This is a genomic window from Hyphomicrobium denitrificans 1NES1 (assembly GCF_000230975.2).
Taxonomy (GTDB): Bacteria; Pseudomonadota; Alphaproteobacteria; order Rhizobiales; family Hyphomicrobiaceae; genus Hyphomicrobium_B; species Hyphomicrobium_B denitrificans_A.
On sequence record NC_021172.1, the window covers coordinates 1,601,600 to 2,053,019 of the forward strand.

451 protein-coding genes, 7 tRNA genes and 7 pseudogenes (1 of these 465 only partly in view) are annotated in these 451,420 nt (G+C 60.0%); 200 read left to right on the forward strand and 265 right to left on the reverse strand.

Features of this window, described 5'->3' with window-relative positions; all coding sequences use genetic code 11:
- Nucleotides 1-413: 413 nt before the first annotated feature.
- Nucleotides 414-1,874 carry an MFS transporter gene (locus tag HYPDE_RS07545; protein ID WP_015597820.1) on the reverse strand — a complete coding sequence of 487 codons (1,461 nt, stop codon included), beginning with the start codon at nt 1,872-1,874 and terminating at the stop codon, nt 414-416.
- Nucleotides 1,871-2,302 (reverse strand): DUF1810 domain-containing protein, encoded by a 432-nt coding sequence (locus HYPDE_RS07550; RefSeq protein WP_015597821.1) that lies wholly within the window; start codon nt 2,300-2,302, stop codon nt 1,871-1,873. Before HYPDE_RS07550 ends, HYPDE_RS07545 begins: the two co-directional genes overlap by 4 nt.
- Before the next feature lie 321 nt (nt 2,303-2,623).
- On the opposite strand from HYPDE_RS07550, the gene HYPDE_RS07555 reads away from it, so the two are divergent.
- Complete coding sequence (locus HYPDE_RS07555) at nt 2,624-2,830, forward strand: hypothetical protein (RefSeq protein WP_015597822.1); 207 nt, start codon at nt 2,624-2,626, stop codon at nt 2,828-2,830.
- 67 nt (nt 2,831-2,897) lie between these two features.
- Here HYPDE_RS07555 and HYPDE_RS07560 read toward each other — a convergent pair whose 3' ends face one another.
- The gene (locus tag HYPDE_RS07560) at nt 2,898-3,185 is read right to left on the reverse strand and encodes a hypothetical protein (protein ID WP_015597823.1); all 288 of its coding nucleotides are present in this window, start codon (nt 3,183-3,185) and stop codon (nt 2,898-2,900) included.
- 282 nt (nt 3,186-3,467) lie between these two features.
- Nucleotides 3,468-3,962 carry a hypothetical protein gene (locus HYPDE_RS07565; RefSeq protein ID WP_015597824.1) on the reverse strand — a complete coding sequence of 165 codons (495 nt, stop codon included), beginning with the start codon at nt 3,960-3,962 and terminating at the stop codon, nt 3,468-3,470.
- A gap of 209 nt (nt 3,963-4,171) precedes the next feature.
- Here HYPDE_RS07565 and HYPDE_RS07570 point away from each other — a divergent pair, with 209 nt between their 5' ends.
- From HYPDE_RS07570 to HYPDE_RS07580, 3 genes are all read left to right on the forward strand, one after another.
- Complete coding sequence (locus tag HYPDE_RS07570) at nt 4,172-4,903, forward strand: type 1 glutamine amidotransferase (protein ID WP_041320162.1); 732 nt, start codon at nt 4,172-4,174, stop codon at nt 4,901-4,903.
- A 534-nt stretch (nt 4,904-5,437) separates the two neighbouring features.
- Complete coding sequence (locus HYPDE_RS07575) at nt 5,438-5,722, forward strand: PilZ domain-containing protein (protein WP_015597826.1); 285 nt, start codon at nt 5,438-5,440, stop codon at nt 5,720-5,722.
- A 241-nt stretch (nt 5,723-5,963) separates the two neighbouring features.
- Nucleotides 5,964-6,149, forward strand: a complete 186-nt coding sequence (locus HYPDE_RS07580; RefSeq protein ID WP_015597827.1) for a hypothetical protein — start codon at nt 5,964-5,966, stop codon at nt 6,147-6,149.
- A gap of 171 nt (nt 6,150-6,320) precedes the next feature.
- Here HYPDE_RS07580 and HYPDE_RS07585 read toward each other — a convergent pair whose 3' ends face one another.
- The 9 genes from HYPDE_RS07585 to eno all read right to left on the reverse strand — a co-directional run bounded on the left by HYPDE_RS07585 (nt 6,321) and on the right by eno (nt 15,094).
- Nucleotides 6,321-6,707 (reverse strand): DUF302 domain-containing protein, encoded by a 387-nt coding sequence (locus tag HYPDE_RS07585; RefSeq protein ID WP_015597828.1) that lies wholly within the window; start codon nt 6,705-6,707, stop codon nt 6,321-6,323.
- 7 nt (nt 6,708-6,714) lie between these two features.
- Entirely contained in the window at nt 6,715-7,257 is a 543-nt protein-coding gene (locus tag HYPDE_RS07590; protein WP_244437808.1) for a Spy/CpxP family protein refolding chaperone, read from the reverse strand.
- A 1,323-nt stretch (nt 7,258-8,580) separates the two neighbouring features.
- Entirely contained in the window at nt 8,581-8,874 is a 294-nt protein-coding gene (locus HYPDE_RS18755; RefSeq protein WP_015597830.1) for a hypothetical protein, read from the reverse strand.
- A gap of 635 nt (nt 8,875-9,509) precedes the next feature.
- Nucleotides 9,510-9,995: a hypothetical protein gene (locus HYPDE_RS07600; RefSeq protein ID WP_015597832.1), complete on the reverse strand. Its 486-nt coding sequence runs from the start codon at nt 9,993-9,995 to the stop codon at nt 9,510-9,512.
- A gap of 65 nt (nt 9,996-10,060) precedes the next feature.
- The gene (locus HYPDE_RS07605) at nt 10,061-10,429 is read right to left on the reverse strand and encodes a hypothetical protein (RefSeq protein WP_015597833.1); all 369 of its coding nucleotides are present in this window, start codon (nt 10,427-10,429) and stop codon (nt 10,061-10,063) included.
- 1 nt (nt 10,430) lies between these two features.
- On the reverse strand, nt 10,431-11,312 hold the full coding sequence (locus tag HYPDE_RS07610) for a ParA family protein (protein WP_015597834.1): 882 nt from the start codon (nt 11,310-11,312) through the stop codon (nt 10,431-10,433).
- Nucleotides 11,309-11,857, reverse strand: a complete 549-nt coding sequence (locus HYPDE_RS07615; RefSeq protein WP_015597835.1) for a hypothetical protein — start codon at nt 11,855-11,857, stop codon at nt 11,309-11,311. Before HYPDE_RS07615 ends, HYPDE_RS07610 begins: the two co-directional genes overlap by 4 nt.
- A gap of 479 nt (nt 11,858-12,336) precedes the next feature.
- Nucleotides 12,337-13,125, reverse strand: coding sequence for an outer membrane protein (locus HYPDE_RS18460; protein ID WP_051111983.1), 789 nt, complete (start codon nt 13,123-13,125; stop codon nt 12,337-12,339).
- A gap of 682 nt (nt 13,126-13,807) precedes the next feature.
- Nucleotides 13,808-15,094: a phosphopyruvate hydratase gene (gene eno / locus HYPDE_RS07635; protein WP_015597839.1), complete on the reverse strand. Its 1,287-nt coding sequence runs from the start codon at nt 15,092-15,094 to the stop codon at nt 13,808-13,810.
- Nucleotides 15,095-15,247: 153 nt separating this feature from the next.
- On the opposite strand from eno, the gene HYPDE_RS07640 reads away from it, so the two are divergent.
- The 3 genes from HYPDE_RS07640 to HYPDE_RS07650 are packed head-to-tail and all read left to right on the forward strand — an operon-like array spanning nt 15,248 to nt 16,533.
- Entirely contained in the window at nt 15,248-15,607 is a 360-nt protein-coding gene (locus HYPDE_RS07640) for a GFA family protein (protein ID WP_015597840.1), read from the forward strand.
- Between the two features lie 3 nt (nt 15,608-15,610).
- Complete coding sequence (gene queC / locus HYPDE_RS07645) at nt 15,611-16,309, forward strand: 7-cyano-7-deazaguanine synthase QueC (protein ID WP_041320170.1); 699 nt, start codon at nt 15,611-15,613, stop codon at nt 16,307-16,309.
- Complete coding sequence (locus HYPDE_RS07650) at nt 16,288-16,533, forward strand: hypothetical protein (RefSeq protein ID WP_015597842.1); 246 nt, start codon at nt 16,288-16,290, stop codon at nt 16,531-16,533. Before queC ends, HYPDE_RS07650 begins: the two co-directional genes overlap by 22 nt.
- 6 nt (nt 16,534-16,539) lie before the next feature.
- Here HYPDE_RS07650 and HYPDE_RS07655 read toward each other — a convergent pair whose 3' ends face one another.
- Nucleotides 16,540-17,025, reverse strand: coding sequence for a PaaI family thioesterase (locus HYPDE_RS07655; RefSeq protein WP_041321005.1), 486 nt, complete (start codon nt 17,023-17,025; stop codon nt 16,540-16,542).
- A 152-nt stretch (nt 17,026-17,177) separates the two neighbouring features.
- On the opposite strand from HYPDE_RS07655, the gene queE reads away from it, so the two are divergent.
- Both queE and queF read left to right on the forward strand, forming a co-directional pair.
- Entirely contained in the window at nt 17,178-17,804 is a 627-nt protein-coding gene (gene queE, locus HYPDE_RS07660; RefSeq protein ID WP_015597844.1) for a 7-carboxy-7-deazaguanine synthase, read from the forward strand.
- 151 nt (nt 17,805-17,955) lie between these two features.
- Nucleotides 17,956-18,414 carry a preQ(1) synthase gene (queF, locus tag HYPDE_RS07665; RefSeq protein WP_015597845.1) on the forward strand — a complete coding sequence of 153 codons (459 nt, stop codon included), beginning with the start codon at nt 17,956-17,958 and terminating at the stop codon, nt 18,412-18,414.
- A gap of 54 nt (nt 18,415-18,468) precedes the next feature.
- On the opposite strand, the gene HYPDE_RS07670 is transcribed toward queF, so the two are convergent.
- Both HYPDE_RS07670 and HYPDE_RS07675 read right to left on the reverse strand, forming a co-directional pair.
- Nucleotides 18,469-18,735, reverse strand: a complete 267-nt coding sequence (locus tag HYPDE_RS07670; RefSeq protein WP_015597846.1) for a hypothetical protein — start codon at nt 18,733-18,735, stop codon at nt 18,469-18,471.
- A 323-nt stretch (nt 18,736-19,058) separates the two neighbouring features.
- Complete coding sequence (locus tag HYPDE_RS07675; RefSeq protein WP_015597847.1) at nt 19,059-19,994, reverse strand: pirin family protein; 936 nt, start codon at nt 19,992-19,994, stop codon at nt 19,059-19,061.
- A gap of 163 nt (nt 19,995-20,157) precedes the next feature.
- On the opposite strand from HYPDE_RS07675, the gene HYPDE_RS07680 reads away from it, so the two are divergent.
- The 4 genes from HYPDE_RS07680 to HYPDE_RS07695 all read left to right on the forward strand — a co-directional run bounded on the left by HYPDE_RS07680 (nt 20,158) and on the right by HYPDE_RS07695 (nt 22,549).
- The gene (locus HYPDE_RS07680; RefSeq protein WP_015597848.1) at nt 20,158-20,562 is read left to right on the forward strand and encodes a lysozyme inhibitor LprI family protein; all 405 of its coding nucleotides are present in this window, start codon (nt 20,158-20,160) and stop codon (nt 20,560-20,562) included.
- A gap of 57 nt (nt 20,563-20,619) precedes the next feature.
- Nucleotides 20,620-20,958: an MmcQ/YjbR family DNA-binding protein gene (locus HYPDE_RS07685; protein WP_015597849.1), complete on the forward strand. Its 339-nt coding sequence runs from the start codon at nt 20,620-20,622 to the stop codon at nt 20,956-20,958.
- A gap of 233 nt (nt 20,959-21,191) precedes the next feature.
- On the forward strand, nt 21,192-21,689 hold the full coding sequence (locus tag HYPDE_RS07690; RefSeq protein ID WP_015597850.1) for a DUF992 domain-containing protein: 498 nt from the start codon (nt 21,192-21,194) through the stop codon (nt 21,687-21,689).
- A 161-nt stretch (nt 21,690-21,850) separates the two neighbouring features.
- Nucleotides 21,851-22,549, forward strand: a complete 699-nt coding sequence (locus HYPDE_RS07695) for a methyltransferase family protein (protein ID WP_015597851.1) — start codon at nt 21,851-21,853, stop codon at nt 22,547-22,549.
- Nucleotides 22,550-22,593: 44 nt separating this feature from the next.
- Here the strand turns inward: HYPDE_RS07695 and thrS are convergent, their stop codons facing one another.
- A complete protein-coding gene (thrS, locus tag HYPDE_RS07700) occupies nt 22,594-24,537 on the reverse strand; it encodes a threonine--tRNA ligase (protein WP_015597852.1) in 1,944 nt (647 codons plus the stop codon).
- A 233-nt stretch (nt 24,538-24,770) separates the two neighbouring features.
- Between thrS and HYPDE_RS07705 the strand changes: the two genes are divergently transcribed.
- Nucleotides 24,771-25,259: a hypothetical protein gene (locus HYPDE_RS07705; protein ID WP_144061223.1), complete on the forward strand. Its 489-nt coding sequence runs from the start codon at nt 24,771-24,773 to the stop codon at nt 25,257-25,259.
- Here the strand turns inward: HYPDE_RS07705 and yidD are convergent.
- The 3 genes from yidD to HYPDE_RS07720 all read right to left on the reverse strand — a co-directional run bounded on the left by yidD (nt 25,235) and on the right by HYPDE_RS07720 (nt 27,061).
- Nucleotides 25,235-25,540 carry a membrane protein insertion efficiency factor YidD gene (gene yidD / locus HYPDE_RS07710; RefSeq protein ID WP_015597854.1) on the reverse strand — a complete coding sequence of 102 codons (306 nt, stop codon included), beginning with the start codon at nt 25,538-25,540 and terminating at the stop codon, nt 25,235-25,237. The two genes, HYPDE_RS07705 and yidD, sit on opposite strands and share 25 nt — an antisense overlap.
- 104 nt (nt 25,541-25,644) lie before the next feature.
- Nucleotides 25,645-26,346 carry a hypothetical protein gene (locus HYPDE_RS07715; RefSeq protein WP_015597855.1) on the reverse strand — a complete coding sequence of 234 codons (702 nt, stop codon included), beginning with the start codon at nt 26,344-26,346 and terminating at the stop codon, nt 25,645-25,647.
- Between the two features lie 256 nt (nt 26,347-26,602).
- Nucleotides 26,603-27,061, reverse strand: a complete 459-nt coding sequence (locus HYPDE_RS07720) for an iron-sulfur cluster assembly scaffold protein (RefSeq protein ID WP_015597856.1) — start codon at nt 27,059-27,061, stop codon at nt 26,603-26,605.
- Between the two features lie 131 nt (nt 27,062-27,192).
- Between HYPDE_RS07720 and folE the strand changes: the two genes are divergently transcribed.
- The 3 genes from folE to rssA all read left to right on the forward strand — a co-directional run bounded on the left by folE (nt 27,193) and on the right by rssA (nt 29,481).
- Nucleotides 27,193-27,804 (forward strand): GTP cyclohydrolase I FolE, encoded by a 612-nt coding sequence (gene folE / locus HYPDE_RS07725; protein ID WP_015597857.1) that lies wholly within the window; start codon nt 27,193-27,195, stop codon nt 27,802-27,804.
- A 26-nt stretch (nt 27,805-27,830) separates the two neighbouring features.
- A complete protein-coding gene (gene hisI, locus HYPDE_RS07730; RefSeq protein WP_015597858.1) occupies nt 27,831-28,280 on the forward strand; it encodes a phosphoribosyl-AMP cyclohydrolase in 450 nt (149 codons plus the stop codon).
- Between the two features lie 187 nt (nt 28,281-28,467).
- Nucleotides 28,468-29,481, forward strand: a complete 1,014-nt coding sequence (gene rssA, locus HYPDE_RS07735) for a patatin-like phospholipase RssA (protein WP_041320175.1) — start codon at nt 28,468-28,470, stop codon at nt 29,479-29,481.
- Here rssA and HYPDE_RS07740 read toward each other — a convergent pair.
- Both HYPDE_RS07740 and HYPDE_RS07745 read right to left on the reverse strand, forming a co-directional pair.
- Nucleotides 29,463-29,894 carry a CBS domain-containing protein gene (locus HYPDE_RS07740; protein ID WP_015597860.1) on the reverse strand — a complete coding sequence of 144 codons (432 nt, stop codon included), beginning with the start codon at nt 29,892-29,894 and terminating at the stop codon, nt 29,463-29,465. The two genes, rssA and HYPDE_RS07740, sit on opposite strands and share 19 nt — an antisense overlap.
- Before the next feature lie 184 nt (nt 29,895-30,078).
- Nucleotides 30,079-30,807 (reverse strand): rhomboid family intramembrane serine protease, encoded by a 729-nt coding sequence (locus tag HYPDE_RS07745; RefSeq protein WP_015597862.1) that lies wholly within the window; start codon nt 30,805-30,807, stop codon nt 30,079-30,081.
- Between the two features lie 216 nt (nt 30,808-31,023).
- On the opposite strand from HYPDE_RS07745, the gene HYPDE_RS07750 reads away from it, so the two are divergent.
- The 3 genes from HYPDE_RS07750 to HYPDE_RS07760 all read left to right on the forward strand — a co-directional run bounded on the left by HYPDE_RS07750 (nt 31,024) and on the right by HYPDE_RS07760 (nt 33,333).
- A complete protein-coding gene (locus HYPDE_RS07750; RefSeq protein WP_015597863.1) occupies nt 31,024-31,659 on the forward strand; it encodes a PAS domain-containing protein in 636 nt (211 codons plus the stop codon).
- Nucleotides 31,660-31,853: 194 nt separating this feature from the next.
- Nucleotides 31,854-32,480 (forward strand): PilZ domain-containing protein, encoded by a 627-nt coding sequence (locus HYPDE_RS07755; RefSeq protein WP_015597864.1) that lies wholly within the window; start codon nt 31,854-31,856, stop codon nt 32,478-32,480.
- A 160-nt stretch (nt 32,481-32,640) separates the two neighbouring features.
- Nucleotides 32,641-33,333 carry a transglutaminase-like cysteine peptidase gene (locus HYPDE_RS07760; protein ID WP_041320177.1) on the forward strand — a complete coding sequence of 231 codons (693 nt, stop codon included), beginning with the start codon at nt 32,641-32,643 and terminating at the stop codon, nt 33,331-33,333.
- Between the two features lie 93 nt (nt 33,334-33,426).
- On the opposite strand, the gene HYPDE_RS07765 is transcribed toward HYPDE_RS07760, so the two are convergent.
- From HYPDE_RS07765 to cysE, 3 genes are read right to left on the reverse strand one after another with little or no spacing between them, the layout of a single operon-like run.
- Nucleotides 33,427-33,960, reverse strand: coding sequence for a gamma carbonic anhydrase family protein (locus tag HYPDE_RS07765; protein ID WP_015597866.1), 534 nt, complete (start codon nt 33,958-33,960; stop codon nt 33,427-33,429).
- A gap of 19 nt (nt 33,961-33,979) precedes the next feature.
- Complete coding sequence (locus HYPDE_RS07770) at nt 33,980-34,195, reverse strand: DUF3126 family protein (RefSeq protein WP_041321009.1); 216 nt, start codon at nt 34,193-34,195, stop codon at nt 33,980-33,982.
- Between the two features lie 21 nt (nt 34,196-34,216).
- Nucleotides 34,217-35,044, reverse strand: a complete 828-nt coding sequence (gene cysE, locus HYPDE_RS07775) for a serine O-acetyltransferase (RefSeq protein WP_015597868.1) — start codon at nt 35,042-35,044, stop codon at nt 34,217-34,219.
- A gap of 198 nt (nt 35,045-35,242) precedes the next feature.
- Between cysE and HYPDE_RS07780 the strand changes: the two genes are divergently transcribed.
- Genes HYPDE_RS07780 through HYPDE_RS07790 form a run of 3 tightly spaced genes read left to right on the forward strand, consistent with a single transcriptional unit; the run spans nt 35,243 to nt 37,705 of the window.
- Nucleotides 35,243-36,073, forward strand: a complete 831-nt coding sequence (locus tag HYPDE_RS07780) for an enoyl-CoA hydratase (RefSeq protein ID WP_015597869.1) — start codon at nt 35,243-35,245, stop codon at nt 36,071-36,073.
- 29 nt (nt 36,074-36,102) lie between these two features.
- The gene (locus HYPDE_RS07785) at nt 36,103-37,206 is read left to right on the forward strand and encodes a polysaccharide deacetylase family protein (protein WP_015597870.1); all 1,104 of its coding nucleotides are present in this window, start codon (nt 36,103-36,105) and stop codon (nt 37,204-37,206) included.
- Between the two features lie 31 nt (nt 37,207-37,237).
- Nucleotides 37,238-37,705 carry a GNAT family N-acetyltransferase gene (locus tag HYPDE_RS07790; RefSeq protein WP_244437809.1) on the forward strand — a complete coding sequence of 156 codons (468 nt, stop codon included), beginning with the start codon at nt 37,238-37,240 and terminating at the stop codon, nt 37,703-37,705.
- A gap of 712 nt (nt 37,706-38,417) precedes the next feature.
- Here HYPDE_RS07790 and metH read toward each other — a convergent pair.
- The 3 genes and pseudogenes from metH to HYPDE_RS07810 form a co-directional block, all read right to left on the reverse strand.
- A pseudogene (gene metH / locus HYPDE_RS07795) lies at nt 38,418-42,185 on the reverse strand (methionine synthase).
- A gap of 28 nt (nt 42,186-42,213) precedes the next feature.
- Nucleotides 42,214-43,131: a methylenetetrahydrofolate reductase [NAD(P)H] gene (gene metF, locus HYPDE_RS07805; RefSeq protein WP_015597875.1), complete on the reverse strand. Its 918-nt coding sequence runs from the start codon at nt 43,129-43,131 to the stop codon at nt 42,214-42,216.
- Entirely contained in the window at nt 43,131-44,159 is a 1,029-nt protein-coding gene (locus HYPDE_RS07810) for an ArsR/SmtB family transcription factor (protein WP_015597876.1), read from the reverse strand. The genes metF and HYPDE_RS07810 overlap by 1 nt, the downstream gene beginning before the upstream one ends.
- A 136-nt stretch (nt 44,160-44,295) precedes the next feature.
- Here HYPDE_RS07810 and HYPDE_RS07815 point away from each other — a divergent pair, with 136 nt between their 5' ends.
- The 3 genes from HYPDE_RS07815 (at nt 44,296) to HYPDE_RS07825 (ending at nt 46,705) form a co-directional block, all read left to right on the forward strand.
- Nucleotides 44,296-44,925: a hypothetical protein gene (locus HYPDE_RS07815; protein ID WP_015597877.1), complete on the forward strand. Its 630-nt coding sequence runs from the start codon at nt 44,296-44,298 to the stop codon at nt 44,923-44,925.
- 150 nt (nt 44,926-45,075) lie between these two features.
- Entirely contained in the window at nt 45,076-45,657 is a 582-nt protein-coding gene (locus tag HYPDE_RS07820) for an ABC transporter substrate-binding protein (protein WP_015597878.1), read from the forward strand.
- Nucleotides 45,658-45,982: 325 nt separating this feature from the next.
- On the forward strand, nt 45,983-46,705 hold the full coding sequence (locus tag HYPDE_RS07825) for a PRC-barrel domain-containing protein (RefSeq protein WP_244437810.1): 723 nt from the start codon (nt 45,983-45,985) through the stop codon (nt 46,703-46,705).
- A gap of 64 nt (nt 46,706-46,769) precedes the next feature.
- Here the strand turns inward: HYPDE_RS07825 and ettA are convergent, their stop codons facing one another.
- Both ettA and HYPDE_RS07835 read right to left on the reverse strand, forming a co-directional pair.
- A complete protein-coding gene (gene ettA / locus HYPDE_RS07830; RefSeq protein ID WP_015597880.1) occupies nt 46,770-48,428 on the reverse strand; it encodes an energy-dependent translational throttle protein EttA in 1,659 nt (552 codons plus the stop codon).
- A gap of 125 nt (nt 48,429-48,553) precedes the next feature.
- On the reverse strand, nt 48,554-49,582 hold the full coding sequence (locus HYPDE_RS07835) for a mitochondrial fission ELM1 family protein (protein ID WP_015597881.1): 1,029 nt from the start codon (nt 49,580-49,582) through the stop codon (nt 48,554-48,556).
- Nucleotides 49,583-49,715: 133 nt separating this feature from the next.
- Between HYPDE_RS07835 and HYPDE_RS07840 the strand changes: the two genes are divergently transcribed.
- Together HYPDE_RS07840 and HYPDE_RS07845 are read left to right on the forward strand one after the other, a co-directional pair.
- Nucleotides 49,716-50,204: an Lrp/AsnC family transcriptional regulator gene (locus tag HYPDE_RS07840; RefSeq protein WP_015597882.1), complete on the forward strand. Its 489-nt coding sequence runs from the start codon at nt 49,716-49,718 to the stop codon at nt 50,202-50,204.
- Between the two features lie 50 nt (nt 50,205-50,254).
- Nucleotides 50,255-50,800, forward strand: coding sequence for a hypothetical protein (locus tag HYPDE_RS07845; protein ID WP_244437811.1), 546 nt, complete (start codon nt 50,255-50,257; stop codon nt 50,798-50,800).
- 21 nt (nt 50,801-50,821) lie between these two features.
- On the opposite strand, the gene greA (HYPDE_RS07850) is transcribed toward HYPDE_RS07845, so the two are convergent.
- The 6 genes from greA (HYPDE_RS07850) to carA all read right to left on the reverse strand — a co-directional run bounded on the left by greA (HYPDE_RS07850) (nt 50,822) and on the right by carA (nt 58,920).
- Entirely contained in the window at nt 50,822-51,295 is a 474-nt protein-coding gene (gene greA, locus HYPDE_RS07850; RefSeq protein WP_015597884.1) for a transcription elongation factor GreA, read from the reverse strand.
- A gap of 140 nt (nt 51,296-51,435) precedes the next feature.
- The gene (carB, locus tag HYPDE_RS07855) at nt 51,436-54,711 is read right to left on the reverse strand and encodes a carbamoyl-phosphate synthase large subunit (protein WP_015597885.1); all 3,276 of its coding nucleotides are present in this window, start codon (nt 54,709-54,711) and stop codon (nt 51,436-51,438) included.
- A 164-nt stretch (nt 54,712-54,875) separates the two neighbouring features.
- Entirely contained in the window at nt 54,876-56,090 is a 1,215-nt protein-coding gene (locus tag HYPDE_RS07860) for an MFS transporter (RefSeq protein WP_015597886.1), read from the reverse strand.
- A 121-nt stretch (nt 56,091-56,211) separates the two neighbouring features.
- Nucleotides 56,212-56,949 (reverse strand): hypothetical protein, encoded by a 738-nt coding sequence (locus HYPDE_RS07865; protein WP_015597888.1) that lies wholly within the window; start codon nt 56,947-56,949, stop codon nt 56,212-56,214.
- Nucleotides 56,950-56,986: 37 nt separating this feature from the next.
- A complete protein-coding gene (locus tag HYPDE_RS07870; RefSeq protein WP_041320182.1) occupies nt 56,987-57,610 on the reverse strand; it encodes a hypothetical protein in 624 nt (207 codons plus the stop codon).
- 110 nt (nt 57,611-57,720) lie between these two features.
- A complete protein-coding gene (gene carA, locus HYPDE_RS07875; protein ID WP_041320184.1) occupies nt 57,721-58,920 on the reverse strand; it encodes a glutamine-hydrolyzing carbamoyl-phosphate synthase small subunit in 1,200 nt (399 codons plus the stop codon).
- 173 nt (nt 58,921-59,093) lie between these two features.
- Here carA and HYPDE_RS07880 point away from each other — a divergent pair, with 173 nt between their 5' ends.
- The 3 genes from HYPDE_RS07880 (at nt 59,094) to rpoD (ending at nt 63,778) form a co-directional block, all read left to right on the forward strand.
- Nucleotides 59,094-59,531 carry a GatB/YqeY domain-containing protein gene (locus tag HYPDE_RS07880; protein ID WP_015597891.1) on the forward strand — a complete coding sequence of 146 codons (438 nt, stop codon included), beginning with the start codon at nt 59,094-59,096 and terminating at the stop codon, nt 59,529-59,531.
- Between the two features lie 151 nt (nt 59,532-59,682).
- Nucleotides 59,683-61,671, forward strand: a complete 1,989-nt coding sequence (gene dnaG / locus HYPDE_RS07885; RefSeq protein WP_015597892.1) for a DNA primase — start codon at nt 59,683-59,685, stop codon at nt 61,669-61,671.
- Nucleotides 61,672-61,783: 112 nt separating this feature from the next.
- The gene (gene rpoD / locus HYPDE_RS07890) at nt 61,784-63,778 is read left to right on the forward strand and encodes an RNA polymerase sigma factor RpoD (RefSeq protein WP_015597893.1); all 1,995 of its coding nucleotides are present in this window, start codon (nt 61,784-61,786) and stop codon (nt 63,776-63,778) included.
- Nucleotides 63,779-64,416: 638 nt separating this feature from the next.
- On the opposite strand, the gene HYPDE_RS07900 is transcribed toward rpoD, so the two are convergent.
- Entirely contained in the window at nt 64,417-65,313 is an 897-nt protein-coding gene (locus HYPDE_RS07900; RefSeq protein WP_041320188.1) for a LysR family transcriptional regulator, read from the reverse strand.
- A gap of 114 nt (nt 65,314-65,427) precedes the next feature.
- On the opposite strand from HYPDE_RS07900, the gene HYPDE_RS07905 reads away from it, so the two are divergent.
- Complete coding sequence (locus HYPDE_RS07905; protein WP_015597896.1) at nt 65,428-66,192, forward strand: SDR family NAD(P)-dependent oxidoreductase; 765 nt, start codon at nt 65,428-65,430, stop codon at nt 66,190-66,192.
- A 56-nt stretch (nt 66,193-66,248) separates the two neighbouring features.
- Here HYPDE_RS07905 and HYPDE_RS07910 read toward each other — a convergent pair whose 3' ends face one another.
- Together HYPDE_RS07910 and greA (HYPDE_RS07915) are read right to left on the reverse strand one after the other, a co-directional pair.
- On the reverse strand, nt 66,249-66,563 hold the full coding sequence (locus tag HYPDE_RS07910) for an EthD family reductase (RefSeq protein ID WP_015597897.1): 315 nt from the start codon (nt 66,561-66,563) through the stop codon (nt 66,249-66,251).
- 94 nt (nt 66,564-66,657) lie between these two features.
- Nucleotides 66,658-67,116: a transcription elongation factor GreA gene (gene greA, locus HYPDE_RS07915; protein WP_015597898.1), complete on the reverse strand. Its 459-nt coding sequence runs from the start codon at nt 67,114-67,116 to the stop codon at nt 66,658-66,660.
- A gap of 37 nt (nt 67,117-67,153) precedes the next feature.
- On the opposite strand from greA (HYPDE_RS07915), the gene HYPDE_RS07920 reads away from it, so the two are divergent.
- The 4 genes from HYPDE_RS07920 to HYPDE_RS07935 all read left to right on the forward strand — a co-directional run bounded on the left by HYPDE_RS07920 (nt 67,154) and on the right by HYPDE_RS07935 (nt 69,692).
- On the forward strand, nt 67,154-67,573 hold the full coding sequence (locus HYPDE_RS07920; RefSeq protein ID WP_015597899.1) for a secondary thiamine-phosphate synthase enzyme YjbQ: 420 nt from the start codon (nt 67,154-67,156) through the stop codon (nt 67,571-67,573).
- Nucleotides 67,574-67,724: 151 nt separating this feature from the next.
- Complete coding sequence (locus HYPDE_RS07925) at nt 67,725-68,159, forward strand: ketosteroid isomerase-related protein (RefSeq protein ID WP_015597900.1); 435 nt, start codon at nt 67,725-67,727, stop codon at nt 68,157-68,159.
- Nucleotides 68,160-68,172: 13 nt separating this feature from the next.
- Nucleotides 68,173-68,784 (forward strand): hypothetical protein, encoded by a 612-nt coding sequence (locus HYPDE_RS07930; RefSeq protein WP_015597901.1) that lies wholly within the window; start codon nt 68,173-68,175, stop codon nt 68,782-68,784.
- Nucleotides 68,781-69,692 carry a carbon-nitrogen hydrolase family protein gene (locus HYPDE_RS07935; protein ID WP_015597902.1) on the forward strand — a complete coding sequence of 304 codons (912 nt, stop codon included), beginning with the start codon at nt 68,781-68,783 and terminating at the stop codon, nt 69,690-69,692. The genes HYPDE_RS07930 and HYPDE_RS07935 overlap by 4 nt, the downstream gene beginning before the upstream one ends.
- Before the next feature lie 6 nt (nt 69,693-69,698).
- On the opposite strand, the gene HYPDE_RS07940 is transcribed toward HYPDE_RS07935, so the two are convergent.
- A complete protein-coding gene (locus tag HYPDE_RS07940) occupies nt 69,699-70,436 on the reverse strand; it encodes an SIMPL domain-containing protein (protein WP_015597903.1) in 738 nt (245 codons plus the stop codon).
- 109 nt (nt 70,437-70,545) lie between these two features.
- Here HYPDE_RS07940 and HYPDE_RS07945 point away from each other — a divergent pair.
- Nucleotides 70,546-70,621, forward strand: a tRNA-Ile gene (locus HYPDE_RS07945).
- 82 nt (nt 70,622-70,703) lie between these two features.
- Here HYPDE_RS07945 and HYPDE_RS07950 read toward each other — a convergent pair.
- Entirely contained in the window at nt 70,704-71,057 is a 354-nt protein-coding gene (locus HYPDE_RS07950; RefSeq protein ID WP_015597904.1) for a YbaN family protein, read from the reverse strand.
- A 187-nt stretch (nt 71,058-71,244) separates the two neighbouring features.
- Here HYPDE_RS07950 and HYPDE_RS07955 point away from each other — a divergent pair, with 187 nt between their 5' ends.
- Nucleotides 71,245-71,649, forward strand: a complete 405-nt coding sequence (locus HYPDE_RS07955) for a GNAT family N-acetyltransferase (RefSeq protein ID WP_015597905.1) — start codon at nt 71,245-71,247, stop codon at nt 71,647-71,649.
- A 9-nt stretch (nt 71,650-71,658) separates the two neighbouring features.
- Here HYPDE_RS07955 and HYPDE_RS07960 read toward each other — a convergent pair whose 3' ends face one another.
- From HYPDE_RS07960 to HYPDE_RS07975, 4 genes are all read right to left on the reverse strand, one after another.
- The gene (locus HYPDE_RS07960) at nt 71,659-72,801 is read right to left on the reverse strand and encodes an alpha-hydroxy acid oxidase (protein ID WP_041321012.1); all 1,143 of its coding nucleotides are present in this window, start codon (nt 72,799-72,801) and stop codon (nt 71,659-71,661) included.
- 48 nt (nt 72,802-72,849) lie between these two features.
- Entirely contained in the window at nt 72,850-73,227 is a 378-nt protein-coding gene (locus HYPDE_RS07965; RefSeq protein ID WP_041320190.1) for a cyclophilin-like fold protein, read from the reverse strand.
- Nucleotides 73,228-73,481: 254 nt separating this feature from the next.
- Nucleotides 73,482-74,726 (reverse strand): beta-ketoacyl-[acyl-carrier-protein] synthase family protein, encoded by a 1,245-nt coding sequence (locus tag HYPDE_RS07970; RefSeq protein ID WP_015597908.1) that lies wholly within the window; start codon nt 74,724-74,726, stop codon nt 73,482-73,484.
- A 96-nt stretch (nt 74,727-74,822) separates the two neighbouring features.
- Nucleotides 74,823-75,092: an acyl carrier protein gene (locus HYPDE_RS07975; RefSeq protein WP_013215797.1), complete on the reverse strand. Its 270-nt coding sequence runs from the start codon at nt 75,090-75,092 to the stop codon at nt 74,823-74,825.
- A gap of 331 nt (nt 75,093-75,423) precedes the next feature.
- On the opposite strand from HYPDE_RS07975, the gene HYPDE_RS07980 reads away from it, so the two are divergent.
- Nucleotides 75,424-77,136 (forward strand): long-chain-fatty-acid--CoA ligase, encoded by a 1,713-nt coding sequence (locus HYPDE_RS07980; RefSeq protein ID WP_015597910.1) that lies wholly within the window; start codon nt 75,424-75,426, stop codon nt 77,134-77,136.
- A gap of 301 nt (nt 77,137-77,437) precedes the next feature.
- Here HYPDE_RS07980 and cysS read toward each other — a convergent pair whose 3' ends face one another.
- Complete coding sequence (cysS, locus tag HYPDE_RS07985) at nt 77,438-78,847, reverse strand: cysteine--tRNA ligase (RefSeq protein WP_041321014.1); 1,410 nt, start codon at nt 78,845-78,847, stop codon at nt 77,438-77,440.
- A 301-nt stretch (nt 78,848-79,148) separates the two neighbouring features.
- On the opposite strand from cysS, the gene HYPDE_RS07990 reads away from it, so the two are divergent.
- A complete protein-coding gene (locus tag HYPDE_RS07990; RefSeq protein ID WP_041320192.1) occupies nt 79,149-80,360 on the forward strand; it encodes a DUF2865 domain-containing protein in 1,212 nt (403 codons plus the stop codon).
- Between the two features lie 6 nt (nt 80,361-80,366).
- Here the strand turns inward: HYPDE_RS07990 and gltX are convergent, their stop codons facing one another.
- The 9 genes from gltX to rpiA all read right to left on the reverse strand — a co-directional run bounded on the left by gltX (nt 80,367) and on the right by rpiA (nt 89,445).
- Nucleotides 80,367-81,737, reverse strand: coding sequence for a glutamate--tRNA ligase (gene gltX / locus HYPDE_RS07995; RefSeq protein ID WP_015597913.1), 1,371 nt, complete (start codon nt 81,735-81,737; stop codon nt 80,367-80,369).
- Nucleotides 81,738-81,805: 68 nt separating this feature from the next.
- Complete coding sequence (locus tag HYPDE_RS08000) at nt 81,806-83,539, reverse strand: NAD+ synthase (protein WP_015597914.1); 1,734 nt, start codon at nt 83,537-83,539, stop codon at nt 81,806-81,808.
- Between the two features lie 97 nt (nt 83,540-83,636).
- The gene (locus tag HYPDE_RS08005) at nt 83,637-84,050 is read right to left on the reverse strand and encodes a universal stress protein (RefSeq protein WP_015597915.1); all 414 of its coding nucleotides are present in this window, start codon (nt 84,048-84,050) and stop codon (nt 83,637-83,639) included.
- A 176-nt stretch (nt 84,051-84,226) separates the two neighbouring features.
- The gene (locus tag HYPDE_RS19335; RefSeq protein ID WP_187290873.1) at nt 84,227-84,391 is read right to left on the reverse strand and encodes a hypothetical protein; all 165 of its coding nucleotides are present in this window, start codon (nt 84,389-84,391) and stop codon (nt 84,227-84,229) included.
- A gap of 89 nt (nt 84,392-84,480) precedes the next feature.
- On the reverse strand, nt 84,481-85,884 hold the full coding sequence (locus HYPDE_RS08015) for a class II 3-deoxy-7-phosphoheptulonate synthase (RefSeq protein WP_015597917.1): 1,404 nt from the start codon (nt 85,882-85,884) through the stop codon (nt 84,481-84,483).
- Between the two features lie 109 nt (nt 85,885-85,993).
- Complete coding sequence (locus HYPDE_RS08020; RefSeq protein WP_015597918.1) at nt 85,994-86,749, reverse strand: SDR family NAD(P)-dependent oxidoreductase; 756 nt, start codon at nt 86,747-86,749, stop codon at nt 85,994-85,996.
- A 55-nt stretch (nt 86,750-86,804) separates the two neighbouring features.
- The gene (gor, locus tag HYPDE_RS08025) at nt 86,805-88,184 is read right to left on the reverse strand and encodes a glutathione-disulfide reductase (RefSeq protein WP_015597919.1); all 1,380 of its coding nucleotides are present in this window, start codon (nt 88,182-88,184) and stop codon (nt 86,805-86,807) included.
- 17 nt (nt 88,185-88,201) lie between these two features.
- Nucleotides 88,202-88,723: a DUF2059 domain-containing protein gene (locus HYPDE_RS08030; RefSeq protein WP_015597920.1), complete on the reverse strand. Its 522-nt coding sequence runs from the start codon at nt 88,721-88,723 to the stop codon at nt 88,202-88,204.
- Nucleotides 88,723-89,445: a ribose-5-phosphate isomerase RpiA gene (rpiA, locus tag HYPDE_RS08035; RefSeq protein WP_015597921.1), complete on the reverse strand. Its 723-nt coding sequence runs from the start codon at nt 89,443-89,445 to the stop codon at nt 88,723-88,725. Before rpiA ends, HYPDE_RS08030 begins: the two co-directional genes overlap by 1 nt.
- A gap of 175 nt (nt 89,446-89,620) precedes the next feature.
- Between rpiA and HYPDE_RS08040 the strand changes: the two genes are divergently transcribed.
- Nucleotides 89,621-90,304, forward strand: a complete 684-nt coding sequence (locus tag HYPDE_RS08040; RefSeq protein WP_015597922.1) for an HAD family hydrolase — start codon at nt 89,621-89,623, stop codon at nt 90,302-90,304.
- Here the strand turns inward: HYPDE_RS08040 and HYPDE_RS08045 are convergent.
- Both HYPDE_RS08045 and HYPDE_RS08050 read right to left on the reverse strand, forming a co-directional pair.
- Complete coding sequence (locus HYPDE_RS08045; protein WP_015597923.1) at nt 90,294-90,671, reverse strand: DsrE/DsrF/DrsH-like family protein; 378 nt, start codon at nt 90,669-90,671, stop codon at nt 90,294-90,296. The two genes, HYPDE_RS08040 and HYPDE_RS08045, sit on opposite strands and share 11 nt — an antisense overlap.
- 74 nt (nt 90,672-90,745) lie before the next feature.
- Nucleotides 90,746-93,058, reverse strand: coding sequence for an efflux RND transporter permease subunit (locus HYPDE_RS08050; RefSeq protein ID WP_041321015.1), 2,313 nt, complete (start codon nt 93,056-93,058; stop codon nt 90,746-90,748).
- A gap of 300 nt (nt 93,059-93,358) precedes the next feature.
- Here HYPDE_RS08050 and HYPDE_RS08055 point away from each other — a divergent pair.
- From HYPDE_RS08055 to msrA, 3 genes are all read left to right on the forward strand, one after another.
- Nucleotides 93,359-93,433: transfer RNA gene (locus HYPDE_RS08055), tRNA-Val, on the forward strand.
- Nucleotides 93,434-93,548: 115 nt separating this feature from the next.
- Nucleotides 93,549-94,097, forward strand: coding sequence for a BPSL1445 family SYLF domain-containing lipoprotein (locus HYPDE_RS08060; protein ID WP_015597926.1), 549 nt, complete (start codon nt 93,549-93,551; stop codon nt 94,095-94,097).
- Between the two features lie 107 nt (nt 94,098-94,204).
- Entirely contained in the window at nt 94,205-94,948 is a 744-nt protein-coding gene (gene msrA, locus HYPDE_RS08065) for a peptide-methionine (S)-S-oxide reductase MsrA (RefSeq protein ID WP_015597927.1), read from the forward strand.
- Nucleotides 94,949-95,081: 133 nt separating this feature from the next.
- Here the strand turns inward: msrA and HYPDE_RS08070 are convergent, their stop codons facing one another.
- Nucleotides 95,082-96,260 carry a decarboxylase gene (locus tag HYPDE_RS08070; protein WP_041320195.1) on the reverse strand — a complete coding sequence of 393 codons (1,179 nt, stop codon included), beginning with the start codon at nt 96,258-96,260 and terminating at the stop codon, nt 95,082-95,084.
- A 226-nt stretch (nt 96,261-96,486) separates the two neighbouring features.
- The gene (locus HYPDE_RS08075) at nt 96,487-98,850 is read right to left on the reverse strand and encodes a DUF4384 domain-containing protein (RefSeq protein ID WP_015597929.1); all 2,364 of its coding nucleotides are present in this window, start codon (nt 98,848-98,850) and stop codon (nt 96,487-96,489) included.
- A gap of 249 nt (nt 98,851-99,099) precedes the next feature.
- Between HYPDE_RS08075 and HYPDE_RS08080 the strand changes: the two genes are divergently transcribed.
- Nucleotides 99,100-100,863 (forward strand): ABC transporter ATP-binding protein, encoded by a 1,764-nt coding sequence (locus tag HYPDE_RS08080; protein ID WP_015597930.1) that lies wholly within the window; start codon nt 99,100-99,102, stop codon nt 100,861-100,863.
- A gap of 407 nt (nt 100,864-101,270) precedes the next feature.
- On the opposite strand, the gene HYPDE_RS08085 is transcribed toward HYPDE_RS08080, so the two are convergent.
- Entirely contained in the window at nt 101,271-102,506 is a 1,236-nt protein-coding gene (locus tag HYPDE_RS08085; protein ID WP_015597932.1) for a threonine ammonia-lyase, read from the reverse strand.
- Nucleotides 102,507-102,725: 219 nt separating this feature from the next.
- Here HYPDE_RS08085 and HYPDE_RS08090 point away from each other — a divergent pair, with 219 nt between their 5' ends.
- Both HYPDE_RS08090 and HYPDE_RS08095 read left to right on the forward strand, forming a co-directional pair.
- Nucleotides 102,726-103,370, forward strand: a complete 645-nt coding sequence (locus HYPDE_RS08090; RefSeq protein ID WP_015597933.1) for a hypothetical protein — start codon at nt 102,726-102,728, stop codon at nt 103,368-103,370.
- A gap of 131 nt (nt 103,371-103,501) precedes the next feature.
- Entirely contained in the window at nt 103,502-104,383 is an 882-nt protein-coding gene (locus HYPDE_RS08095; RefSeq protein WP_015597934.1) for an NAD(P)-dependent oxidoreductase, read from the forward strand.
- 12 nt (nt 104,384-104,395) lie between these two features.
- On the opposite strand, the gene HYPDE_RS08100 is transcribed toward HYPDE_RS08095, so the two are convergent.
- The 3 genes from HYPDE_RS08100 to HYPDE_RS08110 form a co-directional block, all read right to left on the reverse strand.
- Entirely contained in the window at nt 104,396-104,893 is a 498-nt protein-coding gene (locus tag HYPDE_RS08100) for an Lrp/AsnC family transcriptional regulator (RefSeq protein ID WP_015597935.1), read from the reverse strand.
- A gap of 114 nt (nt 104,894-105,007) precedes the next feature.
- Nucleotides 105,008-105,619: a glutathione S-transferase family protein gene (locus HYPDE_RS08105; RefSeq protein ID WP_015597936.1), complete on the reverse strand. Its 612-nt coding sequence runs from the start codon at nt 105,617-105,619 to the stop codon at nt 105,008-105,010.
- A gap of 6 nt (nt 105,620-105,625) precedes the next feature.
- Nucleotides 105,626-106,177, reverse strand: coding sequence for a thermonuclease family protein (locus tag HYPDE_RS08110; RefSeq protein WP_041320197.1), 552 nt, complete (start codon nt 106,175-106,177; stop codon nt 105,626-105,628).
- A 120-nt stretch (nt 106,178-106,297) separates the two neighbouring features.
- Here HYPDE_RS08110 and HYPDE_RS08115 point away from each other — a divergent pair, with 120 nt between their 5' ends.
- From HYPDE_RS08115 to HYPDE_RS08130, 4 genes are all read left to right on the forward strand, one after another.
- Nucleotides 106,298-107,923, forward strand: coding sequence for a sensor histidine kinase (locus HYPDE_RS08115; RefSeq protein WP_015597938.1), 1,626 nt, complete (start codon nt 106,298-106,300; stop codon nt 107,921-107,923).
- 7 nt (nt 107,924-107,930) lie between these two features.
- Nucleotides 107,931-108,620 (forward strand): retropepsin-like aspartic protease family protein, encoded by a 690-nt coding sequence (locus tag HYPDE_RS08120; RefSeq protein ID WP_015597939.1) that lies wholly within the window; start codon nt 107,931-107,933, stop codon nt 108,618-108,620.
- Nucleotides 108,621-108,660: 40 nt separating this feature from the next.
- Nucleotides 108,661-109,236, forward strand: a complete 576-nt coding sequence (locus HYPDE_RS08125) for a retropepsin-like aspartic protease family protein (RefSeq protein WP_015597940.1) — start codon at nt 108,661-108,663, stop codon at nt 109,234-109,236.
- Nucleotides 109,237-109,345: 109 nt separating this feature from the next.
- Complete coding sequence (locus HYPDE_RS08130; protein ID WP_015597941.1) at nt 109,346-110,851, forward strand: phosphomannomutase/phosphoglucomutase; 1,506 nt, start codon at nt 109,346-109,348, stop codon at nt 110,849-110,851.
- 44 nt (nt 110,852-110,895) lie between these two features.
- Here the strand turns inward: HYPDE_RS08130 and HYPDE_RS08135 are convergent, their stop codons facing one another.
- Both HYPDE_RS08135 and dusA read right to left on the reverse strand, forming a co-directional pair.
- Nucleotides 110,896-111,720: a sulfite exporter TauE/SafE family protein gene (locus tag HYPDE_RS08135; protein ID WP_051111985.1), complete on the reverse strand. Its 825-nt coding sequence runs from the start codon at nt 111,718-111,720 to the stop codon at nt 110,896-110,898.
- 9 nt (nt 111,721-111,729) lie between these two features.
- Complete coding sequence (gene dusA, locus HYPDE_RS08140; protein ID WP_280109730.1) at nt 111,730-112,740, reverse strand: tRNA dihydrouridine(20/20a) synthase DusA; 1,011 nt, start codon at nt 112,738-112,740, stop codon at nt 111,730-111,732.
- Nucleotides 112,741-113,009: 269 nt separating this feature from the next.
- Between dusA and HYPDE_RS19585 the strand changes: the two are divergent.
- Nucleotides 113,010-113,099: pseudogene (locus tag HYPDE_RS19585) on the forward strand (ParB-like protein); the annotation flags it as partial.
- A gap of 100 nt (nt 113,100-113,199) precedes the next feature.
- On the opposite strand, the gene HYPDE_RS08145 reads toward HYPDE_RS19585, so the two are convergent.
- Nucleotides 113,200-114,912, reverse strand: coding sequence for an NADPH-dependent assimilatory sulfite reductase hemoprotein subunit (locus tag HYPDE_RS08145; RefSeq protein ID WP_015597945.1), 1,713 nt, complete (start codon nt 114,910-114,912; stop codon nt 113,200-113,202).
- Between the two features lie 64 nt (nt 114,913-114,976).
- On the reverse strand, nt 114,977-116,764 hold the full coding sequence (locus HYPDE_RS08150; protein WP_015597946.1) for a diflavin oxidoreductase: 1,788 nt from the start codon (nt 116,762-116,764) through the stop codon (nt 114,977-114,979).
- 675 nt (nt 116,765-117,439) lie between these two features.
- Here HYPDE_RS08150 and pqqA (HYPDE_RS08155) point away from each other — a divergent pair.
- From pqqA (HYPDE_RS08155) to HYPDE_RS08180, 6 genes are all read left to right on the forward strand, one after another.
- A complete protein-coding gene (gene pqqA / locus HYPDE_RS08155) occupies nt 117,440-117,529 on the forward strand; it encodes a pyrroloquinoline quinone precursor peptide PqqA (protein ID WP_015597947.1) in 90 nt (29 codons plus the stop codon).
- Between the two features lie 143 nt (nt 117,530-117,672).
- Nucleotides 117,673-118,605, forward strand: a complete 933-nt coding sequence (pqqB, locus tag HYPDE_RS08160; RefSeq protein WP_041321017.1) for a pyrroloquinoline quinone biosynthesis protein PqqB — start codon at nt 117,673-117,675, stop codon at nt 118,603-118,605.
- Nucleotides 118,602-119,378 carry a pyrroloquinoline-quinone synthase PqqC gene (gene pqqC, locus HYPDE_RS08165; RefSeq protein WP_015597949.1) on the forward strand — a complete coding sequence of 259 codons (777 nt, stop codon included), beginning with the start codon at nt 118,602-118,604 and terminating at the stop codon, nt 119,376-119,378. The genes pqqB and pqqC overlap by 4 nt, the downstream gene beginning before the upstream one ends.
- A 13-nt stretch (nt 119,379-119,391) precedes the next feature.
- Complete coding sequence (pqqD, locus tag HYPDE_RS08170; protein WP_015597950.1) at nt 119,392-119,694, forward strand: pyrroloquinoline quinone biosynthesis peptide chaperone PqqD; 303 nt, start codon at nt 119,392-119,394, stop codon at nt 119,692-119,694.
- Nucleotides 119,695-119,723: 29 nt separating this feature from the next.
- Nucleotides 119,724-120,884 carry a pyrroloquinoline quinone biosynthesis protein PqqE gene (gene pqqE / locus HYPDE_RS08175; RefSeq protein WP_015597951.1) on the forward strand — a complete coding sequence of 387 codons (1,161 nt, stop codon included), beginning with the start codon at nt 119,724-119,726 and terminating at the stop codon, nt 120,882-120,884.
- A gap of 155 nt (nt 120,885-121,039) precedes the next feature.
- On the forward strand, nt 121,040-121,396 hold the full coding sequence (locus HYPDE_RS08180; RefSeq protein WP_015597952.1) for a c-type cytochrome: 357 nt from the start codon (nt 121,040-121,042) through the stop codon (nt 121,394-121,396).
- Nucleotides 121,397-121,534: 138 nt separating this feature from the next.
- On the opposite strand, the gene folK is transcribed toward HYPDE_RS08180, so the two are convergent.
- Together folK and HYPDE_RS08190 are read right to left on the reverse strand one after the other, a co-directional pair.
- On the reverse strand, nt 121,535-122,062 hold the full coding sequence (folK, locus tag HYPDE_RS08185; protein ID WP_015597953.1) for a 2-amino-4-hydroxy-6-hydroxymethyldihydropteridine diphosphokinase: 528 nt from the start codon (nt 122,060-122,062) through the stop codon (nt 121,535-121,537).
- 12 nt (nt 122,063-122,074) lie between these two features.
- A complete protein-coding gene (locus HYPDE_RS08190; RefSeq protein WP_015597954.1) occupies nt 122,075-122,452 on the reverse strand; it encodes a 4a-hydroxytetrahydrobiopterin dehydratase in 378 nt (125 codons plus the stop codon).
- 115 nt (nt 122,453-122,567) lie between these two features.
- On the opposite strand from HYPDE_RS08190, the gene HYPDE_RS08195 reads away from it, so the two are divergent.
- The 7 genes from HYPDE_RS08195 (at nt 122,568) to fae (ending at nt 129,161) form a co-directional block, all read left to right on the forward strand.
- The gene (locus tag HYPDE_RS08195) at nt 122,568-123,536 is read left to right on the forward strand and encodes a beta-ribofuranosylaminobenzene 5'-phosphate synthase family protein (RefSeq protein ID WP_015597955.1); all 969 of its coding nucleotides are present in this window, start codon (nt 122,568-122,570) and stop codon (nt 123,534-123,536) included.
- Nucleotides 123,537-123,563: 27 nt separating this feature from the next.
- Entirely contained in the window at nt 123,564-124,466 is a 903-nt protein-coding gene (locus HYPDE_RS08200) for an NAD(P)-dependent methylenetetrahydromethanopterin dehydrogenase (protein ID WP_015597956.1), read from the forward strand.
- Nucleotides 124,467-124,470: 4 nt separating this feature from the next.
- On the forward strand, nt 124,471-125,601 hold the full coding sequence (locus HYPDE_RS08205) for an ATP-grasp domain-containing protein (protein WP_015597957.1): 1,131 nt from the start codon (nt 124,471-124,473) through the stop codon (nt 125,599-125,601).
- Between the two features lie 23 nt (nt 125,602-125,624).
- Complete coding sequence (gene mch, locus HYPDE_RS08210) at nt 125,625-126,590, forward strand: methenyltetrahydromethanopterin cyclohydrolase (RefSeq protein ID WP_015597958.1); 966 nt, start codon at nt 125,625-125,627, stop codon at nt 126,588-126,590.
- The gene (locus HYPDE_RS08215; protein WP_015597959.1) at nt 126,574-127,557 is read left to right on the forward strand and encodes an ATP-grasp domain-containing protein; all 984 of its coding nucleotides are present in this window, start codon (nt 126,574-126,576) and stop codon (nt 127,555-127,557) included. Before mch ends, HYPDE_RS08215 begins: the two co-directional genes overlap by 17 nt.
- Entirely contained in the window at nt 127,554-128,417 is an 864-nt protein-coding gene (locus HYPDE_RS08220) for a triphosphoribosyl-dephospho-CoA synthase (protein WP_015597960.1), read from the forward strand. Before HYPDE_RS08215 ends, HYPDE_RS08220 begins: the two co-directional genes overlap by 4 nt.
- A gap of 231 nt (nt 128,418-128,648) precedes the next feature.
- A complete protein-coding gene (gene fae / locus HYPDE_RS08225) occupies nt 128,649-129,161 on the forward strand; it encodes a formaldehyde-activating enzyme (protein WP_015597961.1) in 513 nt (170 codons plus the stop codon).
- Between the two features lie 184 nt (nt 129,162-129,345).
- On the opposite strand, the gene HYPDE_RS08230 is transcribed toward fae, so the two are convergent.
- Complete coding sequence (locus HYPDE_RS08230) at nt 129,346-130,053, reverse strand: HisA/HisF-related TIM barrel protein (RefSeq protein WP_015597962.1); 708 nt, start codon at nt 130,051-130,053, stop codon at nt 129,346-129,348.
- A gap of 59 nt (nt 130,054-130,112) precedes the next feature.
- Here HYPDE_RS08230 and HYPDE_RS08235 point away from each other — a divergent pair, with 59 nt between their 5' ends.
- Nucleotides 130,113-131,123, forward strand: coding sequence for a hydantoinase/oxoprolinase family protein (locus HYPDE_RS08235; protein ID WP_041321025.1), 1,011 nt, complete (start codon nt 130,113-130,115; stop codon nt 131,121-131,123).
- Nucleotides 131,124-131,186: 63 nt separating this feature from the next.
- Here the strand turns inward: HYPDE_RS08235 and HYPDE_RS08240 are convergent, their stop codons facing one another.
- From HYPDE_RS08240 to HYPDE_RS08285, 10 genes are all read right to left on the reverse strand, one after another.
- Nucleotides 131,187-131,468, reverse strand: coding sequence for a PepSY domain-containing protein (locus HYPDE_RS08240; RefSeq protein WP_015597964.1), 282 nt, complete (start codon nt 131,466-131,468; stop codon nt 131,187-131,189).
- A 126-nt stretch (nt 131,469-131,594) separates the two neighbouring features.
- Complete coding sequence (locus HYPDE_RS08245; RefSeq protein ID WP_015597965.1) at nt 131,595-132,779, reverse strand: class I SAM-dependent methyltransferase; 1,185 nt, start codon at nt 132,777-132,779, stop codon at nt 131,595-131,597.
- A complete protein-coding gene (locus tag HYPDE_RS08250) occupies nt 132,776-133,363 on the reverse strand; it encodes a DUF447 domain-containing protein (protein WP_015597966.1) in 588 nt (195 codons plus the stop codon). The genes HYPDE_RS08245 and HYPDE_RS08250 overlap by 4 nt, the downstream gene beginning before the upstream one ends.
- Complete coding sequence (locus HYPDE_RS08255; protein ID WP_015597967.1) at nt 133,363-133,980, reverse strand: uridylate kinase; 618 nt, start codon at nt 133,978-133,980, stop codon at nt 133,363-133,365. The genes HYPDE_RS08250 and HYPDE_RS08255 overlap by 1 nt, the downstream gene beginning before the upstream one ends.
- Nucleotides 133,973-134,434: a dihydroneopterin aldolase gene (locus HYPDE_RS08260; protein WP_015597968.1), complete on the reverse strand. Its 462-nt coding sequence runs from the start codon at nt 134,432-134,434 to the stop codon at nt 133,973-133,975. Before HYPDE_RS08260 ends, HYPDE_RS08255 begins: the two co-directional genes overlap by 8 nt.
- On the reverse strand, nt 134,431-135,168 hold the full coding sequence (locus HYPDE_RS08265) for a (5-formylfuran-3-yl)methyl phosphate synthase (protein ID WP_015597969.1): 738 nt from the start codon (nt 135,166-135,168) through the stop codon (nt 134,431-134,433). Before HYPDE_RS08265 ends, HYPDE_RS08260 begins: the two co-directional genes overlap by 4 nt.
- Nucleotides 135,169-135,206: 38 nt before the next feature.
- Nucleotides 135,207-135,947, reverse strand: a complete 741-nt coding sequence (locus tag HYPDE_RS08270) for an ABC transporter ATP-binding protein (RefSeq protein ID WP_015597970.1) — start codon at nt 135,945-135,947, stop codon at nt 135,207-135,209.
- On the reverse strand, nt 135,935-136,744 hold the full coding sequence (locus HYPDE_RS08275) for an ABC transporter permease (RefSeq protein ID WP_015597971.1): 810 nt from the start codon (nt 136,742-136,744) through the stop codon (nt 135,935-135,937). Before HYPDE_RS08275 ends, HYPDE_RS08270 begins: the two co-directional genes overlap by 13 nt.
- Nucleotides 136,707-137,687, reverse strand: coding sequence for an ABC transporter substrate-binding protein (locus HYPDE_RS08280; RefSeq protein WP_015597972.1), 981 nt, complete (start codon nt 137,685-137,687; stop codon nt 136,707-136,709). The genes HYPDE_RS08275 and HYPDE_RS08280 overlap by 38 nt, the downstream gene beginning before the upstream one ends.
- On the reverse strand, nt 137,684-138,190 hold the full coding sequence (locus HYPDE_RS08285) for a DUF3280 domain-containing protein (RefSeq protein WP_015597973.1): 507 nt from the start codon (nt 138,188-138,190) through the stop codon (nt 137,684-137,686). Before HYPDE_RS08285 ends, HYPDE_RS08280 begins: the two co-directional genes overlap by 4 nt.
- A 277-nt stretch (nt 138,191-138,467) precedes the next feature.
- Here HYPDE_RS08285 and HYPDE_RS08290 point away from each other — a divergent pair, with 277 nt between their 5' ends.
- The 6 genes from HYPDE_RS08290 (at nt 138,468) to HYPDE_RS08315 (ending at nt 143,842) form a co-directional block, all read left to right on the forward strand.
- Entirely contained in the window at nt 138,468-139,784 is a 1,317-nt protein-coding gene (locus tag HYPDE_RS08290; protein WP_015597974.1) for an ABC transporter substrate-binding protein, read from the forward strand.
- A 68-nt stretch (nt 139,785-139,852) separates the two neighbouring features.
- Nucleotides 139,853-140,836, forward strand: coding sequence for a PQQ-dependent catabolism-associated beta-propeller protein (locus tag HYPDE_RS08295; protein ID WP_041320205.1), 984 nt, complete (start codon nt 139,853-139,855; stop codon nt 140,834-140,836).
- A 40-nt stretch (nt 140,837-140,876) separates the two neighbouring features.
- Nucleotides 140,877-141,674, forward strand: a complete 798-nt coding sequence (locus HYPDE_RS08300; RefSeq protein ID WP_051112063.1) for an ABC transporter ATP-binding protein — start codon at nt 140,877-140,879, stop codon at nt 141,672-141,674.
- Between the two features lie 86 nt (nt 141,675-141,760).
- Complete coding sequence (locus HYPDE_RS08305; protein WP_051112064.1) at nt 141,761-142,681, forward strand: ABC transporter permease; 921 nt, start codon at nt 141,761-141,763, stop codon at nt 142,679-142,681.
- Between the two features lie 11 nt (nt 142,682-142,692).
- A complete protein-coding gene (locus HYPDE_RS08310) occupies nt 142,693-143,373 on the forward strand; it encodes a hypothetical protein (protein WP_041321033.1) in 681 nt (226 codons plus the stop codon).
- Nucleotides 143,374-143,599: 226 nt separating this feature from the next.
- Nucleotides 143,600-143,842, forward strand: coding sequence for a hypothetical protein (locus HYPDE_RS08315; RefSeq protein WP_015597979.1), 243 nt, complete (start codon nt 143,600-143,602; stop codon nt 143,840-143,842).
- Between the two features lie 178 nt (nt 143,843-144,020).
- Here the strand turns inward: HYPDE_RS08315 and kdsA are convergent, their stop codons facing one another.
- Nucleotides 144,021-144,887: a 3-deoxy-8-phosphooctulonate synthase gene (kdsA, locus tag HYPDE_RS08320; RefSeq protein ID WP_015597980.1), complete on the reverse strand. Its 867-nt coding sequence runs from the start codon at nt 144,885-144,887 to the stop codon at nt 144,021-144,023.
- A 117-nt stretch (nt 144,888-145,004) separates the two neighbouring features.
- Entirely contained in the window at nt 145,005-145,094 is a 90-nt protein-coding gene (pqqA, locus tag HYPDE_RS08325) for a pyrroloquinoline quinone precursor peptide PqqA (RefSeq protein WP_015597947.1), read from the reverse strand.
- Between the two features lie 475 nt (nt 145,095-145,569).
- On the opposite strand from pqqA (HYPDE_RS08325), the gene HYPDE_RS08330 reads away from it, so the two are divergent.
- Nucleotides 145,570-145,827: a hypothetical protein gene (locus HYPDE_RS08330; protein WP_041321035.1), complete on the forward strand. Its 258-nt coding sequence runs from the start codon at nt 145,570-145,572 to the stop codon at nt 145,825-145,827.
- 88 nt (nt 145,828-145,915) lie between these two features.
- On the opposite strand, the gene HYPDE_RS08335 is transcribed toward HYPDE_RS08330, so the two are convergent.
- The 6 genes from HYPDE_RS08335 to tpiA form a co-directional block, all read right to left on the reverse strand.
- Complete coding sequence (locus HYPDE_RS08335; protein WP_081625103.1) at nt 145,916-146,437, reverse strand: nucleoside deaminase; 522 nt, start codon at nt 146,435-146,437, stop codon at nt 145,916-145,918.
- Between the two features lie 154 nt (nt 146,438-146,591).
- Nucleotides 146,592-148,220, reverse strand: a complete 1,629-nt coding sequence (locus HYPDE_RS08340; protein ID WP_015597983.1) for a CTP synthase — start codon at nt 148,218-148,220, stop codon at nt 146,592-146,594.
- A 111-nt stretch (nt 148,221-148,331) separates the two neighbouring features.
- Nucleotides 148,332-148,907: a hypothetical protein gene (locus HYPDE_RS08345; RefSeq protein WP_015597984.1), complete on the reverse strand. Its 576-nt coding sequence runs from the start codon at nt 148,905-148,907 to the stop codon at nt 148,332-148,334.
- 107 nt (nt 148,908-149,014) lie between these two features.
- Nucleotides 149,015-149,398, reverse strand: coding sequence for a preprotein translocase subunit SecG (gene secG / locus HYPDE_RS08350; RefSeq protein ID WP_015597985.1), 384 nt, complete (start codon nt 149,396-149,398; stop codon nt 149,015-149,017).
- 110 nt (nt 149,399-149,508) lie between these two features.
- Nucleotides 149,509-150,144: a hypothetical protein gene (locus HYPDE_RS08355; RefSeq protein WP_015597986.1), complete on the reverse strand. Its 636-nt coding sequence runs from the start codon at nt 150,142-150,144 to the stop codon at nt 149,509-149,511.
- Nucleotides 150,141-150,917 (reverse strand): triose-phosphate isomerase, encoded by a 777-nt coding sequence (gene tpiA / locus HYPDE_RS08360; protein WP_015597987.1) that lies wholly within the window; start codon nt 150,915-150,917, stop codon nt 150,141-150,143. Before tpiA ends, HYPDE_RS08355 begins: the two co-directional genes overlap by 4 nt.
- Before the next feature lie 213 nt (nt 150,918-151,130).
- Between tpiA and HYPDE_RS08365 the strand changes: the two genes are divergently transcribed.
- Both HYPDE_RS08365 and trpE read left to right on the forward strand, forming a co-directional pair.
- Nucleotides 151,131-153,017 carry a SurA N-terminal domain-containing protein gene (locus HYPDE_RS08365; RefSeq protein ID WP_015597988.1) on the forward strand — a complete coding sequence of 629 codons (1,887 nt, stop codon included), beginning with the start codon at nt 151,131-151,133 and terminating at the stop codon, nt 153,015-153,017.
- 14 nt (nt 153,018-153,031) lie between these two features.
- Complete coding sequence (gene trpE / locus HYPDE_RS08370; protein ID WP_015597989.1) at nt 153,032-154,627, forward strand: anthranilate synthase component I; 1,596 nt, start codon at nt 153,032-153,034, stop codon at nt 154,625-154,627.
- 160 nt (nt 154,628-154,787) lie between these two features.
- Here the strand turns inward: trpE and HYPDE_RS08375 are convergent, their stop codons facing one another.
- Nucleotides 154,788-155,192, reverse strand: a complete 405-nt coding sequence (locus tag HYPDE_RS08375; RefSeq protein WP_041320210.1) for a hypothetical protein — start codon at nt 155,190-155,192, stop codon at nt 154,788-154,790.
- 110 nt (nt 155,193-155,302) lie between these two features.
- Here HYPDE_RS08375 and HYPDE_RS08380 point away from each other — a divergent pair, with 110 nt between their 5' ends.
- From HYPDE_RS08380 to HYPDE_RS08405, 6 genes are all read left to right on the forward strand, one after another.
- Complete coding sequence (locus tag HYPDE_RS08380; protein WP_041320212.1) at nt 155,303-155,821, forward strand: SixA phosphatase family protein; 519 nt, start codon at nt 155,303-155,305, stop codon at nt 155,819-155,821.
- 122 nt (nt 155,822-155,943) lie between these two features.
- A complete protein-coding gene (locus HYPDE_RS08385) occupies nt 155,944-156,540 on the forward strand; it encodes an anthranilate synthase component II (RefSeq protein WP_015597991.1) in 597 nt (198 codons plus the stop codon).
- Between the two features lie 63 nt (nt 156,541-156,603).
- Nucleotides 156,604-157,602: an anthranilate phosphoribosyltransferase gene (gene trpD, locus HYPDE_RS08390; RefSeq protein ID WP_041321040.1), complete on the forward strand. Its 999-nt coding sequence runs from the start codon at nt 156,604-156,606 to the stop codon at nt 157,600-157,602.
- A 3-nt stretch (nt 157,603-157,605) separates the two neighbouring features.
- Nucleotides 157,606-158,412, forward strand: a complete 807-nt coding sequence (trpC, locus tag HYPDE_RS08395; protein WP_015597993.1) for an indole-3-glycerol phosphate synthase TrpC — start codon at nt 157,606-157,608, stop codon at nt 158,410-158,412.
- A complete protein-coding gene (moaC, locus tag HYPDE_RS08400) occupies nt 158,409-158,903 on the forward strand; it encodes a cyclic pyranopterin monophosphate synthase MoaC (protein ID WP_015597994.1) in 495 nt (164 codons plus the stop codon). Before trpC ends, moaC begins: the two co-directional genes overlap by 4 nt.
- A 4-nt stretch (nt 158,904-158,907) precedes the next feature.
- Nucleotides 158,908-160,119: a molybdopterin molybdotransferase MoeA gene (locus HYPDE_RS08405; RefSeq protein WP_015597995.1), complete on the forward strand. Its 1,212-nt coding sequence runs from the start codon at nt 158,908-158,910 to the stop codon at nt 160,117-160,119.
- Between the two features lie 47 nt (nt 160,120-160,166).
- Here HYPDE_RS08405 and efp read toward each other — a convergent pair whose 3' ends face one another.
- On the reverse strand, nt 160,167-160,736 hold the full coding sequence (gene efp / locus HYPDE_RS08410) for an elongation factor P (RefSeq protein ID WP_015597996.1): 570 nt from the start codon (nt 160,734-160,736) through the stop codon (nt 160,167-160,169).
- 154 nt (nt 160,737-160,890) lie between these two features.
- Between efp and epmA the strand changes: the two genes are divergently transcribed.
- The 3 genes from epmA to HYPDE_RS08425 all read left to right on the forward strand — a co-directional run bounded on the left by epmA (nt 160,891) and on the right by HYPDE_RS08425 (nt 163,628).
- Nucleotides 160,891-161,940: an EF-P lysine aminoacylase EpmA gene (epmA, locus tag HYPDE_RS08415; protein ID WP_015597997.1), complete on the forward strand. Its 1,050-nt coding sequence runs from the start codon at nt 160,891-160,893 to the stop codon at nt 161,938-161,940.
- Between the two features lie 147 nt (nt 161,941-162,087).
- A complete protein-coding gene (locus tag HYPDE_RS08420) occupies nt 162,088-162,561 on the forward strand; it encodes a GFA family protein (RefSeq protein ID WP_015597998.1) in 474 nt (157 codons plus the stop codon).
- Nucleotides 162,558-163,628: a lysine-2,3-aminomutase-like protein gene (locus HYPDE_RS08425; protein ID WP_015597999.1), complete on the forward strand. Its 1,071-nt coding sequence runs from the start codon at nt 162,558-162,560 to the stop codon at nt 163,626-163,628. Before HYPDE_RS08420 ends, HYPDE_RS08425 begins: the two co-directional genes overlap by 4 nt.
- Nucleotides 163,629-163,654: 26 nt before the next feature.
- Here HYPDE_RS08425 and HYPDE_RS08430 read toward each other — a convergent pair whose 3' ends face one another.
- Nucleotides 163,655-164,029, reverse strand: coding sequence for a DUF6980 family protein (locus tag HYPDE_RS08430; RefSeq protein ID WP_144061226.1), 375 nt, complete (start codon nt 164,027-164,029; stop codon nt 163,655-163,657).
- 243 nt (nt 164,030-164,272) lie between these two features.
- Here HYPDE_RS08430 and HYPDE_RS08435 point away from each other — a divergent pair, with 243 nt between their 5' ends.
- The 4 genes from HYPDE_RS08435 (at nt 164,273) to HYPDE_RS08450 (ending at nt 168,384) form a co-directional block, all read left to right on the forward strand.
- Nucleotides 164,273-166,405 (forward strand): molybdopterin-containing oxidoreductase family protein, encoded by a 2,133-nt coding sequence (locus HYPDE_RS08435; protein ID WP_015598001.1) that lies wholly within the window; start codon nt 164,273-164,275, stop codon nt 166,403-166,405.
- Nucleotides 166,406-166,657: 252 nt separating this feature from the next.
- Nucleotides 166,658-167,044, forward strand: coding sequence for a DUF3307 domain-containing protein (locus tag HYPDE_RS08440; protein WP_015598002.1), 387 nt, complete (start codon nt 166,658-166,660; stop codon nt 167,042-167,044).
- Nucleotides 167,045-167,188: 144 nt separating this feature from the next.
- The gene (locus HYPDE_RS08445) at nt 167,189-167,746 is read left to right on the forward strand and encodes a sigma-70 family RNA polymerase sigma factor (protein ID WP_015598003.1); all 558 of its coding nucleotides are present in this window, start codon (nt 167,189-167,191) and stop codon (nt 167,744-167,746) included.
- Complete coding sequence (locus HYPDE_RS08450; protein ID WP_015598004.1) at nt 167,743-168,384, forward strand: NrsF family protein; 642 nt, start codon at nt 167,743-167,745, stop codon at nt 168,382-168,384. The genes HYPDE_RS08445 and HYPDE_RS08450 overlap by 4 nt, the downstream gene beginning before the upstream one ends.
- 16 nt (nt 168,385-168,400) lie before the next feature.
- Here HYPDE_RS08450 and HYPDE_RS08455 read toward each other — a convergent pair whose 3' ends face one another.
- From HYPDE_RS08455 to HYPDE_RS08475, 5 genes are all read right to left on the reverse strand, one after another.
- Nucleotides 168,401-169,684: an NAD(P)/FAD-dependent oxidoreductase gene (locus tag HYPDE_RS08455; RefSeq protein WP_015598005.1), complete on the reverse strand. Its 1,284-nt coding sequence runs from the start codon at nt 169,682-169,684 to the stop codon at nt 168,401-168,403.
- Between the two features lie 54 nt (nt 169,685-169,738).
- Entirely contained in the window at nt 169,739-170,563 is an 825-nt protein-coding gene (locus HYPDE_RS08460) for an ABC transporter permease (RefSeq protein WP_015598006.1), read from the reverse strand.
- Nucleotides 170,560-171,465: an ABC transporter permease gene (locus HYPDE_RS08465; RefSeq protein WP_015598007.1), complete on the reverse strand. Its 906-nt coding sequence runs from the start codon at nt 171,463-171,465 to the stop codon at nt 170,560-170,562. Before HYPDE_RS08465 ends, HYPDE_RS08460 begins: the two co-directional genes overlap by 4 nt.
- Nucleotides 171,466-171,474: 9 nt before the next feature.
- A complete protein-coding gene (locus HYPDE_RS08470; RefSeq protein WP_041320215.1) occupies nt 171,475-172,677 on the reverse strand; it encodes an ABC transporter ATP-binding protein in 1,203 nt (400 codons plus the stop codon).
- Nucleotides 172,678-172,768: 91 nt separating this feature from the next.
- Nucleotides 172,769-173,881 carry a polyamine ABC transporter substrate-binding protein gene (locus HYPDE_RS08475; protein WP_015598009.1) on the reverse strand — a complete coding sequence of 371 codons (1,113 nt, stop codon included), beginning with the start codon at nt 173,879-173,881 and terminating at the stop codon, nt 172,769-172,771.
- 471 nt (nt 173,882-174,352) lie between these two features.
- On the opposite strand from HYPDE_RS08475, the gene HYPDE_RS08480 reads away from it, so the two are divergent.
- The 6 genes from HYPDE_RS08480 to HYPDE_RS08505 all read left to right on the forward strand — a co-directional run bounded on the left by HYPDE_RS08480 (nt 174,353) and on the right by HYPDE_RS08505 (nt 184,338).
- Nucleotides 174,353-175,753, forward strand: a complete 1,401-nt coding sequence (locus tag HYPDE_RS08480) for a glutamine synthetase family protein (RefSeq protein WP_041320217.1) — start codon at nt 174,353-174,355, stop codon at nt 175,751-175,753.
- 232 nt (nt 175,754-175,985) lie between these two features.
- Nucleotides 175,986-177,137: a response regulator gene (locus HYPDE_RS08485; RefSeq protein ID WP_015598011.1), complete on the forward strand. Its 1,152-nt coding sequence runs from the start codon at nt 175,986-175,988 to the stop codon at nt 177,135-177,137.
- Nucleotides 177,138-177,246: 109 nt separating this feature from the next.
- Nucleotides 177,247-178,644 (forward strand): class I SAM-dependent methyltransferase, encoded by a 1,398-nt coding sequence (locus tag HYPDE_RS08490; RefSeq protein WP_015598012.1) that lies wholly within the window; start codon nt 177,247-177,249, stop codon nt 178,642-178,644.
- Between the two features lie 4 nt (nt 178,645-178,648).
- Entirely contained in the window at nt 178,649-181,288 is a 2,640-nt protein-coding gene (locus HYPDE_RS08495; protein WP_015598013.1) for an ATP-binding protein, read from the forward strand.
- A complete protein-coding gene (locus HYPDE_RS08500; RefSeq protein WP_015598014.1) occupies nt 181,269-182,507 on the forward strand; it encodes a response regulator in 1,239 nt (412 codons plus the stop codon). The genes HYPDE_RS08495 and HYPDE_RS08500 overlap by 20 nt, the downstream gene beginning before the upstream one ends.
- Before the next feature lie 406 nt (nt 182,508-182,913).
- Nucleotides 182,914-184,338 (forward strand): coniferyl aldehyde dehydrogenase, encoded by a 1,425-nt coding sequence (locus HYPDE_RS08505; RefSeq protein WP_015598016.1) that lies wholly within the window; start codon nt 182,914-182,916, stop codon nt 184,336-184,338.
- A 10-nt stretch (nt 184,339-184,348) separates the two neighbouring features.
- Here HYPDE_RS08505 and HYPDE_RS08510 read toward each other — a convergent pair whose 3' ends face one another.
- Nucleotides 184,349-184,879 (reverse strand): c-type cytochrome, methanol metabolism-related, encoded by a 531-nt coding sequence (locus HYPDE_RS08510; RefSeq protein WP_015598017.1) that lies wholly within the window; start codon nt 184,877-184,879, stop codon nt 184,349-184,351.
- A 298-nt stretch (nt 184,880-185,177) separates the two neighbouring features.
- On the opposite strand from HYPDE_RS08510, the gene HYPDE_RS08520 reads away from it, so the two are divergent.
- On the forward strand, nt 185,178-185,594 hold the full coding sequence (locus HYPDE_RS08520) for a dihydrofolate reductase (RefSeq protein WP_015598019.1): 417 nt from the start codon (nt 185,178-185,180) through the stop codon (nt 185,592-185,594).
- Between the two features lie 84 nt (nt 185,595-185,678).
- Here the strand turns inward: HYPDE_RS08520 and HYPDE_RS08525 are convergent, their stop codons facing one another.
- Together HYPDE_RS08525 and HYPDE_RS08530 are read right to left on the reverse strand one after the other, a co-directional pair.
- Entirely contained in the window at nt 185,679-186,056 is a 378-nt protein-coding gene (locus HYPDE_RS08525) for a hypothetical protein (RefSeq protein WP_015598020.1), read from the reverse strand.
- A 243-nt stretch (nt 186,057-186,299) separates the two neighbouring features.
- Nucleotides 186,300-186,704, reverse strand: coding sequence for a hypothetical protein (locus HYPDE_RS08530; protein WP_015598021.1), 405 nt, complete (start codon nt 186,702-186,704; stop codon nt 186,300-186,302).
- A gap of 426 nt (nt 186,705-187,130) precedes the next feature.
- Here HYPDE_RS08530 and HYPDE_RS08535 point away from each other — a divergent pair, with 426 nt between their 5' ends.
- The gene (locus tag HYPDE_RS08535) at nt 187,131-188,015 is read left to right on the forward strand and encodes a TIGR01459 family HAD-type hydrolase (RefSeq protein ID WP_041321044.1); all 885 of its coding nucleotides are present in this window, start codon (nt 187,131-187,133) and stop codon (nt 188,013-188,015) included.
- A 29-nt stretch (nt 188,016-188,044) separates the two neighbouring features.
- Here the strand turns inward: HYPDE_RS08535 and HYPDE_RS08540 are convergent, their stop codons facing one another.
- The 3 genes from HYPDE_RS08540 to mdoH are packed head-to-tail and all read right to left on the reverse strand — an operon-like array spanning nt 188,045 to nt 191,654.
- Entirely contained in the window at nt 188,045-189,055 is a 1,011-nt protein-coding gene (locus tag HYPDE_RS08540; RefSeq protein WP_015598024.1) for a hypothetical protein, read from the reverse strand.
- A 30-nt stretch (nt 189,056-189,085) separates the two neighbouring features.
- A complete protein-coding gene (locus HYPDE_RS08545) occupies nt 189,086-189,835 on the reverse strand; it encodes an FkbM family methyltransferase (RefSeq protein ID WP_015598025.1) in 750 nt (249 codons plus the stop codon).
- A 4-nt stretch (nt 189,836-189,839) separates the two neighbouring features.
- On the reverse strand, nt 189,840-191,654 hold the full coding sequence (gene mdoH / locus HYPDE_RS08550; protein ID WP_144061227.1) for a glucans biosynthesis glucosyltransferase MdoH: 1,815 nt from the start codon (nt 191,652-191,654) through the stop codon (nt 189,840-189,842).
- Between the two features lie 20 nt (nt 191,655-191,674).
- Between mdoH and HYPDE_RS08555 the strand changes: the two genes are divergently transcribed.
- The 4 genes from HYPDE_RS08555 to HYPDE_RS08570 are packed head-to-tail and all read left to right on the forward strand — an operon-like array spanning nt 191,675 to nt 195,003.
- Nucleotides 191,675-192,703 carry a zinc-dependent alcohol dehydrogenase gene (locus tag HYPDE_RS08555; RefSeq protein WP_015598027.1) on the forward strand — a complete coding sequence of 343 codons (1,029 nt, stop codon included), beginning with the start codon at nt 191,675-191,677 and terminating at the stop codon, nt 192,701-192,703.
- Nucleotides 192,704-192,726: 23 nt separating this feature from the next.
- Nucleotides 192,727-193,131, forward strand: coding sequence for a 6-pyruvoyl trahydropterin synthase family protein (locus tag HYPDE_RS08560; RefSeq protein WP_015598028.1), 405 nt, complete (start codon nt 192,727-192,729; stop codon nt 193,129-193,131).
- Nucleotides 193,124-194,170: a glycosyltransferase family 4 protein gene (locus HYPDE_RS08565; RefSeq protein WP_015598029.1), complete on the forward strand. Its 1,047-nt coding sequence runs from the start codon at nt 193,124-193,126 to the stop codon at nt 194,168-194,170. The genes HYPDE_RS08560 and HYPDE_RS08565 overlap by 8 nt, the downstream gene beginning before the upstream one ends.
- The gene (locus HYPDE_RS08570) at nt 194,167-195,003 is read left to right on the forward strand and encodes a hypothetical protein (RefSeq protein ID WP_015598030.1); all 837 of its coding nucleotides are present in this window, start codon (nt 194,167-194,169) and stop codon (nt 195,001-195,003) included. Before HYPDE_RS08565 ends, HYPDE_RS08570 begins: the two co-directional genes overlap by 4 nt.
- A gap of 24 nt (nt 195,004-195,027) precedes the next feature.
- On the opposite strand, the gene HYPDE_RS08575 is transcribed toward HYPDE_RS08570, so the two are convergent.
- A complete protein-coding gene (locus HYPDE_RS08575; protein WP_015598031.1) occupies nt 195,028-195,627 on the reverse strand; it encodes a cytochrome b in 600 nt (199 codons plus the stop codon).
- A 217-nt stretch (nt 195,628-195,844) separates the two neighbouring features.
- On the opposite strand from HYPDE_RS08575, the gene HYPDE_RS08580 reads away from it, so the two are divergent.
- Nucleotides 195,845-197,626, forward strand: coding sequence for a glucan ABC transporter ATP-binding protein/ permease (locus HYPDE_RS08580; protein ID WP_015598032.1), 1,782 nt, complete (start codon nt 195,845-195,847; stop codon nt 197,624-197,626).
- A gap of 35 nt (nt 197,627-197,661) precedes the next feature.
- Here the strand turns inward: HYPDE_RS08580 and HYPDE_RS08585 are convergent, their stop codons facing one another.
- From HYPDE_RS08585 to HYPDE_RS08605, 5 genes are all read right to left on the reverse strand, one after another.
- Complete coding sequence (locus tag HYPDE_RS08585; RefSeq protein ID WP_244437812.1) at nt 197,662-198,981, reverse strand: SAM-dependent methyltransferase; 1,320 nt, start codon at nt 198,979-198,981, stop codon at nt 197,662-197,664.
- A gap of 71 nt (nt 198,982-199,052) precedes the next feature.
- The gene (locus tag HYPDE_RS08590; RefSeq protein ID WP_015598034.1) at nt 199,053-200,357 is read right to left on the reverse strand and encodes an acetyl-CoA C-acetyltransferase; all 1,305 of its coding nucleotides are present in this window, start codon (nt 200,355-200,357) and stop codon (nt 199,053-199,055) included.
- 36 nt (nt 200,358-200,393) lie between these two features.
- Nucleotides 200,394-202,406, reverse strand: coding sequence for a 3-hydroxyacyl-CoA dehydrogenase NAD-binding domain-containing protein (locus HYPDE_RS08595; protein ID WP_015598035.1), 2,013 nt, complete (start codon nt 202,404-202,406; stop codon nt 200,394-200,396).
- Between the two features lie 32 nt (nt 202,407-202,438).
- The gene (locus HYPDE_RS08600; RefSeq protein WP_015598036.1) at nt 202,439-204,916 is read right to left on the reverse strand and encodes an acyl-CoA dehydrogenase; all 2,478 of its coding nucleotides are present in this window, start codon (nt 204,914-204,916) and stop codon (nt 202,439-202,441) included.
- Between the two features lie 237 nt (nt 204,917-205,153).
- Nucleotides 205,154-206,467, reverse strand: a complete 1,314-nt coding sequence (locus HYPDE_RS08605) for an NAD(P)/FAD-dependent oxidoreductase (RefSeq protein WP_015598037.1) — start codon at nt 206,465-206,467, stop codon at nt 205,154-205,156.
- A gap of 178 nt (nt 206,468-206,645) precedes the next feature.
- Between HYPDE_RS08605 and soxY the strand changes: the two genes are divergently transcribed.
- The 3 genes from soxY to HYPDE_RS08620 all read left to right on the forward strand — a co-directional run bounded on the left by soxY (nt 206,646) and on the right by HYPDE_RS08620 (nt 207,784).
- Nucleotides 206,646-207,134, forward strand: a complete 489-nt coding sequence (gene soxY / locus HYPDE_RS08610) for a thiosulfate oxidation carrier protein SoxY (protein ID WP_015598038.1) — start codon at nt 206,646-206,648, stop codon at nt 207,132-207,134.
- 10 nt (nt 207,135-207,144) lie between these two features.
- Nucleotides 207,145-207,468 (forward strand): thiosulfate oxidation carrier complex protein SoxZ, encoded by a 324-nt coding sequence (soxZ, locus tag HYPDE_RS08615; protein WP_015598039.1) that lies wholly within the window; start codon nt 207,145-207,147, stop codon nt 207,466-207,468.
- A gap of 76 nt (nt 207,469-207,544) precedes the next feature.
- On the forward strand, nt 207,545-207,784 hold the full coding sequence (locus HYPDE_RS08620) for a hypothetical protein (RefSeq protein WP_015598040.1): 240 nt from the start codon (nt 207,545-207,547) through the stop codon (nt 207,782-207,784).
- A 25-nt stretch (nt 207,785-207,809) separates the two neighbouring features.
- Here HYPDE_RS08620 and cimA read toward each other — a convergent pair whose 3' ends face one another.
- From cimA to HYPDE_RS08655, 7 genes are all read right to left on the reverse strand, one after another.
- Nucleotides 207,810-209,429, reverse strand: coding sequence for a citramalate synthase (gene cimA, locus HYPDE_RS08625; protein ID WP_015598041.1), 1,620 nt, complete (start codon nt 209,427-209,429; stop codon nt 207,810-207,812).
- A complete protein-coding gene (locus HYPDE_RS08630) occupies nt 209,426-209,941 on the reverse strand; it encodes a GNAT family N-acetyltransferase (protein ID WP_015598042.1) in 516 nt (171 codons plus the stop codon). Before HYPDE_RS08630 ends, cimA begins: the two co-directional genes overlap by 4 nt.
- A gap of 175 nt (nt 209,942-210,116) precedes the next feature.
- The gene (locus tag HYPDE_RS08635) at nt 210,117-210,758 is read right to left on the reverse strand and encodes a GTP cyclohydrolase II (protein ID WP_041321047.1); all 642 of its coding nucleotides are present in this window, start codon (nt 210,756-210,758) and stop codon (nt 210,117-210,119) included.
- Nucleotides 210,759-210,965: 207 nt separating this feature from the next.
- Complete coding sequence (locus HYPDE_RS08640) at nt 210,966-211,403, reverse strand: CoA-binding protein (protein ID WP_015598044.1); 438 nt, start codon at nt 211,401-211,403, stop codon at nt 210,966-210,968.
- Nucleotides 211,400-211,843 (reverse strand): VOC family protein, encoded by a 444-nt coding sequence (locus tag HYPDE_RS08645; protein ID WP_015598045.1) that lies wholly within the window; start codon nt 211,841-211,843, stop codon nt 211,400-211,402. Before HYPDE_RS08645 ends, HYPDE_RS08640 begins: the two co-directional genes overlap by 4 nt.
- On the reverse strand, nt 211,836-212,648 hold the full coding sequence (locus HYPDE_RS08650; RefSeq protein WP_015598046.1) for an enoyl-CoA hydratase: 813 nt from the start codon (nt 212,646-212,648) through the stop codon (nt 211,836-211,838). Before HYPDE_RS08650 ends, HYPDE_RS08645 begins: the two co-directional genes overlap by 8 nt.
- A 43-nt stretch (nt 212,649-212,691) precedes the next feature.
- Nucleotides 212,692-213,285, reverse strand: coding sequence for a hypothetical protein (locus HYPDE_RS08655; protein ID WP_041320221.1), 594 nt, complete (start codon nt 213,283-213,285; stop codon nt 212,692-212,694).
- A gap of 456 nt (nt 213,286-213,741) precedes the next feature.
- Here HYPDE_RS08655 and queD point away from each other — a divergent pair, with 456 nt between their 5' ends.
- The 3 genes from queD (at nt 213,742) to rpsI (ending at nt 215,355) form a co-directional block, all read left to right on the forward strand.
- Entirely contained in the window at nt 213,742-214,131 is a 390-nt protein-coding gene (queD, locus tag HYPDE_RS08660) for a 6-carboxytetrahydropterin synthase QueD (protein WP_015598048.1), read from the forward strand.
- 277 nt (nt 214,132-214,408) lie between these two features.
- Nucleotides 214,409-214,870, forward strand: a complete 462-nt coding sequence (rplM, locus tag HYPDE_RS08665) for a 50S ribosomal protein L13 (protein WP_015598049.1) — start codon at nt 214,409-214,411, stop codon at nt 214,868-214,870.
- 5 nt (nt 214,871-214,875) lie between these two features.
- Complete coding sequence (rpsI, locus tag HYPDE_RS08670) at nt 214,876-215,355, forward strand: 30S ribosomal protein S9 (protein ID WP_015598050.1); 480 nt, start codon at nt 214,876-214,878, stop codon at nt 215,353-215,355.
- Between the two features lie 122 nt (nt 215,356-215,477).
- Here the strand turns inward: rpsI and HYPDE_RS19590 are convergent, their stop codons facing one another.
- A complete protein-coding gene (locus HYPDE_RS19590) occupies nt 215,478-215,840 on the reverse strand; it encodes a polysaccharide pyruvyl transferase family protein (protein WP_015598051.1) in 363 nt (120 codons plus the stop codon).
- Nucleotides 215,841-216,701: 861 nt separating this feature from the next.
- On the opposite strand from HYPDE_RS19590, the gene HYPDE_RS08680 reads away from it, so the two are divergent.
- From HYPDE_RS08680 to argC, 6 genes and pseudogenes are all read left to right on the forward strand, one after another.
- Complete coding sequence (locus tag HYPDE_RS08680) at nt 216,702-217,505, forward strand: class I SAM-dependent methyltransferase (RefSeq protein ID WP_015598052.1); 804 nt, start codon at nt 216,702-216,704, stop codon at nt 217,503-217,505.
- A gap of 54 nt (nt 217,506-217,559) precedes the next feature.
- Nucleotides 217,560-217,712 (forward strand): annotated as a pseudogene (locus HYPDE_RS19825) (transposase); the annotation flags it as partial.
- A gap of 27 nt (nt 217,713-217,739) precedes the next feature.
- Entirely contained in the window at nt 217,740-218,456 is a 717-nt protein-coding gene (locus HYPDE_RS08685; protein ID WP_015598053.1) for an IS1595 family transposase, read from the forward strand.
- Nucleotides 218,453-219,355: a P63C domain-containing protein gene (locus HYPDE_RS18465; protein ID WP_015598054.1), complete on the forward strand. Its 903-nt coding sequence runs from the start codon at nt 218,453-218,455 to the stop codon at nt 219,353-219,355. Before HYPDE_RS08685 ends, HYPDE_RS18465 begins: the two co-directional genes overlap by 4 nt.
- Nucleotides 219,356-219,872: 517 nt before the next feature.
- Entirely contained in the window at nt 219,873-220,628 is a 756-nt protein-coding gene (locus HYPDE_RS08695) for a TerC family protein (protein WP_015598056.1), read from the forward strand.
- A gap of 1 nt (nt 220,629) precedes the next feature.
- A complete protein-coding gene (gene argC / locus HYPDE_RS08700) occupies nt 220,630-221,580 on the forward strand; it encodes an N-acetyl-gamma-glutamyl-phosphate reductase (protein WP_015598057.1) in 951 nt (316 codons plus the stop codon).
- Nucleotides 221,581-221,590: 10 nt separating this feature from the next.
- Here the strand turns inward: argC and HYPDE_RS08705 are convergent, their stop codons facing one another.
- Complete coding sequence (locus HYPDE_RS08705; protein ID WP_015598058.1) at nt 221,591-222,676, reverse strand: COX15/CtaA family protein; 1,086 nt, start codon at nt 222,674-222,676, stop codon at nt 221,591-221,593.
- A 118-nt stretch (nt 222,677-222,794) separates the two neighbouring features.
- On the opposite strand from HYPDE_RS08705, the gene HYPDE_RS08710 reads away from it, so the two are divergent.
- A complete protein-coding gene (locus HYPDE_RS08710) occupies nt 222,795-223,004 on the forward strand; it encodes a DUF2842 domain-containing protein (protein ID WP_015598059.1) in 210 nt (69 codons plus the stop codon).
- Here the strand turns inward: HYPDE_RS08710 and HYPDE_RS08715 are convergent.
- Both HYPDE_RS08715 and HYPDE_RS08720 read right to left on the reverse strand, forming a co-directional pair.
- On the reverse strand, nt 222,973-224,091 hold the full coding sequence (locus HYPDE_RS08715) for a polysaccharide deacetylase family protein (RefSeq protein ID WP_015598060.1): 1,119 nt from the start codon (nt 224,089-224,091) through the stop codon (nt 222,973-222,975). The genes HYPDE_RS08710 and HYPDE_RS08715 overlap by 32 nt on opposite strands.
- Before the next feature lie 34 nt (nt 224,092-224,125).
- Nucleotides 224,126-226,363, reverse strand: a complete 2,238-nt coding sequence (locus HYPDE_RS08720; RefSeq protein WP_015598061.1) for a GumC family protein — start codon at nt 226,361-226,363, stop codon at nt 224,126-224,128.
- Between the two features lie 157 nt (nt 226,364-226,520).
- On the opposite strand from HYPDE_RS08720, the gene HYPDE_RS08725 reads away from it, so the two are divergent.
- From HYPDE_RS08725 to HYPDE_RS08740, 4 genes are all read left to right on the forward strand, one after another.
- Nucleotides 226,521-227,195: a polysaccharide biosynthesis/export family protein gene (locus HYPDE_RS08725; protein ID WP_015598062.1), complete on the forward strand. Its 675-nt coding sequence runs from the start codon at nt 226,521-226,523 to the stop codon at nt 227,193-227,195.
- 40 nt (nt 227,196-227,235) lie between these two features.
- Complete coding sequence (locus tag HYPDE_RS08730; RefSeq protein ID WP_015598063.1) at nt 227,236-228,399, forward strand: glycosyltransferase family 4 protein; 1,164 nt, start codon at nt 227,236-227,238, stop codon at nt 228,397-228,399.
- 73 nt (nt 228,400-228,472) lie between these two features.
- A complete protein-coding gene (locus HYPDE_RS08735) occupies nt 228,473-229,999 on the forward strand; it encodes an undecaprenyl-phosphate glucose phosphotransferase (protein ID WP_015598064.1) in 1,527 nt (508 codons plus the stop codon).
- 56 nt (nt 230,000-230,055) lie between these two features.
- On the forward strand, nt 230,056-231,495 hold the full coding sequence (locus HYPDE_RS08740; RefSeq protein ID WP_015598065.1) for an O-antigen ligase family protein: 1,440 nt from the start codon (nt 230,056-230,058) through the stop codon (nt 231,493-231,495).
- A gap of 62 nt (nt 231,496-231,557) precedes the next feature.
- On the opposite strand, the gene HYPDE_RS08745 is transcribed toward HYPDE_RS08740, so the two are convergent.
- Nucleotides 231,558-231,755: a hypothetical protein gene (locus HYPDE_RS08745; protein ID WP_015598066.1), complete on the reverse strand. Its 198-nt coding sequence runs from the start codon at nt 231,753-231,755 to the stop codon at nt 231,558-231,560.
- A gap of 142 nt (nt 231,756-231,897) precedes the next feature.
- Between HYPDE_RS08745 and HYPDE_RS08750 the strand changes: the two genes are divergently transcribed.
- Together HYPDE_RS08750 and HYPDE_RS08755 are read left to right on the forward strand one after the other, a co-directional pair.
- Nucleotides 231,898-233,259, forward strand: coding sequence for a histidine kinase (locus HYPDE_RS08750; protein ID WP_015598067.1), 1,362 nt, complete (start codon nt 231,898-231,900; stop codon nt 233,257-233,259).
- A complete protein-coding gene (locus HYPDE_RS08755; protein WP_015598068.1) occupies nt 233,256-233,873 on the forward strand; it encodes a response regulator in 618 nt (205 codons plus the stop codon). The genes HYPDE_RS08750 and HYPDE_RS08755 overlap by 4 nt, the downstream gene beginning before the upstream one ends.
- Before the next feature lie 87 nt (nt 233,874-233,960).
- Here the strand turns inward: HYPDE_RS08755 and HYPDE_RS08760 are convergent, their stop codons facing one another.
- Nucleotides 233,961-234,512 (reverse strand): SRPBCC family protein, encoded by a 552-nt coding sequence (locus tag HYPDE_RS08760; protein WP_015598069.1) that lies wholly within the window; start codon nt 234,510-234,512, stop codon nt 233,961-233,963.
- A 265-nt stretch (nt 234,513-234,777) separates the two neighbouring features.
- On the opposite strand from HYPDE_RS08760, the pseudogene HYPDE_RS08765 reads away from it, so the two are divergent.
- From HYPDE_RS08765 to HYPDE_RS08775, 3 genes and pseudogenes are all read left to right on the forward strand, one after another.
- Nucleotides 234,778-235,359: pseudogene (locus HYPDE_RS08765) on the forward strand (UdgX family uracil-DNA binding protein); the annotation flags it as partial.
- 293 nt (nt 235,360-235,652) lie between these two features.
- Nucleotides 235,653-236,189: a superoxide dismutase family protein gene (locus HYPDE_RS08770; protein ID WP_015598071.1), complete on the forward strand. Its 537-nt coding sequence runs from the start codon at nt 235,653-235,655 to the stop codon at nt 236,187-236,189.
- A 6-nt stretch (nt 236,190-236,195) separates the two neighbouring features.
- Nucleotides 236,196-236,510, forward strand: a complete 315-nt coding sequence (locus HYPDE_RS08775; RefSeq protein WP_015598072.1) for a hypothetical protein — start codon at nt 236,196-236,198, stop codon at nt 236,508-236,510.
- A gap of 39 nt (nt 236,511-236,549) precedes the next feature.
- Here HYPDE_RS08775 and HYPDE_RS08780 read toward each other — a convergent pair whose 3' ends face one another.
- The gene (locus tag HYPDE_RS08780) at nt 236,550-237,572 is read right to left on the reverse strand and encodes a dienelactone hydrolase family protein (protein WP_144061228.1); all 1,023 of its coding nucleotides are present in this window, start codon (nt 237,570-237,572) and stop codon (nt 236,550-236,552) included.
- Between the two features lie 547 nt (nt 237,573-238,119).
- Between HYPDE_RS08780 and HYPDE_RS08785 the strand changes: the two genes are divergently transcribed.
- The 3 genes and pseudogenes from HYPDE_RS08785 to HYPDE_RS19600 all read left to right on the forward strand — a co-directional run.
- Nucleotides 238,120-239,214: a glycosyltransferase family 4 protein gene (locus tag HYPDE_RS08785; RefSeq protein ID WP_041320230.1), complete on the forward strand. Its 1,095-nt coding sequence runs from the start codon at nt 238,120-238,122 to the stop codon at nt 239,212-239,214.
- 74 nt (nt 239,215-239,288) lie between these two features.
- Nucleotides 239,289-241,469, forward strand: coding sequence for an amylo-alpha-1,6-glucosidase (locus HYPDE_RS08790; protein WP_015598075.1), 2,181 nt, complete (start codon nt 239,289-239,291; stop codon nt 241,467-241,469).
- An 18-nt stretch (nt 241,470-241,487) separates the two neighbouring features.
- Nucleotides 241,488-241,634 (forward strand): annotated as a pseudogene (locus tag HYPDE_RS19600) (hypothetical protein); the annotation flags it as partial.
- 120 nt (nt 241,635-241,754) lie between these two features.
- Here the strand turns inward: HYPDE_RS19600 and HYPDE_RS08795 are convergent.
- On the reverse strand, nt 241,755-242,036 hold the full coding sequence (locus HYPDE_RS08795) for a PepSY domain-containing protein (protein ID WP_041320232.1): 282 nt from the start codon (nt 242,034-242,036) through the stop codon (nt 241,755-241,757).
- Nucleotides 242,037-242,163: 127 nt separating this feature from the next.
- Here HYPDE_RS08795 and HYPDE_RS08800 point away from each other — a divergent pair, with 127 nt between their 5' ends.
- The 4 genes from HYPDE_RS08800 to HYPDE_RS08815 all read left to right on the forward strand — a co-directional run bounded on the left by HYPDE_RS08800 (nt 242,164) and on the right by HYPDE_RS08815 (nt 245,038).
- Nucleotides 242,164-242,496 (forward strand): PepSY domain-containing protein, encoded by a 333-nt coding sequence (locus HYPDE_RS08800; RefSeq protein ID WP_015598077.1) that lies wholly within the window; start codon nt 242,164-242,166, stop codon nt 242,494-242,496.
- Nucleotides 242,496-243,161, forward strand: a complete 666-nt coding sequence (locus HYPDE_RS08805) for a response regulator transcription factor (RefSeq protein WP_015598078.1) — start codon at nt 242,496-242,498, stop codon at nt 243,159-243,161. The genes HYPDE_RS08800 and HYPDE_RS08805 overlap by 1 nt, the downstream gene beginning before the upstream one ends.
- Nucleotides 243,158-244,537 (forward strand): sensor histidine kinase, encoded by a 1,380-nt coding sequence (locus HYPDE_RS08810; RefSeq protein ID WP_015598079.1) that lies wholly within the window; start codon nt 243,158-243,160, stop codon nt 244,535-244,537. Before HYPDE_RS08805 ends, HYPDE_RS08810 begins: the two co-directional genes overlap by 4 nt.
- Before the next feature lie 198 nt (nt 244,538-244,735).
- Nucleotides 244,736-245,038 (forward strand): hypothetical protein, encoded by a 303-nt coding sequence (locus HYPDE_RS08815; protein ID WP_144061229.1) that lies wholly within the window; start codon nt 244,736-244,738, stop codon nt 245,036-245,038.
- 34 nt (nt 245,039-245,072) lie between these two features.
- On the opposite strand, the gene HYPDE_RS08820 is transcribed toward HYPDE_RS08815, so the two are convergent.
- Entirely contained in the window at nt 245,073-245,429 is a 357-nt protein-coding gene (locus tag HYPDE_RS08820) for a lysozyme inhibitor LprI family protein (RefSeq protein WP_015598081.1), read from the reverse strand.
- 86 nt (nt 245,430-245,515) lie between these two features.
- Nucleotides 245,516-247,441, reverse strand: coding sequence for a hypothetical protein (locus HYPDE_RS08825; RefSeq protein WP_015598082.1), 1,926 nt, complete (start codon nt 247,439-247,441; stop codon nt 245,516-245,518).
- Between the two features lie 447 nt (nt 247,442-247,888).
- Between HYPDE_RS08825 and HYPDE_RS08830 the strand changes: the two genes are divergently transcribed.
- The 3 genes from HYPDE_RS08830 to HYPDE_RS08840 all read left to right on the forward strand — a co-directional run bounded on the left by HYPDE_RS08830 (nt 247,889) and on the right by HYPDE_RS08840 (nt 250,780).
- Nucleotides 247,889-248,329: a MarR family winged helix-turn-helix transcriptional regulator gene (locus tag HYPDE_RS08830; protein WP_015598083.1), complete on the forward strand. Its 441-nt coding sequence runs from the start codon at nt 247,889-247,891 to the stop codon at nt 248,327-248,329.
- Between the two features lie 185 nt (nt 248,330-248,514).
- On the forward strand, nt 248,515-249,495 hold the full coding sequence (locus HYPDE_RS08835) for a helix-turn-helix domain-containing protein (RefSeq protein ID WP_144061230.1): 981 nt from the start codon (nt 248,515-248,517) through the stop codon (nt 249,493-249,495).
- 208 nt (nt 249,496-249,703) lie between these two features.
- A complete protein-coding gene (locus HYPDE_RS08840; RefSeq protein WP_144061231.1) occupies nt 249,704-250,780 on the forward strand; it encodes an extensin-like domain-containing protein in 1,077 nt (358 codons plus the stop codon).
- A gap of 3 nt (nt 250,781-250,783) precedes the next feature.
- Here HYPDE_RS08840 and HYPDE_RS08845 read toward each other — a convergent pair whose 3' ends face one another.
- The 3 genes from HYPDE_RS08845 to HYPDE_RS08855 all read right to left on the reverse strand — a co-directional run bounded on the left by HYPDE_RS08845 (nt 250,784) and on the right by HYPDE_RS08855 (nt 257,702).
- Nucleotides 250,784-253,240, reverse strand: a complete 2,457-nt coding sequence (locus tag HYPDE_RS08845) for a tetratricopeptide repeat protein (RefSeq protein ID WP_015598087.1) — start codon at nt 253,238-253,240, stop codon at nt 250,784-250,786.
- A 121-nt stretch (nt 253,241-253,361) separates the two neighbouring features.
- Nucleotides 253,362-256,526 carry an efflux RND transporter permease subunit gene (locus tag HYPDE_RS08850; RefSeq protein WP_015598088.1) on the reverse strand — a complete coding sequence of 1,055 codons (3,165 nt, stop codon included), beginning with the start codon at nt 256,524-256,526 and terminating at the stop codon, nt 253,362-253,364.
- Nucleotides 256,527-256,541: 15 nt separating this feature from the next.
- The gene (locus HYPDE_RS08855) at nt 256,542-257,702 is read right to left on the reverse strand and encodes an efflux RND transporter periplasmic adaptor subunit (protein WP_015598089.1); all 1,161 of its coding nucleotides are present in this window, start codon (nt 257,700-257,702) and stop codon (nt 256,542-256,544) included.
- A gap of 336 nt (nt 257,703-258,038) precedes the next feature.
- On the opposite strand from HYPDE_RS08855, the gene HYPDE_RS08860 reads away from it, so the two are divergent.
- The 8 genes from HYPDE_RS08860 to HYPDE_RS08895 all read left to right on the forward strand — a co-directional run bounded on the left by HYPDE_RS08860 (nt 258,039) and on the right by HYPDE_RS08895 (nt 268,223).
- On the forward strand, nt 258,039-258,608 hold the full coding sequence (locus HYPDE_RS08860) for a TetR/AcrR family transcriptional regulator (RefSeq protein ID WP_244437813.1): 570 nt from the start codon (nt 258,039-258,041) through the stop codon (nt 258,606-258,608).
- Between the two features lie 190 nt (nt 258,609-258,798).
- Complete coding sequence (locus tag HYPDE_RS08865) at nt 258,799-259,617, forward strand: quinoprotein dehydrogenase-associated SoxYZ-like carrier (RefSeq protein WP_041321059.1); 819 nt, start codon at nt 258,799-258,801, stop codon at nt 259,615-259,617.
- Between the two features lie 20 nt (nt 259,618-259,637).
- A complete protein-coding gene (gene soxC / locus HYPDE_RS08870) occupies nt 259,638-260,936 on the forward strand; it encodes a sulfite dehydrogenase (protein ID WP_015598092.1) in 1,299 nt (432 codons plus the stop codon).
- Nucleotides 260,923-261,465, forward strand: a complete 543-nt coding sequence (locus HYPDE_RS08875; protein WP_015598093.1) for a c-type cytochrome — start codon at nt 260,923-260,925, stop codon at nt 261,463-261,465. The genes soxC and HYPDE_RS08875 overlap by 14 nt, the downstream gene beginning before the upstream one ends.
- Nucleotides 261,466-261,649: 184 nt before the next feature.
- Nucleotides 261,650-262,864 (forward strand): saccharopine dehydrogenase family protein, encoded by a 1,215-nt coding sequence (locus tag HYPDE_RS08880; RefSeq protein ID WP_015598094.1) that lies wholly within the window; start codon nt 261,650-261,652, stop codon nt 262,862-262,864.
- 203 nt (nt 262,865-263,067) lie between these two features.
- Complete coding sequence (nspC, locus tag HYPDE_RS08885) at nt 263,068-264,246, forward strand: carboxynorspermidine decarboxylase (protein WP_244437814.1); 1,179 nt, start codon at nt 263,068-263,070, stop codon at nt 264,244-264,246.
- Nucleotides 264,247-264,342: 96 nt separating this feature from the next.
- Nucleotides 264,343-267,000, forward strand: a complete 2,658-nt coding sequence (gene pepN, locus HYPDE_RS08890) for an aminopeptidase N (protein ID WP_015598096.1) — start codon at nt 264,343-264,345, stop codon at nt 266,998-267,000.
- Between the two features lie 233 nt (nt 267,001-267,233).
- Complete coding sequence (locus HYPDE_RS08895; protein WP_244437815.1) at nt 267,234-268,223, forward strand: sensor histidine kinase; 990 nt, start codon at nt 267,234-267,236, stop codon at nt 268,221-268,223.
- 54 nt (nt 268,224-268,277) lie between these two features.
- On the opposite strand, the gene HYPDE_RS08900 is transcribed toward HYPDE_RS08895, so the two are convergent.
- The 23 genes from HYPDE_RS08900 to HYPDE_RS09005 form a co-directional block, all read right to left on the reverse strand.
- Nucleotides 268,278-268,787 carry a periplasmic heavy metal sensor gene (locus HYPDE_RS08900; RefSeq protein WP_015598098.1) on the reverse strand — a complete coding sequence of 170 codons (510 nt, stop codon included), beginning with the start codon at nt 268,785-268,787 and terminating at the stop codon, nt 268,278-268,280.
- The gene (locus HYPDE_RS08905; RefSeq protein ID WP_015598099.1) at nt 268,784-269,257 is read right to left on the reverse strand and encodes a hypothetical protein; all 474 of its coding nucleotides are present in this window, start codon (nt 269,255-269,257) and stop codon (nt 268,784-268,786) included. The genes HYPDE_RS08900 and HYPDE_RS08905 overlap by 4 nt, the downstream gene beginning before the upstream one ends.
- Nucleotides 269,258-269,277: 20 nt before the next feature.
- Nucleotides 269,278-269,910, reverse strand: a complete 633-nt coding sequence (locus tag HYPDE_RS08910; protein WP_015598100.1) for a sigma-70 family RNA polymerase sigma factor — start codon at nt 269,908-269,910, stop codon at nt 269,278-269,280.
- Nucleotides 269,911-270,037: 127 nt separating this feature from the next.
- Entirely contained in the window at nt 270,038-272,992 is a 2,955-nt protein-coding gene (locus HYPDE_RS08915) for a bifunctional [glutamine synthetase] adenylyltransferase/[glutamine synthetase]-adenylyl-L-tyrosine phosphorylase (RefSeq protein ID WP_244437816.1), read from the reverse strand.
- 4 nt (nt 272,993-272,996) lie between these two features.
- Nucleotides 272,997-274,454 (reverse strand): sensor histidine kinase, encoded by a 1,458-nt coding sequence (locus HYPDE_RS08920; RefSeq protein WP_015598102.1) that lies wholly within the window; start codon nt 274,452-274,454, stop codon nt 272,997-272,999.
- A complete protein-coding gene (locus HYPDE_RS08925; protein ID WP_015598103.1) occupies nt 274,438-275,118 on the reverse strand; it encodes a response regulator transcription factor in 681 nt (226 codons plus the stop codon). Before HYPDE_RS08925 ends, HYPDE_RS08920 begins: the two co-directional genes overlap by 17 nt.
- 118 nt (nt 275,119-275,236) lie before the next feature.
- Nucleotides 275,237-276,850, reverse strand: a complete 1,614-nt coding sequence (locus HYPDE_RS08930; RefSeq protein ID WP_015598104.1) for a Do family serine endopeptidase — start codon at nt 276,848-276,850, stop codon at nt 275,237-275,239.
- Nucleotides 276,851-277,076: 226 nt separating this feature from the next.
- A complete protein-coding gene (locus HYPDE_RS08935; protein WP_041320237.1) occupies nt 277,077-277,547 on the reverse strand; it encodes a cytochrome c-type biogenesis protein in 471 nt (156 codons plus the stop codon).
- Nucleotides 277,548-277,551: 4 nt separating this feature from the next.
- Nucleotides 277,552-279,537 (reverse strand): heme lyase CcmF/NrfE family subunit, encoded by a 1,986-nt coding sequence (locus tag HYPDE_RS08940; RefSeq protein ID WP_015598106.1) that lies wholly within the window; start codon nt 279,535-279,537, stop codon nt 277,552-277,554.
- A gap of 12 nt (nt 279,538-279,549) precedes the next feature.
- A complete protein-coding gene (ccmE, locus tag HYPDE_RS08945; protein WP_015598107.1) occupies nt 279,550-280,023 on the reverse strand; it encodes a cytochrome c maturation protein CcmE in 474 nt (157 codons plus the stop codon).
- A 23-nt stretch (nt 280,024-280,046) separates the two neighbouring features.
- The gene (ccmI, locus tag HYPDE_RS08950) at nt 280,047-281,237 is read right to left on the reverse strand and encodes a c-type cytochrome biogenesis protein CcmI (protein ID WP_015598108.1); all 1,191 of its coding nucleotides are present in this window, start codon (nt 281,235-281,237) and stop codon (nt 280,047-280,049) included.
- 146 nt (nt 281,238-281,383) lie between these two features.
- Entirely contained in the window at nt 281,384-282,097 is a 714-nt protein-coding gene (locus HYPDE_RS19725; protein WP_348226095.1) for an RT0821/Lpp0805 family surface protein, read from the reverse strand.
- Nucleotides 282,057-283,439 (reverse strand): sensor histidine kinase, encoded by a 1,383-nt coding sequence (locus HYPDE_RS08960; protein ID WP_015598110.1) that lies wholly within the window; start codon nt 283,437-283,439, stop codon nt 282,057-282,059. Before HYPDE_RS08960 ends, HYPDE_RS19725 begins: the two co-directional genes overlap by 41 nt.
- The gene (locus tag HYPDE_RS08965) at nt 283,429-284,100 is read right to left on the reverse strand and encodes a response regulator transcription factor (protein ID WP_015598111.1); all 672 of its coding nucleotides are present in this window, start codon (nt 284,098-284,100) and stop codon (nt 283,429-283,431) included. Before HYPDE_RS08965 ends, HYPDE_RS08960 begins: the two co-directional genes overlap by 11 nt.
- An 80-nt stretch (nt 284,101-284,180) precedes the next feature.
- Complete coding sequence (locus HYPDE_RS08970) at nt 284,181-284,471, reverse strand: hypothetical protein (protein ID WP_015598112.1); 291 nt, start codon at nt 284,469-284,471, stop codon at nt 284,181-284,183.
- A 100-nt stretch (nt 284,472-284,571) separates the two neighbouring features.
- Nucleotides 284,572-285,885 (reverse strand): TIGR02594 family protein, encoded by a 1,314-nt coding sequence (locus HYPDE_RS08975; protein WP_015598113.1) that lies wholly within the window; start codon nt 285,883-285,885, stop codon nt 284,572-284,574.
- Nucleotides 285,886-286,250: 365 nt separating this feature from the next.
- Nucleotides 286,251-290,198 carry a baseplate multidomain protein megatron gene (locus HYPDE_RS08980; protein WP_041320242.1) on the reverse strand — a complete coding sequence of 1,316 codons (3,948 nt, stop codon included), beginning with the start codon at nt 290,196-290,198 and terminating at the stop codon, nt 286,251-286,253.
- 210 nt (nt 290,199-290,408) lie between these two features.
- On the reverse strand, nt 290,409-290,870 hold the full coding sequence (locus HYPDE_RS08985) for an NlpC/P60 family protein (RefSeq protein ID WP_015598115.1): 462 nt from the start codon (nt 290,868-290,870) through the stop codon (nt 290,409-290,411).
- A gap of 3 nt (nt 290,871-290,873) precedes the next feature.
- Nucleotides 290,874-291,734: a DUF2163 domain-containing protein gene (locus HYPDE_RS08990; RefSeq protein ID WP_015598116.1), complete on the reverse strand. Its 861-nt coding sequence runs from the start codon at nt 291,732-291,734 to the stop codon at nt 290,874-290,876.
- Nucleotides 291,731-292,369, reverse strand: a complete 639-nt coding sequence (locus HYPDE_RS08995; RefSeq protein WP_015598117.1) for a DUF2460 domain-containing protein — start codon at nt 292,367-292,369, stop codon at nt 291,731-291,733. The genes HYPDE_RS08990 and HYPDE_RS08995 overlap by 4 nt, the downstream gene beginning before the upstream one ends.
- Before the next feature lie 14 nt (nt 292,370-292,383).
- Nucleotides 292,384-292,977 (reverse strand): phage tail tape measure protein, encoded by a 594-nt coding sequence (locus HYPDE_RS09000; protein WP_015598118.1) that lies wholly within the window; start codon nt 292,975-292,977, stop codon nt 292,384-292,386.
- Nucleotides 292,978-292,981: 4 nt separating this feature from the next.
- Entirely contained in the window at nt 292,982-293,155 is a 174-nt protein-coding gene (locus tag HYPDE_RS18770) for a phage tail assembly chaperone (RefSeq protein WP_015598119.1), read from the reverse strand.
- Entirely contained in the window at nt 293,155-293,535 is a 381-nt protein-coding gene (locus HYPDE_RS09005) for a gene transfer agent family protein (protein WP_015598120.1), read from the reverse strand. Before HYPDE_RS09005 ends, HYPDE_RS18770 begins: the two co-directional genes overlap by 1 nt.
- Before the next feature lie 118 nt (nt 293,536-293,653).
- On the opposite strand from HYPDE_RS09005, the gene HYPDE_RS09010 reads away from it, so the two are divergent.
- Both HYPDE_RS09010 and HYPDE_RS09015 read left to right on the forward strand, forming a co-directional pair.
- A complete protein-coding gene (locus HYPDE_RS09010) occupies nt 293,654-295,375 on the forward strand; it encodes an AIPR family protein (protein ID WP_041320245.1) in 1,722 nt (573 codons plus the stop codon).
- The gene (locus HYPDE_RS09015; protein ID WP_041320247.1) at nt 295,362-295,541 is read left to right on the forward strand and encodes a hypothetical protein; all 180 of its coding nucleotides are present in this window, start codon (nt 295,362-295,364) and stop codon (nt 295,539-295,541) included. The genes HYPDE_RS09010 and HYPDE_RS09015 overlap by 14 nt, the downstream gene beginning before the upstream one ends.
- On the opposite strand, the gene HYPDE_RS09020 is transcribed toward HYPDE_RS09015, so the two are convergent.
- From HYPDE_RS09020 to HYPDE_RS09080, 13 genes are all read right to left on the reverse strand, one after another.
- Nucleotides 295,538-296,497, reverse strand: coding sequence for an IS1595 family transposase (locus HYPDE_RS09020; protein ID WP_015598122.1), 960 nt, complete (start codon nt 296,495-296,497; stop codon nt 295,538-295,540). The two genes, HYPDE_RS09015 and HYPDE_RS09020, sit on opposite strands and share 4 nt — an antisense overlap.
- 231 nt (nt 296,498-296,728) lie before the next feature.
- The gene (locus tag HYPDE_RS09025; RefSeq protein WP_015598123.1) at nt 296,729-297,145 is read right to left on the reverse strand and encodes a phage major tail protein, TP901-1 family; all 417 of its coding nucleotides are present in this window, start codon (nt 297,143-297,145) and stop codon (nt 296,729-296,731) included.
- Nucleotides 297,146-297,415: 270 nt separating this feature from the next.
- Nucleotides 297,416-297,823, reverse strand: a complete 408-nt coding sequence (locus tag HYPDE_RS09030; protein ID WP_015598124.1) for a DUF3168 domain-containing protein — start codon at nt 297,821-297,823, stop codon at nt 297,416-297,418.
- The gene (locus tag HYPDE_RS09035) at nt 297,823-297,987 is read right to left on the reverse strand and encodes a hypothetical protein (protein WP_015598125.1); all 165 of its coding nucleotides are present in this window, start codon (nt 297,985-297,987) and stop codon (nt 297,823-297,825) included. Before HYPDE_RS09035 ends, HYPDE_RS09030 begins: the two co-directional genes overlap by 1 nt.
- Nucleotides 297,984-298,316 carry a phage head closure protein gene (locus HYPDE_RS09040; RefSeq protein ID WP_015598126.1) on the reverse strand — a complete coding sequence of 111 codons (333 nt, stop codon included), beginning with the start codon at nt 298,314-298,316 and terminating at the stop codon, nt 297,984-297,986. The genes HYPDE_RS09035 and HYPDE_RS09040 overlap by 4 nt, the downstream gene beginning before the upstream one ends.
- Nucleotides 298,313-298,888: a head-tail connector protein gene (locus tag HYPDE_RS09045; protein WP_041321062.1), complete on the reverse strand. Its 576-nt coding sequence runs from the start codon at nt 298,886-298,888 to the stop codon at nt 298,313-298,315. The genes HYPDE_RS09040 and HYPDE_RS09045 overlap by 4 nt, the downstream gene beginning before the upstream one ends.
- 367 nt (nt 298,889-299,255) lie before the next feature.
- Nucleotides 299,256-300,497, reverse strand: a complete 1,242-nt coding sequence (locus HYPDE_RS09050; RefSeq protein ID WP_015598128.1) for a phage major capsid protein — start codon at nt 300,495-300,497, stop codon at nt 299,256-299,258.
- Between the two features lie 144 nt (nt 300,498-300,641).
- Entirely contained in the window at nt 300,642-301,346 is a 705-nt protein-coding gene (locus HYPDE_RS09055; RefSeq protein WP_051112067.1) for an HK97 family phage prohead protease, read from the reverse strand.
- 200 nt (nt 301,347-301,546) lie between these two features.
- Complete coding sequence (locus tag HYPDE_RS19100; protein ID WP_144061233.1) at nt 301,547-301,744, reverse strand: hypothetical protein; 198 nt, start codon at nt 301,742-301,744, stop codon at nt 301,547-301,549.
- Between the two features lie 196 nt (nt 301,745-301,940).
- Complete coding sequence (locus HYPDE_RS09065) at nt 301,941-303,674, reverse strand: phage portal protein (protein ID WP_015598131.1); 1,734 nt, start codon at nt 303,672-303,674, stop codon at nt 301,941-301,943.
- Nucleotides 303,675-303,972: 298 nt separating this feature from the next.
- Nucleotides 303,973-305,499 (reverse strand): DNA-packaging protein, encoded by a 1,527-nt coding sequence (locus HYPDE_RS09070; protein ID WP_081625105.1) that lies wholly within the window; start codon nt 305,497-305,499, stop codon nt 303,973-303,975.
- Entirely contained in the window at nt 305,417-305,821 is a 405-nt protein-coding gene (locus tag HYPDE_RS09075) for a hypothetical protein (RefSeq protein WP_015598133.1), read from the reverse strand. The genes HYPDE_RS09070 and HYPDE_RS09075 overlap by 83 nt, the downstream gene beginning before the upstream one ends.
- A 430-nt stretch (nt 305,822-306,251) precedes the next feature.
- Nucleotides 306,252-306,776, reverse strand: a complete 525-nt coding sequence (locus HYPDE_RS09080; RefSeq protein ID WP_244437571.1) for a YcgN family cysteine cluster protein — start codon at nt 306,774-306,776, stop codon at nt 306,252-306,254.
- A gap of 231 nt (nt 306,777-307,007) precedes the next feature.
- On the opposite strand from HYPDE_RS09080, the gene HYPDE_RS09085 reads away from it, so the two are divergent.
- Genes HYPDE_RS09085 through HYPDE_RS09095 form a run of 3 tightly spaced genes read left to right on the forward strand, consistent with a single transcriptional unit; the run spans nt 307,008 to nt 310,522 of the window.
- Complete coding sequence (locus HYPDE_RS09085) at nt 307,008-309,299, forward strand: transglycosylase domain-containing protein (protein ID WP_244437577.1); 2,292 nt, start codon at nt 307,008-307,010, stop codon at nt 309,297-309,299.
- A gap of 12 nt (nt 309,300-309,311) precedes the next feature.
- The gene (locus HYPDE_RS09090; RefSeq protein ID WP_015598136.1) at nt 309,312-309,968 is read left to right on the forward strand and encodes a DUF1214 domain-containing protein; all 657 of its coding nucleotides are present in this window, start codon (nt 309,312-309,314) and stop codon (nt 309,966-309,968) included.
- Nucleotides 309,965-310,522: a DUF1254 domain-containing protein gene (locus HYPDE_RS09095; RefSeq protein ID WP_015598137.1), complete on the forward strand. Its 558-nt coding sequence runs from the start codon at nt 309,965-309,967 to the stop codon at nt 310,520-310,522. The genes HYPDE_RS09090 and HYPDE_RS09095 overlap by 4 nt, the downstream gene beginning before the upstream one ends.
- A 16-nt stretch (nt 310,523-310,538) precedes the next feature.
- Here the strand turns inward: HYPDE_RS09095 and HYPDE_RS09100 are convergent, their stop codons facing one another.
- From HYPDE_RS09100 to HYPDE_RS09110, 3 genes are all read right to left on the reverse strand, one after another.
- Entirely contained in the window at nt 310,539-310,721 is a 183-nt protein-coding gene (locus HYPDE_RS09100; RefSeq protein ID WP_015598138.1) for a hypothetical protein, read from the reverse strand.
- A 207-nt stretch (nt 310,722-310,928) separates the two neighbouring features.
- Complete coding sequence (locus HYPDE_RS09105) at nt 310,929-311,273, reverse strand: DUF1491 family protein (protein WP_015598139.1); 345 nt, start codon at nt 311,271-311,273, stop codon at nt 310,929-310,931.
- 33 nt (nt 311,274-311,306) lie between these two features.
- Nucleotides 311,307-312,035: a peptidoglycan-binding domain-containing protein gene (locus tag HYPDE_RS09110; RefSeq protein WP_015598140.1), complete on the reverse strand. Its 729-nt coding sequence runs from the start codon at nt 312,033-312,035 to the stop codon at nt 311,307-311,309.
- A gap of 246 nt (nt 312,036-312,281) precedes the next feature.
- On the opposite strand from HYPDE_RS09110, the gene HYPDE_RS09115 reads away from it, so the two are divergent.
- Together HYPDE_RS09115 and HYPDE_RS09120 are read left to right on the forward strand one after the other, a co-directional pair.
- Nucleotides 312,282-312,659, forward strand: a complete 378-nt coding sequence (locus HYPDE_RS09115; RefSeq protein WP_015598141.1) for a DUF5330 domain-containing protein — start codon at nt 312,282-312,284, stop codon at nt 312,657-312,659.
- A gap of 82 nt (nt 312,660-312,741) precedes the next feature.
- Nucleotides 312,742-313,170, forward strand: coding sequence for a SufE family protein (locus tag HYPDE_RS09120; protein ID WP_041320252.1), 429 nt, complete (start codon nt 312,742-312,744; stop codon nt 313,168-313,170).
- On the opposite strand, the gene HYPDE_RS09125 is transcribed toward HYPDE_RS09120, so the two are convergent.
- From HYPDE_RS09125 to HYPDE_RS09140, 3 genes are all read right to left on the reverse strand, one after another.
- Entirely contained in the window at nt 313,171-313,743 is a 573-nt protein-coding gene (locus tag HYPDE_RS09125; RefSeq protein ID WP_015598143.1) for a DUF6456 domain-containing protein, read from the reverse strand. It abuts the gene before it with no gap.
- A gap of 38 nt (nt 313,744-313,781) precedes the next feature.
- The gene (locus HYPDE_RS09130; protein ID WP_015598144.1) at nt 313,782-314,180 is read right to left on the reverse strand and encodes a helix-turn-helix domain-containing protein; all 399 of its coding nucleotides are present in this window, start codon (nt 314,178-314,180) and stop codon (nt 313,782-313,784) included.
- A gap of 589 nt (nt 314,181-314,769) precedes the next feature.
- Nucleotides 314,770-315,171 carry a MucR family transcriptional regulator gene (locus tag HYPDE_RS09140; protein ID WP_015598146.1) on the reverse strand — a complete coding sequence of 134 codons (402 nt, stop codon included), beginning with the start codon at nt 315,169-315,171 and terminating at the stop codon, nt 314,770-314,772.
- 353 nt (nt 315,172-315,524) lie between these two features.
- Between HYPDE_RS09140 and HYPDE_RS09145 the strand changes: the two genes are divergently transcribed.
- A complete protein-coding gene (locus HYPDE_RS09145) occupies nt 315,525-317,684 on the forward strand; it encodes a S9 family peptidase (protein WP_015598147.1) in 2,160 nt (719 codons plus the stop codon).
- Between the two features lie 8 nt (nt 317,685-317,692).
- Here HYPDE_RS09145 and HYPDE_RS09150 read toward each other — a convergent pair whose 3' ends face one another.
- From HYPDE_RS09150 to HYPDE_RS09160, 3 genes are all read right to left on the reverse strand, one after another.
- Entirely contained in the window at nt 317,693-318,892 is a 1,200-nt protein-coding gene (locus HYPDE_RS09150) for a cytochrome P450 (protein WP_015598148.1), read from the reverse strand.
- A 219-nt stretch (nt 318,893-319,111) separates the two neighbouring features.
- On the reverse strand, nt 319,112-319,903 hold the full coding sequence (locus HYPDE_RS09155) for a pentapeptide repeat-containing protein (protein WP_015598149.1): 792 nt from the start codon (nt 319,901-319,903) through the stop codon (nt 319,112-319,114).
- 131 nt (nt 319,904-320,034) lie between these two features.
- Nucleotides 320,035-321,366, reverse strand: coding sequence for a hypothetical protein (locus HYPDE_RS09160; RefSeq protein ID WP_041321068.1), 1,332 nt, complete (start codon nt 321,364-321,366; stop codon nt 320,035-320,037).
- Nucleotides 321,367-322,182: 816 nt separating this feature from the next.
- Between HYPDE_RS09160 and HYPDE_RS09165 the strand changes: the two genes are divergently transcribed.
- Nucleotides 322,183-323,319, forward strand: coding sequence for a hypothetical protein (locus HYPDE_RS09165; RefSeq protein WP_041320254.1), 1,137 nt, complete (start codon nt 322,183-322,185; stop codon nt 323,317-323,319).
- Nucleotides 323,320-323,346: 27 nt separating this feature from the next.
- On the opposite strand, the gene cutA is transcribed toward HYPDE_RS09165, so the two are convergent.
- Entirely contained in the window at nt 323,347-323,724 is a 378-nt protein-coding gene (cutA, locus tag HYPDE_RS09170) for a divalent-cation tolerance protein CutA (protein ID WP_015598152.1), read from the reverse strand.
- 52 nt (nt 323,725-323,776) lie between these two features.
- Between cutA and HYPDE_RS09175 the strand changes: the two genes are divergently transcribed.
- The gene (locus HYPDE_RS09175) at nt 323,777-324,559 is read left to right on the forward strand and encodes an NAD kinase (RefSeq protein WP_015598153.1); all 783 of its coding nucleotides are present in this window, start codon (nt 323,777-323,779) and stop codon (nt 324,557-324,559) included.
- A gap of 273 nt (nt 324,560-324,832) precedes the next feature.
- Here the strand turns inward: HYPDE_RS09175 and HYPDE_RS09180 are convergent, their stop codons facing one another.
- Nucleotides 324,833-325,408 carry a nitroreductase family protein gene (locus HYPDE_RS09180; RefSeq protein WP_041320256.1) on the reverse strand — a complete coding sequence of 192 codons (576 nt, stop codon included), beginning with the start codon at nt 325,406-325,408 and terminating at the stop codon, nt 324,833-324,835.
- 93 nt (nt 325,409-325,501) lie between these two features.
- On the opposite strand from HYPDE_RS09180, the gene HYPDE_RS09185 reads away from it, so the two are divergent.
- Nucleotides 325,502-327,424, forward strand: a complete 1,923-nt coding sequence (locus tag HYPDE_RS09185; protein ID WP_041320259.1) for a VWA domain-containing protein — start codon at nt 325,502-325,504, stop codon at nt 327,422-327,424.
- A gap of 104 nt (nt 327,425-327,528) precedes the next feature.
- Entirely contained in the window at nt 327,529-328,560 is a 1,032-nt protein-coding gene (locus HYPDE_RS09190; protein ID WP_041320261.1) for a hypothetical protein, read from the forward strand.
- Here the strand turns inward: HYPDE_RS09190 and HYPDE_RS09195 are convergent.
- Nucleotides 328,547-329,086, reverse strand: coding sequence for a hypothetical protein (locus HYPDE_RS09195; protein WP_015598157.1), 540 nt, complete (start codon nt 329,084-329,086; stop codon nt 328,547-328,549). The two genes, HYPDE_RS09190 and HYPDE_RS09195, sit on opposite strands and share 14 nt — an antisense overlap.
- Nucleotides 329,087-329,146: 60 nt before the next feature.
- A complete protein-coding gene (locus HYPDE_RS09200) occupies nt 329,147-330,256 on the reverse strand; it encodes an amino acid ABC transporter substrate-binding protein (protein WP_244437578.1) in 1,110 nt (369 codons plus the stop codon).
- Nucleotides 330,257-330,380: 124 nt separating this feature from the next.
- Between HYPDE_RS09200 and metC the strand changes: the two genes are divergently transcribed.
- Nucleotides 330,381-331,565 (forward strand): cystathionine beta-lyase, encoded by a 1,185-nt coding sequence (gene metC, locus HYPDE_RS09205; protein WP_041321072.1) that lies wholly within the window; start codon nt 330,381-330,383, stop codon nt 331,563-331,565.
- Nucleotides 331,566-331,586: 21 nt separating this feature from the next.
- Here metC and HYPDE_RS09210 read toward each other — a convergent pair whose 3' ends face one another.
- Complete coding sequence (locus HYPDE_RS09210) at nt 331,587-333,410, reverse strand: L,D-transpeptidase family protein (protein WP_244437580.1); 1,824 nt, start codon at nt 333,408-333,410, stop codon at nt 331,587-331,589.
- Nucleotides 333,411-333,546: 136 nt separating this feature from the next.
- Nucleotides 333,547-333,622, reverse strand: a tRNA-Arg gene (locus HYPDE_RS09215).
- Between the two features lie 213 nt (nt 333,623-333,835).
- On the opposite strand from HYPDE_RS09215, the gene HYPDE_RS09220 reads away from it, so the two are divergent.
- Nucleotides 333,836-334,237, forward strand: coding sequence for a hypothetical protein (locus HYPDE_RS09220; RefSeq protein ID WP_015598161.1), 402 nt, complete (start codon nt 333,836-333,838; stop codon nt 334,235-334,237).
- A 410-nt stretch (nt 334,238-334,647) separates the two neighbouring features.
- Nucleotides 334,648-335,100, forward strand: coding sequence for a PRC-barrel domain-containing protein (locus HYPDE_RS09225; protein WP_041320263.1), 453 nt, complete (start codon nt 334,648-334,650; stop codon nt 335,098-335,100).
- 363 nt (nt 335,101-335,463) lie between these two features.
- On the opposite strand, the gene HYPDE_RS09235 is transcribed toward HYPDE_RS09225, so the two are convergent.
- Nucleotides 335,464-335,745 (reverse strand): hypothetical protein, encoded by a 282-nt coding sequence (locus tag HYPDE_RS09235; protein ID WP_244437582.1) that lies wholly within the window; start codon nt 335,743-335,745, stop codon nt 335,464-335,466.
- A 202-nt stretch (nt 335,746-335,947) separates the two neighbouring features.
- On the opposite strand from HYPDE_RS09235, the gene HYPDE_RS09240 reads away from it, so the two are divergent.
- Nucleotides 335,948-336,286: a hypothetical protein gene (locus tag HYPDE_RS09240; RefSeq protein WP_015598165.1), complete on the forward strand. Its 339-nt coding sequence runs from the start codon at nt 335,948-335,950 to the stop codon at nt 336,284-336,286.
- A gap of 103 nt (nt 336,287-336,389) precedes the next feature.
- On the opposite strand, the gene HYPDE_RS19340 is transcribed toward HYPDE_RS09240, so the two are convergent.
- Complete coding sequence (locus HYPDE_RS19340; RefSeq protein ID WP_015598166.1) at nt 336,390-336,908, reverse strand: hypothetical protein; 519 nt, start codon at nt 336,906-336,908, stop codon at nt 336,390-336,392.
- A gap of 166 nt (nt 336,909-337,074) precedes the next feature.
- Here HYPDE_RS19340 and HYPDE_RS09250 point away from each other — a divergent pair, with 166 nt between their 5' ends.
- Entirely contained in the window at nt 337,075-338,367 is a 1,293-nt protein-coding gene (locus HYPDE_RS09250) for an NRAMP family divalent metal transporter (RefSeq protein WP_041320269.1), read from the forward strand.
- A 17-nt stretch (nt 338,368-338,384) separates the two neighbouring features.
- Here the strand turns inward: HYPDE_RS09250 and HYPDE_RS09255 are convergent, their stop codons facing one another.
- The gene (locus tag HYPDE_RS09255) at nt 338,385-338,600 is read right to left on the reverse strand and encodes a hypothetical protein (RefSeq protein ID WP_015598168.1); all 216 of its coding nucleotides are present in this window, start codon (nt 338,598-338,600) and stop codon (nt 338,385-338,387) included.
- A 175-nt stretch (nt 338,601-338,775) separates the two neighbouring features.
- Here HYPDE_RS09255 and HYPDE_RS09260 point away from each other — a divergent pair, with 175 nt between their 5' ends.
- The 3 genes from HYPDE_RS09260 (at nt 338,776) to ligD (HYPDE_RS09270) (ending at nt 341,953) form a co-directional block, all read left to right on the forward strand.
- Nucleotides 338,776-339,009 (forward strand): hypothetical protein, encoded by a 234-nt coding sequence (locus tag HYPDE_RS09260; protein ID WP_015598169.1) that lies wholly within the window; start codon nt 338,776-338,778, stop codon nt 339,007-339,009.
- 203 nt (nt 339,010-339,212) lie between these two features.
- Nucleotides 339,213-340,886: a non-homologous end-joining DNA ligase gene (gene ligD / locus HYPDE_RS09265; protein ID WP_041321075.1), complete on the forward strand. Its 1,674-nt coding sequence runs from the start codon at nt 339,213-339,215 to the stop codon at nt 340,884-340,886.
- Nucleotides 340,887-340,903: 17 nt separating this feature from the next.
- On the forward strand, nt 340,904-341,953 hold the full coding sequence (gene ligD / locus HYPDE_RS09270; RefSeq protein ID WP_144061234.1) for a non-homologous end-joining DNA ligase: 1,050 nt from the start codon (nt 340,904-340,906) through the stop codon (nt 341,951-341,953).
- A 20-nt stretch (nt 341,954-341,973) separates the two neighbouring features.
- On the opposite strand, the gene HYPDE_RS09275 is transcribed toward ligD (HYPDE_RS09270), so the two are convergent.
- From HYPDE_RS09275 to HYPDE_RS09290, 4 genes are all read right to left on the reverse strand, one after another.
- On the reverse strand, nt 341,974-342,873 hold the full coding sequence (locus HYPDE_RS09275; RefSeq protein ID WP_015598172.1) for a Ku protein: 900 nt from the start codon (nt 342,871-342,873) through the stop codon (nt 341,974-341,976).
- A 134-nt stretch (nt 342,874-343,007) separates the two neighbouring features.
- A complete protein-coding gene (locus HYPDE_RS09280) occupies nt 343,008-343,202 on the reverse strand; it encodes a hypothetical protein (protein ID WP_144061235.1) in 195 nt (64 codons plus the stop codon).
- A gap of 172 nt (nt 343,203-343,374) precedes the next feature.
- On the reverse strand, nt 343,375-345,648 hold the full coding sequence (locus HYPDE_RS09285; RefSeq protein WP_015598174.1) for a sensor domain-containing protein: 2,274 nt from the start codon (nt 345,646-345,648) through the stop codon (nt 343,375-343,377).
- A 216-nt stretch (nt 345,649-345,864) separates the two neighbouring features.
- The gene (locus tag HYPDE_RS09290; RefSeq protein ID WP_280109721.1) at nt 345,865-346,815 is read right to left on the reverse strand and encodes a helix-turn-helix domain-containing protein; all 951 of its coding nucleotides are present in this window, start codon (nt 346,813-346,815) and stop codon (nt 345,865-345,867) included.
- Nucleotides 346,816-347,143: 328 nt separating this feature from the next.
- On the opposite strand from HYPDE_RS09290, the gene eat reads away from it, so the two are divergent.
- Genes eat through eutC form a run of 3 tightly spaced genes read left to right on the forward strand, consistent with a single transcriptional unit; the run spans nt 347,144 to nt 350,831 of the window.
- Nucleotides 347,144-348,553, forward strand: coding sequence for an ethanolamine permease (gene eat / locus HYPDE_RS09295; protein WP_041321076.1), 1,410 nt, complete (start codon nt 347,144-347,146; stop codon nt 348,551-348,553).
- 32 nt (nt 348,554-348,585) lie between these two features.
- Complete coding sequence (locus HYPDE_RS09300) at nt 348,586-349,974, forward strand: ethanolamine ammonia-lyase subunit EutB (RefSeq protein WP_015598177.1); 1,389 nt, start codon at nt 348,586-348,588, stop codon at nt 349,972-349,974.
- 14 nt (nt 349,975-349,988) lie between these two features.
- Entirely contained in the window at nt 349,989-350,831 is an 843-nt protein-coding gene (gene eutC, locus HYPDE_RS09305) for an ethanolamine ammonia-lyase subunit EutC (RefSeq protein ID WP_015598178.1), read from the forward strand.
- Between the two features lie 74 nt (nt 350,832-350,905).
- Here eutC and HYPDE_RS09310 read toward each other — a convergent pair whose 3' ends face one another.
- The 11 genes from HYPDE_RS09310 to HYPDE_RS09355 all read right to left on the reverse strand — a co-directional run bounded on the left by HYPDE_RS09310 (nt 350,906) and on the right by HYPDE_RS09355 (nt 359,429).
- Nucleotides 350,906-351,628: a class I SAM-dependent methyltransferase gene (locus tag HYPDE_RS09310; protein WP_015598179.1), complete on the reverse strand. Its 723-nt coding sequence runs from the start codon at nt 351,626-351,628 to the stop codon at nt 350,906-350,908.
- A gap of 177 nt (nt 351,629-351,805) precedes the next feature.
- The gene (locus tag HYPDE_RS18470) at nt 351,806-353,830 is read right to left on the reverse strand and encodes a glycosyltransferase (protein ID WP_081625106.1); all 2,025 of its coding nucleotides are present in this window, start codon (nt 353,828-353,830) and stop codon (nt 351,806-351,808) included.
- A gap of 437 nt (nt 353,831-354,267) precedes the next feature.
- Nucleotides 354,268-354,624 carry a carboxymuconolactone decarboxylase family protein gene (locus tag HYPDE_RS09320; RefSeq protein WP_015598182.1) on the reverse strand — a complete coding sequence of 119 codons (357 nt, stop codon included), beginning with the start codon at nt 354,622-354,624 and terminating at the stop codon, nt 354,268-354,270.
- Nucleotides 354,625-354,928: 304 nt separating this feature from the next.
- Nucleotides 354,929-355,291 (reverse strand): DUF488 domain-containing protein, encoded by a 363-nt coding sequence (locus tag HYPDE_RS09325; RefSeq protein ID WP_015598183.1) that lies wholly within the window; start codon nt 355,289-355,291, stop codon nt 354,929-354,931.
- Between the two features lie 157 nt (nt 355,292-355,448).
- A complete protein-coding gene (locus HYPDE_RS09330) occupies nt 355,449-356,042 on the reverse strand; it encodes a uracil-DNA glycosylase family protein (RefSeq protein WP_015598184.1) in 594 nt (197 codons plus the stop codon).
- A 144-nt stretch (nt 356,043-356,186) separates the two neighbouring features.
- Nucleotides 356,187-356,417, reverse strand: a complete 231-nt coding sequence (locus tag HYPDE_RS09335) for a hypothetical protein (protein ID WP_015598185.1) — start codon at nt 356,415-356,417, stop codon at nt 356,187-356,189.
- On the reverse strand, nt 356,414-356,743 hold the full coding sequence (locus tag HYPDE_RS09340; protein WP_015598186.1) for a metal-sulfur cluster assembly factor: 330 nt from the start codon (nt 356,741-356,743) through the stop codon (nt 356,414-356,416). Before HYPDE_RS09340 ends, HYPDE_RS09335 begins: the two co-directional genes overlap by 4 nt.
- Nucleotides 356,740-357,273 carry a DUF2249 domain-containing protein gene (locus HYPDE_RS09345; RefSeq protein ID WP_015598187.1) on the reverse strand — a complete coding sequence of 178 codons (534 nt, stop codon included), beginning with the start codon at nt 357,271-357,273 and terminating at the stop codon, nt 356,740-356,742. The genes HYPDE_RS09340 and HYPDE_RS09345 overlap by 4 nt, the downstream gene beginning before the upstream one ends.
- 19 nt (nt 357,274-357,292) lie before the next feature.
- Entirely contained in the window at nt 357,293-358,639 is a 1,347-nt protein-coding gene (locus HYPDE_RS09350) for a hypothetical protein (RefSeq protein WP_041320277.1), read from the reverse strand.
- Nucleotides 358,640-358,705: 66 nt separating this feature from the next.
- The gene (locus HYPDE_RS18775) at nt 358,706-358,966 is read right to left on the reverse strand and encodes a DUF2249 domain-containing protein (protein WP_081625107.1); all 261 of its coding nucleotides are present in this window, start codon (nt 358,964-358,966) and stop codon (nt 358,706-358,708) included.
- A 386-nt stretch (nt 358,967-359,352) separates the two neighbouring features.
- Nucleotides 359,353-359,429: transfer RNA gene (locus HYPDE_RS09355), tRNA-Arg, on the reverse strand.
- Nucleotides 359,430-359,656: 227 nt separating this feature from the next.
- Between HYPDE_RS09355 and HYPDE_RS09360 the strand changes: the two genes are divergently transcribed.
- Entirely contained in the window at nt 359,657-361,297 is a 1,641-nt protein-coding gene (locus tag HYPDE_RS09360) for an OFA family MFS transporter (protein WP_015598191.1), read from the forward strand.
- Between the two features lie 50 nt (nt 361,298-361,347).
- Here HYPDE_RS09360 and HYPDE_RS09365 read toward each other — a convergent pair whose 3' ends face one another.
- Complete coding sequence (locus HYPDE_RS09365; RefSeq protein ID WP_015598192.1) at nt 361,348-361,653, reverse strand: ETC complex I subunit; 306 nt, start codon at nt 361,651-361,653, stop codon at nt 361,348-361,350.
- A gap of 423 nt (nt 361,654-362,076) precedes the next feature.
- Here HYPDE_RS09365 and HYPDE_RS09370 point away from each other — a divergent pair, with 423 nt between their 5' ends.
- The 3 genes from HYPDE_RS09370 (at nt 362,077) to HYPDE_RS09380 (ending at nt 365,817) form a co-directional block, all read left to right on the forward strand.
- Nucleotides 362,077-363,408 (forward strand): Mur ligase family protein, encoded by a 1,332-nt coding sequence (locus HYPDE_RS09370; protein ID WP_041320279.1) that lies wholly within the window; start codon nt 362,077-362,079, stop codon nt 363,406-363,408.
- A gap of 66 nt (nt 363,409-363,474) precedes the next feature.
- The gene (locus HYPDE_RS09375; RefSeq protein ID WP_244437585.1) at nt 363,475-364,575 is read left to right on the forward strand and encodes a polysaccharide pyruvyl transferase family protein; all 1,101 of its coding nucleotides are present in this window, start codon (nt 363,475-363,477) and stop codon (nt 364,573-364,575) included.
- A 159-nt stretch (nt 364,576-364,734) separates the two neighbouring features.
- Complete coding sequence (locus HYPDE_RS09380; protein WP_015598196.1) at nt 364,735-365,817, forward strand: hypothetical protein; 1,083 nt, start codon at nt 364,735-364,737, stop codon at nt 365,815-365,817.
- Between the two features lie 115 nt (nt 365,818-365,932).
- On the opposite strand, the gene HYPDE_RS09385 is transcribed toward HYPDE_RS09380, so the two are convergent.
- Nucleotides 365,933-366,009, reverse strand: a tRNA-Pro gene (locus HYPDE_RS09385).
- Between the two features lie 284 nt (nt 366,010-366,293).
- On the opposite strand from HYPDE_RS09385, the gene HYPDE_RS09390 reads away from it, so the two are divergent.
- Entirely contained in the window at nt 366,294-367,310 is a 1,017-nt protein-coding gene (locus HYPDE_RS09390) for a hypothetical protein (protein ID WP_244437586.1), read from the forward strand.
- Between the two features lie 39 nt (nt 367,311-367,349).
- Here HYPDE_RS09390 and HYPDE_RS09395 read toward each other — a convergent pair whose 3' ends face one another.
- A complete protein-coding gene (locus HYPDE_RS09395; RefSeq protein ID WP_015598198.1) occupies nt 367,350-367,835 on the reverse strand; it encodes a DUF192 domain-containing protein in 486 nt (161 codons plus the stop codon).
- Between the two features lie 55 nt (nt 367,836-367,890).
- Entirely contained in the window at nt 367,891-368,490 is a 600-nt protein-coding gene (locus HYPDE_RS09400) for a cold-shock protein (RefSeq protein WP_015598199.1), read from the reverse strand.
- 746 nt (nt 368,491-369,236) lie between these two features.
- Between HYPDE_RS09400 and HYPDE_RS09405 the strand changes: the two genes are divergently transcribed.
- The 5 genes from HYPDE_RS09405 to HYPDE_RS09425 all read left to right on the forward strand — a co-directional run bounded on the left by HYPDE_RS09405 (nt 369,237) and on the right by HYPDE_RS09425 (nt 374,797).
- A complete protein-coding gene (locus HYPDE_RS09405) occupies nt 369,237-370,457 on the forward strand; it encodes a TIGR03862 family flavoprotein (RefSeq protein ID WP_015598201.1) in 1,221 nt (406 codons plus the stop codon).
- 168 nt (nt 370,458-370,625) lie between these two features.
- Nucleotides 370,626-371,435, forward strand: a complete 810-nt coding sequence (locus HYPDE_RS09410) for a phosphoadenylyl-sulfate reductase (protein WP_051112071.1) — start codon at nt 370,626-370,628, stop codon at nt 371,433-371,435.
- Nucleotides 371,432-372,337 carry a sulfate adenylyltransferase subunit CysD gene (cysD, locus tag HYPDE_RS09415; protein ID WP_015598203.1) on the forward strand — a complete coding sequence of 302 codons (906 nt, stop codon included), beginning with the start codon at nt 371,432-371,434 and terminating at the stop codon, nt 372,335-372,337. Before HYPDE_RS09410 ends, cysD begins: the two co-directional genes overlap by 4 nt.
- Nucleotides 372,337-373,869, forward strand: coding sequence for a GTP-binding protein (locus HYPDE_RS09420; protein WP_015598204.1), 1,533 nt, complete (start codon nt 372,337-372,339; stop codon nt 373,867-373,869). The genes cysD and HYPDE_RS09420 overlap by 1 nt, the downstream gene beginning before the upstream one ends.
- A 127-nt stretch (nt 373,870-373,996) precedes the next feature.
- Nucleotides 373,997-374,797, forward strand: a complete 801-nt coding sequence (locus tag HYPDE_RS09425; RefSeq protein ID WP_015598205.1) for a sulfite exporter TauE/SafE family protein — start codon at nt 373,997-373,999, stop codon at nt 374,795-374,797.
- Between the two features lie 49 nt (nt 374,798-374,846).
- Here HYPDE_RS09425 and HYPDE_RS09430 read toward each other — a convergent pair whose 3' ends face one another.
- The 43 genes from HYPDE_RS09430 to HYPDE_RS09640 all read right to left on the reverse strand — a co-directional run bounded on the left by HYPDE_RS09430 (nt 374,847) and on the right by HYPDE_RS09640 (nt 410,865).
- A complete protein-coding gene (locus tag HYPDE_RS09430; protein WP_015598206.1) occupies nt 374,847-376,280 on the reverse strand; it encodes a Do family serine endopeptidase in 1,434 nt (477 codons plus the stop codon).
- 97 nt (nt 376,281-376,377) lie between these two features.
- Complete coding sequence (locus tag HYPDE_RS09435) at nt 376,378-377,406, reverse strand: SDR family oxidoreductase (RefSeq protein WP_015598207.1); 1,029 nt, start codon at nt 377,404-377,406, stop codon at nt 376,378-376,380.
- A 593-nt stretch (nt 377,407-377,999) separates the two neighbouring features.
- Entirely contained in the window at nt 378,000-378,428 is a 429-nt protein-coding gene (rplQ, locus tag HYPDE_RS09440) for a 50S ribosomal protein L17 (protein WP_041321082.1), read from the reverse strand.
- Between the two features lie 234 nt (nt 378,429-378,662).
- On the reverse strand, nt 378,663-379,685 hold the full coding sequence (locus tag HYPDE_RS09445) for a DNA-directed RNA polymerase subunit alpha (protein WP_015598211.1): 1,023 nt from the start codon (nt 379,683-379,685) through the stop codon (nt 378,663-378,665).
- A 102-nt stretch (nt 379,686-379,787) separates the two neighbouring features.
- Nucleotides 379,788-380,189, reverse strand: coding sequence for a 30S ribosomal protein S11 (gene rpsK / locus HYPDE_RS09450; RefSeq protein ID WP_015598212.1), 402 nt, complete (start codon nt 380,187-380,189; stop codon nt 379,788-379,790).
- A gap of 88 nt (nt 380,190-380,277) precedes the next feature.
- Nucleotides 380,278-380,655 (reverse strand): 30S ribosomal protein S13, encoded by a 378-nt coding sequence (rpsM, locus tag HYPDE_RS09455; protein WP_015598213.1) that lies wholly within the window; start codon nt 380,653-380,655, stop codon nt 380,278-380,280.
- A 240-nt stretch (nt 380,656-380,895) separates the two neighbouring features.
- Nucleotides 380,896-381,489 (reverse strand): adenylate kinase, encoded by a 594-nt coding sequence (locus HYPDE_RS09460; protein ID WP_015598214.1) that lies wholly within the window; start codon nt 381,487-381,489, stop codon nt 380,896-380,898.
- Nucleotides 381,486-382,829: a preprotein translocase subunit SecY gene (gene secY / locus HYPDE_RS09465; protein WP_015598215.1), complete on the reverse strand. Its 1,344-nt coding sequence runs from the start codon at nt 382,827-382,829 to the stop codon at nt 381,486-381,488. Before secY ends, HYPDE_RS09460 begins: the two co-directional genes overlap by 4 nt.
- Nucleotides 382,830-382,969: 140 nt before the next feature.
- Entirely contained in the window at nt 382,970-383,521 is a 552-nt protein-coding gene (gene rplO / locus HYPDE_RS09470) for a 50S ribosomal protein L15 (RefSeq protein WP_015598216.1), read from the reverse strand.
- A 5-nt stretch (nt 383,522-383,526) separates the two neighbouring features.
- Nucleotides 383,527-383,718, reverse strand: coding sequence for a 50S ribosomal protein L30 (rpmD, locus tag HYPDE_RS09475; protein WP_015598217.1), 192 nt, complete (start codon nt 383,716-383,718; stop codon nt 383,527-383,529).
- Nucleotides 383,719-383,772: 54 nt separating this feature from the next.
- On the reverse strand, nt 383,773-384,354 hold the full coding sequence (gene rpsE, locus HYPDE_RS09480) for a 30S ribosomal protein S5 (protein ID WP_015598218.1): 582 nt from the start codon (nt 384,352-384,354) through the stop codon (nt 383,773-383,775).
- 21 nt (nt 384,355-384,375) lie between these two features.
- The gene (gene rplR / locus HYPDE_RS09485; RefSeq protein ID WP_015598219.1) at nt 384,376-384,738 is read right to left on the reverse strand and encodes a 50S ribosomal protein L18; all 363 of its coding nucleotides are present in this window, start codon (nt 384,736-384,738) and stop codon (nt 384,376-384,378) included.
- Between the two features lie 11 nt (nt 384,739-384,749).
- On the reverse strand, nt 384,750-385,292 hold the full coding sequence (gene rplF / locus HYPDE_RS09490) for a 50S ribosomal protein L6 (protein WP_015598220.1): 543 nt from the start codon (nt 385,290-385,292) through the stop codon (nt 384,750-384,752).
- A gap of 47 nt (nt 385,293-385,339) precedes the next feature.
- Nucleotides 385,340-385,738 (reverse strand): 30S ribosomal protein S8, encoded by a 399-nt coding sequence (rpsH, locus tag HYPDE_RS09495; RefSeq protein ID WP_015598221.1) that lies wholly within the window; start codon nt 385,736-385,738, stop codon nt 385,340-385,342.
- 12 nt (nt 385,739-385,750) lie between these two features.
- A complete protein-coding gene (rpsN, locus tag HYPDE_RS09500) occupies nt 385,751-386,056 on the reverse strand; it encodes a 30S ribosomal protein S14 (RefSeq protein ID WP_015598222.1) in 306 nt (101 codons plus the stop codon).
- Between the two features lie 42 nt (nt 386,057-386,098).
- Nucleotides 386,099-386,776: a 50S ribosomal protein L5 gene (rplE, locus tag HYPDE_RS09505; RefSeq protein WP_015598223.1), complete on the reverse strand. Its 678-nt coding sequence runs from the start codon at nt 386,774-386,776 to the stop codon at nt 386,099-386,101.
- Between the two features lie 3 nt (nt 386,777-386,779).
- Nucleotides 386,780-387,106, reverse strand: a complete 327-nt coding sequence (gene rplX, locus HYPDE_RS09510) for a 50S ribosomal protein L24 (RefSeq protein WP_015598224.1) — start codon at nt 387,104-387,106, stop codon at nt 386,780-386,782.
- Nucleotides 387,106-387,474, reverse strand: a complete 369-nt coding sequence (rplN, locus tag HYPDE_RS09515; protein ID WP_013215056.1) for a 50S ribosomal protein L14 — start codon at nt 387,472-387,474, stop codon at nt 387,106-387,108. Before rplN ends, rplX begins: the two co-directional genes overlap by 1 nt.
- Before the next feature lie 143 nt (nt 387,475-387,617).
- Nucleotides 387,618-387,848 (reverse strand): 30S ribosomal protein S17, encoded by a 231-nt coding sequence (gene rpsQ / locus HYPDE_RS09520; protein ID WP_015598225.1) that lies wholly within the window; start codon nt 387,846-387,848, stop codon nt 387,618-387,620.
- 14 nt (nt 387,849-387,862) lie between these two features.
- Nucleotides 387,863-388,069, reverse strand: coding sequence for a 50S ribosomal protein L29 (gene rpmC, locus HYPDE_RS09525; RefSeq protein ID WP_015598226.1), 207 nt, complete (start codon nt 388,067-388,069; stop codon nt 387,863-387,865).
- Nucleotides 388,070-388,085: 16 nt separating this feature from the next.
- Nucleotides 388,086-388,496 (reverse strand): 50S ribosomal protein L16, encoded by a 411-nt coding sequence (gene rplP / locus HYPDE_RS09530; protein ID WP_013215053.1) that lies wholly within the window; start codon nt 388,494-388,496, stop codon nt 388,086-388,088.
- Nucleotides 388,497-388,517: 21 nt separating this feature from the next.
- A complete protein-coding gene (gene rpsC / locus HYPDE_RS09535; RefSeq protein WP_015598227.1) occupies nt 388,518-389,342 on the reverse strand; it encodes a 30S ribosomal protein S3 in 825 nt (274 codons plus the stop codon).
- 1 nt (nt 389,343) lies between these two features.
- Nucleotides 389,344-389,793 carry a 50S ribosomal protein L22 gene (gene rplV / locus HYPDE_RS09540; RefSeq protein ID WP_015598228.1) on the reverse strand — a complete coding sequence of 150 codons (450 nt, stop codon included), beginning with the start codon at nt 389,791-389,793 and terminating at the stop codon, nt 389,344-389,346.
- A complete protein-coding gene (gene rpsS / locus HYPDE_RS09545; protein ID WP_015598229.1) occupies nt 389,793-390,071 on the reverse strand; it encodes a 30S ribosomal protein S19 in 279 nt (92 codons plus the stop codon). Before rpsS ends, rplV begins: the two co-directional genes overlap by 1 nt.
- 24 nt (nt 390,072-390,095) lie before the next feature.
- Nucleotides 390,096-390,920 (reverse strand): 50S ribosomal protein L2, encoded by an 825-nt coding sequence (rplB, locus tag HYPDE_RS09550; protein ID WP_015598230.1) that lies wholly within the window; start codon nt 390,918-390,920, stop codon nt 390,096-390,098.
- 13 nt (nt 390,921-390,933) lie between these two features.
- Nucleotides 390,934-391,230: a 50S ribosomal protein L23 gene (locus HYPDE_RS09555; protein WP_015598231.1), complete on the reverse strand. Its 297-nt coding sequence runs from the start codon at nt 391,228-391,230 to the stop codon at nt 390,934-390,936.
- Nucleotides 391,227-391,844 carry a 50S ribosomal protein L4 gene (gene rplD / locus HYPDE_RS09560; RefSeq protein ID WP_015598232.1) on the reverse strand — a complete coding sequence of 206 codons (618 nt, stop codon included), beginning with the start codon at nt 391,842-391,844 and terminating at the stop codon, nt 391,227-391,229. The genes HYPDE_RS09555 and rplD overlap by 4 nt, the downstream gene beginning before the upstream one ends.
- Entirely contained in the window at nt 391,844-392,545 is a 702-nt protein-coding gene (gene rplC / locus HYPDE_RS09565; protein WP_015598233.1) for a 50S ribosomal protein L3, read from the reverse strand. Before rplC ends, rplD begins: the two co-directional genes overlap by 1 nt.
- A gap of 63 nt (nt 392,546-392,608) precedes the next feature.
- Entirely contained in the window at nt 392,609-392,917 is a 309-nt protein-coding gene (rpsJ, locus tag HYPDE_RS09570) for a 30S ribosomal protein S10 (RefSeq protein WP_013215045.1), read from the reverse strand.
- 58 nt (nt 392,918-392,975) lie between these two features.
- Nucleotides 392,976-394,184: an elongation factor Tu gene (tuf, locus tag HYPDE_RS09575; RefSeq protein WP_015598234.1), complete on the reverse strand. Its 1,209-nt coding sequence runs from the start codon at nt 394,182-394,184 to the stop codon at nt 392,976-392,978.
- A gap of 64 nt (nt 394,185-394,248) precedes the next feature.
- Nucleotides 394,249-396,339, reverse strand: a complete 2,091-nt coding sequence (gene fusA, locus HYPDE_RS09580) for an elongation factor G (protein ID WP_015598235.1) — start codon at nt 396,337-396,339, stop codon at nt 394,249-394,251.
- Nucleotides 396,340-396,368: 29 nt separating this feature from the next.
- Entirely contained in the window at nt 396,369-396,839 is a 471-nt protein-coding gene (gene rpsG, locus HYPDE_RS09585; protein ID WP_015598236.1) for a 30S ribosomal protein S7, read from the reverse strand.
- A gap of 68 nt (nt 396,840-396,907) precedes the next feature.
- Nucleotides 396,908-397,279, reverse strand: coding sequence for a 30S ribosomal protein S12 (rpsL, locus tag HYPDE_RS09590; protein ID WP_015598237.1), 372 nt, complete (start codon nt 397,277-397,279; stop codon nt 396,908-396,910).
- A 488-nt stretch (nt 397,280-397,767) separates the two neighbouring features.
- Entirely contained in the window at nt 397,768-401,988 is a 4,221-nt protein-coding gene (rpoC, locus tag HYPDE_RS09595; RefSeq protein WP_015598238.1) for a DNA-directed RNA polymerase subunit beta', read from the reverse strand.
- Nucleotides 401,989-402,154: 166 nt separating this feature from the next.
- A complete protein-coding gene (gene rpoB / locus HYPDE_RS09600) occupies nt 402,155-406,306 on the reverse strand; it encodes a DNA-directed RNA polymerase subunit beta (RefSeq protein ID WP_015598239.1) in 4,152 nt (1,383 codons plus the stop codon).
- Between the two features lie 278 nt (nt 406,307-406,584).
- Complete coding sequence (gene rplL / locus HYPDE_RS09605) at nt 406,585-406,962, reverse strand: 50S ribosomal protein L7/L12 (RefSeq protein WP_015598241.1); 378 nt, start codon at nt 406,960-406,962, stop codon at nt 406,585-406,587.
- Nucleotides 406,963-407,073: 111 nt separating this feature from the next.
- Nucleotides 407,074-407,595 (reverse strand): 50S ribosomal protein L10, encoded by a 522-nt coding sequence (rplJ, locus tag HYPDE_RS09610; protein WP_015598242.1) that lies wholly within the window; start codon nt 407,593-407,595, stop codon nt 407,074-407,076.
- 329 nt (nt 407,596-407,924) lie between these two features.
- Nucleotides 407,925-408,674 carry a 50S ribosomal protein L1 gene (gene rplA / locus HYPDE_RS09615; RefSeq protein ID WP_015598244.1) on the reverse strand — a complete coding sequence of 250 codons (750 nt, stop codon included), beginning with the start codon at nt 408,672-408,674 and terminating at the stop codon, nt 407,925-407,927.
- Between the two features lie 4 nt (nt 408,675-408,678).
- Nucleotides 408,679-409,125 (reverse strand): 50S ribosomal protein L11, encoded by a 447-nt coding sequence (gene rplK / locus HYPDE_RS09620; RefSeq protein ID WP_015598245.1) that lies wholly within the window; start codon nt 409,123-409,125, stop codon nt 408,679-408,681.
- Between the two features lie 210 nt (nt 409,126-409,335).
- Nucleotides 409,336-409,911: a transcription termination/antitermination protein NusG gene (gene nusG / locus HYPDE_RS09625; protein ID WP_015598246.1), complete on the reverse strand. Its 576-nt coding sequence runs from the start codon at nt 409,909-409,911 to the stop codon at nt 409,336-409,338.
- 51 nt (nt 409,912-409,962) lie between these two features.
- Nucleotides 409,963-410,160 (reverse strand): preprotein translocase subunit SecE, encoded by a 198-nt coding sequence (gene secE / locus HYPDE_RS09630; protein ID WP_015598247.1) that lies wholly within the window; start codon nt 410,158-410,160, stop codon nt 409,963-409,965.
- Between the two features lie 93 nt (nt 410,161-410,253).
- Nucleotides 410,254-410,329: transfer RNA gene (locus HYPDE_RS09635), tRNA-Trp, on the reverse strand.
- 152 nt (nt 410,330-410,481) lie between these two features.
- Nucleotides 410,482-410,865 carry a YbjQ family protein gene (locus tag HYPDE_RS09640; protein ID WP_015598248.1) on the reverse strand — a complete coding sequence of 128 codons (384 nt, stop codon included), beginning with the start codon at nt 410,863-410,865 and terminating at the stop codon, nt 410,482-410,484.
- Nucleotides 410,866-411,189: 324 nt separating this feature from the next.
- On the opposite strand from HYPDE_RS09640, the gene HYPDE_RS09645 reads away from it, so the two are divergent.
- Both HYPDE_RS09645 and HYPDE_RS09650 read left to right on the forward strand, forming a co-directional pair.
- Nucleotides 411,190-412,755, forward strand: coding sequence for a glucan biosynthesis protein (locus HYPDE_RS09645; protein ID WP_041321088.1), 1,566 nt, complete (start codon nt 411,190-411,192; stop codon nt 412,753-412,755).
- A gap of 219 nt (nt 412,756-412,974) precedes the next feature.
- Nucleotides 412,975-413,307, forward strand: coding sequence for a bactofilin family protein (locus HYPDE_RS09650; protein ID WP_041320287.1), 333 nt, complete (start codon nt 412,975-412,977; stop codon nt 413,305-413,307).
- Nucleotides 413,308-413,405: 98 nt separating this feature from the next.
- On the opposite strand, the gene HYPDE_RS09655 is transcribed toward HYPDE_RS09650, so the two are convergent.
- Both HYPDE_RS09655 and HYPDE_RS09660 read right to left on the reverse strand, forming a co-directional pair.
- Nucleotides 413,406-413,479, reverse strand: a tRNA-Gly gene (locus HYPDE_RS09655).
- Between the two features lie 235 nt (nt 413,480-413,714).
- Nucleotides 413,715-414,125 carry a group III truncated hemoglobin gene (locus HYPDE_RS09660; RefSeq protein WP_015598252.1) on the reverse strand — a complete coding sequence of 137 codons (411 nt, stop codon included), beginning with the start codon at nt 414,123-414,125 and terminating at the stop codon, nt 413,715-413,717.
- A gap of 95 nt (nt 414,126-414,220) precedes the next feature.
- Between HYPDE_RS09660 and HYPDE_RS09665 the strand changes: the two genes are divergently transcribed.
- Both HYPDE_RS09665 and HYPDE_RS09670 read left to right on the forward strand, forming a co-directional pair.
- Nucleotides 414,221-414,658: an RrF2 family transcriptional regulator gene (locus HYPDE_RS09665; RefSeq protein WP_041320289.1), complete on the forward strand. Its 438-nt coding sequence runs from the start codon at nt 414,221-414,223 to the stop codon at nt 414,656-414,658.
- A 22-nt stretch (nt 414,659-414,680) separates the two neighbouring features.
- Complete coding sequence (locus HYPDE_RS09670) at nt 414,681-415,661, forward strand: NAD(P)H-dependent flavin oxidoreductase (RefSeq protein ID WP_015598254.1); 981 nt, start codon at nt 414,681-414,683, stop codon at nt 415,659-415,661.
- A gap of 100 nt (nt 415,662-415,761) precedes the next feature.
- Here the strand turns inward: HYPDE_RS09670 and HYPDE_RS09675 are convergent, their stop codons facing one another.
- The 9 genes and pseudogenes from HYPDE_RS09675 to HYPDE_RS09710 all read right to left on the reverse strand — a co-directional run bounded on the left by HYPDE_RS09675 (nt 415,762) and on the right by HYPDE_RS09710 (nt 422,782).
- Nucleotides 415,762-416,025 carry a GlsB/YeaQ/YmgE family stress response membrane protein gene (locus tag HYPDE_RS09675; RefSeq protein WP_015598255.1) on the reverse strand — a complete coding sequence of 88 codons (264 nt, stop codon included), beginning with the start codon at nt 416,023-416,025 and terminating at the stop codon, nt 415,762-415,764.
- A 134-nt stretch (nt 416,026-416,159) separates the two neighbouring features.
- Nucleotides 416,160-416,660, reverse strand: coding sequence for a TlpA family protein disulfide reductase (locus tag HYPDE_RS09680; RefSeq protein ID WP_015598256.1), 501 nt, complete (start codon nt 416,658-416,660; stop codon nt 416,160-416,162).
- Nucleotides 416,657-417,388, reverse strand: a complete 732-nt coding sequence (locus tag HYPDE_RS09685) for a sialidase family protein (protein ID WP_015598257.1) — start codon at nt 417,386-417,388, stop codon at nt 416,657-416,659. Before HYPDE_RS09685 ends, HYPDE_RS09680 begins: the two co-directional genes overlap by 4 nt.
- A 155-nt stretch (nt 417,389-417,543) precedes the next feature.
- The gene (locus HYPDE_RS18475; RefSeq protein WP_015598054.1) at nt 417,544-418,446 is read right to left on the reverse strand and encodes a P63C domain-containing protein; all 903 of its coding nucleotides are present in this window, start codon (nt 418,444-418,446) and stop codon (nt 417,544-417,546) included.
- Nucleotides 418,443-419,159, reverse strand: coding sequence for an IS1595 family transposase (locus HYPDE_RS09695; protein WP_015598053.1), 717 nt, complete (start codon nt 419,157-419,159; stop codon nt 418,443-418,445). Before HYPDE_RS09695 ends, HYPDE_RS18475 begins: the two co-directional genes overlap by 4 nt.
- Before the next feature lie 27 nt (nt 419,160-419,186).
- A pseudogene (locus tag HYPDE_RS19830) lies at nt 419,187-419,339 on the reverse strand (transposase); the annotation flags it as partial.
- A 59-nt stretch (nt 419,340-419,398) separates the two neighbouring features.
- Nucleotides 419,399-419,836, reverse strand: a complete 438-nt coding sequence (locus HYPDE_RS09700) for a sialidase family protein (protein WP_015598258.1) — start codon at nt 419,834-419,836, stop codon at nt 419,399-419,401.
- Between the two features lie 4 nt (nt 419,837-419,840).
- Entirely contained in the window at nt 419,841-422,282 is a 2,442-nt protein-coding gene (locus tag HYPDE_RS09705; RefSeq protein WP_244437588.1) for a TonB-dependent receptor family protein, read from the reverse strand.
- 131 nt (nt 422,283-422,413) lie between these two features.
- Nucleotides 422,414-422,782, reverse strand: a complete 369-nt coding sequence (locus tag HYPDE_RS09710) for a DUF2946 family protein (protein WP_015598260.1) — start codon at nt 422,780-422,782, stop codon at nt 422,414-422,416.
- A gap of 311 nt (nt 422,783-423,093) precedes the next feature.
- On the opposite strand from HYPDE_RS09710, the gene HYPDE_RS09715 reads away from it, so the two are divergent.
- Entirely contained in the window at nt 423,094-423,630 is a 537-nt protein-coding gene (locus HYPDE_RS09715) for a hypothetical protein (protein WP_015598261.1), read from the forward strand.
- 158 nt (nt 423,631-423,788) lie between these two features.
- Nucleotides 423,789-424,319: an isopentenyl-diphosphate Delta-isomerase gene (idi, locus tag HYPDE_RS09720; RefSeq protein WP_015598262.1), complete on the forward strand. Its 531-nt coding sequence runs from the start codon at nt 423,789-423,791 to the stop codon at nt 424,317-424,319.
- A 156-nt stretch (nt 424,320-424,475) separates the two neighbouring features.
- Here the strand turns inward: idi and HYPDE_RS19605 are convergent.
- Nucleotides 424,476-424,743 (reverse strand): annotated as a pseudogene (locus tag HYPDE_RS19605) (DUF6496 domain-containing protein); the annotation flags it as partial.
- 228 nt (nt 424,744-424,971) lie between these two features.
- Between HYPDE_RS19605 and HYPDE_RS09725 the strand changes: the two are divergent.
- A complete protein-coding gene (locus HYPDE_RS09725; RefSeq protein WP_015598263.1) occupies nt 424,972-426,051 on the forward strand; it encodes an ROK family protein in 1,080 nt (359 codons plus the stop codon).
- A gap of 59 nt (nt 426,052-426,110) precedes the next feature.
- On the opposite strand, the gene HYPDE_RS09730 is transcribed toward HYPDE_RS09725, so the two are convergent.
- Nucleotides 426,111-426,374, reverse strand: a complete 264-nt coding sequence (locus HYPDE_RS09730) for a hypothetical protein (protein WP_015598264.1) — start codon at nt 426,372-426,374, stop codon at nt 426,111-426,113.
- A 182-nt stretch (nt 426,375-426,556) separates the two neighbouring features.
- On the opposite strand from HYPDE_RS09730, the gene HYPDE_RS09735 reads away from it, so the two are divergent.
- Both HYPDE_RS09735 and HYPDE_RS09740 read left to right on the forward strand, forming a co-directional pair.
- Complete coding sequence (locus HYPDE_RS09735) at nt 426,557-426,853, forward strand: hypothetical protein (protein ID WP_041320292.1); 297 nt, start codon at nt 426,557-426,559, stop codon at nt 426,851-426,853.
- Between the two features lie 245 nt (nt 426,854-427,098).
- On the forward strand, nt 427,099-427,491 hold the full coding sequence (locus HYPDE_RS09740; protein WP_144061236.1) for a hypothetical protein: 393 nt from the start codon (nt 427,099-427,101) through the stop codon (nt 427,489-427,491).
- 417 nt (nt 427,492-427,908) lie between these two features.
- Here HYPDE_RS09740 and HYPDE_RS09745 read toward each other — a convergent pair whose 3' ends face one another.
- Both HYPDE_RS09745 and HYPDE_RS09750 read right to left on the reverse strand, forming a co-directional pair.
- Nucleotides 427,909-428,361, reverse strand: coding sequence for a hypothetical protein (locus HYPDE_RS09745; RefSeq protein ID WP_015598267.1), 453 nt, complete (start codon nt 428,359-428,361; stop codon nt 427,909-427,911).
- Between the two features lie 147 nt (nt 428,362-428,508).
- Nucleotides 428,509-428,712 (reverse strand): hypothetical protein, encoded by a 204-nt coding sequence (locus HYPDE_RS09750; RefSeq protein WP_041320294.1) that lies wholly within the window; start codon nt 428,710-428,712, stop codon nt 428,509-428,511.
- Nucleotides 428,713-428,782: 70 nt separating this feature from the next.
- On the opposite strand from HYPDE_RS09750, the gene HYPDE_RS09755 reads away from it, so the two are divergent.
- Nucleotides 428,783-429,091, forward strand: coding sequence for a polyhydroxyalkanoic acid system family protein (locus HYPDE_RS09755; RefSeq protein WP_041320296.1), 309 nt, complete (start codon nt 428,783-428,785; stop codon nt 429,089-429,091).
- 30 nt (nt 429,092-429,121) lie between these two features.
- Here the strand turns inward: HYPDE_RS09755 and HYPDE_RS09760 are convergent, their stop codons facing one another.
- The gene (locus HYPDE_RS09760) at nt 429,122-429,511 is read right to left on the reverse strand and encodes a Rap1a/Tai family immunity protein (RefSeq protein WP_015598270.1); all 390 of its coding nucleotides are present in this window, start codon (nt 429,509-429,511) and stop codon (nt 429,122-429,124) included.
- A gap of 332 nt (nt 429,512-429,843) precedes the next feature.
- Between HYPDE_RS09760 and HYPDE_RS09765 the strand changes: the two genes are divergently transcribed.
- From HYPDE_RS09765 to HYPDE_RS09780, 4 genes are all read left to right on the forward strand, one after another.
- On the forward strand, nt 429,844-430,752 hold the full coding sequence (locus tag HYPDE_RS09765) for a DnaJ C-terminal domain-containing protein (RefSeq protein WP_041321095.1): 909 nt from the start codon (nt 429,844-429,846) through the stop codon (nt 430,750-430,752).
- Nucleotide 430,753: 1 nt separating this feature from the next.
- A complete protein-coding gene (locus HYPDE_RS09770) occupies nt 430,754-431,098 on the forward strand; it encodes a chaperone modulator CbpM (protein WP_015598273.1) in 345 nt (114 codons plus the stop codon).
- Nucleotides 431,099-431,300: 202 nt separating this feature from the next.
- Entirely contained in the window at nt 431,301-431,510 is a 210-nt protein-coding gene (locus HYPDE_RS09775; protein ID WP_015598274.1) for a hypothetical protein, read from the forward strand.
- Between the two features lie 329 nt (nt 431,511-431,839).
- The gene (locus tag HYPDE_RS09780) at nt 431,840-433,084 is read left to right on the forward strand and encodes a PQQ-dependent sugar dehydrogenase (RefSeq protein ID WP_015598275.1); all 1,245 of its coding nucleotides are present in this window, start codon (nt 431,840-431,842) and stop codon (nt 433,082-433,084) included.
- Nucleotides 433,085-433,252: 168 nt separating this feature from the next.
- On the opposite strand, the gene HYPDE_RS09785 is transcribed toward HYPDE_RS09780, so the two are convergent.
- Nucleotides 433,253-433,942 (reverse strand): TetR/AcrR family transcriptional regulator, encoded by a 690-nt coding sequence (locus HYPDE_RS09785; protein ID WP_015598276.1) that lies wholly within the window; start codon nt 433,940-433,942, stop codon nt 433,253-433,255.
- A gap of 349 nt (nt 433,943-434,291) precedes the next feature.
- Between HYPDE_RS09785 and HYPDE_RS09790 the strand changes: the two genes are divergently transcribed.
- From HYPDE_RS09790 to HYPDE_RS09820, 7 genes are all read left to right on the forward strand, one after another.
- Complete coding sequence (locus tag HYPDE_RS09790; protein WP_015598277.1) at nt 434,292-435,677, forward strand: aspartate aminotransferase family protein; 1,386 nt, start codon at nt 434,292-434,294, stop codon at nt 435,675-435,677.
- Nucleotides 435,674-436,426 carry a gamma-glutamyl-gamma-aminobutyrate hydrolase family protein gene (locus tag HYPDE_RS09795; RefSeq protein ID WP_015598278.1) on the forward strand — a complete coding sequence of 251 codons (753 nt, stop codon included), beginning with the start codon at nt 435,674-435,676 and terminating at the stop codon, nt 436,424-436,426. Before HYPDE_RS09790 ends, HYPDE_RS09795 begins: the two co-directional genes overlap by 4 nt.
- Nucleotides 436,423-437,772, forward strand: coding sequence for a glutamine synthetase family protein (locus HYPDE_RS09800; RefSeq protein ID WP_015598279.1), 1,350 nt, complete (start codon nt 436,423-436,425; stop codon nt 437,770-437,772). Before HYPDE_RS09795 ends, HYPDE_RS09800 begins: the two co-directional genes overlap by 4 nt.
- 12 nt (nt 437,773-437,784) lie before the next feature.
- Nucleotides 437,785-439,272 (forward strand): aldehyde dehydrogenase, encoded by a 1,488-nt coding sequence (locus tag HYPDE_RS09805; protein ID WP_015598280.1) that lies wholly within the window; start codon nt 437,785-437,787, stop codon nt 439,270-439,272.
- Between the two features lie 18 nt (nt 439,273-439,290).
- On the forward strand, nt 439,291-440,745 hold the full coding sequence (locus tag HYPDE_RS09810; protein WP_015598281.1) for an NAD-dependent succinate-semialdehyde dehydrogenase: 1,455 nt from the start codon (nt 439,291-439,293) through the stop codon (nt 440,743-440,745).
- 78 nt (nt 440,746-440,823) lie between these two features.
- Nucleotides 440,824-442,119, forward strand: coding sequence for a 4-aminobutyrate--2-oxoglutarate transaminase (gene gabT / locus HYPDE_RS09815; RefSeq protein WP_015598282.1), 1,296 nt, complete (start codon nt 440,824-440,826; stop codon nt 442,117-442,119).
- 67 nt (nt 442,120-442,186) lie between these two features.
- Complete coding sequence (locus HYPDE_RS09820) at nt 442,187-443,509, forward strand: aspartate aminotransferase family protein (protein WP_041320298.1); 1,323 nt, start codon at nt 442,187-442,189, stop codon at nt 443,507-443,509.
- Nucleotides 443,510-443,608: 99 nt separating this feature from the next.
- Here HYPDE_RS09820 and HYPDE_RS09825 read toward each other — a convergent pair whose 3' ends face one another.
- Entirely contained in the window at nt 443,609-444,019 is a 411-nt protein-coding gene (locus HYPDE_RS09825) for a hypothetical protein (protein ID WP_015598284.1), read from the reverse strand.
- A 27-nt stretch (nt 444,020-444,046) separates the two neighbouring features.
- Between HYPDE_RS09825 and HYPDE_RS09830 the strand changes: the two genes are divergently transcribed.
- From HYPDE_RS09830 to HYPDE_RS09845, 4 genes are all read left to right on the forward strand, one after another.
- Nucleotides 444,047-444,973, forward strand: a complete 927-nt coding sequence (locus tag HYPDE_RS09830; protein ID WP_015598285.1) for an IS1595 family transposase — start codon at nt 444,047-444,049, stop codon at nt 444,971-444,973.
- A gap of 101 nt (nt 444,974-445,074) precedes the next feature.
- Nucleotides 445,075-445,662, forward strand: coding sequence for a DUF6088 family protein (locus HYPDE_RS09835; RefSeq protein ID WP_015598286.1), 588 nt, complete (start codon nt 445,075-445,077; stop codon nt 445,660-445,662).
- Nucleotides 445,659-446,723 carry a nucleotidyl transferase AbiEii/AbiGii toxin family protein gene (locus HYPDE_RS09840; RefSeq protein ID WP_015598287.1) on the forward strand — a complete coding sequence of 355 codons (1,065 nt, stop codon included), beginning with the start codon at nt 445,659-445,661 and terminating at the stop codon, nt 446,721-446,723. Before HYPDE_RS09835 ends, HYPDE_RS09840 begins: the two co-directional genes overlap by 4 nt.
- Nucleotides 446,724-446,965: 242 nt before the next feature.
- On the forward strand, nt 446,966-447,448 hold the full coding sequence (locus tag HYPDE_RS09845; protein ID WP_015598288.1) for a hypothetical protein: 483 nt from the start codon (nt 446,966-446,968) through the stop codon (nt 447,446-447,448).
- 502 nt (nt 447,449-447,950) lie between these two features.
- Here the strand turns inward: HYPDE_RS09845 and ald are convergent.
- On the reverse strand, nt 447,951-449,075 hold the full coding sequence (gene ald, locus HYPDE_RS09850) for an alanine dehydrogenase (RefSeq protein WP_015598290.1): 1,125 nt from the start codon (nt 449,073-449,075) through the stop codon (nt 447,951-447,953).
- 138 nt (nt 449,076-449,213) lie between these two features.
- Here ald and HYPDE_RS09855 point away from each other — a divergent pair, with 138 nt between their 5' ends.
- Nucleotides 449,214-449,693 carry an Lrp/AsnC family transcriptional regulator gene (locus tag HYPDE_RS09855; protein ID WP_015598291.1) on the forward strand — a complete coding sequence of 160 codons (480 nt, stop codon included), beginning with the start codon at nt 449,214-449,216 and terminating at the stop codon, nt 449,691-449,693.
- Nucleotides 449,694-449,701: 8 nt separating this feature from the next.
- On the opposite strand, the gene HYPDE_RS09860 is transcribed toward HYPDE_RS09855, so the two are convergent.
- Nucleotides 449,702-451,060 (reverse strand): L,D-transpeptidase family protein, encoded by a 1,359-nt coding sequence (locus HYPDE_RS09860; RefSeq protein ID WP_041321100.1) that lies wholly within the window; start codon nt 451,058-451,060, stop codon nt 449,702-449,704.
- Between the two features lie 228 nt (nt 451,061-451,288).
- Nucleotides 451,289-451,420: the 3' portion of a thiamine-phosphate kinase gene (gene thiL / locus HYPDE_RS09865; RefSeq protein ID WP_051112072.1), read on the reverse strand. Its footprint extends 894 nt past the window's final position; 132 of the gene's 1,026 nt are visible here — the last part of the coding sequence; the start codon falls outside the window, past its right edge — the gene reads right to left on this strand; its stop codon occupies nt 451,289-451,291.

A 451,420-nucleotide genomic window follows, 5' to 3' on the forward strand; every position in this document is an offset into this window, starting at 1 on the left:
ATGCAGCGGTTAGCGGATGAACGGACGATCAGATCGCAGGATGAACTCACGGCGGACTGGAACCGTCCGAAGCAGACCGTCTCAGACTGGATGAAGGAATGGCGCCGGATCGGAATCATTCCGCCTGCAACGCCAGCCGGACGCCGCAAGGCAACGGCACCTGCATGGGTTAGAGGCCCTCGGCGCCGACGCCGGTGCCGAAGGCGCTCGACGCCGCTGACTATGGCGCAGACTTCAACGGCAAGCGTTGCCAAGTTCAGATCGTACTCGCTGGTCTTAAGCCCTAGCGATTCAAGCGCAGAGGAACTGGTTCTCTAAAGTCAGGAAATGCACAATGACAATCTATATCCGCGCTTGATTATGAGCCATTTGTGCCCCGTTTGAAACGTTGGTTGGCGTTGGCGCGTTTTTCGTCATTCTGCTGAAGCCAAGGGCTTGGCCACAGCCTCCAACGGCTTTCTTTCCACTGCGGCAGCCCACAACGCAGCTACGATCGCGGCGCCGATCATCAAGCTCGCCCCGACGAGATAACCCCAAAATACACTGGTTCGCGAACCGGTATCGATAAGATAGCCGAGCAGAAGCGGTCCAATAACGCCGCCGACGCCAGTCCCTATTGCATAAAAGAAAGCGATCGCGAGCGCTCGAACTTCCAACGGAAACGATTCACTTACTGTGAGATATGCCGAACTGGCGGCTGCTGAGCCGACAAAAAACACGCATGCCCATGCTAGGGTCAACTGCCAGACAGAGACGAAATCCGCTGCGAAAAGATAACCGGTGATAGCGAGAAGCAAACCCGAGACGCCGTATGTCAGTATCAACATTTGACGACGCCCCCACGTATCGAACAGGCGTCCCATCAAGAGCGGCCCCAAAAAGTTTGCGAGTGCAAACGGCAGGATATACCAACCGACCTTGTTGGAGGGCACGCCGTAAAATGTCGTCAGAATAAGCGCATAGGTGAAAAAGACCGTATTGTAGAAATAGGCTTGCGACGCCATGAGGCTCAATCCTACGAACGCACGTTGGCGATGTGTCTTCAAGATCGTCGTGACAACTTCCCAAAGCGGCGTGTGAGTCCGCGGCTTCAGACGCGAAGGTGGCCCTACGAGGTCTTGAATTTTGTGTCCCTCCTCGCGAAGCGTGTGCTCTATGCCGTCCACGATGTCTTTGGCTTCTGCGGCGCGACCGTGGGTCACGAGCCAGCGAGGACTTTCAGGAATCCAGAGCCGCATGAAAAAAATAATTAAGCTCAATCCACCGCCGATCGCGAAGGCGGCACGCCAGCCGAGATCTGATGGCAGCATACGCGCGTCGAGTAAAACCAGCGAGCCTAGGGCGCCGATCGCGGTGCCAAGCCAGAAACTTCCGTTGATGACGAGATCCGTCCAGCCACGTACACGAGCTGGGATCAGTTCCTGAATCGTCGAGTTTACCGCGGTATATTCGCCGCCTATGCCCGCTCCGGTCATAAAACGGAACACGACGAAGCTCCAAAAATTCCAGGAGAACGCAGTCGCAATGGTCGCGAGCATGTAAATCGTAAGCGTCACAAAAAACAGCTTCTTGCGCCCAAGACGGTCCGTCAGCCAGCCAAAAAAGATGGCGCCGAGAACCGCACCGAGAAGGTACGCACTGGTCGCCAAACCAATGTCCGTGTTGGTGAACTGCAGAACGGGACTTGCCATCAGGGCGCCCGCGAGAGCGCCAACAAGCGTCACCTCGAGCCCATCCAGGATCCAGGTGATGCCCAATGCGGCAATAACGAGAACATGAAAACGTCCCCACGGAAGCCGATCGAGTCGAGCGGGAACTGTGGTCTCCACCACTGAACCGAAAGTTGCGCTGCCCGTTGACGTGTTGCTCTTCATTGTGATCGCGTGGACAGCAGTTTTTCAGTTCGTTCATCCGGACCGCCGCACTTTGCTTGCAGGGCACGTGCATAAATATTCCCCGGTTCGGCAGCATTCGCAAACAACGTCATCGAAGAACAGAATTTGAGATCATCCGGCGAGCCGAATATCTCATTGAGAGAGCGATGGGCAGCGTTCAGGACAAGCCGTGTTGACTCCTCAAGCCGCAATCCAAGTAGGGGATGAGCAAGATAGGCTCTTGCCTCATCGAGCGAACCGATACCGTAGAAAATCGATGTCGGACTCGACCCCAGTCCATGCAGTTGCGGAAACACGAACCACATCCAGTGGCTTCGTTTTTGGCCGTCCCGAAGTTCCTCGAGCACATGCTCGAATACATGCGCTTGGGCCTTTACAAAGCGGTCAAGATGAAAGGGATCGTCCATGGTGAACGCTCCTATGCATAGCGAAACGCGGGGTCGCCTGCGACGCCGACGGTGTTTACCAGCGCCGCGGTCAACACGTTGAGGCGCTGCTCTACTAGCGCTTGGAAACCTCTTTGCACTTCAGCTTCCCCGGTCGAAGTCGGCTACTGAGTTTTTCAAGGTGCGATCCACACCCTAATCCGATTGGTCTTTGTCCATGACCTTTGCCGTGGGCATCATTCAAGGGTTGAGTCGGAGGATGTAAGCACAGGACCGGATATTCGAGGGTGGAACCTGTGGCCATGCTCCGAGCTTTCATATCAAGCTCCAGGACAAGATGCGATGGTTCGCCCAGATCCGCTGCGAAACGGCACGACCGAAACGGACACGACCGAAACGGAAGAGAGAGTGAAGGGTGCCGAGAACTCCAAGGACACCTTCGTGATGCTTATCGGAGGCTTCGTTTTACTATTCATCGCGATGGCGATACTGTTTTGGTATTTCGGAATCTATCCCTTCCATCACGCCCCGACAGCGACCGTCGGGTAGTCTCTCGCGAAAAAGAACGGCGGATTCTGTCGACCCGCCGTTCACCTTCCATCAGCTTTGCTGCTTGTTAATAGCTGTATACGCCGACGCTACCCGGCCCGACATAAACGTCAACTCCCGGACCGTCGTAATAGCCCTCGTAATAACCGTAACTCGGATAGCCATAGCGATAACCGTAATCGTCGTTCCGGCCATAGCGACGCAACTTCTCGCGATCCTGGCGATTCAAATGATATCCGGCACGATCCTTGGCGCGCGCGTTCTCGACACCGCTGATCGAGTCTGCCTGGGCGACGGGAGCGACCAAGGCGACGATCAATGCCGCACTCGCAGCGGCAGCCCAATTCCGTTTCATTAGCTTTCTCCTTCCTACCGCATCCGACAAGAGAGAGCGGATGCAGGCTTATATGAAGCACTACGCGCGCGTGGTGGCGGTGTTCCGGGCGTCGGAGCGGCGGAGTAACCCACCCGAGACCATGTGCCGCCGTTGAGTCGGCTGAATGGCCCATCCAAGGGAGGGAAACGGCGCCCCTGAAGCTTACGGTAGAAGGAATCTCCCGGCGGAACTTTGCGGCAGCTATCGGCCATAAGGGTCCGTATCTGTTGTGGTTTTCGTACTTATTTGGACTGCATCGGACTAACTAGAACCGATGGCCATGGCGGAGACGGAGTCCTCCGCAAGATTTCCGATCGGCGTCGGCTGGTGTCGGCCGACGCGATTTTTCCTGCTTACGTTCCTGCCGTACCCGGCAGCCTTCAGGACAATGCGAGCGTCATCCGAGATGAGCAAATGCGGATGGCCCCTTCCTGCTTTGTAGCTCTGGAAATGCACGCCTTCGATTGTCGTCCAATGATATAGTGGGCGTAATTTCGGCCGACGGGCCGCGACGGCCGGCGCACCGGGCGCGCTCTTAATTGGCGGCATTCGAAATGGCGTATCAAACCCCCGCCGGCGTTCATCGCGACGCGCGGCGGTTAGAGCCTGAGCAATGCGGCAAGCGACGCTGTAGCCCTCCAAAATAAGCGAGCCTTTCGTCACCACATCGTTGAGTGCGATCTCACGAATGATGCGCTCGGCCACGCTGCGGTCGTCGGCATTCGGACAGTCGTCGTGGTCCAAAATGATGCGCACCTAGTTCCCCAAAAGCGCCTCTGCGCCTTTCGGCACATAACAAGAATAACCGCGGTTGCAAGTCTCCCCCAAATCGGGGCGCTCTGCAGATGGCAACCGCGCATCTCAGGGAGCTCGACCCTGGCATGGCCGAAGGCCTTGTTCGGTCGGATCGAGAATTATAATCTGAACGAATTGCGATCTCGGGGTATACGGCCAGCATTCAATAGATGAAGCCAATACGCATCTTCCGCCACGAGGACTGGATTCAACCCGGGCGCCTCACAGAGCACTTGGCCAGCAGAGGCGTCCCCTGGGAGCTGGTATGCATGGATCGCGGAGACCAGGTTCCGCAGCAAATCGATGACATCTCGGGGCTAGTGTTCCTGGGCGGAACCATGAGCGTCAACGACGGACACCCTTGGTTGGCCGAGGAAATGCAGTTGATCCGAGTCGCTGCCACGCAAGGGCTGCCGATGCTGGGCCATTGTTTGGGAAGCCAACTGATTGCCAAGGCACTGGGCGGCACTGTTGCCCCAATGCCGAGTAAGGAAATCGGTTGGCATGACGTCCGAAAGCACGACAACCCACAGGCCCGAAAATGGCTTCAAGATGTGCCCGACCAGTTCCAAATCTTCATTTGGCACCATGAGGCATTCAGCTTGCCTCCGGGCGCCCAGCCTCTGTACTCCAGCGACTATTGCCCCGAGCAAGCGTACGTGTTTGGCAATACCGTGGCTACGGTCGCCCACGTTGAAATGACGGCTGACATGCTGGAAGCGTGGCTGGACATCTACGGCTATGACATCGAACCTTCATCGCCTAGTGTTCAGTCTATCCAGCAGGTCCGCGAGGGTCTCGTCCAGCGTTGCTCCACCATGCACTCGCAATTCACCGACCGCCTCTATGATGCTTGGTTGGCACGGGTTATGAACCTAACGCCTGGTCTGATGGCAACGTAGGCGCTCAGCCACGACCACCGAAATCCGCGCCGCGCGGTAACCGTCTATAATCAAGCAACCCGCGAGCGTGATGTTAACGAGCAAACCCCACCATTGGCTCTCAGGACCGCACGGCCTGTCGGCTCAAGCTCAAGGCGTGCTGGCAATCAACATTGCGGCGGTGATATTCGGAACTGCCCCACTGTACGGCAAGCTAGACGTCTCGCCATTCTAGATTGTCGCAGCTGGTTGAACCGAGCGGGGGCGAGCGAAGTGCGTGAGTGGAGACGCTCCGACGCCACAAGCCCCTGAAGTGGCAGAACCACGCTCCGCGGACGGTTGCGGAAACACTATCCGCCGGATATTTCGGCGGTTCGCAACCCGAAAGAGGCGTTGAAGACCTTCGAAGAATGGCGGATGAGCTTCGCGCAAGCCACACCCTAGCCAGCATCGTGGCCAACGTTGCCAGCTGGGGCTTCGCCCTGGCCGTGCTAAGCCGGTTGTCTGATCGGGCTGGTAACTCACCATTAGATTTTGTGGGTCCATCCTGTAAGGATGCGGAGAGAAGAGCGGCAGGGTGTAAGTCGGCCCGCGCGCATCGAACTCGGCGACGGCAAGAAATTGACCTGCCGTATTGCCGACGTTTCGAGCGGGGGAGCGCTGTTGCTTGTCCAGGACGGCGAATGGCTCCCCAAGGTTTTTGAGCTTGTCGACACGTTTGCCAACACGCGGCGCACGGTGAGGGTTGTGTGGGCGTCGACAAGCCGACTGGGCGTTCGCTTCGTAAGCGGTCGAGCGACCCAACCGAAGAAGCCGTCCGGATTTGGTCGGCGCGTTTAGAATGGCGCCTGACTGGGATCACACGCCGCCGCGCAGCCCCCCGGCACGCGCGGCGGCGCACGGAATAAAGCCGAGTGGACGCGGCTTGTTTCCGTTGTCTCATTGCGCGAGTTTTCGCGATGAGCCCTAAGATGATCCCGGAAATACGGTGAGTGTGCGGCGCACGAACGAAAAAACAGTCCGATCTCGGAACAGTCATGAAGCCGATGTGTTAGCGGGCAAAAGGCTTGGAGTGACTGTTATGCGTAAGAAAGCGGTCAACCAAATTTATGCGCTCATCCAGACCGTCCACGAGATCGAGCAACAACTAGGTCCGGACCCGCAGCTTCGCCACGCCCACGATGAACTGCGCGAGGCTCGACGCCGGCTGCACGAAGCATTGTCTAACCTGTGCAAGGGGAGTTCGAGGAAAGTTGACGCCGCTTAAAAAAGCGAGGAGCAGCGCCACATTCGACCGTTGCTGGCAATCGCGACGCCGAAGGCGCGTCTGAGGCGTGCCCTAAGTCAGCTGCCAAACTATATCCATCGACCACGCAGGCTCAAATTCGCCACGCTGCGCGTCCCTGCTCGGTGCTCGGCGGTCGCATCGGCCTGCCAATTACAGAGACTGGATCACCTTCTCCAATCGCTCGCCGACGATTTGCGCCTCGGCGAGCAGAGCTGGGTTATCGATGGCTGCCATCGATTTAACTGGATCAATCGCGGCCACTTCGACTTGGCCGGGTTTCAGCTCCTGCACGACGACGTTACAGGGCAACATGGTCCCGACCTTGTCCTCAAGCTTCAAGGCTTCGTATGCGAGACCTGGATTGCAGGCGCCGAGAATACGGTAAGGACGAAACTCTACGCCGATCTTGCTCTTTAGTGTCTTCGTCACATCGATCTCGGTGATGATACCGAAGCCCTCATCCTTGAGCGATTGCGTCACTCTAGCAATGGCCACGTCGAAGCCAACGTTCAAGAGCTTTCTGAAGTAGTAGCTCACAGCGCCCTCACAGCATGCAACAGCCCGTGCCAAGCAATAGATCGGCTTTCTTCTTTTGGTCGTCACTTAGCGCTTTGTAGAGCGCCTCGGTCGCGGGTGTGATCGCTTTCATGCTGTCCAGCATGCTTTGCATAGCCTGAATGCGCACCTGCAAGCGCTCTATCGCGGTGCCTGACTGCATCGCCTGCATCATCGTTGCGCGCATACTTTGCATAGACGCGGCGCGGTCCTTGGCGGCCTTCACATAGTCATTCCAAACCTGCGTTTGCGCATCGGTAATGCCAAGCTCTGCTTTCAGATACGCGAGCTGCCCTTCCATCACCGGGCCGTTGCCCATCATCATGCCGGGCCCCATCATCCCCTTGCCCATCATGCCGTGCATGCCCCCGCCCATCATTCCGTTCGGACCCATCATGCCCCCGCCCATCATGCCTTGCATGCCCCCACCCATCATACCTTGACCGTTACCCATCATGCCGGACCCTTGCTGGCTCTGCGCCATTGCCGCCGTTGTCGTAACCGCCATTGCCAGCAACACGCTCGCGATCAATCGATTGTGCTTACTCATGGACCTTTCCTCCAATCATGTTCGGCCGGAAATTGCCTTAAGGCACGGCCATGCTGACCTTAAGTTTGCACCGCCATTTTTGTATTTGACTAGGATCAGTACTCCGCGCTCATCACGGACGGCGACGTTGTCGATGGCGCCGTTGCGCGGGCAGAGCCAAACGGAGCGCACGTTGGCAGCGCAAAAAAAAGAAGAACGCTCGCGAGGTTTACTGCCAATGCGAGAACGCTGATCCGCCCCGGATCTCCGGGCGGAGAAGGCCGAGCAATGTCAATAAATTATGCGGATATGCGCTCTGCGTCTGACTTACCCCCTCTCACGCCCGAGCAGAATCGCGACTTTGCCGCCCTCCGGTTCGACTTGTCGGGCATTCTGGAGAGACACCTCCGGCAACACTATCCTTGGTAATCTCCCTTTCGGTTTTTGCTGGCAATGCCGATGCTCAACACTCGCCACGGGCTGAATCGCAATCGCTTCCAACGAACTGCGTGCATGGGGACCTCGATGGCCAAGGCATCAGGCGGTGCCGCGCCGAGACTAGCAGCCATGGTTAGTGACTGCTAAATCCAAAAGCCGAAAATCAAACCTGGGATAGTCGAAAATCTCCAAGCGCAGATACTCCGGAAAGCCCTGGAGCAATTAAAAATATCGTGTTCACGACCTGAAAACCATACGGAACGGTATATTGTGCAGGTTCGGGATCGCTATGATGATCTCGGGCGCTATGTCCGCGCTCGTAGGAGAGTAACAACCATGAAAATGTTTCTGTCGCTGATCGCGCTCTTCGGCGTGATCGCAATCGCTGATATCGCCATAAGCCCAGGAGCAAGCGCAGCGGTACTGAACAGCGGTGCCCATGCTCTCAAGACGGAACATACGGGGGCTGTGGAGCAAGCTCGCATGAGGTGTTGGTGGCGATATGGCCGTCGGCATTGCCGTTGGATCGGCCCTCCCGCGCGGCGTTGCTGGTGGCGGCACGGACGGCGGATTTGTCGTTGGTGATCAATCCTAGAATTAGAATGCACGAGCGCCGGGGTTTTGAACCCTGGCGCTTTTTTTTGCGAAGGTCGCGGCAACAGCTTATGGCCATCTACATTCACCGCTTGACCGTGCAGTAACTCCTTGACCCTCCGCTGATGCGAACGGAGCATGACAGGCGGAAAATCAGATTTTGCCCAGAATCCTTATGGCAATTAGAACGCGTTGCATCAGATATCCGGTTTAGCAACGCAGACGCGCAACCGGCGCGCGATGCTTGCCAGTTGCGCGTCTCAAACTAATAATTTCGAAACTGCATCGAATTCGCTATTTGGGATTCTGAGTGCCCGCACCCTGGTCGGGAACACGTGTTCCGACATTGCCTGTGGCAGGAAGCGTGCCTTCGTTACCCATTCTGTGTGAGCCTGTGGTGCCACTGCTTTCACCACCGGCGCCCATTTCAGGAACGCGCTTAGTTGCACTGTTCGTTGCGGGGAGTTTGCCCTCGTCGCCCATTCTGTGCCGGGCGGGATCGGTTGAGGGTTGGTCGTCAGCAAGTGCTGGTGTCAACGCTGTGCCGAGCAGTAGTGCGGAAAAGGCCGTCGCGATTACGAGTTTCATTTTTGAACTCCTTGGTTATGGGAATTTCTCCCTCCAAGTGTCCCTGACCCGTTCACGGATCTTAGCAAACGTTCCGGACGATTGCAGCGGCTTTTGACAAAGCGTACTCAGTTGATCGACGATTCACTTGTTATGAAAACCAGATTCAAAACCCCTCGTCGGGTCGCTTTTCGATTCCCGCGAACCCGTCCGGCGCGTTGACGACGTTCACGCGCGCAGGTGAATTGAGTCAGTACGTGCTCAAATCGCTACGATGGGCGGCAGAGATTTTTGCGATGAATGAAAGCGTCTCCGATTTCCTTCGCCCGTTCACGTCAGTTGAAAGAATGGGCAGCCATGACGGCCGCTCATTCTGATGCGCGAGGAGAGATGCGAATGCATCTCCCGCGATATTTTAGCCCACGACGTACGCAGCCAGGATCGCAAAGCCCAGAAGGCCCGCAATCATCGCTACATTGAACAGGCTATTGAGCAACCCGACGTCATTGGGCATTTGATCATGATGATATGCCATGGAATTTCTCCTTAGCTGACTTGCCCTTTATGTGGGGTCGCGGGAGTTCATTTTCCATGGAACGGACACGCTGCCGCAGCGTTCCATCCTGCCGGTGCCAGCTTGAGTCTTTCGGTTGACGTCAGCGTCGGTTGAAACCGACGCGTGCGCCCTTCAGCTCGGAACCGGCTGTCGAAATCGTAACGGTGATCGACTGCTGTGAAGGCGAAAATGTTATCGACACGCTTCCCGAAAGGCTGCCATCGAATTCCACGCGCAGACTGTTCTCGGTGACCGTACCTGATGCATTGCCCGCCGCATTATTGGTTCGTTCTTCCCAGGTGCCCGATAGCTTTCCATCTACATAAGTAAGCTTGCTGCGAAATTCGAGCTTGTCCGGTTCTCCGTTGCATCTTATCGCGATGCCGAGAGATTTTCCCCCGTCGGCGCTCCGATAATAGCCCAAACAATCAAGCTTATCTGGCGGTCCGCTGTCGTAGATAAGGCTTCCTGCCCCGGCCCAAGTGCCATTCAGAAGATTGAAAGGGAGGTCCGACGCATGCCCAGCGCTCGCGAGGGTCACATCGAGAAGCGTCGCGAGCGCCAGAAGGATGATGCGCATTGTCATCGAGTCACCTGCTGCAATTGCTGAGATCGATCCATTCCATGAGGCGAGTCGCATACTCAATCTTTTCATCTGACACGGCGCTCGTCGAGTTTACGCTTTGCACCCTCCCACATCAGATCCACAAGACCGCCCTGCTTGGGCTTGGTTTTCACTCCTTTGATCTGCTCGTCCGTGGCAAGCGCAAACCCTTTTATCAGGCTCTTCAAATCCTTCTCAGTGAAACCTATGAAGCTCTCTCGAAAGCTCGCATAATCCGCACGCGCAGCGATAAAGATGGGATCGGCGACTTTCACCGCATCTGGGCCAGAGAAGACGACAGTGATGTCAGCAGCGTCGAGCAGTCGCCGAGCGAAGGTCGGATTGGCGGCCGCCTCCTCTCGAATAACTTCGAAAATTCTTTCAAGAGCTTCGCCGGGTGAAACTGATTTGCTCACTTTACCCTCGATGGTTTGAGCTAATTCTTTCTGCCACTGCCTTGGTCATCGCGACGAGATCGGGAAGTGCGTTGCCGTATTTTTCCCGTGCTGACCGAAAAGCCCCTGGCCCAGGATGCGCGGCGGCATTCTGAAGTGCCGTAGCGTAGGGCACCGGACGCGGGATTGCGTTCAGCTCGTATAACCCTTGTTTGATGTGATGAAGCATCTCCCGCTGGGTTGTATTCGTCGCGTGGTACTGTGTGATCAACGGATGAACTCGCACTTGGGAAGCAAGGTCGAGATCGTCAGCCAATATGAACTTCAGAAAATCCGTCAGCGTAGAATACGCATTCGTCTCTAAGCTGGTTGGCATGACAATATGCTGCGCCAATCTCATTCCCGTTAGACCCAGTGCACCCGGACCTGCTGGGCAGTCTATCAGGACGACATCGTAGTTGGACTCGATGTGGTGTAATTCGGCACGTAGCGCGTTCGACAACAAAACATCCAATCGATCCTTTCGTCGTTTTTTTCGTGTGGCGTGCTCGAAATCCGGAAGGGCACCCAGCAGTTCATGGTTGGATGGTATGATGTCGATGAGACCGGGCTGGCGACTCCGAAGCTCCACCAAATCCCCCGCCGCTACCCGGTGCCCTGCGAGACGGATGCTTTCTCCTTTTTGAAATGATTGCAGAATGGTGCCGAGTCCAATCTGTCGTCTCTGAAGCTCATGCTCGGCCGCGATGCCGAGCAATGCCTTCGTGACGCCGGCCTGAGGATCGGCATCGATGACCAGTATGCGGGCGCCGTACGTTAGCGCCAACCCGTCGGCGAGCATCATTGTCGTAAGAGACTTGCCGACGCCTCCTTTCGGGTTCGCAATCGCCACGATGATGCTCATCGCCGTAATTCCGTGATCCAGCCGAGCAGCTTTGTGCGATCGCTCTGCGAAAGCCGAGTTTCAACAAATTCGTCGAATGCGTCCGCTGCCGGCTCATGACGACGAGCAGGCAGATGCAAAACATACGACCTGAGATCGCACGCATCACTGAACGTAATCAGGCCTACTCCGTAGTGCGAGCAACGTGAAAGGATGATCGAACACTCGTCGCGGGCTTCGTCCCAATCCTCAGTGTGCCAGACCAGATACGTGAAATTGACGAGCGAAGTATGGTTCAATGCCTCGTGCACGGACTGGACGGTGCACGATCCTAGCGGCTTCACTTCAAAGCCGTGCAGGTCGATCCTCCAGGTAATTCCATACTTCTGTCGAGACAGGCTGATCATGCAGAGGTCGGATTTCGACCATGTACCTGTCGAGTTTCCCCCCGCATTCGCCGTGATGGCTGTTATGTGGCGAAGATCCCCACGGGCCGGCTGCAACCGATCCCTGAAGCGGACCTCCAGATAGTTGTATACGGGCTCGTAAAGATCACGCTCGAGCATGCGGAAACGCCCCCACCATATTCCGGCGCAACCATAGGGACGGAACGTCTATATGGCCAGAGGACTGGCAGCGAGGCAGCCGGACCTGCCCCTCCTAATACTCCAATGTTTGGGGGCCGCCGGATAAATATCGATCTGGCTCCTAAAGCCGCGCCCACCGGTAGATCGACCCGGTCGCCCTCCATGCGTGGGATGGATCGCGGGATGCAGCTGCATTGCATGAACATTTTCATGAACCGGCAAGCAGTTAAGTGCATCCGGCTGCCGCATGATCCGAGATTTGGCTTCGCCCGCAATGACCTCGCAGGCGCTAGAATGAAAACGGCGTATGCAGCCCGGCTCTGGTTATCTCCGCGAGACTTGCTGCGCGAAATGCGGCTGAGAAAATAATGCTGCTTTATTCTGAGACATTCCCATGGACGAAAGTAAAAAGGGGCTCGAATTGAGCCCCTTTCCGCAAATGACGTCGGTGGTCGGCTTTACTTCAGAGGAACGATGGGCGCCTCGCGGCGCAGGTCGCCGATGTGATAGGTGAAGCCAACGCGCGCGACCCAGAAATTATCATCCCAGTGAGATCTCGACGTACAGGATACTTCGCAGTCCGGTAATGTGTAGGTGTGATCTTGCGAGCCAAGATCTATGTAGAGCGCATCGGCGCGGATCGACCACGGACCATTGCGAAGGAACTCAACACCGCCGCCCGCTGTCCAACCGTATTCGGTGTTGCTATCTGTTCGCGAAAAGCCAGGCCCAGTGTCGGAAAAGCTGTGCTCGATATCCGCATAGGCTAAACCGCCTGTTGCATAGATCAGTATGTTGTCCATCTGCACGATGCCGAGACGGCCGCGAAGAGTCCCGAACCAATTCATGCTGGTCTTAAATGATGCCGTTCCAGTTTCATTGCTGCATTCGGCGCAAGAATAATCCAGGTGCGAGTCTGTATCGGCTTGGAAATAGTTGAAATCCGATTCAATGCCGAACAGAACGCGGCCGCACTGTACGTTGTAGCCGCTGTGCGTGCCGATTGTGAACGCCGCGCCATTATCGCTGAACGAGCCACCTTCCCCAGTGCTGACGTCCTGACTCGACCGCAAGCTGCCGCCGCCGATCTGCGCGCCCAAATAGGCGCCTGAGAAAGCCCCCCCGACGCAGCGGCCGGCCTCCGCAAGAGGCGCCGCCGCATCTTTCAGACTCCCGTCCGCGCGGGCGTCAACGGCGCCAAAAGACAAGGCGCCCAGCACCGCCAGCGCATAAATAAACTTCTTCATTGCAACCCCTCCGTCATTCACCCATGCCGCCAAGCCCCGCTCCCTCGCGGCTTCCGGCGACTCACAATATTTCTAGGGTGAGAGAGGCGGGTGATTCGCGGCGGGCGTCGAGGTCCAATGTTAAAACGACCGTTGTTCAGGTGCCTGCCGTGGCGTGAAGCTCACGCTTTTGCCCAACACTATCTGCCGGAAGCCGACAAGATGGGGCTTGCACCGGCTGGAATCGGACTTTTGCTCTGGACAGTGACTTAGGGTTTCCCGCGCGTGCTGCTGAGATAGCTTCGGGCAGCGCGATACGCCATCCACGCCACGAAAACCGGCGACGCTAGAACAAGCAATGTCACGTCGGACGCCAAGCCGATGCTTCGCAAAACAAAACGTGAAACACCTGAGCGTTGCCGGGGAGAGTACTCGTGAGCCAACATGGAAGCTTCATCCGGCGCTGAACTATTTTCTGCGCTTAGCCCTTTCCGTTCAAATGCCGGTGCTCGTTGCCGCCTCGGCGCATTGAAGCGCCACGCTCGACTTCGAAGGAGCAATCGAATTCGGCGAGGCATGTTTGAACTTCGGGACTTTACTCTTGACGGGACCACCACATCCCGACCTCCAGCCGTCATTCGAGGTCATAAACCCCGGCAACGCGGCCTGGTTCCACGAAAGGTCTATCATGCGATTTAATCGCCTAGGCACGTGCGGCGCGTAAGATCGAGCGCCCGGCGTACACCGCAACGTCGCCGAGTTCCTCTTCGATGCGAATGAGCTGGTTATATTTCGCGAGCCTGTCGGAGCGCGACAGCGAACCCGTCTTGATCTGGCCGCAGTTCGTTGCAACAGCAAGATCGGCAATCGTCGAGTCTTCCGTCTCGCCAGAGCGATGCGACATGACAGCCGTATAGCCTGCGCGCTGCGCCATGCTGACGGCATCGAGCGTCTCGGAGAGCGAGCCGATCTGGTTCACTTTGACGAGAATGGAGTTTGCTGTGGCCTTCGCGATGCCGTCGGCGAGGCGCTCGGTGTTCGTGACGAAAAGATCGTCTCCGACGAGCTGGCAGCGCTTTCCGAGAAGATCGGTCAGCAGCTTCCAACCTGCCCAGTCGTCTTCAGCCATGCCGTCCTCGACCGAGATGATCGGAAAGCGGTTGACGAGGCTCTCGAGATATTTGGCGTTGCCGGCGCTATCGAGCGTCTTCCCCTCGCCTGCGAATTCGTATTTGCCATTCTTGAAGTACTCGGTCGCCGCGCAGTCGAGTGCCAGCGCGACGTCGTCTCCCGGCTTATAGCCCGCTTTTTCGATAGCCTTCATGATGAAGGACAAAGCATCTTCGGCGCTCTTCAGGTTTGGGGCGAAGCCGCCTTCGTCACCGACCGACGTACTGTGGCCTGCGTCCTTCAAGCTCTTCTTCAGCGTGTGGAAGACTTCGGCGCCGATACGGATCGCATCCGCACATGTCTCGGCCGCGACCGGCATGATCAGAAATTCCTGGATGTCGATCGGGTTGTCGGCGTGTGCACCACCGTTGATGATGTTCATCATCGGCACGGGAAGAACATGCGCATTCACACCGCCGAGGTAACGGTAAAGCGGGAGATTGTTCGCGCGGGCAGCCGCCTTCGCGGCAGCGAGCGAAACGCCGAGAATAGCGTTGGCGCCGAGACGGCTCTTGTTCGGCGTACCATCGAGCTTGATCAGAGCCGCGTCGATGCCGCGTTGATCCTCCGCATCCATGCCGGTGAGCGCATCGAAAATTTCGCCGTTGACGGCGTCGACGGCCTTCAGCACGCCTTTGCCGAGATAACGCGCCTTGTCGCCGTCGCGAAGCTCGATTGCCTCGTGCGCCCCGGTCGATGCTCCCGACGGGACGGCCGCCCGTCCTTCCGAACCGTCTTCAAGTAGCACATCGACCTCGACCGTCGGATTGCCCCGACTATCCAGAATTTCGCGGCCGACGATATCGACGATTGCGGTCATGAGCGTTCCTAAATCTTGTTGTTGCTTGTCGCAGGAATAGGGCTGTGGAGTTTTGCGCCCGGGTTGTAAACTCTATTATGACGTGAGGCAAAGTCCTGCCGGGCGATGCCCCCCTACCCGAACGGCTAGTTAACGGCGAGAGGAACCGGATTCATGGCAGAGGCTAAGACATGGACGGGAGGCTGCCACTGTGGCCGGGTTCGCTACGAGGTCGAATCAGATCTCGAAAGTCTTGTCAGCTGCAATTGTTCCATTTGCCAGAAGCGGGGTTCGATATTGGCGTTTGTGCCGCAGTCGAAATTTCGGCTGCTTTCGGGGCAGGATGCTTTGACCGACTACCAGTTCAACAAGAAGGTCATCCACCACTTATTCTGCTCGACGTGCGGTGTAGCGTCGTTTGCCGAAGGCGAAAAGCCAGGCGGCGAACCAATGGTCGCGGTGAATGTGCGCTGCCTCGATGGGGTCGATGTTGCCGGGATGACACCCAGCCAGTTCGACGGAAGAAGTCTCTAAGCCGTGCCCCAGTCGTCGGCCCTAGTCCTGTTTTCAGGCGGTCAGGATTCGACCGTGTGCCTCGCCTGGGCACTCGACCGCTACGAACGCGTGGAGACCCTCGGCTTCACGTACGGTCAGCGTCACGCCGTCGAGCTGGCGCAGCGGCCGATCATCCGCTCCGAGCTTGCGAAACGGCGAAACGGCTCGAAACTCGGCGCCGACGTCGTTCTCGATTTGCCGGCGCTTGAGAGCATCAGCGATACGGCCCTGACGCGCGAAACCGAGATTACGTTCGCGGCAACCGGATTGCCGACGACGTTCGTGCCGGGTCGCAACCTCCTTTTTCTCACCTATGCGGCGGCGCTCGCCTATCGCCGCGGCATCGCGACACTCGTCGGCGGCATGTGTGAAACGGATTTTTCCGGCTATCCCGATTGCCGCAACGCCACCATTCAAGCACTCGCGCAGGCGCTCTCTCTCGGGCTCGATACGCATCTCGAAATCGAAACGCCGCTGATGTTCATCGACAAGGCGGCGACATGGGAACTCGCCGGCAAGCTCGGCGGCCGAGATCTGATCGACCTGATCATCGAAGATACGCACACGTGCTATCTCGGCGACCGTTCGCATCGCCACACGTGGGGTTACGGCTGCGGAACATGCCCGGCCTGCGAGCTTCGCGCCAAAGGATGGAACGAATGGCAAGCCCGCACGATCTGAAACGCGGCGTCGGGCTGGCCCTCGAAGGCGATTGGGATGGAGCGCATGCGATCGCTCAGCAGAATGAATCCGACCCGCTTTTCTGCTGGTTGCATGCATGCCTTCATAAAATCGAAGGCGATCATGGTAACAGCCGGTATTGGTACGCCAAGGCTGGTCGACGGTTCGAGGATTTCACCAAGGCAGAGGACGAACTCGGGGCCATTCTTGCCTCGCTGACCTGAAGAAAATCAGAATTCGAAGATCAGACAGGTTGTAGTGGCGTGAGCCAGCAGCTTGCCGTTCGCGTCAGTCAACCGGCCTTCCGCCGTGGCGCCGCGCCGTCCCCGGCTCATCAGGACCCCCTCCGCCCTGACCGGCCCTGTTTCCTTCGTCACGGGGCGGAGCAACGACACTTTGAACTCCATGGTCGTAAACCCCGTACCCTTCGGAAGTGTGGAAAGCACAGCGCAAGCCATGCAGGAATCAAGGAGCGTGGCGGTATATCCTGCGTGCACCGTCCCGATCGCATTGTAGTGCTCGATGCGCGGCGTGGAAGCGAAAACGGCCCTCCCCTTCTCCACATCGTTCAGGCTGAGGGCCAGCGTCTTGGCGATAGGCATTCCCGGCAAGTCGCCGCGCTGCATTTTCTGAAGGTATTCCAGCCCCGACATCGAGGCGAGGAGCTCAGGGCTGACGATACCCGTATCTGCGGGCGAATGGGTGCTTTCTGTCATACGAGCGTCCGCGGCCTCGGCTATCATGATTGATGGGACGGGACCCCGCCACCGCTGAGACGTAATCCCTCTTTCCGACCGGCTTCAATGCGACGATGCGCAAGGCTGCGCCTTAACTTGACTTGCCGGGCCCGCGGCCTAGGTATCGCGCCATGTATTCCGTCAAGGAAATTTTCTACACTCTCCAGGGGGAAGGCGCGAACGCTGGCCGGCCGGCCGTATTTTGCCGGTTCGCGGGCTGCAACCTGTGGACCGGCCGTGAGGCGGATCGGGCGAAGGCCATCTGCCAATTCTGCGATACGGATTTTGTCGGCACCGACGGAGACGGGGGCGGCCGCTTTCAGGCGGCAGACGCTGTGGCGCGAGCGTGCCGAGCCGCCTGTCTGTCGGATGGCGAAATGCTGGTTGTGCTGACCGGCGGCGAACCAATGCTGCAGGTCGACCAAGAACTGGTGGACGCTCTCCACGCGAGCGGTTTTACGGTCGCGATCGAGACCAACGGCACCCTGCCTGTGCTCGACACGATCGACTGGATCTGCGTCTCGCCCAAAGCCGGGTCGGAACTGAAGCAAAGGCACGGCCAGGAACTGAAGCTCGTCTATCCGCAAGACGGTATCGATCCGGCTCAGTACCTTGACCTCGCATTCGAGCAACGGTTCCTGCAACCGATGGACGGGCCACAACGCGAAGCCAATACGCAGGCAGCGGTGGCCTATTGCAAGGCAAACCCGGCCTGGAGGTTGTCACTGCAGACCCACAAGTTGCTCGGTATTCCTTAATTATCGCAGCCTTTCGCGGCAGCTTGCCGCGAAGGTTGCAGCCTGGCGGAGTGGCGCCTCTGGCCAAAATCCCTTATTCAGCGCACATGCGAATTTATAAAGACTTCAGGTTCGAGGCCGCAAACCGCGGCTCGCTGCGGAGTAAGATGCGATGACGCGCAAACCGCAGGTCAGACAGCTTGGCCGGAATGTCGCCTTACCTCACAATCCTGACGAAGCGGAACTTGAACGCGTCGCCAACCCGCACCCTGACACGCATTACGCGGCGAGGTTCACCGCACCCGAGTTCACGTCGCTCTGTCCGGTAACGGGGCAGCCCGACTTTGCACATCTCGTCATCGACTATGTGCCGGCTAAGTGGCTCGTCGAGAGCAAGTCGCTGAAGCTCTATCTCGCGTCGTTTCGCAACCACGGCGCGTTTCATGAGGATTGCACGGTTGCGATCGCCAAGCGCATCTCCGATCTGATCGAACCGCACTATCTTAGGATCGGCGGATATTGGTATCCGCGCGGCGGCATACCGATCGATGTGTTCTGGCAGACCGGAACACTGCCTAAAGACGTTTGGCTACCCGATCAGGGTGTTCAAACATATAGAGGACGAGGCTGAGCCTCGTCCTCCGCGGAAACTCCGTTTTCACCGGACAACCGGCGAGATCACGGACTATCTCCAGCGCCGATGATGGCGCCAGTAATACGGACGGTGGTGATGACGCCAATAATAATGGCGATGACGATACCGCCACGGCCGATAGTAGCGATGATGACGCCAATAGCGGCGGCGGTAGTAAGTTTTTTCGACAAGCGAGTTGCCGGCTTTCGCGCTCGATTGAAGAGCGGTGACGTTGTTGCCTATAGTGGCCGCTTGCGTACCGGTCGCGGCGAAGCCGAGACCCAGTGCGAAGGCGACAGCCAGAAGTAGATTACGCATTGATTTCTCCTAAGCTGGATGTGGCGCAAGCCTTGTCCGATAGACACCCGGTGACGATAACAACCGAGTTGCATAATCAAACGACTTGCTTCCTTCAAACTCCGCAGCACAAATTGCGCTGCGGCGTGTGTTCTAGGAGACGCCCAAGAACATAAGTGTTGAACTCACCAACGCGCGTCATCCGTCGTTTTCACGTATCGTCGAAACAGATGCCGCCTTTGTGACGCCTGTCGACTATCTTTTGGTTTTTTGCTTGAACAACAGCTGAACGTGCGCGCGATATGACGACCGCTCGCGTGGCAATCTTCTCAGATGTGAAGAGTCTACGCCGGACGCGCGCGATCTTCGGGCAGCGGGATGAATTCCTGTTCATCTCCGGGGACGATTGCAAAGCGGCCCTGGCGCCAATCGTTCTTGGCTTCGTCAATGCGCTCTTTCGAACTCGATACGAAATTCCACCAGATATGGCGCGGACCATCCATCGGCTCGCCGCCCAAGAGCATCAGACGCGCATTCGTCTCCGCTAAAATAGAAATACGGTCTCCCGGTTTGAAGACAAGTAGCTGACCACTCTCGAAAACCTCGCCCGCGATATCGATGCGCCCCGACACGATGTAGACGGCGCGCTCGCCGTAATCGAGATCGAGCGGCAGCACGGCACCGGGCGCGAGCACGGCCTCCGCATAGAAGCAATCGTGCGGAAAGACTGCGGGAGACGTTTCGCCGTAAAGCGAACCGACGACCAGACGGACGCGTTTGCCCTCGCCCTCGAAACGCGGCAGCTCGCCGACTGCATGGTGAGCAAACGCCGGTTCGCCTTCCTCATGCGATTTCGGCAACGCCATCCAAGCCTGGATTCCGGAGAGATTCTGACCAGCGGCGCGTTTCTCGACGGCCGTGCGCTCGGAATGAACGATACCGCGACCGGCGGTCATCAGATTGACGTCGCCCGGGCGGATCGCCAGTGCCGATCCAAGGCTGTCGCGGTGCATCATTTCGCCGTCGAACAGATACGTTACGGTTGCAAGGCCGATATGCGGATGCGGCCGCACGTCAACGCCCTGACCCGACAGAAATTGCGCGGGTCCCATCTGATCGAAGAAGATGAAGGGTCCGACCATCTGCCGCTTCGCCGATGGCAGCGCGCGGCGCACTTCAAATCCGCCGAGGTCGTGCGCACGAGGGATGATGACATTCTCGATGGCATCGCACGACTTGGCATCGCCCGGAATGGGATCGTTATCGGTGAGCCAGCTCATAGACCACTCCTTCCGTTTCATCCGATCATAGGATCGGCGTCAGCGATCGGCAAATGGCGGTAAATCAAGCTGTTCATCTCGTTGCAGCTTTATACCGGAGACACGCTTCCCGGCAGGACCTTGTCACGACTAGAGATATAGTGTCACGAATGGGAACCTCATCATGAAACGCTATCTCGCGATCATCGTTCTGCTGCTGTCGCTCGGATCGGGCTCGGCCCACGCAGAAAATATCGACTGTGCCAATGCCTCCTCTACGGTCGAAATAAACTTCTGCGCGGAAAAAGATTTCCAAGCCGCCGACAAGACTCTGAATGCCGCGTATGAAGCGGCGCTCGCCAGCATCAACGGACGTGATCTCGAAAAGCCGTACGACGCAAAGAGCTTTGAAGCTGCACTGCGCGCTTCGCAACGGGCGTGGCTTGCCTACCGGGATGCCGATTGCAAAGACTTAGTTGCGCAAGAATGGAGCGCCGGTTCGGGAACGACATCAGCGAGTCTCGGATGCATGACCGAGAAGACCATGCAGCGGACAAAGGAACTCAAAGAGCGCTACGGAGAGCATTGACATCTCGCCCATGCATCTTACGAAAAGCGAATAGCGAATTTTTCCGCTGGCTGTCCGATGGCAGATGCCCGAGATTTTCGTAGGATTTGCCTGTCGCTCGATGGAACGAGCGAAGCTCCGCATTTCGACCACCGCGCATTCAAGGTGAAGCGCACGTACGCGACGCTTGCTGCGGATGAACAGACCGCCAATATCAAGTTCACACCCGACGAGCAGGAATTCAAGTGCATGCTGGCGCCGGAAGCTTTCCAGCCCGTTCCCAACGCGTGGGGGCGGCAAGGCTTCACGACCGTCACGCTGGCGAACGTCAGCGTCGAGGAGCTGCGCTCCGCTGTCGAAATGGCTTGGCGGCATGCCGTGCCCGAGAAACGCAAGTCCAGACGCACCCGCAAATAAAGAAACCCCGTCAAGTTGTATCAACGAAACCATCAGAACATCCGGAATAGCAATGCGTTAGGTCGGTGTGACGCGAAGCGACGTTTGCTGCGCTCACCGCTTCGAGCAACCTCCTGCCGCCACCGAACCGTCTTTTTTGGAAATTTAAACAAGATGCTTCGCGGTAGACCGCACGTGCCAAGTCAGTTGATGGCAATGGGCGGCCTTTGGGCCGATCAAGGAGAAACGAGACTATGAAGCCATCATTTGCCAGCACATCGCCAGCTCTTGCAGCGGTCGTTGCGCTCGTTGCAGCGGCCGCCATCCAGGTCACGCCGTCCGTCGCTGCGCCGAAAATTACCCTCGGCACCCTCACCTGCAAGGGCCACGGCGGCGTTGGTTTGATCCTCGGCTCGAAAGAAAGGATGCACTGCATTTTTACGACGGCCGTCAGCGCCCGTCGGCATCCTTATCTGGCGACGATCACGAAGATCGGCGTCGACATCGGCTATACGGGCGAGAGCACGCTGGTATGGACGGTCTTGGGTACGACAGTCGACATTCCGGAGGGTGCGCTCGAAGGCGGTTATGGCGGCCTCACCGCAGGCGCGGCTGTCGGCATCGGTGCCAACGCCAATGCGCTCATCGGCGGCTCCAGCCAGTCGATCGTGCTGCAGCCCGTCAGCGTCGAAGGACAAACGGGTCTCAATCTCTCGGCCGGTGTCGCCGGACTGACGCTCGAACGCGGCTAGTCGGACGCTCCCAGATTAAATCTTCCGTGCGGCCTGTCAGATCCGCGGCGTCCGATCGGCGTCGCGGATCGTTGCTGTTGCAGCTCTCCTAATTTTGGCGAGTTTTTCGCTCAATGAGTTGGAGATGGCCGATGATGTAGCACGCACCGGAGACGCTAAGCATGAATAATGCGGATCATGACGGTCTCGTTCGCAGGCTTGTTACGCAAACTCTCCTGTGGCTTGCAATAACAGGAGCGCTGCTCTTCGTTCCGGCTGGTACGTTACGATGGCCGGAAGCCTGGGTCTTCCTCGCTCTATGGCTTGCCGGCGGTTTGGTTTCCGGTCTTTCGCTCGCGAAGCAAAATCCCGACATTCTGAAGGAACGGCTGCGGCCGCCGATGCAGCAGGCACAGAAGGGCTGGGACCGGCCGCTGCTGCTTGCAATTTTGGTCGGCTGGGCAGCCCTGCACATCATCGCGGGATTGGACGTTCGATATGGCCTTTCGACGGTACCCCGCTGGCTTGAGACTGCGGGTGCGATCGGCTTCCTGCTCGCGATCTATGTTTTTCACGTCGTTATGCGGGAAAACGCGTATGCGTCTGCCGTCGTGAAAGTCGATACGGAGCGCGGTCACAAGGTGATCTCGACAGGCCCTTACGCCTGGGTACGGCATCCGATGTACGGCGGGGCCATTTTCTATTTTATCGGCGCACCGCTGCTGCTCGGCTCCTGGTATGCGTTGGCTGTCGGCATCGCGCTGATCGGAGTACTGGCGCTGCGCGCCGTGTGGGAGGAACAGACGCTCTCGGTCGAGCTAGACGGATACGCCGACTACGCCAAGCACGTGCGCTATCGCATGGTGCCTGGAGTGTGGTGATCATCGTCATGGCCGAAATGCTCGGCCATGACGACACTGCAAGCTTACCGTAAATCGGGTGGCACGGCTTCGTCGGCGAGGGACTTCAGCACATCGTCAAGTCCCATCACAGTTTGCTCCTGTGAACCGAGGCGACGCATGGAAACTCTCCGCTCCTCCGCTTCGCGCTTGCCGACGACGAGCAGCACCGGAACCTTCGCGAGCGAATGCTCGCGGACCTTGTAGTTGATCTTCTCGTTGCGAAGATCGGTTTCGACACGCAGGCCCAGCGCTTTCGCTTTTTCGGCAACCTCGTTCGCGTAGTCGTTCGCATCCGACACGATCGGCGCGACGACGATCTGCAGCGGCGCGAGCCACAGCGGGAAGTGTCCCGCATAGTTTTCGATCAGGATGCCGGTGAAGCGCTCGAGCGAACCGAAAATGGCGCGGTGGACCATGACCGGCGTCTTCTTTTCGGAATGCTCGTCGATATAGAATGCGCCGAGCCGGCCCGCGAGGTTGAAGTCGACCTGGGTCGTGCCGCACTGCCAGTCGCGGCCGATGGCGTCACGCAGCACGTATTCGAGCTTCGGCCCGTAGAACGCGCCCTCGCCTTCCTGAATCTCCGTCTTGATGGCACCGTTCGAGCGCCGCTTCACTTCGTCGAGCACGTCGCCCAGCGCCTTCTCGGCCTTGTCCCAAAGCTCATCGGCGCCGACGCGCTTTTCGGGACGCAGCGAGAGCTTGATGACGATATCTTCGAAGCCGAAATCCTTGTAGCAGGCGAGCAGCAGATCATTGATCTTAAGGCATTCCTCCATGATCTGATTTTCGGTGATGAAGATGTGCGCGTCGTCCTGCGTGAAGTGGCGCACGCGCAGCATGCCGTGCAGCGCGCCCGACGGCTCGTAGCGATGCACCTTGCCGAATTCGGCGATGCGCACCGGCAGATCGCGATAGCTTTTGAGCCCGTGCTTATAGATCTGGATATGACCGGGGCAGTTCATCGGCTTGCAGCAGAACACGCGCTCGTCGGGAAGGACGGTCGTGAACATGTTCTCGCCGTAGTTCTCCCAGTGGCCGGACAGCTCCCAGAAGTGTTTCTCCATCATGTCGGGAGAATTCACTTCCTCGTATCCGGCGCGCTGCTGTTGGCGGCGCATATACGCAATGAGGGTTTGGAACAGCGTCCATCCCTTCGGATGCCAAAAGACGGAGCCCGGCGCCTCTTCCTGGAAATGGAAGAGATCCATCTCACGCCCGAGCTTCCTATGATCGCGCTTCTCGGCTTCCTCAAGCTGGTGCAAATACGCTTTCAATTCGTCTTCGGCCGCGAACGCGGTGCCGTAGATGCGCTGCAGCTGCGGATTGTTGCTGTCGCCGCGCCAGTAGGCGCCAGCGAATTTCATCAGTTTGAACGCCTTGCCGATCTGGCCCGTCGACGTCATGTGCGGGCCGCGGCAGAGATCGAGCCATTCGCCCTGCTTGTAGATCTTCAGGTCTTCGCCTGCCGGAATCGCGTCGACCAGCTCGATCTTGAAGTTTTCACCCTTGTCGCGGAAGAACTGTTTGGCCTTCTCGCGCGACCAGAATTCCTTCGTGAAGGGCGCGTTCCGGGCGATGATCTCGCCCATTTTCTTTTCGATCTTCGGAATATCTTCCGGCTCGAACGGTTGCTGCTTCGCGAAGTCGTAGAAGAAGCCGTTCTCGATCACGGGGCCGATCGTGACCTGAGTGCCGGGCCAAAGCGACTGCACGGCTTCCGCCATGACGTGCGCGGCATCGTGCCGAATCAATTCGAGCGCGGCGGGATCGGTGCGCGCAACGAAGTTGATCGAAGCATTTTTTTTGATCGGATCGGCAAGATCCGCCAGGACGCCGTCGAGTTGCATCGCGACGGTGCGTTTGGCGAGCGATGGCGAGATCGATTTGGCGATTTCGAGGCCCGTGGTTCCCGACTTGACCTGGCGCTGCTTGCCATCGGGGAACGTAATTGTGACGTCTGTCATCTCGGGCCTCCTTTGCTCACTCGCCGCCAACGGGCGCGGCGTAAGACGATTTCGAAACCGCTAATGGGGGGCGAGACCCTCCAAGTCAAGACTTTCTTAACGGGTGGTAAAACTGCCAAGCGGCCGCAGGTCTTGCCGAATCCCTTCGCCGTTCGGTGCAATTCTACGAATTCGCAAAGCGCTATTATTACCGTTCGGGCGTAGACTCGGCGTCTCAATCGGGGGAACGTTCCGTGACGGCAGCAAAACTTCTGATCCGCAAACGCATGCTGCAAACGCAGGGCAAAGTGCGTCCGATCTGCTTCGTACAAGCGGTTGTCGATCCGACCGTCCAGGCTGCGCTTGAAGTTCATTTCGCGACCGAGACGCTTTTCCGCCGCGCGGCTTACTCCCAGAACTGGCCAGAGGGGACGATTAAGATCCCGGCACCGCTCGCGCCATCTCTCGCCGCCTTCCTCAAGAACGATGCATGCCCCGAAATCACGGTGAAGACACTGCTTGCCGGTCAATCATACCAGGCCGCCAACGCCTGGGAGATGATGAGCTTCGAACTGATCGCGAAGGTTGCGTTCGACAACCTGCTCGAACTGACGCGCACTGTCGGCCAGCTTGATCGCGACATCTACTATGTCGGCTCAGCATCCGGCGCCGATCTCTCGGCATTCGAGGCCGACGCGGCGGCCGAGGCTCCCGTGGCTCAGTCCTCGGACGCCGCCGCCTGATTTTTCTGCCCCCACCTGCCGTATCGCCAGGGTGCAAACACGTGGCGCTCCAGGCGAATATCCGGCACCGGATCGACGCCGTGGGTGCCGCCCGGTCCACACCGGAGGAAGCGCGACAGCATCAGCCAGAAGCCGCGCCACGCACCGTTGAGCTCGATGGCCTCGAGCGCATATTCCGAGCACGTCGGCCAATGGCGGCATTGTCCGCCGACCAGCGGTTTGAACGTGTAGCGGTAAACGTGAATGGGCGCCTTCATCAGCGCCTTCGCAATGCGGCTCATGACATCAAGACAAACAACCTGCACAGAGACATGGCTCTGCGTTCAGCAAAACCCAAGTCGCCATAGGAGTGCAAGATCGGCCGGTGGGTTCTTGAGCCCGCCAGTCAGGGCGTCGCCGGGTCCGCAGGGGCCGATTGCGCCGGAGCTTGCGGCTCGGCTGGAGCCTGTGGGGCGGGCGCCTCGGACCCTGAGGGTTGAGCGGCATTCCTCTTGGCCGCTTCGAGGTCTTTCCGCGCAGTCGCAAGCTCGGCGTTCAGGCCGTCGACTTGTTTCTGGAGCGACGCGACGGTGGCCTCGGCATCGGCCTTTGCCTTGTCGGCGGCTGCCCGAGCGTTTTCGGCGTCGGCTTTAGCTTTCTCCAGATCGGCTTTCGCCTTGTTGGCTTCATCGAGCGAAATTCTTGATTTCGCAGTCTGATCTTCCGCAGCGGCAAGTTTCGATTTGAGCTCTTGCACCTGCTTGTCCAGGGACTGGGACTTTGCATCGAGTTCCGAAACTTTTGCCATGGCGGTCGAAACATCCGCCTTGCCTTCCTCGACCTGGCGCAATGCATCGGCCTCGGCAGTCTTCAGGCGCGAAATTTCGTCCTGGGAGGCTTTCCGCTGCTCGGCGGCGGCATCGACCTGCTTCCTGAGTGCGTCGGCCTCACTCCTCAGAGCCGAAAGCTGCCCTTCCGCCGACGTCTTGCCCTGGAGACCGTAGATCGCGAGAACTGCAAGGACGGCGATCGCACCCCATTTGATCGCCCCGATCGGCGAATGGGCATCGCTTGCCCGTTTACTGCCGCTATCGCTGTTGGACGCCATCAACAATCTCCCATAGCCTTCATGCGCGTTCGAACGCTCATCGCGCGCGTCGATTTATCGAACGCCTGCTCCCACCGTACGCATACTCGGAGGCGGTAAATACTTCCACTCCCACTTTTCCCGGAGAAGACATTCATGCGAGAGATGATGTCGCGGGAAAGAATACTGCGGTGAGGCTCGGAGGCAAAATACCTGAAAACGGCATCGCCGCGGAGCGGCAAACGGGCGATCTCGGCGGCCGTTTCTGCCGTAAAGGTTATTGACCGGCGACAGCCGCATCGCGCCTGGCTGCAATTTCGTCGAGAGCGCTTTCGACGGCATCGAACACAAGCAGAGTCGATGCGTGCCGAGCTTTATAATTCCGAACGGGCTCCAATGTTCCGAGGTCGGCCCAGCGACCGGTTGGCGGGGACCCGCCTTCCTTCAGCATGGCGCGCATTTGACGACCGACGGAGCGCAGCTCATCGGGTGTCGATCCGATGATTTCGCGGGCCATGACCGATGCCGAGGCCTGACCCAGCAGGCATGCCTTAACCGACTGGCCATAGTCGCTGACGCGGCCGTCCCGGAGCGCCAAATCGATGGTCACGGTCGAGCCACAGAGCTTGGAATGGGCTGTTGCGCGGGCGTCCGGACGGTCCAGACGTTCGGTCCGCGAGATCGCACCCGCCAGCTCGAGAATGCGCGTATTGTAGATTTCGTCGAGATCGGCCATGGAATCCTGTTTCGCAGTCGGGTATCGACACTCGTCCAAACGCCCGGCTCGTCGTATATAGGACATTCTATATAGGATACGCTGACCGCTAATGCGAGGACCGGCGGTCAGTCTTAAGGCCACAGAAACAGATGAAAAAGCTTCCGCTCTCGACGCATGTCACGGCGCTGTCGCCGCGCCGCCCTTCGCGTGCCGAAGCAGAGGAGGCCGTGCGCACGCTGATTGCCTGGAGCGGGGACAATCCGGCGCGTCCGGGGTTAGAAAAAACGCCGGAGCGGGTTGCGGATGCGTTCGGCGAATATTTCCGGGGCTATAAGGAGGATGCTCTCGCAGAGCTGGCTGCGACATTCGAAGAGCCTTCCGGTTACAACGACATGGTGCTGCTGAAGGACATCGCCTTCGAGAGCCATTGCGAGCACCACATCGCACCCTTCTTCGGTACCGCACATATCGCCTATCTTCCTTCTGAGCGTATCGTCGGACTTTCCAAGATCGCGCGCGTCGTCGACATCTTTGCCCGTCGCTTGCAGACGCAAGAAGGTCTGACCGATCAGATCGCATCGGCGCTCGAAGAAGGGCTCAGAGCGAGAGGCGTCGCGATCATTATGAGCGCGCGCCATCACTGCATGGCGGCGCGCGGTGTCCATCAACGTGGCGTCGCAACCGTGACGTTTCGCTTTCTCGGTGAATTCGAGCGCGATTCAGCGTTGCGCGATCGCTTCATGGCGGCGGTCCGCGACTAGCCTCCATTCTGCAAATTGGGACGCATATGACAGACACGAGCAAGAGTTCGACCGAGCTTCGGCCCGGCGAAGCGATAGAGGAAATTTTGCGCTTTCTTCCGAAATTCGGTTCGGACGGACTGATCCCTGCGATCGTCACAGACGTGAAATCGGGCAACGTCCTGATGTTTGCCCACATGAACGAGGCGGCACTCGGGAAAACCATCGCCACCGGCTTCGCTCACTTCTGGAGCAGGTCGCGTGGCAAGCTCTGGAAAAAAGGCGAGGAAAGCGGAAATCTGCTCAGCGTGAGAGAAGTCAGAACCGATTGCGACCAGGACGTCATCTGGCTTCTCGTCGACGTCGGCGGTGCAGGAGTTGCGTGTCATACAGGAGCGACATCGTGCTTCTATCGCCGGTTGGTCCCCACGGGCGATGCTTCGCATGACATGAATCTTGAAATTGCTGCACTGCCACGCCACGCCGGATGCGGCTAAACGCGCCGAGGCGACTCTCATTCAGGTTGTCTTCACTGCAAGGTTGTTCGCGGTAGGCAATTCACCGATTGGTTACGTCTTGGTAGCGGGGTCTTAAGGCCCCCGGCGTTAGCATTGGCTGGAAAGCCAGAGACCTGAAGGGCGGCACCCGCGCTTCGATTCCGCCAGACAAGGTCAGGAGTGCCAAATGTCGGGGATGGCCGGTGTAAAGATCGGGTTAGCGTTGGGTGGAGGCGCTGCGCGAGGATGGGCCCATATCGGTGTCCTCAAGGCGCTCGCGCAAGCCGGCATCCAACCGGACATCATCGCAGGCACGTCCATCGGCGCCGTTGTCGGCGGATGCTATTCGGCAGAACATCTCGATAATCTCGAGCACTGGGCCCTCGACCTGACGCCGAAGCGGATCTTCGGTTACCTCGATTTCAATCTGGCGGGCACGGGACTGATCAGCGGCCAGCGTCTGTGCGGCCGCCTCGAACAGCATCTCGGTGATCGCAATATTGAAGATCTGAAGACGCGCTTCACGGCAGTGGCGACAGAAGTCGGCACCGGCCACGAGCACTGGCTGTCTCGCGGGCGCCTCGTGGATGCCGTGCGGGCATCCTACGCGCTGCCGGGCGTTTTCAAGCCGGTCAAAGTCAACGGCCGCTGGCTGTTTGACGGCGCGCTGGTCAATCCAATTCCTGTTTCGGTATGCCGCGCACTCGGCGCCCGGTACGTCATCGCGGTCAATCTCAACTTCGACATCCTCGGGCGCGGAAGCGTCATTTCGATGCCGGAAGCCCTCTATCAGGAGGAAGACGATCAGTTTCATCCGGCCGACGAAGACGCGGGTCAGAGCAAAACGACCGGCGTTCGAGCGCTGCTGCACAGGCAGTTCTTCGGTCGCGGCGATGATGCGCCGGGAATTTCGACCGTCATGGTCGACGCATTCAATATCGTGCAGGACCGCATCGCACGCTCGCGCCTTGCGGGCGATCCTCCCGACGTAATGATCTCACCGAGACTACAGGATATCGGCCTCTTCGATTTTCACCGCGCCAAGGAAGCGATCGAGCGCGGCAGCCAGGCGGTCGAACGCCAGCTCGATGATATCTTTCGTGAGATTGGGACGCGAGAGAAGCGCGCGCCCGGCCACGGCGAACGCGGACGCGCGCATTCCGTCTCTTCTGCGAACGCCCTTCAGCCGGTCGCCAAGTAACCGCGCATCGCGGTTACTTCCAGTTCGACCTCTGCCGTATGGTGCTTGACGATATCGCCGATCGAGACAATTCCGACCAGAACATCGTCCTCTATCACCGGCAGATGCCGGAACCGGCCATGCGTCATCGTCTCCATGATTTCTTCGATTGTGGAAGTCTTGGTGCACGATACGACATCGCGCGTCATTCCACGGCTCGCCGGCATTTTCAGTGCATCTGCTCCATGCTCCGCGATCAGGCGGATGATATCGCGCTCGGAGATGATGCCGGCGACCTTGCCACTGTCGCCAACGATGACGATGGCGCCAATTTTGCGGCTCGACAACCGCAGCGCAATTTCTTGAATGGAATCTTCCGGACACGCCGTCATTACACCGCGCGCCTTCGATTTGAGTATCTGTCCAATAATCACAGGTCCAGCCTCCGTTTTTGGAAGGCCATGCCAAAAGAGAACCGGACGATGTGCACGCCCCAACTCAATTGGCGCGCTGTCCGGCCTTCAGCCGGCTTTCCGCTGCGTCTTCCCACCTTAATCACGTCCGCTCTTTTGGCGAACTGAGCGAAGGCTGAGGCAATTTTGTCGCGAATGCAAGCACTCAATCGAATTCAGACGCAGGCGGAGGAATGTTGTGCGTTGCACTATCGAATGCGCCGAATGCGCATAACCCGAAAACATATCCCCCAATGTGTGCTTCCCAAGCGATCGCGCCGCTTTCACCGAATTTCCCAAATCCAACGATGGCGAGGAGATTTACGCCCACGAAGACGAGCGACGCGAGAACCACGCGGCGGTCTTTGAGGCTTTCCGCAAGAGACATGCTCGGAATTGCCCGCGGATCTTCACGAAGTAAATAACCCTCGCCGCGATCGATCGCATTGAACAGGAAACGCATAACGCCGCCCATCATTGCGGAAATTGCTCCAGATGCGCCAATGACGGGGGCCGCGAGCCCGGGATTGAGCAGCAGAAAGAGCAGCGCGCCAGTTATTCCGCCCAGAATGGAGAATGCAAGGAAGCGCAGATTTCCGATCCGAGCGCAAAGCACGGAGCCAAACGCCAAAAGCCATGCTGCGTTGAAGCCGAGATGCACAAGATCAGCGTGCACCGCCATGTGCGTGACGAACGACGTGACGGATGCTGTGGCACCGCCGGGCAACTCGGCGGCAAACCCTGCATAGCGAGCGGGTATGAAGGCGAGCGCCAGAACCCACCACTCGAACTGCTGCGGCGACATAAGCGAGAGTGCGATGTGAACCATGATCAAAACAGCGAGCGTTGCCAGCACGCCGCCCGGCACGTTGAAGATTGGTTCTCGCTTTGTCACGCTGTCCCACCCAGGCGGCTGGCGGGGTCGCCACCGGTGCCGCGTTAAGGTTCATTTCGATCATGCTGTCATTAGCCGACCGCTCGTGGCGTTCACACCTCGGATGGCATAAAGGATGCTCCCTCGTCCACATGTCCGACCCTCGCCATGCGGGTGTGTGTCGGAATGGCACGGCTCAGGTTAACGCCCTAACCATAGCCGATAGGACGGGGCGTCATGCTCATGCAAGAATCTGTCAGTCAAGCGCTCTATTCGTATTGGAATAGCCTCAGGGGCGACCGGGTCGCGCCGAAGCGCTTTGAAATCGAGCCATCGTGCATCTCCGCGAGCCTGCCGGATACCTTCATACTTGAGCGCATTGCACCCTCGGCTCTTCGTTTCAGGCTTGCCGGAACCCGCATCTGTGAGGCATTCGGCATCGATTTTCGCGGCGTCAATCTATTTCGGCTTTTCGACGATGCCGACGTCCGTATCCTGGAACGCCAGATTGCCATGAGCGCGTCAGACGGCGCAGTCTGCGTGTTTCGGATCAAGGCCGGCAATGCCAACGGATTTTCCGCCGATTTCGAACTCCTGATATTGCCGCTGACGCACACCCGCAACACGATCGATCGCTTTCTCGGCGCGCTGACCCCGATGAACAGGCCGGACTGGCTTGGAACGGTCGTGTTGACGCAAAGGAAGCTCATCAGCCACGAGATCGTGTGGCCCAACGGAATTCCGCTACCCGCCGAGATTCCGCAGAATAGACCGCCCATCATGCCGGCGATCCGGGAAGCGAGGATCGTACGCTCTAACCGACGGCAATTTCGCGTCTACGAAGGTGGCCTCGGCCGCTCCGATAACGAGTGATCGCCTTGGTTCAAATTTAACCTTTCAGCTCGTTAAGCCTCACCGACGCGCGCACCGAAGCCGATTATGACCCGCAAATTAGAGCTTCGTTAAGGAGCAGGCCTTCATAGTCCATGAAGGGTCGTCTTTCCGCAGCGCCTAGCGGCCGATGTCCCTCAAAAGGATCTATTCCCAGCGGGCCTCAAGGACCGGCCATGGCCGTGCATTCGACCACACTTCGTGAACCCCTGCATCACATGGAAGCGCCTTCGGCGCGCGACATGCGCAGGCATCGTCGGTTGCCGCTGTCGCTCGCCGGCCGCTTCATGCGTGCCGACCGAAACGAATTCACTTGCCAGCTTAAGAACATTTCCGTCGGAGGCGCGGCTGTTGCTTCCTCCCACGCCCCTGACATCGGCGAGCGGGTCGTCGCCTATTTCGATCACCTGGGTGGTATCGAGGGCGTCGTGGTGCGCCATATGCCCGAGGGATTTGCCTTCGCTTTCAAAGTCACGGAGTACAAGCGGGAAAAACTCGCAGCGCAGATTATGTGGCTCGTCAACCGAGGAGATTTCCCTGAGGAGGCTGGGCGCCTGCACGAGCGCATCGGAACCCGCGGGCGCCGGACGACGTTGAGGGTCGAAGACGTCATTATCGACGTTGAATTGCTCGATCTTTCGGCATCAGGCGCATCGATCGGCACGCCAGCGCGGCCGCCGCTCGGGAGTTTTGTCGTTGCCGGAAAAACCCGAGCAATCGTTCGGCGACATCACGAGCATGGCATCGGGGTGCAATTCTTGACGCTGCAATCGCCCGAGGCCTTGCACGATAGTTTTCCTTAAACGTTTTTGCGTTGGTTGTGTGATGCCTCAAATCGCTCGCCGAGTTGCCAAAATCTCAAAGTTAAATTTTTATATAGCTTTGGTGCGAATGCCGAGGTCGGCATTCATGCTAAAAACAAGTGTTTCGCGTAGTGTATCGTACCGTGTTCGAGGGCGTATCATGATGTACGGTAGCGTGGCCATTGGCGTGGCCGTGAGTTTGGTGGCTATGGCTATGCCGGCGGCGGCGCAGCAGGTTGCCATCGTAAGTCCGGCAGCAAAGCGCGCACCGGAATTCATGCGGATATACGGCAGTTCTCAGCCGCCTTATGGTTTCGTATCTTTCTGCGAGCGGGAGCCGACCGAGTGTGTCGCCAAGCCGAGCAGTGGCGAGGCGCGCCTCGACGCGACGCCGGAGAACTTGAGCGAACTCGACGTCGTCAACCGCACGGTCAATCATGAAATTGAACCGGCGACGGATATGGAAGTTTACGGCGTCACCGAATATTGGACACTGCCGAAGACGCGCGGCGACTGCGAAGACTACGCTCTCCTCAAGCGCCATCGTCTGATCGCTCGCGGCTGGCCGTCGAGCGCTTTTCTGATGACGGTCGTGCGCGATGAGAAAAACGAAGGGCACGCTGTACTCACGGTGCGCACAACGCTCGGCGACTACATTCTCGACAACAAAATCGACATCGTCCGACTCTGGAACCAAACGCCGTATCACTACGTGATGCGCCAATCGTTCGTCGATCCGAAAGCATGGGTTTCGCTCGATCCGAATGATGCTTCGACGCCAGCGGCGATTGCGGGCGTGCAGTCGGCTCCAGAACAGCCGCCGGAATTTCAGGGCATGGAGGTTTTTCCCTGATACCCTGGCCAGCGAGCGGGGATCATCCCCGCTTTCCGCATCTGTCACGCGCATCGGCGGTCGGTTCGATCATGCCGCGGCGGCTGCGATGCGTCAGGACTTCTGTGGTTTCAATCCGGCCGCAAATCGCTTCCAATTGGCGACGTAGCGCGCTGCGGCCCCTTGGAAACGCGCGGCATCTTCGTCGTCGATCTGACGGATAATTTTGCCCGGCGACCCCACCACCATCGATCGGGACGGTATTTCCTTGTTTTCGGGGATGAGCGTATTCGCTCCGATGACACATTCCTCGCCGATCCTGGCCCCGTTGAGAATGATCGATCCGATGCCGATCAGGCTACCGCGCCCGATCGTGCAACCGTGCAGCATGACCATATGGCCGATGGTGCAATCGGTGCCGATCGTCAGCGGGAAACCGGGATCGGTATGCAGCACGCATCCGTCCTGGACATTGGAACGCTCGCCGACCGTGATCCACTCGTTGTCGCCGCGCAGGACCGCGCCGAACCATACGCTCGCGTCCTCTTCCAGCTTCACCTTGCCGAGCAGCACCGCATTGGACGCGACCCAGAAAGCACCGCTGGCAGGCGTTGCAACATCAACGCCGTCCAAGTTGTAGAGCGTCATCGGTACCCCTCGTCGTATCTCAAACGCCTTCGAGATCCATATCGAGGATGGCCATCTGCAGCTGATAGGAGGTCTCGCCTTCGTCGACCTCGCGATAGAGCGCAGCGACGAACTCGTTATTGATGAAGACCTCGGCCATGTCATCCTTCTTGGGCTGCGGTCTGACTTCCAGCGTCGACGCTCCGAACGTCTTACGCAAATAGGCCTGAAGCCGTGCTAGCTCGTCTTTCTTCAAGTTCATGTCTCCTGATGAGTGTCAGAGGCCGCCGAAATCGTCGACCCAACCCTGCTCCATCGAGCGGGCGGGTTCGGCACAACCGGCACTGCCAACAATTTTAGCCGGAACCCCGGCAACGGTAACGTTCGGAGGAACGTCCGACAGGACGACCGATCCGGCGGCGATCCGCGAGCACGAGCCGACCTTGATATTGCCGAGGATTTTGGCTCCTGCACCGACCAGCACGTCGTCGCCGATCTTGGGGTGGCGATCCCCTGTCTCCTTGCCGCTGCCTCCAAGCGTTACGGCGTGCAGGAATGAGCAGTTGTCGCCGACCACGGCTGTTTCACCGACGACGAAACCGGTTGCGTGGTCGAGCATGATCCCCTGCCCGAAACGGGCCGCGGGGTGAATATCGACACTGAAAAAGCGTGAGCCCTGGCTTTGCAGATAAAGCGCGAAGTCGCGGCGCCCAAGCTTCCACAGCGCGTGCGCAAATCTATGCGTGACGAGCGCATGGAAGCCTTTGAAGTAAAGCAGCGGATCGAGAAAGCGCGTGCACGCGGGATCGCGATCGTAAACGGCGGACAGATCGGCTCGAAAAACCTTGCCGAGCGCATCGTCGTCTTCGAGCACGCTCTGAAACGTCTGCGAGATCAGACCGGCATCGACGTCGGTATGGTTGAGTCGCTGCGCGAGGCGATGGCAGATCGCGTTTTCAAGGTGCTGGTGGCTCAGAACGGTCGCGTAGATGAAACTTCCGAGCGCCGGCTCCGCCTTCATCGCCGACTGCGCCTCGGATCGGATCTGCGCCCAGATAGGGTCGACGATCCGAACCTTCGGCGTTGCTGTCTTGGCGTTCGACACGTAAGGCCTCTTGCTCGCAGGTCCTTGGCGGGGCTCCCGCCGCCGACATGGGCCCGTCCTCCGACGGTTATTCCAAAGCCGATTAACGGTGCCTCGCGCCCGGGTCAATCCGAGAACCGGTCTCCATTATATATGTTGTCGCACCGCGCGCATCTGCCGCCCGAACCGATCTTTGCCGTTCCCCGGATTGCTCATTAAATGGCCACGACAACCGAAAGGACGGCCGGCATGGCAGAGATCGAGGGTGACGGGCCGGCATTAAGATATGCCAAAGACGGAGCAATCGCCTGGGTGACGGCCGACAATCCGTCGCGAATGAACGCCCTGACGGGGGCCATGTGGGGGGCGCTGCCTGCCGCAATCGGACGTGCGGTGGCGGACGACGAAGTTCGCGTCGTCGTCCTGCGTGGGGCAGGCGACAAGGCTTTCTCAGCTGGGGCGGACATCTCCGAGTTTGAAAGCGGGCGCACCGGAGATGCAGCCAAAGTTTACGACGCGCTGAACGATGCGGCTTTCAACGCGTTGACCGATTGTCAGAAACCGACGATCGCGATGATCCAGGGGTTTTGCCTTGGCGGCGGACTTGGACTTGCGCTCTGTTGCGACATAAGGATCGCAGATGAATCGAGCCAGTTTGCCATTCCCGCAGCCAAGCTGGGCATCGGCTACAATGCTCGCTGGGTCCGCCCCATCCTCGCCGCCGTGCCTGCAGACCGCGCCAAGCAATTGCTGTTTACGGGCCGGCGTTTCCGCTCGGCCGATGCGGAAACGATGGGACTTGTCACGCAGCTCGTGCCGAAGGCCGAAATCGAGGTAACCGTGAGAGCGCTGGCGCAAGAGATCGCGGAAAACGCGCCGCTCTCCGTCGCGGCTGCAAAGCGCGTCATCGATGAAATCTCGCGCCGTCCGGAGCACCCCGATATGTCAAAGCTCGATGCGGCGGTCGAGGCATGCTTCGCAAGCGAAGATTACGCCGAGGGACGTCGCGCCTTTCTCGAAAAGCGGAAGCCGGAATTCAAAGGCAAATGAGACATTCGAGTCGTAGAGTTTGTCTTGCGTTGGCTGTCGGCCTTTCGGGCGTGGCCTGCACGACGGCGGGGCATGCCGGTGACGCGGCGGTTCAAAATGCGTGCTTCTCGCCCGCGACGCTTGCCGGCGTGCCGGGCGAAGAATTGGCCGCAAAAGGCAATCATACCTTCGACGCACCAATCAAGCTCGGCGATTTCAAACCGGCTCCCGCTGTTCCGGATGAACTTCGCGGCTCAATCCGGCGCGTGGACCTTCCCGCCGGAGAAAAAGTCATCGCGTTGACATTCGATCTCTGCGAGCAACGCGGCGAGATCGCGGGCTACGACGGCCGGATCATCGATTACCTGCGCCAGCAGGGCGTCAAGGCGACGTTCTTTGCGGGCGGCAAATGGATCGCGTCGCACCGCGCCCGTACTGAACAGCTGATGGTCGATCCGTTATTCGAGATCGGCAACCACACGGAAACCCACGCAAACTTGAGGCTATTGGTGCCCGCCGCGGTCCGCGAACAAGTCCTGGCGCCGCAAAAAGCCTATGAAGATGCGCGCGCAGATCTTGCCGCAAATCAGTGCCTCGCATCTTCGCCGAATGCGTTGCGCGAAATCCCCGAGCAACCAAAGGTCTTTCGCTTTCCCTACGGCGCCTGCAACGATGCGTCGATGAAAGCTGTCAACGATGCCGGGATGCTTGCCATCCAATGGGACGTTGCAACCGGCGATCCCGATCCGCATACGTCGGCGACAAGAATTGCGGATGCGATGGTCAACGAAGCCAAGCCCGGCTCGATCATTGTCAATCACGCGAACGGGCGTGGCTGGCATACGGCTGAAGCATTGCCTATCGCAATTCCGAAGCTCAAGGCCAAGGGCTACAAGTTCGTCACCGTCAGCGAACTCGTCGCCATGGGCAAGCCGGTCATCACCGCGGAATGCTACGATCGCAAACCCGGCGATACGAACCGATATGACTTCTTCGCAGCGTTGCAGCATCCGCTCAACTCCAATTCGAGGACGCAAGCGGTTGCCGCAGCTCCTTCTCAGCGTGCCGCCGTGACAAAGGGGATGAAACCGTGGTCGACGTCGGTCAAGTCTTCGCGTTCGCGCACTCGACAACCAGTCGACGGCACAAAATGAAATGACAAATGCGCGCCTCGAGGTTTTTCGGATGCGCGGGTTCGATCTCGAACCCATGACTCCGGTTACAGCTAAAATCCTTGGCCCGCTGCTCTCCGGCATCGACCCTTGGGCGCGCTATGCCTATACAGGCGGAGCGCTGACGACCTTTCTTGCCGGCGAAGAAGCGGGCGCGCCCCGTTTTGCGATCAAGGTGGATCGCGTCATAGCTGGAGCAGTCGGTATCCGAAACAACTGGCTTCGTGGCCCCTACCTGCAGTTTCTCGGCATTCTTCCAGCCTATCAAAGCCACGGCATCGGGGGTTCGATCCTGGACTGGATCGAGGCCGAAGCCCGCAATACCGACGCGCAAAATCTCTGGGTCGTCGCCTCGGAGTTCAATGCGCGGGCGATGTCTTTCTACGAGCGACACGGTTTCAGCCGTATCGCGACGCTGACCGATCTAGTCGTCGAAGGCAGTTGCGAGGTTTTGTTACGAAAGCGGCTGGTGGCAGTTTGAAATGCCCTGCTCAGCAATTTTACGGCAGGAGCGGGCGCTTCACCGGGTAGCCCCGGCCGTTTGCCTTTTTTGGGGCGCAGATCACGAAAATCGCGGCTAATAAAATAATTATTTACAGCTCTTTTTTGTGCGCCGCATTCTGCTCAAATTCGGCACGGATGACGATCCGTACACATCCTGAGAGGTACGGACTATTTCCCTCAACCGAGATCGTAATCCCAAATTCTTTTGGGACTTGGCGTCGCGAAAAATTTTACCGGAGCTGGGAACGCAACGCGGGGCAGAAATGTTTTTATTCGATTGGGATCGCGCGTATCGGGGACTTTCGATCGCGCTTCTCTCTGCATCGCAAAATGCTTTTTTCTTGTCAGTCGCGCTTACTGCTGCGTAGCTTCAATTGCGCTTCAGACAAGGGAAGCGAAACGAAATCCAGAACTCTCTTTTCGAGAGGTGACGGTATGACTCTGCAAGTGAGATTCAATGCTCTTGCTACCTTCCTGTCATTTGGTTTCGTGATAGCGGTCGTGCTCGGGATGATATGAGAACGACCTCCAGGAGGAACGCCTGAAACGCAAACCCGCGGCAATCGCTCCAAGGAGCCAACGAGACGGGGATTTTCCAGGAAGACTGGCGCGAGCCAAATGACCATCGGCGCGACACATGATGTGACCGCGCCGATTTTTTTGTTCCCGGAGCGGCGTCGCCGCCGCAATCAGGCAGCTCGAGTCGCTGTCGTCGCTTGGCTGTCGTAATTCAAAACCGGCGACAGCCAGCGTTCCGTTTCCTCAATCGTCCATCCCTTACGCGCAGCGTAATCGGCAACCTGATCGCGCTCGATTTTACCGACGCCGAAATAATGACTGTCGGGATGAGCAAAGTAGAGACCGGAGACGGCGGCGCCCGGCCACATCGCAAAGCTTTCCGTCAGCTCGATCCCGGCAGAATTCTTGACGTCCATCAGCTTCCACAGCGTCGCCTTCTCCGTGTGGTCAGGCTGCGCGGGATAACCCGGCGCCGGGCGGATACCCTGGTACTTCTCGAGGATCAGATCATCGTTCGTCAGCTTCTCGCCTTTCGCGTAACCCCAGAGTTCCTTGCGCACTTTCTCGTGCATCGCTTCCGCAAATGCTTCAGCGAGGCGGTCGCACAGCGCCTTGGCGATGATACGACTATAGTCGTCGGTCTTCTTGATATGCTTCGCGATCGCTTCGTCCTCGCCAATTCCCGCCGTCACGGCAAAACCGCCGATATAATCGCCAACGCCCGTGTCCTTGGGCGCGATGAAATCCGCAAGTGCGACGTGTGCGCGGTTGCGCAATGGATTGCGCGCAAGCTGCTGGCGCAGCGTATGCAGGATCGCGGCTTGCGAGGAGCGCGTCTCGTCGGCGTAGACTTCGATGTCGTCGCCAATCGCGTTGGCAGGCCAGAAGCCGACGACGGCCGACGCCGTCACCCATTTCTCAGCAACCAGGCGCTTCAACAGAACCTGCGCATCGTCGAAAAGCTTCTTTGCCTCGGCACCGACCTTATTGTCAGTCAAGATCTGCGGATAGCGCCCTGAAAGCTCCCAGGCCTGGAAGAAGGGTGTCCAGTCGATGTAAGGCACGAGCGACGCGAGGCTGTAGTTCCGAAACGCGCGGATGCCGAGGAAGCTCGGTTTCACCGGCTTGAACGAAGCCCAGTCGATCTTGAACTTGTTGGCGCGCGCCGCTTCGAGCGTAATCCGCTGCTTGTTGGCCTCGTGTGCAAGATGCGTTTCACGAACCTTGGCATATTCCGTTTTAATGTTCTGGACGAACGGTCCCTTGTCGGTCTCCGACAGCAATGTCGAGACGACGCCGACCGCGCGGCTCGCGTCGAGGACGTAGACAGCCTGACCTCGCAGATAATTCGGGCTGACCTTGACGGCAGTATGGACCTTGCTGGCCGTGGCGCCGCCGATCAGCAGCGGGCAAGCGAAGCCTTCCCGTTCCATCTCCGCGGCAACAAAGCACATTTCGTCGAGCGACGGCGTAATGAGGCCCGAAAGGCCGATCATGTCGACCTTCTCTTTTCTTGCCGTCTCGAGAATCTTCGCAGCCGGCACCATCACGCCGAGATCGATCACCTCGTAGTTGTTGCACTGAAGGACGACGCCGACGATGTTCTTGCCGATATCATGAACGTCACCCTTGACGGTTGCCATCAGGATCTTTCCGGCCGAGGGCATCTCGTCGAGGCCGGATGCTTTTTTCTCGGCTTCGAGGAACGGCTGCAGGTAGGCGACAGCCTGCTTCATCACGCGCGCCGACTTGACGACCTGCGGCAGGAACATCTTTCCAGCGCCGAAGAGATCGCCGACGATATTCATGCCCGCCATCAGCGGACCTTCGATGACGTGCAGCGGCTTTTCAGCTTTCGCGCGTGCTTCTTCAGTGTCGACTTCGATGAAATCGGTAATGCCATGCACAAGTGCGTGCGACAGGCGCTCCTCGACGGTGCCCTCGCGCCATGAGAGATCCTTTTCCTTGGCCTTCGCGCCGCCCTCGCCCTTGAATTTGGGAGCGGCGTCGAGCAGGCGATCGGTTGCGTCGGGGCGCCTGTTGAGGATCACGTCCTCGCAAAGTTCGCGCAGCTCGGCCGGAATGTCGTCGTAAACAGTCAACTGGCCCGCGTTGACGATGCCCATGTCCATGCCGGCTTGGATGGCATAGTAAAGGAACACGGAATGCATCGCCTGGCGCACCGGCTCGTTACCGCGAAACGCGAACGACAGATTCGAGACGCCGCCGGAAATATGCACGAGAGGCATCTTTTCCTTGATCTGGCGCGCCGCCTCGATGAAGGCGATGCCGTAGCCGTTATGCTCTTCGATGCCCGTCGCGACAGCGAAGATATTCGGATCGAAAATAATGTCTTCGGGCGGAAAGCCGACCTTCTCCGTCAGCAGCTTGTAAGCGCGCTCGCAGATCGACACCTTGCGTTCGACGGTGTCGGCCTGTCCGGCCTCGTCGAAGGCCATGACGACGACTGCTGCACCATAGCGCAGGACTTTGCGCGCATGCTCGAGGAATGGCCCCTCGCCTTCCTTCATGCTGATCGAGTTGACGATCGGCTTGCCCTGCACGCACTTGAGGCCCGCCTCGATGACGCTCCATTTCGAGCTATCGATCATCACCGGCACGCGCGAGATATCGGGCTCGGAGGCGATCATGTTGAGAAACGTCGTCATCGCCTTCTCGGAATCGAGCAGGCCCTCGTCCATATTGACGTCGATGATCTGCGCGCCCGCCTCGACCTGCTGACGCGCCACCGTGAGCGCGCCTGCATAATCGTTTTGCTCGATCAGCTTGCGAAACTTGGCGGAGCCCGTGACGTTCGTTCGCTCACCGACGTTGATGAACGATTGCGCTGCATTACCTGTTGTCATTTTCTGATTTCACCCGTGCACGAAAGGTTCGAGACCGGAGAGGCGCAGCCGCGGCTCTGCTTTGAAGGGCGTATGCGGCTTATATTTTTTCGCGTGACCGGCGATATGCGCGATATGATCGGGTGTCGATCCGCAGCATCCGCCGATGATATTGATCAAGCCGTCTGCAAGCCAAGGCTCGACCTTGCAAGCCATGTCGTCCGGAGTTTCGTCGTACTCGCCCATTGCATTCGGCAAACCGGCATTTGGATAAGCTGAGATGCGCACGTCCGCAACGTGGCACAGCTCGGCGATATAGGGGCGCATCAATTCGGCACCGAGCGCGCAGTTCAGTCCGATCGAAAACGGCTTTAGATGCCGCATGGAGTACCAGAACGCCTCCGCCGTCTGACCTGAAAGCGTGCGCCCGGAGCGATCGGTGATCGTGCCTGAGATCATGATCGGCAGTTCGAGATCCTTTTCCTCGAAGACTTCCAGCGTCGCAAAACCGGCCGCCTTGGCGTTCAGGGTATCGAAGATCGTCTCGATCAGGATGATATCCGCGCCGCCGTCGACGAGCCCGCGCACCTGCTCTTTATAGGCATCCCGCAACTCGTCGAAATTGATGTTGCGGTAGTCCGGATTGTTGACGTCCGGCGAAATCGACGCCGTGCGGTTGGTCGGGCCGACGGCACCGGCGACGAAGCGCGGCTTCTCCGGTGTCTTGGCGGTCCAAGCGTCGGCGGCCCGGCGCGCGAGCTTGGCTGCCGCGACGTTGATCTCGTAAGCCAAATCTTCCATTCGATAATCGGCGAGCGAGATGCGCTGCGCGTTGAACGTGTTCGTCTCGATGATGTCTGCGCCGGCAGCGAGATATTCGGAGTGAATATCCTCGATCACCTTCGGCTGCGTCAGAACCAGAAGATCGTTGTTGCCTTTGACGTCTTTGGAATGATCCGCAAATCGCTCGCCGCGATAATGCTCCTCTCCGAGCTTGTGCCGCTGGATCATCGTACCCATCGCACCGTCGATGATCAGAATGCGTTCCTTCGCGGCTTTTTCCAGCGCCGCCCAACTCGGCTTACGTCTCATCTCATACCTCGTATTCACAGATATTCGATCACGCCGCATTGGCGTCTGCATTCGATCTCGCAGGCCTCAGCCCCAGAAGGTGGCAGATAGCGTAAACGAGGTCGGCGCGGTTCAATGTATAGAAGTGGAATTTCTTGATCCCTTCGTCGACGAGATCCATCACCTGTTCTGTGGCGACCGCCGCAGCGACCAGATGGGTCGTTGCGCTATCCTCTTCCAAGCCTTCGAAACGCCGTGCAAGCCACGACGGCACGCTCGCGCCCGCACGTTTCGCGAAGCCCGACACTTGCTTGAAATTATGGATCGGGACGATGCCCGGCGAGATCGGTACCCAGATTCCAGCAGCTCGCGCCCGTTCGAGGTAGCGCAGAAAACGCGCGTTATCGAAACCGAATTGCGTGATGATGCGATCGGCGCCGGCATCAACCTTGGCTTTGAGATTTTCGATATCGGCATCGACGGACGGGCTCTCCGGATGCTTCTCGGGATACCCTGCGACCGAAATTTCGAAGTTTGCGATCTTTTTGAGCCCCGCGACAAGATCGGCGGCATTGGTATATCCACCCGGATGCGGCTCATATTTCGTGCCCGCGCCCTGAGCCGGATCGCCACGCAGCGCCACGATATGGCGGACGCCTGCGTCCCAGTATGCTCTGGCAACGGCGTCGACCTCGTCCTTCGTCGCATCGACGCAAGTGAGATGAGCCGCAGGCTTCAGCTGCGTTTCGCGCAGGAGCCGCGTGACGGTCGCGTGGGTACGTTCGCGTGTGGAGCCGCCTGCTCCGTATGTCACGGATACGAACTCTGGCCGCAGCGGAGCAAGACGCGCGATCGATGACCACAACGTCTCCTCCATTTTTTCGGTCTTCGGCGGAAAGAACTCGAAGCTGACGACGATATCACCCGAGCCGAGGAGTTTGCTTTTGCGTTCGTTGCCCTGTGTCATCAACGAGCCTCCTCAAGAGTGCCGGTGGCCGCGGCATCTCTGTTTGCTTTCCCTATGAACTCGCTCGGACGCTCGGCAAGCCAGAGCGTGACGGTCAAGATTTCTTCGCTACCACCCGGCTTGCGCGTGAGATCACGCACCATGCGCGGGACCAGGCCCGCATCCTTGAGCCAGCCGCCGATCTGATCATGCGAAAAACCCAGCCGCTCGTGGGCTTCCTGGGTGCGCAAGAATTCAAGCTCGTGCGGCGCAAAGTCGACGATCAGCAGTTTGCCGCCCGGAGCCAGAACGCGCGCGGCCTCGCGGATCGCCAGCGACGGATCGGAAAGAAAATGCAGGATCTGATGCATCACGATGGCGTCGGCCTGCCTGTCGGCGAGCGACAACGCATAGATATCGCCGTGGCGAACCTGCGCGCGCGTGCAGCCATCCGTGTTGAGCTTGGCACGCGCGTAGGCAAGCATCGCCTGGTTGACGTCGATGCCGAGCCCTCTTTCGAAGCGGTCCGAGAAAAGCTCGAGCGTTCGGCCCGTGCCCGTCCCGAGATCGAGAAGGAAGCGAAATGGTCCACTGCCCAATGCTTCGCGCATCGCGGCTTCGACTTCCCGCTCCGCAACATGGAGCGTCCGGATGCGGTCCCAATCGGCGGCGTGCTTCTCAAAGAATGCCTGAGCCGCCGCCTCGCGCTCCCGCTTCAGTGCATCGGCCCGCTCGCGATCGAGTCTTACCGCTGGTTCGGCTGGATCGACGTCGGCCACCAGCCGCAGCGCCAAGCGCCCGCCCGGCTGGCGGTCGGAGATGTGAAAATAAACCCAGCTTCCCTCGCGGAAGCGTTCGATCAGACCGGCCTCGAACAGCAGCTTCAAGTGCCGGCTGATACGGGGCTGGCTCTGCCCAAGGACAAGCGTCAGATCCTTGACGTTCAGTTCCCCACCGGCAAGCAGGAGCAGGATGCGCAGGCGGGTGGGCTCGGCCGCCGCCTTGAGCGCCGTAACCAAGTCCGATGTTTTGAGCTCCGCAGCAGACATACGCCGCAACATATAAAGACATGTTTATATGTCAAGCGCAGTCTTTGTGCCCTATCGAATACCGAACAGCGCTTAACCACGTTTTAGCAACCTCGCGCATAACGTCCCTGACGCCCTGGCTGACGCAGTGATGTACATGCAGCAACAATCCCCTGAACACGTTGAGATTTCCGGCGAAGCTTATCGCCTGCCGATCACTCTCAGACAAAGCGAGCCGAAGCTCGCGAGGCTGCCGGGCTTGCTGCTGATGTCGACGTTGGCGGCGCTCATCGTCGTTCCGCAAATCGGGCTTGCTGTCTACGCGCTTGCATCGGCGGAGTTGCGCGCCGCACTCGCGGCCCATCCGATTGCCGCAATCGAACTTGCCGTCGCGTTCACGTTCTGGGCCGGTCTCGTCTGCTGGCCGCTACGCAACATCATCCTCGCGATGGCCTCGGACCGCATTATCGATATCCGAAACGGAGAGGTCATGGTCGTCGACAGGACGCCGTTCTCCACCCACGGCTGGCGTATGCCGCTCGTAACCTATAGCGGCATTACGGTTCATCTTCGTACATCGCTCTCCAGCGTCCTGCGTGAGGTCGTGCTGGTGCATCCCGATCCGCGCCGAAGCGTCATTTTGGCGATGGCGGAACAGATCGGAAAACGCGAAATCCTTGAGCTGTGCCGTATCCTTGGGCTTCCTTTGCTGCGGCCCGACGCGCCGACCGGCACAAGCAGGCCTTCCGGCGGCCACAAATTCGACGCCGATCTTGCACCGGCTTGAGCGTGATCGGGCATTGTTTTGACGAGATTGTTGCTTCTCTACCGCGGTGAGGCGGTTTGTGCGGGCGGATCAGGGGCAGCACGGACCTTTCGGGCTGACTTCGAAAGAGAGAACTGATAAGGGGCGACTATGCGAGGGTTAGACACGCAGATGACTTCCTGGACGCGGACGCGCTCCGCCTGCTGGCTACTTGCCATGATCGCCTGCGTCGCAGCGCTGACGGCGAGCACCGCACGCGCGGAATCGCCGGCGGCCTATATGCAGGGCGTTCAGAACGAGCTTCTCGCCGCCCAGCGCACGGGAAGCGTCACGGCATTCAGCGATGTACTTCGCAAACATATGGACGTTCCCGGTGTAGGCCTGACCGCGCTAGGACCGCATGCGCGCACGCTGCCGAAGGCCGAGCGGCCGAGCTACTACAACGGCATGATCAACTTTATCGCGAAATATGCGGCCAAAACGGCGCCACAATATCCAGTGGCAAGTGCCGTCGTCGTCGGTCAAGGCCCCGGAGATGCAGGGGGCACGAACGTCGATGCACGCATCACATTGCGCTCGGGTGAAAGCTACGACATCCGTTGGCTCGTCGTGAAATCGGGGACCGGGTACAAGGTGCGCGACGCACAGGTCGTCGGGTTCTGGATGACATCGTTTCTCGATGATCTTTTCCAGAACTACATCACCGAGAACGGCAACAATCCCCGGGCACTCGTGCTTGCCTTGAGCCGCTAGCTCAATCTCACGACCGCCGTCTCGTCGGGGTCGAACCGGTTTGTGCCTTTTCCGCATACGCTGGAGACTTTTTTCGAATCCGTCGGTATGCCCCTTAATCTCGCTGGTATTGAACCCTATTTGGAGCGGGTGCGCGCGGCGTGTCGATGGCGGCACGCATTTCCGCGCCTTCATTCCAAGTTGCGGTTATTTCATTGACAACGCTGCGCTCCTGTGAGCGCTAGCGGACATATCGGCGCGTAATGTCCGGCACCTGGGATGCCGGGCTGATTGAAGCGGAACTTGCGGCACACGGCAGGACCGCGGAGCAGGTAGGGAGGCCGTCGTGCTTTCGGTGAAAACGTATCCTCTGGCGAGCGTTGCTGTCGCCGCCATGTTGGTCTTCGGGGCTTCGCCCGGATACTCTGCGACAAAGGACGGGACCGTTCTCGCGCAACAGCAAGTCGAGCCGGCTGATGCGGGTAAGACTTCTCCGGAACAGCCGTCTGCGGGCGAGGATGCGGCTCCGGTGACCGCTCCCGAATCCGGTGACGCCCCTCAGGAGGGCCAAAGCAGCCCGGCCGCGGAAGGAGCAGGCGATGCCGCTGCGCCTGCACAAGACAATGAAGCGCCGCCGTCCGATGCCGGCGTTAGCCCCGCACCCGACAATGCAGGACCCGCAACCGGCGACGATAAAGCCGCATCGCCTGAGGGCGGCTCTGCGGACGTTGCTCCGGTCACGCCGGAAAACCCGCCGACCCCAGCCGAGCCCGGCGCTTCAGAAGGCTCAAGCTCTCAGAGCTCGACCATCGACGCCAGTCAATTGAAAATCGGCCAAGCTGTGTTGGGCTCGGACGGGGCAAAGATCGGCGAAGTCAACGGCGTGAAATCCGATACCGCCGGCAAGGTGCAAGAGATCCTTGTCACTGCCGGAGGCGCAGCCGGCATCAACGCCAAGGTGTTCGCCGTTTCCGGCGACAAGATCACCGAGGTGAAAGACGACGTAAAGCTGTCGCTCACCTCGGAAGAAGCGAAGCAGCTGCCGATCATCGACAACAGCAACGGCTGAGCATTTTGATTGCGGCTTCCGACTCTCCTTCGTCGATCCGGCCGGAAGCCGCGGTTGCCATCCGCTAGCGGTCGAAGCGCTTGAACTTGATGCGATGGGGCTCGACAGCCTCATCGCCGAGGCGGCGTTTTTTGTCTTCCTCGTAGTCTGCGAAATTGCCCTCGAACCATTCCACGTGGCTGTCGCCTTCGAAGGCCAGGATGTGCGTCGCGAGGCGATCGAGGAAGAAGCGATCGTGCGAGATGACGACGGCGCAACCCGGAAAATCCTCAAGCGCCGCTTCGAGCGCGCCGAGCGTTTCGGTATCGAGGTCGTTGGTCGGCTCGTCGAGCAGCAACAGGTTGCCGCCCTCCTTCAGAAGCTTCGCCAAGTGCACGCGATTGCGTTCGCCGCCGGATAACAGCCCGACCTTCTTTTGCTGATCGGCGCCCTTGAAGTTGAACCAGCCGCAGTACGCACGCGACGGCACTTCTTTCTTGCCGCTGAGCAGCATCTGATCGAGGCCGCCCGAAATCTCTTCCCAGACGGTTTTCTTGTCGTCGAGATGCGCACGCGACTGATCGACATAAGCGATCTTGACGGTATCGCCCAGGCGGATCGAGCCGCTGTCGGGTTGCTCAGCGCCGGTCAGCATCTTGAAGAGAGTCGTCTTGCCTGCGCCGTTCGGACCGATGACGCCGACGATGCCGCCGGGCGGCAGCTTGAACGAGAGGTTGTCGATCAGCAGGCGATCGCCAAAACCTTTGCTCAGGCCATCCGCTTCGATGACGACGCCGCCGAGGCGCGGACCCGTTGCAATCTGAATGCTGGCGCGGCCGGTTTCTTCGCGACCTGCTTCGTCGGCGAGCTTCTCGTAGGCGGTAATGCGTGCCTTGGATTTCGCCTGCCGGGCCTTCGGCGATGATCTGATCCATTCGAGCTCGCGAGAGAGGGTCTTCTGCTTGCCTTCCTCCTGCGCCTTCTCGACGGCCTCGCGCTTCGCCTTCTGTTCGAGCCAGCCCGAGTAATTGCCCTTCCACGGCACGCCCTGCCCGCGGTCAAGCTCCAGCGTCCACTCGGTGATGTTGTCAAGGAAGTAGCGATCGTGCGTCACGAGGATCACGCAGCCCGCGTACTCCTTCAGATAGCGCTCGAGCCACGCAACGCTTTCCGCATCGAGATGGTTGGTCGGTTCGTCGAGCAGCAGGATGTCTGGTTTCGACAGAAGCAGGCGCGTCAAGGCAACCCGGCGTTTCTCACCGCCTGAAAGTTTCGTCACGTCGGCGTCGCCCGGCGGCGAGCGCAGCGCGTCGAGCGCCTGCTCGACCTGCGCATCGAGATCCCAAAGGTTCTGAGCGTCGATCTGATCCTGCAGAGCCGTCATCTCGTCCGCCGTTTCTTCGGAATAGTTGGCGGCGATTTCGTTGTAGCGATCGAGGATCGCCTTCTTCTCCGCGACGCCCTCCATGGCATTCCCGAGAACGTCCTTTTCCGGATCGAGCTCCGGCTCCTGCGGCAGATACCCGACCTTGATCCCGTCGGCCGCCCAGGCTTCGCCGATATAGTCATCGATCCGCCCCGCCATGATCTTGAGCAGGGTCGATTTACCCGCGCCGTTGAGGCCGACGACGCCGATCTTGGCACCCGGCAGGAACGAAAGCGAAATGTCTTTCAGCACCTGCTTGCCCCCAGGATATGTCTTGGAGAGCTTGTGCATGTGGTAGACGTACTGATGTGCGGCCATCGTGGGCGCCTCTAAGAAAGAAGGTTTAGGGATTAGGCGCGCGTTCTAGCCGATCGCCGCGCACTGCTCAAATATATCATTGCGCTCGGGTTTCAACCCGCCCAGACCGCCGCATGACCACAGGTTCATTGGGACGACGGCGCGATCAACCCTGGCAGCATTTCCGCTCGCTTGCTCCAGCGGCGAACGATCTCCGCTGCAATAACCTCGGCGGAGTGAAGCGGCTTGTATGTCCAGGTTTCGATCTCATCCCCAGGCGCAGGGGCCGGCCTCGTTGCTCCATAGTCGGCGAGCGCCTTATGAAAGCGGTCGAATTTCGCGCTTCCGCCGGACGGCGAGAAAATGTAGATGGGCCGGCCTGTCGCCGCAGCCTCGCAGGTCATACTGACGCTGTCGGCGGTGATGAGGAAAAGATCGGCATGGGCTAGAAAATCCGGATAGGGATTCTGTCCGGTGCCATCCCAGAACAACGCCTTCGCCTTGCACACGGCATCTTTGATGCGCGCGGCAAGTTCCTCCGGCGTCCGCCGCGATGTCGTGACCATCAGGCCAAATCCCTTATCGGCGAATGCTTGGAGACCTGCGATCAACTGGGATTCGTCGTCGCTGTAGCGGTAATCTCCGTTGGGTCCGCCGATCAGACATGCGATGCGCGGCTGAGGTAGAGCCGCGATCTCCGCCGGCATGTGTGCGCGGAGCGCTTCCAGGCGCTGCAGCGAATAACGGTGCGGCGCCGTCAGGGTTGAGATGACGTTGGGTCCGCGCCGATGGTCGTGCTCGGGGACCCAGATCAGATCGGCGCTTCCGGGGCCCGTACGGGGATCCATCAAAATAACCGTATATGTCGCAAAGCCGGCCTGACGGCGAAGTGCCCGGAGATAGGGGATCGTCGTGCGGCCGGTGGCAAAGGCCAATGCCGGCCACGGCGGTCTGAACGGCGTGTCCGGCTGCCCGAAACGTTCGCGAGGCGAGACCGGACCCCAGGGCGCCATCCATTTGAAGACGCCGCTCGGGGCCACCCGTTTGAGCTCGGCCGTCACGCCCAGCGCGTCGACGACGCCAAAGCATTGGGCTTCATGCCCCGCCTTGCCGTCCGAAAATATCCAGGCCGTCAGGCCTGCCAGGGGTCCCGCATGGGGCAACATACTTATCATACCACGATCTTTTCATCGCTCCCGGCCGAAGAGTCGAGCCCTAGGCCTCCGCGTGATAAGGAAACAAATGAAACGTAATGCCGCGCAGTAGCGTTCCTGATATTACATTTTCGGTCTCACGAACGGATTGTTTATGGCGATAGAACTCGACGCGACGGACTGGCGAATTCTGAAAGAGCTGCAGGCCGACGGCCGGATGACGAACATTGCGCTCGCCAACCGGATCGGCCTTTCGGCTCCGCCGTGCCTGCGCCGCGTCCGGGCACTTGAAGAAGCCGGGCTGATCTCGGGATATACCGCGCTCATCGATGAAGTCGCCCTCGGCTACGCTTTGACGGCCTTCGCGATGGTCAGGCTCCACAATCAGGCGGAATCCGATCTTCGCACCTTCGAAAACCGCATTCTCGCCTGGCCCCTCGTCCGTGAGGCCTACATGCTTTCCGGGGAAAGCGATTTTATGCTGAAATGTATCGCGCGCGATTTACCGGAGTTCCAGAACTTCGTGCTCGACGAGCTGACGTCCGCGCCGAACGTCGCGAGCGTAAAAACGTTTCTGACCATCCGAAGGACCAAGCGTGAACCCGGGGTCCCGATTGCTGCTGCGGGCCCGGACGAAACCTGAAGCACTAAGAGGCATTCGAGGGTGCGATGCAGTGCTTTTCGGCCGACGCGATGTCAACGAGGCTAGCGGTGCTGCTTGGCGCCCTATCACTCAGTGTAACGAGCGACGCTATCGCAACGTCGAGCGACCTCTACGATCGCTACTTCTCCAATGTTCTCGCTGGCCCACCTTGCTTCGCAAGGACATACGACGATGCACATCTCAAGGCGCATCCTGCTCAGCGCGTCCGCAGCATCGAGATCGATCTGTCCAAGACGAACTCCGACGGGTCACCGAATTCGTCAGACCGCTTCGAGCTTGGGTTTGCGCTGATGCTCGCGACAACTTCCGAGTGGTACGGTCAGTCCGCAAGCTGCAAGGCAAGCGACACAGCTTTCGAATGTTTTCTAGAGGCAGACGGCGGTCTCTTCCGGCTGGCACCTGCGGCAGACGGCGGCCTTCGCCTCGAGACTGGAGAAACTGGCATTACGATCGAAGGAACGTCCGATACGATCGAGCTCAGCGGCACCGAAGGCGGCGACAGAGTCTTCGACTTGTTGCCTTCGAAAGGCGAATGCGACGCCGCACGCGCCTTCTTCGAGGGCGGCAACGAATAGCCGCCCTGGCGCCGTCATGCACTACCTCCAGGCGACTTTCAGAACTTCGAGCGTTCGCGTGCCTTTCGGCGTCGTCACGTCGACGCTCTCGCCCTTCGACTTGCCGATCAACGCGCGCCCGATCGGAGATGAAATCGAGATCTTGCCATTCTTCAAGTCGGCTTCCGTATCCCCGACGATGGTGTAGGTCACCTTCTCGTCCGAGTCCTCATTCTGAAGCGTCACGGTTGCGCCGAACTTGATCGTGTCGCCGGAAAGTTTGGACGTGTCGATGACCTCGGCGCGATTGATCTTGTCCTCAAGCTCGGCGACGCGCGCCTCGTTCAGGCCCTGCTGTTCCTTGGCGGCATGATACTCGGCATTTTCCGAAAGGTCTCCATGGGCGCGCGCCTCCGAAATCGCCGCGATGATGCGCGGCCGTTCAACAGCTTTCAGGCGCTGCAGCTCCGCTTCGAGGTTCTTGTAACCCTCGACAGTCATCGGCACCCGTTCCATCATCTTCTCCACGTCTCGAACGGTCTCAATTCGCGGAGCGTTCGGCTCCGACCCAGTTAACTCGCGCTTTGGTGAACAGGAAAGTAGCTGTGCTGGCCGCGCTATTCGAAAGCGTTCAGATCACCTGCATTGCGAACGGCTCAATGATGCGCGAAAGCCTGCAGCGGTGCCACTTGAAGCGTATCTGAATTCAACGCCCTGATGGCCCGTGTAACCGCCACTGCCCCGGACAACGTTGTATAGTAGGGGATGTGGTGAAGCAAGGCCGTGCGGCGGATGTCCTTGCTGTCGCTCAGAGCTTTCGAGCCCTCGGTCGTATTGAAAACGAGGTGGATATCGCCGTTTTTAATCGCATCGACGATATGGGGCCGCCCTTCGAGCACCTTGTTGATACTCTCGCACTGAATGCCGTTGGCTTCGAGGAAGCGCTTCGTGCCACGGGTCGCCACGACCTTGAAGCCCATCGCCTCCAACTCTCTCACGGGGCTGACGATCCGCGCTTTATCGCTTTCCTTGACGGACACGAAAACCGTGCCACCCGAAGGCAGCTTCTGGCCGGCGCCGAGCTGGCTTTTGCCGAAGGCTATGGCGAAATCGTGGTCGATGCCCATGACCTCGCCCGTCGAGCGCATCTCGGGTCCGAGGATCGGGTCGACGCCGACAAAGCGCGCGAACGGGAAGACGGCTTCCTTGACGGCGATGTGGTTGTAAACCGGTTTGGCGAGATTGAAGCTCGCGAGCGGCTTGCCCGCCATCATTTGAGAGGCAATCGAGGCGATCGGCAGTCCGATGACCTTGGCGACGAACGGTACGGTCCGCGAGGCGCGCGGGTTCACTTCGAGAATGAAGACCTGCCCATCCTTGATCGCGAATTGAACGTTCATCAGGCCGATCACGCCCAGCGAGAGAGCAAGCTCGCGCGCCTGCCGCTCCAGTTCTGCAATGATGTCGGACGAGAGCGAGTGTGGCGGCAGCGAGCAAGCGCTATCGCCAGAGTGGATGCCGGCTTCCTCGATGTGCTCCATGATGCCGGCGACGAAGGTGTCCTTGCCGTCCGACAGGCAATCGACATCGACCTCAACGGCATCGGTCAGGTAGCTGTCGATCAGAAGCGGGCGCTTGTCGGATACGACGAGTTCGGACGGACGATCGAGCGTCGCCGAAAGACGGGCGACATAACGATCGACTTCGGCGCCGTCGTGCACGATCTCCATCGCCCGGCCACCGAGCACATAGGACGGGCGGATAACGACGGGGTATCCGATCGTTTCCGCGACCGCGCGGGCTTCACCCGGTGTCTTCGCAATGCCGCTCTTCGGCTGCGTGAGCTTCAGCTTGTCGATGAGTGCCTTGAAGCGATCGCGGTCCTCGGCGAGATCGATCGCGTCGGGCGACGTGCCGAGGATCGGAACTCCCGCTTCCTCGAGCGCGCTCGCGAGCTTCAACGGCGTCTGGCCGCCGAATTGAACGATAACGCCTTTGAGCTTGCCGTTGCCGCTTTCGACACGGATGATTTCCAGCACATCCTCGGCGGTCAACGGTTCGAAGAACAAGCGATCCGAGGTGTCGTAGTCGGTCGAGACGGTCTCCGGATTGCAGTTGACCATGATCGTCTCGTAGCCCGCCGCCGTCAGTGCGAAGCAGGCGTGGCAGCAGCAATAGTCGAATTCGATCCCCTGCCCGATACGGTTCGGACCGCCGCCGAGAATGACGATCTTCTCTTTCGACGAAGGATCGGCCTCGCAGACGGGATCGCCGCTGAGGCCCGTTTCGTAGGTCGAATACATGTACGCCGTGGGTGATGCGAATTCCGCCGCGCAGGTATCGATGCGCTTGAACACCGGCGTTACACCGAGATCGCGCCGCGTGCGGTGCACGTCCGTTTCGCTCATCCCCGCGAGCTTAGCAAGGCGCGCATCGGAAAAACCCTGCGCCTTGATCGCGCGAAGCTGTGCCGCCGTCTTCGGTAGGCCGTGCGCGACGACGCGCGCTTCGGTATCGACGATGCCTTTGATTTCGGCGAGGAACCAGGGATCGATCTTGCTGTACTGATGGATCTCTTCGAGCGGAAAGCCGAGCCGGAACGCCTGCGCGACTTTCAAAATGCGGTCGTACGTCGGGCGCGAGACGGCAGCCCGCACGACGTTCTTGTCGTCGCCCTGGCCGATGCCCTCGAGCTGAATATCGTCGAAGCCGGTGAGCCCCGTCTCCATCGAGCGCAGCGCCTTCTGAATGCTTTCGCGGAAGGTGCGACCGATGGCCATCGCTTCGCCTACCGACTTCATCGACGTCGTCAGAGACATGTCGGCGCCGGGAAATTTCTCGAATGCGAAGCGCGGGATCTTCGTCACGACATAGTCGATCGTCGGCTCGAAGGAAGCGGGCGTTGCGCCGCCCGTAATGTCGTTCTGTATTTCATCGAGGGTATAGCCGACGGCGAGTTTCGCCGCGACCTTCGCAATCGGAAAGCCTGTCGCCTTGGATGCCAGCGCGGACGATCGCGACACGCGCGGGTTCATTTCGATGACGACGAGACGTCCGTCGGCGGGATTGACTGCGAACTGCACGTTCGAACCGCCCGTCTCAACGCCAATCTCACGCAACACCGCAATCGAAGCGTCACGCATGAGCTGGTATTCTTTGTCGGTCAGCGTCAGCGCCGGGGCCACCGTGATCGAGTCGCCGGTATGGACCCCCATTGGGTCGACGTTCTCGATCGAGCAGATGATGATGCAGTTGTCCGCCTTGTCGCGGACGACCTCCATCTCGAATTCCTTCCAGCCGAGGACGCTTTCCTCAACCAGAATCTGATTGGTCGGAGAGGCATCGAGACCGCGCTCGGCGATCTCGAAGAACTCCTCGCGGTTATAGGCGATGCCGCCCCCCGTTCCGCCGAGCGTAAACGACGGCCGGATGATCGCGGGCAGACCGACGTGATCGAGCGCTTCGGCAGCTTCCTCGCGCGAATGCGCGAGCTTGGAACGCGGCGTCTCAAGGCCGATTGCGCGCATTGCCTCGCGGAAGAGCTGACGGTCTTCGGCCTTGTCGATCGCGTCGGCCTTGGCGCCGATCAGCTCGACTCCATAGCGCTGCAAGACTCCCTGCTTATGCAGCGCGAGCGCCGTGTTGAGCGCCGTCTGTCCACCCATCGTCGGCAGAATGGCGTCGGGCTTCTCCTTGGCGATGATCTTCGCGACGACTTCCGGCGTGATCGGCTCGATATAGGTTGCGTCCGCGAGGTCCGGGTCCGTCATGATGGTCGCCGGATTCGAGTTAACCAGAATGATTCGATAACCTTCCTCGCGCAGCGCCTTGCAGGCCTGCGTGCCGGAATAGTCGAACTCGCAGGCCTGACCGATGACGATCGGACCGGCGCCAATGATGAGGATCGATTTGATGTCGGTGCGTTTGGGCATGCCGCGCAAGCGTTTGGCCGAAGCGGAAGCGGGCGACGCAGCCGGCTCGGTGATTGATGTTTCTGATCTCAGGCTAAGGGGGGCTTATAGGCAAAGGCGGACGGGGGGGGAACCCTCAAAATACTGCGGCATAGGGTTTCCCAACGTAACGCTGTGTCAGAAAACTACACCGTGGCGTACTCTACACGCTTCATCGACGGCAAAAACACAGTGAGCAGCCCCAAGAGCGGCAAATACGAACAGATGTCATAAACGTAGTCGATACCCTTGGCGTCGGCGACGACACCGAGCACTGCCGCGGCGATTCCCGCCACACCGAAGGCAAAGCCGAAGAACAGCCCCGCAATCATGCCGACGCGTCCCGGCACGAGTTCCTGCGCGAAAACGATGATCGCCGGGAATGCCGATGACAAGACGAGGCCGATCACCACCGACAAGGCGATGGTCCAGTTCAGGTTGGCGTAGGGCAGCGCGAGCGTGAAGGGCAGCACACCGAGAATCGAAATCCAGATCACCGTCTTGGCACCGATCCGGTCGCCGATTGGGCCACCGAGAATCGTGCCCGCCGCGACCGAACCGAGAAATACGAACAGCAGCAGTTGCGACTGCTGTACCGAAACTCCGAACTTATGCATCGTGTAGAAGGTATAGTAGCTCGTTAGGCTCGACATGTAGATGTACTTCGAGAAGACGAGCAGCGCCAATGTCGCGAGCGCCGTGATGGTGCGATTGCGAGGAAACGGCATTGCCTGAATTTCGCCGGCGGTTTTCGGCCGGGCGCGAACGCTGCTATCCCACTGGTTCACACGCCACAAAATGACGATACCGAGCAGCGCCGCAACGGCGAACCAGGCGATGCTCGACTGTCCGTAAGGCAAGACAATAAATGCCGCGAGCAGCGGTCCGAGCGCAGTCCCGAAGTTTCCACCAACCTGAAACAGCGATTGCGCGAGGCCATGGCGACCACCGGATGCCATGCGGGCGACGCGGGACGATTCCGGATGAAAGATCGCCGATCCCAAGCCGACGAGCATGGCTCCGGCAAGCAGCATCGTATAGCTGTGAGCGAACGCCAGCAGAACCAGCCCGAGGAGCGTGGACGCCATTCCGGCGCTCGTCGAATACTCGACCGGACGGCGATCGGTGTAGTGGCCTATCACGGGTTGCAGCAGTGACGCGGTCACCTGAAACGCCGTCGTCAAAAGCCCGATCTGCCAGAATGCCAGGCCGTAATTGGTCTTCAGCATCGGATAGACGGCGGGTAGCAACGACTGCATGACGTCGTTGAGCAGATGGCAAAAGCTCACTGCCAGCAAAATCGAGAACGTTACCCTGGCGGCCGCCGGACGGGCGACCACGGACGAATCAATTGCGGTCATGAAGATTGTCTCCGGCGGCGCTTGTAGCGCCATCGTCGACGACGGTCACCATTGTGCACGGCATAGCAGCTATCGAAGCAGAGATGCGACGGCCGCCAAAGGTGCGCTGAGTTGACGTTCCTTACTTGCCGGTATCGGATGTCGCACCTTGGGCTGGCGCCGGTGCGGGAGAGGCTGCAGGAGCAGGCGGGACGACATCCTTCGGCGGCTCGATCTTGAGGTCGAGCGGGAACGTGTATGACGTCTTGAAAACCGGCTTGTCGTCGCGCCCTGGGACGAGCAGCGCATTGCTGACAGGGAGCCCCGTCATCACGTCGACGTAGAACATTCGATAGGTCTGATTTTTGATAGTCTCGCCTTTGGCGAGTTCGCTTTCAAGCCTGTAGGACATTACGTCGTGTCCATCGATCTTCGTCTTCCCATTGCACGTATAGGCGCCGACGTCTTTTTGCTCCGCGAGCACGGACTCCTGCACCTGGGTCTGCAACTGTCCGGCGATGTTGGCCGGCATGGGCGTCCAGCTTCCCTCTCCTTGCCGTGACCAGGCTTCCCTACCGACGAGAATGATTTCCGACGACTTTTTCGTAAGGGTGTTCGTCACCTTCTGATGCATGCGATCGGGGAGAATGTAATCGACCTCCATCGTCGATGGTCCATTCTCGGTGAGCATGTTGCTGTTCATGCGGAACCATGACGACTTGCGCAGCTTTTGCAGCGACGCGGCAACTTGGTCGCTGCACGGGTTGGGTTCCTTTTTGGCTTGGGAAGCCTCGGGTTCCTGCCCCAAAGGAACCGGCTCGGCCTGCGCTACGCCCACGTACGAAGCGATCGAGAGAACGGCGATTGCGATACGGCGCATGGGCGTAGATCCTGGAGAAAAGCGAAGCGACAAAATTTTAATGAAGCTTTTGCACAGGCGCATTTGCCGGCGCAACGATCTCAACGTCGGTCGGATAAGAATACTTGACCTTCAGAGCTGGAGGAGCTGTGCCGGTCAGCGCAGCGATAACATTATACGCGGGCTTTCCCGATGCCGGATCGACATAGATGGTGCGTGCCATGATCTTCGATGTATCGGCGCCATCCGGCACTTTTTCGGCTGTCCGATAAGCAAGCATTTCCTGCCCATCGATTTTTGAGTTGCCTAGACATTCAAAGGCTCCGAGGTTTTTCGGCTCTCCGACAGCCTCCGCAAACTCGGCAATGATCGATTGCGTGAACTGGGGCAGAAGCTCTTCGAAGGCGCCGCTCGTCCCGGCAAAGGCGCGATTGCCGACCAGCATCGTCTGCTGTTCGCCGGGCATCGCTGGCGACTTCACCGACTGCAGCATCTTATCCGGCGGCATATAGTCGATTTTCATATGAACCTCGCCTTCCGCCGAAGGCTGGCTGAACTCGACGCGGAAGACCTTGGAGGTGCGCTGCTTCTCGAATGCGGCGAGTACGTCCTTGCTACAATCGGCGGCAGAAGCAGGACCGGCCGCTGCAATCAACAGGAGAGCCAAACAAGACGCGCGCATCAATTCCTCCGGGCAATTTTTCTCCGCTTATAGCGGGGTTTAGCCAAAGCGCGATCTTAAAGTTCGGCAAGGTTTATTTGATAGCGGTCTGTCGGGATGCTCCACCGAGCTTAGCGCTCGCGGTGTACCGGGCGGCCTTTCTGCTCGCGCATCATGTTGACGAAGCGCGTGAAGAGATAGTGGCTGTCCTGCGGACCGGGCGAGGCTTCGGGATGGTGCTGCACCGAGAACACCGGTTTGCCTTCCACTGACAAGCCGCAGTTCGAGCCATCGAAAAGCGAGACGTGTGTTTCGACGACGCCCTTCGGCAAGCTGTCTCGATCGACGGCAAAGCCGTGGTTCATCGAAACGATCTCGACCTTGTTGGTCGTAAAGTCTTTGACCGGATGATTGGCGCCGTGATGGCCCTGGTGCATTTTTTTGGTCGTACCGCCGAGCGCGAGACCCAGCATCTGGTGGCCGAGGCAAATGCCGAAAACAGGCTTGCCGCTGTCGACCAGCTTCTTGATTTCGGGCACCGCGTATTTGCCGGTCGCGGCTGGATCGCCCGGACCGTTCGATAGGAACACGCCGTCGGGATTGCGGGCGAGCACGTCCTCGGCTTTTTCCGTCGCCGGAACGACCGTCACCTTGCAGCCCGCCGATGCGAGGCACCGCAGAATGTTGCGCTTCAGGCCGTAATCGATCGCGACGACGTGGAACTCGGGATTTTCGTTGCGCGTGTAGCCCTTGTTCCAAATCCAGCGTTGCTCGTCCCAGGAGTAGCTCTGGCCGCTCGTCACTTCGGGCACGAGATCCAACCCGAGCAGACCTGGCCATGCCTTCGCATCGGCTTTCAGCTTGTCGATATCGAAGTTGCCTGAGGGCTCGTGCGCGATGACGGCATTCGGCATGCCCTTTTCGCGAATGCGCGCTGTCAGCGCCCGCGTGTCGATGCCACTGATCGCGATGATGCCGCGCGTCTTGAGCCATTCGTCGAGATGTTCGGCGGCCCGGTAGTTCGACGGCGCGGTGATGTCGGCGCGCAGAACGCAACCGCGCACGCCCGAGCGCGAAGCGAGGTTCGAGGTTTCTGTGTCTTCGTTGTTTGCTCCGACATTGCCGATGTGCGGAAACGTGAAGGTGATGATCTGGCCGGCATAGCTCGGATCGGTCAGAATTTCCTGGTAACCGGTAATGGCAGTATTGAAACACACTTCGCCGACAGCGCTGCCTGCCGCGCCAAGGCCGCGGCCGGCAATCACGGTGCCGTCATCGAGCACGAGGCGCGCAGTCAGGGGCACATCTGTCCAGGGTTCAGGTGCAGTCATCGACAATCCGGTATGTTCGGGGCGCACAGCCGCATAAGGGCTAAATTGCGCCGGAACCTATGGGAACGACGTTAGCCCGTCAATTGCGCCACGCGACCGCCGGACTGCCGCGTCGCTCTTGCTCCTGCGGTCACGGACTCCTAAACCACTGTCTTGCAGCCTAGGAGACGACAATGCGTGCGAAAATCAGCGACGACCTCAAAGTGGCGATGAAAGCCGGCGATAAACAGCGCGTCGCGACGCTGCGTCTCATCAACGCTGCCATCCAGTCCACGGAGATCGAAGCCAAAAAGACTTTGGACGACGCGGGCGTCCTTGCCGTCATGACCAAGATGGTGAAGCAGCGGCGCGACTCGATCGAGCAGTACACGAACGGCGGGCGACCGGACCTCGCCGCGACCGAGCAGGCCGAGATCGCCGTCATCGAGGCATATTTGCCGAAGCAGATGGACGAGAACGAGGTTAAGGCCGCTGTCGAAGCCGCCATCAAGGAAGCGGGCGCCGTGTCGGCCAAGGACATGGGCAAGGTCATGGGCGTGCTGAAGGCCAAGTACGCCGGGAAGATGGATTTCCAGAAGGCAAGCGCTGCCGTCAAAGCCGCGCTCGGGTAAATCTTTTCAGCAGTACGCCGCGGAACCGGGCAGGCTGTGGAAAGCGGGTACGCCTGCGGCCGGTATGCTCAAGGCGTACAATGTGCTCTGCCGAATCACTTATTGAGTCGTTCACGACGAAACTTGTGATTCACCGAGGCCGCACCAGCCGATGCGATTCAATCCGAACTTTCTGGATGAGATCCGCGCGCGGGTTCCCGTTAGCCAGGTCGTTGGCCGCAAGGTCGCGCTCAAAAAAGCCGGGCGCGAATACAAGGGCCTGTCGCCGTTCAAGACCGAGAAGACCCCGTCGTTCACCGTCAACGACCAGAAGGGCTTCTACCACTGCTTCGCGTCGGGCGAGCACGGCGACATCTTCACGTTCCTGATGAAGACCGAGGGCCTCGAATTTCCGGAGGCCGTCGAGCGGCTGGCGCAGGAAGCGGGCATTCCGATGCCGAAGCAGCCGGAACGGAACATCGCTGAAGAAGATCAGCGCGACCGGCTCTATCGCCTGCTCGAAGCCTCGGCCGTGTTTTTTGAAGACAGCCTGCGCTCGGGTCTCGGAACGGAAGCCCGGCGCTATTTGGAAAAACGCGGGCTCGCGCGCGAAACAATCCAGACGTTCCGCCTGGGATTTGCGCCGAACTCGCGCACCGCATTGACCACCCATCTCAAAGCGAAAGGTTTTTCGCTGGCTGACATGGCTGTCGCCGGCATGCTGATCGCGGGCAACGACATCCCCGAGCCCTACGACCGGTTTCGCAACCGCGTCATGTTTCCGATCCTCGATCTCAAGGGGCGAGTCATCGCGTTCGGCGGCCGTGCGCTCGAAAAGGACGTTCCTGCCAAATATCTGAACTCGCCCGAGACGCCCCTCTTTCACAAAGGCCACACACTCTTCAACGCAGCGCGTGCGCGCTCCGCCGCTCACGATAAAGATCGCGTCATTGTCGTCGAAGGCTACATGGACGTCGTGGCGCTTTCCGAAGCCGGATTTACCGAATCCGTCGCACCGCTCGGCACTGCGCTCACCGAGGATCAAATCAAGCTCCTGTGGCGGTTTGCGCCGGAGCCTACGCTCTGTTTCGACGGCGACAGCGCGGGCCGCAAGGCCGCCGACCGCGCCGTCGAGATCGCCCTGCCGTGGCTGAAGCCGGGCCAGAGCGTCACTTTCGCCTTCCTGCCAGAAGGGATCGATCCGGACGACCTCATCCGCCAGCAGGGCACGTCCGCCATGTCCGACGTCCTCGCGCGTACGCGGCCGCTCGTGGACGCCCTTTGGGATCGCGAGCTACGGACCGGAGCCTGCACCACACCCGAGCAGCGCGCGGCTCTTGAAGCACGCCTTTTTGCCCTGGTAGCGACGATCCAGGATGCAACCGTGCGTTCCCACTATCAGCGGGAACTCCGCGACAGGTTGTATCAACTCGGACGTAATCGCTATCCGCGCTCGATGCCAAGCACGCCACAGGTGGGACGACAATTTCAGGGCATCGCGCAGGCATCCTACGCACGTCCCGTAGCGGCACCGGACTGGAAGGCGCGCGACCGAGCCCGGCTCAACGGGCCCGAGCGGCGGTTCACGAAAAAAAACATTTCTCCCGAGTTGGTTAATGCCGGCCCGGAACTCGCCGGACAGATGCAGAGCGTCCGCCCGCGCGAGGCTCTTATCATGAAGACGCTGCTGAACCACCCTTGGCTGATCGACGAGCATTCCGAGGCGATTGCGGCGATCGAATTTACATCTCAGCCGCTTTCCGCGCTTCGGGACGAGATTTTAGCGGTGCACGCGCGCCAGAATTCTCTTGACAGGGCCTCTCTAGGTACCCAATTGAGCAAATCGGGGGTTGCGAAGGTGGTGGACCTCGTCGCGCGAACGATTACGCATATCAGCGACCGTTTTGCCGAGCCAGATGCCTCCACCACCGATGTCGAGGCCGCCTGGAACCATATTCTTGCTCTGCATCAGCGGCAGGACGCTTTAGGGCGCGCGCTGAAGGCAGCAGAAGAGGCTTGGTATCGGGATTGCACGGAAGAGGCCGAGACCCACCTTCTCGACATCAAACGCCAGATCGCCCGCGAGGCGTCGATGGACCAGATGGACGCCGAGATTGATCAACCCACGAATGACACACCGATCGTGAAGCGTGCTGGCTAGGTGCGCTTAAGTTTATCCGGCCCCGGGCATTGCGGTGCGGCAATTGCCAGAGACCTAAAAATAATGATTAGGCCGGCTCCGTCGCGAACGGCCTGTACACAAGGACATCAGGATGGCACGCGCCCAGCAGGCAGCTCAGAAAACGGAAGATAAAGAGCAACCGGCAGCCGACGCGCCCGAGCGCGACAGCCCCCTGCTCGATCTCTCCGATCAAGCGGTCAAACGCCTTTTGAAATCTGCGAAGGCCAAGGGCTACGTTACGCTCGACCAACTGAATTCGGTGCTGCCGTCGGAAGAGGTTTCGTCCGACCAGATCGAAGACCTCTACGCGACACTCTCCGACATGGGCATTACCGTCGTCGAGAACGAGGACGGTGAAGAGGCAGCGGAAGCTGCCGAAGAAGGCGGTGAAGAAGAAGAAGGCCGCGCGCTCGTCGCCCAGAACAACGCCCTCGTCAAAAGCGAGACGAAGTCGGAGCCTGCCGAACGCACCGACGACCCCGTGCGCATGTACCTGCGCGAGATGGGGTCCGTCGAGCTGTTGTCGCGCGAAGGCGAAATCGCCATCGCGAAACGCATCGAGGCCGGCCGCGAAGCCATGATCGCGGGTCTCTGCGAAAGCCCGCTGACGTTCCAGGCCATCATCATCTGGCGCGACGAGCTCAACGAAGGAAAGATTCTGCTTCGCGACATCATCGATCTCGAAGCGACCTACGAGGGGCCGGAAGCAAAAGAGGTTGCCGAAACGGCATCCGAAGACGCTCCCGAGCCTGAGCAGGCTGCGCCGCGTCCGTCGGGAGCGCCGGAAGGCGAAGGCGACGATGAGGACGAATTCGAGAACGCCATGTCGCTCGCCGCGATGGAAGCGGAACTGAAGCCGAAAGTCCTCGAAACGTTCGACAAGATCGCCGCGACCTACAAAAAACTTCGCAAACAGCAGGACAAGAAGCTCGAACAGCAGCTCGTCGGCGACCAGGGCTCACGTCAGCAGCAGAAGGCTTACGAGAAGATCCGTGACGAGATCATCGTCGACGTCAAATCTCTGTCGCTCAACAACAACCGCATCGAGAGCCTCGTCGAGCAGCTTTACGCGATCAACAAGCGCCTGATCGGCCTCGAAGGCCGCCTGATGCGTCTTGCCGACAGCTACGGCGTGCCGCGTCAGCACTTCATCGACGAATATTACGGCAACGAGCTCGATCAGACATGGCTCGATCGCGTCGCCGGCAACGGCAAGAAGTGGGGTCAGTTCGTCAAGAGCGAGCGTGTCCAGGTCGAGGACATTCGCGCCGAAATCCATCAGCTCGCGACGGAAACCGGCCTCGAAATTCCCGAGTACCGCCGTATCGTCAAGGCGGTGCAGAAGGGCGAACGCGAGGCGCGTCAGGCCAAGAAGGAAATGGTCGAAGCCAATCTTCGCCTCGTCATTTCGATCGCCAAGAAGTACACGAACCGCGGCCTGCAGTTCCTCGATCTCATCCAGGAAGGCAACATCGGCCTGATGAAGGCGGTCGATAAGTTCGAGTACCGCCGCGGCTACAAGTTCTCGACCTACGCGACGTGGTGGATCCGGCAGGCGATCACCCGCTCGATCGCGGACCAGGCGCGCACGATCCGCATCCCGGTGCACATGATCGAGACGATCAACAAGATCGTCCGGACGTCGCGCCAGATGCTGCACGAGATCGGCCGTGAGCCGACGCCGGAAGAGCTGGCCGAGAAACTTGCGATGCCGCTCGAGAAGGTTCGCAAGGTCCTGAAGATCGCTAAGGAGCCGATTTCGCTCGAAACGCCGATTGGTGACGAAGAAGATTCGCACCTTGGCGATTTCATCGAAGATCGTAACGCCGTGCTGCCGATCGAAGCGGCGATCCAGTCGAATTTGCGCGATACGACGACGCGCGTGCTCGCCTCGCTGACGCCGCGCGAAGAGCGCGTGCTCAGAATGCGTTTCGGCATCGGCATGAATACCGATCACACGCTGGAAGAAGTCGGCCAGCAGTTCTCGGTGACGCGCGAACGTATCCGTCAGATCGAAGCCAAGGCGCTTCGCAAGCTGAAGCATCCGAGCCGCTCGCGAAAGCTCAGGAGCTTCCTGGATAATTGATCAAACAAAAAGGGCCGCGAAAGCGGCCCCTTTTATAATAATCGACGACGAGTGCTTGGAACTTAACTATCGGGACTTGCTCGCCCAGCCCTTACCCGCCAAACGTATAGCGTTTGCTACGCAAGCAAAACCGTCCTCGATTAGCCTCCAATCGCGCTCTTGATCTGGAGGACCATCCTTCCGCGTATAGGAGGCAGGAGAAAAACCTCCATTTCTCAAAGGATAAAAACGGATTTCGATTGGACCCAAGATCGCCCGCCGTTCATTCAGATGAACCTGCCACGGAGCCGCGGGACCGCCCCGCGCATTCACGCTAGCGATTAGCGCATCAAGATCCATCGAATGCTTGCGATAGAGAGCGATTTGCTGCGCGATTTCATCGGAGTCTTCACATCCCAAGATTTCGCTGTCTGGCCTCCACGCCAATCCCAAATTGTCTAATCGCATCCATGCGTGAAGAACTTGCTCAACAGGACCGGGAACCTCAGTCTGGGCCTCGGCCCAACGACGAATGGAACGGTCACTGACGGACAACAGCTTAGCCGCTTCAACCTGAGTGAGGTTTAGAGCATCCAAGCACGATCGAAATTCTCGCGCGGTCATTATGACCTATCTTTGTAGGTCAAAATTTCCTATTGTCAACAGGTCATTGCGGGTCTGAACTCCTTCACGACCCAATCGATAAATACGCGGACGCGGGGCGAGAGCTGGCGGCTTTTGGGATAGAGCAGCGAGACCGGCGACGGTGACGGCGGCGTCGCCTCCAGCAGCGGCACGAGGCTGCCTTCCGCGAACGCGTCTTCCACACCCCATCGCGGCACCTGAATGATGCCAAGGCCGAGCTTGGCAGCGGCGCCGTAACTTTCCGCAGCGTTGACAGAGAGCACACTCGGCAGCGTCACCGTTTTCAGAAACCCGTCGACTTGAAACTCTAGCGGCAGCACGTAACCCGTCGCCGACGACTGAAAGCCAATCATGCGATGACCTTCGAGTCGGTCCCATCGTTCGGGCATGCCGAAGCGCTCGATGTAGCTCGGCGCGGCGCAAGTGACCTCCGGAAGGACCGCGATGCGGCGCGCTACCATCGCACTGTCGGCAAGCTCGCCGACACGCAGCACGCAATCGACGCCTTCGCGGACGAGATCGACGAAGCGGTCGCTCTCGCTCATGTGCAGTTCGATGCCCGGATATTCGGCGAAAAAGCGCGGCAAGCTCGGCAGCAGGAAGCGTCGTGCAAGACGTCCCTGTACGTCAACGCGCAGCACGCCCTTCGGCTTGGCACCGCCAAATGCGCCTTCGGCATCTTCAATGTCGTCCAGGATGGCGAGGCAACGGCGATAGTAGGCTTCTCCGTCCGGGGTCACCGCGACGTGACGCGTCGTGCGCTCGAGCAGCCGAACGTCCAGGCGGCCTTCGAGTTGCTTGACAGCGTCCGTTGCCGTCGAAGCGGGCACGCCTAGGTCTCGGGCGGCGAGGCTGAAGCTTCGCCGCTCCGCCACCCGTGCAAACAGGCGCATTTGCTCAAGTCGATCCATTATTCGCTTATATCGGATAGTTTTGCCGGAAAATCCCAGATTATTCGAACAATGGAAAGGGCCATCTTTCACCCGACCGGCTGTCGCCGGAACAAAATTCAAAGGAGGCCAGAAATGTCCAACAGTCCGAAAATCGCCCTCGTCACGGGAGCCAGCCGAGGCCTCGGCCGCAACACGGCCATTGCCCTTGCTCGGAACGGCATCGACCTCATCGGCACCTATCACAGCAACAAAAAAGAGGCCGACGAAACCGTCGCGGCCATCAAGGCGCTGGGGCGCAAAGCCGTAATGTTCCAGCTCGACACGGGCAATGTCGCGTCCTTCCCGGCGTTTGCGTCGGAGGTGCGGACGGCGTTGAGGAGCGTGCGGTCACGCGACAGCTTCGACTTTCTCATCAACAACGCCGGCATCGGCATTCACGCGCCGTTCGCGGAGATGAGCGAAACGGACTTCGACCGGCTGATGAACATCCACTTCAAGGGCGTGTTCTTCCTGACGCAAAAACTGCTGCCCCTGATCGCGAACGGCGGGCGGATTGTGAATCTGTCGAGCGGATTGGCGCGCTTCAGCATGCCGGGATTTGCGGCCTACGCCTCGATGAAGGGCGCTGTCGAAGTCCTGACGCGCTATCTCGCCAAGGAGCTTGGGCCGCGCGGCATCGCCGTCAACACCGTCGCGCCAGGGGCAATCGAAACAGACTTCGGCGGCGGCACCGTGCGGGACAACAAGCAGGTGAATGACTTCGTCGCATCGGTCACAGCTCTCGGCCGCGTCGGCGTGCCGGACGATATTGGTCCAGCCATCGCCAATCTGTTGAGCGACGGCAATCGCTGGATCAACGCGCAGAGGATTGAAGTCTCGGGCGGCATGTTCGTGTGATGTTGAAAAAAGGGCCGCAAAAGCGGCCCTTTTTATCCGGTCAACGCTGCATCGCGTTATCCGACGACGACGTCGCTGATCTGAATGACGGGCGCCAGGTCGGTATAATTCTGGATATCGCCCATGATCTCCTTCGCATGCGGGCCAAATCCGGCCTGAAACGCATCGACGGAATCGCAAAACAGGTGGCACATCGCGACGTAGGTTGCCGGCGCGCCTGGAGCACCCCCAGCGACGCCCTTGTCAACCGTATACGACTTGCAGCTATCGCCCATCCTGGCTTTGACCATCGGCATGTGCTTGTCGCGATAATATTCGTGGTCGAATCGCGCGCCAGGAACGTTCGGGTACATCACGCTGACCTTAATCATATCCTACCTCCTCCTATCGCGCAGTTGCGCCTATCCGGCGCGTGCTTAGACCTGCCCGCGTCTCCATGCAATCGCGTTTATATTGCGATGCTCTCTATTCGATTTTTGCGATTTCCGCTTCGCCGCCGCCGGCCTTTACGACGTCGCCGACGGATTTCCCCATCAGAGCCTGTGCCAGCGGCGAGACATAGGAGATGGATCCTTTCGCGGGGTCGGCTTCATCCTCGCCAACGATACGGAATTTCTGCACGCGGCCGTCGTCCCGTTCCACCGTGACGCTGGCGCCGAACGAAACGACGGACACGTCGGTCACCGGCGGCTGCAGCTCCGCCGTTGCGAGACGCTGGTTCCAATAGCGCAGATCATGCGATGCGCGCGCGACGGCATTGCGTTCACCGGCCTCGTGCGCCGCGGTCAATTCCACCTGAAGGCGCTTGATCTCGCTTTCGATCAGCGCGAGGCCCTCCGGCGTGACGAGGTTGCGATGCTCGGAGACAAGCCTCTCGGGAAGCTCATCGAGCGCTTCTGTTTCTTTGACGAATGCTCTGCTCATCAGGCTAACATAGGGAGTTTAGAACGCGGGTTCCAGCATGCGCCAATTCCAACAAACCCTGACGCTCGAGACCAACGGCCCCGGTCTCCTCGAATTTACGGATAAAACCACTCAAATTGTCGCCGCCTCGGGAATTTTGACCGGCGTTGCGCACGTTTTCTGCAGGCACACGTCGGCATCGTTATTAATCCAGGAAAACGCGGATCCCGACGTCCAGCGCGATCTCGTTGCGTTTTTCAAGCGGCTCGTGCCGGACGGCGATCCGATTTTCGTTCATCGCGCCGAAGGCCCGGATGACATGCCGGCGCACGTCAAAACCGCGCTGACGCAGACGACTCTGGCTATCCCGATTGCCAACGGAGCGCTGATGCTTGGAACCTGGCAAGGGATCTATCTCTTCGAGCATCGGCGGCGGCCGCACACGCGCAGCGTGGTCGTTCACATCGTCGGAGACTGATGAAAATCTCGGTCCGCGCCGTTTTTGATCTTCACAAGCCCCAGTCAGTCGGAAATGTCGCGTTTACCGCACCCTGTCTGCGCATGGAAGGCGCGGGTTCGACCTGCTAAGACCCGATCGCGTTTTTTAAATCACCAGCCCGGAGACTTCGATGTCCGACACGACCCCTGAATCGCAAGCCCGTGCCGCGACGGCGGCGTTGATCCGCGACTACTACGCCGCCTTTAATCGTGGCGATACCGACGCGATGATCGATTTTATGACGGACGACGTCATCCACGATGTCAATCAGGGCGAACGCCGGCACGGCAAGGAGAAGTTTCGCGCGTTCAACGCACGCATGACGCACAACTATAAGGAAGAGCTGAAAGACATCGTCGTGCTCGTTTCCAAGGACGCGACGCGCGCCGCCGCCGAATTCAACGTGCACGGCGTCTATAAGAACACCGAGGAAGGTCTTCCCGAAGCGGCAGGCCAGAAATACGTCCTGCCCGCCGGAACGTTTTTCGCCATTCGCGACGGAAAGATTTCGCGCGTCACGACGTATTACAATCTGACCGATTGGATCACGCAGGTCGCAGGCTGAGGGGACGACGCGAATGGCAGCGTCAGCTGAGAAAAAGAAGCTCGACGTCAAGTCGGTCACCGGCGAGGGCATTTACAAAATCCTCCCCGATCTCGCGCGGCTGCGCATCATCGTGTTCCGCGACTGGCCGTATCTCTACGATGGCACGCTGGAGTATGAAGAAAAATATCTGAAGAAATTTGCTTCCGCCAAAGGCGCCGTCGTCATCACCGCCTATGACGGTGCGGAGATGGTCGGCGCCTCGACGGGTGCGCCGATGATCGAGCACGCCGACGAGTTTGGCGAGCCGTTTCGCAAAGCGGGCTACGACATCTCGAAGATCTTCTACTGCGGCGAGAGCGTGCTTTTGAAAAGCCATCGCGGTTACGGACTTGGCCACGCCTTCTTCGACGGCCGCGAGGCGCAGGCTCGCAAGCTCGGCGGATTTCAGTATTCGACCTTCTGCCGAGTCATTCGACCCGACGATCACCCATTGAAACCGGCCGATTACGCCCCACTTGACCCTTTCTGGAGAAAGCGCGGCTATCATCCGGTCGACGGCATTATTGCCACGTATGACTGGAAGGATGTCGACCAGCCTGGCGAAACGCGCCACGACATGCAGTTCTGGATGAAGACGCTTTGACGAAGCAGCCGAAGACTTTGAAAGTCGCGAGCGCGCAGTATCCCGTCGGTCAGCCGAATACGCTTTCCGAGTGGGAGCAGAAGGTTGCTGTCTGGGTCAAGAACGGCGCCGCGACGGGTGCCTCTCTTCTCGTCTTTCCGGAATATGCCGCTATTGAACAGGCAGCCTGCTTCGGCCCTGAAGTCTATGGCGATCTGAAACTAACGTTGGCGAAGGTTGCCGCGCTGACGGCGGAACGCGTGCAGTTCCATGCCGATCTGGCGAAGAAGCACAAGGTCCACATTCTCGCCGGATCCGGGCCGCTGCTCAAATCCGATGGCCGGTACGTCAACGCCGCGCAACTCATCACCCCCGACGGCGCGATCGGCGAGCAGGAAAAGCTCGTGATGACGCCGTTCGAGCGCGACTGGGGCGTCACGGCCGGCGAAACCGTTCGCGTCTTCAAGACCAAGCTCGGCATATTCGGCATTGCGATCTGCTACGATAGCGAGTTCCCGCTGCTCGTGCGCGCGATGGCGGAAGCCGGCGCCGAAGTCGTGCTGGTGCCGTCATGCACGGAGCGCGTCTCCGGCTATCATCGCGTGCGCACCGGCTCGCTGGCGCGGGCGCTCGAGAACGGCATAGCGACGGTGCAAAGCCCGACCGTCGGCGACGCGCCGTGGTCGGCGGCCGTCGACTTCAATGCCGGTGCAGCAGGCATCTATGTCCCCTCAGAGCAAGGTATCTCCGATACCGGAGTGCTTGCCGAAGGAACGCTTAACGCAGCCGAATGGGTCACGGCGACTGTCGATCTCGAACGTCTGCGGCGCGTGCGGGAAACGGGCGAGATGCACAATTATTGCGACTGGGCATTGCAGCCCGGCGCGCCGATGCGGCGCGTCGACGTCGAAACGATCTCGCTGATTTAGGCCAAGCTATTTCAACGCCCAAGTCGTGGTAACGCGCGCTTCAAGCGTGCTCGACCCGCGTTCGATCGGAACGGCCGCCGCTTGCGCCTTGGCAAATCGCGGCGCAGCAAACGTCACCGGGACATCTGATGTCGTTTCCTCGGATATCTGCAGGACCTCGCCGACATCAACGCCGGCTGCAGCGGCCAGCAGCTTGGCGCGGCGAAGCGCGTTCGCAATCGCATTCTTGCGCGCTTCGTCCTTCAGTGTTTCGGCCTTGGAAACCTCGAATGCCAATCCCTGAACCTGATTGGCTCCGGCACTGACGATATCGTCGAGCACGGTTCCAAGCTTATCGAGATCGCGGACCAGCACAACGACCTGATTGCTGACACGATAGCCTCTGAGCTTCGGCGGCTGGCCGTCCTTGGAGTAATCCATGACCGGCTCGACGTTGAAGGATGCCGTCTGAATGTCTTTCGGATCGATGCCTTTGGCCTTGAGCTCCGAAATGACTTTAGTCATCGCGTCCGTATTGCCGTTCAGAGCTTCGCGAGCCGTCGCCGCCTCGGTGGTTACCCCGGACGTAATTCGCGCCTGATCCGGCTCAGCTTCCACCGTACCGGTCGCCGAAACCGTAATTGTGCGTTCCATGTCTTTGTCCTCGGCGTGGCTTGCGGAAAGCGGCAGCATCGCGATCAGCGCGGCCGCGATAACGCCTTTGAGAATCGCCCTTTCGGCGACGCGCAGCGTGTTGTTCAGCATGGATTTTCCAACTCCTCGGACTGGCGCAAATGTCGCTATAGAGCCTTGGCGGAAAAAAGAAGGCGAAAGGCTGTCGCGCGGTTGAACATCTGATATGAGAGCGCGGCGTGGGCCCGTAGCTCAATGGTTAGAGCTGACGGCTCATAACCGTCTGGTTCCAGGTTCGAGTCCTGGCGGGCCCACCATTTTTGTTCGGTTCTGACGCGGATCAGCGCCTCGCGACGTTACGAGTTGCAGCTGCGCGGCTTAAGCTTGTCAAGCGACCGACTACGACGGCCTGGAAAAAACGTAGGCAAGACCGGTAAGCATCAAGAGCGCAACGGCGATTGCGGGCATGGGTGTCGGGTGAGTGCCAAACCAGAATATCGCATAGCCAAGAGCGCATCCGACCACCGCGGCTGATTTGGCGCGTCGCGGAATGGCACCCCGTTCGCGCCAATCCCGCAGCATCGGCCCGAAGACCCGGTGAGACAGCAGCCACGCTTCAAGACGAGGCGACGATCTTGCGAAACAAGCTGCCGCGAGAATGATAAAGGGGGTCGTCGGCAAAATCGGCAGGAACGCACCAGCGACGCCTAACGCAACGAAGAACAATCCGGTTGAGGCGAATAGAATGCGCAAGGGGCGAGGTTCTTCCGTTTTTACCTGAGCACTTGAACGATCCGACCTGTCGCGTCGACCAGGCCATACCGGTTGAGACTGAATGCGTGTACGCTTTATCGACGACTTTATCGAGATCTGCATCTCCTGCATCCCGCAGGCGAGGTACGCAATTACGCCGGACTAGAGCGGCAGAAGGGCCTGTGCTTTGGCTATTGACTACCAACAGACCAGCGATCTCGATGCAGATACGTTCATACGCATCCTTGAAAGCTCGGGCCTTGCCAAGCGGCGTCCAGCGCATGACCGCGACCGCATCGCGCGTATGCTTGCCGGATCGAACCTCGTCATCGTCGCACGCGACGGCGGCATGCTCGTCGGCGTTGCGCGCGCTCTGACGGACTACGCCTATTGCTGCTATCTCTCCGATCTCGCCGTCGATCGAGCTTACCAAGGCCGCGGCATCGGACGGCGATTGATTGAAGAAACCCGGCGCGCCGCAGGACCGGAAACGATGTGTCTGCTATTATCTGCACCCGATGCCGTCGGGTTTTACGAAGCTATTCAGATGCCCCTGCAGTCGCGCGCCTTCATGTTTCCGCGCGAGCGTTAGCGGCCCGCTTCAATTCACGTCGACGAGAGATGATTTGCCGATATCGGCGATCCTGCGGATACCTGCAAGCGCCATCGTGACATCGAGTTCCTTCGCGATGATGTCGATTGCCTTGCTCGCGCCCTGCTCTCCTGCCGCACAGACTCCGTAAAGGTACGAACGACCCAACAAGCAGGCCCGTGCTCCTAGTGCCAGAGCACGAAAGACATCCTGACCGGAGCGGATGCCGCCGTCGAAAAGGATCTCGGTTTCAGAGCCCACGGCTTCAGCAATACGCGGCAGAAGCGAGATCGACGACGCCGCACCGTCGAGCTGGCGGCCTCCGTGGTTCGAAACGACGATGGCGTCGGCGCCCGCCTTCACCGCTTCGCGCGCATCCGCGACGTCAAGAATGCCTTTGATGATGAGCTTTCCCGGCCAGCGCTCCTTGATCCAGGCGACATCGTCCCACGACAACGCCTGATCGAACTGGCTGTTGATCCAATCCATATAGGAACTGAGATGCTCCGTTCCCGCGATGCGCCCCTGGACATTGCCGAACGTCTTGCGCTTGCCGAGAAACACGCCCGCAACCCACGCGGGCTTGGAAAGAATATGCGCAATGGTTTGCGGTCGAATGCGCGGCGGCACGGTCATGCCATTGTGGATATCGCGATGGCGCTGCCCGAGAACCTGCAAATCGGCGGTCAGAACCAGCGCGCTGCATTCGGCTGCCCGGGCCCGCGCAATCAAATTGGCAATAAAGCCCCGGTCCTTCATGAAATAGAGCTGGAACCAGAACGGCTTCTCGACCGCATCCGCGACGTCCTCAATCGAGCAGATCGAAAGCGTGCTGAGAGTATAGGGAATGCCTGCCTTCTCGGCCGCACGGGCGGCGGCGATCTCGCCATTGCGATAGGCCATGCCCGTCAAACCGACCGGTGCAAGTGCCAGAGGGAGTGGTTTCACACTGCCGAGCAGCGCTTGCGAGAGGTCGCGATCAGAGGCGCCTCTCAGAATACGCTGGCGGATTTTGATTTTGGAGAGATCGTCGCGATTGGCGTGCAACGTCTCTTCGGAATAGGAGCCCGACTCGTAATAGTCCATGAACTCGCGCGGCACCTTACGGTGCGCGATGCGGCGCAAATCCTCGATGCACGCGACAGACTTCAGCGTCACACGATGCGTCCGTTATCGCCAGGGTTTCGACGGCACCTCGCCTCAGCCATCTTCTTGAACGGAAATCGCGACGCCGGGGTGGACGGACTTGAGCTGGCGGACATCGTCCAGAGCCTCGGCCCAGACGTTGCACGGTCCGGCAAGACGAATTTCACCGCGTGTCCGTGAAAGAGGCGTCGGTCCGAAGCCGATCGCGATGGCATCGCCGTCCGGCCAGAACGCGATATCGCCGGGTTTAACCACGACGCGGGCATCCGGCTCCGCGGCGGATGACACAGGCGCATCGAAATACACTTCCTCGCCCCAGGTCCTGGCAGCGGCTTCAATGGGCAGTGCGGCCCAAATTCTCTCCGCGGTCGGCGTGTCCAGCAACCTCGCGCGAATTGCTACGCCTCCGGCCCGGATTACGATCTTTCGCATACGCCTCAACCCCTCAAGGCCTGCGCGACCGGGACGAGACGCGGCCGCAAGGGGCAAGTTTCTCATTGTGGGCCGCAGTCTTCAAGGGTTTCAAGGGCGCCAGAGCCCAACAATTTCACGGAAAATGCCAAATTGCGCCCGCTCATCGTTCGTGCAAGGTCCGCCCGCCGTCTCGCGGTTGATCATCTGCAAACGTACGATGCATGAGATGCATGAAAGGGCGCTTTTCGCGCCTGGCGTTAGCGCTGCTCGCGTCAGGCTGGCGGGCGGCCGAAAATCATCACCGCATTGAGGCCGCCGAACGCGAAGGAGTTCGACATCGCGTAGGTGACCTTCTTGTCGCGGCCGACGTTCGGAATGTAGTCGAGATCGCAGCCTTCGCCCGGCTCATCAAGGCCGATCGTTGGAGGCACCCAGCCTTCCTGCATCGCCTTGATACAGGCAACGGCCTCAATGCCGCCACCAGCGCCGAGCGGGTGCCCGTGCATCGACTTGGTCGACGAGATCGGAAGCTTGTAGGCGTATTCCCCGAAGACGTTCTTGATTGCCTTCGTCTCGTTGATGTCGTTATCCATCGTCGCCGTGCCGTGAGCATTCAGGTAATCGATCTGCTCCGGCTTAAGCCCCGCGTCGTCGAGCGCGTTCTGCATGGCGACGCTCGGGCCTTCGACGGTAGGCTTCACCATATCCTGACTGTCCGATGACATACCGTATCCGCAGAGCTCGGCCAGGATCGTTGCACCGCGGGCCTGCGCGTGCTCAAGGCTTTCGAGCACGAGAATTCCCGCACCTTCCGCCAGTACCGTTCCGTTGCGCTTCTTCGCGAACGGGAAGCAGCCCTCTGGCGACAGCACGTGCAGCGCCTGCCAGGCCTTCATCGTCCCGTAGTTGATGACTGACTCGGACGCGCCGGCTATCGCGACGTCGACGACATTGTCCCGAATGTAGTCGCGGGCAATGCCGATGGCGTGAGTTGCCGTCGAACAGGCCGAGCAGGTCGCGAAGGTCGGACCCTTGACGCCGAACTCGATGCCGACGTGGGCCGCCGCAGACGACCCGATGATGCGCAGCAGCGTCAACGGATGGGTGGCGCGCTTGTTATGAATGAAAAGATCGCGATACGCGGTCTCGAACGTGACGAGGCCGCCAGCGCCCGAACCGATGATGCAGGCCGAGCGATAGGGATCGGCTTCCGGCAGTTCGAGACCAGACATGCGCACGGCTTCGTCGGCGGCAGTGGCGGCGAACCAGGAATAGCGGTCGGCGAGAGTAATGATGCGGTCGCGCTTGAAGTGCTTCAGGCGCTGCTTCGGATCGAAGTCCTTGATCTGCGCGGCGATCAGTATCTTGAGATCGTCGAGCGGGAAGCCGTCAAGCGGACTGACGCCGGATTTTCCGGCTTTCAACCCAGCCCAGAACTCGTCGACCGTCGTGCCGATCGGCGTTACGACTCCGAGGCCCGTAACTACGACGCGCCGGCCCGGTTTACTCTTCGACATTACTTCGCTCTTTCTTGTCTCACGACTCCGCGGACGCTCCGGCCATGACCGGCGTCCGCATGGTTCGCTTTCGTGGGAAGTTGGTCGCCGAAATCGTCAAGCTTTAGCGGCAGACGCCTGCTTTGCCGCAATCAACGATTTGACGCGATCAACGACGGAGCCGACGGTCTTGAACGCCTCGACTTCTTCGTTGGCATTGTAGGGAATTTCGATACCGAAACCATCTTCGATGTCGAATACGATCATTGCAAGATCAAGAGACTCGATCTTGAGATCGGTAAGCTGGGTGTCGAGCGAGATATCGTCGCGCGGCTCCTTCATATGCTTCTTAAGGATATCGATAACCTTCGTCGCGACTTCGTCCATTGGCCTCTCCCACCCCCGCAGACTTCTGCGATGGGCCAGTTTTGCTTGGCATCTACCTAAATCAAGACCACTACATCAGCAAGCGGGGGGGTCACTTATCCTTAAACGTCTGCCAAGTCCAGCAGCGGACGGTCGCGGGTCGAAATCGCCCTGCCGGAACGCATCGAACTCCCTGTTCAAAGGCCGATTTTCCGCCGGAGTCCGGGCCCGCGTCGGCTAGCCTTCGCGCGTCAAAAGTAGTTCAATCGGCCGCGACTCTTTCTGCCGGAAACGGCACCGGAAGAGCGAACACCTTCGACTTGGTCAAGCACCTGAATCGGACCGGACGACCATGACGCCCGAAGCAGCCCAGCCGCCCGCGTCCACTTCCCCATCCTGGATTGCCTCATATCCCCCCGAGATCGACTGGTATATGCCAATCCCGACCGGGCCGGTGCCGGAGCTTCTGGAACGGGCCGCGCGCCGTTTCCCGCGTAATACGGCCATCAGCTTTCTTGGGCGCGCAACAACCTATGCCGATCTGGCCGCTGAGGTCGACCGGGTAACCGCGGGCCTGCAGCAGATAGGAATCGGCCGCGGCACGAAAGTCGGACTATTTCTTCCCAACACCCCGACATTCATCGTTTATTATTACGCAATACTCAAAGCCGGCGGCACGGTTGTCAATTTCAACCCGCTATATACTCTCGAAGAGCTTACTTTTCAGGCAAACGATAGCGAAACCGAGGTGATGGTCACGCATGACCTAGCCGCTCTGTTCCCGAAGCTCGAAGAACTCATGGTGCGTGGCGTCGTCCGGCGCACCATCGTCGTGCCGTTCAGAAGCGTCCTGCCGCCGCTCAAGGGCCTGCTGTTTTCGATTTTCAAGCGTAGCGAGATCGCCGACGTCGCCGGTTCACGGGCGGCGGACAAAGTCGTCAGCGGTGCCGAGCTTGCCGCCACGCGCGAAGCTCCCGTCCCCGTTCAGATCAATGCGGCGGACGACGTCGCCGTCCTCCAATATACTGGCGGCACGACCGGCACGCCGAAGGGCGCCATGCTGACGCACGCCAATCTCACGGCGAACACCGCGCAGATCACGGCCTGGGGCGTTAACCTGAAATCGGGTGAAGAAAGCGTCCTCGGAGTGCTGCCGTTGTTCCACGTCTTCGCGATGACGGTCGTGATGAACATGGCCATCGAGCTTGCCGCGAAAATCATTCTCATCCCGCGCTTCAAGCTCGTCGACGCCTTGAAGCTCATTGACCGGGAGAAGCCGACGGTCTTGCCCGCAGTGCCGACGATCTTCACGGCCATGCTGCATTATCCGAAGTTCAGATCCTACGACGTTTCCTCGCTGCGCTTTTGCATTTCCGGCGGCGCTCCGCTGCCGCTCGAAATCAAGCTCCAGTTCGAAGCGGTTTCGGGTTCAAAAGTGGTCGAAGGCTATGGCCTCTCCGAGGCTTCGCCCGTGCTGACGTGCAATCCGATCGACAAGGACCCTGTCCCGGGCTCCATCGGACCGCCGCTCCCCGGCACGATCATCTCGCTCCGCGACATCGACGATCCGACGAAAGAGGTGCCGCAAGGGGAGCGGGGCGAACTCTGCGCCAAGGGCCCGCAGATCATGAAAGGCTATTGGAAGAAGCCCGCCGAGACCGAAAAACAGTTCGTCGACGGATTTCTGCGGACCGGCGACGTCGCGATTATGGACCAGAACGGGTATTTCTCGATCGTCGACCGGATCAAGGACCTGATCATCTGCTCGGGCTACAATGTCTATCCGCGCCGCATCGAGGAAGCGATCTACGAGCACCCCGCGGTCGAGGAAGTGACCGTGATCGGCGTCTCGGATGCCTATCGCGGCGAAGCGCCGAAAGCCTTCATCAAATTGAAAGCCGGCATGACGGCCACCGCCTCCGACATCCTGAAGCATCTCGAACCCAAGATCTCGAAAATCGAGATGCCCGCCGCGATCGAGTTTCGCGACAGCCTGCCGAAAACGATGATCGGCAAGTTGTCGAAGAAGGAACTCGCCGCCGAAGAGCGAAGCAAGAGGGGTTAGGTTTTAGGGATGGGGGATCGGGGATCAAATCCATCTCACCCTCGTCATGGCCGCGAAGGCGGCCATCCACGCCGGGTTCGGTTCACGAGAGCGGTATTCTCATCATCATCGCTCACCACGCCTACATCGCGATTTTGCAGCGCGTCGCCCGTGCTGCCGTTCACTCCGCCACATCACGCCAATCAAATACCCCCCACCCCTAACCCCTCCCCGCAAGGGGGAGGGGAACAGTTCGGGCGATTTCCGCAGCACCCGGTTTCCGCAAAGCCGGCTCTTCCCTAATTCCCTAATTCCCTCGTCTCTACCTGGCGACTTCCCACGTCGTTTCGATTTCGCCGGTTTCCTTGTTCTTGGAGTCTTTCAGCGAAATCCCCATTTTGGCGAGCTCGTCACGGATGCGATCCGACTCCGCGAAGTCCTTGCGCTTGCGAGCTTCGAGACGGGCTGAGATCAACGGCTCGACCTTGAAAGCCACCGACTGCGCCGTTTCGGCGGCGCGCTCGGTGGCTTTTCTGAGCGTAGCGCCATCGAAGCCGAGGAAGCCGAGCGCCGCGCCGAGCCGCTTTCCATCCTTCAGCGCGGCAAATCCGTGAAGCTCGGCAATAGCTTTCGGCGTGTTGAGATCGTCCTCAAGCGCCTCGATGAATGCTGGCGACAGGTCCGTTTGGCCGTTCGTGTCCAATGCGCTTTGCGAAAACCATCCGGAGAGGATCTTCTGGCTTTCCTCGAGTCCCTTCTTCGTCCAGTCGATCGGCTGGCGGTAGTGCGTTCGAAGCATATTGAAGCGCAGCACCTCGCCCGGCCACCCGTCCGTCAGCAGCTCATGGATCGTCACGAAGTTGCCGAGCGACTTCGACATCTTCTCGCCCTCGACCTGCAGGAAGCCGTTGTGCATCCAGACATTGGCCATCACGGGCGTGCCGTGGGCGCAGCGCGATTGCGCGATCTCGTTCTCGTGGTGCGGAAACGTCAGGTCGATGCCGCCGCCGTGAATGTCGAACTCCGGTCCGAGCAGCGCGCCCGCCATCGCCGAGCATTCGATGTGCCATCCGGGGCGGCCGGGCGCCGCAATCCCGCACGGGCTCGGCCATGCCGGTTCGCCCGGCTTCGACGGCTTCCAGAGCACGAAGTCCATCGGCCCTTTCTTGTAGGGCGCGACCTCGACGCGGGCGCCCGCCTCCATCTCGTCGAGCGAGCGGTTCGAGAGGCGACCATAATCCGGCATCGAGGCGACGTCGAACAGCACGTGATCTTCCGCAACGTAGGCGTTGCCGCGCCGGACGAGCGTCTCGATCAGCGACACCATCGTCTCGCGGCTGTCGTCCCGGCGGATGTATTCGGTGGCGCGTGGCTCATACGTCGGCGGCAGGACGCCGAGCGCGGCGATGTCCTCGTGGAACTGCTTCTCCGTCGCCTCAGTCACCTTGCGGATCGCGTCGTTGAGCGGCAGGTCCGGGTAATCGCGCGCGGCACGGGCGTTGATCTTGTCGTCGACGTCGGTGATGTTGCGGACGTAGGTGACGTGTTCTTTACCGAAGACGTAGCGCAGCAGGCGGAACAGCACGTCGAAGACGATCACGGGCCGCGCGTTGCCGATGTGGGCATAGTCGTAGACCGTCGGGCCGCAGACATACATGCGCACGTTCTTGCGATCGATCGGCTCGAATTCGGCCTTCTGACGGGTCAGCGTGTTGTAGAGCTTCAGAGCCAAGTCTCGACCTCGTCCGTCTTTTGATTTCATCTGCGTCAGACCGCGCCGGGCGGCCACGCCGGAAGTATGGCACACGGCGGGGGTGCGAGGATAACTTCTGCCCAGCGCCTTAGCGATTTGCCGTCTCTGCCGTCAAGGCTCTGAATGCATTTGGAAAAATGGTGCAGTCGCAATTGCTCCGCATTGACCGGGTAGCAAATCGCTGCTTAAGGCTTCCAAACGGCGCCGTGGCCCCCAATTATTCAGGGACCGGGCGCCTTCAGCTATGTGCAGATTCGATAAGCGGGTTCGAGAGGCTGGCGTGAGCCGAGCGGAATCAGTCGGAATTGTCGTTCGCCGTCTCGTGCTGACACTGGCGGCGGTGACCCTCGCGCTCATTTTTGTTCCGAGCGCCGCTTCGGCCCAAAGCTGGTGGCCCTTTGGCGGGGGCGACGACGAGCCGCCGCCTCGGCCGCCCGTACCGAGCGAGCCTGTCTATCGGCAACCGGACGCCGTTCCGGCACCGGCGCCGCAGGATGCGCCGCCGCCGATGGCCCCGGCTGCTCCCGGGGCGCCGCGTTCGCCCGGGAGTCCCTCGCCTGCTCCTGCTCCGTCAGCAGGCAACTGGTCGCAAAAAAATCCAATCTGCTACCAGCTCGAACAACGTCTGGTTCAGGAAGGTCAGAAGAGCGGCCAGTCGCGTGATGCATTGCCGGGCATCGAGGATGAAATCCGAGCGCTTGAACGCGCTGTCGACAGCGGCAAGGCGCAGCTCGATCGCGGCTGCTATGAGTACTTCCTGTTCACGAAGTCGCTTCGCAACACGCCCCAATGCAAAGACCTCTCGCGGCAGGTTGAAGCGTCGAAGCGTAAACTCTCCGATCTCGATGCGCGCCGACAGGACATTCTCGGGTCGTCCGGGCATTCCTACCAGGACGACATCATCCGGGAACTCGCCCGCAACAACTGCGGCGCCAACTATGTCGACATGGCACGCCGGCGCAGCGACGGCATGTGGGAGGACGAGGAATCGAGCGGCGGCAGCACGTGGTCGCCGCGCGCAACCAACGGCGCCCAGACCTATCGGACGGTCTGCGTGCGTCTCTGCGACGGTTATTATTTTCCGATGAGCTTCTCGACGCTGCCGAGCCATTTCCCGCAGGATGCCGACGCCTGCTCGTCGAAGTGCGCGGCCCCGGCGGAGCTTTATTACTATCCCAACCCCGGCGGATCGATCGATCAGGCCGTCGCGCTCCGAACGCAGGAAGCTTACAACAAACTCAAATTCGCTTTCCGCTACCGCAAGGAAGTCGTCAAAGGCTGCTCGTGCAAAACGGCTGAGTATGTACCGGCGGACGGTAGCGCACCGAAGAAGGCTGAGAACGTCCCAGCCCAGTCGTCACCGCCACCTCCGCAGCAGCAGCATGCGAGCGATCCCTCCGGACTCGACGCACGCTCGATGGCGGCTCAATCCCAACAGCCTCCGGCGGCGCCTGCTGACAACGGTGGATGGCAGACGGAATCGCAGCAGTAGCTGGTTCTACGCCCGCTTGCCCTCAAGGCGGGCAAGTGCGCGGTCCCGTCCGATAAGCGGCAATAGCGCTTTGAGTTCAGGTCCGGACTCGCGCCCCGTCAGCGCCATCCGCAGCGGATGGAACAGCGCGCGGCCTTTGGCACCGGTCCGCGATTTGATGGCGGCGGTCCATTCCGACCACGTGCTCTCGCTCCAGGGCTCGGGCGGCAAGGTGTCGGCGGCCGCAACCGTCATCTTCGAATCTTCGATGACCGGCTCGATATCGCTCGTGACCACGTCCCACCAAAATCGCGCGTCGCTCAATACCTCGAGATTTCCACGAACGGCGTTCCAGAATTTTTCCCCGCCCGTGATGCCGAACCCGCGCAGGCGTTCCGCGACGTCGGCATAATCGAGCATGTGCAGCAGCTTGCCGTTGAGCGCCTTAAGCTCGGCGACGTCGAAACGGCCCGGTGCCGTCGAAATCTTGGCGAAATCGAGCTTTTCGGCGAGCGCATCCCGCGACGTCAGCGGCTCAATGGCGTCGGAGGTGCCGACGAGAGCCGCGTGACTGAGAACTGCCATCGGTTCGAGCCCCAGGTCGCGGAAGCTCTGCACCGAAAGTGCGCCGAGGCGCTTCGACAACGCCTGACCGTCGGCACCTATGAGGAGCGAGTGATGACCGAAGGCCGGCGGCGTAGCACCTGCCGCTTCGAACAGCGCCAGCTGCACGCCCGTATTCGTGACGTGATCCTCGCCGCGCACAATATGCGTGATGCCGAAGTCGATGTCGTCGATGACACTTGTGAACGTGTAGAGGAATGTTCCGTCCTCGCGGATCAGAACCGGATCGGAGAGCGAGCCGAGATCGACCGTCTGGTCGCCGCGGATCAAATCGTTCCAGGAAACAAGCGTCGGCTGCGGCGCGAGGTCCGTTCCCTCCGCCGTGTTCGGAAGACGAAAGCGCCAATGCGGTTTTCTGCCTTCCGCAATTTTTTCTGCGATCTCGCTATCGGAAAGTTTTAGCGCCGCCCGGTCGTAAATCGGCGGACGGTGCATCGCGAGCTGCCGCTTGCGCCGCCGGTCGAGCTCCTCCTCCGTCTCGAATGCCGGATAGAGGACGCCTTCGGCCTTGAGTGTCGCTGCCAGCGATTCATAGCGCGCCGTCCGGTCCTGCTGGCGTGCTTCCATGTCCCAAGTGAGCCCGAGCCATTCGAGATCGTCGCGGATGGCCTGCGCGAACTCGTCCGTCGAGCGCGCCGTGTCCGTATCGTCGAGACGGAGCAGAAAGTTGCCTCTGTTCTTCCTGGCATAGAGCCAATTGAGCGCCGCCGTCCGGATATTGCCGATGTGGAGGCGGCCTGTCGGGCTGGGGGCGAAGCGGACGCGCGGTTTCATTCGATTGTCTCAGGTTTTGAACGCGCTGCACCCTACTGACCGGTCGCCGGATGGCAAGGGCGGCCAAATTATTTCGCGATTTTCCGGTTTTTCGAGAGCGCGGGACTTTCGACAGCTTCATTCGGGGCATCTGCTCCCGACTGCAGCTTTTCCGATGGAATATCCTCTCGGAACCGGTTCGTAATCGGATAACGCCGGTCGCGGCCAAAATTGCGGGAGGAAATCTTGACCCCGGGCGCCGCCTGCCGGCGCTTGTATTCGGCGAGATAAAGGAGCCGCTCGACCTTCTTGACCGTTTCGGGAGCATGCCCCCGCGCAATCACATCGGCAACGGGCATTTCCTTCTCGACCAGGCTGACGAGGATGTCGTCGAGCTCGTCATAAGGCGGTAGCGAATCCTGATCCGTCTGGTTGGCACGCAACTCGGCGGTCGGTGCCTTCGTCAGGATGCGTTCCGGGATGACCACGGCCTGCGGGCCGAGAGCACCTTCGGGCCGGTGCGCATTGCGCCAGCGCGCCAATACATAAACCTCGGTCTTGTAGAGGTCCTTGATCGGATTGAAGCCGCCGTTCATGTCTCCGTAGAGGGTCGCATAACCGACAGACATCTCGCTCTTGTTGCCGGTCGTGACGAGCATCGCTCCGAACTTGTTGGAGATCGCCATCAGGATCGTACCGCGCACGCGGCTCTGCAAATTTTCCTCCGTGGTATCGGCGTTCGTGCCCGCGAAGAGATCCTTGAGGCCCCAAGCCAGTCCGGCAACGGCCGGCTCGATCGAAACTTTGTCGTAACGGATGCCGAGGGCGTTCGCGCACTGAGCCGCGTCCTCCAGACTTTCGTCGGACGTGAATTTTGATGGCAGCATGACCGCGTGCACGCGGTCAGGTCCCAACGCATCAACGGCGATCGCAGCTACGAGCGCGGAATCGATGCCTCCGGACAGGCCGAGCACGACGCCCGGAAAGCTATTCTTGTCGACGTAATCCCTGAGCCCCAGGACGCAGGCATGGTAGGCGGCCGCCGAGCCTTCGATGAGCTTCGCCACCTCCCCGGATTTGCACGTCCAGCCGGGCGGCGTGCGTTGCCATTCCGTCAATACGAGCGCTTCGCGCCAGGCCGGAAGTTGCACGGCGAGACTGCAGTCGCCATTTAAGACGAACGAGGCGCCGTCGAAGACAAGTTCGTCCTGACCGCCGACCTGATTCAAATACGCAAGCGGCAAACCGCTTTCCGTTACGCGCGCGACGGCGATATTCATGCGCGTATCGGGTTTGTGCCAGTCGAAGGGCGAGCCGTTCGGCGAGATGATAATCTCAGCACCCGTTTCGGCTAACGTCTCGACGACTTCCGAAGCCCAGATGTCCTCGCAGATCGGTACGCCGATGCGGACACCGCGCACGTTCAGCGGACCCGGCATCGGGCCTGCCGCGAATACGCGCTTTTCGTCGAATACGCCGTAGTTCGGAAGGTCGGCTTTCACAGTGACTGCTTCGATGCCGCCATGATCGAGCAGTGCCACGGCGTTGTAGACTTTGCCATTCACGCGCCAGATCGTTCCGATCAGAATGGCCGGACCGTCTGCACACCGCGCCGCGAGACGCTCAAGCTCGACGCGCGTCGCATCCTGAAACGCCAGCTTCAAAACGAGATCTTCGGGCGGATAACCGTTCAGAAAAAGTTCGGGGAAGACGATAACGTCGGCGCCAAGCGTCTTCGCCTGGGCATGCGCTTCGGCGGCGCGCCGGGCGTTGCCAACCAGATCTCCAACAGTCGGGTTGAGTTGGGCAAGGGCGATGCGCATGCGGCGGCTAAATCCTCAAGAACGGGCCGACGCGCCATTACTCGCCAAGCGCGCCGATGTCCGTCTTATGCCGCTTCAAGGCAATCGTTGTCACGCCTTAACGGGCGACAATGACCGTGCAATGGGCCCGGCCTGCAATGTCTGCGGCGACAGAGCCAAGAACGAGCCGCGACAATCCATGCTTGTCTCCTGTTCCGGTGACGATGATGTCGTAGTCTTCCTGTTCGGCGTAGGCGACCACTCCGGCTGCTGCCTCACGGCTGCGCAAAAAGGCCGTGTCAACGTTTTTGGCGCCGGCGCCAGTGGCAGCATTTTCTGCCACATCGAGCACCTGCTGCACTTCCCTATCCTCTTTGATGTACATCGCTCCGCTGCGTGCGCCACCGATCATCACGTTCACGGAAGCAATCGTTAATTTCGAGCCGAGCCTATTCGCCAACTCGGCTGCGAACTGAACGGCCTTGTCGGAATGGGACGTGCCATCGACAGCACAGAGTATTTTATGAACCATGATTTCCTCACTGGTATGGACCGCTGAGAACGTTATGGAGCGCTAAAACGTACGCCATTGTCTTAAATCAATGGGCGACGCTTTATTTTACTTGGCGGAATGCAATTTTACTAGCTGGAAAAACGTTCCGCTCACAGAATATCGCACCGGGTGGGTGAAGAGGGGAGCAACGACCGTTAATCGCCGTCGTCGTCGTCGCAGGGTACGGGAAATTCAACGTCGGGGTCCCAGCATATCCCGGAGTCATGGACCTGCTGATCAATCGTCGGCCGCAGGTCCGTTGCCGTGACGGCCGAGGCATGGACGATGCATGCGAACGCCAAGACGACACGATAGACCATGCCGGACTCCCACGTCAGCGGCACGTATGCGCCGCACCGACGACAGACTGCGTGCCGGCCGAACTCTTATGCGGCCGGCAGCGTTCGTCTCAAGCGATCAGTGTCCTCGGCTCGATGCGCGCATCGGCCGCCCGTTCTTTTTTCAATTGCTCGGCAACGAGGAAAGCAAGCTCCAATGCCTGATCGGCATTGAGCCTCGGATCGCAATGCGTGTGATAGCGGTCGGACAAATCCTGCTCGGAAATCGCCGTCGCGCCACCCGTGCACTCCGTCACGTTCTGGCCGGTCATCTCGACGTGGATGCCACCGGCATGCGTGCCTTCGGCGCGATGGATCTCGAAGAACGACAGACTCTCCCTGAGGATACGATCGAAGGGACGGGTCTTGTAACCGTTGACAGCCGAGATCGTATTGCCATGCATCGGGTCGCACGACCAGAGCACCGTACGACCTGCCTTCTTCACGGCGCGGATGAGCTTCGGCAAATGCGCCTCGACCTTGTCGAATCCGAAGCGGCAAATGAGCGTCAGACGGCCCGGCTCGTCCTTCGGATTGAGAATGTCGATCAGCCGCAACAGACCGTCGGGCTCAAGCGATGGACCGCATTTCAGCCCGATCGGGTTTTTGATGCCGCGGCAGTATTCGATATGCGCATGATCGGGCTGACGCGTTCTGTCGCCGACCCAGATCATGTGGCCGCTCGTTGCATACCAATCACCGCTGGTCGAATCCTTCCGCGTCAGCGCCTGCTCGTAGCCGAGCAGCAACGCTTCGTGACTCGTGTAGAAATTCGTCGTCCGGAGCTGGGGCGTATTTTCCGAGGTGATGCCGCAAGCACGCATGAACTGCAGCGTTTCGGCGATCTGGTCGGCAAGCTCCTGATAGCGGTGGCCCTGGGGGCTGTCCTTCACGAAGCCCATGTTCCACTGATGGACGCGCTCCAGGTCGGCATAACCGCCCGTCGCAAACGCGCGAATGAGATTGAGCGTCGCCGCCGACTGCCGGTAAGCCTCGAGCTGCCGGATCGGATCGGGAATACGCGCCGCTGCCGTGAACTCAGGGCCGTTGACGATGTCGCCACGATAGCTTGGAAGCTCGCTGCCGTTCTTTTTTTCGGTCGGCGACGAGCGCGGCTTGGCGAACTGCCCCGCGATGCGCCCGACCTTCGTTACCGGCTGCCCGCCGGCATAGGTCAGCACCACCGCCATCTGCAGGAAGACGCGGAAGAAATCGCGAATGTTGTCGGCCCGGTGCTCGGCGAAGCTCTCGGCGCAGTCGCCGCCTTGGAGGAGAAAACCGTTGCCCAACGCTATCGAGGCAAGCTGCTTTTTCAGATCGCGGGCCTCGCCGGCAAAAACGAGCGGCGGGAAGGTTGCGAGACGGGCTTCGACATCCTGCAGCGCTTTGGCGTCCGGATAATCGGGAACCTGCAGGATCGGCTTCGTGCGCCAGCTATCCGGCGACCATTTCTCTGATTGTGTGGCAGATGCCATCTTCTACTCCTGGCGAGCGGTCGGAGCCGTACCTTCCGGCCGGCCGCCCAATCCCGCTCCGCATCGCTTTGTTCCGGGCTTATACGCCAGCGACGCTTCGCCGGGCAAGCTAAAGCCCCGCCGCCATGCCACCGTCGACGAACAATTCCGCGCCGGTGCAATATAGGCTGTCGTCGGAGGCAAAAAAGACCGCTGCGCCAACGAGGTCTTCGGGCTGGCCGAGCCGCCCCAGCGGGGTCTTGTCGATCAATGCCTTCTTTATGGGCGGCAGCTTCAGGAGACGGTTCGTGATTGCCGTTTCGATGTAGCCTGGCGCGATCGAGTTCACACGGATGTTGAAAGGCGAATATTCGACCGCCAGGCCCTTCGTCAGCGCCGTCACGGCGCCCTTCGTCGCCGTGTAGGCAGCCAACGGCCGCAGGCCGCGATGCGCCATGATCGACGAAATGTTGATGATCGACGGGTTTTGGCCTTTGCGCAGTAACGGCAGCGCATCCCGGCTGAGCCGCAGAATGCCGTCGACATTAACTTCGCGCAGTTTATCCCAATCCGCATCCGATAGCTGGCGCAGCTCGCTACGGACGAGAATGCCGGCGTTGTTCACCAGGATATCCGCCCGGGCATGCGCCACGCCGACGTTGCGGATAAGCGCCGTCAGATCCTGCCCCTTCGAGACATCGACGACCATAGCCGTCGCGGCGCCGCCCTTGTCTTTGATGTCGCGAACGGTTTCCTCGGCACTCTCGCAGTTGATATCGGTGACCCAGACGTGCGCGCCTTCAGCGGCAAACCGCCTTGCGATAGCCCGGCCGATGCCGACGCCCGCGCCTGTGACGATCGCAATTTTTCCGCTGAGACGTGTCATGACGCCCTCTTTGCTGTGCCTCGGGATGAACCCTTAAATTTCTGTCCGGCTCGGATCAACCGGCAGCCTCGCCCGGGGCGACCCATTTTTCGCGTAACGTCACGAGTTCTTCCGCGGCGGATGGATGCAGCGCCATGGTTCGATCGAAGTCGGCTTTGGTTGCGCCCATGCGGACTGCGATTGCTGCCATTTGCGCGATCTCGGCCGCATCGGGACCTAGGAGATGTACGCCGACAACCCGGTCGCCTGCGGCTTCGACGATGAGTTTCATCAACATCCGCTCGTCCCTGCCCGCGATGATCGACTTCATCGGCCGGAAGCTGCCTTTATAGATGTCGACGGACTCATATTGCGTACGGGCCTCGTGCTCCGAAAATCCGACGGTTCCGATCTCAGGTGTCGCAAAGACGGCGGTTGGAATCGTCGTGTAGTCGACCGACCACGGCTTGTTGCCGAATACAGTGTCGGAGAAGGCATGCCCTTCGCGAATGGCGACCGGCGTCAGATTCACGCGATTTGTGACGTCGCCCACAGCGTAGATCGACGGCACCGTCGTTTGCGATCCGGCGTCGACGACAACGGCGCCTTCTCCATCGAGCTTCACGCCCGCGCCTTCGAGTCCCAATCCAACAGTATTGGGCGACCGGCCGATGGCAAACATGATCGTATCGGCGTCTAAGACTTCGCCGCCAGTGATATGCCCGACAGGCCCGTTGCTTGCCTTCTCGATTTTCGTAAAAACCTTACCGGTAATGATGCGAATGCCGCGCTTCGCCATCGCCGCCGCCAAGCCGTCGCGCCAATCCTCGTCGAAGCCGCGCAGGATCTTTTCGCCGCGATAGATCAGTGTCACGTCGGCGCCGAGCCCGTTGAAGATCGACGCAAACTCAACAGCTATATAGCCGCCGCCCGCAATGACGATCCGGCGCGGCAGCTCCTTCAAATGGAAGGCTTCGTTGGATGTGATGACGTGCTCGATGCCAGGCAAATTCGGATCGATGTTTGGGCGGCCGCCTGTTGCGATCAGAATGTACTTTGCAGAGATTTTGCGCCCGGAAGCCAAGACGATTTCATTCGCGCCGCCGACCGCCGCACGTTCCGCAAAGATCTCGACGTTGAATTTTGCGAGCGTCGCGCGATAGGCCGCCTCGAGGCGGGCAATCTCCTTGTCCTTGGCTGCGATCAACGACGGCCAATCGAATTTCGGGGTTTCGAGCGACCAGCCGAACCCGGCAGCATCCTCGAATTCGTCGGCGAAGCGGCTCGCGTAGACGAGGATTTTCTTCGGCACGCAACCGCGAATAACGCATGTGCCACCGACGCGATATTCTTCAGCGATAGCAACACGGGCGCCGTGGCTTGCCGCAATCCGTGCCGCCCTGACGCCGCCGGAACCTGCGCCGATGACAAAAAGATCGTATTCGAATTCCTGCATGAACCTAGAAACGGCTTCTACTGCGGCTGCTGCGGCGGCGATTGCTCGGGCGGGGCCGATTGCTCCGGAGGCGGTGCGGCCGCTTTCATCTCGTCGGCAATCTTCTCGCTATATTTCATACCGATGGCCGCGCCTTTCTGCATCAGCTCCGGCGTCTTCGCGATAAACTTGGCACCGGCGCCCGAGCGATAGAAATCGGCAACGGTTTTCATTTCCTCGGCCGTGAAGGTCTGCGCGTAGAGGACGGCGAAGTCCGAGATCATCTGATCCTTATATTCGAGCAGTTTCTTCATGCCGGAATCGAACTGCGTAGAAAGCTTCTTGCCCATTTCCGAATTTTCGGCCCCGGCGCCCTTGGCGAAGCCGCGCGACATGGCTTCGACCATGCCGTCCATCTGTTTGGTGACGCCTGTGACCTCCAGGAGATCACGCGCCGCGGCAACACGCGCGGGGTCGACCGGCGGCTGGGTATCTTCAGCAAAGGCGGGGGCAGCGAAACCGATCGCAATGCAAATCGCAACAATGATCGAACGCATCATCAGCTCTCCTCGTCAAAATCAGAATCGACCGCCGACAGCACCTCGACGCCCATCGGACCGGCAATGATTCCGACGTCGGCAATGCCGAGGAATAATCCGCTTTCCACGACGCCCGGAACGAGCTTCAGAGCGTCGTCCAGTGCTTCGGGATCGTCAATCGTACCAAACGAGCAATCAAAAATATGGTTGCCATTATCTGTCAGATACGGCGTACCGTCCGCGCCTGCCCGCAATTTGATCTCGCCGTCGCAACCGGAATCGGCAGCCATCTGAAAGATCAGGCGCTGGGTTGCGGCCAGGCCGAACGGCACGACTTCGAGCGGGAGCGGAAAGCGGCCCAAAACGTCGACGCGCTTCGAGCTATCGGCGATGATGACGACGCGATTGGACGCGACTGCGACGATCTTCTCGCGCAGCAGGGCACCCCCGCCGCCTTTGATGAGCCGTAGCTCCTCGTCGATCTCGTCGGCGCCATCGACCGTCAGATCGAGCGCCGGATGCTGATCGAGGGTGCCGAGCGGAATTCCGAGCGCCGCCGCCTGAGCACGCGTCGCTTCCGATGTCGGAACGCAAACGACCTTCAGCCCGGACTTTACTTTTGCTCCGAGCAGATCGACGAACTTGGCTGCGGTAGAACCCGTGCCAAGTCCAAGCTTCATGCCGTCTTCAACGAAGCTCAAGGCCTGTTCCGCCGCCTGACGCTTCCAATCGTCGCTGCTCATGCCTGCCCCAACGCGTTATACCGCTCTCATGACTTGCTAACCCGACTTCATTTCGCGCGACCTCTGTAGGCTGCCGGTGAGGCCCTTTCAAGCGGCGTGCTGCCAACCCGGTTTCGCAATGCCCCGTGATGTCGAACATGACGCCCAATCGGTATCGGTCGTCTAAGGAGAGTTCATGAAGGACTGGACCGTTGTTTTCGATCTCGACGGAACACTTGTGGATACGGCGCCGGACCTTGCCGAGGCGACGAACTACGTGCTGCAGACGCTCGGCCTCGACCGGGTGAACGAACTGGAGATCCGGCCCTTCGTCGGCCATGGGGCTCTTGCGATGATCGACGGCGCGGTCAAGGCGCATGGACGGACGTTGTCCGAGCGCGAGCTTTACGATCTCTTCGAAGTCTTCATTGCATATTACACGGCGCATATCGCAGACCGGAGCGTTCCCTACCCGAATGTCGTTGCCACGCTCGAAGCCTTGCGGCGCAACGGCGCGACGCTCGCGGTGTGCACGAACAAGATCGAAATACAGGCGCGGCGCGTCCTCGAAGAGCTCAAGCTCGACGGCTATTTCTCCGCACTCACGGGGCGCGACAGTCTCGGAAGCTATAAGCCTGATCCGCGTCATCTGACCGGCACAATCGCGCGCGCGGGGGGACGCCCGGCAACATCCATCATGGTCGGCGACAGCGAAACGGATATCCGAACGGCGAAAGCAGCCCGGATACCGATCATCGCCGTCAGCTTCGGTTACAGCGTCGATCCCGTTGCCTCGTATGGGCCGGATGCGATCATCGACGATTATCTCGACCTCGGTGCCGCGATCCGCAAGTTTGCCGGCACGCCTGTCAATACGTGAGCACCTTGCTTTCGCCCGACATGATTTCCTCGATGAAGTGCGCCGCGCCGACGACACCGCTGCACTCGGGAATCAGGTCCTCTTTGTGCATGCCAACGAGATCGAGGTCCGGTGAGCAGCAAAAGAATTTCACACCCGCCGCATGTGCTTCCTTGATGAAATCGTGGACCGAGCGTGTTTCACCGTGCTTCAGGTGAATATTCTCCGCGACGCCGACCTTCAGAAGCTTCGTCGATGTGCCGGTGCAGATGACCTCGACATGGTAGGACATCGCCGCGGCGACCGTCGCCTGGACGATCGGCGCTCCGACCTCCTCGCTATTGCGAGGGTCGGTGTTGGACAGAATGAATATCAGCTTCTGGGTCACAGCGATCGCCTCGGTCTACGAGTCTGCGCGAAGGACAGTGCCCTCATTGAACGGAGACCGCAACAGCCGAAGCGTCAGAAATGGCGGCTGACATAGCGGCGATAGACAAGAATGCTCGCCGGCAAAAAGACCAAATCGGCGATAAGGGACGCAAGCAGCGTCACACCGCAGACGAAACCGAAGAGCCTGAGCGACGGGAGATCCGAGAAAACCGTCACGCCAAGGCCGAATGCCAGCACAATTGTCGTCAGGATGATTGCCGGCCCGACGAGGACGCGCGCGTTGCGGATGGCGAGTTCGGGCGGCACGCCCGGCCTCTCTTCGAGCCGCAGCCGGTTCAGGAAGTGTATGAGCGCGTCGACGCCGAGACCGAAGACGACGAGCAGCGCCACGACAGACGCAAATTCCAGTCCACCGTTCAGATACCAGAGCAAGGCGCCCGATGCGACAACCGGAAACAGTCCGGGCAGCAGGCTGATGAACCCGACGAAGAACGAGCGGAACGCCAACGCCAAAAGCGCGCCGGCAACCAGCACGCAGAGCGGGATGCTTTCATCAAGCTGCGAGATCATCCGGTAGCTGTTCCGGGCCGCGAGAGCTGGAAGGCCCGTCACTGAAATTTCGTATTGCGGATATTCCTTGCGGATCGGATCGAGCGCATGATCGACCTTCTCCACAAGAGGCAAAATCTGGCTCGCATCGACGTCGGGAAGCCGTCCCGTCACAAGAACGGCGTCCTGCTCTTTCGCGATGAAGCGGCGCACCAGATGCTCAGGCAGAAGATTGACGTATTTCTTGATGGTCTCGACGTTATCGTCGCCGTTCTCGCGCAACCAGCGCCGGAGGCTTTCCAGCGACCAGACGTTGCCCAAACCCGCCGCCTTCTCCAGCGCGATATGCGTTTCCTCGATGACCTTCAGCGTCGCCGGATCGTAGAGGCTCGCGCCGTTTTTCCATTGGATCATCACATGAAACGGATTGGCGCCGGTTAGCTTCGAATCGATGCGGCCCGTCGCGGCCAGCGCCTGCTCCCGGTCCGGGACCTGGTCGGCAAGCCGGTATCGCGGTTCGAGCTTCAGATGCAGAAATGCGAAGAAACCGAAAAGCGTGAATCCGAGCAGCGTATAGAGAACGGCATGCTCGACGACGCGATCGACGACCACGCCGACGAAGTTGCCAAGAGCGTCCATCATACGGTCGGCTGGCGTGTGCTCGCGTGCCAGCGTTTTCTCGTTGCGGATTAGCATGAGCGCCAGCAGCGGCAGCACGACGATCACGGCGATGAACGAAATGCCGACCGCCATGGCGCCCGCCTCACCGAACGTCCGGATAAGGCCCGACTCGGAAAACAGCAGCGCCATGAACGACAGGAGCGCAGCACCGTGCGCGAGCACGCACGCGGGCCCCACGATGTTGATCGCAAATTTCACGGCGTCGAGCTTGCTGTCTCCCTCGCGCAACCGGATGCGAATGGCTGAGACCATCTGCATGCTGTCGGCGAAGCCCATCACCATGATGAGCGGCGTCATGACGTTCAGGAACAGATTGAGCTTGAATCCGAGCCAGCCCAGCAGGCCGAGCGACCACACAACCGCGATCACGGGCGGCAGGGCCGCAACGAGCATCAGCGAGACGCGCCGGAAGAAGATCGCTGCAATGGTCGCGCCGAACAGAAGACCAAGACCATTGTAGACGATCTGGTCGCGCTCGACCGAATTGCGGATTTCGAGCTGCATGACCGGCGCGCCGGCGAGCTTGACCGACAGGCCCGCCGGATTGAGGTCTTCCTTGGCGACGTTCTCGATGTCGCCGATAACCGTCTTCGCCGATTTCTCCGCGACGACACCACGGTCGAGCGCGAGCACGATCAAGGCGAGCTGGCCGTCGTTGGAAAGGAATTTACCCTTGACGATATCGTTGTTTTTGAGCGCGGAGATGATTGCGTCGAAGGCAGCGGCATCCTTCGGGAGTTCGTCGGGCACGACAGGCGGTGCGTAGCCCGTCGCATCCGGCTTGCCGCGGGCCGAGAGCATCGAGACGATGCCGTCGACGCCGTCCGCCAGTTGCAAGTCAGCAGCAGCGTTGGCGAAGGCGGCGAGCCCTTCGCGCGTCAAAAGCTTCTTGCCCTCGACGACGACCAGGACGTCGTACTCGCTCGACGGAAACCGCCGATCGATTTCTTCGTAAGTCTTGAACTCGGGCGTATTGGTCCGGAACAGCTCGGACAAGCTGTCGTCGACCTTCAACCGCATCAAACCAAATGCAGCAATGCAGGTAATGATCAGAACAATCAGGGCAGCGAACCACGGCGCACGGAGCCCAATCAGGCCCAGTTTGTTCAAACCCAGCGACATTGGAAATGGTTGTGGCGGCTTCTGGAGCTGCAACCCGTCCTCCCGAGCGACCCCCGATCCAAGAAGTCGCGGGTCTGCGCCTTCCATTGTCGCACATGTTTTCGGCAGACATCGCATTTTGCAAGGGGCGAGCGCAAGGGTGCGTGGCGCTCGGGCAACGGTCAAACAACAGCTTTTGCTCGGCAGGGAACTCAGCGACTCTGGTCGGAGGTGCAGCGCTCCAAGCGCCCGTCTCCTTGGCCATCTGGCGTGCACCCCGAACGACGGCCCCGTTTCACCGCGCCGCGCTTGACAGGTTCCCACAGCGCCTCGCATAAGGGCCGTCTTCAACCAGGGCGGTTAGCTCAGCGGTAGAGCACACGCTTCACACGCGTGGGGTCACAGGTTCAATCCCTGTACCGCCCACCATTCTCCAACAGTCGCTCACAAAAAACTGCGTTCGCTGACGCGATTTGTATCCGGCAGCTCCGAATTTGGCCATGAAGCCGCGCCACCAGTGAAGTTGGGGACGAGGGAGAACGAAATGTCACTGAAAGGTATAACCGTCGCGCTGCTCGCGCTCGCGGCCGTCGTCATCACGGCACCTCAAGGCAAGGCCGCATCGGCACCGGAAATCGATGCTGGCGTCGATGCGACGCTCGACACGTTTTTCTATCAGGTTCGGGGGGCTCGGGAGCTGGCGCACAAGGCAGTCGGCATTCTCGTCTTTCCGTCCGTCGTCAAAGCCGGATTCGGATTCGGCGGCGAATACGGCGAAGGTGCCCTCCGCATTCATGGCCGGACAGCCGGCTATTACAACAACGTCTCGGCATCGTTCGGTTTTCAGCTTGGCGTACAATCGCGCTCGGTCGTCATCATGTTCATGACCCCGCAGGCGCTTGACCAATTCCGCCGGACGTCCGGATGGAAAGTCGGCGTCGACGGTTCGGTGGCAATCATTACCGTTGGCGTCGGTGGATCCGTCGACTCCAACAAGATCACGAGTCCCGTCGTCGGCTTCATCCTCGATCCCCAAGGGCTGATGTATAACCTGACGCTCGAAGGCTCGAAAATATCGCGTATATCGCGCTGACCTATCTCGCGCAGCCGCGATGTAACGGGCCCGTCGGCGATGACGTATGGAAGGTGAAGGTGTCCGAACTCGATTTGGGCACCTCGATTCCATAATGGAGCGCTTTCATGGCGTCACCGTCGTCAAAGCAGACAGGCCCGCGCGCGCCTTGGCAGCGCCGACTGTTCATTGCCGCGGCGTCAACCCTTGCGGCGGTCGGCGTCTTTGCCGCTTCCTATTCCTCGGCCGAGGAAGGCCGACCGATCCCTCCTCCGGCGCTCGATGAACCGCTCAAGAGCGACGTGGAAACCGCCGTATTCGCGGGCGGCTGCTTTTGGGGGGTTCAAGGCGTCTTTCAGCACGTCGCTGGCGTGAAGGAGGCCATCTCCGGGTATGCGGGCGGCAGACAAGAGGATGCGCACTATCAGATCGTCGGCACGGGACGGACTGGACATGCAGAATCGGTTCGCGTCACCTTCGATCCGAGGAAGGTGAGCTACGGGCGCCTGTTGCAGATCTACTTTTCAGTTGCGCACGACCCGACCGAACTCAACCGGCAAGGGCCGGACCGCGGCACGCAATACCGCTCGACAATTTTTCCGGCGTCGGATGAACAGGCCAAGGTCGCCAAAGCTTACATCGCGCAGCTTGATGCCGCGCATGTATTCTCAAAGCCGATCGCAACCACCGTCGAGCCCGGCCGCAGCTTCTATCCCGCCGAGAGCTATCATCAGAATTTCCTGACGCTGAATCCGACTTATCCTTACATCGTCATCAACGACATGCCGAAGATCGAGACCTTGAAGCGGCTTTATCCCGAAGCCTACCGTGTTGATCCAGTGCTCGTCGCCGTTGCGAAGCCGACGAACTGAGGGATGCCGTCTCTCCCTTCACGTCATGGCCGCCCTCCGAGGCGGCCATCCAGGAGCAAGCGCTATCGTTGGAACAAGTAGCTCTGGATGGCCGGGTCAAGCCCGGCCATGGAGTAAGGGATGTCGCAAGCGTTCAGGCGTTGCGTGCGACGGGCGCAAGTTCTTCCGCATAGATCGAATACATCGGCTCGTCCTGCAGGATGACGTCGGCGTATTGGCCGTAGCCGTTGAAGCGCGTCGCCAAAGCCCGGCCGTAAGCGCCGATATTGCCAATCTCGATGTAATCGCCTTCGCGAACCGAGCGCGGCAGCATGAACGGTCCCTTCATGCGATCGATCGAATCGCAGGTCGGACCCCAGAACTCGAACGGCTCAAGCGGCTCGTTCGGATCAAGCCCCTCGCGGATCAGGCGCACCGGAAAAACGAAGCCCATGTGCGCGCTATCGAACAGCGCACCATAGCCACCGTCGTTGATGAAAAGCTGGTTGCCGGATTTCCTGAGATCGACCTTGACGATCAGGCTTTCGGCCTCTGCGACGAGGGCCCGCCCCGGCTCACAGATCAGGCGGCAATGCTCGGTCACCGGCATCTTGGCCATCGATGCCTTGATGACGTCAATGAAGTCGGAAAGCCGCGCCGGCACACTATCGGTGTAACGCGACGGGAATCCGCCTCCGATGTCGATCGCATCGACAACGACGCCAGCTTTGACGATGAGCTTCTTGGCTTCCTCAAATGCCATGCCGTAGGCGTCAGGCGTCGTCGTCTGTGAGCCGACGTGGAACGTGATGCCAAGTTCATCGGCGACCTGCCGCGTCTTGACGAGCAGACGCTGCGCTTTCTGGCCGGTAACGCCGAACTTATGTTCGAGCGGCACACGGCTGTTCTTCGCCGGCACGGAGATGCGAACGAACAGTTCGAGATCCTTGGCGCCTTCCGTCTCCTCGACGATCTTCTGCAGTTCCTCTTCGGTGTCGAGGGCAAAGCACTTGATGTCATAATCGAAGTAGGCGCGGCGAATGGCGTAACGCGATTTGACCGGGTGCATGAAGTGCAAGCGCACGCCGGGAATGGTCGCGGCATCTTCAAGCTCGGCTACGGAAGCGACGTCGAACTGCGTAATCCCGGCGCCATAGAGCGCACCGAGCAGAAACACAGAGCTGTTCGCCTTGTAAGCATAAGCGACTTCGCCGGGAAAATTCTTGATGAACCAGCGCGCTGCGCGACCAGCCGCGTGTGGGCGTGCAGCGAAGACCGGACCTTCCGGCTTCATTTCCGTCACCATCTCAAGCGCGGTTGCGAATTTCTCCATCGCGAAAGAACCTCCTGAAGAAGGACCATCCGTGTTGGTCTGCGGCGGCCGAGCGGTGCCCACTTTCCTTGCGGCGATAAAGGCCTGCATTTAGGTGCCGTCGCCACACATGTAAAGGTCTTTGCGCCGGACACGTTCTGTTGCCGTCGAATTGGCTTTCTTTATGCGATCACGGTTGGCGACCCTATTGTCATACCCATGTCGCAGTTCTGCTGCCGGCGAGCGGCTAGCCCGGCCCGAGAACCAGAACGGCGCGACCGTCTCTTAACGGCTTGTCGGTCGGAACATCGGGACGAAGCGGCTCGATGCGCTCACCTCGGTCTCGCCGCCGCTTCAACGCACCGGAGCGTGCGAAACGCGCTCGTTCCGCCTTTTCAGGACTCACTCGCAATTCCCATTCCGTCACGAGCGTGTCCTCGATGAAGTTCTCCCAATTGCCGAGCGCGGTGAAACGCTGGTGCTCGAAATCGTGCTCGATCCCGATTGGCGGCGTCGCGCTGGTCGAGCATCGTGCCAGAAGCGTCTCGCTGCCCTCCGATTTATAGCGTAGCTGAAACGGTGCTTCCGCTGGTGGAATGCTGACAGGCTTTGCCGCAGATAGCAGGTTGTCCGGCTCGAAATCGTTTGGAAAAAGGACGGTCGCGACACCGGCCGCATCGACGCTGATGACCGTCAGATAACAATCGTTATCAGCCTCGACCTTGACGGTCACAAGATCACCCGGAACGGGGCGCGGCTTGTCCAGCCACATGCTGAGCCCGATATCGGATTTAGTGTCGTGCAAGAACCCGCCGGCCTTCGCGACAGCAGCCGACGGCTCGTCGATGCCCTTCAGAAGTGAGAACAGCCGCTCCAACTCGGAACGCGACAAGACGCCATGCAAGAGACGCCGCGCGAGCGGGGCAGCGGCGCCCCTGGCGTCCGTCAATTCGTTCAGGAAAGCGTCGCGTTTCATGTCCGTTTGAGCGAGCGCCGTCTCAAAATCGGCGCCCTCGCGATAACGTCCGGCAAGCCCCGTCACGAGTTCCTCTCCACGGATGCGCGCCTCGGGGCCGATGCCGACACTTTTCACCGCAAGGTGATACCGGTCACGGCTGCCGATCAATAAGAGCGTGTTTTCGCTGTCGGTGCCGAAAAGGCGAAGGGCCCTTGCGCGGCTTGGGCTTGGCGGCGCCGTGGCGTCCGCCGCAGTTTTGAAATCGTCCTTGGCTTCGACCAAGCCATCGCTATGGCAGGCGAAGCATCTGACGCCCGCTTTCGTCGTCGGTTCGACCGCATCGGCTTCGACGCCTGCATACGGTTTTTCGATGCCGGGAAGAACGCGGTCGATACGGTTCCCTGCGGCGTCATAGACCGCGAATGCAAAAAAGCCGTTGGGCAGCACGTAAAGCGCGCGGATTTCGTCTGGCTTGAAGGGCGTCTGACCGAACAGCGCCGATTTCGGACCTTGCGGATGCTCGAAGATATCCTGATCACCCGCGCTTGTTGCAAAATCGTAGACAAGCCAAAGTCCGCCGCGCGCGCCGGGATGGCGTTCGATCAGACGATTGCCGCGGGTCACGGCGCTCGTCTTGACGGCGATGCGGCGCGCCGCCGCCGTCTTGATGCTCTGCTCTATATCGACGCCATTCAGCCTGGCGAGGTCTGCAAGCTTCTCAGGAATACCGAGCAGTTCGTAATAGAGTGGCGCCTCCCCGGCAGCTGCCGCCAGCCAGTCGCCGTTGACGATCACAACTTTTGTCTTGGCAATTCTCAGAACATCGGCGGTCACATGGTGCACGAGTGTCGGCGGATAGGCGCGCTCGATCTGCGCCCATCGGCCGGCGTCCCAGCCGAAGTCCGCCATACGGAAAGAAAAAACCGTGCCCTCGGCGTTGAGCGGCGTCAGCTTTACGGGCTCAGCCGCTGAGGACAGCGAATTCATCAGCTTGTTCAGCGCCTCGGTGTAGGCCGACATTTCGGCCGGCGTCGCACAGGAGTTGTAGAGGTTTGCAAGTGAAATGAAGCGCACGTCTCCGCCCTGGTCGCGCTCCAGGCGCTGCGCGTCGCGCATCATCTTGTCCATGTCTTCGGGCCGGACCGGTTCCCGCGGGGAACATCTTTGCGCCGAGGACGGCAAATCCTTGATCCAGCCGCGAATGCTCTCGATATCCTCGGGCTGCGGCTCGGCGGTCACCGGACCGCCGGTAAAGACGTCGAGCGGAGCGTGCCGGGTTTCCAGCACATCATAAAGGCGTGATGCATCGGGCAGGCCGGGCTTCACCAGCACTGGATCGCGCGCGAGTTCATCGATTGCGAGAATGTTTGCCAACCCGCCGGAGGCCAGCGGCCGTTCGAGGCGTCCCGATTGATGGCAGCGGGCACAGTACGTTTCGAGCATATCATAGGCCTTGGCGGCGCGCGGCTCATCCGGACGCAGCGGTACGCCCGTGGCCTGCTTGCCGGTTGGCCGTTGACCGGCGACGCTCGGGTTGGGAGGAAGTGCGGGATCGGCGGCGAAAGCCGCGCCAGTACCAGCATACGCAAGCGCCGCCAGCCCGAGCGCCCCAATAAGCGCGTGCTTCAGAAATTTTACAATCGCGCGCTGCAATGTACCCCCAGACCCTCGTCTCCCATCCGCAGTCCCCGCCGTCCCTACGGCCATCGCGCGGCACCATAGTGGCGCGCCGCCCTTGCCGCCAATGACCCAAAATCGGGTGGATCAAATAGCCTTGGGATGCCTGGGAGGGGGATGCCTGGGAGGCGCCGCGACGAAACGCGTCGCATCCACACTTGAACCTAGGCTGGAACCAGAAGTTAGCCACCTAGGTTTGGGCTACGCGTGGATGGAAACGGCTGCATGGGTGACCTTTCGGAATTCGCAAATCACCCCTATCGCTTTATCCGCCGGATCGTCGGTCGCTATTTTGGGAGCCACGTCGCGATTGCGTTGGCCGTGATTGGCGCCGTGACGTGCTCGGTCTCGACCCAATATGGCATCAAACGGCTCGTCGACGCGTTGTCCGATCCCTCTCGGCATGCGGACGTATGGACGGCTTTCGCGCTCCTCATCGGCCTCCTGGCCGCAGATAACATGTTCTGGCGCCTCGCCGCCTGGTTATGCCATTCGACCTACGTCGGAGTCTCGGGCAGCGTGCGGCGCAAGCTATTTCGCCATCTGACCGGACATGCCCCGAGCTTCTTCAACAATCAGCCTCCCGGAGCCTTGACGAGCCGCATTTCAGCGACGGCAAATGCACTCTACACAACGGAGACCATGGTCACCTTCAATGCGATGCCACCGCTCATCGCGACCTTCGTAGCGATCGTTTATCTGGCGACGGTCAGCCTAACGATGGCGCTGAGTATTACCGCGGTCGTTGCGGTCGTCGTGCTCATTATCTTCTTTTGGGCCGCCGTCGGTACGCCGCTGCATCATGCCTATGCGCACGAGGCCGCCGGAGTCGACGGCGACATGATCGACGTCGTTTCCAATATTTCAGTCGTCAAAGCGTTCGGGCGGCTTCGAAGCGAGCATCGGCGTCTGGCAGCCGTCATCGGCCGTGAGATGCGCGCGCGGACGCGCAGCCTCTATTTCCTCGAGAAGCTGCGCATTTTCCATGCGGTGACGACCGCCATCCTGATGGGCGGTGTGCTCGCCTGGGCCATCTCGCTTTGGCAAGCGGGCCAAGCGACTGCCGGCGACGTGGTCCTTGTCTGCACGCTCGCTCTATCGATCCTCAGCGCAACACGCGACCTTGCCGTGGCGCTTGTCGACGTCACGCAACATCTCGCGCGTTTTTCCGAGGCGCTCAAAACGCTGCTTGTGCCACATGAACTCATCGCTCCCGCAGTCGCAACGGGTCCACACGCATCGCGTGGGGTCATCGAATTCCGCGACGTCAGCTTCGCCTATCCGGACGGCAGGCAGGTCTTCTCGTCTCTCAATTTCAGGATCGATGCCGGGCAGCGCGTCGGAATCGTCGGCCCGTCCGGAGCCGGCAAGACGACGATATTCGCCCTGTTGCAGCGGTTCTACGACAAGCAGTCCGGCGCCATTCTGATTGACGGGCAAGAGAGCGCTGCAATGACCGATGCCGTGCTCTGCAATGCGATCGCAGTCGTCCCGCAGGATGTCAGCCTGTTCCACCGCACGCTACGCGACAACATCCGTTACGGGCGACCCAGCGCCAGCGACGAGGAAGTCTTGGAAGCCGCCGAGATGGCGCGGTGCTTTTCCTTCATCAAGCAACTCCCCAGCGGTTTGGACACGGTTGTCGGTAACCGCGGCGCGAAGCTTTCCGGTGGGCAGAGACAGCGCATTGCCATCGCCCGCGCATTCCTGAAGGACGCGCCGATCCTCCTCCTCGACGAAGCGACATCGGCTCTCGACACGCAATCGGAGGAGCTGATCCGCGAAGCGCTGTCGACGTTGATGCGGGGCCGGACGGTGCTCGCGATTGCCCACCGCCTATCGACGCTTAGGAGTTTCGACCGCATCATGGTCGTACAGAACGGTGAAGTCGTCCAGGATGGGCGGCCGGATACGCTGCTTCAGAAGGGCGGCGCCTATAAATCGCTTGTCGACCTGGAATTCAGCAGATTGCACAGCATTGCAGCGTGAGCGCGTTCAGCGCACCGCATTAAGAGAAATGAAGATTCCGTTAAATTTACAATTCGTGCATTAGCGATAGAGAGACATCCCCTTCGACGGCGCTATAAAACTCGGTTACAAGAACCTTACTTGGTTAGAACTAAAACAGACTGATAATGGATCTCGAAGCCGCCCATGTCCGGAATTCGCGCGCCGACAAACTAGCGCGCCTGAGCATGGCGCTATGCTTCCTCATCTCGAGCGGGATTTTGCTCGGCACGCTTGCGCTGGCAACACCCGATCAGTCGCCCGCGCGCTTCGAGACTTCAGCATCCAGGTAGGTTTGTTCGCAGAATTTTCACGGCCCGATCCCCTCGACCGATCCAACTGGCCTTACGCTCGATCAGCGTAAGGCTTTTTTCTTTGGGGCGTCGGTGTCACAAGGCGCCCGATCCGGAACCCTTGACGAGCACGGCGTATCCGCCCGCTTTGAGACCCGAAACGACCTGCTCCAGGTGGGCCCTGTCGCGCGTCTCGATGACGAGATTGAGCTCGGTGCCCTTGGCAGGAACGTCGGTGAATATCCGCTGATGATAGACTTCGAGGATATTCGCGCCTGCGCCGCCGATGAGGCCCGACACGCGCGCGAGCTGGCCGGGCCTGTCCGGTAGATCGATTGAGAGTCGTGAAAGGCGCCCTTCGCGAGCCATCTCGCGGGTCAGAACGCTGGCAAGCAGGCGCGTATCAATGTTGCCACCGCAGAGCACCAGGCCGATCTTGCGATCCTTATAAAGCCGCTTGGCAGCGAGCAGCGCCGCAAGCCCGGCGGCGCCCGCACCTTCGACGACCGTTTTTTCGATATTGATGAGCAGCGCGACCGCGCGCTCGATGTCGGCTTCCGACACAAGCAAAATGTCGTCGACGAGCGCCTCGATGATGGATTTCGTCCGGTCGCCGGGCGTCGTCACCGCAATGCCTTCTGCGAGCGTGTCGCCGCCCACGGGCAGAGAAGACTTCTTCACGGCGTTGAGCATCGACGGATAGAGCTGCGCCTCGACGCCGATGACCTTGATCTTCGGATTGATCGCTTTTGCAGCAACCGCCATTCCCGAAATCAATCCGCCGCCGCCGATCGGAACGATCAAGGTATCGAGATCGGGCGTGGCGTTGAGCATCTCCAGTGCCACCGTGCCCTGCCCCGCGATGACGGCTGGATCATTGAAGGGATGCACGAAGGTCAATCCGTGCTCGGCCCCGTAGCGGACGGCAAAATGGGAGGCATCTTCGAGAGTATGGCCTTCGAGAAGGACTGCAGCACCGTGGCTGCGCGTATTCTCGACTTTGATCGTCGGCGTCCAGGCGGGCATGACGATGGTCGCCGGAATGCCGAGACGGTGCGCGTGGTAGGCGACGCCCTGAGCGTGGTTCCCCGCCGACATGGCGATGACACCCGAGGCACGCTCCGCGTCCGTAAGGGAGAGAAGCTTGTTGAGCGCGCCGCGCTCCTTATAGGACGCGGTGAACTGCAAGTTCTCGAACTTCAGCCAGATTTCGGCATCGAGGAGCTTGCTGAGCGTCCGACTCTGCTCGAACCGCGTTTCGATGACGGCGCCCCTGATGGCGGCGGCAGCACGGACGACGTCGCCATAGGTGACGGACAAGAGCTTGGACATAAGAGTGTCTTTAATTTCGCCGCTTTTGCGGGCGCTTGTGATTGGGATCGATCAGCCTCATAGCATAGCCCGGTTCCGATTCTCCGCGGCATCTATGCTGCGCCAGCGCTAATCTAAACGTTCCCTAACGATGCCATTCAGACTTAACTCAGGTGCGTTATGCAGATCGTGCCAGCCGGTTCATCTCGCACCGCGTCCGCTATCGGTGGAGCTTTCCGAATGTATCGCCTGCCATTGATACCTGCACTCGCGGTGGTGCTTCTGATGGGCATTGCACCGGCGGCTGCGACGGCAGCCGATAGTTCCGCCGACAGCAAGTATACCTACAAGCCGTATGGTCAGCAGAACCCCGCCGGCAGCGACGCCGCGAACTCCCCCGCCAACAATCCGGGATCGGCCGCCGCCGGGCCGGGTGATACACGCCCTGGCGATGCCGACGGACGCGAACCCGATCGCACCTATCGCGATGATGCGCGGCGGGCTCCCGGACCTAATCAAGCCTCCGAGCCCGATGAAGGTAATGTCAATGAGCGAGCCGACCGGCCGGCGCCTCCGCCCGCAGCCGAACAAGCTCCGCCAAGCGGGTTCGCCGAAGGACGCCGGATCAAGGCGACCGCAAGCGCTCCCGACCGGAGTGTTCCCTACAGCGTGCGCGAGCAGGATGCGCGCCGCGCTGCCATCGAAGCCTGGCGCAGTAAGGCCGCGGAGCGTTTCGGACCGGAGTTCTCACGTTGGCGCACGGCCGAGCGCAAGCAAATCGATTGCGTGCGGGATCGCGGCGACGATGCCGTCTGCACCGTCAGCGGCGTGCCGGCCCGCGGCGAGGCGCGTTTCGACCGCCCCTATAGCGACGATCGATATTAGTGATGTCGCCTCCGGCCCTCGCACGCCCCTGCTTGAAGCACGTCGTTTCGCCGCTGCCCTCCTAACCTACGAACCGCTGTATAAGCCGATTTCACACAGGCCCGGATTGATGGCGCAGGGGAAGCAGCAACATGGCGAAGGTGGCGTGGCTCGGATTAGGCGTCATGGGTTATCCGATGGCGGGCCATCTGAAGACCCGCGGCGGCCACGATGTCGTGGTCTATAATCGCTCGCCTGAGAAGGCCGAGAGATGGCGTCGGCAGTTCGGCGGTGAAACGGCATCAACGCCCGCCGAGGCCGCGCGTGACTGCGATGTCGTTTTCGCCTGCGTCGGCAACGACGACGACGTACGCGGCGTCACGACAGGACCCGACGGCGCGTTCCAATCCATGCAGCAGGGCGCAATCTTCGTCGACCACACGACGGCATCGGCGCACCTCGCGCGCGAGCTTGCGGAGGCGGCGCAAGCGCGTGGACTGTATTTTCTCGATTGCCCCGTTTCCGGCGGTCAGTCCGGCGCGGAGGCTGGCGCTCTGACTGTCATGGCCGGCGGCGACGAAGCCGCTTATGCCCGCGCCGAACCTTTAATCGCAGCGTTCGCGCGCAGTGTCCGGCGCATGGGACCCTCGGGCTCTGGTCAGCTCGCGAAGATGGCGAACCAGATCGCCGCCGCGGGCGTCGTCCAGGGACTGGCCGAGGCGATCCATTTCGCCGAATGCGCGGGTCTCGATATCGAAGCGCTGATCGCAACGATCTCCAAAGGAGCTGCCCAGTCGTGGCAAATGGAAAATCGCTGGAAAACGATGCATGCGCGGGAATTCGACTTTGGGTTCGCGGTCGACTGGATGCGCAAGGATCTCGGAATTTGTCTTGATGAAGCCGTGTCCAACGGTGCCGAGCTACCGGCGACACGCCTCATCGATGGCTTTTATGGCGACGTTCAAGCCCTCGGCGGCGGCCGCTGGGACACGTCGAGCCTCATCGCTCGTCTTGGGCTTAAGCCCAAGACTTAGTCGGACCGCGGCTTAAGCTTCAACCCGCTCCTGCTTTTCGGCGCCCTCGGGAAGTACGAACTGTAACGGCAGGGCGGTTGTGTACTTGATCTGTTCCATGGCGAACGCCGACGAGACCTTCGCAATGTCGATGCGCGAAATCAGCTTCTTGTAGAAGGCATCGTAAGCGGCGATGTCGGGAACGGCGACGCGCAGGAGATAGTCGATATCGCCCGACATGCGATAGAATTCCACGACCTCGGGAAATTCGGCGACGGCACTATGAAACTTCTCGAGCCATGACAGCGAGTGCTTGTCCGTCTTGATGGAGACAAAGACGGTCACGCCCGCGTTGACCTGCTGGGCGTCGAGAATGGCGACGCGCCGCTGGATGACGCCGGCCTCTTCGAGTTTCTGCACGCGACGCCAGCAGGGCGTAGTCGACAACCCGACCTCCTTGCCGATGTCGGCAACGGGGCGCGTGCAGTCCTGCTGCAAGATACGCAGGATTTTCACGTCCATCTCATCCAACATGAAATAGGTCTCCGAAACATGATTTTTACATAATTCGCGATCCTGAGATTAATATTTTCTACCAAAGGCATGTCAATAAAAATATTAGCATTATTTTCTATGTTATAGAATCTATGCTGAAGCGCTCGGCCGCGCGGAAACCTCCTGGTACCAGCGCATGATGTGCGCATGGCCCTCGGGCGCGGCCAGCTTGGCCGGCTTCATGAAATCAATTGCGACGAGCGCCGTTATGTCGGCGATTGAAAAGCTCGCGCCCGCGACGAAGTCGCTTTCCGCAAGTCGGCGATCGAGCCTAGTTAGCTCGCTCTCGACCTTCTCTTTGTTCGCCTCGCCCCAAGGCGTCACCTGCGGCACTTCGAGGTGCGCCATCTTCGGATGCAGATGCCGAAAGACGCTCGCGACGGCATTGAAAAGGCCGAGTTCGACGCGCCTGTTCCACATTTCGACCTCGGCCTTGCCGATGGCACCCGTTCCGAACAATGGCGGCTCCGGGTGGATCTCCTCGAAGTAGCGGCAGATGGCGACGGATTCCGAAATTGCGGTGCCATCGTCCAAAACAAGCACCGGAACACGCTGCCAGGGGTTGAGAGCCGAGAAGTCGTCCTGCCGAAGATCGCCGCTCATCAGATCGCGTTCCTCTCGCGGAACATCGATGCCCTTTTCGGCGAGGAAGATAGCGACCCGTCGAGGGTTCGGCGCGCGTTTCGTTTCGATAATACGCATGATCGCTCACCTCGGTTGTGCGTCGCTATTTTCTTCGCGCCATTGGCGCGGCATCTGGAATTCCGACTTCCATATACCGCGGTGTGAAGCTTTCGCGTCAGCTTCCTCACGCCAATAGCTGCCATACGCGACGGCCATGCCGGCCGCCACCATCCCCGCATTCAAGTTGCGATCGCCGGCGCGGCAAGCGGCGAGCAATCGGCCATATTTATCCCGCTCGCTGACCGAACAGGTGACGTCGTCCCGACCTATCATGCTTTGGAGCGCATCCCGGGCGGCATCTCCGCATCGCCACGCAGCACCGTTCCTTTGGCAGGTCTGGCGTCCCTCGGGTGCATCGATACCCTTAAGACGCACTTCGTTACGGCCGACCCAGAGGCTGTCGCCGTCGATTGGCCTTCCCCACCCACTGACTTCAGCAGGGAATGGATCGCTGCTTCCGGAGCGCATTCCATAAGGCCAATGCCCCCTGCCAAAGAAGGCCGTAGCCGCAGCCAGAGCCAGCAATGCCGCCAATCGCACAACTTCACGTCGCCGCCGCCGCGACCAGCGTCGCATTCTTTTAATCCTTAGGTAGATTAGGGACGGTCTTAAGCCTTGCATTAACGAATTGACGCCACTTTACGGAAGTCGCGCGCGTTGGGTTGCTGCGACACGTCGATAGGGTGTGCACGCAGTATGGATGATACCGCCGACAGCGTCGAAACGGCTCGTGCACGGCCGCGTCCGCTACGCCGCAACAGGCTCGACGACGAGCTGCGATTGTTCCGTGACCGGCTGACTCACGGCACGACGCACAAGCCCGAGTTCGAATACGAGCTCTTGACGATGTTCGCGCGCAACGAAACGAGCGCGCCGTTCGCGATGCCGGCCCTGTGCTTCATCTTCTACATCGCCTCGATGTTCTGGGCGTCGTTCATGGAAGCGACGATGTGGATTGCGATCGTGTCGATCTCGCGCGTCTACATGCTCGACCAATGCCGGCGTTTGCTCTCCATTCCGCGCGCCGACGTCAACGTCGGCCAATGGCGTCGCCACTTCATCCGTATCGAGACCATCAACGGATTGGCGCTCGCGGCATTCGCGCTGATCGGCATTTCGATGGCGCCGCCCGCGCATTCCGTGCCCGCGACGTTTTCTTCGCACGTCTTCATCTTTGCGACGCTCATGGTTGTCCTAGCGATCCGCATGACGTTTTCATCGACGTTGCCGCATGTGTTTCTTGCCGGAACCGTGCCGATGACACTGGCCGTTACCGGACGGCTTTTCATGCTCGGCGATCCATTTTATTTTGCGCTGGCCTCAATGGCAGTCGGTATCCATGTCTTTTTCGTCTACCTCGCGCAGGGCCTCCATTCGACGGCACTCGCAATGGTCGAATACCGCGCGGAAAAGGACAGCCTGATTTCAGAACTTGAAGAGGCAAGCGCCATATCGGATGAGGCGCGGCGACGGGCGGAGGCCGCAAACAAGGCAAAATCTCGCTTTCTCGCGACGATGAGCCATGAGCTTCGAACGCCGCTCAATGCCATCATGGGCTTTTCCGAGGTCATGGAGAAAGAAATTCTTGGCCCGATCGGCAGCGACGTCTATCGCGAATATGCGCGCAACATCTATGTGAGCGGCAATCATCTTCTTTGCATCATCAACGAGATCCTCGATCTGTCGCGGATCGAGGCGGGCCGTTACGATCTGCACGAAGAAACGATACGTCTGACGGACATCGCCGAAGATTGCGAACGTCTGATAAAGATCAAGGCCGACGCAAAAACTCTGCAGATCGTCGAGGACTTCGCCCCTGATCTGCCGCACGTCTGGGCCGATCCCCGTGCCATGCGCCAGATCTGCCTCAATCTGCTTTCGAATGCGCTGAAGTTCACGCCGCGGGGCGGACGCATCACGCTGACCGTCGGTCACACGTCCGACGGCGGACAATTCATAACGATCGCGGATACGGGACCTGGCATTCCGAACGAAGAAATTCCACGCGTCCTGCAAGCATTCGGTCAAGGCTCCCTCGCCCACGAAACGGCTGAGGGCGGCACCGGCCTCGGGCTGCCGATTGTACAAAATCTCATTACCCTGCACGGTGGGACGTTTGATCTCCAGTCGGAGTTGCGCAAAGGCACGGAAGTGACGGTGACCCTGCCGCGTCAGCGCGTGCTTCAGATCATCACCCCGCTGCAGCCGCTCGGCCAGGAGCGTCATCGCGATCCCGCGCCGCGGCCGGCCCGTCAGCCGCGCATGCGCCCCGCCTCACCCTACGGGACGGCGGCGCCGTACCGCGTCAGCGGAGGAGCGTGAAACCTTAATGTTCGCACTTCTCGTATCAGCAATCGTTGCCCTCGGCGGAGCGCTGCTCTTTCTGCTTGCCACCGGCTCCAGTTTCGAAGCGATGCAAGGCCCCCCGATCGCAATAACTGTGATCGGTGCGCTCATCCTGCTTTATCTGCTGTCCCATCACAGCAATGAACGCCGTTCCCGGCGCTTACCGGCGATTGTTGCGCTCGGTGTTGTTGCGGTCGTCGGCGCCATCACGACACGTGTGGACCCTACTCCATTTATCAAGAATTTTTTCGCATCCGTTCAGACCGACGGCGCAATGGATGTGTCATCCGGCGCAGCTTCCGCTCCCGCTTCGGTTCGAATTCGCAAGATGGCGGATGGCTTCATCGCCAACGCCGAGGTCAACGGCCAGTTGTTTCAAATGCTGGTCGATAGCGGCGCCGCGACCGTCGTGCTCCGACAGTCCGATGCCGAGAAAGCCGGTATCGATGTCACTCATATGACATTCGACACGCCGCTGAAGACGGCGAACGGCACGAGCTATCTGGCTCCGATTCGGCTCAAGTCCGTCCGCGTCGGCCAACTGACCATCGACGATGTCGAAGCCCTTGTGGCGAAACCGGGAACCCTTAACGAAAGCTTGCTCGGTATGAGTTTCTTAAGGCGTCTCACGTCTTATCAGGTAGCCGGAGATTTCATCACGCTTCGGCAATAGGCGTCGCCACGCTTCCTGTCATGAGGACCAGAGCTTCGGCATGTCTTCGGCAACCACCAGTCTTTTTGCCTCCATTGCGCTGGCTACCGCAGGTGCGGCAGGCTTCGCCTATACGCTGACGCACCCCGGCGTCGTCGCCGGCTTTGCGAGCCGCTTGTTCGACGACACGGGCAGCCTTCGAAGCGCTTCGCAAGCCGACAATGCGGCTCTCGTTCCGGACAGGCCGGAAACCCCGACCAGCGGGGCCGGCACCGTTTCGTTACCTGCCGGAGCCTATGGGCATTTCGAGACGGAAGCCGAAATCAACGGGCGTACGATCGACGTCATGGTCGATACCGGGGCGTCCCTCGTGGCGCTCACCTATGACGATGCCCAGCGCCTCGGAATCTACGTCAAGCCGAGCGATTTCACGCATATCGCACAAACGGCCAACGGAACCGCCCGCGTGGCACCGGTGACGATTTCGCGTATCAGCATTGGCGACATCACCGTCCGCAACGTTCCGGCCGTCGTCTCCGAAAGGGGAAAATCCGAGCGCACGCTCCTTGGAATGTCATTTTTAGGGCGTCTTTCCCGCGTCGAAATGCGCGGCGGAACCCTGGTGCTGCAAGAGTAGTTCCTCTAAGTCTCTCACCCCGACGCTGATAGACATGTTCACCATTGCGCACGTTCCGCGTGATCGGTTTCGATCGTCGCGACGAAACGCTGTTAAAGGGAAAGATTGCATGCTGCCGAAGCCTCGTGCCGACCTGAAACCCAACACCGCCGATTTCGAAAGACTGCCGCTTGTCAAACCGACCGGCTTCCGGGAATACGACGCACGCTGGCTGTTCCCGGACGAGATCAACCTGATGGGCCTGAATGCCGTCGGCCTCGGCATGGCGACGCTTTTCACGCGACGCAGCGTTCCAAGACGGATCGTTGTCGGGCACGATTATCGCTGGTACTCGGGCGCGGTGAAGCAAGCCCTGATGACCGGGTTGCTGGCAGGCGGCTGCGAAGTCCACGACATCGGCCTCGCATTGTCGCCGATGGCCTACTTTGCGCAGTTCGAACTCGACGTCGAAGGCGTCGCGATGGTCACGGCCAGTCACAACGACAACGGCTGGACCGGCATCAAGATGGGTCTGTCGCGGCCGTTGACATTCGGCCCCGAGGATATGTCGGAGCTGAAATCGATCGTCCTCAACGGCGATTATGAAACGCGAACCGGCGGGCGTTACATCTTCGTACCCGACATGGCCGAGCGCTACGTGAAATCGTTGACCGACCGGCCGAAGCTAAAGCGCCACCTCAAGGTCGTGGCTGCTTGCGGCAACGGAACGGCCGGCGCCTTCGCACCGCAAGTCCTGGCTGCCGCCGGATGCGACGTGGTTCCGCTGAATACCGACCTCGACCATTCCTTCCCGAACCACAATCCAAATCCCGAAGACATGAAGATGCTGCACGCGGTAGCAGCCAAGGTTCGCGAAACAGGCGCCGATGTCGGACTTGCCTTCGACGGCGATGGCGACCGTTGCGGCGTCGTCGCCAATGACGGGCACGAGATCTTTGCCGACAAGGTCGGCGTCATGCTCGCGCGCGATATTTCTTCGCTTCACCGCAACGCGAAGTTCGTCGTCGACGTGAAATCGACGGGCCTCTTCACGACCGATCCCGTCCTTGTCGCAAACGGCGCGACGACGACGTACTGGAAGACCGGGCACAGCTACATCAAGCGCTTCAATTTCGAGAACAAATCGCTCGTCGGGTTTGAGAAATCCGGACACTTCTTCTTCAATACGCCACTCGGTCGGGGCTACGACGACGGCCTCGTCGCGGCCCTCGCAGTCTGCGATATGCTCGACCGAAATCCCGGGAAATCGATTGCCGAGCTTCGGGATGCCTTGCCGAAAACCTGGAGCTCGCCAACCATGTCGCCGCATTGCGACGACGAGAAGAAGTACGACGTCGTCGAGCGCATCACCGAGCATTACAAGCGTCAGAAGGAGACCGGCGGCCATATTGCGGGCCAGGCCATTCGCGATCTGATCACCGTCAACGGCGTGCGCGTGATGCTGGAAGACGGCACGTGGGGCCTCGTTCGCGCTTCATCGAACAAACCGGAACTCGTCGTCGTAGTCGAAAGCCCGACGTCCGAAGCCAATATGAAGGCGATCTTCAAGGACATCGATCAGCAGCTGGCGCGCTTCCCGGAAGTCGGCGAATACAATCAAAAGATCGCTGTTTAAGTTAGCGCTGGCGACTCGCGTTCCGCGAGCCGGCCGCCAGCGCATTAGATCAGCGTCATGAGAAAGCGGAGCGCGACGCACGCGAGGAAGGCAGCGAATGCCAACTCGAGTGCACGTTTCGGAATGCTGTGTGCCATCCTGACGCCGTACGGCGCCGCGAACACACCCAGCGGCGCAATCAGAAGCGCGCCGGCGTTGACGTAGCCGAGCGATAGTGGCGGCAGGCCCGGCTCGCCCCAGCCGGAGAGCACATAACCGACGAGGCCGGGGATCGCGATGATCGGTCCAAGCCCCGTTGCCGTCGCGACCGCCTGCAGTATTGGCCTGCCGTAAAGCGTCAGCAGCGGAACGGTGAAGCTTGCGCCGCCTATGCCCATCAATGTCGAGATCGTTCCGATGCCGAAGGCTGCGCCCTCGAGGAGGGGCGGGCGCGGCAGGTCGTCCGCGATCCGCCAGTCGTCGCGGCCGAGCGCCATCTTGATCGCGAGCGCGGTTCCAAAAACGACCCACACCCAGCGCAAGGCAACGCTGCTGGCGTGATCCGCAATCAGAATGCCGACGGTCACGCCGATGAATATCCAGGGCCCCATGCGCCGGACGATTTGCATATCGACCGTTCCTCGCGCCCGAAACGCTGCGAAGGATCTCAAGACCGTTGGCGCAATGACGCCAAGCGTCGTCCCGAGCGTAACGTGCATGCGCACATTTTCCGGAACGCCGACGACACCGAAGACTTCATAAAGAACCGGCACGAGAACGCCGCCGCCACCGATGCCAAGCAATCCGGAGAGAAAACCTCCAAGAAGACCCGCCGCCGCGAGCAACAATAACAGGCCCGCCAGATTGTCTCCCGATACGGCGGCCAGCATCGACAAATCCTACGCTGCCCGCGACCGGTCGCCCGGATAACCTGCCCCATGCTCCACAAGCGCAATCGCGGCGCGCAGCACATCGGCGGTCGCGGAGGCAAGCGTTGCTCCTTCGCTCAAATGGCGGCGGAACGCTTTGCCGCGCGGCTGCCCGTGGTAGAGGCCCAGCACGTGGCGCGTGACGTTCGAAAGGCGGCCGCCGCGGCTCAAGTGCTGTTCGACGTAAGGCACGATCGCATTGAGAGCAGCGGCCCGCGTCGGGCTTTCAGCTTCTACCCCAAAAATCACGCGATCGACGTCAGCGAGGATCGCGGGATTCTGGTAGGCGGCGCGGCCGAGCATGACACCATCGACATGATCGAGATGGGCGCGAGCATCATCGATCGTTTCGATGCCGCCGTTGAGGACGATCTCGAGTCCCGGATGCGCGGCCTTCAGGCGATACACGCGCGCGTAGTCGAGAGGTGGAACCTCGCGGTTCTCTTTCGGCGACAGCCCCTTGAGCCACGCCTTGCGCGCATGGACGATAAATCTCGTGCATCCAGCGCCAGCGACGACCTCGATGAACCGGCGAAGGTCTTCTTCCTCGTCCTGCTCGTCGATTCCGATGCGACATTTGACGGTGACGGGGACGGAATGGTGCGCACGCATCGCTGCGACACAAGCCGCGACGAGTTCAGGCTCGCTCATCAGGCACGCGCCGAAACGGCCTTCTTGTACGCGATCCGACGGACAGCCGACGTTCAGATTGATTTCGTTGTACCCAAGATCGACACCGATGCGTGCGGCTTCGGCGAGCTTCGCCGGCTCCGAGCCACCGAGCTGCAATGCGATAGGATGCTCGACATCGGAAAATCCGAGAAGACGTGCGCGGTTACCGTGGATAACGGCGTCAGCCGTTACCATTTCGGTGTAGAGCAGCGCATGTTTCGTGAGATGACGGTGAAAGACGCGGCAATGCCGGTCCGTCCAATCCATCATCGGCGCAATGCAGAACCTATGTGCCTGGGTCGTCGTCACTCAAGCCGTCCTTCAATGGCTTGTCCCTGGCTACCGGAGAGGAAGGGCACGGCGCAAGCACCATTATGTCTTCTGGGCTCTTCCGTTGCAGATCGCAGAGTCGCGCGACAGCCATCGGTGAACGGCGCGTAGGAGAATTCTCCATCACGGTCCTCGTCTCCCACGCTTACGCGCTTTCTGCAATCCCACGCAAAAGCAAAGGCATAAATCGGATAAGCTCGTTCGATGTGCGCCGTTATGCGCGCCGGCCGGCGCGGTGAACATCAACCGTTGCAAACCTCGAAGACGATCCCTAGCGCAGCCTCGCCGGCAAGCTGCGCCCTGCGGGCGGTTATGCCAAGGACACGACGCCGTTCAGTTAACCCCTGTGGGCCGACGCCTTGCGCCGGCGCGTCGATGCAAAGACTGCCGGGAACGATCCCCAACGGCGCTGGAGCAACGTGGGCACAACCCGTCGGCTCACGCCAGCTTGACGTCGGCGTGGAACTGATTGCTGACGAGCGTCGGCTTCACGTAACCGGCACGGATCGTGAAATCTCCGAAGTGCTCACCCTTCTGGCGATCCTTCGCGTAATGCAGCAGGATCGGCTCAAGGAGAGCCAGCGCCCGCTTCTCGTCCACGTCCTGCGCATAAAGCTTGTTCATGCGCGCGCCGTCAAAAGCTGCACCGAGATACAAATTGTAGAGTCCCGGCGATCTGCCTACGAATCCGATTTCGCCGAGATAGGGACGTCCGCAACCGTTCGGGCAGCCCGTCATGCGCACGACGATTTCCTCGTCCGTAAGGCCCGCCTTGTCGAGAATGCCCTCGATCTTCGTCAAGAGGTGCGGCATGTACCGCTCGCTTTCGGCAAGTGCCAGCGCGCACGTCGGCAACGCGACGCACGCAATGCTGTTCCGCCGCGCGCCTGAGAGCGATTTCGGCGCCACGCCGTGCTCGGCCAAAATCTTTTCGATTTTGCTCTTCGAGCGCGCACTGATGTTCGCGAGGATCAGGTTCTGGTTCGCCGTCATCACGAAATCGCAGATATCGAGATCCGCGATCGCGCGAATGGCGCTTTTCAGACGATGTCCGGGCACGTCCTTGATGCGGCCGCTTTCGATATAAAGCGTCAGGTGCCACTTCTTGTCGTCGCCCTGAAGCCAGCCGATGTGGTCGCCGTTGCGCGTGAACGTATAGGGACGTGGCGGCGCAAGATCGAAGCCGAGTCGTTTGTTGATCTCGGCCTTGAAATTCTCAAGCCCATGATCCTCGATCGTATATTTGAGGCGCGCGCGAGCCCGATTCGAGCGGTTGCCCCAGTCGCGCTGGATCGTGAGGATCGCTTCCGCAACTTCAATCGTCTTGTCGTTGCTGCAATAACCGAGCACGTCGCCGAGGCGCGGAAACGTCTCCGGAACGCCGTGCGTCATGCCCATGCCGCCGCCAGCGGTGACGTTCCAGCCAACGATCTCACCGTTCTCGACGATAGCGATGAACCCGCAATCGTGTGCGAAAACATCGACGTCGTTATCGGGCGGCACCGCGAAGACGAACTTGAATTTGCGCGGCAAATACGTCTGGCCGTAAATCGTCTCCTTCTCGGGATTTGTATATTCCTTGCCAGGAATGGGATCGCCATTGAGCCAGATTTCGCTGTAGGCGCCCGTCTTCGGAAGGAAGTAGAGGCTGGTGCGCTTGGCCAGCTCGTAGGCCTCGCGATGCGCCTTCGAGAGATAGGGATTTGCGACCGACATGACACCGCGTGTCACGTCCCCGCAGGCCGCGATGGTATCGAGGCCTGCAGCGTGAATCGCCTGCATCGTGCGCTTGAGATTCGACTTGATGATGCCGTGGAACTGGAACGTTGCCCGCGTTGTGACGCGTAGCGACTTGTTCCCGTAGTTGACCGCGATGTCGTCGAGCTGCCGCCATTGCGACGAGGTTACGAAGCCGCCGGGAATGCGCAGCCGCACCATGAAGATGAAGGCTTTGTCGAGCTTCTTCTTGGCCCGCTCGCCGCGAACATCACGGTCATCCTGCATGTAGGTGCCGTGAAACTTGAGAAGCTGGAAATCATCTTCTCCGACGGCGCCCGATTCAACGTGCACCAACCCTTCGCCGATCGTGCCGCGAAGAAAATGGCTGTTCTCTTTGATGTGTTCGGTTTTTGATGGCTTGCCGTCTGTCATTGTGATCCTCGCGGAGCAATATTCGCCGCGCACAGTCCTTCGGTATGCAGTCTGAATTCAGGTCTCAGTAAACGTCGCGCTGATAGCGCCCGGCTTTCGCCAGCTCTTTGAGCTTGGCACGGCCGGCTTCTTCATCACCTTTCGCGGCTTCGGCAAGGATCTTGACGAGCGTCTGATCGACGTCCTTCGCCATCCCTTTCTCATCACCGCAGACATAGAGATGCGCGCCGTCATCGAGCCAACCGGCGATGTCCACCCGGCGTTCCCACAGGCGATGCTGAACGTAGATCTTCTCCGGCTGGTCGCGCGAGAACGCAACGTCAATCCGCGAGAGGTCGCCGGACGCGAGATAGTCCTGCCATTCGAGCTGATAGAGAAAATCATTCGTGAAGTTGCGTTCTCCGAAGAACAGCCAGCTCTTGCCTTTCGCGCCGGTCGCAACGCGCTCCTCGACGAAAGCGCGATAGGGGGCCACACCGGTTCCCGCACCTATCATGATGATCGGCGTGTGCCCGTCGGCCGGCAGACGATAGTGCCGGTTCGGCTTGACGTAGATCTTCGCCTTCGATCCGACCTTGCGCCGCTCGCCGAGATAGGTCGACGAGACGCCCTTGCGGACCTTACCGTGAGATTCCCAGCGCACCGCACCCACGAGAAGATGTGCCTCGCCCGGATGCGCCTTAAGGCTTGAGGCGACCGAATAAAGCCTTCCCGGCAGCGGCCTGAGCAGACCGGTAAGCTGCTCCGCCGTCAGCTTTTCGGGATAGGTCTCGAAAAGATCGACGAGTTGCCGATCGGCTGCGAACTTCGAATAAGCCTCGCCTTCGAGCAGCGCCTTGACGTCGCCGCGCCCGGTAAGCTTGGCGTAGTTTTCAACTGCCGAGCGCGAAAGCGTCGTCACGTCGTAGGATTTCTGAAGCTTCAGCAATAGCGCCGCATCCGACGCAAGACCGACCGCTTTCAAGAGCTCGTCGACGAGAACGGGATCGTTTTCCGGAACGAGGCCGATGGCGTCGCCTGGCTGATAGGCGAACGTCGGATCGTCGAAGGCAAACTCCGCATGCCACGTTTCGCGCGTCGATCCCGTGCCGTTCAGATTGATGAGGGTTGCGATCTCCGCTTCGAGCGGACTTTCAGCCGTATAGCGCGGCTCGTCGTCATCGGTCCCCGGAAGAGCAGCACTGCCAAAATCGACATGAACGACGGTGCCACCGGCCGGAGCGTCCGCAGGCGCGAATTTCACGAGGGATTTTTCGGTCCAGTCCGCAGCCTGCTTCGCGTAATCGAGGTCGAGGTCGACGCGGTCGGCAACGCGAACGCCGCCCAATTCTTCAAGGCGCGCATCGATCGCTTTGCCGATAGCGCAGAACTGCGCGTAGGCCGTGTCGCCGAGCGCCAGCACCGCAAACCGGACACCATCGATGCGCGGCGCCGCATCGCTCATCAGCGCCTGATAGAAGTCGACGGCGCGGCTTGGAGGATCGCCTTCGCCCCAGGTCGCTGCGTAGACGACGATATTTTTCGACTTGGGAAGCAACGAGAGGTCGGCGTCCGCCATATCGAAGACCTTGGCGTCGAGGCCGTGCTTCTGCGCCGCCTTCTTCGCCTTGCCCGCAAGAGCTTCGGTATTGCCGCTTTCGCTCGCATAAAGAATGGTCAGGGGCGCACGCGGCTTGGCAGCGGGAATCGCAGCCTGAGCCGGCCCGCCGCCCTGCGCTGCTTCAAAACCCGCGAAAAATCCGGCGAGCCACGCGCGTTGCTGAGGGGTTGTCTTAGCAACCACTTTATTCAGCATGTCGATGTCTTCCGGCAGAAAAGGAGCATTGCGCGGAAGCAGTGGAATGGCGGTCACCGAAGATTCTCCTCGTCAGGCTCAGCCGATGCCAGGGCGGCGGCGCCGTAGCGCGCCTTCGGGCAATCGGAAAAGACCCACAGCCAGCAAGACTTTCCGGGGCTTACCGGCTGGATTTCAAAACGATCCGTTGGCAGTGGGGATCGCGATAATGACCCAGAGCTGATTAACGCTGGGTCTCCCGCGCACCCATTTAAGCGTATTCTACGTGTCTTTGGAAGATTTTTCTACACCTGTGCGGCATTCCACCCCAAAGATAAGAATAATATTCTAACATACCAACCGTATTTCTTATGATGTATGCGCATGATTTGGGTTCCATTTGAGTTCGACCTCCCCACTCAGCCGGAACCCGCTTTAACAGCCGGAGGAGCACCGGACGCGCAATCTTCTTCCCCTCTCGTTAGCGCTGCCGGTGGGCAAGGACCGCAGCAACAAACAACAGAATCCCGCTCTCATTGCATTGCGAAAATACTCACACGCAGACGTGATACGCATTGATTTGAAAAGTTCTATCCGAACGTGATCTTTGGAAAGCGGACCCGGAGCGGCCCTTGACTTTGGTCAGCCGATCCGCAGATTGGGCGCGCACAACAAAAGTGCCTGCACCAATCGGGTGGGCCCTCGGCGGGGCTTGCAGGAGTGGAAGCAGTTTACCGCTTTGGAGGAAACACTATGAAAGTTTGGACGAAACCCGCTGTGCGCGAGCAGGAAGTTGGCCTCGAAGTCACGAGCTACCTGCCGGCCGAGATCGACCTTATCTAACGGTCGATTTCTTCGGTCTCACAAGATTGGTGAGATAACGGCGCGGCGGTCGGTGTGGCTCATCGGCCGCCGTAGTCTTATCCTCTCAAGTATGGATGCGCCGCCGCTTCGGCGAGACGGCAGGCGCCGTGACATCGGTATCTATGATCATAAAAGTGCTCGGGTCCGCCGCTGGGGGTGGATTCCCGCAGTGGAACTGCAATGGCGCGCAATCGGCCAAGGTTCGAGCTGGCGCGACAGGATACAAAGCTAGACTGCAATCGTCCCTTGCCGTCTCTAGTGACGGTGAGAATTGGGCGTTGCTGAACGCCTCTCCCGATATTCGTCAACAGATCAACGAGACGCCCGAGCTGCATCCCGTAAAATCGGGCCTGAAGCGCAACTCCCCAATCAAGGCCGTCGTCGTAACCAACGCGGATGTCGATCATATCATCGGCTTGATCGGGCTTCGCGAGGGCCAGTCATTTTCGATCTACGGCTCCGACCTCGTGCTTGCGACGCTCAAGGCGAATTCGGTTTTCAATGTCTGCAATCCCGAGATCGTCCCACGCATCGAGCTACCGTTCGACAAACCGACCGAGCTTCAAGGCGCTGGCGTCGATCTTGGCCTGACGGTCGAAGCCTTCCCGGTCTCCGGCAAGGTTGCGCTGTTTCTCGAAAAGGGTGGCGCTGAATCCAATTTCGGAAGCCGCGACGGCGATACTATCGGCCTCAAGGTGACCGACACGAAAACCGGCAAGGCATTCTTCTACATTCCAGGCTGCGCCGAAGTCGATGCGCCCCTCGCCGACCGCATCCGTAATGCCGATCTCGTCTTCTTCGACGGCACGCTCTACGTCGACGACGAGATGATCGCTCAAGGTTTGTTGAACAAGACCGGCAAACGCATGGGCCATATTTCCGTCTCCGGGCAGGACGGGTCGGTCGCCGCTTTCAGCCATCTCAACGTCCGGCGCAGAATTTATGTTCATATCAACAATTCAAACCCGATCCTGGATGAAAACTCGGAAGCTCGAAAGGCTGTCGAGGCAGCCGGGTGGGAGGTCGGTTTCGACGGAATGGAGGTCCGCGTATGAACCCAGTCAGCCTTGAAAAGAAAACGGCAGAGCGTCGCGACGGCGAGCCGCCGATGCCGATCGCCGAATTCGAAGCAGCGGTCCGCGCCGTCGGACCGGAGCGATACCATGATCTGCATCCCTTCCATCACATGCTTCACGGCGGCAAACTGAACAAAGGCCAGGTGCAGGCCTGGGCGCTCAATCGCTTCTGCTATCAATCAGCCGTTCCGCGCAAGGACGCGGCGCTCGTCAGCCGGGCTTATGATAGAGAACTCCGCCGCGAGTGGACGCATCGCATTCTCGACCATGACGGTTTTCTTCCCGGCGAGGAGGGCGGCATCGAACGTTGGCTCGTCTTGACGGATGGCCTCGGTCTCGATCGCGATTACGTCATCTCGCGGCGCGGCGCGCTTCCGGCGACGATCTTCGCCGTCGAGGCCTATGTCACGTTCGTGCGCGAGCAGCCTCTGACGATCGCCGTCGCGTCGTCGCTCACCGAACTTTTTGCGCCAAAGATTCACAAAGAGCGCATCGCGGGCATGCTCGAGAACTATAGTTTCATCGACGACAAGGTGATGGCCTATTTCAAGCGCCGCTTGATGCAAGCCCCGCGCGACGCTGATTTTGCTCTGAACTACATCCTGAAGAACGCCCGCACGCGCGAAGAGCAGCAGGCCTGCATCGATGCGGTACGTTTCAAATGCAATGTTCTCTGGGCGCAGCTCGACGCGCTTTATCATGCTTACGTCGACGGACACATTCCGCCGGGAGCCTTCCGGCCGGAGAGTTAATCGAGGCTTGCCAATGAACGCAGAAGCACCGCGCACGAGAGTAATGGTTGTTCCGGATTCCAAGCCGGGACTGCCGCCGCACATCAAGCTTCGTCACGATGCTGGGCGCGGCCGATGGCACGTGCTTGCTCCCGAGCGCGTGTTCGAGCCGGACCCGATCGCTATCGAGATTTTGAAGCGCTGTGATGGCGCGACGACGGTTCAGGAAATCGCCATCGAACTCGCAAAAGACTACAACGCACCACTGCAAGAGATCCTCGCCGACACCATATCTATGCTGCAGGAGCTCTCAGATAAGGGCGTCGTCAAAGCCTAGAGAAGCTGGGATGAAACGGAGCTGATGTCATGAACGAAATCGCACCGTTGGAGCAATTCTCCGCGGCCCCCGTAGTCGAAGCTTGCGCACGCGCGCCGGTCGGCTTGCTCGCCGAGCTGACGCATCGTTGCCCGCTCCAGTGTCCCTACTGCTCGAACCCCTTGGAACTTGACCGCGTCAATACCGAGTTGACGACGGCCGAATGGCAGGACGTCATGCGTCAGGCCGCAGAGCTTGGCATTCTGCAGATTCATCTATCGGGTGGCGAACCGACCGTCCGCAAAGATCTCGAAGACATCGTAGAGGTCGCGGCTAAGGCCGGTCTTTATACCAACCTCATCACGGCAGGCGTAACGCTGACACGCGACCGCCTGAAGAAGCTGAAAGACCTCGGCCTCGACCATGTCCAGCTTTCGATCCAGGACGTCGACGCCGCGAACGCGGAAAAAATTTCCGCTTACAAGGGCGGCTTCGAAAAAAAGCGCGAAGTCGGCAAGTGGGTTCGCGAGCTTGGCATGCCGCTCACCATCAACGCGCCGATTCACCGTCACAACATCGAAAACCTGCCGAACATCATCAACTTCGCGGTCGAGATGGGCGCGGGCCGCCTCGAGGTGGCAAACATTCAATATTACGCCTGGGCCTTGAAGAACCGCGCGAGCCTGATGCCGACGCGCGCGCAGGTCCTGAAGAGCGCCGAAATCGTCGAGGAGGCCAAGGAGCGCCTGAAGGGCGTTATGGTTTTCGACTTCGTCGTGCCGGACTACTATGCAAAAACTCCGAAGCCCTGCATGGGCGGATGGGGCCGCGGCGTCATGAACGTCACACCGCACGGCAAAGTGCTTCCCTGCCACGCCTCCGAAACGATTCCCGGCCTCGTATTCGACAACGTCAAGGACAGGCGCCTCGCCGATATCTGGCTCAATGGGCAGGCATTCCAGAAATATCGTGGTACGAGCTGGATGAAGGAACCGTGCCGAAGCTGCCCGCGCGCCGAAATCGACTTTGGCGGCTGCCGCTGCCAGGCCATGGCCTTCACCGGAGACGCCGCCAATACCGACCCGGCATGCAAATTCTCCCCATATCATGCCGCTTTTGTGGCTGTCGCCGAGCAGGAGAGCGCGGAAGCAACGCCACCGACTTTCGTCTATCGGCGTATGGGCCCAGCAAAATCGACGCCGGAGAAATAGCGAGCAGTTTCGGTCGTTCACGACAATTAACCGCTCGCGGTGCGTCACTCTGTTCGCCTGGCGTTCAGAAAAAAAATGCCATTCTCCGCGCACTAAGTTATGAGTTGCGGCGTTTAAGTAACGTTGCTCAAGGCGAAACGGGAAGGAACCTCAAGATGCGCAAGTGGATTTTGGCGGCTGCCATGATCACCGTGGTGCCGGTCGCAGCTATGGCTGCAGATGCGGACGCAGGTAAGACGGTTTTTAACAAGTGCAAAGCCTGCCATCAGGTGGACAAGAACGCCGTCGGTCCGCACCTCGGCGGGGTCGTCGGACGCAAGGCTGCGTCGGTTGAAGGTTACAACTATTCGGACGCCCTGAAGAAGTCGGGCATCACCTGGGACGAAGCCGCTCTCGATAAGTGGCTGCAGGGTCCTGCCAAGGACGTTCCGGGCACGAAGATGATCTTCGCCGGCATCAAGGACGACGGTGATCGCGCCAACCTGATCGAGTATCTCAAGACGCTGAAGTAAGCGTCGGCGCTGATCTACACAAGCGCCGCGGAGAGGTTTCTCCGCGGCGCTTTATTATGTCTTGTCGCGCATGAGGAGCTTGTCGAGCCGTAGAGCATCCCACCTCAGCTGTCGGCCATGACAGGGGAGCGAGCCAAGTTACTCCGCAAGCGGCTGTACGTCGCTCGCGTCGAGCTTCGAGAGCATCTGGTCGATCGACACACCGCCAATCGTCAAATTCGGCGCAACGTCCTTGAGCGGCACGAGGACGAACGCTCGCTCAGCGATGCGCGGGTGAGGCACGACGAGATCTGGCTCATCGATTTTCCGATCGCGAAACGTCAGGATATCGATGTCGATGTTGCGCGGGCCCCACCGCCGCGTGCGAACGCGCGCCATACCGTTTTCAACAGCCTGGCAGCGGGCCAGCAGCTCTCGTACCGGCACATCGGTTTTGACAGCAATGCAGACGTTGACGAACCAATCCTGGTCCGTCACGCCCCATGGCGCCGTTCGATAGAATCGCGAGTGCGCGACAAGCCTGACCGCGCCGTCGGCCGTCAGCCGTTCGATCGCTTCCTCGATATTGCGGACCCTATCGCCGATGTTCGAGCCGAGTCCCAGCGTTGCATCGAATGCGGAACTGCACTGACGTTCGGCCGTCGGAATGGAGCCGGCTCGCGACATGACGCCGACGACTCAATCGTACTTTATATATGCGAACCGCTGATCGCCGTGCGGCGTGCCTTCTAGCCCCTTGCCCTCCTTGCCCGGTTGCCAATGCACCACGTCCTCGATCTTCTTCGCTAGTTCGAGGTCTTTCGCCGTGATCCCTTTCGCCGTATGCGTCATCAGACGCACCTCGACCCAGGCATAGGAGGCCGTGATGTCGGGATGATGCCACGCGGCTTCGGCAAGATGTCCGACGGTGTTGATAACCATCAGCGTTCCCTTCCAGCTTGCCGTCTTGTAGGTGCGCCTAATCCAGCCGTCCTCAAGCTTCCATGCCGGTAGATTGGCCTGCAGCCAAGCCTTAACATCGGCTTCGGACATGGGCTTTTCACGTTCTGCACTCATCTTGCCCTTATCCTTCATTTGTTAGACAACTCGGCTCGGAGCCTAGCGCTCCTTCCCCCGCCAACGCAAACGCGACGCGGCAGCTTGGACACCCCCAGGAAAGGAATTCCGCTTCGTGAGTCTTTCACCCGCGCCTTCGGCAACGATCCGCGTCAGGGCGCCGGCTCGGCTGCACCTCGGCTTTCTCGACCTGAACGGTGCCATCGGCCGACGTTTCGGCAGCATTGGGCTCGCGGTGGATCAACCCGAGACCGAGCTGACGTTAACGCACGCAACACGTCACGAAGCGGGCGGATTCGAAAGTGCGCGAGCACTTGCACTGGTGAAAAAATTCGCGGGAACAACGCCGGGCGGCGGCTATGCCGTCGATGTCCGGCAAGCCATTCCTGCGCACGCCGGGCTGGGTTCGGGAACACAACTCGCACTTGCAATCGGCGCCGCAATCGCCCGAATGGAAGGCCGCACGCTTTCGCCGAGCGATCTCGCCGCCCTCGGCGAACGCGGCGCGAGATCCGGTATCGGCCTCTCGGCGTTCGCCTCAGGCGGCTTCATTGTCGACGGCGGCAAAGGCGCCGACGACCGGCCTCCGCCCCTGACAGTCCGCTGCGATTTTCCGGATGACTGGCGGATCATGCTGATCCTCGAGGAGAGCGGCGCCGGCGTCTCGGGCGAAGCTGAGGCGACGGCCTTTGCGAACCTGCCGGAGTTTCCGCGAAGCTCAGCGGCGCACATCTGCCACCTCGTATTGATGAAGCTTATTCCCGGATTGAAAGAAACCGACCTCGACGCGTTTGGCTCGGCACTTACTGAAATTCAGCAGATCGTAGGCGGCTATTTTGCCAGCAAACAAGGGGGCAGCGTCTGGACGAGTCCCGCCGTCGGACGCCTCGCGCATCGCATGCGCGACCTGGGAGCGCAGGGCATCGGACAGAGTTCCTGGGGGCCGACGGGTTTCGCTTTCGTGGACACCCCGGATGCAGCACAACGCCTCTATGATTCTTTAGTCGAAGAGGCTAAAGGCGACGGTCTCAGCATTCTCGTTGCGCGAGGCCGCAATACCGGCGCCAGCGTCGAAGCCATTTAAAGCCAAAAAACGGAGCTTGATAAGTCCATGAGCGAGGCAACCCCAATTCTGCACATGCTCGCGCCGCAGAAGCACATGAGCCCCTTCGACGTGAACATGGCCGCCGATGCCGGCTACAAGGTTATCGTGCCCTACATCAACGTCGAGCTGAACGAGGTCGCCGGACTTATCCAGGACGCTATCTTCTCGCGTCCCCCGAACTACGGCGTACGTACGGGTTTCTTCATGGGCGGCAAGGACGCGATCCTCGCGCTCGACATGCTGGACGCCGCGAAGAAGGCGATGGTCCCGCCATTCGAGTGCTCGGTCTTCGCAGACCCGGCGGGCTCCTTTACCACGGCTGCCGCGATGGTCGCCTGCGTCGAAAAGATTCTCAAAGAAAAGTTCGGACGCTCCTGGAAAGGCGTGAAGGTTGCGGTCTTCGGCGCAACCGGCGTCGTCGGATTTGCATCTTCGATCATCGCAGCCCTTGAGGGCGCCGACGTCCAGCTCGTCGCCCACCGCGGCGTCGAACGCGTCATCAAGAATGCCAAGATTTCGAAGGAGCGCTTCGGCGTTGATCTCGAAGCCGTCGCCGGCGAGACGCCGGAGCAGAAGCAAGACATCATCGCCAACGCGGAAGTGATCTTCGCAGCGGCCGCAGCCGGCGTGCAGGTCGTCTCGGCCGAGCACAAGAAGCTCGCCAAGAACCTGAAGGTCATCGCCGACGTCAACGCCGTGCCGCCTCCGGGAGTCGAAGGCATGGAGCTGTTCATGAACGGCGAACCGATTCCAGGCTGCGATGCGCTCGGCGTCGGCCCGCTTGCAATCGGTGACATCAAGTACAAGTGCGAGTCCGGTCTCTTCAAGCAGATGATCGATTCCGACAAGCCGCTGTCGCTCGACTTCCGCCACGCTTATGCGCTGGCGAAGCAGCTCGTCGGCATCTAAGAATGTGGCTGGCGAAGCGGTCCTGATCGCTGCGTTCTCCGGGCGGGCTCTCGCGCAGTCCGCCCGTCGCGCGGGCTATGAGCCGCTCGTCGCCGACGCCTTCGGCGATCTCGATACGCAAGAAGCCGCTGCTGCCATCCGCATCATTGACGGCGCCATGGCGACGGGGTTTCGGACAAAGCCGCTCATCGCTGCGCTCGATGCTCTGGCATCTTCTTCCAGCACACCGCCCATCGGGCTCGTTCTCGGATCGGGCTTCGAGGACAAGCCGCGCCTTATCGCGGCACTCGGCCGTCGCTATCGGCTGCTTGGCAACGATGCCGCGACATTCAAAGCTTGCAAGGACCCATCAGGCTTCTTCGCTAAACTCGACGAACTCGGCATTGCGCATCCCATGACGCAATCTTTCCCTCCCGCAAATCCCGATGGCTGGCTGACAAAGCGCACCGGCGGCAGCGGCGGCCGCCACATCCGCATCTGCGACGCAGCAGTAACCGAACGACGCCGCCGCTATTTTCAGAAGCAGCTTTCGGGCGACCGGCTGTCTGTCGGCGGCGTCTTCGGCTCGGAACGAGCGCATCTCGCGTTGACGCGCCAGTGGATTACGCCCTCGCCCGAGCAGCCCTTCCGTTTCGGCGGCGCGGTATCGATGCCTGACGTTGCTCCCGAGCTTCGCCGCAAACTGGAGAGCGCGGCGCTCAGCGTTGCATCGGCTTTCGGTATCGTCGGCATGGCGTCCTTCGATTTCGTCGTGTCCGACAGAACTCCGCACCTGCTCGAAGTCAATCCCCGCCCCGGCGCATCGCTCGACGTCCTCGACGATGATGTAGGATTACTGTTCCGTGCCCATCTCGCGGCATGCCTCGGCAAAGCTCAATCGACCGATCGGCCCGAGCCGTCCCAAACGGCCTGCGCCATGGCCATCCTGCACGCCGACCGCGGGTCATTGATACTTGGGACGACACCCTGGCCCTCATGGAGCGCCGATCGCGGCCCGGCCGGCACGCTTATCCCAAAAGGCGCCCCGCTCGCCAGCGTCTTCGCGGAGGCCGCGACGGCGGATGCGGCAGAAGCCCTCGCCCGGGCGCGCTTGGCTGAACTCGAAGACCTGATATACGAACACACGCAATCCTGACGCCCACCGGAGTTTTTTCCCCGATGCACAGTGCCAAACAACCGAGCGTTTCCGCACGCGCCGCCAAGCTCGTCGACGCGATGGTCGCAGACGCCGATGCGCTCCGCATCGCAGTTTCCACTGGCAGCCACGGCGAACGCATCATCGATTTGGGCGCTAACGTCGTCGGCGGGCTGGAAGCCGGACGGCGTCTCGGCGAAATCTGCATGGGCGGCCTCGGCACAGTCGCCTTTACGCAATCCTCGGGCCTGGCGAATTGGCCGCTCGGCGTCGTCGTCAGCTCCAATCACCCGGTGATCGCGTGCCTCGCGAGCCAGTACGCCGGTTGGACCATCTCGGACGAGGCGTCGGGCTTCTTCGCACTCGGCTCCGGCCCGGCGCGCGCCCTGTCGCGGGTCGAAGATCTGTTCAAGGAACTCGGCTATGTCGACCACTCGCCCGAGACCGCTCTCGTCATCGAAGGCGATAAAGCGCCGCCGCCCGCCGTCATCGAAAAGATCTCGACCGGCTGCGGCATCAATGCGAGCAAATTGACTGTGCTCTATGCGACGACATGGAGTCTCGCGGGGACCGTGCAGATCGCGGCGCGCGTCCTCGAAGTTGCGATCCACAAAGCGCACGCCTTGCACTTCCCCCTTGAGAATATCTTGGATGGCACAGGCACAACCCCCATCGCACCGCCCTATCCCGATTTCGTCAAGGCGATGGGCCGCACGAACGACGCCATCATCTACGGCGGTCGCATTCACCTCTTCGTCAAGGGACCAGATAGCGACGCCAAGCGATTGGCGGAAGGACTGCCTTCAAACACCGTTTCGGCTTACGGCAAGCCGTTCGCCGAGATTTTCGCCGACGTCAACGGCGACTTCTATAAAATCGACCCAATGCTGTTCTCGCCGGCTCAAGTCATCGTGTCGAACGTCGAGACCGGCACCTCCTTCCATGCGGGCAAGCTGGCGCCGGAGATCGTCGATGCGAGCTTCCGTTGAGGCGCCTGCCAAGCCCATTTCAACTCAGGGTGCAGGTCTTCATCTTGCGCTTCTGATCGAGGAAGGGCGCGGCGAGTGGCACGCGCGGCGCATCGTCAGATCGCTCGAAGCGATGGGTGCGCGCGTCACGGTTTCATCTCTTCCTCATTGTGCGTTCGATACGTCGCTCGCTTCGGGCATCGACATTCCGGGCTTCGACGGCGCCTTGCCTGACGGTGTCTTCGTCCGCTCGATTTCCGCCGGCACGCTTGAGCAGATCACGTTCCGCTTAGGGCTTCTACACGCGTTACGCGAAAGCGGCGTCCGCGTCTGGAACGACGCCCGTGCCATCGAACGTTGCGTCGACAAATCGCAAACGACTTTTCTGCTGCACAAGAACGGCGTCGCGACGCCGCGGACGCGCGTCTGCGAAACGCTTCCCCACGCACTCGAATACACCGAGGGTCTCAGTCGTCCGCTGGTCATGAAGCCGCTGTTCGGCAGCCAGGGGAAAGGCATCGGCATGATCTCGTCGCAGAGCGAGCTGCCGGAGCCCGAGGTCGTCGATCAGATGTATTACATGCAGGATTACATCGCGCCGAAGGACGGCATCTTCGAGGACTGGCGCGTGCTCGCAACACGCCATCGCGTCGTTGCGGCCATGACTCGTCGCGGCACGAGCTGGGTGACCAACATTCATCAGGGCGGCAAGGCCCGCGCGCATCTTCCCGACGATGAGATGGTCGCCGCCTCGATGGCTGCGATGCGCGCCGTCGATGCCGATTACGCCGGTATCGATCTGATCCGTACGCCTGCCGGCGAATTGCAGGTGCTGGAAGTGAACTCGAACCCCGCCTGGCGCGGACTGCAAAGCGTCGCCGACGTCAATATCGCCTGGACGATCGCCGAAGATTTTCTGAGGACCGTCATCGCCCACCGCGCGGTGTTAGGACTCGGTGCGCCAGTCGCCCTCGCTGCCGTGTCATGACGGCACCGCTCGCGCCGGACAAAATATCCGCCGCATTTCTTGCAGCATGCCGTGCCGAGCTCGACGCGCTGAAACCCGGCAATGTGCATCGCCATTCGGCGGGGCACGGGATGCAAGTCGCACATTTCGAGCGCGCTGCAGAAGCCGCCGCCGGGCCCATTGCCGATCCATCTCTCAGCGTCGGAAAGCGCATCCTGCGTGCAACAGAAGCGAGCGTCGCTGTAACCGGTCTCAATACGAACCTCGGTATCGTGCTTCTCTGTGCTCCGATCGCCAAAGCCGCGGGCGAAAAAACATCCTTCGACATCGGACTGCGCCGCCGCCTCGACATGATCCTCGCCGCTCTCGATGAAGAGGATGCTGCCGACACTTTTGCGGCGATCCGCATTGCCAATCCTGCCGGCCTCGGCAAAGTCGAAAAAGGAGACATTCTAGACAAGCCGGAGCGCATGACATTAATCGCGGCCATGCACCTCGCCGCGGAGCGTGACCGCATAGCCAATGCCTACGTAACCGCCTATTCCGATATCTTCGATTTTGCGCTGCCCGTGTTCCAGGATGCGCGCATGGTTACGAACGATTCCAATCTCGCCGTCACGACGCTGCATATGTCGCTGCTGGCGGAATTTCTCGACACTCATATCGTCCGCAAGTACGGCGAGGCCACCGCTATAGAGGTGCGGCAAGAAGCGCGCGCTTTGAAAGCGCAATGGTCTCCTGTTGCATCTGCGAAATCGATCCCATCTTTGATCGAATTCGACGCAAAAATGAAATCTAAAGGCCTCAATCCTGGCACGACCGCCGATTTCGTCGTCGCCACCCTCTTCGTCGCAGGGCTAATCGGCCGGAAACATACGTGAACGTCCCAAACCTCCTACTAAAGGACTTGTCTCAGCCGATAACCTGAGGCTAATACAGGCCGTGTCCGTAGAGGATCGCGGACCTATCCATTACGGCTGGCGCTGGTACTCATGACACCTGGGCACCGACGTTCTTGGATATTCATCGCCCGAGCAGTTCAGCGAAGTCCCGGCTTCTGACGGGGGAGAGTTGGTGCTCGTATCGTTTCATTCGTGGGAGGAACCCCCCTTATGGCCAAAATCAACAAAGTCATGGTCGGCGAGTCGCTCGTCGGCGACGGCAACGAAGTCGCTCACATCGACCTCATCATCGGGCCTCGCGGCTCGGCAGCCGAAACGGCTTTCTGCAACGCGCTGACCAACAACAAGGACGGCTTCACGACACTTCTCGCCGTTATCGCGCCGAACCTCCCCTGCAAGCCGAACACGATCCTTTACAACAAGGTCACCATCAAGGACGCCCGCCAGGCCGTTCAGATGTTCGGACCGGCTCAGTACGGCGTCGCAAAGGCCGTTCAGGACTCGGTTGCTGAAGGCGTGATCCCGGCTGCCGAAGCTGACGACATCTATGTCTGCGTTGGCGTGTTCATCCACTGGGAAGCCGCCGACGACGCGAAGATCCAGGACTACAACTACCGCGCCGTGAAGGAATCGATTGCACGCGCAGTGGCCGGCAAGCCGACCGCCGCCGAAGCGACTGCACAGCGCAACTCGGTCCAGCATCCGTTCGGTGCGAAGACTTGAAGCGGAAACCGTCCTCAGCAGGTCGATAACAATAATAACTCTGCCCCTCCCATGAAGGGGGGTCTGCTGCAGCGATTGGGTAGACTGCTCTCAGGCCGTTACAGCGGTTAAGATAAGAGCCGGAGCCGCACCTACCGCGGTTCCAGGTTCGCTGGAGCGGCTGCCGCCAACATCCGTTGGACAATTACCGGCCGGCGATCTGTTTCAGATCGCCGGCCGAAATTTTTTGCGCATGGAGTATGGAGGCGACCAACGCCCCGGCTGCACCCGCTTTCTTGACACGATCGAGGTCGGCCCGGTCCCGAATGCCGCCCGCGGCATAGACCCGCCGCGATCCCGCCCGCGCCGCAATCGTTTCAAGAAGGGCGATGTTGGGTCCGCTCTCACTGGCAATGCGGTCAAGCGTCATCACGATCACACGCCCCGGCCAGAGCGCAGCGTCCGCCAGTAGCGCATCCGGCCCCATGAATTCGCCGCCGCGAAAATCGAGTGACAATACCGTGCGCGCGGGCGCCTCCACTGAAATTTCGTGCCAAACGCGCACGCTCTCGAGGCTTTCCGAGCCCACGACGAGCGTCGCGACGGGGGCCGCCAGAACGGCGCGTGCAGCACTGCGCGAACCGGAGCCCGCGTCGATCCAGAGTTCGCTGTGCGGAAGCGCCTGACTGAGGATCGACACGAGGTGCGTATTGCGACCGCGTCCTTCGATACCGTCGAGATCCGCGATATAGACCTTGCGGAAGGGATAAAGCGCCCTCAGACCTCGCGCCACGTCAACGGGCTCAGAAGATGCAGCCAAGGGAGTGTCTATGGGCTGGTAAGCTGCGCGCTTTCCCTGGATTGCGCGCACGACCTTGCCGCGCGCCACGTCGATCACTGGAATGATGTCCACAGCTTGCCTCCTCGCCGATTGAGTGTATCACGGGGCCGAATGGCGAGGTGAAGACCGATATGACAATTGTCGCCGGTTACGATGTCGGTGGCGCGCACTTGAAGGTTGCGCGGATTGAGAACGGGCGGCTCGCCGCAGTGCGTCAGATCGCATGTCCGCTATGGCACGGCCTCGATCAACTCGATGCCGCGTTGGCTTCCGCCGCGCCGATTGTCGGCGGCGCCGCAATCCATGCGATCACGATGACCGCCGAGCTGACCGAGATTTTCGCGAGTCGCGAAGAGGGCGTCGTCGCGCTGCTCGAAAGATTGCGCCAGCGGATCGCCGGCGATCTCAGAATATTCGTCGGCCTCAAAGGCTTCACGGACGTGCAAGCGGCGCGTGGCGATCCCTTGTCGGTCGCTTCGGCAAACTTTCTTGCGACCGCGCGTCTCGTCGCAGAACGGCAGCCCCGCGCAGTGCTGATCGATTTCGGCTCGACGACGACCGACATCGTTGCATGCGACCGGCCACAGGGTTTAAGCGACGCCGAACGCCTGCAAACGGGCGAGCTTGTCTATACCGGGCTGACGCGGACGGCCGTTCCATCTGTCGCTACGCGTGCGCCGCTTGCAGGGCAGTGGCAGGGTTTGGCGCGCGACACCTTCGCGACAATGGGGGATGTCCGGCGCATTCTCGGCGAACTCCCGGAGGATGTCGATTTCCACGCGACGGCCGATGGGCGGGGCAAGTCCCTATCCGAAAGTCTTGCACGCTTCGCGCGCGGCTTCGGGCGCGATGCCGATATGCGCCATCTGACGACATGGCAGGCCTCTGCCGCCTATGTCGCGGAACGCCAAATGCGGTCGATCCATGACGGCGTGCTGCAGGTCCTATCACGGCCCGGCATCGTGGCCGAGGCCGTTGTCGTCGCCGGCATCGGCGCATCGACCGCAGAGCGAATTGCGTCACGGATGAATTTGCGCGCGTCCGATTTCGGAACTCTCATCGACGCGCCGGATGAACATCGATTATGGGCGACGCGCTGCGCGCCTGCTGTCTCCGTCGCGCTGCTGCAAGCGAAGCGATAGCCTGGAACGAATTCGGCCGCAGCATTGACCCCGCGGCCGGCAGAATTCGTCAGGCTATGTCGATTAGCCCCGCTCGCGTTCCAGCCGCACGATGTCAAACGTGCCGGCTTCGAGCTTCAGATCATACTGATGGCCGTTCTCGCGGCGTGCATCTTCGATCTTCCAGTAGCCGTGATCCCATTTGATGTAACGCCAGGAAACAAATCCCATGCGATGCAGGCGGTCGGTGACGACAGCCGGATCGTCCCGCACCTCGTCATGGCCCGCGAGAACCGGCGCCGACATCGCGAACGCCACGGCGGCGACAGCGAATGCCCGGCGCGCAAAGCGAGAGACTTCAATCATCGAACTCTACCTTCTTTTGGAAAAGCTAGTCGGGATGGCATACCGACAACCGCTGCAGTGCAGCATGGTTCCATTGTCATGACGGCAAGTGAAGCGTGAAACAATGGCCCATCGGTACACTTGCAATCATTCGACACCCTTAAGTTGCGACGCCAGATGATGCGTCTCAAAGCCCATGGCTCGTTTCAATTCCCGATATTGCCGCTTCGCGCGGTCGGAATTGACGTTCGCTGATTTTGTCGCCGCGATAAGAATATTTTTTGCTGTATGCTCGGTCGACACGAATTCGATGACCTTAACCTTATATCCCGACGCTTCGAGCAAAAGCGCGCGTGCTGCATCTGTAACGAGATCAGCCTGACGCTGCTTGAACAGCGGATATTTGATGACCCCGGCAAAACCCTCGCTCGTATCCTTGATCTGCGGCGCCAGCTCGTGCTGACAGCAGGGAGCCGCAAGAATCATTTGCGCATCGGCCGCGATGCCGAGCGCCATGGCGTCATCAGTCGCCGTATCGCAGGCATGAAGCGCAATGACGATGTCGGTGTGCGTCGTGCGCCTCTGCTGTGCCTCGGCGGCCTCGAAAGCAAGACCTGAGAAATGCAACGCGCGTGCAAGCTCGTTGCAAAGTTTCACGAGATCGCCACGCACCTCGATTCCGGTCATGACGCACGTTCGCCCGAGCGTTGTCGTCAGATGATCATAAAGTGCAAACGTCAGATAGCCCTTGCCAGATCCGATATCGAGGATGGACAGCGGCTCGTCTGCGTCGCTCTGATCTATATCTTTCAACAGTCCGTCGAAGATTTCGATGAAGCGACAAATCTGGCGATACTTGCCCTGCATTGTCGGCTTGATACGTCCCTCTGCATCGGAAACCTGCAGCGCTTTGAGATAGGGACGGTCCGGCGGGACGAGATACGATTTGACGCGATCATGCGCAGCGGGCTCGGACGCCTTCAATGTCGGCTTGATGGACGTCAGCTGCGGCTCACGCTTCTTGCTGTAGGTCAGCGTCACGTCGCGGTCCGTCGAGAACAGCGTCGCGCTGAGATAGGTATCGCCGATCCTCAACTTGATATGATTGATGCCGTCGTTGATCGAAAACGTCTTGGTATCGTCCTTGCGTGCAAGGCGGGTGACGAGCTTCAAATGCGGAACGCCCTTCAAAGCGACGAGTGTCGCGACGGCCTTGCTCGGTTCGCCCTCGCCCCGAAATTTTCCGAGCGTCAGCTTGATGAAGGTTTTGGCATCGAGCGCCGCTGCGAGCGCCGCTATGAAGGCGGCTTTCTTGTCATCCTTGCGTGTCATGGGGCGTCAGCAGACTTATCGAAACGAGCCTGCCGCCAGGCGTTGATTTTTTCCATCAGCCATCCCCAGGCTTCTTCCTCGCGCGAGCCGGCGGTCTTCGAAATTGCGATTTCGAGATACTTCAATTCGCTTTCGATTTTTTCAGGCGGCAGCATGTTGAGCCGCGTCGTCAGCACCGCCAACTCGAGCACCGCTGCCTGCGCGCGATTGAACCCCTCCCAAGGCTTGTGCGTCTGCCGGTGTACGATGGTGCACGCAAAGCGCGGCCGCTGCTCGTCTTCGAAGAACCGCTCGACCTTCATCTCCCAGTGCGAAACGCAATCGGCAAGGCGATGACCTTTGACCTTCTTCGTCGCTTCGAGCGGCCAAAGCTTGCGCCCCGTGACGCCGCCCGCAAAAACACGCACGTCGTCGGTATGGCTCGCCACGGCGAATGGATGAACTCTCAAATTCTCGAGAGTCCGTGACGGCTTGAACGGCGCAATGATCCAGTGCGACCCGTCCTCGATCAGCCCGAGCGGCGCAATGTAGGGTTCGTCCGAAGCACTCACGGTGGTGACGATGGTCTCGACGATGCGCGGCATCAGCGCTCTCCTTCGCCTTCGAGGACGGCTCGGAGCCGAGCGTCACCCGAAGGACCGAAAATGGACCATGAAAGCCCGCCCCGCGCAACGATAGACGGCAGGATTGGATCAACGACCCCGCGACGGGCCAAGTCATCGAGATCGGCACCAGCCTCAATATCTACGGATTTGAGAAGCACGAGGCGCGCATCGAGAAGCTCCGCGAGCCGCGCCGCGAGGCTATCCGACGTCGCCGACCAGCTGGCAGGAACAGCGGTGTCACCCGAGATCATACGTAATGGTGCCCAGACCGGCACCTTACGGTTTCTTAGCGCATTCGAAATTTCGGCGAGCGATTGCGCGACTGTGAAACGTTCGCCCTGCTGCGCGACGACCAATTCGGCCATTTGGTGCATCGCAAGCATTGCCAGCCGATGCGCGACGGCGTCGCTGAATCTCATCCTGGGTTGCAATGCCCGAATGCTGTCGGCGAAGGGGCCTCCGCCCGGTACGACGACGACAGGGATGCACGCGGTTGCGATCAGCGACAGGGCCAACGGCAGGCGGCCAGTTTCAGCGAGGCTGCCGCCAACCTTCACGACGAGCGGGAAAACACCCCTCGCCACACTCTCAGCCACGGCCGAACTCGCGCGCCGCTTCCCGTGTCGCAGGACGAATAATCTCGACGCCGCGCAGAGGACCGCGTTCCAGCTTTTCGAGCATCACGCGCACGGCGACGATGCGCTTGTCCGAAAGGACGTTCGCGGCGATGCGTTCGGCAAACGTCTCGACGAGATTGATATGGCCGCCGCGTGCCAGCTCCACGATGAAGTCGATGATGTCGGCGTAGGACGGAACATCCGCCATATCGTCGTCGACAGTGAAAACATCCCGTGCGAGCCGCGCTTCGACCGTGAAACGCACGCGTTGGGTAACGCCCTGCTCCTCTGCATAGACGCCAACATTGCAATCGACAACGAAGTCACGCACGAAAATGCTGTCGCCGATCTGGCGGGATTTGAGAGTCGCTCTCCTGAGCTTCGCGGATTTGTCGTCGTGCGCGGGCTTCGTCGTTTTTTTCTTATTGTTCATGCCACGGACTTCTCCGGTGCAGGCTCGATGTTCTGTGCGCGGCCGATTTCGAGCCGAATGGCGGCGACGCGTGTCGGGTCGAGCTTGCTCGACCGACCCGTCTCGCAAAGCGCACCGCGGAAGCCCAGCACGTCCGGACCGAGGCTCGCAAGGCCCGCGATGTCTTCCATTCTGAGCGACCCGGCAAGACCGCACATCAGATTGGAATTCCGTGCCGACGACACGAACTTTGAAAGCCCTCCGGCAGGCAGCATCGTGGTCAAGCGACCGCCCGACTTGTCCGCCGTATCAAGCATCACGCCGGCAAAACCGTGCGCCGCGAGATATGGAATAAGCTCGTAATCCGGGGCCTGATCCGCCATCAGCACCGCAACGAGACGCACCTTCTGATGCTTCACCCGCCCCAGCGCAGCGATCGCGGGACGCGCATCACCGTCGCCGAAAAATCCGATCTTGACGATATCGACTCCTGTCCGCGCCATCGCGGATGCAGCCTCGACCAGCGCGCCGGACTCCGGAGGCAAGTCCCCGACCGTCGCGCTCACCAACAGTCGGCCAGCCACGCGCGCGGCGACCTCGCGGACAACCGCGTGCGGCAGCGCCCCCAGCGCACCGGCCGACGGATCTTTGCAATCGATCACATCGGCGCCGCCTGCGAGTGCCAAACTCGCCTCATCGGCGCTCGTCACGCTCGCCAGAAAGGCGGGACGCCGCCGTGTCAAACCGTCGATCATTCCATCGTCCGAGATAAATAAGCCGCGGATCCGCGGGATCAGGTGGCGAAGATGCGGATTTGCTCTTGGAGCACCGCAGCCCGGTCGTGGCGCTGAGCTTCTGTCAGGTTCACGACCGCATCCTGGGCAACACTCGCCTGTCCCGGCGCCAGGCGCAAGATGCGGGTCCCGAGTTGTATTGCCTCGGACCGGTCGTGCGTCACGAAAATCACGGTTGTCGGCTGCCGGTGCCACAGCTCCATCAACAATTCCCTGAGGCTTGCCGCCGTAGGATCATCAAGCGAAACAAAGGGCTCGTCCATCAACAAGATCTGAGGTTCGAGGATGAACCCCCGTGCCAGCGCCGCACGCCGCTGCATGCCGAGCGACAACATCTCGGGGTAAGCGTTCTGCGCCTGACCCAGCCCGACGCGCTCCAGCATCGCCGGGATTTGCGCGTGACGAGGATCTCCGTTCGGGAGAGCGAGGGCGATATTTTCGTAAAGCGTGCGCCAGGGCAGAAGCCGGGGCGTCTGGAAAATGAACGTTACGCCGTCTTTCGCGGGGCCGAGATCAATCGATCCTTCGTAATCCTTGTCGAGCCCGGCGATGATGTTGAGCAACGTCGACTTTCCGCAGCCCGACGGACCGGTGATAACCAGAAACGAGCGCGGCGCCACCTCGAATTCGATATCCTGAAGCACGAGCTGTGCTTCGCGGTCTCCAACCGCCGGAAAGATCTTGCGCTTGACCGCGACGCGGATCGTCCCGTTTGTGTTTCGTCCGTTCAGCGGCGCCATGCACTCACCCGGGCTTGCAGCGGCTGCAGCACCGCGAATTCGATGACTTGCACGATCAGGATGAAGGCCAGCGCATAGGCCAGTATCGTGCCGACGTCAAATTCCTGGAACGCGATCGCGAGACGATAGCCGACACCGTTCGAGCGGCCGAAAGCTTCGACGACGAGCACGATCTTCCAGACGAGCGATAGGCCCGACCGGGCTGCAGCGGCAAAGAACGGTGCGAGCTGTGGTAGTGTCACGTGCCGAAGCGTCTTCCAGTTCCCGAACTTGTACATGATCGCCATCTCGGCAAGATCTTTCGAGAGGCTGCGCGCGCCCTCGCGCATGTTGACGGCGACGTTTGGGATCTTGTTCAGCGCCACGGCGATGATCGCGGCGGTATCCGTCAGCCCGAACCAGATGTAGCAGAGCGTGATGGTGACGAGCGCCGGCAGGTTCAGGAACAACGTCAGCCAGGCATCAAAAAACTTGTCCGCCGTTTTATACTTGCCGAGCGCCAGCCCGATCGCCGTTCCGATGAACATCGAAAAAACGAAGGCGATGGCGACACGCACCAGCGTCGCGGACGTATGCTTCCAGAGCTCGCCGCTTCTCGCCTCCCTGAGCATGACGTCGAAAACGGCGAGCGGCGTCGGGAGATATTTGTTCTGAAGAACGTCGGCAAGGACTTGCCAGAAAAGGCCGAAAACCAAGAGCGATCCCGCCATCCAGGCGAACCGCTCTATCGTCGAATTGAAGCCGAAGGCGCGCGCCGGCCTAGGAATGGAAGAGGTTCTGGTCGAAACGGGTGCCATCGCCAACGAGTTCCGCGTCTCCGAGTTCAATGAGAAGGTTCGTCAGCTTCTCCGCCGCCGACGTCTCGGCCGGTCCCCACGCTCCAGTAATTCCCGACCGGTAGTAGTCTCTGATCGCCACGAGTTCGGCGTCCGAGGCCGGCCTGATCAGCGGCCGCAGTCGTTCCCATGCTGCATCGGACTTTGCAAGTACCGCATTCGCGTCGGCAACCGCACTCAAAAGAATGTCAACGGGAATGCCCTTGTCCGCGACCGCTTTCTCCGACCAGATGAACCCAACGAGCGCAGGGGTCGGGCTGACGCCCAGGCCTTTGACGACATTCGACATCGAGAGAATTTCCCGGGCGCCTTCCGCGTGGAGACGCGCCGCGTAAGTCCAGAAGTTCAAGACAGCATCAAGCCGCCCGCTTTTAAATTCGGCAGTGACGAGCGGCGCCGCGCCGAAAACCGGATCGGCGACGTTCGCAATGTCTTTGCCGATGACCTTGCGCGAATAAGCTCTGAGCAAGATCCAGCTCTTGTCGATGCCCGTTCCCGCAACCCCGATCTTCTTGCCGACAAGATCGGCAAAGGATTTGACTGGGCTGTTCTTCGGCACCATCAGGCTGCCGAGCGCGGCCGAATACGGAGCAAATTTGAGGTCATCGCCCTTGGCGCGCTGACGCAACGCCCAGGTCCAATCGCTGACGATGACGTCGGCGCTGCCCGAGAGAAGCGCAATCGGCGCCGCAGGATTGTTGGCAACTTCAACGACTTCGAGATCGAGCCCGTGCTTCTTGTCGATGCCCTCGGCGCGAATAGTTTCGATCAGCCAGCTCACCGACCCGAACTTGACAGACGTCAGCCGTACGGGTGGCGCGGCGCTCGCGATACCCGGCCATATTGCCGTCGTAGTTAGCGCAACCCCGGCAGCAAGCGCTTGCCGGCGAGTGAAATTGATCATTTCTCTTTGGCCTCGGCGTTGAAACGGTTCTTCCAAAGATATCGGACGCCCCGCAGCCACATATCGTCTGTGTTGCCGCTGATTGCGGCCGACATGGTTTTCGTTAGCTTCCCCGTCGCCGTGTCGCGCACGATGATCTGCAGATTGAGCGAGGCGCTCGAAAGCTTATCGACGTAGCCGGTGACGGCGATGTCGGCGCCTGCGTCTTTGGCAATCGGAGCTTCGCAGCCGTCGCATTTGTAGAATGGCGATGCCGCCTCGATCTCCTTGGCTCGCGACGAGAGATCGACGACTTGGTATCTGCCATCCTTCTGCATTAAGGACTTCAGCTCGTCCGCTACGAGTTGCAGCCGCCTCATATCCTCCGGATCATTTTGCGGAAACATCTCGCCGTCCTGCTGTGCGTCGTGGAAGTCAAACGGGAAAACGGCGGCCTTCGTATTGGCCGCAGCCGGGGTAACCATCAGCACGGCCAAAAAAGCGAATAGAAAACGCTGCATCATGGGCGGTTCGGTCCATTTCGATTGGGAGCATGAGCTCGGGGTGGATCATTGCGCTCGGCCGAAGCGCGCCAGATTAGTAGGTGCTCGTTACCCCCACTTCATTGCAAGAGGTTCATCAGGACTTTAGCAAAGATGCCGGTAACAAACGCGCGAGCCCGAAGGCTCTGTCTTGACAAGCTGATGATACGCCCCCTTTTACAGTAATACAGTAACATTGGAAGCGATTAGCGGCCGGCTCCGCGATTGCCTATTCCGAAGACAAACTGGAGTTGGATCATTGGCATCCCCAACAGCCTGCTCTGCCGCGCAATCGCATTCCTGGAAGGCCGCTTTCTCGAGCGTTCTCGCCGGATGTGCCCTGGTCGCCTGCCCAGCATTCGCGGAGGATACTGCGCCGCAAACGATGCCAACCGCAGAGTCTCCGACACCCACAACGCAATCCAGCACGACCGACGCGAGTAAGAAAAAGATTACGATTTCGATCCTCTACGTCAAACAGGACCGGCAGGACGAGGAACTGCCCCTGTCCATGCTCGATCTCCCGTCAGCCGACGACGGCATCGCAGGCGCCAAGCTCGGAATAGCCGACGACAACACCACCGGACGCTTCCTCAACCAGACGTTCAAGCTCGACGTGCTTAACGGCAATGCCGACGACTTGATCAAGGGCGCGACAGAAAAAATAGGCGCGGGTGACAGCTTCATCATCGCGGATATGGAACCCGATGCTCTACTGAAGCTTTCCGACGCCCTGAAGGACAAGCACGCGCTGATCTTCAATGTCGGCAATCCCGACGACAGGCTTCGGGAAGAGGATTGCCGCGCCAACGTCCTCCATATTGCGCCAACGCGGTCCATGCTGGCCGACGCCCTGGCGCAATATCTCGTCTGGAAGCGATGGCCGAATTGGCTCCTCATTTACGGCCCGACTCCGGAAGATAAACTGCTGGCGGATGCCTATCGCCGCTCTGCCAAGAAATTCGGCGGCAAGATCGTTCAGGAGCTTGAGTTCAAGCAAAATACCGGAAGCCGCCGCGCCGATGGCGGCTATGAGCAGATCCAGCAGCAGATCCCGTCGTTTCTACAAAATGCAAAGGACCACGACGTCGTCATCGTCGCTGACGAGAAGCGTCTTTTTGCCGATTACTTTCCGTTCCGGACTTGGGTCCCTCGGCCCATCGCAGGCTCTGCAGGGCTGACGGCTTCGAGCTGGCATCCCGCGCTTGAGTTCTGGGGCGGCACGCAGTTCCAGCACCGCTTCCGCAAGCTGAACAGCCGCATGATGCGAGACATCGACTACGATGCGTGGGTCGCGACACGGGTCGTCGGAGAAGCCGCAACCCGCAAACATGCCGGTGACTTCGATACCTTGCGCGACTTGATCAAGTCTCCAGGCTTCGAAGTTGCAGCATTTAAAGGCGTGGCGACGAGCTTCAGAAGTTGGAACGGACAGCTGCGCGAGCCGCTTATCATTGGGACGCCGAAGCTCCCGGTCAGCGTTTCTCCGCAGCCCGGATTCCTGCATCAAACGAGCGTTCTCGATACGCTGGGGTACGACAAGCCGGAGACCAAGTGCAAAGCCTATACGCAATGATGTCGATGCCTGGAACCGGCGAGCGACGGCAAGCCCCCAAACATATCCATTTCATCCGGAGACGAGCGATGTCGCGATCTTCAGCGATTCTTACTGCGTTTTTGTCGGCGGCCGCCATCACATCGACCGCAAGCACGGCTAACGCGTACACCGCTTACGTCACCAACGAGAAGGACAACACCGTCAGCGTCATCGACACCGACAAGCTCGAGGTCATCAAGACGGTAAAAGTCGGCCAGCGGCCGCGCGGCATCGTCATGTCCAATGACGGCAAATGGATCATCATCTGCACCAGCGACGACAACGACGTGAAGATCTACGACGCGAAGACGCTCGAATACGTCAAGTCGCTTCCCTCGGGTCCCGACCCCGAGCTCCTGACGCTGCATCCCGACGGCAGGCGTCTCTATATCGCCAATGAGGACGACAACCTCGTCACCGTCGTCGATATCAATACCTCGAAAGTCATCACCGAAATTCCCGTGGGCGTCGAGCCGGAAGGCATGGGCATGAGCCCTGACGGCAAAGTGCTCGTCAACACGTCGGAAACGACGAACATGGCGCACTTCATCGACACCACGAAGCACGAGACGTTCGATAACGTTCTCGTCGACAGCCGGCCGCGCGTCGCGATGTTCAATTCGGCGCAAACCCAGCTCTGGGTATCATCCGAGGTCGGTGGCACCGTGACGGTGATCAATCCTGCCGACCGCAAGATCATCGGCAAAATCAGCTTCGATATTCCGGGTATCACAAAAGAGGCGATCCAGCCGGTCGGCATTCGCATCACGAAAGACGACAAGATCGCGTTTGTCGCGCTCGGACCGGCGAACCGCGTCGCCGTCATCGACACCGCCACTCTCAAAGTTTTGAAATACATTCTCGTAGGCCAGCGCGTCTGGCAGATGTATTTCACGCCGGACGGGAAGGAGCTGCTCACGACCAACGGCGCCTCGAACGATGTGACCGTGATCGACGTTGCCAATCAGAAGGCGATCAAATCGATCAAGGTCGGCCGTTATCCCTGGGGCGTCGTCGTTTCGCCCAATTGAATGATCGGCGTCTGAGGCCTCAAAGCGGATTGTGGAAGCAATGACGACGATAGCGACAGACCCGAAATTGGCTACGGCCGAAACCGGCCGGACTCCGGCTCTCGTCGTCAACGGCGTCAGCCACAGTTTCGGCGACAAGAAAGTGTTGGACGACGTCTCACTGACCGTCGACCAGGGTGCGTTCGTGATGCTCCTGGGCCTGAACGGCGCGGGGAAGTCGACATTGTTCTCGCTCGTCACGCGCCTTTACGACAACGTCAGCGGCGAGATCGAAATCTGCGGGTATGACGTGCGCCGCAAGCCGTCGTCGGCCTTGCAGCGCTTGGGCGTCGTCTTTCAAAGCCGCACGCTCGATATCGACCTTACCCTGACGCAGAACCTCAAATACCATGCTGCGCTGCACGGGTTTTCCCGTCGCGAGGCAACCGCGCGGGCGCGCCTCGCGCTCGAACTTGTCGGCCTCGCCGATCGCGGCAATGAAAAAGTCCGAGCCCTTTCCGGCGGCCAGCTTCGCCGCGTCGAGATCGCGCGCTCGATGATGCATCGCCCCGATCTGCTTTTATTGGACGAGCCGACCGTCGGCCTCGACCTCGGCTCCCGCGAGGGCGTGATCAAGATCGTCCGCGATCTGGTCGCCAAGGAGCGCCTTGGCGTCTTATGGGCGACGCATCTGATGGATGAGGTTCTCCGAACCGATCAGGTCATCATACTTCACAAGGGCGTCGTCCTCTTCAACGGCGGCGTACCACAGCTTCTTTCGCAGACCGGCACGACCAGCGTGCGCGAAGCGTTTCGCGCCGTCACCGGAACCAAGGCGCCGATCGAGGAGGCAGCCTGATGTCGACGGCATTCTCGAGCGCGACCTCGGCGACCCTCGCCGAATCCGATCATGCCGCCCGCCGCCGGCTTGGTATCGGCGGATATATGGCGTGCTTCAGGGGCATCGTCTGGCGCGAAATCCTGCGCTACCTGCACCAGCGCGAGCGGTTTCTCTCAGCGCTCGTCAGGCCGCTGATCTGGCTTTTCATTTTCGCGGCGGGATTTCGCCAGACGCTCGGCGTGTCGATTATTCCGCCTTACGAAACATACGTGCTCTACGAGGAATTCATTGCACCCGGCCTGATCGCGATGATCCTCTTGTTCAACGCGATGCAGTCCTCGCTGTCGATGGTCTATGACCGCGAAACGGGCACGATGCGAACGCTGCTCGTCAGCCCGTTCCCGCGTTCCTTCCTTCTGCTGTCGAAGCTTCTCGGCGGCGTATCGGTTGCCTTGCTGCAATCGTTCGCCTTCGTGTTCGTCGCGTACTGGTGGGGCATCCAGCCACCACCGATCGCAGAAGTGAAACTTTTCACCTTCTTCGATCCGCCGAGCTGGGCAGGCGACGCGATTCCAAAGATGACCGATCCGATCATCCAGACACTCTTTTCCGTCCCGGGATTTATCCAACCTTTCCTCGGCTACATCACCGTGATACCGGCGATCATCCTCGCAGGGCTGATGCTCGGCGCGCTGGCGCTCTTCATTTCCTCGGTCATCAAGCAACTCGAAAACTTTGCGGGCGTGATGAACTTTGTCATCTTCCCGATGTTCTTCGCGTCGTCGGCTCTTTACCCACTCTGGCGCATCCGCGAGGCGAGCCCGCTTCTTTACGAAATCTGCCGTCTCAATCCGTTCACTTACGCAGTTGAATTGGTTCGCTTCGCGCTGTACGGACAGGTCGACACGATTTCCCTCGCGGTCGTCGTTGGCTGTACCGTGGTGTTCCTCGCCGCGGCGGTATTTGCCTATAATCCCTCGAAAGGCCTGATTGCCCGCCGAGGCGGGCCGGGCGGCCCAGCATGATGAGGTGCGATATGATCACAAGCTCCGTTTCCCGCCTGTTTGGCTGGACCATTTCCGGCATTGCGGCAATGGCAACCATCGCGCTTATCGCAACCCCAACCTTCGCAGAAGATGCAAAACCCGAAGCCAAAAAGGACGAGTGGCCGTGCATCTATCGCAAGGTGCCGGAACTCTCGGCCGCGATGATCTGGGATGGACCGCAGATCACCGATACCACGAGCTGGCACAAGGACGACGCGATCCGGAAGCTTTCGCGGTACGTGATTTCCCGGCGTGTGAAGATGGACGACGTTGAAGCCGCGATCAAGAAATACGCCGCGGGCCTTCCGGCCGATCAGCACGACGCCAAGCTGACCGAGCTTTTCTCTGCCGTACTGACGCGCACGAATGAAGACCGCAAGACCGTCATGAAGGGTATCGAAAAGTTCCACGAGCGTCAGGTCGAGCGCTCGAAAGCGATCGAAAAGGAAGCCCTCGAGCTTCAGCCGCAAGAACAAGCCGAGGCGGAAGATCCAACGGCCGAAGCCGGCGTCGCCGGCAAGGAGTCCGATGCTGAAGAGAAATACAAATGGGAAGTCCGCGCCTTCCAAGAAAAGCAGGCCAACATTCCGATTGCTTGCGAGATCCCGCAGCTCATCGATGAACGCGCTGGCGATGTTGCTCGCGCGATCCGCGCCGAGATGAAGAGCTGAGCTCACGCAAGGCTCGCAAAGCGGCTCCAGAATTCTCTAAATCAAGCGCTCCGACCATTCCGGGCGGAGCGAAAAAAATCTTTACGCATCCTTAGCCTTAACGCGTCCTTAACCAAGGTTGACATACCCTCAACGTATTCGATCCTCGAACCACTCTCCGGTCCCCGCGATCGACAATGCAAGTGATGTGTCGTCTTCCCTGTTTCGCGTTTTGTGAGGTTGACAGATGCAATACGAACTTGTTTCGCGTGCCCTTGCCTACGTTTCCTGCCTCTCGACAATAAGCCTGTTCATGACGTCGATGGCGATCGCCGCCGTCAACGTTGGGAAAGTCCCGCCTTTGCTCTTCTGTCCGACTCACACCTGCGCCGCCGGTGTCGTCGTGGCAGATAACGCGCAATTCGGCGGCCTCTCCAGTCAGTCTCAAGTCGACCGTCTGGCGATCAAGCTCTGGTCTGCAAAAATCTAAGGAAATACTCCCGCCGGTCGACGCGACTTACCTTTATCGCTGCGACTGTCGCCCGACTGGCGAGGGCGATGAGCACCAAGGCATTCGTAGCGCTGCGAATGCCCGCTGAATGCAAGAAACATCTGAGAGAAGCCGCATGGCCGAGCGCCCGCGGCGATGAACAATCGGAGCGCGAGACTTAAGTCTGGCTCGCGCTCTTCTGCTTTTTTACGACCCGGTCGATTGCCTGAAGCTCCGAGATAAGCGCCGCGAAATCTTTGAGCGGAACCATATTGGGCCCATCCGACGGTGCGTGGTCGGGGTCCTGATGCGTCTCGATGAAAAGGCCCGCGACACCCGCCGCGACCGCCGCCCGCGCCAGCACAGGCACGAAGCGTCTATCGCCGCCCGACGATGTTCCCTGTCCGCCCGGTTGCTGCACCGCGTGCGTCGCGTCGAAAATGACCGGCGCGCCGGTCTCCGCCATTTGTGGCAGCGCCCGCATATCGACAACCAGTGTATTGTAGCCGAAGCTAGACCCGCGTTCGGTGACAAGCACGTTCGGGTTGCCTGACCCGGTCACCTTCGCGACGACGTTCTTCATGTCCCAGGGCGCGAGAAACTGACCCTTCTTGATCTTGACGACACGGCCAGTCTTGGCTGCGGCCACGAGCAGGTCAGTCTGCCGGCACAGGAACGCCGGAATCTGCAAAATGTCGGCGACTTCCGCCACAGGCGCGCACTGGGCGACCTCATGCACGTCGGTCACGACGGGCAATCCGAAACGCTCACGGATTTCGGCAAATATTGGCAGTGCCGCATCGAGACCGATGCCGCGCCGGCCGGTTAGCGAGGTCCGGTTCGCCTTGTCGAACGACGACTTGTAGACGAGACCTATTCCGAGCGCCTTGGCCGCTTCGCCCAATGCCGCCGCCATCTCCAGGGCGTGCCCACGGCTCTCCATCTGACACGGCCCGGCGAGCACCGAAATCGGAGCATCGTTGGCGAAAAGCACGTTTCCGGCGCGAACCTGCGCGGCGGGCTTCAGCGTTTCATGGTGAGTCATGCGAGCGTTATAGCGGCGGCCTCAGCGCACGGCGAGCCCCGCCCGCATGTCTACCCAGTAAAAACAAAAACAGCGGCCAAAAGGCCGCCGTTTCAAGAACCTAAGGGCTCGCATTCGTTAGATAAGGTCGATCTCGGCCGGCAGGTAGCTCGTGACCTCGAGACCAACTTCCTGCTCGCGAACTGCCGGTTTCGTCCAGACTTTCATAGTGTGTCCTCCTCGGTATTCGACAGGTTGTTCCTGTTGGAAATTTACTTAATGAGGTAAGCACTAAAACACCAATCTCTTTTCTCTAACGGCGTCCAAACTTTTCGTGATCACGAAAACGCGAACTGTTATAGCATTTCATATACTTATACCGTCCAAGCTCAAACGAACCAGCACATCCTCCGGATATGCGCTACGCCGCAGAACGATGGTCCCCTGCTCCGTCCTCGGCAAAATTCTCGAATTCTGCTCTTGGCCTCCCAAATGGCTCACAATCTAATGGCGAATCCAGATGCAACCGCGCGGCGCATAATGACAAAACGCGACGGAAATTGTGCCCTTCTCGCCCCATCCGGCGCCGTCGCCGGTGCCTGATTGTGCGATGCCGTAGGTCATGCCTGCTTCGCTGTGCTATAAAATACTTGCAAGCCGCGACTCGGGAGGCGGCATTCAACAAAAGGGAATGGGGACTAGCATGCTTGAACAATACCCTTGGGTAGAACCTGTACTGATAGGCGCCGTGATCGTGTTCATTCTCGATCTGATCGGCAACATGATTTCATTCTCCAACCGCTTCTTGAACGCACTGGCGACGGCGATCGTGTTCGCAATCGTGTTCGGTGGTTTGCTCTACTCGGGCGCGCTGCGGCTCGACGTCAAGACCGTCACGGCACCGGCCGAGACGACCGCGCCTGCCACCGCTCCCGCGGCGCCCGCCACGACAACGCCATAGCGCCACCGGCACGACAGATTGGAGTGAAATCCCGGCCTCATCAGCCGGGATTTTTTGTTGGCTCATTTCGACATCGAAATGCCGCGGCTCACTTGAATAGCCGGACGGCATCCTCCGCGAGCACGCCGCCGGTTATATCGATAGATGCGAACGGCGCTTTCGCCGCGATATCCTCGGCGGTCAGCATGATCTGGCCGATCTTGGTCGCGAGCTGAGCGATCGAGGCAGCAAAGACGACCCGTCCGATGCCGCACCAGATGATCGCGCCCATGCACATGCAGCAAGGCTCGCCCGATGTGTAGAGCGTCGTGCCCTTGAGTGCCTCAGGTCCGTGTTGTCTGAGGAAAGCGCGAATGGCGACCATCTCGCCATGCGCTGTCGGATCGCGCTCGGCATGCGTGCGGTTATGGCCTTGCGCCAGCACCTCGCCATCCTTGACGATCACAGAGCCGAACGGGAAGTCAGCCTTCGCCGCTTCGTCGATAGCAAGCTGCATGAAGCGCGCATCATCCGGCAGCACCGGAGCCGACCGCGCACGGACTTCCTGTCCTGCCGTCAAGGCAACCGCAACAAGCGCAGTTCCACCTTTGAGCAAAGTTCGTCGATGCATGGATGATTTCCCAAAGACCGAAGCAGAATGGCGGCAAAAAAATGCGCGCGCCTCGGCCTAACGTCGAGGGCCAATCCGCAGCCACGCGAGTCTTAGGCGTTGAAAAGATCAACCAACGCCTCACCGAGGGACCAGGGTCCCTCGGATTGCCGTCCTAGACGAGTCGGCTCTGCTCCACGGCCGCAGCAATGAAGCTCGCAAACAGCGGATGCGGCTCGAACGGACGCGATTTAAGTTCGGGATGGTATTGGACGCCGATGAACCACGGATGATCCGGGTATTCGACGGTTTCCGGCAGTAATCCGTCAGGAGAGAGACCTGCGAACCGCAGACCCGCCCGCTCGAGCGCCTCGCGATAGCGCATGTTGACCTCGTAGCGGTGACGGTGGCGCTCCGAGATGCCCGTCGCGCCGTAGACCTTGGCGATGCGGCTCCCGGGCTGAAGCTCCGCTGCGTAAGCACCGAGGCGCATCGTGCCGCCGAGTTCTCCGCCCTGGCGACGCTGCTCGAGTTCGTTGCCGCGCATCCATTCCGTCATCATCGCGATGACGGGTTCCGCCGTTTCTCCAAATTCCGTCGAGCTTGCGTCGTGGATCTTGGCAAGGTTGCGCGCCGCTTCGAGGCACGCCATCTGCATGCCGAAGCAGATACCGAAATAAGGAACGCCACGCTCGCGCGCGAATTTCGCCGCCAGCACTTTGCCCTCGGAGCCGCGCTCGCCGAATCCACCCGGCACGAGAATGCCATTGACGCCTTCAAGGTAAGGCGCCGGATCTTCGCGCTCGAAAATCTCGCTTTCGATCCATTCGAGGTTGACCTTGACGCGGTTCGCAATGCCGCCGTGAACGAGCGCCTCATTGAGCGATTTATAAGCGTCCTTGAGGCCGGTGTACTTACCGACGATGGCGATCGTGACTTCGCCCTCCGGCTGCGCGATGCTGCGCGAGATCGTCTCCCAGCGGACGAGATCCGGCTTCGGCGCGCCCGTGATGCCGAATGCGGCAAGCACCTCGCGGTCGAGCCCTTCCCGGTGATAGGCAAGCGGCACGTCGTAGATCGATGCAACGTCGAGCGCCTGAATGACGGCCTCGGGGCGGACGTTGCAGAACAGCGCGATCTTTTTGCGCTCGCCGACCGGGATGTCACGATCGGAACGGCAGAGAAGAATGTCGGGCTGGATGCCGATCGATCGCAGCTCCTTGACCGAATGCTGCGTCGGCTTCGTCTTGAGCTCGCCCGCCGACGGAATAAACGGCATTAGCGTCAAATGAATGAAAACAGAGGCTCCGCGCGGCAGCTCGTTGCCGAGCTGGCGGATCGCCTCGAAGAACGGCAAGCCTTCGATGTCGCCGACCGTGCCGCCGATCTCCACGAGCACGAAATCTACGTCCTCGTTGCCCGACAGCACGAAGCTCTTGATGGCGTCGGTAACGTGCGGAATGACCTGCACGGTACCGCCAAGGAAATCGCCGCGGCGCTCCTTCGCGAGAATGTCCTGGTAGATGCGCCCCGTCGTGACGTTGTCCGACTTTTTCGCCGGAACGCCCGTGAACCGCTCATAGTGGCCGAGGTCGAGGTCCGTCTCGGCACCGTCGTCGGTGACGAAAACCTCCCCATGCTGATACGGGCTCATCGTGCCCGGATCGACATTCAAGTATGGATCAAGCTTCTTGAGCCGAACCGAGTAACCACGCGCCTGAAGAAGCGCGCCAAGGGCGGCCGATGCGAGACCTTTTCCAAGGGAGGAGACCACGCCGCCGGTGATGAAGATATACCGTTGCATGGGCCTTGGTTCTCGCACAGCCACCCCCGGATTCGGAAGCGGCTTTTTTGCACCTTCACCAACCGAAAAGGTCGCAATCCCGGGCTCTTGCCCTGCCGGGTTGCGTTGCAGCTACCTGCGGCAGTACTGCGCGACCTCCTGGGCGGCCGCCGCCTGCACCTCTGGCGGCACAGTTTCGGATTGAAGCTCGGCTTTCAGCGCGTTCGCCGTCTCGCCCGTCTGGCGGGTCCCCGCGTCTTGCCCGTTGGGCTCGTACGTGACGTCAATTGCGACGACCCGGTAGTCGAGCGGCTTGACGTTGATCTGACCGTCCTTGTTGGCAATTTTTGTCTTGCCGCACGTAATGGCCGTTTGCGCCGAGGTCGCCTTGAAGGACTTCGCGTGCCGCTCGTCGCCGTATTCGGCAGCCCGCGCGAGCGCGATTTTTTCAAGCCGCGTCGCGGGCGTTCCGGGAGAACCGGCGGCGGTTACGTGAAGACTTCCGTCGGCATTGGCCGAGACGCTATATCCGTTGGGCGAAAAGAGACTCGCGGGCTGATAAGCGGCGACCGAAGATGTCGAGAGGTCTCCGAGATTTGCACTGCATCCGCAAAGCAGCGCCGCTGCTGCATTCGCGATCAAGAAGTTTGGCCAAGCGGATCTGATTCCCGCTTCAGACCGAAATGCATTCCGCGCGCGATCCGCCATGACCTCTCCCCCCCGTTACCCACGATTAATTACAGGGAAGGCAGCCGAGGTCTATCGGCCTTCGCATTATCAAAGGCCACTATGTACAGAGATATGCGCGGAGTGCCTTATTGGTTCTGCGGAACCGCTGGTCCTGACGGCGGCTGCAGCTTGTCGAGGATACCGCCGCGACCAGCCGGAGCACTTTCACCCGGCGTGGCCGGACCTGCCGCCGGCGCTCCAGCCGGACGGGCAGTATCGAATACGGAGCCCGCGCTCCCCGAATGCCGCGCCAGCAATGTCAGGGCAATGCTGGTGAGGAAGAACGCCGCCGCCAAAGCAGCCGTCGTGCGCGTCAGCAGGTTGGCCGTACCGCGCCCCGTCAAAAAACCGCCGCCACCGCCGCCGCTGCCGCCGATGCCCAGCGCGCCGCCTTCAGACTTCTGAAGCAGCACTACCCCGACCAGCGCCGCGGAAATCATAAGGTGAATGACGAGCAGAACGGTGGCCATCGTGTTCTCGAATCCAACAATTTAGCGTTGTCGTGCCGGGACAGTCCGCCCGCGACGCGGGCCGCTATACACCAGCCGGCCGGTTCCGGCCAGCCCCGGGCTCCTTAAAATCAGGGCGCCGAATGTGGCACCACCACGGTCTCGCCGAACCCAAACGCCGGCAGAGCAGGCCCGTTATCCGTCGAAAATCCCGACGATTGAGCCGTCGAACCGGCCCCTTCCGCGACCGAAGGTTGCGGTGCAGGCGGAGCCCGCAGACTCGACGTCGTCGTTTTTTTGGGCTGTTCAAGGCTCCCCGACTTCGGATCTCCGGCTTTTGTCTTCTTGTGGGTAGACTTAGCCGGCGCCTTTTTCGTCTTCACGGCCGGATTAGCGCCAGGTTTGGCGGGATCCTTGACGAGCGGCACCGTCGGATCGGCATCGGAATTGATCTCGATGCGTGCCGCCGCTTCACTCGCTTTTGCGGCATCAACCGAGAGCTTGGCGTCGCGGCAGCCAAATTGAACCTGCTCATCGAGCTCGATGTAATGCTGGACCTCGCGCAGCCTATCTGCCGACAAGTTGGCTTTTGCCCACTGAGGCCCCTTGCTCATATCGTTGAGGATGCCCGATTGGCGGAATTTCGTTTCTTCCGCACGCAGTTGCGCACAGGTTTCGCTGTCGAGCTTCGGTTTTGTCGCGTGCGCTGCGACCGGAGCAAGACAAACGACCAAGACCAGGCCATAAAAGCGTGCGGACAGCATCATCGGCCCTCATAAGCCCGAAGTATGGCCAGAAAATCACTTGCTTTCAAACTCGCCCCGCCGACGAGAGCACCGTTGACGTTTGGAATCGCCATCAGTGCGGCGGCATTATCCGGTTTGACCGAGCCACCGTAAAGAACGCGCATTTTCGTCCCTTCGACACCCACAGATTCGCTGAGATCGCGCCTGATTGCGGCATGCACGGCCTCGATATCCCCAGGTGTTGGCGTCAGGCCCGTGCCGATCGCCCAGACAGGCTCGTACGCAATGACGGTATTCGCGGCCGTAGCTCCCGCGGGCAGCGAACTCTGGAGTTGCCGCGACACAACGTTTAGCGTCGCCCCGGCCGCGCGCTCGCCCTGCGTTTCACCGATACAGACAACGGCGACAAGCCCGGCCCGATGCGCGGCGGCGGTCTTTGCCTTGACTTCGGCGCTCGTCTCGCCGTGATCGGCCCGGCGCTCGGAATGCCCAAGAATGACGGCCGTTGCGCCAGCATCCTTAAGCATCTCCGCCGCGATGTCGCCGGTATGGGCTCCCGAAGGCCTCGCGTGACAATCTTGGGCACCGATCCGCAACAGAGACCCCGCAGCGGCCGCTGCAAACGATGCAATGAGGGTCGCGGGCGGCGCAATCATCACGTCGGCATTTATCGTGGCCAATGGCCCGGTAAGCGCATCCCGAACCGACACAGCCTCCCCCAAGCTGTCCTTGAGGCCATTCATCTTCCAATTCCCGGCCACGAGCGGCCGGATATGGTGTCCTTGCCCTGCCATACTGTCCCTTTTTTAATGTTGGACCTGCCGTTTTCCTCGCAGCCTTCTCCCGATCGGCATTCGGGCTCCTCTGCCCTTGCAATCTGCGACAGCCTGCGCTTCATATCATGCCGATCCGCCCCGTCACGTGGGGTCGTCCGCCACGAAGCCGTTTGACCCTACGCTCTCCCGCGCGGCAGCGTCACGCTTCCATCAACGGGAATTTCTAGTTCCATGCTCGACGCAATGAGACGCGGCGCCCAAACACCGGTCGCCAAGCTGCTGTTCGCAATACTCTGTGTAAGCTTCGGTATCTGGGGCGTGGCCGACGTGTTTCGCGGCTGGGGGCGCGGCTCGGTTGCCAAGGTCGGCAGCACGGACATTACCGCGGAAGAATTTCGCCGCTCCTATCAGGACGAGCTCGATCGTATTTCGCGCCAGTCAAAGCAGCGCCTGAGCGCCGAGCAGGGCCACACCTTCGGACTCGATCGTCAGGTTCTTGCTCAGATGATCGCCGGGGCCGCGATTGAAGCGCATGCCGACCAGTTGGGCCTGGCAATCTCCGACAAAACGCTCGCCGAAGGGATTCAGTCCGACCCGAATTTCCAAACGGACGGCAAATTCAACAGGCAGGGCTTCGAAGGTCTGTTGCAACAGATCGGTCTTACCGAGCAGGGCTTCCTACAGCTTCGCCGCAAGGATGAACTGAGGGGCGCGATCGTCGGCGCCCTTCTCAAAAGCCAGATCGTCCCGAAGCCGCTCTTCGATCTGATGCATGCGTACAATCAGGAAAAGCGCGTCCTCGAGTGGATCAAGATCGACCCCGAGGCGGTTACCGTCGCGGAGCCTGACGAGGCGGCCCTCAAGAAGCGCTATGAGGACAATAAAGCCAAGTACATGACACCGGAATACCGCAAGGTTCAGGTGCTGATGCTGACGGCGGATGATCTCAAGAAAAACATCGACATCAGCGACGATGAGATCGCCAAGGCCTATGACGACAACAAGGATAGCTACAACACTCCCGAGCAGCGGCGTGTGCAGCAAATCGCGTTCAAGGATAAGGCGACGGCCGAGGCGGCGCTTAAAGCTCTGCGCGACGGCACGAAGAGTTTCGCCGATGTCGCGAAGGAAGCGGGTGCCAAGGACACCGACGTCGATCTCGGCCTCATTACCAAAAAGGCGCTGATCGATCCGAAAGTCGCCGACGTCGCGTTCTCGCTCGAGAAAGACAAGTATTCCGATGTCATCGAGGGACGTTTCGCGACGGTGATCGTGCGCGTCACGCAGATCGAGCCCGGGACCACGCACACGCTCGCAGACGTCAAGGACCAGGTACGAGAGAAGCTTGCGACCGACAAAGCCCACGGCGATCTGCAGAGCAAACGCGACGATGTCGAGGATGCCCGTCTGGCCGGCAAGACGCTCAAGGAAATCGCCGATCAGTTAAAGCTCAGCTTCAAGGAGATCCCGGCGACCGACGCGACTGGCCTCGGACCCGATGGCAAACCCGTCATGGAAACTCCCGATGTTCGCAAAATAGCGGCCCGTGCGTTTGCTCCCGACACCAGCGACGATTCTGCAATCGAGCTCTCGAATGACGGTTACGCGTGGGTGAACGTCTTGTCGACGGACGCGCCGAAACAGAAAACCTATGATGAGGTCAAGGACGAGGTGAAGAAGGACTACATGTCTTCCGAGCATCACCGCCTGATCGACGAGCTTGCAAAAAAGATGGCCGACAAGGTCAACGCCGGCGAGGCTATGACCTCTCTCGAAACTGAAGCCAAAAACAAGGTCGAAAAGACGGAGCCGATCACACGCAAGACGATTCCCCAGAGCATCACCCAGTCGATGGTGACACAGGCATTTGGGCTGCCGAAAGGAAAGGCAGGACATGGCCCGTCGAGCGATAACACGGCCGAAATCGTATTCCGCGTCGCCGACATCATTTCCGCTGCCGCACCGTCGTTGACGGAAACCGATGAGCTGACGCGCCAGCTTCAGGAAGAACTCGCCAATCAATCGCTGACCGAATACACCGAAGCATTGAAAAAACGCTACGGCGCATCGGTCAATCAGGTCGAGTTCAACTCGGCTGTCGGCGTCAGCCAAGAGTAGGAGAGGTGACCGTATTGTCGTCAGCGCCGTCGCCGAACGACGCAAGGTCCGTGTCCGGCGCCGAAGTTTTTCCAAGCCGCAGCGATTTTGCGAGAGCTTACGAAAACGACACCGCGCAGGTCGTCTGGACGCGCCTCGTCGCCGATCTCGAAACGCCGGTTTCGGCGTATTTGAAGCTTTGCGATCGCCGCCCGATGAGCTTTCTGCTGGAATCGATCGAGGGCGGATCGGCGCGCGGACGCTACTCCGTCATCGGTTTCTCGCCCGATCTCGTCTGGCATGCCGACGGCAGCACGGCCAGCATCAACCGGACGCCGATGACCGACCCGGCCGCGTTCGTCCGCGATGATCAGCCGACCCTGCAATCGCTGCGCCGGCTGCTCGCGGAGAGCACCATCGCGCTGCCCGAGGCGCTGCCGCCGATGGCGGCCGGCATCTTCGGCTACATGGGCTATGACACCGTCCGTCTGATCGAGCAGCTACCCGAGATGACACCCGACGCACTCGGTGTCCCCGATGCGATCCTCATCCGTCCGACATTGATGCTGATCTTCGACAACGTGAAGGACGAGATGACGCTCGTGACGCCGGCTCGCCCAGCCCCCGGCGTCTCGGCCGACGACGCTTACGCCAGCGCCATCGCGCGTCTGCAGGCTGCAATCGAAAGCCTCGACGTGCCGCTGCAGCATGGATCGTCCGTGGCCGCCGCAACGGCAACGCTCCCAGAGCCGCAGTCGAACACGTCTGCCCCTGAGTACATGGCGATGGTCGCGAAGGCGAAGGAGTACATCAAGGCTGGAGACATCTTCCAGGTCGTGCTCTCGCAACGCTTCTCGGCACCGTTCGCACTACCGTCATTTGCGCTCTACCGAGCGCTTAGACGACTCAATCCGTCGCCGTTCCTGTTCCATCTCGATTTCGGCTCGTTCCAGCTCGTCGGCTCGTCGCCTGAAATTCTCGTGCGCGTCCGCGATGGTGTCGTCACGATCCGCCCGATCGCCGGCACGGCCCGGCGCGGCGCCAACGAAGCCGAGGACAAGGCGCTGGCCACGGCACTCCTCGCCGACCCGAAGGAACGCTCGGAACATCTGATGCTGCTTGACCTTGGCCGCAACGACGTCGGCCGCGTCGCGACGCCTGGCACCGTCACGGTGACCGATCAATTCGTCATCGAACGCTATAGCCACGTCATGCACATCGTCTCGAACGTCATCGGGACGCTGGACGGAGAAAATCACGACGCGATCGATGCACTGATGGGCGGCTTTCCGGCTGGCACCGTATCCGGAGCGCCGAAAGTCCGCGCCATGGAAATCATTGCCGAGCTTGAGAAGGCTAAGCGCGGGCCCTACGCCGGATGCGTCGGATATTTTTCGGCCGGCGGCGAGATGGACACCTGCATCGTGCTCAGAACCGCCATCCTGAAGGACGGCATGATCCATGTGCAATCGGGCGCAGGCATCGTTCACGACAGCATTCCCGAGAACGAGCAGCAGGAATGCATCAATAAGGCGAAAGCGATCGTGAGGGCTGCAGAAGAGGCCGTACGCTTTGCATCGAAGGGAACTGTGACGCCCGGCTCAGGCGGCAATGGCGGTGCATTCGGCTGAATTGCAGAGCCTCCATTCTCCACTCCATGGCCGAGTTCGACCCGGCTATCCAGAGCGCGCGTGGAGCTTCAGAATATGTGACCCTGGATGGCCGCCTCAGGGGCGGCCACGACTGAATTGCAAACAGGTACGATCATCTCGTAGGCACGCTTTTTCGCATTCAGGTCTTCTTAGGCTGCAGCTGTTGTTGTCTCCGCCACCGCTTCGCCCACGCGCGCCGCCATGGCGACCACCGCGGTCGCCATATCAAGCTGACGACGCTGTGCCAGACGGCATAGAGCATAAACCAGAACAGCACGCGGACCGGCACAACCCCCAGCGCAAAAATCCAGCGTTGCACACGCTTCGATGCCGCAGATCCATATTTTCGCGTTCGCACCCGAACCCAGGCGCGCACCTTCTCCTGTCCGAGCATGCGCTCGGCGATGCGCAGTGCAACGAACGCTATGACGACAAGAGGAAGCACAAGCCACAGCAAGATCCAAAGAACTTGCGTGACGATCCAGAGGATGATGCTGGCCAGAACCCCAATGAGCCAGAGGAAAGGTGCGAGCACGTAGTCCATCCGTCACGAGCCTTTCATTGCGGCGGTGCGAACTTTGCCCTACCGCTTAACGGCACCGGCGGCGTGCTATAGACTTGCGCCGCCATCCGCAACGCCAGCTCCGAATCAGAATGCTTTCTCTTGCACTTCTCCGTCACGCAAAATCGAGCTGGGAAGCCAGCCATCTTGACGATTTCGACCGGCCGCTGAACGCGCGCGGCCGTGCGGCCGCGCCGATAATGGGGGAAACTCTTCGAAGTTTCCCGTTCGTACCTGAGATCATTCTCTGTTCGCCGGCGAAACGCACACGCGAGACGTTGCATCTCATCGAACCAAGCTTCGGACACCCGCATGGACATGTCCTGTTTGAAGACCAGTTGTATCTAACGAGCGCCGATACGCTCCTTGAGCGCCTACGTCACGTTTCCGCAACCGCCAAAACGGTCCTGATGATCGGACACAACCCGGGCCTCCACGAGCTTGCGTTGATGCTGACGGGACGCGGCGACGCGAAATCGATATCGCGGCTCGAAGACAAATTTCCGACCGCTGCATTGGCCATCCTGACCTTTCCGGAAACGGCTTGGCGCGACGTCGGCCCCTCCTCCGGGCGTCTTGAGGGGTTCATCACGCCGCGCGACCGTAGCTGAACCTCATTTGAATGGCGCTTTAGGACGACCATATTCTTCTGTCGCGCCCCGCCACCGGTCTGCTAGATAGGTCGGAAATCCGGCTCGGGCTGCACGAAGCCATCCTGCGCAAAAAGGCCAACATGCTGATTCTGATCGATAACTACGACAGCTTTACCTACAATCTCGTCCACTACCTGGGCGAGCTTGGCGCCGAAAGCGTCGTAATTCGCAACGACAAGGTCTCAGCCGAAGAGGTTCTCGAAAAGAAACCGCAGGCGATCGTCTTGTCGCCAGGACCTTGCACGCCGAACGAGGCAGGTGTTTGTCTCGACCTCATCAAAAAAGCCGGTCCGAAGATCCCGCTGCTTGGCGTCTGCCTTGGCCATCAGGCCATCGGACAAGCCTATGGCGGCAAGGTGGTTCGCGCGCCGGTGCCGATGCATGGCAAGCTTTCAACGATCACCAACACCGGCCAAGGTATCTTCAAGGGCCTGCCGAAAAAATTCGAGATCACGCGCTACCACTCGCTGATCGTCGATCGCGCGACACTGCCCGATTGTCTCGAAGTGACGGCCGAAACCGACGACGGCCTCATCATGGGGTTGCAGCATAAATCGCATCCCGTGCACGGCGTGCAGTTCCATCCCGAGAGCATCGCATCCGAACAGGGTCACGCACTGCTCGCGAACTTCCTTACCCTCGCAGGCTTTACGCCAAAAAGCCGTAAGGCGGCCTGATCCGTGACAACAACGCCCGAGACGACAACGGTTGCAAATCCGGCTCGCGAGCTGAAGCGCCTGATGAACCGCATCGCGGACGGCGAGACGCTGGGCGACGACGGCATGCAGAACGCCCTCGATCTCCTGATGTCGGGTATCGCGCCGCCCGTTGCGATGGGTGCCTTCCTGATGGGTCTTCGCCTGCGCGGCGAGACAACAGACGAAATCACCGGCGCCGCCAAATTCATGCGCGGCCGCATGACGACGGTCGATGCACCGCCCGGAGCGATCGACATCGTCGGCACCGGCGGCGACAGTCGCGGAACATACAATGTGTCGACGGCGGCAGCGCTTGTTGCAGCGGGAGCAGGCGCCGTCGTCGCAAAGCATGGCAACCGCGCGGTCACATCGCTCTCGGGCGCGTCCGACGTTCTCGCGGCGCTCGGCGTCAAGCTCGACGTTCCACCGGTTGTCGTGTCGCGCGCGATTGCCGACGCGGGCGTCGGCTTTCTGTGGGCACCGCTTTACCATCCCGCCATGAAAGCCTGGGCGCCGATCCGCGCCGATCTCGGTCTGCGCACGATCCTCAATCTGCTCGGACCGCTGTGCAATCCGGCCGAGGTCAAGCGCCAGATCCTCGGCGTCTACGACAGGAAGCTGGTCCAACCGATTGCCGAAGTCCTGCGCAAGTTAGGCTCAGGGCATGCCTGGATCGTGCACGGCGCCGACGGTATGGACGAATTGACGACGACTGGCGTCACCCACGTCGCCGAGCTGAAGAACGGTCATATTTACGCGTTTGACCTGACGCCGGAAGATGCGGGCCTCCCCCGCAGCAACATCGCCGCCCTCAAAGGCGGCGATGCGGCAACAAACGCGGCGGCGATCCGCACCCTTCTGCAGGGCGAACCTGGGCCCTATCGCGACATTGTCCTTTTGAATACCGCCGCGGCATTGATCGTAGCCGGGAAGGCCGATGGATTGCCGGACGGCATCGAAAAGGCCGCTGCCGCAATCGACAGCGGACGAGCTGCCCAAGCACTCGACCGCCTCGTCGCCGTTACGAACGATACGGTGTGACCGATGGTCGACATCCTCGACAAAATCACCGCCTACAAGCGCGAAGAAGTCGCCCGCGCCAAGACACTGAAACCGCTGCGCATCATCTCCGAGTATGCCCGCTCCGCGCCGCACGTGCGCTCCTTTACGGGTGCGATCGAAGCGAAACTGAAAGCCAAGAAGCCCGCGCTCATCGCCGAAATTAAAAAGGCATCGCCTTCAAAAGGGCTGATCCGCGCCGATTTCGATCCGCCGGCCCTCGCCAAGGCTTACGAGGCGGGCGGTGCCGCCTGCCTGTCGATCCTCACAGACCGACCGTCGTTCCAGGGTGCACCGGATTTCCTGACCGCCGCGCGCGCGGCAACGCACCTGCCCGTACTCCGAAAGGACTTCATGATCGACACCTACCAGGTCGCAGAAGCGCGCGCCTGGGGCGCCGACTGCATCCTCATCATCCTCGCAGAAATCGACGACGCGACGGCGCACGATCTCGCGTCCGCCGCCAAGGATTGGGGCATGGATGCGATCGCGGAAGTGCACAACGCGGAAGAACTCGACCGTGCACTGAAGCTCGATTGCCGCCTCATCGGCATCAACAACCGCAACCTGAAGACGTTCGAGGTTAAGCTCGAAACAACGGAAGAGCTTGCACCCAAAATTCCGAAGGACCGTATCGTCGTCGGCGAAAGCGGCATCTTTACGCCCGCCGATATCGCGCGGCTCGCGAAGATCGGCGTCCACACCTATCTCGTCGGCGAAAGCCTGATGCGGCAGGCCGACGTTACGGCAGCGACGAAAACATTGCTCGGCGGCAGCGCAGCGTCCTCATGAGCAAGCTCTCCCACATCGACGACAAGGGCGAGGCCCGCATGGTCGACGTGTCGGAGAAGGCGACGACTTCCCGCCGCGCCGTCGCCGAAGGGTTCATCACGATGCAACCCGAAACGCTGGCTCTCGTCGAAACGGGTGAAGCGAAAAAGGGCGACGTGATCGGTGCGGCACGTATCGCCGGCATCATGGCCGCCAAGAAAACGCACGAACTGATCCCGCTCTGCCATCCGCTCGCGATCACCAAAGCCACGCTCGATTTTGAACTTTCAAAGTCGCCTCCCGGCATCCGCGTCACGGCCGAGGTCAAAGTCTCGGGTCCCACCGGCGTCGAGATGGAAGCGCTGACGGGCGTATCGGTCGCATGCCTGACACTTTACGACATGCTGAAAGCGGCCGACAAAACTATGACCATTGAAGACATACGGCTCGTCGAGAAGACGGGCGGCAAATCGGGAACGTTCAAAGCTCCCGCACGATCCAAAGGACGTTGACGTCATGGCGCTGCTTCCCGTCGCCGAAGCGCTGAAGCACATTCTCGAAGCTGCAAACACCCTAGAAACAGAAGACGTCGGCCTACGCGATGCTCTCGGCCGCACGCTCGCACGCGCCGTCGAAGCGCGCGTCGACAATCCGCCCTTCGATGCCTCCGCAATGGACGGGTATTCCGTGCGCGCAGAGGACGTCGCCCAGGTTCCGGTTACCCTCAAGCTGGTCGGCGAAGCCGGCGCCGGCCAGCCGTTCTCCGGAAAAGTCGCGAAAGGGGAAACTGTCCGCATCTTCACCGGCGCGGCACTGCCTGACGGCGCCGATGCCGTCGTCATCCAGGAGAAAGTCACGGCGGACGGCACGACCATCACGTTTCGCGAGCGGGCGGATCGCGATGACAACGTGCGTCCGAAAGGGCAGGACTTTACCAAAGGTTGTTCGTTACTCGAAAAGGGCCGGCGCTTGACGGCGCGCGACATTCTTCTCGCCGCGGCGGCGGGACATGGGACGCTGCCTGTCGTTCGCAAGCCTATCGTTGCGCTTCTTTCGACCGGTGATGAACTCGTAGAGCCAGGAACGCCGCTGGCGCGCGGCCAGATCTGGGCTTCCAATTCGTTCGGCCTCGCAGCCGTCGTCGAAGCAGCGGGCGGCGAGGCGCGCCTGCTCGGCATCGCGCGAGATTCACTCGAGTCCCTGAGTCAGGCGCTCGACAGCGCCGACGGCGCCGATGTCCTGGTGACGATCGGCGGCGCCTCGGTCGGTGATCACGATCTCGTTCGTCCGGCGCTCGAAAAGTCCGGTGCCAAGCTCGATTTTTATAAGATCGCGATGCGGCCGGGCAAGCCGCTGTTCTTCGGCGCGCGCTCCATCGGCGGAACGCGGCAACATTGCCTCGGATTGCCGGGCAACCCAGTCGCGTCTCTCATTTGCTCGCGCGTGTTTCTCGTGCCGCTGATCGCGCGCCTGCTCGGGCGTGACGTTCCACTCGAAGCGATCGACGCCGTGCTGGGCGATCAGCTTCCGGTGAACGGCCCGCGCGAGCACTACATGCGAGCCCGTCTCGACCTCAGTACGTCACCGCCTCGCGCCATGCCGTTCAAAAATCAGGATAGCGGGCTTATCACAGCTCTGCAGCGCGCCGACTGCTTGGTCGTCGTACCCGTAGACGCACCTGCACAACCAGCCGGAACGGCCGTTAAAGTACTGAAGCTCGACATCTAAGAATTGTGCGCAGCGCTTTTACTATGCACAGCACACGATAAATCCGATTAGTCCTTGGCACGCTCGACATAGGAGCCGTCGGCCGTCATCACGACGACGCGCGTACCGGCGCCGATGTGCGGTGGCACCATCACGCGTGCGCCGTTCGAAAGCTTCGCGGGCTTATAGGACGAGGACGCCGTCTGGCCCTTGACCACGGGATCGGCCTCGACGATTTCAAGCGTCACGCGCTGCGGCAGCTCGATCGAGATCGGATTACCTTCGTGCAGCGCGACGAGGCACGTCATGCCTTCCTGCAGCCACTGCCCTTGATCGCCGACGACGTCCTTGGAGATCGTGATCTGATCGAAGGTCTCGGGGTGCATGAAATTATACCCCATGTCGTCTTCGTAAAGATAGTTGTAGTCCTTCTCATCGAGATAGGCGCGCTCGACCTGATCGGTCGTCCGGTAGCGCTCGGTAACCTTCACGCCGTCCGCAATACGGCGCATTTCGAGATGCGTGACGGGCGTTCCTTTGCCGGGATGAATATTTTCCGCATGCATCACGACGGCGAGCTTCCCGTCGAGATCGAGCACATTGCCTTTGCGGACCGAGCTTGCAATAACCTTGACCACCTAACGTCTCCGTTCTCGAATTCAAAAAAGCCGCGTCCGCCGCATTGGCGGCCGGTCGGCGGCAACCCTCCGGGGAATCTGTCGCGTCCTCTTACCTGCTAAGCCTCCCGTCGCCAAGTGCGGCAACGGCACCGCAAAAGCCCATTTTTCAACCATGTCCCAACCTTCACCTTGGTGGAATCCCGACCGGCATTCGGACCGTCGGCCCTTTCTTGTCGCACGTGGCCGCATCAAGGCGGCATTAAGGGATTGGTTTGCCTCACGAGGCTTCCTCGAAGTCGAGCCCGGCTGCCTGCAGGTCTCACCGGGCAACGAGACACACCTTCACGCGTTCCGCACCGAGCTTGTCGGCACCGATCTTTCCCGCCGGGATCTCTATCTTCATACCTCGCCCGAATTTGCGATGAAGAAGCTGCTCGCGGCCGGGGAAACAAAGATTTTTGCGTTTGCCCCCGTCTTTCGGAATCGCGAGCATGGACGGCTGCACGCCGCCGAATTCACCATGCTCGAATGGTATCGCGCCGGCGAAGACTACGAGACGCTTTGGGACGACTGCGCGGCAATTTTGAAAATAGCGAGTGAGACGGAGAAACATTCGCCCTGGTGCTACCGCGACAAGACGTGCGACCCGACGAGCCCCTATCAGCAGCTAACCGTTAATCAGGCGTTTGAGCAATTCGCGCAGATACCACTTCGCGAGACGATTTCGAAAGACGGCGCCGATCGGGCGCGTCTCGCGGCCTACGCCGAGGACACCGGCATTCGCATTGGAAACGACGATCGCTGGTCCGACATCTTCAGCCGCGTGCTCGTCGAGAAAATCGAACCGCGGCTCGGCTCGCCACGGCCAACGATCCTTTATGAATATCCGACACGTGAAGCGGCGCTTGCCCGGCCGTCGTCCCGCGATCCGGCCGTTGCCGAACGCTTCGAGCTTTATGCTTCGGGCGTCGAGCTCGCGAACGGCTTCGGCGAGCTGACCGACGCGGATGAGCAGCGCCGCCGCTTTGAAACATGGATGGCGGATAAAGAACGCGTCTACGGGGAGCGTTACCCCATCGACGAAGATTTTTTGGCAGCCCTCAGCCATATGCCCCCCGCCTCGGGGTGCGCGCTCGGGTTCGACCGGCTGGTGATGCTCGCGACCGGAGCCGAACGGATCGAACAGGTCATCTGGACGCCACTTTCGGAAGCAGGCAAGTAAACTGAGCTATCCAAAATCCCCTCTCCCCGTCCTTTACGGGGAGAGAGTTAGGGTGAGGGGCCGCAATCACGTCCTCGCAAGCGGCTGCCCCTCACCCCAACCCTCTCCCCATTCGAGTGCAGGAGAATGGGGAGAGGGAGAAAAGCAATGCTCGACGAAATACACACCGGCGGATGCCAATGCGGCGCGGTACGGTTTCGCGTCGATGGAAGTTTGGGCGATGCGTCCATCTGCCATTGCCGGATGTGTCAGAAAGCCTTCGGCAGTTTCTACGCTCCGCTCGTATCGATACGCGATGCGAAGCTGACGTGGACGCGCGGCGCGCCGAAGAAGTTTCGCTCGTCAAATTTCGTCGAGCGCGGCTTCTGCGCCGATTGCGGCACGCCGTTGACGTATGAAGCACCCGATGGCATTGCGCTCGCAATCGGCGCGTTCGATCATCCCGAGACCATCGCTCCAAAACTGCAATGGGGCATCGAAGGCAAGCTGCCCTACGTCGATACGATCGCAACACTTCCCGCAAACCACACGCTGGCGGATACGAATGCCGCCCCGTTCTTGAAGGACCTGGTCTCTTACCAGCATCCGGACCACGACACGGACCATTGGCCTGAGAGATGACATACGCCGCACGAAAACTGACGTCGGTCGACGACCTGATTTCTGCCGGGCTTGTGCCCGCCTCCGCGCGCGCTGCATTGGAGAAGGTCGGCGCGCGCTACGCTATTTCCGTAACTCCCGCCGTGGTCGATCTTATCGATCGAGGCGATCCGAACGATCCGATCGCGCGGCAGTTCATGCCCGATGGGCGCGAGCTTGAGACACATGCCGCGGAGCTTGCCGACCCGATCGGCGATCGCATCAAAAGCCCGGCGCCGGGCATCGTCCACCGCTATCCGGACCGCGTGCTGCTGAAGATCGCGAGCGTCTGCCCGGTCTACTGCCGCTTCTGCTTCCGCCGTGAGATGGTCGGACCGGACAACGGCGAGACGCTTTCAGCGGATGACCTCGCCGCCGCTATTGCCTATATTCGCTCCACGCCGGCCCTCTGGGAAGTGATCCTGACCGGCGGCGATCCGCTCATTCTGTCGCCGCGCCGTATCCACGACGTTACGGCGGCGTTGTCCGATATTGCGCACATCAAGATTCTGCGCTGGCACACGCGCGTCCCGGTCGTCGATCCCGATCGCATCACTGACGAACATATCGAGGCACTCAAGGCAACGGATAAGACTGTATTTATCGGCCTGCATACCAATCACGTTCGCGAATTGACCAGCCCCGCGCGCACCGCGATTGCGAAGCTTATCGATGCAGGCATTCCGCTTGTCAGCCAGACCGTTCTGCTGAGGAATGTCAACGACGACGCCGATACGCTCGAAGCCTTAATGCGCGCCCTGGTCGAGCTGCGCGTGAAGCCCTATTACCTGCACCACGGAGACCTTGCGCCCGGAACTGCGCACTTCCGCACTACGATCGCGAAAGGACAAGCCCTGATGAGCGAATTGCGCGGACGCCTTTCGGGTCTTGCTCTACCGACTTACGTGCTCGATCTGCCGGGAGCGCACGGCAAGGTGCCGTTGGAAACTTACGCCACCGTCGAGTCTTCCGGACGCACGCAGCTCCGCGATGTGCGCAATCATGAGCACATCTACGACGACTGCTGCGCAGCGCCTGACGTGCCCTGACATATTAGACGAAGGGTGGCTTTCGCCTAAATCCGCCGACGCCATTCGCCGGTAAAGTATCTTGCCGGCGGATCGACCCCGGCGGCAAGACCCAGCGCATCGACAGAATCGAACCACCTGTCGCGCGCGCTCTCCGGCAGCTTTGACCCGCACCAGGGACAGTGGTCGATCAAGACATACGATGCGCTGCCGTCATGGATAATGAGGCCATATTCATCCATCACCTCATTATAGATTACGAGGGAATCCGCGCACTCGAATGGATCGCTGTGCTGCTCGCAGTCGAATTCGAGGGCCTTCACCATTGCTGCGCAGCAATGTACGGCGGCAGCCGAAGGCTTCTCCCAATCGGTGAGCGGCATCCAGAGAACGCGACGGTCAGGAAAAAGTGCTCTCGTCACGAACAGACCTTTCCTGCGATCACGATGACCGCGTCCATGGCGCGGCCACATTCGACTGATTCATAGATTATCATAGCAAATCAGTAGATTGGGATTGCTTTTCCGCAGGCTTCTATACGGCAGTGCGAAAGATGCACATCGGATACCGAATTTGCTTGGGCTTAGCAGACTCTAGTGCCAAATTGGTGCGAGCAAAATGAGTAAAAGACCCTTAACGGGCCGCCGTACAAGTCGGGAGGAACCATGAACGAGCAGCTAAAACGCGAAACTTTCTTTGGAGCGTGTCCGCACGACTGCCCTGACACGTGCTCGATGATCTACGAAGTCGTCGACGGCCGGCTTTCTTTCGTTCGCGGCAACAAAGAACACCCGATGACGCGCGGCGGCCTGTGCGTCAAACTTAAGGATTTTCACGATCATCACATCAATCCCGACCGGCTGACGTACCCGCTGAGGCGGTCAGGGCCCAAGGGCTCGAAACGGTTCGAGCGCATTACCTGGGACGAAGCGATTTCCGAAATCGGCAAGCGCTGGCGCGAAATTATCGCCGAATACGGCAGCCAGGCGATTATGCCTTACAGCTATCTGGGCAATATGGGCTTGGTGCAGGGCATCAATTCCGGCGACCCCTTCTTCAACAAGCTCGGATCGACGGTCAATGAAAAGACGTTCTGCGCTTCGGGATCGTCAACCGCGTGGCTGCTGACGGTCGGTCCGACGGGTGCGGTCGATCCCGAGAGCTTCGTTCACGCGAAATATATCGTGATCTGGGCCTGCAATTCGATTTCGACGAACCTCCATCATTGGCCGTTCGTTCTCGAAGCCCAGAAACGCGGTGCCAAGGTCGTCGTCATCGACTCCTACCGGTCTCGCACGGCGAAGGCCGGAGATTGGCATATCTGCCCGCGCCCCGGGACCGACGGCGCGCTCGCGATGGGCTTCATCAATTCGATCATCGAACAGGGCTTGGTCGATCAGGATTACGTCGACAAGTATACCTACGGCTATCCGGAGCTTAAAGAACGCGCCGCGGAATTCACGCCCGAGTACGTCGAGAAGGTCACGGGCGTTAAGGCCGCCGACGTCGCCAAGTTTGCGCGCGAGTTCGCAACGGCGCAGCCGTCTGTCATTCGTCTCGGCGTCGCGCTTGAAAGGAGCATCGGTGGCGGACAGGCAATCCGCGCCGCCTGCTGCCTGCCGGCGCTCGTCGGCTCCTGGCGCCATGTCGGTGGCGGCCTCTTGCAAATGCCGCTCTGGGATTTCCCGATCGACTGGGCAAAGGCCGCCCGTCCCGACTGGATCAAGCCCGGTACGCGCGTCGTCAATAACTTGAAGCTTGGTGCTGCACTGACCGGCGAAATGCAGCTCGACCCGCCGATCAAGAGCTTGTTCGTCTTCTGCACCAACCCGGTTACGCAAGCACCCGAGACGAACAAGATCGTTAAGGGCTTGCAGCGCGACGACCTTTTCACGGTCGTTGCCGAGCACTTCCTGACCGACACCGCAAAATACGCCGACATCATACTGCCCGCCGCGATGGCTGGTGAAGCCGAAGACATGATGTGGTCGTGGGGCCACTTCTATCTGACCTACAATCAGAAGGCGGTCGATCCTCCGGGCGAATGCAAGCCGACGAGCGAGGTGTGGCGCCTGCTCGCAAAGGAAATGGGCTTCGACGATCCCGTTTTCAAAATGACCGACAGCGAGCTTTGCGCGGAATACATCAACTGGTCCGACCCGAAGATGGGCGGCATCGACATGGAGTATTTCAAGAAGCACGGCTTTTATAAAATCAATGTCGGCGATGCCGATACGCGCACTCCGCACGCCGAGGGTAACTTCCCGACACCCTCCGGCAAGGTCGAGTTTCTGCTGCACGACGCGAAGAACTTCGTCGCGGGACCCTTCCGCGCGATGTATGACGGCGAGCAGTCTGGCGAGCCGGTCGACCCGCTGCCGGGTTATGTGCCGGCACGCGAACGGCCGGAGACAAACCCGGAACGCGCCAAACTCTATTCGCTCAACATCATCTCGCCGAAGAGCCACGCGTTCCTCAACTCGTGCTACGCCAACGAACCGCACAAGATCAAAACGCAGGGCGAGCAGTTCGTATTGATCTCGCCGGGCGACGCGACGAAGCGTTCGATCCGCGAGGGTGATCCGGTGCGCGTTTATAACGACCGGGGCGATTTCGAAGGCCTTGCGCATGTTACCGAAGACGTGCCGGCCGGCGTCGTCGTTGCGACGCTCGGCTATTGGCGCTCGCTCAATCGCTCCGACGGGTCGGTCAACTGCATCTCGTCAGATGCATTGTGCGGATTGGGCCGGGCACCGACGTTCTCCGACAACCTCGTCGAGGTGCAGCGCGTCAACTGACGCCACCAAGAGGTGCGTAGAAATGAGCCGTTCCGGACGCCTGGTTGGGGCCCGGGGCGGCTTTATTTTCTCAGGATTGCTGCTCAGGGCCGCGTCCCGTCCTGAAATTCAGCCGCCTGTTCCCTGGGTGACAGCCGGCGGCGATCGGCTCCGCTAACCATGGCCGCTCAAAAAAAGACGTCGGCCGCTCTTCTGCTGCAACCGAGCATTCCGTAAGAAAGGAAGGGCAGGCCACCTTAGCATTGGATGTCCATGTCACCTGCGCATGCGGCGCTCGCCGCCATAACGTATCTGCTGGCCAAGCACGCCGTCGCGGACTTCTTTCTGCAGACGCCCCTGATTTATCGCCAGAAGGCGATTTACGGCGCGCCGGGCGGGCTGCTTCATGCCTTCCTCCATATCTTATTGACGGCGCCCGTTTTTGTGCTCTTTCCGACCGGCAGCGTGGCGCTGGCAACAGCACTTCTCGCGGGCGAATTCATCGTTCACTATCACATCGATTGGACGAAGGAGCAGATCGTCGGCCACTACGGCTGGAAGTTCGCCGACCGGCCATATTGGTGCGCGCTCGGCCTCGACCAGTTCCTGCACGGGCTCACCTATATCGTCATCCTCTGGATCTGGCTCCCGGCAACCTGATCCCGGCGTGCCCCCTCCCCCTCCTCTTGCGAACCGAGGTCGGTCCCTGCCATATGCGGCGGACGCAAAGGCCCTGACGGCTAAAGAGATAAAGTCGCTGTAACGTTTTACTGCCCCCTGGCGAAGCTACTGGAAGGCGAGACTTTGGACCGAAAGGCTCGAGACGCGGAGTGGTCGGAGCTGATGCGCGCCGCGATTGCGGGCGATGAAGCGGCGTACCGCAAGCTGCTCAAAGACCTTTCGTGTCTTTTGAGAGGAGTCGTGCGGCGCGGCTTCGCCGGCGTCGGCGTGGCGCGTGACGACGTCGAGGACGTGGTGCAGGACGTATTGCTCGCGATCCATCTGAAGCGACATACCTGGGACCCTGCGATGCCGCTTGGACCGTGGGTTCTTGCCATCGCGCGCAATAAGATGATCGACGATCTGCGCCGCCGCGGTCGTCGGCCCGAGGTTCCGATCGACCTGACGCAATTCGATATCGAGGGCGACGATCAGCAGGCTTCGATCGATGCTCAGGATGTCGCGCGCATTTTGAACGGCCTTTCGGAACGCAACCGCGACATCGTCCAGTCGATCAGCATCGACGGGCATTCGGCACGCGACGTCGCGGATCGCTTAGGGATGACCGAAGTCGCCGTCCGCGTCGCGCTGCATCGTAGTCTGAAGGCGTTGGCCGATACCTATCAAGAGAAGACGCAATGAAGACCGACGATCTCATCAAAGCCCTTGCGGCCGACGCCAAAAGCGTCGAGCAGCCGATTGCGCGCACGCTCGCCGTCGCAGTCGGCGTCGGGGCTTTGCTGTCGCTCATCGCTTTTCTTGCGACCATGGGTCCGCGCCACGATTTCGCGGAAGCCGCTTCGACTTCGGTGCGCTTTCTGTACAAGTTCGTCGTGACGCTGAGCCTCGCCATCCCGGCATTTTTGCTCGTGTGCGGACTTTCGCGGCCGGACTTCAAGGTCGACAAGCGCCTGTGGTGGCTAGCGTTGAGCCCTGCGCTGCTGCTCGTCGGGATCGTGCTTGAGCTGATGTCCGTTCCACCCGATGCGTGGCACGCACGCATGATCGGGCATAACGCCGTCTTCTGCATGACGGTGATCCCGCTTCTATCGCTAGCGCCGTTCGCGGCCGCGCTTTACGCGCTGAAGTGCGGAGCTCCGGCAAACCCGACAGTCGCCGGCGCCGTCGGCGGCATCCTTTCGGCCGGCATCGCCGCGACGCTCTATGCCAGCCACTGTACCGACGACAGCCCGCTGTTCGTTGCACTCTGGTATCCGATTGGCTTCGTGCTGATGACCGCTCTCGGCGCCCTGATCGGCTCTCGTTACCTTCGCTGGTAGACAGCAATCGAACGTCTCAAAGCAGATCGCGCAGGCGGTAATAGAGCATCCCGAGCGCCAGCATCTGATTGCCGAACCAGTCGCTGAGCGGCAACCGCGTGTGCCGGATGCGATCGAAAAGATCGAACTTCTCGGTAACGCCGCAGATCGCATCCGAAACGATCTCCGCCGCGATGTGCGTGGCGTTGACGCCGTGACCTGAATAACCCTGCAGGACATAGAGGTTCGGCGCCAGACGCTCGATCACCGGCACGCGGTTCATCACGATCGCGATCCGCCCGCCCCACGCGAAATCGATTTTCGCATCCTTGATCTGCGGAAAAATCGAAACCATGCGGGGCCGGATCGACGCACCGATGTCTTTCGGGTCACGGTTCGAATAGTTGCACCGCCCACCGAACAACATCCGGCGATCAGCAGACAACCGATAATAATCGAGCACGACGTTGCTATCGCAAACCGCAAGGTCCTGCGGATTGATCGCAGCGGCGATGGCCTCGCTCAACGGCTCGGTCGCGATGATGTAGCTCCCCGTGGGCAGCATCAGACCCTTGAGCCGCGACTGGCCGAACCGGTCGAAGATTTCGCCGCCGATCACGACGGTGCCGGCTTCGACGCGCCCCCGCTCCGTTCGTACCCAAGGCTTGGCGCCGCCTTCGAGCGCGACGACACGACTATCTTCGAAAATCCTGACGCCGAGGCTCGCCGCGGCGCGGGCTTCCCCGAGACAGAGATTGAGCCCGTGCAAGTGACCGCTGCGGCGATCTATGAACCCCCCGTAATAAACGGATGTGCCGAGTATGGACGGCAAATCCTGAGGCTCGACGAGTTCGAGATGTTGGCCTTCGCCTTCAGCAACCCGCTCCTCGAAATGCGCACGAATGGCCATCATGTGACGCGGCCTCGCAGCAACCTCCATCCAGCCGTGCTTCAGATCGCAAGCAATGCCGTATTTTGCGATGCGCCCTTCGATGATCTCATGGCCGCGATAGCGAATGTCGCGCACGAGCTTGGCGCCCGCCTTGCCCAATTGTCGCTCAATCGCCGCTTCGCCGCTGATGCCGCCGATCATCTGGCCGCCGTTGCGGCCAGAAGCACCCCAGCCGATGCAGTTGGCTTCGAGAAGCACAACCGAACGCCCACGCTCGGCCATCGTCAGCGCTGTCGCAACGCCGGAAAAACCGCCGCCGATAATGCATACGTCAGCTCTGACCGTGCCTTCGAGCGCCGGATAGCTTGTCCGGTCGTTCGCGGTCGCCGCGTAATAGGATTTGGTGTGATCTTGAGCCGTCACGGCCACACGATTAGCCTGCTTTGCGCGGCAGTACAAATCGTCCAAGCCTAAAGAAATCCATCAATCCGTGGCCCCGAAGGCGATGCGCCGCTCGCGTTCTTCGCGTTCCGTCCGCCTTTTTGTGAAATATGCCGCGGCGAGAACGCCGACAGTGACGATGCCAATCAGGATCGTCGAAATCGCGTTGATCTCGGGCGTCACCCCGAGGCGCACCTGGCTGTAGATTTTCATGGGCAGCGTGGTCGCGCCGGGCCCGGTCGTGAAGCTCGCAACCACGAGATCGTCGAGTGACAGCGTGAACGACAATAGCCATGCCGAAATGACCGAAGGCGCGATGATCGGCAGCGTCACCTGAAAGAACGTGTTGACCGGCGTCGCGCCGAGATCCATCGCCGCTTCCTCGACCGACTTGTCGAAATCCTGCAGGCGCGCCTGAACGACGACGGCCGCATAGCACATCGTGAACGTGATGTGAGCCAATGTGATGGTCCAGAAACCGCGATCGATGTTGAGGGCGACGAACAGCAAAAGCAGCGACAGTCCGGTGATGACTTCAGGCATCACCAGAGGTGCGAAGATCATGCCGGAGAAGAGCGTCCGTCCTGGGAAGCGCCCCATCCGAACGAGCGTGATCGCCGCAAGCGTGCCGAGCACGGTCGCAACCGTCGCCGAGAGAAACGCGACGCGGATCGTAACCCACGCCGCTTCTTTCAGCGCCGTGTTTTGCAGGAGCGAGGCGTACCATTTCGTCGACCAGCCACCCCACACAGTCACGAGCTTGGACTCGTTGAAGCTGTAAATAACGAGCAGCAAGATCGGAATGTAGAGGAACGCAAAACCGAGCGTAATCGACGTCGCGTTGAACCAGGAAAACCGGCTTCTCATCGTCCCGCCTCCCGCTCGAGCTGCTGCTGACGCTGGAAGAAGACGATCGGCACGATCAGGACGAGCAAAAGCACCACGGCAACTGCAGACGACAGCGGCCAATCACGGTTGTTGAAGAATTCGTTCCACAGCGTCCTGCCGATCATCAGCGTTTCGGATCCGCCGAGAAGATCGGGGATGACGAACTCGCCGACGGCCGGGATGAAGACCAGAAGGCAGCCCGCGAGCACGCCGGGCAGCGACAGTGGGAACGTCACCTGCCAGAATGCCTTCCACGGCCGCGAGCCGAGATCCTCCGCCGCTTCCAGCAGCGTCGGGCTGATCTTTTCGAGGCTTGCGTAAAGCGGCAGGATCATGAACGGCAGGTACGAATAAACGATGCCAATATAAACGGCTGTCGTCGTATTCAAAATACTCAATGGCTCGTTGACGATTCCCCAATTCATCAGAAACAGGTTCAGCAACCCTTCCTTCTTCAGAATGCCGATCCACGCGTAAATGCGGATCAGGAACGAGGTCCAGAACGGCAGGATGACCAGCATCATCAGCGTCGGCTGCCACGCTTTCGGCGCACGCGCCATCCCGTAGGCGATCGGATAAGCAACGAGCAGCGTCAGGAATGTCGCGACCGTCGCGATCTTGAGGCTGGATAGATAGGCGTTGACATAAAGCGGATCGCTGAAAATAAACTTGTAATTTTCGAAATCGAGCTTCGAGAGAAAGCCAGTAATGCCATCGCTCCAGTTGAACGTCGGCGTATAAGGCGGAATGGCAATGGCCGAGTCCGATAGGGATAGCTTGAAGACGATGAAAAACGGGACGAGAAAGAACAGCAGCAGCCAGAAGTAAGGCGCGGCAATCACGTACCAGCGCCGGAGGTTGGCGGAGTTCGGGTTTCCCATCTCAAACCCCTACCGCGTTAGAACCACGCCCGCATCGACAGGCCAGTCGAGCCACACGTTCTCGTCCCAGTTGATCGTCCGTTCGACGGCGTGCGCCGCGTTCGCACGGAGCGCCGTCACGCGCTCTCCGGGAGCGGTGCGCACATGATAATGTGAGATCGAACCGAGATAGCCGATATCTTCCACTTTGCCCGGAATAGCGTTGATCGGGCTTGCAGGCTGCTCGTGCGCGATGCGGATTTTCTCGGGCCGAAGCGCCAGCCATACTTGCTGGCCGACGGCAACGGGCTCGGAGCTTCGCGTCTTGAATTTGTATCCATCGTTGGCGTCGATTTCGACGCAACCGTCGGAAACGGCCGAAACCTTGCCCTCGAACACATTCACGTCACCGATGAAGCCGGCAATATAGCGCGTCTTCGGATTTTCGTAGATATCGCCCGGCGTCGCGACCTGCACGAGTTCGCCCTTGTCCATAACGGCAATCCGACTCGCAACCGTCATCGCTTCTTCCTGATCATGCGTGACGATGATGAACGTGGTGCCCGTCGTTTCCTGAATACGCATCAGCTCGAACTGCGCCTGCTGTCGGAGCTTCTTGTCGAGTGCACCCAGGGGCTCGTCGAGCAGAACGATGCGAGGTTTCTTCGCAATGGCGCGCGCCAGCGCGACGCGCTGCTGCTGGCCTCCCGAAAGTTGGTTCGGCTTGCGTTTGGCAAAGGGGCGCAACTCCAGCATCGCCATCGCTTCATCGACGCGCGCGGCGATTTTGTCTTTTGCCATGCCTTCCTGGCGAAGACCGAAGCCGATGTTTCCTTCGACCGTCATATGCGGAAACAGCGCGTAAGACTGAAACATCATGTTGACCGGCCGCTCGTAAGGCGGCAGGTCCGTGATGTCCTGCCCGGCGACGATGGTGCGTCCTTCCGTTGGCCTCTCGAAACCCGCAAGCATGCGAAGCAGCGTGCTCTTACCGCAGCCGGACGGCCCGAGCAGCGCAAAGAACTCGCGCTCGAAGATATCGAGCGTCACAGTCTTGACCGCGGCGAAGTCGTCGAATTTCTTGGTGACGTTTTCGAAACGGACGATCGGCGACTTTGCCGGATCCTTCCAGGGCGCAAAGCCCGATTGCGGTGCCGCTGTGCGCGGGCCGGCCCGCTGTGGACCCGCTCCAGGCCCGCCTTGCTTCGCCCCACTGGCAGTTGCCACCGTCATACCGCAATCCTTCGGGCTGAGCTTGCTGGGTGAAAGAAATTGGCGCAATCAAAAAAGGGCCCGATCATCGATCGAGCCCCATGGCACCGAGCTATTGACCCGTCACGACCTTCGTCCACGTCCGCGTGACGACACGCTGCGTTTTCGGATCGTAGGATGTCTTGACGAACAGCCGCTTCATCGTATTGGGGTCGGGATAGACGGATTTATCCGACTTGACCGTATCGTCTAGGAATTTCTGGGACGCCAGATTTCCGTTCGCATAAGACACATAGTTCGATGCCTTGGCGATCACCTCGGGCCGCATCATATAGTTGAGGAAGATGTGCGCCTCTTCCGGGTGCTTCGCGTCGGCCGGAATGGCCATTTCATCGAACCACATCTGCGCGCCTTGCTTCGGCAACGAGTATGCGATCTCCTGACCGTTCTTGGCTTCTTCAGCGCGGCTGCGTGCCTGCAGAATATCGCCCGAATAGCCGACCGCGATGCAGATATCGCCGTTGGCGAGTGCGTTTATGTATTCGGAGGAGTGGAACTTCTGGATGTAGGGACGAACCTTCTCAAGAAGCGCACCGGCTTTTTCGATATCTTCCGGTTTGTTGCTGTTGGGGTCGAGGCCAAGATAATTGAGCGCCGCCGGGAGAATATCGTCCGGCGCATCGAGCATCATGACACCACAATCCTTGAACTTCGCCAGGATCTCAGGCTTGAACACCAAGTCCCATGAATCGACCGGCGCATCGGCCATGCGCTCCTTGACCTTGGCCACGTTGTAGCCAATCCCGGTCGTACCCCACATGTAATTGATCGCGTACTGATTATCCGGATCATAGATCGCGAGCTGCTTCATGATCTCAGGCCACATATTGGCGAGGTTCGGCAGCTTCGATTTATCGAGCTTTTGAAAAACGCCGGCAGCGATCTGACGTGACAGGAATGGTCCCGTGGGCACCACCACATCGTATCCGCTTCCCCCGGCAAGCAGCTTTGTCTCGAGGACCTCGTTGCTGTCGAAAACGTCGTAAACAACGTTGATCCCGGTTTCTTTAGTAAAGTCCTTGAGGATTTGCGGGTCGATATAATCCGACCAATTGTAAACTCTGACTTCCTTATCCGCCGCCTGTACAGGCTGGCCGGCGACCGCCGCCACAACAATTGCAGCGGCATATACGGCGCACCGCGCCGCCTTCCCGAACGTCAACATCGGATTTCTCCACGGACTGGTGTGCCCTAGCCCGACCCTGCGCTCGACAACCCCGCCATAGAGGGCGGGAACATGCCGTGTCACACGGCCCTGACTAACGCCGACTATTCTGCGCAGGAAAAATGCGAAGCACAACAATATCCTTGCGGCAAAGCGAACCCGACAGCGCCTTGCCTATTCCAAGATCACCGCGGCTCTGGAATGGGCGCCGTTAAACGTCAAGCGATCCGAACGCCGAACATGTAATTTTATCGGGTTGACGGACGTCCCGTCGCCTTGAGGTTCGGAGACATTTATGATGACTATAGGATTGGACGGCACAGGCCTCGGTTAAGCTTGTCGGCTGTCCTATTCTCTAAGCCCACGGGAACGATGATCGGCAGAGGTACTTCTCTGCGATGCGTATCCTGGCGGCTCTAATGGCGATTGTCATTCGACGCCGTTTCAATCAAAGAACACCCAGGTGCCACCATGACTGCCCCACTTGGAGGGACGCCCAGCGAGGACGGCGAATTCGGCGTCGGCTCGACGCCCGAAACGCTCCGCCATTGGCTCCGCCAGCACCGTATCGAAGAGATCGATTGCGCCGTCCCCGACATCGCCGGCGTCGCGCGCGGCAAGACGATGCCCGCGGAAAAATTCGTCAAGCTCGATGCCGTGCATTTGCCGATCTCCATCTTTCACCAGACGATCACCGGCGACTATGTGGGCTTCGAGGAAGACGGCCAGCAGCTCTATGCCGAAAGTGACCTGATGATGGTGCCGGATCTTTCGACGATCCGGCCGGCCCCCTGGGCGTCGAGCCCGACGGCTCAGGTGATCCATGATGCGCTATGGCAAAGCGGCGCTCCCGTCGAGATCGCTCCGCGCAACGTCTTGAAACACATTATCGAGCTTTACGAGCAGGAAGGCTGGCGGCCGGTCGTTGCGCCTGAACTCGAGTTCTATCTGACAAAGACGAACCCAGATCCCGATTATCCGCTCGAACCGCCGACGGGCCGGTCGGGGCGTCCTGGCGCCGGCAGGCAAGCCTATAGCCTCGGTGCAGTCGACGAATACGACAAGATCGTCGACGACATCTATGAATTCGCCGAGCGCCAATATCTGAAGATCGATACGATCATTCAGGAAGGCGGCGCAGCTCAGCTTGAGATCAATCTGCTACACGGCGATCCCGTCGACCTTGCCGATCAGGTCTTTCTCTTCAAGCGCACGATCCGCGAAGCCGCCTTCACGCATAACTGCTACGCGACGTTCATGGCGAAGCCACTCGCCAACGAACCGGGCAGCGCCATGCATGTTCACCAGAGCGTCGTCGACATCAAGACCGGCAAGAACATTTTCACCCTCGGCAACGGCGAGCCGAGCAAGCTCTTTTTCAACTTTCTCGGCGGACAGCAGACCTATCTTCCGAACGCGATGTGTTTGATCGCGCCATACGTGAATTCCTACCGCCGCCTCGTGCCGAACGGCGCAGCGCCAATCAATGTCGAGTGGGGTTACGACAACCGCTCGGCCGGGTTGCGCATTCCGATATCCCCCGACAGCGCCCGCCGTGTCGAAAACCGTCTTGCCGGCGCCGACTCCAATCCCTACCTGGCGCTCGCGGCGAGCCTCGCCTGCGGGTATCTCGGAATGAAGAACGCCATCGAGCCGCGCCCCGCCGTCGTCGGAAATGCCTATCGCAACGACCGTCAATTACCTCGCGGTTTGCTTGAATCCTTGACGGCGTTCGAAGAAAGCAACCTGCTGCACGAAGTCCTCGGCAAGCGCTTCTGCCACGTCTATCTGGCGCTGAAGAGAAGCGAATTCGAAGAGTTCATGCGGGTCATCAGCCCCTGGGAACGGGAGCATCTGCTGCTGAGCGTTTGACGGATCGGGTATCCGGCTCCCCCGGTAGGATCGGCATTCCGCGCCACGATGTCTCGCATCGGGGCATGCGGATAGGAATATTTAATCTTACGACGGATTATCTTCAAAATCGCAACCGATGAAGCATTGATTCAAATTGCTTGGACTATCACTTGATAGCGCAGCCCACCAAGCCCATTGGCGCGCAATTTTGAAGTGCCGCACCAAGTCAGGACGAGAGGCGGATCTTAAAATGGATGTGAAGCAGGCAACAGAAATGGGCCGCGCCGGGACGATTCTTTTTGTCGACGACGAACCACTGTCGCTCAAATATTTCAAAGCGTCGGTTGGCAAATACGCCAATGTCGTGACCGCCGATACGCCCGAAGCAGCCTTGAAGATCCTTCAATCGGAAGGCGACGCAATCTCCGTCGTCGTCAGCGACGAGCGCATGCCGCGTGATAGCGGCGTCTCGTTCCTGAGCGACGTCCGGAAATCGTGGCCGTCGACCGTGCGTATCTTGACGAGCGCCTACGCCAATATTGACCTGCAGCAGGCAATCAACGGCGCCGCGATCCACCGCTTCGTCCCGAAGCCTTGGGACCTCGACGAGTTGTGCGCCGCAATGCAAGAAGCGCTGCATGTCGAACCAGCAAACAACGAAACGGCTGCGCTGTCTTGCGGCAACGATCAACGCTCCGACGCCCACAACGCGAGCCTTGAATTGCTGGCGGTCCTCACCCGGGAGCTCGCGCGGCCTCTCGAATCGCTCGAATCCGAGGCGTTGAAAATCTCAACCCTCACCGGGATGCAACCCATGTTGCAGATGCTGTGCGGAACATCGCAGGCCGCGGCTTGGCCGGCGCGATACCGCGAGGGCAAGCTTGCTGCCGCCGCTAATCAGATTCATCGCGATGTCGAATATTGCAAGGCCCTTGCCGAGCCGATAGCCGCCCTGAGCGAGAGCCTTTCCGACCTTGTGGGGACAGTGTCCTATTCTATGGCTGAAACGGCTTCGGAGACTCTGGATAAGATTGGCCGTCGCTCCAGCGGTAAACTCATAGAACTCGACGCCCGAAACGATTTCCAGTACCGCATCCCGAAACAGGTCGTGACTTTCGTGCTTTCGAACCTGTTGCAGAGTGCAACGGAACGCCTTCAAGGCAACCGTTCGGGCATCGCGATTGCGCTCGTGCCGGGCTCCGATTGCAACGAAGTCAGGATTACAATCGCTAAGACTGAGCGTGCGGACGGGACGGCGCACAATGTCGAACGCATCAACCGAAGCGCGCTCTGGGCGTTTGGCGGAGAATTGTTGTTTTCAAGTGACAACGTCCAAGGCAGCGAAACTGCGTCGATATGCCTGCCGCGCGTGCAGAGCGAGGCGGCGCGCTCCAGTCATTAACGAAAGCTAAGAAACGATCTAAACGAGATATTAATCTGACGCCCCAAAACTGGACGATCGTGGTAAGGTTGATCCTACAGGCCACATCGACAGGAATGGGAGCGGATCATTGCGTATCGAGCGAAATATCGACCGCACGGTCTCCTTTAGGAGCAGTCAGGGGACAATCGTACGAGGCACGCTCAGCAAGCTCTCACGACGAAACATCGTCTTCGAGATCTATAACCCGTTTTCGCCGATCCAGACGAGCGAGGTGCTGAGCGACCTTCGGGTCCGCCGCGGCAAAAATATGGTTTACGAGGGCGACGCCGTCGTCACCGGCGTCGTCACGACAAGCATTCTCGTCGTCATCTCGGCGACGCTGGTCAACGAATGGTCGGCCCTCGACGCGACCATCTCCGAACCGTCGGGCCTGACGTCGGAAGTCGCGCGCTTCGTCGAAGAGTGGGAGCGCGTCAACAAGCTCGACCCCAATTACCAGCTCAAGGTTGGTGACCTCAGATCCTTTCTGACCGACCTCAGCTTCCGGCTGGATCAGGTCGACCTGGCGTTGGAAGGCGAGTTCGGCCCCAACCATGCAGCCCTCGACGCCGCAAGGTTCGAAGAGGTAAAGGCGGCGGTCATGCCGCGCCTGACGGCCCTTATCATGGAACTCGAAGACGCCTGTCGCCGACTCGACGCGGACGAGGTCGAAAATCATAAGCAGTTGGCGCAACGCGATTTACTGCCGTTGATGATGGCGTCGCCCTTCTTCAACCGCGTCTATTCAAAGCCGCTCGGCTATGCCGGCGATTACGAGATGGTCAACATGATGTTCCGTAAGGAGCGGAGCGGCAAGACGACCTATGGTCAGATCATAAACGACTGGCTGCTCGACACCTGCCCTGCCGAGGCCCACCGCAACAGAATATTCCTGCTCGAAAAAATGCTGAATAAGGTCGCCGAAGAGGCAGCCACCGCGGATAAGCAGGTTCGCATTCTCAACGTCGGATGTGGCCCGGCTCACGAACTGCAGCTATTCTTCTCAAAGAACAAGGAAGCCCGTCGATTTTCGTTCGATCTTCTCGATTTCAACGCCGAGACACTCGACTTTGCGAAACGGCAAATCGAGGCCATCACCGACAAGCAGGACAGTCCGCCCAAAGTCACCTACATCCTGAAAACCGTCCAGGAACTGCTCCGGCAAGCCATCGAGCTGCCTGCTGCCAGCAAGACTTACGATGTCATCTATTGCGCTGGCCTCTTTGATTACCTTTCTGATCGCGTCTGCGCCAAACTGGTACATCTCTTTTATCAGTGGTGCGAACCGGGCGGTCGGGTCATCGTCACCAACGTCCATTCCTCCAATCCCGTTAAAGGGCTGATGGAACACGTCTCGGAATGGCACCTGATGCTGCGCGACGAATCCGATATGGAAAGGCTCGCATCCGGTCTTCAGCCGCTAAAGATTTATAGAGACGAAACAGGTATCAACGTTTTCCTGGAGATCGACAAACCGCTCGCCTGATAGCATGAATGACAGCAATGACCTGAGGCGCGCCTTCGAGGCCGAGGAGCATGAGCTTCGACTAAGGCAATCGAAAGTTGCCGCCATCCTGGGCATCGTGCTTTTCCCGGTCGGAATTCTGCTCGATTGGGTGACTTACGCCGATAAGCTTCAAACCCTGGCCGTTATCCGGCTCGTCTCGGCCGGACTGATCGCCGCCATTTATGCTTTGCATTTCTGGGATAGGACTGCGGCCCACGTTCGCTATCTCACCATGGTGGGCATTCTTATCGCCGTGTCAGGGATTTCGGTGATAATCGGCATTACCGACGGCGCCGCATCGACCTATTATACGGGCCTCTTCCTCATCCTATTCGCTGTCGGCGTTCTTGCTCCCATGCAGCCGTTCGAAGCGACGCTGCTGTGCATCGCAACGCTCGTCATCTACATCGTCGGGTGCTCGTTCGTTCCGAACTCCGAGGATCAAACGAACGCGCTGCTCAACAACCTCTATTTCCTTGTTCTCACTTGCATCATTTCCGTCACCGCCGTCCATTTCAACTATCGGCGTCGCTTCAACGAATTCCAGTTGAAGTACAAACTCGCAGCACAGCATCAGGAACTGTCCGCCCTCGACCGTCTCAAGTCGCAGTTTTTTGCAAACGTCAGCCATGAGCTCCGGACGCCTCTGACACTTATTCTGGCCCCTGTGGAAAAGTTGAAGAACGACGTGGCGTCATTGGGCGGCACGGCAGTAGAGCTGCTCGACGTCATTGAAAACAACGCCTTCAGGCTTCTGCGTCTCGTCAACGACATTCTCGGCCTCATTCGCCTTGAGGAAGGCCGCGCCTCACTCGTCAAGAAGCCCATCGATATGGCGCATTTTCTCAGCCATACCACGGCTTCAATGAAGCACCTCGCGGCAATGAAGGGCATCGACCTCAATCTCGAAGAGCCGCAAGGCGATCTCTGGATCGACGCCGATCCCGATGCGCTGGAAAAGATCGTCGGAAACGTCATCGCGAACGCAATCAAGTTCACGCCGCCCGAGGGACGGATCGACGTCGCTTCCGCGCACGAAGGCAATATGGTGACTGTCCGCATCGCCGATACCGGCATCGGCATTCCACCGGAACAACTCCCCCACATTTTCGATCGGTTCTATCAGGTCGACGGCTCTGCCACGCGGCGCCACCAGGGTCTGGGTCTCGGGCTGGCGCTCGTCCGCGAATTGATCACGCGCCACGGCGGCGACGTCGCCGTATCGAGCGACTCCGGGCGCGGCACGACATTCGTGTTGCGCTTTCCTCATGTCGAGCACAATTCCGAGCAGTTGCTCGGTCAATCGGAAGCATCCCCCGATCGGCTGGCCAATGACCCATTGCGCGCATTCGACCGCAAGGCGTCGGCGCGGGCGTTGGCCAAGGAAGAACCGGCTCCGGGCCGCCGTATTGCGGCCGCCGACGTTTCGCCTCCTGATACGCGCACTGGGCTGCCGCTCCTGCTGGTCGTCGACGACGAGCCGGACATGCGGCGCTATCTCGTGACGATGTTGCGAGAATCCTATCGCGTGATCGAAGCGGAAGACGGGATCGGCGCGCTTGAGAAGGCACGGTCGGCGACGCCCGACCTCATCCTTCTCGACATCATGCTTCCGGGCGTCAGCGGTCTCGAAGTCTGCCGCACTTTGAAGGAGCGCCCAGAAACGCGTGCAATAAAGATTATCGTTCTTACTGCCCGTGCCGATGAAGAAGCCAAGATTGTCGCTCTGAAGAATGGCGCCGATGATTTCCTCATCAAGCCGTTCAGCGGAATTGAAGTGCGCTCGCGCATTGCAAACTTCATCCGGGCGGCGCAACTGGAGCGCGATCTGCAACGCACCAACGTCGAATTGAAAGACAGCCTGCAACAGTTGCGTGAAACAGAGGCGGCGCTCGTGCAGAACGCCAGACTTAGCGCGCTTGGAACGATGGCGGCAGGATTGCTACACGAGATCGGCAATCCCTTGAATTTCATGGGAACGGCATTGCAGCTCGCGGCCCGCGACCCGACCATTCAGGGCGACCCCGACACCGCGGATACCATGAAGGATATTCAGGCCGGCTACGACCGCATCCATCGAGTCGTCACCGATCTCAGGGGCTTTACGGCGCCGCAGAAGCCCGAGCACCCACGGCCGTTCCCCATCGAGTCTGCAATCGACCATGCGCTCCGTTTTACGGCACACGTTCAGAATGGAATAAACATAACCCGAGACATCAGCCAGAACGGTACGGTGTTTGGATCGCAATCGACGATCTCGCAGGTCTTGGTCAACCTCATCGCCAACGCGGTTGCCGCCGTCCGGACGGTCGAGGAACAACGCCAACCCGAGATCCGCATCAGCTCGTGGGTTCAGGGAAAGGAACTTTTCGTTTCAGTTCGCGACAACGGCACGGGAATAGACCCCAAAATCCAGAGCCAGATCTTCGATCCGTTCTTCTCGACTAAGGACGTGGGCGAAGGAATGGGTCTTGGATTGGCCGTCAGCCACCGGATCATAGCGAATCACGGTGGTTCATTGAGTGTTAAGAGTTCCCCTGGAGAGTGGACCGAGTTCCGTTTCAATCTACCCCTTTCGTCAGAGAAAGAAGACCAGGTCCCTCATGGACTCGTTTCGCACTGATCAGCCTATCGAGATTTTGATCGTTGATGACGAGCCGCAGGCGGTAAAGTATTTCAAAAAAGCATTCGGCACAAAATACGACGTATTGACCGCGACGAGTGCCGACGAAGCCGAGGCTCTCGTTCTCTCAGGCAATCACAATATCGGTCTCGTGATCACCGACCAGCGCATGCCTGGCCGCAGCGGCGTCAGCCTACTTAATCGTATCCGAAACGAGCGCCCCGACATCATCCGCATGTTGACGACGGCCTACGCCGATCTCGACAGTGCGATCGACGCCGTCAACAAGGGCGAAATCCTTCGTTACATTTCGAAACCGTGGGATCTGCGCGTCCTCGAAGCGGAGATCGATCAAGCCATCACGTTCTTTCTCTTGAAGAACGAATACGACCTACTCCTGCGCGACAAGCTCAGCGCACTGCATCGGACGCTTCTCCGCGACCGTATGAACGGTTTAGCCGTCATGGCGGGAACTCTGCCCTACAACAACGCGCCGCTGACCATGTACCATTATCTGAAGGATGCGCTGGCAGAACCCTGCTGGCGCCCGATCGTTCGGAAGCAATGGTCGCAACTCAGGGTTCAGGATCATTGGCGCATTCCCGTCGACGAGACGCAACGCGCCATCAACCTGACCGAAGATCTCATGGACCGCGCGCTTTTTGCGAGCAACGACGCAGGCGCCAGCGCAGACCTTGTCGCTATTGCCAGCGCCTGTGCGGACAGCATCAATGAAGAGCAAGGCGAAAAACACGTCAGAATATCAAGCGACGAGGATTCGATCGTCGTCGCGGCAAGCCCCTTCGTGGTCCAATCCATTCTGCAAAGACTGATGGAACCGGCGAGCCGCTGGGCGGCTCCGGGAAGCACTCTGCAAGTTAACATAACGCGAAACGATAAAGGCGAAGCTGGCGTTCACCTCGAAACGCGCAATTGCGAGCCGGGCAAGGCATTGCAGGATTCGGTGCTTTTCACACCCGCCATGCAGGTCACGCCGAAGAGCGCGAGCGACTTTCTCAAAGTGGCGCTTGCCATCGGCCATCTCGGCGGCAGTGTCAGTTCTCCCCCGATGGAAAACGGTTACAAGCAGATCCACGTGAACCTCCCGATGCGCGCGACCCAGGGCAACGAACCCGCCGTATTCCCCACGGAGTGGATCGAGGATCTAAGCAGCGACTATGAGAGGTGGGTGCTCGGAACGCTCGATATCGCGGCATAACGGACCCGTGTAGATCGCGCTCCGCCCGTTCTGTTGTTCCTCGCACTATGGCGGATATCAGGCGCTGCCATCTCAAGCTCGCGGTGCAAAATTTGGCCATATACGCCTGTTCCGCGGCAGAACGTCCATGGATGCGCCCCCTTGCGAATGCAAATCCCGAGCATTAGCTGCCTAGCTATGGCCAAATGGCCAGTGACCCTGCCCGCGAGCATTTGATGATGGACGCCGGCGCTTTGCCGGAATTCGCTATCAGCATCGCAGGGTGTCCAGCAGCTTGCGTCCGAACTCCAGCATGTTAAAGCGGAGCAAGCGCCGCTGCATCGAGGGAGCCCATGTTAGCCGCGAAGGCGTGTAGTCCGGTGTGGCTACGGGCCGTTCCCACTACCTGCACGGGAGGCAGGGTTTAATGACAGCCCACATTCTGTTCAAAGACGAGTTCCTGCTTAGCGGGATTCTGTCGAGGCAAAGGGCTGCATTTCGTCACGATGGACCGCCTCCTCTTGCCCAGCGGAAGGCCGACCTCGACAAATTGAAGGCCGCCGTGCTGGCGCGGCGGCAAGAGATCGAAGAAGCCTTGAACGCCGACTTCGGCAATCGATCCGCTTATGAAACGCGGATCATGGAGCTGGTGCCCGTCGTCCAGACCATCAATTATCTGAGACGCAATCTGAAAAAATGGATGCGCCCGGAGCGTCGGCGCGTCGCTGTGCATTTTATACCAGGAAGGTCTTGCATCGTTTATCAACCCCTCGGCGTCGTCGGCATCGTATCGCCTTGGAACTATCCTCTGTCGCTGGCGCTGATGCCTCTTGCGACGGCGCTAGCTGCGGGCAATCGTGTGATGTTGAAGCCCTCTGAGCTGGCGCCTGCGACGACCGCTTTCCTGAAGCAGCTGCTGCAGGATCTCTATCCGGAAAACCAAGTTTCCGTCGTCACCGGCGGACCCGACGTCGGCGCGGCGTTCGCAAGCCTTCCCTTCGACCACCTGGCATTCACGGGCAGCACATCGGTCGGACGGCTGGTCATGAAGAAGGCGGCCGAGAACCTCGTTCCAGTGACGCTGGAACTTGGGGGAAAATCGCCGGCCGTCATCGGCTCCGATGCGAACATCGAAACAGCTGCGATGAGCGTTGCCTATGGCAAGCTTGCCAACGCAGGACAGACGTGCATCGCTCCGGACTACGTTCTTGTGCCGGACGAGCACGCCGAGACATTTCTCGACGCTTACAGAGATGCCGTCGCCAAGCTCCATCCCGACGGGATCGGCAGCGACAACTACACCTCGATTATCAGCATACGCCATCTGAACCGGCTGCGCGACCTTATCAGCGATGCCAAAAAGAAAGGTGCACGCGTGATCGAAGTCGCCCCGAGTAGACTCATTCGCGGTAACAATCGGAAATTTGCTCCCGTCGCGATCCTCGGTGCAACAGGCGAAATGGCCATCATGCGGGAAGAAATCTTCGGGCCGCTGTTACCCATTGTAACCTACCGCGACGTCGACGAAGCGATCGACTTCATCAATGACCGGCCCCGGCCGCTAGCGCTCTATTATTTCGGCGGCGACTGCGAAAGCCGCCGCAAAGTGCTGGAACGGACGACGTCGGGCAACGTCACGGTCAACGATACATTGATGCATTACGTCCAGAACGATCTCCCGTTCGGCGGCGTCGGTGCGAGCGGCATGGGAGCTTATCACGGGCCAGAAGGATTCAAATCCTTCAGCCACGCCAAGGGAATTTTCGAGCAATCACGTTGGAATCTCGGCGGCCTGTTTCATCCGCCCTTCAATCGTCTGACGGATATCGCGATCCGATATATGCTATGGTGATCATTTGGCCTCATGGCCCCATGCAGCTATTTTCAAAGTCGGTCGCGTCTTTCGATTTTTCTTCATGCGACTGAGGGCGCCCGCGCCCTAACGCTCCGTCGGATCGCGCGCGGAGATAGATGTAGATATCGTCGAGATAGCACATCACGTTCTTGTTCGTGCCGAACGCCGGCATGACAAGCGTCTGCGCCGTGTTGACGTCCTGCTTGCCGCCGGAAACGATGGCCTGGAAGTCGGAATAGCTCAGCGACTTGAGCGAATTCGTCAGATCAGGCCCGAAACTGGAACCCGCTCCGTCCGGCCCGTGGCAGACGTCGCACGTTCCGTTGTAGCGGCGAAAACCGGAGAACGTGTACCAATCGACCTTGCCGTCCGGGCCGATCTTGTAGGTCGGGTCTCCTTTGGCGTCGAAATATTTGCCTCCCTCCTCTTTAACCGCCTTTGAGGATGCCGGTATGGCCGCTTCAGCAACGCCCGAGATACCAATCAGCAGAACGCCAAGCAGAAGTGCGAAACGCCAATCAATCTTATGCGATGTCATTCTGAACTCTCCGTAGCGTAGGCACTTGCGACATCGAGCGGGCTGCTCGAAGGAGTGCATGAGAAGCTGACAGGTGTTGCGCCGAACCGCGAAAGGTCCGGAATGGCGGGTAGATCAATCGTTACGAAGAACGGCCAGTGAAAGAGTGTGCCGACCTCGCCATAAAGCGACGCACGGGCGACAAGCTTGGTTCCCAAATTGGCTATTTACTTTCTTGTAATGTCAGCAAAAAAGACACCGGTCCGGTGCACGTCAGAGGACGGCGCGGCAGGTCCATTTCGGGCAGAGGATTTCGTTCGTGAAACAGACAGTCGTCAGGGTCATTTGTGCAATCGGCCGGTCGGGACAACTCGGCCTCAACGGCGTTCTGCCGTGGGAAGGCAATTCGGAACCCGAATATGTTGCCGACGTCGCGCGCTTCTTCGACATCACCCGCGGCCACGTTCTGCTTGCCGGTCCAAAGACCATTGCAAGTGTCCCTAAATTCGCATTTGCCGACAGAACGATCGCAGTTCTTCGCTCACACATGGACCCTGAGGAGACGCTGAAGCAGTACGCCGGCCGCGTTGTTTTCATCGGCGGCGGTCCGTCTGTGTGGGATATCTATGCGCGCTACGTCAGCCATTGGGACGTGACACGCCTTCCCTACGACGGCCCAGCCGATCGCTGGTTTAACCCTCTGTGGTTGACGTGCGGCGACCGGCAGCAACACTGAAACTTCCCGGGCGAGAAAAAAGGGGCGATGCAATGCATCACCCCTCATAAAGTCAAATCGGTACGACCTTCGTAACGTCGAAAATCAATGCCTTTGTTCCTGGAATGTAAATTCGAAATCGTCGTTGATATTCTGCGCCGCCTCCCGCCAATCCGCGCCGCCCGTCGTGCTTTCGACTTCGGGATGCTCATAGGATCGCGGCTGGTCGATAGCCGCAACCGTCGCCCGCGCCGCGTTCCGTGCCGGTAATGCACAAAGACGCGTTGCAAGCGTCTGCAATTCGCCGACAATCGCCTCGCGCCGCATTTCATGCTGGATCGTCACATTACGCACTTCACGGAGCAATTGCTCATCGACGCGGCGGATCGCATCTCCAAGGGCCCGGATCAACTCCATCTCGCCATGTGACTCTTCCGTCAAACGGACGAGCATTTCATCAACGTTCTGATGTATTCGAGTCATGTATTTCGCGCTCCTAGAACCCAGGATGAAACCTCGTGATTCTAGTGGCAAAATAAAGATCGACGGCGCCACGACATGTGCGAAATCGTAATCGACAGCACAGATATGGCGGGACTTATCGAGTTAGCCTCAGCGCACAACTAAGCGCACGCGACACTGGACGTGCCGTTGAGCTCGCAGTTTTGCGCACTCTTTTACCGCTCGGCAACCCGGCGCAATCGCGCCGGGCCGATCCGACAAATCCTAGAGAATCTTGAATGTGCGTTCCGCCCGGTCTCCGGAATTCTTGAGCGGTTGACCCGCGTGTTCGATCACCGCTTCAAGCCTTGCGCCTGCCTTAGGAAGAGGACTGAGCGAAACGCTCACATCGCGATGATCGCCGGCAGTCAACGTGACTTTACCAACGGGCGCAGGCCCCATTTTTCCGGAAGAACCGACCGGGAAAACGGCAAGCGTGCCATCCTGTGGTAAATATGCGTAGGTGATCGAGACCGCATCACTCTTGGGCTTCTGGCTCATGGCGATGATGGACGCCGGGGTCGTGCTCGCGGCTGCGAGCGCGGCGCCGCTTGCGAGAAGCGTCGCGAGGAGCATGCCGCTTAATATCGCGACCGGCCGTTCATAGGGGGAAGCATGGATTTTCAACATGGCGATATCTCTCTTAACTTAGTTACTTAGCGATTTCCGCAGCTGGCACCTACCAGACTCCGTGGGCGGCCTCGGATCGAACTACCTCCGGCTCCCAAGGAGGCTCGCCGATCACTCCGCACTCCCTGCGTTCGATGTGGCGTCGATAAAAGAAACGGCAAGCGATGACGCGGCTCGCATACGAAAACGTAAGGCGTCGATAGCGCACATCTGCGTGAATGCGCGACCTCACGCGCGTGACCACGGCAATACTCCAAGGGTCTGAGCGGGCGCCGATATCGGCACTATCGATCCGCACGAACTTGCTTGATAATGCAGGCGACGAAGGTTAATGGCTCATCCGTCGCGCTGCTGATCGTATGATCCGCGGCTTCTCATTTAACCGCATTGATCGTGAGGCCGGCTGAGACCGGCAAGAGGCTTCTTTTGCCGTCGTTGAAAACCTCCCCACCTCCCCCGACCCTTTCCCACGCTGCGCCGCTTCTGGCACGGTACGATGTGATTTTCTGCGACGTCTGGGGCGTCGTTCACAACGGCCTGACAGCATTTGAAGGCGCCTGCGCAACGCTCGAGAAATTTCGCAACGGCGGGGGCACGGTTATTCTGGTTTCGAATGCTCCCGTCCCAAAACATCGCGTCGCTGAGACGCTTGAAACGCGCCACGTACCACGGTCGGCGTGGGATGACATCGTGTCGTCGGGCGATATCGCGCTCGCCCATCTCGACGAACGCGGCTTTCAGCGCCTTTATTGCATCGGCCCGCAGGATCGTGATGAGGCTCTATTTAGCGCCCTCAAGGCGCGATCCGTTCCGCTGGCGGATGCTGAAGCGATTATCTGCACGGGGTTGAATTTCGACCGCAGCGAAACGCCAGACGACTATCGCGGCCTTCTCGCGGAAGCATTGCAGCACCGCCTGCCGTTCATTTGCGCCAATCCCGATTTCGTCGTCGACGTGGGAGGAACACTGCTCTATTGCGCTGGAGCCATTGCAGATCTCTACGCACATATGGGCGGAGCGGTTTTCTGGGCGGGCAAGCCTCACCTCAACACCTACGAGACGGCACATGCGAAGGCCGAGGCGCTGCGCGACCAAAATGTGCCGCGCGAAAAAATTCTCGTCATCGGCGACTCGCTCCGCACCGATATGAAGGGTGCGGAGAACTTCGGCTGCGATGCGCTGTTCATTGCGTCCGGCATCCACCGTCACGAGACGATGGATGAGATCAGCCTGTCGCCAAAACGCCTCGAAGAGCTTTTTGTACCGGGCTCCCCGCCTGCCATCGGCGCAATGGCCGAGCTCGCCTGGTAGACGACGAGCCCAGTTACCCAGTCTATATGTCACTGCGGCTTTGATGCCGGCTGCGACGGAGCCTCGCTCTTCGGCCGCTTCGGCAATGGGCCGTCCGAGAAGCTGTTGAACACGATATCGGGCGACGTCGTGTTGTGCTGCGACGGCGTCAGACGGCCGATCCAGATATCGGTCGCGCGTGCATGATCGAATTTCATGATGTTGTCTTCGCGCCAGCCCTTGGCGCCGTGCTCGCGAACTGCAATGCGCGCCGCATCGTTGTTGAATTCGGTAACGTACATCGAGCGCAACATTGCAAACGGACCACCGGAAATCCCCTGATCGAAAGAGACATCGAGCGCGATCCTGTTCGTATTGACGCTCGCGATCTTGAGCATCGCCGAACCGCCTTTTGCGAATTTCAACGAGAATGACCGCTTTTTCGGATCAATGGTCACTTCCTCGATATTCACCAGGGGACGGCCGTCGTATTCGAGGGGACCGATCAGAAACGAGGACCCATAGGCTGTCGTGCGCATGTTGTCCGGCGTCATCGGACGCGGGCGCCAGTATCCGTCCTGCGGATAGAGAACGAGGACTTCTTCCGCATCGTCGTCCTCATGAATCCAGAACTGCAGCATGTGGATGCTGCTGTCGACGCGATCGCCGATGCGGACCTTGGCGGTCGCCGGGCGCCAAAACGTCGGAAACGTGTAACCGATGACCCAAACGGACGGATCTTCATAGAGCGTGACCTTTTTCGGCTCGCCCGGCGGCTTGAAGTTCGGATCGGAAGCCATGTCGCACGCCGTCCAGTCGGGTTCGAGGTTGTTGCGCATAGCGGATGAAAGATAGACCGGATGAGCCGCTTCAATCCGGAAGGAGCGAACGTCCTTGTTGGTGAATGAAACGGCGACGTTGTCTTTCTCCGCGCAGAGCACGGGTTCGCTCTCGTTTTTGACGTCGACGCCGAGCCCGTCGAGCGACGCGGCACGCGCCGCGGTGACAAGCGGCGCCATAAGCAGAAACGCAAAGACAAGGGAACGTAAGCACTGCGGCATTTAGAAACTCCGGTTAGAACGGTGGTCAGGTTAGATTTCCGTGGCGAGCACTGCGTAAACATCGCCTGAATTTGCCTCATGCGGCAAACTGAAAAGATGTGTCGCCATTTCTGCCTCAGAAAGCCAACTTTCGAAGGTCAGACGCTGGGTTTCACCCAGAGCGAAGTTGTAGCGATAATCGCCGAGAAGCGACAACCGCTCGAGGCAGGCAATGGCCGTGTCTCGCATGATTGTCGTGAATTCGAATGACAGCGCCTTCACCGGATGCGACAGGCCGCAAAGCACGGCATCTTCATAACCTTCGACGTCGATCTTGATGAACGCCGGAATTCCGAAGCGCGCGAGCAACGCGTCGAGCGTTACAACATCGACGTCGACCTCGTCGTCCCAGCTTTGCTCTTCCCATCCTGGTGCTTGCCCGGCACGTTGCAGAAACGCATCGGAAATCGTCGAAACCGTAGGATTGTCCGTGTTGAGATGAAACGCTTGTCTGCCGCTCCTGGCGCCGAGTGCACGAGGCAGGATCACCACCAGAGGATCGCGGCCGTGAATATGCGCCAGCGCGTCGATCAACAGCGATTGCGGCTCGATGGCAACGACGCGGGCGCCGAGACGCCGGAACGACGACACGCGATCGCCGACATGGGCACCGATATCGAACACGAGATCACCCGGCTCCATGAAACGCCGATAGAGCGCGTCCATGGCGGCCCGCGGCACGTCGGGCCCGTGATAGATGCGCAGCGAGCGGAACACCCCCTGCAGGGCACGCGAGACCATGGCGTCAGAACCCGCCGGCCAATTGCAACGTCCGTATTTCCGGCGGCGGGGAGAAGTCTTCCGGAACTCCTGCAATCCTGTGCCGCCGCAAGAAATCTCCAACCGCAGGGCTTGCCGTCAACACTGCAAATGGGATGGCAGCAACGAAGCCAAGCGTGACAGGCAAACTCCAGAGCAGCAAGTGGGGCGCAACCGTCGCGAAGGCGCAACCTACGCCGACGCCGAACAGCGCATGCGGCCAGAACCTGGACGCCGCCGCCGACCACGTGAGCCCATCTGTATCGCGAGCTTGCGCCTCCCATCCTGCCGATCTGCCGAGCAGAAGCCCCATCATAAACAGCGCTGTCCGGAGCGATGTCGTCGCCGCAAGGAAAAGTGAGAACAGGATTTCAATTCCCGCACCAAGAGTAAACCGCGCACCGCCGCCGAAGCGTCGAATCTCGCCAGGCGTCAGCATCACGTTCAAGGCGGCCGAGAGTTTCGGCGCGAGATGCATGAGCAGCAGCGCCAGAGACAAAGCCACAGCGGAACGAAATGGAAAATCCGGAATCATCCTTTCGGCCTCGGCCGCAGCAAACGGCGCGAGTGCAAACAAGACGATCCACGCCGGCACGCCGACGAACATCAGCACGGCCCAGATGAGCTGATAGCGGCTCACAGGATAAAGCCCCCTAAGCCCGATGAGTTTCAGATATTGCAGGTTGCCTTGACACCAGCGCGCGTCACGGTCGGCGAACGCGACGGCGTTCGGCGGATTATCCTCGAAGGAGCCGATCTCGACCGGCAGCACACGGACCTCGAACCCCGCTGCCCGCATCAGCGCCGCTTCAACCTGATCGTGCGAGAGTATCCGTCCGCCAAGCGGCGGCCCCCCGGCAAGCACCGGCAGCTCACAATGCGCGACAAACGGCGCGATGCGGACGAGCGCGTTATGTCCCCAGTACGACCCGCAATCGCCGGCCCACCATGCTTGTCCCATCGTATAGGTCCGCATGCCGAGCCGCATGCCGAACTGAAAAATCCGGGCGAACGCCGAAGCGGTCGGTGTGCCGACCACGAGACCCTGCAAAATCCCGAGATCCGGATGCCGCTGCATGATGCGTACGAGTTCGAGAATTGCCGTTCCGGTCATCAGGCTGTCGGCGTCGAGTGGCAGCATCAGCTCGAATTCGCGCCCTGAACCCGTCGCGAAATCGCGCACGTTGCCCGCCTTGAATCCGAGATTGTGATCACGGCGGCGATAAATGATCCGTTCGCGATCTGCATCGTGTGCCTGCCAGTCAGCAATTGCGTCTTCCTCACGGCTCGCGACGTCGGCACGATCCGTGTCGCTCAGCACGAAATACGAAAACTGCTGACCCTCACCCGTCTGGTCGAGGCTTTCCTTAACGATCTTCAGCCGCCGCAGTGCGCGAACCGGGTCCTCATTGCGTAACGTCATCAACACGGCCGTCTTAACCGTGATGGGAGCCGGTTTCTCGCCATCCGGGGTCAAAAGTACCGCAGGGCCGCGCTTGCCACTGAGCTGCCATAGCCCGATGGCGGCATTCCAGAAGCCAAGCACTGGCCAAGGCGCAGCAAACCCCAAGCAGATAAGGATCGCGCCATCGAGCCACGTCCACCCTCCACTCCCGAGGATTGACCCTGCCCAGAGCATCAGCAGGCTCCACGTCGCGAGGTTGAAGACGAGCACGATCATCCGCCGTCGGGCAAGCGTCGCGATTGCCTCGAAGCCCGCTGGTGTCGTAAGGCATGGCTCCGTCGCGACCGGCTGGAAGATGACCCCGGATATAGTTTCGCGATCGCAATCGAACGTCATGACGGGTTTAGTCTTTCGCAATGAACGACCAGCGCGGCACGCTCGACCACGATCCGCCCCGGATGCGCCGCAGCCAGGGCCAGATCATCGTCGCACGCGCGCTTTGGTACACCAAGCCTGGACAGGCTGAACTCCGAACCGAACGTTTAGCCCCGCCCGCACCTGGAGAAGCGCGCATCGCCACGGAATATTCCGCGATCAGCCGCGGCACTGAGCGACTCATCGCACATGGCGAAGTGCCGCAAAGCGAATGGACGCGGATGCGTGCGCCGCTGCAGGCGGGCGCGTTCTCTTTTCCGATCAAATACGGTTATTCGGCGGCTGGCATTGTGACAGTGGGGCCTGACAAGCTCATTGGGCGCCGCGTCTTTGCGTTGCATCCGCATCAGGATCATTTTCAGGTCACCGAAGATCATCTTCTTCCGATACCGGACGCTGTCCCGTCGCGGCGTGCCGTCCTCGCGGCCAATATGGAAACGGCGCTCAACGCGCACTGGGATGCCGGAACGTCGCTCGGCGACCGCGTTCTCGTCGTCGGCGCGGGCATGGTAGGATTGCTCGTTGCTTACCTGGCGCAACGCATCGCCGGTACCGACGTGACGATTACGGACATCAATCCCGCGCGTGCGAGCTACGCCGCAGCCCTGGGTCTGACATTCACCGATACCCCCCGCAACGCGCCGCACGACAACCTCATCGTGTTCCATACGAGTGCCACAGGCGGCGGATTCGATACGGCGATCGAAGCCTGCGCCTTCGAAGGTCGCGTCATCGAGCTGAGCTGGTACGGAACGCATCCCGTGACGGTAAACCTCGGTGGGGCCTTTCATGCGCGCCGGCTGCAAATCATCTCTTCGCAGGTCGGCCACGTCGCACCGAGCCATCGCAGCCAACTTAAGCATCGCGAGCGGCTTGAGCGAGCGCTCGCCCTGCTCGACGATCCCGCTCTCGACGTTCTGGTCTCGGCGTCCATTCCGTTCACCGAGTTGCCGAAATCGCTCCCAGATATCTGGTCATCGTCGGCGCTGCCGCCGATCGTCTGCTATTGAGCCAAGAGAGATGAGCCCGACCGATGTTCTCCGTTGAAGTCCGAGACCGCGTGATGATCGCCCACTCCCTGCCCGATCCGTTTTTCGGGCCGGCCCAGAATCTGCATGGCGCAACCTACATCGTCGATGTCGCGTTCTATCGCGAGAAACTGACCGCCGAGAACGTCGTTGTCGATATCGGCGCGGCACTTCGCATCCTCGGCGAAACGCTGAAGCCGCTCGGTTATCAAAACCTGGATGCTTTACCTCAATTCGAGGGTCAGTTCACGACGACCGAGTTTCTCTGCAAATATGTGTTTGATCGCATCGCCGAAGCCGCCGTATCGGGTAAACTCGGCGTAGAAGGAAAAACGCTTTCGCGCATCCGTGTCACGCTCTCGGAAACGGACCTTGCGCGCGCCAGCTACGAGGGACAGATCAGTGGCTGATGTCGTCTTCGCGGTACCTGGGGATTTGAAGAGCGCGACCGGAGGCTATGCTTATGACCGGCGCGTGATCGACCTCCTTCCCGACTTCGGCGTCCACGTCTCGGTGATGACCCTACCGGACGCCTTTCCGAGTCCGAGCGCCGCCGACCTTGCCGAAACCGGCCGCCTGCTCAAAACCAAACCCCACGACGCTGTGCTCATGGTCGACGGCTTGGCGTTCGGCGCCTTCACGGACGATATTCTGGACACCCTCGAAGGACGCGTCGTAGCACTTGTCCATCATCCGCTTTTTCTCGAAACCGGTCTGCCGCACGGCCGCAAGGTCGAAATCAAGGCGAGCGAGGAAAACGCGCTCCAGAGCGCCAGCCACATTGTCGTCACGAGCCGCGTCACGAAGCGCATTCTTGTCGATACGATGGGCCTGTCTGCGGACAAAGTGACAATCGCCGAGCCCGGCACCGATCCCGCCCAGCGCGCGACGGGAACGGGCGCGCCGCTGCAGATCCTCTCCGTTGGCGCTGTACTGCCACGCAAAGGTTATCACCTGCTGGTCGAAGCGCTCGCACCTCTCAAGCACATCGACTGGAGATTGACGATTGCCGGTGCGCTCGACCGTCACCCCGAGGCAGTCGCGACCGTTCAAAAGGCGATCCAGGCAACCGGCCTTGAAGACAGGGTCACGCTTGCCGGCAAGGTCGTGCCGGCGACGCTCGAACGCTATTACGAAAGCGCCGATCTCTTCGTCTCAGCCTCGCTCTTCGAAGGTTATGGCATGGTGCTTGCGGAGGCGATGGCGCGCGGTTTGCCGATGGTCATCGCAGCGGGAGGAGCCGCTGCGGAAACGGCGGGTGAAGCCGCGGCGCTGCATGTCGAAGCCGGCAACGCCACTGCCCTGACAACTGCGATCGAGCGCGCGTTGACCGACAAGAAATTGCGCGACCGTTTGGCGGACGCGGCGTGGGAAGCCGGACGCACGCTGCCGACATGGCACGAGACGGCAAGGCGCATCGCGGCGGTCATACTAGGGCTCCGGCCGTGAGCGAGTTTTTGCCAGAATGGCTCGATTTGCGAGAGCCCGCAGATCTGCGCGCCCGTTCGAGCGAAGTAACAAACGCCGTCAGCGCGCGCTTTGCGCTTCGCGACCATGTGCGCGTTCTCGATCTCGGCTCAGGCACTGGCGCAAACCTGCGCGCCACAGCTCCGCTGCTGCCGAAACGCCAGACCTGGAAACTTGTCGATCGCGAAGCCGATTTGCACGGGGCTGCGAAGTCACGCCTGATCGTCTGGGCCGACTCTGCAGAATGCTTGGGTGATGATGTGCGTTTGCATAAGGACGGCCGAGAAATCGACGTCATCTTCACGGTCGCCGATCTTGCGTCCGAAACCAAATATCTGGTCGACGAATTGTTGGATCTTGTCACCGCATCCGCCTTCTTCGATCTCGCATCTGAAGACTATATTCGCGTGCTCGCGAAAGCCGTATCCGACCGCAGGACCGCGTTCTACGCGACCCTCACCTACAATGGCCAACGGCGTTGGACCCCGCACAGGCCTGCCGACAATCAAATGGCCTCCGCATTTCATCGTCACCAATTACGCGACAAAGGCCTTGGAAACGCGGCGGGCCCACTGGCATCGGCACATCTCGCAGACCAGTTTCGTCTCAATGGGTACGCCGTGATCGAAGGAGACAGCAATTGGCGCCTCGAACGTAGCGAGCGCATGCTGATCGAAGAACTCGTGCGGGGTCACGCCGTTGCCGCATCTGAGATCGGCGGCATCGACGCGAAAACCATCGTCGACTGGATCAACGTCCCGCGTACGGGCGCGGTCGTCGGCCACACCGATACCTTCGCTATACCGGCATCCTGACTGCGGCATTCCCATTGCCGGGTATCAAGCGATCTTTTTCGGCAACATCCGCTCGACGACGCGATCCTTTCGGATAAACCTGTGATAGATCGCGGCGGCGACATGCAGCGACACGAGGACCAGGAGCACTATAGCCGCCCTCTCGTGCCATTCGAAAATCTCCTTCGATAGGTCCTCGTTCTTCTCGGTGACGGCTGGCAGCGGGATGCCGAACACGTCGAGATAGCGGCCATAGGAAATCGCCCGATAGCCCATGACCGGAACCACGATCAGCAGCGCATACATCAACCAATGAACGAGACGGCTGGCGGCCGTCAGTCCCCTGGGCACTGACGGATCGGGCTGCGGAGCGCCACGCATCAAGCGATACAGAAAACGGGCCAGAACCAAAAATAGAATGGTCAGTCCGATGAGCTTGTGGGAGCTGTAAAGAAACCCAGTCAAGGCATCGAAGATGCCCTTCACCGCCTCGCCCTTTTCGTTGATCGTCGGCATCTCGTTGCCGCGATAAGTCATATAGAGACCGAGCGGCAACTGAATGAAGATCAGAAGCGCGATCAGCCAATGCAGGCCTCGCGCGGCCGGCGTGTATGTGGGAAGCTGATATCTTGGATCCTGGGCCATGGCTTCGTGCCTCGCCTGTGATGCCTTGAGCTACAATTGAACAGCCGATCCCGGCCGTCAAGAATCGCGACCTGCCTGCCCCGTTTTCCCTGATGCTTATCCTGGGCGGAATGCTATAGAGCGGCCAGGATAAATGGCTATTCAATCAGGCATCACATATGGGGGCATCTGATCGTCCTTCGGTTCGTCACGACTGCGACGCTCCGGAGAAATTGGCATGACGCCGAAGCCGTTGAGCCTCTTTCAGATTTATGTCCGCGCTCTGAAACTGCTCGAGTCTGAGAAATATCTCGCGATCGGACTTGCCGCCGCCAGCGTCATCATCGCTGCCACGCAACTCGCCGAGCCAATTCTATTCGGACGTGTCGTCGATGCCCTCGGAAAAGGCGAAAGCGCATTCGGCTACATAGGCCTCTGGGCGTTCCTTGGCCTTTTCGGCATCGTCGCTGGGGTTGTTGTCAGCATCAACTCCGATCGTCTCGCACACCGCCAGAAAAATGCCCATCTCGTCACCGTTTTCGAGAAAGCGATCGCCTTGCCGCAGAGCGCGCACGCCGCACGCGGCAGCGGCGCGACGATCCGGACAATTCTGGCCGGAATGACGGCCCTGTTCTGGCTCTGGCTCGGGGCCATGCGCGAGCACTTCACCGCCCTCTTCGGCATCATCCTGCTTGTCCCGACCGCGATCGACATGGACGCCCGTATGGCGACCATTCTTGTCGCGCTGGCAGCCGCCTATACGCTGATGAACGTTCTCGTGATGCGAAAAACGACCTATGGGCAAGCTGCCGTCGAGCAACATGAAACGGCACTGTCGAGCCGCGTGGTTGACGTCGTCGGCAACGTCATGGTGGTGCAAAGCTACGCGCGCTTGCAGGCCGAGGCCGATGCGCTGCGCGGCCTGTCGCGAGATCTTCTGGCCGCTCAATTTCCCGTTGTCACGTGGTGGGGAATTCTGACGGTGATGCAGCGCTCGGCTGCAACGCTGACGATGGTCGTGATCTTCGTCGCAGGCGCCATACTCGTCGGAAGGGGTGAGTTGACGGTCGGGCAAATCGTCAGCTTCGTCGCCTTCGCAACGCTTCTCATCAACCGCCTCGATCAACTTTCGGCATTCGTCGTGAAAGTTCATCAGCAAGCCCCGACGCTCACCACGCTGTTCGAACTGATGGACGAAAAGGCCGGTGCAGAGGACAGTTCCGACGCCAAACCTCTGGAAAATGTGGCCGGTGCCGTCGCATTCGAAAACGTCAACTTTCGCTACGGCGGCAGCCCACAAGGCATAACGGACGTGAGCTTCACTGCAAAAGCCGGCGAAACAGTCGCCATTGTCGGTCCGACCGGCTCCGGCAAGTCGACGACGATTGCCTTGCTTCAGCGTTTCCAAACTCCGTCATCGGGCCGCATTACGATCGACGGCCAGAATATCGCAGACGCCACGCTGCAATCGCTGCGCCACGCAATCTCGGTCGTCTTCCAAGATGCGGGTCTCTTCAACCGCACGATCGGCGACAACATCCGTATCGGCAAACCGGATGCAACCAACGCCGAAGTCGAGCGCGCCAGCAAACTCGCCGAAGCGCACGATTTCATCATGAGGAAGCCGGCAGGCTATGACTTCATGATCGGCGAGCGCGGCCTGTCGCTGTCGGGCGGCGAACGCCAGCGGATCGCCATCGCCCGCGCCATTCTGAAAGACGCGCCCATCCTTATCCTCGACGAAGCGACGAGCGCGCTCGATTCTGAAACCGAAGCCAAAATAAAGCGCGCTCTCGACACGCTGCGTGCCGGGCGCACGACATTCGTGATCGCCCACCGCCTGTCGACGGTTGCCGGCGCCGACCAGATCCTCGTGCTCGATCACGGCCGCATCGTCGAACGGGGGCGCTTCGGAGAGCTGGCTGAAGGAACCGGCCTATTCGCACGCCTCGTAGCCGAGGGCGGCTTCACCGTGCCGAAAACCACCGAAACCCCGCCCGACAACAACGGAAAAAGTTAAGCTCCACACTTCGTCGCAACAGCGCGCGAGCGCACTCAGCGATACAAGTCAGCCCGCGTCGGCGGCAGCGGCGGTGGGCGCTTGGCGGACTTCGACGCGAGCGTCTGGAACAGCCTCAACGACCCGCGCGAGAACCCGAGGCTGACACCGGCGAGATACGCAACCCAAATCCGGTACTTCTCTTCGCCCACATAGCGAATGGCTTCGTCCTTTCGCGCCGTCAATCGCTCGCACCAGAGCTGACACGTGCGCGCGTAATGCATCCGCCATGCTTCGACGTCCTGGACCTCGAACCCGGCACGCTCCATCGCGTTGACCGTGTGCCCGATATCGTCAAGCTCGCCGCCCGGAAAAATATATTTTGCGATTGCCTTCTTTTCGGGCCGCGTCAGCCACTTCCTGGCAGCATTCTTGGATGCGCGATGGGAAATTGCGTGGTTGAGGAACAGCCCGTCGTCGCTCAACAGTGACCGCACCTTGTTCATGTACGCAGGAATATTCTTAAGCCCGATATGCTCGTACATGCCGATTGATGCGATCTTGTCGTACGTGCCTTTCACATTCGAATAATCCGTGAGATCGAACGTGACGCGATCCGCAAGCCCGAGCCTCACGGCCTTTTCGCGCGCGAACGACAGTTGCTCTTCCGAAAGCGTGATGCCATGCGCGGTTACGCCGTAGTGCTTCGCGGCGTGACAGAGAAGTCCGCCCCAGCCCGCACCGATATCGAGCATCCGATCGCCCGGTTTCAGCCTCAGCTTGCGGCAGATCATTTCAAGCTTGTCGTGCTGTGCCTGCTCGATACCGTTCGACCAGTCCGTGTAGTACGCGCACGAATAGACCATCTCCGGGTCTAGGAAGAGCGCATAGAACTCGTTCGAAAGATCGTAGTGAAAGTGAATGTAATCCTTGTTGTCGGCCGTCTTGCGGTGCTCGCTGCTGGCATCTCCACTGAAGCCATAGGCGTCGCGCGTTTCCTTCTTCTTTGTAAAAAGAAACGGCAGAAGATTACGGCCTGCGTTCAAGACGTCGCGCCCTTTGATTTTCGGCGCCTTGCCGTCCTTCTGAAGATTCCGACCGAAGTCGATTAGCGTCCCACCCGAAAAATCGATCCCTTTCTCGATATATTGGCGAATGATCGTATCGAGCCGCGGGCTACGCACGAGCGCCCCGATCACGCCCGGATCGCTGATCGAAATTTCGAAATTCGAGGTCGGTTCCTTGCCGAGCGGCAGTCGCGTGCCGTCCCAGAGCCGGACCCAGGCATTGAGGTCGATGCGATCGGCAACGTCACGGACAAGCGCTCGCGCCGCTTCCAGTTGCCTATCCTGCCCGATACCGATTGCCATACGCATGCCCCTCAGCTTCGTTTATCGCGAGGTGCATAGCTCATTCAAGGCCGCGCGTCTCGGTCGCGATAGGCTATTCAAGCCGCCGCCCGCGCTTCGATCGATTTCGGCGCTTCCATGATCGCAGCAACGCCCATGCCACCGGCGGTGCAGACGGAAATCAGGCCGCGACCCCCGTTAGTCGATAGAATCTTCGCGAGATTTGCGACAATGCGCGCGCCGGTCGCCGCGAACGGATGCCCGAATGCAAGCGATGAGCCCTTGACGTTGAGCTTGGAGCGATCGATCGAGCCGAGCGGAGCGTCCTTGCCCATGTTCTTCCTGCAATAATCGGCATCCTCCCACGCATTGAGCGTGCACAACACCTGCGCCGCAAAGGCTTCATGGATTTCGTAAAAGTCGAAGTCCTGGAGCGTCAGTCCGACACGGTCGAGCATTTTCGAAACGGCAATCGTCGGCGCCATCAGAAGTCCATCACCACCAACGAAGTTGTTGGCGATGTGCTGCCCGTGGGCGAGATAGGCGAGGACCGGCAGGTTGTGCGCTTTCGCCCAGTCTTCCGATGCCAGGAGCACCGAAGCCGCGCCATCCGTCATTGGCGTCGAGTTGCCTGCAGTCAGCGTGCCGCGTTCCGATTTCTCGAACGCCGGTTTCAGCGACGCGAGCTTTTCAATCGAGATGTCGGGGCGAAGATTGTTGTCGCGATAAACGCCCGCACACGGAACGATCAAATCGTCCATATAGCCTTCGTCATAGGCTGCGGCGCCCTTCTTGTGGCTCGCGTGAGCAAATGTGTCCTGGTCGGCGCGCGAGATCTTCCATTCCTGCGCCATCAGCTCACAGTGCTGGCCCATCGAAAGCCCGGTGCGCGGCTCCGCGACGGCGGGCGGCTGTGGCGCGAGTTCGGCGGGCGAAAGCCCCTTGAAGGCCCGGACCTTATCCAGCGCCGTCTTGCTCTGGCCAACCTGCACGAGGCGCTTCGAAAATTTCTTCGAAAACACGATCGGCGCATCGGACGTCGTATCTGAACCGACGGATATCGCACACTCGATCTCGCCGCTCGCAATCTTGCCCGCCGACATCAGCGCTGCCTGCAGCGACGTTCCGCACGCCTGGATCAGCGTCACGCCCGGCGTCGATGGCGAGAGCTTCGACGACAGCACCGCTTCGCGCGCCAGATTGAAATCCCGCGAGTGCGTGACGACCGCCCCGCCGACGACTTCATCGATGTGCTGACCCTTGAGGCCAAACCGGTCGACCAGACCGTTCAACGCCGCCGTCATCATCTCGAGGTTCGAGAGATCGGCATAAAGGGTATTGGAACGGCAGAAGGGAATCCGGATACCGCCGATCACCGCAACGCGCCGAAGCTCTCGTGTCATTTAAATCTCCGTTGGAGTCTCGATGTGAGAAATCGGCTATTCGGCTGCCGCGCGGGCGGTTGTTGCCTTCGCTCCGGGATGAGTTTTCTTGTAGTGCAGCGGACCGCCACGGAATGGCGCGAAGCCGGTCCCGAAAATCATGCCCGCATCGACGAGATCGGCCGACTCGACGACGCCTTCGTCAAGCGTCTTCTGCGCTTCTGCGATCATCGGCTCGACCAGCTCGCAGCCGAGCTTGTCGAGTTCGGCTGTCGAGAACTTGGCGTCGGACTTGACCGGCTTCCCATCCTTCCAGACGTAGAACCCTTCGCCCGTCTTCTTGCCGAGACGGCCGGATGCAACGAGCCTTGCGAGACGTGAACCCTCGCTCGGGTGACCAAGAATCTCGGCGACGTGCGCGCAGATGTCGAGGCCAACGTTGTCGGCGAGCTCGATCGGGCCCATCGGCATTCCGAACGCCCGCACGGCTTCGTCGATCTTTTCCTTGTCCTCGCCTTCTTCGAGACGCTTCATCGCCGCGAACATGTAAGGCGTCAGAACCTTGTTGACCATGAAGCCGGGCACGTCCTTCGTGATCAGCGGGAACTTGTCGATGGCGGTGACGAAGGTTGCGCCCTTTTTCACTTCTTCGTCACGAGTTTGGGCGCCTCGCACGACCTCGACCAGCGGCATCTGCGGTACAGGCGAGAAGAAGTGCAATCCGATCAACCGGCCCGGGTCTTTCATCGGCGCGGAAATATCTTCGAGCTTCAAGGATGAGGTGTTCGTCGCCAGCACCGCGCCGGATTTGATTTTCGTTTCAAGATCCGCGAACAGCTTCTGCTTGATATCGAGGCGTTCGACAATGGCCTCTATGATGACGTCGGCGCGAGGAATACCCTTGCCCTCGGGATCGGCGATCAGGCGCGCCTTGGCGGCATCGCGCGTCGCCCTTGTCTTGAACTTGCGCGCGAAGAGCTTGCTCTGGGCTTTGATGCCCTTCTCAAGCTGCTCTGGCGAAATATCCTGCAACGTTACTTCCATGCCGGAGGCGACGCAGACACCTGCGATGTCGGCTCCCATCGTGCCTGCGCCGATGACGTGAACGCGGCTCGGCCGCCATTTGAAGCCTTTTGGTGCTTGCGCCTTCAGAAGCTCCGTAAGTCTGAACACGCGCCGCAAATTGCGCGACGTTTCCGAAACCATCAATGGCGCGAACGCCTTCGTTTCGGCCTTCTTCATCGCATCGAGATCGCCGCCCTCTTTCTCAAAGAGATCGATCAGCCGGAATGGTGCAGGATAGTGATCTTCGCGGACTTTTTTTGCTGTTTCCTGGCGCATCTTGCCCGCAAGAAATCCGCGCGCCGGCCATTTGGTCAGCAGCATTTTTGCCAGGCCGGCAGACTGCGAACGCCGGTTCTGCAGAACCGCTTTCCTCGCTGCCCAATGCAGTTCGCCCGCGCTGCCGACGAGCTGGTCGATGAACCCTTGCGCCTTCGCGACGGTCGCACGGATCATGCCACCGGTCAGCATGGCCTGCATGGCCGCCATCGGCCCGGCTTGCTTGATCGAACGTGCAGTGCCATTGAAGCCCGGGAAAATTCCGAGCTTGACCTCCGGGAAGCCGATGCGCGTCGAGTCATCGCGCGTCGCGATCCGGTAATGACAGGCAAGGATCAGCTCCAATCCGCCACCAACGCAGACGCCGTGTATCGCCGCGACGACCGGGATAGGCAGTTTCTCAATACGATCCAGAAGGGCGTTGACCGGCTTCAGTGCGTTGATGACATCCTGCTCGCTCTGGAACGCCTCGAACTCCCGGATGTCGGCGCCGACGATGAAGCCGCGCTCCTTGCCCGACATGATGACGAGGCCGCGAACTGTCTTGGCGCGTGTTTCCGCTTCGACGCGCTCGATGATGGCATTCAGCTCTTCGATCGGTCGGCGGCCGAGGGAATTCGCGCTTTCCCCTTCCCGGTCGAAGATCGCCCAGGCGATGCTTTCGCCGTCGATTGAAAAGCGCCAGTCCTTCAGGCGGGTGGCTTCCAATTCCGCCGTCGCTTCACTCATTGCTCACCTCAGACTCTGGAACGGGCTATCGCTCACTCCGCGGCCAATTTTTCGGAACCGCGAGCGTTATGGCCAAGCGTCGCGTAATTCGGTTTCAACTCGGCGGGATCGAAATGATCGACTGCTATGACGCGAGCGACAAGCTGCTCGACCTCGCGGAGCTGATCGGTTTCCTCCGCCGAGATAATGCCCTTTGCCTCCGCCTCGGCAAACCAGTCGATACCGTGGTAGCGGCGGACCAGTCCGTCGCGAATGGCTTTTTCAAGTTTCTTTTCGGCAGGCTCAGCCGCAATTACCTTTTCGAGCGTCACTTCCAGGATGCCCGTCGGATCGTTGACGTCCCTGGACACAAAGATGTTGCGGGTCAGCCGGTCGCGGACCTCTCCCGGCTGCAATGCGTGTCTCGCCACCTGATGCGCAAGCGCATCGGACGCAGGCCTGAAGCGCCGCCCAAACGGAAACACGACGACCCGCATCAGAGGCCGCGCCCAGCCGACAGGGAAATTGTCTATGACGCCGCCGACGGCGTCCTGGAAGCGATAGAGCGCATTCTGCGCGACGAGCTCGACGATGTGCTCATCGCCAGCGGGACGGCCGTCATCGTCATAGCGCTTCAAGGTTGCCGAGAGCATGTAAAGCTCGGCGAGGGCATCGGCCATGCGCCCCGTGATTTTCTGCTTCGTCTTGAGACCCCCACCGAGCAGCGCCACGGTCAGATCGGCAACGAAGGCGTAAGACCGGCTAGCACGGGCAAGCTGGCGATACCAATGCGACATGCGCTGCGCACCGTCTGGCGAGGACGCCAGTGCGCCGCCGGAGACGTTATGGACAAACGCGCCGGTGGCATTCGACAGCGAAAAGGCGATGTGGTTGTTGAATGCATCCTCGAAGGCAGCGAGACCGCGCGTGCGATCGGCATCCTGCGCCGCTTGTACTTCCTTATAGAGAAACGGATGCGAGCGCAGCGCGCCCTGCGCGAAGGTGATCAGCGTGCGAGTCAGGATGTTGGCACCCTCGACGGTGATACCGACCGGAACCATCTGATACGCCGACTGCAGATAGTTCGACGGACCGTCGCAAATGCCGCGACCGCCGTGAATGTCCATCGCGTCGTTGACGGCGCGGCGCATTTTTTCGGTCGTCTGATATTTCATCAGCGCCGAGATCACCGACGGCTTCTCGCCGCGCGAAACCATCGCGGCCGTCATCGCACGCGCGGCCTCGTTGACGTAGGCTGTCTCGATGATGCGTACGAGAGGCTCCTCGACGCCCTCCATCCGAGAAACCGGCAATCCGAACTGCTTCCTGATCCTTGCGTAGGCCGAAGTCACGCGAAGCATCATCTTGGCTCCCGCCGTCGCCGACGACGGCAGCGAGATGGCGCGGCCCGCCGACAGGCATTCCATCAGCATGCGCCAGCCGTTGCCTGCCATCACCTCGCCGCCGATCACCCAGTCGATCGGAATGAAAACGTCGCTGCCCCAGTTTGGCCCGTTCGGAAATGCAGCGCCTGAAGGCAGATGCCGCCGCCCGATGTTGACGCCAGGATGATCTGCCGGGATCAGTGCCAGCGTAATGCCGACGTCCTCGCCCTTGCCGAGCAGGTTATCCTTGTCGAACAGACGGAACGCGAGACCGACGAGCGTCGCATTCGGCCCGAGCGTGATGTAGCGCTTCTCCCAGGAAAGCCGGATGCCTAGCGTGTCCTTGCCCTGATAGGTGCCGCGCGTGACATATCCGATGTCGCGCATCGTGGCGGCGTCCGAACCGGACGTTGGGCCTGTCAGTGAGAAGCAAGGCACTTCCTCGCCTTTCGCGAGACGCGGCAGGTAGTAGTGCTTCTGTTCGTCGGTGCCATATTTCTCGATCAGTTCGCCGGGGCCAAGGGAGTTCGGCACCATCACGATCGTCACGATATCGGGAGAGCGCGACGCGATCTTGCCGAGGATCAGCGACTGCGCCTGAGCCGAGAAGCCAAGGCCGCCGTGCTCTTTGGAAATCAACATGCCGAGGAAGCCGTGCTTCTTGACGAAGTCCCAGATCTCGTCCGGGATCTCGCGCAGCGTATGGCGCACCTGCCAATCGCTGATCATGCGGCACAGTTCCTCAGTCGGGCCGTCGAGGAACGCGCGCTCCTCCGCCGAAAGCTCGATGGGCGGGATCGATTGTAGCTTGTTCCAGTCCGGAGTCCCCGAGAAAAGCTCTGCATCAAAACCAACCGTTCCGGCTTCGAGTGCCTGCGCTTCGGTATCGGAAACCTTCGGCAGGATCTTGCGCACCGTCGCAAACACCGGCGCGACGATGAGGCTGCGGCGGAGAGAGGGAATCGAGAGCAGCGCCAAACCGACGAACGGCAGCCACGCGAGCCATCCCAAGGCGCTCGTGCAATCATAAGTCGCGAGCAGCGTCAGAACGCCGACGGCAGCCGCCCATCCCCAAAGAGGCGCACGGATCATGCCGAGCGCGAGAAAGCCGCCCAGCGCCAAAATCAGAAGAACTACGGCCGCCATTTCCGAGGCCTCCTTATGGGAACCGCGGCGCTCTTATAGCGGCTCCGACGGGCGCCCGAGTATCCTAAGTTGGCGTGTACGTCACCTTAACGGCGCCGTAACGACGCCACCGGGTTTGGGTACACCGGGTTGTATTTAATCACGTTTGAGCGACAGCCGCTAACCTTGCAAATCGCAAAACCGTGCCGGCGGCCTCCCGGCCAGATGCTGCGCGAAAAACCTTAAGGACCTGCAAGCCTATGGCCCCGCCATTTGCGGTGTTTCGCCGAAGAGATCGGCGACGATCGTCTGATACCAGTCGCGGCTCTCCTGGTTGGTCTCCTGCCGGACAGCCGGACTGTCATCCGGCTTCGAGATAAACTCATTCTTGCCCTGCAAAAACGGCTTCCCGTTCTTTTCGCCCGGGGAGTAATCGCCGCCGATCTTGGCGCTGTTGCCGGGCGCTACCATCGACCAGCATGTGTTGCGGTATCTGCCCGGCGGCCGCGGCTTGCCGGAGAGATCGGCGACAATATCCGCCGCGACGACGCCTGCCTGGCTGACCGCGGAATAAGCCGACTTTGGCATGTCGGCGGCGATCGCCGCATCACCCAGCACGTAAACATCCTTGGTCTTGGTCGATGTGAAGTTCTGCGGGTTGACCGGACACCAATCGCCGTCCGTCAGCCCTGCCTTGGCCGCGATCGACCCGGCTTTCTGCGCCGGAACGATGTTGGCGAGCGCAGCACGCTCTGTGCGTCCCGATTTCGTCGTCACTTCGCCGGTCTGCGCGTTGACTTTGACTACAGAATAATCGTCGATCTCGTTCGTCAGATTGATCTCGATGATGTCCTTGTAATATTCCTCGAATGCTTCCTCGAAGACCGCCTGCTTCGAAAACGTTTTCTTCGCATCGAAGAGGATCAGCTTGGCCTTCGGCTTCGTTGTCTTGAGGAAATGCGCAATCATGCAGGCGCGCTCATAGGGACCCGGAGGACAGCGGTAGGGATTAGGCGGTGACGACATCACGACCAGTCCACCATCCTGCAGCGCCAGCAGTTTTTCCTTCAGGATCCACGTCTGCTCGCCGCCCTGCCAGGCGTGCGGCATGATTTTCGCGGCTTCGGGCGAATAGCCTTCGATGCTATCGAATTTGAGATCGATGCCGGGCGCAACGACGAGCCTGTCGTAGCCAAGCGGCACCGAGCCGTGCGCCAGCGTTACCGTCTTGGCTGTCGTATCGATTGCAGTCGCCGTGTCGGTGACGACGTTGATGCCACGCTTCTTCACGCCTTCATAGTCGAACGTGATCGACCTGAACGAGCGAAAGCCTCCGAGATAGAGGTTGGAATAAAAGCACGTCGTATACTTTTCCTTGGGCTCGACGAGCGTGACGGCGAGGCCGGGGTCCGCGGTCCTGAGTCTGTTTGCAACCGCCGCACCACCGGGACCACCTCCAATGATCACGACCTTCGCCGGCCCAGCGGAAAGTGCCGGCCGCGGCAGATCTGACGTTGCCGCAACCGCACCCGCGGCCAGTAGCGCAAATTCGCGGCGCGTCATCTTGGACATCTTGCCAACCTCTTTTCGATATTCGCCGGGACAGTCCGATTTTCGATGACGGTACTTTATGGGATGCCCGCCGTTGGAGACCCATTTTTGGCAGGAAGCTGCTCGCCTTATAACTAGAACTTCTGCAACCGGGTGTCTTATATATTCTGAAACACATGTTTTTCTAAAATCGGCTGCAATGCGAGAATTCGCAAAAATTTCGAGACTCAACCGCCGGCAGTTTCTGATATCGGCGACGGCGGCAGCCGGGTTTCTGTCGCTGATCGCCGGACGCGCCGATGCCGATGCCCCAGCACTCGAACGCAGCAAACAATTCGAGGAAACCTTTGCGAAGCTCACCCGGGGCGCAACCCCTGTCGCCAACAAGATCACTGTCGACCTCCCCGAACTTGCCGACAACGGCAATTTCGTGCCCATAACGATGATCGTCGATAGCCCGATGACGGATGCCGACTACGTCAAAGCCATACATCTCGTCTCGACCGCGAACCCGGTCGCGCTCGTCGCGACGTTTCATCTCTCGCCAATTAACGCGATTGCGCGCGTCCAGAGCCGGATGAGGCTCGCAAAAACGCAAGATGTCATCGTCCTTGCCGAACTCTCGAGCGGCCAGATGCTGATGTCGACGACGATGGTCAAGGTGACCATCGGCGGCTGCGGAGATTGAGGGAAAAGCCATGGCCGCAAATCCGCGCATCAAGCTACCCGACAGCGCCAAGATCGGCGACGTCATCGAGGTCAAGACGCTCATCACGCACGTCATGGAAACGGGCAACCGTCACGACAAGTACGGCAAACTGATCCCGCGCGACATCATCAATACGTTCGTCGCAAAGTATGGTGAAGCGCAAGTGTTCCGCGCCGAGTTCGGCACCGGGATCTCAGCCAATCCCTTTGTTTCATTCCGAATGCGCGTGCCGGGACCGGGTGTCTTCGAGTTTGCCTGGACGGATGATCACGGCGTCACGACCGTCGCAACCGCGCCGTTGACACTCACCTAGCCGCACCCGAAATGATCCCGGCATTGACACATGCTTGGGCGACGGAAAGTGTTCCCTGAGCGCAATAGGACATCGCATGCATAGAGCGGCCCGCACCTTTCTGATCGTCATCATCGCCGGGGTGATTTTGTTCGGCCAACGCTGGTATTCGTATGTGACCAACAAGACGAGCCCTTACGACGAGGCCGGCATGGAGCTAAACAGTGCGATGCCTTTGCCAATCAGAAAATGGGGTTGCGATAAGCTGCATGAAACTTTTACAAACGCTCTGCCTCCGAACGGCTGCCGGGCAGAAGACGGTAAGAGCTGGATGTAGTTGACGACACCTCTAAGCGATCCCGTCACGCGACGCGCGCGTTGTCTTTCAGAAGCTTATAGTTGATGCTGTCGAGAAGCGCTTCGAAGCTCGCGTCGATGATGTTCGTCGAGACACCGACCGTCGTCCAGCGCTCACCCGTTTCGGTGTCGTGGCTTTCGACGAGCACGCGCGTCACCGCATCGGTGCCGCCGTTCGGCGTGTGGGTCAGAATGCGGACCTTATAGTCCACGAGTTCCACGTGATCGATATGCTTTTGATAGCGGCCGAGGTCGCTGCGCAGCGCCTTGTCGAGCGCGTTGACCGGGCCGTTGCCTTCTCCGACCGAAACCAGCGGATCGTGCTCGCCCGCAATTGAAACTGTCACAACAGCTTGAGCATGTGTGCCGCTACCGTTGAGCGCTCGATTGCGCTCGACGGTGACGCGAAATGAATCGACGGAAAAGAAGCGCGGCACGCTGGCGAGCGAGCGGCGTGCAAGAAGCTCGAAGGATGCTTCCGCCGCTTCGTAGGAATAACCTTGATCCTCACGTGACTTGATTTCATCGAGAAGCGCCTGCACACGAGCATCTTCCTTGTCGGACGGCAGGCCGAAGCGCTCGAGCGCTGCCGTCAACGACGAGCGGCCGCCCTGCTTCGACACCAGAATACGCCGTTCGTTGCCGACGCTTTCGGGCGGCACGTGCTCATAGGTCTCCGGCGCCTTGATCAACGCCGACGCGTGAATACCAGCCTTTGTCGCGAAGGCGCTCTCGCCCACATAAGGGGCATGCCGGTCTGGCGCTTCGTTCAGAACTTCATCGAGCACGCGGCTGGCATGAGTGAGGGTCCGCAATTTTTCAGGCGTGACACTGGTCGCAAACGCATCGGCAAACTCGCTCTTCAGCAGCAGCGTCGGAATGATCGACGTGAGATTGGCGTTGCCGCAGCGCTCGCCGAGGCCATTGAGCGTTCCCTGGATCTGCCGGCATCCGGCGCGCACCGCCATCAGCGTATTGGCAACCGCGTTCTCCGTGTCGTTGTGCGTATGAATTCCGAGGTTCTTGCCCGGCACGTGCTTCGCGACATCGGCGACGATGCGCTCGATTTCGTGCGGCAGCGTCCCGCCGTTCGTGTCGCAGAGAACCACCCAACGCGCGCCCGCCTGGAAGGCCGTCTTCGCGACCTCCAACGCGTAATCGCGATTGCTCTTATAGCCGTCGAAGAAGTGCTCGCAGTCGATCATCGCCTCGCGCTGCGTCTCGACGACAGCGCGGACCGACTGCTCCACGCACTCGAGATTTTCTTCCTTCGAGATGCCGAGCGCGACCCGTACCTGATAATCGGACGACTTGGCGACAAGGCAGATGCTGTCCGCAGACGATTGCAGAATGGCTTGCAGCCCTGGATCGTTCGAGACCGAGCGCCCGGCGCGCTTCGTCATGCCGAACGCAGTAAAGCGCGCCGACTTCAACTCCGGCCGCGAGGTAAAAAACTCGCTGTCGGTCGCATTGGCGCCGGGGTATCCGCCCTCGATATAATCGACACCAAGTTCGTCCAGCACGTGCATCAGGCGGCGCTTGTCTTCAAGCGAGAAATCGACGCCGGTCGTCTGCGCGCCGTCGCGCAACGTCGTGTCGAAGAGATAGAGGCGTTCTTTACTCATGACGGTTTGGCCGTCGCCGGCGCCTTCGATTTGCTGTCTGCGAGCGGCTTTATCATGGTCGTGTTGGAAAGCCACTGGTCATCGCGCGGCATGGAGTTGCGCTGCACTGCCGTATAGCCCCGGCGCTCGAAAAACGGTACCGACGAATCGCTGGCATCGACCATCACCGCTTTCGCGCCACGTGCCCCGGCGATCTTTTCGAGAGCATCGGCAATCGCCGTTCCAACCCCCTCGCCCGCGAAATCCGGATGCACATAAAGCATATCAATCGTTTTATTGTCCTTAAGAGACCCGAAACCGAGGTATTCGCCGTCAAGATGCACGACGAGTGTCAGCATCCCGCCAAGGCGGGCGCGGAACTCGGCCGCATCCTCGGCACTCGCCGCCCAGGCCAGCCGCTGGTCCTCGTCGTAGTCGTCGACTGTCAATTCTTCGATGCTCTGCGCGAAAAGATCGCGCAGCGCCATCGTATCGGCTGGCAGAAACGGCCGAAGCGGAAAATCGTCGGACATAAGGCGTCGATCGCGAAAAGCGCCGGCCTGACCGGCTGGGAAAGCATCTCATTGAACCAAGGCCCGGCCTATCGTCATGAGAACGAGTATGCAACCCCTTCAGCAGATCAAAGGCGTCGCGCGTCATCAACGGCGTGACTGTTAACGCCCATCCAGCCAAGCCCCAAGGGCGTGACTAAAGCTTGTGCGCCATGCGCGAGCGCTTCGTTTCGAGGTAGCGCTTATTGAACTTGTTCGGTTTGATGACGAGCGGCAGGCGTTCGACAACACGAATGCCGTGGGACTTCAATGCCTGCTCCTTCGCCGGATTGTTCGACAGAAGCTTGATCTCCGCCATGCCGAGATCGTGCAGCACGCGCGCCGCCAGGCTGTAGTCGCGGCTATCGATCGGCGCCCCGACCTCGATATTGGCTTCGACCGTATCCAAACCCCGGTCCTGCAGCGCGTAGGCCTGGATCTTCTTGAAAAGGCCGATGCCGCGCCCTTCGTGATAGGGCACGTAAACGATAACCCCGAGCGGGACCTCGGTAATGACTTTGAGCGCCGCCTGGAGTTGTTGATAACAGTCGCAGCGCAGCGAATGGAAGATATCGCCGGTTACGCAGCCGGAGTGAACGCGCACGACCGGAATCGGCGGTGAACCGTTTGCCGCATTCGGCTCGCGATGGACGAGCACGACGATCTGCTCCGCGTCCGTCTCACCTTGGTAGGCATGGGCTTCGAGCGTCAGCTCGCGCCCTTGAAATTCGATCGGGAGAATAGTCTCTACCGACCAGTCTGCTGGCAGCTTCACGGACGTCAAGGCACCCGACTTCATCTTTGAGTTGCTCCGGGGATTCTTTACAGGCATATGCTCCATTCCCCGCAGGAAAGCAAAGCCTTGCCGCCGCTGCGTCAAATCCTGTTCCCTGGGGAGCAGCCCGCCGCCGTCGGACATGGGTTTGCGAGCATAAATGGCGACAGCCCCAAGTAAAAGTATAACGCCAGGATGCCGCAGGTCGGCCGGCGAAATCCCATTTTGAGTTTAATGCTCGGAGAGCCGCGACATCTCGATCTTCGGACAGCGATCCATCACGACCGTGAAGCCCCCGGCCCGCGCCTCGGCCGCCGCCTGCTCATTGATGACGCCAAGCTGCATCCAGATGACGCTCGCACCGAGCTTGTCCCTGACCGCGATCGCGTCGCGCACGACCTGCAGCGCCGCGGCGGATGCGCGAAAAACATCAATGACGTCGACGGGCGCCGGGACGTCGGCGAGGCTCGCATAGACCTTCTGCCCGTGAATTGCTTTGTCTGCGATGCCGGGATTGACCGGCCGCACCTGATAGCCGCACTTGATCAGGAACCCCATGACCTGATGACTCGGCCGGTCCGGCTTGGCGCTCGCGCCGACAACGGCAAACGTCTTGACACGCCCGAGGATGGCACGGATGTCGGTATCGCTCAGTCCATCGATGCTCATGCTGCGGGCCCGGGGAGGGTTACACGACCATGTTCATCGAGCGGCATGAAGGGATTGTAAGCGACTTCCCAGACGTGTCCGTCAGGGTCGGCGAAATAACCTGAATAGCCACCCCAGAAAGCTCTCTGGCCGGGCTTCAACAGTTTCGCGCCCGCCGCAACGGCCTCGCGAAGAGCCCGATCGACGTCTGGCTCCGAGTTGACGTTATGCGCCAGGGCAAGGCCGGAAAATCCCGATCCGGCTGCCGCAACGGAAGCGTCCGCGGCAAGCGCCTCCCGGCCGAAGATGGCGAGAACGACGCCGCCAGCGTCAAAGAACGCGACCTCCGGCTGGCTCGCTGCCGACGCCCTGAAACCCAGGGCTTCGTAGAATTTGCGCGAGCGGCCGACATCCTCGACACCGAGGGTGACGAAGGATAGGCGGGGCTCCAAGTCAGGCATCCTTCCAGTCTGGCGAACGCTTCTCGATAAAAGCGCAAATTCCTTCGGCGGCATCGAGCTTCATCATGTTTTGCACCATGACCTCGCTGGCGAAGGCATAGGCCTCATCGAGCGGCATATCTGCTTGCCGGTAGAATGCCGCCTTGCCGATCGCAACCGTCGCCTTCGATTTCGCCGCAATTTTGCGCGCCATGCCGACAGCTTCCGCCTGCGCTTTGCCACGCGCAACGACACGATTGACGAGACCGCAAGCCATGGCCTCGGCCGCCGACAGCGCATCACCGAGAAGCAGCATCTCCATCGCGCGCTTTCTAGATATATTGCGTGACAGGGCGACCATCGGCGTCGAGCAGAAAAGGCCGATGTTGACCCCTGGCGTCGCAAAATCGGCGGCTTCCGACGCGACGGCGAGATCGCACGTCGCAACGAGCTGACACCCTGCCGCGGTCGCGCGCCCCTCGACCGCCGCGATCACCGGCTTCGGACAAGCGACGATCGCCTGCATCATGCTGGAGCAAGCCCGCATGGTTTCGCGAAAGAACGCTTGACCGCCGTCAGTATCAGGACGATGCGCGGTCAGTTCCTTGAGATCGTGACCGGACGAAAACACCTTGCCATTGGCGGCGACGACGATCGCAGCGATCTTCGGATCTTGGCCCAGACGCTCGATCTCGCGGTGAACTGCCGCGATCAGCGCCCGCGACAAGGCGTTGCGCGCATCGGGGCGATTGAGCGTCAACAGCACAACGCCAAGCTCGACCTCCTCGAGGAGAAGCGAAGCGTCATCAGGCAGGCTATCTTGCATCGCGCAATTTTAGCGCCCGGCGTTACGTGTCGCAACCGGCATGCTACTGCAACGCCTTCTCGATCTCGGCCTTATGCGCCTTCACAATCTCGATATTTTCCTTGTATTCGAGCTTTGGTGTCGTGCCGATGGCTTCCGTCAGCTCATCCATAAGCTGCTTTTTGTCGGCATCGGGAATGCTCGAATCTTTTTGAACATCGTCGCGCTCTTTTTTCAACGCTTCGACGGGATCGACAAAATTACCAGTGTTTGAATCGAGCCCCGCCATCACGATCGAGATATTCGCAGCAACGTCATCGAGCTCCTCAAAATTGCCGAACCCATGCTTCGTCGCGATGCTCTCGAGCTCCGTCTGCAGCGCCGGGTCGGGCGTGTCGCCAGCGGCCTGAATCTTCGACGCGATCGCAGCGAGATCCGCCTGCGCTGCGATGAACCGCTTCACCTGCTCCTCCGTCAGCTTGATTTGCTTGACGTCGTCCTGCGGAGCCGGAGTGGCCGCACTGGGCGCAGCCCCGTCTTGTGCAGCGGCGGCGGGCGGCGCAGGTGTCTGCTGCGCGCCGGCCGTTGCGAGCCCAGCCCACAAGCCGACCAGAACCACTCCGAAACGCCCCATCATCTTGGCCATTGAGACCAGCATCGTCTTTCTCCGCGTTGAACCCACCTTGACCACAAGTCCGTCCGGCTGGCGACCTGACACTGCGACTAAGACAAGATTAAGAAAAGCGACAGGCGCGCAGATTAATCCTCTCCCGGACTGCACGAACGAAATGGCGGGACTCCGAAACTTTGGGAAGTACTGCCTTGACAAACCCGCGGGTAATTTCCGCTTATAGTTATAGTGAGACAAACGACGAAGAAAAATGCTGATGCCGCGCCCAGTCGAGTTCCGTTCTGACTTTGCGGGCTATTCTCATGCCGAGGACGATCGCGATCCGAGAGAAATGCCAGGCGCTCCTGGATGCGGCAGAAAAACGCCGATCTGTTATTCGAAAACTTCGTGATTGCCGTTCCGCTCTCCCATAAGGAACCGCGCAAGGACATGAAATTCTTTCGCTACTCGGCAGCTCTCGAAGCACCGATTAAAGGAGGGTAAGTGACCGTTATTCACGACGCAACAAACACTGGCGGCCAGATTGTCCGCGTGACCGCGACCTATTCATTCGAGGCCGCACATTTCCTGCCGAAGGTCCCCGAGGGACACAAATGCCGCCGTCTTCATGGTCACAATTACCGTGTCGATGTCACCGTGGCCGGCGGCCTGGATGCGAGAGGTTTTGTCCTCGACTATGCTGAGCTAGATGCCGTTGTTCAGCCGATCATCGATGAATTGGACCATCGTTGCTTGAATGACATCCCCGGGCTTGACAATCCGACAAGCGAAATTCTCGCCCTCTGGCTTCGGGATCGCATTGCGAAAAAGGCGGGCGCCAAGCCGACGATCCGCGTCTGGGAAACACCGCGCTATCTGGTTGAGGTTGCCTGAGGCCACATTGGCCCGCGACGCGGGGCAAGGGTGCTTTCGGCCAAGGAAACGGTCGTTCAATACCCATTATTAGCACGGTAATATAATACCTTATCGTGGTATCATAATACCGTGCTCCATAAGATGCTGAAAAATAATAAGATTTCAAAGCATGTAAAATTGAACTTGCCATCACGTGACGAATTCAGTATCACGCGCGCTTTCCCGGATCGGCTTCAGTCGGCAACGCGTGTCGCCGTCTCTTGCCATTCATTCCGCCAAGGAGCCTTGAATTCCAATGTCTACCTATGTCGCCAAGCCGGCCACGGTGGAGAAAAAGTGGGTCCTCATCGATGCCGAAGGGCTCGTTGTCGGCCGCCTCGCCGCTCTCATCGCGACGCGCCTCAAAGGCAAACACAAAGCCATCTACACGCCGCACGTCGACTGCGGGGACAACATCGTCGTCATCAACGCTGACAAGGTCGTCTTCACCGGCGCCAAGCGCGAAGATAAGGTCTACTACAAGCACACGGGCTATCCTGGCGGCATCAAGGAGCGCACACCGCGCCAGATCCTTGAGAGCAAGCATCCCGAACGCATCGTCGAAAAGGCCGTTGAGCGCATGCTTGCGCGCGGCCCCCTGCATCGGCAGCTCATGCGCAACCTCCGCGTCTACAAGGGCGGTGAACATCCGCACACGGCGCAGAATCCCGAAAAGCTCGACGTTGCAAAACTCAACCGTAAGAATGTGAGGGTCTGAGATCCATGGCCACCGAAACCAAGACCCTCGCCGATCTCGCGGCTGTCAAGGGCGCAACGTCCGAGGCTGCGCCCGTCCGCACGCAGAAGCTCGATAAGCTCGGCCGCGCCTATGCGACCGGCAAGCGCAAGGATGCCGTCGCACGCGTCTGGCTGAAGCCCGGTAAAGGCGTCATCACGGTCAACGAGAAAGACTTCAAGGCCTACTTTGCCCGTCCGGTGCTGCAAATGCTCCTGCAGCAGCCGTTGAATATCGCCAACCGCGCGACGCAGTACGACATCCGTATTTCGGTCGTAGGCGGCGGGCTTTCCGGCCAAGCAGGCGCCGTCCGGCACGGCATCTCAAAGGCTCTGACCTATTACGAGCCCGAGCTTCGCGGCGTTCTGAAAAAGCAAGGCTTCCTGACGCGCGACAGCCGTACCGTCGAGCGCAAGAAGTACGGCCGGGTCAAGGCTCGCAAGTCGTTCCAGTTCTCGAAGCGCTGATCTGAACGTCCTCCAGAGCTTGGACAAGAGCAAAGAGTTGGAAGGCCTCGGTGGCCTTTCCAACTCTCTCGTCTCATACAACAATACCTAGAGCATCGTCTGCAACACAGGCATGCGATGCTTTAGTGGTAACGCGCTACCTTAACCCGCGCCGCAACTTCATCGAAACAGGCGGCGACCGCCTTCTCCGCCTCGACGACATAGTCTCGGCTGCGAGCCTCGTCCGCTTTGCTCCATGCACCAAGCGCATGAAGCGCGTCCGGGCCGGACACCGATTTCAGCGTGTCGAGGTCGATCAGCTTATGAGAAAGCGAAGCATCTTCAAGAAGAGCTTCCACCTTATGCGTGATCGTAGGCACCGCGATGAATGGCACGCCGAGCCGCATGCAGAAGCACATACTATGAAATCGGCCCGATACGACGTATCTGACGTTATCTGCGATCGCATCGAGGAAGGCTTCTGGAGGATTCGACCGAGCACCCAAAGCGATCCACTGCGTAGGCGCCGGAGACTAGTTTTCCAATTGCATGACGGACTTCGAACTTAAGCGTGCGATACATTGCCCTGCGGCTTGAAAGAAGCGGCAATTGTGGATGTGACCGCATCGGCAAGAATTGGACACCCGTCCTTCGCGCGAAACCGTGGAGAATGCGGCTAGCGAACCGAAGTGTAGAATCTGTAACGATCACCCGCTCGCCAAGCCCCCACCTCCGCGCATGCGTTACGTCTAGTGCAAATGTTACGTCCGGGCACAAAGATGCCGTGGCGCCGTAGGACTGGGCTCGCGCAAGACTGCGCCGTTCACGGCTGAATATGGCTGTCGCCGCTTCAAGTCCTGCAACTACATCACGGTGGCATTCGTAGACGGCAGCATTTAGGATGAAACAAGGTATGCCTATTTCGCGTGCTTCCTGCGCCGCGCGAGCAATACCCAAGGCGTGTATATTGCGGCCGTGCAGCGCACCTTCAGCATTTATTACATGCCGTCGACTGAACCTGCGCTCGCAAGATTAAAGCCGGAGCCTGCGGAGCCCAATGATGAAACCGTTATTCCTCTGCGGCCGAGTTCTTGTAGGATAACCTTGACGACTGATGAACTCCCATGATGTCCTACAATACGCGTATCGCCGAGCAACAGGATTCGCTGGCGATTAGCACTGGCAGCTTCCTTCGCGAGCGCTCCTTTTATCCGAATCGGGCGAGGTTCTGATGCATGACCCAAGCTGCATCAAGAAGCGGGCGTTTTAAACGTATGTTCGAAGACCCGGTCACTTCATTCGCCAATCTAGCTTCGACGCCAATCTATCTCTAACCTGCATGCGTCGTGCGGAGATCGGGGGATGAAATGGCACAACGAGAAACGGCTACCGAATATAACCGTTATCCTGAAGTCTTTAGAATAGTGCAGGCCTACGCTCGCGCCAATTTTGGTGATAGGCACCTTCGCATTCTTTCTTTTGGATGTTCCCACGGCTTGGAAATAGCAACTCTCAAAGCCTATTTTCCGTGCGCGGCAATTTTTGGATGTGATGTGAATGAGCCCGCACTCGCGACTGCCGCGCGAATGAACGCAACCATATTTCGAAGCAGTTCTGAGGCGATTTCAGCGTTTGGCCCTTTCGACATCATCTTCGCTATGTCCGTTCTATGTCGCTTCACGCTTTCTAAAAAGGCAACGACAATTCAAAGTATCTTCCCCTTTACCGAGTTTGAGAGCCATGTAGCGGCGCTGAACAAAAATCTTCTCGATGGCGGACTGCTTTGTATCTTTAATTCCAATTACTTTTTCAGCCAATCAGAGGCTTTCTCTCATTATGCACCTGTTCGTTCCGGTCTCATCGGCAACAACGGTTTCGTCGACAAATGGCTTTCGGACGGTCGTCGCGTTAGTAGCGCCATCAAGCTTGAAACGGGGCGCGAGCATGAGATTCAATACGCTCCCGATTTCCTGACGGATGATGATTTTTGCGATGTCATTTTCCAGAAGGGCGCCCGCAGCCCTGTCGACGTTTTTTGGGGGGAAAAGCCGGAAGGCGATATCCTCTTCGTGCGGGATATTGGTCCTGATCTCCGGGAATCTCTGAGCCGCAGGCGCATTGCGAGCAACCTCAAGGAGCAAATCGTTACGGAATGTCCTAGTTTAAGGTAGTTGACACCACGGGTAGAGTCTGTCATTGTGCTACCGTCCTAGCAGGCGGTAGCCATGAACCTGATCCAAATTTTCCAGAAATACCCAACGCAAGAGGCTTGCGTTGCCTACCTTGAGTCTGTGCGTTGGCGCGGCGTACCCGTCTGCCCGTACTGCCAGTCTAGCCGCGTATCCCCAATGCCGTCTGAACAGAGGCACCACTGCAACAACTGCAAAACCTCCTTCAGCGTTACGGTGGGCACAATTTTCCATCACACGCACTTGCCGCTTCAAAAGTGGTTCTTGGCCGTGGCGCTCGTCCTTAATGCCAAGAAAGGTCTTTCAGCACGGCAGATCGCGCGCGATCTGGAAGTCAACAAGAACACCGGATGGCGGATGGCGATGCAAATCCGCAAAGCAATGGAGCAGCGCGATCATCGCGACCTGCTAACCGGCATGATCGAAATGGACGAAACGTACATCGGAGGAAAACCGCGCAAGGGCAATATTGGGTCAGGTGGCCAGGGCGGCGGTAGCAATCCTCGCGGGCGCGGGACCAAGAAGCCCGCCGTCGTCGGCATGATCGAGCGCGGTGGCAAGGTTCGGACGCAAGTGGTCAGCAAGAAAAACCTGCGTGCCAAAGGTATCTCCGCGCTGGTTCGCCGTAATGTCGATACGGCGAACTCGATCCTCATCACAGACGAGTATCAGGGATACGTTGGCATCAAGACGTTCATGCCCCACCAGACGGTCAACCATAAGGTCTGGTACGTGGCCGACGACGGCTCGCACACAAATTCAATCGAGTCGTTTTGGGCGCTTCTGAAAAGGGGCATCGTCGGCCAGTACCACAAGGTCTCGTTGCGTCATCTGCCTGCGTACATCAATGAATTCTCGTATCGCTTCAATCACCGCGAAACGGCAAACGTCTTCGATCTCACAATCGAGCGGGCCATTGGAGTCACGCCATGACAATTACCTCACACTACAAAGCGACGATCACGCAGCTTGGTCCAGATGTGGACGGATACATCCTGGACGAGATGGATGGCGAACAGCAACGGCAACCGCGTTGTGTGCTCAGCAAGCGCGCCGCTGCAAGCGCGCTCGGCCTCAAGTCAGAAGGCGGAAGCGCTCTCTGGCGAACTTTGTCGCGCCAAAACATCGGGTCCGAAATCGACGAAAATCTTAGAAAAAAGATAGATAACCCTATTGTTTTCAAATACTTGGGTACCGGGTCCGAATCTGGCGGACCCGGTGTGACGGTTCACGGCATCGAGACTAGCACGTTCATCGAAATTCTGCGCGCGATCCTGAAAGCTAAACTCACCGAGACGCAGAAGTTTCTCGCGCAACGCGCACAGGACATGCTCATCGCCCTAGCGAACACAACGCTAGATTCGATCATCTACCAGGAGTCCGGGTACTGGAAGACTATCGAGGGGCAGCGAGTTGCTGACATTCTCGACAAATACCTTCAAGACCATGCGCGCAAGTGGGCAAAGACGTTCCCGGATGAATTCTGGGTCAAGCTCATCAAAGTCAAGGGCTACCCCAGTTACGTGGCACTCAACCGTCCGGCATTCGTCGGGCACTGGGTCAATGACATCGTGTATGATCGCCTTGTTCCATGCGCGAGACGGAAGCTCGACAAGATCAATCCGCGGCTTCCGGCAGGCTATCGAAAGAACAAGCACCATCAACATGCGACAGAAGACTACGGCCTTCCTGAATTGAAGGCGCACCTTATCAAAGTGATGGCCTACATGGACGCCGCCGCGAACGATACCCAATTTATGCGAATGCTAAATCGCGGTACGCCGAAGTTTGGCGATACCTACGAGATGCCTTTGGATGACGTCTACAATTGATTGATAACGGTGGCGGGTGGTCATGCGGCGCACCCGCCATTTAGTATGGCTACCTTAAACTAGGACATTCCGAATCGTTATAGCAGTCGATGGTTCGACTTGGATCGGCCGGACGTGGAGAAAGTCCGGTGTGCGCGGCAACATCATCGAACTTCCGCCTCAATGGAGCCTTGGCCATCCGGAAGAAATCGGCATGTTCACCGACGCAGAGAAGCCTTTTATTGTTTGCCCTGCGCCACTCAGGCGTACCCGCATAGAGAAGATATTTCCGCAGACGAGCATGCTAAGACAGGCCTTCCAAACGCTTCTCAAGCGTCGACACCCATAGCACCAACACCGCGCCTGAATATTCGCAGTCCGCAACTCCTGGACAGTGGGGCGGTAAAACATAGGGTATTTTGATTTTACGGCGACTTTTCCTGGCCAAAGGGTTGTCGACGCGCCAACGCGATGCCAAATACGGCCAGAGTCCCGCCCAACTGCCGTCGCACGTGCAGCCGGATAATCGGAGAACAAGATGGATTGGCTGCTGCACAGCATCAGCGAGCTTATGTCAACGCTCGCAACGGACATCAGTTATCTTCTGTCGCCGCATTGGTGGCAAACCCACAGCGTTCCTCTCTTTAACATCCTGATGATCGACCTGACGCTTGCCGGCGATAACGCCATCGTCGTCGGCATGGCGGCGTCGCGCGTGCAGCCGTCGATGCGGGCGAAGGTCATCTTCTGGGGCATTCTGGGCGCCGTCATCCTCCGCATCATCTTTTCGAGTATTGCCCAGCAGATGCTGCAGGTGATCGGCCTGACCCTCGCAGGCGGCATCCTGCTCCTCTTCGTCTGCTGGAAAATGTACAAGCAGATCGCCGAAGCCGACACGCATTCGATCGACGAAGTGGAAAGGCAGCTCGCTTCACCTATCTCTCATCCTAACGGAGCGACATTCTGGTCGGCGCTATGGACAATTATCCTGGCCGACCTTTCGATGTCGCTCGACAACGTGCTGGCCGTCGCGGGTGCCGCCGGGGAATCGACGCTTGTCCTCGTGATCGGCCTCAGCATTGCGATTATCCTGATGGCCGTTGCTTCGAACTACATCGCGAAGCTCCTGGCGCGCTATCCATGGATTGCATGGTTCGGCCTGCTGATCATTCTCTATGTCGCACTCGACATGATTTATCGTGACAGCCATCGGATCGTATGCGCGAACTACGGGGTAGGTTGTTCGGAAACAATATGGCAGGGCATCAAACACCGGCTCGGCTTAGGCGGTTAAGATGGTGACAAAGGTTTCTCAGAAGGCGAAAACCGCCACGGTCTTTATCGACGGCGAGGCCGGCACAACCGGACTCGAAATCCGCGAGCGGCTGGCTGCGATACGCTCGGTCAACGTCAAGAGCATCGATCCCGGGCTGCGGAAGGACAAGGCGGCGCGCGCGGATATGATGCGCGACGTCGATCTCACCGTTCTCTGCTTGCCCGATGACGCCGCGAGGGAGGCCGTAGCGCTCGCCGATACGCTCGGAGCGGATGCGCCGAAAATCATCGATGCATCGACCGCACACCGGATTGCCCCGGGCTGGGTCTACGGCTTTGCCGAAATGGCGCCCGGCCAGGCCGATGCTATTCGAGGCGCGACACGCGTCGCCAATCCCGGCTGCTATCCAACGGGCGGCATCGCGCTGATCCGACCGCTGGTCGAAGCCGGCATCATGCCGGCCGACTATCCCGTCACGGTCAACGCCGTCTCAGGCTATTCGGGCGGCGGCCGCAGCATGATCGAAGCCTACGAGGCCGGAAGCGCGCCGTCGTTCGAGCTTTATGGTCTCGGACTCGAGCACAAGCACGTGCCCGAGTTGCATAAGTACTCCGGGCTGGTACGGCGACCTATTTTCGTCCCGAGCGTCGGCAACTATCACAAGGGCATGCTCGTCTCGGTTCCGCTGCACCTCGATACCCTCACGGGAAATCCGAGCGTCGCGGACATCGAAGCGGTTCTCGCCAACTATTATAAAACGGCCGAGCTCGTCAGTGTCGTCACCGGCTCGGCGGGCAAGATTGCACGCCTCGAAACGGAAGCGCTCAACGATACGGACCGGCTGGAACTCTTTGTTTTCGGAAAGCCCGAGCTTAAGCAGGCCGTGCTGGTGGCGCGCCTCGATAACCTCGGCAAAGGTGCAGCCGGCGCTGCCGTCCAGAATATCAAGCTGATGCTCGGCCTGAACTGATTTCGACGATTTATGCCGAAACGGCTGCCCGCCGGATCGCGTGCAGATGCACGACGGACAGCACGAATACGATTGCACCTCCGAGTTGGTGCGCCACACCGAGTTCGAGCGGAACATGCGCAAGGAGCGTCGCGATCCCAAGCGCGACTTGTGCGAAAACCGCCAATGCCAGCAGAACCGCAGTCGCCCGGATGCGACTGTCGACGGCCGAGCGCATCACCAGCCAGAGTTCCGTCAGCACGGCGAGCACGACAAAGTAAGCCATCATACGATGGTTGAACTGCGAAGCCGCGTGGCTTTCGAAGAACGTCAAATACGCGGGCGTCGTCCAATAATCGCTCGGGATCCACTGACCGTCCATCGTCGGCCAGGTGTTGTAGATGAAGCCCGCTTTGAGGCCCGCGACGAACGCCCCGAGCACGACCTGCGTCACCACGATCAGAACGATGAATACGCCCATGCGCCGGATCGTAGGCGTGACGGCACCAGCTGCTCGATGCGCCGTGTCGGGCCATTCTTCAAGCGCCAGCCAGACGAGCAATCCGAGGATCGCAAAAGCCGTGATCAGGTGCAGCGCCAGCCTGTATTGGCTGACGTCGACGCGATCGACGAGGCCCGATTTCACCATGTACCAGCCGATGACGCCCTGCACGCCGCCGAGCGCCAGAACACCGAGAAACTTCGCGCCGCTGCCGCGCTTCAGGCGTCCGGTCAGCCAGAAGAAGATCAGCGGCAGCGCGAACGCGATACCGATGAAGCGTCCCAGAAAGCGATGACTCCACTCCCACCAGTAGATGGACTTGAACGCATCGAGCGTCATGTCCTGGTTCATGATGTGGTACTGCGGGATTTGCTTGTACTTCTCGAACGCCGCAATCCAATCGGCGTGGCTCAACGGCGGGACGGCGCCAAGGAGCGGCTGCCATTCGGTAATCGACAAGCCGCTTTCAGTCAGACGCGTCGCGCCGCCGACGACGACCATCGCAATGACGAGTGCCGCGACGGACCACAGCCAAATGGAAACAGCTCTGTCGCCGGCAACGCTGCTGTCGCCGAAAGCGCTTCGGTTGTCATCTGCGACACGAGCCAGCGTCATTTGTGCCAAATATCCCTAAACGGATGCATCGGCGGTGTGATAACCCGTCTTCAGCCGGGAACAATGCGCCTTTGAGGCGCGGAGGCCGGCCGAAAATCGACCATATAACCGAGCCAGCATGACCCAGCGCCAGCGCAAATTCCTAGGTACCATCGCCCTTTTCCTGCTGATCGCAGTCTATGCCGCGATTGCGGTCGGCGTCGCCATTGTGCTGCAGGTGCACAATGCGAGCAAATTCACCGAGCTCCTCTACTACGTGGTTGCCGGCCTGCTCTGGGTCGTACCAGCCGGCCTTCTCATCTCGTGGATGCAGAAGCCGGATACTTGAGCGCCAGAGGAGCTTCGCTCCGCAAGCCACCTGAGAGCGGCCGAAGCACGCTCTTTACTCCATCGCGGAGCGCGAACGGCAGACCGGAAAGCAGAACCTTTACGTAACGGGCATCTTGGTAATCGCCGTTGAGAGACAGGCGCGGCAGTGCCGTCATGGCGTCCGCGTGCGCCATTCGGATCAGGCCCTTGCGCGTCGTCACTGCAGTTTCGATGCCGAGATCGCGCGCGATTTCGAATTCGCGCGGTCCGGCGCTGCCTTCGTCGCCATAAGGATAGCTGAAATGCCGGACAGGCTTGCCAAGCTCTTTAGCGACCCGCGCAATGCTGTCGATCATTTCCCGGCGCGCGTCCTCCGGCCGAAGCTTGGCGAGCGCAAAATGATTGATCGTGTGGGCAGCGATCGTAACTAGCGGGTCTTCGGCGAGAGCCCGGATCTCGTCCCAATCCATCACCAGTTCGCGGCAAAGTGCGCTGACCTCGAACCCGGCTTTCGCTGCAAGATCGCGCACGACGCCGCGGGCACGATTTTCGGGGATCTTGCGCAGCCACCAGTAGATGTCATGGAACGCGGCATTCTTTTCCGCGTCCGTCGCGAGCGAATAGCTTCGCGCGACGCCGTCGATATCGACGTGCGAAAGACGACGCAAGGCTTCTTCCAGCGCCAGCCACCAAAGCTCGCCATGTCCGTCGGCATAGGCCGTCGGCACGTAGATCGTGAACGGCGCGTTATGACGCTTGAATACGGGATAAGCGAAGTCCCGGTTATCCTTGTAGCCGTCATCCAGCGTGAAAACGGCAAACGGCTTCTGCGATTTCGAAGCCGCGCTCAAGCGCTCTTTGACGTCGTCGAGCGAAACGATCTCGAACCCGCTGTCGCGTACTTGACGAATGACGCCGTCGAGAAACTCCGGCGTCACTTTCAGGATGCCGTTCGGCTCGAAGCCGCGCCGCGCGCCCGGCACCACCTGGTGCAGCATGAAGATCACGCCATCGCAGCCGGTGAATGGCGCAGCGAGGCGATCAGCCCCTGTGCAATGGAGCACCGAAAGCACCGCCCGCAACATCTTGGTCGTACGCCCGGACATCGTAGAACAGCACCTCGTCGTGGCTCGTTTGTGCTCAGGTCGGGTGCGCCACTTCCACGGATCGGCGCTCCGTCGCGCGCGCGATGCGCTGCTGCACGGGGGACGCCTCCGAAACACGGCGCTCAAAACGGACAATGTCGATGTCGGCAACCTCAAAACCGAGGAAGGTATCGACCGGATCTTCGATGACCGGCGCCTGCTTGCGAGGTTCGGTAACGACGATGCCGGTATCGAAACGACCTTCGATCGTCTCGAAAAGCTGGCGCGCTGCGTCGTGGCGTCCGGTTACGACGATATACTCATAGGCCTCGTCGAGCGCGTCGAGGACAAGGTTGAGCTGATCCGGATCGATGCATTCGGGTACATGCTCAAGGGGATTGCCGCTGGCAATCGCATGGGCGTCGGAACCGGGAATGCGCTGGATGATCTCACCGAAGTTCACATTACCTCTGAGCAGATCGTTCAGCCCGGCGCTCGGATTGAGGCCGATCGATGAGGCCAGGTCCTGGCCGTCGGGATTCCAGTCGACGAGAATGACCTGCTCGCCGCTTTGCGCGAGCGCCTTGACGAGGTCAAGGGCTTCTTTCGATGCGTCGACATTCTCATTCTCTCCGGTCAGGATCGTGCGGTGGCCACCACTCTGGGGCCGTCTCTGCATCAGGCGTAACACCAGTGCCCCGATGTCGGCCGCACTTGCCGCCGCCGTTTGCCGTTGCGGCTCGTGCAACGATACGGGCGACGATAACGGAGATGGGGTCTCATCATCGATAATCTCGCGCAGGAGCGGCTCAGGATAGTGCGGAAAGGCAGGCTTCTGTCGCAAACTGACGGGCTTCGTCTTCTGACGAGACATCGTCCCCTGCGAACCGCGCCGCGCGCCTTGGAACAATGCCTTCGTGACGACCCACGCCGTACCGAACATCAGCGATGCAATGGCGATCAGCGCCGACAGCGCACCCTTTCGCGGGAACACCGGAACACTTTCAGGCTGCGCATTGGAGATGATCTGCGCCGCGACCGGCTGCGCCCGCGCATCAAGCTTCTTGCGGTTCGATTCAAGCTGCGCCTGGATGTTGTCGAGTTCGGTACGTTTCGCTTTGGCGGTTGCCTCCAGCTGGCGGAGTTGCGCTTCTTCCGGTGCATTGGTTACGACTCTGGCTTTGATATCGGCAAGGCTCTGGGCGATACTGTCCTCGCGTCCTTTCGCAACGGCTGCTTCTTTTTCGAGACTGTCGACGATCTTCGAGATTTCCTTGTCGATCTGAACTTTGAGCCCGGCGAGATCCGCATTGAGCTGGCGCATGCGCGGGTGCCCCGGAAGCAGGGTCGCGGAAAGCTCGGAAATCTGTCTCTCGATGCGCACGCGCTGCTGTACGAGATTCTGAATGAGCGGCGATTTCTGCACGTCCGCCAACTGATCGGCCGATCCGAGCGCAATCATCTCGCGTGCAGATTTCGCGCGCACCTCCGCTTCGCCGCGAGCCGCCTTGGCTTTGGTCAGTTCCGCGGTCAGCTCCGACATCTGCTGCTCGTTGAGGCCGGTATTCTGCGCGCCGCCGCGAAAGCCGTCGATCTTGCCGCGATAACGATCAACCTCCGTCTCGGCGGCGGCGACTTCCGTCGTCAGCTTCTGAACCTTCGCCTGCAACACTGCCTGCAGATCGTCGACCTCCGTGACGCCCTGCTCGGCGAGCGACGCGCGGTAATTCTCGGCAAGCGCGTTCGCTATTTTCGCGGCAAGCTCTGGATCGTTCGAGGTTACACGCACGCCGATAAACCGGCTTTCCTTCGCGGCATAAACCTCAAGGCGGCTGCGCAGCGCGTCGAGAACGCGATCGCGCGTCGTCTCGCCTTTGCGAGGGCCGCCAATGCCGACCAAGCGCAGAGCTGCATCGAGCTTGTCGACCGGTCCGAGGGCTCCGTTGAACTCCGGTCGTTCCGCAAGCTTCAGGTCTTTGGCGATCTTTTCGAGCAACTCCTGCGACTGCATCGCCCGGACGTGCGTGTTGATCGCCTCCTTGTCCATGCGCGTCGTGATGAGATCGGGCCCGGTTGCGGCGTTACGGTCGGCGAACGTGCCGCCGGCGCCTTTCGCGACGATCGCCAATTCAGCTTCGCTCTGGTACCGGGGCGCGACCAGCGACAGTGCCGCATATGTCAGGCCTCCGAACACCAGGCTCAACGGAATGAGCCAGCGCGCACTCCGTTTCAGAGCGCCGAACACCGAAGCCATATCGATGTCGTCGGGCGAGGCATGGCCACGTGACTGCATCACTTTGCTCAAATCAAAGGGTTTCAAACAATAAAGTAATCCCTTGGTGCGGTTAGCATCTCCTTAAGCGGATCAAAAAAATACGCCGTGTTAGATTTTGTTAACCTCGGCGCAACTAACGTCCCGACGTCAATTCGCATGCGGGAATTTTACGCCGATGTCGCTACGTCACCGTCTACTCGCCGCGACAGCTGCGTCGCTGACGCTTGGGGGCTGCGCTTCGGGATTTGGACCTCAGATTCAAAGCGAGGCTGGCGGTGCCGTTGCCGACGGGTATCCCGTGCCCTTGACCACGGGATCGGCAGGTCCGCGCGGCTGGGGGCCTCCGACAGTCATTCCCGCGGTCATGTCGGAGACCGTCGCCGAGCACGATGGGCCATACCGGCTCGATTCCGGAGACCGGATCCGCGTGTTCGTCTATGGCCAGCCGAGCCTGTCCCGCCTCTATATCGTCGATCCCGACGGTAAGATCTCCGTGCCGCTCATCGGCACCATCTCGGCGCGCGGCAAGACGACCACACAACTTCAGAGTATCATTCGCTCACGCCTTGGCTCCGAATACGTCAAAGACCCCCAGGTTACGGTCGACATCCAGCAAAACCGGCCGTTCTTCATCCTCGGCGAAGTCCGAAACGCCGGGCAATACCCGTACGTCTCGGACATGACGGTCGAAACAGCCGTCGCCATCGGCGGCGGCTACACGGAGCGCGCCAGTGAGCGCAGCTTCCGCGTCACCCGCAAGGTCGATGGCGTCGTTCAAGAGATAGAGGCCCCCGGCGATCTTCTCCTGCGGCCCGGTGACACCGTTTACGTCTTCGAGAGGTATTTCTGAGAAGCATCAGACCTTTCCCGGCATATCGGGCAGGTCCGGAATGCGTATCCTCCACTGTCTTCGTGCACCCGTTGGGGGGCTTTTCCGACATGTCCTCGATCTGGCTGAAGAACAGGCCAATCGCGGGCATGACGTCGGCATTCTCGCCGACAGCAACGCCGAAGACAGGCTGACCTCGTCGAAGTTTGCGGCAATCGCGCCGAAGCTGACCCTCGGAGTCGCGCGCATCCCGATGCGCCGCCAGCCGGGGCTCGGCGACTTCGCTGCCGTTCGCGCCGTTCGCCGCCACGCCGCAAAGCTCGACCTCGACGTGTTGCATGGCCACGGCGCCAAGGGTGGCGCCTACGCCAGATTGGCGGCTCGCAGCCTCTCGATGCGAAGCCGATCCATAAAATCCTTCTACACTCCGCATGGCGGCAGCTTGAATTTGAAGCCCGGCTCGCTAGAGCAGCGCGTCTTAATGATGGTCGAGCGTGGTCTCGAGTCTGTGACGACGGGATTGATCTTCGAAAGCGCCCACGCGGCGCGCACCTATCGCGCCCGCATCCGTGCCGAGGGCGCCCCTCAACGCATCATTCCGAACGGCCTCAGGCCCTCCGATTTTATCGCAGCGAACCCCGGCAGCGATGCAACCGATGTCTTGTTCGTCGGTGAATTGCGCGATCTCAAAGGCGTGGATGTCCTGCTCGAAGCCCTCGCGGAACTGAAAGAGCGCGCCGTCACTGCAACGATCGTCGGATCGGGACCGGATGAAATGAAATTCAAGGCTCTGTGCTCGTCGCTCGGCCTCGACGAACGCGTGCGCTTTAGGGGCGCTTTACCGATCCGGGACGCTTTCTCGCTCGGCCGCGTCATGGTTGTCCCATCGCGGGCCGAAAGCTTCCCCTACGTTGTGCTCGAGGCGGCCGCCGCCGGACTGCCGTTAATCGCAACCAACGTCGGTGGCATTCCGGAGATCACCGAAGGATCGGATACCGGCCTGGTCGAACCCGGAAATGCCAGGGCGTTGGCGGCGGCGCTGGTTGCGGCCCTCGACGGTCCCAATCTCGCAATCGCCCGCGCCGCCCGGCTCAAAGCCGCCGTCGCCCGGAAGTTCACCGTGGCTGCGATGACCGACGCCGTCCTGAATTTCTACGCCATGCCGTCCCCTCAGGCCGTCCGGGCCCCCTACGCCGCGGCAGCATTGCGAGATCATCGCGGTTAACGGAGCTTAACCCGAATGGCATGAAGCCTGCTTGTTAGGCGTTCACGTTATCCAAACGGGACGCCCAGCAGACATGTCATTGACCCTCCAATTCAAGAATTCGCCGGCAGATCACATCGCAAATGTCGGGGTCGTCGCGCGCCCGCTGGCCTTCATGCGCGGCAAGCTGGCTGACAGAGCGGACCACCAGCGCACCCTGTCCCCTGTCATCGTCAGTGGCAGCGTCCGCTTCACCGAATTTCTGATTGTGACGCTCCTCGGGCTCACCATTGCGCATTTCTACGTCGCCGAGTCGAGCGTTCTCGGGAACCCGGCCTACCTTTTCGCGACTGCCGTCGTCGGCACCACGACGGTCGTCGTGTTCGGCCTGCTCGACCTCTACAGCCTCCGCGCGCTTTCGGCTCACATCAAGAATCTGCCGGCCGTGATGCTGGGCTGGACGACGGCGTTCGCGGCTCTGATCGCCGCGATATTCTTTTTGAAAATCGGCCCGGACATTTCCCGTGTCTGGCTCGCTACCTGGTTTGCTTCCGGTGCGGCTCTCGTGATGACCGGCAGGCTTGTTGCGGGATGGTACATCCGCAAAGCCGCAAGTTCGGGCCGTCTCTATCAGCGCGTCGCGATTTACGGCGCCGGTCCGCTCACCGAAAACCTTCTCAAAGAGCTCGAAGCCGACACCAATTCGATCGTGCGTATTGCCGGCATCTTCGACGACCGCAACGACGCGCGTGCTCCCCGTCAGATCGCGGGCTACCCCCGCATCGGCGGACTTAACGACCTCATCGCCATGAGCCGCACGAAGCAGCTCGATCTCGTCGTCGTGTCGTTGCCGCTCGCAGCCGAGAATCGCCTCTCGAGCGTTGCCGGCCGCCTGTCGGTTCTGCCTGCGGATGTGAAGATGCCTGCGCGCGCAACCGATCTGCGTTTTTCGCCACGGACGTACTCGCACGTTGGATCCGTTGCCATGATCGATCTTTTCGACAAGCCCATCGCCGATTGGGACTACGTCTCAAAATGGCTGTTCGATAAAATCATCGGCTCACTCGCACTGATCGCGCTTGCGCCGCTGATGCTGCTCGTTGCACTGGCAGTGAAGCTCGATAGCCGCGGCCCGGTATTTTTTCGCCAGAAGCGCTACGGCTTCAACAACGAGCTGATCGAGGTCTTCAAGTTCCGCTCGATGTACGTTGATAGGTGCGACGCGACGGCATCGAAGCTCGTGACGAAGAACGATCCGCGCGTCACCCGCGTCGGCCAGTTCATTCGCAAGACGAGCCTCGATGAGCTGCCGCAGTTGATCAATGTCGTGAAAGGCAACCTGTCGCTCGTAGGTCCGCGACCGCACGCGGTGCAGGCAAAGGCCGCCGGCCATCTCTACGATGAGGTCGTGGACGGATATTTCGCACGCCACAAGGTCAAGCCTGGAATCACAGGGTGGGCGCAGATCAACGGTTGGCGCGGAGAGACCGATACGGAAGAGCAGATCACGAAGCGCATCGAACATGATCTCTATTACATCGAAAACTGGAGCGTGTTTCTCGATCTCTACATCCTGCTCAAGACGCCGTTCGCCCTGCTCAATACGGAGCGCGCATACTGAGGTTTCGCGCTCTCCAATCCCCGTCGTTTGTCTCAGACATAGAAAAGACCTCGGAAATGTCTTCGCCGGCCACAGCTTCGGCATCGACCCTTGCCCGTTTCGACTTGAGAAGCGGCATTCGCAAAAGCGCAGCACATCGGATCGCGTTGGTGCTCGTGTGGCTGACGATCGCAGCGAGCTCGATCGTTTTCACCGAACCTGCCCCAGTCGATGCGCTTACGATCGGATTAATGATCCTGCTTCCCGTCGTCGGCTTGGTCGAAGCCAAGCCGATGCTCTGGGCGGGCTTCGCCGTCGTCCTGACGATGACCGCATGCGGCGAGATCAGCGCGGCGTTGGCGCGTGAGACCGGCATAGCCGTGTCGCACATGACGGTTTCGCTCTACCTCGTTGCGGCATGGTTCCTGTTCGCGGCCTTCATCGCCAAGGAACCCGAAAGACATACGCGGCTCGTTCTTAACGCGTATCTTCTGACCGGAATTCTCGCGGCGATCTGCGGCATCGCCGGGTATCTCGATCTCTTTCCCGGCGCTTTCGATCTATTCACCCGCTACGGGCGTGCCTCGGGGCCGTTCAAGGACCCAAACGTTTTCGGACCGTTTCTGGTCGCGCCTCTGCTCACAGCCTTGCATCTGTGGCTCATTCGGCCGCCGCGACGCGGCCTGTTGCCGTTGCTGGCCGCAGCCATACTCGCCGTCGGCATCCTGTTCAGCTTCTCGCGCGGCGCCTGGGCTGCAGCGGCGATCGGCTTTGCGATCTATGGATACGTCTACGCAATCACTGCGGACACCAACCGCCAGCGCGCCAAGCTGGTTGCGCTCGTGCTGTTCGGCATCGCCGCCTTGGGGCTGATCCTGACTGCAGCGTTACAATCAGAAGCGATTTCCGATCTCCTCGAACAGCGCGCCGCACTCACTCAATCCTACGACGAAGGCCCGGATGGCCGCTTCGGCGGGCAGATGAAGGCCGTCGGACTGATCCTCGAAAATCCACTCGGAATCGGATCGGCGATTTTCACCCGCTTCTATCATCATGAGGAAGTTCACAACGTCTACCTCAGCATGTTTTTGAATGCTGGCTGGATCGGTGGACTGCTCTACCTGATGACATGCACCGGAACTCTGGTTTTCGGATTCAGGCACGTTTTCAAGAAATCGGCGACGTCGCCGCTGTTTCTGATCGCATTCGCAGCGCTCGCCGGAAACATCTGCGAAGGCGTGCTGATCGACAGCGACCACTGGCGCCACTTCTACCTGCTGCTCGCGCTCGTCTGGGGCATGATGGCGGCCAGCCCACGCCAAGCGAGGCCGGCACGGATACTAGGCGATCGCCGCCCGATCCTGCTGCAAAGGCCCCTGCTCATCCCGCCGTCGCGCCGCCTTGCGCGCATTGTTGCGCCGATGCGAAGATCGATCGGGCTCGAACCCGTTAGCAAATCGACGGGAAAAATTCCCGGATGGCGCCGGGATCGCGGCCGGATTATTGCACCAGCATGAATGCTGATCCGGCAAGACATCCCAGGCACTGACCGACAGAAGATTCGAGGCGCCGCACGCTCCTAGCGTACGGATGCATGAGGTGGCGGCTGATCTTCGCCGCCGTCCGCTTTCTCAGGGTACGGCAATCCGGTCAGCGGATGAACGATGAGAGAGGGTCGAGCCCGGCCATGCCGCAGAACTGTTGCGTGATGATCGACAAGTTCCGCGAACCGGATGCGCAGCAGGTTCGACACGTAGGATCGGAAATGCGGCGTCATAGGTTGAAACGCTCCTCGCTCTCGATGACACCGATGCACATTTTTTGCCATTTCCAAGAACAACCGGCCGCGAGCCTTGACGCACCTCCAACGCTGCGCCAAAAAGTTACAATATTACACTATGTGGCGGAGCGCTGACCTGATGCCCTTGAGACGCCGCCTTCTTGTTCTCGTTGCACTCGTCCTGGGAGCTTGCCTTCTCGTCGGCGGAGCGCTGACGTATTGGGCCGGTCTGCGCAAGATCGAGCTCGAAATGTCGTCTGCAATTGCGGTCGGCAACAGCACGGTCACCGACGCGTTGGCATCAATCGAGACGAGCGGCGATCCCGCGACACAGCTCCGTCGCATCGTCGGAGCTTTCGATGGCGACCGCCACATCGTCGCCCGTCTCATCGGAACTGATGGCACGGTGAAGGACGTGTCGCGTCTGCCGCTGCCCGTCGATCCACCACCCGCCTGGCTCTACCGGCTGCTCGAGGGAAAAATCCACACCCAAAGCTTCGAACTGCCGCCAAGCTTCCAGCATCTCGGCAGTATCACGCTCGAAGCCGATCCCCACAACGAGGTCGGCGAGGTGTGGGAAGATTTGAAGCTCAAATTTCTTATTATTGCGAGCTTCTGCGGCGTCGTGCTGGCGTTGATTTACGCGAGTCTCGGGCGCGCACTTAAACCGCTCGAAGACCTGTCGGCAGCTTTGAATCGTGTCGGTGAGGGCGATTACTCCGCACACGTTGCCGAGGAAGGTCCTGAAGATCTTAATCTGATCTATCGCGCGTTCAATCGCATGGCGGGCCAACTGCGGACTGCGGAGGAGCAGAACCAGCGCCTCAACGAGCAGCTTTCGACCGTCCAGGAGGAAGAGCGCTCCGAGATTGCGCGCGACCTTCACGACGAGATCGGACCCTTCCTTTTTGCCGTCGACGTCGATGCACAGTCGATTCCGCTTCTTCTGTCTCGCAACGCCACCGGCGACGTTGCAAGTCGGGCCAGTGCGATCCGTCAATCGGTCCAGCACATGCAGCTGCATCTGCGCGGCATTCTCAGCCGGCTTCGCCCGGCGATGCTGATCGACCAGGGTCTGACGCATGCCATCGAGCATCTCGTGGCGTTCTGGCGCACACGCCGTCCTGCCATTGCCTTCCGCACGGATATCGACGACGCGCGCTTTCCGGCGCACATCGAAGAAGCGGCGTTCCGCATCCTCCAGGAAGGTACGAGCAATGCCGTTCGCCATGGCAAACCGTCGAAGATCGGCCTGACGGCGAAGCGAATACCGGGGGACGCGCTGCGCATCGTCGTGTCCGACGACGGCACGGGCATCGCCGCGACCGCCAAGCGCGGTTTCGGTCTCGTGGGAATGCGCGAACGCGTGGAGGCTCTCGACGGCACGCTAGAGGTCACAGCCTCGAAGGAAGAAAAGGGCGTCATGCTGATCGCCGAAATCCCGCTTCCCCCCGAGCGTCGCGAAACAGAAGAAAACACGAAAACTACGAGTGCAGCATGAAAATACTCATTGTCGACGATCACGGCGTCGTGCGCGAAGGCCTGCAAAGGCTTTTCGTAGCGCACTTCGATGCACAGGTTTTTGAAGCTGCGAATATCGAAGAAGGGCTTGCCATCTATTCGCGCGAACGTCCCGATGTTGTCGTCCTCGACTTGAACCTCGAAGGAGCGGGCGGGCTCGAGCTACTGCGGCGCGTGCAATCGGTTGACGGTGCGGCGCGCGTCATCGTCTTCAGCATGCACCATGAGCCGATCTATGCGGTTCGCGCGCTCCGTGGCGGCGCCCGTGGCTACGTCAGCAAGGGCGCCCCCGTCGAAGAGCTTATCGCCGCGATAAGGAAGGTCCGTGACGGCGAACAGTACATCGATCGCGACCTCGCATCTCGGATTGCCGTCAGCCAGATATCGACCGACGATCCGCTGCAGTCGCTGTCGATCCGAGATGTCGAAATTCTGCGGATGCTCGGTCAGGGCAAGAGCATGACGGCAATCTCGGAAAATCTCGGCATTGCCTACAAGACGGTTGCGAACATCTGCACCCAGATGAAAGTGAAGCTCGGCGTCGATCGCACCGCCGACCTCATCCGCCTCGCCATCGAAACGCTAAAAACCTAACGTTCAAAAAGAAACGAACCGGCGCCCACTTCCCCTTTTTTTAGGCTGAAACAGGAGGGGGCGCCGGAAAAAATTCAAAGTTAAAGATTACTTTTTGTCGTCGTCATTGTCCGCTTTGGTGCCTGCCATCGTCTTGATGTTATCGAGGCCGGCTTTGAAGATGCCGTCAATAACGTCGTGCGCTTCCTTGTTCGTCTTGCCGTTGGCATCGAACGTCGCCGACCATGCGAAGTTGATCTCGTCTTCGTCGTCATCGTCCGGCGTCAGCGCGAACTGCGCCTGATAATTCTTGACCGGCAAAGGGCTTTCCAGAATTTCGTAGCGATAGAAGTTCGGTTTCTCATCAAGAAGCTTCTCCTTGATCTTGCCGCCATCCCTTAACGTCAACACACGCACCTTTGCGCCGCCCTCCGTGCTTTCCTCGCAGTTGGCGACAGCCGGATGCCAATCTTTTAACGCGCACCACCCGCCAAACTGCGTCCAGAGTCGCGCCCGCTCTTCATCCATTTTCTTGGGATCAACCTTGAACTCAAGCTTCTTGCCGACGGCGATGGCCGCTGCGTTGGCGGCTGGACCAGCCGCGAACACCCCTGCAAGCGCCACAACGCCGGCAACCGCGATGCCCTGAACAAACCTCATCGTTCCACTCCCATTTTTTCTTGTCTCGCCCGCTCGCTCTTACTGGAAATGCGCCGGACTGCAGCGTTACCCTATTACAATGGAATCTTGGGGCAAGCATCAGGGGACGGCGGTTTTCGGGAGCTAATTCCCACCAGAACGAAAACACTCCGCAAAAAGCCACCGAATGCGTGCTCCTTGCGTTATAGAGACATGACGCGAGCTGGCGTGCACAACCACCAGCAGGAAAGCTTTTCCAGCCTTCGATATGGAACGCGAGCGTGTACCGGCGAATCTCGCCGAGTTGAACGATATAATCGTTGCCGCCAAGCCGATGGTTCATGGCGGCCACAAAGCCGTGCTCGGCGAAGGTCCGATCGGCGCTCCACTCGCATTCGTCGGTGAGCAGCCCGGCGATCAGGAAGACCGACAAGGCCGCCCATTCGTTGGACCAGCCGGCCGGCTTCTCGATCAGGCATTAGAAGCCGCAGGTGTTGAACGGACGAGCACCTATGTCACCAATGCCGTCAAACACTTCAAATACGAGCAGCGTGGCAAGCGCCGCATCCATCAGAAACCCACGGTCGGCGAAGTGAAACACTATCGCTGGTGGCTCATTAAAGAGCTTGAATTCGTCCACCCGCATCTTGTGGTCGCCCTCGGCGCGACAGCCGCCTTGGCATTAACCGGCACAACAGTGACTATCGGGCGCGCCCGTGGACCCGCACAGTTCGGACCCTTCCGCGGCTACATTACGGTGCACCCCTCATCCCTGCTGAGGCAGACCGACGAGCACTCGCGTGCGGTCGCTTATGCGGCCTTCGTTCGAGATTTACGTAACGCGGCAGAGCTTGCCGCACCTTTTTGATGGGGCACCTGGAACTCGTGGGCGCAATAATCGGAGCCGCCCCGATCCCCTGCGAAACCGGGGCGCTCCTTCTTTCGCCACAGCATTGGGGGCAGTCGCACTGAGGGGAGGTGCGTGCTGTGGTCGATGCGATACCGCGAAAAAGCGCGAGGGTTTCAGGGTGCGTCAAAAAAAAGCTGCCGAGCAGCTACGGCTGGTAGGACGCCGAGGGCGCCGGGAACCTGCCGTGACCAAATCGGTTTATCCGTAGAGGCCGAATGCATACTGTTGCCGTGAGATTTTGGAAAGGGACGATGAAACGCTGTACAGCACCGCTGTTGGTTTCTTTCATTTTTTGCATCGGTGTGTCAGCGGACGCCTACGCTGCCGACGTCACGGTCGACATGAACAAAATCACCGCCGACGGGATTGGCGACAAGCTCGGCACAACTGTCATCTCCGAAAAATCGGGCGGCGGACTCGAATTCAAGGTCGACATGATCGGCATCTCGCCGGGCGAGCACGGATTTCATTTGCACACGAACGGCGGCTGCGCACCACAAACGAAGGACGGCAAATCGCAGGCTGGTCTCGCTGCAGGCTCCCACTACGACCCGGCTTCGACCAAAAGCCACAAAGGTCCGATGGGCCACGGCCACAAGGGCGATCTCCCGTTTCTGACCGCGACCGACAAAGGCATCAATGTCGTCGCATCTGCGCCGCACCTCTCGATGACCGATGTACGTGGCCGTGCGCTCGTCGTCCACGCAGGCGGTGACAATTACACCGACCATCCCGAAAACGGCGGCGGCATGGGTCGCATTGCCTGCGGAGTCGTTCCGAAAGGCTAGGTATCAATGCGAAATTTCTTCTCTTTGACGTTTGCTCCCGCTCTTATCGGCGCCGCTTTGTTGACAGTGCCGTCAGAATGCTTGGCACAGGCTCCGGCGCCGAATGCACCGGAAGCGCCGTCTGCAACGCCGGATCAAAAACCACCGGCCAACGGTGGGCCGCTCAGCAAAAAGCTGGACAAGAACGAGGGCGTGCTGACGCCGCCAGGGGGCGTCGATCCCAAGATCCACAAAGAGCCGCCGGCCGACACCGGGGATCGAATGCCCATGATCGTACCGCCCGGCGAGCCCGGCGGAAATCAGAATATCCAGCCGAAGTAGGTTGCTCGGCGAGTGCCTTCAAATGGAAGGAAACACACGCTATTTGGCCTCTGTCGTGATCGTCGAGGTTTCGATCATGGATGGCGATTGCGATCCCGGATCGGCTGCCATCTCCACACTCTTCGGAGCCTGCTCGCGCACGCGCTGCAGGAAGCTATCCAAATTTGGCCCCCAGATGTCCCATCCTTGCCGATCGTCGGCAATCGTATGCCCCTCGGTCCCGTAGGGGGGGAGAATGTGCTCTTCGACGCTGCCGCCGGCATTGCTCCACGCTTGCGCGAGATTTTCCGCGAGCTTCGGCCCGAAGTAACTGTCGTTCTTGGCATAGAACCAGATCGTCGGCTCGTGCGCATGACTCGCATATCTACGTGCCGCAGAGAGCAAGGCGTCCGTTCCGCATATCGCGTTCGGCTGCCCATAGGCATGGCCGCCGCGGCCGCCCGAGAAGTTCACGATCGCCTGGACCTGAGGCAGGTTGCGCGCCGCAAGCGCGAGCGATGCCCACCCGCCCGTCGATACGCCGACGACAATAGCGCCGTCGCGCGCGACGAACGGCTGCTGCGTCATGTAATTGACGGCAGCTTCGATATCGTCGGCAGCAACATTCCCGGATGCATAGTGATCGGGATGCGCGCAGTTCCCGATCGCCTCCGCCAGCGGTCCGCCCGTCGCACCGTGTCCGCGCCGTTGCGGCAATACGACGACGTAACCGCGTTCGACGAACCAACGCGACATCCAATAATAGACCGGCATCGAGACCGCGAGCCGCGTTGCTTCATTCGTTCCATGATTGATGACGACGAGCGGCCGTCTTTTATCCTCGCCCGATGGATCGGCGTCGGGACGAAAGACCGTCGCGCGCATCGGAATTTTTGCGTCCCCACTCGGCAGAATCCAGAGCTGCTCGCGCATGCGCGCGCCCTCGGGTCCGAATGCGCCGAACATGCGCTCCGACGCGATCGAATTCGCCGGAATGAGTGTGAGGGCAAACGTCAGAAGCCCAGTCAACAGTATGGCCAGACCCGTTACCGGGCCCGGAGCAAACCCCCGCGCGCGATTCATCAACCAGCGATCCCCGTGTCCTGCGCCTTGCGCCTTGCGCCTTGCGCCTTGCGCCGCAGCATTGGAGCTTGCAACCATACCGACGTCAAGCGGCAATTCGGCAACCGCGTCTCACGCGATTAACGTTGCCGGAATTTCATCGTCGGAAACACCGATTTTCTGTTCGCGTTCAAGGATTGCAACATCGCTCAAGTCCAAGCTTTTTCGGACAAAAAACCTGCCATCCCGACACGAGTTTCTTCTCCGCAACACTGCAGAATGTGCAGGCGCGCCACTGGTGCGCCACGCACCTTGTAAAGATGAAAACTTCTGACGCTGCCACCAAGTCGTCAGATTTCGCGCCCGTCCGATGGACCCAAAGTGCGCACGCGCCGCTCAACCTAATAGAGGTTTGCAGCGGTCCGACCTGCCGAAAACCACATCGATATTCGCCTGTGACGTGGGCTGCGACTGGCGTCGTGATCGCCGTTCGCACGCGGAATGCAGGAACGAATTGGCTTTAACGCCGTTGAAGTTCCAGTGGAAGGGATGGTTCTCAAGGTTCTCCATGAAAATTGCACAGATTGGGCCGTTGATCGAAAGCGTACCGCCTAGATACTACGGCGGCACCGAGCGGATTGTATCGTATTTGACTGAAGAGCTCGTTGCTCAAGGCCACGACGTAACGCTGTTCGCAAGCGGAGATTCAATCACCTCGGCGAACCTGATCCCGTGCTGCCACGAAGCGCTTCGTCTGAACCCGTCCGTTCGCGATCCGATTCCTTACTACATGATCATGCTCGACCGCGTACGCCGAATGGCTTCGTCTTTCGACGTACTGCATTTCCATATCGATCAATTTCATTTCCCGTTGTTTCGCAGTATCGCGCGCCATACGCTGACGACGTTGCACGGGCGGCAGGATCTGCCCGATCTGCAGCAGCTCTATCGCGCTTTTCCAGATATGGGCGTCGTCTCGATTTCCGATTCCCAGCGCGAACCTATTCCCTTCGCGAATTTTCTCGGGACCGTCTACCACGGTCTGCCCGAAAACTTACATCGTCCGACGTTCTCGCAGCGCGGCGGCTACTTCGCATTTCTCGGACGGATTTCGCCGGAAAAGCGGCTCGACCGCGCGATCGAGATCGCGCATGCCGTCGGCTTCCCATTGAAGATTGCAGCGAAGGTCGATGCCGTCGACGTCGAATACTTCGAAAGCAAGATCAAGCCATTGCTGAAGAGTAGCGACATCGAGTTCGTCGGCGAAATCGCAGACGCCGATAAGTCCGAGTTTCTTGGTGAAGCGGCGGCGCTCCTCTTTCCGATCAATTGGCCGGAACCGTTCGGCCTTGTCATGATAGAGGCGATGGCGTGCGGCACTCCGGTCCTCGCGTTCAGACGCGGGGCGGCGTCGGAAGTGATTGACGACGGCGTTACCGGTTTCGTCGTTGACGATACTGAAAGCGCGATTGCGACCATACCGCGCTTGCTGAGCCTCGATCGCCGGAGAATTCGCGAAACATTCGAGAAACGCTTTACCGTGGCGCGGATGGCAAAATCGTACGGATCGCTCTATGCTCGCGCGTGTACGTCTTTCGGACGTGTCTCCAAGGTTCGCTCCGAAGACGCTGCCGCGCCCGCAATCGAGAACGTCGTCAACTGACGATCGTAGCCGCTATTTGGAAAGGCGATACCGGTCGGGGCAACCGGGTGCAGCCTTTAGGGGAGAGCGAAACGATGGGATCCGCGCACAGTCGCGAAGCGATCACCCACGAGCGCGAGGAAGTGGATTTTCTTATCTCGACATCGAACGGGTCCGGGCGGGCCCATGAAACACTGAAGCACGACGATGCCTTTGCCGTCATCGATACGCATGGCGATATTGGCGCGTTCGGCGACCGTGGCGATGGATTTTTCTTTAGCGATACGCGCTATCTTTCACGCCTCGAATTGCTCGTGGCGCGCAATGCTCCCCTCCTCCTCGGCTCGACGCTGGACGCGACCGATCTCCAACTCTGCGCCGACCTGACCAATCCCGATGTGTACGCCGATGGCGCACTACAATTGCGCAAGGACGCGATCCACATCTATCGCACGAGCTATGTCCGCGACGGTGCAATACGCCAGCGCCTGCACCTCACCAATCATAGCAACGACGACCTGGAGCTCACGGTGTCGCTCGTTTTTGATTGTGATTTTTCCGATATCTTCGAAGTCCGCGGCATGCGCCGCGAAAAGCGCGGCACGGTCGCGCGACACATCCAGTCGTCCCAATCGGTAATCTACGCTTACAAAGGATTGGACGACGTCATACGGCGTACGGCCGTTCACCTCGAGCCCGAACCCATTTCGCTTACCGAAACTGCGGCGCTCTATTGCCTGCATTTGCCGCCAAAGCACTCGGCGAAAATTTACTTCACCGCCGCCGCTGAAGCCGGACACGCTCACCCTTCCTGCTCTTACGTCAAAGGTCTCCGCGATGCGCACCGAACTCTGCGACGCGCCGAACACGAAACGACCGAGGTGTCGGTTTCGAATCCCGAACTTGATGCGGTTTTGAAGCGTGCCGCCTCCGACCTCCGGCTTCTGACGACCAACACCGAAGATGGACCGTATCCCTATGCCGGAACGCCATGGTATTCGACGACCTTCGGTCGCGATGCGCTGATCACGGCTCTGCAGGTCATGTGGCTCGATCCTGCAATGGCGCGCGGGGTTCTGCGTCGGCTCGCGAGATTCCAGGCGCAAAGTCACGATGCGGATGCGGACGCGCAGCCTGGAAAAATCCTTCACGAGATGCGCGGCGGCGAGATGGCGGCGTTACGCGAAATCCCGTTCGGCCGATACTACGGAAGCGTCGACTCGACCCCCCTTTTCGTGCTCGTCGCAGGAGCCTACCTGCAAACGACCGGCGATAGTGATTTCCTCGTTGAAATCTGGCCCGCCGTCCTGCGCGCGCTCGACTGGATCGACGGTCCCGGCGATCCGGATGGCGACGGTTTCGTCGAATATGCACGCGAGACGAAAAGTGGACTCTCCAATCAAGGATGGAAGGACAGTCACGACGCCATCTTCCATCGCGACGGAAGCCTGGCGCAGGGGCCCATAGCCATCGTTGAAGTTCAGGCCTACGTCTATGCCGCAAAGGTCGCCGCGGCGCGCATGGCCTACGAGCTCGGCGAGCTTGCGCGTGCCGAGAACCTCCTGCGCCAAGCCGAAACCTTGCGCGTAAAATTCGAGCGCGATTTCTGGTGCGAAGACATTGGCTGTTATGCACTTGCATTGGATGGCGAGAAAAAGCGCGTCGACGTCCGATCGAGTAATTCGGCACATCTCCTGTTCACCGGCATTGCCGAACCCCAACGAGCGGCGCGCATCGCCCAGCAAGTTCTATCGGCGCATTTTTTCTCGGGTTGGGGCATCCGCACCATCGCGACATCCGAAACCCGGTACAATCCAATGTCGTATCACAATGGGTCCGTATGGCCGCACGACAACGCAATGATTGCAGCAGGCTTCTCCCATTACGGGCTGAATGACCTCATACAGCCGATTTTCGACGGTCTCCTTGATGCGGCGCAGGAGATGGATCAGCGTCGGCTTCCCGAACTGTTCTGCGGATTTCGTCGCCGGGCGGGCAGAGCCCCTATTCTGTATCCCGTCGCCTGCGCCCCTCAAGCCTGGGCGAGCGGCTCCATGCTTCATATTTTGGGCTCTCTGCTCGGCCTCAGCATAGACGCCAAATCCCGCACCATTACGCTCAAATCGCCGCGCCTGCCGGCAAGCATCGGAGCCATTTCAATCCGCAGGCTACGTGCCGGTGGCGGTTCGGCGGACTTCATTCTACGAAGGAAATACGAGACCGTCATTGCAGACGTGACCGACTCGCGCGGCGGCGCGAAGGTCATCATGGCCTAGCAGCCGTAGACAGCAACGCTCGCTGTCATGCTGGGAGCCAACATCGGCACTACGCTCATTGTTCAAATTTCATCGTTTAGCGTTGCGGCAGTCGCACCGGTGTTGATCCTCAACGGCGACCGCCGACTGATGGTAGAAACGCGAAAGCGGGATGATATCCTCGATCACCCGAACACTGCTATCAAGGCCTATGTGACATCCATCGATCCGGGCGACTGTCGGCCCGCTTATTCAAATTTCGTAGGAGCGCGCCCTGCCATCGACGGCACGGGCGCGCTCAGGCCGCTAGTCATCGTAGCCGGTGAGCACTTCTCCGGTGGCCGGGTTTGCGTGACCTTCGATGCGGACGCCGTTGGCATCAAGCGCATCGAACTCATAAACCCCGTCATCGGCCTCGATCTTCGTCACGTTGTAGCCTTGTGCCGTAAGCTTCTGAGTGACGTCCGACGTCGAAAGCCATTTTTCTACTGGGATATTGAGGCGGTTCTTGTGGTGGTCGTCGGCAAGTGCAGAACCTGTGACAAACAACAGAGCGGCGAGAGTGGAAAGCGTCAGAGCCTTATGCATGTCTTGATCTCCGTGTTTTGGGTTGGCCGGTTGAGCCAATGCGTGCACTCTCTCGCACGTGCGCTGACGCACTCCTGATGGCTGCCGTCAGCGAATTGTCAGGATCGTTTCGGCATCTATTCGTCCCATGCGCTACTCATCTCGCTTCCTCATGGCCGCCGCCCTGACGACGCTGCTTTTCGCCGGCGGCACCGTCATCTCAACCGCCGACGACGATGACGCCCGCGATCATGAAATCGCGCGCCAGGCACTTGTCGAAGGCCGCATCCGGCCGCTGACCGAGATCACGGAAGCTTTCAAAACTCAATTTGCGGGCGAAATCGTCGGCGTCGAGCTCGAGGCCAAAGGTCCCGATAGGTTCGTCTACGAATTTAAAGTTCTGACCCCCGAAGGAAAGCTCAAGGAAGTCAAGGTCGACGCAAAAACCGCGAAAATTCTCAAGGTCGAGGATGACGACTGATGCGCATTCTTGTCGTCGAAGACGAGCCGAAGATCCTGCATAGCGTGGTGACGGCGTTGACGGCCGCCAATTATAACACCGACGCCGCAAGGGATGGCGAAACGGCCTGGTTCCGCGGCGACACTGAAGACTACGATCTTGTCATCCTCGATCTTGGCTTACCGAAAATGGATGGGCTTTCGGTACTCAAGCGTTGGCGCGCCGCCGGCAAGATGATGCCGGTTCTCGTGCTTACTGCGCGCGGTGCCTGGTCCGAGCGTGTCGACGGCATCGATGCCGGCGCCGACGACTATCTGACAAAGCCCTTTCACGTTGAAGAATTGATGGCCCGCGTGCGGGCGCTCATCCGTCGCTCCGTCGGGTATGGATCGCCGGTCATCGAAGCGGGCGCGCTGACGCTCGATACCCGGCAGATGCGTGTCTCGCTCAATGGGGCGCAGATTTCGGTTTCGCCTCTCGAATACAGATTGATAGCCTATCTCCTGCATCACAAGGGCCGCGTCGTGCCGCCTTCCGAGCTCATTGAGCACCTCTATGGCGACGACGACGCGCGCGATGCAAACGCGCTTGAAGCGGTCGTGACGCGGCTGCGCAAGAAGCTCGGGCAGGACCTCATCGAGACGCGCCGGGGCTTCGGCTACGTTGTTTCGGACGCGCCCGCATGAGCTTTCGCTCCCTCCGCCTGCGCCTCCTCATCGCGGGTGCTGTTTCGATCCTAATCGCGCTCGGGCTCGCCGCGTTCGGGCTGACGCTGCTTTTCGAGCGGCACGTCGAACGCAGGATCGATGCGGAGCTCACCGTCTATTTGAATCAGCTCGTCGCCAACCTCACGTTGGAGCCATCGGGCGAGCTTGCCGTTCATCGTCCACCCGCCGATCCTCGTTTCGAGGAACCGCTATCGGGTCTCTATTGGCAGATCGACGTCGGACTTGTCGGCAAAACACTGAGGTCGCGTTCGCTCTGGGATAGTGCCCTTACGTTGCCTCCCGAGCGCGAGGTTGACGATGTGCCGCATCATTATCGCGTACCGGGCCCAGGCGGAGAAGAACTCTATCTGCTGCAGAAGAGCATCGAATTGCCGCCACGTCTCAACGGCTCGAGAGTGCGCGTCGCCGTCGCCTGGAGGGCCGAGGAAATCCGGAATTCGGTTCGCGACTTCGCGTCCGAGCTTGTTCCTTTCCTCATCCTTATCGGATTGCTTCTCATCGCGGCGGCGTGGGCGCAAGTGACCATTGGATTGCGCCCACTCGCGGCCATTCGCCGGAAGCTCGGTGCAATTCGCTCGGGACATGCCCGGCGACTGGAATCCGGCTTTCCCGCGGAGGTGCAGCCGCTGGCGGAGGAGATCGACGGTCTTCTCGATGCGCGCGAGAAAGCGATCGAACGCGCCAAAGCCAGGGCGGCGGATCTTGCACATGGGCTTAAGACACCGCTGCAGGTTCTCAACGGCGAAATCGAACGCCTGAGGGGCAAGGGCGAGACGGAAATTGCTGCCGACATATCGTCCCTTGCGGATGCGATGCGCCGTCATGTGGATCGCGAGCTTGCGCGCGCCCGGCTCTCCTATGTCTCGCGCAATGCTTCAGCCAACCTGAGGTCTGTCGTCGATCGCGTTGTCCGCGTCGTCAAACGGACTCCGCAAGGACAGAAGCTCGATTGGGACATCAATGTTGGCGAAAGCCTCACGGCACCAATTGAAACCGACGATCTCAGCGAAGCCCTGGGCAACCTCGTCGAGAACTCCGTCCGCCATGCGCGCACGCGCATTTCAATTTCGGCGGGCGCTGAAGCCAAGCAGATTTTCATAGTCGTGGCCGACGACGGCCCCGGCATTGCAGAAGATCATCGATCGACCGTGCTGGCGCGCGGCCAGCGACTCGATACGCAGAGCGAAGGTGCAGGGCTCGGACTCGCGATCGTTTCGGATCTCGCCGAAGCGACCGGCGGCCAACTCATCCTCGACGACGCAAATCCCGGGTTGATTGCAAAACTGCAGTTTCCTGCGGATTTGGACCCGCCAGAAGGTAAGTCCAAGTCTTAGGAGGTCCCGCGCCGAAGCCTGGAACTCAGCTTGAAGACGTTTGTTTGAAGTTATTTGTGTAAGTGCGTGACGCGCCGATCAGCGATTATTAATATTGAAGCCATAGCTTTCTTGCTGCCGGATACACGCGATTTACTAGATCTCAAAAGTGAACTTCGTCCAGGCAACGAGCCGGACACGATCATTCGGAGAGCGAAGATGGCACGACATCGTGCAACATCGGTGGCCCTGTTCTTTGCAGTCGTCTCGCCAGGGATTTGGGCCGTCACTTTTCCTGCGGCCGCGGAGGATGTTCCCGAAAGCATGAGGATCGAACAGAAGGCTCTGAAAGACTATTCGCAGAATCCCGTAGTTCCGATAGACCGCGGAAATGCCCATCATAGAGACCTTGGCGGTTCTGGAGGTGACGGAGCTTCTCCGGATCAGGTTGCCCCGGCACTTCCCGACGCGACGGCGCCACCGCCGGCGCAATCCAACCCAAACGGCGGGGCGTCCCAGTAAGCCGCCAGGCATCATCGCGCAATCGGCGTGGGCGTCAGAACGGCCCGCGCGCGGCTATGCTTTCAATGACGCCGCTAAGATTGCGAACGCGTGCATCATAAGCTTTCGTAAGACACGCGACGTCGTTTCCGCAGGACTCCCGCGTCTTCAACCAAGCGCGTTGCGCGTCCTGAATGTCGCCGCGCTGTCCCATCGCGACAAGCGACGTCGCCACTCCGAAAAGCGTCGCCAGCCGGGCTTCCTGCGGACCCAAGTCGTAGTTTCGACAGATTGTTCGTTCGGATGGCGAGCTTGCCTTGTTGCAATCAATCGGCGCGTAGGCGTGCGCCTGTGCGAGGGATGATCGAAGCACTACAGCCGCCAAAACGGCACTCGCGTAGCCTACGCGCATTCGCTTGTCCTCCGCGATTATCGGCGTCGCTGCTCTAACAGCGGCGAAGCCTGGGTGTCAGCACGGATCGGCGGCAGAAGGCCCTGCTAAGGTTGTGCCTTCACCGTCGATGTTACGACTGCCGCGACGGCCTTGGCGTCTTTTTCGGTCGGATCGCGGTCGCTCGGCACCTGTGTCGTTCCGGGCGATTGTTCGATTGCGGCCAGCCATTGCTCGGTGCGAACGAAATCCGGGTCAGCCACGAAGCGTTCGCTTGGCGCAAATCCATCGGCGCGGCAAACAGCCTGCGCGACAAGCTTGCGAAACTCCGGCACGTCGAAATAGGAGGCGTGCACCAATTCCTTCCAGGTGAAATACGTGCTGATCGCGGTGTCGGCGCTATGCGGCGGTACGGCGAACCGGATCTGTCCTATCGCCTGCCGGAACTTCGCAATGGACTGGCTCGCCGCCGCGTTGCTGTAGTCGGTCACCAGATCGGCGACCGAGGCAGGCAAGCGCGGCTGCGATCGATCGAGCCAAGGTGGCCGATCGGCCGAGCCGGCCACGACCTCGCCTTCGGTATCATTGCCGAAGCCGGCGCGCTTCACTTCCGAATTCGTGATGCTGTTCAGGAACCTGCTCGATACGCCGCTGATGACGGATGCAAGCGCCTGGATCGTGGCCATTAACACGAGCGCGATGACGCCGAATATCAGCGGCGTCACGACCATCGGAATCGCCAGCGACCAGAGCAACCGCTGGCTGCTTGCTCCGCTTATGTTGTTCGCGCCCAAAAACCACGACAGCTCGTCAGTCACGAGGTGCAGCAGAAGTCCGCTGTTGTAGGTAAGATCATGCCCACCGCCACAGATGACGCCGCCTTCGCAAGGCTGTCCATCCTTGGTCTCGAGAAAGCGTTGGCGAAAGCGCGTCGCGCGCTCGATCTCGGAAAAATTCGGATACTTCGCCTCCAGAGCTTTGCGCTTTTCGCGAAATTGCCGCCAGAGAGCCGCTCGTTCCTGCTGCGATTGATCAGACTGCGGCGTCGCCGTTGCGCTGGTTTCTCTATCCCGGCTTTTGCGGATGGCGGCTAACTCATCGCGCAGCGCCTTCATATCTGCTTCAGCTTCGGGTGTGAGGTTCACCTCGTAAACATGCGTGTAGAGCCAGTTAGACAGGCCGACGATCGTCGGCGGCGAAAACAGAACCGCCAGATAGATGAGCGGCAGCGCAATGACCGAAACCAGCGTGATCGTCGAAACGGCGAACGACTTGTCAAAAAATGTCAGACGGGCGTCCGGAAGCAAGGCCAGACCCTGGATGGCTTCGTCATCGGGGTGCGCAAAAGCGCGCCAGCGTGCACCGAAGTTTTCCCGCGCTCGCCTCGTCACGCGGCGCCTATGATCGAGCATGGCCCGGCCGTCGAGATATTTAAACAGAAAATAGATGGTGATAGCTGGGGTACTCATGAACGCAATCGTCCAGTACTGGACGCGCGGAAACAGGCCGCCGAACAGCATGCGGTCACTCGTGAGGATCGTCGCGACCTGATAGATGAGCAACATCAACAGCAGCATCATCGACGCGACGAAAATGACTTTGCGGACGAGGCTCAGGCGGGTCAACAGCCACAGCTCTTTGCGCAGATTGATGAAGGGCGTGCCGACGGTGATCCAGCGCTTCAGGTTGGGCAGCGTCTTTCTGCGTGCCGCGCATTCGAGCAACGCCGAGGAGACAACCGAACCGCCGTGGCTGTGGCCGATGATGCAGTAAGGCTCGCTCCGCGCTTCAAGCTCGCGCATCATCTTCGCCAGCCTTGCCCCGGCCTCGCGGCGCTCGACCTCGCTATTGTCTCCCGGCCAAATGAATGGCTTCACATCCAGCCTGCCGTCGCGCCCTTCGACAAGCTCGCGAAGATCGTTCTCGAACGTGCTTTGTGCCTCCCACCATTGGAGCTCGGGCGCCGACCCGCCATCGGCGTTTGTCTCCGTCGGCTTCGCAAACGTGCCGTGCACGGTGATGATGGTCGCCATAGCCTCTCGTCGTCCGCAGTACCGTTCGGATTATCCGCGCCCCCGGTAGAAAGCTGCGCGTACCTCGTCGCCCCGCGAGGAAAGCACCCTCAAGCCGGACGGGCGGCCGGATGATGCCGCAACCGATCGAACGTAGCATTACGTACGGCGCTGCCTTGACCCGAATATCGGGCTGTGTGGCATCAAAACCGCGGCGTTCCGGCCGATGCGATGCAGCTTTTCACAGCTGATGCCATTGCATTAAATTCTCTCCATCATTTGCGAAACGACGGCGGGTTAGGTCATTAAAAGTCCATCGCAAGCACCGGAAACGGATGCACAAAGACTTATCTCCCTCACGTCCTATTTTCAGAACCCCGCCAATCGAGACTCCATCGGCTGCCTCGTGTTTCTTCGGCAAGTGTTTGCATGCTGATGAATGCCTTCACAGCAATTGGGAGACCGAATATGAGCCAGAACAACGCGGCATACTTTCAGCGGTCGATCTTGCATCTTCTGCGCCGCGTAGATCAGTGCGCGACCCAGCTTTACTCAAATGAAACAAGCGATAGCGATCTGACCCTCAGGCAGCTCGCTATCATGACCGCGATCTCGCGTGAGGACGATTTGAGCCAGACCGATCTTGTCACGATCACCGGCATCGACCGGTCGACCGTCGCAGGTATCGTCAGCAGGCTAATCCGTAAAGGGCTCCTCGAGCGCCGGCGCTCGCCCGTCGATGGACGCGCGTACTGCGTAAGGCTCTCGAAACGCGGGCTCAAGGCAGTTGCAGGTGCCGACCGCCTTTACACGCGGATTGAGAAAAAACTTCTTTCCGGAGTCTCCGCGGCGGACGCCCACCAATTCGTATCAACGCTAAAAAACATTCTCGGCGCGCAGACCGCGTGAGAAGGATGTCAATGCATCGGCACATGAAATTTCGGACATCTCTTTCGCCCAAGCCCACAAATACTGACTGATAGCCTGAGTTTGCATTTGACCGGCTCGTCACAGGACTTATCATCCCGACCGCAAACCGCACGGTGGGGCTATGTCGAGCACGCCAACATTACGCCAGACTTTCCGGTGATGTCGTGACACACCGCGCCGCTACGATGGCCTTGGTGTCGACAGCGTCCGTGCACCCGCGGGACCGGTTCGACTACTGGCATGAGGTGGCGTGCCGGGCCATGGTCCCATTCGAATGCCGGCCGCGCGACCGCGCCGGCTTCGAGGGGGAGATCAGCTCGGTGCCGTTCGCAGGAGCTTTCCTCACAATCTCCAGCAACAATGGCGTGACCAGCTGGCGGACTGCCCGTCAGATCGCGCAGTCGAAGGATTCCATTTTCATCTGCTCGCAAGTCTCCGGAAGCACGAGGGTCAGCCAGAACGGCCGCGATGCTCTTTTACAAAGCGGCGATCTGACCCTCGTCGACAATACTGCGCCGAGCAGCGTTGTGAGTTCGATCGGATCAAAGAAGCTCGTGATCGAGCTCGATCGCCGAAATTTCGAAGCGCGCCTGGGCCGCATCGCGCAATGGACGGCGCGGCGCGTCGACGGGGCCAGCGGAGCCGGTGCACTCGCGTCGAATTTCATTCAGCTGCTTCCGGCACAACTGTCGCTGCTCAGCGATACCGCCCAGAGTCAGATCTCGCATCAGCTCATTGATCTGGTGGCCTTGGCGCTTACGGAAAGCGATGGTAACGCCACAACACGCTCCTCCGGGCGCCTTATCTCGCTCCTGCGGCTCAAGGCTGTCGTCGATGCCAATCTCACAAACCCCAACGTGACGTGTGAGGAACTCGCGGCCGCGGCCGGCATCTCGGTGCGCTACGCCAACCAGCTGCTCGATGCCGAAGAAACATCGCTGCAACGGCTCTTGTTCAGCCGAAGAATTGTCAAATGCCAGGAAGCACTTGTCGATCCCGCTCAAACACATCGGCAGATCAGCGACATTGCGTATTCCTGGGGCTTCGGAGACGTTTCACACTTCGGGCGGCTGTTCAAAAGCGTAACGGGCCTGACGCCCCGCGGCTACCGGCTGCAAGCGCTGAAGTCGGCTGCAGGCCGTTAGAATACTTTGCGTATTGCGCAGGCGCCGACGGTCATGGTGCGCCGCGCCGAGGAACCAAGTGCTGAACTTCGCCGTTTCGATCCGAGCTAACGGCATGTGCTCAGGTTTGCCCAAATGCCAGCCTCCCGGCCACCTGTTGCCCTAATCGAAACGTAACCAGGGTATGCGATACTGGCGCGATGCCCGCCAGATTTTGTTGGAGCTTATCTTGAGCGCCCGGCACGAAGTTCTGATGCGCGCTAGGGCGCTGCAAACTCTGGCGATTGCCAGAGCCGTCAGATTCCTCATTCGGACTTCTACCAATCTCTCACGCGCGGTTTTCATCGGGCTTGTCGTACTCGTCGTCCTACACGCTTATCTGATCAAACGCGAGCCGGCCCCTCCGTCCATCGAAATCGTACGGACACATCCTTTCGCGTCTCCGGAAACTCCAGCGCAGCAGTCCCACCCCCCATCGGGGCCCGAGAACACGAAGACGGAGCAGGCACCCTCTCCGTCGCAACCGGCCGATCAAAAAACTCCGGCACCTCTTCCGCCTGCGCTGCAGAAGGCGCCCGCGTGGACCGAAAGCGAAATCGCGGACGCCAAAGCTGAATGCGCGCGGCTGCTCGACAAGATGACCGTCGTTACCGAGCCGCTTCCTCCCGCAAGAGAGGGCACGTGTGGCGCGCCGGCGCCGCGAGAGCTTCAGAGTATCGGCGAAAGCAAAGTGAAATTTCAGCCGCCTGCAACACTCCGGTGTCCGATGATCGCGGCGCTAAATACCTGGGTTTCAGACAAGCTGCAGCCCGCTGCCAAGAGAAGCTTCGGCTCACCGATCGTGCGCATATTGGCGGGGTCCTACTCATGCCGAAATCGCTATGGATTGGCACGCGCGCCGATCAGCGAGCATGCCTTGATGAATGCCATCGATATCTCGGGATTCGTTCTCGAAAACGGCAAGATCGTCCGGGTTTCGAGATCATGGACTGCGCACAATGATGAAGAATCCAGAGACGCTCCGAAAGCAGGGGTTGCACATATGCGCGCAAAAACCGTGACTGTCGTTGCGGTTCGGGTCGGTGCTCCCAATTCCGTCGCGCATGGGGCCGACGACAGTTCGAAGACCAAGCCTGATGACGCTAAAAAACCCGAGAAGGACGCGACTTCAGAGTTTCTGCATGTGGCCCATGACGAGGCCTGCAAGATATTCGGGACCGTCCTCGGTCCCGACGCAAACGCGGCACACCACGATCACTTTCATCTCGACATGAAAGAGCGAAAATATCGCTCGATCTGCCAGTAAAGCCTAATCCGTAACGGCAAACGAACGCGGCGGTTCGCCAGCACGAGCGATCTCGGCCATTGTCGAGAGAGCGCTTTCGAAATAACGCGTGTAGCGGGTGCTGTCGAACAGCGGAGCAGTCTCACGCTGTCTCGCAAGTTTCGCTCGGAGATCGGCAAGCTTGGTTTTATCCTGCGCCAGGGCGAGCGCGGCCTCCGCATAGTCTGCGAGGCTTCCCGTAACGAGTTCCGGCAAACCGGCCGCCGTCAGCAGACTTGCCGCGACGCGGCCCGAGAACGTTTCCCCCATCGCAGTAAGCACCGGCAAACCCGCCCACAATGCGTCGCTCGCAGTCGTGTGGGCGTTACAGGGAAGCGCGTCGAGAAACAGGTCGGCGAGACGATGCCGTGCCAGATGCTCGGCAATCGGCAGGCGGCTCGCAAAAACGAGCCGGTCCGGATCGACGCCGCGGGCAGCCGCCTCGCGCCGCAGGTTCTCGCGGCAAGCACTGGTCGGAACCAGAAGCCATAGCACGGAGCCAGCAACCCTCCGCAGCAGCGACATCCAGACGTCGAACATCGTCGCGTTCAGCTTGTAGCTATTGTTGAATGAGCAAAAGACGAAGGCATCCTCGGGCAACCCGAAATCGGCGCGCGTCACGGGCGTTTCGGAAATCTTTCGCTTCCGGTCGTTCGGCTGATAGCAATCCGGCAGATGCACGATCCGCTCCGAATAACCCGCCTGATGCTCCATCGGCGCGACGATCGGGTCCGTCAGGATGTAATCGATGCCATCCATGCCCATCGTGCACGGATAGCCGAGATAGTTCACCTGAATAGGCGCCGGCCTGTAGGTGAGAATTTCCGGCCGGCCGTCCCGCGTATAGCCCTTGAGGTCGACGAGAATATCAATGCCGTCTTCGTGGATTGCGTGCGCAGCGCTCCGGTCGGTCATAGTGCCGATCTGCACATAGCGGTCGAACGCAGCAATGATGCGCCGGCGCAAATCCGTGCCGTCGTCGGGGCTGAAGCAATATCCGAACAGCTCAAACCGGCTGCGATCAATGTTCTCCAGGACCTCGACGAGCAGCATCGCAGTCGCATGGTTGAAAAAATCCGCGGACAGGAATCCGACGCGAATGCGCTGGCCCATGCCCAGTCGACCGCGATGGTCTTTGAAGCGCAATGCGTCAGGTGCCGCAAGCGTTGCAGCATGGCGCTGCCCTGCTTCCAATTGATCGGCGCGCGTTGCGGGTGTCGAGATCAGCTGGAAGGGTGCGACGTGCGCTCCCCGCTGCCGGAACTGATCGAGACACTCCTGCTCCTCACGATCCAATCCATCCCAATCGCAGAGAACGCGCCGCAGGTTTGCCAGTTCGAAGCGGTGAACGATCGAGTCCGGCGCGTGCTCGACCGATTTGATGAATGCTGCGCGCGCCTCGTCGTAGCGTTCGCGCTCCTTCAGTGTCACTGCGAGATTGTAGTGCGCGACGGCCAGCGTCGGCTCGAGTTCGATCGCCTTCTCGTACGCCTGGATTGCGCCAGTCGACATCCTCATGCCACGAAGCAAGTTGCCGACGTCGGCATACGCTTCGGCGCGATCGGGGTCGATCGCAAGGCCCGCCTGATAGCTCGCGAGCGCCTCCTCCTTGCGCCCGAGACTCGTGAACGCGAGCGCCATGTTGAGCAACGCGTCAGCCGAGGCCGGATCGGCGAGCGCGGCCCGGCTGTAGACATCGATGGCATCCTCATAGCGCCATTGCGTGCGAAGATAGTCACCGAGATCGTTCAAGCCTTTGGCCAGTTCTGCCGGACTTGCCGCCTGAGTAGCGAGTGCAGCCTCAACGTCGTGCATCGAGCCTGACGTCGCGAGTATGCGCTGCTCGAGCCGCCGCAACTCCGAAAGCGTAGGATCGACTTTCAGCGCCCGGCGGCAATACGCCAGCGCATCCGGAACATTGCCGCTTTGCAGCATCATCTCCGCAAGCCGCGCCAGTACCCTCGGTTGTTCGGGTTGCAGACGCAGCGAGGTCAGATATGCCTCCATCGCTTCCGCGTCGTTCTGGGCGACGCGCAGGAGGTTGCCCAGCACTTCAAAGGCTGCCGAATTCTTGGGTTGCAGCGCCACGCACTGCTTGCAGGCTTCGATCGCTTCTTTCGAGCGCTTGAGGTCGGCAAGAATGATGGCGAGGTTCAACCACGCCTGATGATACCGAGGATCGGAATCGAGACTCTGTCGAATATACTCGACGGCTCGCACACCATCGTTGCATTTGTAAGCGATCAGCCCGAGGTGATGGAGTGTCGGGGGATGGCCCGGCGCCTTCGCCAGGACACGGCGATGCGCCATTTCCGATTTCAGCCACTCGCCAGCCTGCAAGTAGTGCACGGCGTCGCGATAGTCGGCCGCGGCCGCCGGGTCAATCTGATGTGGCGCTGCGCGAGACGTCGCGAGCGCACGCCGTCGCTCTTTGCGGTTCATCGGTCACTCGAATGAATGCCTGATCGGCACAGTCGAGGGCCAGTCATGACTCCGGCAACGTGCGCGGAGCTTGCGGGACAGCCGGAGTACGAATCACCGCGAAAGCATTGCCGCCGTCTTCTTATTCAGCCGGGTGTAATTCCTGTGCTGCCGGCCGGCGCCGGCCAAGCCTCGCGAGCCAACGGCAGATGACGTAAAATACGGGTGTAAAGATCAGACCGAACACGGTCACGCCGATCATACCCGAGAAGACCGCAGTTCCGAGCGCCTGACGAAGCTCGGCACCGGCGCCGACGGCCCACACCAACGGCACGACGCCCAGCACGAAGGCGAGCGACGTCATCAGAATCGGCCGCATTCTCAGACGTGCGGCTTCCGTTGCCGCCGCGAACCGGTCGCGGCCCTGCGCTTCGAGTTGCTCGGCGAATTCGACGATCAGAATGGCGTTCTTTGCGGCAAGGCCGATGAGAACGATGAAGCCGACCTGTGTCAGGATGTTGTTGTCCATGCCGCGCAGAATGACGCCGGAAATCGACGCGATCAGGCTCATGGGAACGATCAGGATGACGGCGAGTGGCAGCGTCAGGCTTTCAAACTGCGCCGCGAGCACCAGGAATACGAATGCGACGCCGAGCGCAAATGCAAACACCGCCGTGTTGCCGGCGCGGATTTGCTGGAAGGCGAGATCCGTCCACTCATAGCTGAATCCCGGCGGCAGAGTCTCGGCCGCAAGCTTCTGCATGATGTCAATCGCCTGCCCTTGCGAATACCCCGGAGCAGCGGAGCCGTCGAGTTCAGCGGCCGGGTAGAGATTATAGCGCGGAACGCGAGACGGACCTGAAACGTCGCTCACCGTCGTGAAGGAGCCAAGCGGCACGGTATCGCCGTTGGCGTTCCTGACCCTGATGTTGAGTGCGTCCTTGCTGGTCAGGCGGAACGCGCTGTCGGCCTGCGCGGTCACGCGGAACGTTCGGCCGATAATATTGAAGTCGTTGACGTAGATCGAACCGAGATAGGCTTGGAGCGCCGCGAACACATCGGGGATATTGACCCCGAGCATCTCGGCCTTGACACGATCGATATCGAGATAGAGTTGCGGCGTCGCCGTCTCGAACAGCGAGAAAACCTGCCTCACGCCCGGAGTTTGCGCAGCTTTGCCCATCATGGCGTTGACGGCATTCTGCAGCACGCTCGGGCTCGCGCCCGAACGGTTCTCGACCATCATCCGGAACCCGCCTGCGCTGCCGAGGCCGCGAACGGGCGGCGGCGCGACGACGAGAACCAATCCATCCTGAATTGCTGAAAACTTGGCGAGCAACGCAGCCTGTATTGCTTTGGCCGACTGCGCCGGATCCTTGCCTCGCTCTTCGAACGGCTTCAGGACGACAAACACGGCACCGGCATTCGACGCATTGACGCGTGTCGCACCGGAGAAGCCCACGAGACTGACGGCGTGCGCGACGCCCGGCACTGTCAATGCGAGATCGACGACGCGCTTATTGACGGCGTCGGTGCGCTCAAGCGATGCGGCTGGTGGTAGCTGCACGATCGTAATCAGATAGCCGCCATCCTGATCAGGAATGAAGCCGATCGGCGTTTTGCGGAACTCGTTCAATCCGAAGGAGATGAGCCCGACATACACGACAAGCATCACAACTGCGAAGCGGACGATCTTGCCGACGAACCAACCGTACCCCACCGAAAGCTTGTCGAAGCCCCAGTTGAACATCCTGAAGAATGCATGGACGGGCCACATGAGCAGACTGGTGCGGTGCGCCTCGGTATGAGGCTTCAGCAGCAGCGCGCAAAGCGCCGGAGAAAGCGTCAACGAGACGATCAGCGAGATGATCGTCGCGCCGGCAATCGTCAGGGCGAACTGCCGATAGAATTGGCCCGAGATGCCGGTGATGAACGCCGACGGAACGAACACGGCCGTCAGCACGAGCGCGATCGCGATCAGCGCCGTTCCGACCTCTTCCATCGTGCGATAAGCCGCTTCGCGCGGGTTTAACCCGTTCGCGATGTTTCGCTCGACGTTCTCGACCACGACGATGGCGTCGTCGACGACGATGCCGATTGCGAGCACCAAGCCGAACAAGGACAGGTTGTTCAGCGAGAAGCCGAACATCGCCATGATGAAGAAGGTGCCGATGAGCGACACGGGAATGGCCACAATCGGAATGATCGCCGCGCGCCACGTCTGCAAGAAGAGAATGACGACGAGGACGACAAGGACGATCGCTTCCAAAATCGTTTGGACGACCGCGTTCACCGACTGCTGAATGTAGTCGGTTGGATCGTAGATGATGTCGTATTGGACGCCCGGTGGGAAATTCTTCGCAATTTCCGCCATCGTGTCCTTGATCTTCTGCGCCGTGTCGATGGCGTTCGAGCCCGGCAACTGGAAGATACCGAGACCAACGGCGGCGGTCTTATCGAGATAGGAATTCACGCCGTAGTCGAGGCCCGCAAGCTCGACACGCGCAATGTCCTTCAGCCTGACGACGGCGCCGCCGCTGCGCTTGACGATAATCTCGCCGAATTGTTTGGGATCGGCGAGGCGACCAAGCGTCTGGATGGTGATTTGAAATGCGCCGGGATTTTTAATCGGCGGTTGATTCAAGGTGCCCGCAGCGACCTGTACGTTCTGGCCCTGCAGCGCCGCAACCACGTCGTTCGCCGTCATCGCCAAGGACTGGAGACGATCGGGATCCAGCCAGATGCGCATCGAGTAGTCGCGGCCGCCAAAGACCGTGATCGAGCCGACGCCCTGAATGCGACTCAGCGTATCGACGACGTTGACGTTGGCGTAGTTGGAAATAAACAGCGTGTCGCGCGAGTTGTCAGGCGACAAAAGATGCACGACCATCATCAGGTCGGGCGACGCCTTGGCGACGGTCACGCCGATGTTTCGGACGTCGGCGGGCAATCGAGGCTGCGCGATCGCAACGCGGTTCTGAACCTGCACCTGCGCGATATCGAGGTTCGTTCCGATGTCGAACGTGATCGAGATCGAGAAACGGCCATCGTTCGTCGAGTTCGACGAGATGAACAGCATGTGCTCGACGCCATTGATCTGCTGTTCGAGCGGCGTCGCGACGGTCGCCGCCACAACCTCGGCGCTTGCGCCAGGGTACTGTCCGGTGACGTTGACAACGGGCGGCGCAATGTCGGGATACTGCGCGATCGGCAGACGCGTGACCGACACCGCGCCCAGGATGATGAACACGATCGAAATAACGGCCGCAAAGATCGGCCGGTCGATGAAGAAATGCGAGATGCGCATCCGCTCTTTGCCTGCTTAGTTGGTTCGGACCGCCTGATCCTTCGCAGTCGCTGCTTCGGCTGTCGCTTGTTGAGGAGCGACCTTGACGCCCGGGCGCACGCGCATCAGGCCGTTGACGATGACGACATCGTCGGGAGCGAGGCCTGCGGTAATGACCCGCAGACCGTCGACGACCGGCCCAAGCGTCACGTACTTCGGCGTTGCGACATCGTCTTTTCCGATGGCAAAAACGAACTTTCGCACCTGTTCCGTGCCGATTGCAGTGTCCGGAACGAGCAGCGCTTCCGCGGGTGGAGACGCCGAGATCCTGATGCGTCCGAACATTCCGGGCGTCAGCTTGCCGTCGGCATTTGCGAACACTGCGCGGCCCCTGATCGTCCCTGACGAGCGGTCGATGACGTTGTCGACGAAATCGATTTTGCCTTCATGCATGAAATCTTTCTCGTCGATAAGCTTCAGCGACACGGGCAGCTTCATGCCACGATCGGTGCTGTCGGCCTGCGCGTCCGACGCCGCCCGCAAATAGCGGAGATAAGACTGCTCATCCATCGTGAACTCGAACCGAATCGGGTCGACGGAGACGATCGTGGCAAGAAGCGTCGTCGTGCCAGTCGAACCACCCGTCACGAGATTGCCCACCGAAACGCGGCGATCGCCGATGCGGCCCGAAATCGGCGCCGTGAGCTCGGTGAAATCCAAATCGAGTTGAGCCTGGCGGGTCGCTGCTTCCTGCGCCGTCACGTTCGCTTCCGCGACGCGCTTCGTTTGAACGCGCTGGTCTAACGTCTGCTGCGTGATCGACGTGCCGCGAACGAGATTTTCACCGCGCTTCAGATCGGCCTCGGCAAACGCGAGATTGGCCTGCGCCTGCGAGACGGCAGCTTTCGATTGCTCAAGCGCAGCCTGGAACGGGCGGCGGTCGATCGTGAACAGCGGATCGCCCGCCTTCACCATCTGGCCGTCGGTGAAATGAATTTTATCGAGGTAGCCGGAGACGCGCGCGCGCACTTCGACGAAATCGACGGCGACGAAGCGGCCGACATATTCGTCGTAGTCCGAGACAAGTTTCTTGACGGGCTTCGCGACTGTCACGACGGGCGCCGGCGGAGCGGCGGCCGTCTGAGCATTCGACTTCTCCTCGCCGCACCCGGAAAGACCGGAGGCGACAAGAAGCATAGACGTTGCGATTAGGGCGGATCGGTTGAACAGCTTCTATCTCCGTCTTTCTGACTTTGCCGTGGTCGCATTATCGCGGAGTTGCCGGATGCGTTCACACGAGTGGCGTTTCCTGCATATCGCCGCACGTATTGAATTCGCAAAGGTGGAGGCGTGTACCCCCGTAAAGAACCAAATGACAGGGAACCACGAGTCGTGGTACCCGTTACCGATCGGTAACGCGTAGGTACCGACCGGTAACATCCTCGTCAAGGGGCCATGAACACATCTCAGGTCAATAGATTGCGCATAGGCGACTCTGCGGAACTCGCAGCGCTGCCGCCACGTGAGCGGATCATGGTTGCCGCCCGCGACCTTTTTTACCGCTATGGCCTCCACCCCGTCGGGGTCGACGCCATCGCCGAGGCGGCCCTTACCAATAAAATGACACTGTACAGGCATTTCAAATCAAAAGACGATTTAATCGTCGCCTATATCAAAAAACTCGCAGACGAAGGCGACGAGGTCTGGGAGCGCATTATTTCCGAAAACTCCGGCGATCCGCAAAAGTGCCTTGATGCCTGGGTGGATTACGTCGAAGACGTCCTGACCAATAAGCTCGAACGTGGCTGTGCCATTGCAAACGCCGCAGTCGAACTCGATCCGGAACATCCTGCTAGAGCCCTGATTGAGGCCTATAAACGCCGCAAGCGGGCCAATCTGGTAAAGCTTTTCAAGGCCGCGCGTTACCGGGATCCGGAGCTTCTGGCAGATGAAGTGTTCCTGCTTTTCGAAGGCGCGAGGATCAATATCCAGTGCGGAAAAAAGGGCCCGGCGTCTCGACTTGTCCGAATGCTGCGCAACTTGCTGGCAGCCGGCCCGCGTCTTTCTGGTTCGAAAGCCCGCCGAAGTCAGGGCGCTGCCTGATTCCGGATTCATAACGCATTGATTTCACAATGGTTTAATGGAGCCACGTAAATTCGGGCTCCGAGAGCCGTCCTGACGGTGCGCCTTGCGTAATAGATGACCTGCTCACCATATTAGTATAGCATTCGGGAAAATTTGGCAGACACCGAGAGACTGCTTGGCGGTCTTTATCCGAGACGAAGAGGACACAATGCGCAGTGCAGCTATCCGGTCGGCAGCAATGGCGATGCTCGGCGTTGCGTTGGCCTTCACGGCACCTTCAAGTTCGCGCGCGGACGATGGCTCGGTCGCGTGGGATGGCATCAAAAGTGCCGCCTTCGGTGCCCGCGACATTCTCGATGGAGCAGGCAAGGTAACACTGGACGCGCCCTATCGCGCGGAAGATGCCTCGACCGTTCCGATCAGCGTCCGTCTGCCGGCGGAGTTTGCCAAGGACGTCAAATCGCTAACCTTGGTCATCGACAAGAATCCTTCTCCGATTGTCGCAACATTCAACTACGGCGACGCGGCAGGAACCGGCGAGCGCGTTCTCGCAACGCGCGTTCGCATAGACCAATATTCCAACGTGCGTGCCATCGCCGAAACTGCCGACGGCAAACTTTATATGGCGTCGCGTTTCGTGAAGGCTTCGGGCGGCTGTTCGGCGCCGGCCTCTAAGGATGCCGAAGAAGCTGCAAAGTCGATGGGTAAGATGAAAATCAGGACGGCCTTCAAGGATCCTGAAGCTGCGGCGGCTCAGGAAGCCGAGGTGATGATCAAGCATCCCAACAATTCCGGACTGCAGATGGATCAGGTGACGGGCCTCTACACGCCGGCGCATTTCGTCGACAAGATTGAAGTCCGCACGGGCGAGAAGCTCGTTTTCACAATGACGGGCGGCATCTCGATCAGCGAAAATCCGCACTTCCGCTTTACGTATCAGGGCAACCCGTCCGACGTGATGAGCGTGCGCGCTGAAGATTCTGAAGGCATGAAGTTTTCGGGCAACTCGACGCCGAGTCAGTCCTAGCTCCTGCTGAGCGCGGCCACATGGCCGGCAAATTCTCAGACTGCGATCTGACGCCAATTGCGGGCGGTGGTCTTTTGGATCGCCGCCTTTTGCTTAAGAGCGGCGTTGTCTTTGTGGCGGCAGCATCGTCGCCCACCTGTTTTGCGCACGCCGGGACGGGCGATCCGCAGCAAGACGCAAATTGGGCCGATCCCCCTTGGCTGCACCAAACGGGCGGGCCGTTCAGCGGTTACGGCACGCCGTCGAAATACGAGAAATACGTCGTGCGCAATATTGGCGGCAATCGCGCTCCCGCCGGTGACGGCGTCTCCTGGACGCCACTCGAATACCTTGAAGGGATCGTCACGCCGAGCGGATTGCACTTCGAACGCCACCACAACGGCGTACCGGATATCGATCCCAAACAGCACCGCCTTGTGATCCACGGCCGCGTACGTCAGGCGCTGATGTTCACAGTCGAAAATCTGCTGCGCTATCCGATGCGCTCGCAGTTTTTGTTTATTGAGTGCGGCGGCAACAGCAATGCCGGCTGGCACGAGGAACCGATCCAGCGTCCCGTCGGGTCGTTCCACGGCCTCGTCTCGTGCTCGGAGTGGACGGGCGTGCCGCTTTCGGTTCTTCTTGATGAAGCCGGCGTCGACCCCAGCGCCTCGTGGGTCATTGCGGAAGGCGCGGATGCAAACCTGTTGAACGTCAGCCTTCCACTTTCGAAGCTGATGGATGATGCAATCGTGGCACTCTATCAGAACGGCGAACGGCTCCGGCCGGAGAACGGCTATCCCGTCCGGCTCGTCGTGCCGGGTTGGGAAGGCATCACGAACGTCAAGTGGCTGAGACGTCTGCACGTCACCGACCAGCCCGCCATGACGCGCAACGAAACAGCAAAGTACACGGAGCTGCTTCCGTCCGGCAAAGCGCGGATGTTCACGTTCGTGATGGACGCGAAATCGCTGATTACGTCGCCATCGCCGGGGCAGACGTTGAAGGGCCCCAACATTTATGAGATCCACGGCCTCGCGTGGAGCGGGCGCGGGAAGATTGCCAAGGTGGACGTCTCAGCCGATGGCGGCAAATCCTGGGCGGAAGCTCTTCTCGATGGGCCGGTGATGACACGCTGCTTCACGCGCTTCCGCATGCCCTGGAAATGGAACGGAGAGCCCGCCGTTCTCAAGAGCCGGGCAACCGACGAAACCGGTTACGTGCAGCCGGAGCGGGACGTTCTCATCAAAGAGCGGGGCCGCAACGGATATTTTCACTACAATGCCATCGCAAGTTGGGCGGTCGACGAGGATGGCGAGGTCCGGCATGTCTATTCTTAAGCCGACGAGCGCGCTCGTGCTGCTTATGTGCGTGGCGCTAGCGGGCCACGCTGCTGCACAAAACAATCCGCAAACGCCGCATCTTGGAACGCCGATGTCGAAGACCGAGGTCGCCAAATGGGATCTCACGGTTTTTCCGGACGGGCGCGGACTGCCTCCCGGACACGGCACCGCGAAAGACGGCCGCGCCATCTACTTGCAGAAATGCGCAAGCTGCCATGGCGACGAAGGCCAGGGTGCAACTGCGGAAGACCTCGTCAGCGGTCCGCACCCGCCGACGGCCGACAACCCGAGCAAGGCAATCGGGTCTTACTGGCCTTACGCGACGACGATCTTCGATTTCATCCGGCGCACCATGCCGCCCGCGGCACCGGGCTCCCTCTCGTCCGACGAGATTTATGCGCTGACGGCCTATCTTCTCGCCGCCAACAAGATCATCGCCGAAAGCGATGAAATAAATGCTCTCTCTTTACCGAAGATAAAGATGCCGAATCGGGATGGTTTCATCCCCATAGATGCCAAGAAGTGAACGGCGAAAGGCGCTTGCACTGTCATAATTCGCTTGTTGTCCGGCTCCGTCGCGGCTCGATCGGCTAACGTATTTGAATTAGTGTTGAAATACCCCGCTGCGTGCCCTATCTCCCCGCCCCAGCGCAATTATTGCGCTGCTCAATTGCCGGCTTGGCCGGCTGTTCAAACTTGGGAGCGGGCGAGTGAACAACGTACTCATCATCGGGGCTGGCGCGGCGGGTTCGGTCGTCGCGAAAAAATGCGCGATGAACCGCGACGTTTTCAAGAAAATCCATCTCGCCTCGCGCCGCATCGAAAGCTGCAAGAAAGTCCAGGCCGAGTGCGTGACGCCGATCGAGATTTCGCAAGTGGATGCGGACAATGTCGCCGAGATGGTCGCGCTCCTGAATAAGGTCAAGCCCGACCTCGTCATTAATATGGCGCTTCCCTACCAGGATCTGCCGATCATGGATGCCTGCCTGGAAGCGGGCGTTCATTACATGGACACGGCCAATTACGAACCGCGGGACGAAGCCAAATTCACTTATAAATACCAGTGGCCCTACCACGACAAGTTCAAGGCCAAGGGTCTTATGGCCGTGCTCGGTTGCGGGTTCGATCCGGGCGTCACGAATATCTTCTGCGCCTACGCGCAGGAGAAGCTCTATGATGAGATTCACACCATCGATATCGTCGACTGCAACGCCGGCAGCCACGGCAAGGCCTTCGCGACGAACTTCAACCCCGAGATCAATCTCCGCGAGGTGACGCAACGCGGCAAGTATTGGAAAGATGGCGAGTGGATCGAGATCGATCCGCTGTCGATCTCGACAATGATCGACTATCCGGAGGTCGGACCGGTGAAGTCGTACCTCATCTATCATGAGGAAGAAGAAAGCCTCGTCCAGAACATCAAGGGTCTGGAGCAGATCCGCTTCTGGATGACCTTCTCCGACAACTACATCAAGCACCTCGAAGTGCTGGAAAACGTCGGCATGACGCGCATCGATCCGGTCATGTATAAAGGCAACCCCGTTATTCCGATGGAGTTCCTGAAATCGCTGCTGCCGGAACCCTCGTCGCTTGCCGAGAACTACACCGGCAAGACGTCGATCGGCGTCGTGCTCAAAGGCGAGAAGAAGGGCAAGAAAAAGCGCTACATGATCTGGAACGTCTGCGACCACGCCGAGACGAATAAGGAACTCGGCGCGCAGGCGGTTTCATATACCACCGGCGTCCCGCCCGTCGTCGGTGCCATCATGATGTTCCGCGGCGAATGGAAAGGCACAGGCGTCTTCAATGTCGAGCAGCTGCCGGCCGTTCCGTTCCTCGAAGAGCTTGGCAAACAGGGCTTGCCGTGGCACGTGAAGGAGATCGAGAAGCAGGATCAGAAGAAGCTGTTTTCCGTCGATACCTGATGAGCGAAGCCGAAATTCTTAGCGTACGCAACGACGTGGCGGGGCTTGTTGCCCGAGCCTCTATGAGGCCTCGACAGCGCTCGGCGCGCTGGCATTCGGTGCCATCTATCTTGCGCTCGCGTATCTGACGTTCGTCTACAAATGGCCCGGTGCGACCGCTGGACCCGTTCGCGTTACAAACTAGCGCGCAGAACTGGAATTTGGTGACACGATTGGCAGACCCCTCAGAGCTTCAGTTGCAGTCCTTCGATTGGGCGCGCACAATTGCGACGCCCGCGTACGTGCTCGACATGGCAGCACTCAAGCGCAATCTGGCGCGTGCTGCCGAGATCAAGCGCGAAACCGGCTGCAAGATCTTGCTCGCGACGAAGGCATTCGCGCTGCCGGCTGCTTTTCCGGCGATGCGCGACGTGCTCGACGGCACGACGGCCAGCGGCGAGTACGAAGCGCGGCTCGGTTACGAGGAATTCGGAAAGGAAGTTCACGTCTATTCGCCGGCTTACGCGCCTGGGGAAGTCGAGCGTCTGACAAAACTGGCGCAGCACATTTATTTCAATTCGCCTGAGCAGATCGAAAAGAACCTTTCGGTGCTGAAGGCGCATCCGAATCTCAAGATCGGCATCCGGATCAACCCCGGATATTCGAACGCGACGCTCGGCGGCGCGCTCTACGATCCCTGTGCACCCTATTCCCGTTTCGGTGCAACGCGCGAGATGCTCGACCGCGTGCCGTGGGGACATGTCGATATTCTTCACACGCATGCGCTCTGCGAATCCGGAGATGCCGGATCGATCGGCCTGATCGAGCACGTTGCTCGGGAGTTTCCGGACTTCATCCGCCGCGTCAAAACAGTGAACTTCGGCGGCGGACATTTCATCAATAAGCCGGGATACGACATCCACAAGCTGATCGCGGCGATCAAGGCATTTCGGCGCGTGTTCAACGTCGAGGTTATTCTCGAACCGGGCGCGGGCCTCGTGGTCGACACCGGATACCTCGTCGCGACCGTTCTCGATCTCCATCACAACGAGAAGGACATCGCCATCCTCGATGCCTCGGCATCGACGCACATGCCGGACGTGCTGGAGGTGCCCTACACGCCTTCGATCGTCGGCGCCGGCGCACCCGGCGAGAAGCGACACACGTACATTCTCGGCGGCAAGACGTGCATGACCGGCGACATCATCGGCGAATACTCGTTCGACCGGCCGCTCAAGGCCGGCGATCGCGTCGTTTTCACGGACATGATGCAATACTCCTTCGTCAAGAATAACACGTTCAACGGTGTGCCGTTGCCTGATCTTGCCGTATTGAACGAGGATTATACCTTCGCCGTGCTTCGCTCGTTCGGATACGAGGAATTCCGGCGGCGCCTCGGCTAGGTGGCCGGGATAGTCATTCGTTCGCCGATTGGATAAGTTCGATCCGATCGTCCGGCGAAACCGGGCCCCCCAAAAGTTGCTGGCGTCAGGACGCCCATGAAATCAGAACATCCTAAACCAGTTCTGCTCGCCGATTATCGGCCCCCCGAATACCTGATCGATACGGTGGATCTCGACATTGCGCTCGATCCGATAAAGACGCGCGTCGTCTCAAAGCTATCGATCCGGCGCAATCCACAGTCGAAGATCACCGGCAAAACGCCGCTGAAGCTCGATGGCGAACTGTTGGAACTCGAAAGCATTTCGCTCAACGGCAAAAAACTCAGACGGCCCGCTTATACGGTCAGCGAGACCGGCTTGACGATCCCAGCCCCGCCGAAGGAACCGTTCACGCTTGAAGTGACGACGTTCGTCAATCCCGAAGCGAATACGGCGCTACAAGGAATTTATCTTTCGCGCGGCGTTTACTGCTCGCAATGCGAGGCACAAGGCTTCCGCCGCATTACCTATTTCTTGGACAGGCCAGACGTTCTTGCACGTTATACCGTGCGTCTCGAAGCCGATATCGCGATGGCTCCCGTTCTGCTTGCCAACGGCAATCCGATCGCGCGGGGCACGCTGGCGGGCCGTAAACGCCACTATGCTGTCTGGCACGATCCGCACCCGAAGCCGTCTTACCTTTTCGCGATCGTCGGTGGCGATCTGGCGTTGCTTGCTTCGATGTTCACAACTCGATCCGGCCGCAAGGTCGATCTTGGGATCTACGTCGAACATGGCAAGGAAGCCCGCGCGCATTGGGCGATGGATTCGCTCAAGCGGGCGATGCGGTGGGACGAAACGCGCTTCGGCCGGGAATATGATCTCGACGTCTTCAACATCGTTGCCGTGTCCGACTTCAACATGGGCGCGATGGAGAACAAGGGACTGAACATCTTCAACGACCGCCTGATCCTTGCGTCCCCAGAAACGGCGACGGACGCAAATTACGAGTCGATCGAAAGCGTCGTCGCGCACGAATATTTCCACAATTGGACGGGCAATCGCATCACCTGTCGCGATTGGTTTCAGCTCTGCCTCAAGGAGGGCCTGACCGTCTATCGCGATCAGGAATTTTCAGCTGAAAGCCGAAGCCGCACCGTGCAGCGCATTACCGACGTTCGCCAATTGCGAGCCCTGCAATTTCCCGAAGACCAGGGCCCGCTTGCGCATCCGGTACGGCCGGAGAGCTACATCGAGATCAACAATTTCTATACACCGACCGTCTACGAAAAGGGCGCCGAGGTCGTCCGCATGATCGAGACGATCCTAGGCCGCGAGAAATTCCGTGCCGGAATGGATCTCTATTTCGATCGTCACGACGGGCAGGCTGTGACCATCGAGGACTTCGTCGCCTGCTTTGCCGATGCGAGCGGCGTCGACTTCACGGAATTCATGCGCTGGTACACGCAAAGTGGCACGCCGGAACTGGTCTGCGATCTGACGTTCGACCGGCGCAGGAAGGCGGCCGAGCTGACCGTGCATCAGACGCTGAAGCCGTCTCCCGGCAAGGCGAAGAAGCAGCCGCAGTTCGTCCCCCTTGCCATGGCGCTCCTCGGCGAGAACGGCAAAGAAATGGATATCGCCGTCGAAGAGGGTAAAGAGATCCGTCCAGGCGTTCTGGCCGTCACCCACCATACCACCAAATTCCGTTTCGGAAACGTCACGTCGCGGCCGATACCCTCGCTGCTCAGGAACTTTTCAGCTCCGGTCAACGTCACGATTGCGCTGTCGGATGACGATCTCGCATTCATGATGCATCACGATAGCGATCTCTTCAATCGCTGGCAGGCAAGTAACAAGTACGCCTCGCGCAGCATCCTGGCGCACCTCGATGCCAAAAGGCCGAAAACGCTGATCGCGTCGAAAGCTTCGAAGTTCGCTGCGGCACTCGAACACGCACTCCACGATTCTACACTCGACGACGCCTACAAGGCCGAGCTTCTGAAGCTTCCCGCCGTGGCTGACGTGGCGCGCGAGAAAGCGGTTCGCGTCGATCATGCGGCAATCTTCGAAGCGCATCGCGCGTTCAGTTGCGCGGTCGCCGAAAAGCTTGCCGATACCCTCGACGAGGTTTACGCGCACACGTCGAATGGAGTCAAATTTTCTCCCAACGCCAAAAGCGCCGGCCGCCGGGCACTCAGGAACGCAGCACTGACTCTCATGACGATGCGCGGGACAGGGGACGACTACGCCCGACTCGAAGCCCACTATCGGCAAGCCTCAAACATGACGGACGCGGCGCATGCTCTCGTCCTCATCGCCGGAGTCGATTCTCCGGCACGCGACGACGTCCTTCAAGATTTCTTCGAGCGGTGGAAGGACGATCATCTGGTGATCGACATGTGGTTTGCAGCGCAGGCACAGTCGCCGCGCACCGAAACGCTCGACGAGGTGAAGGCGCTCTGCGCTCATCCGCTCTTCAAGATCACGACCCCAAACAAGGTCAGGGCCTTGATCGGGGCTTTCGCGATGGCTAATCCGCTGCAATTCAACAGGGCCGATGGCGCAGGATATGATTTCCTGGCCGAAAAGGTTCTGGAGATCGACGCCCTCAATCCGCAGGTTGCGGCACGCATGCTCGGCGCTTTTCGAAGCTATCGCTCGCTTGAACCGAAGCGTAAAGGCCGCGCCAAGTCGGCCCTGAAACGAGCTGCAATGGCTACACGGCTATCCCGCGACTGCCGTGAAATCGTTTCTCGCATGCTCGAGGATTAAAGATCCCGCCGGGTCGCAGAGCCGCCGTTTTGCTCAATGCCACTTTTTTGAGATTTGATTCCAAGTCGATTTTTTCTCCCTCGACAGGTGAGTCGCAAATCGGTGATTGTCGAATCAATGGCATGAGGAGCCGATTCGGCCCCGGCCAGGATTGGGGCACTTACACAATTCGGCAGGGGAATTGAGAGATGGCGCGGACTTGGTCCGTTCCTCACCGGGGGAACTTTGCCAGTTTGACCGCAAATCGGGTGCGCTCGCACGCCCCGCTCAAGGCGCTGCTGCATGCAGGCAGCCGCGACGTCCGGCGTGGTCCCCTTTTGATGTTATCCGCGTTGCTGACGGCCATCGGCATTGCAGTCCTGAACTTTGATTCGCAATCGCTCGCGACAGTGCTGCTCGTAGCTGGCGCGGGGCTGGCGGCAGCTCTCATCCTATCTTCCGGCCATGCATCGACCGCGGCCGTTGCCTCGAATATCCGGAACGGAGCTGCTTCGTGCCACGCTACGTCCTCCCGATTTCCCGAGCTTCTCGTTCAATCCCAGTCGAACGCGGGTCTCGACCGAGCCGCGTGGGCAAAACTCACGGCCCACATGAGTCACGAGCTCAGGACGCCCCTCAACGCCGTACTCGGATTTTCGGAGCTGATGTCGAAGGAGATTTTCGGACCGCTCGGATCGAGCGCCTATGGCGACTATGCACGCGATATTCACGCAAGCGGCCGCATGCTTCTAAAATCGGCCGAGGATGCGCTGGCGATTACGGCATTGCTGACCGCTCCGTCGCGCAAGGAGGCGCCGCGGCCATGCTACCTCAAATCAATTGTAGATGAAGCCTGCGCTTTTGCGGAGTACGATCTCGCATCGCGTGCCATCACGATCGAAACCGATGTCGATGCCGGCGTTGAGATCATCGGCGATCCACAGGCGACGCGGCAGATGCTGATCAACCTCGTCGCGGAAGCGTCACGAAATGCCTGCTCAGGCGCCGTCGTACGCATCGGAGCGTGTGCCACGAATGACACTGCCGAGCTTTCCATCGCGCTATCAGGTCAGGAAAGCTGCCAAGCCGCAAACAGCGATGACTTCGCCATGATCCTGGCACGGACGCTGTGCGAGCTTTCAAACGCCCAACTTACCGTCACGGATACATCTGCGGGGGTACGATCGTGGGCCATCCAATTCCTGGCCGCGACCCAAAATGATCTTTTTTCGGGGCGGGCGTGAGGTTTCGTCTGGGTGTGACGAAACGGACAAAGCGGCTACAGCCGAACATGAAGCCTAATCGGATTTGGTATCGCTATCGGCCTTGGCGGAATCGCCGCGCCTTAGAAAATTGGGTCTGCGCTTGTCGCGCCATGCTTGCAACAGTTTGCGTTCTTCGGGCGTCACGCTCGCTGCAATTTCGGCGAAAGAGTTATTGAGGCCGGTCCTGAACTGATTTTCCGTCTCTCTTAGCTTCGCCATCGCCGCTTTGAATTTTTCCTTGTCGAAGGGTTCGGTAGTCAACAGAGAATTGACATCAAGCCAGGCGTTGCGGACGGCTTCGCGCTCATCTTTCAATGAGGCTCGCGCATCGATAACCTGCCGGCGAAAAGCATCGCGATGTTCCGCAGGCAATTTCTGCGAGAAAGCGAGAAGACCGAATTCGCCGCGTGTGTGCCGAGAATAGTAATGCCAGACGGCGGTAGCGAGCCCGCCGATAAAGAGCAGATTGAGCGCCAGCGAGAAGATCAACGCCGGATATACCAGCCGCGAACGGCGGCCGCTCTGATTTGCCTCCACCGTCACAGCATATCCTCATCCAGCAAGACGTCGGCCTCATCGGTTTGGGCAACCTGACGGGATGCGTTCGCCGAATTCGTTCCCAAAAGCGCGCTGACAACGCTCGACTGTCCGGCAAGGACACCGAGGATGAGCGACGCAGCCAGGGCGGTCGCGGCCAAGCCATGGTGACGGCGCAGGGCGGGTCGCTGCACCGCTTCCGAACGTGCCGCAACAAGACGCGGCTGATGCGCGGCAGCCGTTGCGATCCGCTCCTTGAGGCTATCAAGACGCGAAGCATCGTACCGCGGTGCGCGATCGAGCAGCTCATCGAACAGTTCTGCATCGCGGAGCATTTTTCTGGCTTCGCCGCTATCGGCGATCAAAGCTGACAGTTCGTGACGGAGCGGCGCCGGCCAGCGCGTTCTATCGGCACCATAGGTGTCGAGAGCTGCCTCCAATCCATCAAGCCCGGCGGGCCTCATGTTCCGTGTCATTGTCTCACCGTCTCCCGCATTCAGGGCTCGTTGTCGTTGCGCAACGATTCCCATTCCGATTTCAAATCCGCTTTCAGCTGCCTGCGCGCCCGGCTCAGGAGCGACTCGACCGCTTCATCCGACACCCCCAGAATGTTGCCGATCTCGATTTGGCTTAATCCCTCGAAATGAAAGAGGGTCAGAGCCAATCGCTGCCGCTCGGGGAGCTTCTGCATCGCGCCTCCGACGCGGCGCTGGACATCCTGGCTTTCAAGTGCGGCCAACTGCTTGGCTGGCTCGGGAACCTCCGGCAACTCCTCAACCACCTTCACACGCCCTTGTCCGCGTACGCGATCAAGGCACAAATTCGAAACAACACGGCGCAGCCACGGCCTGATACCCGCAGGCCCCATCTCCAACGTCGCGCCGGAGCGCCAAAGCCGCAGGAACGCCTCCTGCGCCACGTCTTCGGCCTCGGCATCGTCCCGGAGCATCCGTCGTGCGATCGAGACGATGCCTCCGAGGTGACGTTCCATCAGCACGCCGAAAGCCCGGCTGTCGCCAGCACCGGCCTCGGCGACGAGGATAGCCTCGTCGTTTCGAGCCTCGGCCGCAGGCCGCGGACGGGCCGAGCTGCCATCGGTCTTCATCGCCGCCACGTATGCCCTCGACATGCTTTCCGCTGCCTACCTGGCTGTCGACTTGCCACGAGGCGCATAGGGTTAAATCCTGCGCGCCAATCTGCATCATTTGTCCACATGAACGCCATAGGACCGCGCAATCCGTCGCTCGCAACCGAACTCAGACAATAAGGCGCTCGAAAGCCTCTCGAACATCGGCAAGCGATTGTTTCAGCTTATGTTCCAAATCCTCGAAAGAGGCGGCCTCCCCGGCTCGGACGAGCAGCGATTTGAGGCCTTTGGGCGCGGAAGCGGAGTGAAACGGCCCCTCAAGGGTCAGGCGCAGAATTTGCGTCAGATCGTGCAGAAGCTGGCCCGCCGCCGACAGCCGGCGATGATCCTCCGCCGAAATAAGCCCTTCCGACGCGGCCGCGTCCAGAGTGACGAGCGTCGTCTGGTCGAGGATCCGAGGATGGTCGGCGGCGAAGATAAGTTGCAGATGCTGGGCGATAAACTCCAGATCGACGAGGCCGCCGCGGACCTGTTTCAGGTCCCAAATATCCCTCGTCGCTTTTTCAGCCTCTATCCGCTCCCGCATATCCCGGATGTCGGCAGCGATCTGCGCCCGGTCGCGGCGGGTCGTCAGAACCTTGCGGATTTCCGCTTCGACGCGTGCGGACAAATCCGGCGACCCCGCAATCACGCGGGCGCGCGTCAGCGCCATGTGCTCCCAGGTCCAGGCTTCCGTCGCCTGATAGCTCGCAAAGCTCGAAAGCTGCGTTGCGACCGGCCCCTTCTGGCCGGAAGGCCGCAGCCGCATATCGACCTCATAGAGCGCACCCTCGGCCGTTCGTGCGGAAATGGCGTTGATCAGACGCTGCGTCAGGCGCGTGTAGTAATGCTGCGGAGCAAGCGGGCGCGGCCCATCCGACTGCTCGGCACCGCGATCGAAATCGTAGACGAGAATGAGATCGACGTCGGATGCCGATGTCATCTCGCGGCCGCCGAGCTTGCCCATCGCGATAACCACGGCGGAGCCACCCGGCACGCGGCCGTGCTCTTCCTGCATCTGGCGACAGACTTCGCGGAGCAGCCCGGCAATCAGACGTTCCGCGACGATCGCATAGGCGAGCCCTGCTCCCGCTGCCGAAATGCTCCCGGTCAGCGTCCTGACGCCGATAAGAAACTTCTGCTCGCTGCCGATGATCCGCGCGGTATCGAGCACTTCCTGCATCGGACCGCCAGCACTCGTCGCGCGTGCCGCGGCGAAGGACTTGATCAGCAGGTCGTCGATCGCGTCCTCATCCAAGCGGCTGCCGAGCACGTGCGGGTCGAGCACAGCATCGAGCAGACGGCGGCGTTTCGACAGGATATGTGCCAAACGCGGCGCCGATCCCATGATGTCAGCGAAAAGCCGGATCAACCCCGGTTGGGCCTTGAGCAGCGAGAAGAACTGCACGCCTCCGGGCAATTCGGACAGAAAGCGATCGAAGCTCGCGATTGCCGCGTCGGGATCGACCGTATCGGCCAAAGCCGAAATCAAGAGCGGTTGGACTTCCGTCAGGCGCTCGCGGGCTCGCGGCGACCTTACCGATGGCGTCCGGCCGTGATGCCATCCGCGAACGATAGCCAGAACCTGTGCCGGCTGCGAATAGCCGAGGCGCTTCAATTCCTCAGCGGTCTGGGGATCATCCTCGGCGCCCGAGAAGACCATGTTCGAGGTTTCGGCGGTCAAAGCGGGCGCGTCCTCGAACAGGCCGGCGTAGTGTTTCTCGACCGTTTCGAGTTTTTCGGTCAGCTCGATCGCAAGCTCTTTGGCAGTCGGATACCCTGAAAAGCGTGCGAAAGCCTCCAACGTCGATGGATTCGCGGGCAGCTCGTGCGTCTGCTCGTCCGCGACCATCTGGACCCTGTGCTCAAGGCGGCGCAGATAGCGATAGGCTTCATCAAGCTCGGCGCGGCAGGCGGGCTTCACCCAACCTCGCTGTTCGAGCGATGCGAGCGCATCGAGCGTTGCGCGCACGCGCAAATCCGGCTGACGCCCGCCCGCAATCAACTGCTGGGTCTGCACGAAGAACTCGATTTCGCGAATGCCGCCGCGACCGAGCTTCAAGTTTTGCCCCGGAACGGTGATGCCGCCGATATCCCTGTATGCGTGAATCTGACGCTTCATCGCGTGGATATCGGAGATCGCCGCGAAATCGAGATACTTGCGCCAGATGAACGGCGACAGCTCATCGAGAAATGCGTTCCCTGCATCGATGTCACCGGCGATCGGACGCGCCTTGATCATCGCCGCGCGTTCCCAGTTCTGGCCGACCGTTTCGTAATAGCCGTGCGCTGCGGCCGTCGAAAGCGCGACCTGTGTTGCCCCGGCGTCGGGACGGAGGCGCAGATCGGTGCGAAAGACGTAGCCGTCGGCCGTCCGCTCTTCGAGGAGCAGAACGAGATCACGCGTCAGACGAACGAAAAAGGAATTTAGATCGCCCGAACCCGCAAGGCGGGATTTCTCTCGGTCGAAGAATACGATCAGGTCGATGTCGCTCGAATAGTTGAGCTCGAATGCCCCGAGCTTGCCCATCGCGAGGACGAAGTAGCCGGATCCTTGCTCGGGCGCCGTCCCATCGAGCGGTTGCCAAACGCCTTGCTCTGACGCTTTGCGAAAAAGGAAGCCAACCGCCGCCGCTACGGCCGCGTCGGCACTTTCCGACAGCACGCGCGTGACGGTCATCACCGGCCAGACGCCGCCAAGATCGGCAAGCGCCGTCAAGAGCGCGACTTCCGACTTATACTGCCGCAGTACTTTTTTCGCGGCCGCCATGTCCTGCACCTCGCTCATGGCCCGAACGAGGTTTCGTGTAATGGTCGCGAAGTGATCCTCGGGCGATCGTGTCAGAACGCGGTCCAGGCGCTCCCTATCGAGGGTCGCTAACGTTGCCAGATAGAGCGAACCCTCGAAAGTGCCACGCAGCAGGGCCTCGACCTTTGGATCACGGAACACTGCTGCGAGGGCCGGCGTGTTTGCCTCGGCCTCTGCCACGAGCGACGTCAGGCGCTCGGCGCCCCGACCGTCAGGGGCGGCAACCGGGGTTTCGGCGATGCGGGAGGCTAGGCTTGACTCGAGAGGCTGATCCATCGGCTCATTGTGCAGCAATACCGGCCGACACGTCACTATCTGCACTACCGCTGGCTGGCGACGCGGCAATCATGCATTTGCCGGACAGCAGCACCGCAACCTTGAGGCCGGGCTGATTGTCCTCAAGCCGAACCTCCCCATGGTGCAGCCGCGCAACCGCCGCGACAAGGCTCAGTCCGAGCCCGGTTCCTGGCTGCGTGCGGCTTGCCTCAAGACGGACGAACCGCTTCAGCGCCCTTTCCCGGTCGTCCGCCGCGATCCCGGGGCCGTGGTCGCCGACCGAAAATGCCGGTCTGCCCTCTTCCCGATAGGCACGAACCGTAATGGCGCTCCCGGGCTCGCCGCCACGGGAATATTTGATCGCATTGTCGATGAGATTGGCGACAGCTTGCCCAATGAGCTGGCGATTGGCGCGAACGAAGACATTCTTCTCGGCTTCGATCGACAGCGCGAAGCCCGCTTCTTCTGCGGCGGGCATGTAGAGTTCCGTCACGTCCTCGACAAAGCGTCCGAGATCGAATGTCTCGACACTTTCTTCCAGGGGCCCGGCTTCGAGACGTGCGATCAGAAGCAGCGCGTTGAAGGTCTTGATCAACTCGTCCGATTTCTCGATCGTCCTTTCCAAACCTTCCCGATACGCTTCCGCACCACGCGGGTCGCGCAGTGCCGCCTCCGCCGAATTACGCAAGCGGTTGAGCGGCGTCTTCAGATCGTGTGCGATGTTGTCTGAAACTTCGCGCAGACCGCTCATCAGCCCTTCGATGCGATCGAGCATTTCGTTGAGGTTTCCGGCCAGCGCATCGAGTTCGCCACCGCTGCCGCTCGTTGGAATGCGACGCGTGAGATCGCCGTCGATGATCGAACGGCTCGTCGCCGTGATCGCATCCATGCGGTTGAGAATGAGGCGGCTGACGGCAAGTCCGCCGAGAAGGCCCGCGACCGACAGCACGCCGAAACCCAGCAGAAATGCCAACCGGATCGAATCTGCGAAGGCGCGCTGATCTTCGATATCGCGGCCGACGATCAGGCGGACATCGGAGCCGAGATCGACGGGAATGGCGACGGCGAGATGGGAGGCGCTGTCGTCTCCGGCGGGCTGATAGCTGAAGACTCCGCCATGCGTATCTTCGGTCAATTCAGGCGGGATGCGGTTGAGGTTACCCGCGATCTTCACGCCCCCGGCATCCGCCAGATAATAGAGCCCGGTGCCGCGCAAGTGCGACATGGCCGCAACAGTCTCGGCAAGCTTCGCGCGTCCGCCGACCTTCATTTCGGACGACAGGATGCGGGCTTCGGCGGTCAGCACGCCCAGAACCTGATTGGTCAGGAGATTGTTGGTCTGCCAAAACAGAAATCCAACGACGAGGGCGGCGGCCAGAAGGAAGAATGCCACTGCCGCCGCGCTCAGTCCAAATGCCGTTGTCGACGCCGCTTTTGCGACGCGCTCAAGCAGGGCCGTCACGGATCGTGTATCCTGCGCCCCGAACCGTATGCAGTAACGGCTTGTCGAAGTTCTTGTCGATCTTGGCGCGCAAACGCGAGACGTGCACGTCGATGACGTTCGTCTGCGGATCGAAATGATAGTCCCAGACATGCTCGAGCAGCATCGTGCGCGTCACGACCTGTCCGGCGTGCTGCATGAGATATTCGAGGAGACGGTATTCTCGCGGCTGCAGCAGGATGTGCTCTCCGCCGCGAGTTACCCGATGGGAAAGCCTGTCGAGCACGAGGTCGCCGACGGCGATACGTGTCTGTTGCTCTTCCGGAGCGGTACGGCGCCCGAGGGCTTCGACGCGCGCCAGGAGCTCGGAATAGGCATAGGGCTTCGTCAGATAATCATCGCCGCCGGCGCGCAGGCCTTTGACGCGATCGTCGACCTCGCCCAGCGCCGAAAGAATGAGGACGGGGGTGCGGTTGCCTTGGGCGCGCAGCGACTTGATGACCGAAAGACCATCGAGACGCGGCAGCATTCGGTCGACAATCAGAACATCGTAGGCGCCGTCGGTCGCAAGCGCCAGGCCTGCCTCGCCGTCGGCGGCGAGATCGGCCGTGTGCCCATTCTCTTTCAAAGACTTCTGAAGGAACTGCGCCGTTTCCCTATCGTCTTCGACTACGAGCACGCGCATGGCGTTTTTCTGATCCTGGCCTTCTCTCGGATAACTGTTTAGCTGGACGCCATCCAAAGGTCGAGGCAGCCCCGCCGTGTGGTTGACGGAGCTGCCTGAGCTTGCCATGGCGTTAACCTCAGCCCTTCTTGGAGGACAGTTGTACGGCCACAAATCGCTTCTGGTCGGACGACTTGATGTGCAGAAGAACGGCCGTACGCTTCAAATTCTGGGCCTTCTTGACGCCGGCCACGACGTCGTCGGGCGTTTTAACGGTTTCGCCCGAGACCTCGAGGATCACGTCCCCGGCCTTGAGGCCCTTCTCGGCGGCGTCGGATGACGGGTCGACCTCGGCAATGGCGACGCCCTCCTCGTTCGACCCCGAGCGCGCCGGCATTAGCGTGACGCCAAGCTGGCTCAGCTCCATCTGCGAAGACTTGCTGTCGTCGTTGTTATTGCCGTTGTTGTCGTTCTCGTCGTTATCGCCGTTCATCAAGGCTTCGGCATTCTTCGGGAAGAGCCCGAGCTTGACGTTGATCACCTTCTCGGCGTTGTTGCGCCAGACCTTGATATTGACGGGCGAGTCCGGGGAGAGCTCGGCGATCTTGCGTGCGAGGTCGCGGCTGTCCGCCACCTTGGCATCGTTCACCTGAAGAATTGCGTCCTGGGTCTTGATGCCGGCAGCCGCGGCAGGGCCGTTCGGCGTGACTTCGCTGACCAGCGCACCATGGGCTTCGCTCAGGCCGAGGCTCGCAGCCGTATCTTCGTCGACATTCTGAATCTTGACGCCAAGCCAGCCGCGCTTGACCGTGCCCGTCGCCTTAAGCTGCGTCACGACCTCATCGACGGTCTTTGCCGGAATGTCGAAGGCTATGCCGACATTGCCGCCCGACGGAGAGAAGATCGCGGTATTGACGCCGATCACCTCGCCGTCGAGGTTAAATGTTGGGCCACCCGAGTTGCCGCGGTTCACGGCAGCGTCGATCTGCATGTAATCGTAGGGACCGGAGCCGATGTCGCGCGCAAGCGCGGATACGATGCCGGCCGTCACCGTGCCTCCGAGACCGAAGGGGTTGCCAACGGCCAGCGCCCAGTCACCGACGCGCGGCGCCTTCTTCGAGAAGGTCACTGCAGGGAATGTCTTGGTGCTTTCAATCTTCAGGAGCGCGACGTCGGTACGCGGATCGGTGCCGATGAGCTTGGCTTCGTATTTCGTTTCGTCGTTATCGAAAGCGACCTGGATCTTCGTCGCGCCGTCGATCACGTGGTTGTTCGTCACGACATAGCCGTCGGACGAAATGACGAAGCCCGAGCCCTGGCCCTGGACGATCTTCGGGCGTTCTTCCGGCTGGCCGAATTCCTTCGGCAGACGCTTGAAGAAATCATGCAACGGGTGGTCGGGAGGAAGATCGGGAAGATTGAAGTTGCCGCCGCCTTTCTTATCGCCCTTATCGCCTTTATCGCCTTTATCGCCTTTGCTGTTCTCGGCCATTTTCGAGGCGCCGCCGTCGTTGACGACGGACACCGAAACGACAGCAGGCTTCACGCGCTCGATGAGGTCCGCAAAGGAGAGCGGGGCCCGACCCATCGGCGTTTCGATCGTCTGTGCGGCGGGCGTATCGGCCCGGACCGCGTGGGATGGAATGAAATAGCCAAATCCCGCCGCGGCAATGGCAGCGAGCGCCACGAATGACGGAGCAATTTTCGATAAACGAGCGTTCGACATCGTCGCCGCGCGATGGGGGAGTCGCATCCCTTGGGTCTCCAAGCTGAAATTGGCCTTTTAGCCTAGCGTCCAGCGGTAACGGAGGCGGGATTACCGCAGGATGTCAGGCACGTTAACAGTTGGTAATCTCGGGTGGCGCTCACATGCCGTTGCCGTGTCCGTGCGGGCCATACAGGGCCGGACGGACACGGCTCGTCGGAGCAAATGGCGCTGGACGGCCGGCCAAGCCCGGCCGAAGCCGGGAGAGATTAGCTTAGCTCTGGTCGCCCGAGAGGATCTTGGAGAGCTTGGCTTTTTCGTCGTCGGAGAGCGCCGCACTTTCGATGGCCCTGGGCCTTGCCGCCGCGCGGGCAGCCAGCGTCAGACCGGCCAGGAACACAAGAATTGGCGTCAGCCAGAGTAGCAGCGTCGAAAGTTGGAACCTGGGCCGCAGCAGCACGAACTCACCGTAGCGGGCGACGATATAGTCGATGACCTGAGCGTCGGTATCGTGAGCAACGAGACGTTCGCGCACCAGGCGGCGCAAATCCGCCGCGAGCGGAGCATCGCTGTCGTCGATCGATTCGTTCTGGCAGACGAGACAACGTAGTTCGGACGAGATCGTGCGGGCTCGCTTTTCAAGCACGGGATCGGACAGCATTTCACCGGGCTGAACGGCGAACACCATCGACGCGTTAGCGAGGACTGCCAATGTGAAAACAGCGACTGCAAAAAGCCGGCGCATCGCCTTACTCCGCAGGAACGGCAACGGGCTGCCGCCGAGCGCGGCCGGCCGGAACGCCGATGCGCAACCGCCGGTCGGACAGCGAGATGCCGCCGCCGATGAACATGATCAGCGCGCCGAGCCAGATAAACCGCACGAGCGGGTTGAAGTAGGCGCGAACGGCGTAGCCGCCGCCTGGCTGGGGATCGCCGATGACGAGATAGAGATCGCCGCGCCAAGCCGCATGAATGCCCGCCTCCGTCGTCGGCTGCGGCGGGGCATCGTAGAGTCGCTTCGACGGTGTCAGGCGCGTCACCGATGTGCCGTCGCGCTTGACGTCAAAGTCGGCGAAGTCCTCGCGATAATTCGGACCGCGTCCGCTTTCGACTCCGGTGAACGTCACGTCGTAGCCCGCGACCGAAAGAGTCTGACCGGGCTTCATGACGAGGATGTGCTCCTCGCGGTAGGCGCTCGTTGCGACAATGCCGACGACGAGCATGCCGATACCGAAATGCGCGAGCAGCGTGCCGTAGGCGGAACGAGGGAGATTTCGTACACGGCGAAAAATCTCGGCGCGTGAAGCTTGGCCGAGCTTGACGCGGTTCGCCCATTCGCTGAGCGCACCCATCATGACGTAGACGCCGACGCCGATACCGAGGGGCGCAAGCCACGGTCCGCGATGCCCCACAGCGAAGAAGGCGACAATCGCAACGATCGCAGCCAGCACCGCGAACGCCAGGCGCTGCATGGCACCGACGAGATCGCCGCGCTTCCATGCGAGCATCGGACCGATGGGAAGCGCCAGCAGCAGCGGCACCATCAGCGGACCGAACGTCGAGTTGAAGAACGGCGGTCCAACCGAAATTTTCTCGCCCGTCAAGCCTTCAAGCGCCATCGGATAAAGCGTGCCGACGAGCACCGTCGCCGCGCCGGTCACGAGCAGCAGGTTATTCAGCACGAGGCTGCCCTCACGGCTGATCGGCTGAAAGAGCCCGCCGGTTTGCATCTCGCTGGCCCTGAGCGCGAAGAGCGCCAGGCCGCCGCCGGTGAACAAAATCAGGATTGCGAAAATGAAAATGCCGCGTGCCGGATCGACGGCGAACGAATGCACCGACGTCAAGACGCCCGAGCGGACGATGAACGTTCCCATCAGCGACAATGAGAATGTCAGAATCGCCAACAGGATCGTCCAGACCTTGAGGGCCTCGCGCTTCTCCATCACGAGCGCGGAGTGCAGAAGCGCCGTCCCTGCGAGCCACGGCATGAAGGAGGCGTTCTCAACGGGGTCCCAGAACCACCAGCCGCCCCATCCGAGCTCGTAGTACGCCCACCACGAGCCCATCGAAATGCCGATCGTCAGAAACATCCACGCGGCGAGCGTCCACGGCCTCACCCAGCGCGCCCACGCGGCATCGATGCGCCCCTCGATCAGCGCAGCGATGGCAAAGGAGAACGCAATCGAGAAGCCGACGTATCCGGTATAGAGAAACGGCGGATGGAACGCGAGCGCCGGGTCTTGCAGAATCGGGTTTAATCCGCGGCCATCGGACGGCGCCGGATCGAGACGGAGAAAAGGGTTCGACGTCAGGAGCGTGAAAAGCAGGAAAGCGACCGCGATCGACGCCTGCACGGAAAGCACACGGGCTTTCAACGTGGGCGGCAGATTGTTGCCGAACATCGCGACGGCAGCGCCGAAAAGCGCCAGGATCAGCACCCACAACAGCATCGAGCCTTCGTGGTTGCCCCAGACGCCGGCCATCTTATAGATGAGCGGCTTCGTCGAATGAGAATTCTCGGCGACGTTCGCAACCGAGAAATCCGACGTCACATAAGCGTGCATCAACGCCACGAATGCGATTGCAAGCAGGATGAACTGAGAGACGGCAGCAGGTTCGGCAACGCGCATCATCCGCTCGTCTTTGAGAGACGCGCCGGCCATCGGCAGAACGACCTGCACGACGGCGACGAGAAGCGCCAGGATCAAAGCGAAATGTCCGAACTCGACGATCACGGCATAGCCTCCCTAGGGCGTCTCGCTGGTTTTCAGCGCCGCCGGGTGGTGTGCGCCTGAGCCAAGTTTCACGCCCTTCTCTTCAAGTGCCTTCGCCACGTCTCGCGGCATGTAGTTCTCGTCGTGCTTGGCGAGTACGCTATCGGCCTTGAAACCGCCATCGCCATCGAGGACACCTTCGGCGACGACACCCTGTCCCTCGCGGAAAAGATCGGGCAGAACGCCCGTGAACGTTACGGGAATATCTTTCAGCGTGTCGGTCACCTTGAACTTGATCGTCGTTCCCTCGTGCACGACCGAACCGTTTTCGACGAGGCCGCCCAGCCTGATGCGTTGCCCGGCGGGCACGCCCTTTTCGACGATGTCGCTCGGCGTATGGAAGAAGACGACGCTGTCCTTCAGCGCAAAGAGCACGAGGATCAACGCCACTGCGAGCGTTGCGACGCCGCCTCCGATTAGAGCGCCGCGCTTTTGTTTTCGTGTCATCCGAGGTCAATATCCATCGCGCTTCAGCCTCCAAGTCCGAGCTCGCGTGCCAGATCGTCGATGCGCGCCAAGCCAACCTGATCGCCTTTGAGATTCGTTCGAGCGTCGCTCAGTGCTTTCACGGCATCGTCGCGTCGGCCGAGGACCTGATAGGCGCGTATGAGCTTCAGCCATCCGGCTGCATCGCTGCCGTCAGCCTTGAGGCGCGTCGCAAGGCCATCGACCATTTGCGTTATGAAAGCTTGCCGTTGCTCGGGCTTCATCGCCATGACGGCAGAGGTGTCGGACGCCGAAGGCTGCGGTGCGACCGTTGCCTCAGCAGCGTTCTTTGGCGATGTGTCAGCCGAAGCCGGTTTACCGCCGGCATCGGGCGTCAAGCTTGCGAGGCGGGCTTCGAGCATTTTGCGCCACGGAGCATCGGTCGGCGCTTCATCGATCAGCTTGCGATAGTCGGCAGCCGCTTCGGAGAGCTTGCCGTCCTGCTCCTTGGCGAGCGCCAGCCAGATGCGCGGCTCTTTCTTTTCGGGAGCGATCACGAGGAGACGTTCGAGCGCCTTGCGCGCATCCCCCGGAATGACGCCGTTCTCGATCCTGATCCGCGCATTGGCGAAACCCTGCAGCCGATCAGGCGTTTCTCCGACGAACCGCATGGCATTGGCGTAGGCGTTCGCCGCGTCGGCATAGCGACCCATCGCGTAATAGACCGGCGCGATGACGCTCCAACCCTTGCCGTCCTCGGGATGCTCGCGCAGACGTTCCTCAACTTTGGCGACGAGGTCGTTCGGCTTTTCCGAACCGGACGACTGAGTGATGCGCGCGCTCAGCGGATCGCCCGGCAGGCCCGGCGCTCCGTAGGCGAGATAAAGCGCGAGACTCGCGATTGGAAGAGCAATGGACGTGAGAACAGACGCATACGCCGCAAAGCTCGCTCGCCCGCGATGTCCAGACTCGTCCGCCCTGCTCCTTGCCGCTGTCGTGCGCAGAAGACGGCGCGCGATTTCGGAACGGGCGCTTTCGGCTTCGCCTGAGGCCAGCGTGCCGCTCGCCTCGTCGGCGGCAACTTCCTTGAGCTGATCTTTGTAGACGGCGATGTCGGCAGCAGCAGTGATGGCGTCGGGGTCTTCGGCCGCTTGCGGCGCAGCACGCAGCAGCGGTCGCGTAACGGCGAGCGTCACCACTGCCACCAGACCGGCCACCAAAATCCAGAAAATCATTGCCGCGCGATCCTCGACTTTAGAAACGGAATAAGATCGCGGCGGCAGGCAGGCAAGCCGACACTGGCCGGTTCAGCGCTTCTGTCGCGGATATGACTTAACTGTGATGTGTGCCGTAACACTGTCCTGCGGCACTCTGCACTGCGTCAGCCAACGCTTTGCCACGTCCCGTCCTGATTACGGCATGCCGTCCCACGCATCTGCTGAGGCCGACCGTCGACATATATCGTATGGGTGTAATCGCGGCAGTCGGCTACGCCACGCTTGTACGGCCGGCTTGGTACTACCTCGCCATAGTGTCCGGTGTCCGGATCACGCCATTGGCGCGACACGCCGGATTGGCCACGCTCAAGGGCATCGAATTCAGCCTCCTGCGCGTAACGGCGGTCGCGTTCATCGAGATTTTTGCCGATCTGGCTCCCGACGATGCCGCCAACGACGGCACCGGCGACGGTTGCCGCCACATTGCCGCTACCTTTTCCGAACTGATTGCCGACGAGTCCTCCGGCGACGCTGCCAAGAACCAGACCCGTGCTCTGGTTATCTATGCCGCCCTGGCCGTTGCTGCACCCGGCGAGCATGGCGACCGCCAAAAGCGGAATCGAGAAGCGCGCGACGCGCATGGCGAACCTCGTTTTTCGGTTTTCTTTCCCTTGCGCCGATGACCCCACCCGGCGCGTGTCCCTAATGTTGGCTAGACTGATATTGTGCGCTCGACAAGGCAGAAATCCACCACAATTCAGGCAAACAAACGACACGAGAGACTGATGCTGCACCGCAACACGCCGATTGAGCACAAAGCGGAAGAGGTATCGCCGGTCAGGCGGCCGGAAGCTCCAGGATGGCTTTGAGGCCCCCATGCTCGGAGGCGTCCAGATCAAGGCGCCCGCGATAGGATACGGCAAGATCGCTGACGATCGACAGCCCAAGTCCCGAGCCGGGCTTTGTTTCGTCGAGACGCAGGCCGCGTTTGCCGATCTTGGCACGCTGTTCGGCCGAGAGGCCGGGGCCGTCGTCCTCGATTGTGATCTTCAGTTTCTTGCGCCGCGCGGAACTCGTCTGCGCCTCAAGCGCCGCCGTCAGATAAGCGTGTCCTTTCCCCCACTTGCAGGCATTGTCGAGAAGATTGCCGAGCATTTCCTCCAGATCCTGCTTTTCGCCCTGAAATTTGACGCCCGGCTGGACCGAGAACGAAATCTCGATGCCCTTTTCTCCGTGGATACGCTCGATCGCCCGGACCAGTGGCTCGACCGTCGCATCGACCGGAGTCACACGACCTATGGCGCCGGCTCGCGCAGCCATGCGCGCGCGGTCGAGATAGTGGCTGATCTGGTCGCGCATCAATTGCGCCTGCTCGGCGACCTTCGCCCCGAACTTCGAACGATCGTCGCGCGCCTCGTTGACGATGACGGCAAGCGGCGTCTTCAAGGCATGGGCAAGATTGCCAACCTGCGTACGGGCGCGCTCGATGATGTCCTGATTGGACTCGATAAGGGCATTGAGCTCGGTTTGCAGCGGTTCGATCTCGGCGGGAAGCTGGCCTTCGAGTCGCTCGACCTCGCCCGACCGGATGCTCGCCAAGCCGCGCTCAATACGGCGCAGCGGCAGCAGCCCAAACCGCACCTGAAAAACGGTCGCTGCCAGAAGTCCTATGCCGACAAGCGCCAGCGCGCTCGTCAGGCGCGTGCGGAATTTCTTGACGGTTGCCTCGAACCAATCAAGTGGGCCCGCCACGACAATCGAATATTTCGTTTTGTCCGGATCGTGCCCGGGAGAATCGATAAATTCCAGAATGCGGATCGTGGAGCCGGTCGGCCCCGGAACGTTCATCCAGCGCGTACCGGACTTGTCGGTCGGAAATTTGCGCTCGTAGGGAGAGGGAAGAACGGCGGTCGCGAGCGACGGCGAGACAAGCGTCCGCCCCGGCGCGCCGTCGATCGGACGGATCTGCCAATACCAGCCGGATTGCGTTACCTCGAATAGCGGCTCGTAAAGGTTCGGCGGGATGACGGGTACGTCGCCGCTTGTGCCCATGCTGTCGACGGTGATCTGCGTCAGCAGCTTTCGCAGCTGCGCATCGAAACTTAGCTGCACGTCCTCGCGGTAGAGCGAATAGATGATGTAGCCCGCGAGCGGCAGCGCCAGAAGCGTCCACGCCGCCGAGGTCGCAAAGAGCCGCAAGGCGAGCGAATTAAGCCTCATCGGGTCCTTGGCTCATGCGATAGCCGAGACCACGGACGGTCTGAATCACATCGCCGGGGATTTTTTTTCGCAAGCGACCGATAAAGACCTCGATGGTGTTTGAATCCCGGTCGAAGTCCTGGTCGTAGAGGTGCTCGACAAGCTCCGTCCGCGATACGACACGACCGTTATGGTGCATCAGATAGGCAAGAAGGCGGAATTCGTGGGACGTCAGCTTGACCGGCAGGCCGTCGCAGGTGACGCGCGCGGACTTGGTGTCGAGACGGATCGGACCGCATTCGATCTCGGATTTGACGTGCCCCGAAGCGCGGCGGATCTGTGCCCTGACACGAGCCAGCAATTCTTCCATGTGGAAGGGCTTGGCGAGATAGTCGTCGGCGCCGGCATCCATGCCGGTCACCTTGTCGCTCCAGCGGTCGCGAGCGGTCAGAAGGATGACCGGCATCTTGCGGTCGCTGCGGCGCCACTGTTCGAGGATCGAGATGCCGTCCATCTTCGGCAGGCCGATATCCAGGATCACGACATCGTAGGGTTCGGTGTCGCCGAGGAAATAGCCCTCTTCCCCATCGGCTGCCGTGTCGACGGCGAAACCCGCATCCCCGAGCGCCGCCGCGAGCTGGCGGTTCAGGTCCTTATCATCCTCGACGACGAGCGCGCGCACGCTGATCCACTCCCTTTGTGCCGAATCCGCAAGTTGTAGGAGTGTTGGAATAAAATCTCCACCCCACCAACCGGAACCCATCACCGGACTGTAGCGGTAATAACGGTGGTTCTGAGCTGTCCCGTCGGGCTGCGAACGACGATGCGATAGAAATATCCGTCCCGAGACCGGCAAAGCGTGGTCTTCACAAGCTCGCCGATACCGTCGGCCGCCAGGGATTTCGAGACTTCCTCGACCGTTATGAGATTTTCGCTACGGACGATCTGGCCCGCCATACCCCAGTCCGTCAGGCAGTCTTCAGCGCACGCCGAGCCGGGCAGCACCAAGGCTGCCGCAGCTGTCACCGCTACCGCTCCAATAAATCCGGCCATACGCACTCTTCCAGACGTTAGCCGCCCATACAGATATCTCGTTGAACGGTCCATGAACATCGCCAGAGCGCACAGTTAAAATCTGCCAAAGCCGACGGAATTAACTCTTGTGCAGAGCGAGGGGGGTGTCGGCCTTGAGGCGGCCATAGATCGCCAACACCGTCCCGAACAATCCGGCGAGCGCTTGAACGGCCGTTATTGCCTGGTCGCCGAACGTCTGGATGATATCCGCCGGGAGGGCGATGCCCAAAGCCGGACCGATGGCCGGAATGACGGTCGCGGCTGCCGTGATCAGCGTCCCCCACACCGTCTTCGAACGTACCCACCATTTGCTGTCGTCATTGTCTGTGCTTTGCGTGTCGGTCGCATTACCCATCTTGCTTTCTCCTTTTGCAATTTGCCTGGGCTCGAGCAGCCCTCGGTTCGTGGCATCGGCGGCTGCCCACGTTCGTGCCAGCGCCAACGTGGCATCGACCCGCTTCAGCCAGCCGCGTCCGAAACGCCAGAAATGCGGAAGCGCGCGATAGCGCGTGCGCCGCATCTCGGCGTAGTCGTCGAGCAGATCCGAAAGACTTTTCGCGCCGATCGCAGCGAGGGTGTCAGGACCGATCTCGCCGTCAGCCGTGACGTCGACGACGCCTTGCAGCATTCGGATCGCCGCACCGACGCCGTGGTTCACGGCAGCATCGAAATGCATCAGGGCTAGGGGCGCCGTGAAAACCGGACACGAAGCAGGATCGAAGTAGCATTGCCGGTAGATCGCCGTGACCGTCGCGTCGGGGATGCGCTTCAACTCGGCAATCAGACGCGCGCGCGATACATCGTCGACGGCCTCGCTTTTAAACGCCGCGTAGGCATCGAGCGTGATTCCGCGATTGGTCGGTCCGCCCGGATCGTAGGGATCGTTCGAATAGCCGCCTTCCATGTCGAGCACATGCGCGAGCGCCTTCAGGAAGATCGTGTCGTCGCCCGTGTTCTCCGGCTCGATGTTTTCCTTGGGCCAGCGAAGCCCGAGTAACCGCGCTTTGTCGAACCCGGCAACCGTTACCGCGTCACCCTGATTGCCGCCGAGCAAATAGAGCTTGCCGTTCGTGTCGCTGAGCAGAAAGCCGACGTGTCCGGCGTTCGGGTCGTCGCCGCGCGACAGCACGACGACAGCGCCGAGCCGGGCCGCATCGAGCGGATCGCCCCAGTCAAGATACGATCTCGCCAGCAGCGAACCCGTCCCGACGTATCCGGCGCGGCGCAGCATGGCTCCGAGAAACGCCGCACACCACGGCGTCGCTTCGGTTTCAACGCTCGTGTCGCCGGCTTCGCGGAAATAACGCAGGATCTCGGGCGCATCGTCTTTGCCCGAAATTTCGCGCACGCCGAATTCGGCCCACGCGGCTGCGAGCCACGGCGGTTGGTCCATTTCTGCCTCTGAAATTTTGATCCGCTCTCTTGTGGAGGATGGCGCGAACTCTGAGTGAGCGACGCGGACCGAAAGCTTTAAACTTGCCCTACCCCCTAACCCCTCCCCGCAAGGGGAGAGGAATGGAGAGGTCGCCACCCCCACCCCTAACCCCTCCCCGCAAGGGGGAGGGGAATAAGAGCAGAGCGATTCTGCAACCAGAGCAAACCCTACAAGGAGTGTTCGTGTGCCCCTCCCCTCGACGCGGCCCGCGAGGGTGGGGAAGGGAGCGTCATGCTGGTCTACTTCTCCCCTCCCCTCGACGGGGACAGTCGTCGGGGGTGGGGTGAAAGGCTTGGCGTGCCGTCCGAGGCATGGCGCGGATCTCAGATGACGGCGGCACGGGGGACGCCGCGCCCGAAAAGCGTGTTGGTCTGAAAGACCTTCACCGAAACGGCTGATTGAACACTGCCGAAGTCGGCGATCTGATCGGCGCTCGCATAGACGATGCTCGGTGCCGATGCAGAGATCGTGCGCCTTACCGCTCCACCGTCGAGGATATCGACTTCGTATGTTTCGCTATCTTCACCGAGCGGCACATCCGGCAGTTCCCAGTTGTCGCCGCCAATCCGCGTTCGCCTGATCCAGGAAATGTTGAGATCGCCCGATGCGCGTACGCCCTTGACGTGCGCCGGCGACAACGGCCTTCGTCCAAGACCTTGATATGCGAAGGGCGTCGTCGCGTAAGAGTCGTCGCCAATATTCCGATTGCTGGGACCGTAACGCCAGTTGAGCGGCAGCTTGAGTTCGCTTTCCTGAAGCGGCACGCGCGTCACGGCGCCGTCGAGCAGAACGAATGGCGCACCTGCCGCGAGGGTATCACTCATCGCGCCTTCGGTGCCGAACTGACCACGCAATAGCCCGCTCAATTCGTAGGTTTGCGCGTCGACAAGCGTCGCATTCAGGAACTGAACGATCTCCCAATCTCCGTTACCGTTGCGAACGGCCGCCAGATTGGCGCCGCCGAGCATCGTCACAAGATCGGCAGACGCCAGCGTGCCGTATGTCAGTCGTATGCGGAGACGCGCGCCATTATCGATCAACCCTTCGGGGCCCGAAGCAAGCGGATCGAGCGTTACGCCGAGCGTCGCCGGCGCGCCCGCGAGCGCCTTCAACTGATACCCGGTCGTCTGCGGCGACATATAAAGTGCGACGCTACCGGGCCATGGCTTCTGCATTGCAGCCACGTAACCGGACTGCGCATCAGCGGACATCGTCCACGAGGGCAAATCCATGAGCGTGACGGCGGGCGTCCCCACTTGCACCAGCGCCGGTTGCGGCACCGTCCGCGCCGGCACATCAATCCGGTCATAGACATCGGGATCGACGCTGAGCGCCGCGATCTCGCGCACGCCACGCTCCGTGACGTCCGTCAGGCGCAGCAATCGGTTGCGTCCCGCGATATCAACGGAAACAACGTCTCCCGGTTCGAGCGCCAGTGCCGAGGGCGGCAACTTGAAGGACGCCCGTTCACGCGCCGCCCACGTCTCATAAAGCCAGCTTTCGACGAGCGAGCCTGCGAGCCCATCGTCGAGAACGATCGGCAGATCGGCTTCGGCAATGCGACCGCTCGCGCCCGTCAACCTTCGCGCTTCGGCAACGGCCTGCGGATAAACGTCCGCGCTCGAGATGTATCGCACCTTGGCGGACGCAGGCAGGTCGGTTTCCTGCGCGCGTGTCACCTCATAAAGCGGATCGTCGGCATGTTCTTCGACAAGGCCGTAGGCCGTCAACGTCATCTGCGGCTCGGCGCGCCCGCGATGGCGAAAGACGATTTTGCCGCCGCTTTCGATGCTGTCGAAGAAATACGCAAGGCTCAACGGCTGCAAGGCGTCGCGCGCCGACATCGTATCGTCGAGCACGTAGCCGGGCACGGTTCCGGTCAGTCCCGACGCATCGAACTCCGCGAAGTCATGATCGGTCAGAATCTGGCCGACAAGCTCGCCGAGCGAAGCGCTGCCGAGTCGACCGTTGAGCCAGTGGCCAAGCGCCCAGTTGCCGCCGTCTCCCCAATATGTCGTCGCATATGGAAATGCCGGATAGGGTCGCGCATCCCAGCAATAGACATGCATGCGGCCGAGATCGACCATGCGTGCACCGGTGATCTCCGAAACCGGATTGAGGCCCACGACGTAACCACTCTTCGTCCAATCAAATGCATCGCGCAGGACCTGCAGGAAACGCGCCTGCATGAAATCGTCTCGAATGCCGCGCGAGTAGTAGGGCAGCATCGATTCAGAACTTTTCGGATCGACAAAGACATTCGGCTGGTTGGCGCCTTTGTCGACGGCGGGGCAGCCGACCTCCATGAACCAGAACGGCTTCGACTGCGGTACCCATGCGGTCGCGGTTGCACTTTCGATGCCGCCGGGCCGATTGAAGTGCTCGTTGCTCCACCAGGAGAGAATGTCCTTGTAGCGAAACACCCACGGCTTGCCTCCTCCGTCGGTGATCGGGGTGCGAACCTGTGCGTCGCGATCGGCGCCGGACGCATAAAACCAATCGTAGCCCTCGCCGCCCTGGACGTTCGACCGCAAGTACGCCGCATCATAGATCGACATCGCGCCCGCGATGGCATCAAGGTGATCGCGTCCATCGCGCCAGTCGGCGAGCGGCCAGTAGATGTCGACGCCGATCGCATCGATATTTTCCGATGCCCAGAGCGGATCGAGATGAAAATAAACGTCGCCCGATCCGTCAGCCGGCTGATGACCGAAGTATTCCGACCAATCGGCAGCATAGAGAACCTTGGTCGATGCGCCGAGGATGGCTTTGACGTCCGCAGCCAGCGCGATCAAGGCGCTGACGAACGGATAAGTGTCGGCACTGGAGCGGACTTGCGTCAGGCCGCGCAATTCCGTGCCGATGACGAAGGTATCGACGCCGCCCGCAGCTTTCGCGAGATGCGCATGGTGCAAGACCATGCGCCGGTAGGACCACTCGTCGGGCCCGGAATATTGCACGGTACTTCCCGACAACGAGAAGTCCGTCCGCAACGCCGTTCCAACGAAAGACGCGATCTGGCTCGCAGCCGTCGTGGTCTTGTCCGGCGTGCCTGTCTTGCCGGGCGCAGGATGGCAGGTGATGCGGCCGCGCCAGGGATAGACGGGCTGGCTGCTGCCGCCATAGGGATTGGGCAGACCGTTGCCTTCCGCGACATCCATCAGGATGAACGGCGTCAGCGTCACGTTGAGCCCGCGCGATTTGAGATCGCCGATAGCGGCGATCACGGTCTGATCGGACGGTGTACCGCCGTAGGCCGCATTGCCGTCGCGCGTGCTGATGAGATGTGCGCTGGTTCTATCGCGTCCGGCGACGGACCAATCGAGTGGTGCCGTCGTTTTGTGACGCGTTTCGACGCCCGGCTCGATTCTGCAATTTCCGGCGCGCAAGTCCGTCCCGAACCAGCTGACGATCAACGACACCGACTTGGCATTCGGAAGCGATGCCTCGAGCTGGTCGACGGCCACCTGCCAATCGGTCGGGCCAATCAGCTGATGGACGTTTTCGGATTGCGAGACGCCATCATCAAACGTCTGATGAACCGGCTCCGTCGCGTAGACGAATTCGCCCGATCCCGGGATCATCACGACGCCGCGGATATCCTGCTCTACGCTCGAAACACCGCGGAAGACTTCAAACGAGAGCTGCGGCACGCGATTGCCGAACTGAGCAAGCGGCAGGCGTTCAAAGACGATATACGCGACACCGCGATAGGCTGGTGCATTCCCCACCCCGTCGCGCGCGGCGATGAGGCTATCGGGCTCTTGCGTTTCGCTGCCGGGATAGAGCCGGAATGACGTGCGCGAGAGATCAAGCTCCTGCTCGTCGGCCCAGATGCGGCCGATACGCGTCACGACGCCCTCGCCGAGCGCCACCGCGAAGTTCGCATAATAGCGATACTGCGTCAGCGTCGTGCCGCCGCCCGAACCGCCTTTGCCGCTTCCTGCGGACTCCGTCGTCGTGACGATCTCTTCTTCGAGGTCGGTCGCCCAGATGATCTGGCCTCCGACGCGCGCCCGGCCATAGATGCGCGGCAGCGGCGAACCCTCGGTCGAGGCGGTAACGCGAAGATCGCTGAGCCGCGGGCCCTCGACGGCGCGGCCTTGGCCTGAGGCGCCGAACAGCGCCGCATCGACATAGGCGCCCGCCAGCGCGCCGACTTGCGATCCGATCGTGGCACCGGACAGCGCCACGCCGAGAAAGCCGACACCTGCGGGGAGCATGCTGCTGCCGACCGCAGCTCCGACTGCCGCTAGTGCAAGCGTCGCCATGCGTAAGTCTTTCCAAATTTTATCGCTGATTGTCAGCGGCCCGAAGGCCGAGACTCGCATTCTTCTCCCCTCCCCTCCCCTCGACGGGGAGGGGTCGGGGGTGGAGTGAAGAGCCGGACGCGATGCCGAGAGCATCCTTTCGCCGAATTCATTCACCAACCGGGCACGCTGCCTATTCCGCAAGATCACTCCCGGATACTTACCCCACTCCTAGCCCCTCCCCGCAGGGGAGAGGGGAACAGGCGGAAATCGGAATGCGCCTGCGACGCGGCGGCGCCACCAGTTCGAGAAAGACACTTCACAAACCGGCGCACCTTCCATCGCGTGGATCATTGTCGAAGGGCTCGCGACGATTGCCGCGTGCTTCGCAACAACACCCGGACGCAACCGGAATATGACGGCGTCGCCCGGTTTGATATCCGACACGGAAATTCTTTTCAGATGTCGCTCCGCAGCGTCGAGCATGGTTTCCTGTCCCCCTGCTTCCGCCCAATCGCGGCTGTAAGCGGGAGGCATCTCGGCATCCGATCCGTAGACGTCGCGCCAGACGCCCCGCACGAGGCCGAGACAATCGGTGCCAATGCCACGGCGGCTCGCCTGGTGGTGATACGGCGTGCCAATCCATGCGCGCGCCGCTTCGACGATCATTGTGCGTGTCGGCCGTGTTTGCATGGATCAGCTCCGGTGCCCCACCTGCGTCAGGAATTTGTTGCCCGGCATCGACGGAAAGCCGCGAAAATTGATCACGTTAGAAAAGCGCGCCTTGCACGTCTCGATGCGCTTGTCGCACCCGGCGGTCACGACGAAGGTATCGCCCACGGCGAGCGGCCCTTCGGCATCGACCCAAAGCTCGATCACGTCGGTGGCCGCAAGCTTCATGTGCGATTTGATTTCGATCTTCAGCCCTTCGGATGCACCCGAAGTAAATTCAAAGAGCCCGCGCGAAAAAAAGCCATTCTCAAAGCCGCCGAGACCCGAGACCGTAAAGCGCCGGGCCGAGGAGGCCATAATGATCGTTCCAGTTCCGCGAAACGTTGGCGACGAGAGATCCACCTTGCAACGCGCGTCACCGAGGTCGGCGTCACAGGTCAATTGCAGAAGCCGGCCCTTCGGTTGCTGGAGATAATGCGCAAGGCCGCGAAGCTCTGCGGTAAAGCCCGTTCCGCTGCGGCGGACTTCGCCGATGCTGCCCGAACGCATCAGCACGCGCTGGCCCGTGTCGCTCCAGTTGACGCGATAGATTTCGATGCGTGCATCATCGTAGCGTCCGGCCGCGAGATCGCCGTCAGTCAAACTCGCGGAGGAGAGCGCGCCCGTCACTTCAAGATTGTCGACGGCGAGGCCGAGGCTATTTTTGATGTCGCTCGCGGTAAAGCCGCTGGCTGCCTCGTATGTCGTCCCGTCGAAGGCCAACGTCTTGTCGTGGTCCGTAAATCCCATCACGACGCTGTCCCGGCGCGCGACGCGCCAGCACCAGCAAAGAGTCGTCGCACCCGACGCGAGATGCGCGCCAAGGTCCGGTGAGAGCGCTTTCATAGGCGCACCTCGACGATCGGAATGTTCGGAATGGCGCCCGACGTGAAGCCCGACAGGTTGATTTCGAGCCTGTCGGTATCGAAGCGCACCGGAACGTCGAATTCAAATCCGGCCGTCACGCTTTGACCGACAGCAGGAATGTGGCCCGCGAGAAACGTCACGACACCCGTCGATGTATCGACGGCGAAATCCGCTTCGACATTGCACTCAACGCCGGCCACGGCAACCCGCACCGTATCTGCCACCGGCTTCTTGATGTCGCGTGCCCAAGGCGCGAATGCACTGCCGTAAATTTTATGGAGCTGGAATGTGGCCGTCATGCCGTCACCGCTTCCAATGACCTGATCGAGCGGTGTCGGCAACACATTCGGTGCACACGATTTCCAATCCATCGGATCGCGCCAGCGGAAAGCGTGCAGCCGGCCGCGCCGCTCTTCGAAGAACGCAATGATCCGGTGCAGGTCGTCGAGCGACTTGACGCCGTAGCCGGCGTTGTAGCTGCGGCGGCTGTCGGCCCAACGGCTGTTGCGTTCTTCGTATCCCGAGCCGAGCGCGACGACATCGGTGCGCCGCTCGGGGCCGCCTTGAGCGTTGCGCGAGATCGCCGTCGGAAATCTGACGTCGTGAAATGACATGAGATGACTTCGCTTTAAAGGTTACGCTGGCCCGCGGCGGCGGCGCGGGCAATCATCGCGGCAATCTGCGTCTGCGAGCGTTTGAAGCTCGCAGCGTCGGGTGTCGAGATGTTGATCGTGATGTGCTGGCCGCAGCCACCTGCCGCCGCGACGCCAAGCCGTCCATCGGAACCACGCGTCAGCGGCATTATCGCTTCCGGGCCTTTTTCTCCTGCAAGACCCGAGGCGCCGCCCGCGAGCGGAAACGAGATCGGACTCGCGATGACGCCGCCGCTGGCGAACGGTACGGGCGCGCCATTCTGAATGACGCCGCCTTTTGCGAACGGCATCGCGCCGCTGATCAACCCCTGAAACACCGAAGCCAGGCCGCTCGTCAGCGGCTGCAGCGTCGCCTTCAACGCGAGCTTGGAAATGTTGAGGGCGAGCGACTTGAAGACATCGCCGACGCTCTTGCCTTTGATCGCAAGATCGTCGAAGGCGGACACAAGCCGGTTTGAAAACTGCTGCCCGAGGCGGCTCGTCGTCGCGAGGCTCGCTTCGAGATCGCTCGTATCGGCGGTGATCTTGACATTCCACGTCTCAAGCTGCTGCTCGTCGGTCAAAGGCATCGTCCTATGTCTCGCAATCGGGGTATTGCCGCATCAGCGCGTCGAGTTCGGCTCGCGTCGGCGCCGATCCTTCGCCTGCCGTTCCGAATTTGCCGCGCAGAATGGCCTGCAGTTCGCGCGGTGTCAGCGACCAGAAGACGGCGGGGGCAAGCCCAAGCACGCCAAGCCCCATTTCCATTACGAGGTTCCAGCGAAAGGGTCGCGCGCTTCGGCGTTCGCCTCCTCGCCTCTGTCTTGATCGGCGACGGGCCCTCCGCCGAACGTCGCCGTCAATAGCCGCGCGACGATGTCGACATAACCTGCAGCACCGCCATTGCTCTGCATCGACGTGATATCGGCGTCGCTGACAGCGTGCCCGGCTCCGCGTAGCCCGGCCGCAATGACGCGCATGCAATCGCGCGCCGAGAGCCTGCCTTTTTCAAAGCGTGCAGCCAGCGCCAGCATGTCGGAATCGCCGAAGGCATCTTCGAGCTCGGCAAGCGCGCCGAGCGTCAACACGAGCTTGAAGGTTGTTCCGTCGAGTTGCGCCTCGATCTCGCCACGGTGTCTGTTGGCCATTTGGTGTCCATCAAATATCCAGGAATTCCCCTCCCCCCTTGCGGAGGGAATTATAACCTTGACTGAACAGAGCAAATTGTTATACTCAACCCAAAGTAATGATTGGGGGAGTGTTTTGATGGATCGGATTATTGCATCTGACGTAGCAGAATTTGCAAAGTCGCATGCGCTTGATGATTTGCCTGAGAACAAACAATTCGAACACTTCACCTCGTACATCACGGTCCGTCGCCATCACGCGCGTACGTTCGATACTGATGATATTGTCGTCGGCGGAAACAGTGAGCCGTCAATTGACTCAATCGCGATCATTGTGAACGGGACGCTCGTTACCGAACCATCCACAATCGACGAGCTAATCGAGAGGAATGGGTATCTCGAAGTAAACTTCGTTTTTGGTCAAGCTGACCGAGGCTCTCACTTCGACAGCAGCAAAATGGGTACCTTTGGGTACGGTGTTGAAGACTTCTTTCGCGATGAGCCGACGTTGCCGAGGGGTGAGCGGGTTCGGTTAGCCGCCGAGATTAAGGACGCGATTTTCGATCAGGGCAACAAACTCCGAAAAAAGCCTACGTGCCGGCTTTACTACGCAACGACAGGGCGCTGGAATGAGGATCAGATCCCCGTTGCAAGACGCGACGCGACCGTGACGGCAATTGAGTCCACGCAGCTTTTCAGCTCGATCGACTACCATTGCTACGGAAGCAATGAACTTCATGACCTATATGTGCGGACAAAGACTGCTGTAACCCGTGAGTTTGAGTTCAAGGAACGTCGGTCTATGCCGAAACCCGATGGCGTTAAGAGCGCGTATATCGGCTATGCTCCGGCTGCGGAGTTCATGAAGATCATCTCCGATGATAGCGGCGATGATATTCTAGGCAGCATCTTCGACGAGAACGTTCGTGATTGGCAGGACTACAACGCCGTAAACAAGGAGATGAGGGACACACTTCAGTCCCCTCATCGGGATCGTTTCGCGCTAATGAATAACGGTGTAACGATCATTACCAGCAGGATAGGCGGGGCTGGCGACGATTTGATTCTTGAAAACTTTCAGGTCGTCAACGGTTGTCAAACAAGCAACGTTCTTTTCAATGAGAGGCACGAGGACTTGAGTAAGGTTTTCGTGCCATTGCGCCTAATCGAGACTGAGGATGAGGCGGTAAAACAAGCTATCATCACCGCGACGAACCGGCAGACCGAGCTCACCACAGAACAACTTTATGCGCTGACAGATTTCTCGCGCCAGCTTGAGGATACGTTCAAAACATATGATGAGCCTGTTCGGCTATACTACGAACGGCGTGATGGGCAATACGACCGATTCCCAGAAATAAATAAAACCAAGATTGTCGTTCCCCGCGCGCTAGTGACGGCCTTCGCAGCAATGTTTCTCAACGACCCCACGAGGGTCACGAGAAACTACAAAACCATCCGGACTAAAGTAGGTGCCGAGATATTCGCTAAAGGGCACCACATCGAACCATACTACGTTGCCGCTTACGCCGCATATCGGCTCGCGTTCCTATTACGCAATAAGCTTAAGGGTGACACCGGGGCTCGCTTCCACATACTGACGGCGCTTAGGTACCTTCTCGACTCACGTCCGTTGCCGCCTATGAATCGAAATGAAATCAAGAGTCGTTGTGAGGAGATGACTAAGCTCCTTTGGGACCACGCAAAGTCGGACGAACTTTTTGCGGAGGCTTCATCTATCGTTCACAAGGTTGTTGAAGATCAGGGCCTTGAGTTCGACCGGGACAACATCCGCACCGAGGCGACCACCAAGGGGTTACTACAGCATTTTGGGATTAGGGTAGCCGATGATCGAGCGTGATGAATTTGACGAAAAAGAAGCTGCTCGTCGGCGCGACGAGGTGGTTCGCCATATGGCAAACACCCCGCCGCAACCGAAGATTAAGTCTCGACCTCATCAGGAAAAGAAAAAGAAAGCTGGCGCGGATCACGCGGCTCATAGGGACCGCGTGGACCGTGAACGTTAGAACGGAACGTCGTTCTGTCGATCATTAGATTGTTGATAGGTCACCCGCTTGCCGACGACGCCAGCAACGGCTTTTGTTGCTCGTTCCGCATCCGTAACGTTGAGTGTAGAGCGTTCGTTGTAACGGAAATCAAACTCAGCGAGATACCGCTTTAGATGCTGCGCGCTGACATGATGATAAACACCCGTGATGCCGCGCTTCATCGTTGCGAAGTAGCTTTCGATTGTGTTCGTATGAATATCGCCGCGAACGTATTCGCCGATGCTGTGATTGACCGAATGATGGTTGGGTTCGCCATGGCGAGCGCGTGCGCCGCCATCATCGCTGACCGTACGCGTAGCCTCTGCGATCTGCGCATCCATGATCGGGCGGAGCGTTTTTGCGCTGACGTTCGGGACATGGTGAGAACGGACCTTGCCGCTGCGCTCGACTAGAGCAAATACGGCTTCCTTGCCCGCACCGCCGATATTGGCCTTTTTGCGCTTACTCCGATGCTTGTTCTTTTCCTTGCCGCCAACATACGTCTCGTCAAATTCGATCGTCCTGCCACTGCCGCCAAGAGGACCATGCGACGGATTGAGGTCGCGCATGCCCTCGCGAATGCGATGCGCCATAAACCATGCGGTTTTGTACGGCAGACCGATCATCCGATGAAGCTGATGGGCGCTCATGCCCTTTTTGCTGGCACACATGAGATGTGTAGCCAGGAGCCACTTCGTCATGGGGATGTGCGAGCGCTCATAAATAGTGCCGACTGCCGCCGTGAACTTCTTGCGACAGTCCTTGCAGTGATACCAGCCGGGACCCATTGACTTGCCGCCAAGCTCTTTGACGGTCTCGCTCTGGCCGCAGAACGGGCAATGCGCGCCGTTCGGCCAGCGGATGCCCTGGAAATGCTTCCGAGCCGCGTCGGCGTCGGTGAAAATCGGGTTCGTCAGATCAGCGGTGGCAGGCATGTTCAAATCTCCTGAGAAACAACATAGCCGCTCAGGTCTGTTCAGTCAAGGTGATAATTCCCCTTGCGGAGAGGGGTTAGGGGTGGGGGTAAGGCCCAGCGCAATGCGGACTGGAGCGTGGTCGTCACGACGTCACGATTTACGTTTGATCGTCGCCTGGTTCTTCACCCCACCCCTCCCCGTCAAGGGGAGGGGAGAAGTGAGTAACAATGCGTGAGGATGACGAAGGCATCAGGACGCCGCCGTGAACGTCAGCTCGCCGGCGCTTTCGAGTGAGATGTCGAAGGTCACTTCCGCGTCGTGACGGCCGCTGAATTCGAGGGCCGTGATCTGGAACGCGCCCTGGATCGTTCCGAAATCCGGAACGATGATTTGCCAGTCGCGGATCGTGCCGTTGAATGCGTAATCGCGTATGGTCGCATCCGACGCGCCGTCCTTGAACACGCCTGACCCGGTGATGCGCGCTGACTTGACGCCGGCGCCCGTCAAAAGCTCGCGCCACTGTCCCGCGCTTTCGGTGTTGGTGATCTCGACCGTTTCCGCGCTGATCGAAAGACTGCGTGCGCGCAATCCGGCGACCGTCACGTAGACGCCCGCACCCGTCGTATCGACCTTCAGAAGAAGGTCCTTACCTTTTTGTGCTGTCATGTTTTGAGGACTCTTTTGTTTGTGCCCGGCGACTCCGCTTCGCGGAGCCGGCCGCCGGTTACGGCCTTCGTGATGCTTTGATGCCTGTTCCCGCAACGCCGCTTCGCGGAGCCGGGCCGGTTACGGGCGAGTTGTTTCGTTCCCTCTCCCCGTCCTTACGAGGAGAGGGGTAGAGTGAGGGGCGGCCGCTCATTTCCGTACTTGTTGCAGCCCCTCACCCGCCCTCTCCCCATTCCAAGTGCATCGGAATGGGGAGAGGGAGCGGTCGCGTTATTTCACTTCCGTTACGGCGCGGAAGCGGGCGATGCCGTGAAACGTTTCGCCGTCGTTGTCGCGACGGGCTTCGGAATATTCGTGCCGAAGATTGATCAACCGGTGGCCGGAGAGCGCCAGATCCTGATCGTGCAACGCGTCGCGCGCCGCCGCGATGACGGCTTCCGCTTCTTTCCTTCCGCGCGCCCGCGACCAGACGTGCAGCGTCACGAGATGCTCGTAACCTTCGTCTGTTCCGGTCGACCAGTCGCGTTCCGTCGATTGTCCGAACGTTACGAACGGAAACTCGGCGCGCGCCGGCGCATCGTCGTAGATGCGCGGGCCGCCGAGCGCGGCAAGCGTCGACGCATCGCTCGTAAGTTTCTCGAAAATCGCCTTCTGAAGCGCAAAGCCTGCACTCGACATCACTTGCCTCGCGTTTGCTGATTACGATTGTCGGCTTGGTTCACGACCTTGGGGCGCTTTTCTGCGTCAGCCTCGCGCTTGGCGATGGCTTCGCGAATGAGCGCCAAAGCCCGTGTGCGCGATGCTGATGTCGCGATGCCGCCGATACTCACATCCACTTTCATAAATCACGCTCCTCCACCGGACACTTCAGCCAGGCTCCGCGATCCTCGACGTCGATAGCGCCAAGAATGTCAAAGATGCGAACACCAAACCGGATGCGCATGTCGGGCTGGACATCGGCGCGATAGCGTATCCAGACATCGTGCGTCGCCGTTCCCGCCGTGCGATCCAGCGTAAAATTTTCATCAGCGCTTCGCGACCAGATCGCCGCCCAGACTTCGGCAACCGTTTCCCATTCTGTCGTCGATCCGCCCGCACCGTCGCTTGTGCGTTGGGCGCGCTCGATGACGATGCGGTGCCGGAGATCACCGGCTTTGACTGGTGCCTTCATAGCCGGATCGTCCGAAACGGGTTGATGAGATCGCTGACAGCATCGGGAATGCGTGCGCCGTCTTTGCCGATTTCCAACGGATCGCGGCGCTCGTACCAATGCGCAGTCAGCATCAGGATTGCATGTTTCAGCGGCGCCGGAACACTCGACGCGCTGTCGCCAAATCCTGCCATCAGATCGATTTCGATTCCCTTCGCTGGGAGTCCTGGCGGCGGCGGCGCACTGTTGTTCCAGACCAGCCGTGGCGGCCGCGATGCGAGATCGATGAGATAGCTCTGATCCGAAACGGTCGTCGCATTTCCGGACGCATCCTTGACGCGCACGCCGCCGACCGAGCGCAACGGTGCGATCGGCAGATCGATCTCGCGACACTTCGGCCAGCGATCGAGCGTCAGCTTCCACGACTGCGTGATGAGGGCCAGCGACAGCGCCGTCTCGATATGCAGCCGCGACGTCAGGATGAGGCTGCCGATCAACACATCCTCGGCATCGGTGTCGATGCGCATGTGTGCCTTGGCATCGGCGACCGTCACCGGCTCCGCCGCCGGCGGGCTCGTCATCACGAGAGACATTGCATGTTCCTTATTGATTGCGCCTTGCGACTCCGCTTCGCGGAGCCGGCCGCAAGGCGCGGCCTTGTTGCGCGAACGGAGCAACAGCAAGCGCGCCCGGCGGCCGGCTCGCGGAACGCGAGTCGCCGGGCGCAAACGAAAATGCGGGGCCACCGCGATGCGATGACCCCGCACGCATTCCGCGCGGGCGGGAGGGAAACCCGCGCGAAAAATCGGGATGAACGTCATCCTCGGCCAAGCGCAAGCGAAGGCCGGGGATCCAGCGCAAGACTCGTCGGAGACGCAATATTGTGCCTTCGGCACTCTTGATGCTGGATCCCCGAACGTCCTCGCAGGCTCGTCCGTTCGAGGATGACGGAACGAGGTGCTACTCGGCGAATTTCAAGAGTTTGATCGCGTCGAAGTCCTGGACGCCACCGCCGACGCGCTTCGTGGTATAGAAAAGCACATACGGCTTGGCGCTGTAGGGATCGCGCAGCACGCGAATGCCGGCGCGGTCGACGATCAGGTAGCCGCGCGAGAAATCGCCGAACGCGATCGAGAACGAACCGCTGCCGATATCCGGCATGTCCTCGCTCTCGGCGACGGGATAGCCCATCAGTGACGGCCACTCGCCCGGAGCGTTCGCAGGCTGCCAGAGATAATTGCCTTCGCCGTCCTTGAGCTTGCGCACGGCCGCGACGGTCGAGCGGCTCATCATGAAGGTGCCGTTAGCGCGATAGGGCGCCTTCGCGGCGTAGACGAGGTCGAGCAGCTTGTCGCCCGGCGCCGTCGCGGGGAAGGCGCCGTCAAAGCCCGACGTGACGAAGCCGATCTTTCCCCACGCCCACGATGCGTTCGCAACGGTGTCGTAGGCGAGAAAACCTTTCGGCTTGTTCGAGCCGTCGCCCGAGACAAACGCAGTGCCTTCCTGCTCGGCAAATGCGATCCGCACTTCCTCCGCCAACCACTCGTCGATATTGACGATCGTGTCGTCGAGCAGAGATTGCGATGCGGCGGGCATCGCATAGAGCTCCATCGTCGGAAACTGCAGGTTGGCGAGCGTCGGCGTCGTCGTTTGCGTGCGCGACGCGGTTTCGGCGACCCATCCCGTGCCGACTCCGGTCGTGGCGAATGGCCGGTTATAGACCGAGCCCGACACCTGGCGGATGCCTGAGATCGCGCGCATCGGCGAGATCGCCTTCAAGGCGCGGTTGACGGCAGCTTCCGTCTCGGCGGGCACGAGATAGCCGCCGTCGGGAGCCGAGCCAGCCGATAATGCTTTCTCCTCGATGCGGGCGAGTCGTGAAGCATCGCCGCGGCGCACGTATCCGTCGAATGCGGCTTTGTGCGCGAGCTCGGATGTCGGAGACGCGCCGCTTCCGGCAAGGTGCGGACGCGCAGCTTTCAGGGCGATGCTGTCGGAAACACGTTTCGCCGAGTCGAGCGTCTCCTCGATACGCGCGAGCTTTTCCGCGACGAGTGCGTCGGACGCGCCGCGCTGCTCGATCTCAGTCAAACGCTGGTCGTTCGTTTCCTTGAAGGCTTCGAAGGCTTCAAGAAATTCTTCGAAGGCGCGCGCGGTTTCCCCGCCCGCCCCCTTCGTTTCGAGGGTGGTCGTGTCGGTCATGAGTTGTCCTGTTGGGTTTTGAATCCCCTCTCCCCATTACCTGCACTTGAATGGGGAGAGGGCTAGGGTGAGGGGCGGCTGCCTGCTCTATCCGAGATGCAGCCCCTCACCCCAACCCTCTCCCCGCATGCGGGGAGAGGGAGATTACATTGCCTGCATCAGCCGCGCAGCGTCGCGAAAACGGGAAGCGAGCACGGCATCGTCGTCAAACGTCCGGCCCGCGTCCCGCAGAGCCTTCAGTCCATGAAAGCCCGAGCGGAGAACCGCTCGCGCTTCCATTCGCGTCAGCCCAGCATCCCGCGTGAGCCATCGCTCGAATTCACGTTCGGTCGGCGCAGCCATCGCGAACGGCCGCGTCTTCACGCTTTCGACGCGCGCGCCGGGCAGCATCGGAAACGTGACGACCGAAATCTCCCAAAGATCGACTTTTTCCAGGCGGCGCACGCCGGTCGCTGCATCGCGCCTGGCTTTCACCGCCTTGAAGCCGATGGATAATCCGTCGAGCGCACCGGCGCGCATGAGCGCCAGAACTTCGCGCGCTTTCGCAACCGCCGTCATCAACCGCCCGCGCACGTACAGCCCGCGTGCGTCTTCGCGGATCTCGTCCCAGACGCCGATCGGCTCGGCCGGATCGTGCTGGAACAGCATTTTGATGCGCGCGGCGCCACGACCGAGAAGGCTTTCGCGAAATGCGCCGGGCGCGATGATGTCGTGACCCAGGTCCTCGCGATTGAAAAGACTGGCGTAGCCTTCGAACCCGCCGTCGTCGAGCGACTTTGCCTCGAGCGGCAAAGCCCGACTGCGTTTCGACAACGAAGCGGGCAGCAGGAAGGGTTCGATCGAATGCATCAGCACACCGTCATTTGAGGTTATCGCTTGGATCGTGAATTAGCGCGTGCGAATTTTCAGGCTTCTGCAGCTGGCAGTGAAGTTTGTGCCTTCATGCGCCCGGCGGCCGGCTCGACGAAGGAGAGTCGCGGGCGCAATCATCAGAGCGGCGCTTCCAGAGCGCGTCGCGTTCGGGCGCAAGCGCTTCGATCTGATCGAGATCAGTCCATCTTCACATATTTCGGAAACTTGGGATCAGGCCGAGCGAACCATGGGCACTGCCCCACAAGTTCCATCGGATCATCCGGCACCGACTGCCACTCGCGAACAATCGCGTCGGCAATCTCTTCGCGACCGGTGCCATATTGCGCCTGGCGCGTCCATTCATAGGCCGATCCTGGAATATGTCGTACCGGCACACTGCGCCTGCGTCGAGCAGCGCCAGAATGGCGCGGCGGACGTAGTCGGTTAGCGCATTCCCGGAAAGACCGAAATTCGCCCGCCCACCGGGCACGATCTGCCATATCCCAACGGCATCCAGATCAAGCTCGCCCGGATATTGCGATATAACTTCGCTCAGTGTCTCGCCAGTTCGGCGATGTTTGGGTTCATTGCTCATTTTTGTGTATCTTGTAGCCGTTTTCTATCCACGTTTGATCTGTAGATTTCAGAACGTCGAGGGTTTCGCCATATTTTTTTGCTTTCCCGAATCCCCAAAAGCGTACCATCAGGCCGTTGGTATGCCTTTCCGTCGTATCCCTTTGGAGCCGGCACTTCAGTAGCACCGTCCAATAAGTCTGATTTTAATTTCTCGAATTCGCTTCGCTCTAATGTGCGAATATCATCTCCTGCTCTCGCCGCGCGAACTCCTAGTTCTTTTCCGCCTGGCTTCAACAAATCTTCAAGCGTCTTTTCTGCTGGCTTCAGAACCTTTGGGTTCCGCAACAGGTAGCGAGCGGCGCCCTGGATGATCTTTGCCATCGCGACGCGGTCGCCATCCGTCCACTGCCCGCCGCCGGATTGGCCTGCAGGGACGCGCGGTTGGTCTTCGCGATATTTGAGAGAGGGGGAACTGTCCGGCTTCGCGGCATATCCCGCTGCGGCGCGTTTTTCGTCGGCGGTGAGGAAGCTCGCGCCTTCGAGGCGCTTCCAGAGGGCGTCGCGCTCGGGCGCAAGCGCTTCGATCTGATCGAGATCAGGACGTAACTCGAGTCTTACGTTTGCGCTCGGCGACTCCGCTGCGCGGAGCCGGCCGCCGAGCGCGGGCCTTGTTTCGAAAGCCGGACCGAGCCAACTCGACAATGCACGCGCGGTGCGGTTCACCAGCGGCAGAACGGTTTGCCGCCAGAAGGCGCGCTGCGCTTCCTGATAATTCGAATAGGTGTTATCGCCCGGAATGCCGAGCAGCATCGGCGGCACGCCGATCGCGAGCGCGATTTCGCGCGCGGCGGCGTTCTTCGCCTCGATGAAGTCCATGTCCTTCGGCGACAGCGACAGCGGCTTCCAGTCGAGGCCGCCTTCGAGCAGCAGCGGACGTCCGGCGGCGCGTGCGCCCTGGAAGTTCGTTTCCAGCTCGTCTTTCAAGCGTGTGAACTGCTCGTCCGTCATCTGGCCGTTCGACGCGGCATAGACGAGCGCGCCCGAGGGCCGGGCGGAATTGTCGAGCAGTGCCTTGTTCCATCCCGACGCGGTGTTGTGAATGTCGATCGCGGTCGCCGCCGCTTCGATCGGGCTCATGCCGTAGTGGTCGTTGACGGGATGGAACAAGCGCACGTGCAGGATCGGGCGCACCCCTTCAACGACGTCGTCGAGGAAGCGCACGGATCGTCCGTAGACGGTGTATTCGTAACCTTCGGGCCAGCCGTCGACGCCCGGGATCACCTTCATGCGGTCGGGGCGCAGGATGTGCAGCTCACGCAATTCACCGTCGAGCGCGACGGCTTCGACGTAAGCGTTGCCCGAAACGAGCAGGAAGCCGTACCAGGCTTCCAGGAAATCGGTCCCCGTGTGATCGAGGCTCGGCCGCCGGATGAGCCCGATCAGCGGATGATCCTCGATCTCGTTCGTACCCTCGTAGAGGAGCAAGGGGATCGAGGCGGCGGCCTCCGCTATCATGCGCACGCAGCGATAGACGATGGCATTCTGCATGAAGCCTTCGCGCGCGAAGGCGGAATAATCGCGCGGCGCCCACACCGGCTCGCCGAGCGTTTGGTAGGCAATGAGCGGACCGGTGGCGGTACCTTTGTTGATTACGCCCGCGCTCGGCGGCCGGGTCGCGGAACGCGAGTCGCCGAGCGCAACCAAAGAGTCCGGCAGCCAGCGCGATAGCGCCTCCGAGATCAACGACATGAAATGTCCTTTTGAAATTCTGCGCGCATCCCCTCTCCCCATTGGAGAAATGGGGAAAGGGTTAGGGTGAGGGGCGGCCTCACGAGCGGTGCAAGCTGCTGCTCCTCACCCCGGCCCTCTCCCCGCAAGCGGGGCGAGGGAAAGGAGTCGTCATCCTCGAACGTGTGAGCGAAGCGATGCGCGTTCGGGGATCCAGCGCAAGAAGTGCCGAAGGCTCAATATTGTGTCTTCGACGAGTCTTGCGTCAGATCCCGGCCATCGACGCAACTGCGCTGCACGCGGCCGAGGATGACGAGCGTTAGAGCATTCTCACTGTTGGCTTCATCGTATCGCTCAGAAGTAGATCGGTAATCGCCCAGACGAGCGCGTCGGCGCGGTCGGGGCTGCGGCCCTTGACCGTTCCATCGCAGCCAAACGCGCACATCTGGTCTTCGAGAGCATCGAAGCGACCGACGTGCGCGACACGACCTTCCGCATAGAGCGCCGCGACCGGCTCGGCCCGAACCCATTTTCCCCGCGTCGCTCTGACTTTGACGACGGGGAAATTCTGTCGAAACTGCTGCAGAACGGAGACGACGAGATCTCCGCCTTGATTGACCTCGGCCACCATGCGGTCGGCCTCGAAATCGTCGTAAGCGCCGAGGACCGCGCGCGCCCACACTTCCGGCGTTCGTCCCTGCACGGTGCGATCGGCGAGAACATAGGCGCGCTTGTCGATACCGAGACCGGCGACAACAATCCCGCACGCATCCGACGACGCCGTCGCCGTCACGGGAGGATCAACCGCGACGACGACGCGCTGCATTTCGGGCGCCCCTTCGACGCGCGCTTCCTCGATCCAATGCCGCCGCCATAAGCCGTCGCTTGCATCCTCGACGATCTCGCCGAGCAGTTCCTGCCGACCGATTGCCGAACCCGCATAACGCCGCGTCATCTCGGCGAGGAACGTCGGCGCAAGGTTCAGCGCGTTATCGGCCGTTGCGAGATTGACGGTCACGGTCGCCTCGTCTGCGATGATTTTCTTCAACAGCTTCGTCGCGCGCGGTGTGGTCGTCACGCAGGCGCGCGGCGCATCTCCCAAGCGCAAGGCGAATTGCAGCATGTCCCACGCCTTCTCCGCGTTGCGCCATTTGGCAAGCTCGTCGCACCAGGCGGCGGTGAACTGCGGACCGCGCAACGCTTCGGCTTCGTCCGCCGAGAACAATTCCGCGACCGCGCCGCTCGGCCACGTGAGCCGCCGCTTCGACGGTTCGAAGTCCGGGCGCTCGTGCGCGGGATGAACTGCGAGCAATCCCGATTGCCCTTCGATCATGACGTTACGGACGTCGCCTAGGGTTTTTCCGACAAGTGCGATTCTTATTGGTTGCGCCTTGCGACCCCCCTCCGGGGAGCCGGCCGCAAGGCGCGGGGGTGTTACGCCGGCCGCCGAGTGCGGCCCTGGGTCTTCGCCACGGGCAATTTCACGGACCCATTCGGCGCCGGCGCGGGTTTTGCCGGAGCCTCGGCCGCCAAGCAGCATCCACACGCGCCATGCTTTATTGATTGCACCCGGCGACTCCCCTGCGGGGAGCCGGCCGCCGGGTGCGCTCGATGGTGCGCGAGATTCGTCCAACAAGGCCGCGCTCGGCGGCCGGCTCGCGGAACGCGAGTCGGAAGCTCCAATCAAAGAAGGACAAAGCTGATCGTCCCGCGCCCAGAGCTGCCAATCGTAGGCAATGAACTCAAGCTCGGCGGCGGAGAGCTCATTCAGAACTTCGCTGAGACGTCCGTTTGCGATTGAGGCGTTCAAGACGTTCCGCAATTTCGCGGCGTAGGTCTTCCGCATGGGCGAGCGCCTCCTTGCTCTTGGCGTCGCCTCCCGTTGCCTTTCGCTTCGTCATCTCACGTTGCATCTCAACGGCTTTCTCCAATGCATTGACCATCTGCGACAGCGCGCGGGACGCACGCTCGCGATCCTGCGAGGTGAGACCCTTCTGCTTTTCGAGCTTTTCGAGTTCGCCGTCGATCGTGTTGTAGACACGTTGTACGAGGGATCTTTTTGTTGGCGCTCGGCGACTCGCATTCTGCGAGCCGGCCGCCGAGCGCGTGGTGCTCTTCGTCATGCGGACGCGCGACGTTGCCCGCCGCGCGCTCGATGCCGCTGCCATACGCTGCTCACCTTTTCGATTTCTGGAAAACGCAGTTCGGCAAAACGGCCGAAATTTTCAGCGAGAACGTGTCGTCTCACACTTTCCGCGTTATATAGAAATGATGCCTGAGAAGCGTCGCGCTGTCAATCGCAAAAATCGCGTAACGCATTGAAAATTATTACGATTATTGAATTTCTTCAGACAAACGTCAAAGTATAAATCAGCGCTGAGGGACGGGGATAAGATTTTTCCACGCCCGCAACGTTCATCGTGTGACCTGGATGGCCGCCTCGGAGGGCGGCCATGACGTGTTGGAGAAATGAAGGCTCCTCACACAAGATTGGAAGTCGAAACGCTCACCCCTTCACTCCATGGCCGGGCTTGGCCCGGCCATCCAGAGCAGCATGCGCGCCCGTTTGGCCGCCGTTCGCCGGTGAACGCCGACGCGTTAGCGTGATCGCCCGGAGGACCCGGCGCGCTCCTTAGATTGGTGACGCTGCTCAGGTTGGGCGTGATCCTCGCTCTCCCCTAAATCCGGGATGATGTAGCGCCAGTAGTTCTCTTCCTTGACGCGCCGCTCGCTCATGGCGAACGAGCGAACCGAGATGCCGGCCTGATGCACGGTCTCGGGCGAGCCCGAGACAAGCGGATGCCACCAGGGAAGATCGCGCCCCTCGCCGACAATGCGATAGCCGCAGGTCGGCGGCAGCCATCTCAGCTCACGCGCCCGTTTGACGTCGATCTCTAGGCAGTCGGGCATCTTGCTGAAACGATTCGCATAATCCCGGCACCGGCAGGTGCGGACGTTCAACATGCTGCAGGCGAGCCGGGTGGTGTAGACCTCGCTCGTGTCCTCGTCCTCGAGCTTTATGAGGCAGCAGCGGCCGCAGCCGTCGCAGAGCGATTCCCACTCCTCCGGCGACAACTGCTCAAGCGTTTTGGTCTTCCAGAACGGTTTTCCGTCGCCGTCCAACGTCGATCTCTCTTCCACTTGCCAGTGACGCCGAATTGACCACAATTTGGTCGCCTTGAGACGCCTAACGTCCGGCGCCAAGGTTTGCGGTGCGTCCGGCAGGAGGCGCCGCAATCGGCGCTTGCAATGCGTCACGTGTTTTGGTGCTGAAGGGGCTTAAGCCCCCTTGCGTTGCAAGGCAAGTCTGGCCCCGCACGGCAAGTCTGGCGTGGCGGGGCGACGTGGCAAGGGATGACGGTCTTGAACGACTGGTTCTTCAGGCAAGGCGGACGCGACCGTTTCATCAACTGGCTTGCCATTGATTCGAAACTCAACTCGACGCTTGGCGAGAGTTGGTCTCGCATCAAGGATTATTGGAACGCGGGTTCGAGCTACTTCGCACGCTTCCAACTCGTCGGCTGGCGGCGGCTGTTGAACGAGTTCGCGTCCGAAGGGCTGACGATGCTCTTCGGCGGCTTCGTCGTGCTCTACGGCCTCGCCCTTCCCGCCTTCCAGGAATTCGATGAAAGCAAGTTCCAGACCGGCAAGTATGCGGTGACGTTTCTCGACGTCAACGGCAACGAGATCGGCAAGCGCGGCATCCTGCATAACGATGCGGTGCCGCTCGACCAGATTCCGGACGTCTTGATCAAGGCGACGCTCGCAACCGAGGACCGGCGCTTCTTCGAGCATTACGGTATCGACGTGCTCGGCACCGTGCGCGCACTTTTGACCAACGTACAGGCGAACGAGGTCGTGCAAGGCGGCTCGACGCTGACCCAGCAGCTCGCGAAGAATCTCTTCCTGTCGTCGGAACGCTCGCTGCAGCGAAAGATCAAGGAGCTGTTCCTCGCCTTCCTGCTTGAGAGCCGATACTCGAAACGGCAGATCCTGAAGCTCTATTTCGACCGTGCCTACATGGGCGGCGGCACGTTCGGCGTCGAAGCCGCGGCGCAGTATTATTTCGGCAAGTCGGTGCGCGACATCAATATGGCGGAAGCGGCGATGCTCGCCGGGCTTTTCAAGGCACCGACGAAATTCTCGCCTCTCGTCGATCTGGCGGCGTCGCGCGCCCGAACCAATCAGGTGCTCGATAATCTGGTCGAAGCCGGATACTACACGGCAGGGCAGGTTCATGCGGCGCGCATGAACCCGGCCAAGATCGCCGAGAACCGGACATCGACCAGCCCGGACTGGTTCCTCGACTGGGCCTACGAAGAAGTGCAGCGCCTGGCGGAAGGCAAAGGCCAGTATGTTCTGACGGCGCGCACGACCGTCGACCTGACGTTGCAGCGGCAGGCGGAAGAAGCGCTCAACGCCACGCTGAAGCGCAACGGCCGGGCCGATCATTTCAATTCCGGCGCCATCGTCGTGATGGAGCCCGACGGCAAGGTGCGCGCCATCGTCGGCGGACCGGACTACGGCGAAAGCCAGTTCAACCGCGCGACGCACGCCAAACGTCAGCCCGGCTCGTCGTTCAAGGTTTACGTCTATGCGGCTGCGATGGAGAACGGCTATACGCCCGACACGATCGTACGCGACGCCTCGCGCTCGTGCGGAAACTGGTCGCCGTCGAACTACGGCGGCGGTGGCGGCTCCGGAGCACGCATGCCATTGTGGCAGGCGCTCGCACGGTCGCTGAACACCGTTGCTACCGAACTCTCGTTTGCCGTCGGACGCGACAAGGTCATCGAGATGACGAAGCGGCTCGGCATCGATGGCGTCAAGAAGACGTGCTCGATGGCGCTCGGCGACGGCGGCATCACCGTCCTCGAACACACCGGCGGGTTCGCGACGTTCGCCAACGGCGGCAAGCGTGCGACGCCTTACGGCATCCTCGACATCACGACCTCGAAAGGCGACCTGCTCTATTCGCGCGAACGCGATGAGCCTCCGCCGAAGCAAATCCTTTCGCAGCACGTCGCCGAAGAGATGAACACGATGCTGTATCGCGTCGTCAACGAAGGGACCGGCGGCATGGCCAACCTCGACTTCACCAATGTTGCAGGTAAGACGGGAACGTCGACCGGACCCAAAGACGCGTGGTTCATGGGCTTCACCGGCAAGTATGTTGCGGGCGTCTGGATCGGCAACGACGACAACCATGCGATGCGTGCCGGTGTCACCGGAGGCCATCAGGCGGCACCCGTCTGGCACGACCTGATGACGGTCGCGCATACCGACATGAACATTCCGACGATCCCCGGCTTGGCGCCGCACCCGCGGCAGATCGAGGAGCAGCAGCGGCTTGCGGCGCTCAAGGCCGCGCAAGTTGCGGCCGGCATCGAGCCGACGAAAGCTGCCGACACGGGCAAGCCCGAAAGCATCATGCCGGACAAGACGCGTGCCGTGTTGAAAACACTGACGGCGGCACTGCGCAAAGCCGAGGGCGGCCCCGGCGAACCCGCGGCGTCGCCTGCTCCCTCCGGTGCGCCGCAGGATCCCGTGAAGGAGAAGCCGGCAGAGCGGCCCGACCGGCGCGCGACGCTTTTCGATTCATCTCCCGGCGAGTTGGCGACATCGCCCGCTCAGAGCGCGCAATAGGAGGACCGCCGGGTGGCGTCGATCGAACTCAAATCCTACGAGCCGCCGTCGGCCATGGGACTCGTGCGCAGCATCGTCGCGATCATCTTCCGCGCGATCAGCCTGATCACGGCCGTCGCGCTCGCAACCGGAGTTGGCGTCTGGTCCAGCCGCTATATGATATCCCGAGGGTCGCCTCTTTCCGCCGACATGTACGGCCCCTGGCAACACTGGCGCGACCTTGGCCGCGAAAGCGCCGATCCTTATTCGAAGGCGCATCTTGCATCGACAGGAAAGCTCAGGATCTCGGCCGACAGCGCCGGCATTTTCGAAGCGCGCACCGACTCGCAAGGCGCGCGCCTGCACTCATCCTGCAATTATAAGATCGAGGGCGCGAGCCTGCCGGGACTTTGGTGGAGCCTTGCGGTCTTCGATTCCCGCGGACGGCTGATTCGTAACGACGCAGACCGCTACGCGTTCACCGCCGATACGATCGCACCCAATCCGAACGGATCGTTCGTCGTCACGCTCGGCCGGGACGCGCGCCCGGGCAACTGGATTCCGACGGGCGGCGCAGGACGCCTCGTTCTCGTCTTCACCGTGCTCGATCCGGCGAACGGTCTCTCCGACGAGCAGCGCGCCGAGCGCAACAAGCGCCTTCCCGTCATCACGCGGGAGAGCTGCTCATGAGCTTCCTCAAGCGCATCGACTGGCGGCTGCTGCTGATTTTCATCCTAGTCGCACTCATCGTTCACATCGTCGCGACCTTCCTGGCGGTCAACGATCAGCGCGGAACGGCATATACCCGGCTGGCAAATCTTCTACCGCACAACACGATGACGATCGTCGGTCCTGTCGAGCCGCATCAGACGCTTCTGCCGTATCTGTCGCCGGACGCACGTTATGCTTTCTGTCCGTTCGATACGGCGGATACGACAATGCGCGTTCATGCGCTGCTGCCCGATCTCGGATGGACTGTCGGCGTCTATGCTCCTGACGGCACCAGTCTTTATTTTGCGGCCGCTTCGTCCGAGCGGGAGACGACGATCAATCTCTCGATCATTCCCGCCGACGATCGCTTCCTTGGCTTGTCGGGCGAAGCTCAGCAAGCTGCCGATACCGACCAGACCATCGCGGCGCCGAAGGGCTTCATCGTCGTGCGCGCCCCCGACAGGGGCGACCCTTACCGCGCCGAGACGCAATCCGTCCTTGAAAAGGCGTCGTGCGCCGTGCGGCGGACTTAACGACCATACCTGACCGTCAGTCTTCGATCGCAAGCGTGTCGCGGCGCGGCTTACCCTTCTTCGATTTTTCCGCTGTCGGCTCCTCAGGCCGTTCGTACCGAACACCCGGAAAGAATACGATGTCCGCTGACCCACCCGCGTTCGCCGGCAAAGCTTCGGTTCGCCGCGGCGCGCTCCTGAATTCCACGATTGTCGCCATGCGTGGCCCTCCAATACACGGAGATCACTCCGTGCATGCGGCTCCCCCGTCATGAGGCTCTTCGACCACCGCCGTTATGACACCGTACTAAAACGGTCGCGGCGAGAATGCGTTGTGGCCGCTCGAATCAGCGCACGATTCGATTAGGCTCGCGGAGCCATTAATGGAGTGTAAACCGGTCGACGCAGCTCGCCGCGCACCTTGCGACTATGGCAGCAATTCATCACCGAGGAAGTTCCGCCCTTCGCGATCCTCAATCTCGACGATCCAGAGATCGCTGTCGAAACTCGCCTCGCGCTTCAAAAGCGTCTCGGCCTCCGCTTCCGGAACGAAGCCGCCGTCGAAGCGCGACACCCAGCGCCGGTCGAGGTCGGCATCGTCGAGACCTGCAGGCGCCGGTGCGTAGACGGCCGTCATCGCGTCCTGGCGAACGACCTTGATGAAGATCGCACCGGCATCGTCGTCGCCGTGGCGCGCAACGACGCCACTTGCACCGTTGACCGCACAGCGGCGCAAATAAGCTTTGACCCAGATTTCTGATTTGAGGCGCATGCCCTCACGTTAGCAGCAAGCGGAACGCGGAGCCTAGCGCGCAGCGGAGCGCGAAGGCGCGGCACGATGCGCCTTCGCCTGTCCCTGCAGCCGGATCAGGCGGCTCATCATGGGCCCCGAGATACGGCCGCTCGGCTTGAGCTTCTGCTCGGTTTCGAAGTCGCGAATCGCACGCGCAAGCTCCGGCGTCAGCGTGCCGCCAGCAACGCCCGTCTTGTAGCCGAGTGCATCGAGTTTCTGCTTTACGTCCCGCACCAGCGCTTCGCCGTCGGGTGAGATCGTTTTCCCGGGACGGGCGCTGTTCTGCTCGAGCGAGGAGGAGCCGAGCACGATCTGGCTCAGCAGCGGCTCGCTCGGCTTGCCGGTCAGCACCAGACCGTTGTCGTACTCGTAGGCGAAAATCGCGGCCCGCGTAACAAGCCCGGCAACGCCGTCTGGCTGGCCGACATCGTAGCCGCGCGCGTCAAGCTCACGCTGGATACCCCGCGTAACCTCGGCGGTATTGACCTCGTCCTTCTGCGGTGCGGCCGGAGGATCGGTCGGTCCCGGCAGCGGTGGCGCAACCGCCGGAGGCGACGTCGGGCCGAGAGCCAGTCCCGGACCTTCGACCCATCCGCCGCGCGGCGGCAGCCCTCCGGTCTCTATCGCACTTCCTTGGCTGGCTCCTGGCCCCTTGCCTTGAAATGCCGCCATGTTGACCGCGACGCTGAGCGTCATCAGCACGGAAGCGCCGATTGCGATCTTGCGGTCCCATCCGGTCATGTCTGAGCGGCTCCCGTTCGCCTCTGCGGGGTGTCGAGGCGACTATGGCGGCCAGCCGTTAAGGTCTTCTTAACTGTCGAAACGGCGCTCCCGGAATGCAAAGTATTTTATTGAAATTTGCCTCAAATTTGCATCGAAGACAGTTCGAATTGTACCGCACACGCTAGCGCGATCTTGAATTGCCTTTGGTATGACATCGCCACGGGGAGACCTCTTTCTCTCCGTCAGCTTTGCGAAGGTCGAACCATGGGCTTGTTGCGTATAGCCACAGTCGTTGCCATCGGGGTTGCCGTGCTGCCGTCCGACCACGACCAGCAGCAGCGCCTCTACGAGCGCGCCGGCGCCACCGCGCAGTGGGTCGTCACATTCTGCGACCGCAACCCGGCAACATGCGCCAAGGGTTCGGAGTATTGGTCGCAATTCGTTGCCAAAGCCCAGTTCGGTGCCAAACTCGCCTACGACATGATGCGCGATAGGCATGGCATCGGAAGTGAGACGGCTACGGTCGATCATGATGATCGGCCGTATAAGCCGGCCGTCCTTGAGCGCGAGATGGGAACGCTGACGCCGCTCGACAAAGAACCGGTGTGGCGCGGCAAAAAAGCAAGCAAAGGCAGCATCTGAGGCCAATTCAAGCCTTGCCCCGGCGGGGTCCGGCCACTTATTTCTAGGTGGCGCCCGATGAACGGGCTGCTTGGACTTTCCGATGACGATTGACGACATCCGCGCCGATTTCGCGCTCCTCGACGATTGGGAGGACCGTTACCGGTACGTAATTGAGCTCGGGCGAGGGCTGCCGCCATTGCCTGAAGAGCTGCGGACCGAAGCGAATAAAGTCCGCGGTTGTGCCAGCCAGGTCTGGCTTGCGACGAAGCCCCTCGTGAACGGGGGAGCCGGGAAAGCCAACAGGATGGCGATGCAGGGCACGAGCGATGCTCTGATTGTTCAGGGCCTGATTGCAGTGCTCTTCGCCATCTACGAGGACAAGACCTTGGACGAGATCGTCAGGACCGACGCCCAAGGCATCTTCGCGGAACTCGGGCTCAGCGAGCACCTGACACAACAGCGTTCGAACGGCTTGGCCTCGATGGTGAAGCGCATTCACATGGATGCCGAGATGATGCTCGCGGCCTGATCACACTGCATCCTGCTCGATCGCCGGACGATAGTCGCTCGTGCCCCAGTGACGGACGCGGACGGGCATTGCGCCGAGCGGCCTTTCCTCTCTCAGTAATCCATAGTGCCGCGCAAGTTGGCGCAGCGCAATCTGCAGGATGATCTTGCCGGAGCGCTGTGGCCATCCGCTCGCTTTCTCGCTGGCTTCGAGCCCCTTCAGGTGACAGCAAACGTCGATCAAGACGCCAGCCAAATCCGGCCCGACGCTCGAAAGCGCACGCCGCACGCGCTCGCGCGCCGCGATAATGGAATCGCGCATGTCAGGCCCGTGGTCCGGCGCACTCTTGCCACCTCCACCGGCACCGAGCAGCAGCGACCAATTGGCAGTGACGCGCGGCGTCATCTGAGCGAACCAGAAATCGGCCCTAAGGCGCTCGCCGGCGTCCACTTCTTCGTCCGACAGCATAGGACGCCCGCCCTTGTCCTTGCGTCGCGCGAGCCACGCCAGAGGGCTTTCCTTCAGGTCACGCTCGGGCGCGTGATGCAGGCCAGTCTTTGCTGCCGAAGCCGCAAGGCATCGTCTCGTTGCCATCGTGTCACCTCATGCATTGATTGCGTTTGCCGCGAGCGTCAGTGCGGTCGCTTTTCGGCGCGCATGACGAGTGTCGGCAGCGCCCAGCCGAGAAGATCCAAGGTCCGATCCAAGACCGGATCGTCGCGCCGATACTCGACTTTCAGGCACCCATAGGAGACGGTCGTGCGATCTCGGCCGAACATCGCACCGACATCGGTGAGCGTCATTCCGCAGGAAACGTGCGCGAGATACATCGCAATCTGACGCGCAAACGCAATGTCCTTGGCGCCGCGCGTCCCGTGCCACAACGCGCCGGTCTCGAGACCGAAAACGCTCGACATCGCAAGATCGAGTGCGAGACGCGCCTGCCGATAGCGCTGCTGTTCCGCGGCACCTGGAAATGCCGGACCCCGTTGGCGCGTCTTCAATGCCAAGTTGCGAGAGACTTCAAGCATGTGTCTTTCTCATGGATTGAACGGTTCCTCGACGCGCCATGCGCTTCCTCGTTACCGGCGCCGACCCGGTGGAGCTTTGTCGTCTGTCGCAACGGCAATGGCGGAGAGGATAGGGCCCGCACGGACAGCGGGGATAAGTTTTTTTACGCACGTCCACGTTCACCTTACCGGCAAGACATACCTGCAAACTTATCCCCGTGCCGGTGAGCTGCAGCACATTGCGGCCACATGCAACATAACGTTTCGATACGGAACATCACGATACGGACAAACGACTCCGTTGCCGGTCGCTTCAATTCAAAGGCCAGATATATCGACGACCAGCAGCGCTTATTGCCGCTGTGGCCGCGCGAGATGGCGGATCGAAGTCTCGAGGGTCGGGAGAAACTTATCGCGGCGCTTGACCGTGCGCTGCGGAGAGAGCGGTGTCATGGCCGGGCAGGCCATCCCGCCTACAACCTCGAACGTCACGCGTCACTCAGTCGGATGTTGAAGGAGGAACGCGCGGCGCTCGCAGTGCTTCTATCGCGCGCGCACCAATCGCAGCGCCGGCAGCCGTGCGAGTGAAATCTCGGCAAGCGATAAATTATTAGCGCCGCGTTCCGAGGCCCATCTTCTTGGCGAGCTGCGAGCGGGCGTTGGCATAGTTCGGCGCAACCATCGGATAATCGGGCGGCAAGCCCCACTTCTCGCGGTATTCCTCGGGCGACAGGTTGTAGTGCGTCCTGAGATGCCGCTTCAGCGATTTGAACTTCTTTCCGTCCTCAAGACAGATGATGTAGTCGGGCATCACGGATTTCTTGACCGCAATCTTCGGTTTCGTTTCTTCGCGTTCCGGCGGGGCGCTGCGTCCGGCGGCACGGCTCAGCGCGGCATGGGTCTCCGCAATCAGCCCAGGCAAATCCGTCGACGAAATTGAATTGTTGCTGACATAGGCGGCGACGATCGTTGCAGTGATCGTCACGAGTTCAGGCTGGGCCGGGCTATCCATCGGTATGTCGTCCGCTTTTTCTCTCTGGCCAGTTTCCAAGGCAGGCATAGGAGACGGGTAGAGCTTGGCTTTGAGGCATACCGACGGCTTAGATCTTAGCCATATTTCGATATTGTCTAAGCCACTACAGAATTGAACTCACTTTCACTTATGAAAGCTTTGACTACAGGTGATCTTCATTGTCAATTGGTGGCTCCCACCACTTTACGGCATCACTAATGCTTGGCCCGAGGCGCGCTCAATTGTGGCGTTGCTTCATGCTGGCACCTCGTTGACGAGGACGCACAACGGGTCAAGAAACCGTCCGACGCCAAACTGCCCGGCGGCTCCTGAATGAAAGGCTCCCTATTCCAATGACCGCGCCGATCGCCTCCGCTTCCGTAGAACAGGATACCGCGGCCGTGCAGGCCGTACCGCCGGTGGCACGACGCGTGCCCGTGACGGCGACGCATCATGGCGTTGTGCTCGTCGACGATTACGCTTGGCTCCGTGCCGGCAACTGGCAAGAGGTGATGCGCAAGCCTGCAACCCTCGCGACTGACATTCGCGCGCATCTCGAAGCGGAGAACGCCTACACCGACGCGATGCTCGTAGATACCAAGGCGCTGCAGGAAACGCTGTTCCTCGAGATGAAGGCGCGGCTCAAGGAGGACGACCGGCAGGTGCCGCAGCCGGACGGACCTTTCGAATACTTCCCGCGCTTCGTTAAAGGCGGACAGTACCCCCAGCTTTGCCGGATACCGCGCGGCGGTTGCGCGGACGATGCGCAGGTGCTTCTTGACGGCAACGCCGCAGCCGAAGGCAAGAGCTATTGGGACCTCGGCGGCACGGCACATTCCAACGACCATACGCTGCTTGCCTATGCGACCGACGACAAGGGCTCGGAGCTTTATACGATCCGCATCCGCGATCTCGCGACCGGCAAAGACTTCGGCGACGAAATTCCCGACACGCGCGGCAGCCTCCAGTGGGCCAACGACAGCAAGACGCTGTTCTACATCAAGGTCGACGAGCATCAGCGCCCGCTCTTCGTCTATCGCCACGTCATCGGCACGCCCGTCAGCGATGACGTCCTGGTCTACCAGGAAGAAGATTCCGGATTTTTCGTCGGGCTGTCGGCGACGCAATCGCAGAAGTTCATCCTGATCGATATCCACGACCACGAGACAAGCGAAGTCCGGCTGATCGATGCTGACGATCCGCTGGGGCAGCCGCAGGTCGTCGCGCGGCGGCGCGTCGGCCACCAGTACGATGTCGAGCATCATGGATCGCACCTCGTGATCACGACGAACTCGGACGGCGCGGAAGATTTCCGCATCGTAACGGCGCCGGTGAACGCTCCGAACGAGGCGAACTGGCGCGAGATCGTTCCGCACAAGCCCGGCCGCCTGCTCATCGACGTCAACATCCTCGCGAACCACATGGCGCGCCTGGAACGTGAGGAAAGTCTGCCGCGCATCGTCGTGACGCCGCTGAAGACCGATGCCGAGGGTGACCTGCTCGACCGATCGGGAGAGCATTCAATCGCATTCGACGAAGAAGCCTATGCGCTTGGCCTGAGTGCGGGCTACGAATACGATACGACGCGCATCCGCTTTACCTACTCGTCGCTCACGACGCCTGCTGAAACCTACGATTACGACATGACGACGCGCGAGCGGGCTCTGCGCAAGCGCCAGGAAGTACCGAGCGGGCATAATCCGGCCGACTACGTGACGCGCCGGCTGTTCGCGCCAGCCAGCGACGGCGAGCTTGTTCCCGTTACCCTGCTCTACAAGAAGACGACGCCGCTCAACGGTTCGGCGCCGCTGTTCCTCTACGGCTACGGCGCTTACGGCATCTCGATGCCCGCGTCGTTCTCGACGGCGCGGCTGTCGCTCGTCGACCGCGGCTTCATTTTTGCGATCGCGCACGTTCGCGGCGGTAAGGACAAGGGTTTCCGCTGGTACACCGACGGCAAGATGAAGAAGAAGAAAAACACCTTCACCGACTTCATCGCAGCCGGCGAGCATCTCATCGCACAAGGCTTCACACGACGGGGACGCATCGTTGCAAACGGCGGTTCGGCGGGTGGGATGCTGATGGGCGCCGTCGCCAATATGGCGCCGGATCTGTTCCTCGGCATTATCGCCGACGTGCCGTTCGTCGACGTGCTGAACACGATGCTCGACAAGGATCTGCCGCTGACGCCGCCGGAATGGCCTGAGTGGGGAAATCCGCTGACGAACAAGGACGACTTCGACAACATCCGCAGCTATTCGCCTTACGATAATGTCGAGGCGAAGCGTTATCCCCACATCCTGGCCTTGGCCGGCCTGACCGATCCGCGCGTCACCTATTGGGAACCGGCGAAGTGGATCGCGAAGCTCCGCACGCTCAATACAAGCGACAACCTCGTGCTGCTGAAGACAAACATGGGTGCGGGCCACGGCGGCGCCTCGGGCCGCTTCGATGGGCTGAAGGACACCGCGTTCAACTTCGCCTTCGCGCTGAAGGTGGCGGGATTGGTGTAACGCGGGCCTTACCTGCTGATCACGGGCAGGCTGGCGATGGCCCGGATACCGGGCCGCGCCCGCCATCGGATTTCAGTCTCGGGCACGGCCAGCTCGAGCTTGGGCCAGCGTGTCAACAGAGCCTCCAGCGCGCATTTGCCTTCGATCCGCGCGAGCTGATGGCCGAGGCAGAAATGAATTCCGGTTCCAAAGGCGAGATGGCGGTTCGGGCGGCGATCGAGATCGAGCTTCTCAGGGTGTTCGGATTCTGCCGGATCCATGTTGGCGGCCACAATCATCGCCATGATTTTGTCGCCGGCCGGCAAGCGGACGCCGCCGAGTTCAATATCCCTCCGGATATAACGCGGTTTTGAGAACTGTACCGGCGAGACGAAGCGCAAGAACTCTTCAATCGCGAGATTGATCCGGGACCAATCTTCTTCGAGCCAATCGCGCCGCTCGGAATTGCGTAGGAGTTCGAATACCGATCCGCTGATCAGGTGCGTCGTCGTCTCGGTGCCGGCGCCGAGCAGCAGGAACACCATCGAGACCATCTCATCGCCGCTGATCCTGCCACCCTCCTTTTCGACACGGACAAGTTCGGCGATCAGACCTTCACCGCCATTCTTGCGCGCGACATCGAGCTGCCCTTCGAGATAGCGCTTCATGGAAACCATGGCCGGAATCAAACCGAAAAAACCCATGAGATTGGTGAGCCGCGTAAAACTGTTGCTCCATGCCATGAAGCGCGGCCGATCGGCCTCAGGCAGCCCTAGCACTTCGCAAATAACGGCGAGGGGGATACGCCGCGAATAGCGATCCACCACGTCGGCAGGGCTGCCGTCTGCGAAAAGTTCATTCGCCAGGGTGTCCGTGATTGCGCGAATGCGCGGCTCCATGTCTAGGATGGCGCGACGGCGAAAGGCTTCGTCGACGATCTCCCTGAGCCGTGTATGGTCCGGCTCGTCCATGGTCAGCATGTTGTTTGAGACAGCGCGGACAATGCGGGGCATCCACCAACGGAGGCCTGCAACCGGCCCACCGTTCTTCCTGAGCGTGAACGTCTCGCTATCCTTCAGGACGCGGCCGGCAAGCTCGTAAGTGGTCGTGATCCAGACTTTGCCGACAATGGGAAAATGTATCTCGGCGACAGGCCCCATGGCGCGCAGCGGAGCGACGGCCGCGGCTGTATCGCGAAAAAATTCCTGGTTTGTAATGTCGATCTTCATTTTCGCACTCCCGAGCCCGCATGATCTTCGAGCAGGTGGCTGGGGTATGCGCTTCCGATGCCGGAATAATGACATCCAACGGCAATGACGTCGCCCACGCAAACAGGCTCGTCACACGCAATAGAAGCTTCTCCAAAAACAAAAAGGCCCGCAGATTGCGGGCCTTTCGTTTCAAGGAGCAGCGCTAGGCTGTAATCGACTCCAAGTCGCTTGGTCCGTTCACTGCGTTGTGGAAGGGAGCCCTTTCGCCTTGTCCCAGTTCTTCGCGCCCTTGAGATTTTTAATTCCGCCCACGTTCGCGGACGTGAAGTCGGCATTCACGAGGTTCGCGCCGCTCACGTTGGCGCCTTCGAAGCTGGAACCGCCGAGTTCGGCGTCATCCAAGTTTGCCCCGGTCAGGTCTGCATCCTTGAGGGAAGAGAATTCGATCAGAACGCGATGCATGTTTGCGCCGCGGAACGATGCGCCGTCGAGCGTTGAGTTCTTAAAGGTTCCCCGCATCAGTCCCATCGACTGATTGGCTTCGTTGGGCGACAGGTCCGCCTTGTCGAAAACAGCGTTTCGCAAACTGGCTTTGCTGAAATCGCCCGCAACATGGGCACCTGAAAAATCTACGCGTTCGAGATCGGCGCCTTGAAGCTGCGTTTGGAACAAGCTCGCGCCTCTCAGCTTCGCGCCGACCCATTTCGAATTCAACGACCAGGCGGAATCCAGATTTACGCCATCGAGGTTCGAGTTTGAAAAGTCCGTATGCATCATGTGCGCCGCCTGAAGGTTGACGCGGCGAAGATCCATGCCGGACAGGTCGAGGCCGTTCAGTGCCTTTCCGGAGAGGTTGAGCTTTTTGCCCGGCTGCAGCTTTCCGATTGCTATGGCGATGTCGGCGCGGCTCATCTCAGCCTTCGTGTAAGCATCGGAACTTAAATCGACCATATCGGTCATGCTCTGCGCGGCCAGCGGCGATGCGCCCAAAATGATCGTGAGACCCAAAATTGCGATCGGCGGCTTCATGTTATCCTCCGAAAATCTATGCTTTCTAAAGGACCCCCAAAAAACCGAACGAAGCAGTATACCCCCAATCACGGTGCCCCCAAAAACAAAAAGGCCCGCAGATTGCGGGCCTTTCGTTTCAAGGAGCAGCGCTAAGCTGCGACCGTGCCGAAGGTAGGCGGTTTCGTAGCCTCCTCGAGTGCCATGTCGGATTTGAGTGCGATACCGATATACCGGACTCGACCGGCCACTTTCTCCTTTTTCACGCCAAGCTCGGCGAATTCACGCGCGAAGCTTGGAAGTGCTGCGGGTTCCTTGTTCTTGGAATCGCACCAAGAGCAATAGTCCTCGTAAAGTTCAGTAGCCGTTACGCTTGATCCGTCGCGGACCTCGACATTCTCCTTGTAGAAACGCTCCGTATTGTTTTCAGGGGCGAGACGCGCAACCGGCGCCGCGATCCTGGTTTCGACAACTTTCGGCTCGGCCTGATGCACTTCTGCGGGCCGGGCTTCGATTGCTGGCACCTTGGCGACCTCGGTTTCGAGAGGAATCTCGATTGACCGGTTGTCGTTGGCGCCCGAACGCGGCTTGTTTGTCTGAACGGCGATCGGTGTGAGCACCGGAGCCGCCACCGCTGCCGCAGCGGTGCTTCCTTCTGCCATCGCCAGTTTCGGCGCGGCAGGCGATTGACGGTCATAGAGCCGCCATTGACTGAATGCGACGTACATGCCGAACCCAGAACCAATTTCGAGCAGCAGCGCCACGAACAACGTCAAGGCCATCTGCACGTTCTCGATCTTGATGCCTGGGAAGAACGCCGCAGCAAGCTCGGTCAGAACCTTGGCTTGCGGATCGGCTTCCGACAGCGCAGGCGTACCTGCGGCCGCATCGATCTTCGATCTCAGCTCGGAAATGCGGCTCTCGGCTGTCTTCGCTGCGCTCGCAGATGCAAGCTCAGAGTCAAGCGCCGTCAGCTTCTGACAGAGCGACCGCTCCGTCTTCGAATTGACGTCCTTGCAGCCATTCGACCATTTCCAGGCCTTCTGCAGCTTGAGGCCGTCGATCTCGCTTTGCACCGCCTCATAGGGTCGATGCTGCGGAATCCAGCCAGCATGCTCTTCGGCACGCTTCAGCTCGGTCCTCAGATCCTGGTACGTCTGAGCTTCCTGCGCGCGGTGCCCGGTCGAGTCGAAGCGGTTCAACGCTGCGTGACCGAGCGCAGATGTCATCGAGTAGGTCGTCACGACCACCCAGACCAGCGCCGACGCAGCCGCCTGCGACCAGACTTTGTTTCGAACTGCGGCGAAGAAGAAAAACGGTACCAGTGCTTTCAAACAGTCGGCGGCAGCGGATGCTGCGCCATAGATTTGGCCGTCCAGCTCGGAGCGTCCGAGACTGAAGCCAAAACGCCAGTTCATCGCGGCCGACACGGCTAATAGTACGCCGGCTGCTAGAACCCCCAACACGCCTAAAACGTGTCTCATTTCGTGTGCCCTCTCCTGTGAGGGCCGGTTTCCGTAACGCGAGACAAGACCGGCCATTTCGGCTTGTGGCTGCGCGCCCGAGGGTGGCGGCGACCAATGCTCCGGAACGCAAAACGGGCACGGCTGCGAGCGATATCCTAATTGTCCGGCTGTGAGCTCCACTGTCATCCCCATGACAGCGGCAGACGAGCAACTGTGATACTGCGCAACCACGCGAGCCAAGAGCTACCAACTTCAGTGTCGAGTTGAGCATGCACCACCGACTTCGCCGCTCGAATCCGGTGGACGACTTTTCCTCAAGGTCGACGCGAGGTTGGAAAACGTAAACGCGAATTAAACTCCCCTCGCTCTCAGCCGTAACTGAGTCGACCTAGGATGTGAATCGTTTTGATAGGAGAATCAGAATTCTAGGATTTGCAGTGCGGGACGTTCCGAGCGCTGCGCGCGTCTGTGCACAAAGACCTGGGCACGGTTGATAACAGAACGGTTTTCAAGAGGTTTTGCACCGTCCGTCCCAGCTTCGTCATAGGAACTTCGATACAGCGTACGCGTCTGCGTGTTTGACATAGCGCGAGCAAATCTCTCGATCCGTGACGATCGTGTTACATGCATGCAGACGCCAGTTTTCGCTTACAACTGCGCTCGCTTTGGTGCATTCTTGCAGATGGCGCGGATGTTTGCGGCCGCGCGACGGCAAATCTTTCAGCTGGCATGTCCGAGGCCATCGCAGCCGCTGAGAAAGACAAGGTCCAAATCTCAGATTTCCCATTGCCGACCTTGTGATTGCGCGTCGCCGAGTTGAGTGGAGTTTGGGCCATGCAGCGGTTCGGCGGATTGCTGTTGATGCTCTCTGGCGTGGTGGCATTGGGCGGCTACCTGACATTGCCGCCCGCACCGGATAACACCGCCGATTTCACAGAAGCCACGCGTATTTCGATTGCGCCTTATCACCCCCGGCGCTCGGACGAATCCGCCATGCGTACATTTTCTCCGACTTCGGCAGCGTTCCGCGAAGTCCTGAAATCCGATGAGAGGCCGGAGGCTCCGATGCGTCAGACGGCTTCTGCCGCCTGGGTAACGGTCGTGACCTCCGAGCCGTCGCGGGCAGCCGTCCTGCGGTCGGCGAAACCCGGCGATGCACGGACACGCTTCGAGCTTGCGCGAGATCTGCAGCGCGAGCTTAAACGCGCCGGATGCTATTGGGGCGAGATCAGCGGCGTCTGGAGCCTGGCAACCAAGCGTGCGATGGCTGCATTCATGGATCGCGCCAACGCGACGCTGCCGATCGACGCGCCGGATTACATTCTTCTAAGCCTCGTCCAGAGCCACGCCGAAATCATCTGCTCGGCCGCATGCCCGCCGGGCCAACTCGCGAACGGCGCGGGGCGGTGCGTTCCCAACGCCATCATCGCGCAAGCTTCAAAGCGTGCGAAGCTGCTTGAAGCGCGCCGCGCCACAGACACACGCGCAGCGAGCGATCCGCCAAGCGTTGCCGCCGCCCAGCCGGAACAACTGCCGTGGCTCGACCGCGACGGCCGATCGATCGTTGCGCAGACTTCGCCGCGTCCCGCACAGCCTCCAGGCATGATGTCCATCGGCGGACCCGGCACCGAGACGTCGCCTCCGCCGACGCAGCCCTTACCTCAGAAGGTGGTGATCGAGCGCGACGACGGCACGCAGGCCGATGCCGCCGCCGATGCCAACGTCGTCCCGGATGGCGCCGAGAAAGTTGCTGCGTTGGCGGCCGAAAATGGCGACGCATCGACGGCGACGGCGGCGCCCCAGTTCCTGACGACCGCAAAGCCGGACAAGCATCGCCGCGCGAAACACTCTCGCGACTGGAGAGATGAGCGGCCGCGGCACTCCGGTTATGGCGGGCGAACACGCCGTGGCGATCCGCGGCCCGGGACGATGCGCTATAATGTGGCGCAAGTGCTCGGCGGCATCTACTGACGGACGGAAGGCGGCTTGGATCGCCGATTAGGGCTTCGTTCCCTCGCGGACCCAGGCGAGATAGTCCGCGCTGCCTCCGAAAACCGGCAGTACCAGCACAGCCGGAGTCTCATAGGGATGGTTCGCCAGGATGTGCGCGACGGCGCGCTCAGCCCCCTCGGCTCCGAGCTTGGCGATCAGCACGGCTTCGTCCGATGTCTCCGTCGCACCCTTCCAGACATAGACCGAGGTCATCCCCGGAAGCACGTTGACACACCCTGCGATCCCCTGCTCGACCATGGCCCGGCCGACCGTCAGGGCCGATTCACGGTCCGGGAACGTCGCATAAATCATGACCACGGCCGCCGCTGGCGCGGCAACACCGGCTCCGCTATCAGCCTTTGGGGGCTTGTCGTTTCCCGGCACTTGAGCGAGCCTCCCTGCCGCCACAGGCCCTGCATCAGCCGCAAAGCCATATATGACCAAAGAAAAAAACAAATTCGAACGCATCGCCTTCGTTGCGAGCGATGTGCCCGAGGCGATCGAGGCGCGCAAGGCGCTGATCAAACGCTACGGCAAAACCGATCCAGCCGATGCCGACGCCATCGTTGCGCTCGGCGGCGATGGGCTGATGTTGCAGACATTGCATCGATTTATCAACGACAAGATCCCGACCTATGGAATGAACCGCGGTTCCGTCGGCTTCCTGATGAACGATTACAGCGAGGACGACCTCAGGGAACGGCTGGCGGCCGCCGAGATCAGCCGTATCCATCCGCTGTCGATGATCGCGACCGACAGCGCCGGAAAAGCCCACAAGAGCCTCGCGATCAACGAAGTCTCGCTGTTCCGGCAGCGCTATCAGGCCGCAAAACTGCAGGTCGCGATCGACGGCAAGGTCCGTCTCGAAGAGCTGATATGTGACGGCATTCTCGTCGCGACGCCAGCGGGCTCGACGGCCTACAATCTTTCCGTGCACGGCCCGATTTTGCCGATCAAGGCCGCGCTCCTCGCGGTGACGCCGATCAGCCCGTTTCGTCCTCGCCGCTGGCGTGGCGCGCTCGTATCCAACAAGGCCCATATCGCGGTCACCGTGCTCGAAGCGGAGAAGCGGCCCGTCAGCGCCGCCGCCGACCACTTCGAGACCCGCAACGTCGTAAAGGTCGAGATCGAGCAGGCACGCGCCATCGAGCTTTACATGATGTTCGACCGCAACCACGGACTCGAAGAGCGTCTGCTGGCCGAGCAATTCAGCTATTGATTGGCGTCTTGCGACTCCGCTTCGCAGAGCCGGCTGCAAGGCGCAATGGCCTACAAACCGACTGGCCTCCTCGGCCGCACGGGAAACCGCGGGCGGAGAAGGCCATGTTTTGGTGAGTATGCCCGGTGTCTCTGCCGCTGGCGGAGCGGTGCTGATCCCGCCGCAACGGACGACAGCCGAAGCACGCATTTTGTTAGAATGCCGCGAATCCCGTTAACAATCGGTTAAGATTTTGCGACCCCGTCGGGCCAGTCGCACAAACGGGTGGCGACGTCATGCGGGCCACTCGGTGATCAAGGCATCGACGATCGGCCGTTCGCGTTCGTCCGGTTTTTCCATCGGCTGACCCATATAAATGAAGCCCGCGATCCGTTCGGACTCCTTGAGGCCAAGCGCTTCGCGCACCGTCTTGCTGTAGGCGATCCACTCTGTGATCCACGACGTGCCGAAGCCCAGCGCATTGGCAGCGAGGCAAGTGTTGAAGCAGACGGCCGCCGCGGACAGGATCTGCTCCCATTCGGGCGCGCCGGGACGAGGCTTGATCGAAGAAACGACGGCCACGACCAGGGGCGCCCGCAAGAATCGACCGCGCTCGAGCTCCAGCCGGACGTGCGACGGCGGCTGGCTTTCTTCCGTCTCACAGGCTTTGGCGAAAACTTCCCCCATGCTTTTTCGTGCATCGCCCTCAAAAACGATAAACCGCCACGGAGTCAGCTTTTTATGGTCGGGAACGCGCGCGCCGACTGTCAGAATTTGCTGGAGTTGCTCGGGCGTCGGACCGGGTGCGGCGAGGCGGTCCGGCTTTACCGAGCGCCTTGCCGCAAGAAATTCAAAAATCGAGGTATTCATGTCTCGTTCCGCTTCGTTCTGGTTGCCGTCTCGCTATCGCAGGCCGTCGCCTGTTACAATTGGAATCGGGACGAAATCGGCGTGAGGGGAACGATGCGCCTTAGGGTTTTGCGATTTGTTGCGGTTATGGCCGCCGCGTCCGGCGCCGCCGGCGCGGTTTCGGCCGTGCACGCCGATGTGCCGACGGCCATGCTGATCGTCGACGGCTCAGGTTCGATGTGGGCGCGGCTCGCTCCCGACAACAAGCCGAAGATCGACGTCGTCCGCGAAAAGCTCGCGACCGTTCTGCAAACCCCATCGTCGACGCGAGTTGGGCTCGTGTCGTTCGGTCACCGCCGTCGCGGCGACTGCAACGACATCGAGCTGATCGCGCCGCCGGATAGTCCGCGCGACGCCCTCCTCGGCCCGCTCGCGAAATTGAACCCGAGAGGACCGGGTCCGGTGACAGCCGCCTTGAAGGTCGCAGCCGAAGCGATCGGCTCCTCGCGTCCGGCGCAGATCGTCATCGTCGGCGACGGCGCCGACAATTGCCAGCAGGATACCTGTGCCGTGGCAAACGATTTTGCGAAGTCGGCTCCCGGCGTCGCCGTGCAAGTGATCGGCATCGGCATCCCCGCCTCCGACCGGCCGCGCATCGCCTGCGTGGCACAGGCGACGGGAGGCCATTACTACGACGTTGCCGACTCGGCTGGGCTCAACGCGGCGCTCGACGAAGCGACGAAGCTTGCGATCCTTGCGCCTGGAGCGCCGAGCATCGCCGCGAAAAGCAAAGAGCCTGCCGCGCCTCCGCCTCCTGAGGGAGCAACACTGCGCGCCTCGGCCAGCCTCGCAAAAGGAAGTCCTCTTCTCGCCGTGCCGATGCGCTGGCGCATTTTCAAAGCGGGCGCGAAAGTCGTCGCGGGCCACACTACGGGCCCCGATATCAGCGCCAAGCTCGCGGCAGGTAGCTACGACATCGAGGTCGAACTCGGGTCCGTCGTGGCGCGGCAGCAAATCACGGTTACGGACGGCGCGGCCGAAAGCATCATCATCCCGCTCGACGCTGCGCACCTCAAGGTCAACGCTTCCGCAGCCAAAGGCGGCGCGCCGTCGGCGACAGCGACGATGACGGTCGCGGGCGGAGACAAACCCATCGCCATTGGACGCAACGGTATGATCGATCTCTATCTGCCGCCTGCCGATTATACCGTGACGATCGCAGACGGCATCGCGCACGCTAGTCGAACCATTTCGCTCAACGCAGGCGACGATAAGTCGGACGATGTGGCGCTAGGCACGGGGCGTGTCGACCTCTCCGCGACAACAGGCACACAAGGCGCCGTAATCGACGATCTTGTTTATACGATTTTCGAGGACGACCCCGAAAGTCCGAACGGACGGCGCGCGGTCGCGCGGTCGCACGCCAACGAAGCCAGCTTCATCCTTCCGGCCGGAACCTATTACGTGAGCGCCCGTTCGGGTGCCGCCGACGACGTCCGCCAGCGGATCGCAGTCGGCATTGGCGAAACCGTGAAGCAAACGCTGACGCTCGGACTCGCACCGTTAAAGCTTTCGACCATCGTCGCGGGGGCGCCCGCCACGGCCGCGCAGGGAGTCGTCTATAGGATCGACAAAGCCGACGGTGACAAGGCCCGCATCGCCCGTGCCGTCGGGCCGGAAACTGCCTTCACCTTGCCACCGGGGCGCTATACCGTCAGCGCCACGCTTGCAGCGTATCCGTTGTCGACGGCGCAGGAGATCACACTCGAAGCCGGCAAGCCGACGGAAGCGACGCTGAGGATCGAGGGCGGAATGGTGAGCTTCCGGCCGCCCGCGGGAATCGTGACCAGCGACGTTTATTGGGAAGTCGTGGATTCGGCCGGCAACCCCGTGTGGCGCAAGACGGGCCTCGATGCGAAGACGTTGCTGGCGCCGGGTCACTACAAAGTTCGTTTTGAGGCCCAAAGCACGCGCCGTGAAACCGACTTCGACGTTCGGGCCGGCGAAACGAAAGACGTCGAGATCGGCCGAGGATGATGCAGGCTCCGAACCAGTCAAACCCCGCTCGCGACGGCGCCCGTATGCGGCGATCTCCGTCACGGATTTTTGCGCGCGCGGTTTGCACACTGCGATCTGCTTTCATGGCACTTACGGGAATTTTCCTGCTCGTCGCCTCTCAGCCGTCGCTCGCAGTCGAGCCTATTCCGGACGGTCCGCCGAGCGGCCCGCTCAATCTTCACATTCCGCCGCACAAATCGGCCCCGAAAGCCCCGAATACGACGGTCATCGAGCGCGGCGGCAAAGCCGGATTGCCGTCGGTCAGGCTCGTCGCGTTGCTGACGGGCGATGGTCAGCAAATCGACGAGGGCCTCGTCTGGAGGATTTTTCAAAACACGGGCACACCCGGAAAGGCGAAGCTCGTTCTGGAATCCCACGAGGCAACGCCGCTCGTTAAACTTCAGCCCGGCGACTACACTGTCAATGCCGCATTCGGCCGGGCGAACCTGACGCGCAAGATTGCCGTCAAGCACGACGGTCCGCCGTATGAAGCCTTTGTTCTCAACGCCGGAGGCTTGCGGTTGGGTGCGATGATCGGAGGCGCGCCTGCTCCGCCAGGGGCCGTGACCTATTCCATTTATGCCGACGACCACGATCAGTTCGACAACCGGTCGGTCGTCATCAGCGGCGCCAAGCCGAACCTGATCATTCGCCTCAATTCGGGCATCTACCGGATCGTATCGCAGTACGGCGACGCCAACGCAAAGATCGAGGCCGACGTGACGGTCGAGGCCGGCAAGCTGACCGAAGCGACAGTCACGCACACCGGCGGCAAGGCGACGTTCAAACTTGTCACGCGGTCAGGCGGCGAAGCGATGCCCGACACGCGCTGGACGATCCAGACGGAAGACGGCGAGATGGTGAAGGAGAGCGTCGGCGCGCTGCCGACGCACGTCTTGGCGCCAGGCAAGTACATCGTTACCGCATCTTCCGGCGGGCATCTTTACAAGAACCACTTCGAGATTTCGGACGGCGACATCAAGAACGTCGAAGTGCTGATGGCGGCTGCGGCCGCGGGCGCCGACACGGCCGGCGCGACCGACATCGCTCCGACGACGAGCGAGCCCGGCATCGGCGTCATCGGCAAGCCGTCGTTCGATTTCAAAACTCCGTAAGCACCCAGTCCGTCGGGCAACCGTTGTCGCGCATGAGCTTTTCCACGCGCGCGTGCTCCTCGGCGTGGCCGCTCGCTCGAAAAGCTTCGCGCGCCAGATGCCAGTGCTCGCAGGCACTCGTCAGATCTCCGGTGCTATAGGCAGCTTCCGCGAGTTGCATCCGTGCGATTGCGTGTGTCGCCTCCGGCCCATAAAGCGACGCGCAACCTGCGGCCGACGTCAGCGCCGCCATGCGGGCTTTCTCATCGCCGAGCTTTTGATGTGCAAGCGCCTGCGCGAGGTAGAGATCTGCGAGCACCGCTTTGTTGTCGGCGGCCTTCGCAGCATCGATGCGGCCGACAATCGTCCCGACGTCGTCCTCCTCAACAGGCATGGAATAGGCTTGCGCGGTGGAGCGGCGACGTCCGGCTGCCCGTTTGAGCGCAATGTGCCGAACGAGAAGAATTCCGAGCGTTACGAGTACCGCAACCGGAATCACGAGAACCGTTTTGCTCGCCAGCGTCTCGAATATCGCCTGGGCCGTCACTGCCCTGCTCTTTCAATATGTTCCGGCATCGCGCTCGTGCCCATCAGGATTGCAGCCTGTTCAGCGCATCGGCGCAGAATACATCAGACCGCCCTTGGTCCAAAGGTTGTTCAATCCGCGATCGAGCTTCAACGCCGATCCCTGACCGAGCGTGCGGTCGAAGACTTCGGAATAATTGCCAACCTGTCTGACAACCTGATAGGCCCAGTCGCGCGAAAGTCCCAGCGGCGCACCAACATCCGCTTCGAGTCCCAAGAAGCGGCGAATGTCGTGCACAGGCGAGGCTTTCATCATGTCGACGTTGCTGCTGTTGACGCCGAGTTCCTCAGCGGCGACCAGAGCCATGAATGTCCAGCGTACGACCGCAAACCAGGAATCATGACCTATCTTGACGGCGGGGCCGAGCGGCTCCTTGCTGATATATTCCGGCAGCAGCATGTGGTCGGCGCCATTGGCGAGCCGGCTGCGTTCGTAAGCGAGCAACGACACATCACCCGTAAGGACCGTGCAACCGCCGCTGGCGTAGGTCTTGACGAGTTCGTCCCAACGGTCCGACGTGATGAGCTGATAGCGCATTTTTCGCACGCCGAAGTAATCGGCAATAGCACTGTCGTCTGTCGATCCCGGCAGCACGCAAATCGACGCGCCGGAAAGCTCGAGCACGCTCGAAATCGAATGGTTGCGCGGTACGAGGAATCCTTGCCCATCGTAGTAGAGAGTCGCCGCGAAGCGCGCCCCGAGCTCGGTATCGCGGGTGAGGGTCCACGCCGTTGCACCCATCAGGACGTCGATTTCATTGTCCCTCAGCGCATTGAATTTGTCGCTCGGCATCAGGCTCAGGAATTTGACCGAGTCTTTGTTGCCCAAGACCGCGACTGCCAAGGCCGAGCAGAATTCAACGTCGAGGCCACTCCAGGTGCCGCTGCCGCTGACCTCGCTGAACCCCGGCGCATGATCGCTGACGCCGCAGACGACGTGGCCGCGCTTGCGAATGGCATCGAGGACGCTGGTTTCACCCCAGGCCGGGACGCAAAATCCGCCAACCATCGATCCGATGGCCAAGATCAGCGCCACACACCTCATTGCGACTTTCATCAGCACTTCCAGCGAGCCCTTCGCCGAGCATTCGACAGGATCGTAGCCAAGCGACAATTGCGGCCGCCCGTCCACGGTTGCCTTAATCCTCCCGATTGCAGGAGACCCACACATCCCGCGCCAGAGCGCGACGGTCAAGGCCTTGACCGCGCTCAAAACTTGCGCCACGAGGTCCGAGCGTGCCCCGGAGATGCGAGAAATGACTGATAAGGACGATTCTTCAAAGGGGGCAGCACGCCCGGAAACGAAGGTGGTTCACCTCGGAAGAGACCCTTTCGATCACCATGGCTTCGTTAATCCGCCCGTTTATCGCGGTTCGACGGTTCTTTACAAAACACTCGATGCCATCAAGTCGCGGAAGCAGCCCTACACGTACGGACGGCGCGCCACCCCGACGACGCGGGCGCTTGAAGACGCCATTACCGATCTCGAGGGCGGCGCCGTCACAATTCTAACCTCGTCGGGCCTCGGCGCCGTATCGACGGCCATGCTCGCATTCGTTTCGGCGGGCGATCATATTCTCATCACCGACAGCGCCTACCAGCCGGGACGCGCCTTTGCCGACCGGATGCTGAAGCGACTCGGCGTCGAGACGACCTACTACGATCCGCTCGCCGGCGCCGACATCGCGAAACTCTTCCGGCCGAACACGCGCCTCGTTCTGGTCGAAAGTCCCGGGTCGCAAACATTCGAGATGCAGGATATCCCAGCCATCGCTGCGGCGGCGCGCGCACGCGACATCTGGGTTCTCGCCGACAACACCTGGGCGACGCCGCTCTTTTGCAAACCGCTCGCGCTCGGCGCCGACGTCTCGATCCAGGCGGCGACGAAATACATCGTCGGCCACGCGGACGCCATGCTCGGCGCGGTGACGGCAAACGCACGCGCAGCGCGCTTGCTCGATCACGCCAAGGAAGCGCTCGGCACCTGTCCAGGCTCGGAAGAAACCTACTTAGGCCTGCGCGGGCTTCGGACGCTCGACGTTCGCCTCGAACGACATCAGAAATCGGCGCTCGCGGTTGCCGAATGGCTTTCGTCGCGGCCCGAGGTCGACCGCGTTCTTTATCCTGCTTTGCCAAGCGATCCGGGACATACGATCTGGAAGCGCGATTACACGGGTGCGAGCGGATTGTTTACGGCGGTGCTGAAGCCTGTTTCCGAACAAGCGCTGGCGGCATTCCTAGACGGCCTGACGCTCTTCGGGATGGGCTATTCGTGGGGCGGCTATGAGAGCCTCGTCATTCCGTTCGATCCGACGAGCTATCGGACGGCGACGAAATGGACGGGGCCTGGACCTGCGTTGCGCTTCCACATCGGACTTGAAGCAGTGGAAGACCTGATCCGCGATCTCGATGCCGGCTTTGCAAGGCTCAAAGCCGCGTAAATAAAAACCGCCAAGCGCCGATCAGAAACCGAGCTTCTTGCGGATCAAGTCGCCGACGCTGTCGTTATTGCGTTGGTATCCCACGCTTTCGAAGTTGTTCGTAACACCCATCGGCGAATCGAAACCGTCACCTTCCTTTTTCGAGCGCGCGTCGGCCCGCAGACGAATCTGTTTCAGCATCGAGGTATCGACCGCCGCAAGGTGGTCCTTTCCGACGTCGATCTGTTTCCACTTGCCGGCAAGCGCGAGAGTTATCCGCTTCTGGTGACCATAGCAGTCTTTGAAATATTGCGGCTGACCATCATCGCCGACCCACACCGTGAAGTAGCCGACGTGGACGGGAATGGGCGTATCGAGCGTGATCCCGTTGTCCTTCGGTCCCCTGCGGACGAGCCGTTTGACGTCCGGCGCCGCCGAACCGCGAACAATATCGAGAATGTCCTGCGCCAAGACTTGTGGATTGCGCACGCGCATGCAGCCGTGACTGAACAGACGCACGCGCTCATCGAAGAGATATCTTGAGGGCGTGTCGTGCAGGTAGACCGAGTGCTTATTCGGGAAGAGAAATTTAACCAGCCCTAAGGCGTTGTCGTCGCCGGACGGCTGATAGAACGTATATTCGCTTAAGTTGGCGTTCGCCCAATTTACGCGCGTGCTCTCGACGGTATGGCCGTTGCGCATGACGACGTAGCCCTGCTGCTCGATCGGACGCCCCGACAGCAACGCGGTCAGCTTGATCGAGTCCGGCAGGTTCCATTCCGGCCTCAGCACGATCGTCTTCATATCTTTCGAAAAGATCGGTGTCTGTTTGTCGGCCGTGCCGACAACGACGCGGTCTTCGAAAATGGACTTGCCGTCTTTCGCCAGCCGAATTGAAAACGCGGGAACATTGATGAAAACGTGCGTCGCGCCGAGCAAACGCGGCATCCAACGCCATTCTTCCATGTTGGCGACGACGGCCGCGATTTTATCCGCATTGTTATCGGGACCGTCACCGGCGAGAGCAGCGCGAGTCTGAGGCCCGACGATGCCATCGGCTTGCAACGATGCGGAGGCCTGGAATTTTTTCACCGCCGCAACGAGTGCTGCGTCGAACACTGTGTCCTCGCCGGGTGCCGACGCGACGTCGAAGCGCTTTTTCAGAGTCGCGACTTCGGGACTTTTGGTATCTCGCTGCAAAGTCGGCCCGCGCCCTGCTATCTGGATATTTTGCGACTCACCCGCCTCTTTGCCACGCAGGTTTGAAAGCAGAGTTTTCAACTTCAGGAATTGATCCTCGGACGGTTGGAATTCGCGCAGAGTAGCGTCGGGCCTCTGCGACTGCGAAATCTTGGTCAGAATATCTTGGGCGCTCGACAGCGATGGTTGCCGGTCGAGATACGACGAAAGTTGCGTCTCGGGATCAGGAATGCGCCCGCCTTGCGCCTGGTGCGCGTAACGTAGAATAGAGGCCGTGATCTCAAACTCTGCGTCGGCCGTCTCCCCGCTCGACCATTGTCCGTCCGTCTTGGGCTGATTGAGCGCAGCAAAGGGAAAATCGGCAGACCTCATTCCCCATTCGTCGGCGCGGCGCATCTCGGCGATCGCCAGGTCAGCGGCGCGCGTCGTCCCCCTTTCATCAACCCATAGCGGTCTGCAGTCACGCCCTGAATAGAAAGCAATGACGGCCTGACGGTCTTGGCTGTCGAATCCTCCGAGCGCATCGGATGCGAGTGTTGCGCATATCGCCGCCTGTGGGCCGCTCATGTCATCCGCAGCGGCCGGAGACGATGCGAGCAGAACCAGCCCGGACGGCATCATCACGAGCAACCAACACCAGACTCGAAATATCGGGTGGTGCATCATGATGCATACTCTCTACAAACGCATATGATGATCGGGCGCGGCCAATATAGGCCGTTTCTGCGCCACTGCCATACGTCAGTGGCCAAACACACCCCGCACGTTAAATGTTTATGACGGCGTCACACGAATCGGCGAGTGGCGATCCCGGCAGGGCTCGAACCTGCAACCTTCGGAGTCGAATTCCGACGCTCTATCCATTGAACTACGGGACCGCGGCGCGACGCGAGTCGCGAGACGATTCCTTATCGCCAGGGACCCGGATTGTCGACACCCGTCGCGAGCCCCGGCGGGAATCCGGAGGCTGAGCTACGCTTAATTTTCAGAAATTTTTATGTTCGCCCCAGGAACTCGGGAAGGGCGAGGCGAGTTGTCGTCGGTTGGGGAGTTAACGCATGCATTTATACTCAGGGGGAATACGAAACCCGATGACTTACGTCGATCACCACACCGGAAATGTGGGCATCGCTCAGAACCAGCACTATTTCCCGCACGTCCGTTCCGGCATTGCCGCATTCCGGAATTTGCTTACAGGCGCCTTTTCGGCGTTGTCGTCATTCCTTGCATACCTTGCGACTGCGCACGGTCCGACACCCTCAGCGTCGGCGCTAATCTACGGCGGCATCGCCACTGCCGGCGCCATTTTTTACGAAGCATGGAATGTGAACTCTGCCGCCGCAGGATATCCGAGCCGCGGACTTCTTTGCGAGCGGGGATGCCTGCGCCGGTTTGCCAGCGACCTTCACCTCAAGACCCTCGACGAAATCCGGCTGCACCAGGGCATGTTCGACCGGCGCTTTAAATACCGATACGTCACCGGACCAGGGTGAGAGTAGATTTCTCCGGTCCGGCTTACGAGAATACCTCCCGAGTCCCTTTGAAATCCCTGTCGTAACTTGGAGCGCTGAACCTTGGTTCGGCGCTTTTTCTTTTTTCATGCCGATCATTTGGATGAGAATGCAGCGCCCCGCTTCGGCCGTCTCCTTTGCATGTTTTGGTTCGCATGCCATGTGCGCATTTCCATTGCTGCGAACGGCTGTCCTTAGGCGCTTGAACGCATTTCAAGGCGATATCGAAGTGCTTGTTAAACCGTGCGAACCCTACGCCAGTTCCTCCTCTTTTCCGGGAACCCTCCGTGCAGCGAGGAGTTTGATCGCAAGGCATGAAGGCCGTGCGAGCGGGTGGATACGGTGTCCGTCCGGCAGCGCAGACCTTCGCTCACAAATGGAGAGGACATCGAATGAACCTCAAAGGTCTTTTGACAGTGGCCGCTGTGCCTGCATTGGCAACGGTTGCGTATGCTCAGACCGTGGCGCCCCCTTCCCCGTCGAACACTCCGCAGGCAACGAGTCCCGCCCCAACGGCAACAACACCGAACGATGCGATGGCCCCGCAATGGTATGCGCATCAGCAGGGTGAATGGCGCACCAGCAAGCTCGTCGGCTCAAAGGTGCAAAACAAGGCCGGCGACTCGATCGGCGACATCAACGAAATCATTCTTGCAAACGACGGGTCGGCCGCTGCCGCCGTGATCGGCGTCGGCGGCTTCCTCGGCATGGGCGAGCACCAGGTCGCGGTGCAGTTCAAGTCGCTGAAGCTCGATCGCGACTCGAATGGCAACGACGTCATTACGCTCGACACGACGAAGGACGCGCTGAAGAAGGCTCCGGAGTGGACGTGGCAGAGTAGCTAAGAAGGTTTGCTAACGACACCTACGGCGGCCGTCGCAAAGCAGTCTGAGCGGCGGCGGCTTCCTTGGCCTCGGAAAAAGCAGTTACGTCTCGTGGACGTCACTTAAGTGGGGCCTCGATCTCCACGAATACGTGACAGGCCTAACCGAAGAACAGTTGAAGATGTCCCCGGACCTCGATCCCTTGTCGTTGAGAAACCGGGAAATCGAGCAAAGGCTTCACGCGAACTATGGCGCTCCAGGCTATTGGGATCTCGAAACGCGCCACAACTAAGGAACGTAAGGAACGCGACAGGAGAAAAATTTGGCATCCGCGGACCGACGGTTCGCAGATGCCTTTCTTATCCGAACAGGGAAGACAGGGTTTCAAATCTTGGTCGGAGCCGATCCAAATCCATCACGCACGGTATTCTGAGGATCGAGCATCATCAGAGCTCTATTGACCTCATCGAGAAGCGGAGGCTCGCCGCCGCCCATATTCTCATCCGTCGCCCGTTGAAGAGCTCGCGCGTCCAACTCCCAGCGCTTCAGAATGTCGATCTTCTGCTCTCGTGAGAGACCCGGACACGCCACGACCTCAAGCGGAAAATCGAATATCGATGCCGGACTCGTCATGGCATTCGCGAGCTCCTGGTTTGTAAGGGTCACCGATTCCGTCTTCATACTGAGCATCCTGATGCGTAGTTCCCGCCTTGTGCAAACGCCAAGACACGAGACGAGTTCCTCCGGTCACGCCCGGCCATCGGCATCTCGGCGATTGCGTGCGCCGAATGGCAACACAATTTTTTCGGAACCAAGCTTCCAAACGACGGGTTTTCACAGCTTGAGCAGCAGAAAAAGGAGATGATGAATGAATATTTTGAAAGCCGCGGCTGCGGCGGCAGCATTGGCGGCGTTCGGTTCCGCCGGCGCGATGGCGCAGGACACTTATAAAAACACGGACACAATTCAAAAGCCGCCTGCCATGGCTCCCTCCCCTGCCCCGTCCAAGACGGCGCCATCGAGCGAGGGCATGAGCACGGGTGAAGGAGGCGTCGATTCGCCGGCAGGAATTCCTGCTGATCCGAACACCAATCAGAATGTTCAGCCGGGCCCCTCGACTGTAACTCCGAACGATCCGGCGGCTGGTTCCAATTCCGGCGCAAGGGCTCCGACTGCTCCGCCAAAAGCTGGTACGCCCAGTCCGTAACGGAGATGAATGAAATCATAAAAGGAAAGGTTCCGAGCTTTTGCCCGGAACCTTTTTATTTGTCGTCTTTATCGAGATCGGCACGCGCAGACGTCACGCGTTCTCAGTACTCGCATTCGCGGTAACGGCGCCACCAATACGGACTGCCCGTGCTGAGCGCCCGCCGATAGAGCCACCCGCAATCGTCGCCGTAGTAGCCGTAATCGTCATAGTACCCATAATCATAGAAATACGGTGCGCCGATGATGATTCGCCGTCCACGATGATGGTGGTGACCACCATGGTGTCGCCCACCGCTCCAGCCCGCGATCGGACCGCGGCGAGAGTAGCCGCGATAGCTGCGCATCCCGCGCCCGGCGCTGAAGTTTCGTCCCGCGCTGACCGAGGGTCCGCTGCGGAACGAGCGTCCACCAACACTACCGCCGCGAAAACCGCCGAAGTTCCCTCCTCCGAAGCTGCGTCCCCCACCGCCGCCGTGGAAACCCCCTCCGCCGAACCCGCCGCCACCGTGGAACCCTCCTCCACCGAACCCGCCGCCACCCATAGGCCTCGCCTCGGCGACGGCGCCGCCCAGCGCCAGGAGCAAGAGCGCCCCCGACGCGATAACAATTTTCCTGAACATTGATTTGGCTCCTAACCAACTTCCTGACCTGCACATATTCAACAAACGATAAAATTCAACGGCCCGTTCCCGTTTTGCACCCCGGCTGGCCGGGGCACACGCGGTCCGGAACAAGGCGGATCGGCGGGCGTTTCAACTCCCGCGCTTCATAGCTCGATGGTGCCCCATGGTAGTGCCTGACGCTGAAAAAAGTCCGGCCGTCGAGCCGAGCAAGCCTCGCATATTCAAGGTCCTGGGACCCGGGTTGATCACCGGGGCCTCCGACGATGATCCAAGCGGCATTGCAACATACTCGCAGGCCGGGGCGCTTTTCGGGTTCGGATTGCTCTGGACGATGGTGCTTGCTTATCCGCTGATGGCGGCCGTGCAGGAGATCAGCGCCAGGATCGGCCGCACCACCGGCAAGGGTCTCGCCGGAAACATCATCCCACATTATCCGCCGCTGATCGTCTACGGGCTGGTCGGCCTGCTGTTCATGGCGAACATCATCAATATCGGCGCCAATCTCGGCGCTATGGGCGACGCAGTCGCGCTGCTCGTTGGCGGGCCAAAACTTGTCTATGTCGCCGCGTTCGGAATCCTCTGCACGTTGATGCAAGTTTTCATGACGTACACACGCTATGTTGCCGTTTTAAAATGGCTGACAATTGCGCTGCTTTCGTACATCGCGACGATGTTCGTCATCGACATTCCATGGGGCGACGTCGCGAAGGGTTTGGTCGTGCCAAATTTCTCTTCCAACCCAAACTACTGGCAGACCATCGTCGCGATATTCGGAACGACGATCAGTCCCTACCTCTTCTTCTGGCAGGCATCGCAGGAGGTCGAAGACATCCACGAGATTCCGCGCCGCGAACCGCTCTTGAAGCGCCCGCATCAGGCGCCCGCTGCCGAAGAGCGCATCCGCATCGACACGCTCGTCGGAATGGCGTTTTCGAACGTCGTTGCAATCTCGATCATCATCACCGTCGGAGCAACGCTGCATCCGGCTGGCACCACGGACATTCAAAGTTCCGCCCAGGCAGCCGAAGCCTTGAAGCCTATCGGCGGTTCGCTTGCCTTCGTCCTCTTCGCGCTCGGGATCATCGGAACGGGGCTGCTGTCCATTCCCGTGCTCGCCGGCTCAGCCGCTTACGCATTCGGCGAAGCGCTCAAGTGGAAGGTCGGACTATCCCTCGATCCAACGGAAGGAAAGGCGTTCTATGGGATGATCGCGCTCTCGACAGTGGTCGGCATTGCGATCAACTTTTCGGGAATGAATCCTATCAAGGCGCTCTATTACAGCGCCGTGATCAATGGGCTTGTCGCCGTCCCGATCATAGTGATCATGATGCTGATCGCAACGGACGCCGAGATAATGGGTCGATTCAAGGTCCGCGGCTGCCTCGGCTATCTCGGCTGGGCGACTGCCATCGTGATGGCTTTAGCTAGTTTCGCGATGGTCGTTCAAGCGCTGTAAATGCGCGCGATCAGACGTCAGTTTTCCTCGAAATCGAGCAAGCCATAATCCTGCGATCTTAAGGGTTTCACCGCGCCTTCCTCCTGTTTCACATGAAGGCCGACGTTCAGAAGCTGTCGTATCGCGGCGGCACGGCTGGGCATGCGCTGTTGAAAACGCCAATCGTCGATTGCTGCGAGTTCTTCGTCACTAAGCATAATCTGGAGACGCGTCTCACGAGACAGCCCGTTCATGGCTCGGTCCCTACCCTTATGACTAAAACATCACCAATTACTCATTCGACAGCCAAACTCGCATTGATGTAATATGTTCCTACTCCCCGTTGATCTCGTAGTTGGGACTTCGCGGATTTCTAATCCGGCGTGTCCATGCATTATGACTCATGCGATTATTGCGCGAGTGATGACAATGTCCCCAGGGTTTAATGTCTTCGGGCCAGAAGACCTCGAACGCGCCGAAAGTGTCCTCGATGAAGTCTGGACTTTGCTGCCGGACGATGTGCGCAACGGTCCAAGTGCCGTCGTCCTGCGTGAGCGTTTGGCTCGGCACGTTCTCGCGGCCATGACCAACAGCCGCGCCGATCGCGATGAACTCAAAGCCTCGGTGATGAGAGCTGGCGCGGCGGCTTGGCTTCGCGCGTGAACGGGTGCCTCACGGAACCCTCGACTGCAGCCCGTCGTTCATTAATCAGACGCATGTACCAACGTGTGTCAGGCACCGAGAGGTGCTGGGCCGTCCGGGAGCCTTAACGACTCCCCGGCGGCTTTCTTTGTATTTGAGGCATGCACTGGCGGCAGGCGCAACGCACGGCTAAGCTCTTGAAGCTTTTCGCGGAGACCTTACGGATGGCCACCAAGCAGCTTTCCGAATATCGCGCCAAGCGCGATTTCACCAAGACGGCGGAGCCGAGCGGATCGGCAGCGATCCGCCCGGCCAAGCATCGCCGGTTCGTCATCCAGAAGCACGACGCAACGCGATTGCACTACGATTTGCGGCTGGAACTCGGCGGCGTCTTCAAGTCATGGGCGGTCACAAAGGGGCCGTCGCTCGATCCGAAAGTGAAGCGCCTCGCCGTTGAAGTCGAAGACCATCCGCTCGATTACGGCGACTTCGAGGGCACGATTCCGAAAGGACAGTATGGCGGCGGCACCGTCATGGTCTGGGATCGCGGATATTGGGCGCCGCTCGGTGAGGAGAGTCCCGAGCAGCAATTGCGCAAGGGCGATCTGAAATTCGTTCTCGTCGGCGATAAGCTCGAAGGCAGCTGGGTGCTCGTGCGTATCAAGAATGACCGTGCGGGAAACAAGCGTACGAACTGGCTTTTGATCAAGCATCGCGATCAGACCGCGAGGCCCGGAGATGGAGACAGCATTCTTTCGGAGGATCGTTCGGTCGCATCGAACCGGACGATGAATGACATCGCGGCCGGACGAGGCAAAGGCCCGGAGCCATTCATCCTGAAGCGGCGTGCAGCGGCCAAGCCAGATGCCGTGTGGAATTCAAACCGCGCCGACGGACACACGGAGCGGGACGATAAGGAGCCTCCCCCGCTACGCCGCATGCCCGTGCGCAAGAGCGCAAAATCGGCGAAGTCCAACGACAGAAAAAGCGATCCTGCACCAAACACCGTTTGCGGAATCACGATCTCAAATCCAGACAAGGAGATGTGGCCCGCTGCCGATGGCGCCGCCGTTTCGAAGCTCGATCTTGCGCGCTATCTCGAAACGGTCGGACCCTGGATGCTCGATCACATCAAGGGCAGACCCTGCTCCGTCATCCGCGCGCCGGACGGCATCAAAGGCGAGACGTTCTTTCAGCGCCATGCCATGCGCGGCATATCAGACGAGATCGATATCGTCCGCATCTCCGGAGACCGCGAACCTTATATCGAAGTCAACAGCGTCGATGGTCTCGTGGCACTTGGGCAGATCGCAGCGCTGGAATTCCATCCGTGGAATTGCGAACCGTTCGACCCCGATGTGCCGGGCCGCTTGGTATTCGATCTCGATCCAGGGCTGGACGTCGAATTCGCGCGCGTGGTCGATGCCGCCAACGAGTTGCGCGAGCGCTTGGAGAACGTCGGCCTCGTTTCTTTCTGCAAAACGACGGGCGGCAAGGGCCTGCACGTCGTGACACGGTTAAAGCCACGCCGCGGCGACGGTATCGGCTGGAAGGAAGCGAAAATGTTCGCCGGTGCGCTTTGTCAGCAAATGGCCGCGGACGATCCCAGCGCCTACGTAATCAAAATGACGAAGAAGCTGCGCAAGGGGCGTATTTTTCTGGACTACCTCCGCAACGATCGCATGGCGACCGCCGTCGCGCCGTTGTCGCCACGCGCCCGGCCTGGGGCAACCGTCTCAATGCCGTTGACATGGACCCAGGTTCGCAAGGGTCTCGATCCCAAGCGCTTTACCGTGCACACCGTTCCTGACCTGATCGCGAAATCCAAGGCGTGGGAAGATTACGCCTCCTCCGGCCGACCGCTCGGGGCTGCGATCAAATCGCTGCTCGGCCGGTGACGCGCAGAAGGTCGGTCATGACTCCCCGCGCGCGCACCACGGCGGCGCGGGTGACGGCGAAACCGCGGAGCCGTGCACTCTCGCCGAGCTCGCTCGCGGCCGCCGTCAGGGGCCCGCTTCCAGATTTCGTCGAGCCGTGTCTTGCGACGCTCGTCGCGGCGCCCCCCGAGGGCGACGACTGGGTGCACGAGATCAAGTTCGACGGTTATCGCATTCAAGCCCGCATCGACGGCGATAACGTGCGGCTCATTACGCGAGGCGGGCTCGACTGGACCGAGCGATTCGGCGCAGTTCCGGCGCTCTTGCGGAAACTACATTGCGACAAGGCGCTGATCGACGGAGAGCTGGTCGTGGAAGATAGCTCGGGGCATTCGAGCTTCACGGAACTGGCGGCGGCGCTGAAAGGCGGACGTTCGGAACGCTTCGTCTTTCAATGTTTCGATCTTCTGCATCTCGACGGCTTCAATCTGATGCCCGCTGCACTGATCGACCGCAAAGATCTCCTTCGCCAATTGCTCGCGGATCAAGCGTCGCCGGAAATCCGCTATAGCGAGCACCTCTCGGGTAACGGGGCCCGCATGCTGAGAGAGGCCTGCCACTTGGGTCTTGAAGGCCTTGTCTCCAAACGCGCCGACAGGCCGTACCGCTCGGGCCGCCACGACGAATGGCTGAAGAGCAAGTGCATCCAGATCGACGAATTCGTCGTCATTGGTTACGTCGTCTCGAATATGTCGGCGGGTGCGGTCGGCGCGCTCGTTGTTGGGTATTTCGAACGGAAACGCCTGATGTATGCCGGGCGCGTCGGAACGGGCTTCACGCAGCAAACGGCCGCCGCACTGATGCGCGAGCTGAAGCCACTAAAGACCGCCGCACCTCCATTCGCGTCGCAATTGACGGGCGTGCAACGGAAAGGCGTTATTTGGGTCGAGCCGGTTGTCGTCGCGCAAATCGAATACCGCGCCTGGACGGCGGACAACCTGTTGCGACACGCCGCCTTCAAGGGGCTACGCGAAGACAAGCCGGCAGCCGAAGTCCGGCGCCCACTTATCAAATCCCCAAAGAGCTGACGCAAGACAACGCGCCGCGCTTAACCGCGTGCGCGGCTTTTTGTTTTTGGCCGCGCCTTGCTGCGTTTCGCCGGTTCGCGCTTCTGATGAGACGCTGCCGTTTTCGCCGGTGAACGTCCGCTCTTTGCCGGAGTCTTTCCTGTAGAGCGGCGAAGGGCGTCCATGAAATCGATGACCGTGCCGCCTGCAGGACGCTCATCGCCACCGCCGATTTCCGTCGACTCTCCGCCCTCGACCTTATCTTTGACAAGCTTGCGAAGCGCTTCGGCGTAATGGTTCTTGAAATCGCCGGGATCGAATTTTTGCGTGCGCTCATCGATGAGTTGCTTCGCCATTTCAATCAGCTCGGGTCGTAGCTTGCCCCTGCCGATATCGGCGAAGACCTCGTCAGCATCCCTCACCTCGTTGGCATAACGCAGCGTTTCGACCATCAAACCCTCGCCGCTCGGCTTCATCGCGATCAGGTTTTCGCGGCCGCGCATCGTCAATTGCCCGACGCCGTACTTCTTCGATGATTTCAGCGCATCGCGGATGATGCGATAGCCTTCCTCCGCAACGTCGCCATCCGGAAGCACGTAATAGGGATTGTCGAAATAAAGCGGATCGATCGAGCACGCATCGACGAATTCGGTCAGCTCGATCGTGTGCCGCGTCGACAGCTTGAGCTTATCAAGCTCGTCGGGCTCGAACAGCACGTAGCTGCCGTCGTCGAGCTCATAGCCTTGCACGATGTCGGATTGCGGTACGACCTTGCCGGTCTCGCCCGCCACCTTCTGATAGCGGATGCGCTGCTTCGATTTGCGATCGACCTGGTGCAGCGCGATCTTGTCTTCAGACGCCGTCGCACTGACGAGCCGGATCGGGATGGTGACAAGCGCCAGGCGAAGATGCCCCTTCCAGAAGGACCGCGCGGTGGCCATGGCTTACTCCCTGGAACGCGATACGATGAGAGGACTTATAGCACGGGAACGCTGCAAAATCCCCGGGTTCGTCAAACACGGCAGCCCTTTAATAGGTTCCGTTAATAGGTTCCGTTTAACGGCGCCTGGTCTCGTTACTTCGGAGCGGTAACCGCGACCCAATGATACCGGTGCTTCAGCGTGCGCCGGTACGCCTCCGCCTCCTGCCTCGTTGCAAACGTCATCGCCAGATCGACGTCCGACACCCCGCTGTTGGAGGCGCCCAGATAGATTTCCTGAACGCCGGAATAAATAACGTCCGGCTTGCGCTCGACCAGCATCCATTTCATCGCCAGGTTCTTTAATTGTTACCGGTCCCGGCGCGACCATCGGCCGAGATTTAAAGCGGAGTTTAGCCGTTTGGCTCCAGGGAGGAATCCCAAATCTGCGGTATGCGGAAGGATCTTAACCACGCCACCGGCGGCATTGCAGTTCGCTTGCGGTGATTGCGGGTCCCGCCGGTCAGCCGAGGGCGTGCGCCGCGGGTCGGCGCACCGCAAGATCGCCGGCCACGAAATTTGAGATTTCCTCCGCCGAGCGCGGGGGGGAAAAATAGAAGCCCTGGAAACTGCCGCAACCCATGCTCTGCAACAGGACAAACTGATCGTAGTTCTCGACGCCCTCGGCAGTCACGCGCAATCCCAGGCTCTGCCCGAGTTGAATAATGGCCTGTACGATCGACAAGCTATTGTTGTTTTCGTGCATGTCCTGGACGAAGGAGCGATCGATTTTCAAGCGATCGATCGGGAACGCCTTGAGATGGGTCAGCGATGCGTAACCGGTTCCAAAATCGTCGAGCGCGACCTCGACGCCCAAGGCATTGATACGATGCATCGTCTCCGCAACGTTCGTCACGCTGGCGCCGAGGAAAACGCGCTCGGTCACCTCGATGCATAGCTTGCTTGCAGGCACATGATAGCGCCCAAGGGTTGCCTGCAGGCGCGTCGCAAGACACCCGAAAGAAAAGTCCGCAGACAGTACATTGACGGCAATCCGGCCGAATTCCCTGCCTTCCGACATCCATGTCGCTGCCTGGCGAATCGCCATCTCGATGACGTAGCTGCCGACGGAGGCCGCAAGCCTCGGGTCTTCCAGCACCTCTTCGAAGTTGCCTGGGGCGAGCAGGCCGTGCACAGGGTGCTCCCAACGCAGCAATGCCTCGAACGACACAGGTTTCGTCGGATCGATTGGAACGACGGGCATGAAGTGCAGGATGAATTGACCGGCCTCCAGCGCGTGTCGTGCTTCCTGCTGCAATTCCACCCTTCTGCGTAGCGCGCTTCGCATGTCGGGGACAAAGTGGACGACGCGGTCGCGCCCGTCCGATTTGGCGCGATAAAGCGCAAGATCGGCATTCTTCAGGAGATCGCCGGCGGTTGTTGCATCGTTCGGGAACTTGGTGACGCCGACGCTGACCGTGCAGTTCCGGCGTGTGCCGCCGATCGCAAGCGGTTCCTCCAACGCCTCCCGCATGACATCAAAGGCAGCCGTAATTTCCGGGTCTTCTCCGCGTATCAGGACGGCGAACTCATCGCCTCCCAACCGCGCGATCTTGCCAACTCCGCTCAACGCATCGTTCAGGCGCGATGCCAACTGCTTCAGCATCTGATCGCCGACATCGTGGCCGAGCGTGTCGTTGACCTCCTTCAACCGATCAATATCGAGGAGTGCAACGGCGAACTGTGCGTTGCTCGATTGCGAAAACTGAATTTCGTTGTGGATGAGCTCGTTGAAGGACAACCGGTTCGGCAGCGACGTCAGAACGTCGAGGTTCGCAAGTCGCCAGAGCTTGTCGCGAATCTTGTTCCGCTCGGAGATTTCTTCCGTCATCATCATCATGCCGCCGATGCTCTGATCGGGGAGATACCAGGGGCGGACTTCCCAGCGGATGATGTTCTCGCGACCGTCCGCGCGGACGAATTTTTCTTCTTCGCAGTATTCCGTTGCGCCCGCCAGAACGCGTTGATGCTTGCGCTTCCAGTGCTCTGGAATTTCGGGAAAGACTTCGTAGTGGCAGCGTCCCGTAAGGTCTGCAGTTCCGAGATTGTAATCCGCTAGCCATCGGTCCGTATACGCGACGTAGCGCATCTCTTTGTCGAACATCGCAACCGCTGCCGGTGCATGCTTGATGAAGGCTTTCAGCCGAGAGTTTGCCTCCTTCAATGCTTGTTCCGCGTGGCGCTTATCGGTGATGTCGACGCCAACCGTCGTGAGCGATTGCAGGTTGCCTTGCGCATCCCAGAACGGCACGACGATCGCGCTCATCCATACGAGCGATCCATCCTTTGCCTGGTCGCAGAATTCGCCGCTCCAGGACTTTCCAACCCGAACCGAAGCCCACATTTCGGAAAGCGATGAGGTCTCATAGTGGCCGACGCGAAGACGATGTCTCGGCAGTTTGGACAGTTCCTGAAGTGTGTAGCCAATGCGCGCAAGGTATTTTGTATTTGCATCTATGAGCCGGCCATGCCGATCGGACTTCAGCACGTAGAAAAACTGCTCGATGGTTTCGTCATAAGATCCACGCTGCCGCGTGCTGCCGGGTACACCGTTCGTCCGGACAAACAAAAGACCGGCGATCGAAACCGAAAGGCAGATGACGGCAGCCGCGACGAGAACGGCCCAATTAGATACGCCCGTTAAGGCGTAGATGAGAAGGCCCTGCGCCGCGCACAAGCCGATAATCAACAAATTGCCCAGATTTCCAAGCGGTCTAGCTGTAAACGGAGCCGTCATGCCTAGGAACGCTTCTTAACGCGAAAGCGGAAAGCGTACAGCATAAGACAAAATGCTAAACGGTCGACGAATGCGGCTCACATTTCGCCATGGCGAGCCGTTCCGTGGCGCTCGCGGACATAAAGGCGAGCCCCAAAATCGATCTCACCCGTGAATTTGGCACGGTCAATTCGCGGCTTACTGGTGTGGCGATTGAGGCATGATATCCCTTGCCTCTCATCGATCGACTTGGTCGCCCGTGCCGTGGTAGCGGCGGAATGCTTCCGACGGCAACTCCCCGAACATCGTGTTATAGTCGCGCGCAAAGCGGCCGAAATGCCAGAAGCCCCAGAGCGTCGCCGCCTCCGTTACCGAATGCGCAGTCTTGATCGCGCGTCGCGCGCCGTTCATCCGTACAGCCCGTATATAGGCCGATGGCTTTACCCCGAGCGTATCTTGAAACGATTGCTGAAGGGCGCGCCGGCTCACTCCAAGTTCTCGGCACAGATCGGCGATGCATGTGAAGTCTTGCGACCATTCGGAAATCAGGTCACGGGCGTCGCGAACGATCAGAGCCCGCTTTGCCGGCGGGACGTCGAATCTTTCGCGATAGCCGTGGGCGAGGCCACTGGCGACAGCGGCGATCACATCGCGCGACATCGACGACAGGCGAACGGGATCGTGCGCCGAACCGGCAGGCTCCGCGACGATCTCGCAAACATCCGAGAAGATATCGAGCATACGTTTCAGCGCGCCGAGATCCGCAAAGCGCAAGTGAGGCCTTGCAAGGGAGGGCATGATTTCTTCAAGCTCATCGCTTGTCAGAGCGCTGCGCAGATCACGCTCGTCCAGAATGAAGCCAACGATATCCAATCCCCGCGGCGAGAAGAATTCGAACTGATCGTTGCCCGAGAAGACGTGCAGCTGCCGGCCATCGCACAATCGCCCGCAAAAGGTTGCGTTTCCCCGTAGCGAAACCGGCGCGCCGACGGCGATGGTCCCTTCGGGGAGCGACCCCGTTTGCTGCAATGAATTGCTGGTGACTTCCCGGAACAGCTGAACGCGATCGATCTGAGTTTCGAGGAGCGATCCACTGAAGCGACCCGCCGAAATCTGCTCGTAGGTTTGATTCCACCCGCGCAACAGAGCCGCCTGCTCGTCGATGTCGGATGTGCTGGCCGCGTGCACGAATGCCGTCTCACCCGGGGGCGGGGCTATCTGAACACTGTTGCTATCCGTCAGCAATTCCATGCTGCGATGCGAACCAGTTCATCAGAGGCCAACGTGCCGCCCATAAGACCTACGTCGTACGAAGCGCACGCGTGCCGAAAGTGGATAGCCGACACAATAGCGTAAAATTACCGTCGCGCCACCAGGGCCGAGGGTGCAGTCGATTCATTTGGTATCGACACACATGCACGGCCCTCGCAACTCGCAGCGGCAGCGGCCCATCCAGGCCGCATCGGCCGATGCGCCTTTGAGACTGAAAATTATAAGAACATTCAAGAGGATCGGGATGGACACGACGGGTCATAGCGGAGTCGAATACGACAAGGTCGGTAATGAGTATTTTGAGAAGCGGCAGTTGAAGCGCGGAGCAGCTGGGTGGTTGCTGCTCGTCGGCCTCGGGGTCGCCTACGTCATCTCGGGCGATTACGCAGGCTGGAACTTCGGCCTCGCCCAAGGCGGATGGGGCGGACTTTTCGTTGCCTCGCTGCTGATGGCGACGATGTATACATGCATGTGTTTCGCGCTTGCCGAGCTCGCCACGATTGCTCCGACGGCCGGCGGCGGCTACGGCTTTGCGCGGCGTGCGTTCGGTCCGTGGGGCGGCTTCCTATGCGGCATCGCCATCCTGATCGAGTACGCCATCGCGCCGGCCGCAATCGCCGTCTTCATCGGCGCCTATTGCAACTCTTTGTTCGGGATCGACGGCTGGGTCGTTTATCTAGCCTTTTACGTCGTATTTCTCGGTATCCATCTCTACGGCGCAGGCGAAGCGCTGCGGCTCATCTTTGCGATCACCGCGCTCGCGGTCGTGGCGCTCGTCGTCTTCCTGATTGCGATGGTCCCGCACTTCGATGCCAACAACCTCTTCGACATTCCCGTCACCGATGCAGCCGGCGCAAGTCCGTTCCTGCCTTTCGGTTACATCGGCATCTGGGCGGCCATTCCCTATGCGATCTGGTTTTTCCTGGCTATCGAGGGCGTGCCGCTCGCGGCCGAGGAAACGAGCGATCCGAAACGCGACCTGCCGCGCGGACTGATCGGAGGCATCCTGGTGCTGCTCGCCTGCTGCGCCCTGATTCTGACGTTCGGACCGGGCGGCGCCGGTGCGGACGCACTGAAAGCTTCAGGCAATCCGCTCGTCGAAGCGCTCGAGTCCGCCAAAGTCTACGGCGGTCCGACATGGGTTAGCCGCTTCGTCAATTTCGTCGGCCTCGCCGGCCTGATCGCGAGCTTCTTCTCGATCATCTTCGGCTATTCGCGACTGGTGTTCGCGATGTCTCGCGCCGGTTATCTGCCGCGGGCGCTGTCGCTGACGAGCGCGCGCAAGACGCCCTATGTGGCGCTGATCGTGCCCGGCATCATCGGCTTCTTGCTTTCGCTCAGCGGGCAAGGTGATCTTCTGATCTTGATTGCGGTCTTCGGAGCAACGATTTCTTATGTGATGATGATGGCGTCGCATATCGCTCTGCGCATCCAGGAGCCCAACCTCGAACGGCCGTACAGGACGCCGGGCGGCATCCTCACGTCCGGCGTCGCGCTTATTCTTGCGTGTGTCGCCGTGGTCGCTGGATTCCTCGTCGATCCGCGCGTGGTGATCGGCGCGGCCGTCGTCTACGCGATCTTCATTGCCTACTTTGGCCTCTACAGCCGCCATCATCTCGTGGCAGCGGCTCCGGGCGAGGACGAAATTTTCTAACACAATCGAACCCCTAAAACGGCGAGTGCCACATGAGCTATTCTCATTCCATCGGTGGACACCGGTTCAGTTTCGAGAACCTCAAAGTCCTCATGGCGAAAGCCACACCTGCACGATCCGGAGACTATCTCGCCGGAGTCGCGGCAGGCGACGATGAGGAACGCGTGGCGGCTCAGATGGCGCTCGCCAATGTTCCGCTCAAGGAATTTCTCGTCGATCATCTCATTCCCTACGAGATCGACGAGGTTACACGCCTCATCATCGACGACCATAATGCGAAGGCATTCGCGCCGGTTTCGCATTTGACCGTCGGAGCATTCCGCGATTGGCTTCTTTCCGACGAGGCGACGGAACGCTCTCTGGCGGCCCTCGCTCCAGGTTTGACGCCGGAGATGGTTGCTGCGGTTTCCAAAATCTGCCGCGTTCAGGACATGGTCCTGATCGCGCAGAAATGCCGTGTCGTAACCAAGTTCCGCAACACCATCGGGCTGAAGGGGCGGCTTTCGACGCGTCTTCAACCGAACCATCCGACCGACGATCCGACCGGCATCGCCGCCAGCATCGTCGACGGCCTTATGTACGGCAACGGCGATGCCGTGATCGGCATCAATCCCGCGACCGATAGCACCGCTGCCGTCACGACGCTGATCGAAATGCTGCACGAGATCATCCAACGCTACAACATCCCGACGCAGTCGTGCGTTCTGACGCACGTGACGACGAGCATCGCCGCCATCAACAAGGGCGCTCCCGTCGACCTCGTGTTCCAGTCGATTGCGGGAACTGAAGCGGCCAACGGCAGCTTCGGTATCAATCTCGCGACGCTCAATGAGGGTTACGAGGCTGCCCAGAGTCTGCAGCGAGGTACAGTCGGCAACAACGCCATGTATTTCGAGACAGGACAGGGCAGCGCGCTGTCGGCCAATGCCCATCACGGAATCGATCAGCAGACGCTCGAAGCGCGAGCCTATGCGGTTGCGAGAAAATTCCACCCGCTGCTCGTCAATACCGTCGTCGGCTTCATCGGGCCCGAATACCTCTACGACGGCCGACAGATCATTCGCGCAGGACTAGAAGATCATTTCTGCGGCAAGCTTTTGGGCGTGCCGATGGGTTGCGACATCTGCTATACGAACCATGCCGAAGCCGATCAGAACGATATGGATACCCTGCTGACGCTGCTCGCCGTTGCGGGGATCACGTTCATCATGGGTATTCCGGGATCGGACGACATCATGTTGAATTATCAGACGACGTCGTTCCACGACGCGCTTTATGTCCGCAAGGCACTGGGACTGAAGCCATCACCGGAATTCGAAGAATGGCTGTTGAACGTCGGCATTTTCCAGAGCGGTGATGCCTTGAGGCTGGCCGACACGCTGCCAAAGCCATTTCAACGCGCACTTTCACATCTTCACTGAGGTCAAGCACGGCCATGTCGGATGAAATGAAGCCCGTAGTCGTCGCGAATCCGTGGAGCAAGCTCCGACAGTACACCCCGGCGCGTATCGCGCTCGGGCGTGCCGGCACGAGCCTTCCCACGAAGCCGCATCTAGAATTTCAGCTTGCTCATGCGCGCGCGCGCAACGCAGTCCATCATGAACTCGATACCGCGGCGCTTGAAACCACTCTCAAAACGCGCGGGCATGAAACGCAGGTCCTTCACAGCGCAGCCGAGAACCGGCCGATGTATTTACAGAGGCCGGACAAAGGCCGCCGCCTCGACGACGCGTCACGCAAACAACTGGGCGACATGGCGCCGCGCACCGGCAGCTACGACGTTGCCTTCGTAATCGGCGACGGGCTTTCTTCTTTTGCGATCGAAGAGAACGCCGCTCCATTTCTGGACGCGATCCTGCCGCCGCTCGTCAAAGAAGGTTGGCGCATTGCTCCCCTCGTTATCATCCGCGAAGCGCGGGTCGCAGTCGGCGATGAAATCGGGCAACTGCTCGGCGCCAGAATGGTCGTGGTTTTGATCGGCGAGCGTCCGGGGCTCAGCTCCCCCGACAGCATGGGAATCTATATGACGTTGAATCCCCGTGTCGGGCTGACGGACGAAGCGCGCAACTGCATCTCGAACGTCAGGCGCGAGGGATTGGATTATGACGGCGCCGCGCACAAGCTGTTCTATCTGATGACTGAAGCGCGCAAGCGCGGTCTTTCCGGCGTACACCTCAAGGACGAAGCCGAAACGGTGCAAGGAGCCGTTTCAGGGTCGAACAAGAGCTTTTTGATTGAACCTAATGATCCAATGCCAAATTCATCTCGCGAGCGCTGAGCACCGGATGTCTCCCGTTGGGACTTTGGGCACGTGAGCGCTCCTCTTCACGTCGAGGACGTAAGGGGAATTCGCTATTTCAAAATCAGTTCGATCGCCCCCTTCTCGGCAGGCATCTTATGCGCCTCCAACGTCGGATAAATCTTCTTCCAAAGATCGGGTAATTGCTTTTCATCCGCCCGCTTCGTGTCGTCCAAAAAAATGACCCCGCCTGGCACCAAATATTTCAAAAGCTCCGGCCCAGCAGGATATCTTGCAAGCGGGTTCAGACCGCCGAACGGACCGTCGACGACGAGCATGTCAACCTTTGCCGGCAGCGTCGCGAAAGAAAGATCATACCAATTGAAATCGTGACTAAACGGCCCATAGCGGAAGGTCTTGAGATTGCAACTGATGACACTCACGCTCTGATCGAGCTTGCGCGAAGTTAGTTCTGCGCGAACCTTGTCGGCGCAGTCCGGTATATTCTCAATGGAAGTCACGCTTCCCCCATAAGACTCGACAAGATATCCCATGATAATGGTGGAACTCCCGCACCCGCACTCCAAAATGACCCGCGGCCGATGTTCCAGGATATGCTCGGAAACCATTCTGAGAAAATCAGGAGACGCCGCCCACCCTCGCATCTTGGGAAGAACGCTCTTCCCGTCCAGCAACCGATAGAGCGCCGCCAGGCCCTCATTCTGAGACCATAGATCGTCCAAAGCCCTCTTCATTGTCTTCTCGAAGTTATCGAGTTTCGACTCGAGAGCCAAAAGTCGCGTTTCCAGTTGCGCAAGGTCCTGGCGGTCCGTCATCTAGTCAGCCTCAATGTTTGCTTCGCAGGATCTTTGCGCGCTAACGAAGGTTATATGCGGGCAAAAATATCTTTCATCCTCCAACGTAAACGACGAAGCGGCAGACGACGAAATCGCGTGGTGGGCGCGTTGCAGATTACTCCGGAGAGGCCCAGGGCCTTTCCTCGACCCCGGCCCCTAGCAATTGGGCGCACGCGCGTTCAACGGTGAGGAGCGGGAGAGTGCACGGACGATCCAGAACTTATTGGTGGCGGCTAAACGACGCCGAATCCTCCTGTCGTCCTTGATGCGAAGCGCGTCTCTGAGCTTCCGCCGCGCACGTTTGTACTCGCGCTGCGTGATGTGGTGCTCGGCACTGTCGACTAGATCATTGATTTGTCTTTCTTGCTCGGCGGTCAGACGGTCCAGGGCGGCGCGCGCGGAGTTTTTCATAACTTGGATGAGGTGAAACTCCATCGACTCCTTTGGTACCTTCAGTCCTGAAACCTCTTTTTCACTGAGCGTGAAGAAAATATTCACCGCATAATAAAACATGCCTGATATCTGACGGTTTATAGCACCAAGCACATCGGACCGTGCTCCGTCAGCAAGTTTCATCATTTCCACTGCGTTGATCAAATAACTCAGGCAACCGTGTGCATCCTTTTTCTTCGTCATCGTTGATCCAGGACGAACGCGGCGATGAAAAAAAGTTGAATTCATGTGCCCGACACGGCGCGCCTGCAAGATAACCTGCAAAGAGAAGAGATTATCTTCATGGATTATTCCTTCATAAAACCGAGCGTTTTTCTTTCTAAGGAATTCAGTGCTAATCATTTGAAGACACGGAGAAACCTTATAATCTCCCTTATTGACCATCTGCACGAGCATTGATGGCCCTTCTAATATGTCCGGATATTCGGCCTTTCGGGGATAATAAGTGCTATAGTGGCCATAAGTGTTACGCAGCTCCTCTGTATCGAAGAACGCGGCTCCATTGAAGTAGATAATATCGAGATCGTTGGAATTTGCCGATTCGTAGAGGGCATTAAGCGTGTTCCGATCTAATAAGTCATCGCCATCCATAAAGTAGATATATTTACCCCGCGCGCGCGCAATCCCGGCGTTCCTCGCAGCCGATTGTCCCTTATTTTCCTGCTGAAGAACCATCAGACGCTTGTCGCGCCTGCTATAGGCCTCCAGCACCGCCGACGACCGATCCGTCGAACCGTCATTTATGCAGATAACCTCGATATCCTCGAGCGTTTGAAATAAAACGTCATCCAAGCATGCCGGCAAATAACTCTCGATATTATAAACCGGGATGATAACAGAAACGGCAGGGGCAACACTGGCGTCAGGTCGATTTTTCTTAGCCCATGGCGACTCGTAATAATACCGATACCACTCCTCCGCCAAAGGAACGTCGGCATAACGCCATGGTTTGTCTTTCGACGAAAAATGCACAATGCACGAGGTCGCCAGCACTTCGTCAAGATTTGCATAGTCGGTGCCGAATAGATTGTTAATGTCGGCGATACTGAATTTCTTTTTCGCCCGCACGAGGTTGCAACACAAACAATTATATTTTATCGACAGGTACTTAACTCGGCCATCAAAAACGATATTAAATGCATTCTGATCGAGTAAAGACCCATCGCAATTTTCTTTTTTTGCTTTAATCAGAAGCTCGGTCACATTCGACCGCCGCATCTCCTTCAAATCTAAAAGCATAACTCCGGAATTAAAATAGTTTCCAACTCTCCGCACCCACTCGTGCTTGAAATAAATTTGACCGCTGTCGCTGATAACGCCAGCGACGTATCCGTCTATATCACTGAAAAATAAATCCGATAGATCGTCTCTGACAATGAGATCGCCGTCGAGATACAATACGCGATCATGATGCGGCAGGAGTTCAGGCAAAGCGAACTTCAATAGCGCGGCTGGCGTCGCGGCCGCAAAGGAGCCTTCCTTCGCCTTGTGCAGCGTTTCAAAACTTCTTCCCGGACGAATGATTTGAACGCCGAATGAAGCGTCGGCCATGCTCGACATGAGGCGTTCATTCTCTTCGGAGATATTATCTCCGATTATTGTCAGAGAATAGTTCGTTCCCTCGCGCTTGTTTTTTTTGAGCGAGGTCATGGTAACGCTTGTTGGCAACACAAAATTGTTATCCGAGATCATTGCGATCCGGACAATGGGCCGAGGACCACTAGTCATTTCACCCGTTCTCTAGCTGGATCTTTAGTATCGCCACCGATCGCAACCGGCTTTTGCTCCCTTCGCTACTTCTGGCGATCCCCCCTTTCAGTGCATGACATTGCTCATAAATTAGCCCTAGGCAAGTTGTATTGCCCGGGTCGTCCCGTAGTCAATAACCCTACCTCCATGCGTCCCAACGCGCTGTCGCGCGAATAAAATGCGTCTTTGGTCGCGTCGGATTGCAGGCAGTTTCGGAGTGATATCTCTGCCGGAACGCAGCATGGCTTTTCCAGTCGACTCACCGCCAGCGATCATCTCTGGAAGAGCGACGTCACCCCGTCCTTCCACGACGGGCAGGCTCTACCTCAAGGCCATCCGGCTGGGATCAAACTCTGCGGAAAATTCTGGCGACAGACTCTGCTGCGAGGCATCGCCGCCAGTCCGATGCCAATCGACTACGTGCGAACCTCTGGCGGAACCGTAGGCACTTTTGTCATCTCGTCGAGCGCCAAAACGGAATGCGCGTAAGCGCCACCGGCGCGCATTTCTGCTGCAATCCAGATCGCCTCGATCAGCTCCTTTTCCGTTGCGCCAGATCGTAACGCAGCCTTCGTGTGACCCTTTATGCAATAGGGACACTGGGTGACGTGTGCCACCGCAACCGCAATGATTTGCTTGATCTTTGCCGGCAATGCACCGCTGGCAAATACCTGCCGGCTGAATGCCTGAAAGGCGGCTTCGGTTTCCGGCGATAACTCCTTCCGTTTCTTCGAGAGATCATGCACTTGCGTCGGATAAATTGAGTCGGACATATCTATCTCCTTTGACAGCGCAGAATAACCGGCTTGCAATCAGCATAAGGACCGCCCTTCTGCAACGATAAGAGACTGGCCTAGAGCGCCGATCAGTTTAGCGGTCGCTGCGGCGAATAAATTGAATATAGGATTGGAATTGAGCAATAACACTCTGAGCGAATACGGATCCGATATTCAATTCATCGACATAGATGCGCGGGAATTTCCAAGTAAACGCATCAACGTTGCGCATGCCAACCTGCTTAAGCGTGCCTGCACCAAACCGCGCTCCTCCTCAAATTCCGCGCAAGGCGGCAGAGCTTCAATGAGCCGACTTACGCCCCATCAACACGTTTTGCAGAACCAAAGCTTGGTTATGCTCGGTATCTTTGGCGCCATAGACGAGAGTGATGCGCTCCTTTTGAGCGCGGGCCCTGAGTTCATTCAATTTTTCGCTAAGCTGGCGTAATTCAGCGCGATATCTTTCTTGGAAAGTCTTCCACCGCGCCGGGTCGTGGTTGAACCATTTGCGCAGCTCCGTCGATGGGGCAATGTCCTTCATCCAGAGGTCGATCCGTGCATCGTGCTTACTGAGCCCCCGCGGCCAAATTCGATCCACAAGCACCCTACAGCCATCCGCTTTTTGTGGCGGCTCGTAGACGCGTTTTATCTGAACGTATTCCATGGCTTTCTCTTGTGTTTGACGCGCTCCGCTATCGCTCTTTCGTCTTCGTCTCCGTATATGTGGCAAACACTGCAGCTTAATCAAGAAAGCGAGTGGCAAAAACAATCGCCATTCAGAGGCTGATGGGACTACGAATGCCATGTGAACGGCACGGAAGTCAGCAACACTTCCGCACTGCCTTCCGAAGCTCAGGAATTACGTCAGCTTCAAACCACGGATTTTTACGCATCCAGATCGTGCTGCGCCAGCTTGGATGCGGCAATGGAAAGACATGCGGCCCATGCGTCGAAAACGCCTTGACGGTTTCGGTGACGGAAGACTTTCCACCCAAATCCAAATAGTACCGATGCGCGTATTGACCGACCAGAAGCGTAAGCCGAACGTCAGGAAGATGCCTCAACAGGCGTTCATGCCAAAAGGGGGCACACTCTGGCCTCGGCGGATTATCGCCACCCGATTTTCCGACGCCAGGATAACAAAATCCCATTGGAAGCAAAGCAACCTTCGTTGCATCGAAAAAAGTTTCGCAGTCGATTCCAAGCCAATCACGCAGCCGGTCGCCGCTCGTGTCGTTCCATGGCACACCGGTCAGATGGACTTTCCTCCCCGGTGCCTGACCGACGATCAAAAGTCGTGCCGTGCTTCCGAGTTGCACGACGGGCCGGGGGCCGAGCGGCAACTGCGCCTCGCAAATCCGGCAAGCATGCACGTCGCGCAAAGCTTTTGCCAAGGATCCGGAATTTCTCTGCATCAGAAAACTAAGCTTGAACGCTCACAAGTCAAATCGATTGCGATTATATTCCGACAGCTCCCAGATCTCATAAATCAAAAAAACCGGCCGACCGCCCACAAGCCTCAATCGCGACATTTGAGTTCGCCGACACCGCTGCAATGCTCACGCATCTTCTATCGATACGTATTTCGCCGTGCGATGCAGGAAGGCGTTGAAGCGTCGCCAACCGGCTTGATCCCGGCCACGCAGCGCAGCACAGGCTTTGCCCGCCAAACGGCAAGCTGTCTCGGCCTGATCTGCCGCCATGAGCGCTTCAAGGCTGGACAACAAAACATCGACCAACGGAGTTGGCGATCCTGTCTGCACATCAGACGTGGCCGTTTCCGATGTCACCAGCCGGCCCCGATACCAAGATGCTCCTTTGCATCGTCGCTCATCATGGACGGCTCCCAAGGCGGATCGTATGTCAACTCGACCTCCACGGCCTGAATAGACGGCACCGTTTCCGCGGCAGCCCGCGCGCCTTCCACAAGATAGTTGGTCGCCGGACACCCGCGTGTCGTCGTCGTCATCATGATGTGGGCAATGCCACTATCTGCGACCGCCACGTCGTAGACCAATCCCAGGTCGACGATATTGTATCCGAGTTCCGGGTCGATCACGGAGTGCAGGACGTCCTTGACCTGTTCGCCAATATTCTCCGCCGTTTCCATGGTCATGCGGCGCTCCCGCTATGCTCACCTATGCGCACCAGCACCTTGTAGGTTTTGCCGTCCGGTTCGAAGCCGCCGCGCCAGCTATGTCCGCGCTTCGCCAACTCGGGAAACAAAAATAGCGGTTCGCGGCAAAGCAAGGCCGACAACACCTCACCGGGCTGCATGGACTCGGTCGTTGCGAGAATTCGTACCAGTGGTTCAGGCGGATCGAGATCACGGTTGTCGAGATGCGTCATGGGTTCCGGCCATGGGCTGTCGGGGCCGGCTGCAGCACTGGCCGGGTTTTCATTTTTGGAGGGCGCACCGGAGGGCGAGAACAACACCTCCCATTCTCCACCGTCGAGTTCCTTTGCCTCGTGCGTGAAGCCCTTCGAGTCAAGCACGTGCAGAAGCGGCGTCGGCTTGAATGTCGCAAAAAGTCGGAGGCCTTGACCCGGCCCCAGCGCATTCACCGCTTCCATGATTTTTTCGAAGGGCTCGCCGCCCGCGCGCAAAATCGGCCGAACATCGACATCCACGAACGTTGTCTGCATGATCGCTTTCCTTTCAGGCTTATGGGGCACGTGAGAACAGAAGTCTTGGTTTGCGAACGCCATCCGGCAAACGCAGAGCCGCCTTGACGTCGACCAGTCTGCGAGACATCACGAGCTGAACGACAATTCCGATTGTCGCGATAAGCATCGCGGCAGCAGCTCCGCGGAATGCCATGGGAGCTTCGAGAAACAGAGCCGCTGTCGCTGCCCAAACTGCAAAAAAGTAAAGTACGAACCACTTGATGGCGCGATTTTCAGTCACGAGATCCTGCACGCGCGGCGTCGGCGCTTTGCCGATGATAGGTCCATAACATTCAAGCCACGTCAGAAACGGTATGATCTTGTAAAGCTTGGAAAGACCCAGACCCGTTAGCCATCCGAAAGCGACAAGGAATACGACAGCGGCGACGTGGTGTTCAAATTTACCGGCGCCGAGAAGTACGATGATCAACGTCGTGGCCATCGCAAGGTTCACAAGCGCCAAGCCCGCCATCCGGCTGTTCAGCTCGATCTTGCGCCGCTTGCGCGCGCGATAGAGGAAAAGAACATCTCGCCCGTAAAGAACGACAGCGAGAAGCCCCAACAATCCAGCCGCGCCCAGGACGGCGGCGAGGTTGCCACCGGCAAAGATCGCCACCACTCCCCCGACAACGGCAACCGCCAATGCTACGGCTCCGGAATAAAGGGCACCGCGAGCCGTTGGTCCGTCAAGATCGGGAGCCAGCATGAACATGGCCAGGAGGCGATAGCTCACGCCTATTGCCGTGCACGTTAGCCACCCTCCAAGCCCTGCTGCGATGTGAATGGGCAGACCCAAGGACGCAATATTGAGCAGAGTACCGTTGCTGGTTCCGCCGAGCACTAGAGCAAATGTGGCGCCGAGCGACACGGTCGCCGCAGCACTGAAAAGCCCAACGACAACGAAACGCGCGGGAAGCGGCAAAGGACGCGCGGCCCACAGCGTACGTCCAAGGTTCCACAAGACGAGTGCGAAGCCCAGCGAGAGCAACGCTGCGGCCACCGGAAAATAGGAAAATTCAAGATCGATCTCTCCTCCTAGTTTCAGGAAGCCGAGAAGCAGAACGATGAGACCGGCGACAAGACATCCTAAAGTCGGCAACGGCAGTGAACTATCGTGAAGCGGGCTGGCCACGAGAACCGGTACGAATTGGAAAAGAGCCCCACACATCAGAAGGCTCAACCAGCCGATTGAAATGATATGGACCAGGGCGAGCGTTTCAGGCGCGCCTGCCGCCACCGCTGGATAGCCGAAGCCCGCCGCCATAAGGCACTCAGCCACAAGCAGCGCGACTAATGCCACGGCAAAATATGTCATTGTCCAGCGGGAAAGCGCGACCCCAACCATCGCCAAATCCCTTCGCATGATCGGCGCCGACACCATGGTCGACGCCGAAGAACTTCTATTTTTGCGTCACACCGCCTTCGAAATTCTGCCAATCTCGACGCGCCACACCGAAGGTCCCTTTTCGACATACGTCCAAGAGAACTGCTTCGGATGCTCGGCCTCGAGTTGATAATAAAGGGGCTTGGGATCGTGATCATTGACCAGTACGAACGAGGCGCCTGGGGCCAATGCGTCAACGAGCTGGAAGATTTTCTCATGTCGTTTGATCGGAATCAGTTGACGTACATCAATCTCGTTTTGAGTTGAGCTAGCGGTTTGCTCAGACATGTCCCACTCCTCTTCTTGGCGGGGTTTAATCACGACCGCGCCGGCCTTTATGCCGAGTCTCGCCGTCGTGCGTGATGCAGGTTTGAAGTGTGTCTTTAAACATGCATTGTCAATGCATGTTTACGTGAACACGGGCGCGACACTTCGATCTCATGATCAGCGACGGGCTGATCGGAGACCGGAGGATGCAGCAAAGACGCTGTCCGAGGGCGATACGGCGGGTGACATTTAATTGGTGGGGCTATGAGGCACTGGAGCCTCCAACCCCGCTGATCAGAAGGCGAACTGAGTATTCAAGCGCAAGGAGGGTTTGAACCTGCGTCCCCGTGAAAAATCGGGCACTTTAGCATCTTCCATGTTTGTGAGTGTGAAACGCTTAGAAACATTGGCGATCCCGGCAGGATTCGAACCTGCGACCCTCTGCTTAGAAGGCAGATGCTCTATCCAACTGAGCTACGGGATCATCGTTGGTGCAGTGCCACACAAACTCTACCTTAACAGACGAACTAGCGACGCGACGCAGCATAAGGTCCGAAAAACCGATAATCGCCGCATCGCCCGAGCGCAAGCCATTGCCGGCATCAATCGTTTTGGCCGACGGGCTGGCGAATCTGTTGATTGTGTCGCAGCCCGTGTGCAAGAACAGCCCCAAAAAGTTATCGTCGACAACGTATACGTGGGGGAGGGCAAATGGCAGCTGTTGCTTCCGAGGAAACATCAGGGCTCCTAGACCGCGAGCGTATCGTCGCGCGCGCAGGCTTCAACCGGTGGCTTGTTCCGCCTGCCGCGCTTGCAATCCATCTCTGCATCGGCATGAGCTACGGGCTCAGCGTCTTTTGGCTGCCGCTTGCGCAAGCACTCGGTATTTCGAAGCCCACGACATGTCCCGACATGTCGCTGATGCAGGAACTCTTCACAACGTCGTGCGACTGGCGGGTTAGCAGTCTGCTCGTGACGTTCGAGCTCGGAATTGTCTTTCTTGGACTGGCCGCTGCGGTGTTCGGCGGCTGGCTTGAGCGCGCTGGCCCACGCCGCGCAGGCGTCTCCGCGGCACTCTGCTGGGGTGGCGGTTTTCTGATCTCAGCGCTGGCCATCTACATCCACCAGCTCTGGTTGTTCTGGCTGGGGCTCGGCGTGATCGGCGGCGTTGGTCTCGGGCTCGGCTATATCTCGCCCGTATCGACGTTGATCAAGTGGTTCCCGGATCGCCGCGGCATGGCGACGGGAATGGCGATCATGGGTTTCGGCGGCGGCGCGATGATCGGCTCGCCACTGGCCATTCTGTTGATGAACCATTTCAAGAGCGACCAGTCGGTCGGCGTCGCAGAAGCGATGGCCGTCATGGGCTGCATCTATCTCGTCTTCATGCTTTGCGGCGCGTTCGGATATCGCGTGCCACCCGACGGCTGGAAGCCTGACGGGTGGGCGCCGCCAGCCGATCGCGCGCATGCCTTGATCACCAATGGCCACGTGCATCTCAACGACGCGCATAAGACTCTGCAATTCTGGCTGATCTGGATTGCGTTGTGGATGAACGTTTCGGCAGGCATCGGCGTGCTGTCGATGGCTTCGCCGATGCTCCAGGAAATATTCGGCGGCTCGCTGATCGGTCACGATGGTCTGAGGTTCGGAGACCTCAATGCCGCGCAGCATGCTGCTATCGCCGGCATCGCGGGCGGCTTCGTCAGCCTTCTTTCGCTCTTCAACAGCGGCGGACGCTTCGTCTGGGCCTCGCTATCCGATTCCCTCGGGCGCAAAGTCACCTATTTCTGCTTTTTCATACTCGGCATGATCCTCTATGTGCTGGCTCCGACATTTGCGCACATGGGGTCGGTTGCACTTTTCGCTGGCGCTCTCTGCATCATCATCAGCATGTACGGTGGCGGCTTCTCGACGCTGCCTGCATATCTGGCCGACATCTTCGGCACACAATTCGTGGGTGCCATCCATGGCCGTATGCTGACCGCATGGTCGGCTGCCGGCATCCTCGGCCCGCTCGTAATCGGCTACATTCGCGATACTCAAATTGCAGCCGGCGTTCCGCGCGCCGATGTTTACGATTACACGCTCTACATCCTGACCGGTTTTCTGCTCATCGGCCTTATTGCCAACGCGCTCGTGCGTCCGGTGCATGAAAAACGGATGATGACGGACGAGCAGATTGCCGCGCTGCAGACGAAGGCTTCGACCGCGACCTTGCCGGACGGCTCACACGGCATAGGTTTCGGCGGCTTCAGCTTCGCCGTCCTGATCGCATGGCTCGCGGTCGGGATCCCATTCCTGTGGGGCGTCTGGAATACGCTTGTGAAGGCCGTGGCGCTGTTCGGTTAAATTTCGCAAGCCGGGGCGGCTCCGCTCTGCGGAGTCGCCCAACTATAAATCTAATGCGTCCAGTTGGTGGTGCGGCCGAACCGGAAATTGTCGGAATAGGATTTGCGGATCGGCTTCCTGAGCTTCGGCTCGGCAAGCGAGTAGCTAAGCCCTTCGCGCGTGGCGTAGGCGATCGCCTCTTCCTTCGTATCGAACTCGAGCCGCACCTGCGATTGCGTATCTCGGGTGCTCGTCCACCCCATCAACGGGTCGGGCGCACGCGGACTTGCCGGCGCAAACTCCAGGACCCATTCTTTCGTGCGGGCTTCGCCGGACTGCATCGCTGTCCTGGCTGGTTTATAGATGCGCGCGGTCATCGGCAGTCCTCAGACGACTTTCTTGAACATTGGTCGGGCCGACATGATTCAACCACACGGCCCTCTGCCCCCAAATAAGCTGTAACCTAGGTCAAAGGCAAGAGACGACGGGGAAAGCGATATACAGCGCTTCCTCATTGCGGCTTGCTTTTTCCCATGTAATCCGCCCCGCCATCACTCGCGCGGCCACCAACGGAGCCATTCGTCCGCGACCTTGAGTTATCGCCATACTGGGTTCCCTCTCAAACCGTCTGCCGGGTTCTATTTGGGTGCTTTGTGCCTCCTTCCTAAGACCCACATTACTGAGCTGCTTATCCACAGCGCGCCACTTCCCAGCAACTGTCTCGATCGGACGAAGCCGCTATACTTGGCCAAGGATCGGTATTTCCGAATGCTATTTAATATTTTTCGGAGGCGCTCGAAGTGCTTCGGGAAATCAGTCAATTGTCACGCAAATACGAAACATTTGAGCATTACATGAAGCTCAAAACGCGGGAAACGTGCGCTAAAATCAAACGCAAAAGAACGTCGGGGACCATCATCGCCGTCACTGGCAGCAGCGTTAAGACGACAACCGTTGCTTTACTTTCACATATCCTGGCGGGCGACGCGAAAGTCTCATCGCAATTTCTATGCAACGGATACTCGCATGCCATCGATTCATTGCTGAACTTGCGTTCCGATACCCGCTACGCCGTGATCGAGCAAGGCACGAAAGAAATCGGTCAAATACCGCGGGCAGCGAAACTCATAAAGCCCGATGTCGCCGTGATCACCCTCGTCGCCATTGAACACTACAGGGCATTTCGAACCATTGAAGCGGTGGCACAGGAGAAAGCGGCGTTGGTCGAGGCAGTTCCCGACGATGGGCTCGTCGTCCTGAACTTCGACAATCCGCACGTTCGGGCTATGGCGGATTTGACGCGGGCGCGTTCGATCACCTTTGGAACCATGGGCGGAGACTATATTGCAAGAGAAGTCGGTACAGGCACAGATGGCTTTCTGTTCCTTACGCTAACCGGCGGCGGCCAAAGTATTCACCTAAAAACTCAGCTCCTTGGCGCCCACAATTGGCTCACTGTCGCAGCGGCAGCCACCACAGCTTTGGAACTCGGCGTTCCCTCAGAAACCGTTCGTGTGCGGATCGAATCATTCGAGCCGATTGTAGAACGCATGAGCCTGCACGTTGTGCCGGACGGCTCGAGAATAATTCTTGATACTGTCAAGGCACCCTATCACAGCATCCTTCTCCCGTTGGAGGCGCTGAAGACCCTCGCTGCGCCCAAGAAGCGATTCATCATGGAGCAGATAAGCGATTACGCAGGCAACGCCACGAAAAAATATAAGGATACCTACGCTGCCGCCGCCAAAATCGCAGACGAGGTCTGCTTTGTGGGACCATGGGTGCATAAGGCGCGCGCACCGGCGGCAGACATTGAAAGCGGAAAGTTCCGCGCATTCGCTAACGTCGAAGCTCTCGCCGCCTATTTGAGAGAAACAGCTCTCAAAGATGAAGTCATCCTCGTGAAGTCTGCAGGGAATTTGCACCTAGAACGCCTGCTCCTTGACAGGATCGCTAAAGTTCGTTGTTGGCCCAACGAGTGCGGCCACAGGGGTTCATGTCAACAGTGCGGCCTTTATGAGCGCGCCTTCCACGAACATAACGGCCAGCGGCGATACCGCAGGAAACTACGACGATCGAACAAAATTAAATCTTGGCTTAGCGCGTTCTCCCAATCGGTTGGAAATTTCTAAGCCGCCAGAAGTCGGAATTTACCGGTCCGTTTTATCGCCGCAATCATGTGTCCGAGATTCTTTACGTTGAGAGATCATCATTCTGAGGCGTGGTTTCACTTGCAGTCGGAAAGAACATTCGTTGCGGGCGCGAGCCGACCAAAAGTTCTACTGATAGGGGACACGCGCACCGTAGGCCATCAGGGCAGTGCGCTGGTCGTACAGGTGATATTGCACGAGTTTGAGCGCAGGGGTGTTGACGTCATCTCCTCACGTGCGGTCGGCTCGGGATTTGATCTTGCGAAGTTAAGTTCTTTCGACGGCGTGGTCATCAATGGGGAAGGCGCGCTGCACGTCCGAAGTCCGAAGGCTCTCTTGATTTCTCGGGTTGCCCGTCAGGCCCGAGAGATAGGCATACCATGCTTCGTCCTCAACGGTGTTGTGGATGAGTGTGAAGAAGAGGTCATCAAAGGATTTCCGGCCTTAACAGCGGTCTTCTGTCGAGAGCGGCGAAGTCTCGATCGGGCAAGATCGTATGGTGCTTCTGCGAAGCTCTGTCCTGACGTGACGTTATCGATCGACATTCCTGCAAACCTTGAGTGGACGCCGGGCAACAAAGTCTTTGTGACGGATTCAACTCTGAACTCCGCCAATCGAACCCTCCATGCGTTTGCCCGCCGGACACACACCCCGTTTCTTCCAATGCGGACGCGCCCGCAAATGCCGTTGTTTTCAAGCAAAAAAGCATTTCTGCGGATCATGAAGTACGAGGTGCGGCACAAAATTGGAAATATGGTTCCGGGATCTTTCACGGCGGACCGCTTCGGGTGCGCTGTCGGCTCTCCGGACGCATTCCTGCGCGCGATTGCCGATGGGACTAAATTAATCGTCTCGGGGCGATTTCACGGCGTGTGTCTCGCCATGCGGCTCGGCGTACCGTTCCTGGCAGTGAGAACTATTACACACAAAATGGAAGGCCTCCTGGAAGACGCTCAGCTCTCGCACAAACTCATTGACATGGACACGGTGAAGTCGACAACGCGACTGCAGGCGCTATTTGCTCTCGGAGCATGGAGCGACGCTGATGAAACTCGCCGCAGGAGCTACGTCGCAAGTGCGGAAAAGGCGATCGCCGCTTGTTTCGACGAAGTTGCGGCAAATATCTCCACCAGGCATCCGCTAGTGTGACGGATGTCTATGCGCCTGTGGATAGTTGTCATTTCCGGCACAATTTGAACTGCCGATAATATCGGTTTCCGCCAGAACAGGCGTGCCGAAGTATTTCCGCGCTGCTCTTCTGTGGTTTGCGCAGCAGCATCACTAACTGATGGGAAAAGGCGAAATGCGATGTGGAAGGCCGAGCAGGACGGCAACCAAGTCAAGCTGACGAGCGGCAACGGCCCGTTGATCAATTATCAAGTAGAAGGTGTAGAACTCCCGCAGCTTTCCGATCATAGCTTCGTGGTCTGGCATGCACTCCCGACGGCGATGCTTACAGGACGCGATATCGAAATCGATGGTCCTGTTGATCCCGTCGTCATTGCAAATGGCGAAAAGCTCTCCCGCATCTGGGCAATGTGGAGTCCCGGGGTGCTACGCCCCGTGAAGATTTCCGCATCGAAAGTCGTGTCGCCGCAACGCGGCGAGCGGGCCGTCATCGCGCTTTATTCCGGAGGCGTCGATTCAACGTATCATTTGATTTCAGCACATAAGCTCGATCTGCCCTCGCATGCGCTGACGATACACGGGATGGATTACAAGCCGGACAACGACAATAAGTTTCGAGCACTGATCGAAAAAACAGAACCCCTGCTTAAGAATTTTGGAATCCGGCGCATCACGATCAGAACCGATGTCGCGCGGTACGGCAAAGCGGGCATCCTGCATGGATTTACCCTGGCCGGCTGCGCCGGCTTACTTTCTGACGTTTTTGGGACTGCGCAAATCGCGGCCGACTACACGTGGGAGCAGGACATGATGTCGTGGCCGTGGGGCACAAACCATGTCACGAATAGGTATTTCGCTGGCTCCGACTGGTCTGTCAGAACAGTTACGAGCGACCACTCCAGAACGGAAAAGATCGGGGCCATCGCTAAAAGCAAGATGGCATGCGACGCCATCTCCTTTTGCACCGATAGCAAGTCGCGTCCCCACAATTGTGGACGCTGCGCCAAATGCGTCCGAACGAAGTTGATGTTTCTCATTGCGACGGGTTCCATCCCGCCGATTTTCACCGACAATACCTACCGCCCGGCGATGCTTGGCAGGATTAATCTCAAGAAGTGCAAGGAGCGAGCGTTCTTCGCCGATATTTATTCGCACGCGGTCGCGTGCGGCCGCGAGCAGTACATCCCGGGTCTCGGCGCGAAGTTGGAAGCCGTCGATTTATCGCCGCGCCTTCGCATCAAGCGCCTGTTTGGTCTCACCTAGCTGGAATGTTCGCCTAGTACTGGACAGCAGCGCGAAGTGCCCTTCCTGAACCCAGCGTTACCGGTGGTTGATGTTGTACAACGCCTCCACGTCTGGCGTAACATTTTGAAAATATTGGTCGGGGCGACATGATTCGAACACGCGACCCTCTGCTCCCAAAGCAGATGCTCTACCAGGCTGAGCTACGCCCCGACAAACGAGGGGCTTAGTAGCATGTTCGCCGGAGCGAACAAATGGACATTTGTAGAACGAATAGCCGCGCCTTGGGCGCGTCGCAGGCACGCGGATTGGTTTCGCAACGGGCCCCGTCGGAAAGTGTCGATCCGGCGCCACGCCTGCACGGCTGAACGGCATAATGCTCAACGGTTGGTTTGCCAAAGGGTCGCTAAAATAGTAGCGAATTGGTGAAACTGGGCCGCCCCGGGGCATTGTGGCAGCCTGTCGTCTATCATGTTTCCCGTTGGCGTTGGTCGCGAGTGCGTACTTTGAATCTGGTGCGTTCCGTTCTGCCAAATACGTATGCCACCAAGGCACGAGGCATCGTGCTTTGCGCTATCGCTGTCGGTGCGGCTTACGTCTATTATTTGGCGGTCGACGCGGATGACGCCATTCCTCCGGCCGCTGCGGATTTCATTCCGATGCCCCCTGTCGTTCGGGCCGCATCGATTACCTCGCCCGTCTACATCATCCCCGACACAGCGACGCAGGGGATGCCCGGACGCGCCGCTCCGCCGCGCACCCAGGTCACCCGAGATTTGCAGACTGCGTTAATGAAGACGCACTGTTACGATGGCCCGGTAACCGGAAAATGGAGCGCCGCATCGCAGGCTGCGATGGGCGCATTTCTGACCACAGTCAATGCTCACCTTCCTGTGGGCAATCCTGATGAGGCGCTTTTGGCTCTCGTCTCGTCGAATTCCGCCATGACCTGCCCGTCCAAATCCACGGTCGTCGCGGATGCTCTCAATACGCCGACTGCGGCAACTTACGAGAAGCAGTCGCAAGCGAAGGTCGCGATCGCTACCGACATCCCCGCCTCGGCATCCATGGGCGCGATACCTGCCCCACCGATCGCTGAACGTTCGATGCTCGATCATCCATGGGCGCAACCGGAAATGCTCGTTCCTTCTGAGAAAATGACGCCGCCTGCCGCGGCTCCGGTCTCAACGAGCAGCGTAGAGCCGGCCGAACGCGATACCGTTCACACGGCACCGATAGCCGCGCCGGTTAAGTCCGTTGAAGCATCGCGCGCGCCGACCATGATGCAAGTCAGTGCGGCGGCGAGTGGCGGTTCCGTGCTGCATTTTGAGGGCGGCAGCGTCGTTTCCGATCCGAAGCCGGAAATCGCACCCTCGCCCGTTACGGCCACGAGGGCGAAAGTCACCCAGCGCAAAGCGAAGTCTGCGAAGCGCCGAGCTTCGCAATCCAATGACTCGTCTTTCGGCATGAGCTTCGATTCTATCCAGCGGTCGCTATCGTCGCTGTTCGATTGAGACGGCGCCGCAGCCGTTTCTTTCGCATATTTCAAATACTCAGTGTGCGGCGTTCTTGAATAGCGGATAGCTCACCCTGTCGCCAGGCTTGATGCCGAGGCGTGCAGCAGTCCCGGCTTGAAGCTCAAGCACAGCCGCGACCGCAGATCCTGACGCAATGACGCGATCTGATAACGGCTCCGCACGCTCCTCGATGCGCGCAATTGTGCCATTCGAATGGATGAACACCATGTCGAGCGGAATGTAGGTATTGCGCATCCACATCGAGATCTCGCGCTCGGCCATATACGGAAACAACATGCCCTCGCTCGCGCCGATGGCAGTCCGATACATCAGCCCAAGACGCTTTTCCTGCTCGCTGGATGCCACCTCGATATCGAACGCATGGCCGGGCCCGCCAGCGGCGGGCTCAATGGTCAGCTTGTCCCGCCGCATCTTCGCGTATGCGGGCGGCGCGAACTGGAGAAGCCCTGTTTTCTGGAAGAGCGATGGAAGACCGGCTGCGGCCACAGCAAAAAGGGCCACGCATATCGCGGCCCTTTTTATGAAACTCTCTAACGCTTTCGTCATAGATCCCGCGTCAATTACGCGACGGCAGCCCTGTCGGCACGCCATCCGGCCGAAGCTCCGCAGCCATGCAGCCCTTCGATCCATAACCCCACCGGACCTGAACGATCTGGCCAGGACGAAGCTCGGTAAAGCCGAACCGCCGCAACGTCTCCATGTGGCAGAAGATATCGGGCGTCCCTTCGCCACGTGTCAAGAAGCCGAAGCCCCGCACGCGGTTGAACCACTTCACGTAGGCCCGCTCCCAATCGCTTTCCGCCTGCACGATGACGTGCGTGCGCTGCGGCAGTTGAGAGGGATGGATGGCAGTGCTTTCATCCATGCTGAGAATGCGAAATGCCTGCATCCCCTTGGAGCGGCGCAACACCTCGCAGTGGACGCGAGCGCCTTCATAGGCCGTCTGGAAACCGCCTGCCCTGAGACACGTCACGTGAAGAAGAATATCGGGCAGGCCATTATCCGGGACAATGAAGCCGTATCCCTTGGAAGCATCGAACCACTTTATCATTCCAGCGACCTCGAAAACCTCGATCGCCGCGTCGTCCATAACTTCGGGTCCGGTCGAAACCGGTTGTAGGTTCCCCGAAAGGCCGGGACGCTTTGTATCCCCCATCACTTGATACCCCGCATACTGTGCGTCAAACGATTATGACACCTCACGCTCGAAGCTTGCGTGGTTGTTTCTGGAAGAGCCCTCTTCAGAATCAAACACCGACGCCTCTTCGCGAAGCGGCATGAAACATAACACCGGCTTTGGCGAGGGCCAGCGGCATTTTTTTGGCGCGCTACTTGACGCTGGCTTCCCGCGATTCAATCCACATCCGGTGTTAGGACTTAAGCGTATGATCAGACAGCGAGAAAACCCGATTTTGATTCATCCCCAGCTTCGCATGACATCGTGTCCGCGCCGCGACGCCATCCACACCGCAGTATTCGTTATTCACGCGCGAATGCTTTTTTGCCGATTCGGTTTTTAGCGTGAGAAATTGCGATGCTTTTGAGTGATCCGGTGCGATGCGCTAACGGATTTTTCCAATAGTCTTGCACAGGTGGCAAAAAATGGCACTGACAGCGTCCAGCACACGCCGCGCGCGATTCGGAGCATGGTGTGGCATCCCTGCAGCGCCCCAACTTGCAAGGCATGGCAGGCAGCTATAGCAACGTCTAGTTTCGTAACCGTCGGCGCAACATCCATGCGCCGCCTCATACGGGCGGTTCGCTTGGGGCGGCACTGTTCAGAGGGTTTTTCAACGGTGCCCCGCTCGGATTGAAAGAGATGGTGCGTATCGAGAGCACGAAAGGTCGCTTTACGCTGATCTTTGAGGAATCCCGAGCATCGACTCCGGGCGCGGACGTCCGATGAATTCCGCATCAGGCGCGAAACGCGGTGTCGCGATCATCGGCGCGGGACCGGCGGGCCTCTTCGCAGCCGAGATCATCGCAAGCCGCGGACATCAGGTCACCGTCTATGAGCGGATGGCATCGCCGGCGCGCAAGTTTCTGCTTGCCGGCCGGGGCGGCCTGAACCTGACGCACAGCGAGGGGCTCGCGGCATTCCTCGATCGCTATGGCGGCGACGCGGCCGAGATTCGCGCCGCGGTCAAATGCTTCCCACCGGAAAAACTTATCGCCTGGGCGAACGCTCTTGGCGCCGACACGTTCGTCGGCAGCAGCGGCCGGGTCTTTCCGCGCGCGATGAAAGCATCGCCCCTGTTCCGCGCATGGCTCCGCCGCCTTGGCGACCTCGGCGTAACGATCAAGACGCGGCATCGATGGATGGGCTTCTTGCCATCCGGCGGGCTGCAGTTCGAGGCAGCGGACAAATCGATTGTTGAAATCAACCCGGAAGCAACCTTGCTTGCGCTCGGTGGTGCGAGCTGGCCGAAACTCGGCTCGGACGGCTCGTGGGCGAAAATCTTCACGCACGCAGGAATTTCGATAACGCCGCTCGCGCCTGCCAACTGCGGCGTACTTGTTCCGTGGTCCGAGGTTTTCAAGTCCCGTTTCGAAGGTTCGGCGCTGAAGCGCATCGCGTTGACGGTCGACGGCATGACCCGGCGCGGCGAAGCCGTCGTCACACGCAATGGGCTTGAAGGAGGCGCCATCTATGGGCTCGGTCCATATATTCGCGCGGCGCTTGCGAAGCATGGAACGGCAACGCTGCTCACCGACCTCAAGCCGGACATGACACACGACGACCTCGTCGCGCGCCTTACCAAGTCGCGCGGCAAAGACACAATGACGAACTTTCTGCGCAAGGCCGCTCATCTCGATGCCGTGGGCGCCGGGCTTGTGCGCGAGGCTGGTCTTCCGGAAGGCGCCGAAGCACTGGCGGCGCGGATCAAGGCGGCCCCAGTTCGCATTACCGGGCTCGCCGGCCTGGAGCGCGCGATTTCGACGGCTGGCGGAGTTGCATGGCGATCTTTGAACGAGGATCTGATGCTCACCGCACGGCCGGGCTTTTTCGTCGCCGGAGAGATGCTCGACTGGGAAGCGCCGACGGGCGGCTATTTGCTGCAGGGGACGTTCGCTACATCGGCCAGAGCCGCAAATGGTTTGCTCAATTGGCTTCGGTCATAAGATTAATCGCCTTAGACGTATCAATAAGTAGATCGACATTCTCCGGGCTCAGCGAGACGTAAAATTGCGCCTCTTGGCAATTTGAGAAATAATATCCTATTCCGATTTGCTTATAAGGCTTCTCAGGAGAATGATTTTCCACTATGTATGAGCCATCCGGAGGTCTCCATGACTTTGTTCGAAGTAGCCGCGCCCGTCGCGAGTGGGCTGGCGACAGACACCCATACCGCTTCGCAACAAGCGAAGGCTGCCGAGCTCGACCGAACGCTTGAAGGTTTGGCGACGCTTGAGGACCGCATCAAAGCCATTCGCGCCGCCATCGACGGAACGGTTGCCTTTTCGACGAGCCTTGGGATCGAGGACCAGGCGATCACCCACGCCATCGCAACGACGGGCACAGACATCGATATTTTCACGCTCGACACCGGGCGCCACTTCCCGGAAACGCTCGACGCGCTGTTTGAAACCGAAGGCAAGTACGGCCTCAAGATACGGGTGATGTATCCAGATGCAGCCGAGGTTGAAGAACTGGTCGCGAACGACGGCATCTACGGCTTCCGCTATTCGGTCGAAGCGCGTAAGGCGTGCTGCGAAGTTCGCAAGGTTCGCCCGCTCAATCGCGCACTAAAAGGCGCGGCGGGATGGGTCACGGGCCTTCGTCGCGAACAGTCGCGAGGCCGCGCGCACGTGCACTTCGCGAGCTACGACGCGGCACAGAAGCTGATCAAGCTGAATCCGATCGCCGACTGGTCACTCGCCAAGCTCGAGGATTACGTCGCAACGAACAAGGTTCCCCTCAACGCGCTGCACGCCAAAGGCTTTCCGTCAATCGGCTGTCAGCCGTGCACGCGCGCCATCAAACCGGGCGAAGATATTCGTGCCGGCCGCTGGTGGTGGGAAAACGAAAACGGCAAAGAGTGCGGACTTCACACGCAAGGTGAGGATCCGAAGTCTGAAACAAAGGATCGCTCCGCATGACGGCCTCGCCTTCTCATCTCGATCTCCTCGAAGCGGAGAGCATTCATATTTTCCGCGAGGCCGCTGCGCAGTTCCGCAAGCCGGTGATGCTCTATTCGATCGGCAAGGACTCGACCGTCCTGCTGCATCTCGCGCGCAAGGCGTTCTTTCCGCAGAACCTGCCCTTTTCGCTGCTGCACGTCGACACGATGTGGAAGTTCCGCGACATGATCACGTTCCGTGACCGGACCGCGAAGCAGCTCGGGCTCGATCTCATCGTCCACACCAACGAAGACGGCATCAAGCGCGGGATCAATCCGATCGATCATGCGCCGTCGATCCATACTGACGTTTTGAAGACGCAGGCGCTGAAGCAGGCGCTGGATAAGTACGGATTCGATGCGGCTTTCGGCGGTGCGCGCCGCGATGAAGAAGCGAGCCGTGCAAAGGAGCGCGTATTTTCATTCCGCGCGAGCGGCCATCGCTGGGATCCACGCCGCCAGCGGCCGGAGATGTGGCATCTGCTCAATGGCCGCCTCGGCACGGGCGAGACCGTGCGCGTCTTTCCAATGTCGAATTGGACGGAAAAAGACGTCTGGCGCTACATCCTGCGCGAAAAACTGGACGTCGTGCCGCTCTACTTCGCAGCCGAGCGCCCGACCATCGTTCGCGACGGACAGATTTTGATGCAGGACGACGAGCGGCTGCAGCCTCGGGCCGGCGAGAAGGTCGAGATGCGCAAGATCCGCTTCCGCACCCTCGGCTGTTATCCGCTGACCGCCGCGGTCGAGTCGGATGCAGACACGATTGAAGCGGTCGTCGCCGAAACCATCAACGCGCAAACCTCCGAACGCCAGGGCCGCCTGATCGACCACGACCAGGCCGGCGCAATGGAAAAGAAAAAGCAGGAAGGCTACTTCTGATGACCGTCCACGCTCTGAAAGCCAAGCCTGCGCTGCAGACGCCTGCTCGCACCCAAGACGTACCCAACCTCGTCCGCGAGCTTGGCGGTATCACGCATCTTCTGACATGCGGGTCCGTTGACGATGGCAAGTCGACCCTGATCGGACGTCTGCTCTGGGATGCGTCGGATCTTTACGAGGACCAACGCGAGAACGTGCGGCGCTCGGGACGCAAGGCTGCGGGCACCGACCTACCCGATTTCTCGATGCTGCTCGACGGTCTCGTCGCCGAACGCGAGCAAGGCATCACCATCGACATCGCATGGAAGTATTTCGATACCGAGACGCGCCGGTTCGTCATCATCGACTCCCCCGGGCATGAGCAGTACACGCGCAACATGGCGTCGGGCGCCTCTCACGCCGACGTTGCCATCGTGCTCGTCGATGCGCGTTCGGGCGTCAAGAAGCAGACCAAGCGCCACGCGGCGATCCTCGATCTCGTCGGCGTCAAACATGTCGTTCTCGCCGTCAATAAGATGGATCTTGTTGGCTGGTCGGAGGAGGTGTTCCGCAAGATCGAAGCCGATTTTCGGACTCTTTGCTGGAAGTTCAATTTCTGGGAGTCGACGGCCATCCCGCTGTCGGCAGTCTTTGGAGATAACGTATCGGCACCCTCGACGAACATGAGCTGGTACAGCGGCCCGACGCTCATTCAGCATCTCGAAAAAGTGCCGAGCCGGGTGAGCGAAGCGGGCTCCGTGTTCCGCTTTCCCGTGCAGATGGTACTTCGTGACGGCCAGGATTTCCGCGGGCTTGCGGGGACCGTCACCTCCGGCACGATCAAAGTCGGCGACACCGTCACCGACGTGCTGAGCAACGCCGGCGGCAAGGTCGTTCGCATCGCAACATTCGACCGCGATCTGCAAAGCGCTTCGGCCGGCGATGCCGTCTCGCTGCAGCTCGATGTCGATATCGACGTCTCACGCGGCGCCGTCCTGTCGACGCCCGAGATGCGCCCCGTTGCAGCGCAGACGCTTGAAGCTCGCTTCGTCTGGCTCTCGGAAGATGCATTCAGCCCGGCTGCCGGTTACCTGGTTCGCACATCGACCGATCTCATCCCGGTTTCGAATATCGAGATCAAGGCGCTGCTCGATCTCGAGACGATGGCGTCGCGCCCTGCGCGCGCCTGCTCGGCGAACGATATCGCCATTGCGAAGATTTCTCTCGGCCGCGCGGCTGCGATCGATGTCTTCACGGAGACGCCGGAAACCGGGACGCTGCTCCTAATCGATTCCGTTTCGGGTTCAACGGTCGCCGGCGGCATCGCAACATCCGTCGATGCCAAAGCCGAAGCTCCAACCGACGGTCACTTCGTTCTGAAGCGCGATATGCTCGCCAACGGCTTGAACCGCGATCTCTCGATGAGCTCGAAAGATCGCGAGGAGTTCATGCGCCGTGCGAACGAGGTCGCGATCATCCTGCGTTCCGCGGGTGTTTCTGTCGCCATCGAACCGCCGCCACCGCTCGATGACGGTATGGACCCTGGGCTCTAGTTGTATCGCACCGAGGGGACGCGCGAACATCGGCATACCGCAGTGCAGTTAAATCAGCGAGAATTCTGCAATTGCAGGCCCCGCTATTCTCGCGTACCTCAGTCTCTTTGCTTTTTCCCGGAATGTGATGCCTGACGTCGATCTGCAAACACTTTGGCCGATGGTCATTTCGGGCGGCTTCGTCGTTGGATTCCTGGTTGGACTGACGGGGGTCGGCGCCGGCTCGCTGATGACCCCCTTTCTGATCGCGAAGATCGGGATTTCACCGACGCTGGCTGTCGGCACGGATCTGCTTTTCGCATCGATCACGAAAGGCTCGGCGGCTTGGCCGCATCACAACTTCGGTAACGTCAACTGGCGGCTCGTCGCGTGGCTCGCGGCGGGCAGCGTTCCGGGATCGCTTGCGATGCTGGTCGTGCTGCGGCTGCTCGATCCCGACACGGCGGGGCTCGCATCGTTTATCAAGCACGCGCTGATCGGAGCGCTGGTGATCAGTTCACTTGCGATCCTGTTCTATCCGATCATTACGCGCCGCGGGGCGCAGGTCGTGGAACCGACCGATGTGCCGGTGCGCCGTTTGCCGACTCTTCTGCTCGGGCTCAGCCTCGGCTCGGTTGTCACTCTGACGTCGGTCGGCGCCGGCGCCATCGGCGTCGTCATCCTGACGCTTCTCTATCCGACGCTCAGAACGCGCCGGTTGATCGGCACCGACATTGTCCACGCCGTGCCGCTGACGCTGATCTCGGGACTCGGGCATATGTCGATCGGAAATACGAGCTTCGTTCTTCTGGGGCTTTTGCTCATCGGCTCAATTCCGGGCATCGCCATCGGCTCGCGATTGACGGGCAAATTGCCGGATTGGCTGCTTCGCATATTCCTGTCGATTATCCTCTGCTTCGCAGCTTATCAGCTTTCACAGAAGCTCTAGTGCAGCTTCGCGGCGGCAGAAGCCGCAAGCTGCTCTCGGCCTCGCTGCATCAGCCCGGCACTTGAAGCTGCAGCACACGATTGCCGCGCTTGACAGCGACCTGCCAAACGCGCTGGCGTGTGGCGACGGCCTGCTCGGCGTCGATGACGTTGAGAATCTTCTTGTCGCCAATCGACACGATAACATCGCCCGGCTGAAATCCGAGACTTTGCGCGACCGATCCGTTGCGCACCGATGTGATAACGACGCCTTCCGTTTCGTCGATGCCCAGTTCGTCGGCGACGGAGGGCAGAATGTTCGAAACTCTCGCGCCATCGAGCGGATTGTTGCCGGAAAGATTGCGCGCGTCGTCCTTGCCCGGCTTCGGCGCGACGATCAGAGGCAACGAGATGTCTATCGGCTTGTTCTTGCGAATAACGGTAAGATGCGCAGTCTGGCCTATGCCCTTGGTTGCCAGGCGATAGTAGACTGCGCGCGCATCCGCGACCTCGACGCCATCGACGTGCGTGATGACGTCGCCTTCACGTAAGCCCGCATCAGCCGCAGGGCCTTTGTTGTAGAGCCGTGTTACGACAGCACCGGCGATGCGATTAAGACCGAGCCCCTCAGCGAAATCGTGCGACATCGCTTCGAGCTTTGCGCCGATCCAGGGCCGCTCGACCTTGCGGCCGTTCGCAGCGCTTTCGGCGTAGACGCGAACAAGGTTCGACGGAATCGCGAACCCAATTCCGACCGATCCACCCGATTGCGAATAGATCATCGTGTTGATGCCGACGAGGCGACCCGACATATCGATCAACGCCCCACCCGAGTTGCCCGGGTTGATCGCAGCATCGGTTTGAATGAAGACTTGGCTATCCGACTCCGCCATTTCCGAACGTGACAGCGCTGAGACGATACCGCTCGTCACGGTTTGGCCGACGCCGAACGGATTGCCGATCGCAAGCACGAGATCGCCGACCTCGAGACGATCGGAATCATCGAATTGCAGATAGGGAAAATTGCCGTCGCCGCCTTCGATCTTCAGGACGGCGATATCGGCCTTCTCGTCCTTGCTGATTACCTTCGCGTCGTACTCGCGCCGATCGGAAAGCGCGACTCTGATCTCGGTTTCGCCACGGCCTTTGACGACGTGGTTGTTGGTGACGATCAGGCCTTCCGGATTGACGATGACACCCGAGCCGAGCGAGTTCATGACGCGCTCGGTCGGCTGCCCAAAGGCATCGCCGAAGAAGCGGCGGAACCAGGGATCGTTCGCGAAGGGCGATGCGAACGTCTGCACGTGCGTGCGGACATAGACGTTGACGACGGCAGGCGCCGCCTTGCGGACGATCGGAGCATAAGAATATTGGATGGCTTCGCGCGACGGCGGCGCGACCTTTTCCTGCGCGAACGTCGGAGTCACGGAACGCATCAGCAGCGGCACCGAGAAGATTGCCGCGGCAGCGGACGCAAGAACCAAGACCCAGTTTTTCTTCATCATCACTATGCTCCGCAATCGGCGCAGTTGAACGCGCCGCCGAGCCAAGCCAGCGACGCAACAGAGTCGTGCCGAGGAAGACATATGTTGGGTCGGCACGTCAGATCAACCTAAGGTCTCGTAATGATCTGACCGCGGCCGTCACGGCTTCGTCGGAGCCTCTGAGGTTCAGCCCCAAGCCGGCCCGAACCCTTGTATTTGTGTAATCTTTCTGCGCGCCGAGTTCCGGCAAGATCGTTCGCAACCGCCTGTCGAATACGGCAAGCATACGGACCGCAACGTCCGGTAGTTCGAACTTCGGTACTTTCGAGCGGAGATCCGGCAGTTCCCGCGCCAGGATCCGGCCAAGCTCATAAAGGCGAAGCTGGCCTTCGCCGATGAGGTAGCGTTTTCCGGCCGCCTCCGGACGGAGCGCGGCTTCAACGTGCGCTGCCGCGACGTCACGAACGTCAACGACAGGAAAGCGGATGCGCGGCGCTGCCGGATAGAGGCCGCGCGCCATAAGACGGTAGAGGTCATGCGACGTCGAGAGATCGTCGTCGAGCGCCGGACCTTGCACGAAGGCCGGGTTGATGACGGCGAGTTCAGGCGCGCCGGGGGTCTTCTTGACGAACTGCCAGGCCGCCTTCTCCGCGATCGTCTTCGACTTGATGTAGGGCGTCAGATCGTTGCGCGTTTCATCGCTAAAATCGTCCTCGGAGTAGATGTGTCCAATCGGCAAGCCGCTGCCATAGAAGATCGCAACGGACGAGGACGTCAGCACCAGCCGTTTCGCATGCGCGCGTGTTGCCGCCTTTAGAACGCGCAAGGTGCCTTCGCGCGCCGGCAGGATTACGTCGTCCGGATCATCTGGCTGCGCGATGGGAAACGGCGAAGCCATGTGCACGACTATGTTGGCACCCGCGACGGCATCATCCCAGCCGACATCGCTGTCGAGATCGGCGGCCACGAATGAAAGTGCTGAAGGATCGCAGCCAAGCCGCGTCACAGCGCGGCGCACCGCATCGGCCTTATCCAGCCGGCGGATTGTGCCGCGGACCGAGTAGCCACGCTTCAGGAATTCTCCAGCGACGTGCTTCGCGATGAATCCGGACGCGCCCGTTACGACAACCGGTGGCTCCGTTGACATTGCGCTTCGACCCCGACGACAGCCGCGGGATACGCGGCATTCGAACCGATAATCCGCCTGAACGGCGCAAGAAGGCAATCGCAATGAGCGACGCCGTGCATCCCGCAAAAGGCTCCGCTTCTCCCCTCCCCCTCGCGGGGAAGGGGAGGGGATGGGGGGTAGATCCAGAAGCAAGAGGTCTGCAAACGACGCTGCGGCACGCGATTGTGACCCGTCGAAAGATTCCGTCCGGCTCTTCACCCCACCCCTAACCCCTCCCCGTCAAGGGGAGGGGTATGGAGCGGAGTCATCGTCCGCAGCCTCACTGGCGATTCATTCGATGTCCTTGCCAGAGCACCACCGCTTCTCCCCTCTCCCTCGCGGAAGGGAATATTCGCAAAGCAACGTCACGCCTTCTGCATCGAATGCCGGGACCGTGAAACCAAGGCCGGCGGCACGGTTCGCGCTGGCGACAAAAGGCTCCGCTTCTCCCCTCCCCCCTCGCGGGGAGGGGTCGGGGGTGGGGGGAGGGAATAAGAGCGGCGCCTCAAGCAAAAAGCCCAGCGCGCTATGCACCGGGCTTTTGGAATTCCTGAATATCCAGCTTTACAGGATCAGCCGGCGTTGGCCTGCTCGGCCAGCATCTTCTCGTGCCGGGCCTTGTCCTCGGCGCCCTTCACGCTTTCATCGCGATCGACGAGTTCGATGACGGCGCGGGGCGAGGCGTCGCCGTAGCGGAAGCCCGCCTTCAGCACGCGGGTGTAGCCGCCGTTGCGGTCTTTGTAGCGCGTGGCAAGAACGTCGAAGAGCTTCTTGACCATGTCCTCGTCGCGGAGGCGCGCGGCAGCAAGACGGCGCGAATTCAGGTCGCCGCGCTTCGCGAGCGTGATGTACTTGTCGACGACGCGCTTGAGGTCCTTCGCCTTCGACAGCGTCGTGATGATCTGTTCGTGCTTGATGAGGGCTGCGGCCATGTTTGAGAACATCGCCTGGCGGTGCCCGACGTGGCGGCCGAAACGGCGGCCGAGTTTCTTGTGTCGCATCTTATCTTCATCCTTACATTGTTGGCCCGCAGCGCATGCTGCAAAGCTTGGATTGACGGTCAGCATTTGCTGACCGGTTCGGCGCGGGAGTTTCTATGGCCTCACCTTCGCCTAGACTCCTTCTCCCCCTTTACGGGGAGAAGGCTGGGATGAGGGGCGGCAACTTATGCCGGAGCAAGCGGCCGCCCCTCACCCTAACCCTCTCCCCGCAAGCAGGGAGAGGGAATTCCGATCTCAGTACTGGTCTTCGAAGCGCTTCGCCAACTCGTCAATGTTGTCCGGCGGCCAGTTCGGCACTTCCATGCCAAGATGCAGACCCATCGTGGCCAGTACTTCCTTGATCTCGTTGAGCGACTTTCTGCCGAAGTTCGGCGTGCGCAGCATCTCGGCTTCCGTCTTCTGGATCAGGTCGCCGATGTAGACGATGTTGTCGTTCTTCAGGCAGTTCGCAGAACGCACCGAAAGCTCGAGCTCGTCGACCTTCTTGAGAAGCGCGGCATTGAACGCCAGCTCCGGATGACGCTGCTCTTCCTGCGCCTTCTTCGGCTCTTCGAAGTTGATGAAGACCGCGAGTTGATCCTGAAGGATGCGAGCGGCGAGCGCGACGGCATCCTCGGGGCGGACCGAGCCGTCGGTCTCAACGACCATCGTCAGCTTGTCGTAATCGAGAATCTGACCTTCGCGGGTGTTCTCAACCTTGTAGGAAACCTTCTTCACCGGCGAATAGAGGCTGTCGACGGGGATCAGACCGATTGGAGCGTCTTCCGGGCGATTGCGGTCGGAGGCGACGTAGCCCTTGCCCATGTCGGCCGTGAACTCCATGCGGATCGAAGCCCCCTGGTCGAGGTGGCAGATCACGTGCTCGGGGTTGAGAACTTCGACCTCGGACGAGGCCTCGATGTCACCTGCGGTGACAGGGCCGGCGCCTTCTTTCTTGAGCACCATGCGCTTCACGCCTTCGGAGTGGATGCGCAGCGCAATTTCCTTGATGTTCAGGATGATGTTCGTCACGTCCTCGCGGACGCCCGGAACGGACGAAAACTCGTGCAGCACACCGTCGATCTGCACGGTCTTGATGGCGGCGCCTTGAAGCGACGACAGCAAGACGCGCCGCAGCGCGTTACCGAGGGTCATGCCAAAACCGCGTTCGAGCGGCTCGGCGACGACGGTCGCGATGCGCGAACGGTCGCGGCCCGTTTGGATCTCAAGCTTGGACGGCTTGATCAGATCTTGCCAGTTCTTCTGCAGAACGTTCACGAGATACCTCGTCTATTTTGCGCGGACGGGGGAGCGGGCCGCGGAATCTCTTATGCGGTAACATGCGTCAGCGCGCCGGAAAGCGGCGCGCGCGCGAATCTCTTAGACGCGGCGGCGCTTGCGCGGCCGGCAACCGTTATGCGGGATCGGCGTCACGTCGCGGATCGAGGTGATCTGAAAACCGACGGCCTGCAGCGCGCGAAGCGCCGATTCACGACCCGAACCCGGGCCGCACACCTCAACCTCGAGCACTTTCATGCCGTGCTCCTGCGCCTTGCGCCCAGCGTCTTCAGCCGCGATCTGCGCGGCATACGGCGTCGACTTGCGCGAACCCTTGAAGCCTTTGGTGCCAGATGACGACCAGGCGATCGTGTTGCCCTGGGCGTCCGTGATCGTGATCATCGTATTGTTGAAAGAGGCATTCACGTGAGCGACGCCCGACGTGATGTTCTTCTTCTCGCGCTTTTTGACTTTGCCGCGCGCAGCACTTGCTTCTTTGGCCATTGCGTCCGTTACTCCTAGCCTCTCCGATGCCGAGGCGAAAATTCAGTTGTGCGCCTCGACGGAGGTGCGAATGCGATAACGCGCCGAACTACTTCGTCGCCTTCTTCTTGCCGGCGATCGGAACGGCCTTGCCCTTGCGGGTGCGGGCGTTCGTGTGCGTGCGCTGGCCGCGGACCGGAAGGCCCTTGCGATGGCGCAGGCCGCGATAGCAACCAAGGTCCATCAGACGCTTGATATTCGTCTGGACCTCACGGCGAAGATCACCTTCAACCGTATAATCGCGGTCGATCGTCTCGCGGATTTGCAGAACCTCGGCGTCCGTCAACTGGTTGACGCGGCGCTCGGCCGGGATGTTGCACTTCTGGCAAATCTCTTTCGAGAATTTGGGGCCAATGCCGTGGATGTAGCGCAGCGCGATCTCGACGCGCTTGCCAGTTGGAATGTTGACGCCTGCGATGCGGGCCACTTCAGTCTCCTGCCTTTATCTCGTCGTTCCGTTTCGTCTAAGTCGAACTTGCTCTGGTCGAATTTCGATTTCTGAAGCTACCGGGACGCTTTGCTGCGCCCTTGCCAATCCTCAAAAGCCAATAGGCGCAACGATCGCGACACCGGAGCTAACGCCCAGGTCCGGATCAAGTTGAGCCCTAAAAGAAAAGTGGGCTGTTTTAGCTCGGTCGCTCCCTTCCGTCAATGCGCGCTTTTTACCTTAAGCCACCTGAAATTCGCTTAGAATTTCATCGATTTGCCGGCTGACCTCGGGGATCGGCGCCATGCCATCGACCGATTTCAGCAGTCCGTGAGCAAAATAATAACCGATGATCGGCGCCGTCTCGCGATAGTAGGCCATCAGCCGCGTCTTCAGCGCTTCGGCGTTGTCGTCGGCGCGGACCGTACCGCCAGCCGCGATAGTTTCGCGGGCGCGGCATTCGATGCGGTCGACCAGCTTGGTATCGTCCACCTTGAGCTCGACAACGCAATCGATCTTGCGGCCCTTAGACTTCAGAAGCTTATCGAGGGCGTCAGCCTGAGCCAATGTCCGCGGGAAGCCGTCCAGGATGAACCCCTTGGTGCAGTCGGGTTCGGAAATCCGATCGGCGATGATGCCGATAACGATCTCGTCGTCGACGAGGCCGCCCTCGGCCATGATTTTTTTCGCCTTGAGACCGATCGGCGTCTCCGCCTTGACCGCCGCGCGCAGCATATCGCCGGTCGAGAGCTGAGGAATTCCGAGCTTCTCGGAAATGAGCTGAGACTGGGTTCCCTTGCCCGCTCCTGGCGGACCAAGCAGCATCAAGATCATCGGCGCGTCCCGCGAAGCTTGGCCTTCTTGATCAGGCCTTCGTACTGCTGGGCAATAAGATGGCCTTGAATCTGCGAAACGGTATCCATTGTCACGCTGACGGCGATCAGCAGCGAGGTGCCGCCGAAGTAGAGCGGAATGCCAGCATAGGAGGTCAGAATTTCAGGCAGGACGCAGACTGCCGCCAGATAAAGCGCGCCGACGACGGTAATGCGGGTCATCACATAGTCGATGTATTCCGCGGTCTTATCGCCGGGGCGAATCCCGGGCAAGAAGCCACCGTACTTCCTAAGGTTGTCGGCCGTTTCTTTCGGGTTGATGACGACGGCGGTGTAGAAGAACGTGAAGAAGATGATCATCGCCGCGTAAATAGCCAAGTGCAGCGGCTGACCGCTTCCGAGCATCGCGACGGCGGTATTCAGCCATTCCGGTCCCTGCCCTGCCGTAAACTGCGCGACCGTAATCGGCAGCAGAAGTAGGGACGATGCGAAGATCGGCGGAATAACGCCCGAGGGGTTGAGCTTAAGCGGCAGATGGGACGCTTCGCCCTGAAACATCTTGTTGCCGACCTGGCGCTTCGGATACTGCACAAGCAGACGCCTTTGAGCCTGTTCGCAGAACACGATCGCGGCAACCACGGCCAGCGCCAGCGCGATGAAGAAAACCAGGATGCCCGGCGAGATCGAGCCGGTGCGCGACAGTTCGAAAAGCTGCACGATCGCGCCGGGAAGTCCCGCGATGATGCCAGCGAAAATGATCAGCGACGTGCCATTACCAACCCCGCGCTGCGTCACCTGCTCGCCGAGCCACATCAGAAACACGGTACCGCCAACCAGCGTGATGACGGTCGTGGCGCGGAAAAAGATGCCGGGATTCATGACGACGGCGCCGGCCGTGTTGTGCGATCCCTCAAGACCGACGGCGATGCCGTAAGCCTGCAATGCAGCGAGAATGACCGTCAGGTAGCGTGTGTATTGGTTGATCTGCTTGCGGCCCGCCTCGCCTTCCTTTTTTAAGGCTTCGAGCTTCGGCGAGATCGACGTCATCAACTGCATGATGATCGACGCCGAGATGTACGGCATGATGTTGAGGGCAAAGATCGCCAGACGCTCCAGCGCACCACCGGAGAACATGTTGAACATTCCGAGGATGCCACCGGCCTGCGACTTGAACGTCTCGGCGAAGGCCGCCGGATTGATGCCCGGCATGGGAATGAAGGTACCGAGACGATAGACGACGAGGGCGCCCAGGGTGAACCAGAGGCGCCGCTTCAGATCCTCCGCCTTCGCGAAAGCGCTAAAATTCAGATTCGAAGCTAGCTGCTCGGCAGCGGAAACCATTGCTGTCTTCTCCTAACCGCCGCCGTGGCGCCCCTAGAAGCAACACGTCGGCCTGGACCCAATCCGCGCTTTCATGCGCGAACTCGGTCCGGACACGAGACGCGCGGGGGGACGAAGCGCTGCCGTCTCCCGCGCTGCCGTTATTCCTCGGTCTTCGCGGCTGGCTTCTTGCCCGAAGCTGCTTTTTTGGCCGCCGATTTCTTGCGCTTCTCTTCGTCGGCCGCGATCACCTTGCGTTCGATGACGCTGATGCTGCCGCCTGCCTTTTCGACCGCGGCCTTGGCCTTTTGAGTTGCGTGATTGACAGTAATCGAGATCTTCGCCTTGATTTCGCCGTCGCCGAGCAGGCGCACACCGTCCTTGGGGCGGCGCACGATACCCGCTGCAATCAAAGCTGCCAGATCGAGCGGCTTCGAGCCGTCGAGACGCTTATCATCGATTGCCTGCTGCAGCGTGCCGACATTGATCTCGTTGAAATCCTGCGGACGCCACTTGTTGAAGCCGCGCTTCGGCAGACGGCGATGAAGCGGCATCTGACCGCCTTCGAAGCCGCCGATCGCGACGCCGGTGCGGGCCGTCTGGCCCTTGCCGCCGCGGCCACCCATCTTGCCGAGTCCCGAGCCGATACCGCGGCCGATGCGAACGCGCGTCTTCTTGGCGCCGGGGTTATCTTTGATGCCGTTGAGCCGCATAGTCGTTATTTCCCTTCTACGACCTGCACGAGATGCTGAACCTTTTTCAGCATGCCGCGCACGGCCGGCGTATCTTCGAGCGTCGATGTGCGGCCAAGCTTATTGAGTCCGAGACCAATCAGCGTCTCGGCCTGCCGCTCGGGGCGACGGTTCGGGCTGCGAACCTGCTCCAATGTGATCGTCTTCTTAGCCGCCATATCGTTACCTCAAGTCCATTTGTGAAGCGGCGCTTCGGCCACTCCGCATTTCTCTTAGGCGTCGGCGCCGGCGCCAGCGTCGGCAGCAGCCGAGCCGTCACGGCGACGCGACACGATGTCGGAAACCTTCTTGTTGCGGCGGGCCGCAACCGCGCGCGGGTTCTCCTGCGCCTTCAGTGCGTCGAAGGTCGCGCGGATGACGTTATAGGGGTTCGTCGAGCCCATCGACTTGGCGACCACGTCATGCACGCCAACCATCTCGAAGACGGCGCGCATGGCACCGCCCGCGATGATGCCGGTACCAGCAGGCGCTGCGCGGAGCACGACCTTGCCCGAGCCGTGGCGGCCGACGCTGTCGTGATGCAGCGTGCGGGCGTCGCGCAGCGGTACGCGGAGAAGGTTGCGTTTCGCGCCTTCCGTCGCTTTGCGGATGGCTTCAGGCACTTCGCGCGCCTTGCCATGGCCAAAACCGACGCGGCCCTTCAGATCGCCCACGACGACGAGCGCGGCGAAGCCGAACCGCTTGCCGCCCTTGACGACCTTGGCGACGCGATTGATGTGCACCAGCTTATCGGTGAACTCGCTGTCGCGTTCCTCGCGGTCTCTGCCACGGTCTCTCTGGGGTCCACGTGCCACGATGTGTGTCCTCTCGGGTCCTTAGAACTTCAATCCGCCTTCGCGGGCGGCATCGGCGAGCGCTTTCACGCGCCCATGAAAGAGAAAGCCGCCGCGATCGAATACGACCTCGCTGACGCCAGCCTTGATTGCGCGCTCGGCGACGAGCTTGCCGACGGCTGCAGCCGCAGCTTTGTCGGCGCCGGTCTTGACCGAGCCCTTGATGTCTTTTTCGAGCGTCGAGGCCGCGGCGAGTGTCACGCCCTTCGCGTCGTCGATCACCTGTGCATAGATGTTCGCCGACGAGCGGTGAACTGAAAGCCGGGGACGGCCGTTCGCGCTCTTCCTCAAAGAACGGCGAACGCGCGCCTGGCGGTTCTTGAATTTGTCGTTGGTGTTTGCCATCGCTGCCGTTCCTACTTCTTCTTGCCTTCCTTGCGGAAGATATATTCGCCCTTATAGCGCACGCCCTTGCCTTGATAGGGCTCAGGCTTCCGGGAAGCGCGGATCACGGATGCGATCTCGCCCACGGCCTGCTTGTCGATGCCGGATACCGACACAAGCTCCTGCTTGGCGCCGCCGACCTTGACTTCGACGCCTGCTGGGATCTTCAGCACGACGTCGTGGCTGTAGCCGACCGACAAGGTCAGCGTGTCCTTGCCCTTCATCGAAGCCTTGAAACCAACGCCGTGGATTTCAAGATCCTGATGATAACCCTCGGTGACACCCTTGATGAGGTTCGCGACCTGCGTGCGCGACATACCCCACTTCGAACGTGCGAGCTTGGTGTCCTCGAGGAGCGAAATGTCGATCCCCTCGTCCGTACGCTGCACCTTCAAGGCGTCAGGGACCGTGAAGGCGAGCTCGCCCTTCGGGCCTTTCATTTTCACCGTCTGGCCGCTGATCGTCGCCGTCACATTGGACGGGACGGGGACGGGCTTTTTACCGATGCGCGACATGACTTCTCAAAACCTTGTTTCGTTCGGCCGGCATGCCGGCCATAGCCTTAGAAGATGCTGCAGATGACTTCGCCGCCGACGTTCGCTTCGCGCGCCTTCGAGTCCGACATCACGCCCTTCGGCGTCGACAGAATCGCAACGCCCAAACCATTGGCGACCGTCGGGATATCTTTGACGGGCGAATAGACGCGGCGGCCCGGCTTCGAGATGCGCTCGATCTCGCGGATCGCAGGCTGGCCATTGTAATATTTCAGCTCGATCTCGAACTGGGGTATTTCACCCTTGAGCTCGACGCGGCTGTAACCACGGATGTAGCCCTCTTCGGCGAGCACGTCGAGGACGCGTGCACGAAGGCTTGAGGCAGGTGTCGCCACCTTCGGCCGGCGACGCATCTGCGCGTTCCGGATGCGTGTCAGCATATCGCCCAACGGATCATTCACGGACATCGTGCGTTCCTTTTACCAGCTCGACTTGACCATGCCCGGGATACGCCCCTGGCTCGCCAGCTCGCGGAGCTGGTTGCGGCACATCTTGAGCTTGCGGTAGTTGCCGCGCGGGCGGCCGGTGATCTCACAGCGATTGCGGACGCGGACTTTCGAACCGTTGCGCGGCATCTCCGCAAGCTTCAATCTTGCGGCGAAGCGTTCTTCCGGCGTCTTCGTCTTGTCCTTGGCAAGCTCTTTCAGGCGCTTGCGCTTCGGAGCCTGCGCCAGCGCCATTTTGCGCCGGCGGTTATTCTTTTCGATCGAACTGGTCTTTGCCATTTCTTCTCCTCCAAAGGCCTTTCGGCTTTTTGCCGAGGTCCTCTAGCTGCGGAACGGAAAGTTGAAGCCCTTGAGCAATTCGCGGGCTTCATCATCGGTGCGGGCCGTCGTGCATATGATCACGTCGAGACCCAAAACATTGTCGACCTTGTCGTAGTCGATCTCGGGGAACACGAGATGCTCCTTGAGGCCGGTTGCGTAGTTGCCGCGGCCGTCGAAGCTCTTCGGGTTCAAACCGCGGAAGTCCTTGACGCGCGGCAGCGCGATCGTGACGAAGCGATCAAGAAATTCATACATGCGGTCGCCGCGCAGCGTCACCTTCGCGCCGATCGCCATGCCTTCGCGCACCTTGTACGTTGCTATAGCCTTGCGAGCGCGCGTTACGACGGGCTTCTGACCGGCAATCAACCCGAGGTCGGTTGCTGCGTTGTCGACCTTCTTGCGGTCGTTCACCGCTTCACCGACGCCCATGTTGAGAACAATCTTCTCAATGCGCGGAATCTGCATGACGTTCGCGTAGCTGAATTTCTCTTTCAGCGCATCGCGCACAACCTTCTCGTAATGCGCTTTGAGGCGAGGCTTGTAATCCTTCGGACGCGGGGCCGCGGCAGCGCGCGGCTCGGAGGGTGCGGCCTTCGCAGCCTTCGCCTTCTTCGCGCCGCCCTGGGCAGCCGCGCCTTGCGGCTTTGCAGCTTTCGCTGGTTTGTCTTTCTCAGCCATGGCCTAGTTCTTCTCCGGGATCTGCTCGCCCGAGCGCTTTGCGATGCGGACCTTCTTGCCGTCGTTCAGGACCTTGAAGCCGACGCGCGTCGGCTTGCCGTCCTTCGGGTCCTCGACTGCAATATTCGACAGATCGATAGGACCTTCTTTCGAAATGATGCCGCCTTCCTGGCTCGCCGACTGGCGCTGATGACGACGCACCATGTTGACGCCGCGGACGAGCGCGCGGTGCTCCTTGGGGCGCACCTCGATGACCTCGCCGCGCTTGCCTTTGTCGCGGCCCGCCAGAACGATGACGTTATCGCCCTTCTTGATCTTAAACGCGGACATCAGAGGACCTCCGGAGCGAGCGAAACGATCTTCATGTGGTTCTTGGCGCGAAGCTCGCGCGTGACGGGTCCGAAGATGCGGGTGCCGACCGGCTCGCCGTTGGCGTTGATCAGCACGGCCGCGTTGCGGTCGAAGCGGATCAGCGACCCGTCGGCGCGACGAATACCTTTCGCGACGCGAACGATGACCGCCTTCATCACCTGGCCCTTCTTGACGCGGCCTTTCGGGATTGCCTCCTTCACGGAGACGACGATCGTGTCGCCGACGGTCGCGTATTTGCGTTTCGAGCCGCCCAGCACCTTGATGCACTGAACGCGGCGCGCGCCCGAGTTGTCGGCGACGTCGAGATTGCTCTCCATCTGGATCATCGCGTCGTTCCTTCTCTTTTGGCTTCGTCAGAAGCCCTATTCTCGTTTGCCTTCGGGCTCGCGGGGTCTTGGGAAATTTCCCAACGCTCCAACGGCGTCAAAAGCGCTCTCGTGTCGAACCGCGTGAGAGCGAGGCTTACGCCTCACTGCGTTATTGCGATCCAACGTTTGTTCTTGGAGATCGGCCGGGTCTCTTCAATCGAAACCTGGTCGCCAACCTTGAACGAATTCTTCTCATCGTGCGCGTGGTACTTCTTCGTACGACGCACCGTCTTCTTCAGCAGAGGATGCGTATAGCGGCGCTCAACCTGAACGACGATGGTCTTGTCGTTCTTGTCGGACACCACGACACCCTGCAACACGCGCTTCGGCATAATCTATGTCTCCCTCACGCGCCTTTTCTGACGCTGCCAGCGCGCTTGGCGCTCGCCTCGGTTTTGATGCGTGCGATATCGCGGCGAACAAGCCGGATGCGCGCCGTGTTCTCAAGCTGACCGGAAGCCCGCTGGAAGCGCAGGTTGAACTGCTCCTTCTTGAGCTTCGCCAGCTGGTCGTCGAGCTGATCGAGCGACATGCCTTTGAAATCGTCGGCCATGACTGTTCCTCAACTCCTATTCGAGACGCGTCACGACGCGCGTTTTGATCGGAAGCTTGGCGGCGCCAAGGATCAAAGCTTCCTTGGCAACCTGCTGGTTCAGGCCGCCGAGCTCGAAAATGATGCGGCCAGGCTTCACGCGAGCTACCCAAAGCTCGGGCGAACCTTTGCCGGAGCCCATGCGGACTTCGGCGGGCTTTTTCGACACCGGCACGTCGGGAAAGATGCGGAGCCACATACGGCCGGCACGCTTCGTGTGACGAGCGATGGCGCGGCGGGCGGCTTCGATCTGGCGCGCGGTCAAGCGCTCCGGCTCCATCGCCTTCAAGCCGACCTCGCCATAAGCGAGCGTCGTGCCCGACTTGGCGGCGCCGTGAATGCGACCCTTGAACTGTTTGCGGAACTTCGTCCGTTTCGGTTGCAGCATAATTTATGTGCCTCTCGGGTCTTATGCTTCCGGCGTCGATGAGCCGGCATCCGAGGCTGCGGGAGCGCCGCCGCCAGATCCGGAGCCGCGTCCGCCACGTCCGCCGCGGCCAGGGCGGCGATTGCCGCGGTCGGGGCGATCGCCATCGTCGCGACGCGGGCGCGGTGCGCCGCTTTCCTGCATCTCTGCGAGTTTCTTGTCGGCCGCCATCGGATCGTGCTCGATGATCTCGCCCTTGAAGACCCAGACCTTGATGCCGATGATGCCGTAGGCCGTGCGGGCAACGCCGTAGCCGAAGTCAATGTCGGCACGCAGCGTGTGCAGCGGCACGCGGCCTTCGCGGTACCATTCGGTACGGGCAATTTCGGCGCCGCCGAGACGTCCGGCGACGTTGATACGAATGCCGATGGCACCGAGACGGAGAGCCGACTGAACGGCGCGCTTCATGGCGCGACGGAAAGCGACGCGGCGCTCGAGCTGCTGGGCGATGCCTTCGGCGATCAGCGTTGCGTCGATCTCGGGCTTGCGGATCTCAAGGATGTTCAGGTGAACTTCCGAGCTCGTCAGCTTCGCGAGATCGGCGCGCAAGCGCTCGATCTTCTCGCCCTTCTTGCCGATGAGAATACCGGGGCGCGCAGTCTGAACCGTGACGCGGCACTTCTTGTGCGGGCGCTCGATGACGACTTTCGAAATGCCCGCCTCGCGCTGCTCCTTCATGATGTGGTTGCGGATAGCGCGATCTTCGTGCAGCAGCTTGCCGTATTCCCCGCGGGCCGCGAACCAGCGGCTGTCCCAGGTGCGGTTGATGCCAACGCGAAGGCCGACGGGATTGACTTTTTGACCCATATTACTTGGTCTCCTTGGACTTCGCCTGAGCCTTGCCGGCGGTCGGCTTCTTCGCGGCTTTCTTCTTCTCGGCCTTCTCCTCTTCGACCTGACGGACGACGACGGTCAGCTGCGAGAACGGCTTCATCACCGGCGCGCCGCGGCCACGGCCGCGGGCGTGAAAGCGCTTCATCACCAGGTTCTTGCCGACGTAAGCTTCGGCAACGACCAGATCGTTGACGTCGAGCGAGTGGTTGTTCTCGGCGTTCGCGACGGCGCTCATCACACACTTGCGGACATCGCCCGCAATGCGCTTCTCGCTGAACTCGAGTTCGGCAAGCGCCTGATCGACCTTCTTGCCGCGGATCAGACCGGCGACGAGGTTGAGCTTTTGCGGCGAGATGCGCAGCGACTTCGCAACCGCCTGGGCCTCGGTGTCGGCGAGGCGTCGCTGATGGCTAGGCTTGCCCATTATTTCCTCACCGCTTTCTTATCGCCGCCGTGCCCGTGGAAAATGCGGGTCGGTGCGAATTCCCCGAACTTGTGGCCGATCATGTCTTCCGTCACGACGACCGGAATGTGCTTCTGCCCGTTGTGCACGCCGAAGGTCAGGCCGACGAACTGAGGCAGGATGGTAGAGCGGCGGCTCCACATCTTGATCACCTCGTTGCGCCCCGACGCGCGCGACTTCTCCGCCTTCTTCAGGAGGTAGCCGTCGACGAACGGGCCTTTCCAGACTGAACGTGTCAAAGTCGAATCTCCTTCAGTTCGCCGCTACTTCTTCGCCGTCTGGCGCGAGCGTACGATGTATTTCGTCGTGGTCTTGTTCTTGCGCGTCTTGAAGCCCTTGGTCGGCTTGCCCCACGGCGTCGCCCAGTGCTTGCCGCCCTTGGTACGACCGCCGTTCGGGTGATCGACCGGGTTCATCGCAATCGAGCGAACTGTCGGACGACGGCCGAGCCAGCGTGTGCGGCCGGCCTTGCCGACCACGGTGTTCATATGATCGGGGTTCGACACCGCACCGACCGTCGCCATGCATTCGGCGCTGACCTTGCGTGTCTCGCCCGAGTTGAGGCGGAGAACGGCAAACCCCGAGTCGCGGCCGACAAGCTGAACGAACGAGCCCGCCGAGCGCGCTATCTGGCCACCCTTGCCCGGCTTCATCTCGACGTTGTGGACGATCGTGCCGATCGGCATTGAGGCCAGCGGCATCGCGTTGCCGGGCTTCACGTCGACCTTCGTTCCCGAGACGACGGTGTCACCGACACCGAGGCGCTGCGGCGCCAGGATGTAGGCCTGCGTGCCGTCCTGGTACTTGATCAGCGCGATGAATGCGGTCCGGTTCGGATCATATTCAAGACGCTCGACGGTCGCCGGCGCATCGTACTTGCGGCGACGGAAGTCGATCCTGCGATAGGCACGCTTGGCGCCGCCGCCGATGTGGCGTGACGTGATGCGGCCGTCGCTGTTGCGGCCGCCCGTCTTCGTCAAACCTTCGACGAGCACTTTGACGGGCTTGCCCTTCCACAGCGTCGACTTGTCGACCTGAATGAGGTGGCGGCGTCCGGGCGACGTCGGGTTGTATGTCTTAAGCGCCATGATGCGTTATCCCTTAGAGCCCTGTCGTCACGTCGATCGAATGTCCGCTCTCGAGCGTCACGACGGCCCTCTTCGTATCGCTCAACACGGCCTTGACGCCGCGGAACGCTTTCAGCTTGCCTTTGCGAACGATCGTGTTGACAGCCTTGACCTTGACTTTGAACAGGGCTTCGACCGCGTTCTTGATCTCAGTCTTCGTCGCATCAGGCTTGACCTTGAAGATCACCTGGTTGGCTTCGGAGGCCAGCGTTGCCTTTTCGGTGATGACCGGCGCAACGATGACGTCGTAAGCGGAGCGTTTCGTCGTCATTTGAACCGCGCCTCCAGCGCTGCGACGGCGGCACGGGTCAGAACCAGCTTCTTACGACGCAGAATGTCGTAGACGTTGATGCCCTGAACCGGAAGCACGTCGATATTCGGAATATTACGGGCTGCGCGTGCGAAGGTCGGCTCGAGTTCCGCGCCGTCGATAATCAGCGCATTGTCGAGCGATAGCTTTGCAAACTGCGCCTTCAGCGCGCCGGTCTTGCCTTCCGACGTCGCCTTGTCGATGACGACGATCTCACCGGCTTTCGCTTTCGAAGAGAGTGCGTGGCGCAGCGCCAGGGCGCGAACCTTCTTCGGCAGCTCGATCGCATGCGAACGTGGCTTCGGGCCGAAGGCCTTGCCGCCGCCGCGGAACTGCGGTGCCGACTTGTCGCCGTGACGGGCGCCGCCGGTACCCTTCTGCTTCGTCATCTTCTTGCCTGTGACCGCGACTTCAGAGCGATCCTGGGCGTGATGCGTGCCGGCCATACGCTTCAGCGTCTGATAGCGCACCATGCGGTGAATGAGATCGTTCCTGACCTCAAGACCGAAGATCTCGTCGGCGAGATCGATGTCGCCCGCCTTGCTGGCGTCGAGGTTCGTGACTTCAGCTTTCATCACGCGCCTTCCTTCTTCGCTTCGCCGCGAGCTGTGAACGCACCCGGCTTCGGCAGGTCGGCCGGAGCCGCTTTCTTCACCGCATCGCGGACGATGACCCAGCCGCCCTTCGAGCCCGGAACCGCTCCGCGCACCATGACAAGGCCACGAGCCTTGTCGATCTTGGCGACGACGAGGTTCTGCGTCGTGACACGCTCGTCGCCCAAGTGGCCGGCCATCTTCTTGCCCTTGAACACCTTGCCGGGGTCCTGGCGCTGACCGGTCGAACCGTGCGCGCGGTGCGTGACCGAAACGCCGTGCGTGGCGCGAAGGCCGCCGAAGTTCCAGCGCTTCATGGCGCCCTGGAAACCCTTACCCTGCGTCGTACCCGTGACGTCGACGAACTGGCCTGGAACAAAATGATCGGCCGTGATTTCGGCGCCGACTTCGATCAGGTTCTCAGGACTGACACGAAACTCTGCGATCTTGCGCTTCGGCTCGACTTCGGCCTTCGCGAACGTGCCGCGATCCGCCTTCGTCAACCGCGAGGGCTTCCGCGTACCGCCGCCGACCTGAATGGCGGTGTAGCCGTTCTTTTCCACCGTGCGATGGGAGAGAACCTGCAGGTTCTCCAATCTCAGCACGGTCACGGGGACATGCTCGCCGGCATCTGTAAAGATGCGGGTCATACCCACCTTCTGTGCAATCACCCCGGAACGCATGTGCATTCCTTCCTATCGTTGGGGCCATTCGCGTTACCGCCAGAGGGCCCTTAAAACCTTGGTTTAAAGTTTGATCTCGACGTCCACGCCGGCGGCAAGATCAAGCTTCATCAATGCATCAACCGTCTGCGGTGTCGGATCGACGATGTCGAGAAGCCGTTTGTGCGTCCGCATTTCGAACTGCTCGCGACTCTTCTTATCGATGTGCGGCGAACGGTTGACCGTAAAACGTTCGATGCGGGTCGGTAGCGGAATCGGACCACGAACCTCAGCACCGGTGCGTTTAGCCGTATTCACGATCTCACGGGTCGATGCATCGAGAATACGATGATCGAACGCCTTGAGCCGGATGCGGATGTTTTGGCCGTGCATTGCTTTGCTCCACTCTCCCCCTCCCCGCCGCGGTTACGGCGAGGAGAAGGAAAACCCCCTACTCGATAATTTTCGTGACGACGCCGGCGCCGACGGTGCGGCCGCCTTCGCGAATTGCGAAGCGCACCTTCTCTTCCATGGCGATCGGCGAGACGAGCTCGACGGTGACCGAGACGTTGTCGCCCGGCATAACCATTTCCGTGCCTTCGGCGAGCTTGACGGTGCCCGTCACGTCGGTCGTGCGGAAATAGAACTGCGGACGATAGTTCGTGAAGAACGGCGTGTGACGGCCACCCTCTTCCTTGTTCAGGATGTAGGCCTCAGCCGTGAACTTCTTGTGCGGCTTGACGGTGCCCGGCTTGCAGAGAACCTGACCACGCTCGACCGAATCCTTGTCGATGCCGCGCAGCAGGCAGCCGACGTTGTCACCAGCCTCGCCCGAGTCGAGCAGCTTGCGGAACATTTCGACGCCCGTGACGACCGACTTCTGCGTGTCGCGGATGCCGACGATCTCGACTTCCTCGCCGACCTTGATCGTGCCGCGCTCGATACGGCCGGTGACGACGGTACCACGGCCCGAGATCGAGAAGACGTCTTCGATCGGCATCAGGAACGGCTGATCCTTCGGACGCTCGGGGATCGGGATGAAGCTGTCCATCGCCTCGTAGAGTTTGATGATCGCTTCGTCGGCGAGCGGACCCTTCTCACCGTTGAGCGCCTTGACGGCGGCGCCGCGGATGACAGGCGTGTCGTCGCCCGGGAAGTTGTACTTCGAGAGAAGCTCGCGCACTTCCATTTCGACGAGATCGAGAAGTTCCTGGTCTTCGACGATGTCGCATTTGTTCAGGAAGACGACGATCTTCGGCACGCCGACCTGGCGGGCGAGAAGAATGTGCTCGCGCGTCTGCGGCATCGGGCCGTCGACAGCGGAGACGACGAGAATGGCGCCGTCCATCTGCGCAGCGCCCGTGATCATGTTCTTCACGTAGTCGGCGTGGCCGGGGCAGTCGACGTGGGCATAGTGACGATTCGGCGTCGCGTACTCGACGTGCGAGGTGGCGATCGTCAGAATCTTCGTCGGGTCGCGGCGGCCCTGAGATTCGGAAGCCTTGGCAACTTCGTCGTAGTTGATTGCCTGCGAGGTCCAGCCGCGGTCAGCCGAAACCTTGGTCAATGCCGCCGTCAGCGTCGTCTTGCCATGGTCGACGTGTCCGATCGTACCGACGTTGCAGTGCGGCTTGCTCCGCTCGAATTTTGCTTTGGCCATCGTTGGCTCTCCTCAGTCTTCCTTACTCGGCCCCGGCTTTCACCGGAGATCTCTCCAAACTTCCTCAGGCGTACTTCGCTTTGACTTCGTCGGCGACGTTACGCGGAACGTCCGCGTAATGTGCAAACTGCATCGTGTACTGCGCACGACCGGTCGACATCGAGCGCAGCGTGTTGATGTAACCGAACATGTTCGCCAGCGGGACATACGCACGGATCACCGTCGCGTTGCCGCGCATCTCCTGCGTGCGGATCTGGCCGCGCCGCGAGTTGATGTCGCCGATGATGCCGCCGACGAACTCGCCCGGCGACACGACCTCGACGTCCATGACGGGCTCAAGGATCTTGACGCCCGCCTTTTCGCAACCTTCCTTCATGGCCGCACGCGTCGCGATTTCGAAGGCGATCGCGGACGAGTCCACCTCGTGGAAGGCGCCGTCGAACAGATTGACTTTCATGTCGACCATCGGGAAGCCGATCAGGATACCATTGTCCCAGACGGACTTGACGCCCTTTTCGACGCCCGGGATGTATTCCTTCGGGATCGAACCGCCGACGATCGAGGTCGAGAACTCATTGCCTTTGCCGACTTCATTCGGCTCGAGCTTCAGCTTGACGCGCGCGAACTGACCCGTACCGCCCGTCTGCTTCTTGTGCGTGTAGTCGATCTCGGTCGGACGCGCGAGCGTTTCGCGGTAAGCAACCTGCGGCGCGCCCGTCATTGCTTCAACGCCGTACGTACGCTTCAGAATATCGACCTTGATGTCGAGATGGAGCTCGCCCATGCCCTTGAGGATCGTCTCGCCGGACTCGGGATGAACCGACACGCGGAACGAGGGGTCTTCGAGCGACAGCGTATTGAGCGCGATCGCCATTTTTTCCTGATCAGCCTTCGTCTTCGGCTCGATCTTCATCTCGATGACGGGTTCGGGGAACTCCATCTTTTCAAGAATGACAGGCTTCGCCGGATCGCAAAGCGTCTCGCCGGTGCGTGTATCTTTCAAACCCTGCAGAGCGACGATGTCGCCGGCAAAGGCTTCCTTGATTTCCTCGCGGTCGGCGGCGTGCATCAAATACATGCGGCCGGCGCGCTCTTTCTTGTCGCGCGAGGTATTCGCCAGCGCCATACCCTGCTCGAGTTTGCCCGAATAGATGCGGCAGAACGTGATCGAGCCGACATGCTCGAAGCTCATGATCTTGAACGCGATCATCGACAGCGGCTCACTGTCGGACGGCTTCCGCAGCAGCTCATCGCCCGTCTTCGGATCGATGCCCTTATAGGCTTCGCGATCGACCGGCGCAGGCAGAAAATCGACGACGGCATCGAGCAGCGGCTGCACACCCTTGTTCTTGAAGGCGGAGCCGCAGAACATCGGATAGAAGGCGCCTTTGACAGTCGCCTTGCGGATCAGCTTGCGCAGCGTGTCGGCGTCGGGTTCCTTACCTTCAAGGAACGCCTCGAGCGCCGTGTCGTCCATCTCGACCGCGGCCTCGATCATCGCGGCGCGGAATTCATTGGCTTTATCGACGAGGTCGGCGGGGATCTCGCCCTCGACCATCTTGGCGTCCTTGCCGTCGCCATCCCAGATGTAGGATTTCATCTTGATGAGATCGACGACGCCTTGGAAATTCGATTCCGCGCCAATCGGAATCTGCAACGGCACCGGTCGCGCGCCGAGCTTCGTCTTGATGTCTTCGACGCACATGTAGAAGTCAGCGCCGGTCTTATCCATCTTGTTGGCGAAGATGATGCGTGGAACGTTGTATTTGTCGCCCTGACGCCAGACGGTTTCCGTCTGCGGCTCGACGCCCTGGTTCGAGTCGAGGACGCAGACCGCGCCGTCGAGCACGCGCAGCGACCGCTCGACTTCGATCGTGAAGTCGACGTGACCTGGGGTGTCGATGATGTTCAGGCGGCGCTTCTTGCCATCGCGGCCGGTCCAGAAACAGGTCGTCGCGGCCGACGTGATCGTGATGCCGCGCTCGGCTTCCTGATCCATAAAGTCCATCGTGGCGGCGCCGTCATGGACTTCGCCGATCTTATAGGACTTGCCGGTGTAATAGAGGATCCGCTCGGTCGTCGTGGTTTTTCCAGCATCGATGTGAGCCATGATGCCGAAGTTGCGGTAATCCTCGATCGGGTACTGTCGGGCCATTGGGTGCCTCGAAAATCCTAAGGTCTGTCCTACCAGCGGTAGTGCGAGAAGGCGCGATTGGCTTCCGCCATCTTGTGCGTATCTTCCCGCTTCTTGACTGCAGTGCCGCGATTGTTCGCGGCGTCGAGCAATTCGCCCGAAAGTTTGTCGATCAGCGTCGACTCGTTGCGCGAACGGGCGGCGGCGATCAGCCAGCGGATCGCAAGAGCCTGACGGCGCTCGTTACGCACTTCGACCGGCACCTGGTACGTGGCGCCACCGACGCGACGAGAACGAACCTCGACCGCCGGCATGACGTTTTCGAGCGCCTGCCTGAACAGATCGAGCGGGTTCGCCTTGCCCTTCTGCTCCATCTTTTCGAACGCGCCATAAACCATGCGCTCCGCAACCGACTTCTTACCGTCCTCCATCACCGCGTTCATGAACTTGGTGACGACGAGGTCGTTGAACTTCGGATCCGGGATCACTTCCCGCTTTTGCGCCGCGTGACGACGAGACATTCTGACTGGCCCTTCGCTTCAATTCTGTGTGTGATGGGCCAGACGATCCGGCCCGAAACATCGGCCGCTTACTTCGGCCGCTTCGCACCGTATTTCGAACGCCGCTGACGGCGCGCCGCAACGCCCTGCGTGTCGAGCACGCCGCGGACGATGTGATAGCGAACGCCCGGTAAGTCCTTCACGCGGCCGCCGCGGATGAGCACGACGGAGTGTTCCTGAAGGTTGTGACCCTCGCCCGGGATATAGCCGATGACTTCATAGCCGTTCGTCAACCGGATCTTGGCGACCTTGCGGAGTGCCGAGTTCGGCTTCTTCGGCGTCGTCGTGTAAACGCGCGTGCAGACGCCCCGCTTCTGCGGGCAGGCTTCCATGTGGCGCGATTTCTCGCGATAGACCGGCTTTACGCGCGGCTTACGGATCAACTGTTGTATCGTCGGCATTCGCCCAATCCTGACCTCATGACCCATCTCCAAATGGAAATGCGCCAAGCAAACCTGCCAGGTGCGTAAAGACCGCCCCTAGCATGAAAAAACCAGAGGATCGTGCCGCCTCTTCAGGTGGCAGATCATGGCCCGTCGATATGCTCTGCTTTATAAACGGGAGCGTTTAGGCCCAAAATGGCGCTGAAAGCGCCCGACAGCCTACCACCTTCCGTGAGAGTGCGCGGAGCTATATATGCACCGGCAATATTGGTCAACAGGGCCATCAGTGCCGGACGAAATTATTTTCGCCTGTTCACGCCGAAATAAGCAAATCAAACCTGCGACCGGTTGTCTGCCTGAAGATTTTACAGCCGGCAGAGCAACGTAAATTTGAGCACGCCAGGGCACGGTCGATACCTTCCAATCCGATCCACCAAAAGCGAAACGGCCGTCTCCGGAGGAGACGGCCGTTCGAACATTTCCATGATGGCGGAAGCTTGCGGCGGTTATTCCGCGGCTTCCTCCTGCGGGCGACGACGACGGCGCGCCGCCGGGCCTGTCGCTCCATCCGGCGACGGCAGATTTGCCGACTTCGCCTTTTCCTTCGCAATCAGCTCGTCGCGCTGCGTCGCAACTTTGCGAAGCTGGCGCAGCATGCCGCCCGTACCGGCCGGGATCAGGCGCCCAACGATGACGTTCTCTTTCAAGCCCTCGAGGGTGTCAGACTTGCCGTTGACGGCGGCGTCGGTCAGAACGCGCGTCGTCTCCTGGAAGGACGCCGCCGAGATAAACGAGCGCGTCTGCAGCGAGGCCTTCGTGATGCCGAGCAACACGGGCGTTGCCGTCGCGGCCCGCTTACCCGCCTTCTGAGCCGCGGCGTTGACTTCATCGAACTCGATGCGGTCAAGCTGCTCGCCCTTGATCAGTTCCGTCTCGCCGGCATCCGTGATCTCGACCTTCTGCAGCATCTGGCGAACGATGACCTCGATGTGCTTGTCGTTGATCGTCACGCCCTGCAGCCGATAGACGTCCTGGATCTCGTTGATCAGATAGTTCGCGAGTTCCTCGACGCCCTTGATGGCCAGGATGTCGTGCGGCGCCGGGTTGCCGTCGTAGACGAAATCGCCACGCTCGACGCGGTCACCGTGCTGGACGGCCAAGCTCTTGCCGCGCGGGATCAAGTATTCGACGGGCTCTTGCGTCTCGTCGTCAGGCTTGATCGTGATGCGCTGCTTGTTCTTGTAGTCTTTGCCGAACTCGATGGTGCCCGAGATGTCCGCCAGGATCGCGTGATCCTTGGGACGGCGAGCCTCGAAGAGTTCCGCAACACGCGGCAGACCGCCCGTGATGTCGCCCGATTTCGCCGACGCCGTCGGAATACGCGCGAGCACGTCGCCCGCCTTCACGTCGGTACCGCGATCGACCGAAAGTACGGCGTCGACCGACAGCAGGTAGCGCGCATCGCCGCCACGCGCGACCTTGATCGGCTTGCCCTTCGAGTCCTTGATCACGATCGCCGGCTTCAGCTCGGCGCCACGCGGAGACGCGCGCCAATCGACGATGACGCGGTTCGATGTGCCCTTCATCTCGTCGGTCTGCTCGCGGACGGACGCGCCTTCGATCAAGTCCTCGAAGTCGACCGTGCCGTTTGCCTCCGACAGGATCGGACGGGTGTAGGGATCCCACTGCGCGATCTTGGTGCCGCGCTTCACGGTATCGCCCTCGTCGACGAAGACGCGCGCGCCGTACGTGATCTTGTGCGTCGCGAGCTCCTTGCCGGACTGATCGACGATGATGACCGACATGATGCGGCTCGTCGCGACGTTCTGGCCCTTCGAATCCTTCGCGATGGCGCGGTTCTTGAGCTTAACCGTGCCGTTGAAGTTGGACTCGATGAACGACGAGTCGACGAGGTTCGCCGTGCCGCCGATGTGGAACGTACGCATCGTGAGCTGCGTGCCCGGCTCACCGATCGACTGCGCGGCGATGACGCCGACAGCTTCACCGATGTTGACCGGCGTACCGCGCGCAAGATCGCGGCCGTAGCACTTGGCGCAGACACCGCTGATCGTCTCGCAGGTCAGAACCGAGCGGATACGAACTTCCTGGATTTCCGCCTTGGCGATCGCTTCGGCGTGACGCTCCTCGATCAGCTCGCCATTGGCAACGAGGACCTCGCCCGTAACGGGATGCTTGATGTCCTCAGCAGCCGTACGGCCAAGCACGCGCGCCGCGAGCGACACGATCACCTGACCGGCGTCGACGACGGCCTGCACGTTGATGCCGGCATCGGTTCCGCAATCGACTTCCGAGATGATGGCGTCCTGGGCGACGTCGACGAGACGACGCGTCAAGTAGCCGGAGTTCGCCGTCTTCAAGGCGGTATCGGCCAGACCCTTGCGGGCGCCGTGCGTCGAGTTGAAGTACTCGAGAACGGAAAGCCCTTCCTTGAAGTTCGAGATGATCGGCGTCTCGATGATCTCGCCCGAAGGCTTGGTCATCAGGCCGCGCATACCGGCAAGCTGCTTCATCTGCGCCGGCGAACCGCGCGCACCCGAATGGCTCATCATATAGACCGAGTTGATCGGCCGGTCGCGGCCGGTCGTTGGATCCTTCTGAACCGCCGAAATGCGATCCATCATCTCCTTCGCGATCTGGTCCGTGCAACGTGACCAGGCGTCGACGACCTTGTTGTATTTCTCAAGCTGGGTGATCAGGCCGTCCTGATACTGCTGCTCGAAATCGCGCACTTCGACGTTCGTCTTCTCGACGATCTTCTCCTTGGTGTCCGGGATCAGCATGTCGTCCTTGCCGAACGAGATGCCCGCCTTGAACGCATGATGGAAGCCGAGCGCCATGATGCGGTCGCAGAAGATCACCGTCTCCTTCTGACCGCAGTTGCGGTAAACGGCGTCGATCATGCCGGAGATGTTCTTCTTCGTCAGAAGCTGGTTGACGAGCGCGAACTTGACGCCCGGCATCTTCGGAAGATTCTCGGCGAGCAGGAGGCGGCCCGGCGTCGTCTCGTGAATCTCGACGACCTCTTCGCCGGCCTCGTCCTTCGTGATGAAGCGGCCCTTGACCTTGGCGTGGAGCGACACGGCCTTGGCTTCGAGCGCGTGCTGCACCTCGTTGATCGAGCCGAACATCATGCCTTCGCCCGGCTCGCCGTCGCGCATCATCGACAGATAATAAAGACCCAGGACGATGTCCTGCGACGGCACGATGATCGGCTGACCGTTCGCAGGATGCAGGATGTTGTTCGTCGACATCATCAGGACGCGCGCTTCGAGCTGCGCTTCGAGCGACAGCGGAACGTGCACGGCCATCTGGTCGCCGTCGAAGTCGGCATTGAAGGCCGCGCAGACCAGCGGGTGAAGCTGGATCGCCTTGCCTTCGATCAGTTGCGGCTCGAACGCCTGGATACCGAGCCGGTGCAGCGTCGGCGCACGGTTCAGCATCACCGGATGCTCGCGGATGACCTCATCGAGGACGTCCCAGACTTCCGGCTTCTCCTTTTCGACGAGCTTTTTCGCCTGCTTCACGGTTGCCGCCTGGCCGAGCGTCTGCAGCCGCGCATAGATGAACGGCTTGAACAACTCGAGCGCCATCTTCTTCGGCAAGCCGCACTGATGCAGCTTCAGTTCCGGACCGACGACGATGACCGAGCGGCCCGAATAGTCGACACGCTTGCCGAGCAGGTTCTGGCGAAAGCGGCCCTGCTTGCCCTTGAGCATGTCGGCCAGCGACTTCAGCGGACGCTTGTTGGCGCCAGTGATGACGCGGCCGCGGCGGCCGTTGTCGAAGAGCGCGTCAACAGCTTCCTGCAGCATCCGCTTTTCGTTGCGGATGATGATGTCCGGCGCTCTGAGTTCCATCAGCCGCTTCAGACGATTGTTGCGGTTGATGACGCGGCGATAAAGATCGTTGAGGTCGGACGTTGCGAAGCGGCCGCCGTCGAGCGGCACGAGCGGGCGCAATTCCGGTGGAATGACCGGAACCTGCGTCAGGATCATCCACTCGGGGCGGTTGCCCGATTCCATGAAGGCTTCGATGACTTTCAGGCGCTTGCCGAGCTTCTTCGGTTTCAGCTCCGTCGTCGCTTCTGCGATTTCCTGGCGAAGATCGGCTGCGATCTTCGGAAGGTCCATCGCAGACAGAAGCTCGCGGATCGCTTCCGCACCGATGCCGGCCGTGAACGTATCGGCGCCGTACTCGTCGATGGCCTGGTTGTACTGCTCTTCCGTCAGGAGTTGCTTTTCCTGGAACGGCGTCGTGCCCGGCTCGATGACGACATAGTTCTCGAAATAGAGAACGCGCTCAAGATCCTTCAGCGCCATATCCATAAGCAAGCCGATGCGCGACGGCAGCGACTTCAGGAACCAGATGTGCGCGACCGGAGCTGCAAGCTCGATGTGGCCCATGCGCTCGCGGCGCACCTTTGCAAGCGTTACCTCGACGCCGCACTTTTCGCAGATCAGACCCTTGTACTTCATGCGCTTGTACTTGCCGCACAAACACTCGTAGTCCTTGATCGGTCCGAAGATGCGCGCGCAGAAGAGACCGTCGCGCTCGGGCTTGAACGTGCGGTAGTTGATCGTCTCGGGCTTCTTGATCTCACCGTAGGACCAGGAAAGGATGTCCTCGGGCGAGGCGATCGAGATGCGGATCTGATCGAAGGTCGGGACCGGAGCCTGCGATTTAAAGATGTTGGTAATTTCGTTCATCGGCTGTCTCCTCAAGGAACCGGTGGGGTCGCCGGTCCCGTGGAATTTTCAGGCCCTCGCCCCGTGCTTACGGGAGAGGGTTTGGGTGAGGGGCGGCAACTTCGTCGCGTGAGGCTGCCCCTCACCCCGTCCCTCTCCCCGCGCGCGGGGAGAGGGTGGGATCGTGTTATTCGGCTGCCGGCGGCAGCTGTGCCTGAGGCGCTTCGGGTTCGGCTTCTTCCGCTTCCGGCGGCTGCGCCTCGCTGTTGACGAGCTCGACGTTCAGGCCGAGCGCACGCATTTCCTTGACGAGCACGTTGAAGCTTTCCGGCACGCCGGCTTCGAACGCATCGTCGCCACGGACGATCGCCTCGTAGACCTTGGTGCGGCCGGCCACGTCGTCGGACTTCACTGTCAGCATTTCCTGCAGCGTGTAGGCGGCGCCGTAGGCTTCCAGCGCCCAGACCTCCATTTCGCCGAAGCGCTGACCGCCGAACTGCGCCTTGCCGCCGAGCGGCTGCTGGGTAACGAGCGAGTACGGTCCGATCGAACGGGCGTGGATCTTGTCGTCGACAAGGTGGTGAAGCTTCAGGATGTACTTGTAGCCGACCGTCACCTTGCGATCGAACGGCTCGCCCGTACGTCCATCGAACAGCGTCACCTGACCCGACGTGTCGAAGCCCGCAAGCTGCAACATGTCGACAATGTCCTTCTCGCGCGCACCGTCGAAGACCGGTGTCGCGATGGGCACGCCCGTCTTGAGGTTCTCGGCGAGGCCCGCCAACTCTTCATCCTTCATCGTCGGCTTGATCTCGTTGCCGTAGACGCGCGCCATCTGATCGCGCAGCGCCTTTGCCTGTCCACTCTCGCGGAACTGATGCAAAGCGTCGTCGATCAGACGGCCAAGACCGCGGCAGGCCCAGCCAAGGTGCGTTTCGAGGATCTGTCCGACGTTCATGCGGCTCGGCACGCCGAGCGGGTTCAGCACGACGTCGACCGGCGTACCGTCCTCGAGGAACGGCATGTCTTCCGACGGGACGATCATCGACACGACGCCCTTGTTGCCGTGACGGCCGGCCATCTTGTCGCCCGGCTGGATCTTGCGTTTCACGGCGACGAAGACTTTGACCATCTTCATCACGCCGGGAGGCAACTCGTCGCCGCGCTGAAGCTTGTCGACCTTGTCGGCGAAGCGGAGGCCCAAGCCCTTCTTCGCGTCCTCGTACTGCTTCTGGATGGCTTCGACCTCGGCCTGCGCCTTTTCGTTCGCAAGACCGATTTCCCACCACTGGCTGCGCGGGATATCGTCGAGGATCGCGGTGTCGATCGTGGTGCCCTTGCGCGCACCCTTTGGACCCTTGGCGACCTCTTTGCCCATCAGCGCGTCTTTCAAACGCGCGTAGACGTTGCGGTCGAGGATCTGCAGCTCGTCGTCGCGGTCCTTCGCGAGGCGCTCGATTTCCTCGCGCTCAATCGCCATCGCGCGCTCGTCCTTCTCGACGCCGTGGCGATTGAAGACGCGCACTTCGACGATGGTTCCGGCAACGCCGGGCGGCAGTCTGAGCGAGGTATCGCGAACGTCGGACGCTTTTTCACCGAAGATGGCGCGCAGAAGTTTTTCTTCCGGCGTCATCGGGCTCTCGCCCTTCGGCGTGATCTTGCCGACGAGGATGTCGCCCGGATGGACTTCGGCGCCGATGTAGACGATGCCGGCTTCGTCGAGGTTCTTCAGCGCTTCTTCCGAGACGTTCGGAATGTCGCGCGTGATTTCCTCGGGCCCGAGCTTCGTGTCGCGAGCCATCACCTCGAATTCCTCGATGTGAATCGAGGTGAACACGTCTTCCGAGACGACGCGCTCGTTCATCAGGATCGAGTCTTCGAAGTTGTAGCCCATCCACGGCATGAACGCGACGAGCACGTTCTTGCCGAGCGCCAGCTCGCCAAGCTCGGTCGAGGGACCGTCGGCGATGATGTCGCCCGCATTTACGTGGTCGCCGACGTTGATCAGCGGCCGCTGGTTGATGCAGGTGTTCTGGTTCGAGCGCTGGAACTTTCTCAGACGATAGATGTCGACGCCCGGCTTCGAGGGGTCCTGCTCCTCGGTTGCGCGAATAACGATACGGGTTGCATCGACCTGATCGACGACGCCCGTGCGGCGTGCCGCGATGGCAGCGCCAGAGTCGTGCGCGACGCGCTCTTCCATGCCGGTGCCAACGAGCGGCGCTTCCGCCTTAATGAGCGGCACGGCCTGGCGCTGCATGTTCGAGCCCATCAGCGCGCGGTTAGCGTCGTCGTTCTCCAGGAACGGGATCAGCGCGGCTGCGACCGAAACGAGCTGTTTCGGCGAAACGTCGATGTAATCGACCTTGTCTGTCGGGACGAGCATCACGTCGCCTTGGTAGCGGACGGTGACGAGGTCTTCCGTAAGCTTGCCCTTGGCATCGACGACGGCGTTCGCCTGCGCAACGTGGTGGCGCATCTCCTCCATGGCGGAGAGATAGGCGACCTCGTTCGTCACGCGGGCGTTGACGACCTTGCGGTACGGGCTCTCGATGAAGCCATACTTGTTGACGCGCGCGAACGTGGCGAGCGAGTTGATCAGACCGATGTTGGGACCTTCCGGCGTTTCGATCGGGCAGATGCGGCCGTAGTGTGTCGGATGCACGTCACGGACTTCGAAGCCCGCGCGCTCACGCGTCAGGCCGCCCGGTCCCAGCGCCGAGAGACGGCGCTTGTGCGTGATTTCCGACAGCGGGTTCGTCTGGTCCATGAACTGCGAGAGCTGCGAGGAACCGAAGAACTCGCGCACGGCTGCGGCCGCCGGCTTCGCGTTGATCAAATCCTGCGGCATCACAGTGTCGATATCGACCGACGACATGCGCTCCTTGATGGCGCGCTCCATGCGCAGAAGGCCGACGCGATACTGGTTTTCCATCAGCTCGCCGACCGAGCGCACACGGCGGTTGCCGAGGTGGTCGATATCGTCGATTTCGCCCTTGCCGTCGCGGAGATCGACAAGCGTCTTTACGACCGCGAGGATGTCTTCCCTGCGGAGTACACGCATCGTATCCGGCGCATCGAGCTCGAGGCGCATATTCATCTTCACCCGGCCAACAGCCGAGAGGTCGAAACGTTCCGGATCGAAGAACAGGCCGTGGAACAGCGCGGTCGCCGCCTCAATGGTCGGCGGCTCGCCCGGGCGCATCACCCGGTAGATGTCCATCAGCGCTTCCTGCTGATTGGCGTTCTTGTCGATGTTCAACGTGTTGCGGATGAAGGCGCCGACGTTGACGTAATCGATGTCGAGGATGTGGAATTCCTTGACCTTCTGCTCTTTCAGTTCGGCGAGCAGGTTCGCATCGAGCTCGTCGCCTGCTTCGGCAAAAATCTTGCCGGTTTCGAGATCGACGATGTCTTCCGCGATGAAGCGCCCGGCAAGGTCTTCCGCCGAGATCAAGATTTCCTTGACGCCGTTTTCGCCAAGCTCACGCGCACGGCGCGCCGTGATCTTCTCGCCCTGGCGCGCGATGACTTCACCGGTCTTCGCGTCGGCGATATCCGACTGAGGCGTGACGCCACGGAATTTCTCCGCGATGTACGGCATCTTCCAGCCGCGCTTCGATTCCTTGATCGGAATGTGCTTATAAAAGTGCGCGAGGATCTGCTCATCGTCGAGGCCCAACGCATAAAGCATCGTCGTCACCGGCAGCTTGCGGCGACGGTCGATACGCACATAGACGATGTCCTTGGCATCGAATTCGAAATCGAGCCATGAGCCGCGATACGGAATGATACGAGCCGCGAACAACAGCTTGCCGGACGAATGCGTCTTGCCGCGATCGTGGTCGAAGAAGACGCCCGGCGAGCGATGCATCTGCGAGACGATGACGCGCTCGGTGCCGTTGATGATGAAGGTGCCGTTCAAGGTCATGAGCGGCATGTCGCCCATGTAGACGTCCTGCTCCTTGACGTCCTTGATCGACTTGGAGCCCGTTTCCTCGTTCACGTCGAACACGATCAGACGCAGCTTCACTTTCAGCGGCGCGGCATAGGTCATGTCGCGCTGCATGCATTCGTCGACGTCGAACTTCGGCGGCTCAAACTCGTAGCTGACGAATTCCAGCGTCGACTTGCCGGCAAAATCCGAAATCGGGAATACGCCCTTGAAAACCGACTGCAAGCCGAAGTCGTCCGACCGGCCGCCCGGCGGTTCCTTGACCATCAGAAAGTCGTCATAGGATGCTTTCTGAACCTCGATGAGGTTCGGCATCTCCGCGACTTCGCCGATCGAACCAAATTGTTTGCGGAGGCGTTTGCGGCTTGTGAGGGTTTGAGCCATGTCGATCCCTTCGTGCTCTCGTATGCGGGGGAGGCCCCGCGATCCAAATTCTCGGCCGTCGAGCACCCCGAAATCGGCGGGAGCTCCCGAAACGGTTCACCGGAAGGCCCTTTTCCGAGGTTGCTTGCAACCTCAGGCCCTCCGGAAAGCCGTTTTTCGTTGCTCGTGACGACTCGCGTTCCGCGAGCCGGCCGTCACGAGCGGTAGTTTCCGCAAACGAGCGGTATGCACAGACATCGACACCGACCGGGAGCGGCCCGGCCGGTGTCGATGGATAATCACTTCACTTCGACGACGGCGCCTTGATCTTCGAGCTGCTTCTTCAGCTTGGCAGCTTCGTCCTTCGAGATGCCTTCCTTCACGGTCTTGCCGCCCGCCTCGACGAGGTCCTTGGCTTCCTTCAAGCCGAGACCCGTGATGGCGCGAACTTCCTTGATGACGTTGATCTTCTTGTCGCCGCCCGACTTCAGGATAACGGTGAACTCGGTCTGCTCCTCGACAGGAGCAGCGCCAGCACCGCCTGCAGCAGGAGCTGCAACGGCAACAGCGGCCGCAGCCGAGACGCCCCACTTTTCTTCGAGCGCCTTGGCAAGCTCGGCCGCTTCGAGCACGGTGAGGCTCGACAGGTCATCAACGATTTTCTCGATCTTCGACATATATAGTGTCCTTCCGGTTTGAACCTAGAGGTTGAGTTGCAGCACCCAATTGCGGGCTTCCGCTGCGTTTGCGTTCGAGGGCTCAAGAGCCCCACAACTTCGGTTGGCCGGCTAAGCGGCTGCCTCGCCTTTTGCTGCCTTGGCCTGAATGACTCGAGCGAGCTGGGCTCCCGGCTCCTTGACGGTCCGGGCGATTTTCGTCGCCGGAGCGTTGAGAAGTCCAATGAGCTTGGCGCGCAGTTCATCAAGCGATGGCAGGTCGGCGAGAGCTTTCACGCCATTCGCGTCGAGGATGGTCTTGCCCATCGCGCCGCCGAGGATCACGAGCTTGTCGTTCGCCTTGGCATACGTGACGGCAGCCTTCGCCGCGGCGATCGGATCTTTTGAAAAGGCCAGGATGGTCGGCCCCTTCATCAAACCTGAAAGCTGTTCGGCGTCGGTATCCTTGAGCGCGAGTTGCGCCAGCTTGTTCTTGGCCACTTTCACAGAGCCACCGGCGTCTTTGACGCGCCTGCGGAACTCTGCGGATTGAGCAGCCACCATGCCGGTGTTGTGGGCGACCACAACCACGCCGGTGCTTTTCAGCTCGCCGTGGAGATGGTCGATGAGCTCACGTTTCGCGGCTCTATCCACGTCTCGTCTCCTTGCTGCGGAGCCTCATTCGCGAAGCCCCGCGGGTTGCACCTTGCCGCCCTTTCCGCGTGAGGATCGGGCGACGCTGGTCTGTCCTCGTTCCCGTGGACCGCGTAAGCGGCACGGTGCTGACCCAGAAGGTTCAAACCGGATGCGAGGCTTCCGCCTCAAATCCGATCCACTTCTGTCTCATGCAGGCTCTCTCGATCTGAGAGATTTCGGCCGACCGGCGAACCGGGATGGCACCTACAGTCTCGGACAGTATCGAACCGAAGCCCCGAGGAGCCCCGGTCCGGGTTTTCCGGGTTGCCCCGGAATTCGTGAAAGTCTCAGGTCACGGGTCCCGATGAAACGGTCGCCGTGTCGAGCTTGAGGCCGGGCCCCATCGTCGACGACACGGAGACTTTCTTCAGGTACGTGCCCTTGGAGCCCGTCGGTTTGGCCTTGATGACCGCATCGACGAACGCTTTGATGTTCTGAACGAGCGCTTCTTCCGAGAAGCTCGCCTTGCCGACGCCGGCGTGGACGATGCCAGCCTTTTCGACACGGAACTCGACGGAACCGCCCTTGGCGCCCTTGACGGCGGTCGTGACATCCATCGTCACCGTGCCGACGCGCGGGTTTGGCATCAGGCCACGCGGGCCCAACACTTTGCCTAGGCGGCCGACGAGACCCATCATGTCGGGCGTCGCAATGCAGCGGTCGAAGTTGATCGTGCCTTTCGAGACGATCTCGACGAGATCTTCCGCGCCGACGATGTCGGCACCGGCGGCCTTGGCTTCATCAGCCTTCGCACCCTTCGCGAAAACAGCAACGCGTGCCGTGCGGCCGGAGCCGTTCGGCAGATTGCAGACGCCGCGCACCATCTGGTCGGCGTGCTTGGGATCGACGCCGAGGTTGACGGCAACCTCGATCGTCTCGTCGAACTTCGCCTTGGCGCGGTCCTTCAGGATCTTCACGGCCTCTGCGACGGCGTAAGCCTTACCGGCGGGAAGGCCCTGCTTGACGACGAGCATCCGCTTGCCACCGGCTTCGCGCGTTTCCTTGATTTTCTCGGCGCTGATTTGAGCTTTTGCCATCGGACTACTCCACCACCTTGAGACCCATCGAGCGCGCGCTGCCTGCAAGCGTGCGGGCGGCGGCGTCGATATCGTCGGTGTTCATGTCCTTGAGCTTGCCCTTGGCAATCTCTTTCAGCTGAGCGATCGTCACCTGTCCAGCAACAGAACGGCCCGGCTCCTTGGAGCCTGTGCCACCCTTACCCGTCGGGCGAAGGCCAGCGGCCTTCTTGATCAGGTACGTTGCAGGCGGCTGACGCATCTCGAACGTGAAGGAACGGTCGGAGTAGACCGTGATCTTCACTGGGATAGGCGTCCCCTGCTCCAGGTCCTTCGTCTTCGCATTGAAGGCCTTGCAGAATTCCATGATATTGACGCCGCGCTGGCCAAGCGCGGGACCGATTGGCGGCGACGGATTCGCCGCGCCTGCCGGCACCTGTAGGTTGATAAAGCCGTCGACTTTCTTCGCCATAATTCCCCTTCACTCGTTTGAGCGTGACTACGCCCAGGGCGTTACGCTCAGGGTTAGCGGTTCAACGGGCCGGGTCGCATCGCGAAACCTGCCCTCCCGCACGTCACCGCTCCAGAGCCGAAGCCCCGGCGCGGTTTCCGATGCCTGACGCACCGGAAATCTCAACTCGCTCGCAATGTCCCAGCACAACTTCCGTGTTGGACTTAGCCCTCAACCTGCAATCTTCTCGACTTGCCCGAATTCCAGCTCGACCGGCGTCGGTCTGCCGAAGATCGACACCGCAACCTTGACCCGCGAACGCTCCTCGTCGACATCCTCGACGACGCCTGTGAACGAGGCGAACGGACCGTCGGCAACCTTGACGTTCTCTCCGATCTCGAAGGTGATCGTCGGCCGTGGCCGCTCGACGCCTTCTTTCACCTGATTGAGGATGCGTAGCGCTTCATCCTCCGGAATCGGCATCGGCTTGTTGTCGGCGCCGAGGAATCCCGTGACCTTCGGCGTGTTCTTGATCATCACAAACGCTTGGTCGGTCATCTTCATCTTGACGAGCACGTAGCCCGGCAGAAACTTGCGCTCGGTCGGAATCTTCCGACCGCGCTTGACCTCGACGACCTCTTCGGTCGGCACGACGATCTCCTCGAAGAGGTCCTCAAGGCCACCCGCCTTCGCGCGCTCGCGGATGGCATCGGCGACCTTGCGCTCGAAATTCGTGTAGGCGTGGACGATGTACCAGCGCGTCCCGGCAACCGACTTCTTTTCTTCGCGTTCCTGCGCGACAACCATTCTCAAAAGCCCTCTTGCGCGTCACTCAAGCCAAAAACCGAGAGCTGAAGCTCAACTGCCCACCCCCAGAACGAGGCGCACGACGAAGCTCAACGCCTGATCAACGAGCAAAAAGAAAACAGAGGCGAGCGCGACCATGATGAGCACCATCAAAGTCGTGATCCACACCTCTTTCCATGACGGCCAGGTGACCTTGGAGACTTCCTGCCGGACTTCCTGAATAAAGGTTATGGGGTTGAACTTCGCCATCAAAGTGCTTTCTATGCGCAGATGCGACAACGTGCCGCTCCAGCCCCATCGTTTATCGACCGGGCCGGTCGGCAAATCAAACCTAGCTGAGGCTGGCAGGGGCGGAGGGTCTCGAACCCCCGACCTTCGGTTTTGGAGACCGACGCTCTACCAATTGAGCTACACCCCTTAAACGCGACGCGAGCAAAAGCCCGGGCGTCGTGCAGCCTCTTTCGGGGCGTGCTTCCTTAACCGATGTCATCCGCGTTGTCAGCCCCACGCGCAAGCTTTTTTATTTAGGTAGCCGTTCCCCTGTTTCGAGGTACAGGAGGTCGCAACTCGTCAGCGGCCGGCCCAAGGGCCCGGACCACCGGCGGAGCCGCCCACGGACGGCTGTGCTGCGCCGGCAATGGGTTCCACCACGACAGCCGAGCCATATGCCAACACCTCGGTCACCGCGGCGGCGATCTCGTTTGCGTCATAGCGCATGGCTATCACGGCATTGGCACCCATGCTTTGCGCGTGCTCAACCAGAAGATCGAAGGCTTCCTGCCGCGCATGCTCCGCGAGCTTGGTGTAAACAGATATATTGCCGCCGAAAAAGATCTGGATCGCGGCTCCAAGATTGCCGACGACGCTGCGCGAACGCACCGTCAGCCCGCGCACTAACCCCAGATGGCGCACGACGCGGTAGCCCTGGATTTCGTTCGTCGTCACAACCAGCATGGAAGCCCCCTGTTTCGGCCCGCAGGCGGAGTGCGCAGGCAGGGCATAAGTTAAAGCAAGAGCCTTCGATTGGCGACCGCTGAAGTGGCAAATTGCCCGACCATCAAGTGGGGATCGATCTCCCGGCTCGTCGCCAGACGCCGAGCCGGCAAAAGTTAACCGGCATCTCCATAGCCGGGACTTCGGATGGGGCTTTGTCGTCGTCCGAGGTTACGCTATCAGCTCTAGCACCCCACTTAAGCGATGGTTCGCAGGCATCTTCAAAGCGTCGTTCCTGCGTCGCCGACTAAATCCCGCCCCGATCATCCATTCAAAGCCAGCTCCATGACTTTCACACCTCACCGTCGCGATATCCTCTCCGGAGCCCTGGCAGCGTCCGTCGCCGGATGGGCGCTCCCAGCGCGCGCCGCCTCCGTCGGCGCGATGGCGCTCGGAAATCCGGAACTTTTCTCCTTCGACGACCTGAAAACACGCGCGAAAGAACTGGCGAAGACGGCGCATGTTCCGCCGCCGAAGCCGTCCGCAACCGATCCGTTGCGGGACATGACGTTCGATACGTTCGCGCAAGCGATCTACAAGCCGGAGATGGAGCTCTGGCACGGCGTTCCAGGCGCGCAGACCGTGCGCCTCTTTCCGCAAGGACGATTCTACGCCGAGCCCGTAGACATCTACGTTCTCGAAAACGGGCAGGCGCGTCAGGTCGTCTACACGCCAGACCTTTTCAACATGCCGCCCAACCACCCGCTCCGGACTTTGAAGTCGGCAGGCTTTGCCGGCTTCCGCCTGATGAGCCGCGGAGGCGTCAGCGACTGGCTCGCCTATCTTGGCGCCTCGTACTTCCGCGCCTCCGATCCGAACGATCAGTACGGCGGCTCGGCGCGCGGCCTCGCCATCAACACGGGACGGCCTGAAGAATTTCCGCGCTTCACCTCGTTCTGGCTCGAGCAGAACGGCGCGGGCATGACGATCTACGCTCTCCTCGAAAGCCAGAGCGTGACCGGGGCCTACCGCATGGACAGCCGCCGCATTCAGGGCGGCCAGGGCGGCGCCTTGCAGGATGTCGAGTGCGAACTCTATTTCCGCGCGCCGGTCGATCTGCTTGGAATCGCGCCTCTGACCGGCATGTTCTGGTACGGCGAGAACTCGGGTCACTTCCGCGGAGACTGGCGTCCGGAAGTGCATGACTGCGACGGCCTCTCGTTGTGGACCGGCAGAGGGGAACGCATCTGGCGGCCGCTCGCCAATCCGCCGCGCATCGTCACGAACAGCTTTTCCGACGACAACCCCAAGGGCTTCGGCCTCGTTCAGCGCGACCGCAATTTCGAGAACTACCAGGACGACAGCCTCTTCTACGACCGGCGCCCGAGCATGTGGGTCGAGCCGCTCAATGCATGGGGCAAAGGCGCGGTCAATCTGGTGCAGTTGCCAACGGCGAACGAGACCGAAGACAACATGGTCGCGTTCTGGACACCAGAGCAGAAGATTGTCGAAGGCTCGGTGATCAATGCCAAATATCGCCTGTACTGGGGAGTCGATGGGCCGCCGACAGGCGACGTCGGCCGCATCGTCGCGACGCGCATCGGCCTCGGCGGCTTGGGCGGACGAGACCTTGATCTTCGCCATACCAAACCCGGCGCGCGCAAGTTCATGATCGACGTCGAAGGCAAGACCCTCGAAGAGCAAACCCGCTATGGCGGCACGCACACGGTGGTCACGAGCACACGCGGAAAGATCACCGGCGTCGAGGCTTTCCCGGTGGTTGGCACGAAGCGCTGGCGGATGATGTTCGATCTCTCCGACCTCGACGGAAAAGAGGCCGACCTGCGCGCGTTTCTGCAAAAAGACAACGTCGTGCTGAGCGAAACGTGGATCTATCAGGCCTTCCCGTGACGTATGCGTATTGAAACGCCGAGCTTGTGCGACTGCTCAGTGACGTCGGCGTAAAGCCGTCGTCTCAGTTCGATGCAGCGCGACGGCGATTGCTTTACCATCCACGAAATAGATGCGCGCAAACGCGTGCGAGCCCAATTGTTGCCATCGAATGACGCGACGCTTGGCGCCGCTCAGCTCGCACATCACGCGAGAAGCACTCGGCATAACCGGTGTCGCATGTCCTACCGCGTATTTTCCGTTCCTCCCAGGGTCCGCATCAGAGAGAACATCGATTTTCCCGGTCCCGTCGTTATCGAAGGGACGGTCCTCGGCGACGTCAGGTGCATGACGCTGACCGTGGGCGAGCGCGGCATTGTCGACGGCACGATCAAAGCTGACCGCGTGACCATCCTCGGGGAAGTCTCGGGCGAGATCTTTGCGACCCATCTCACGCTGAAGCCCTCTTCAGCCGTCGCGGCTAATATTTTCCACAAGCACTTATCGCTCGAAGACGGATGTCTGTTCGAAGGCAACTCGCGCCGCCACGCCGATCCACTGGAACTCGCGTAACCCCGGACGCCCGACCACCCATAGCCCTCTCCCGCCCGCTCCGCGCGGGAGGAACAGAACGCTTCATTATCCATCTGTGCGTGAGTGGCGCCAATTTATGGAGCGGGTGATGGGAATCGAACCCACGTATTCAGCTTGGAAGGCTGCTGCTCTACCATTGAGCTACACCCGCTTGCCGACAGATCGGTCGTAGTTCCCGCTGCGCTGCAAACGCTTGAGACCGCCGAAAGCCGCCAGTTGCGCGCCCGTCTTAATGGCTAATTCCGCATGTGTGAAGAGGCCACGTTCCGGCAGCGAAAAACGGCCTCGCCAAGCTCCCGTGACACGATTCAACGCTGCCAGAGTGTACGGTTGAAAGGCTCGCACGGAGATCAGAGTGCAGACAGCCCCCCCGCGCTGCACACGCCTTAAGCGATAACGCCCTTGCTTGCAGCGATGCCGAGCCGAAGCGACTCGGCAATGCGTCGCGACCGGTCGACAAACAACGCAGCCGCTTCCGGCGGGCAGACGACTTTCGCAGTTTCTGCAAAGAGCGCCAGCCAGCGCTCGAAGTGTTCATCCGTGATTTCGGAAATCGCGATATGGGCGGGCATCGGCTGACCCTTGTAGCGGCCAGTCATCAGCACGACCGATGACCAGAACGCACTGAGTTTTGCCAAGTGCTCGTCCCAATCTTCGATGCGCGTATTGAAGATGGGTCCGAGCAGCTCATCCTGCCGAACCTTGGCGTAGAAGCGATCCACAAGCTCCGCAACCATGGTCTCTTCAACCCCGGCGGCCAGCCCCGGAGCTTTCGGATGCGGTGGATGGTACGACATGGCAGAGGCTCTTGCCGTTAGACTTCATAAGATGTACTGAGACTGCACCTTATGATGCTTTGCCCATTCGCGGCAATCGCTTGGCGGAACATTCGATGCGGCTAACAGTCCATTCCGACTATGCGCTTCGCGTACTCATGTACCTCGGCGCAAGGAGGGAACGCCTTGCGACAATCGAGGAAATCGCGAAGGTTTATGCGATTTCGGAAAACCACCTGATGAAAGTCGTGAACAGGCTCGCGAAGCACGGCTTCGTCGAGACGTTGCGCGGCCGCGGTGGCGGTCTCCGTCTCGGCAAGTCGGCCGACACGGTAACACTCGGCGAGGTGTTACGAGTCGTCGAAGAGGATTTTCAGATCGTCGAATGTCTCGGCGAATCCAACATGTGTCGCATATCAGAAACCTGCCGCCTGAAGCACGCGTTGCGGCGTGCGCTCGACGCTTTTCTTGCAGAACTCGATGAATGGACACTGGCGGACATTCTATCGAATAGAAATGCGTTGTTGAACGAACTGCGGCCTTTTCTAAGTTAGGCCGCCCGGAAAGGGGCGCGGTGTGCTGAAGACACGACTGACGGAACGGATGGGGCTGCGCCATCCGATCATCTCTGCACCTATGGCATTTGCGGCCGGCGGCCGCCTCGCGGCGGCGGTTTCTGCAGCCGGCGGTCTCGGCTTGATCGGCGGTGGATACGGCGACGCCGGCTGGATCACGCAGGAATTTCGCGCTGCTGGCAATCAGCCGGTCGGCTGCGGCTTCATTACATGGTCGCTCGCCAAGCAGCCGGCGCTTCTCGATCTGGCGCTTTCAAACAAGCCGAAAGCCATCATCCTGTCGTTCGGTGATCCGGAGCCGTTTGCCAAGCGCATCAAAGACCAAGGTGTGACACTCATCTGCCAAGTTCAAACGCGGCGTGACGCAGCGCACGCAATGGCATGCGGCGCCGACATCATCGTTGCGCAGGGAGCCGAAGCGGGCGGGCACGGGCAAAGCCGCGGAACGCTTTCACTCGTCCCCGAGGTTGCGGACCTAATTGCAAAGGAGCACCCAGAGACAATTCTGTGCGCTACGGGCGGAATTGGAGACGGACGGGGTGTAGCCGCCGCGTTCATGCTCGGCGCCGATGGCGTGATGGTCGGATCGCGACTTTGGGCTTCGAAGGAAGCAAACGTCAGCGAGCGCATGCATGAGGCCGCACTCAATTCGACGGGCGACGATACCATCCGCTCGCAGACGATGGACCTGGCGCGCAAGCTCGATTGGCCGCGGCAGTACAACGCTCGCGTTCTCGTGAACGAATTCATACGGCGTTGGCACGGGCGAGAATCTGAGCTGATTGCGGTTGCCGATGAGGAAGCAGCCAAATACCGCGCGGCCTGGGTCGACGGCGATCCCGAGAAAAGCAATACCTTCGTTGGTGAAGTCGTCGGCCTTATCCGGACCATCGAGCCAGCGTCCGACATCATCGAGCGGATGATGCGCGAAGCGGAAGAGCTGCTTCAGTCGAAGCCCAAGGACATTATCTCAAAGTCCTGAAACTTGTGTCGGCAGAGTTCGCATTCGAAGCTACACCGGCTGCAGGAGCAGCCGGCTTCGCTTCTTGCATCATGCCAGGTTCGTTCAATCGACGTTTGGGCTAAGTGCCTCGTCGAACCAGCCGCAGAATGAAAAGCAGCAGGCATGCGCCGACGACTGCCGCGATGATCGAGCCGACAAGAGGATTCCCAAATGCAAAGCCGAGCCGCGGGAACAATACTCCGGCGATGAACGCGCCGACGATGCCGACGATGATGTCGCCAACGAGACCAAATCCGCCGCCCTTCATGATTTGTCCGGCCAGCCAGCCGGCAATGGCGCCGATAAGCAACCAGACGATCAGTGACTGGAGATCAATGTCCATTTCTTTTTCTCCGTTTGAGCCTCCACGCACACGAATCGGTTCGCCATGATCATCTGCGGCAAAACAGCCGTTGACAAGATCGCAAACATTATTCCCGGGAGGCAACTGAAATGCGGAGTCCGGTTCGCGGGCCGCTATTGTTGGCTTTGCTTCATCGGGCCAAGCCATCGCGATAAGCCCTCGAAGTCGGCGGCGCCGGAAAACGTCTTGACTGCGCCGTCCCGTGCGATGAGGCGCGTGTACGGGAGTTCGCCCATCCAGTCGTGATCGACGGCGAATCGCAACTTCTCTTCAAACCCGTTCGCGAGCGTATAGCTCTCGACGCCGCCGAGCCCGGCTTTCGCGAGCGCTTTTTCGATACGTTGAGGGTCGGCGCCATGCCGGTCCCAATTCACGAAGGCAATCGTCGTACCGGGATGCCCGCCGGCAAATTTTCCCCAGTCCTTCAACTCGACCATGCAATTGCCGCAGGTGAAGCCCCAGAAGTGCACGATGACCGGATGGCCTTTATGCGAATTGACCAGTGCCTGCCAGCTTATGCTGTCGAACGCCCGCGGCGGCCCGGCGGCGGCCGGCCTACACGCGAAACAGGCGAGCATCAGCACGGCTGCGATATTGCGCACGATTGCATTCATGACTGCGGCTCCAGCGGTATCAGCCGATACCCTTCTTTGATCGTGAGCCATGAAAGATACGCGGTCGTCCGATACGCAATGAGGAGCGGATGGTCGGAAACGTTAGCCGTCGTCGCAATGGTTCGCGGCTCGCTCCACGTTCGTCCTGCGTCGCGCGACGTCATCAGCTCGACGCTTGTTTTCTCGCCGTCGAAGGATTTGTAAGCGAGATAAACCTCTCCGCCCGCAGCCAAGACGTAGGGGCGCGATGTCTGCGTATTCAGATCGCCGATACGCATCGGCTCTGAAAACGTCTTACCGCCATCCTGCGAATGCGCGTAGTAGACACCCCTGAGCTTGCGGCCGAGTGCAAACCACGTCGCATGATAGGTGCCATCGCTCCCGATCGCGAGGCTCGGCCCCTGATGCGGACACGCGTCGATCTTCGCGTCATCGTCACTCACGCGATAGAGCGGGCCGGGCTTACCGTCGCCGGAGAACGTGATCGTCGCGTGATCGCGAATGCCGCCATCGAAAATGTTGCGGAACATCGCGACCGGTTTGCCGGGTCCGGCGAACGCGACGGCGATGCGGCAGCATTCGCAGGAATTATCACGCGCAATCGTCGCGGCTTCGAGCGTGCCGCCAGGCTTGTCGTCCCACGCGAAGGCCAGGGCGGCGCCCGCATAAGGTTTGCCTGCCGCCTTTGCGGCGGCGACATTCCGCTTGTCGATCCATGCGGCGAACACACGGCCATTCTGATCGAAAGCAGCCGTTTCGAAGCGTTGGCTCGGCGAGTTCGTAGTTATCGGGCGAGGTTCGGAAAAAGTTTCGGAATGTCCTAGTTTAAGGTAGCCATACTAAATGGCGGGTGCGCCGCATGACCACCCGCCACCGTTATCAATCAATTGTAGACGTCATCCAAAGGCATCTCGTAGGTATCGCCAAACTTCGGCGTACCGCGATTTAGCATTCGCATAAATTGGGTATCGTTCGCGGCGGCGTCCATGTAGGCCATCACTTTGATAAGGTGCGCCTTCAATTCAGGAAGGCCGTAGTCTTCTGTCGCATGTTGATGGTGCTTGTTCTTTCGATAGCCTGCCGGAAGCCGCGGATTGATCTTGTCGAGCTTCCGTCTCGCGCATGGAACAAGGCGATCATACACGATGTCATTGACCCAGTGCCCGACGAATGCCGGACGGTTGAGTGCCACGTAACTGGGGTAGCCCTTGACTTTGATGAGCTTGACCCAGAATTCATCCGGGAACGTCTTTGCCCACTTGCGCGCATGGTCTTGAAGGTATTTGTCGAGAATGTCAGCAACTCGCTGCCCCTCGATAGTCTTCCAGTACCCGGACTCCTGGTAGATGATCGAATCTAGCGTTGTGTTCGCTAGGGCGATGAGCATGTCCTGTGCGCGTTGCGCGAGAAACTTCTGCGTCTCGGTGAGTTTAGCTTTCAGGATCGCGCGCAGAATTTCGATGAACGTGCTAGTCTCGATGCCGTGAACCGTCACACCGGGTCCGCCAGATTCGGACCCGGTACCCAAGTATTTGAAAACAATAGGGTTATCTATCTTTTTTCTAAGATTTTCGTCGATTTCGGACCCGATGTTTTGGCGCGACAAAGTTCGCCAGAGAGCGCTTCCGCCTTCTGACTTGAGGCCGAGCGCGCTTGCAGCGGCGCGCTTGCTGAGCACACAACGCGGTTGCCGTTGCTGTTCGCCATCCATCTCGTCCAGGATGTATCCGTCCACATCTGGACCAAGCTGCGTGATCGTCGCTTTGTAGTGTGAGGTAATTGTCATGGCGTGACTCCAATGGCCCGCTCGATTGTGAGATCGAAGACGTTTGCCGTTTCGCGGTGATTGAAGCGATACGAGAATTCATTGATGTACGCAGGCAGATGACGCAACGAGACCTTGTGGTACTGGCCGACGATGCCCCTTTTCAGAAGCGCCCAAAACGACTCGATTGAATTTGTGTGCGAGCCGTCGTCGGCCACGTACCAGACCTTATGGTTGACCGTCTGGTGGGGCATGAACGTCTTGATGCCAACGTATCCCTGATACTCGTCTGTGATGAGGATCGAGTTCGCCGTATCGACATTACGGCGAACCAGCGCGGAGATACCTTTGGCACGCAGGTTTTTCTTGCTGACCACTTGCGTCCGAACCTTGCCACCGCGCTCGATCATGCCGACGACGGCGGGCTTCTTGGTCCCGCGCCCGCGAGGATTGCTACCGCCGCCCTGGCCACCTGACCCAATATTGCCCTTGCGCGGTTTTCCTCCGATGTACGTTTCGTCCATTTCGATCATGCCGGTTAGCAGGTCGCGATGATCGCGCTGCTCCATTGCTTTGCGGATTTGCATCGCCATCCGCCATCCGGTGTTCTTGTTGACTTCCAGATCGCGCGCGATCTGCCGTGCTGAAAGACCTTTCTTGGCATTAAGGACGAGCGCCACGGCCAAGAACCACTTTTGAAGCGGCAAGTGCGTGTGATGGAAAATTGTGCCCACCGTAACGCTGAAGGAGGTTTTGCAGTTGTTGCAGTGGTGCCTCTGTTCAGACGGCATTGGGGATACGCGGCTAGACTGGCAGTACGGGCAGACGGGTACGCCGCGCCAACGCACAGACTCAAGGTAGGCAACGCAAGCCTCTTGCGTTGGGTATTTCTGGAAAATTTGGATCAGGTTCATGGCTACCGCCTGCTAGGACGGTAGCACAATGACAGACTCTACCCGTGGTGTCAACTACCTTAAACTAGGACATTCCGAAAAGTTTTACCACCGTCCGAGGATCGCACGATGAAGGCGTGGCCGTTGTATTTTTCATCACGCGTCGCATACGTAAGCGCGACGCAGCCATCGGGACCGAACGCAATTTTTGGGCGTGCGTCAGGCCCGTTGTCGAGCGGCAGCTTCGTTGCCGGAAGCGTCACCGGCGCCGAGAATGTCTTTCCGAGATCGGCTGAACTCGCAACCGAGATGCGCCCTCCCGCCGACCACGTCAGCCAGAGCTTGCCGTCCGGAGCAAACGCCCCGGTTGCTACGCTCGCACACGCGAGCGCCTCCGTCTGACATGCAGTCGGCTGCCCATGGTGATGCATCTTCGCGTCGTGCGCGTGCGTCAGGGTCGGTGCCAGAACTAGCGCTGAGACACCCGCCAGCGCGCCGGCTACGAAATACTTACGCATGAACTCAGAACCTCACTTTCATGCCGCCGTAATAGGCGCGCGGCGCGCCGGCATAGATTGATCCCCCGGCGTCAGCCAGCGTGCCGGCCGTCGATCCAGCCTTGTCGGTGATGTTGTTTGCCGAGGCAATGTAAACCTCATCGAGGACGTTGCGGACCTCGAAGTACGCCAGGAACGACTTTATCGGCCCCCAATTCAATGTTCGTTCGTAGTGGACGTTGACGTCGACCGTTTCGTATCCGGGAGCCCACAGGAGATTGGCATTTTCCATGTAGAAGCCGTCGTGCCACTGGTATTCGACGTAAGCTCCGACGCCCTTATAAAGTCCCGAAGGCGTGTCGTAGCTCAGTCGCGCCGTCAGCTCATTGGATGAGACGCCTGGAATTTTGTTCCCGGCCCTGCTGACAGCCTGCGCGGCGCCAGCGACGACTTCATCGTAATCGGTATAGATTTGATTGTTGTAGAGGTAGGCTGCCGTCAGCCGCAGGCTATCGGTCAGCGTAAAATCGGCAACAGCCTCGATGCCGCGGTGCTCCGAAGCCGGCGCATTAAAGCTGAAGTTCGATAGTCCCGCCGTCAGCGGCGCTTGGGAAACGATCTCGTTCGTGAAGAACTCGTAGAATCCGGTGACACTTAACATGACGCCTTTCACCGGCGTCCAGTCTGCGCCGAGATCGTATCCGATGTTCGTTTGCGTCTTGAGGTCGGTGTTGTTGCCGGGTTGACCATCGGGCGTCACGAAAAGGTTCGAGAACTGAGGCGTGCCGTAGCCCGTCCCGATGCGGGCGCGAAACTGCCATTGATTGTTCGGCGTGTAGAGCACGCCCACCTCAGGAGCGATATTCGTCATTTCGCGATCGACGCTGACGTTGCGGATGCTCGCGAGGGTGCCGCTATTGTCATAGGTATAGCTTCGCTGCGTGCCGTCGAGAGACGTTCGCTCGACCGTCGCACCGGCGACGACCGCGACATCGTTAGTGAGTTTCACCTCCTCGCGCGCTCGCGCGCCGAAGTTCGTCGTCGAGCCCGTCGTTTCCGATTGCAGACGATCGGCCATCGAACTGTCACTAGGCGCGACGAGGAAGCTTTGGCCGTCGACGGGCAGATAATTCCAGAAGGCACCGAGATAGGCGCGCGCCGGAAGGCCCGCGATCGTCGAGCGGTTCGTAATTCCCGCAATCACGTTGTAGGACAGGTAGTCGCCTACGGCGCTTGTCGATCCAGTCGGCTGATTGATGTCGCGATCGTCGATAACGACCTGCACTTGCCCAGTCGTTGCGGCATCGAAAGCGTGATCCCACCGGAATCCGCCAATCGTTCGCCGATCGTCGCGATTTGCGCCGGCCTGCTCCGCCGTTTGCGGAACACCGAAGAAGTTGTTCGTCACACAGCCCGGTGCGGCGGTCGCTGCTGTCTCGCACCCCTTTTGATAGGGATTAGCCTTAAATTGGTTGAGCGACGCACGGAACGGCAATTCCGTGTAGAGATTGTTGTTGATGAACTTGAAGGTGAACGTATCTGTCGACGACGGTTGGTAGGTGAGCAGCGCGTTGACAGTCTGGGTATTGAAGTCGCTGTAGCCGAAATAGCCGTCGCCCCGGACATCGCTCGTGAAGATCGATCCTTCCCAGTTTTCGCCCTTCTTGCCGCCAATCGCATAGTTGTTGAGGTAATTGAAGCTGCCGACATCGATGCCGTATTCGACGCCATCGATGACGCCACCCGGCCATGTGCGGAAGTTCATTGCGCCGCCTGTCGCGTAGTTTCCAAAGAGCGCTGACGACGGTCCGCGCCACACGTCGATACCAGCGTAGGCGTGGGGATCGATCAGGTCGCTCCGCGAAAGACCATCCGGCTGCGTCACGGGAAAGCCGTCGTCGAGAATGACGATGTTGCGGATGCCGAAGCCGTTGCGTGCGTTCGAGCCGCGGATCGATATGCCCATGTCACGCGGGCCGTTGCCTTGCTTGAGCGAAACGCCCGGCACGTCGTGCAGAATGTCGTTGACCGAGAAGACTGGCGTAGTCTGAAAGCGGGTCATGTCGACGCCGGTCGCGGTTTGCGCTCCAGCTCCGGAGGCTCCGGGCACGGAGGCAACCGCGGTGGATGGCGTTCCGGGGTTTCCCGCTGCGGGGGCCAGGGTGAGATTGGCTCCTGGCAATGCCGATCCGTCGGCGACCTCCGAAGGCGTAGCAGTGGGCTTCGGCACTGCTGAAGGAGGTGTCGATTTCTTAGCGGCGACCTTCTTCTTAACGTTCGTTGGCGGCTTCCGAGCAACCGCTTGCGGCGGTGGTTTCTGCGATCCCTGCTGAACCGTGACGTCCGGAAGCACAATGGATTGCGATGGCGCAGCATCTTGCGCCTGGGCAGTGTCATCGACGACGAGAAGAGGCACAAACGCAAGCAATGCGATGACGCTGACGCGACAATCGAATGATCCGCGCATGCTGCGGGTTGCCGCCCGGCGGCGGTCCAGCTGGATGGGCATTTCTATAGACCTAAACTGAACTGAAGCTACGACGGCGCGATGCCGGGCCGCTTGGCCTTCACGGCAATCGCGCTTGAACGCGGAAACTCTCAGATCAGCGTGGTCGGCGGCCCGCGCGCGGATGGGGCGCCAGGTCTTGGGGTCGCGCGGAAGATCTCGCGCGTCATGCGATAGGTCAGCGATGCGTAGCTGACGGTCCGGGCGAGAAGGTGCGGCGTATCGTGATCGACGGCGACGGCACCGACCGGCGCATAGGGACAAATATCCTTGGCCGATACCGGAGCCTTCTTCGTCAAGGGTACGCCCGTGTCATCGACGGTCAGGGGGCCATGGCCTGTGCAAATCACGATTGTCAGATCGCCAGCATCTGCGGCCGTCGCGGCGAGCATGAAGCCAACGGGCAACAAGCTGCGCACCACAAACGCGAGGCCGATCAGAAGACTGAGATAACGGCGCATAGGATCTCTTCGCCGAAGCGGAATCGGACACCGTTCACATTAGCTTCGGGAGCGGGTCGCGGCAACTCACGGACGCTGAGGCGAATTCGCCACCGATGCTTCGCACTTGCACAAGGCGGCGCGCAACCCTCGGTTTCGCTCTCACCCTTCATCTGCCCGAAATATCAGCATGCGCGCGTCAGATCGCACATGGCTTGAGCACAGAGAACTCCGACACTGCGTGCCTCCTTCATTTACGCGAAGTACATCAGCACGCTAAACGACGAGCCCAGCGTGGCACGCTACTTGTTTAATGCCTACGACGGATTCTCATGGAAAGCGCTGCACCCTTGAGCCAGGAACATTCGCACGGCTACTCCGTCGCGTACGAGCGAGAGGAGCTTCAATTTCCGGTTTACGTGGTGGCATTCGTCGCGGCCTGCCTCGCAGCGGCGGGATACATGCTCGACAATGTTCTCCTGATCGCGCTGGCGCTCGTCGCTTTCGGCTATGCCTATCACAACTTTCCACTGCTCGAGACCGGCAAGCCGCGCATCGGCGCAAGCCAGTATGGCATCTTCGCCGACGGCCTCGGCATCATCTCCTGGCGAGCCATCAAGCGGATCGACGTCGTCTGGGTTGAAATTCGCGGTTCCTGCAGTCATGAGCTTCGCATCACTCTGCAGGAACCTTTCGAGCGCGCGCTTCTCACCGATTGGCGCAAGCGTCCGTTCCATCGCTTTCTGATGCGGCTGCCATGGGCAATGGCGGAAAAGGATGTCGTACGCATTCCGCTCGACGTCTTCGATCATTCGGCGGACGAAATTCACCATACCTTCATGCGCATGATGAATTTCTATCGCCGCTGAGAGCTGCCTCGTCGCCACGTGCGAGGATCGTCGCCGTATCCTAAAGGCCATGACGAGGCCACAAAGGGGCTTTGTATCTCATCATTTAAAAGCGCTTCGCGCACGCCTGCTGTGTTAATGTCGCGGCGGCGCGCTTGGCTTGGGGGAATATTCAGTCCATGCTTCAGGAAGACGTCGTTCTCGTCGACCCCGAGGATCGGGAAATCGGGATCGCGGAGAAGCTCGAAACACATCGGCGGGGCGACCTGCATCGGGCGTTTTCCGTGTTGATCTGGGATAGCGCCGGGAGACTGCTGCTGCAGCGGCGGCAGATCGATAAATATCATTCCGGTGGGCTTTGGACCAATTCCTGCTGCGGGCATCCGCGACCCGGCGAGCGAAGCGGCGATGCGGCGCTACGCCGACTCGGCGAAGAGATGGGCATCACTTGTGCGTTGTCACCCATCGGCACCTTCACCTATCGCGCCGAGCTTGACGACGGACTTATCGAGCACGAGCTCGTCCATCTGTTCCGGGGAATTTACGATGGAGCGATCGCGCCAAACCCGCGGGAATGCGACGGGTTCAGCTGGTCGACGCCCGAGACGATCCAGCGCCAGATCGCGAGTGTGCCCGAGGCCTTCACGGCGTGGTTCCGGAAATATGTCGAAGCAGGTTGGCCCATCTCGCCTCCGGTGGAGGTTGCCTGATTCCACCGGTCGGAGAGCAAGTTCGCGCCAAGCATTCCCGCAGCGGACTCTTCATGCTAGAGGAGAGCTGTGCGGCCATAAGACGGAGGAACGTCATGCGCGCAGATGAGATCACGATCATCATTCTTGCGATCGCAAATGCTGCTCTTTGCTTCGTCATTTTTCATTTGGCGTCGGGCAGCATCTGATCGCTTCCCGAGCTGGCTGAAGGCAAGGAGACTTGAATAACGCGCCATGCAGTTTGCATGTCGCACGACTCTTTGGGTTCAGTGGGCTTTCTTTTTTGAGGACTTTCTTCCCGGCGCGATGCGCCTTCGAAAGTCCGATTGCTATTGCCTGCCTCCGGCTCTTGATTTTTTCCGGTGCTCCCGCTTTTCAGCGTCCCATTCTTGTGCTCATGCATTACACGCTCGACTTTTTTCGATGCGCTCTTTGAATGTCATGCGACCATCAGAACCTCCCGAAAGCTCTGATTTTCAACTCCTTTCAGCCATTGATGGTTTCGTAAAGCTTCACCCATTGCGACGCGTTCGCACCCTTTAGTGCGGCTCTAACGAGCAGACGCCGTGAAATAAGTTTGAAGGCGTGCAGCCGAGGCGCGGTGTCAGGCGTTCCTAATCCCTTAAGGACGCAAAACCGGATCGGGAACCCGATGGAGAAAGAAGAGCCGGCACAGCAAGCTGAACTCCCTGGCCATGGAGCCGACATTCTCCCGAGCGTCGTGGTCGATAGCTACAATGTCGAGATCGAAGACGAGGACGGCTTCATCGGCGACAAGGCCAGCAAAGGTGCGTTCTGGCAGTACGTCGAGAAATGGCGGAAACCTCTCAAGGAGCTTGGCGAGGACCCGTTCGGAGATAGGCCGGGCGAGGAGCTTGGCAAGAAAAAGCTCGCGGAGCTCCTCGCGACAGGTGATCCCGAAGCTGCGAGCCTCGTGCAAAGCGCAATCGAGGATTTTGCACAGCAGCTCGCTTTCGTCATTCGCCGCTTCTTACGCCTGAAGGATTGGCGCGATACGGAGTGCATTGTGGTTGGCGGTGGATTCCGCGCCAGCCGCGTGGGCGAACTGGCTGTGGCGCGGGCCGGACTTTTGCTTCGGGCGGAAGACATTGATCTCGACCTTGAGTTCATTCGCAACGATCCGGACGAGGCTGGACTTCTCGGCGCAGCCCATCTACTGCCCGCCTGGATGCTCAAAGGCCACGACGGCATTCTGGCGGTGGACATCGGTGGTACAAACTTTCGGGCCGGTATCGTCGAGCTAAACCTCGGCAAGTCCGCCGAACTCGCAAAGGCGAAGGTGGCGAAATCGGAACTATGGCGCCACGGCGAAGAAGAGATCGATCGAGAGGGCGCAACGAAACGGCTGGCGGAAATGCTGGAAGATCTGATCGCCTGGGCACGTAAGAACAAGATCGAATTAGCCCCGGTGATCGGGATCGGCTGCCCCGGCATCATCAAAGACGACGGCTCGATCGATCGCGGCAGCCAGAACCTACCCGGAAATTGGGAAAGCAGCCGGTTCAATTTTCCGCAGGTCATCCGCAAGCACATTAGCCAAATCGACGAAAGCGAGACGATGGTGGTGATGCACAATGATGCCGTCGTTCAAGGGTTGAGCGAGCTGCCCTACATAAAAGACCGGCTCCATTGGGGAATTCTGACGATCGGGACGGGGCTCGGGAACGCACGCTTCACGAACCGCAAGGCTCCGAAAAAAGCACCCAAATAGAGACCGCCAAAGCACGGCGAAACTGCCCGACACGTCACCGCGCAAAAGCCGGCGACCAATCACACCCGAAAACTGCGTTTGGCTTCCGCCGAAGCTCGGTCGACGGCCGGTTGATAGTCTAAGCGAATAACGTCGGCCGGATCATAGCGGCGCTCCCACTCAGCGCGTGCCGCCGTCACGAGCCGCTGGATCTCAAGCGAGGAGTATCCTGGCTGGCTGGGATCTATTTCACGCGATGTTTCGATGACGAGCACTGTCCGGCCAGTGAGCCGGCCGGCCTTGACCTCACCCTCGACATACATCAGCCCGATGTCTCGCATCATATGGCTGTCCCCCGTCGCAGCAACACACCCCACTCTCCGGTTTCGATTGCGGCAAGTGAAGATGTCGCACAAGTTATGCACTGTTAGATTTTCATGAGGCAAAATCAGAGCGCTCCGCTACGAATTTGCGGTGACGCGCCCGCAGCTGTGTCGCATCCATAGGCGCCCACATCAGGATTGAGATGAGCGAAAACTTCCATTGCGATGTTTTGCGGAGCATTAAGTCCTGGAGCTTCATGCGCTTGACGCTCGTCGCGCTGACAGCAACGGTCGTTGGACTGACGACACCGGCGGCGGCCGATCAGGGTTGCGAGCACATGCGCCAGCTATGCAAGGATGCTACAGCTGGCGCCGCCAAATGCGCGAAACAGGAAAAAAGTGAAGCTTCGCCCAATTGCAAACCGTTGATCAATGTCCGGGAAGCCACCTGTGCTCAGGTCGAGATCATCTGCAAGCCGCCCGTCGGCGAACCGAAATAAAGCCACTGCCCCCGCCGCTTTCGTGGCGCGTCGCGCGTCGTCCCCTGTTCCCTAGGTAACACTCACTCGGCCGACAGGCTGATACCTTGGCCGGTACCCCGTGCGGCGGACTTCGCAACAGTCCAGGGCTCGCATGACGGCGCGACCGCGCAGAACACCCACGGACCGACCCCACAGTGCCATGCCGTCCTTGCCGCCATGTGTGGGCGGCGCGAGCCTCGTTGCATCAAATCGAGGAGAAGATCATGGAACGCAAATTACTGATGTCGTGCTTCGGGAGCGCAATCGCGCTGTGCCTAAGCACTTTCGCGGCGGCTGCGGCGCCGAGCCATTTCGGCTTGGCACAACAACAGCATGCGGCACAAAACAATCTCGTCATTCCGGCACGAATGATGGGCATGCCCATGGGTCACATGAGTATGGGACATATGGGGCATATGGGGCATATCGGTCACATAGGGCCTATGGGGCCGCGGCATGCCTTTGGGCACCGTTTCTATGGACATGGTTCACTGCATCATCACCGGCACAGCCGCTTCTTCTTCGTGGGAGTGCCCTACTACGATTACTATGATGACTATCCAGGCGATTGCTGGTGGAGCCCGCGTTATCATCGCTGGATTTGCGCCGACTACTGAGACGAAACCAGTGTCGGTTCCCAGATGATGCATGCGAACGGAGCGCACCATCAAAAGCGTTCCGTTCGCATCGCCGAAGCCAGATTTTGAGATGTAGCACAAACGAAAAGAGAGCGGCGCTTTCGGCCGCTCTCTTTCGAGCTTATCGCCCTGACAGAACCGCTATTGGGGACGGCGTGTGTTCTGCCCCAGCCGATATTGACTTCGGGGGAGAAGTCATCCCGTAAATCCGGGAGCAACAACTACGCGGCACGACTGCTGCCGTCGGCACATCCAAACAATCTGATTTGAGGGTGACCGGGCAAGTCAAGTCGGGCAGCTGGAGTTGATTTCAAAGAAGCTGTGACGCGCCCGCATCAACTGAGACGGGCCAGGCCATTCAAAAACAGAGATTAAGCCGAACGCGAGAAAGCCTGCTCACATTTCAGCCCGAAGATGCCGCTGGATGATGCGCGCGGTCGATTCGGCAACGGCATTTCGGGGCGGAGACACGCGGACTGCTCTCCGGATCCATCCGGCGACGCGCGGTTTGACGGGTTTGACACCCGGTGCCGGGGACGGCCGCGGCTTTGGCAAGTCTGCGTCTTCAGCCTCGTCCATCCCACTCGCCAACGCCACCGCGGAAGCCTCAGGAGGCGGCGGGGCGGCCCGCAGTTCGATGACGTGGCCCACCGGCTGCCATTCTTTGACGCGTGCTTGAGCTTCGAGCCCTCTTTCGACGCGCGACACCGGCTGATCCGGGTTCTCAGCAAACGAAAGGACGTGCACTGCCTGCCGCGCCACCGTCGCACCGAGTTCGGCAATAAGCGCCGTCAGGCCGGTCATCACCGAAGCATAGAGGACCAGCACTACGACCGAACGGGAGTTCACGGTACTCGCCCACACTACCGTTACCGGACAAGAAACGGGCGAACGCGCCGCCCGTTCCGTGCCTCCCAAACGAAATGCGCAGGAAATTCTCCCGAAGGTCCCGGCCAGACTAAACGCGTCCTTCTTATCCGGAATAATCTCCGGAGTTCAGCGGCCACGTTTATGTTCTTCCTGGAGTGCCTCCTGGTAGCTCTCCCATCCGTCCAGGGTCTTTTCGACTTCGACCACGAAATCTATGGTCGCGAGCGGCCGTCCGGCGGCGCACGCCTTCAGATCGTCGATCCGGCGGCGTAACGCCATTACGCGCCGCTCGCACTGCTGTTGCAGAGCTTCTGCTGTCACATGGTTCATAATCGGCGAACCGCGACACGAGCGCAAAAGTTCCGCTAAGGTCACGAACAGCACCCGCCAGGAGCCGACGATGCCTAAACCGATTGTGGCTACTATTCCGCACAGTCTCGGCAAGGACGAAGCGATGCGCCGTCTGAAGTCCGGACTGGGCTCCGCGTCTTCGAGCGTGCCGATTCTCAGGATCGATGAAGAAACGTGGGCCGATAACCGGCTCACCTTTCGGCTGACCGCACTAGGTCAAACCGCCGAAGGGACTGCCGACGTCGAAGATGACAGCGTGCGCATCGAAGTCGTGCTTCCGTGGTTCCTGCAGAAGGTAGCGGAGATGGTTCAAACCACGATCGCATCGCGAACCCAGATTCTGCTCGAAAAGAAATAGACGGACGAACTTAAACAATAGGCGGTTCGATCATTTGGCCAGGTCTTCGAGGCAGGGATAGGCGGATATCAGAGCGTTGGTCGCGAGCGTCACGAAAGGCGACGTAAGTTTATCGGGCTCCGCCTTGAGCTTGCGAACGATGATCACTCGCAAATCTTCGAGTTTTATGATTTCGGGAGCGCACCATTGCACCTGAATGCCGTTTTCCCGCTCGAGATTGTTGATATCGAGCAAGGCTTGCAGATATCCGATGCATGCCATGTCGGACTTCTGACAGTGCGGCAGCCAGAATTTCGCCGTGTGGACGTCCTGCTCAGCGCATGCAGGTATTGTCTGGAGCATCAGCGCGCACAACGCGACAACAAATGAAAGCTTTGGCAGCGAACTATCCTTCAAGGCAATGCGGCCATGGCCGCTCATCGTTCTATTCAACCGTTCGAAACGTCGCGACGAATGTTGCCGCAGCCTCTTCCATTCTCGTTCGGCGGTTCGTGCCGATACCGATGCCGGCTGCCCGCACTGTGCGCTGAGATTGTTTCCAAAGCGGTAAGCACGCGCACCCAGATAAAATCGCCGAACGTTGCGCGTCTTTCTTTACCTTATCCGCCGGATTGGCCTCGCCCGGCCCCGACCTACATCCTCGCATCGACTCCAGTGCTCTCTTTCGGGCCGGTTTTCAAGCTGCCCTCGCCAGTCTATTTTTGGGGGCGAAGGCCGCCTGCCATTGCGGCGTAGAATGATTGGAGCAGCTGTTGAGCGATGATCCATATAAAGTCCTCGGGGTAAGCCGCGACGCCTCGCAGGATGACATTCAAAAAGCCTATCGGCGGCTTGCGAAGAAACTGCACCCCGATCTCAATCCAGGAAACAAGGCCGCCGAGGAAGAGTTCAAAAAAGTTTCGGCGGCCTACGATCTCGTGGGCGACGCCGATAAGCGGGCGCGCTTCGAACGCGGCGAGATCGATGCTTCGGGCTCCGAGAAGCCAAAACGCGAATATTATCGCAACTATGCGGGGGGCGAGTCCGATGCATACGCAAACGCGGAAGGATTTTCCGATTTTGCCGGTGACGACGATCTCTTTTCCGCGATGTTCCGCCGTGCCTCCGCCTCCCGCAGCAAGGTCCGCATGCGCGGCGCGGATGCCCATTACAAGCTGGCTCTTGATTTTCTCGACGCAGTCAACGGCGCGAACCGCCAAGTGACGCTGCCAGACGGGTCCGTCCTCGATGTGTCCATTCCGGCTGGGACGCGCGACGGGCAAACGCTTCGATTGCGCGGAAAGGGCTCACCCGGCCTCAATGGCGGTGTATCAGGCGACGCGCTCGTCGAAGTCGAGGTGCGACCGCATCCGATGTTCACGCGCAAGGGCGAAGATATCCATGTCGAGCTGCAGTTGCCGCTCGCCGATGCCGTGCTCGGCGGCAAGATCAAGGTTCCGACGATTGACGGGTCCGTGACGATGACGGTGCCGAAATGGTCAAACAGTGGCCGCACACTCCGCCTCAAAGGCAAGGGCGTCAAACGTGCCGACGGCGGACCCGGCGACGAGTACGTGACCTTGAAGATCATGCTGCCGGATAAACCCGACCCCGAGCTAGAGAGGCTCGTCTCGGAATGGCAACAGGGCACCGGCGCAACTCATCACGACACGGAGGCATGAGATGCACTATCGCGAGTTTCTTGTTCGTGCGCGTCTCGAAGACGACGTCGTGAAGGAATGGCTCACGGCAGGTTGGCTGATACCCGCCGAACATGCGGGGGAGGCGGAATTCTCCGACATCGACGTCGCGCGCGCACGTCTGATCACCGACCTCAAGGGCGACATCGGTGTCAACGACGAGGGTGTCGCCGTGGTCCTGCATCTGCTCGACCAGTTGCACGGGCTTCGACGAACGCTTGGCGATATCCTTACGGCCGTGCAGGCGGGACCCGACGACCTTCGCGAGCAACTGCTTGCGCATCTCAGCAACGCAACGACCAGTTCAGATCGGAATTCGAGCCGGTAAGCCGCGCTCCGGTATTGGCGATCGCGGCCATCGTCTTCTGATCCGAAGCGAATGTCGCCGTATTTTAGCGATCGTTTTCACCTGTCGTTAAGCACAGGATAAGACTGCGTTTTTCCATTAACGTCATGGACGGTGATGTTCGCGTACGTTCGACCTCGGCCGGGTATTGGCCACAGGAATTCGGACAGAGAAAGTTTGCGTAATGTCGCTCAAGTTGATGGCCCGGCCCCGCGTCGAGCCGACCCCTCGAATCGATACCCCCGATGACATCGCTGAGATGATGGCCGAAGCCGCCCGCGTCGATGCGATGTTCCAAAGCGGCGCGATTTCGACTCTCTTTCCCTACGCCCTTGCTGCTGCTCAAGCGGCGCAAACCGAGCCTGATCCCTCTCAGGAAGATGCGGACGCCTGAGCGTCCGCTCTCTCCTTGCCCGCGCGGCTGGATATCGCGCCGCGCACCGGTCGGCAGATCAAATCTCAATGTTCCAGCATGCCGGTCCCGCTTTGCTGCACAGCGCCAGAAGATTTTCGATAATCAATGAGCACATGCCGCCTAGGCGGTCAGGCAGTGTGACTTTTGGCATACGCTACTGAGCAATTGCGAAACGTTCGTCGTATATCGACCATCCTAAGCCATTCGGTTGTCTGAATATTCATCTCGCGGGCTTGCTGGCGCCACGTTTTCGAATAGTGTCACCAAACTGAAACAATTCATTCGGTGACCGGGGCTGGAGGCACAATTTGAACCAGATCGCATCGGGCGTAAGTGTCCGTTCGGCAATTAAAAGTGGCCTCGCAAGTATCCTCATTTCAGGTCTTTCCCTTCTCCTTCCCAGCGATGCCGGCGCCGAAGTCTCAGTCGGCGAACCACAGACATCTTCAGCCATCGCGCCGCCTGAATACGTCGACGACCGCGACTTCCCTTTCGAACTGCGCCCCCTCGTTTCGAAAAAATTGGCCATGCCCTGGGCCATCGCCTTTTTGCCTGACGGCCGGGCGCTGGTTACGGAGCGTCCGGGACGGCTGCGCCTTGTCGAAGGCGACCACATGGTCGACGAGCCCATCGCCGGCGTTCCCGAAGTTGCCATCGGCGGTCATTCCGGCCTTCTCGACGTGCTCGTCGACCGGGATTTCCCAAACACCCACCGGATCTTTCTATCGTTCATGCATGGCGGACCGGACGGGTCGACCATTCGTATCGTCCGTGCCCGTCTGGACGGCATGGCGCTTGAAGACAAGCAGGTCATTTTTGAAAGCAGGCCCGCCGTCAAGGCGACCGATCAGATTGGCGGTCGCCTCGCCTTCGGACCCGATGGAATGCTCTATCTGACGATCGGCGACCGCTTCCAGATGGAGCGCGCTCAGAATTTGCTCGACGATGGCGGCAAGATTATCCGCATCCGCGACGATGGCAGCATCCCCGACGATAACCCATTCGTCGGCCGTGATGACGTGCTCCCAGAAATCTATAGCTATGGCCATCGTAACCCGCAGGGAATCATCGGCAATGCCGGCGACGGCCAGCTTTGGTCAATCGAGCAGGGTCCAAAAGGCGGTGACGAACTCAACCTTATTACCTCGGGTGGCAACTATGGCTGGCCGCTGGTGACGTTCGGAATCAACTACGATGACACGATCATTTCCAGCCAGACATCGGCGCCGGGCATGGTCGATTCCGTCCACCATTGGGTGCCGTCAGTCGCGACCGCGAGCCTCGTCGCCTACACCGGCAACGTCATGCCCGATGACTGGCAGGGCAACTTCCTGGTCGGCACGCTTGTCGGACAATGCTTGGTACGCCTCGAAGTGACGAACGGCGTCGTCACCCGGGAGCGCCGTTATTTCCATGACAAGATCGGCCGTATTCGCGACGTCGCGGTTTCTCCGGACGGCTTCATCTACCTTTTGACGGATGGGACCGAAGCCTCGCTCTATCGACTGGAGCCGGCGGAAGACCTCATAGCAAAAGCGAAGCCGCTACAATAAGCTCGTGCCACACGGCAACACTCGCAAAGGGCGAAGGCTTCGGCTTCGCCCTTTTTTGTGCGCCAGCCCGAGCTAACGGTTGCGCGCTTCCATGTCGTGCCGCGCATTGTGGAAGGCGACGCAACTCGCACCTTATAAGCCGCCGATGTATCAGATTTTTCGATATCGTTACGATGGAGCCGCTCCCGCTTGTGGCTTATTTGCTGGTTTTGTGGGACGTTTGGTGAACTTCGCGACACCTGCAATGAATGCATCCATTGAGGCACTGAAAGCCAAGTCCGGATCGAGAGCTTTCAGTGCGGGCACGAGCGCGCGGGTCGATTTGTAGACGTCGGCGTCGAGTGCATTGAGTTCTGCCTCATCGCTTTCGCTGATCGGCCTTAGCAACCCTTCGGCTTCGGCGAGCGCAAAGCCCAGCACGAACGCATAGAACGCCAAACCGAGTCCGGCCGCCCGCTCGTCGGAGAGACCCGCGCGCCGCATCGCGCAATAAACGATCTCACTCGCGACGTGGTCGGCGGGACCGGTCGCATGATAACGAAAATGCAGATGAAAGATGCGCGGGTAACGATGCGCCAGAGAGCGGAATGTATCGGCAACGGCTTTCAGATCGTTTTGCCAGCTCTCCGTCGCGACCGGAACCTCGACCCCGCGTACGGCATGATCGGCAATCGCCCGCAGAAGCTCTTCCTTCGAGCGGAAATGATGAAGCACCGTCATCGGATCAACGCCGACGGAACCGGCAAGCTTACGGATGGAAAAGCCGGCTTCGCCTTCCTCGGCGAACAGCTCGAACGCCGCCTCGAGAATGGCTTGCTTATCAACTCTGCGCCGCACCTTGGGTTTCAAGTCTGCCATGCCGGCTCGGCCCCCTTGACACTTCTACGGTGTAGACTTTAGTATTCGCCCTTATCGTAGAGCATGTAAAGACTGCTTTTGCCGCTTTGTGACCGGCGGCCGGCGCGACCGCTGATGGTCATAGTTTCTTGGAATTTTCGTCGATGGTATCGGTGCATATCCGGCTCCCGTTCCCTGCCTCGCGCCGCGCATCGGTCAGCCGTCGGACGGCATGGGCCATTGACCGGATGCCCCATGCAAAACGCGAGCTTATGAAGCTGTGCGCCCGCATCGGCTATACCCCGCACTGAAAGCTCCCAGCCTTCCGCCGTTGTCCCTCAGGGCCCATCAATTTGCTGGAGAGAATTTCGTGTCCAACCGGCTTCAGACAGAGCAGATTCAACAGCTCGATTCACAGCATCATCTGCATCCTTTCACCACGCACCAGACGCTCCGGGCGGCCTCCGGCCCGCGCGTGATCGTCAAAGGTGAAGGCGCTTATGTGTTCGACAGCGAAGGCAATCGCATCCTCGACGGCATGGCCGGTCTCTGGACGACGAACATCGGCTACGGCAGCAAGGAGCTGGCTCAGGCTGCCTACGATCAAATCCTGGAGCTGCCGTTCTACAATACGTTTTTCAAGACGACGCATCCGCCAGTCGTCGCTCTGGCGCGCAAGCTCGCCGAGCTGGCGCCCGCAAACCTCAATCAGGTTTTCTTCGGGTCTTCCGGATCGGAATCGAACGATACGGCCATCCGGCTCATTCGCCATTATTGGGTTCTGAAAGGCGAACCAAAGCGGCGCATCATCATCAGCCGCAAGAACGCCTATCACGGCTCGACGATCGCCGCGGGTTCGATGGGCGGCATGAGCCACGTGCATCAGCACAGTTATCCGGTCTACGAAGGCTTCCGGCACGTAATGGACCCGTACTGGTACGGCGAATCCTTCGACGGCGAGACGCCTGAGGCGTTCGGGCTCCGCGCCGCGCGCGCCATCGAAGACGAGATCTTGCGCTGCGGACCGGAAAACGTCGCGGCATTTGCCGGCGAACCTGTGCAAGGCGCAGGCGGTGTCAAGATTGCGCCCGATACCTACTGGCCGGAAGTGCAGCGCATCGTCGACAAGTACGGTATTCTTTTGCTTGCAGACGAGGTCATCACCGGCTTCGGCCGCCTTGGGACGTGGTTTGCCTCGGAATATTACGGTATCCGTCCCGACCTCATCACGTTCGCGAAAGCCGCGACCTCGGGATATGTGCCGCTGTCGGGCGTGCTTGTCGGAGACAACATCGCCGACGCCTTGATGGCCGAGAACGACGACTTCAATCACGGCTACACGTTCTCCGGGCATCCGGTCGCGTGCGCCGTCGCGCTCAAAAATCTCGAGATCATGGAGCGTGATCGTCTTGTCCCGCGCGTTAAAGAAACGACTGGCCCCGCACTCGCGCGGATGCTCGCGCGCTTCAAGGATCATCCGCTCGTCGGCGAAGTCCGCTCGGTCGGCATGATGGGCGCCATCGAACTCGTTGCCGACAAGAAGACGCGCAGGCGCTTCTCGGATCTGGGGCGAGTCGGCCTTATCTGCCGGGACCACTTCTTCCGCGACGGCTTCATCATGCGCGCCGTGTTCGACACAATGGTTTGCGCGCCGCCCTTGATCTGGGCCGACACGCAGTTCGAGGAAGCGAGTGCGGTCATCGAGCGTGCGCTCGACCAGACACTTCAGGACGTCAAAGGAGAATTGGCGGCATGAGCCGACCGATCGTTCTCATACCGAGTTGCACGAAGGCCATCGGCGGACTGACGTTCGACACCGTTGGGCGAAAGTATTCGGCCGCCGTCGCGGAGGTTGCCGAGTGCCAGCCGCTGCTCGTTCCGCTGGGGCAGAGCATGGCGGATATCAGTGCTGTCCTAGACGTCGCTGACGCCATTCTATTGTCGGGAAGTCTGTCGAACGTCGAACCCCGCCACTACAGCGACGAGCTGCCGCTCGATCCAACGACCGTCGATCGTGACCGGGATGCGCTGACGCTGCCGCTGATCCGAACTGCGATCGAGCGCAAGATTCCGCTTTTTGCAATTTGCCGGGGCTTTCAGGAACTCAACGTGGCACTCGGGGGCACGCTGCACCAAGCCGTGCACTCGGTCGATGGTCACAACGATCATCGCGAGCCAACGGATGAAGACTTCGAGATCAAATTCGGACCGAAACATCAGGTTCGGCTCGAAGGCGAACTCAAGGCTTGGATCGGCAAAGACCAATTGACCGTAAACTCACTGCATGGGCAGGGCATCAACAAGCTCGCCGAGCCGCTCATCGCCGAGGCATTCGCCGAGGACGGCCTCGTTGAGGCCGTTCGCGCGCCAGCCGGAAATGCATTTTCTCTCGGTGTGCAGTGGCATCCCGAATGGCGGCCGCAAGACAATCCAGCATCTGTTGCCCTGTTTCGCCGCTTCGGCGAAGCCGCCCGGGGTCGTACCGCAAAGGGCCACGCCGCATGAGCGACACTCACATTACGATCGATGAAACGGAAGCGTTCCTCGCCGCGAATCCCAACGTCACCTGGATCGATCTCATCCTGTTCGACATCAACGGCATCCCACGCGGCAAACGCTTTCGGCGCGACGACATCTCCGGCGTCGCGAAAAACGGCGTGATGATCCCCTCGACGGTGTTCGTGATGGACCCGCGCGGCAACTGCGTCGAAGAAACGGGAAGGCTTTGGGAAACGGGCGATCCCGATGTTCCGTTCCGCATTCTCGAAGGCACGTTGCGCGCCGTTCCGGTCGGCGACGGCCGCCATGCACAGGCCGTTATCTCGGTCACGGAACCTGACGATCTTTGCCCACGCGGTGTTCTTGCAAAGCAAGTCGCGGCGTTCGCGGACCAGGGCCGGACGCCTGTCGTCGCAGTCGAACTCGAATTCTATGTGACGAAGCCGCAAACGAACGGCGCGTTCAAACTCGAGATGCCGGACGGAATTTCCGACGACCCAGAACGGCCGATGACATTTCAGTTCGACGAAATCGACACGCTCGCGCCGTTCATAGACACAATCTACAAAGTCGCTGACATTCAAGGACTGCCGATCGACGCCGTCATGCAGGAGTCGGGGCCGGGTCAATTCGAAATCAACCTCAAGCACAAGCCGGATGCTGTCGCCGCCGCGACAGACGCCCTGCTGCTAAAGCGCGCCATCAAGGCCGCTGCCAAAGCCCATGGCCTCGAAGCTACGTTCATGGCCAAGCCTCACCACGACTGGCCGGGTTCGGGCATGCATCTGCACGCGAGCCTCGTCGGCAAGGACGGACAAAACCTTTTTGCGGGCGATCCCATTTCTGCACTGTTCCGCAACGCCATCGGCGGGCTGCAATCGACGATGTGCGATTTCATGGCCATCTGGGCGCAGTCGGCGAATGCCTACCGGCGTTATGTCCCGAAGAATTACGTCTCACTCGCTGCGCATTGGGGGCTGAACAATCGCAACGTCGCGCTGCGCATCCCGCGTGCGGCGGGCCCCGGAACGCGCGTCGAACATCGCGTTGCGGGTGCCGACGCCAATCCCTACCTCGTACTTGCGGCGATCCTTGCCGGCATGCGGCACGGAATTGCAAACAAGATCGAGCCAGGCCCGATGGCCAACGGTGAGGCCAACGGCACCGAAGCCCCGCAGTTACCGACGGTCTGGTATAATGCGCTCGAACGTTTCCGGGCGTCCGACGTTGTCCGTGATGCGTTCGGTCCCGAATTCCAAGATGTCTATTATCGATTGAAGCAGACCGAACGCATGGAGTTCGAGCGCGTGGTCACATCGCTCGACCACGCTTGGTACGCTCAAGTTGCATAAGGCTTTCGTGTCATGACATCGCTCGCGCACTTTGAAGCGGTCGCCGGTTCGCTGAAACTTCCGGGCGAAGCCGTCATCGACGGCAAGCTTACAGCGAGCGCATCCGGCAAGACGTTTGCGAACGTGACGCCGCGGAACGGACGCGTACTGAACCAAGTTGCCCAGTGCGATGCCGCAGACATCGATGCCGCGGTGAAAAGCGCCCGTCGCGCTTTCGAAGATGGGCAGTGGCGCAAGCTTCATTATCGCGACAAGAAGCGCGTGCTGTTCAGGCTCGCGGAACTTATGACACGCGAAGCCGAGGCGCTGGCCATCCTCGAAAGTCTCGACGTCGGCAAGCCGATCACGAATGCACTTAAGGGTGATATTCCGGGCTCCATCCGGACGCTCGCCTATTATGCGGAAGCACTCGACAAGGTTTACGGCGAGGTCGGTCCCGAGGCACCCGACCGTTTCTCGTTCGCGGTCCACGAGCCGCTGGGCGTCGTCGGAGCCATCGTACCGTGGAATTTTCCGCTGCTGATGGCGATGTGGAAGATCGCGCCGGCACTCGCGATGGGGAATTCCGTAGTCCTGAAGCCGGCCGAGCAATCCCCCCTCACCGCTTTGAAGATCGGCGAACTGGCGCTCGAAGCCGGATTGCCGCCTGGCGTGCTCAATGTGGTCCCCGGATTTGGCGCCGAAGCCGGCAAGGCATTGGGGCTTCACGACGACGTCGACATGATCGCGTTCACGGGTTCGGGGGCGGTCGGAAAATTGCTGATGCAGTATTCCGGTCAGAGCAACCTGAAACGCATCAGCCTCGAGCTTGGCGGCAAATCTCCGCACATCATCTTCGCCGACTGTACCGATCTCGATAAAGCCGCGATGCAGGCGGCGTGGGGCATCTTTTACAATTCCGGCCAAGTCTGCACGGCGGGATCGCGTCTGCTCGTGCATGACGCAATCGCGGACCAATTTCTGGATCGGCTGCTTGCCGTCGCCAGCAGGATTGTCGCCGGGGATCCTCTCGAACCGTCGACGAAAAGCGGCGCGATGGCGAGCGAAGAGCAGATGAAAACGGCGCTGCGCTATATCGAGACGGCGAAGCGCGAAGGCGATGCGTTGACGCTCGGCGGCAACCGCACGCGCGTCGATAGCGGCGGCTTCTACGTCGAGCCGACGGTATTCGACCGCGTCAAGCCGGAGAACACTTTGGCGCGCGAAGAAGTCTTCGGCCCCGTGCTGGCCGTGACCCGCTTCAAGGAAGCAGACGAAGCCATCCGCATCGCCAACGACACAAACTACGGTCTCGCCGCCGGGCTTTGGACGAAAGACATTTCGCTCGCCCATCGCGCCGCACGCGAAATCCGCGCCGGGCTCGTCTGGATCAACGGCTGGGATAGCTGCGATATTACGATGCCGTTTGGCGGCTTCAAGCAGTCGGGCTTCGGACGGGACCGCTCGCTGCATGCACTTCACAAATATGCCGACTTGAAGTCGGTCTCGATTACGCTCTGAGTATCCGGAGTCACTGGAATGAATGCCAAGACGACAGCAGCCTTCCCGACAGCAGCGCTCATCGATGGAGAGTGGGTCACGTCAAAGAAGACGTTTCCGGTTCTCGATCCGGCGACTGGAGACAAACTGGCCGACGTGCCGGACATGACGGCCGAGGATGCCCGGCACGCCATCGACGCCGCATATAGAGCCTTTCCGGAATGGTCCGCCAAACCGGCAAAGGAACGCGGCGCGATCCTGCAACGCTGGTGCGCGCTGATCCTCTCCGAAACGGAAGCGCTTGCACAGCTCATGACCGCCGAGCAAGGCAAGCCCCTTGCTGAAGCACGCGGCGAGGTCGCCTACGGAGCGTCATTCATCGAGTGGTTCGCGGAAGAAGGCAAACGCGCCTACGGTCATACGATCCCGACGACCGGGACGTCCCGGCGCTATGTCACGATCAAGCAGCCGATCGGCGTTTGCGCGGCGATTACGCCGTGGAACTTCCCCATCGCCATGATTACGCGCAAGGTCGCTTCAGCGCTCGCAGCCGGATGCACGATTGTCGTGAAGCCGTCGGAAGAAACGCCGCTTTGCGCGCTCGCCGTCGCCAAGCTCGCAGTCGACGCAGGCGTTCCGGCCGGCGTCCTGAACGTCGTCACGACGCTTGATGCGCCCGGCGTCGGCAAGGCACTGACGGGAGATGCGCGTGTCCGCAAGCTGACATTCACAGGCTCGACCGAGGTCGGCAAAATTCTCTACCGGCAGTCCGCCGACACGATCAAAAAGCTGACGCTCGAACTCGGCGGCAACGCGCCGCTTATCGTTTTCGACGATGCCGATCTCGAACGAGCCGTCAGCGCCACGATGGCGTCGAAGTTCCGCAACGCGGGGCAAACGTGCGTCTGTGCCAACCGCATCCTCGTGCAGGCGGACATTTACGATCGCTATGTTGCGGCGCTTAAGATTGCGATTGCGAAGTTGCACGTCGCGCCGGGCCGCGATCCGAAGTCCACTGTCGGGCCGCTGATCAATGCCGATGCGATCGCAAAGGTGAAATCGCTGCTCGCTGATGCGACCGAGCACGGCGCGAAAATCGAGCTTGGCGGCAAACCCGACGCAAACGGAGCGCTTTTCTTTGCGCCGACGGTCGTCACCGGCGTCGAACCCGGCATGGCGATCGCGAACGAGGAGATTTTCGGGCCAGTGGCATCGATCATTCGTTTCGAAACGGAAAGCGATGCGATCCGGATCGCCAACGATACACCATATGGCCTCGCCGCCTACCTTTTCAGCCAGGATATCTCGCGGGCCTGGCGCGTCGCGGAAGCACTCGAAACCGGCATGGTCGGCGTCAATGAAGGTGTCTTTTCAAACGAGGTCGCCCCGTTCGGCGGCGTCAAGCAATCCGGCCTTGGCCGCGAAGGCGCACAGGAAGGGCTTGAGGAATATCTCGAAACGAAGTTCCTCTGCCTTGGCGGCATCACCGACTAGCGGTCAAATCTCGGCAGGGCAATTGCATCATTGCTCTGTCGAGAATCACAAAACATCATCCTCTTCGAAGGTACGACAATGGCTACGTCAGCCGAGCTCCAGGCCCGCCGCGTCGCCGCCGTTCCGCGCGGCGTCGGTAACATCACGCAGATTTTCGCCAAGACGGCGAAGAACGCCGAAATCTGGAGCGAGGATGGTAAGCGCTACATCGACTTCGGCGCTGGCATCGCAGTGGTCAACACCGGGCATCAGCACCCGCGCTTGATTGCGGCCATTCAAGAGCAGCTGAAAGCCTTCAATCACGTCTGTTTTCAGGTCACTCCGTATGAAAATTACGTTAGCTTGGCCGAGCGTCTGAATGCCATTGCGCCGGTTCCGGGCGCGGCAAAGACAATGCTCGCCTCGACGGGCGCCGAAGCAGTCGAAAACGCCGTCAAGATTGCGCGCGCGTTCACCGGCCGGCCGGGCATCATCTCATTTACAGGGGGCTTCCATGGCCGCACTCTCATGGGCATGGCGCTGACCGGCAAAGTTGTTCCCTATAAGAAAGGCTACGGACCGTTTCCGCCGGACGTCTACAATGTCGAATTCCCAAACCTCTATCACGGCGTCAGCACCGAGCAGAGCCTCAGGAGCCTGAGGTCGCTCTTTAAGCATACGGCCGATCCGTCGAGCGTCGCCGCGATCATCATCGAGCCGGTGCAAGGTGAAGGCGGCTTCAACATCGTGCCGAAGGATTTCATGATCGCACTGAGGAGGCTTTGCGACGACCACGGCATCCTTCTGATCGCGGATGAGATCCAGACCGGCTTTGCGAGAACCGGCAAGCTCTTCGCGATGGAGCACTTCGGCATCAAGGCCGATATCGTCACCATGGCAAAGGGGCTTGCAGGCGGCCTCCCGCTCTCGGCCATCGTCGGTCGCGCCGACGTGATGGATGCATCGAACCCCGGTGGGCTCGGCGGCACGTACGCCGGCAATCCGATTGCTTGCGCGGCCGCACACGCCGTACTCGATGTGATCGAAGCGGAAAAGCTCTGCGATCGCGCCAACGCCATCGGCAAGATCATCATGGATCGCTGCACTTCGTTTCAGGATAATTCGAACCTCAATTGCATCGGCGACGTGCGCGGCCTCGGCGCCATGTGCGCGGTGGAACTCGTCAAGGACAAGGCAAGCGGCGAACCGGCGCCCGAACTCACGGGTGCTCTACTCAAAGCCGCCAACGAGCGCGGACTCATTCTGCTATCATGTGGCACTTACGGCAACGTCATCCGCTTTCTCGTACCACTGACGGCGAGCGACGAACTGGTCCGCGAGGGCATGGACGTCTTCGAAGCGGCGCTAACCGACGCCGTCGCTAAAGTGGCTTGATTCACTTCCGCACTTGGCGGCCGGCTCTCCGAAAGAGAGTCGCCAAGGGCCAACAAAGGACTTTTCCATGAACGTACAAATCAAGCCCAACGACCTCGCAGCGTTCTGGATGCCGTTTTCGGCAAATCGGCAATTCAAGAAGGCGCCGCGTCTGTTCGTCGAGGCCAAGGGCGTGCATTACGTCACCAACGACGGCCGCCGCGTGCTCGACGGCACGTCAGGGCTTTGGTGCGTCAACGCCGGGCACTGCCGGCCGAAAATCATCGAAGCGATCAAGCAGCAGGTCGAGACGCTGGATTTTGCCGGCGCATTCCAGATGGGGCATACGCGTGCTTTCGAAGCGGCGAACCGCCTGATCTCGATTGCGCCGAAAGGCTTCGAGCATGTCTTCTTCACGAACTCAGGTTCGGAATCGGTCGAGACGGCGCTCAAGATGGCGATTGCCTATCACCGTGCCAAGGGTAACGGTACGAAAGTCCGGCTGATCGGCCGTGAGCGCGGCTATCACGGCGTCAACTTCGGCGGTACGTCGGTCGGCGGCATCGGCGGCAACCGCAAGATGTTCGGAACGCTTGTCGGGGGCGTCGACCATCTCCGTCACACGCATGATCTGTCGCGCAACGCGTTTACCCGCGGCGAGCCTGAGCATGGCGCGGAACTCGCCGACGATCTCGAACGGCTCGTCGCGCTGCATGACGCTTCGACGATCGCAGCCGTCATCGTCGAACCGGTGGCCTGCTCGACGGGCGTTCTCATCCCACCCAAAGGCTATCTGAAGCGACTCGAAGCCATCTGCCGGAAGCACGACATCCTGCTCATAGCGGATGAAGTCATCACGGCGTTCGGCCGTCTCGGCACCGCATTCGGCTCAGATTATTTCGGTATCTCGCCGGACCTCATCACGACGGCCAAGGCGATCACCAACGGCACGATTCCGATGGGTGCGGTTTTTGTCAAATCGCACATCCACGATGCGTTCATGAATGGCCCCGAGTGGATGATAGATTTCTTCCACGGCTACACCTACTCGGGCCATCCGATGGCGTGCGCAGCGGCAATCGGCACGCTCGATACCTTCGCCGAAGAAGGGCTGCTGACTCGCGCCGCCGAGCTTGCACCCTATTGGGGAGAGCGGGTTCACGCCCTCAAGGGCCTGCCGCACGTCATCGACGTTCGCAACATCGGTCTGATCGGCGCTGTCGAATTCGAGCCTGATCCGGCGCAACCCGGCAAACGCGCCTACGACCGCTTCGTGCAAGCCTTCGAGCAAGGGCTGCTCGTCCGGCAGACAGGCGACATCATTGCGTTGTCGCCGCCGCTGATCATCTCGAAAGATGAGATCGATCAGCTGTTCGACATCTTCTCGAAAGTCCTGAAAAACGCGAGCTGAGCAATTGCAATGCAAGCTCAGCACGGGATTCCGTGCCGTCACAGTCGCGGCGGCACGCTTCGCGCATTGGAAAACTGACTCTTGTCTGTTCGGACAGCGTCAGCGGAGATACGGGCAAACGCGCTCGACACCACGGCGGTCGATGAAGGTCCCCGTACGGTAGCTGAATTCGGGGAAGTCACGAGCGCAGCGATCCATGTCGACGCGATCGGCACGATGCTCGGCGACCGCCGAAGCGATCAATGCGCCTCCGACGATACCGCCGATAAGCGCGCCCGGTCCCCAGCCCCATCCGCCACCATGCCTACGCCAGTAGACTTTACTGACGGCAGCTTCCGGCTTGGCATTGACAATGGCGCCCGTCACGAACGGTGCGGCAGACGCCTGTGCGCTGACGGCAACGCTTGCGACGATGCTGGAGAGAGCGACCGCTGCGGCGATCGACTTGCGGAATGTGATCATCTGAAAAACGGGAAGTATGCACTTGACAAAGAAACGTTGACGGAGCATATTCGCCTCATAGCTTGAGGTGAACCCATGTCAGTCGATCCCCGCGATCCAATGTTCCACAACGAAGATAAGGCTCGGGCCTACTTCGAGGAACAGCGCTGGCCGAACGGCCCCGTCTGCCCGCACTGCGGTTCCAAGCACGCTCATCGCCTCGAAGGCAAAGCGCACCGCGCTGGCCTCTTACAGTGCAATGACTGCCTTGGTCAGTATTCCGTGACGCTCGGCACCGTCATGGAAAGCTCGCACGTTCCGCTGACCAAATGGGCTCTGGCCTTCCACAAGATGGCCGCCAGCAAGAAAGGTATCTCGGCCAAGCAGATCCAACGGGAACTGGACTTGGGCAGCTACCGCACGGCTTGGTTCATGGCGCACCGAATCCGGGAGGCGATGGGCATTCCGAACGATGATGGTAAGATTGGCGGTTCTGGTAAGACCGTCGAAAGCGACGAGACGTTTGTCGGCGGCAAAAAGAAGAACGTCCATCGTGGCAAGCCCGAGCCGAAAAAGCATGCCGTCATGGCGCTTGTCGAGCGTGGTGGAAAGATGCGCGCGAAGCACGTTCCGAACGTCACGGCCAAAACGATTAAAAAGACGTTGGCCAAGCATGCCGACAAGGCGTCAGTCCTGATGACGGACGACAGCACTTGGTCCCGGACAGCGGGCAAGAGCTTTGCCGACCATGGCGTCGTCAAGCACTCGTTGGGCGAATACGTTTCGAAGGACGGCATTGCCCACATCCAAACCGTGGAAAGCTTCTTCGCGATCCTGAAACGCGGCATCACGGGCAGCTTCCACTCCGTCAGCGAAAAGCACTTGCAACGGTATGTGGACGAGTTCGCGTTCCGCTGGAATGCTCGCTCTTCGCTCGGCATCGAAGACGCCGAACGCGCCGCTCAAATGGTGCGAGGCGCAGAAGGCAAGAGACTGACGTATCGACAGCCTGACCAAGTCTAGGAAGCGGAGGAAAAAGCAGCGATAGGCTGCTTTTCTGGGCTTGATCTGGTAAGGAAAAAACAATATATTCCTGACATAATATTTGCGTTAATGGGTGCTAAATGGCTGGAATAAATGATAAAATACTCAAGATAGTTCGCCGCCACGGTCGCGGCGCGCGCGTCTACACGGCAGCGGATTTCCGACACCTTGGTTCTGATAGGGCCGTGTGGCAGGCATTGTCGCGGCTTACGAAGGCTGGAAAGCTGCGTCGGTTGGCGCGAGGGCTTTACGACTATCCGAGGCACAATAAATTGCTCGATATTCAGGTCCCGGCTTCTGCAGATGCCGTCGCCGCTGCGGTTGGCGCCGTCGCTGGGGACAGTCTTGCTGCTGCGCATGCGCTTGGCGTCACGACCGCAGTTCCAGTACGCCCAACCTACCTGACGTCAGGCCAGAGTCGTTCACGTACTGTCGGAAATCGCATCATTGATCTCCAGCACGCTCCAGCATGGCTGTTGGATTTCAAGGACACGCCAGCGATGCCCTTTGTACAAGCGCTGAACTGGCTGGGTGACAATGCTGATGAGGATGTAGTGGACAAATTGCGCAATCAAATGACGCCAGAGATTGAGCGTGCTCTAAAAAACAAGCGCGTTCCTGGACGGCTGCGTGAACCCATCAGAATGTTGACCCTCGCCCCAGCATGAAATCCGAAGAGTACGCTCGATTTGAAAAGATGTCGCGACAGAACCGCCGCGACATCTTTGAGATCGTTGCGGAAAAGAGAAGCATACGTGCCGCCTACGTTGAGAAGGACTATTGGGTCTGCCGCGTCTTAGATATTCTGATGAAAGAGCGCCCGTACATCCCCAAATGCTTTTTCAAAGGCGGTACTTCGCTGTCGAAGGGCTTCAATCTGATCAATCGGTTCTCTGAGGACATCGACATCGTCTTCTCACGCATCGGATTGGGAATTGATGTTACTAACGATCCTACTGATCCAAATTGCGTAATGTCTAATACGCAGCGCAAGAAGCTAATCGATGAAGTCAAAAGCAAGAGCGCTGGCCACATGCGTGGAAAATTGGTGAAGAAGCTCACCAATGCCCTACCAAAATGCACTGTTAGCTTCGATGATGGGGACGGTTCCGTGTTGGTGGGATACGAGACCGTATGCGACACCGACGATTACGCGAAGCCGCGAATAAAAGTCGAGGGTGGCGCGCGCGGGGCCTTAGTGCCCACGATCGAGCAACGCGTGGTGCCATACGTTCAAGACTTATTGACCGGAAAACAGAAATTCGATCTTGGGATCGATAAGATCACCATGATTAGGCCGGAACGCACGCTTCTTGAAAAGCTAGTAGCCATACACGGCTTCAACAGTAAGTGCGCATGCGAGGATAAATCAAAACGACCCCGGGATGCCAACCGTTACTCTCGACATTTCTATGATGTCGCGTGCATTGCGCCAACGGGGCATGGCAAAAAGGCTCTTAGTGACCCAGAGCTTTTCGCACACGTAGTCTCGCATTCCGCGCTGACCTTTCCAAGTGGTGCCGCACGCTACGATCTCGCTAAGCCCGATACGATTGCGATTGTGCCCACAAAAGCGGTTCAAAAAATGCTTGAGGCTGATTACCAATCGATGCGGGGCATGATGTTTGGAACGCCGCCCTCGTTCTCTGATATCACCAAACAGCTTGCAATCATCGAAGCCTCTCTGAGGCAGCTCGAAGAGCGACAGATGGTTCTTGACCTAGTCTAAGGCTTCTTCGATGCGGAGGCGCTAGGCTTCCGCTTCGATTTTTTACCGACCTTCATTTCTGCGTGCGGCTTGGGAGGAGTGTTTAGTGCTCGCCGTACGGCGTCATCGCGCCGTTTGGATATTTCCGTATCGGTCAGTTGCTGTGGCTGCTTGGTGTTCATCGTATGGCTCCCAAATCGAAAATATATAGAAAACCCAAGCCTCGTAAATTGCCCCCGCGCCCACTACCTCTAGGGCACAAAATGACTAGCGTTGGACCGATTCAATATCGGTTGATCGGCCAATTCCTTGTTGAGTGGTCGAAACTTGAAGCAGCCTTGGACGATCTCATATGGCGCATACTAGGGCTTTCGGACGATGACGGGCGCGTAATCACTACGAAATTTGACGCAAGAACGAGAATTGAAGTGTTGATTGTACTTGGTCAACGCTATTTCGAAGGTTGGCGGCTTCGTTTCCTCGTCGCCGCGCTAGATGCTACAGACAATTTGAGAGAGCATCGAAATTTTATTGCACATGGTGTTTGGGGGAGAATGTCAGGCGGTGTCGCTGTTGCAATGTCTTTGAAGCCAAAATCTGAACTAGGCGAAATCATTGGGCAGTCCTATCCCCATGACCAAATGCGAGAACTGACAATGGATGTCCTGAAAGCCAAAAGGATCATCACTCGGACGACTCTTTCGCTCGGCGCATCGCCAGGTAAATACGACACACAAGGTCAGTAGGACTGAGCCATCCCTCATATGTCTCACTAATACCGGTTGGCCCGATAGCCTCTAAGCCTGCCGCAATCATTTCCTCCGTTATTTCGAGATCATCCATGACGCACCTCACGGTGCCTTGCCGCCCTGTCAGAGGCAGAATCGCCGCGAACTAGTTCTTTGTCAAGTGCATACTTCCCTGAAAAACCCTCATCCAAGTGGGATGGCTCGTGCGTAAAACGCGATTCGCGCCGTATTCCGTCGCCGCCGTTGAAAATCGCATTTTTTCACGATGACGTATTGGCTACGGCACGGCTGCGCTTGAGTTGGCGATAAAATGCGTCGGAATTTCGCTTCTCGCCGATCTTTTCGAGCGACTGCAAGACCGCCGGTTCATCCCACGCACGGTGCGAACGAATGCGGACGTGAAATACTCGTTTGGGTACAAAGAGCCGGCCGCTCCGGGGGGAGGAGCGGCCGGCGGTGGCCGCCGGTGAGGGATCCGGCGGCACGGGGGTCTCAATCTCTATTCCGCAGCGATACGAAAGGAGCGCGCGCCATCAAGGCTGTCGAAGCCGAGCGAGGCGGCAACTGCGGGATGCGTGATCCGTCCTTCCTTTACGTTCAAGCCTGCTGCGAGATGCGGATCGCGATCGAAGGCTGCGAGACCCTTGTCGGCTAGTTTCATCACGAACGGCAACGTCGCATTGTTTAACGCCTGCGCCGACGTAACGGGCACGGCGCCCGGGATGTTCGTCACGCAGTAATGGATGATGCCGTCGACCTCGAAGGTCGGGCGGGCGTGCGTCGTCGGATGCGACGTTTCAAAGCAACCGCCCTGATCGATCGCGACATCGACCAGCACGGCACCCTTCTTCATGTCTTTCAGCATTGCGCGCGTGACGAGTTTCGGCGCGCTGGCACCCGCAATGAGAACCGCACCGATTACGACATCGGCGCCGAGGACTTCGTTCTCGATCGTCTCCATCGTAGCGTCGAGCGTGACGATCCGGCCTTTGAACAACTCATCGAGCTGACGCAGACGCGGCAACGACTTGTCGATGACGGATACTGTAGCACCGAGCCCCGCGGCCATTCTCGCCGCGTGAGTGCCGACGACGCCTCCGCCGAGCACGACGACCTTGGCCGGCTTCACGCCTGGGACACCGCCGAGCAACACGCCGCGCCCACCGGCCGGCCGGCGCAACGCAATGGCCGCAGCCTCAATCGACAACCGACCGGCGACCTCGCTCATCGGCGCGAGCAACGGCAAGCCGCCTCTGGCGTCGGTCACGGTTTCGTAGGCGATCGCCGCGACGCCCGATTGCATCAGGCCCTTGGCCTGCTCGGGATCCGGCGCGAGGTGTAAATATGTAAAAAGGATCTGATCGGGACGCAGCCGCTTCCATTCGGTGGGCCGCGGTTCCTTTACTTTCACGATCATCTGGGCGCCGCTGAAGACATCGTCCTCAGTGGCGACGACGCGGGCACCCGCTTTCGCGTAGGCGGCATCGTCAGCGAAGATGCCTGCACCGGCCCCGGCCTGGACGATGACCTCGTGACCGTGAGTTACCAGTTCACGCACCGAACCGGGCACGAGACCGACGCGAAACTCATCGCTTTTGATCTCCGTCGGAACGCCGATCCGCATTTGCCGCTCCCATGTGCGCGGACTCTTGTTCTACGGTGTAGAATGTCACAGGCGAGATGCGATTACCCGGCAATTTGACTTGCCGACAGGATTTCCGACGCAGATAATCAACGCAAAAAACATATCTCGCGCAGAAAAATGACAACAACCAATCTGGATGCTTTGGATAAGGCCATCCTGGCTGCGCTGCTCGCGGACGGACGGCAGTCGCAGGTCGACCTAGCCGAACGTGTACCGCTGTCTCCGACCGCCATTGCCCGGCGCATTCGCGCGCTGGAAGAACGCGGGGTTATTTCCGGTTATCAAGCGCGGATCAACCGCACATCTCTTGGGCTCACGATGATGGCCGTCGTGCAGATCAGTTTGAAAAGCCAAAGCGAGGATTTGCTCGCGGCTTTTGAAAAAGCAGCAGCGGCGGCGCCATCGATCACCTCGTGCCACATGATGTCGGGCGAGGACGATTACATCATCACCGTCCTTGCGCACGATCTCGAGGATTTCGAGCGCATCCACAAGGAGCAGCTTTCGCGGCTCCCGGGCGTGGCGCGGCTCAGGTCGAGCTTCGTTCTGCGCGAAGTCGTAAGCCGGCCGCTGCCGCTGGCATCCCTCGCGCGCTGAGCTAAGCCCTAAGGCGCCAGCGCGGCGGCAGCCGTCGCCGGAGGCGCATCGTCGTTGTCGCGCTGATAAGCAGTCCGCAACGCTGCACCATCCCGCCCGTAAATATCAGGGCGAAACTCGATACGGCCATTCGACGGTTCGGCCCACGCCGTGATGTAGGCAAAGTACACGGGTATGGGATGCGTCAGCTTCAACTCCATCGGCTGCCCGCCAGCAAGCGTTTCGCGCACGTGACCAGGCTGTTCCCAGCCGGGCTCGTTGTGAGCGATCCAATCCCCGAGGTCGAAGACGTTCTGGACGCGAACGCAGCCCGCGCTGAACGGTCGGCTCTGCTGATCGAAGAGATTCTTCATCGGCGTGTCATGCATGTAGACGCCGAACTCGTTCGACATGTCGATGCGCAAAAGACCGAGCGCATTCTTTTCGCCCGGATCCTGCTTGAACTTGTAGCTTGCCACCTGCGGGGCGTTCCAATCGATCGTTTTGGGATCGAGCTCAGGACCATTAAAGCCGTTGTAAACGCGAATGCCTTCTTCAGCGAGATATCCAGGTTCCTGCTTCAGACGTGGAACAAGATCGAGCGTCGCGACGCTGTCGGGAACGCGCCAGTAAGGGAAGAAGTTCAGCGCCTTGATCATCGCGCGCACTTCCGGTGTCTGGCGTTGAGGACGGCCGACGATGACGCGATGGCGCAACTGCACCTCGTACTTGTCGACGGCCTCGAGCTGGAAGGCGGGAATGTTGACGAGGACATAACGATCCTCGATGCCATGCATCAGAGACTGAAGACGCTGCAAGTTAAGTTTCAGCTGCGCCAGCCGCTCGTCCGCCGTCGTATTCAGCACCGGATATACCGATTGCTCGATCCGGCCCGTGACGCGGATGCCGTGGCGGCGCTGGAAGCGCTTCACCCCCTCTTCGAGTTCGGAATCGAACGTCTCGGCATCGTAATAGGAACCGTTGGCGGGCATGTCGCCCGTGATGCGCAGGCGCTTCCTCAAAATGGGCACGCGCGGATCGTCATCGCCGACGCGCATCATGCGTCCTGGCGGGACGAGAGGCCAGCCGCCGCTATCGACGATCTTCTGATAGCGATCGATGGCAGCCGATATGGCGTTGAGCATGGCGTCGCTTCGCCATGGCGTCGCGTCGGGCCGGAGATCGTCGAGAGGTTCTTTCTTGCGCACCGGCGCCGAGTCCTGGCCGCCGCCAGAGAGCGATCCCTGGATTTGATCCCAAAGCGTCATCTGCGCGTGACTTGAAGTTACGAACTGCGGACAGATTTGGAAAAATGCGACAATAGCGATGGTAACGGCGCTTCTCAGGAACACATCCCAATACCGCGCTGTCGAAAGTAAAACCTTCATTCCGCGTGCCCCGCCTTCCTTCGATTTAGCCGCTGTTCCAATGAACGACGTGCGGGCAGCAATCCCTTGCCCGGCTCGGCGGCCCCGATATGCCGCGTGCCATTTCGGCCACTTCGAGGAAAGTGGCACGAGCCATATGGCCAAAGCGTGGCGCTTTACCAAGCCCTGCACATTGCCGCCCTACGAAGAAATGCAAAGCTGTGTTGCAATCCCGCCGCCCCGGCTACGTTACCGCAAAAAGTGATCGTAGCCCGGGTGACGCGGCTCGATCCGATTACCCCTGGAATCGAGCACAGCGACGTGGGTTCCGGCATCGAGAACGCCAACATCGCGGACCGCGATGCCCGTTTTTGCGGCACT

Coding starts and splice junctions, on each gene's coding strand:
- HYPDE_RS08845 (WP_015598087.1), bottom strand. CDS start 253,240: ATGAACCGCAAAGAGCGACGGCGTGCGCTCGCGACGTCTCGCGCAGCG.
- secE (WP_015598247.1), bottom strand. CDS start 410,160: ATGGCGAAGTTCAACCCCATAACCTTTATTCAGGAAGTCCGGCAGGAA.
- hisI (WP_015597858.1), top strand. CDS start 27,831: ATGACAGACACGAGCAAGAGTTCGACCGAGCTTCGGCCCGGCGAAGCG.
- HYPDE_RS08860 (WP_244437813.1), top strand. CDS start 258,039: ATGGTTGCCGCCCGCGACCTTTTTTACCGCTATGGCCTCCACCCCGTC.
- dnaG (WP_015597892.1), top strand. CDS start 59,683: ATGCGATTCAATCCGAACTTTCTGGATGAGATCCGCGCGCGGGTTCCC.
- greA (WP_015597884.1), bottom strand. CDS start 51,295: ATGGAACGGGTGCCGATGACTGTCGAGGGTTACAAGAACCTCGAAGCG.
- HYPDE_RS08820 (WP_015598081.1), bottom strand. CDS start 245,429: ATGCGCGTAGGCTACGCGAGTGCCGTTTTGGCGGCTGTAGTGCTTCGA.
- HYPDE_RS09310 (WP_015598179.1), bottom strand. CDS start 351,628: ATGACGGACCGCCAGGACCTTGCGCAACTGGAAACGCGACTTTTGGCT.
- HYPDE_RS08865 (WP_041321059.1), top strand. CDS start 258,799: ATGCGCAGTGCAGCTATCCGGTCGGCAGCAATGGCGATGCTCGGCGTT.
- pqqA (WP_015597947.1), bottom strand. CDS start 145,094: ATGAAAGTCTGGACGAAACCGGCAGTTCGCGAGCAGGAAGTTGGTCTC.
- rpsQ (WP_015598225.1), bottom strand. CDS start 387,848: ATGCCGAAGCGCGTGTTGCAGGGTGTCGTGGTGTCCGACAAGAACGAC.
- HYPDE_RS09260 (WP_015598169.1), top strand. CDS start 338,776: ATGTCCCCAGGGTTTAATGTCTTCGGGCCAGAAGACCTCGAACGCGCC.
- HYPDE_RS08605 (WP_015598037.1), bottom strand. CDS start 206,467: ATGTCCAAGATGACGCGCCGCGAATTTGCGCTACTGGCCGCGGGTGCG.
- fae (WP_015597961.1), top strand. CDS start 128,649: ATGGCCAAAATCAACAAAGTCATGGTCGGCGAGTCGCTCGTCGGCGAC.
- HYPDE_RS08040 (WP_015597922.1), top strand. CDS start 89,621: ATGAAGGACTGGACCGTTGTTTTCGATCTCGACGGAACACTTGTGGAT.
- HYPDE_RS08245 (WP_015597965.1), bottom strand. CDS start 132,779: ATGACACGCAAGGATGACAAGAAAGCCGCCTTCATAGCGGCGCTCGCA.
- pqqA (WP_015597947.1), top strand. CDS start 117,440: ATGAAAGTTTGGACGAAACCCGCTGTGCGCGAGCAGGAAGTTGGCCTC.
- HYPDE_RS07600 (WP_015597832.1), bottom strand. CDS start 9,995: ATGACAATGCGCATCATCCTTCTGGCGCTCGCGACGCTTCTCGATGTG.
- rpsL (WP_015598237.1), bottom strand. CDS start 397,279: ATGCCGACGATACAACAGTTGATCCGTAAGCCGCGCGTAAAGCCGGTC.
- HYPDE_RS09065 (WP_015598131.1), bottom strand. CDS start 303,674: ATGTCGTTGATCTCGGAGGCGCTATCGCGCTGGCTGCCGGACTCTTTG.
- pqqB (WP_041321017.1), top strand. CDS start 117,673: ATGATCATAAAAGTGCTCGGGTCCGCCGCTGGGGGTGGATTCCCGCAG.
- HYPDE_RS07910 (WP_015597897.1), bottom strand. CDS start 66,563: ATGATTAAGGTCAGCGTGATGTACCCGAACGTTCCTGGCGCGCGATTC.
- HYPDE_RS09125 (WP_015598143.1), bottom strand. CDS start 313,743: ATGGCAACGAGACGATGCCTTGCGGCTTCGGCAGCAAAGACTGGCCTG.
- HYPDE_RS07965 (WP_041320190.1), bottom strand. CDS start 73,227: ATGCGAAAGATCGTAATCCGGGCCGGAGGCGTAGCAATTCGCGCGAGG.
- HYPDE_RS08335 (WP_081625103.1), bottom strand. CDS start 146,437: ATGCATCGACGAACTTTGCTCAAAGGTGGAACTGCGCTTGTTGCGGTT.
- HYPDE_RS08200 (WP_015597956.1), top strand. CDS start 123,564: ATGAGCGAGGCAACCCCAATTCTGCACATGCTCGCGCCGCAGAAGCAC.
- HYPDE_RS08030 (WP_015597920.1), bottom strand. CDS start 88,723: ATGATGCGTTCGATCATTGTTGCGATTTGCATTGCGATCGGTTTCGCT.
- HYPDE_RS08105 (WP_015597936.1), bottom strand. CDS start 105,619: ATGCGTATTATCGAAACGAAACGCGCGCCGAACCCTCGACGGGTCGCT.
- ccmE (WP_015598107.1), bottom strand. CDS start 280,023: ATGACACGAAAACAAAAGCGCGGCGCTCTAATCGGAGGCGGCGTCGCA.
- HYPDE_RS08560 (WP_015598028.1), top strand. CDS start 192,727: ATGTTCTCCGTTGAAGTCCGAGACCGCGTGATGATCGCCCACTCCCTG.
- HYPDE_RS09050 (WP_015598128.1), bottom strand. CDS start 300,497: ATGACCGACACGACCACCCTCGAAACGAAGGGGGCGGGCGGGGAAACC.
- HYPDE_RS08735 (WP_015598064.1), top strand. CDS start 228,473: ATGTCATTGACCCTCCAATTCAAGAATTCGCCGGCAGATCACATCGCA.
- HYPDE_RS09705 (WP_244437588.1), bottom strand. CDS start 422,282: ATGCGCGGATCATTCGATTGTCGCGTCAGCGTCATCGCATTGCTTGCG.
- trpC (WP_015597993.1), top strand. CDS start 157,606: ATGGTCGACATCCTCGACAAAATCACCGCCTACAAGCGCGAAGAAGTC.
- HYPDE_RS09735 (WP_041320292.1), top strand. CDS start 426,557: ATGAGCGAAAACTTCCATTGCGATGTTTTGCGGAGCATTAAGTCCTGG.
- rpsI (WP_015598050.1), top strand. CDS start 214,876: ATGGCCACCGAAACCAAGACCCTCGCCGATCTCGCGGCTGTCAAGGGC.
- HYPDE_RS08260 (WP_015597968.1), bottom strand. CDS start 134,434: ATGAACAATAAGAAAAAAACGACGAAGCCCGCGCACGACGACAAATCC.
- HYPDE_RS08095 (WP_015597934.1), top strand. CDS start 103,502: ATGGCGAAGGTGGCGTGGCTCGGATTAGGCGTCATGGGTTATCCGATG.
- HYPDE_RS08970 (WP_015598112.1), bottom strand. CDS start 284,471: ATGGCCGGATTTATTGGAGCGGTAGCGGTGACAGCTGCGGCAGCCTTG.
- HYPDE_RS08295 (WP_041320205.1), top strand. CDS start 139,853: ATGTCGCGATCTTCAGCGATTCTTACTGCGTTTTTGTCGGCGGCCGCC.
- rplO (WP_015598216.1), bottom strand. CDS start 383,521: ATGCGGCTCAACGGCATCAAAGATAACCCCGGCGCCAAGAAGACGCGC.
- HYPDE_RS08365 (WP_015597988.1), top strand. CDS start 151,131: ATGCTCGACGCAATGAGACGCGGCGCCCAAACACCGGTCGCCAAGCTG.
- HYPDE_RS09115 (WP_015598141.1), top strand. CDS start 312,282: ATGGGCTTGTTGCGTATAGCCACAGTCGTTGCCATCGGGGTTGCCGTG.
- HYPDE_RS18465 (WP_015598054.1), top strand. CDS start 218,453: ATGACAATTACCTCACACTACAAAGCGACGATCACGCAGCTTGGTCCA.
- HYPDE_RS08525 (WP_015598020.1), bottom strand. CDS start 186,056: ATGACTCGAATACATCAGAACGTTGATGAAATGCTCGTCCGTTTGACG.
- HYPDE_RS09040 (WP_015598126.1), bottom strand. CDS start 298,316: ATGAAGGCACCAGTCAAAGCCGGTGATCTCCGGCACCGCATCGTCATC.
- fusA (WP_015598235.1), bottom strand. CDS start 396,339: ATGGCCCGACAGTACCCGATCGAGGATTACCGCAACTTCGGCATCATG.
- HYPDE_RS07670 (WP_015597846.1), bottom strand. CDS start 18,735: ATGCGTAATCTACTTCTGGCTGTCGCCTTCGCACTGGGTCTCGGCTTC.
- HYPDE_RS08825 (WP_015598082.1), bottom strand. CDS start 247,441: ATGGCGACCATCATCACCGTGCACGGCACGTTTGCGAAGCCGACGGAG.
- HYPDE_RS08110 (WP_041320197.1), bottom strand. CDS start 106,177: ATGCGACGCTGGTCGCGGCGGCGGCGACGTGAAGTTGTGCGATTGGCG.
- mch (WP_015597958.1), top strand. CDS start 125,625: ATGCACAGTGCCAAACAACCGAGCGTTTCCGCACGCGCCGCCAAGCTC.
- HYPDE_RS09755 (WP_041320296.1), top strand. CDS start 428,783: ATGCCTAAACCGATTGTGGCTACTATTCCGCACAGTCTCGGCAAGGAC.
- carA (WP_041320184.1), bottom strand. CDS start 58,920: ATGACTGCACCTGAACCCTGGACAGATGTGCCCCTGACTGCGCGCCTC.
- HYPDE_RS08465 (WP_015598007.1), bottom strand. CDS start 171,465: ATGGGAAACCCGAACTCCGCCAACCTCCGGCGCTGGTACGTGATTGCC.
- HYPDE_RS08925 (WP_015598103.1), bottom strand. CDS start 275,118: ATGCGCGTGCTCGTAGTCGAAGACGATAGGGAAACGGCGCAGTTCCTT.
- HYPDE_RS08745 (WP_015598066.1), bottom strand. CDS start 231,755: ATGACGCCGCATTTCCGATCCTACGTGTCGAACCTGCTGCGCATCCGG.
- pqqC (WP_015597949.1), top strand. CDS start 118,602: ATGAACCCAGTCAGCCTTGAAAAGAAAACGGCAGAGCGTCGCGACGGC.
- eat (WP_041321076.1), top strand. CDS start 347,144: ATGGACACGACGGGTCATAGCGGAGTCGAATACGACAAGGTCGGTAAT.
- rplN (WP_013215056.1), bottom strand. CDS start 387,474: ATGATCCAGATGGAGAGCAATCTCGACGTCGCCGACAACTCGGGCGCG.
- rpoD (WP_015597893.1), top strand. CDS start 61,784: ATGGCACGCGCCCAGCAGGCAGCTCAGAAAACGGAAGATAAAGAGCAA.
- HYPDE_RS09320 (WP_015598182.1), bottom strand. CDS start 354,624: ATGTCCGACTCAATTTATCCGACGCAAGTGCATGATCTCTCGAAGAAA.
- HYPDE_RS08130 (WP_015597941.1), top strand. CDS start 109,346: ATGCTGCCGAAGCCTCGTGCCGACCTGAAACCCAACACCGCCGATTTC.
- msrA (WP_015597927.1), top strand. CDS start 94,205: ATGGCGTCACCGTCGTCAAAGCAGACAGGCCCGCGCGCGCCTTGGCAG.
- HYPDE_RS18755 (WP_015597830.1), bottom strand. CDS start 8,874: ATGAAACTCGTAATCGCGACGGCCTTTTCCGCACTACTGCTCGGCACA.
- HYPDE_RS08750 (WP_015598067.1), top strand. CDS start 231,898: ATGCCCTTGAGACGCCGCCTTCTTGTTCTCGTTGCACTCGTCCTGGGA.
- metC (WP_041321072.1), top strand. CDS start 330,381: ATGACTGATAAGGACGATTCTTCAAAGGGGGCAGCACGCCCGGAAACG.
- HYPDE_RS09330 (WP_015598184.1), bottom strand. CDS start 356,042: ATGCAGAGAAATTCCGGATCCTTGGCAAAAGCTTTGCGCGACGTGCAT.
- HYPDE_RS19725 (WP_348226095.1), bottom strand. CDS start 282,097: ATGGGGGCCTCAAAGCCATCCTGGAGCTTCCGGCCGCCTGACCGGCGA.
- HYPDE_RS08510 (WP_015598017.1), bottom strand. CDS start 184,879: ATGACATCGCATAAGATTGATTGGCGTTTCGCACTTCTGCTTGGCGTT.
- HYPDE_RS09810 (WP_015598281.1), top strand. CDS start 439,291: ATGAATGCCAAGACGACAGCAGCCTTCCCGACAGCAGCGCTCATCGAT.
- HYPDE_RS08300 (WP_051112063.1), top strand. CDS start 140,877: ATGACGACGATAGCGACAGACCCGAAATTGGCTACGGCCGAAACCGGC.
- HYPDE_RS07780 (WP_015597869.1), top strand. CDS start 35,243: ATGGCCACGACAACCGAAAGGACGGCCGGCATGGCAGAGATCGAGGGT.
- HYPDE_RS08655 (WP_041320221.1), bottom strand. CDS start 213,285: ATGCTGGTCTCAATGGCCAAGATGATGGGGCGTTTCGGAGTGGTTCTG.
- rssA (WP_041320175.1), top strand. CDS start 28,468: ATGTCGGGGATGGCCGGTGTAAAGATCGGGTTAGCGTTGGGTGGAGGC.
- HYPDE_RS09805 (WP_015598280.1), top strand. CDS start 437,785: ATGACATCGCTCGCGCACTTTGAAGCGGTCGCCGGTTCGCTGAAACTT.
- HYPDE_RS07675 (WP_015597847.1), bottom strand. CDS start 19,994: ATGAGCTGGCTCACCGATAACGATCCCATTCCGGGCGATGCCAAGTCG.
- HYPDE_RS08480 (WP_041320217.1), top strand. CDS start 174,353: ATGACTGCCCCACTTGGAGGGACGCCCAGCGAGGACGGCGAATTCGGC.
- ccmI (WP_015598108.1), bottom strand. CDS start 281,237: ATGATTTTCTGGATTTTGGTGGCCGGTCTGGTGGCAGTGGTGACGCTC.
- HYPDE_RS07835 (WP_015597881.1), bottom strand. CDS start 49,582: ATGATAAGTATGTTGCCCCATGCGGGACCCCTGGCAGGCCTGACGGCC.
- HYPDE_RS08135 (WP_051111985.1), bottom strand. CDS start 111,720: ATGCTGGCCGCCGTATCGGGAGACAATCTGGCGGGCCTGTTATTGTTG.
- HYPDE_RS08875 (WP_015598093.1), top strand. CDS start 260,923: ATGTCTATTCTTAAGCCGACGAGCGCGCTCGTGCTGCTTATGTGCGTG.
- folE (WP_015597857.1), top strand. CDS start 27,193: ATGAAAAAGCTTCCGCTCTCGACGCATGTCACGGCGCTGTCGCCGCGC.
- eutC (WP_015598178.1), top strand. CDS start 349,989: ATGTCGGATGAAATGAAGCCCGTAGTCGTCGCGAATCCGTGGAGCAAG.
- HYPDE_RS09225 (WP_041320263.1), top strand. CDS start 334,648: ATGAACCTCAAAGGTCTTTTGACAGTGGCCGCTGTGCCTGCATTGGCA.
- HYPDE_RS09210 (WP_244437580.1), bottom strand. CDS start 333,410: ATGATGCACCACCCGATATTTCGAGTCTGGTGTTGGTTGCTCGTGATG.
- HYPDE_RS08790 (WP_015598075.1), top strand. CDS start 239,289: ATGGGATCCGCGCACAGTCGCGAAGCGATCACCCACGAGCGCGAGGAA.
- HYPDE_RS09770 (WP_015598273.1), top strand. CDS start 430,754: ATGCACTATCGCGAGTTTCTTGTTCGTGCGCGTCTCGAAGACGACGTC.
- HYPDE_RS07755 (WP_015597864.1), top strand. CDS start 31,854: ATGGCCGTGCATTCGACCACACTTCGTGAACCCCTGCATCACATGGAA.
- HYPDE_RS08240 (WP_015597964.1), bottom strand. CDS start 131,468: ATGATTGAAGTCTCTCGCTTTGCGCGCCGGGCATTCGCTGTCGCCGCC.
- HYPDE_RS07975 (WP_013215797.1), bottom strand. CDS start 75,092: ATGGACGAAGTCGCGACGAAGGTTATCGATATCCTTAAGAAGCATATG.
- HYPDE_RS09070 (WP_081625105.1), bottom strand. CDS start 305,499: ATGCGGAAGACCTACGCCGCGAAATTGCGGAACGTCTTGAACGCCTCA.
- trpD (WP_041321040.1), top strand. CDS start 156,604: ATGAACCGCATCGCGGACGGCGAGACGCTGGGCGACGACGGCATGCAG.
- HYPDE_RS08005 (WP_015597915.1), bottom strand. CDS start 84,050: ATGGTTCATAAAATACTCTGTGCTGTCGATGGCACGTCCCATTCCGAC.
- HYPDE_RS09255 (WP_015598168.1), bottom strand. CDS start 338,600: ATGAACGGGCTGTCTCGTGAGACGCGTCTCCAGATTATGCTTAGTGAC.
- HYPDE_RS08795 (WP_041320232.1), bottom strand. CDS start 242,036: ATGCATAAGGCTCTGACGCTTTCCACTCTCGCCGCTCTGTTGTTTGTC.
- HYPDE_RS08235 (WP_041321025.1), top strand. CDS start 130,113: ATGACAATTGTCGCCGGTTACGATGTCGGTGGCGCGCACTTGAAGGTT.
- soxZ (WP_015598039.1), top strand. CDS start 207,145: ATGGCCGCAAATCCGCGCATCAAGCTACCCGACAGCGCCAAGATCGGC.
- HYPDE_RS09860 (WP_041321100.1), bottom strand. CDS start 451,060: ATGAAGGTTTTACTTTCGACAGCGCGGTATTGGGATGTGTTCCTGAGA.
- HYPDE_RS08425 (WP_015597999.1), top strand. CDS start 162,558: ATGACATACGCCGCACGAAAACTGACGTCGGTCGACGACCTGATTTCT.
- HYPDE_RS09110 (WP_015598140.1), bottom strand. CDS start 312,035: ATGACCGGATGGGACCGCAAGATCGCAATCGGCGCTTCCGTGCTGATG.
- HYPDE_RS08545 (WP_015598025.1), bottom strand. CDS start 189,835: ATGGTCTCGCGTGCCCTGCAGGGGGTGTTCCGCTCGCTGCGCATCTAT.
- HYPDE_RS08830 (WP_015598083.1), top strand. CDS start 247,889: ATGAGCCAGAACAACGCGGCATACTTTCAGCGGTCGATCTTGCATCTT.
- HYPDE_RS08805 (WP_015598078.1), top strand. CDS start 242,496: ATGCGCATTCTTGTCGTCGAAGACGAGCCGAAGATCCTGCATAGCGTG.
- HYPDE_RS09190 (WP_041320261.1), top strand. CDS start 327,529: ATGGCACTTACGGGAATTTTCCTGCTCGTCGCCTCTCAGCCGTCGCTC.
- HYPDE_RS09160 (WP_041321068.1), bottom strand. CDS start 321,366: ATGAGACACGTTTTAGGCGTGTTGGGGGTTCTAGCAGCCGGCGTACTA.
- rpsH (WP_015598221.1), bottom strand. CDS start 385,738: ATGTCCGTGAATGATCCGTTGGGCGATATGCTGACACGCATCCGGAAC.
- ettA (WP_015597880.1), bottom strand. CDS start 48,428: ATGGCCGCACATCAGTACGTCTACCACATGCACAAGCTCTCCAAGACA.
- HYPDE_RS08475 (WP_015598009.1), bottom strand. CDS start 173,881: ATGTTGACGTTCGGGAAGGCGGCGCGGTGCGCCGTATATGCCGCTGCA.
- HYPDE_RS08960 (WP_015598110.1), bottom strand. CDS start 283,439: ATGAGGCTTAATTCGCTCGCCTTGCGGCTCTTTGCGACCTCGGCGGCG.
- HYPDE_RS09240 (WP_015598165.1), top strand. CDS start 335,948: ATGAATATTTTGAAAGCCGCGGCTGCGGCGGCAGCATTGGCGGCGTTC.
- HYPDE_RS08305 (WP_051112064.1), top strand. CDS start 141,761: ATGGCGTGCTTCAGGGGCATCGTCTGGCGCGAAATCCTGCGCTACCTG.
- HYPDE_RS08785 (WP_041320230.1), top strand. CDS start 238,120: ATGAAAATTGCACAGATTGGGCCGTTGATCGAAAGCGTACCGCCTAGA.
- HYPDE_RS07580 (WP_015597827.1), top strand. CDS start 5,964: ATGCGTAAGAAAGCGGTCAACCAAATTTATGCGCTCATCCAGACCGTC.
- mdoH (WP_144061227.1), bottom strand. CDS start 191,654: ATGACGTTCGATTGCGATCGCGAAACTATATCCGGGGTCATCTTCCAG.
- carB (WP_015597885.1), bottom strand. CDS start 54,711: ATGCCCAAACGCACCGACATCAAATCGATCCTCATCATTGGCGCCGGT.
- HYPDE_RS09360 (WP_015598191.1), top strand. CDS start 359,657: ATGGCAGCTGTTGCTTCCGAGGAAACATCAGGGCTCCTAGACCGCGAG.
- HYPDE_RS08770 (WP_015598071.1), top strand. CDS start 235,653: ATGAAACGCTGTACAGCACCGCTGTTGGTTTCTTTCATTTTTTGCATC.
- HYPDE_RS08710 (WP_015598059.1), top strand. CDS start 222,795: ATGACCCAGCGCCAGCGCAAATTCCTAGGTACCATCGCCCTTTTCCTG.
- HYPDE_RS08330 (WP_041321035.1), top strand. CDS start 145,570: ATGCTTGAACAATACCCTTGGGTAGAACCTGTACTGATAGGCGCCGTG.
- HYPDE_RS09020 (WP_015598122.1), bottom strand. CDS start 296,497: ATGCCTGCCACCGCTGATCTGACGAACCCGATTTTCACCGACGCCGAC.
- HYPDE_RS07900 (WP_041320188.1), bottom strand. CDS start 65,313: ATGGATCGACTTGAGCAAATGCGCCTGTTTGCACGGGTGGCGGAGCGG.
- HYPDE_RS09715 (WP_015598261.1), top strand. CDS start 423,094: ATGGAAAGCGCTGCACCCTTGAGCCAGGAACATTCGCACGGCTACTCC.
- HYPDE_RS08620 (WP_015598040.1), top strand. CDS start 207,545: ATGCATAGAGCGGCCCGCACCTTTCTGATCGTCATCATCGCCGGGGTG.
- HYPDE_RS08540 (WP_015598024.1), bottom strand. CDS start 189,055: ATGCCGCAGTGCTTACGTTCCCTTGTCTTTGCGTTTCTGCTTATGGCG.
- HYPDE_RS07760 (WP_041320177.1), top strand. CDS start 32,641: ATGATGTACGGTAGCGTGGCCATTGGCGTGGCCGTGAGTTTGGTGGCT.
- queE (WP_015597844.1), top strand. CDS start 17,178: ATGTATTCCGTCAAGGAAATTTTCTACACTCTCCAGGGGGAAGGCGCG.
- HYPDE_RS09840 (WP_015598287.1), top strand. CDS start 445,659: ATGAAATCCGAAGAGTACGCTCGATTTGAAAAGATGTCGCGACAGAAC.
- HYPDE_RS08590 (WP_015598034.1), bottom strand. CDS start 200,357: ATGACACGAGAGCTTCGGCGCGTTGCGGTGATCGGCGGTATCCGGATT.
- HYPDE_RS07970 (WP_015597908.1), bottom strand. CDS start 74,726: ATGTCGAAGAGTAAACCGGGCCGGCGCGTCGTAGTTACGGGCCTCGGA.
- HYPDE_RS07815 (WP_015597877.1), top strand. CDS start 44,296: ATGCAGCAACAATCCCCTGAACACGTTGAGATTTCCGGCGAAGCTTAT.
- HYPDE_RS08485 (WP_015598011.1), top strand. CDS start 175,986: ATGGATGTGAAGCAGGCAACAGAAATGGGCCGCGCCGGGACGATTCTT.
- HYPDE_RS09835 (WP_015598286.1), top strand. CDS start 445,075: ATGGCTGGAATAAATGATAAAATACTCAAGATAGTTCGCCGCCACGGT.
- nusG (WP_015598246.1), bottom strand. CDS start 409,911: ATGGTTGTCGCGCAGGAACGCGAAGAAAAGAAGTCGGTTGCCGGGACG.
- HYPDE_RS07720 (WP_015597856.1), bottom strand. CDS start 27,061: ATGGCCGATCTCGACGAAATCTACAATACGCGCATTCTCGAGCTGGCG.
- HYPDE_RS09740 (WP_144061236.1), top strand. CDS start 427,099: ATGGAACGCAAATTACTGATGTCGTGCTTCGGGAGCGCAATCGCGCTG.
- HYPDE_RS09280 (WP_144061235.1), bottom strand. CDS start 343,202: ATGAAATGGATGCTGGTCGAGCGCAAGCCGGACGTTATTTATTCCGGC.
- HYPDE_RS08695 (WP_015598056.1), top strand. CDS start 219,873: ATGGATTGGCTGCTGCACAGCATCAGCGAGCTTATGTCAACGCTCGCA.
- rpsC (WP_015598227.1), bottom strand. CDS start 389,342: ATGGGTCAAAAAGTCAATCCCGTCGGCCTTCGCGTTGGCATCAACCGC.
- HYPDE_RS09000 (WP_015598118.1), bottom strand. CDS start 292,977: ATGCCTTTGACCGACGAGCAGCAGCTTGAGACGTGGAATGTCAAGATC.
- pqqD (WP_015597950.1), top strand. CDS start 119,392: ATGAACGCAGAAGCACCGCGCACGAGAGTAATGGTTGTTCCGGATTCC.
- HYPDE_RS09015 (WP_041320247.1), top strand. CDS start 295,362: ATGATCGAGCGTGATGAATTTGACGAAAAAGAAGCTGCTCGTCGGCGC.
- HYPDE_RS18470 (WP_081625106.1), bottom strand. CDS start 353,830: ATGACTAGTGGTCCTCGGCCCATTGTCCGGATCGCAATGATCTCGGAT.
- argC (WP_015598057.1), top strand. CDS start 220,630: ATGGTGACAAAGGTTTCTCAGAAGGCGAAAACCGCCACGGTCTTTATC.
- HYPDE_RS07765 (WP_015597866.1), bottom strand. CDS start 33,960: ATGACGCTCTACAACTTGGACGGCGTTGATGTTGCAACGCCTGCCAGC.
- HYPDE_RS08910 (WP_015598100.1), bottom strand. CDS start 269,910: ATGTCGAGGGCATACGTGGCGGCGATGAAGACCGATGGCAGCTCGGCC.
- HYPDE_RS09410 (WP_051112071.1), top strand. CDS start 370,626: ATGACTTTGTTCGAAGTAGCCGCGCCCGTCGCGAGTGGGCTGGCGACA.
- HYPDE_RS08115 (WP_015597938.1), top strand. CDS start 106,298: ATGGATGATACCGCCGACAGCGTCGAAACGGCTCGTGCACGGCCGCGT.
- HYPDE_RS08705 (WP_015598058.1), bottom strand. CDS start 222,676: ATGACGCTGGCTCGTGTCGCAGATGACAACCGAAGCGCTTTCGGCGAC.
- HYPDE_RS08270 (WP_015597970.1), bottom strand. CDS start 135,947: ATGGCGCCGCTGAACGGACGAAACACAAACGGGACGATCCGCGTCGCG.
- HYPDE_RS08250 (WP_015597966.1), bottom strand. CDS start 133,363: ATGCCGCGCATCGTCGAGACCATCGTCACCACCGTGAGTGCTTCGGAC.
- gltX (WP_015597913.1), bottom strand. CDS start 81,737: ATGAAACCGCGCGTCCGCTTCGCCCCCAGCCCGACAGGCCGCCTCCAC.
- HYPDE_RS19340 (WP_015598166.1), bottom strand. CDS start 336,908: ATGTTCAGGAAAATTGTTATCGCGTCGGGGGCGCTCTTGCTCCTGGCG.
- rplE (WP_015598223.1), bottom strand. CDS start 386,776: ATGGCTGAGAAAGACAAACCAGCGAAAGCTGCAAAGCCGCAAGGCGCG.
- HYPDE_RS09045 (WP_041321062.1), bottom strand. CDS start 298,888: ATGTCTCTCGTGATGACGAGCCCGCCGGCGGCGGAGCCGGTGACGGTC.
- HYPDE_RS07930 (WP_015597901.1), top strand. CDS start 68,173: ATGGCAGCGTCAGCTGAGAAAAAGAAGCTCGACGTCAAGTCGGTCACC.
- HYPDE_RS09425 (WP_015598205.1), top strand. CDS start 373,997: ATGCCTGACGTCGATCTGCAAACACTTTGGCCGATGGTCATTTCGGGC.
- HYPDE_RS08000 (WP_015597914.1), bottom strand. CDS start 83,539: ATGCGCATCGCCCTTGCCCAACTCAACCCGACTGTTGGAGATCTGGTT.
- HYPDE_RS08720 (WP_015598061.1), bottom strand. CDS start 226,363: ATGCAGTCACGTGGCCATGCCTCGCCCGACGACATCGATATGGCTTCG.
- HYPDE_RS09025 (WP_015598123.1), bottom strand. CDS start 297,145: ATGACAGCACAAAAAGGTAAGGACCTTCTTCTGAAGGTCGATACGACG.
- rpmD (WP_015598217.1), bottom strand. CDS start 383,718: ATGGCGGCTAAGAAGACGATCACATTGGAGCAGGTTCGCAGCCCGAAC.
- HYPDE_RS09640 (WP_015598248.1), bottom strand. CDS start 410,865: ATGCTGGTTGTGACGACGAACGAAATCCAGGGCTACCGCGTCGTGCGC.
- HYPDE_RS09675 (WP_015598255.1), bottom strand. CDS start 416,025: ATGGACATTGATCTCCAGTCACTGATCGTCTGGTTGCTTATCGGCGCC.
- HYPDE_RS08575 (WP_015598031.1), bottom strand. CDS start 195,627: ATGGCCCAGGATCCAAGATATCAGCTTCCCACATACACGCCGGCCGCG.
- secG (WP_015597985.1), bottom strand. CDS start 149,398: ATGGCCACCGTTCTGCTCGTCATTCACCTTATGATTTCCGCGGCGCTG.
- HYPDE_RS08715 (WP_015598060.1), bottom strand. CDS start 224,091: ATGTCCGGGCGTACGACCAAGATGTTGCGGGCGGTGCTTTCGGTGCTC.
- HYPDE_RS09785 (WP_015598276.1), bottom strand. CDS start 433,942: ATGGCAGACTTGAAACCCAAGGTGCGGCGCAGAGTTGATAAGCAAGCC.
- HYPDE_RS09275 (WP_015598172.1), bottom strand. CDS start 342,873: ATGGCCACCGCGCGGTCCTTCTGGAAGGGGCATCTTCGCCTGGCGCTT.
- HYPDE_RS08810 (WP_015598079.1), top strand. CDS start 243,158: ATGAGCTTTCGCTCCCTCCGCCTGCGCCTCCTCATCGCGGGTGCTGTT.
- HYPDE_RS07925 (WP_015597900.1), top strand. CDS start 67,725: ATGTCCGACACGACCCCTGAATCGCAAGCCCGTGCCGCGACGGCGGCG.
- HYPDE_RS07790 (WP_244437809.1), top strand. CDS start 37,238: ATGCGCGGGTTCGATCTCGAACCCATGACTCCGGTTACAGCTAAAATC.
- HYPDE_RS08015 (WP_015597917.1), bottom strand. CDS start 85,884: ATGGCATCTGCCACACAATCAGAGAAATGGTCGCCGGATAGCTGGCGC.
- HYPDE_RS09035 (WP_015598125.1), bottom strand. CDS start 297,987: ATGAAAGTGGATGTGAGTATCGGCGGCATCGCGACATCAGCATCGCGC.
- HYPDE_RS08650 (WP_015598046.1), bottom strand. CDS start 212,648: ATGCAAGATAGCCTGCCTGATGACGCTTCGCTTCTCCTCGAGGAGGTC.
- HYPDE_RS18770 (WP_015598119.1), bottom strand. CDS start 293,155: ATGGAAATGGGGCTTGGCGTGCTTGGGCTTGCCCCCGCCGTCTTCTGG.
- HYPDE_RS08980 (WP_041320242.1), bottom strand. CDS start 290,198: ATGGCGACGCTTGCACTAGCGGCAGTCGGAGCTGCGGTCGGCAGCAGC.
- HYPDE_RS09175 (WP_015598153.1), top strand. CDS start 323,777: ATGACCAAAGAAAAAAACAAATTCGAACGCATCGCCTTCGTTGCGAGC.
- HYPDE_RS18775 (WP_081625107.1), bottom strand. CDS start 358,966: ATGTCTGAGCAAACCGCTAGCTCAACTCAAAACGAGATTGATGTACGT.
- HYPDE_RS07545 (WP_015597820.1), bottom strand. CDS start 1,874: ATGAAGAGCAACACGTCAACGGGCAGCGCAACTTTCGGTTCAGTGGTG.
- thrS (WP_015597852.1), bottom strand. CDS start 24,537: ATGACAGACGTCACAATTACGTTCCCCGATGGCAAGCAGCGCCAGGTC.
- HYPDE_RS07550 (WP_015597821.1), bottom strand. CDS start 2,302: ATGGACGATCCCTTTCATCTTGACCGCTTTGTAAAGGCCCAAGCGCAT.
- HYPDE_RS18475 (WP_015598054.1), bottom strand. CDS start 418,446: ATGACAATTACCTCACACTACAAAGCGACGATCACGCAGCTTGGTCCA.
- rpoC (WP_015598238.1), bottom strand. CDS start 401,988: ATGAACGAAATTACCAACATCTTTAAATCGCAGGCTCCGGTCCCGACC.
- HYPDE_RS09700 (WP_015598258.1), bottom strand. CDS start 419,836: ATGCGTAAGTATTTCGTAGCCGGCGCGCTGGCGGGTGTCTCAGCGCTA.
- HYPDE_RS09405 (WP_015598201.1), top strand. CDS start 369,237: ATGAATTCCGCATCAGGCGCGAAACGCGGTGTCGCGATCATCGGCGCG.
- moaC (WP_015597994.1), top strand. CDS start 158,409: ATGAGCAAGCTCTCCCACATCGACGACAAGGGCGAGGCCCGCATGGTC.
- HYPDE_RS08555 (WP_015598027.1), top strand. CDS start 191,675: ATGAACGACCAGCGCGGCACGCTCGACCACGATCCGCCCCGGATGCGC.
- HYPDE_RS09300 (WP_015598177.1), top strand. CDS start 348,586: ATGAGCTATTCTCATTCCATCGGTGGACACCGGTTCAGTTTCGAGAAC.
- HYPDE_RS07655 (WP_041321005.1), bottom strand. CDS start 17,025: ATGACAGAAAGCACCCATTCGCCCGCAGATACGGGTATCGTCAGCCCT.
- HYPDE_RS07640 (WP_015597840.1), top strand. CDS start 15,248: ATGGCAGAGGCTAAGACATGGACGGGAGGCTGCCACTGTGGCCGGGTT.
- HYPDE_RS07840 (WP_015597882.1), top strand. CDS start 49,716: ATGGCGATAGAACTCGACGCGACGGACTGGCGAATTCTGAAAGAGCTG.
- HYPDE_RS08280 (WP_015597972.1), bottom strand. CDS start 137,687: ATGATCAATTTCACTCGCCGGCAAGCGCTTGCTGCCGGGGTTGCGCTA.
- rplR (WP_015598219.1), bottom strand. CDS start 384,738: ATGGCAAACACCAACGACAAATTCAAGAACCGCCAGGCGCGCGTTCGC.
- HYPDE_RS08145 (WP_015597945.1), bottom strand. CDS start 114,912: ATGACAGACGGCAAGCCATCAAAAACCGAACACATCAAAGAGAACAGC.
- HYPDE_RS08470 (WP_041320215.1), bottom strand. CDS start 172,677: ATGACGGTGGCAACTGCCAGTGGGGCGAAGCAAGGCGGGCCTGGAGCG.
- rplL (WP_015598241.1), bottom strand. CDS start 406,962: ATGTCGAAGATCGAGAAAATCGTTGATGACCTGTCGAGCCTCACCGTG.
- HYPDE_RS09140 (WP_015598146.1), bottom strand. CDS start 315,171: ATGGATAGCCCGGCCCAGCCTGAACTCGTGACGATCACTGCAACGATC.
- HYPDE_RS09710 (WP_015598260.1), bottom strand. CDS start 422,782: ATGCGCCGTTATCTCAGTCTTCTGATCGGCCTCGCGTTTGTGGTGCGC.
- HYPDE_RS08500 (WP_015598014.1), top strand. CDS start 181,269: ATGGACTCGTTTCGCACTGATCAGCCTATCGAGATTTTGATCGTTGAT.
- HYPDE_RS09120 (WP_041320252.1), top strand. CDS start 312,742: ATGACGATTGACGACATCCGCGCCGATTTCGCGCTCCTCGACGATTGG.
- HYPDE_RS09825 (WP_015598284.1), bottom strand. CDS start 444,019: ATGCTCCGTCAACGTTTCTTTGTCAAGTGCATACTTCCCGTTTTTCAG.
- HYPDE_RS09185 (WP_041320259.1), top strand. CDS start 325,502: ATGCGCCTTAGGGTTTTGCGATTTGTTGCGGTTATGGCCGCCGCGTCC.
- rplF (WP_015598220.1), bottom strand. CDS start 385,292: ATGTCGCGCATCGGTAAAAAGCCCGTCCCCGTCCCGTCCAATGTGACG.
- HYPDE_RS09750 (WP_041320294.1), bottom strand. CDS start 428,712: ATGAACCATGTGACAGCAGAAGCTCTGCAACAGCAGTGCGAGCGGCGC.
- HYPDE_RS09855 (WP_015598291.1), top strand. CDS start 449,214: ATGACAACAACCAATCTGGATGCTTTGGATAAGGCCATCCTGGCTGCG.
- HYPDE_RS09435 (WP_015598207.1), bottom strand. CDS start 377,406: ATGTCAACGGAGCCACCGGTTGTCGTAACGGGCGCGTCCGGATTCATC.
- HYPDE_RS09845 (WP_015598288.1), top strand. CDS start 446,966: ATGACTAGCGTTGGACCGATTCAATATCGGTTGATCGGCCAATTCCTT.
- ligD (WP_041321075.1), top strand. CDS start 339,213: ATGGCCACCAAGCAGCTTTCCGAATATCGCGCCAAGCGCGATTTCACC.
- HYPDE_RS09800 (WP_015598279.1), top strand. CDS start 436,423: ATGAGCGACACTCACATTACGATCGATGAAACGGAAGCGTTCCTCGCC.
- HYPDE_RS08760 (WP_015598069.1), bottom strand. CDS start 234,512: ATGAGGTTTGTTCAGGGCATCGCGGTTGCCGGCGTTGTGGCGCTTGCA.
- HYPDE_RS09345 (WP_015598187.1), bottom strand. CDS start 357,273: ATGCAGACAACGTTCGTGGATGTCGATGTTCGGCCGATTTTGCGCGCG.
- cysD (WP_015598203.1), top strand. CDS start 371,432: ATGACGGCCTCGCCTTCTCATCTCGATCTCCTCGAAGCGGAGAGCATT.
- rplV (WP_015598228.1), bottom strand. CDS start 389,793: ATGGGCAAGCCTAGCCATCAGCGACGCCTCGCCGACACCGAGGCCCAG.
- HYPDE_RS07685 (WP_015597849.1), top strand. CDS start 20,620: ATGGCAGATGCCCGAGATTTTCGTAGGATTTGCCTGTCGCTCGATGGA.
- HYPDE_RS08315 (WP_015597979.1), top strand. CDS start 143,600: ATGCAATACGAACTTGTTTCGCGTGCCCTTGCCTACGTTTCCTGCCTC.
- HYPDE_RS09730 (WP_015598264.1), bottom strand. CDS start 426,374: ATGATGCGAGACATCGGGCTGATGTATGTCGAGGGTGAGGTCAAGGCC.
- HYPDE_RS08440 (WP_015598002.1), top strand. CDS start 166,658: ATGTCACCTGCGCATGCGGCGCTCGCCGCCATAACGTATCTGCTGGCC.
- HYPDE_RS09420 (WP_015598204.1), top strand. CDS start 372,337: ATGACCGTCCACGCTCTGAAAGCCAAGCCTGCGCTGCAGACGCCTGCT.
- HYPDE_RS08680 (WP_015598052.1), top strand. CDS start 216,702: ATGGCACAACGAGAAACGGCTACCGAATATAACCGTTATCCTGAAGTC.
- rplD (WP_015598232.1), bottom strand. CDS start 391,844: ATGAAAGCTGAAGTCACGAACCTCGACGCCAGCAAGGCGGGCGACATC.
- HYPDE_RS08780 (WP_144061228.1), bottom strand. CDS start 237,572: ATGAATCGCGCGCGGGGGTTTGCTCCGGGCCCGGTAACGGGTCTGGCC.
- HYPDE_RS08640 (WP_015598044.1), bottom strand. CDS start 211,403: ATGAGCATCGATGGACTGAGCGATACCGACATCCGTGCCATCCTCGGG.
- HYPDE_RS09055 (WP_051112067.1), bottom strand. CDS start 301,346: ATGCATTCGATCGAACCCTTCCTGCTGCCCGCTTCGTTGTCGAAACGC.
- HYPDE_RS09380 (WP_015598196.1), top strand. CDS start 364,735: ATGTGGAAGGCCGAGCAGGACGGCAACCAAGTCAAGCTGACGAGCGGC.
- HYPDE_RS08085 (WP_015597932.1), bottom strand. CDS start 102,506: ATGTCCAAGCTCTTGTCCGTCACCTATGGCGACGTCGTCCGTGCTGCC.
- HYPDE_RS08310 (WP_041321033.1), top strand. CDS start 142,693: ATGATCACAAGCTCCGTTTCCCGCCTGTTTGGCTGGACCATTTCCGGC.
- rpsN (WP_015598222.1), bottom strand. CDS start 386,056: ATGGCAAAGACCAGTTCGATCGAAAAGAATAACCGCCGGCGCAAAATG.
- HYPDE_RS08070 (WP_041320195.1), bottom strand. CDS start 96,260: ATGGAGAAATTCGCAACCGCGCTTGAGATGGTGACGGAAATGAAGCCG.
- HYPDE_RS08220 (WP_015597960.1), top strand. CDS start 127,554: ATGACGGCACCGCTCGCGCCGGACAAAATATCCGCCGCATTTCTTGCA.
- HYPDE_RS07610 (WP_015597834.1), bottom strand. CDS start 11,312: ATGAGCATCATCGTGGCGATTGCGAACCCGAAAGGAGGCGTCGGCAAG.
- HYPDE_RS07575 (WP_015597826.1), top strand. CDS start 5,438: ATGCGGAGAGAAGAGCGGCAGGGTGTAAGTCGGCCCGCGCGCATCGAA.
- HYPDE_RS08975 (WP_015598113.1), bottom strand. CDS start 285,885: ATGGACCAACCGCCGTGGCTCGCAGCCGCGTGGGCCGAATTCGGCGTG.
- HYPDE_RS07560 (WP_015597823.1), bottom strand. CDS start 3,185: ATGAAACGGAATTGGGCTGCCGCTGCGAGTGCGGCATTGATCGTCGCC.
- HYPDE_RS09350 (WP_041320277.1), bottom strand. CDS start 358,639: ATGGTTGGGGTCGCGCTTTCCCGCTGGACAATGACATATTTTGCCGTG.
- HYPDE_RS09285 (WP_015598174.1), bottom strand. CDS start 345,648: ATGACGGCTCCGTTTACAGCTAGACCGCTTGGAAATCTGGGCAATTTG.
- HYPDE_RS08730 (WP_015598063.1), top strand. CDS start 227,236: ATGCGTATCCTCCACTGTCTTCGTGCACCCGTTGGGGGGCTTTTCCGA.
- HYPDE_RS09075 (WP_015598133.1), bottom strand. CDS start 305,821: ATGGCAGCGGCATCGAGCGCGCGGCGGGCAACGTCGCGCGTCCGCATG.
- HYPDE_RS08450 (WP_015598004.1), top strand. CDS start 167,743: ATGAAGACCGACGATCTCATCAAAGCCCTTGCGGCCGACGCCAAAAGC.
- HYPDE_RS08905 (WP_015598099.1), bottom strand. CDS start 269,257: ATGACACGGAACATGAGGCCCGCCGGGCTTGATGGATTGGAGGCAGCT.
- HYPDE_RS08630 (WP_015598042.1), bottom strand. CDS start 209,941: ATGTCCGACGATTTTCCGCTTCGGCCGTTTCTGCCAGCCGATACGATG.
- HYPDE_RS08120 (WP_015597939.1), top strand. CDS start 107,931: ATGTTCGCACTTCTCGTATCAGCAATCGTTGCCCTCGGCGGAGCGCTG.
- HYPDE_RS07810 (WP_015597876.1), bottom strand. CDS start 44,159: ATGTCTGCTGCGGAGCTCAAAACATCGGACTTGGTTACGGCGCTCAAG.
- HYPDE_RS07920 (WP_015597899.1), top strand. CDS start 67,154: ATGCGCCAATTCCAACAAACCCTGACGCTCGAGACCAACGGCCCCGGT.
- HYPDE_RS07870 (WP_041320182.1), bottom strand. CDS start 57,610: ATGCGCGCGTCTTGTTTGGCTCTCCTGTTGATTGCAGCGGCCGGTCCT.
- HYPDE_RS09100 (WP_015598138.1), bottom strand. CDS start 310,721: ATGGCGACAATCGTGGAATTCAGGAGCGCGCCGCGGCGAACCGAAGCT.
- HYPDE_RS09795 (WP_015598278.1), top strand. CDS start 435,674: ATGAGCCGACCGATCGTTCTCATACCGAGTTGCACGAAGGCCATCGGC.
- HYPDE_RS08125 (WP_015597940.1), top strand. CDS start 108,661: ATGTCTTCGGCAACCACCAGTCTTTTTGCCTCCATTGCGCTGGCTACC.
- HYPDE_RS07695 (WP_015597851.1), top strand. CDS start 21,851: ATGAATAATGCGGATCATGACGGTCTCGTTCGCAGGCTTGTTACGCAA.
- HYPDE_RS09760 (WP_015598270.1), bottom strand. CDS start 429,511: ATGAGCGGCCATGGCCGCATTGCCTTGAAGGATAGTTCGCTGCCAAAG.
- tuf (WP_015598234.1), bottom strand. CDS start 394,184: ATGGCCAAAGCAAAATTCGAGCGGAGCAAGCCGCACTGCAACGTCGGT.
- rplP (WP_013215053.1), bottom strand. CDS start 388,496: ATGCTGCAACCGAAACGGACGAAGTTCCGCAAACAGTTCAAGGGTCGC.
- HYPDE_RS09400 (WP_015598199.1), bottom strand. CDS start 368,490: ATGGGGGATACAAAGCGTCCCGGCCTTTCGGGGAACCTACAACCGGTT.
- queF (WP_015597845.1), top strand. CDS start 17,956: ATGACGCGCAAACCGCAGGTCAGACAGCTTGGCCGGAATGTCGCCTTA.
- HYPDE_RS08080 (WP_015597930.1), top strand. CDS start 99,100: ATGGGTGACCTTTCGGAATTCGCAAATCACCCCTATCGCTTTATCCGC.
- HYPDE_RS08495 (WP_015598013.1), top strand. CDS start 178,649: ATGAATGACAGCAATGACCTGAGGCGCGCCTTCGAGGCCGAGGAGCAT.
- HYPDE_RS08800 (WP_015598077.1), top strand. CDS start 242,164: ATGCGCTACTCATCTCGCTTCCTCATGGCCGCCGCCCTGACGACGCTG.
- HYPDE_RS07940 (WP_015597903.1), bottom strand. CDS start 70,436: ATGCTGAACAACACGCTGCGCGTCGCCGAAAGGGCGATTCTCAAAGGC.
- HYPDE_RS09680 (WP_015598256.1), bottom strand. CDS start 416,660: ATGAATGCAATCGTGCGCAATATCGCAGCCGTGCTGATGCTCGCCTGT.
- secY (WP_015598215.1), bottom strand. CDS start 382,829: ATGGTTTCCGCTGCCGAGCAGCTAGCTTCGAATCTGAATTTTAGCGCT.
- HYPDE_RS08275 (WP_015597971.1), bottom strand. CDS start 136,744: ATGGCACCCGTTTCGACCAGAACCTCTTCCATTCCTAGGCCGGCGCGC.
- idi (WP_015598262.1), top strand. CDS start 423,789: ATGCTTCAGGAAGACGTCGTTCTCGTCGACCCCGAGGATCGGGAAATC.
- HYPDE_RS09555 (WP_015598231.1), bottom strand. CDS start 391,230: ATGACGACGAAACGCTCCGCTTACGACGTCATCGTTGCGCCGGTCATC.
- HYPDE_RS08180 (WP_015597952.1), top strand. CDS start 121,040: ATGCGCAAGTGGATTTTGGCGGCTGCCATGATCACCGTGGTGCCGGTC.
- HYPDE_RS08935 (WP_041320237.1), bottom strand. CDS start 277,547: ATGCGCCGGCTTTTTGCAGTCGCTGTTTTCACATTGGCAGTCCTCGCT.
- rpoB (WP_015598239.1), bottom strand. CDS start 406,306: ATGGCTCAAACCCTCACAAGCCGCAAACGCCTCCGCAAACAATTTGGT.
- gabT (WP_015598282.1), top strand. CDS start 440,824: ATGGCTACGTCAGCCGAGCTCCAGGCCCGCCGCGTCGCCGCCGTTCCG.
- HYPDE_RS09340 (WP_015598186.1), bottom strand. CDS start 356,743: ATGACCATGGAAACGGCGGAGAATATTGGCGAACAGGTCAAGGACGTC.
- HYPDE_RS08775 (WP_015598072.1), top strand. CDS start 236,196: ATGCGAAATTTCTTCTCTTTGACGTTTGCTCCCGCTCTTATCGGCGCC.
- gor (WP_015597919.1), bottom strand. CDS start 88,184: ATGCAGGAATTCGAATACGATCTTTTTGTCATCGGCGCAGGTTCCGGC.
- HYPDE_RS09130 (WP_015598144.1), bottom strand. CDS start 314,180: ATGCTTGAAGTCTCTCGCAACTTGGCATTGAAGACGCGCCAACGGGGT.
- HYPDE_RS09660 (WP_015598252.1), bottom strand. CDS start 414,125: ATGTCGTACCATCCACCGCATCCGAAAGCTCCGGGGCTGGCCGCCGGG.
- HYPDE_RS08930 (WP_015598104.1), bottom strand. CDS start 276,850: ATGCGACTCCCCCATCGCGCGGCGACGATGTCGAACGCTCGTTTATCG.
- rplK (WP_015598245.1), bottom strand. CDS start 409,125: ATGGCGAAGAAAGTCGACGGCTTTATCAACCTACAGGTGCCGGCAGGC.
- HYPDE_RS09820 (WP_041320298.1), top strand. CDS start 442,187: ATGAACGTACAAATCAAGCCCAACGACCTCGCAGCGTTCTGGATGCCG.
- HYPDE_RS08190 (WP_015597954.1), bottom strand. CDS start 122,452: ATGAGTGCAGAACGTGAAAAGCCCATGTCCGAAGCCGATGTTAAGGCT.
- HYPDE_RS09460 (WP_015598214.1), bottom strand. CDS start 381,489: ATGATCTTGATGCTGCTTGGTCCGCCAGGAGCGGGCAAGGGAACCCAG.
- HYPDE_RS07650 (WP_015597842.1), top strand. CDS start 16,288: ATGGCAAGCCCGCACGATCTGAAACGCGGCGTCGGGCTGGCCCTCGAA.
- rpsK (WP_015598212.1), bottom strand. CDS start 380,189: ATGGCCAAAGAAGCAAGTGCTGCGCGCGGCAAAGTCAAAAAGCGCGAG.
- rplQ (WP_041321082.1), bottom strand. CDS start 378,428: ATGCGACACAAGAAACTCGGCCGCCGTTTCGGCCGCCACGTCGGGCAC.
- HYPDE_RS09650 (WP_041320287.1), top strand. CDS start 412,975: ATGTCCTACCGCGTATTTTCCGTTCCTCCCAGGGTCCGCATCAGAGAG.
- rplB (WP_015598230.1), bottom strand. CDS start 390,920: ATGGCGCTTAAGACATACAACCCGACGTCGCCCGGACGCCGCCACCTC.
- rplC (WP_015598233.1), bottom strand. CDS start 392,545: ATGCGTTCCGGGGTGATTGCACAGAAGGTGGGTATGACCCGCATCTTT.
- HYPDE_RS08855 (WP_015598089.1), bottom strand. CDS start 257,702: ATGCTTCTTGTCGCCTCCGGTCTTTCCGGGTGCGGCGAGGAGAAGTCG.
- HYPDE_RS07860 (WP_015597886.1), bottom strand. CDS start 56,090: ATGACCGCAATTGATTCGTCCGTGGTCGCCCGTCCGGCGGCCGCCAGG.
- rpmC (WP_015598226.1), bottom strand. CDS start 388,069: ATGGCCGACGATTTCAAAGGCATGTCGCTCGATCAGCTCGACGACCAG.
- HYPDE_RS09365 (WP_015598192.1), bottom strand. CDS start 361,653: ATGACCGCGCGCATCTATAAACCAGCCAGGACAGCGATGCAGTCCGGC.
- HYPDE_RS08385 (WP_015597991.1), top strand. CDS start 155,944: ATGCTGATTCTGATCGATAACTACGACAGCTTTACCTACAATCTCGTC.
- HYPDE_RS08020 (WP_015597918.1), bottom strand. CDS start 86,749: ATGACACGTCTCAGCGGAAAAATTGCGATCGTCACAGGCGCGGGCGTC.
- HYPDE_RS07615 (WP_015597835.1), bottom strand. CDS start 11,857: ATGCTCGAGCGTGATCTTTACGAGCCCGTATACAACTATCTGGAGGTC.
- rpsG (WP_015598236.1), bottom strand. CDS start 396,839: ATGTCTCGTCGTCACGCGGCGCAAAAGCGGGAAGTGATCCCGGATCCG.
- HYPDE_RS08850 (WP_015598088.1), bottom strand. CDS start 256,526: ATGCGCATCTCGCATTTCTTCATCGACCGGCCGATCTTTGCGGCCGTT.
- HYPDE_RS07880 (WP_015597891.1), top strand. CDS start 59,094: ATGCGTGCGAAAATCAGCGACGACCTCAAAGTGGCGATGAAAGCCGGC.
- HYPDE_RS08460 (WP_015598006.1), bottom strand. CDS start 170,563: ATGAGAAGCCGGTTTTCCTGGTTCAACGCGACGTCGATTACGCTCGGT.
- HYPDE_RS09430 (WP_015598206.1), bottom strand. CDS start 376,280: ATGATGAAGAAAAACTGGGTCTTGGTTCTTGCGTCCGCTGCCGCGGCA.
- HYPDE_RS18460 (WP_051111983.1), bottom strand. CDS start 13,125: ATGAAGAAGTTTATTTATGCGCTGGCGGTGCTGGGCGCCTTGTCTTTT.
- HYPDE_RS08815 (WP_144061229.1), top strand. CDS start 244,736: ATGGCACGACATCGTGCAACATCGGTGGCCCTGTTCTTTGCAGTCGTC.
- soxY (WP_015598038.1), top strand. CDS start 206,646: ATGCGAGAATTCGCAAAAATTTCGAGACTCAACCGCCGGCAGTTTCTG.
- greA (WP_015597898.1), bottom strand. CDS start 67,116: ATGAGCAGAGCATTCGTCAAAGAAACAGAAGCGCTCGATGAGCTTCCC.
- HYPDE_RS07680 (WP_015597848.1), top strand. CDS start 20,158: ATGAAACGCTATCTCGCGATCATCGTTCTGCTGCTGTCGCTCGGATCG.
- HYPDE_RS08990 (WP_015598116.1), bottom strand. CDS start 291,734: ATGAAAGCGCTCTCACCGGACCTTGGCGCGCATCTCGCGTCGGGTGCG.
- rplM (WP_015598049.1), top strand. CDS start 214,409: ATGTCTACCTATGTCGCCAAGCCGGCCACGGTGGAGAAAAAGTGGGTC.
- HYPDE_RS09645 (WP_041321088.1), top strand. CDS start 411,190: ATGACTTTCACACCTCACCGTCGCGATATCCTCTCCGGAGCCCTGGCA.
- HYPDE_RS09010 (WP_041320245.1), top strand. CDS start 293,654: ATGGATCGGATTATTGCATCTGACGTAGCAGAATTTGCAAAGTCGCAT.
- HYPDE_RS08215 (WP_015597959.1), top strand. CDS start 126,574: ATGCGAGCTTCCGTTGAGGCGCCTGCCAAGCCCATTTCAACTCAGGGT.
- HYPDE_RS09250 (WP_041320269.1), top strand. CDS start 337,075: ATGGTAGTGCCTGACGCTGAAAAAAGTCCGGCCGTCGAGCCGAGCAAG.
- folK (WP_015597953.1), bottom strand. CDS start 122,062: ATGTCGCGAGCCGGCTCCATTCCGACGGCCGAACGTCAGTGCAGTTCC.
- pepN (WP_015598096.1), top strand. CDS start 264,343: ATGAAATCAGAACATCCTAAACCAGTTCTGCTCGCCGATTATCGGCCC.
- rpsJ (WP_013215045.1), bottom strand. CDS start 392,917: ATGCACGGCCAAAACATCCGCATCCGGCTCAAGGCGTTCGATCATCGT.
- HYPDE_RS09150 (WP_015598148.1), bottom strand. CDS start 318,892: ATGAAGATCGACATTACAAACCAGGAATTTTTTCGCGATACAGCCGCG.
- HYPDE_RS08755 (WP_015598068.1), top strand. CDS start 233,256: ATGAAAATACTCATTGTCGACGATCACGGCGTCGTGCGCGAAGGCCTG.
- HYPDE_RS08060 (WP_015597926.1), top strand. CDS start 93,549: ATGTCACTGAAAGGTATAACCGTCGCGCTGCTCGCGCTCGCGGCCGTC.
- HYPDE_RS09165 (WP_041320254.1), top strand. CDS start 322,183: ATGCAGCGGTTCGGCGGATTGCTGTTGATGCTCTCTGGCGTGGTGGCA.
- HYPDE_RS09105 (WP_015598139.1), bottom strand. CDS start 311,273: ATGCGCCTCAAATCAGAAATCTGGGTCAAAGCTTATTTGCGCCGCTGT.
- HYPDE_RS08285 (WP_015597973.1), bottom strand. CDS start 138,190: ATGATGCAGCGTTTTCTATTCGCTTTTTTGGCCGTGCTGATGGTTACC.
- HYPDE_RS08375 (WP_041320210.1), bottom strand. CDS start 155,192: ATGGACTACGTGCTCGCACCTTTCCTCTGGCTCATTGGGGTTCTGGCC.
- HYPDE_RS07750 (WP_015597863.1), top strand. CDS start 31,024: ATGCTCATGCAAGAATCTGTCAGTCAAGCGCTCTATTCGTATTGGAAT.
- rplA (WP_015598244.1), bottom strand. CDS start 408,674: ATGGCAAAAGCTCAAATCAGCGCCGAGAAAATCAAGGAAACGCGCGAA.
- HYPDE_RS08725 (WP_015598062.1), top strand. CDS start 226,521: ATGTCGCTACGTCACCGTCTACTCGCCGCGACAGCTGCGTCGCTGACG.
- metF (WP_015597875.1), bottom strand. CDS start 43,131: ATGACACAGGGCAACGAACGCAAAAGCAAACTCCTCGGCTCGGGTGAT.
- HYPDE_RS07980 (WP_015597910.1), top strand. CDS start 75,424: ATGACGCCCGAAGCAGCCCAGCCGCCCGCGTCCACTTCCCCATCCTGG.
- HYPDE_RS09085 (WP_244437577.1), top strand. CDS start 307,008: ATGACGGTCTTGAACGACTGGTTCTTCAGGCAAGGCGGACGCGACCGT.
- HYPDE_RS07845 (WP_244437811.1), top strand. CDS start 50,255: ATGTCAACGAGGCTAGCGGTGCTGCTTGGCGCCCTATCACTCAGTGTA.
- HYPDE_RS08585 (WP_244437812.1), bottom strand. CDS start 198,981: ATGCGTATGGCAATCGGTATCGGGCAGGATAGGCAACTGGAAGCGGCG.
- HYPDE_RS07690 (WP_015597850.1), top strand. CDS start 21,192: ATGAAGCCATCATTTGCCAGCACATCGCCAGCTCTTGCAGCGGTCGTT.
- HYPDE_RS09665 (WP_041320289.1), top strand. CDS start 414,221: ATGCGGCTAACAGTCCATTCCGACTATGCGCTTCGCGTACTCATGTAC.
- HYPDE_RS08405 (WP_015597995.1), top strand. CDS start 158,908: ATGGCGCTGCTTCCCGTCGCCGAAGCGCTGAAGCACATTCTCGAAGCT.
- HYPDE_RS08530 (WP_015598021.1), bottom strand. CDS start 186,704: ATGTTGAAAATCCATGCTTCCCCCTATGAACGGCCGGTCGCGATATTA.
- HYPDE_RS08505 (WP_015598016.1), top strand. CDS start 182,914: ATGACAGCCCACATTCTGTTCAAAGACGAGTTCCTGCTTAGCGGGATT.
- HYPDE_RS08985 (WP_015598115.1), bottom strand. CDS start 290,870: ATGCAAACACGGCCGACACGCACAATGATCGTCGAAGCGGCGCGCGCA.
- HYPDE_RS09725 (WP_015598263.1), top strand. CDS start 424,972: ATGGAGAAAGAAGAGCCGGCACAGCAAGCTGAACTCCCTGGCCATGGA.
- cimA (WP_015598041.1), bottom strand. CDS start 209,429: ATGAGTAAAGAACGCCTCTATCTCTTCGACACGACGTTGCGCGACGGC.
- HYPDE_RS08595 (WP_015598035.1), bottom strand. CDS start 202,406: ATGAGTGAAGCGACGGCGGAATTGGAAGCCACCCGCCTGAAGGACTGG.
- HYPDE_RS07555 (WP_015597822.1), top strand. CDS start 2,624: ATGGTTCGCCCAGATCCGCTGCGAAACGGCACGACCGAAACGGACACG.
- HYPDE_RS08090 (WP_015597933.1), top strand. CDS start 102,726: ATGTATCGCCTGCCATTGATACCTGCACTCGCGGTGGTGCTTCTGATG.
- HYPDE_RS09155 (WP_015598149.1), bottom strand. CDS start 319,903: ATGAAGCCGCCGATCGCAATTTTGGGTCTCACGATCATTTTGGGCGCA.
- HYPDE_RS08355 (WP_015597986.1), bottom strand. CDS start 150,144: ATGATGCTGTCCGCACGCTTTTATGGCCTGGTCTTGGTCGTTTGTCTT.
- HYPDE_RS09325 (WP_015598183.1), bottom strand. CDS start 355,291: ATGGAATACGTTCAGATAAAACGCGTCTACGAGCCGCCACAAAAAGCG.
- HYPDE_RS09220 (WP_015598161.1), top strand. CDS start 333,836: ATGACTTACGTCGATCACCACACCGGAAATGTGGGCATCGCTCAGAAC.
- HYPDE_RS08435 (WP_015598001.1), top strand. CDS start 164,273: ATGAACGAGCAGCTAAAACGCGAAACTTTCTTTGGAGCGTGTCCGCAC.
- rplX (WP_015598224.1), bottom strand. CDS start 387,106: ATGTCCGCGTTTAAGATCAAGAAGGGCGATAACGTCATCGTTCTGGCG.
- HYPDE_RS09005 (WP_015598120.1), bottom strand. CDS start 293,535: ATGGCCAACAGACACCGTGGCGAGATCGAGGCGCAACTCGACGGAACA.
- yidD (WP_015597854.1), bottom strand. CDS start 25,540: ATGAGCCGCATTGCGAAGGCGCTGATGAAGGCGCCCATTCACGTTTAC.
- kdsA (WP_015597980.1), bottom strand. CDS start 144,887: ATGACTCACCATGAAACGCTGAAGCCCGCCGCGCAGGTTCGCGCCGGA.
- HYPDE_RS09180 (WP_041320256.1), bottom strand. CDS start 325,408: ATGAATACCTCGATTTTTGAATTTCTTGCGGCAAGGCGCTCGGTAAAG.
- ald (WP_015598290.1), bottom strand. CDS start 449,075: ATGCGGATCGGCGTTCCGACGGAGATCAAAAGCGATGAGTTTCGCGTC.
- HYPDE_RS08995 (WP_015598117.1), bottom strand. CDS start 292,369: ATGTCATTTCACGACGTCAGATTTCCGACGGCGATCTCGCGCAACGCT.
- epmA (WP_015597997.1), top strand. CDS start 160,891: ATGTCCCAACCTTCACCTTGGTGGAATCCCGACCGGCATTCGGACCGT.
- HYPDE_RS08340 (WP_015597983.1), bottom strand. CDS start 148,220: ATGCAACGGTATATCTTCATCACCGGCGGCGTGGTCTCCTCCCTTGGA.
- HYPDE_RS08645 (WP_015598045.1), bottom strand. CDS start 211,843: ATGCCTGACTTGGAGCCCCGCCTATCCTTCGTCACCCTCGGTGTCGAG.
- ligD (WP_144061234.1), top strand. CDS start 340,904: ATGACTCCCCGCGCGCGCACCACGGCGGCGCGGGTGACGGCGAAACCG.
- HYPDE_RS08635 (WP_041321047.1), bottom strand. CDS start 210,758: ATGAAGTCGGGTGCCTTGACGTCCGTGAAGCTGCCAGCAGACTGGTCG.
- HYPDE_RS08915 (WP_244437816.1), bottom strand. CDS start 272,992: ATGGATCAGCCTCTCGAGTCAAGCCTAGCCTCCCGCATCGCCGAAACC.
- HYPDE_RS09145 (WP_015598147.1), top strand. CDS start 315,525: ATGACCGCGCCGATCGCCTCCGCTTCCGTAGAACAGGATACCGCGGCC.
- HYPDE_RS07905 (WP_015597896.1), top strand. CDS start 65,428: ATGTCCAACAGTCCGAAAATCGCCCTCGTCACGGGAGCCAGCCGAGGC.
- eno (WP_015597839.1), bottom strand. CDS start 15,094: ATGACCGCAATCGTCGATATCGTCGGCCGCGAAATTCTGGATAGTCGG.
- HYPDE_RS09830 (WP_015598285.1), top strand. CDS start 444,047: ATGTCAGTCGATCCCCGCGATCCAATGTTCCACAACGAAGATAAGGCT.
- HYPDE_RS08380 (WP_041320212.1), top strand. CDS start 155,303: ATGCTTTCTCTTGCACTTCTCCGTCACGCAAAATCGAGCTGGGAAGCC.
- HYPDE_RS09775 (WP_015598274.1), top strand. CDS start 431,301: ATGTCGCTCAAGTTGATGGCCCGGCCCCGCGTCGAGCCGACCCCTCGA.
- HYPDE_RS07865 (WP_015597888.1), bottom strand. CDS start 56,949: ATGCGCCGTATCGCAATCGCCGTTCTCTCGATCGCTTCGTACGTGGGC.
- HYPDE_RS08740 (WP_015598065.1), top strand. CDS start 230,056: ATGTCTTCGCCGGCCACAGCTTCGGCATCGACCCTTGCCCGTTTCGAC.
- HYPDE_RS09030 (WP_015598124.1), bottom strand. CDS start 297,823: ATGTCGAGTGCAGGCTTTGCGCTTCAGAAGGCGATTTTCGAGAAACTT.
- HYPDE_RS19335 (WP_187290873.1), bottom strand. CDS start 84,391: ATGGTCTATCGTGTCGTCTTGGCGTTCGCATGCATCGTCCATGCCTCG.
- HYPDE_RS08420 (WP_015597998.1), top strand. CDS start 162,088: ATGCTCGACGAAATACACACCGGCGGATGCCAATGCGGCGCGGTACGG.
- HYPDE_RS09095 (WP_015598137.1), top strand. CDS start 309,965: ATGAGCTTCCTCAAGCGCATCGACTGGCGGCTGCTGCTGATTTTCATC.
- HYPDE_RS07570 (WP_041320162.1), top strand. CDS start 4,172: ATGAAGCCAATACGCATCTTCCGCCACGAGGACTGGATTCAACCCGGG.
- HYPDE_RS08265 (WP_015597969.1), bottom strand. CDS start 135,168: ATGATCGACGGTTTGACACGGCGGCGTCCCGCCTTTCTGGCGAGCGTG.
- tpiA (WP_015597987.1), bottom strand. CDS start 150,917: ATGGCAGGGCAAGGACACCATATCCGGCCGCTCGTGGCCGGGAATTGG.
- HYPDE_RS07715 (WP_015597855.1), bottom strand. CDS start 26,346: ATGGCGTCCAACAGCGATAGCGGCAGTAAACGGGCAAGCGATGCCCAT.
- HYPDE_RS08345 (WP_015597984.1), bottom strand. CDS start 148,907: ATGGCGGATCGCGCGCGGAATGCATTTCGGTCTGAAGCGGGAATCAGA.
- pqqE (WP_015597951.1), top strand. CDS start 119,724: ATGAACGAAATCGCACCGTTGGAGCAATTCTCCGCGGCCCCCGTAGTC.
- HYPDE_RS07820 (WP_015597878.1), top strand. CDS start 45,076: ATGACTTCCTGGACGCGGACGCGCTCCGCCTGCTGGCTACTTGCCATG.
- HYPDE_RS08580 (WP_015598032.1), top strand. CDS start 195,845: ATGACGCCGAAGCCGTTGAGCCTCTTTCAGATTTATGTCCGCGCTCTG.
- HYPDE_RS08600 (WP_015598036.1), bottom strand. CDS start 204,916: ATGGCGGCCGTAGTTCTTCTGATTTTGGCGCTGGGCGGCTTTCTCGCG.
- rpiA (WP_015597921.1), bottom strand. CDS start 89,445: ATGAGCAGCGACGATTGGAAGCGTCAGGCGGCGGAACAGGCCTTGAGC.
- soxC (WP_015598092.1), top strand. CDS start 259,638: ATGGCCGGCAAATTCTCAGACTGCGATCTGACGCCAATTGCGGGCGGT.